406 protein-coding genes, 3 tRNA genes, 1 other RNA gene and 21 pseudogenes (2 of these 431 only partly in view) are annotated in these 461,373 nt (G+C 65.0%); 206 read left to right on the forward strand and 225 right to left on the reverse strand.

Annotated elements, in window-relative coordinates; all coding sequences use genetic code 11:
- On the forward strand, positions 1-1,878 hold the 3' portion of the coding sequence (locus KRR38_RS12515) for a catalase (RefSeq protein ID WP_217401931.1). The gene continues 351 nt to the left of window position 1, outside the view; 1,878 of the gene's 2,229 nt are visible here — the last part of the coding sequence; its start codon lies beyond the left edge, outside the window; the stop codon is at positions 1,876-1,878.
- A gap of 1 nt (position 1,879) precedes the next feature.
- On the opposite strand, the gene KRR38_RS12520 is transcribed toward KRR38_RS12515, so the two are convergent.
- Positions 1,880-2,830, reverse strand: coding sequence for an NAD(P)/FAD-dependent oxidoreductase (locus KRR38_RS12520; protein ID WP_217401939.1), 951 nt, complete (start codon positions 2,828-2,830; stop codon positions 1,880-1,882).
- A gap of 40 nt (positions 2,831-2,870) precedes the next feature.
- Entirely contained in the window at positions 2,871-3,404 is a 534-nt protein-coding gene (locus KRR38_RS12525) for a hemerythrin domain-containing protein (protein ID WP_217401941.1), read from the reverse strand.
- A 174-nt stretch (positions 3,405-3,578) separates the two neighbouring features.
- Between KRR38_RS12525 and KRR38_RS12530 the strand changes: the two genes are divergently transcribed.
- A complete protein-coding gene (locus KRR38_RS12530; protein ID WP_217401943.1) occupies positions 3,579-3,767 on the forward strand; it encodes a hypothetical protein in 189 nt (62 codons plus the stop codon).
- A gap of 450 nt (positions 3,768-4,217) precedes the next feature.
- Here the strand turns inward: KRR38_RS12530 and KRR38_RS12535 are convergent, their stop codons facing one another.
- Complete coding sequence (locus KRR38_RS12535) at positions 4,218-4,442, reverse strand: polyhydroxyalkanoic acid system family protein (RefSeq protein ID WP_254514774.1); 225 nt, start codon at positions 4,440-4,442, stop codon at positions 4,218-4,220.
- Positions 4,443-5,274: 832 nt separating this feature from the next.
- On the opposite strand from KRR38_RS12535, the gene KRR38_RS12540 reads away from it, so the two are divergent.
- Positions 5,275-5,454, forward strand: coding sequence for a hypothetical protein (locus KRR38_RS12540; RefSeq protein WP_217401946.1), 180 nt, complete (start codon positions 5,275-5,277; stop codon positions 5,452-5,454).
- 156 nt (positions 5,455-5,610) lie between these two features.
- On the opposite strand, the gene KRR38_RS12545 is transcribed toward KRR38_RS12540, so the two are convergent.
- The 3 genes from KRR38_RS12545 to KRR38_RS12555 all read right to left on the reverse strand — a co-directional run bounded on the left by KRR38_RS12545 (position 5,611) and on the right by KRR38_RS12555 (position 8,526).
- Positions 5,611-5,985, reverse strand: a complete 375-nt coding sequence (locus KRR38_RS12545; protein WP_217401948.1) for a glycine zipper domain-containing protein — start codon at positions 5,983-5,985, stop codon at positions 5,611-5,613.
- 489 nt (positions 5,986-6,474) lie between these two features.
- Positions 6,475-6,933: a cytochrome c gene (locus KRR38_RS12550; RefSeq protein ID WP_217401950.1), complete on the reverse strand. Its 459-nt coding sequence runs from the start codon at positions 6,931-6,933 to the stop codon at positions 6,475-6,477.
- A gap of 3 nt (positions 6,934-6,936) precedes the next feature.
- Positions 6,937-8,526: an NAD(P)/FAD-dependent oxidoreductase gene (locus KRR38_RS12555; protein WP_217407247.1), complete on the reverse strand. Its 1,590-nt coding sequence runs from the start codon at positions 8,524-8,526 to the stop codon at positions 6,937-6,939.
- Between the two features lie 368 nt (positions 8,527-8,894).
- On the opposite strand from KRR38_RS12555, the gene KRR38_RS12560 reads away from it, so the two are divergent.
- On the forward strand, positions 8,895-11,018 hold the full coding sequence (locus KRR38_RS12560; protein WP_217401952.1) for a penicillin acylase family protein: 2,124 nt from the start codon (positions 8,895-8,897) through the stop codon (positions 11,016-11,018).
- Between the two features lie 46 nt (positions 11,019-11,064).
- Here the strand turns inward: KRR38_RS12560 and KRR38_RS12565 are convergent, their stop codons facing one another.
- Genes KRR38_RS12565 through KRR38_RS12585 form a run of 5 tightly spaced genes read right to left on the reverse strand, consistent with a single transcriptional unit; the run spans position 11,065 to position 16,278 of the window.
- Complete coding sequence (locus KRR38_RS12565) at positions 11,065-12,828, reverse strand: AtzE family amidohydrolase (RefSeq protein ID WP_217401954.1); 1,764 nt, start codon at positions 12,826-12,828, stop codon at positions 11,065-11,067.
- 26 nt (positions 12,829-12,854) lie between these two features.
- Positions 12,855-13,061 carry an AtzG-like protein gene (locus tag KRR38_RS12570; RefSeq protein WP_217401956.1) on the reverse strand — a complete coding sequence of 69 codons (207 nt, stop codon included), beginning with the start codon at positions 13,059-13,061 and terminating at the stop codon, positions 12,855-12,857.
- Entirely contained in the window at positions 13,058-14,662 is a 1,605-nt protein-coding gene (locus KRR38_RS12575; protein ID WP_217401958.1) for a hypothetical protein, read from the reverse strand. The genes KRR38_RS12570 and KRR38_RS12575 overlap by 4 nt, the downstream gene beginning before the upstream one ends.
- A 15-nt stretch (positions 14,663-14,677) precedes the next feature.
- Positions 14,678-15,364 (reverse strand): cysteine hydrolase family protein, encoded by a 687-nt coding sequence (locus KRR38_RS12580; protein WP_217401960.1) that lies wholly within the window; start codon positions 15,362-15,364, stop codon positions 14,678-14,680.
- 53 nt (positions 15,365-15,417) lie between these two features.
- Complete coding sequence (locus tag KRR38_RS12585; RefSeq protein ID WP_217401963.1) at positions 15,418-16,278, reverse strand: hypothetical protein; 861 nt, start codon at positions 16,276-16,278, stop codon at positions 15,418-15,420.
- A 217-nt stretch (positions 16,279-16,495) separates the two neighbouring features.
- On the opposite strand from KRR38_RS12585, the gene KRR38_RS12590 reads away from it, so the two are divergent.
- Positions 16,496-17,161: a GntR family transcriptional regulator gene (locus tag KRR38_RS12590; protein WP_254514775.1), complete on the forward strand. Its 666-nt coding sequence runs from the start codon at positions 16,496-16,498 to the stop codon at positions 17,159-17,161.
- Positions 17,162-17,171: 10 nt separating this feature from the next.
- On the opposite strand, the gene KRR38_RS36055 is transcribed toward KRR38_RS12590, so the two are convergent.
- From KRR38_RS36055 to urtA, 7 genes and pseudogenes are all read right to left on the reverse strand, one after another.
- Positions 17,172-17,318, reverse strand: a complete 147-nt coding sequence (locus tag KRR38_RS36055; protein ID WP_254515770.1) for a hypothetical protein — start codon at positions 17,316-17,318, stop codon at positions 17,172-17,174.
- Between the two features lie 129 nt (positions 17,319-17,447).
- Positions 17,448-17,702, reverse strand: a pseudogene (locus KRR38_RS37745) (hypothetical protein); the annotation flags it as partial.
- Positions 17,615-17,914: pseudogene (locus tag KRR38_RS36060) on the reverse strand (ATP-binding cassette domain-containing protein); the annotation flags it as partial. The pseudogenes KRR38_RS37745 and KRR38_RS36060, both read right to left, overlap by 88 nt.
- A complete protein-coding gene (gene urtD, locus KRR38_RS12600; protein WP_217401965.1) occupies positions 17,911-18,669 on the reverse strand; it encodes an urea ABC transporter ATP-binding protein UrtD in 759 nt (252 codons plus the stop codon). The gene urtD and the pseudogene KRR38_RS36060, both read right to left, overlap by 4 nt.
- Positions 18,666-19,760 (reverse strand): urea ABC transporter permease subunit UrtC, encoded by a 1,095-nt coding sequence (gene urtC, locus KRR38_RS12605; RefSeq protein WP_217401967.1) that lies wholly within the window; start codon positions 19,758-19,760, stop codon positions 18,666-18,668. Before urtC ends, urtD begins: the two co-directional genes overlap by 4 nt.
- A gap of 12 nt (positions 19,761-19,772) precedes the next feature.
- Positions 19,773-20,666, reverse strand: coding sequence for an urea ABC transporter permease subunit UrtB (gene urtB, locus KRR38_RS12610; protein WP_217401969.1), 894 nt, complete (start codon positions 20,664-20,666; stop codon positions 19,773-19,775).
- Between the two features lie 145 nt (positions 20,667-20,811).
- The gene (gene urtA, locus KRR38_RS12615) at positions 20,812-22,032 is read right to left on the reverse strand and encodes an urea ABC transporter substrate-binding protein (protein WP_217401971.1); all 1,221 of its coding nucleotides are present in this window, start codon (positions 22,030-22,032) and stop codon (positions 20,812-20,814) included.
- Positions 22,033-22,273: 241 nt separating this feature from the next.
- On the opposite strand from urtA, the gene KRR38_RS12620 reads away from it, so the two are divergent.
- Genes KRR38_RS12620 through KRR38_RS12665 form a run of 10 tightly spaced genes read left to right on the forward strand, consistent with a single transcriptional unit; the run spans position 22,274 to position 31,968 of the window.
- Positions 22,274-23,146: an urease accessory protein UreD gene (locus KRR38_RS12620; protein ID WP_309141039.1), complete on the forward strand. Its 873-nt coding sequence runs from the start codon at positions 22,274-22,276 to the stop codon at positions 23,144-23,146.
- 1 nt (position 23,147) lies between these two features.
- A complete protein-coding gene (locus KRR38_RS12625; RefSeq protein ID WP_217401973.1) occupies positions 23,148-23,450 on the forward strand; it encodes an urease subunit gamma in 303 nt (100 codons plus the stop codon).
- Positions 23,451-23,463: 13 nt separating this feature from the next.
- Positions 23,464-23,772: an urease subunit beta gene (locus KRR38_RS12630; RefSeq protein WP_375293460.1), complete on the forward strand. Its 309-nt coding sequence runs from the start codon at positions 23,464-23,466 to the stop codon at positions 23,770-23,772.
- Positions 23,772-25,481: an urease subunit alpha gene (gene ureC / locus KRR38_RS12635; RefSeq protein WP_217401981.1), complete on the forward strand. Its 1,710-nt coding sequence runs from the start codon at positions 23,772-23,774 to the stop codon at positions 25,479-25,481. Before KRR38_RS12630 ends, ureC begins: the two co-directional genes overlap by 1 nt.
- 13 nt (positions 25,482-25,494) lie before the next feature.
- Positions 25,495-25,992, forward strand: a complete 498-nt coding sequence (locus KRR38_RS12640; RefSeq protein ID WP_254514776.1) for an urease accessory protein UreE — start codon at positions 25,495-25,497, stop codon at positions 25,990-25,992.
- Entirely contained in the window at positions 25,922-26,674 is a 753-nt protein-coding gene (locus KRR38_RS12645; protein ID WP_217401985.1) for an urease accessory protein UreF, read from the forward strand. Before KRR38_RS12640 ends, KRR38_RS12645 begins: the two co-directional genes overlap by 71 nt.
- The gene (gene ureG / locus KRR38_RS12650; RefSeq protein WP_217401987.1) at positions 26,671-27,309 is read left to right on the forward strand and encodes an urease accessory protein UreG; all 639 of its coding nucleotides are present in this window, start codon (positions 26,671-26,673) and stop codon (positions 27,307-27,309) included. The genes KRR38_RS12645 and ureG overlap by 4 nt, the downstream gene beginning before the upstream one ends.
- An 11-nt stretch (positions 27,310-27,320) precedes the next feature.
- Positions 27,321-27,893: a HupE/UreJ family protein gene (locus KRR38_RS12655; protein ID WP_217401989.1), complete on the forward strand. Its 573-nt coding sequence runs from the start codon at positions 27,321-27,323 to the stop codon at positions 27,891-27,893.
- A 2-nt stretch (positions 27,894-27,895) separates the two neighbouring features.
- Complete coding sequence (locus KRR38_RS12660) at positions 27,896-31,078, forward strand: ATP-binding protein (protein WP_217401991.1); 3,183 nt, start codon at positions 27,896-27,898, stop codon at positions 31,076-31,078.
- Entirely contained in the window at positions 31,075-31,968 is an 894-nt protein-coding gene (locus KRR38_RS12665) for a response regulator (RefSeq protein WP_217401994.1), read from the forward strand. Before KRR38_RS12660 ends, KRR38_RS12665 begins: the two co-directional genes overlap by 4 nt.
- A gap of 472 nt (positions 31,969-32,440) precedes the next feature.
- Here the strand turns inward: KRR38_RS12665 and KRR38_RS12670 are convergent, their stop codons facing one another.
- Entirely contained in the window at positions 32,441-32,689 is a 249-nt protein-coding gene (locus KRR38_RS12670) for a hypothetical protein (RefSeq protein ID WP_217401996.1), read from the reverse strand.
- 945 nt (positions 32,690-33,634) lie between these two features.
- Between KRR38_RS12670 and KRR38_RS12675 the strand changes: the two genes are divergently transcribed.
- Positions 33,635-33,823 carry a hypothetical protein gene (locus KRR38_RS12675; RefSeq protein WP_217401998.1) on the forward strand — a complete coding sequence of 63 codons (189 nt, stop codon included), beginning with the start codon at positions 33,635-33,637 and terminating at the stop codon, positions 33,821-33,823.
- A 212-nt stretch (positions 33,824-34,035) separates the two neighbouring features.
- The gene (locus tag KRR38_RS12680; protein ID WP_217402000.1) at positions 34,036-34,302 is read left to right on the forward strand and encodes a DUF6429 family protein; all 267 of its coding nucleotides are present in this window, start codon (positions 34,036-34,038) and stop codon (positions 34,300-34,302) included.
- Here the strand turns inward: KRR38_RS12680 and KRR38_RS12685 are convergent.
- From KRR38_RS12685 to KRR38_RS12715, 7 genes and pseudogenes are all read right to left on the reverse strand, one after another.
- Positions 34,293-35,099 (reverse strand): annotated as a pseudogene (locus KRR38_RS12685) (IS66 family transposase); the annotation flags it as partial. The gene KRR38_RS12680 and the pseudogene KRR38_RS12685 sit on opposite strands and share 10 nt — an antisense overlap.
- Before the next feature lie 75 nt (positions 35,100-35,174).
- The gene (gene istB / locus KRR38_RS12690; protein ID WP_217402002.1) at positions 35,175-36,032 is read right to left on the reverse strand and encodes an IS21-like element helper ATPase IstB; all 858 of its coding nucleotides are present in this window, start codon (positions 36,030-36,032) and stop codon (positions 35,175-35,177) included.
- The gene (istA, locus tag KRR38_RS12695) at positions 36,029-37,285 is read right to left on the reverse strand and encodes an IS21 family transposase (RefSeq protein WP_217402005.1); all 1,257 of its coding nucleotides are present in this window, start codon (positions 37,283-37,285) and stop codon (positions 36,029-36,031) included. The genes istB and istA overlap by 4 nt, the downstream gene beginning before the upstream one ends.
- Before the next feature lie 146 nt (positions 37,286-37,431).
- Positions 37,432-38,268: pseudogene (locus tag KRR38_RS12700) on the reverse strand (IS66 family transposase); the annotation flags it as partial.
- A 72-nt stretch (positions 38,269-38,340) separates the two neighbouring features.
- Positions 38,341-38,682 (reverse strand): IS66 family insertion sequence element accessory protein TnpB, encoded by a 342-nt coding sequence (tnpB, locus tag KRR38_RS12705; protein WP_036524680.1) that lies wholly within the window; start codon positions 38,680-38,682, stop codon positions 38,341-38,343.
- Positions 38,679-39,047: a transposase gene (locus tag KRR38_RS12710; protein ID WP_217402007.1), complete on the reverse strand. Its 369-nt coding sequence runs from the start codon at positions 39,045-39,047 to the stop codon at positions 38,679-38,681. Before KRR38_RS12710 ends, tnpB (KRR38_RS12705) begins: the two co-directional genes overlap by 4 nt.
- A 624-nt stretch (positions 39,048-39,671) precedes the next feature.
- Positions 39,672-40,073, reverse strand: a complete 402-nt coding sequence (locus KRR38_RS12715) for a DUF3597 family protein (RefSeq protein WP_217402009.1) — start codon at positions 40,071-40,073, stop codon at positions 39,672-39,674.
- A 134-nt stretch (positions 40,074-40,207) separates the two neighbouring features.
- Between KRR38_RS12715 and KRR38_RS12720 the strand changes: the two genes are divergently transcribed.
- From KRR38_RS12720 to KRR38_RS12745, 6 genes are all read left to right on the forward strand, one after another.
- Positions 40,208-40,762 (forward strand): DUF4142 domain-containing protein, encoded by a 555-nt coding sequence (locus KRR38_RS12720; protein ID WP_217402011.1) that lies wholly within the window; start codon positions 40,208-40,210, stop codon positions 40,760-40,762.
- 933 nt (positions 40,763-41,695) lie between these two features.
- Entirely contained in the window at positions 41,696-42,070 is a 375-nt protein-coding gene (locus KRR38_RS12725) for a hypothetical protein (protein WP_309141040.1), read from the forward strand.
- A gap of 192 nt (positions 42,071-42,262) precedes the next feature.
- Positions 42,263-42,715, forward strand: a complete 453-nt coding sequence (locus KRR38_RS12730) for a PA2169 family four-helix-bundle protein (RefSeq protein ID WP_217402013.1) — start codon at positions 42,263-42,265, stop codon at positions 42,713-42,715.
- 241 nt (positions 42,716-42,956) lie between these two features.
- On the forward strand, positions 42,957-43,190 hold the full coding sequence (locus KRR38_RS12735; RefSeq protein WP_309141041.1) for a hypothetical protein: 234 nt from the start codon (positions 42,957-42,959) through the stop codon (positions 43,188-43,190).
- Positions 43,191-43,500: 310 nt separating this feature from the next.
- Positions 43,501-44,292, forward strand: coding sequence for an exodeoxyribonuclease III (gene xth, locus KRR38_RS12740; protein ID WP_217402017.1), 792 nt, complete (start codon positions 43,501-43,503; stop codon positions 44,290-44,292).
- A gap of 258 nt (positions 44,293-44,550) precedes the next feature.
- Positions 44,551-46,461 carry an AI-2E family transporter gene (locus tag KRR38_RS12745; RefSeq protein WP_217402018.1) on the forward strand — a complete coding sequence of 637 codons (1,911 nt, stop codon included), beginning with the start codon at positions 44,551-44,553 and terminating at the stop codon, positions 46,459-46,461.
- A 208-nt stretch (positions 46,462-46,669) separates the two neighbouring features.
- On the opposite strand, the gene KRR38_RS12750 is transcribed toward KRR38_RS12745, so the two are convergent.
- From KRR38_RS12750 to KRR38_RS12760, 3 genes are all read right to left on the reverse strand, one after another.
- On the reverse strand, positions 46,670-46,939 hold the full coding sequence (locus KRR38_RS12750) for a GlsB/YeaQ/YmgE family stress response membrane protein (protein WP_217402020.1): 270 nt from the start codon (positions 46,937-46,939) through the stop codon (positions 46,670-46,672).
- Positions 46,940-47,024: 85 nt separating this feature from the next.
- Positions 47,025-47,162 (reverse strand): entericidin A/B family lipoprotein, encoded by a 138-nt coding sequence (locus tag KRR38_RS12755; protein ID WP_217402022.1) that lies wholly within the window; start codon positions 47,160-47,162, stop codon positions 47,025-47,027.
- Between the two features lie 1,403 nt (positions 47,163-48,565).
- Positions 48,566-48,871: a hypothetical protein gene (locus KRR38_RS12760; RefSeq protein ID WP_217402024.1), complete on the reverse strand. Its 306-nt coding sequence runs from the start codon at positions 48,869-48,871 to the stop codon at positions 48,566-48,568.
- 604 nt (positions 48,872-49,475) lie between these two features.
- On the opposite strand from KRR38_RS12760, the gene KRR38_RS12765 reads away from it, so the two are divergent.
- On the forward strand, positions 49,476-50,675 hold the full coding sequence (locus KRR38_RS12765) for an IS256 family transposase (protein WP_217401522.1): 1,200 nt from the start codon (positions 49,476-49,478) through the stop codon (positions 50,673-50,675).
- 528 nt (positions 50,676-51,203) lie between these two features.
- Here KRR38_RS12765 and KRR38_RS12770 read toward each other — a convergent pair.
- Positions 51,204-51,422: a PilZ domain-containing protein gene (locus tag KRR38_RS12770; protein ID WP_217402026.1), complete on the reverse strand. Its 219-nt coding sequence runs from the start codon at positions 51,420-51,422 to the stop codon at positions 51,204-51,206.
- Between the two features lie 349 nt (positions 51,423-51,771).
- Between KRR38_RS12770 and KRR38_RS12775 the strand changes: the two genes are divergently transcribed.
- The 7 genes from KRR38_RS12775 to KRR38_RS12805 all read left to right on the forward strand — a co-directional run bounded on the left by KRR38_RS12775 (position 51,772) and on the right by KRR38_RS12805 (position 58,944).
- Positions 51,772-52,062, forward strand: coding sequence for a hypothetical protein (locus tag KRR38_RS12775; protein ID WP_217402028.1), 291 nt, complete (start codon positions 51,772-51,774; stop codon positions 52,060-52,062).
- A gap of 176 nt (positions 52,063-52,238) precedes the next feature.
- Positions 52,239-53,414, forward strand: a complete 1,176-nt coding sequence (locus tag KRR38_RS12780; RefSeq protein WP_254514777.1) for an epoxide hydrolase family protein — start codon at positions 52,239-52,241, stop codon at positions 53,412-53,414.
- A gap of 166 nt (positions 53,415-53,580) precedes the next feature.
- Positions 53,581-53,790 carry a hypothetical protein gene (locus KRR38_RS12785; RefSeq protein WP_217402030.1) on the forward strand — a complete coding sequence of 70 codons (210 nt, stop codon included), beginning with the start codon at positions 53,581-53,583 and terminating at the stop codon, positions 53,788-53,790.
- Positions 53,791-53,930: 140 nt separating this feature from the next.
- The gene (locus tag KRR38_RS12790) at positions 53,931-54,305 is read left to right on the forward strand and encodes a hypothetical protein (RefSeq protein WP_217402032.1); all 375 of its coding nucleotides are present in this window, start codon (positions 53,931-53,933) and stop codon (positions 54,303-54,305) included.
- 140 nt (positions 54,306-54,445) lie between these two features.
- Complete coding sequence (locus KRR38_RS12795; RefSeq protein ID WP_217402034.1) at positions 54,446-55,597, forward strand: L,D-transpeptidase family protein; 1,152 nt, start codon at positions 54,446-54,448, stop codon at positions 55,595-55,597.
- 1 nt (position 55,598) lies between these two features.
- The gene (locus KRR38_RS12800; RefSeq protein ID WP_217402036.1) at positions 55,599-56,252 is read left to right on the forward strand and encodes a M23 family metallopeptidase; all 654 of its coding nucleotides are present in this window, start codon (positions 55,599-55,601) and stop codon (positions 56,250-56,252) included.
- Positions 56,253-56,661: 409 nt separating this feature from the next.
- Positions 56,662-58,944, forward strand: a complete 2,283-nt coding sequence (locus tag KRR38_RS12805) for an autotransporter outer membrane beta-barrel domain-containing protein (protein WP_217402038.1) — start codon at positions 56,662-56,664, stop codon at positions 58,942-58,944.
- A gap of 327 nt (positions 58,945-59,271) precedes the next feature.
- Here KRR38_RS12805 and KRR38_RS37010 read toward each other — a convergent pair whose 3' ends face one another.
- Positions 59,272-59,406, reverse strand: coding sequence for a hypothetical protein (locus KRR38_RS37010; protein WP_256449454.1), 135 nt, complete (start codon positions 59,404-59,406; stop codon positions 59,272-59,274).
- A 93-nt stretch (positions 59,407-59,499) separates the two neighbouring features.
- Complete coding sequence (locus KRR38_RS12810) at positions 59,500-59,667, reverse strand: hypothetical protein (protein WP_217402040.1); 168 nt, start codon at positions 59,665-59,667, stop codon at positions 59,500-59,502.
- Positions 59,668-59,746: 79 nt separating this feature from the next.
- Here KRR38_RS12810 and KRR38_RS12815 point away from each other — a divergent pair, with 79 nt between their 5' ends.
- The 7 genes from KRR38_RS12815 to KRR38_RS12845 all read left to right on the forward strand — a co-directional run bounded on the left by KRR38_RS12815 (position 59,747) and on the right by KRR38_RS12845 (position 66,269).
- Positions 59,747-60,811, forward strand: coding sequence for an alpha/beta fold hydrolase (locus KRR38_RS12815; RefSeq protein WP_217402042.1), 1,065 nt, complete (start codon positions 59,747-59,749; stop codon positions 60,809-60,811).
- Between the two features lie 121 nt (positions 60,812-60,932).
- Positions 60,933-61,199, forward strand: a complete 267-nt coding sequence (locus KRR38_RS12820) for a DUF2171 domain-containing protein (protein ID WP_217402044.1) — start codon at positions 60,933-60,935, stop codon at positions 61,197-61,199.
- Positions 61,153-61,632 carry a hypothetical protein gene (locus KRR38_RS12825; RefSeq protein WP_217402046.1) on the forward strand — a complete coding sequence of 160 codons (480 nt, stop codon included), beginning with the start codon at positions 61,153-61,155 and terminating at the stop codon, positions 61,630-61,632. The genes KRR38_RS12820 and KRR38_RS12825 overlap by 47 nt, the downstream gene beginning before the upstream one ends.
- A 406-nt stretch (positions 61,633-62,038) precedes the next feature.
- Positions 62,039-62,584: an RNA polymerase sigma factor gene (locus tag KRR38_RS12830; protein ID WP_217402048.1), complete on the forward strand. Its 546-nt coding sequence runs from the start codon at positions 62,039-62,041 to the stop codon at positions 62,582-62,584.
- Between the two features lie 280 nt (positions 62,585-62,864).
- Positions 62,865-64,427, forward strand: coding sequence for a VWA domain-containing protein (locus KRR38_RS12835; protein WP_254514778.1), 1,563 nt, complete (start codon positions 62,865-62,867; stop codon positions 64,425-64,427).
- 165 nt (positions 64,428-64,592) lie between these two features.
- The gene (locus tag KRR38_RS37355) at positions 64,593-65,723 is read left to right on the forward strand and encodes a tetratricopeptide repeat protein (protein WP_217402052.1); all 1,131 of its coding nucleotides are present in this window, start codon (positions 64,593-64,595) and stop codon (positions 65,721-65,723) included.
- Positions 65,724-66,023: 300 nt separating this feature from the next.
- Positions 66,024-66,269, forward strand: a complete 246-nt coding sequence (locus tag KRR38_RS12845) for a hexameric tyrosine-coordinated heme protein (protein WP_217402054.1) — start codon at positions 66,024-66,026, stop codon at positions 66,267-66,269.
- A 237-nt stretch (positions 66,270-66,506) separates the two neighbouring features.
- Here KRR38_RS12845 and KRR38_RS12855 read toward each other — a convergent pair.
- From KRR38_RS12855 to KRR38_RS12875, 5 genes and pseudogenes are all read right to left on the reverse strand, one after another.
- Positions 66,507-67,752 (reverse strand): annotated as a pseudogene (locus tag KRR38_RS12855) (cytochrome P450).
- 13 nt (positions 67,753-67,765) lie between these two features.
- Positions 67,766-68,293 carry a VOC family protein gene (locus KRR38_RS12860; protein WP_217402060.1) on the reverse strand — a complete coding sequence of 176 codons (528 nt, stop codon included), beginning with the start codon at positions 68,291-68,293 and terminating at the stop codon, positions 67,766-67,768.
- A 270-nt stretch (positions 68,294-68,563) separates the two neighbouring features.
- On the reverse strand, positions 68,564-68,947 hold the full coding sequence (locus tag KRR38_RS12865; RefSeq protein WP_217402061.1) for a nuclear transport factor 2 family protein: 384 nt from the start codon (positions 68,945-68,947) through the stop codon (positions 68,564-68,566).
- Between the two features lie 273 nt (positions 68,948-69,220).
- On the reverse strand, positions 69,221-70,060 hold the full coding sequence (locus KRR38_RS12870) for a hypothetical protein (protein WP_217402063.1): 840 nt from the start codon (positions 70,058-70,060) through the stop codon (positions 69,221-69,223).
- 18 nt (positions 70,061-70,078) lie between these two features.
- The gene (locus KRR38_RS12875) at positions 70,079-71,851 is read right to left on the reverse strand and encodes an aspartyl protease family protein (protein ID WP_309141187.1); all 1,773 of its coding nucleotides are present in this window, start codon (positions 71,849-71,851) and stop codon (positions 70,079-70,081) included.
- Positions 71,852-72,269: 418 nt separating this feature from the next.
- On the opposite strand from KRR38_RS12875, the gene KRR38_RS12880 reads away from it, so the two are divergent.
- Positions 72,270-72,572: a helix-turn-helix transcriptional regulator gene (locus KRR38_RS12880; protein WP_254514779.1), complete on the forward strand. Its 303-nt coding sequence runs from the start codon at positions 72,270-72,272 to the stop codon at positions 72,570-72,572.
- Positions 72,573-72,574: 2 nt separating this feature from the next.
- Complete coding sequence (locus KRR38_RS12885; RefSeq protein ID WP_217402069.1) at positions 72,575-73,042, forward strand: SRPBCC domain-containing protein; 468 nt, start codon at positions 72,575-72,577, stop codon at positions 73,040-73,042.
- A 20-nt stretch (positions 73,043-73,062) separates the two neighbouring features.
- Here the strand turns inward: KRR38_RS12885 and KRR38_RS12890 are convergent, their stop codons facing one another.
- The 7 genes from KRR38_RS12890 to KRR38_RS12920 form a co-directional block, all read right to left on the reverse strand.
- Positions 73,063-73,401: a nuclear transport factor 2 family protein gene (locus KRR38_RS12890; RefSeq protein WP_217402070.1), complete on the reverse strand. Its 339-nt coding sequence runs from the start codon at positions 73,399-73,401 to the stop codon at positions 73,063-73,065.
- 177 nt (positions 73,402-73,578) lie between these two features.
- Entirely contained in the window at positions 73,579-75,096 is a 1,518-nt protein-coding gene (locus tag KRR38_RS12895) for an IS66 family transposase (RefSeq protein WP_217401832.1), read from the reverse strand.
- 31 nt (positions 75,097-75,127) lie between these two features.
- Positions 75,128-75,484 (reverse strand): IS66 family insertion sequence element accessory protein TnpB, encoded by a 357-nt coding sequence (tnpB, locus tag KRR38_RS12900; RefSeq protein ID WP_217401830.1) that lies wholly within the window; start codon positions 75,482-75,484, stop codon positions 75,128-75,130.
- Positions 75,481-75,936, reverse strand: coding sequence for a transposase (locus KRR38_RS12905; protein WP_217401828.1), 456 nt, complete (start codon positions 75,934-75,936; stop codon positions 75,481-75,483). The genes tnpB (KRR38_RS12900) and KRR38_RS12905 overlap by 4 nt, the downstream gene beginning before the upstream one ends.
- A 101-nt stretch (positions 75,937-76,037) precedes the next feature.
- Positions 76,038-76,820, reverse strand: a complete 783-nt coding sequence (locus KRR38_RS12910; protein ID WP_217402072.1) for an MBL fold metallo-hydrolase — start codon at positions 76,818-76,820, stop codon at positions 76,038-76,040.
- A 130-nt stretch (positions 76,821-76,950) separates the two neighbouring features.
- The gene (locus KRR38_RS12915) at positions 76,951-77,631 is read right to left on the reverse strand and encodes a hypothetical protein (RefSeq protein ID WP_217402074.1); all 681 of its coding nucleotides are present in this window, start codon (positions 77,629-77,631) and stop codon (positions 76,951-76,953) included.
- Positions 77,632-77,790: 159 nt separating this feature from the next.
- On the reverse strand, positions 77,791-78,546 hold the full coding sequence (locus KRR38_RS12920; RefSeq protein WP_217402077.1) for an alpha/beta fold hydrolase: 756 nt from the start codon (positions 78,544-78,546) through the stop codon (positions 77,791-77,793).
- Between the two features lie 103 nt (positions 78,547-78,649).
- Between KRR38_RS12920 and KRR38_RS12925 the strand changes: the two genes are divergently transcribed.
- A complete protein-coding gene (locus tag KRR38_RS12925) occupies positions 78,650-79,678 on the forward strand; it encodes a cupin domain-containing protein (protein WP_217402079.1) in 1,029 nt (342 codons plus the stop codon).
- A 113-nt stretch (positions 79,679-79,791) separates the two neighbouring features.
- On the opposite strand, the gene hisD (KRR38_RS12930) is transcribed toward KRR38_RS12925, so the two are convergent.
- Entirely contained in the window at positions 79,792-81,093 is a 1,302-nt protein-coding gene (hisD, locus tag KRR38_RS12930; RefSeq protein ID WP_217402082.1) for a histidinol dehydrogenase, read from the reverse strand.
- A gap of 157 nt (positions 81,094-81,250) precedes the next feature.
- Between hisD (KRR38_RS12930) and KRR38_RS12935 the strand changes: the two genes are divergently transcribed.
- The 3 genes from KRR38_RS12935 (at position 81,251) to KRR38_RS12945 (ending at position 86,263) form a co-directional block, all read left to right on the forward strand.
- The gene (locus KRR38_RS12935) at positions 81,251-82,276 is read left to right on the forward strand and encodes a LacI family DNA-binding transcriptional regulator (protein WP_217402084.1); all 1,026 of its coding nucleotides are present in this window, start codon (positions 81,251-81,253) and stop codon (positions 82,274-82,276) included.
- Positions 82,277-82,561: 285 nt separating this feature from the next.
- Positions 82,562-84,880 (forward strand): TonB-dependent receptor, encoded by a 2,319-nt coding sequence (locus KRR38_RS12940; RefSeq protein ID WP_217402086.1) that lies wholly within the window; start codon positions 82,562-82,564, stop codon positions 84,878-84,880.
- A 39-nt stretch (positions 84,881-84,919) separates the two neighbouring features.
- Positions 84,920-86,263, forward strand: coding sequence for an MFS transporter (locus KRR38_RS12945; protein WP_217402088.1), 1,344 nt, complete (start codon positions 84,920-84,922; stop codon positions 86,261-86,263).
- Positions 86,264-86,268: 5 nt separating this feature from the next.
- Here the strand turns inward: KRR38_RS12945 and KRR38_RS36070 are convergent, their stop codons facing one another.
- From KRR38_RS36070 to KRR38_RS12975, 7 genes are all read right to left on the reverse strand, one after another.
- Complete coding sequence (locus KRR38_RS36070) at positions 86,269-86,694, reverse strand: EamA family transporter (RefSeq protein WP_309141188.1); 426 nt, start codon at positions 86,692-86,694, stop codon at positions 86,269-86,271.
- Positions 86,586-87,152, reverse strand: coding sequence for a DMT family transporter (locus KRR38_RS36075; protein ID WP_254514780.1), 567 nt, complete (start codon positions 87,150-87,152; stop codon positions 86,586-86,588). Before KRR38_RS36075 ends, KRR38_RS36070 begins: the two co-directional genes overlap by 109 nt.
- Positions 87,149-87,904 carry an HpcH/HpaI aldolase/citrate lyase family protein gene (locus KRR38_RS12955; protein ID WP_217402090.1) on the reverse strand — a complete coding sequence of 252 codons (756 nt, stop codon included), beginning with the start codon at positions 87,902-87,904 and terminating at the stop codon, positions 87,149-87,151. Before KRR38_RS12955 ends, KRR38_RS36075 begins: the two co-directional genes overlap by 4 nt.
- Positions 87,901-88,677 carry an SDR family NAD(P)-dependent oxidoreductase gene (locus tag KRR38_RS12960; protein WP_217402092.1) on the reverse strand — a complete coding sequence of 259 codons (777 nt, stop codon included), beginning with the start codon at positions 88,675-88,677 and terminating at the stop codon, positions 87,901-87,903. Before KRR38_RS12960 ends, KRR38_RS12955 begins: the two co-directional genes overlap by 4 nt.
- A 1-nt stretch (position 88,678) precedes the next feature.
- Positions 88,679-90,016, reverse strand: coding sequence for a histidinol dehydrogenase (gene hisD / locus KRR38_RS12965; protein ID WP_217402094.1), 1,338 nt, complete (start codon positions 90,014-90,016; stop codon positions 88,679-88,681).
- A gap of 153 nt (positions 90,017-90,169) precedes the next feature.
- On the reverse strand, positions 90,170-91,333 hold the full coding sequence (locus KRR38_RS12970; RefSeq protein WP_217402096.1) for an ester cyclase: 1,164 nt from the start codon (positions 91,331-91,333) through the stop codon (positions 90,170-90,172).
- A gap of 380 nt (positions 91,334-91,713) precedes the next feature.
- The gene (locus KRR38_RS12975) at positions 91,714-93,036 is read right to left on the reverse strand and encodes an MFS transporter (protein WP_217402098.1); all 1,323 of its coding nucleotides are present in this window, start codon (positions 93,034-93,036) and stop codon (positions 91,714-91,716) included.
- Between the two features lie 474 nt (positions 93,037-93,510).
- On the opposite strand from KRR38_RS12975, the gene KRR38_RS12980 reads away from it, so the two are divergent.
- The 3 genes from KRR38_RS12980 (at position 93,511) to KRR38_RS12990 (ending at position 98,183) form a co-directional block, all read left to right on the forward strand.
- Positions 93,511-94,323: a hypothetical protein gene (locus KRR38_RS12980; RefSeq protein WP_217402100.1), complete on the forward strand. Its 813-nt coding sequence runs from the start codon at positions 93,511-93,513 to the stop codon at positions 94,321-94,323.
- Positions 94,324-94,676: 353 nt separating this feature from the next.
- Entirely contained in the window at positions 94,677-96,146 is a 1,470-nt protein-coding gene (locus KRR38_RS12985; RefSeq protein WP_254514781.1) for an esterase-like activity of phytase family protein, read from the forward strand.
- Between the two features lie 399 nt (positions 96,147-96,545).
- Positions 96,546-98,183, forward strand: coding sequence for a hypothetical protein (locus KRR38_RS12990; RefSeq protein WP_217402102.1), 1,638 nt, complete (start codon positions 96,546-96,548; stop codon positions 98,181-98,183).
- A 638-nt stretch (positions 98,184-98,821) separates the two neighbouring features.
- Here KRR38_RS12990 and KRR38_RS12995 read toward each other — a convergent pair.
- The 3 genes and pseudogenes from KRR38_RS12995 to KRR38_RS13005 form a co-directional block, all read right to left on the reverse strand.
- Positions 98,822-99,502, reverse strand: coding sequence for a polysaccharide deacetylase family protein (locus tag KRR38_RS12995; RefSeq protein ID WP_217402104.1), 681 nt, complete (start codon positions 99,500-99,502; stop codon positions 98,822-98,824).
- A gap of 1,025 nt (positions 99,503-100,527) precedes the next feature.
- Positions 100,528-103,083: a TonB-dependent receptor gene (locus KRR38_RS13000; RefSeq protein ID WP_217402106.1), complete on the reverse strand. Its 2,556-nt coding sequence runs from the start codon at positions 103,081-103,083 to the stop codon at positions 100,528-100,530.
- 366 nt (positions 103,084-103,449) lie between these two features.
- A pseudogene (locus KRR38_RS13005) lies at positions 103,450-103,767 on the reverse strand (NUDIX domain-containing protein); the annotation flags it as partial.
- Positions 103,768-103,834: 67 nt separating this feature from the next.
- On the opposite strand from KRR38_RS13005, the gene KRR38_RS13010 reads away from it, so the two are divergent.
- Positions 103,835-104,101: a DUF6429 family protein gene (locus tag KRR38_RS13010; RefSeq protein ID WP_217402000.1), complete on the forward strand. Its 267-nt coding sequence runs from the start codon at positions 103,835-103,837 to the stop codon at positions 104,099-104,101.
- Here the strand turns inward: KRR38_RS13010 and KRR38_RS13015 are convergent.
- The 4 genes from KRR38_RS13015 to KRR38_RS13030 form a co-directional block, all read right to left on the reverse strand.
- A protein-coding gene (locus tag KRR38_RS13015) for an IS66 family transposase (RefSeq protein WP_375293419.1) occupies positions 104,092-105,730 on the reverse strand; the annotation gives its coding sequence in 2 pieces (ribosomal slippage) (positions 104,092-105,384 and positions 105,386-105,730; 1,638 coding nt in all). The two genes, KRR38_RS13010 and KRR38_RS13015, sit on opposite strands and share 10 nt — an antisense overlap.
- 72 nt (positions 105,731-105,802) lie before the next feature.
- A complete protein-coding gene (gene tnpB, locus KRR38_RS13020; RefSeq protein WP_036524680.1) occupies positions 105,803-106,144 on the reverse strand; it encodes an IS66 family insertion sequence element accessory protein TnpB in 342 nt (113 codons plus the stop codon).
- Positions 106,141-106,509 carry a transposase gene (locus KRR38_RS13025; protein ID WP_217402007.1) on the reverse strand — a complete coding sequence of 123 codons (369 nt, stop codon included), beginning with the start codon at positions 106,507-106,509 and terminating at the stop codon, positions 106,141-106,143. Before KRR38_RS13025 ends, tnpB (KRR38_RS13020) begins: the two co-directional genes overlap by 4 nt.
- A 331-nt stretch (positions 106,510-106,840) precedes the next feature.
- Positions 106,841-107,938: a Fic family protein gene (locus KRR38_RS13030; protein WP_217402112.1), complete on the reverse strand. Its 1,098-nt coding sequence runs from the start codon at positions 107,936-107,938 to the stop codon at positions 106,841-106,843.
- Positions 107,939-108,164: 226 nt separating this feature from the next.
- Between KRR38_RS13030 and KRR38_RS13035 the strand changes: the two genes are divergently transcribed.
- Positions 108,165-109,520, forward strand: coding sequence for a site-specific integrase (locus KRR38_RS13035; protein ID WP_217402115.1), 1,356 nt, complete (start codon positions 108,165-108,167; stop codon positions 109,518-109,520).
- A gap of 555 nt (positions 109,521-110,075) precedes the next feature.
- Here KRR38_RS13035 and ppk2 read toward each other — a convergent pair.
- Positions 110,076-110,900: a polyphosphate kinase 2 gene (gene ppk2 / locus KRR38_RS13040; RefSeq protein WP_217402117.1), complete on the reverse strand. Its 825-nt coding sequence runs from the start codon at positions 110,898-110,900 to the stop codon at positions 110,076-110,078.
- Between ppk2 and KRR38_RS13045 the strand changes: the two genes are divergently transcribed.
- Positions 110,899-111,063 (forward strand): hypothetical protein, encoded by a 165-nt coding sequence (locus KRR38_RS13045; protein ID WP_217402119.1) that lies wholly within the window; start codon positions 110,899-110,901, stop codon positions 111,061-111,063. The genes ppk2 and KRR38_RS13045 overlap by 2 nt on opposite strands.
- Before the next feature lie 89 nt (positions 111,064-111,152).
- Positions 111,153-111,803, forward strand: a complete 651-nt coding sequence (locus KRR38_RS13050) for a response regulator transcription factor (protein ID WP_217402121.1) — start codon at positions 111,153-111,155, stop codon at positions 111,801-111,803.
- A gap of 62 nt (positions 111,804-111,865) precedes the next feature.
- Here the strand turns inward: KRR38_RS13050 and galE are convergent, their stop codons facing one another.
- The gene (gene galE / locus KRR38_RS13055) at positions 111,866-112,879 is read right to left on the reverse strand and encodes a UDP-glucose 4-epimerase GalE (protein ID WP_217402123.1); all 1,014 of its coding nucleotides are present in this window, start codon (positions 112,877-112,879) and stop codon (positions 111,866-111,868) included.
- Positions 112,880-112,945: 66 nt separating this feature from the next.
- On the opposite strand from galE, the pseudogene KRR38_RS13060 reads away from it, so the two are divergent.
- Positions 112,946-115,363, forward strand: a pseudogene (locus KRR38_RS13060) (tandem-95 repeat protein); the annotation flags it as partial.
- A gap of 211 nt (positions 115,364-115,574) precedes the next feature.
- Positions 115,575-116,000, forward strand: a complete 426-nt coding sequence (locus KRR38_RS37750; protein WP_375293461.1) for a hypothetical protein — start codon at positions 115,575-115,577, stop codon at positions 115,998-116,000.
- A gap of 88 nt (positions 116,001-116,088) precedes the next feature.
- Here the strand turns inward: KRR38_RS37750 and KRR38_RS13065 are convergent, their stop codons facing one another.
- Entirely contained in the window at positions 116,089-116,967 is an 879-nt protein-coding gene (locus KRR38_RS13065; RefSeq protein ID WP_217402127.1) for a TauD/TfdA family dioxygenase, read from the reverse strand.
- A gap of 155 nt (positions 116,968-117,122) precedes the next feature.
- Here KRR38_RS13065 and KRR38_RS13070 point away from each other — a divergent pair, with 155 nt between their 5' ends.
- A complete protein-coding gene (locus KRR38_RS13070; protein WP_217402129.1) occupies positions 117,123-118,475 on the forward strand; it encodes an MmgE/PrpD family protein in 1,353 nt (450 codons plus the stop codon).
- Entirely contained in the window at positions 118,472-119,380 is a 909-nt protein-coding gene (locus KRR38_RS13075) for an oxaloacetate decarboxylase (protein WP_217402131.1), read from the forward strand. The genes KRR38_RS13070 and KRR38_RS13075 overlap by 4 nt, the downstream gene beginning before the upstream one ends.
- 2 nt (positions 119,381-119,382) lie before the next feature.
- Here the strand turns inward: KRR38_RS13075 and KRR38_RS13080 are convergent, their stop codons facing one another.
- Positions 119,383-120,078 (reverse strand): TetR/AcrR family transcriptional regulator, encoded by a 696-nt coding sequence (locus KRR38_RS13080; protein ID WP_217402133.1) that lies wholly within the window; start codon positions 120,076-120,078, stop codon positions 119,383-119,385.
- 92 nt (positions 120,079-120,170) lie between these two features.
- Between KRR38_RS13080 and KRR38_RS13085 the strand changes: the two genes are divergently transcribed.
- Genes KRR38_RS13085 through KRR38_RS13095 form a run of 3 tightly spaced genes read left to right on the forward strand, consistent with a single transcriptional unit; the run spans position 120,171 to position 122,546 of the window.
- A complete protein-coding gene (locus KRR38_RS13085) occupies positions 120,171-121,001 on the forward strand; it encodes an alpha/beta fold hydrolase (protein ID WP_217402135.1) in 831 nt (276 codons plus the stop codon).
- Positions 121,002-121,023: 22 nt separating this feature from the next.
- On the forward strand, positions 121,024-121,455 hold the full coding sequence (locus KRR38_RS13090) for a cupin domain-containing protein (protein ID WP_217402137.1): 432 nt from the start codon (positions 121,024-121,026) through the stop codon (positions 121,453-121,455).
- Positions 121,452-122,546, forward strand: coding sequence for a DUF2332 domain-containing protein (locus KRR38_RS13095; protein WP_217402139.1), 1,095 nt, complete (start codon positions 121,452-121,454; stop codon positions 122,544-122,546). The genes KRR38_RS13090 and KRR38_RS13095 overlap by 4 nt, the downstream gene beginning before the upstream one ends.
- On the opposite strand, the gene cobA is transcribed toward KRR38_RS13095, so the two are convergent.
- From cobA to KRR38_RS13125, 6 genes and pseudogenes are all read right to left on the reverse strand, one after another.
- On the reverse strand, positions 122,513-123,301 hold the full coding sequence (cobA, locus tag KRR38_RS13100; RefSeq protein WP_217402141.1) for a uroporphyrinogen-III C-methyltransferase: 789 nt from the start codon (positions 123,299-123,301) through the stop codon (positions 122,513-122,515). The two genes, KRR38_RS13095 and cobA, sit on opposite strands and share 34 nt — an antisense overlap.
- Positions 123,294-125,894, reverse strand: coding sequence for a nitrate reductase (locus tag KRR38_RS13105; RefSeq protein WP_217402143.1), 2,601 nt, complete (start codon positions 125,892-125,894; stop codon positions 123,294-123,296). The genes cobA and KRR38_RS13105 overlap by 8 nt, the downstream gene beginning before the upstream one ends.
- A 4-nt stretch (positions 125,895-125,898) precedes the next feature.
- On the reverse strand, positions 125,899-126,255 hold the full coding sequence (gene nirD / locus KRR38_RS13110; protein WP_217402145.1) for a nitrite reductase small subunit NirD: 357 nt from the start codon (positions 126,253-126,255) through the stop codon (positions 125,899-125,901).
- Positions 126,255-128,733: pseudogene (gene nirB, locus KRR38_RS13115) on the reverse strand (nitrite reductase large subunit NirB). Before nirB ends, nirD begins: the two are co-directional and overlap by 1 nt.
- A gap of 224 nt (positions 128,734-128,957) precedes the next feature.
- A complete protein-coding gene (locus KRR38_RS13120) occupies positions 128,958-130,268 on the reverse strand; it encodes an alginate export family protein (protein WP_217402146.1) in 1,311 nt (436 codons plus the stop codon).
- A gap of 114 nt (positions 130,269-130,382) precedes the next feature.
- Positions 130,383-131,633 carry a NarK/NasA family nitrate transporter gene (locus tag KRR38_RS13125; protein ID WP_254514782.1) on the reverse strand — a complete coding sequence of 417 codons (1,251 nt, stop codon included), beginning with the start codon at positions 131,631-131,633 and terminating at the stop codon, positions 130,383-130,385.
- Between the two features lie 92 nt (positions 131,634-131,725).
- Between KRR38_RS13125 and KRR38_RS13130 the strand changes: the two genes are divergently transcribed.
- Entirely contained in the window at positions 131,726-133,417 is a 1,692-nt protein-coding gene (locus tag KRR38_RS13130; RefSeq protein ID WP_217402147.1) for a bifunctional protein-serine/threonine kinase/phosphatase, read from the forward strand.
- A 232-nt stretch (positions 133,418-133,649) separates the two neighbouring features.
- Here KRR38_RS13130 and KRR38_RS13135 read toward each other — a convergent pair whose 3' ends face one another.
- From KRR38_RS13135 to KRR38_RS13180, 10 genes and pseudogenes are all read right to left on the reverse strand, one after another.
- On the reverse strand, positions 133,650-134,858 hold the full coding sequence (locus tag KRR38_RS13135) for a CmpA/NrtA family ABC transporter substrate-binding protein (protein WP_217402148.1): 1,209 nt from the start codon (positions 134,856-134,858) through the stop codon (positions 133,650-133,652).
- A complete protein-coding gene (locus tag KRR38_RS13140; protein ID WP_217402149.1) occupies positions 134,858-135,436 on the reverse strand; it encodes an ANTAR domain-containing response regulator in 579 nt (192 codons plus the stop codon). The genes KRR38_RS13135 and KRR38_RS13140 overlap by 1 nt, the downstream gene beginning before the upstream one ends.
- Before the next feature lie 48 nt (positions 135,437-135,484).
- Positions 135,485-136,939 carry an efflux transporter outer membrane subunit gene (locus KRR38_RS13145; protein ID WP_217402150.1) on the reverse strand — a complete coding sequence of 485 codons (1,455 nt, stop codon included), beginning with the start codon at positions 136,937-136,939 and terminating at the stop codon, positions 135,485-135,487.
- Positions 136,940-136,949: 10 nt separating this feature from the next.
- A pseudogene (locus KRR38_RS13150) lies at positions 136,950-140,137 on the reverse strand (efflux RND transporter permease subunit).
- Positions 140,138-140,303: 166 nt separating this feature from the next.
- Complete coding sequence (locus KRR38_RS13155) at positions 140,304-141,575, reverse strand: efflux RND transporter periplasmic adaptor subunit (protein WP_217402151.1); 1,272 nt, start codon at positions 141,573-141,575, stop codon at positions 140,304-140,306.
- Positions 141,572-141,976: a hypothetical protein gene (locus KRR38_RS13160; protein ID WP_217402152.1), complete on the reverse strand. Its 405-nt coding sequence runs from the start codon at positions 141,974-141,976 to the stop codon at positions 141,572-141,574. The genes KRR38_RS13155 and KRR38_RS13160 overlap by 4 nt, the downstream gene beginning before the upstream one ends.
- A 466-nt stretch (positions 141,977-142,442) precedes the next feature.
- On the reverse strand, positions 142,443-143,051 hold the full coding sequence (locus KRR38_RS13165; RefSeq protein WP_217402154.1) for a TetR/AcrR family transcriptional regulator: 609 nt from the start codon (positions 143,049-143,051) through the stop codon (positions 142,443-142,445).
- A gap of 160 nt (positions 143,052-143,211) precedes the next feature.
- Positions 143,212-146,205, reverse strand: a pseudogene (locus KRR38_RS13170) (efflux RND transporter permease subunit); the annotation flags it as partial.
- Positions 146,202-147,263 (reverse strand): efflux RND transporter periplasmic adaptor subunit, encoded by a 1,062-nt coding sequence (locus tag KRR38_RS13175; protein ID WP_217402156.1) that lies wholly within the window; start codon positions 147,261-147,263, stop codon positions 146,202-146,204. The gene KRR38_RS13175 and the pseudogene KRR38_RS13170, both read right to left, overlap by 4 nt.
- Positions 147,263-148,687 carry an efflux transporter outer membrane subunit gene (locus KRR38_RS13180; RefSeq protein WP_217402158.1) on the reverse strand — a complete coding sequence of 475 codons (1,425 nt, stop codon included), beginning with the start codon at positions 148,685-148,687 and terminating at the stop codon, positions 147,263-147,265. Before KRR38_RS13180 ends, KRR38_RS13175 begins: the two co-directional genes overlap by 1 nt.
- A 160-nt stretch (positions 148,688-148,847) precedes the next feature.
- Between KRR38_RS13180 and KRR38_RS13185 the strand changes: the two genes are divergently transcribed.
- Positions 148,848-149,471: a TetR/AcrR family transcriptional regulator gene (locus KRR38_RS13185; RefSeq protein WP_217402160.1), complete on the forward strand. Its 624-nt coding sequence runs from the start codon at positions 148,848-148,850 to the stop codon at positions 149,469-149,471.
- A gap of 86 nt (positions 149,472-149,557) precedes the next feature.
- Positions 149,558-149,764: a hypothetical protein gene (locus KRR38_RS13190; RefSeq protein WP_217402162.1), complete on the forward strand. Its 207-nt coding sequence runs from the start codon at positions 149,558-149,560 to the stop codon at positions 149,762-149,764.
- A gap of 54 nt (positions 149,765-149,818) precedes the next feature.
- On the opposite strand, the gene KRR38_RS13195 is transcribed toward KRR38_RS13190, so the two are convergent.
- The gene (locus KRR38_RS13195) at positions 149,819-150,610 is read right to left on the reverse strand and encodes a TorF family putative porin (RefSeq protein ID WP_217402164.1); all 792 of its coding nucleotides are present in this window, start codon (positions 150,608-150,610) and stop codon (positions 149,819-149,821) included.
- A 241-nt stretch (positions 150,611-150,851) separates the two neighbouring features.
- Here KRR38_RS13195 and KRR38_RS13200 point away from each other — a divergent pair, with 241 nt between their 5' ends.
- Positions 150,852-151,649 (forward strand): metallophosphoesterase, encoded by a 798-nt coding sequence (locus tag KRR38_RS13200; protein WP_217402166.1) that lies wholly within the window; start codon positions 150,852-150,854, stop codon positions 151,647-151,649.
- 11 nt (positions 151,650-151,660) lie between these two features.
- On the opposite strand, the gene rnpB is transcribed toward KRR38_RS13200, so the two are convergent.
- From rnpB to KRR38_RS13220, 4 genes are all read right to left on the reverse strand, one after another.
- Positions 151,661-152,088: RNase P RNA component class A (gene rnpB / locus KRR38_RS13205), an RNA gene on the reverse strand.
- A gap of 18 nt (positions 152,089-152,106) precedes the next feature.
- Positions 152,107-152,829, reverse strand: a complete 723-nt coding sequence (locus KRR38_RS13210) for an N-acetylmuramoyl-L-alanine amidase (RefSeq protein WP_217402168.1) — start codon at positions 152,827-152,829, stop codon at positions 152,107-152,109.
- 13 nt (positions 152,830-152,842) lie between these two features.
- Positions 152,843-153,484, reverse strand: a complete 642-nt coding sequence (locus tag KRR38_RS13215) for a histidine phosphotransferase family protein (RefSeq protein ID WP_217402170.1) — start codon at positions 153,482-153,484, stop codon at positions 152,843-152,845.
- Between the two features lie 31 nt (positions 153,485-153,515).
- Positions 153,516-153,911, reverse strand: a complete 396-nt coding sequence (locus KRR38_RS13220) for a M67 family metallopeptidase (RefSeq protein WP_217402172.1) — start codon at positions 153,909-153,911, stop codon at positions 153,516-153,518.
- Positions 153,912-153,926: 15 nt separating this feature from the next.
- Here KRR38_RS13220 and KRR38_RS13225 point away from each other — a divergent pair, with 15 nt between their 5' ends.
- The 4 genes from KRR38_RS13225 (at position 153,927) to KRR38_RS13240 (ending at position 157,324) form a co-directional block, all read left to right on the forward strand.
- Complete coding sequence (locus KRR38_RS13225; protein WP_217402174.1) at positions 153,927-154,874, forward strand: RluA family pseudouridine synthase; 948 nt, start codon at positions 153,927-153,929, stop codon at positions 154,872-154,874.
- 115 nt (positions 154,875-154,989) lie between these two features.
- Positions 154,990-155,886, forward strand: a complete 897-nt coding sequence (rpoH, locus tag KRR38_RS13230) for an RNA polymerase sigma factor RpoH (RefSeq protein WP_217407254.1) — start codon at positions 154,990-154,992, stop codon at positions 155,884-155,886.
- A 180-nt stretch (positions 155,887-156,066) separates the two neighbouring features.
- Entirely contained in the window at positions 156,067-156,567 is a 501-nt protein-coding gene (locus KRR38_RS13235) for a nitroreductase/quinone reductase family protein (protein WP_217402176.1), read from the forward strand.
- A gap of 43 nt (positions 156,568-156,610) precedes the next feature.
- Positions 156,611-157,324, forward strand: a complete 714-nt coding sequence (locus KRR38_RS13240) for an EthD domain-containing protein (RefSeq protein ID WP_217402178.1) — start codon at positions 156,611-156,613, stop codon at positions 157,322-157,324.
- Positions 157,325-157,458: 134 nt separating this feature from the next.
- Here the strand turns inward: KRR38_RS13240 and KRR38_RS13245 are convergent, their stop codons facing one another.
- Together KRR38_RS13245 and KRR38_RS13250 are read right to left on the reverse strand one after the other, a co-directional pair.
- On the reverse strand, positions 157,459-157,875 hold the full coding sequence (locus KRR38_RS13245; RefSeq protein ID WP_217402180.1) for a nuclear transport factor 2 family protein: 417 nt from the start codon (positions 157,873-157,875) through the stop codon (positions 157,459-157,461).
- A 19-nt stretch (positions 157,876-157,894) separates the two neighbouring features.
- A complete protein-coding gene (locus tag KRR38_RS13250; RefSeq protein ID WP_217402182.1) occupies positions 157,895-158,683 on the reverse strand; it encodes a transporter in 789 nt (262 codons plus the stop codon).
- Positions 158,684-158,820: 137 nt separating this feature from the next.
- Here KRR38_RS13250 and mtgA point away from each other — a divergent pair, with 137 nt between their 5' ends.
- Positions 158,821-159,498, forward strand: a complete 678-nt coding sequence (mtgA, locus tag KRR38_RS13255; RefSeq protein WP_217407255.1) for a monofunctional biosynthetic peptidoglycan transglycosylase — start codon at positions 158,821-158,823, stop codon at positions 159,496-159,498.
- 112 nt (positions 159,499-159,610) lie between these two features.
- Here the strand turns inward: mtgA and KRR38_RS13260 are convergent, their stop codons facing one another.
- The 5 genes from KRR38_RS13260 to KRR38_RS13280 all read right to left on the reverse strand — a co-directional run bounded on the left by KRR38_RS13260 (position 159,611) and on the right by KRR38_RS13280 (position 167,393).
- Entirely contained in the window at positions 159,611-160,801 is a 1,191-nt protein-coding gene (locus KRR38_RS13260; protein ID WP_217402184.1) for a hypothetical protein, read from the reverse strand.
- Positions 160,802-160,946: 145 nt separating this feature from the next.
- Complete coding sequence (locus tag KRR38_RS13265; protein WP_217402186.1) at positions 160,947-164,300, reverse strand: TonB-dependent receptor; 3,354 nt, start codon at positions 164,298-164,300, stop codon at positions 160,947-160,949.
- Positions 164,301-164,581: 281 nt separating this feature from the next.
- The gene (locus KRR38_RS13270) at positions 164,582-165,793 is read right to left on the reverse strand and encodes an amidohydrolase family protein (protein ID WP_217402188.1); all 1,212 of its coding nucleotides are present in this window, start codon (positions 165,791-165,793) and stop codon (positions 164,582-164,584) included.
- Positions 165,790-166,398, reverse strand: a complete 609-nt coding sequence (locus KRR38_RS13275; RefSeq protein WP_217402190.1) for a carboxymuconolactone decarboxylase family protein — start codon at positions 166,396-166,398, stop codon at positions 165,790-165,792. The genes KRR38_RS13270 and KRR38_RS13275 overlap by 4 nt, the downstream gene beginning before the upstream one ends.
- Positions 166,395-167,393 (reverse strand): hypothetical protein, encoded by a 999-nt coding sequence (locus KRR38_RS13280; RefSeq protein ID WP_217402192.1) that lies wholly within the window; start codon positions 167,391-167,393, stop codon positions 166,395-166,397. Before KRR38_RS13280 ends, KRR38_RS13275 begins: the two co-directional genes overlap by 4 nt.
- Positions 167,394-167,591: 198 nt before the next feature.
- On the opposite strand from KRR38_RS13280, the gene KRR38_RS13285 reads away from it, so the two are divergent.
- Complete coding sequence (locus tag KRR38_RS13285; protein WP_217407256.1) at positions 167,592-168,548, forward strand: cation diffusion facilitator family transporter; 957 nt, start codon at positions 167,592-167,594, stop codon at positions 168,546-168,548.
- Here KRR38_RS13285 and KRR38_RS13290 read toward each other — a convergent pair.
- From KRR38_RS13290 to KRR38_RS13320, 7 genes are all read right to left on the reverse strand, one after another.
- The gene (locus KRR38_RS13290) at positions 168,545-169,402 is read right to left on the reverse strand and encodes a lactoylglutathione lyase (RefSeq protein ID WP_217402194.1); all 858 of its coding nucleotides are present in this window, start codon (positions 169,400-169,402) and stop codon (positions 168,545-168,547) included. The genes KRR38_RS13285 and KRR38_RS13290 overlap by 4 nt on opposite strands.
- A 95-nt stretch (positions 169,403-169,497) precedes the next feature.
- On the reverse strand, positions 169,498-169,956 hold the full coding sequence (locus KRR38_RS13295) for an AAC(3)-I family aminoglycoside N-acetyltransferase (protein WP_217402197.1): 459 nt from the start codon (positions 169,954-169,956) through the stop codon (positions 169,498-169,500).
- Positions 169,957-169,978: 22 nt separating this feature from the next.
- Positions 169,979-171,235 (reverse strand): ATP-dependent Clp protease ATP-binding subunit ClpX, encoded by a 1,257-nt coding sequence (gene clpX, locus KRR38_RS13300; RefSeq protein ID WP_217402199.1) that lies wholly within the window; start codon positions 171,233-171,235, stop codon positions 169,979-169,981.
- Between the two features lie 152 nt (positions 171,236-171,387).
- On the reverse strand, positions 171,388-172,068 hold the full coding sequence (gene clpP, locus KRR38_RS13305) for an ATP-dependent Clp endopeptidase proteolytic subunit ClpP (protein WP_254514783.1): 681 nt from the start codon (positions 172,066-172,068) through the stop codon (positions 171,388-171,390).
- A 77-nt stretch (positions 172,069-172,145) separates the two neighbouring features.
- A complete protein-coding gene (locus KRR38_RS13310; RefSeq protein WP_217402201.1) occupies positions 172,146-173,747 on the reverse strand; it encodes a hypothetical protein in 1,602 nt (533 codons plus the stop codon).
- A 266-nt stretch (positions 173,748-174,013) separates the two neighbouring features.
- Entirely contained in the window at positions 174,014-175,609 is a 1,596-nt protein-coding gene (gene tig / locus KRR38_RS13315) for a trigger factor (protein ID WP_217402204.1), read from the reverse strand.
- A gap of 57 nt (positions 175,610-175,666) precedes the next feature.
- Positions 175,667-175,751: transfer RNA gene (locus KRR38_RS13320), tRNA-Leu, on the reverse strand.
- Positions 175,752-175,880: 129 nt separating this feature from the next.
- On the opposite strand from KRR38_RS13320, the gene KRR38_RS13325 reads away from it, so the two are divergent.
- Both KRR38_RS13325 and KRR38_RS13330 read left to right on the forward strand, forming a co-directional pair.
- A complete protein-coding gene (locus KRR38_RS13325) occupies positions 175,881-176,057 on the forward strand; it encodes a hypothetical protein (RefSeq protein WP_217402206.1) in 177 nt (58 codons plus the stop codon).
- Positions 176,058-176,155: 98 nt separating this feature from the next.
- Positions 176,156-177,046 (forward strand): TauD/TfdA family dioxygenase, encoded by an 891-nt coding sequence (locus tag KRR38_RS13330; RefSeq protein WP_217402208.1) that lies wholly within the window; start codon positions 176,156-176,158, stop codon positions 177,044-177,046.
- Positions 177,047-177,205: 159 nt separating this feature from the next.
- On the opposite strand, the gene sppA is transcribed toward KRR38_RS13330, so the two are convergent.
- Positions 177,206-179,092 carry a signal peptide peptidase SppA gene (sppA, locus tag KRR38_RS13335; protein WP_217402210.1) on the reverse strand — a complete coding sequence of 629 codons (1,887 nt, stop codon included), beginning with the start codon at positions 179,090-179,092 and terminating at the stop codon, positions 177,206-177,208.
- A 96-nt stretch (positions 179,093-179,188) separates the two neighbouring features.
- Between sppA and KRR38_RS13340 the strand changes: the two genes are divergently transcribed.
- The gene (locus KRR38_RS13340; protein ID WP_217402212.1) at positions 179,189-180,196 is read left to right on the forward strand and encodes an aspartate carbamoyltransferase catalytic subunit; all 1,008 of its coding nucleotides are present in this window, start codon (positions 179,189-179,191) and stop codon (positions 180,194-180,196) included.
- The gene (locus tag KRR38_RS13345; protein ID WP_217402214.1) at positions 180,193-181,443 is read left to right on the forward strand and encodes a dihydroorotase family protein; all 1,251 of its coding nucleotides are present in this window, start codon (positions 180,193-180,195) and stop codon (positions 181,441-181,443) included. Before KRR38_RS13340 ends, KRR38_RS13345 begins: the two co-directional genes overlap by 4 nt.
- Before the next feature lie 57 nt (positions 181,444-181,500).
- On the opposite strand, the gene KRR38_RS13350 is transcribed toward KRR38_RS13345, so the two are convergent.
- Genes KRR38_RS13350 through KRR38_RS13360 form a run of 3 tightly spaced genes read right to left on the reverse strand, consistent with a single transcriptional unit; the run spans position 181,501 to position 184,195 of the window.
- Positions 181,501-182,886: an SPOR domain-containing protein gene (locus tag KRR38_RS13350; RefSeq protein ID WP_217402216.1), complete on the reverse strand. Its 1,386-nt coding sequence runs from the start codon at positions 182,884-182,886 to the stop codon at positions 181,501-181,503.
- Positions 182,887-182,928: 42 nt separating this feature from the next.
- Positions 182,929-183,465: a hypothetical protein gene (locus KRR38_RS13355; protein WP_217402218.1), complete on the reverse strand. Its 537-nt coding sequence runs from the start codon at positions 183,463-183,465 to the stop codon at positions 182,929-182,931.
- Positions 183,466-183,478: 13 nt separating this feature from the next.
- Positions 183,479-184,195 (reverse strand): ParA family protein, encoded by a 717-nt coding sequence (locus tag KRR38_RS13360; RefSeq protein ID WP_217402220.1) that lies wholly within the window; start codon positions 184,193-184,195, stop codon positions 183,479-183,481.
- A 261-nt stretch (positions 184,196-184,456) separates the two neighbouring features.
- Here KRR38_RS13360 and KRR38_RS13365 point away from each other — a divergent pair, with 261 nt between their 5' ends.
- From KRR38_RS13365 to bfr, 4 genes are all read left to right on the forward strand, one after another.
- Positions 184,457-185,683 carry an SPOR domain-containing protein gene (locus KRR38_RS13365; protein WP_217402222.1) on the forward strand — a complete coding sequence of 409 codons (1,227 nt, stop codon included), beginning with the start codon at positions 184,457-184,459 and terminating at the stop codon, positions 185,681-185,683.
- 4 nt (positions 185,684-185,687) lie between these two features.
- Positions 185,688-186,947, forward strand: a complete 1,260-nt coding sequence (locus KRR38_RS13370) for a DUF418 domain-containing protein (protein WP_254514784.1) — start codon at positions 185,688-185,690, stop codon at positions 186,945-186,947.
- 56 nt (positions 186,948-187,003) lie between these two features.
- Positions 187,004-187,192 (forward strand): bacterioferritin-associated ferredoxin, encoded by a 189-nt coding sequence (locus KRR38_RS13375; protein ID WP_217402224.1) that lies wholly within the window; start codon positions 187,004-187,006, stop codon positions 187,190-187,192.
- Between the two features lie 116 nt (positions 187,193-187,308).
- On the forward strand, positions 187,309-187,788 hold the full coding sequence (bfr, locus tag KRR38_RS13380) for a bacterioferritin (protein ID WP_217402226.1): 480 nt from the start codon (positions 187,309-187,311) through the stop codon (positions 187,786-187,788).
- A 36-nt stretch (positions 187,789-187,824) separates the two neighbouring features.
- On the opposite strand, the gene der is transcribed toward bfr, so the two are convergent.
- On the reverse strand, positions 187,825-189,204 hold the full coding sequence (der, locus tag KRR38_RS13385; RefSeq protein WP_217402229.1) for a ribosome biogenesis GTPase Der: 1,380 nt from the start codon (positions 189,202-189,204) through the stop codon (positions 187,825-187,827).
- Positions 189,205-189,329: 125 nt separating this feature from the next.
- On the opposite strand from der, the gene KRR38_RS36085 reads away from it, so the two are divergent.
- The gene (locus KRR38_RS36085; protein WP_254514785.1) at positions 189,330-190,196 is read left to right on the forward strand and encodes a CHAP domain-containing protein; all 867 of its coding nucleotides are present in this window, start codon (positions 189,330-189,332) and stop codon (positions 190,194-190,196) included.
- A 3-nt stretch (positions 190,197-190,199) separates the two neighbouring features.
- Here KRR38_RS36085 and KRR38_RS13395 read toward each other — a convergent pair whose 3' ends face one another.
- Entirely contained in the window at positions 190,200-190,523 is a 324-nt protein-coding gene (locus KRR38_RS13395) for a DUF3297 family protein (RefSeq protein WP_217402231.1), read from the reverse strand.
- Between the two features lie 76 nt (positions 190,524-190,599).
- Between KRR38_RS13395 and KRR38_RS13400 the strand changes: the two genes are divergently transcribed.
- Positions 190,600-190,674 (forward strand) — tRNA-Val (locus KRR38_RS13400).
- A 39-nt stretch (positions 190,675-190,713) separates the two neighbouring features.
- Here KRR38_RS13400 and KRR38_RS13405 read toward each other — a convergent pair.
- Positions 190,714-193,419 (reverse strand): MMPL family transporter, encoded by a 2,706-nt coding sequence (locus KRR38_RS13405; protein ID WP_217402233.1) that lies wholly within the window; start codon positions 193,417-193,419, stop codon positions 190,714-190,716.
- Between the two features lie 147 nt (positions 193,420-193,566).
- Between KRR38_RS13405 and KRR38_RS13410 the strand changes: the two genes are divergently transcribed.
- Positions 193,567-194,574: a lysylphosphatidylglycerol synthase domain-containing protein gene (locus KRR38_RS13410; protein WP_217402235.1), complete on the forward strand. Its 1,008-nt coding sequence runs from the start codon at positions 193,567-193,569 to the stop codon at positions 194,572-194,574.
- Here the strand turns inward: KRR38_RS13410 and KRR38_RS13415 are convergent.
- Genes KRR38_RS13415 through hpnI form a run of 4 tightly spaced genes read right to left on the reverse strand, consistent with a single transcriptional unit; the run spans position 194,547 to position 198,994 of the window.
- A complete protein-coding gene (locus tag KRR38_RS13415) occupies positions 194,547-195,554 on the reverse strand; it encodes a VacJ family lipoprotein (protein WP_217402237.1) in 1,008 nt (335 codons plus the stop codon). The genes KRR38_RS13410 and KRR38_RS13415 overlap by 28 nt on opposite strands.
- Positions 195,555-195,559: 5 nt before the next feature.
- Positions 195,560-196,372, reverse strand: coding sequence for a hopanoid biosynthesis-associated protein HpnK (gene hpnK / locus KRR38_RS13420; protein ID WP_217402239.1), 813 nt, complete (start codon positions 196,370-196,372; stop codon positions 195,560-195,562).
- A 28-nt stretch (positions 196,373-196,400) separates the two neighbouring features.
- Positions 196,401-197,846 (reverse strand): hopanoid biosynthesis associated radical SAM protein HpnJ, encoded by a 1,446-nt coding sequence (gene hpnJ, locus KRR38_RS13425; protein ID WP_217402241.1) that lies wholly within the window; start codon positions 197,844-197,846, stop codon positions 196,401-196,403.
- Between the two features lie 11 nt (positions 197,847-197,857).
- The gene (gene hpnI, locus KRR38_RS13430; RefSeq protein WP_217402243.1) at positions 197,858-198,994 is read right to left on the reverse strand and encodes a bacteriohopanetetrol glucosamine biosynthesis glycosyltransferase HpnI; all 1,137 of its coding nucleotides are present in this window, start codon (positions 198,992-198,994) and stop codon (positions 197,858-197,860) included.
- 107 nt (positions 198,995-199,101) lie between these two features.
- Between hpnI and hpnA the strand changes: the two are divergent.
- The 7 genes and pseudogenes from hpnA to KRR38_RS13460 all read left to right on the forward strand — a co-directional run.
- A pseudogene (gene hpnA / locus KRR38_RS36090) lies at positions 199,102-200,063 on the forward strand (hopanoid-associated sugar epimerase); the annotation flags it as partial.
- 33 nt (positions 200,064-200,096) lie between these two features.
- Positions 200,097-201,206: pseudogene (locus KRR38_RS36095) on the forward strand (glycosyltransferase); the annotation flags it as partial.
- Positions 201,203-202,033 carry a squalene synthase HpnC gene (hpnC, locus tag KRR38_RS13440; protein ID WP_217402245.1) on the forward strand — a complete coding sequence of 277 codons (831 nt, stop codon included), beginning with the start codon at positions 201,203-201,205 and terminating at the stop codon, positions 202,031-202,033. The pseudogene KRR38_RS36095 and the gene hpnC, both read left to right, overlap by 4 nt.
- On the forward strand, positions 202,030-202,872 hold the full coding sequence (gene hpnD / locus KRR38_RS13445) for a presqualene diphosphate synthase HpnD (RefSeq protein ID WP_217402247.1): 843 nt from the start codon (positions 202,030-202,032) through the stop codon (positions 202,870-202,872). Before hpnC ends, hpnD begins: the two co-directional genes overlap by 4 nt.
- Positions 202,869-204,125: a hydroxysqualene dehydroxylase HpnE gene (gene hpnE / locus KRR38_RS13450; protein WP_217402250.1), complete on the forward strand. Its 1,257-nt coding sequence runs from the start codon at positions 202,869-202,871 to the stop codon at positions 204,123-204,125. The genes hpnD and hpnE overlap by 4 nt, the downstream gene beginning before the upstream one ends.
- Before the next feature lie 8 nt (positions 204,126-204,133).
- Positions 204,134-206,095 carry a squalene--hopene cyclase gene (gene shc, locus KRR38_RS13455; protein WP_217402252.1) on the forward strand — a complete coding sequence of 654 codons (1,962 nt, stop codon included), beginning with the start codon at positions 204,134-204,136 and terminating at the stop codon, positions 206,093-206,095.
- The gene (locus KRR38_RS13460; protein WP_217402253.1) at positions 206,092-206,754 is read left to right on the forward strand and encodes a phosphorylase; all 663 of its coding nucleotides are present in this window, start codon (positions 206,092-206,094) and stop codon (positions 206,752-206,754) included. Before shc ends, KRR38_RS13460 begins: the two co-directional genes overlap by 4 nt.
- On the opposite strand, the gene hpnH is transcribed toward KRR38_RS13460, so the two are convergent.
- Together hpnH and ispH are read right to left on the reverse strand one after the other, a co-directional pair.
- Positions 206,755-207,915: an adenosyl-hopene transferase HpnH gene (gene hpnH / locus KRR38_RS13465; protein WP_217402255.1), complete on the reverse strand. Its 1,161-nt coding sequence runs from the start codon at positions 207,913-207,915 to the stop codon at positions 206,755-206,757.
- A gap of 12 nt (positions 207,916-207,927) precedes the next feature.
- Positions 207,928-208,902: a 4-hydroxy-3-methylbut-2-enyl diphosphate reductase gene (gene ispH, locus KRR38_RS13470; protein WP_217402257.1), complete on the reverse strand. Its 975-nt coding sequence runs from the start codon at positions 208,900-208,902 to the stop codon at positions 207,928-207,930.
- 189 nt (positions 208,903-209,091) lie between these two features.
- On the opposite strand from ispH, the gene KRR38_RS13475 reads away from it, so the two are divergent.
- A complete protein-coding gene (locus KRR38_RS13475) occupies positions 209,092-209,700 on the forward strand; it encodes an ABC transporter substrate-binding protein (protein ID WP_254514787.1) in 609 nt (202 codons plus the stop codon).
- On the opposite strand, the gene KRR38_RS13480 is transcribed toward KRR38_RS13475, so the two are convergent.
- From KRR38_RS13480 to KRR38_RS13515, 8 genes are all read right to left on the reverse strand, one after another.
- Positions 209,697-210,128: a DUF2141 domain-containing protein gene (locus tag KRR38_RS13480; RefSeq protein WP_217402259.1), complete on the reverse strand. Its 432-nt coding sequence runs from the start codon at positions 210,126-210,128 to the stop codon at positions 209,697-209,699. The genes KRR38_RS13475 and KRR38_RS13480 overlap by 4 nt on opposite strands.
- A complete protein-coding gene (gene dxs, locus KRR38_RS13485) occupies positions 210,125-212,074 on the reverse strand; it encodes a 1-deoxy-D-xylulose-5-phosphate synthase (RefSeq protein WP_217402261.1) in 1,950 nt (649 codons plus the stop codon). Before dxs ends, KRR38_RS13480 begins: the two co-directional genes overlap by 4 nt.
- Positions 212,075-212,147: 73 nt before the next feature.
- Positions 212,148-213,044 carry a ferritin-like domain-containing protein gene (locus KRR38_RS13490; RefSeq protein WP_217402262.1) on the reverse strand — a complete coding sequence of 299 codons (897 nt, stop codon included), beginning with the start codon at positions 213,042-213,044 and terminating at the stop codon, positions 212,148-212,150.
- A gap of 72 nt (positions 213,045-213,116) precedes the next feature.
- The gene (locus KRR38_RS13495) at positions 213,117-214,178 is read right to left on the reverse strand and encodes a class I adenylate-forming enzyme family protein (RefSeq protein ID WP_217402272.1); all 1,062 of its coding nucleotides are present in this window, start codon (positions 214,176-214,178) and stop codon (positions 213,117-213,119) included.
- Entirely contained in the window at positions 214,166-214,675 is a 510-nt protein-coding gene (locus KRR38_RS13500; protein ID WP_217402274.1) for an AMP-binding protein, read from the reverse strand. Before KRR38_RS13500 ends, KRR38_RS13495 begins: the two co-directional genes overlap by 13 nt.
- A complete protein-coding gene (locus KRR38_RS13505) occupies positions 214,672-215,568 on the reverse strand; it encodes a TIGR03619 family F420-dependent LLM class oxidoreductase (RefSeq protein ID WP_217402276.1) in 897 nt (298 codons plus the stop codon). Before KRR38_RS13505 ends, KRR38_RS13500 begins: the two co-directional genes overlap by 4 nt.
- A gap of 10 nt (positions 215,569-215,578) precedes the next feature.
- Positions 215,579-216,532, reverse strand: a complete 954-nt coding sequence (locus KRR38_RS13510; protein WP_217402278.1) for a Rieske 2Fe-2S domain-containing protein — start codon at positions 216,530-216,532, stop codon at positions 215,579-215,581.
- A 130-nt stretch (positions 216,533-216,662) separates the two neighbouring features.
- Positions 216,663-218,048, reverse strand: coding sequence for a tetratricopeptide repeat protein (locus KRR38_RS13515; RefSeq protein WP_217402280.1), 1,386 nt, complete (start codon positions 218,046-218,048; stop codon positions 216,663-216,665).
- A 198-nt stretch (positions 218,049-218,246) separates the two neighbouring features.
- On the opposite strand from KRR38_RS13515, the gene KRR38_RS13520 reads away from it, so the two are divergent.
- Entirely contained in the window at positions 218,247-219,200 is a 954-nt protein-coding gene (locus tag KRR38_RS13520; protein ID WP_217402282.1) for a cation diffusion facilitator family transporter, read from the forward strand.
- Here the strand turns inward: KRR38_RS13520 and KRR38_RS13525 are convergent.
- The gene (locus KRR38_RS13525) at positions 219,181-219,573 is read right to left on the reverse strand and encodes a response regulator (protein ID WP_217402284.1); all 393 of its coding nucleotides are present in this window, start codon (positions 219,571-219,573) and stop codon (positions 219,181-219,183) included. The two genes, KRR38_RS13520 and KRR38_RS13525, sit on opposite strands and share 20 nt — an antisense overlap.
- Before the next feature lie 141 nt (positions 219,574-219,714).
- Here KRR38_RS13525 and KRR38_RS37755 point away from each other — a divergent pair.
- From KRR38_RS37755 to KRR38_RS13555, 7 genes and pseudogenes are all read left to right on the forward strand, one after another.
- A pseudogene (locus tag KRR38_RS37755) lies at positions 219,715-219,807 on the forward strand (hypothetical protein); the annotation flags it as partial.
- A gap of 25 nt (positions 219,808-219,832) precedes the next feature.
- Positions 219,833-219,982 carry a hypothetical protein gene (locus KRR38_RS13530; RefSeq protein WP_217402286.1) on the forward strand — a complete coding sequence of 50 codons (150 nt, stop codon included), beginning with the start codon at positions 219,833-219,835 and terminating at the stop codon, positions 219,980-219,982.
- Positions 219,979-220,698, forward strand: a complete 720-nt coding sequence (locus KRR38_RS13535; protein ID WP_217402288.1) for a Crp/Fnr family transcriptional regulator — start codon at positions 219,979-219,981, stop codon at positions 220,696-220,698. The genes KRR38_RS13530 and KRR38_RS13535 overlap by 4 nt, the downstream gene beginning before the upstream one ends.
- Positions 220,699-220,763: 65 nt before the next feature.
- Positions 220,764-222,059: a serine--tRNA ligase gene (gene serS, locus KRR38_RS13540; RefSeq protein ID WP_217402290.1), complete on the forward strand. Its 1,296-nt coding sequence runs from the start codon at positions 220,764-220,766 to the stop codon at positions 222,057-222,059.
- Positions 222,060-222,273: 214 nt separating this feature from the next.
- Positions 222,274-223,035 (forward strand): 5'/3'-nucleotidase SurE, encoded by a 762-nt coding sequence (surE, locus tag KRR38_RS13545; protein WP_217402292.1) that lies wholly within the window; start codon positions 222,274-222,276, stop codon positions 223,033-223,035.
- Complete coding sequence (locus tag KRR38_RS13550; protein WP_217402294.1) at positions 223,032-223,838, forward strand: M23 family metallopeptidase; 807 nt, start codon at positions 223,032-223,034, stop codon at positions 223,836-223,838. The genes surE and KRR38_RS13550 overlap by 4 nt, the downstream gene beginning before the upstream one ends.
- On the forward strand, positions 223,835-224,866 hold the full coding sequence (locus tag KRR38_RS13555; RefSeq protein ID WP_217402296.1) for a TrkA family potassium uptake protein: 1,032 nt from the start codon (positions 223,835-223,837) through the stop codon (positions 224,864-224,866). Before KRR38_RS13550 ends, KRR38_RS13555 begins: the two co-directional genes overlap by 4 nt.
- Here the strand turns inward: KRR38_RS13555 and KRR38_RS13560 are convergent.
- Positions 224,863-225,255, reverse strand: coding sequence for a DUF1761 domain-containing protein (locus KRR38_RS13560; protein ID WP_217402298.1), 393 nt, complete (start codon positions 225,253-225,255; stop codon positions 224,863-224,865). The two genes, KRR38_RS13555 and KRR38_RS13560, sit on opposite strands and share 4 nt — an antisense overlap.
- A gap of 71 nt (positions 225,256-225,326) precedes the next feature.
- Between KRR38_RS13560 and rimO the strand changes: the two genes are divergently transcribed.
- Positions 225,327-226,697: a 30S ribosomal protein S12 methylthiotransferase RimO gene (gene rimO, locus KRR38_RS13565; RefSeq protein ID WP_217402300.1), complete on the forward strand. Its 1,371-nt coding sequence runs from the start codon at positions 225,327-225,329 to the stop codon at positions 226,695-226,697.
- Between the two features lie 333 nt (positions 226,698-227,030).
- Entirely contained in the window at positions 227,031-229,379 is a 2,349-nt protein-coding gene (locus tag KRR38_RS13570) for a S8 family peptidase (RefSeq protein ID WP_217402302.1), read from the forward strand.
- On the opposite strand, the gene KRR38_RS13575 is transcribed toward KRR38_RS13570, so the two are convergent.
- Positions 229,376-230,353: a magnesium and cobalt transport protein CorA gene (locus KRR38_RS13575; RefSeq protein WP_217402304.1), complete on the reverse strand. Its 978-nt coding sequence runs from the start codon at positions 230,351-230,353 to the stop codon at positions 229,376-229,378. The genes KRR38_RS13570 and KRR38_RS13575 overlap by 4 nt on opposite strands.
- An 84-nt stretch (positions 230,354-230,437) precedes the next feature.
- Between KRR38_RS13575 and KRR38_RS13580 the strand changes: the two genes are divergently transcribed.
- Genes KRR38_RS13580 through KRR38_RS13590 form a run of 3 tightly spaced genes read left to right on the forward strand, consistent with a single transcriptional unit; the run spans position 230,438 to position 233,247 of the window.
- On the forward strand, positions 230,438-231,925 hold the full coding sequence (locus tag KRR38_RS13580; protein WP_217402306.1) for an NAD(P)/FAD-dependent oxidoreductase: 1,488 nt from the start codon (positions 230,438-230,440) through the stop codon (positions 231,923-231,925).
- Between the two features lie 10 nt (positions 231,926-231,935).
- Entirely contained in the window at positions 231,936-232,709 is a 774-nt protein-coding gene (locus KRR38_RS13585) for a molybdopterin-binding protein (protein WP_217402309.1), read from the forward strand.
- Positions 232,699-233,247: a hypothetical protein gene (locus KRR38_RS13590; RefSeq protein ID WP_217402311.1), complete on the forward strand. Its 549-nt coding sequence runs from the start codon at positions 232,699-232,701 to the stop codon at positions 233,245-233,247. The genes KRR38_RS13585 and KRR38_RS13590 overlap by 11 nt, the downstream gene beginning before the upstream one ends.
- Here the strand turns inward: KRR38_RS13590 and KRR38_RS13595 are convergent, their stop codons facing one another.
- The 8 genes from KRR38_RS13595 to KRR38_RS13630 all read right to left on the reverse strand — a co-directional run bounded on the left by KRR38_RS13595 (position 233,248) and on the right by KRR38_RS13630 (position 238,522).
- Positions 233,248-233,652, reverse strand: a complete 405-nt coding sequence (locus KRR38_RS13595) for a cupin domain-containing protein (RefSeq protein WP_217402313.1) — start codon at positions 233,650-233,652, stop codon at positions 233,248-233,250.
- A gap of 93 nt (positions 233,653-233,745) precedes the next feature.
- A complete protein-coding gene (locus KRR38_RS13600) occupies positions 233,746-234,597 on the reverse strand; it encodes a TauD/TfdA family dioxygenase (RefSeq protein WP_217402315.1) in 852 nt (283 codons plus the stop codon).
- Positions 234,598-234,736: 139 nt separating this feature from the next.
- Entirely contained in the window at positions 234,737-235,435 is a 699-nt protein-coding gene (rplA, locus tag KRR38_RS13605; RefSeq protein WP_217402316.1) for a 50S ribosomal protein L1, read from the reverse strand.
- Positions 235,436-235,439: 4 nt separating this feature from the next.
- A complete protein-coding gene (gene rplK, locus KRR38_RS13610) occupies positions 235,440-235,871 on the reverse strand; it encodes a 50S ribosomal protein L11 (protein WP_217402318.1) in 432 nt (143 codons plus the stop codon).
- A gap of 183 nt (positions 235,872-236,054) precedes the next feature.
- Positions 236,055-236,591, reverse strand: coding sequence for a transcription termination/antitermination protein NusG (gene nusG, locus KRR38_RS13615; RefSeq protein WP_217402319.1), 537 nt, complete (start codon positions 236,589-236,591; stop codon positions 236,055-236,057).
- A gap of 20 nt (positions 236,592-236,611) precedes the next feature.
- Complete coding sequence (secE, locus tag KRR38_RS13620; protein ID WP_217402320.1) at positions 236,612-236,806, reverse strand: preprotein translocase subunit SecE; 195 nt, start codon at positions 236,804-236,806, stop codon at positions 236,612-236,614.
- A 111-nt stretch (positions 236,807-236,917) separates the two neighbouring features.
- Positions 236,918-238,417, reverse strand: coding sequence for a hypothetical protein (locus tag KRR38_RS13625; protein WP_217402321.1), 1,500 nt, complete (start codon positions 238,415-238,417; stop codon positions 236,918-236,920).
- Positions 238,418-238,446: 29 nt separating this feature from the next.
- Positions 238,447-238,522, reverse strand: a tRNA-Trp gene (locus KRR38_RS13630).
- Between the two features lie 95 nt (positions 238,523-238,617).
- On the opposite strand from KRR38_RS13630, the gene aat reads away from it, so the two are divergent.
- A complete protein-coding gene (aat, locus tag KRR38_RS13635; RefSeq protein ID WP_217402322.1) occupies positions 238,618-239,472 on the forward strand; it encodes a leucyl/phenylalanyl-tRNA--protein transferase in 855 nt (284 codons plus the stop codon).
- 35 nt (positions 239,473-239,507) lie between these two features.
- Here the strand turns inward: aat and KRR38_RS37360 are convergent.
- From KRR38_RS37360 to KRR38_RS13655, 4 genes and pseudogenes are all read right to left on the reverse strand, one after another.
- Positions 239,508-239,912: pseudogene (locus KRR38_RS37360) on the reverse strand (DUF2155 domain-containing protein); the annotation flags it as partial.
- Positions 239,913-239,917: 5 nt separating this feature from the next.
- Entirely contained in the window at positions 239,918-240,331 is a 414-nt protein-coding gene (locus tag KRR38_RS13645) for an NADH:ubiquinone oxidoreductase subunit NDUFA12 (RefSeq protein ID WP_217407260.1), read from the reverse strand.
- A gap of 66 nt (positions 240,332-240,397) precedes the next feature.
- Positions 240,398-240,883: a DUF192 domain-containing protein gene (locus KRR38_RS13650; protein ID WP_217402323.1), complete on the reverse strand. Its 486-nt coding sequence runs from the start codon at positions 240,881-240,883 to the stop codon at positions 240,398-240,400.
- A gap of 1 nt (position 240,884) precedes the next feature.
- Positions 240,885-241,472 carry a regulatory protein RecX gene (locus KRR38_RS13655; RefSeq protein ID WP_217402324.1) on the reverse strand — a complete coding sequence of 196 codons (588 nt, stop codon included), beginning with the start codon at positions 241,470-241,472 and terminating at the stop codon, positions 240,885-240,887.
- A 139-nt stretch (positions 241,473-241,611) separates the two neighbouring features.
- Between KRR38_RS13655 and KRR38_RS13660 the strand changes: the two genes are divergently transcribed.
- Positions 241,612-243,372 carry a fatty acyl-AMP ligase gene (locus tag KRR38_RS13660; RefSeq protein WP_217402326.1) on the forward strand — a complete coding sequence of 587 codons (1,761 nt, stop codon included), beginning with the start codon at positions 241,612-241,614 and terminating at the stop codon, positions 243,370-243,372.
- Positions 243,373-243,430: 58 nt separating this feature from the next.
- On the opposite strand, the gene KRR38_RS13665 is transcribed toward KRR38_RS13660, so the two are convergent.
- From KRR38_RS13665 to KRR38_RS13695, 7 genes are all read right to left on the reverse strand, one after another.
- Complete coding sequence (locus KRR38_RS13665; protein WP_217402328.1) at positions 243,431-243,820, reverse strand: TadE/TadG family type IV pilus assembly protein; 390 nt, start codon at positions 243,818-243,820, stop codon at positions 243,431-243,433.
- Positions 243,817-244,380 carry a TadE/TadG family type IV pilus assembly protein gene (locus KRR38_RS13670; protein WP_217402330.1) on the reverse strand — a complete coding sequence of 188 codons (564 nt, stop codon included), beginning with the start codon at positions 244,378-244,380 and terminating at the stop codon, positions 243,817-243,819. Before KRR38_RS13670 ends, KRR38_RS13665 begins: the two co-directional genes overlap by 4 nt.
- 4 nt (positions 244,381-244,384) lie before the next feature.
- Positions 244,385-245,719: a TadE/TadG family type IV pilus assembly protein gene (locus KRR38_RS13675; RefSeq protein WP_217402332.1), complete on the reverse strand. Its 1,335-nt coding sequence runs from the start codon at positions 245,717-245,719 to the stop codon at positions 244,385-244,387.
- A 229-nt stretch (positions 245,720-245,948) separates the two neighbouring features.
- A complete protein-coding gene (locus KRR38_RS13680; RefSeq protein ID WP_309141042.1) occupies positions 245,949-247,241 on the reverse strand; it encodes an MFS transporter in 1,293 nt (430 codons plus the stop codon).
- A gap of 17 nt (positions 247,242-247,258) precedes the next feature.
- Complete coding sequence (locus KRR38_RS13685) at positions 247,259-248,545, reverse strand: MFS transporter (RefSeq protein ID WP_217402336.1); 1,287 nt, start codon at positions 248,543-248,545, stop codon at positions 247,259-247,261.
- Positions 248,542-249,816, reverse strand: a complete 1,275-nt coding sequence (locus KRR38_RS13690) for an MFS transporter (RefSeq protein ID WP_217402339.1) — start codon at positions 249,814-249,816, stop codon at positions 248,542-248,544. The genes KRR38_RS13685 and KRR38_RS13690 overlap by 4 nt, the downstream gene beginning before the upstream one ends.
- Positions 249,813-251,057 carry an MFS transporter gene (locus KRR38_RS13695; protein ID WP_217402341.1) on the reverse strand — a complete coding sequence of 415 codons (1,245 nt, stop codon included), beginning with the start codon at positions 251,055-251,057 and terminating at the stop codon, positions 249,813-249,815. The genes KRR38_RS13690 and KRR38_RS13695 overlap by 4 nt, the downstream gene beginning before the upstream one ends.
- Positions 251,058-251,532: 475 nt before the next feature.
- Between KRR38_RS13695 and KRR38_RS13700 the strand changes: the two genes are divergently transcribed.
- The gene (locus KRR38_RS13700) at positions 251,533-254,019 is read left to right on the forward strand and encodes a TonB-dependent receptor (RefSeq protein ID WP_217402343.1); all 2,487 of its coding nucleotides are present in this window, start codon (positions 251,533-251,535) and stop codon (positions 254,017-254,019) included.
- 73 nt (positions 254,020-254,092) lie between these two features.
- On the opposite strand, the pseudogene acs reads toward KRR38_RS13700, so the two are convergent.
- From acs to KRR38_RS13720, 4 genes and pseudogenes are all read right to left on the reverse strand, one after another.
- A pseudogene (gene acs, locus KRR38_RS13705) lies at positions 254,093-256,025 on the reverse strand (acetate--CoA ligase).
- 47 nt (positions 256,026-256,072) lie between these two features.
- Positions 256,073-256,888, reverse strand: a complete 816-nt coding sequence (locus tag KRR38_RS13710; protein ID WP_217402345.1) for a class I mannose-6-phosphate isomerase — start codon at positions 256,886-256,888, stop codon at positions 256,073-256,075.
- Positions 256,885-257,930 (reverse strand): annotated as a pseudogene (locus tag KRR38_RS13715) (mannose-1-phosphate guanylyltransferase). Before KRR38_RS13715 ends, KRR38_RS13710 begins: the two are co-directional and overlap by 4 nt.
- Positions 257,927-258,736: a TonB family protein gene (locus KRR38_RS13720; RefSeq protein WP_217402347.1), complete on the reverse strand. Its 810-nt coding sequence runs from the start codon at positions 258,734-258,736 to the stop codon at positions 257,927-257,929. Before KRR38_RS13720 ends, KRR38_RS13715 begins: the two are co-directional and overlap by 4 nt.
- A gap of 115 nt (positions 258,737-258,851) precedes the next feature.
- Between KRR38_RS13720 and KRR38_RS13725 the strand changes: the two genes are divergently transcribed.
- From KRR38_RS13725 to KRR38_RS13730, 3 genes are all read left to right on the forward strand, one after another.
- Complete coding sequence (locus KRR38_RS13725; protein ID WP_217402349.1) at positions 258,852-259,583, forward strand: dienelactone hydrolase family protein; 732 nt, start codon at positions 258,852-258,854, stop codon at positions 259,581-259,583.
- A gap of 178 nt (positions 259,584-259,761) precedes the next feature.
- A complete protein-coding gene (locus tag KRR38_RS37015) occupies positions 259,762-259,893 on the forward strand; it encodes a hypothetical protein (RefSeq protein WP_256449455.1) in 132 nt (43 codons plus the stop codon).
- Between the two features lie 51 nt (positions 259,894-259,944).
- A complete protein-coding gene (locus tag KRR38_RS13730) occupies positions 259,945-262,599 on the forward strand; it encodes a TonB-dependent receptor (protein ID WP_217402351.1) in 2,655 nt (884 codons plus the stop codon).
- Positions 262,600-262,692: 93 nt separating this feature from the next.
- On the opposite strand, the gene KRR38_RS13735 is transcribed toward KRR38_RS13730, so the two are convergent.
- Positions 262,693-263,658, reverse strand: coding sequence for a phosphotransferase (locus tag KRR38_RS13735; protein ID WP_309141043.1), 966 nt, complete (start codon positions 263,656-263,658; stop codon positions 262,693-262,695).
- A 241-nt stretch (positions 263,659-263,899) separates the two neighbouring features.
- On the opposite strand from KRR38_RS13735, the gene KRR38_RS13740 reads away from it, so the two are divergent.
- The 7 genes from KRR38_RS13740 (at position 263,900) to KRR38_RS13770 (ending at position 272,220) form a co-directional block, all read left to right on the forward strand.
- A complete protein-coding gene (locus KRR38_RS13740; protein ID WP_217402353.1) occupies positions 263,900-265,111 on the forward strand; it encodes a CaiB/BaiF CoA-transferase family protein in 1,212 nt (403 codons plus the stop codon).
- Complete coding sequence (locus KRR38_RS13745) at positions 265,111-265,524, forward strand: Zn-ribbon domain-containing OB-fold protein (RefSeq protein WP_217402356.1); 414 nt, start codon at positions 265,111-265,113, stop codon at positions 265,522-265,524. Before KRR38_RS13740 ends, KRR38_RS13745 begins: the two co-directional genes overlap by 1 nt.
- The gene (locus KRR38_RS13750) at positions 265,517-266,704 is read left to right on the forward strand and encodes a thiolase family protein (protein WP_217402358.1); all 1,188 of its coding nucleotides are present in this window, start codon (positions 265,517-265,519) and stop codon (positions 266,702-266,704) included. Before KRR38_RS13745 ends, KRR38_RS13750 begins: the two co-directional genes overlap by 8 nt.
- Positions 266,705-266,811: 107 nt before the next feature.
- The gene (locus KRR38_RS13755) at positions 266,812-268,011 is read left to right on the forward strand and encodes an amidohydrolase family protein (RefSeq protein ID WP_217402360.1); all 1,200 of its coding nucleotides are present in this window, start codon (positions 266,812-266,814) and stop codon (positions 268,009-268,011) included.
- 73 nt (positions 268,012-268,084) lie between these two features.
- Positions 268,085-269,152 (forward strand): MFS transporter, encoded by a 1,068-nt coding sequence (locus KRR38_RS13760; RefSeq protein WP_217402363.1) that lies wholly within the window; start codon positions 268,085-268,087, stop codon positions 269,150-269,152.
- A 643-nt stretch (positions 269,153-269,795) separates the two neighbouring features.
- Entirely contained in the window at positions 269,796-271,097 is a 1,302-nt protein-coding gene (locus KRR38_RS13765) for a cytochrome P450 (protein ID WP_217402365.1), read from the forward strand.
- 277 nt (positions 271,098-271,374) lie between these two features.
- A complete protein-coding gene (locus KRR38_RS13770; RefSeq protein WP_217402367.1) occupies positions 271,375-272,220 on the forward strand; it encodes a transferrin-binding protein-like solute binding protein in 846 nt (281 codons plus the stop codon).
- A 46-nt stretch (positions 272,221-272,266) separates the two neighbouring features.
- Here the strand turns inward: KRR38_RS13770 and KRR38_RS13775 are convergent, their stop codons facing one another.
- The 8 genes from KRR38_RS13775 to KRR38_RS13810 form a co-directional block, all read right to left on the reverse strand.
- Complete coding sequence (locus KRR38_RS13775) at positions 272,267-273,346, reverse strand: AI-2E family transporter (protein WP_217402369.1); 1,080 nt, start codon at positions 273,344-273,346, stop codon at positions 272,267-272,269.
- A 78-nt stretch (positions 273,347-273,424) separates the two neighbouring features.
- Complete coding sequence (locus KRR38_RS13780; protein ID WP_309141190.1) at positions 273,425-274,465, reverse strand: phosphotransferase family protein; 1,041 nt, start codon at positions 274,463-274,465, stop codon at positions 273,425-273,427.
- A gap of 142 nt (positions 274,466-274,607) precedes the next feature.
- The gene (locus tag KRR38_RS13785; RefSeq protein WP_309141044.1) at positions 274,608-275,438 is read right to left on the reverse strand and encodes a helix-turn-helix domain-containing protein; all 831 of its coding nucleotides are present in this window, start codon (positions 275,436-275,438) and stop codon (positions 274,608-274,610) included.
- A gap of 159 nt (positions 275,439-275,597) precedes the next feature.
- Positions 275,598-276,728, reverse strand: coding sequence for a sulfotransferase (locus KRR38_RS13790; protein WP_217402376.1), 1,131 nt, complete (start codon positions 276,726-276,728; stop codon positions 275,598-275,600).
- Between the two features lie 91 nt (positions 276,729-276,819).
- On the reverse strand, positions 276,820-278,067 hold the full coding sequence (locus KRR38_RS37365) for a cytochrome P450 (protein WP_309141045.1): 1,248 nt from the start codon (positions 278,065-278,067) through the stop codon (positions 276,820-276,822).
- A 109-nt stretch (positions 278,068-278,176) separates the two neighbouring features.
- Entirely contained in the window at positions 278,177-279,028 is an 852-nt protein-coding gene (locus tag KRR38_RS13800) for an SDR family NAD(P)-dependent oxidoreductase (protein ID WP_254514789.1), read from the reverse strand.
- Positions 279,028-280,185 carry an isovaleryl-CoA dehydrogenase gene (locus KRR38_RS13805; protein ID WP_217402380.1) on the reverse strand — a complete coding sequence of 386 codons (1,158 nt, stop codon included), beginning with the start codon at positions 280,183-280,185 and terminating at the stop codon, positions 279,028-279,030. Before KRR38_RS13805 ends, KRR38_RS13800 begins: the two co-directional genes overlap by 1 nt.
- A gap of 28 nt (positions 280,186-280,213) precedes the next feature.
- Positions 280,214-281,608, reverse strand: coding sequence for a short-chain fatty acyl-CoA regulator family protein (locus KRR38_RS13810; protein WP_217402382.1), 1,395 nt, complete (start codon positions 281,606-281,608; stop codon positions 280,214-280,216).
- A gap of 143 nt (positions 281,609-281,751) precedes the next feature.
- Between KRR38_RS13810 and KRR38_RS13815 the strand changes: the two genes are divergently transcribed.
- The 3 genes from KRR38_RS13815 (at position 281,752) to KRR38_RS13825 (ending at position 284,898) form a co-directional block, all read left to right on the forward strand.
- Positions 281,752-283,341: an isocitrate lyase gene (locus KRR38_RS13815; protein ID WP_217402391.1), complete on the forward strand. Its 1,590-nt coding sequence runs from the start codon at positions 281,752-281,754 to the stop codon at positions 283,339-283,341.
- 32 nt (positions 283,342-283,373) lie between these two features.
- Complete coding sequence (locus KRR38_RS13820; protein ID WP_217402393.1) at positions 283,374-283,532, forward strand: hypothetical protein; 159 nt, start codon at positions 283,374-283,376, stop codon at positions 283,530-283,532.
- A gap of 169 nt (positions 283,533-283,701) precedes the next feature.
- Positions 283,702-284,898, forward strand: coding sequence for an amidohydrolase family protein (locus tag KRR38_RS13825; RefSeq protein WP_217402395.1), 1,197 nt, complete (start codon positions 283,702-283,704; stop codon positions 284,896-284,898).
- Position 284,899: 1 nt separating this feature from the next.
- Here KRR38_RS13825 and KRR38_RS13830 read toward each other — a convergent pair whose 3' ends face one another.
- Positions 284,900-285,502: a TetR/AcrR family transcriptional regulator gene (locus tag KRR38_RS13830; protein ID WP_217402397.1), complete on the reverse strand. Its 603-nt coding sequence runs from the start codon at positions 285,500-285,502 to the stop codon at positions 284,900-284,902.
- 104 nt (positions 285,503-285,606) lie between these two features.
- Between KRR38_RS13830 and KRR38_RS13835 the strand changes: the two genes are divergently transcribed.
- Positions 285,607-286,083 (forward strand): hypothetical protein, encoded by a 477-nt coding sequence (locus KRR38_RS13835; protein ID WP_217402399.1) that lies wholly within the window; start codon positions 285,607-285,609, stop codon positions 286,081-286,083.
- A gap of 3 nt (positions 286,084-286,086) precedes the next feature.
- Here KRR38_RS13835 and KRR38_RS13840 read toward each other — a convergent pair whose 3' ends face one another.
- Complete coding sequence (locus KRR38_RS13840; protein WP_254514790.1) at positions 286,087-287,688, reverse strand: DHA2 family efflux MFS transporter permease subunit; 1,602 nt, start codon at positions 287,686-287,688, stop codon at positions 286,087-286,089.
- A gap of 25 nt (positions 287,689-287,713) precedes the next feature.
- On the opposite strand from KRR38_RS13840, the gene KRR38_RS13845 reads away from it, so the two are divergent.
- Positions 287,714-288,142, forward strand: a complete 429-nt coding sequence (locus KRR38_RS13845) for a MarR family winged helix-turn-helix transcriptional regulator (protein WP_217402401.1) — start codon at positions 287,714-287,716, stop codon at positions 288,140-288,142.
- Positions 288,139-289,395: an MFS transporter gene (locus KRR38_RS13850; RefSeq protein WP_217402404.1), complete on the forward strand. Its 1,257-nt coding sequence runs from the start codon at positions 288,139-288,141 to the stop codon at positions 289,393-289,395. Before KRR38_RS13845 ends, KRR38_RS13850 begins: the two co-directional genes overlap by 4 nt.
- Here KRR38_RS13850 and KRR38_RS13855 read toward each other — a convergent pair.
- Positions 289,392-290,210, reverse strand: a complete 819-nt coding sequence (locus KRR38_RS13855; RefSeq protein WP_217402406.1) for a TauD/TfdA family dioxygenase — start codon at positions 290,208-290,210, stop codon at positions 289,392-289,394. The genes KRR38_RS13850 and KRR38_RS13855 overlap by 4 nt on opposite strands.
- A gap of 104 nt (positions 290,211-290,314) precedes the next feature.
- Between KRR38_RS13855 and KRR38_RS13860 the strand changes: the two genes are divergently transcribed.
- Positions 290,315-290,932 (forward strand): hypothetical protein, encoded by a 618-nt coding sequence (locus tag KRR38_RS13860; RefSeq protein ID WP_217402408.1) that lies wholly within the window; start codon positions 290,315-290,317, stop codon positions 290,930-290,932.
- Between the two features lies 1 nt (position 290,933).
- Here the strand turns inward: KRR38_RS13860 and KRR38_RS13865 are convergent, their stop codons facing one another.
- Both KRR38_RS13865 and KRR38_RS13870 read right to left on the reverse strand, forming a co-directional pair.
- Positions 290,934-292,160, reverse strand: coding sequence for a cytochrome P450 (locus KRR38_RS13865; protein WP_217402410.1), 1,227 nt, complete (start codon positions 292,158-292,160; stop codon positions 290,934-290,936).
- Between the two features lie 28 nt (positions 292,161-292,188).
- Positions 292,189-292,512 (reverse strand): 2Fe-2S iron-sulfur cluster-binding protein, encoded by a 324-nt coding sequence (locus tag KRR38_RS13870; protein ID WP_217402412.1) that lies wholly within the window; start codon positions 292,510-292,512, stop codon positions 292,189-292,191.
- A gap of 116 nt (positions 292,513-292,628) precedes the next feature.
- Here KRR38_RS13870 and KRR38_RS13875 point away from each other — a divergent pair, with 116 nt between their 5' ends.
- Together KRR38_RS13875 and KRR38_RS13880 are read left to right on the forward strand one after the other, a co-directional pair.
- A complete protein-coding gene (locus KRR38_RS13875; RefSeq protein ID WP_254514791.1) occupies positions 292,629-293,282 on the forward strand; it encodes a TetR/AcrR family transcriptional regulator in 654 nt (217 codons plus the stop codon).
- 37 nt (positions 293,283-293,319) lie between these two features.
- Positions 293,320-294,099: an SDR family oxidoreductase gene (locus tag KRR38_RS13880; protein WP_217402414.1), complete on the forward strand. Its 780-nt coding sequence runs from the start codon at positions 293,320-293,322 to the stop codon at positions 294,097-294,099.
- Positions 294,100-294,117: 18 nt separating this feature from the next.
- Here KRR38_RS13880 and KRR38_RS13885 read toward each other — a convergent pair whose 3' ends face one another.
- Genes KRR38_RS13885 through KRR38_RS13905 form a run of 5 tightly spaced genes read right to left on the reverse strand, consistent with a single transcriptional unit; the run spans position 294,118 to position 298,595 of the window.
- On the reverse strand, positions 294,118-294,948 hold the full coding sequence (locus tag KRR38_RS13885; protein WP_217402416.1) for a phytanoyl-CoA dioxygenase family protein: 831 nt from the start codon (positions 294,946-294,948) through the stop codon (positions 294,118-294,120).
- Positions 294,949-294,958: 10 nt separating this feature from the next.
- The gene (locus KRR38_RS13890; protein WP_217402418.1) at positions 294,959-295,486 is read right to left on the reverse strand and encodes a VOC family protein; all 528 of its coding nucleotides are present in this window, start codon (positions 295,484-295,486) and stop codon (positions 294,959-294,961) included.
- The gene (locus KRR38_RS13895; protein WP_217402420.1) at positions 295,483-296,772 is read right to left on the reverse strand and encodes an amidohydrolase family protein; all 1,290 of its coding nucleotides are present in this window, start codon (positions 296,770-296,772) and stop codon (positions 295,483-295,485) included. The genes KRR38_RS13890 and KRR38_RS13895 overlap by 4 nt, the downstream gene beginning before the upstream one ends.
- A gap of 18 nt (positions 296,773-296,790) precedes the next feature.
- The gene (locus tag KRR38_RS13900) at positions 296,791-297,636 is read right to left on the reverse strand and encodes an alpha/beta fold hydrolase (RefSeq protein ID WP_217402422.1); all 846 of its coding nucleotides are present in this window, start codon (positions 297,634-297,636) and stop codon (positions 296,791-296,793) included.
- The gene (locus tag KRR38_RS13905; RefSeq protein ID WP_217402424.1) at positions 297,633-298,595 is read right to left on the reverse strand and encodes an aldo/keto reductase; all 963 of its coding nucleotides are present in this window, start codon (positions 298,593-298,595) and stop codon (positions 297,633-297,635) included. Before KRR38_RS13905 ends, KRR38_RS13900 begins: the two co-directional genes overlap by 4 nt.
- Before the next feature lie 127 nt (positions 298,596-298,722).
- Between KRR38_RS13905 and KRR38_RS13910 the strand changes: the two genes are divergently transcribed.
- On the forward strand, positions 298,723-299,559 hold the full coding sequence (locus KRR38_RS13910) for an SDR family NAD(P)-dependent oxidoreductase (RefSeq protein ID WP_217402426.1): 837 nt from the start codon (positions 298,723-298,725) through the stop codon (positions 299,557-299,559).
- A gap of 4 nt (positions 299,560-299,563) precedes the next feature.
- Here KRR38_RS13910 and KRR38_RS13915 read toward each other — a convergent pair whose 3' ends face one another.
- From KRR38_RS13915 to KRR38_RS13935, 5 genes and pseudogenes are all read right to left on the reverse strand, one after another.
- Positions 299,564-300,676 (reverse strand): ABC transporter substrate-binding protein, encoded by a 1,113-nt coding sequence (locus tag KRR38_RS13915; RefSeq protein ID WP_217402428.1) that lies wholly within the window; start codon positions 300,674-300,676, stop codon positions 299,564-299,566.
- A 22-nt stretch (positions 300,677-300,698) separates the two neighbouring features.
- Positions 300,699-301,985, reverse strand: a complete 1,287-nt coding sequence (locus KRR38_RS13920; protein WP_254514792.1) for a cytochrome P450 — start codon at positions 301,983-301,985, stop codon at positions 300,699-300,701.
- Positions 301,982-302,917 (reverse strand): SDR family NAD(P)-dependent oxidoreductase, encoded by a 936-nt coding sequence (locus KRR38_RS13925; RefSeq protein ID WP_217402430.1) that lies wholly within the window; start codon positions 302,915-302,917, stop codon positions 301,982-301,984. The genes KRR38_RS13920 and KRR38_RS13925 overlap by 4 nt, the downstream gene beginning before the upstream one ends.
- Before the next feature lie 18 nt (positions 302,918-302,935).
- Entirely contained in the window at positions 302,936-304,108 is a 1,173-nt protein-coding gene (locus KRR38_RS13930; protein ID WP_217402432.1) for an amidohydrolase family protein, read from the reverse strand.
- 24 nt (positions 304,109-304,132) lie between these two features.
- Positions 304,133-304,878: pseudogene (locus KRR38_RS13935) on the reverse strand (SDR family NAD(P)-dependent oxidoreductase).
- 170 nt (positions 304,879-305,048) lie between these two features.
- On the opposite strand from KRR38_RS13935, the gene KRR38_RS13940 reads away from it, so the two are divergent.
- The gene (locus tag KRR38_RS13940; RefSeq protein WP_217402434.1) at positions 305,049-305,708 is read left to right on the forward strand and encodes an AMP-binding protein; all 660 of its coding nucleotides are present in this window, start codon (positions 305,049-305,051) and stop codon (positions 305,706-305,708) included.
- A gap of 1 nt (position 305,709) precedes the next feature.
- Positions 305,710-306,654, forward strand: a complete 945-nt coding sequence (locus KRR38_RS13945) for a fatty acid--CoA ligase family protein (protein WP_217402436.1) — start codon at positions 305,710-305,712, stop codon at positions 306,652-306,654.
- 324 nt (positions 306,655-306,978) lie between these two features.
- Here KRR38_RS13945 and KRR38_RS13950 read toward each other — a convergent pair whose 3' ends face one another.
- Positions 306,979-308,088: a helix-turn-helix transcriptional regulator gene (locus KRR38_RS13950; RefSeq protein WP_217402438.1), complete on the reverse strand. Its 1,110-nt coding sequence runs from the start codon at positions 308,086-308,088 to the stop codon at positions 306,979-306,981.
- Positions 308,089-308,367: 279 nt separating this feature from the next.
- Complete coding sequence (locus KRR38_RS13955) at positions 308,368-309,090, reverse strand: TetR/AcrR family transcriptional regulator (protein ID WP_217402440.1); 723 nt, start codon at positions 309,088-309,090, stop codon at positions 308,368-308,370.
- 166 nt (positions 309,091-309,256) lie between these two features.
- Between KRR38_RS13955 and KRR38_RS13960 the strand changes: the two genes are divergently transcribed.
- The 4 genes from KRR38_RS13960 (at position 309,257) to KRR38_RS13975 (ending at position 312,040) form a co-directional block, all read left to right on the forward strand.
- A complete protein-coding gene (locus KRR38_RS13960) occupies positions 309,257-310,237 on the forward strand; it encodes an enoyl-CoA hydratase/isomerase family protein (protein WP_217402442.1) in 981 nt (326 codons plus the stop codon).
- Positions 310,234-310,836 carry a hypothetical protein gene (locus KRR38_RS13965; protein WP_217402444.1) on the forward strand — a complete coding sequence of 201 codons (603 nt, stop codon included), beginning with the start codon at positions 310,234-310,236 and terminating at the stop codon, positions 310,834-310,836. Before KRR38_RS13960 ends, KRR38_RS13965 begins: the two co-directional genes overlap by 4 nt.
- A complete protein-coding gene (locus tag KRR38_RS13970) occupies positions 310,805-311,011 on the forward strand; it encodes a hypothetical protein (RefSeq protein ID WP_217402447.1) in 207 nt (68 codons plus the stop codon). Before KRR38_RS13965 ends, KRR38_RS13970 begins: the two co-directional genes overlap by 32 nt.
- 81 nt (positions 311,012-311,092) lie before the next feature.
- On the forward strand, positions 311,093-312,040 hold the full coding sequence (locus tag KRR38_RS13975; protein WP_217402449.1) for a TauD/TfdA family dioxygenase: 948 nt from the start codon (positions 311,093-311,095) through the stop codon (positions 312,038-312,040).
- Positions 312,041-312,100: 60 nt separating this feature from the next.
- Here KRR38_RS13975 and KRR38_RS13980 read toward each other — a convergent pair whose 3' ends face one another.
- Together KRR38_RS13980 and KRR38_RS13985 are read right to left on the reverse strand one after the other, a co-directional pair.
- The gene (locus tag KRR38_RS13980) at positions 312,101-313,234 is read right to left on the reverse strand and encodes an LLM class flavin-dependent oxidoreductase (RefSeq protein ID WP_217402451.1); all 1,134 of its coding nucleotides are present in this window, start codon (positions 313,232-313,234) and stop codon (positions 312,101-312,103) included.
- A 123-nt stretch (positions 313,235-313,357) separates the two neighbouring features.
- Complete coding sequence (locus tag KRR38_RS13985; RefSeq protein WP_217402453.1) at positions 313,358-313,834, reverse strand: nuclear transport factor 2 family protein; 477 nt, start codon at positions 313,832-313,834, stop codon at positions 313,358-313,360.
- 137 nt (positions 313,835-313,971) lie between these two features.
- On the opposite strand from KRR38_RS13985, the gene KRR38_RS13990 reads away from it, so the two are divergent.
- Together KRR38_RS13990 and KRR38_RS13995 are read left to right on the forward strand one after the other, a co-directional pair.
- A complete protein-coding gene (locus tag KRR38_RS13990) occupies positions 313,972-315,618 on the forward strand; it encodes an FAD-binding protein (RefSeq protein ID WP_217402455.1) in 1,647 nt (548 codons plus the stop codon).
- 99 nt (positions 315,619-315,717) lie between these two features.
- The gene (locus KRR38_RS13995) at positions 315,718-315,855 is read left to right on the forward strand and encodes a hypothetical protein (RefSeq protein WP_217402456.1); all 138 of its coding nucleotides are present in this window, start codon (positions 315,718-315,720) and stop codon (positions 315,853-315,855) included.
- A gap of 6 nt (positions 315,856-315,861) precedes the next feature.
- Here the strand turns inward: KRR38_RS13995 and KRR38_RS14000 are convergent, their stop codons facing one another.
- Positions 315,862-316,173, reverse strand: a complete 312-nt coding sequence (locus KRR38_RS14000) for a hypothetical protein (protein WP_254514794.1) — start codon at positions 316,171-316,173, stop codon at positions 315,862-315,864.
- 263 nt (positions 316,174-316,436) lie between these two features.
- Here KRR38_RS14000 and fumC point away from each other — a divergent pair, with 263 nt between their 5' ends.
- Together fumC and KRR38_RS14010 are read left to right on the forward strand one after the other, a co-directional pair.
- On the forward strand, positions 316,437-317,849 hold the full coding sequence (gene fumC, locus KRR38_RS14005) for a class II fumarate hydratase (RefSeq protein ID WP_309141046.1): 1,413 nt from the start codon (positions 316,437-316,439) through the stop codon (positions 317,847-317,849).
- Positions 317,850-318,267: 418 nt separating this feature from the next.
- Positions 318,268-319,380, forward strand: coding sequence for an alpha/beta hydrolase fold domain-containing protein (locus KRR38_RS14010; protein ID WP_217402458.1), 1,113 nt, complete (start codon positions 318,268-318,270; stop codon positions 319,378-319,380).
- A gap of 396 nt (positions 319,381-319,776) precedes the next feature.
- On the opposite strand, the gene KRR38_RS14015 is transcribed toward KRR38_RS14010, so the two are convergent.
- From KRR38_RS14015 to KRR38_RS14025, 3 genes are all read right to left on the reverse strand, one after another.
- Positions 319,777-319,986, reverse strand: coding sequence for a hypothetical protein (locus tag KRR38_RS14015; protein ID WP_217402460.1), 210 nt, complete (start codon positions 319,984-319,986; stop codon positions 319,777-319,779).
- 158 nt (positions 319,987-320,144) lie between these two features.
- The gene (locus tag KRR38_RS14020) at positions 320,145-324,389 is read right to left on the reverse strand and encodes a translocation/assembly module TamB domain-containing protein (RefSeq protein WP_254514795.1); all 4,245 of its coding nucleotides are present in this window, start codon (positions 324,387-324,389) and stop codon (positions 320,145-320,147) included.
- Complete coding sequence (locus KRR38_RS14025) at positions 324,389-326,665, reverse strand: BamA/TamA family outer membrane protein (protein WP_254515353.1); 2,277 nt, start codon at positions 326,663-326,665, stop codon at positions 324,389-324,391. The genes KRR38_RS14020 and KRR38_RS14025 overlap by 1 nt, the downstream gene beginning before the upstream one ends.
- Positions 326,666-327,021: 356 nt before the next feature.
- Between KRR38_RS14025 and KRR38_RS14030 the strand changes: the two genes are divergently transcribed.
- Genes KRR38_RS14030 through KRR38_RS14050 form a run of 5 tightly spaced genes read left to right on the forward strand, consistent with a single transcriptional unit; the run spans position 327,022 to position 332,911 of the window.
- Positions 327,022-328,029: a 2-oxoadipate dioxygenase/decarboxylase family protein gene (locus KRR38_RS14030; protein WP_217402462.1), complete on the forward strand. Its 1,008-nt coding sequence runs from the start codon at positions 327,022-327,024 to the stop codon at positions 328,027-328,029.
- The gene (gene astD, locus KRR38_RS14035; protein WP_217402464.1) at positions 328,026-329,447 is read left to right on the forward strand and encodes a succinylglutamate-semialdehyde dehydrogenase; all 1,422 of its coding nucleotides are present in this window, start codon (positions 328,026-328,028) and stop codon (positions 329,445-329,447) included. The genes KRR38_RS14030 and astD overlap by 4 nt, the downstream gene beginning before the upstream one ends.
- On the forward strand, positions 329,444-330,640 hold the full coding sequence (locus KRR38_RS14040) for a hydrolase (protein ID WP_217402466.1): 1,197 nt from the start codon (positions 329,444-329,446) through the stop codon (positions 330,638-330,640). Before astD ends, KRR38_RS14040 begins: the two co-directional genes overlap by 4 nt.
- Before the next feature lie 10 nt (positions 330,641-330,650).
- Positions 330,651-331,661 carry an arginine N-succinyltransferase gene (locus KRR38_RS14045; RefSeq protein WP_217402468.1) on the forward strand — a complete coding sequence of 337 codons (1,011 nt, stop codon included), beginning with the start codon at positions 330,651-330,653 and terminating at the stop codon, positions 331,659-331,661.
- Positions 331,658-332,911, forward strand: coding sequence for an N-succinylarginine dihydrolase (locus KRR38_RS14050; RefSeq protein WP_217402471.1), 1,254 nt, complete (start codon positions 331,658-331,660; stop codon positions 332,909-332,911). The genes KRR38_RS14045 and KRR38_RS14050 overlap by 4 nt, the downstream gene beginning before the upstream one ends.
- A gap of 128 nt (positions 332,912-333,039) precedes the next feature.
- Here the strand turns inward: KRR38_RS14050 and KRR38_RS14055 are convergent, their stop codons facing one another.
- Genes KRR38_RS14055 through phhA form a run of 5 tightly spaced genes read right to left on the reverse strand, consistent with a single transcriptional unit; the run spans position 333,040 to position 337,188 of the window.
- Positions 333,040-334,038 (reverse strand): fumarylacetoacetate hydrolase family protein, encoded by a 999-nt coding sequence (locus KRR38_RS14055; RefSeq protein WP_217402474.1) that lies wholly within the window; start codon positions 334,036-334,038, stop codon positions 333,040-333,042.
- Entirely contained in the window at positions 334,035-334,676 is a 642-nt protein-coding gene (gene maiA / locus KRR38_RS14060; protein ID WP_217402476.1) for a maleylacetoacetate isomerase, read from the reverse strand. The genes KRR38_RS14055 and maiA overlap by 4 nt, the downstream gene beginning before the upstream one ends.
- On the reverse strand, positions 334,677-335,237 hold the full coding sequence (locus tag KRR38_RS14065; RefSeq protein ID WP_217402478.1) for a VOC family protein: 561 nt from the start codon (positions 335,235-335,237) through the stop codon (positions 334,677-334,679).
- Entirely contained in the window at positions 335,234-336,316 is a 1,083-nt protein-coding gene (hppD, locus tag KRR38_RS14070) for a 4-hydroxyphenylpyruvate dioxygenase (RefSeq protein ID WP_217402480.1), read from the reverse strand. Before hppD ends, KRR38_RS14065 begins: the two co-directional genes overlap by 4 nt.
- Positions 336,313-337,188 carry a phenylalanine 4-monooxygenase gene (gene phhA / locus KRR38_RS14075; protein WP_254514796.1) on the reverse strand — a complete coding sequence of 292 codons (876 nt, stop codon included), beginning with the start codon at positions 337,186-337,188 and terminating at the stop codon, positions 336,313-336,315. Before phhA ends, hppD begins: the two co-directional genes overlap by 4 nt.
- A 79-nt stretch (positions 337,189-337,267) precedes the next feature.
- Here phhA and KRR38_RS14080 point away from each other — a divergent pair, with 79 nt between their 5' ends.
- Positions 337,268-338,080 carry a sugar phosphate isomerase/epimerase gene (locus KRR38_RS14080; RefSeq protein ID WP_217402482.1) on the forward strand — a complete coding sequence of 271 codons (813 nt, stop codon included), beginning with the start codon at positions 337,268-337,270 and terminating at the stop codon, positions 338,078-338,080.
- Here KRR38_RS14080 and KRR38_RS14085 read toward each other — a convergent pair.
- On the reverse strand, positions 338,077-338,865 hold the full coding sequence (locus tag KRR38_RS14085; RefSeq protein ID WP_217402484.1) for an SDR family NAD(P)-dependent oxidoreductase: 789 nt from the start codon (positions 338,863-338,865) through the stop codon (positions 338,077-338,079). The genes KRR38_RS14080 and KRR38_RS14085 overlap by 4 nt on opposite strands.
- 60 nt (positions 338,866-338,925) lie before the next feature.
- Here KRR38_RS14085 and KRR38_RS14090 point away from each other — a divergent pair, with 60 nt between their 5' ends.
- Positions 338,926-339,669, forward strand: a complete 744-nt coding sequence (locus KRR38_RS14090; RefSeq protein WP_217402485.1) for an SDR family NAD(P)-dependent oxidoreductase — start codon at positions 338,926-338,928, stop codon at positions 339,667-339,669.
- Here KRR38_RS14090 and KRR38_RS14095 read toward each other — a convergent pair.
- Positions 339,656-340,792, reverse strand: a complete 1,137-nt coding sequence (locus KRR38_RS14095; protein ID WP_217402486.1) for a glycosidase — start codon at positions 340,790-340,792, stop codon at positions 339,656-339,658. The genes KRR38_RS14090 and KRR38_RS14095 overlap by 14 nt on opposite strands.
- A gap of 88 nt (positions 340,793-340,880) precedes the next feature.
- The gene (locus tag KRR38_RS14100) at positions 340,881-341,819 is read right to left on the reverse strand and encodes a sensor histidine kinase (RefSeq protein ID WP_217402487.1); all 939 of its coding nucleotides are present in this window, start codon (positions 341,817-341,819) and stop codon (positions 340,881-340,883) included.
- A 140-nt stretch (positions 341,820-341,959) separates the two neighbouring features.
- Between KRR38_RS14100 and mtnA the strand changes: the two genes are divergently transcribed.
- From mtnA to KRR38_RS14130, 6 genes are all read left to right on the forward strand, one after another.
- The gene (mtnA, locus tag KRR38_RS14105; RefSeq protein WP_217402488.1) at positions 341,960-343,048 is read left to right on the forward strand and encodes an S-methyl-5-thioribose-1-phosphate isomerase; all 1,089 of its coding nucleotides are present in this window, start codon (positions 341,960-341,962) and stop codon (positions 343,046-343,048) included.
- The gene (locus KRR38_RS14110; protein ID WP_217402489.1) at positions 343,045-343,698 is read left to right on the forward strand and encodes a class II aldolase/adducin family protein; all 654 of its coding nucleotides are present in this window, start codon (positions 343,045-343,047) and stop codon (positions 343,696-343,698) included. Before mtnA ends, KRR38_RS14110 begins: the two co-directional genes overlap by 4 nt.
- 55 nt (positions 343,699-343,753) lie before the next feature.
- Positions 343,754-344,371, forward strand: a complete 618-nt coding sequence (locus KRR38_RS14115; protein ID WP_217402490.1) for an RNA polymerase sigma factor — start codon at positions 343,754-343,756, stop codon at positions 344,369-344,371.
- On the forward strand, positions 344,368-345,321 hold the full coding sequence (locus KRR38_RS14120; protein WP_254514797.1) for a FecR family protein: 954 nt from the start codon (positions 344,368-344,370) through the stop codon (positions 345,319-345,321). Before KRR38_RS14115 ends, KRR38_RS14120 begins: the two co-directional genes overlap by 4 nt.
- Entirely contained in the window at positions 345,302-347,602 is a 2,301-nt protein-coding gene (locus tag KRR38_RS14125; protein ID WP_217402492.1) for a TonB-dependent receptor, read from the forward strand. Before KRR38_RS14120 ends, KRR38_RS14125 begins: the two co-directional genes overlap by 20 nt.
- Positions 347,603-347,692: 90 nt before the next feature.
- Entirely contained in the window at positions 347,693-348,589 is an 897-nt protein-coding gene (locus tag KRR38_RS14130) for a ChbG/HpnK family deacetylase (protein WP_254514798.1), read from the forward strand.
- 1 nt (position 348,590) lies between these two features.
- Here KRR38_RS14130 and KRR38_RS14135 read toward each other — a convergent pair whose 3' ends face one another.
- A complete protein-coding gene (locus tag KRR38_RS14135) occupies positions 348,591-349,694 on the reverse strand; it encodes a carbohydrate porin (protein ID WP_217402494.1) in 1,104 nt (367 codons plus the stop codon).
- 97 nt (positions 349,695-349,791) lie between these two features.
- On the opposite strand from KRR38_RS14135, the gene KRR38_RS14140 reads away from it, so the two are divergent.
- Positions 349,792-350,004: a hypothetical protein gene (locus KRR38_RS14140; protein WP_217402496.1), complete on the forward strand. Its 213-nt coding sequence runs from the start codon at positions 349,792-349,794 to the stop codon at positions 350,002-350,004.
- A 38-nt stretch (positions 350,005-350,042) separates the two neighbouring features.
- Here KRR38_RS14140 and KRR38_RS14145 read toward each other — a convergent pair whose 3' ends face one another.
- The 4 genes from KRR38_RS14145 to KRR38_RS14160 all read right to left on the reverse strand — a co-directional run bounded on the left by KRR38_RS14145 (position 350,043) and on the right by KRR38_RS14160 (position 355,709).
- Complete coding sequence (locus KRR38_RS14145) at positions 350,043-351,800, reverse strand: methyl-accepting chemotaxis protein (RefSeq protein WP_217402498.1); 1,758 nt, start codon at positions 351,798-351,800, stop codon at positions 350,043-350,045.
- Positions 351,801-351,944: 144 nt separating this feature from the next.
- Positions 351,945-353,768: a bifunctional diguanylate cyclase/phosphodiesterase gene (locus KRR38_RS14150; protein ID WP_217402499.1), complete on the reverse strand. Its 1,824-nt coding sequence runs from the start codon at positions 353,766-353,768 to the stop codon at positions 351,945-351,947.
- A gap of 12 nt (positions 353,769-353,780) precedes the next feature.
- Positions 353,781-354,449 carry a PilZ domain-containing protein gene (locus KRR38_RS14155; RefSeq protein WP_217402500.1) on the reverse strand — a complete coding sequence of 223 codons (669 nt, stop codon included), beginning with the start codon at positions 354,447-354,449 and terminating at the stop codon, positions 353,781-353,783.
- 234 nt (positions 354,450-354,683) lie between these two features.
- Complete coding sequence (locus tag KRR38_RS14160) at positions 354,684-355,709, reverse strand: chemotaxis protein CheB (RefSeq protein WP_217402501.1); 1,026 nt, start codon at positions 355,707-355,709, stop codon at positions 354,684-354,686.
- Between the two features lie 970 nt (positions 355,710-356,679).
- Here KRR38_RS14160 and KRR38_RS36110 point away from each other — a divergent pair.
- The 9 genes and pseudogenes from KRR38_RS36110 to KRR38_RS14205 all read left to right on the forward strand — a co-directional run.
- A pseudogene (locus KRR38_RS36110) lies at positions 356,680-357,021 on the forward strand (methyl-accepting chemotaxis protein); the annotation flags it as partial.
- A 346-nt stretch (positions 357,022-357,367) separates the two neighbouring features.
- Positions 357,368-357,628 carry an STAS domain-containing protein gene (locus KRR38_RS14170; RefSeq protein WP_217402502.1) on the forward strand — a complete coding sequence of 87 codons (261 nt, stop codon included), beginning with the start codon at positions 357,368-357,370 and terminating at the stop codon, positions 357,626-357,628.
- Positions 357,625-359,919 carry a chemotaxis protein CheA gene (locus tag KRR38_RS14175; RefSeq protein WP_217402503.1) on the forward strand — a complete coding sequence of 765 codons (2,295 nt, stop codon included), beginning with the start codon at positions 357,625-357,627 and terminating at the stop codon, positions 359,917-359,919. Before KRR38_RS14170 ends, KRR38_RS14175 begins: the two co-directional genes overlap by 4 nt.
- A complete protein-coding gene (locus KRR38_RS14180) occupies positions 359,916-360,797 on the forward strand; it encodes a protein-glutamate O-methyltransferase CheR (protein WP_309141048.1) in 882 nt (293 codons plus the stop codon). The genes KRR38_RS14175 and KRR38_RS14180 overlap by 4 nt, the downstream gene beginning before the upstream one ends.
- Positions 360,794-361,837 carry a chemotaxis response regulator protein-glutamate methylesterase gene (locus KRR38_RS14185; RefSeq protein WP_217402504.1) on the forward strand — a complete coding sequence of 348 codons (1,044 nt, stop codon included), beginning with the start codon at positions 360,794-360,796 and terminating at the stop codon, positions 361,835-361,837. The genes KRR38_RS14180 and KRR38_RS14185 overlap by 4 nt, the downstream gene beginning before the upstream one ends.
- A gap of 5 nt (positions 361,838-361,842) precedes the next feature.
- On the forward strand, positions 361,843-362,400 hold the full coding sequence (locus tag KRR38_RS14190) for a chemotaxis protein CheD (RefSeq protein ID WP_217407274.1): 558 nt from the start codon (positions 361,843-361,845) through the stop codon (positions 362,398-362,400).
- A gap of 21 nt (positions 362,401-362,421) precedes the next feature.
- On the forward strand, positions 362,422-362,793 hold the full coding sequence (locus KRR38_RS14195) for a response regulator (protein ID WP_217402506.1): 372 nt from the start codon (positions 362,422-362,424) through the stop codon (positions 362,791-362,793).
- Between the two features lie 15 nt (positions 362,794-362,808).
- On the forward strand, positions 362,809-363,255 hold the full coding sequence (locus KRR38_RS14200; protein ID WP_217402508.1) for a chemotaxis protein CheW: 447 nt from the start codon (positions 362,809-362,811) through the stop codon (positions 363,253-363,255).
- The gene (locus tag KRR38_RS14205; protein ID WP_217402511.1) at positions 363,252-363,557 is read left to right on the forward strand and encodes a hypothetical protein; all 306 of its coding nucleotides are present in this window, start codon (positions 363,252-363,254) and stop codon (positions 363,555-363,557) included. Before KRR38_RS14200 ends, KRR38_RS14205 begins: the two co-directional genes overlap by 4 nt.
- A gap of 100 nt (positions 363,558-363,657) precedes the next feature.
- Here KRR38_RS14205 and KRR38_RS14210 read toward each other — a convergent pair whose 3' ends face one another.
- From KRR38_RS14210 to KRR38_RS14225, 5 genes are all read right to left on the reverse strand, one after another.
- A complete protein-coding gene (locus KRR38_RS14210; protein WP_217402513.1) occupies positions 363,658-364,281 on the reverse strand; it encodes a response regulator transcription factor in 624 nt (207 codons plus the stop codon).
- 323 nt (positions 364,282-364,604) lie between these two features.
- Positions 364,605-366,731: a PQQ-binding-like beta-propeller repeat protein gene (locus KRR38_RS14215; RefSeq protein ID WP_309141191.1), complete on the reverse strand. Its 2,127-nt coding sequence runs from the start codon at positions 366,729-366,731 to the stop codon at positions 364,605-364,607.
- Positions 366,613-367,026: a hypothetical protein gene (locus KRR38_RS36115; protein ID WP_254514799.1), complete on the reverse strand. Its 414-nt coding sequence runs from the start codon at positions 367,024-367,026 to the stop codon at positions 366,613-366,615. The genes KRR38_RS14215 and KRR38_RS36115 overlap by 119 nt, the downstream gene beginning before the upstream one ends.
- Before the next feature lie 113 nt (positions 367,027-367,139).
- Positions 367,140-368,207, reverse strand: coding sequence for a nitronate monooxygenase family protein (locus KRR38_RS14220; RefSeq protein WP_217402515.1), 1,068 nt, complete (start codon positions 368,205-368,207; stop codon positions 367,140-367,142).
- An 86-nt stretch (positions 368,208-368,293) separates the two neighbouring features.
- Positions 368,294-371,443 carry an autotransporter domain-containing protein gene (locus KRR38_RS14225; RefSeq protein ID WP_217402520.1) on the reverse strand — a complete coding sequence of 1,050 codons (3,150 nt, stop codon included), beginning with the start codon at positions 371,441-371,443 and terminating at the stop codon, positions 368,294-368,296.
- 283 nt (positions 371,444-371,726) lie between these two features.
- On the opposite strand from KRR38_RS14225, the gene KRR38_RS14230 reads away from it, so the two are divergent.
- Both KRR38_RS14230 and KRR38_RS14235 read left to right on the forward strand, forming a co-directional pair.
- Positions 371,727-372,386, forward strand: a complete 660-nt coding sequence (locus KRR38_RS14230; RefSeq protein ID WP_309141049.1) for an RNA polymerase sigma factor — start codon at positions 371,727-371,729, stop codon at positions 372,384-372,386.
- Positions 372,383-373,090, forward strand: coding sequence for a hypothetical protein (locus tag KRR38_RS14235; protein ID WP_217402522.1), 708 nt, complete (start codon positions 372,383-372,385; stop codon positions 373,088-373,090). Before KRR38_RS14230 ends, KRR38_RS14235 begins: the two co-directional genes overlap by 4 nt.
- A 14-nt stretch (positions 373,091-373,104) precedes the next feature.
- On the opposite strand, the gene KRR38_RS14240 is transcribed toward KRR38_RS14235, so the two are convergent.
- Positions 373,105-373,824: an AcvB/VirJ family lysyl-phosphatidylglycerol hydrolase gene (locus tag KRR38_RS14240; protein WP_309141050.1), complete on the reverse strand. Its 720-nt coding sequence runs from the start codon at positions 373,822-373,824 to the stop codon at positions 373,105-373,107.
- 108 nt (positions 373,825-373,932) lie between these two features.
- Here KRR38_RS14240 and KRR38_RS14245 point away from each other — a divergent pair, with 108 nt between their 5' ends.
- Together KRR38_RS14245 and KRR38_RS14250 are read left to right on the forward strand one after the other, a co-directional pair.
- A complete protein-coding gene (locus KRR38_RS14245; protein WP_217402526.1) occupies positions 373,933-374,625 on the forward strand; it encodes a response regulator transcription factor in 693 nt (230 codons plus the stop codon).
- Positions 374,626-374,646: 21 nt separating this feature from the next.
- Positions 374,647-375,987 carry a HAMP domain-containing sensor histidine kinase gene (locus KRR38_RS14250; RefSeq protein ID WP_254514800.1) on the forward strand — a complete coding sequence of 447 codons (1,341 nt, stop codon included), beginning with the start codon at positions 374,647-374,649 and terminating at the stop codon, positions 375,985-375,987.
- Here the strand turns inward: KRR38_RS14250 and KRR38_RS14255 are convergent.
- Complete coding sequence (locus KRR38_RS14255) at positions 375,928-379,311, reverse strand: glycosyltransferase (RefSeq protein WP_217402528.1); 3,384 nt, start codon at positions 379,309-379,311, stop codon at positions 375,928-375,930. The genes KRR38_RS14250 and KRR38_RS14255 overlap by 60 nt on opposite strands.
- Before the next feature lie 368 nt (positions 379,312-379,679).
- Here KRR38_RS14255 and KRR38_RS14260 point away from each other — a divergent pair, with 368 nt between their 5' ends.
- From KRR38_RS14260 to KRR38_RS36120, 3 genes and pseudogenes are all read left to right on the forward strand, one after another.
- Positions 379,680-382,028: a CHAT domain-containing protein gene (locus tag KRR38_RS14260; RefSeq protein WP_217402530.1), complete on the forward strand. Its 2,349-nt coding sequence runs from the start codon at positions 379,680-379,682 to the stop codon at positions 382,026-382,028.
- On the forward strand, positions 382,025-385,657 hold the full coding sequence (locus KRR38_RS14265; protein WP_217402532.1) for a filamentous hemagglutinin N-terminal domain-containing protein: 3,633 nt from the start codon (positions 382,025-382,027) through the stop codon (positions 385,655-385,657). Before KRR38_RS14260 ends, KRR38_RS14265 begins: the two co-directional genes overlap by 4 nt.
- Positions 385,658-386,274: 617 nt before the next feature.
- A pseudogene (locus KRR38_RS36120) lies at positions 386,275-387,234 on the forward strand (ShlB/FhaC/HecB family hemolysin secretion/activation protein); the annotation flags it as partial.
- Positions 387,235-387,536: 302 nt separating this feature from the next.
- Here KRR38_RS36120 and KRR38_RS14270 read toward each other — a convergent pair.
- The 8 genes and pseudogenes from KRR38_RS14270 to KRR38_RS14295 all read right to left on the reverse strand — a co-directional run bounded on the left by KRR38_RS14270 (position 387,537) and on the right by KRR38_RS14295 (position 394,560).
- On the reverse strand, positions 387,537-389,279 hold the full coding sequence (locus KRR38_RS14270; RefSeq protein WP_254514801.1) for a methyl-accepting chemotaxis protein: 1,743 nt from the start codon (positions 389,277-389,279) through the stop codon (positions 387,537-387,539).
- 93 nt (positions 389,280-389,372) lie between these two features.
- Positions 389,373-390,233 carry a protein-glutamate O-methyltransferase CheR gene (locus KRR38_RS14275; RefSeq protein ID WP_217402534.1) on the reverse strand — a complete coding sequence of 287 codons (861 nt, stop codon included), beginning with the start codon at positions 390,231-390,233 and terminating at the stop codon, positions 389,373-389,375.
- Positions 390,224-390,787 (reverse strand): CheB methylesterase domain-containing protein, encoded by a 564-nt coding sequence (locus tag KRR38_RS36125; RefSeq protein WP_309141051.1) that lies wholly within the window; start codon positions 390,785-390,787, stop codon positions 390,224-390,226. The genes KRR38_RS14275 and KRR38_RS36125 overlap by 10 nt, the downstream gene beginning before the upstream one ends.
- A 220-nt stretch (positions 390,788-391,007) precedes the next feature.
- Positions 391,008-391,322: pseudogene (locus KRR38_RS36130) on the reverse strand (response regulator); the annotation flags it as partial.
- Positions 391,323-391,332: 10 nt separating this feature from the next.
- The gene (locus KRR38_RS14285; protein ID WP_217402537.1) at positions 391,333-391,698 is read right to left on the reverse strand and encodes a response regulator; all 366 of its coding nucleotides are present in this window, start codon (positions 391,696-391,698) and stop codon (positions 391,333-391,335) included.
- Positions 391,699-391,773: 75 nt separating this feature from the next.
- Positions 391,774-391,902 (reverse strand): hypothetical protein, encoded by a 129-nt coding sequence (locus KRR38_RS37020; protein ID WP_256449456.1) that lies wholly within the window; start codon positions 391,900-391,902, stop codon positions 391,774-391,776.
- A 31-nt stretch (positions 391,903-391,933) separates the two neighbouring features.
- Positions 391,934-392,215, reverse strand: a complete 282-nt coding sequence (locus KRR38_RS36135; RefSeq protein WP_254514803.1) for a chemotaxis protein CheW — start codon at positions 392,213-392,215, stop codon at positions 391,934-391,936.
- Positions 392,212-394,560, reverse strand: coding sequence for a chemotaxis protein CheA (locus KRR38_RS14295; RefSeq protein ID WP_217402539.1), 2,349 nt, complete (start codon positions 394,558-394,560; stop codon positions 392,212-392,214). The genes KRR38_RS36135 and KRR38_RS14295 overlap by 4 nt, the downstream gene beginning before the upstream one ends.
- 154 nt (positions 394,561-394,714) lie before the next feature.
- On the opposite strand from KRR38_RS14295, the gene KRR38_RS36140 reads away from it, so the two are divergent.
- Positions 394,715-395,065, forward strand: a complete 351-nt coding sequence (locus tag KRR38_RS36140) for a hypothetical protein (RefSeq protein WP_309141052.1) — start codon at positions 394,715-394,717, stop codon at positions 395,063-395,065.
- Positions 395,066-395,198: 133 nt separating this feature from the next.
- Positions 395,199-395,552, forward strand: a complete 354-nt coding sequence (locus KRR38_RS14305) for a response regulator (RefSeq protein WP_256449603.1) — start codon at positions 395,199-395,201, stop codon at positions 395,550-395,552.
- A 1-nt stretch (position 395,553) separates the two neighbouring features.
- On the opposite strand, the gene KRR38_RS14310 is transcribed toward KRR38_RS14305, so the two are convergent.
- The 3 genes from KRR38_RS14310 to KRR38_RS14320 are packed head-to-tail and all read right to left on the reverse strand — an operon-like array spanning position 395,554 to position 401,327.
- Positions 395,554-396,948 carry an efflux transporter outer membrane subunit gene (locus tag KRR38_RS14310; RefSeq protein ID WP_217402545.1) on the reverse strand — a complete coding sequence of 465 codons (1,395 nt, stop codon included), beginning with the start codon at positions 396,946-396,948 and terminating at the stop codon, positions 395,554-395,556.
- Positions 396,938-398,143 (reverse strand): efflux RND transporter periplasmic adaptor subunit, encoded by a 1,206-nt coding sequence (locus KRR38_RS14315; RefSeq protein ID WP_217402547.1) that lies wholly within the window; start codon positions 398,141-398,143, stop codon positions 396,938-396,940. The genes KRR38_RS14310 and KRR38_RS14315 overlap by 11 nt, the downstream gene beginning before the upstream one ends.
- Complete coding sequence (locus KRR38_RS14320; protein ID WP_217402549.1) at positions 398,136-401,327, reverse strand: efflux RND transporter permease subunit; 3,192 nt, start codon at positions 401,325-401,327, stop codon at positions 398,136-398,138. Before KRR38_RS14320 ends, KRR38_RS14315 begins: the two co-directional genes overlap by 8 nt.
- 253 nt (positions 401,328-401,580) lie before the next feature.
- Here KRR38_RS14320 and KRR38_RS14325 point away from each other — a divergent pair, with 253 nt between their 5' ends.
- From KRR38_RS14325 to KRR38_RS14350, 6 genes are all read left to right on the forward strand, one after another.
- Positions 401,581-402,489: a LysR substrate-binding domain-containing protein gene (locus KRR38_RS14325; protein WP_217402551.1), complete on the forward strand. Its 909-nt coding sequence runs from the start codon at positions 401,581-401,583 to the stop codon at positions 402,487-402,489.
- A gap of 76 nt (positions 402,490-402,565) precedes the next feature.
- Positions 402,566-403,513: a metallophosphoesterase gene (locus KRR38_RS14330; protein ID WP_217402553.1), complete on the forward strand. Its 948-nt coding sequence runs from the start codon at positions 402,566-402,568 to the stop codon at positions 403,511-403,513.
- 19 nt (positions 403,514-403,532) lie between these two features.
- Positions 403,533-403,946 carry a cytochrome c family protein gene (locus KRR38_RS14335; RefSeq protein ID WP_217402555.1) on the forward strand — a complete coding sequence of 138 codons (414 nt, stop codon included), beginning with the start codon at positions 403,533-403,535 and terminating at the stop codon, positions 403,944-403,946.
- Between the two features lie 21 nt (positions 403,947-403,967).
- Positions 403,968-404,567, forward strand: coding sequence for a sigma-70 family RNA polymerase sigma factor (locus KRR38_RS14340; RefSeq protein ID WP_309141053.1), 600 nt, complete (start codon positions 403,968-403,970; stop codon positions 404,565-404,567).
- Positions 404,568-404,587: 20 nt separating this feature from the next.
- Positions 404,588-405,322, forward strand: coding sequence for an anti-sigma factor (locus tag KRR38_RS14345; RefSeq protein ID WP_254514804.1), 735 nt, complete (start codon positions 404,588-404,590; stop codon positions 405,320-405,322).
- A gap of 49 nt (positions 405,323-405,371) precedes the next feature.
- Positions 405,372-405,539, forward strand: coding sequence for a hypothetical protein (locus KRR38_RS14350; RefSeq protein ID WP_217402558.1), 168 nt, complete (start codon positions 405,372-405,374; stop codon positions 405,537-405,539).
- Positions 405,540-405,553: 14 nt separating this feature from the next.
- Here the strand turns inward: KRR38_RS14350 and KRR38_RS14355 are convergent, their stop codons facing one another.
- Both KRR38_RS14355 and KRR38_RS14360 read right to left on the reverse strand, forming a co-directional pair.
- On the reverse strand, positions 405,554-406,180 hold the full coding sequence (locus KRR38_RS14355) for a hypothetical protein (protein WP_217402559.1): 627 nt from the start codon (positions 406,178-406,180) through the stop codon (positions 405,554-405,556).
- Between the two features lie 108 nt (positions 406,181-406,288).
- Positions 406,289-407,107: a TorF family putative porin gene (locus KRR38_RS14360; protein WP_217402560.1), complete on the reverse strand. Its 819-nt coding sequence runs from the start codon at positions 407,105-407,107 to the stop codon at positions 406,289-406,291.
- Between the two features lie 312 nt (positions 407,108-407,419).
- On the opposite strand from KRR38_RS14360, the gene KRR38_RS14365 reads away from it, so the two are divergent.
- The 7 genes from KRR38_RS14365 (at position 407,420) to KRR38_RS14395 (ending at position 413,251) form a co-directional block, all read left to right on the forward strand.
- On the forward strand, positions 407,420-407,872 hold the full coding sequence (locus tag KRR38_RS14365; protein ID WP_217402563.1) for a hypothetical protein: 453 nt from the start codon (positions 407,420-407,422) through the stop codon (positions 407,870-407,872).
- Positions 407,873-408,042: 170 nt separating this feature from the next.
- Entirely contained in the window at positions 408,043-408,789 is a 747-nt protein-coding gene (locus KRR38_RS14370; RefSeq protein WP_217407279.1) for a response regulator transcription factor, read from the forward strand.
- Positions 408,790-408,802: 13 nt separating this feature from the next.
- A complete protein-coding gene (locus KRR38_RS14375; protein ID WP_217402566.1) occupies positions 408,803-409,483 on the forward strand; it encodes a hypothetical protein in 681 nt (226 codons plus the stop codon).
- Positions 409,459-410,124, forward strand: coding sequence for an ATP-binding protein (locus KRR38_RS14380; RefSeq protein WP_217402568.1), 666 nt, complete (start codon positions 409,459-409,461; stop codon positions 410,122-410,124). Before KRR38_RS14375 ends, KRR38_RS14380 begins: the two co-directional genes overlap by 25 nt.
- Before the next feature lie 120 nt (positions 410,125-410,244).
- Positions 410,245-410,934 (forward strand): carbonic anhydrase, encoded by a 690-nt coding sequence (locus KRR38_RS14385; RefSeq protein ID WP_309141192.1) that lies wholly within the window; start codon positions 410,245-410,247, stop codon positions 410,932-410,934.
- Positions 410,931-412,475, forward strand: a complete 1,545-nt coding sequence (locus tag KRR38_RS14390; RefSeq protein ID WP_217402570.1) for a SulP family inorganic anion transporter — start codon at positions 410,931-410,933, stop codon at positions 412,473-412,475. Before KRR38_RS14385 ends, KRR38_RS14390 begins: the two co-directional genes overlap by 4 nt.
- Positions 412,385-413,251, forward strand: coding sequence for a hypothetical protein (locus KRR38_RS14395; protein ID WP_217402572.1), 867 nt, complete (start codon positions 412,385-412,387; stop codon positions 413,249-413,251). Before KRR38_RS14390 ends, KRR38_RS14395 begins: the two co-directional genes overlap by 91 nt.
- A gap of 22 nt (positions 413,252-413,273) precedes the next feature.
- Here KRR38_RS14395 and KRR38_RS14400 read toward each other — a convergent pair whose 3' ends face one another.
- Positions 413,274-414,020, reverse strand: a complete 747-nt coding sequence (locus KRR38_RS14400; protein WP_217402574.1) for an HAD-IIB family hydrolase — start codon at positions 414,018-414,020, stop codon at positions 413,274-413,276.
- A gap of 224 nt (positions 414,021-414,244) precedes the next feature.
- Here KRR38_RS14400 and KRR38_RS14405 point away from each other — a divergent pair, with 224 nt between their 5' ends.
- The 3 genes and pseudogenes from KRR38_RS14405 (at position 414,245) to KRR38_RS14415 (ending at position 418,312) form a co-directional block, all read left to right on the forward strand.
- Positions 414,245-415,291 (forward strand): class I fructose-bisphosphate aldolase, encoded by a 1,047-nt coding sequence (locus tag KRR38_RS14405; protein ID WP_217402577.1) that lies wholly within the window; start codon positions 414,245-414,247, stop codon positions 415,289-415,291.
- An 89-nt stretch (positions 415,292-415,380) separates the two neighbouring features.
- A pseudogene (locus KRR38_RS14410) lies at positions 415,381-417,737 on the forward strand (phosphoketolase).
- Between the two features lie 8 nt (positions 417,738-417,745).
- Positions 417,746-418,312, forward strand: a complete 567-nt coding sequence (locus KRR38_RS14415) for a histidine phosphatase family protein (RefSeq protein WP_217402580.1) — start codon at positions 417,746-417,748, stop codon at positions 418,310-418,312.
- Here KRR38_RS14415 and KRR38_RS14420 read toward each other — a convergent pair.
- A complete protein-coding gene (locus tag KRR38_RS14420) occupies positions 418,309-419,628 on the reverse strand; it encodes a glycoside hydrolase family 130 protein (RefSeq protein WP_217402582.1) in 1,320 nt (439 codons plus the stop codon). The genes KRR38_RS14415 and KRR38_RS14420 overlap by 4 nt on opposite strands.
- Before the next feature lie 135 nt (positions 419,629-419,763).
- Here KRR38_RS14420 and KRR38_RS14425 point away from each other — a divergent pair, with 135 nt between their 5' ends.
- Positions 419,764-420,399, forward strand: coding sequence for an FKBP-type peptidyl-prolyl cis-trans isomerase (locus tag KRR38_RS14425; RefSeq protein ID WP_309141054.1), 636 nt, complete (start codon positions 419,764-419,766; stop codon positions 420,397-420,399).
- 15 nt (positions 420,400-420,414) lie between these two features.
- Here KRR38_RS14425 and KRR38_RS14430 read toward each other — a convergent pair whose 3' ends face one another.
- On the reverse strand, positions 420,415-421,590 hold the full coding sequence (locus tag KRR38_RS14430) for an acetyl-CoA C-acetyltransferase (RefSeq protein WP_217402584.1): 1,176 nt from the start codon (positions 421,588-421,590) through the stop codon (positions 420,415-420,417).
- Positions 421,591-421,619: 29 nt separating this feature from the next.
- Entirely contained in the window at positions 421,620-422,804 is a 1,185-nt protein-coding gene (locus tag KRR38_RS14435; protein WP_217402587.1) for an acetyl-CoA C-acyltransferase, read from the reverse strand.
- A gap of 203 nt (positions 422,805-423,007) precedes the next feature.
- Here KRR38_RS14435 and KRR38_RS14440 point away from each other — a divergent pair, with 203 nt between their 5' ends.
- Entirely contained in the window at positions 423,008-423,367 is a 360-nt protein-coding gene (locus KRR38_RS14440) for a helix-turn-helix domain-containing protein (protein WP_256449457.1), read from the forward strand.
- Between the two features lie 5 nt (positions 423,368-423,372).
- A complete protein-coding gene (locus KRR38_RS14445) occupies positions 423,373-423,915 on the forward strand; it encodes a methylated-DNA--[protein]-cysteine S-methyltransferase (protein WP_217402591.1) in 543 nt (180 codons plus the stop codon).
- 4 nt (positions 423,916-423,919) lie between these two features.
- On the opposite strand, the gene KRR38_RS14450 is transcribed toward KRR38_RS14445, so the two are convergent.
- On the reverse strand, positions 423,920-424,492 hold the full coding sequence (locus KRR38_RS14450) for a TetR/AcrR family transcriptional regulator (RefSeq protein ID WP_217402593.1): 573 nt from the start codon (positions 424,490-424,492) through the stop codon (positions 423,920-423,922).
- 46 nt (positions 424,493-424,538) lie between these two features.
- A complete protein-coding gene (locus KRR38_RS14455; protein ID WP_217402596.1) occupies positions 424,539-425,513 on the reverse strand; it encodes a LysR family transcriptional regulator in 975 nt (324 codons plus the stop codon).
- 115 nt (positions 425,514-425,628) lie between these two features.
- Between KRR38_RS14455 and KRR38_RS14460 the strand changes: the two genes are divergently transcribed.
- The 4 genes from KRR38_RS14460 (at position 425,629) to KRR38_RS14475 (ending at position 431,523) form a co-directional block, all read left to right on the forward strand.
- Positions 425,629-427,671, forward strand: coding sequence for a molybdopterin-dependent oxidoreductase (locus KRR38_RS14460; protein ID WP_217402598.1), 2,043 nt, complete (start codon positions 425,629-425,631; stop codon positions 427,669-427,671).
- Positions 427,672-427,686: 15 nt separating this feature from the next.
- Positions 427,687-428,493 carry an SDR family NAD(P)-dependent oxidoreductase gene (locus tag KRR38_RS14465; RefSeq protein WP_217402606.1) on the forward strand — a complete coding sequence of 269 codons (807 nt, stop codon included), beginning with the start codon at positions 427,687-427,689 and terminating at the stop codon, positions 428,491-428,493.
- A gap of 56 nt (positions 428,494-428,549) precedes the next feature.
- Positions 428,550-430,586, forward strand: a complete 2,037-nt coding sequence (locus tag KRR38_RS14470) for a molybdopterin-dependent oxidoreductase (RefSeq protein WP_217402608.1) — start codon at positions 428,550-428,552, stop codon at positions 430,584-430,586.
- Between the two features lie 82 nt (positions 430,587-430,668).
- Entirely contained in the window at positions 430,669-431,523 is an 855-nt protein-coding gene (locus KRR38_RS14475) for an AraC family transcriptional regulator (protein WP_217402610.1), read from the forward strand.
- Between the two features lie 9 nt (positions 431,524-431,532).
- Here KRR38_RS14475 and KRR38_RS14480 read toward each other — a convergent pair whose 3' ends face one another.
- Together KRR38_RS14480 and KRR38_RS14485 are read right to left on the reverse strand one after the other, a co-directional pair.
- Positions 431,533-432,288, reverse strand: a complete 756-nt coding sequence (locus KRR38_RS14480) for a hypothetical protein (protein ID WP_217402612.1) — start codon at positions 432,286-432,288, stop codon at positions 431,533-431,535.
- Positions 432,267-432,566, reverse strand: a complete 300-nt coding sequence (locus KRR38_RS14485) for a hypothetical protein (RefSeq protein ID WP_217402615.1) — start codon at positions 432,564-432,566, stop codon at positions 432,267-432,269. Before KRR38_RS14485 ends, KRR38_RS14480 begins: the two co-directional genes overlap by 22 nt.
- 227 nt (positions 432,567-432,793) lie before the next feature.
- Between KRR38_RS14485 and KRR38_RS14490 the strand changes: the two genes are divergently transcribed.
- Entirely contained in the window at positions 432,794-433,597 is an 804-nt protein-coding gene (locus KRR38_RS14490) for a helix-turn-helix domain-containing protein (RefSeq protein WP_217402618.1), read from the forward strand.
- Between the two features lie 399 nt (positions 433,598-433,996).
- A complete protein-coding gene (locus KRR38_RS14495; protein WP_217402621.1) occupies positions 433,997-436,474 on the forward strand; it encodes a TonB-dependent receptor in 2,478 nt (825 codons plus the stop codon).
- Positions 436,475-436,567: 93 nt separating this feature from the next.
- Here the strand turns inward: KRR38_RS14495 and KRR38_RS14500 are convergent, their stop codons facing one another.
- Positions 436,568-437,449: an OmpA family protein gene (locus KRR38_RS14500; RefSeq protein WP_217402623.1), complete on the reverse strand. Its 882-nt coding sequence runs from the start codon at positions 437,447-437,449 to the stop codon at positions 436,568-436,570.
- Between the two features lie 401 nt (positions 437,450-437,850).
- Here KRR38_RS14500 and KRR38_RS14505 point away from each other — a divergent pair, with 401 nt between their 5' ends.
- Positions 437,851-438,528, forward strand: coding sequence for a nitroreductase (locus tag KRR38_RS14505; protein WP_217402626.1), 678 nt, complete (start codon positions 437,851-437,853; stop codon positions 438,526-438,528).
- Between the two features lie 45 nt (positions 438,529-438,573).
- Here KRR38_RS14505 and KRR38_RS14510 read toward each other — a convergent pair whose 3' ends face one another.
- Genes KRR38_RS14510 through KRR38_RS14520 form a run of 4 tightly spaced genes read right to left on the reverse strand, consistent with a single transcriptional unit; the run spans position 438,574 to position 442,903 of the window.
- Entirely contained in the window at positions 438,574-440,109 is a 1,536-nt protein-coding gene (locus tag KRR38_RS14510) for a DHA2 family efflux MFS transporter permease subunit (RefSeq protein WP_217402630.1), read from the reverse strand.
- 8 nt (positions 440,110-440,117) lie between these two features.
- Complete coding sequence (locus KRR38_RS14515; protein WP_217402633.1) at positions 440,118-441,275, reverse strand: HlyD family efflux transporter periplasmic adaptor subunit; 1,158 nt, start codon at positions 441,273-441,275, stop codon at positions 440,118-440,120.
- Between the two features lie 38 nt (positions 441,276-441,313).
- On the reverse strand, positions 441,314-441,448 hold the full coding sequence (locus tag KRR38_RS37025; RefSeq protein ID WP_256449458.1) for a hypothetical protein: 135 nt from the start codon (positions 441,446-441,448) through the stop codon (positions 441,314-441,316).
- Between the two features lie 30 nt (positions 441,449-441,478).
- Positions 441,479-442,903 carry an efflux transporter outer membrane subunit gene (locus tag KRR38_RS14520; RefSeq protein ID WP_217402635.1) on the reverse strand — a complete coding sequence of 475 codons (1,425 nt, stop codon included), beginning with the start codon at positions 442,901-442,903 and terminating at the stop codon, positions 441,479-441,481.
- 249 nt (positions 442,904-443,152) lie between these two features.
- On the opposite strand from KRR38_RS14520, the gene KRR38_RS14525 reads away from it, so the two are divergent.
- Together KRR38_RS14525 and KRR38_RS14530 are read left to right on the forward strand one after the other, a co-directional pair.
- On the forward strand, positions 443,153-443,824 hold the full coding sequence (locus tag KRR38_RS14525) for a TetR/AcrR family transcriptional regulator (protein ID WP_217402637.1): 672 nt from the start codon (positions 443,153-443,155) through the stop codon (positions 443,822-443,824).
- Between the two features lie 147 nt (positions 443,825-443,971).
- Complete coding sequence (locus tag KRR38_RS14530) at positions 443,972-444,301, forward strand: cytochrome P450 (RefSeq protein ID WP_217402639.1); 330 nt, start codon at positions 443,972-443,974, stop codon at positions 444,299-444,301.
- Positions 444,302-444,394: 93 nt separating this feature from the next.
- Here the strand turns inward: KRR38_RS14530 and KRR38_RS14535 are convergent, their stop codons facing one another.
- Positions 444,395-446,749, reverse strand: a complete 2,355-nt coding sequence (locus tag KRR38_RS14535) for a TonB-dependent receptor (protein ID WP_217402641.1) — start codon at positions 446,747-446,749, stop codon at positions 444,395-444,397.
- A 298-nt stretch (positions 446,750-447,047) separates the two neighbouring features.
- Here KRR38_RS14535 and KRR38_RS14540 point away from each other — a divergent pair, with 298 nt between their 5' ends.
- The 9 genes from KRR38_RS14540 to KRR38_RS14580 all read left to right on the forward strand — a co-directional run bounded on the left by KRR38_RS14540 (position 447,048) and on the right by KRR38_RS14580 (position 456,639).
- A complete protein-coding gene (locus tag KRR38_RS14540) occupies positions 447,048-447,725 on the forward strand; it encodes a TetR/AcrR family transcriptional regulator (RefSeq protein WP_217402643.1) in 678 nt (225 codons plus the stop codon).
- Between the two features lie 369 nt (positions 447,726-448,094).
- Positions 448,095-448,706 carry a hypothetical protein gene (locus KRR38_RS14545; RefSeq protein WP_217402647.1) on the forward strand — a complete coding sequence of 204 codons (612 nt, stop codon included), beginning with the start codon at positions 448,095-448,097 and terminating at the stop codon, positions 448,704-448,706.
- A gap of 1,015 nt (positions 448,707-449,721) precedes the next feature.
- Entirely contained in the window at positions 449,722-450,672 is a 951-nt protein-coding gene (locus KRR38_RS14550) for an SDR family NAD(P)-dependent oxidoreductase (protein WP_217402649.1), read from the forward strand.
- Positions 450,669-451,169, forward strand: coding sequence for an aromatic-ring-hydroxylating dioxygenase subunit beta (locus KRR38_RS14555; RefSeq protein ID WP_217402651.1), 501 nt, complete (start codon positions 450,669-450,671; stop codon positions 451,167-451,169). The genes KRR38_RS14550 and KRR38_RS14555 overlap by 4 nt, the downstream gene beginning before the upstream one ends.
- A 10-nt stretch (positions 451,170-451,179) precedes the next feature.
- Positions 451,180-452,430, forward strand: coding sequence for an aromatic ring-hydroxylating dioxygenase subunit alpha (locus tag KRR38_RS14560; protein WP_217402653.1), 1,251 nt, complete (start codon positions 451,180-451,182; stop codon positions 452,428-452,430).
- A gap of 110 nt (positions 452,431-452,540) precedes the next feature.
- A complete protein-coding gene (locus KRR38_RS14565; RefSeq protein ID WP_217402655.1) occupies positions 452,541-453,698 on the forward strand; it encodes a TonB-dependent receptor plug domain-containing protein in 1,158 nt (385 codons plus the stop codon).
- Complete coding sequence (locus KRR38_RS14570) at positions 453,604-454,758, forward strand: TonB-dependent receptor domain-containing protein (protein WP_217402660.1); 1,155 nt, start codon at positions 453,604-453,606, stop codon at positions 454,756-454,758. Before KRR38_RS14565 ends, KRR38_RS14570 begins: the two co-directional genes overlap by 95 nt.
- A gap of 116 nt (positions 454,759-454,874) precedes the next feature.
- Positions 454,875-455,597 (forward strand): SDR family NAD(P)-dependent oxidoreductase, encoded by a 723-nt coding sequence (locus KRR38_RS14575; protein ID WP_309141193.1) that lies wholly within the window; start codon positions 454,875-454,877, stop codon positions 455,595-455,597.
- 169 nt (positions 455,598-455,766) lie between these two features.
- On the forward strand, positions 455,767-456,639 hold the full coding sequence (locus KRR38_RS14580; RefSeq protein ID WP_217402666.1) for a LysR family transcriptional regulator: 873 nt from the start codon (positions 455,767-455,769) through the stop codon (positions 456,637-456,639).
- A 1,113-nt stretch (positions 456,640-457,752) separates the two neighbouring features.
- Here KRR38_RS14580 and KRR38_RS14585 read toward each other — a convergent pair.
- Positions 457,753-458,487 carry a GntR family transcriptional regulator gene (locus tag KRR38_RS14585; protein ID WP_309141055.1) on the reverse strand — a complete coding sequence of 245 codons (735 nt, stop codon included), beginning with the start codon at positions 458,485-458,487 and terminating at the stop codon, positions 457,753-457,755.
- An 85-nt stretch (positions 458,488-458,572) separates the two neighbouring features.
- On the opposite strand from KRR38_RS14585, the gene KRR38_RS14590 reads away from it, so the two are divergent.
- The 4 genes from KRR38_RS14590 to KRR38_RS14605 all read left to right on the forward strand — a co-directional run.
- Entirely contained in the window at positions 458,573-459,331 is a 759-nt protein-coding gene (locus tag KRR38_RS14590) for an SDR family NAD(P)-dependent oxidoreductase (RefSeq protein WP_217402668.1), read from the forward strand.
- 10 nt (positions 459,332-459,341) lie between these two features.
- The gene (locus KRR38_RS14595) at positions 459,342-460,046 is read left to right on the forward strand and encodes a CoA transferase subunit A (RefSeq protein WP_217402670.1); all 705 of its coding nucleotides are present in this window, start codon (positions 459,342-459,344) and stop codon (positions 460,044-460,046) included.
- A 1-nt stretch (position 460,047) separates the two neighbouring features.
- Complete coding sequence (locus KRR38_RS14600) at positions 460,048-460,683, forward strand: 3-oxoacid CoA-transferase subunit B (protein ID WP_217402672.1); 636 nt, start codon at positions 460,048-460,050, stop codon at positions 460,681-460,683.
- A 389-nt stretch (positions 460,684-461,072) separates the two neighbouring features.
- Positions 461,073-461,373: the 5' end (the start) of a 3-hydroxyacyl-CoA dehydrogenase NAD-binding domain-containing protein gene (locus KRR38_RS14605; protein ID WP_217402674.1), read on the forward strand. Its footprint extends 569 nt past the window's final position; only the first 301 of its 870 coding nucleotides appear in the window; it begins with the start codon at positions 461,073-461,075; its stop codon lies beyond the right edge, outside the window.

Raw genomic sequence — 461,373 nt, forward strand, 5'->3', positions numbered from 1 at the left:
CATGCTCGCGGTTACGCGGCGCACGGCTTTTTCGAACTGACAGACAGCCTTTCAGACGTCAGCCGCGCTGACGTATTCCAGCGTGTCGGAGAGCGCACTCCCGCCTTCGTCCGCTTCTCGACGGTCGCCGGTAACAAGGGCTCGTTCGATCTTGCCCGTGACGTGCGCGGCTTCGCGGTCAAGCTTTACACGCAGGAAGGCAACTGGGACCTCGTCGGCAACAATATCCCGGTGTTCTTCATCCAGGACGCGATCAAGTTTCCCGATCTCGTCCATTCGGTGAAGCCCGCGCCTGACCGTGAATTTCCGCAGGCCCAATCTGCGCATGACAACTTCTGGGACTTCATCAGCCTTACGCCCGAGAGCTTCCACATGGTCATGTGGCAGATGTCCGACCGGACCATTCCGCGCTCGTTCCGGACTATGGAGGGCTTCGGCGTCCACACGTTCCGGCTGCTCGATGCCGCGGGCAAGTCAACTTTCGTCAAGTTTCACTGGAAGCCCAAGCAGGGCCTGCAGTCGGTCGTCTGGAACGAAGCCGTGAAGATCAACGGCGCCGATCCCGACTTCCACCGCCGCGATCTATGGGACGCGATCAACTCCGGCGACTTTCCCGAGTGGGAACTGGGCGTGCAGTTGTTCGACGATGCCTTCGCTGACAGCTTCGATTTCGACGTGCTGGATGCGACCAAGCTGATCCCTGAGGAACTGGTGCCGGTCCGCGTGGTCGGCCGGCTCGTGCTCGATCGCGTCGTCGACAATTTCTTCGCCGAGACCGAGCAAGTCGCGTTCTGCACCCAGAACGTGCCGCCAGGCATCGACTTCTCGAACGACCCTCTGCTCCAGGGCCGTAACTTCTCTTACCTCGACACCCAGATAAAGCGGCTCGGGAGCCCCAACTTCACTCACATCCCGATCAATGCGCCGAAATGCCCGATGGCCCATTTCCAGCAGGACGGGCACATGGCAATGCACAATCCCAAGGGCCGGGCGAACTATGAGCCCAACAGCTGGGGTCCAACGCAGGGCGGGCCGCGTGAGGACCCGGTGCGCGGTTTCACCAGCTTCGCCGAAGTCGCTGAGGGTCCCAAGCAGCGCGTGCGTTCAGAAACGTTCGCCGACCATTATAGCCAGGCGCGCCAGTTCTTCGTCAGCCAGACGCCGATCGAGCAGAAGCATATCGGCGATGCGCTGGTGTTCGAGCTGTCAAAGGTGGAGCGGCCCGACATCCGCTCACGCGTCGTCTCTCACCTCCGCAATGTCGACACTGCGCTTGCAACCACCGTCGCGGACGGCCTCGGCCTTGCCATGCCCGACGCGGCGGTCGCGGCCCGCGAGCCGATCACCGACCTGCCGGCTTCCGACAAGCTCAGCATCGTCAAGAACGGCCCCGACAGTTTCAAGGGGCGCAAGCTGGGCATCCTGCTCAGCGATGGCGCTGATGCCGCACTGTTCAAGGCGCTGCTCAAGGCAGTGGACGGCGAAGGCGCGGTCTACGAAGTCATCGCGCCCAAGATCGCGGGCGCGACCTTGTCGGACGGGACGACCGTGGCAGCGAAACACAAGATCGACGGCGGCCCCTCGGTCCTATTCGATGCGGTGGCATTGCTGGTCTCCGCCGAGGGTGCCAAGCTGCTCTCCCGTGATGCCGCGGCCAAGGATTTCGTCACCGACGCTTTCGCGCATTGCAAATACATTGCAATCAGCGCCGAGGCCCAGGCGATTTTCGTTGCCGCGGGTATAGCCGACGATCTCGACGAAGCCTGTCTCCTACTCGCGACGGCGGCGGACGCGCCAGCGTTTATCGAGGCGGCACGGGCGTTGCGCTTCTGGCCGCGGGAACTCGCCGTCGATCTCGACGCGCATCCCCAGACCTGAGCTAACGACGAAGCGGTGTCTGCCGGGCCAGATCGTTACGGATCGTGGTCGCGGCGACACCGCCTTCGCCCATGGCGTGGCTGATCTGGTCGAGGCCGAGCACGACGTCTCCAGCTGCATAGAGACCTGGCACGTTGGTGCGCTGATGTGCATCTACGGTCAGGCAGCCTTCTTCCGACCGCGCGGCGCCGAGCTGGCCGGCCAGCTCGGATCGGATATCCGAACCGAGCGCAGGATAGAGGCTGTCGAATTGGACTGCGTGGTCCTTGAGATCGAGCACGACCTTCTGGCCATCCAGCCGAATGGCCTCGCAGCCCGCGGCGAGGCCGACCCCTGCGTCAGTCAGCGTCTCCCGCTGCTCGGGAGTGAGACTATGATCGCATCTCGGCGCAACCAGCGTAACATCCGCGGTATAGGTGCGCAGGAACAGCGCTTCATCGCAGCCGCGCTGCCCGGTCCCCATCACGGCAACACGCTTGTCAGTAACCTCGTAGCCGTCGCAGATCGGGCAATAGCGCAGCTGGCCGCTAGCCAAGGCCTGCGAATGCGTGCGTTCGTCGATCATCGGCGGACGGCGATTGACGACGCCGGTGGCCAGGAGGACAGTACGGGCGCGGAAGGTCGATGCATCGCCGAACGTCGCGACGAAATCTTGCTCGTGCTGTGACAGGGCTTCGACCGTCGCTTCGATCATGCTTGCCCCGTAGAGATCTGCCTGTCGGCGCATCCGCGCCAGCAGGTCGGGCCCGGATATCCCGTCGGGAAATCCGGCATGGTTGCGCGTGAGCGGGATGAGCTTCGCACGGCTCCGGCCCGCATCGACGACCGCTACGGCCAGGTGGAAGCGAGCGAGATAGATCGCCGCGGTGAGCCCCGCCGGCCCCCCACCGATGATAAGGCAATCAGTTTGCCTGTCGTCATTCGTGCTTGCAGGGTCGTTTGCCGAGGACATGGGCACGATCTATAACCTACCCATGGCCCGGTGTCGCCGATTACGCTCCGATCTGAGCCATCAGCTCGGCCTTACGCGCCGCGAGCTGCTCGCCGAGTGCTTTCAGGTCGAGCTCGCTGTCGCGGCTCTCGGGGAACATCTCGTTCTCCTCCTCGCCGACATGATGGTCGATGTATTCGCCAAGCACCGTAACCTTGGCATCGAATAGCCGGTCGCTTGCCTTCATCGCCTGAATCTCGGCAATCAGCTGCTTGGCGCTGGCATGCTCGACTTCGGCCTCGTCGAGCAGATCGTCGTCATCGATCGCAGCGCGCGTGGCAGGGTAATAAATCTCTTCGATCTGCGCATGAACCGTCAGCGCCAGGCAGATCTTGTCGGCCAGCGCCTGCTTCTCGGCCTCGTCGTCCAGATCTTCATACAGACTGAAGAAGGTCTTCACTTCCTTGTGATCGTCCTTGAGCAGCTTGATCGCATCGACGGGCTTGCTTGCGGCGCGCTCGGTCCTGCGAGCCGTTTTGGATGCGGGCTTCGCTTTCGCACTCTTGGTCGGTGCGCTCGACTTAGTAGCTGCCATAGTAGATCTCCGATGTCTGGGGTATTGGTCAACCTAACAACCCCCGAGAGCTGGCGAAGAACCCGAGCAGCGAGCCGAATTAACCTCCATCAATACGATTCTTGAAAATTTGGCCCGCCTCGCCGGAACGGCGGGTGAGATTTCGGTTTTGGGTTCCGTCGGCATCATGCCGGCATGGAGCGACATCATGGGTTACCCCCGCGAGTTTTTGAAGGCGACTATGATTCTGATGACGAGCAGAAGCGGCCCGAACCCAACGAGGACGAGCTCGAAGAGGAAGACGAAAGCGGCGTCCTCGAGCCTGACGAAGAGGATGCCGAAGGGCTCCCAGAATCCGATGAAGATGAAGACGAAGGCGCCTGAACGCGCTGCATAGGAAGACGGGAATAGGCAGACTGAGCAAGAGGGTGCCGCCGTGCCAGACCTCGGCTGGTGGCTTGATCAAGGCTCTGATCAAGCGGATGAAATCGCGGACGCAATTCCTATCAAGAATGAGAAAGGACACGCAATGACTGAAGGCTAGGCCCGTACGGCGCCGTTCAGAACCAGATAGAGGACAGTCTTCGGGATGCCTGTCGGCGGCATGTGCCCGCCTTCCGGTCGGCCTGCACCAGCTTCGCAGAAACTTGATCATGCCCGTCGTAGCAAGCCAGGGCCCTGTCGAAGCATCGCGATGACATGAACGACCGGCGGCTATCAAGGATTGAATTTGGATCGCGGGAGGACCGCTTTGGCGGCGATCCATGCCAACTCGCGCCTAGCGACCTTCGCTCGTGCGTAACCAGCCCGGCAAGGCCGGAAGCTCTTCCCGCTTCACCGCAGTAGCCTGTTGCCCACCTGGCCGAGCTGTTCCTTGATCGCGCCCGCGAACAAGGCTGCCAGCGGCGGGAGATCGACGACAGCGTGAATGTTCGCGTCATGGACCTCGATACGCGAGGCGACGCGCTGGCCCATGGCTTCGATCACGAAATAGAGCGTGTCGCCGTCCCATCGATGCTCTTTGAGGCCCCCTGGCACGATTCCGGCGATTTGGCCCACGCCCTGCTGAAGCCTTTCGCGCGGCGACGCGGCCCAAGTCGTGCGGAATGTCGAGTGTGATCGGCTGCGTCATAAGTCCAAAACGCTCGACCTGCGCTGAGGTCGCCTGATAGGCAAAACTAAGTTCCGCAAGTTTCCCCGCCCGATTTCCGCTGCTAGCCCGCCCCCATGACGTCAAAGCAAATTCAGGAAGCCCAGCGGGCGAGCCAGGACTTCACGCGGTGGGCGGCTTTCGCGCTCGAAGTACCCGACCGCCGAGCCCGAATGCTCGATGCGGCGAGGGAACTGAGGCAAGCTCTGGACAGGCTGATCGAGCACGCGCCTAAATAATATCGCTAGCATTGCTTATTCGGAGCGCTGCAATGGACCATGCCAGAATGCTCAATAAGTCTCTTCTCTCGCTGCTGCGATGTGCAACCGAGAGCGATGTCGAGGCGGCGCTGGAGGCGTGCTGTTCGACTTGCCGCCGACTACGGCGCCGGAGCAGTCGAATTCTACAACCGGACGCTCGAGGTGATGACTGGCGACAACGACCGGGCCATGGCGATGGATCACGCTCGCGTGATGTCCGCTTCCCATTGGGTTCGGCCAGGCAGCGACTGATCGCGACCGCCTGCCGCTGCAACACGATTACAGAATTTCCAGCGAACTGAGGCTTGGGCCTTTCCCACCGTCATAGAGCTGATCAGCCCTCGGGTCGCAAACGCGAGGAAGCATCCCGCTGCTGGACGGATCGCCGGCCAAATTCAAAACCTAGACCTGTCACTGCGGCCACTGGGCGACCTTCGACCCGCACGGCCTCTGGTGGCATTTCGAGCAGAAACACTCGGACATGCAGCTCGGCCAGGCGCGCCTGCACTTCTACTGCAATATTTGCACCGTGCAGAAGCGCTTCGCCGTGCGGTCGATCCGGCTCGATCCCGTTGATGCGCCCAGCGAGGAACGAGCGGTCATCACCCTGCCGATGCCGCCGGACAGGGAATGGAAGGCTGCCCTGAGCCGGTTTCGTTGAGCCGCCACAGCTTCAATTCCGAATTACGCGGGGCCAAGCACCCGCCTGCTCTACCTTCGGTCGATCAGGCGAGCACCGCATCGACGAGCGCCCGAATGAAGCCTGTGCCGGTCGTTACTCTTGCGGTCGGCCTGGCAGGCAAGCCGCCAGCTAGCTTTAGTACCCTCGCGTTGGGTCCTGAGTACCCTGGTTCGCTCGCGGGTTGCCTTGCGCGTCCAGGTTCGCGTTATCTCGCGGCGGTTGGACATCGACGCCTTCCCCGGCGGTCTGTTCCTTCAAAGTCTTGGTCCGTCTATCTTGGTCCGTGCCGATCGCCGCCCCTGCCACGGCCCCGATGCCAGCTCCAATGACTCGACCTGCGCCGCCACCGACCAGTCCACCGAACAGAAGACCGCCAAACGCGCCGGCGCCTGCACCGATTGCCGCCCCCGAAACGTGTTTCTGCCCCGTATTGGGGTCAGTCACGCATCCGGAGGTCATCATGAGACCCAGGGCTGCAAAGCCGGCGACGATTAGACGCGGATTGTTCATGATTGTCCTCCCCACGCCGTTCTCTCAGCGCGAAGCAAGGAGGTCGGTGAGTTTGAATGAACCCCAGATTGACGGACTCAAGGACAATCAAAACAATGCGATAGGCGTTCGCGCCGCTGCGCCGAACCGCTGTGACGACGCAGAGGGGCGAACGCTCATCGGCGACATAGATGTGCACCCGCGCCGCAGCTTTCCGCTCCGCCGCATTACAAGAACATGCCCTTCCCGAGATCCACCTCTCGGCGAAGCGTTCCATATCCATCGAAATTCTCTCTACCGTCTGCACAGTAACATCCCGATGCACCGCATATATCTCGGTTGGCCTGGCGGAAGCGGGCGAATATTCGCAGATTATGGCTCAGAAATTCGCTAGCGCTGGCGGATGATCGCGATGAGCGAATGGCCGTTAACAAGAGCCGCTGATCGACAGCTTAAGGTCGGCTATTTCGGCGAAGCAAGATGCAGCGAAAAAAGCCTAAATGTTGTAGCCTAACGCGCGGTCTTGACCTCTGTCGGGGTGACAACATCCCGATAGTGATTGCCGAAATGGGTGCGCACGTAATTCACGACGTCGGCGATCTGCTGATCGGTCATCGCGTCCGCGAAGGGCGGCATTCCGTTCAGGCCGTGCACCACGACCGTGGTCGGGTAACCGCTGGCCTCCAGCTTGCGGTTGGAGGCGAGCGCCGGATAGAAGCCCGCGCCCTTGGCGCCCTTGGCATCGGGCATGTGGCAGCCCGCGCAGACGCGCCGATAGATCTTCTCGCCATCGGGCTCGCTAAACTTGAACGGGCTGACGAAGGCCCCGTCCGCGTCGCCGGGGCGCGCGCCTGTGACGTGCCCGGCGGATGAGGCGGTTTCGGGGGCGGCCTGGGCGAAGGCGTTGGCCGTGATCGAGGCCAACGAGACGAGCGAAGCGGCGGCGAGTAATCCGGTTGAGACCTTCATGATTCAGCCCGCCATCACGCGTTGGTGGAGACGCGAGATCGCGTCGAGCGAAGAGGTGATGCCGCCTTCCTGCCAAGCAGGGATGTAAGAGGCATGCTCGCCCGCGAGCAGGATGCGGCCGTCGATCTGGCACAGGTTCTTGTAGTGGTCGGCACGCGCCTCGTCGGTCCAGCCGCCGGCGCAGCCCTGGACCCAGGGAACCCGATGCCAGCCCACCGCGATGCCGCCGACGAATTCGTCCTTGTACTGCGGATGGATCTGCGCGCCCCATTCCACCGCGCGCCGCACGCGCTCCGCAGGCGGCAGTGAGGTGAACTCGAAGGCATAGGCGCCGAAAGTATAGGCGCCGAGCAGCGTCGCTGGCCCTTTCTCTCCATAGCGGCTGCTCGGATAGCTGATCTGCGAGATCGGCAAGTCGGTGGTCGTGATGCCGCCGAAGATACTCTCGTCCTGCTCCCAGAACCGCCGCTTGAATTCTAGGCCAATCTTGAGCGCCGCCATATAGGGCACGGCGCGGATGGCATTGGCCATCGGGGCATTGACGTTCATCTCGATCTGGCTGAGCACCGACAGCGGGATAGTGCATAGGCACCAGTCGGCCTTGGCTGTGGCCTTGGCGCCGGTCTTTATATCCTCATAGGACACGGCGACGCCCTTCTCGTCCTGCTGGATCGACGTGACCTTGCTGTTCAGGCGGACGAGATCGCCGACCTGACGCTCGAATCCCTTGGCCACCATGTCCATGCCGCCGACCGGCTGGAAGATCGCAGTATGATGCTGCGTGTCGAGCGAGGAAGAGACGTTGCGCCACAGTCCCGACTGCAACACCGTGTCGAGCGCCAGCGGGTCAGACGGTATCGGCTCCGCGGTCAGCCCGCCGCCCGGATACTTCTCCCAGCCGCGCCGCGAGCTGGACTGCTCGCCCTTCACGTACCGCATGTTCTTGTCGAGCGCCCCCCACGACCGCACCGCCTCAAGCAGGATCGCCTTGTCTTCCTGGGTCACGGCGTCATCGAGCGCGTTCTTGTTGACCGCCTTGGCCATCAGCTCGCCGACGTGGCCGTAGAAGTCCGCCTGGATGTGGCGATAGCGCTGCGGCTTGCCGTCGAATGCCTTGGTCGAATGGACATAGGCATTGTAGTTGAGCTGCATGAACGGCTCGAGCGCGACGCCCAGTTCCTGACAGTAATGCATGATCGCATAGTGATTATGCGGGATGCGCCAGGGGCCGGGGTTGATGTAGTTCCCCGGCGCGAAAGTGCAGTGCTGCGTCTCGCCGCCGAGCTCCGTGAAGCTGTCGCCGCCGCGCAGCGTCCAGCTGCGTCCGCCGACGCGGTTGTTGAATTCGAGCACCTGGACCTTGTAGCCCGCGCGGCGCAGCTCATAGGCGGCGGTGAGGCCGGCAACGCCCGCGCCCAGGATCAGCACCGAAGCGCCCTTGGCATCACCGCCCAGGTTGACCGGGCCCTTGAACGTCGATGTCTGCGCCTGACCCAGGCTTGTCATAGCCATGTACATCGCCGAGGCACCGGCCGTCCGGCCGATCAGCGTCAGCAGGTCGCGCTTGCTCAGAGGCAGCACACTATCTGTCATCAATTCAAACCCCCACGTGCCCTACCGAACCACTCGCGGGAGCATGGGAGGATTCGCCCTTCCGACCACGCACACCTGATTATGGCATTGGCGTTGTGATCGGCCCGGATCCTCGAAAGGGTTATACGACGTTTGGCGTATTTTCGGCAGTTCGGTCGGCCGAATGGATGGTTGCTGGCGAGGGATCTGAAAACTGCATCGAAAGTCAGCTATGTCAGCGATAGCAGACGCAACCGCCGACAAATGGGTTTGGCGGCATTCGCCAAAATGCGAATTTGTCGGCCAAGCAATTTCTCTAGCCTGCAGGACATGCCGCTTCGAGCCAAATTTGAGGCTTCCCTTCGCTCGTTCGAGCGAGAAGATCTGTGATGACGAGGGAAAGAACTTGGTTCGTCGCCATTCTCGCACTGCTGGCGCCCGCGCCTGCCGCGGCAGCGGCCGGTGGCGGGGAGATATTGTGGGACAGCTTCGGGGTGCCGCATGTCTATGCCAAGACCGAGGCAGGCATGTTCTACGGCTTCGGCTATGCCCAGGCGCAGGCGCACGGCAATCTGCTGCTCCGCATCTATGGGGAGAGCCGCGCCAGGGCTGCGGAATATTGGGGGCCGCAATATGAGGCCTCCGATCGCTGGCTGATCGCCAACGGCCAGCCCGAGCGTGCCGTGGTCTGGTACAAGGCGCAGACACCGCGGTTTCGCGCCGATCTCGACGCCTTTGCCGCGGGGATCGACGCCTATGTAGCCGCGCACCGGGACAAGCTCGATCCCGAGGCACTGAAGGTGGGAACGATCACGGGGCTCGACGTGATGGCGCACGCGCACCGCGTGATGACCTATCTATACATCGCCTCACAGTCTCGGGTGATCGGCGCGGCCGGCAATGTCGGCGAAGGCGAACCCGATCCCGCGAGTGCTCCCAACGAGAACGACGGCTCCAATGCCTGGGCGGTCGCGCCGGCGCGGTCGGCGAGCGGCCATGCCATGCTGCTCGCCAACCCGCATCTCCAATGGGCGCCGAGTTGGCAGACCTATTTCGAAGCGAACCTGACCGCCCCCGGGCTCTCGATCTATGGAGCCACCCAGGTCGGCCTGCCGGTACTCCGCTTTGCCTTCACCAAGGACGTCGCCTTCACCAACACGGTGAACACGATCCTGGGTTTCACCAGCTACAAGCTCACGCCAAGCGGCGACGGCTATCTGTTTGACGGCAAGCGCCGTCCGTTCCGGATCGAGCACAAGAGTTACAAGGTTCTCCAGTCGGACGGCGGCCTCAAGACCGTGGAATTCGACCAGAAGTTTGCGGTCCAGGGCCCGGTGTTCGATCTGCCGAATGGCGGCGGTATGATCGCTCTGAAAATTGCCGGGCTCGATCGCCCCGGCGGCCTCGCCCAATACTGGGACATGGGCCGCGCGCATGGCTGGGCGGACATGGAGAAGGCGCTGCGCCGGGTCCAGGTACCGATGTTCAACATGATCTATGCCGACAAGGATGGTCACATCCTCTATCTCGACAACGGCATCCTCCCCAAGCATCTACAGGGCGGCGACTTCACCGCCTGGTCGAAGCCTGTGACCGGCGACACCTCGGCGACGCTTTGGAACGACATCCACGGCTACGACGACTTGCCCAAGGTGTTCGATCCAGCATCGGGCTTCGTCCAGAATACCAACGATCCGCCCTGGGTGACGAGCTGGCCGCAGCCGCTCGATCCCAAGGACTATCCCGCCTATGTTTCGGTGGTGGGGCCCATGAGCCAGCGATCGCAAATGTCGGTCAAACTGATGAGCGAAGGCCCAAAATTCGATTTCGAACAGTTCATCGCCAAGAAGGTGACGACGCGCTCGTTGATGGCCGACCGCTTGCTGCCTGAACTTGTGCCGCTCGCGGAGCAAAGCGTCGATCCCGAACTCCGCGCTGCCGCTGCCCTGCTCAAGGCATGGGACCATTGCTTCGAGCCCGATGCCAAGGGCGCGCTGCTGTTCGAGACCTGGGCGGCGATCTTCAGTCCGAAGAATTTCACCGTGCAGGCCAACTATCGCGACGCTTGGTCAGCTTCGGCACCGATCGCCACGCCCACCGGGCTCAAGGATCCGCAGGGGGCACTGATCATGCTCAAACAGGCGATCGCCAGGACGAAGGATCTCTACGGCGCAGTCGATCGCCCCTACGGCGATGTCTCGCGCTTTCGTCTGGCCGGAACCAGTCTTCCGGCAAACGGCGGCTTCGGCAATACGGGGGTGTTTCGAACGATAACCTGGGGGCCGATGAAAGATGGCCAGCGCACGCCCGTGCATGGCGAAACCTGGGTCTCGATGATCGAGTTCGGATCGCCGATGAAAGCGGTCGGCCTCATGAGCTACGGCAACTCAAGCCAGCCAGGGTCCAGGCATAGCGGGGATCAACTGCCCTTCCTTGCCAACAAGACCTTCCGGACACTGTGGATCGACCGCGCCGAGGTCGAGAAGCATGTCGAGGAGGTCACCAGATTTTGAAGCCGCGTAAAAGTCTGCTGAAATCGCAGACGGCGTCGAATGCGCCCTAGCTCCCCTCGCCCAGCATCGAAATGTGTGCGCTGACCACGCGCCAACCTTCGGAAAAGCGCGCCCAGGTCTGGCTCTGGCGCCCCGGTCTCGGTGCGCCTGCGCGCTGGAACTCGCAATTGGCCGTGGCGAAATCGCGCCCGAAGGTGGTTATGACCACTTTCAGCAATTCACGCTGCGGCGAACCGCCGACGCGGTTCTGGCGAAACGCCTGGATCGCCTCGATGCCATAGAGATTCTGCCCCGGTCCGATCCGGACTGTCAGCGGCGAAGGCCAGAACAGCGCGTCGAGAGCATCGAGATCATTGTCCATGAGCGCTTTTTCGTAAGCGGCGAAGGCCTCCTCCATCTCGGCTAGGGCGATGGGATCGTTGACGATCACGGCTGCACCTCGGGACCTTGCGCGACGCCGGCACGTTCGAGATGCGCGGCCGCCCGCAGCGCCAGCGCCTCGCGCCAAGGGGGGCGCGATGATCTGTACCCCGATCGGCATCGACCCGTTACGCACAGGCACGGCAACGATCGGCAGTCCGATGAAGCTCAGCGGCTGGGTCAGCAGGCCGATGTTTGCGCGGGTCGGGATGTCCTCTCCGGCGACGTGGATCGTCGGCTGTCCCAGTTCGGGCGCGCTGCACGGCGTCGCGGGCGCGAGCAGCAGGTCATAGCGTGCGAAGGCCGCAAGCACCTGTTCGCGGAACATCGTCCGGAAGCGCTGCGCCTGAAGGACATAGTGCGCAGGGATCAACGCGCCGGCGATCAGGCGATCGCGCGTAGCCGGATCGAATTCCTCCGCGCGCGCCGCCAGTGCGTCGAAATGGAGATTTCCACCTGATGCACAGGTCAGGATGAACGCGGCGGCGCGCGCCTGCGCTACCCCCGCGAATTCCACGCGGTCGGTCGCACCCAAGGCGTCGGCTGTCATAGCCACGGCAGCGCGGCCCTGATCGTCGGCCAATTCGTCGAACCAGCCGCCGAGTACGCCGACGCGGCCGGTGAAGGGCTGGTCCGCCGAAGATAGCGCAGGCTCGGGCGGAATGTCGGCGCAGGCGAGATCGTCGCCGTCGTGTCCCTGGATCGCGTCATAGACTGCCGTCAGGTCCGCGGCATTGCGCGCAAAGGGGCCGAGATGATCGAGATCGTGAACGAAAGGAAAAGTCCCGCTGCGCGGCAGGCGGCCGAAGGTCGGCTTGAGGCCGAACACGCCGCTGAAAGAGGCCGGCACGCGGATCGAGCCATTGGTATCGGTACCGAGCGAAAAATCGACCATTCCCGCCGCCACGGATGCCGCCGAACCGCCCGAAGACCCGCCGGCACTGCGCGCCGTGTCGAGCGGATTGCGCGTCGGCCCATAGTGGTGGTTCTCAGTGGTGAAGCCGTAAGCGAATTCGTCCATGTTCTGCGTGCCGAGCAGCACCGCACCGGCGCGCGTCAGCCGGCGGATAAGCACGGCGTCCTCTCGCGCCGGAGCCAGGCCACGGTTGACGATCGAGCCCGCCGTGGTCACGCGGCCGGCAACGTCGTAATTGTCCTTTACGCCGAAGGGCACGCCGGCCAGCGGCCCGGGGTCCTTGCCGGCCTTGACCAGCGCGTCGACTGCCGCTGCTTCGCGCCGGGCGCGGTCCGCCAGCACCTCGGTAAAGCAGTTGAGCGACGGATCGAGCGCCTCGATCCGTGCGAGCCGGCTCTCGACCAGCGCCAGGGCCGAGAGCCGCCCTGCGCGCACGTCCCGAGCGGTTTCCACGATGCCGGCCAGCTTGGACACTCGATCCTCCACGATTAGAGACGCATTCACGTGCGGAACACCGGCGCCGGTTCGACCCGCTGATCGACCGGCGCTGCGGCGAGCAGGGCCGCTTGGGCGGCCAGGATTTCGAGATTGCGGATCACGCCCGCCCGATATTCGGGCGCGATCTCGATGCCGGCGAACCCGGCCAGGCCGATCAGCGTGTCCTCGCTGATCGCCGGACCGGCAGGAGGCGTCTGGGCCCCACTCATTCCGCCGGCACGCCATGCGGCATAGGCTCGTCGGCCAGTTCTTCTTCCGCCATGCCGCGCTTGAGCGAGCAGAGCGCAAGGAAGGCCGCCACGACCAGATAGGCCGCCGCGACGCCGGGCGTCTTGCCCACGCCGATGCCTTCGGAATGGATCAGGCCAAAGAAGGTCAGCACGCCGCCGGTGGCTGCGAAAGCCGCCGCCTTCATCAGCTTGTTGTCGATGATCATCACCGCGATCGAACCGAGGATGATCCCCGCCAGCGTTGCACCGCTGCCGAGCAGCTGCAGCCCGTGGTAGAGCACTCCGTTGTTGCCCAGCGCATCGAGCCCGACCTTCTCCGCGTTGGTGCCGGCCGCGCCGAGCGCATTGTTGATCTGGGTGAAACCCCACGAGGCGATCGTCGGTACGATCGCCAGCACCACTGCCGGCGCGTGCTTGTGCGGGCTTTCCTGGAAGGCCTGCGCGCCGATCAGCATGCCGATGTAGAGCAGGATCGGCAGCAGTGCGACGGCGGGGATGATCGCCATCATCAGACCGATCACGCCGAACCAGGTCAGGACCAGCATGAGCACGCCGGTCGCCGCCGAATAGCCCATGCGGCCGCCCATGGCCTTCCAGCCGGGATGGCCGATGTAGACCGCGTTGATGAAGGGGTTGCCCATCACGCAGCCGATCAGGCTGATGATGCCGTCGGCGGTAAGCACGCGCGTGGTCGGGAAATGATCCCCCGCGGCCTCGGCGCTCTCCACGTTGTCCATCGCTTCGACGAGGTCATAGATGCCGAAGGGAATGGCCGTGACCAAGATGATGGCGATGTACTTGAAGCCGGAGAAGATGTGGTCGATCGCCGGCAGCGGCACATGGAAGCCGAAATCGGCGAGCGAGCCCGAGACCTTTTCCGGCCCAATGCCGCCTATGTCGAAGCCCAGGATCTTGGCGCCCCAGGCGATACCCGCACCGACGATGATCGCCATGAGCCCGCCCGGGATGCCGCCCGGATAGCGATAGCCGCCCAGCCACGACGCCAGGATCACGGCCATGCAGGTCACGCCGATCAGCGGCGTCATGAAGATCTGCGCGCCGGGGCTCAGCGAGATGAAGGTCAGCGAGATGCCGGCAAGCGAGCCCAGCAGCGCGGCGCGCGGCGTGATCCGCCGGATGACCGGGGCGACGAAGCCGCCGATCATCAACACGAAGCTCTGGATGAAGACCCAGGTCAGCCCCGCGCCCCAGGCCTCGAGCGGGTCGCCGGTCTTGATCAGGATCGGCAGCATGACGACGAAGACCACGACGAACATGTGCGGCACGCTGATGCCCGAAGGCAGCGCGCAGACGTCGGTCCGCCCGGTTCTGACCGCAAGCTTTCGCGCCAGCCAGGCGTAGTAGACCGTGCTCAGGAACAGCATCAGGCCGACGGCCGGCAGGATACGTCCGAAGATGATCGGATCGGGCAGCTTCAGCACGAAACGCAACAGCCCCGTCAACACCAGCACGTTGACGAGGATATTGGTGCCGAAGCCGAAGAAGGCGTTCCAGTCCCCCGGTGTCCACCAGGGAATGTCTGCCGCATCGACCTTCTTGGCCATGGTGGTGGTAGTCATGATCCAGTCCCCTCGTCAGCTAGCTGCCGGTTCCGCCGGTGCGGTGAGCGCCGCGATCACGCTCGTGGAATCCGAGACCCAGCCGAAGATTCCGCCCTGCGCGGCGATCATGCGCAGGGCCGTGGCGTGGAACTCGGGAAAATAGGATGCCGTGCAGTCCGACAGGACGAGGCACTCGATGCCGCGGTCGTTGGCTTCGCGCACCGTGGTATGGACACAGACCTCGGTGGTCACGCCGCAGACGATGAACTGCTTGATGTCCTTGTCGGCGATGATGTCCGTCAGCTCGGTGTTGTAGAACGCGCCCTTGCCGGGCTTGTCGATCACCGGCTCGCCGGCAATCGGGTAGAGCTCCGGAATGATGTCGTGCCCCGCTTCGCCGATAATCAGGATACGGCCCATCGGGCCTTCGTCGCCGATCGTCTTGGCGCCGCGGCCACGCACTTTCTTGGCTTCATGCAGGTCCGACAGGTCGGGCTTGTGCCCCTCGCGCGTGTGCATGACGAAAAGCCCCGCCTGCCGGGCGGCGGCAAGCAGGGCTTTCAGCGGCTCGATCGAGGGGCGGAGTTGGGAGACGTCGTTGCCGAGCATCTCCCCGAAGCCGCCGGGCTCGACGAAATCGCGTTGCATGTCGATGATGAGCAGCGCCGCCCGAGGCGGATCGAGCGTGAACTCGTAAGGTTGTGCGGGCACGACTGGCATGGCCGTTCTCCTTCGCGTTCCGCCCGTCTTCAGGCGGCGCCGTTCATCATGGGTCAGAAGCCGAAGTTGATCCCCGCCGCGAAAGTCAGCTTGTCGCGCCCGGTCGAGTTGGTGAGCAGGCCGCGCGCGGTGACGAGGTTGTCGTTGATCAGGTGGTAGTACTGGAGCTGGGCGTAGATCGAAGCCTTGGCCCCGCCCTTGAACATGGTCAGCGGTGCCGAGCCTTTGAGCCCGGTCGAGAACACGCCGAAGTTCTGGCCTTCGACCGCCAGCGGGTTGTCTTTCGCGCCCCAGTAGGTCTTCGGGCCGACCGTGACCCAGGTCGGCGCGGAGACCGAGCCGCCGCCCACCTTGATCGTCGGCACTGCCCCCAGCTCGACGTCGAAAGTGCCGCCGCGCTTGCCGAGCACGACGGTCGAGCTCTTGCTGTCGACCGCCCAGAAGAACTTGGCATAGGGGTTGAGCGTGATCTTCGAATTCGGCCCGCCATCGGCATATTTCAGGCTGAACTCGATGTTGCGCTCGGGCTTGAACGCCACCGAGGGCTGGCCCGAGATGAACTCGGAATATTCGACGCCTGCGGTTAGGCCCTTGGCGATCGGCGCGTCGATGCCGACGAACCAGTCGAATTCGTTAACTGCGGTGATGTTCTCCGCCCGGTTATAGCCGGGGTTCAGGTCGAGCCAGGTGCCGGCGTGGATCGCGACGCCGTTCGGCGCTGCGACGACGAGGCCGTTCAGCACCTGGACCGTCGCGCCGTCGTCGACGACGACGAGGCCGCGCGGCGTCACGTAGTCGCTCTTGACCGAGATGTCGCCGAAGCCGTGCACCTCCCAGCTGCCATCCTCGGCATGGGCGGTGTTGGCGATGGCAAGGGCCGCAAGCGCGGAAATTCCGAGAAGTGTTTTACGCATTGTTGGGTCGCTCCCTGTTTGGTTGCGCCCAGACATCCCCCCGATGAAAACCGCGGAAATCCGCCGCCTCCACCCCTCTATGTATGCGTTAAGAAAGGCTTGCATACAATTTTGTCGTTGGCAATATCGTTGTCGTCAATCTTTCATCTTTGTATGCAGAAGCGCATTATGGCGGCTCGGCTGTCCCTGCTGCCGACGAAAGGACGGAGGCTCGATCTTGAACGGCACCGCTGCCGACATGCTGGCGCAAGGCATTGCCGATGCGATATTTTCCGGAGAGTTCGCGCCGGGTACCAGGCTCGACGAACAGCAGCTTGCGCAACGCTTTTCGGTGTCGCGGACGCCCGTGCGCGAAGCGCTGCGGCAGCTTGCGAATACCGGCCTGATCGACGTCAAGCCGCGCCGCGGCGCCTTCGTCACGCGAATCTCGCCCGAGCAGCTCGAGGAAATGTTCGTCGCGATGGGCGAGCTCGAGGCCACCTGCGCGCGACTCGCATCGCTGTCGATGTCGCCCACCGAGCGCCGACGGCTCCAGGCCTTCCACGAAAAGATGGGCGATGTCGCTCGCAGCGGCAACGCCATGGCCTTCGCCGAGGCCAATCACGCCTTCCACACGATGATCTATGGCGGTGCGCACAACGTCGTGCTGGCCGAGATGACCGCGGCGATGCGGCGCCGGCTCATGCCCTATCGCCGCGCGCAGTTCCTGCTCGAAGGCCGCCCCATGCGCTCGCATGCGGAGCACGGTGTAGTCGTTGCCGCCATCGTCCAGGGCAACGCCCGCGAAGCCCACGACGCCATGTTGCACCACGTCACCCTGGTCGAGGCGAGCTTCGAGGAACTCTGCGCCGAGCGGGAGATCGCGCCCGTCGCGGCGCTCTAGGCACGACCGATCAGACATGGATCAGCGAGGCCACGTCGCTCGCCGGAGTGGCGGCGGTGCGGCCTTCTTTGACAATGCGCCCACGCTGCATGACGAAATAGCGCTCGGCGAAAGACCAGGCGAAATCGAGGTTCTGCTCGACGATCAGAATCGCCACGCCCAGCTCCTTGCGCACGCGCAGCAGCGCGTCCTCGATCTGCTGGACGATGTTGGGCTGGATGCCTTCGGTGGGTTCATCGAGCAGCAGCAGCTCGGGCTGGCCTGCCAAAGCCCGCCCGATCGCCAGCTGCTGCTGCTCGCCCCCGAAAGCACGCCGGCCTTGCGGCCCGCGATCTGCGTGAGCTTGGGAAACAGGTCGAAGACCATCTTCGGCACGGCCTTGGGTCCGGTGATGGCCTTGCCCGCCAAGGCCGAAAGCCCGACCTCGAGGTTCTCCTGCACAGTCAGGTGCGGGAAGACGTGGCGGCCCTGCGGCACGAAGCCGATGCCCGCGCGGCTGCGCTGGTGCGGCCCCATCGCGGTGACGTCCTCGCCGTGCCAGTAGAGGTGGCCCGAAGTCGCCGCGACCTGGCCCATGATCGTCTTCATCAAGGTCGTCTTGCCGACGCCGTTGCGCCCCAGAACCGTCGCCGCATCGCCCTTTTCCAGGTCAAAACCGATATCCCACAGCACCTCGCCCTTGCCATAGGCGGCGCCGACGCTGCGCAGGTTGAGCAGCTGGTTGGGGACTTCGATCTTGCTCTCGATCGTCATTTCGCTCTCCCCAGATAGATCGCCGCGACTTCCTCGTCGGCGCGGATCTGTTCGAGCGTGCCCTCGCGCAGCAGCTGGCCCTGGTGCAGCACGACGACATGGCCGCCGAGCTGGGCGACGAAATCGATGTCGTGGTCGATCACCAGCACCGCGTGCTTGCCGACCAGCGCCTTGACGATGTTCGCGGTCTGGGTGGACTCGGCCGCGCCCATGCCTGCGGTCGGCTCGTCGAGCAGCAACAGCTCGGCATCGGTGGCGACGACCATGCCGATCTCCAGCCATTGTTTCTCGCCATGACTGAGATTGCCGGCGAGCGCATCGCGCCGATCTCCCAGCCCGATCATGGCGATGATCTCCTCGGCCCGCGCACGCGCCTCGGCCTCGCCCTTGCGGCTGAACTTGGTCCACCAGCGGCGGTCGGCCGTCGCGGCGATCGTCAGGTTGTCGATCACCGAGAGCGCCACCAGCACGCCCGGTGTCTGGAACTTGCGGCAGATGCCGAGGCCGACAATGTCGTGCTCCGCCTCGGTCTGGATCTCGCGGCCGTGGAACAGCACCTTGCCCGATGTCGCCCGAACGCGGCCGATGATGCTGTCGCACATGGTCGACTTGCCGGCGCCGTTGGGGCCGATGACCACGGTCATCGATCCGCTCTCGATCGTCAGGCTGAGGTCGTTGATCGCCTTGAACCCGTCGAAATCGACCGTGACGTGGTCCAACTGCAGCATTGGAGTAGTCGTTTGGGGCGCGCTCATGCCGTGGCCTCCTGCACGAGCGCGGGATCGATCTCCGGCTCCGGCTCGGGCGGCGCGGGCTTGCGCGGGCGGAACGGCAGGTCGGAGACGACCAGCCCGGCCAGGCCCTTGGGCAGCGCGGTCACCGCCAGGATGAACAGCGCACCGAGGCCATAGAGCCAGAGCTCGGGCAGCGCGGTCGATATCTTGTCTTTGGCGAAGTTCACCAGCAGCGCGCCGGCCAGTGCCCCGGCGATGGACTCGCGCCCGCCGATCGCCACCCAGATCACCATCTCGATCGAGGGCACCACGCCGACCAGCGCCGGCGAGACGACCCCCGCATGCAGCGTGAACAAGGCACCCGAGATGGAGGTCAGCAGCGCCGCGACGGTGAAGGCGACCACCTTGTAAGGGGCCGGATCATAACCGAGGAAACGCAGGCGGTTGGCGCCGTCCCGGCTCGCGCGGAGCAGGCTGCCGAAGCGGCTGGCGAGCAGCCAGCGCAGCCCGAAGAAGGCGGCGACGACGAAGGCCAGCGTGACGAAGTAGAGCCCGGTCGAGGTGGAGGGCAGGTTGAGGTTGAAGCCGAACAGCGTCTTGTAGTCTGTCAGCCCGTTGAAGCCGCCGGTCTTGTCCTGCTGGCTGATCAGCAAGGTCGCGAAAGCCAGGGCCAGCGCCTGCGTGATCAGCGCGAAATAGACCCCGCCGATGCGTCGGCGGAAGATCGCCCAGGCAAACAGCGCGGCGAGCACCGGGGCGATCAGGAACACGCCCAGGATCGCCACGACCGGGCTCTGGAAGATGGCCCACCACCAGGGCAGCGCCTTGACCCCGGTCCAGACCATGAAGTCGGGCAGCTCGGTCGGCCCAAGACCGGCCAGCTTCAGGTGCATGGCGATGGCGTAGCCGCCGAGGCCGAAGAACACGCCCTGGCCGAGGCTCAGCACGCCGCCTTCGCCCCAGAGCAGCACCAGCCCCATGGCGGTGAGCGCCAACGCCAGGAAACGCGCCATCAGGTTGAGGTCGTAGGAGGAAAGCAGCCAGGGGGCCGCCAGGGCGAGCAGCAGTGCCAGTCCGCCGAGGATGGGCTTGATAGGAAGCGAGGATGCCATCGCGCGGCGCTCCTATTCGGAGTCCAGCGCGCGGGATTTGACAGCAATCACCCCCTGCGGCCGGAACTGAAGGAAGAGGATGACGAAGAGCAGCGTCAGCACCTGGGCGAAGCTCACGTCGACGAGGATCTGTGCGAGCGCCATGAACAGGCCGATCATCAGCGCCGCCCAGGTCGTCCCCGCGATCGAGCCCAGCCCGCCGAGGATGACGACGAGGAAGGCGGTGACGATGTAGCTCTGCCCGACATTGGGCGTGACCGGACCGAGCAGCGAGAGCACCACTCCGCCAAGGCCTGCGACGCCGGCGCCGAGCGAGAAGACGAAGCAGTCGACCAGCCGCGCGTTGACACCCATCGCCGAAGCGGTCGGCCGGTCCTGGTTGACCGCACGCACCAGCAGCCCGATGCGCGTGTAGCGCAGGATCGCGGCAAGCCCGGCGAGTACGAGCACCGACAACAGCAGGATGAATATGCGGGTCGTCGGGATCTGCAGGCCGCCGAAAGTCAGGCCGCCATCGAGCCAGGCCGGGGCGGTGACCGAGACGCCGGTGGCGCCGAACAGGTCGCGCACCGCCTGCTGCATGATCAGGCTGACACCCCAGGTCGCCAGCAAGGTGTCGAGCGGCCGGGCGGTCAATCGCCGGATCAGCGAGGTCTCGAGCAGCGCACCGAACAGCGCCGCGCCGAAAAAGGCCGTGACGAGGGCGACAAGGAAGCCCAGCGGCCCCGGCACGACCAACATCGTCAGATAGGCGATGTACCCGCCCAGCATCAGGATTTCGCCATGCGCCATGTTGATCACGCGCATGAGGCCGAAGCTCAACGCCAGGCCCAGCGCGGCAAGGATGTAGAGCGATGCGACGCTGAAGCCGTTGAACAGCTGGCCGGTGAGGAAGGCGGTATCCATCTATCGTCTCGCCTGTTCCGTGTGAGTGGTATTGAGGCCCGTTCTCCTGCCCCGGGCGGTCCCGAGCCCGGGGCAGGAGGCGGGTCCACCACCGCCTCTGGATGACGGGCACGCGGGGATAGGCGTGCCCGTCAGGTGCTCAATTTCAGATCTTGCAAGTCTTGCCCGGGAAGGTGACCGGATCGTAGGGATCGGGATCGATCGTTGCCGGCGAGGTCCAGATGATCTTGAACTGGCCGTCGGGCATCGACTGGCCGATCATGCCTGTCTGGACGAGGCTGTTGTTGGGCAGGAACTTGACCGTGCCGAGCGGGGTCGGGATCGCGTCGAGCGTCACAGCCGCCGCGCGGACCTTGGCCGGATCGGCGCTCTTCGCCTTCTCGACCGCGGCCTTCCACATATAGACGTCGAGATAGCCGTGGACCATCGGATCGGTGATCACCGCGTCCTTTCCGAACTTGGCCTTGTAGGCTTCGATGAACTTCTTGTTCTCGGGATTGTCGAAGGACTGGAAGTAGTTCCAGCCCGCATAGCCACCTTCCACCAGGCTCGGGCCCATCGCCATCGCTTCCTGCTCGCCGATCGAGAAGGACATGACCGGGACCACCTTCGGCCCCATGCCCGCCGCCGCCATCTGCTTGAAGAAGGCGACGTTGCTGTCACCGTTCAGCGTCGAATAGATCACGTCGGGCTTGGCCGCCTTGATCTTGCCGATCACGCCCGAGAATTCCGTGCCGCCCAGCGGCTGGTATTCCTCGCCCGACAGGGTCAGGCCGTCCTTGCCGATATGGGTCTTGAGGATGAGGTTGGCAGTGCGGGGGAACACGTAGTCCGAGCCGACCAGGAAGAACTTCTTGTAGCCCTGCTGCTTGCCCCAGTCATAGGCCGGCAGGATCTGCTGGTTGGGCTGCGCGCCTGAATACATGATGTTGGGCGAGCATTCGTTGCCCTCGAACTGGACCGGATACCAGAGCAGGTTCGCGGTCTTCTCGAAGACGGGGAGCATCGCCTTGCGGCTGGCCGAGGTCCAGCCGCCAAAAACGGTCGAAACCTTGTCGCTCTCGATCAGCTTCGAGGCCTTCTGCGCGAATATGGCAGGATCCGAGGCACCGTCCTCGACAACGGGCGCGATCTTCTTGCCGAGGACGCCGCCCGCCGCGTTGATCTCGTCGATCGCGAGCTGGGTGGCGTTCTTCACGGTCACTTCAGAGATCGCCATGGTGCCGGAAAGCGAGTGCAGGATGCCGACCTTGATGTCGCCATCGCCGCCGCCTGCGACTTCGCCGCCCTTGGAGCAGGCGCCGAGCAGCGCGGTGCAGGCGAGCGCCGCGGCAACAATCGATTTCTTCCTCAGGAATGATGACATGAAAGGTGCCTCCCTCTTGGCGATGGAACGGGTGCCACGTCTGCCCCCCGATGACGCTCCGATCATTGTGCGTCGCAGCAATGGGCACCATGGGGCATTTAACGTAGGTGGCCGGGGCTCGTTGGCGCCCGTCCCGCGGCGAGCCGCGTCCATACGTCAAATGCCCCATGGGCTGGCCCGACTTTCCCTTGAATGCTGCGGAAACAGTGGGATACTGCACTGCAACAGGAGACGTGCCCGCGTGCACCGACGATTCGAAATGGGCGATGGAACAGGCGCAGCTCTAGGCCTACCGGCCATTGCTGCAGTGCCGCATATGCTGCGCAGCCAAGGCGCACTCGACCTGTCTTTTCGCCAGCGTCAGGGCCGCACGACGATCGATCCATCGTACCAGGCCGGGTGCCTCAGGATGCGTCAGGTCGGGGACGGCGATGTCCCCTGCGCCGTGCTGATCAACACGGCCGGCGGCGTCGCCGAAGGAGACAGCCTGAACCAGCGCATCGCTTGGAAAGAATGCACCGCGGCGACAGTCACTACCCAGGCCGCGGAGAAGATCTACCGCGCGCTCTCAGCTGGCTGCACTATCTCGACCAAACTCACGGTCGAACGCGGGGCACGCGCCGAATGGCTACCGCAAGAGACCATCCTGTTCGACGCTTTCCGTCTGCACCGCGAAGCACAGATCGTGCTGGCGGAGGATGTGACTTTCCTCGGCGTCGAAGCACTCGTGCTTGGCCGTGCGTCGATGGGCGAGAGCGTGACTTCGGGCTCGCTGCGCGACCGGATGCGGATCTGGCGCGGCGACCGGTTGATCTATGCCGATACCTTGGCGCTCGACGGCGACATCGCCGCGCTGATGGACCGCGCCGCGGTGGGTAACGGCGCGCGCGCCATGGCGGTGATCGTTCACGCCTCGGCCGAGGCTGCTGCCCTGCGCGATCCGGTGCGCGAGGCGCTGGAAGGTGCTGCCGGACTCGCCGCGGCTAGCTGCTGGAACGGGCTGCTTGCCGTCCGTCTGCTCGCGCCCGACAGCGAAGTCCTGCGCGGCGATATCGCGCTCGCCCTTTCGGTGCTCCGCCAAGGCCGCCCGCTCCCCCGCGTGTGGAGGTGCTGACATGCAGCTGACCCCGCGCGAGAAGGACAAGATGCTGCTGGCCTTGGCGGCGATGATCGCCCGCCGCCGGCTCGAGCGCGGGGTGAAGCTCAACTATCCCGAAGCCGTGGCGCTGATCTCCGACTACGTGCTTGAAGGCGCACGCGACGGGCGCTCCGTTGCCGACCTGATGGAGGCCGGCGCGCATGTGCTGGCGCGCGAGCAGGTCATGGCCGGCATCGCCGAGATGATCCACGACGTCCAGGTGGAAGCGACCTTCCCCGACGGCACCAAGCTGGTGACAGTCCATGAACCCATCCGGTAATCTCATGTCATCGTTGTTTCCGGGCGAAATCCTCGCCGAGCCCGGCGAGCACGAGCTCAACGCCGACCAGCCCGTGACAGCGCTAAAGGTTGCCAACAGCGGCGACCGGCCAGTGCAGGTGGGCAGCCACTACCACTTCGCCGAAGCCAACGATGGCCTGATCTTCGACCGCACGGCCGCGCGCGGTCAGCGGCTCGACATTCCGGCAGGCACCGCCGTGCGCTTCGAACCCGGGCAGACGCGTGAGATCAACCTGGTGCCGCTGCGCGGTACGCGAACGGTCTACGGCTTCCAGGGCAAGGTCATGGGGGCGCTCAAGTAATGGCCTATCGCATGCCCCGCGCCGCCTATGCGGACATGTTCGGGCCGACGACGGGCGACCGCATGCGGCTTGCCGACACCAACCTGATCATCGAGATCGAGCGCGACTTCACCACGCTCGGCGAGGAAGTGAAGTTCGGCGGCGGCAAGGTCATCCGCGACGGCATGGGCCAGAGCCAGCTGACCAACGCCAGGGGCGCCGCCGACACGGTGATCACCAATGCGGTGATCGTCGACTGGACCGGCATCTACAAGGCCGACATCGCCCTGAAGGCCGGTCGCATCGCCGCGATCGGCAAGGCGGGCAATCCCGACATCCAGCCCGGCGTCACCATCGTCATCGGCCCGGGAACCGAGGTGATCGCCGGCGAAGGCAAGATCGTCACCGCCGGCGGGGTCGACGCGCATATCCACTACATCTGCCCACAGCAGGTCGACGAGGCGCTGTCCTCGGGCGTCACCACTTTCATCGGCGGCGGCACCGGGCCGGCAACGGGAACCAACGCCACCACCTGCACCCCTGGCCCCTGGCATATCGAGCGCATGCTGATGGCGGCCGAGGGCCTGCCCATCAACCTGGCCTTCGCGGGCAAGGGCAATGCCAGCCAGCCGGAGGGACTGGTCGAACAAATCGAAGCAGGCGCCGCGGCGCTCAAGTTGCACGAGGATTGGGGCACGACACCGGCAGCAATAGACTGCTGTCTATCCGTCGCCGACAGGATGGACATCCAGGTGATGATCCACACCGATACGCTCAACGAGAGCGGCTTTGTCGAGGACACAATCGCCGCGTTCAAGGGCCGCACGATCCATGCCTTCCACACCGAGGGCGCCGGTGGCGGCCATGCGCCGGACATCCTGAAACTGGCTGGATTCCCCAATGTAATCCCCTCGTCGACCAATCCGACGATGCCGTTCACCGTCAACACGATCGACGAACATCTCGACATGCTGATGGTCTGCCATCACCTCGACCCGTCGATCCCCGAGGACCTGGCCTTCGCCGAAAGCCGCATCCGCAAGGAGACGATCGCCGCCGAGGACATCCTCCACGATCTCGGCGCGCTGTCGATCCTCTCGTCGGACAGCCAGGCGATGGGCCGCGTCGGCGAGGTCGTTACGCGCACCTGGCAGACCGCGCACAAGATGAAGGCGCAGCGCGGCTTCATCCCCGGCGACAGCGAGCGCAACGACAACATGCGTGTACGTCGTTACGTGGCCAAGTACACGATCAACCCCGCCATAGCTCAAGGTATGTCGGACGAAATCGGTTCGGTCGAGGTAGGAAAAATCGCCGATCTGGTTCTATGGACACCTGCCTTCTTCGGCGCCAAGCCCGACCTCGTGATCAAGGGCGGGATGATAACGATGGCGATGATGGGCGACGCCAATGCCTCGATCCCGACGCCGCAGCCGGTCCATTCGCGGCCGATGTTCGGGCAGTTCGGCAAGGCAATGGCAGCCAGCTGCATTAGCTTCGTCAGCCAGGCGGCCGCGAACAGGGGCATAGCCGAGCGGCTGGGCCTCACCCGAACGGTCCTGCCTGTCGTCGGCACCCGCGGCATCGGCAAGGCGCAGATGAAATGGAACGACGCTCTGCCCAACATCGTCGTCGATCCGGAGACTTACGAAGTCCATGCCGACGGCGAACTGCTCGTCTGCGAACCCGCCGGCGAGTTGCCGCTGGCGCAGCGTTATTTCCTGTACTGAGGAGCATTCCGTCTTGCGCAAGATCTATGGGGTCGAACCTTCCGGTAGCGGCGAACCCGAGGACTCGGTGCGGCTCGACCACGACCAGCGCAACCGCCGCCGCATGGTCTATACGACCGATGCCGGCCGGCCGATCCTGCTCGACATGATGCGCCCGGTGCACCTGCGCGACGGCGACCTGCTGCGGATCGAAGATGGCAGCCTGGTTCGCGTCGATGCCGTGCCCGAAGCGCTGATAGAGATTCATTCGCACTCGACCGCCGAGATGGTGCGGATCGCCTGGCACCTGGGCAACCGTCATCTGCCGACGCAGCTTCTCCCTGGTGACGATGGCGGCACGCTGCGCATCCGCCACGACCATGTCATCGCCGAAATGGTTCTGGGCCTCGGTGGTCATTGCCATGAGATGCTCGCGCCGTTCGATCCAGAAGGCGGGGCCTATGAAGGCGGTGGCGGTCACGGCCACCATCATCATGACCACGATCACGACCATGGGCGCGCCCATGGCTGAAACCGCGCTCTATGACCTGATGAGCTGGATGTCGCCGGCCTGGCCGATCGGTGCCTTCGCTCATTCGGGCGGGCTCGAGTGGGCGGTAGAACACGGCCATGTGACCGACCGCGCGAGTTGCACCGACTGGATCGTCCTGCTGATCGAGCGCGGCGCGATCCACAACGACATGGTGCTGTTCGTCCAAGCCTGGCGCGCCGCCAAGGCGGGCGACAGCGTACGGCTGCGCGAAGTCGCCGAAATGGCGGTCGCCACGCAGACGGGGTTCGAGCGCCGGCTGGAAGCAACCGCGCAAGGCGCTGCGTTCCGCCGGATCGCCTGCGCATCGATCGAAGGTTTCCCGGATTTCCTGAGCGATATCGACGATGAGGACCTTGCTTATTCGGTCGCCGCGGCAGCTCTGTTCGCGGCGCAGGGGATAGACCTGCCGCAGGCCCTCACCGCCTGGCTGCATGGGGCCGTCTCGAACCTGGTCTCTGCCGCGCAGCGCCTCGTCCCGCTGGGCCAGACCGACGGCCAGCGGGTTCTCCGGACCATGCGCGAGTCGATCTTCGCCGCGGTGACAGCGGCGTTGGCCCTGCCCGATGGCGATCCCTTCGACCAGCTCGGCGGCTCCACGCTGCTCGCCGATCTCGGCTGCATGGCACATGAAACCCAGTACACGAGGCTGTTCCGGACATGACCCAACTTCACCACACCGGGCCCCTGAGGGTCGGCATCGGCGGCCCTGTCGGCTCGGGCAAGACCGCGCTGATGGATGCGCTGTGCAAGCACTTGCGCGATGCTTACGACATCGCGGCGATCACCAACGACATCTACACGCGCGAGGATGCCGAGTTCCTCACCCGCGCAGGTTCCCTCTCAGCGGACCGCATCGTCGGTGTAGAAACCGGGGGCTGCCCGCATACTGCGATCCGCGAAGACGCCTCGATCAACCTTGCCGCGGTCGGCCAGCTCAGCAAGAAATTCCCCGGGCTCGACCTCATCCTGATCGAGAGCGGCGGCGACAACCTTGCCGCGACCTTCAGTCCCGAACTCGCCGACATCACCATCTATGTCATCGATGTCTCGGCCGGCGACAAGATCCCGCGCAAGGGCGGACCGGGCATCACCCGGTCGGACCTGCTGGTGATCAACAAGATAGACCTTGCGCCTTTCGTCGGTGCGAGCCTCGAAGTGATGGACCGCGACGCGAAGAAGATGCGCGGAGAACGCCCCTTCGTCTTCACCAATATCCGCGCCGGCCACGGCTTGCCCGACATCGCACATTTCATCATCGAGACCGGCGGCCTGCCGGAAAGGAGCCCGCCCCCATGAGAAACGGCCGCATGAAAGTGCAAGCTCGCTGCATCGCCGCTGCAATGGCCCTGCTGCCCACCGCAGCCTGGGCTCATCCGGGACACGAGGGCGCAGGAGGGTTCTATGCCGGCATCGCCCATCCGTTGACCGGGGTCGATCACCTGGTCGCCATGCTGCTCGTCGGAGTCTGGGCAGGTGTGATCGGGCCGAAGCGCCGCTCGGCGCTGGCACTGCCCGCAATGTTCCTCGGCGCGATGCTTGCCGGCTTCTTCGCCGGACCGCTGATCGGCGAGACGCTCGCGGAGCCGCTGATCCTGCTGTCGCTCGTCGCCCTCGGAGCGGCAGCAGCGTTCCGCCTGCGCGCGCCGATGCCGCTGGCTGTGGCGGCCGTCGCTGTGTTCGGCTTCGCACACGGCATGGCCCACGGTTTCGAGACGCCGGGCGGCGCCTTTCCCGTGCTTTTCGCCGCGGGCTTTACCGTCACGACCGCCATGCTCAATGGCCTCGGCCTCTGGCTCGTCCGCGTCCTTCCTGCCCCTGTGATGCGCGTGTTGGGCGCGGCCGGGGCCGGGCTCGGCCTGGTCCTGGCGAGCGCCGGCTGAGCATGCACCGACCCACGCCTCAACCCACTGGCCAGCCGACCGGTCCGCCGAGCGCCCGCGTCGCGATCAAGCGGCAGCGGATCGTCGGTACGCGGCGAACCTACAACCAGTGGGTCAATGACCAGACGCTCGAAGACTATGCGCTGCGCTTCACCGCGGCGCGCGCGCGCGTCTGGTCGCCTGCCTGGGTTGGGAACACCGCGCTGGGCTCGATCGCGTTCCTCGCCTGCGAGGCAATCGGCGCGACGGTGACGATCTCCCACGGCTTCACCGCCATGGCCTGGGCTCTGGCCGCCGCCGCACTGATCTTCCTCATCGCCGGTGTGCCGATCTGCTATTACGGCGCGCGCTATGGCGTCGACATGGACCTGCTGACACGGGGTAGCGGTTTCGGCTACCTCGGCTCGACGATCACCTCCGCGGTCTATGCCTCGTTCACTTTCATCCTCTTCGCCATCGAGGCGGTCATCCTCTCGGCCGCGCTGCAACTTTGCTTCGGCATACCGCTGGCCCTGGGCCATCTGATCAGCGCGCTAATCGTCATCCCGATCGCTGCCTATGGCTTTAACCGGATCAGCCGATGGCAGAACTGGACTCAGCCGTTGTGGCTGCTGCTGCAGGTCGCGCCGCTGTTCTATCTGGCAAACCAGGGCAGCCCTGGTCTGGCGCTATGGCAGGGCTATGCCGGCACTACATCCGCGACCTCGCTACTGAGCTTCGGCGTGGCGCTTGCCGTGTTCCTCTCGCTGCTGCCACAGATCGGCGAACAAGTGGACTACCTGCGCTTTCTGCCTGAGAAGGAGACGGTCGGTACCCGGCGCTGGTGGTCTGCCTTGCTCCTGACAGGGCCGGGCTGGATCCTGTTGGGCGCCCTCAAGATCCTGATCGGCTCGTTCCTCGCCGTCGTCGCGCTGGGCGCTGGAATGAGCATGGCGGACGCGTCCAATCCCACCGCGCTCTACTTCATGACTTTTTCCGGGATCGTGGGCACGCCTGCCGGCGCCATCGCGCTGACCGGTGTCTTCGTGGCGCTCTGTCAGATCAAGATCAACGTCACCAACGCCTATGCCGGCTCGATCGCCAGCTCGAACTTCTTTTCGCGCCTGACCCACCGACACCCGGGCCGTGTCGTCTGGCTGGTGTTCAACACGATGATCGCGCTGATGCTCATGGAAGGCGGCATCCAGACCGTGGTCGAGCGCGTGCTGGCGCTCTACAGCAATTTCGCCGTCGCCTGGTTCGGTGCGGTGGTGGCAGATCTCATGGTCAATAAGCCGCTCGGCTTCAGTCCCAAGGGCATCGAATTCCGCCGTGCCTACCTCCACGACATCAATCCGGTGGGCGTTGGCGCGATGCTGGGCTCACTGCTTTGCTCAACCTTGTGCTTTGCCGGGCTGTTCGGATCTGTGGCGCAGGTGTTTTCGCCGCTTATCGGGCTTGTCGTCGCCTTTGCTCTCAGCCCCGCGATCGCCTGGGCGACCAAAGGCAAGTACTATCTCGCCCGCCCGTCGGACGACTTGTACGGCATTCTGGATGCCAAGGGCGAATGCGCCTGCTCGGTCTGCGAGAACAGCTTCGAAGCTCCCGACATGGCGATCTGCCCGGTCTATGAAGGGGCGATCTGCTCGCTTTGCTGTACGCTCGAAGCGCGCTGTCACGACGCCTGCAAAGACCGGCCGCAGTCTATCGAGCAGCTTGCGCGCGGCGTCCGCCGGCTGATGCCCTCGCGGCTGACGCACGAGCTTTACGTCCGTATCCTGCGTTTCCTCATCGCCTATGCCGTCGCCGGACTGATCATCGGCGCAGTTCTGCTGCTGATCTTCTACCAACGGCTTGGGTCGGGCGACGATGCCGAGACGCTGGCGGCGGTGCTGGGCTCGGCCTTCGTCGGGCTCATGGCTGCGAGCGGCTTCGCCGTCTGGTTCTTCGTGCTCGGCCGCGAAAGCCACCGCGCCGCCGAAGACGAATCGGAACGCCAGACTGCGATGCTGCTGGACGAGATCGAGGCCCACGCCCGCACCGATGCAGAACTGCAGCGCGCCAAGGACGCGGCCGAAGCCGCAAACCTCGCCAAGAGCCGCTACATCATCGGCATGAGCCACGAGATCCGCACGCCGCTCAACGCGATCTCGGGCTATGCCCAGTTGCTCGAGCGCAATCCCGAGCGCCCTCTGGCCGACGCGATCCGGGTGATCCGCCGCAGTTCTACCCACCTCGCCGACCTGGTCGACGGACTGGTCGACGTGTCGCGGATCGAGAACGGTTCAGTGCGGCTCTCGCGCGACCGGGTAAACCTCGTCGACCTGATGGACCAGATCGTCGACATGTTCCGCATGCAGGCCGCGACACGCGGAATCGAGTTCGAGCACACGCGGCCAGTGGGCCTCCCCGCGACGATCTTCACCGACCAGAAGCGGCTAAGGCAGATCCTGATCAACCTTGTCTCGAACGCGATCAAGTATACGCCGGCGGGCTCTGCGGCGCTCCACATCCACTGGCGCAATCCCGTGGCCGAGTTCATCGTCCAGGATACCGGCGTCGGCATCGATCCGGCCAGCATCGACCGCATATTCGAGCCGTTCGAGCGGCTGGAGATCGTGCGCGGGCAGCCCGGCGTTGGGCTCGGCCTTACCATCACACGCATGCTGGTCGACATCATGGGCGGGCAGCTGACCGTGGAAAGCCAGCCGGGCGTCGGCAGCACATTCCGGGTCAAGATGTTCCTGTCCGAGGAAGTGCTGCCCGATGACGCACGGTTGCCGGCCGCCGCCTTGCCGCGAACCAACCTGCCGCGCCGCCGCGTGCTCGTGGTGGACGACGACCAGGCGCACCTCGATCTGATCCGCGATGTCCTGGCGCCGCACAACCTCGAGCTCGACTGCGCGGCAAACGGCGAGGCGGGACTTGCTGCATTTAGCGCCAGCCCGCCCGATCTCGTCATCATGGACGTCGCCATGCCGGGAATGGACGGTTGGCAGGCGGCGCGCCGGCTGCGCGAGGAACACGGCGATGCGGTACCGATCCTGATGGTTTCGGCCAATGTCCACGATTTCCAGCGCGCCCGCCGCCCGGACGATCCGCACGACGATTTTCTGCTGAAACCCTACGAAGTAGATGCGCTGATCGACCGGATATTCCTGCTGCTCGACATCGAAGCCAGCGGGACAGAGATCGGCACGCCATGACTGCGCGCATCCTTATCGTCGATGACGATACCGCCACACTCTCCATGCTGAGCGATTTCGTGGAAGCCGAAGGATACCTGTCGGAAATCGCCGTAAACGGCGAGGAAGCACTGCTGCTGCTGGGTGCGGTCTCGCCAGACATCATCCTGCTCGACGCCGTAATGCCCGGGCTCGATGGTTTCGAGACCTGCCGACTGATCAAGGGCCGAGAGGGCGCCGCGCACGTTCCCGTGATCTTCATGACCGGCTTGTCAGAGACTGCGCATGTCGTTCAGGGCCTCGAAGCAGGCGGGGTCGACTATGTCACCAAGCCGCTAGCGCTCGATGCGCTGGCAGCAAGAATCCGGGTTCATCTCGGCAATGCGCGTACCACCCGCAGCGCGCTGACTGCGCTCGACAGCGCCGGTACGCGGCTGCTTTCTTGCGACGATTCCGGCAAGATCGGCTGGGCCACACCAGAGGCCCAGCGCCTGCTCGATGAACTGGATCTCGCCGCGGTCGAGGCCATGCGTGACTTGCTGCGCGAAATGGCACTGTCGGACGCCCCTGCGACGGACGACTCCCAGCCGACCTTTGATTGCGGCGGCCAGCGTTTCCTGGTGACACTGCTCGGGCCTGCCGCACCGGGCGAGCATCTCTTCAAGCTCACCCGCTCGACGCGGGGAATAGAACCACAACTGCTTCAGCAAGCATTCGGCCTCACCCCGCGCGAAGCCGACGTGCTGTTGTGGACAGCGCGGGGTAAGTCCAACAAGGACATGAGCGAAATACTCAACATCAGCGCTCGAACCGTGAACAAGCATCTCGAGCAGATCTTCATCAAGATCGGCATCGAGAATCGCGCTTCCGCAACGGCGGCCGCAGCGCAGGTTATATTCCGCTCTCAATAATCCATTTGCCGTGAGACGTAAGTCTGCGTCGATGGCCCCGTCCGTTTCCAGCTGAACGAAGGACGGCTTTCGACATGAAGAAAATTGCTCGCGAATGTCCGCATTGTCGGCGTTCTCTCCTGTTGCGTAGCCTGTTGAGGCGACAGGAGGATTCTGCTGGGAAAAATGCCAGCGTTGTTATCCAATCTCCGCGCGCCGCGAATTACCGAATGGCCGGATGCGAATGATGTCCAAATCGGCCAGCCTTTCTCCTGAGACCGGTGTGAGGCGGCTCGGGGGTCGGACCGCTGAATGTGAAACAGGGGCTGGACTGGGGGGTTGAGCCTCCAAGAACAGCACCGCCATTGCGACAAACTGCCCGCTCAAACGCACTAGGGGCGAGACGAGCGCGACTGACAAAATAATGCGAATTCGAGGAAGGGGTCAAAGTCAGCCACACGATCCGCGTCGCTAAATAATCGCTTGAGGCCTATCAAAAATCATCCTCGCGCCGGTCTGCTTTTAGCGCATTGAGCTCATCTGCCATCTGACGGAAGTCCGCTGCGACACTACGGGGGTCAGAAATCGCCCGGTGTCGCATAGTTGACCATTGTCGTTGATAGGCGATCAGCACATGCCGCTCTACGCCCACTCGGACAGCATCGTCATAGGCATCGCGAAGCTCTCGATCCGCATCGAGGATTTGAGGTCTCATGCATCGGGCAAGATCCAGGCCGTTCATCCCTTTGCATAACCGGTCAGATAGCGCGCGAGGCGCTCTTGGTAAGATTGTTCGTGCGATACGCTGCGGGGGCTTTTCCACGAGAGTAAGCGCCGCCGGACGCGCTTTCGAATAAGGCTTTTCGGCCGCGGGAACCGCAGTACGTTTGCTAACAGCGCCTGGTTGCGTGGTGAGAGCGACCCGCGCCTGAATTGCCTCCCCGTGATCAAATGCGTTCGGCCGCACGGCGATCGTGGTAAGCGGCATGGGGTCTTGTGTCGGTGCCGGGCTAAGAGTGCCGCGCTGTGCGAGACCAATCGAAACCGCCAATACTCCCGCGACCACGATGCCCGTAAGAGCTAGCGTCCGACCTTTCCCCCAAGGCTTGGCAGCACAAGAACTAGCATCAGACTCTAACGCCTGGGACTTGGCCGATGTTTCACTGCTTGAAGACGACGCCGGCTCATCGACGCCAGTGAATCTTGGATAATGTCGGCTAGGCTCCCATTGCGGGAATGCGTCACTTTCATCAATCTCCCTAAACCGCGGGTAAGCCCGCCCAGCATCCCATTCAGGACCCGGCATGTTTTCGGCCGCGCGTCCCTGATTTGAATTGCGGTCAAACCGAAAAGGCATCGGATTTCGTCCTGACCAAGCCGAACATGGAGAAACTGCGTGACGCTAACGAGCGTAGCGGTTTTTGGTTCCAGCGGCTTCGGGTGTCCCTCGTACGACGACTGAAATAAGCGATACGGCGAATTTCGGGCTTCGCAACGAGGCGGGGAATATCGCAGTCACAGGTCCCAACAGCGCACTTGCGCACCCGGTTCCAAACTTTGGAGATTCCAATGAAACTGAACGAAACGTCTCGCGTTAAAGCGCTGGCTGGGTGACGAATCCCCGGGGAGAGCTGTGCCAACTTCTCCGCCGCATCGCAATCCAGCAGACCCTGTTTGGATGGCACACATGGCACTCGTGATGATCTTAATGGCGTTGATCATCGTCATGGGATGCGGCGCGATCGCTTGCCGCCGACAAGCCAAGGATTCCGAAAAAACTCGCTACATTCATGCGCACATTGATACGGCCTCAGGATCGTCTGGCGTTTCGCGCGCTATCGAGACAGTCTTCAGACGCCATTCCCCACGCGGTTGATAAGATCGTCGCGTCACATCAGTAGATAGGCTAGATCACGGCGCCATAGACATTCCCTGCGGTAAAGTGGAAAGAGAAGTGCAGAGGGAATGTTTCGAAAAGCGCCGCGCACGATGCTTAGAACTGTCTAATGGTGCCTCCGTAGCCATCCGGCGAAGGCCGCAGGATAGGATGAGCGGTGCTATATCAGTTCCTGCGAAGGGAGCTGACGGATGGCCGAGCCTGAGATGGACACCGAGCTGATTGACGAGGCGGTGTTGGCGCTGCTGTTTCTGACACTGCACAAAGATCGGACCTCAGAGCCGCTTTGGCGTGCGTGGAAGTCGTTCGACTGGGATGCGATGGCTCGCCTGCACGCGAAGGAGCTGATTTTCGATCCGGTTGGTCAGGCGAAGTCCGTCGTGTTGACGCAGGAGGGGCGGCGACGCTGCGAAGAGGCATATTATCGCCTCTTTGCCAGGCGGGATCGTCAGGCCTGAGCGGCTACAGCGTTCCAGTTCCAGGGCAGCAGTTGGTCGAGCTGCCGGGCGGGATGCCCAGCGATGCGGGCGAGCACGTCTGCGAGCCAAGCCTGCGGATCGACATCGTTCAGGCGAGCGGTCTGGATCATCGTGTAGAGCACCGCGGCGCGCTGGCCGCCACGATCGGATCCGCAAAACAGCCAGGCCTTCCTTCCGAGCGGCACGCAGCGCAGAGCGCGTTCCGCAGCGTTGTTGGTCAGGCAGACCCGGCCGTCGTCAAGGAAGCGGGTGAAGGCGTCCCAGCGCCGGAGCATGTAGTTGATGGCCTTGGCGAGATCGTGGTTGCGCGACAGCCTGGTGAGCTGTGTGGTGAGCCAAGCATGGAGCTCAGCCATGAAGGGCGCGCTCAGTTCCTGGCGTACAGCGAGCCGCTCGGCCGCGTCTTTGCCGTTAATGCCGCGCTCGACATCGAACAGGGCATCGATCCGCTGCACAGCCTCGAGCGCGATCGGATAGATGATGCCGGCTTGCTCGCCGCGGCTCTTCTTGCGGGCCGCACTGGCAACGTCGGCCAGTTCGAAGAACTTGCGCCGCGCGTGGGCGAAGCAGCTAGCCTCGAGCACGGGCGCTGGCATGCGTCCGGGAGCGTAGAGCTCTCCGTAGCCGCCATAAGCATCGGCCTGCAGGATCCCTGACCACGACGCGAGATGCGCCCTTGGATGTTCGCCGCGCCGATCGCGCGAGTAGTGGAACAGTGCCGCGGGCGGATCGGCGCCGGCGAACGGCCGATCATCGCGCACGTAGACCCACAGTTGTCAACGGGCACCGAACTTTCCCCAGATGTGGGCGCCCAAAATTCCCTACGTTGGCGGTTTTGGACGGAGCGGTGATCAGCCGTATTCGTGATCGGGCTTTCCTTTCATCGGTGGTCGCCCGCGGCGCTTTGGCGGGTGCGGATTGAACGGGGCGCCGTTGCGGACGTTTTCGGGCACGAGCGCCGCGTGCTCACGCATGCGGTAGCTGGAGCCTTCGATCTGGATGACGACGGCGTGGTGCAGCAGCCTGTCGAGCAGCGCGGTGGCGACGACAGGATCGCCGAAGACCTCTCCCCATTCGGCGAAGCCGCGATTGGAAGTGAGGATCATGGCGCCCTTTTCGTAGCGGGCGTTGACGAGCTGGAAGAACAGGTTGGCGCCGCCGGGCGTGACCGGCAGGTAACCGATCTCGTCGACGACCAGCAGCGATGCCCTGGTGAGGAAGCGGATCTTCTCCCTCAGTGTGCCTTCACGCTCGGCTTTGGCAAGCTGCGCGATCAGATCGGCGAGCGGGATGAAGTAGACTGCTTTGCCGGCGCGGACGGCCTCGACGGCAAGTGCTGTAGCGATGTGGCTTTTGCCGGTGCCGGGAGGGCCGAGCAGATGGACGACCTCGGCTCGTTCGATAAAGTCGAGGCCGGCGAGCGCCAGGATGCGGTTCTTATCGAGCGATGGCTGGAAGGAGAAGTCGTAGCCGGCCAGGGTCTTGACCACAGGGAGCCGCGCCATGCGCAGGGCAGCCTTGATCCGGCGGTTCTCGCGCAGCGAGAGCTCTTCGCCCAGCAGCTCATCAAGCGCTTCGATGCCATCGATCTGACCCTGCTCGATGCGCCGCAGGGTGGCATCGAGGATCTCGAGTGCGCGCGGCATCTTGAGCATGACGAGGCTGCGGCGGATGGAGTCGACGCGCGAGGATGGTGCCGCACCGTTCATGGCCGCCCCTCCATCGCCAGGCTCGCGCCGATCGCCTCATAGACCGCCAGCGAACGCAGTGGCACATGGTCGCCGATCCGGCCGATCATTGTCATGGGCCTCTCCGGCGTTCGCGGCTGCGGCCGTCCGGTGCGATGGCGCCGGTCGATACGATATTGCCGGCGCCCTTCGAGCACGGGATGCTCGGCGACGACGATGCCGCGGTCGATGATGCGCACCAGATCCGGCAGCTGCTCGATCTCGACGAGCCGGCGGGTCCGGTCGGGCACGCTGTAGAAGTTGCCGCCAACCGCGACGAAGCCATCATGGGTAACCCGCCGCTCGAGCTTCAGGACGGCGTTGAAGCGATGGTCGGGGAGCCGCTGAAGTTCCCCCTGTTCCTCGGCTAGGGCCTCGGCCACCACGCGTTGGGTCGTCCCGTGCACGCGTGCATTGGCGACCGTATCGAGCCAGTCGATGAGCTGGACATTGAGGTCCTCCATGTTGCGGAAGGATCGCCCCAGGAAGAAGTCCTCGCGGATATAGCGGAAGGGCCGCTCAACCTTGCCCTTCGTTTTTGCGCGATAGGGACGGCAGGCCCTGGGCTGGAAGCGGTAATGCTTCGCCAGCGCCAGCAGCGAGGTGTTGTAGACAATGTGGCCCTGATCATCCTCGCCGGTCACCGCCGTCTTCATGCGGTCGTAGAGGATCTCGATCGGCACGCCGCCCAGCGCCTCGAAGGCCTGCATGTGACAGCGCAGCAGCGTCTGCAGGTCCTGGTGCAGCACATAGCGGGCAAACAGGAACCGCGAGTAGCCCAGCACCAGGCTGAACAACCAGACGATGCGCACCACCCCCGGCTCGTCGGTGAACTCGACGACGAAGCGGGCGAAGTCGACCTGGCCCTGCACACCGGCCTTGGTCTCGAAGCGGACCTCGTAGGGCTTGGGATCGTGCTCGGGCCGGATCGCGGCGAGGTATCGCTTCACGGCGGTATAGGCGCCGGCGTAGCCCATCTCCCGGATCTCGCGGGTCAGCCGCGAGGCCGTGAGTTCGGGAAACGCGGTGACCCGCTCGCGCAGGAACTCCATGTACGGCGCGATCTTGCACGGACGCCCCAACTGGCGCGGGCCGTACGCCGGCACCTCGACGCCGCGCTCGATGTATTTGCGAATGGTCTTGGGATCGCGGCCCGTCCGACGGGCGATGGCGGTCACCGACAGCCCCTGCCGGTGCAGCTCCAGTATCATCATGGCTTCTCCAAGTCGGATCATCGGCGGGCCTCCCGCAGGAGGTCATCGCGCCGATTTTGGCGTTGCCCAATGAGCCGGGGTTAACCCCGGCTCATTGGGCAACCAGGTCCAACAATCAGGGAATTTTCAAAGCCCACTTTTGCGGAGAATTACACGCCCACTGACAACAGTCTGGCAGTATCGGTCTTCACCTTGGCCATGACGGGCACGGTCGTATCGTCGCCATGCAATCGCTCGGCGGCGAGGACCTGCGCCTCGATGAGGCGATAGAGCGGCATTAGCGCAAAGGCGGCGGCACCGACTTGGTCGGCAAGCGTCGAGGTGCTGAGCGGCACCCCCTCGCGGGCGAAGCGCTCAGCCTGGCGGTTGAGGGGCTGGTGCTGGCCGTACTTCTCGAACAGCAGCATGGCGAGGAAGCTGGGGCCAGCCCAGCCACGCGGCACGACGTGGAAGGGCGCCGGCGGCTGTGTGATCGTCTCGCAGTCGCGACAGGAGAATTTCTCGCGCACGGTCTGGACGACCTTCCAGGCGCGCGGGATCACCTCGAGCGTCTCGGTGACGTCCTCGCCAAGCTTGGACAGCCTGCTGCCGCCGCAGGCCGGGCAAGAGCACGGCGCCGGCACGATGACCCGCTCGCGCGGCAGGTGCTGGGGAAACGGCTTCCTGGCCGGCCGCTTGCGTTCGAAGGCGGTGACGGTCGCGGTCTTCTCGGCCGCGACCTCGGCAGCCAGATCGTCCTCGGCGGCGTCGGCCTCGAGATCTTCGAGCTGCAGTTCCATCTGGTCGAGCAGGCGGCGGGTGCGCTCGGCGCTGGCGCCGTACTGCTCGCGCCTGAGCTTGGCGATTTGCAGCTTGAGGTGCGCGATCACGGCCTCGGTGGCGCTCTCGCGGGCATGGGCATTGGCGAGCTTGGCCTCGGCCTCATTGGCCCGCTGGGTCGCACTCGCCAGCAGCGCCTTGAGCGCTTCGATATCGTCAGGAAGGGGCGAAACGGCGGCTTCCATGACCGCGATGGAATCACAGAATGGGGTCCGAATGAAGCCCAAAATGCGCGGGCGACGAAGAAAGCGAACGCGTTATCCGGCGCTCTGCGGACGCCAGGAATACTGCGGGTTCCGCCAGTCGATCCCGTCGAGCAGGCAGGCGAGTTGCGAGGCTGTCAGCGACACCATCCCGTCCTTCGCCGAAGGCCAGACGAAGCGTCCCTTCTCGAGCCGCTTGGCGTAGAGCGACATGCCGATCCCATCGTGCCAGATCAGCTTCACCAGAGATCCGGCGCGCCCGCGGAACACGAACAGATCGCCGCCATGGGGATCGCGCTTGAGGCCCTGTTGGACCAGCAAGGCCAGTCCCTGCATCCCCTTGCGCATATCCGTGTGCCCCATCGCAATCCACACCCGCGCACCCGAAGGGATCATCGCAGCGCCTTCAACGCTGAGGCCACCAGCGCCGGCGAAGCCGAAGCAAAGATGCTGATCCGCTTGCCGCGCGCCAGGTCGATGACGATCGCCGGTTGCACACCCGCGTGCGGGCCCTCCGCATCCTCGATCATCACGGCCGCGGCGAAACCGGGAGCCGCCAGATCGTCCAGCTCGGGCTCGGAGTGAGCATCGCGCAGCTTACGCCTCCACGTGTAGACCAGCGCGGTCGACACATCACGTCGCCGTGCGACCTCGGCGACGCAGGCCCCGGGCGCGAAGGCCTCGCTCAGGATCTCCAGCCGTTCCTCGTCGCTCCAACGGCGGCGCCGCTCCGGCCCGGAAAACACCGTGATCTGACCCATCGACCGCTCCTAAGCGCACTCTTAGGAGCGCACTTAAGACCGGTCGCTCACCTCATCGGCAAGGCGGGGCCCGCCGGATGGGTACGTGCCTCCGATCCCGATGTAAGAAGCTTTCACGCTGAACAAGCACTCCACTATGAGCGGGCGATCTATGATCTCGGCATCGTCGATCCGGTGACGCACGACGGGCCTAAGTTCCGATCGTTGCGATTTCGTGAGGTTAAAGCAAAAGCGTGACCAACGTTGCGTAGCCGAGGGCTGCAAATTTCAACCTATTGCGCATGTCTTTCCTTTATTGCGACGCAGGCCGAGAAACCATCTGGGTTCGTTCACCTGTGCCTAACCGTTGATAAGCTCGCCGCGGCGAGCCGCATCGGCTAACGTTTCGATCGATGTCCAGCCGATTTGCCCGGCCGGATCGGCAGACCGCTGCTCTGCGTGTGATCGGGTCACTGCGGCCACCGAAAAAACAAACCCGAGTGCCAGGGGTTCCGATAACCAGGAATAACCAACCCACCTGAACGGGACAGTGGCTGCGTCTGTGGCTTGCAAAAGCCCTGGCAATCTATTTGGATCAGGACGGGGCCAAAGCGATAAATCACTGCAACGGTAATTCCTCGGTGGTCAGCTTCTCAGGCTGTCCGGAACCACACCGCCGCTCACCGCGAGCTTTTCCATCACTGTCTTGTGGAGTGCGATGTTCTGCTCGGCCGATCCGTCCGCGCCGGCGTGGACTCCGAGCTCGTCCGCCAGCTCCTTGCGCGCCGGGAGGCTTGAATCGAGATCGAGCAGCTTGAGCAGGTCGACGATCGAGCTCTGGTAATTGCCGCCGTGGTCGCTTTTCATTGAGGCCATGGCTTCGAGCACCGCGCCGACGTCAACTGCTGTTGGCGGCGGCGCGGCAGGTTCGGCCGCCGGAGCCGGGGCGGCGGGGGCGGCCTGTGGCGCTGGCGCCGCTTCGGGCGTGGCCGCCTTGGCCGTGTCGTGGTGGAAGATCTTGTTCAGGATATTGCCGAAGATGCTCATAGCTCGTGCTCCTGCTGGCTACAGGCGATAACGTCCGGGAGCCGGAAAGGTCGCCCCATCGGGAAATTTCATCAGGAACGTCTGGCGTCCGGGGCAGTTCAGGCAAGTGAACCCTGCCAAGATGGGAGCCTGAAATGAAATATCCGGTATTGATCGCCGTCTCGCTCGTCGCGCTCAGCCTCGGCGGCTGCGGCAAGAAGGAGGAAGCCGTGCCGGCTGCTGTCGCCTCGGACAGCATGTCGACAGAAGCGCCACCGGCTGCAGCGATGAGCCCCGGCCAGACTTTCGCCAATGCCGCTGCCGCCAGCGATGCTTTCGAGATCGAATCCTCGCAGCTGGCCGAGAGCAAGGCGACTTCGCCGAAGGTGAAGAACTTCGCCGCGCAGATGATCAAGGCGCACACCGACTCGACCGCCAAGCTCAAGACCGCGGCGGGCTCGGCTTCGCCGGCGATCGTGCCCGACACCGCGTTCAGCGATGCACAGCGCCAGGCGCTGTCCGATCTCGGCGCCAAGACCGGCGCCAATTTCGACGGCGCCTATGCCAAGGCCCAGGTCGACGCCCACCAGGCGACGCTCGACGCGGTGAAGGCCTATTCCGCGAACGGCGACGTGCCCTCGCTCAAGGCTTTCGCGACCGGACTGGTGCCCGTCGTCACGGCCCACCTCAACATGGCCAAGGGCCTCTGAACGGGGGCCTTGGCTGGATGCCGGAACAATTTCTGGCTAACCAACGTGCTTCGGCACCGATGATTTCGAGCTACAAGTCCTCGGGATGCAGAGCGACCTGAAGAATGGCAGGTCGCTTCAGACAACGCTTTTTCGGCCCAGTGATGCGTTATCGTCAGCAAACGTCACCGTCTGTTGCTCGATGGTAAACGTTCGATCGAAGCTTTCAGACGTGCTGCAGCAAACGGCAGAGCGCGCGCGCCGTGCTCCATCCAAATTCGCTTGGCGGAAGCGCGCACGAACATTGGAGCCGGTTTGATCTGCTTCATACGGCGGGTTATCGCACCGCCTCCTCTGATCTGGCCAGCCTAAAGGCCTGTTTCACCAGCAAAGCATCGCCTTCAAGCTGAAAATCGATGACCACACGGTTCCCCTTAGGCCTCGCCTTGTAGACGCCCGAGGCGGATTGTTTGAGGAGATCCAGAGCAGAACGCACATCCTTCCACGGGACGGAGACGGAATGGGATTCAAGCATTTGGTCAGATTGGTCAGACCGACGGGCGCCGCAAGAACATAGGTTAAGTGCTTAAAAGGGACCATATTGGTCCGAGGCACCTAAGGTGATTATGTCCCTGTATTTCGAGAACGCCGTCCGGATTCTGCCATGATGCGTCCGAGCAACATTCTAAGGGTTTTGAAACCGCTTTGGAACGGTTCGCAATCAAAACCCCTTATGGAGATGGCGGGCAAGATCACGCGCTCGACGCTTTGGGGGCACGATCAGATGAGACGCAAGGTAACTTACGGGGGGAACAGTGTCTTACGGGAGCGGCGCTCTTCGTCACGGCAGCTTGGACCGCTGACTACTGTAGCAGATGGAATCCGCTGAGCTGTCATGGCCCCGATCCATCCTTGATGAAATACGCGCGCTAGGCGGTAAGACGGCATCCGGGCGTGATCGCCGGGACCGAGCTAGATGATCGTTCGCTTATTCGTGCACGCGCCGCATCAGAAGGGGAAGCCATTAAGCCCATCGTCAAATCAGCGTTGCTGGGATCTGCCATTCTGCTGGGAATGAGCCTTTCGGCCTGCGACAGCAAAAAGGAAAACGCCGAGGAAAAGCAGGCCGACGCAGTTCGCGCATCGGCAGATGCGACAGCCGATGCGCTGAAAGCGACCGCCGACAAGAAAGACCCGGTAACGGACGGTGTCGATTCCCCGGCGGAAAACGCCCAGGAATCCAAAGCCACCGCCATTCGCGAAGCGGGTGACGCCAAGGCGGACGCCATGGAAAACAAGGCGGACAAGCGTGATAAAGCTCCCGAATAGCCAGACCATTCGCAACTAAACGTGAGGCCGCGGGAAAACTCCTGGGGCCTTTTCATTTCGGCCGGCACTCCGCTGATGGGACCCAGTTGCTCGGCTCGGCGGAGCTTTCTTCAATCAAGATCACAAGCACGGAACCGTGAGCGTCGGGTCACGTTGGAAAGGCACTAGCCCTCATCTGACAGGTATCCCAACATGACCACAATCACCAAAGACGTATCGATCCTCAACTCCCTCATTGCCACCCTTCTCGATAGCATCGACGGTTATCAGAAATCGGCCGGTGACATCGAAAACAAGGCGCTCGCCGACAAGTTCACCGCTCGTGCGCGCGAACGGCAGTCCGCCGTAACGAAGCTGCAAGCCGCAGTCGCTTCTGCGGGCGGCAATCCGGAAGATGACGGTACACTCCTCGCCGGTGCCCACCGAGCGTTTATCAGTCTGAAGGAGGCAGTTTCGGGAAAGGACGATAAGGCAATCGTCGCAGAGATCGAACGCGGCGAAGACCATCTGAAAGAAAAGTTCGAGAAGGCATTGGCAGATACAGATCTTTCGCCCGCTGGCCGGGCTGCGGCTGACGAAGCGTGGCAATCGGTGCGTGCCGGACACGATGAGATGAGCGCTCTGAAGCATTCCATGGGCGCGTGATCCGCCGAAAGTGATTGAGAGAAGCCCCCGTTTCGACGGGGGGTTTCTTTTTGTCATCAACCGGTCGAGCGGACTCTCAACAGACGCTTCCACGTTCTAGATTATTTTACGGAGGCTCGCGTTACCTCGCCGCAACGCCAGGTTACGGAACGGCCTCGCCCCCTCATCCGTTGGAATGCGGACGGGCCGAGAAAGCAGAGGAGCTGTCATGCCTATCTCGAAACTTAGCGCAGTCGAGCGAGTGGCCCGCGTAATCGCGGCCGACCGGCTGAGCGCGAACGCGGAAGGCTTTGAAACTTCGGCCGCCGATGAAGTTGATGCCGAGTGGCGACTCTACATCGGACAGGGGGTGGCAGTTTTGAAGACGCTTCGCGAGCCCGATATCGTCATGGCCAACGCAGGCGATGCAGACGTTTGGCACGCGATGGTCGCAGCGGCACTCGTCGACTTTGACGGTGATCCTTCGCAGGACTAACGGTGGGATGGCTGGCCTACAGTCGTCATTGGAATGACGGCAGATGCCTGCCCCAACTCCCTGATCTTCGTAGAGCGCAGCGGCCGTCAACCCTACGTGCAAGTTGGAGCGGCCTCATCGGCTCAAAATTGCCGAACCTCGTCCGCTTTAATTGCTGGCAACTTCGGCTAGCGAAAATCGTGCGCCGAATGGCAGCTATGTCGACGGAATGAGCGCTCTGGTCCCGGCGGGGGCCGATCGGAGGCCCGCATCGGCAGGATGAACCCGGCGGGGGCTGGAACGACTTCAGGTCAAAGCACTTCCCATCTCCATGCGGATCGCAAGTTACAACGTGAACGGCGTCAACGGGCGGCTCGACGTTCTCCTGCGCTGGCTTGCGCTCGCAGAGCCGGAGGTCGTCTGCCTGCAGGAGTTGAAGGCACCGCAGGCAAGCTTTCCGGACGGCGCCATTCGCGATGCCGGCTACGACGCTATCTGGCATGGCCAGAACCGCTGGAACGGCGTCGCGATCCTCAGCCGCGTCGGCGCTATCCAAGAGACGCGCCGCGGTCTTCCCGGGGATCCGAGCGATGCGCAGAGCCGCTATATCGAGGCGGCCGTGAACGGCGTGCTCATCGCCTGTCTCTATCTCCCCAACGGCAATCCGCGGCCGGGACCAAAATTCGACTACAAGCTAGGCTGGTTCGAGCGCTTGAGCGAACATCTCGCCAGCCTCGCTTCGCTGGATGCGGCGGTGATCGTCGCCGGCGACTTCAATGTGATGCCGACCGATCTTGACGTCTATGCGCCCGAGCGCTGGCAAGACGACGCGCTGTTCGCGCCCGAAATGCGCGATGCCTATGCCAGGCTCCTCAAACAGGGCTGGACGGACGCGCTGCGCAAGCTTCACCCGAACGAGGCGATCTACACATTCTGGAAGTACTGGAGGCAATCGTTCGAGAGGGATGCGGGCCTCAGGATCGATCATATCCTGCTCAACGCCAAGGCCGCGGCGATGCTCGTCAGGGCCGACGTCGATCGACGACCGCGCGGATGGGAGAAGACCAGCGATCACGCGCCGGTATGGATCGAACTCGGAAGAGTTGCGCGGCGGGAACCCTAACATCGATCGATAGGAAATCATCAGCGGCTCCGAGATAGCCGCCGGTCACCGGACCTATCTTGGTCGGCGACCGTCCAAAGTCGGACACGTTTTGCCGTAGCCCGGCTACCCGTCGGCGCCAGCAACGGCGCCAGGAGCCTGACGCCGTGCTGATCAGGACTGCGAGGACTTGACGAAGGCCGCCAATAAAATTCCTGCAGAGCTGAAATCATATCGCCGTCCTCGTGCGTTGCACGAGGGTGAGTGACGGGGCCAAGTATGACGCAGGACAACACTTCAGGCTATCGGGACACTGTTACCGGACGCAGCGAGCCTGACCCGCCAGCGCCTGGCGCGACCCAAATCCCTCCCGCTTCTTCCCCGGAGATCAAGAGCCTTCTTGGAATTGTCGTCGCGGCGCTTTGCGTGACTGCGCTCTATTTCGCGAAGGACGTGCTCATCCCGGTCATGCTCGCGGTGATGCTCTCGTTCGTTCTATCGCCGTTGGTAAACCTGCTGCAGCGCATGCGATTGTGGCGTGCGCCCGCGGTCATTGTCGCCGTGCTGGCTACCTTGGGGGTGATCGGCCTGATCGGGACCTTGATCGGCAGTCAGGCTGCAGCCTTGTCCACCAATGCACCGCAATATGCCCGCACGATCGAGGCAAAGGTTGAAGGCGTTCAGAGCTACGCGGTGACGAGCATTGCCGCGATCACTAAGATGTTCGGCACCGCAAAGCGCAGACCGAGACCAGGTGAACCCGCCCCGCCGGTGCTGACACCAGCTTTACCGGGATCATCGGTAGGCGCGGGCGAGGTGCGCCGCCCCGTCCTCGTCGAGATGGCGCCAGAGGAAGCGTCTCCGATTACGATCGCCCGAGCCATCCTCGCGCCAATCATTGGCCCTTTGGAAACGACGTTCATCGTGCTGGTCGTGGCAATTTTTGTTCTTTTGCAGAAGGAAGATTTGAGGGACCGCTTCATCCGGGTATTTGGATCGCACGATCTCCATCGCACGACGCTCGCGATGGACGATGCCGGCCAGCGGCTCAGCAACTATTTCCTTTCTCAGCTGCTTGTGAACACAGGATTCGGGATCGTGATCGGCCTAGGCCTATGGGCGATCGGCCTGCCCTCGCCGGCGATGTGGGGAATCCTTGCAGGGCTGCTGCGCTTCGTGCCCTATATAGGCTCGTTTATTGCCGCGATTGCCCCGATCGCGCTCGGCGCGGCGATCGATCCGGGCTGGATGGTGGCGATTTACGTGGCGTTGCTGTTCGTCATCGTCGAGCCCCTCATCGGCTATGTCGTTGAACCGATGCTCTATGGTCATTCGACAGGCCTTTCCCCCGTCTCCGTGATCATCTCTGCGGTGTTCTGGACCTGGCTATGGGGCCCGATCGGCCTGATCATGTCGACGCCTCTGACGCTCTGCCTGGTCGTACTGGGCCGGCACGTCAAAAACCTCGAATTCTTCGATGTTCTCCTCGGAGACCGGCCAGCTTTGTCGCCGGTAGAGACATTCTATCAGCGCATTCTCGCCAACAACCCCGACGAGGCGCTGGTCCAGGCGGAGCAGTTTCTGAGCGACAGGCCGCTCATCCAATACTACGACGAGGTCGTACTGGAAGGCTTGAAACTAGCTGCTGACGACGAGGCGCGTGGCACGATCGATCGCAGCCGGTCAATCCAGATGGTCGGCTCGATGAGCGAGGTGATCGAGGATCTTGGCGACCAGGCCGCAGCGGGTCAGGCCATGCCAGCGGCGGAAGGCGTGACCGCGCCGAACGTCGTTTGCATCGCCGGGCGGGGCTCGTTCGATGCCAGCATTTCGGCAATTATCGTCCAGCTACTTGAGAAGCGCGGCATCACAGCGCAGATTCTCCCGCTCGCCAGCTTATCGCGCGAGGCGATCGCCTCACTCGACCTGGATGGGTTCGACATCATTGTGTTCTCCCACCTCGGTCTCTCGAGCGCACCCTTGCGCCTCCTCCGCCGGCTGCGACAGCGCGCTCCGGTAGCGAAGATTCTGGTTTGCCCCTGGCCTGGGGGCGAGAGCGTTCCCAACGCGCCAGCCGAAATGCCGGGCGCCGATGACTACTGCGAGTCTTTCAGGAAGCTATTGGACTCGATTGCAAGCGATGCGAATGCGCAAACGGCCGGTCGCACCGAGCCGGCCGAACTCGCATGAGCGGCGAATTGATCCTTCAATGTAATGGTGGGCGTTTCGGGCGGGATCGTTAGCCGTGTACAAAGACCGCCTTCTCCCCTTGTTAGAGTTACCAGTCCTCGTTCCTGCGTTGCTGGAAAAGAAGAAGGCGCACCGCCGAAGCGATACGCCTTCCCTGGGCCACTTGCTGATCGAGGAGCGCGTGCCGGCCCTCTCTCGGCAAGATGGATTAACGAACCGAACCGCGGCGGAACAGGTTCACGATCGCGAGCAGCACTACCGCACCGAGGAACGAAGCCAGAAGCGACATCACGTCGAAATGCCCACTGGTAATGGGGGCGCCGCCGATCAGCGGGGTGATGAGAAATCCAGCGACAAGCGCACCGACAATGCCGACGACGACATTAAGAATGACGCCCTGCTGGGCATCCGTGCGCATAACGAGACTGGCGAGCCAACCAATGACACCGCCAACTACGAGCAAAATAATGAGGCCCATTTTCTCTCTCCGAGTTGTCTAATCACAAAACGCAGCGTGCTCGCTGATCGTTCCTTAATAATTTTAGATCACACTTTCTGGCACATTAATTCTTAGCATCATTGGCAGTATTCTCGACCGCCTTGCCTGCCGATTGCATGTCCTTGCCGGCTCCAGCGGTGGTGTTGCAGGCTGTCAGGGCAAAGCTGGCGGCCAAAGCGGCGAGAATGATGAGTTTCGGCATCGGGGTTCTCCAAACAGAGTCAGAAACTCAACCCTTGGGACTAGGTTACGTTCCTCTTGATCCCGAGAGAGTGTGATGGGATCGGCCGCAGAGAGGCGCTAAGCCGTTTTCCTCGCCCGTTCTCTCATCATGTGCCGGGTCTGAAGTCTGAGATTGTGCCTGCACAAAAGCCCCCGCGGCTTGAGCGGGGGCAAGGTTTGGGGCCTGCCGCGTTAAGGGGGGAGCGGCACTTCTCGCGCTGCTGTTGGGGAAAACGCGGCGAATGAGTTAAACGCTTGCGAACGTTCTAGTATCCGCTGGCAAAAGAACCCCCGCCGAAGCGGGGGAAGATTGTGCGTTTGCCATGGGTTATCAATCCGTGACGCGATGACACTAGTCGGGGACGACGACGACCGGAAATTGGTTTTCGCAAAGGTAATTAAGCGTGATGGTTGCAATCGACACTGAGCATTAAACTTGCAATCTGAATGCTGCACGTGAATGCCGCCATCGACCGGATTGCGACGGCAGCACGCCAGAGTAATCCATGTTAACGCGCCCGGCGAAGCGACCTGCCAAGCGCTGCTCCAAAGGGGCGCGATATGCAGGCATTATTCGTGATGGCCGTCGGGGCGTTGGTGGCTGCCAGTGGTCTGGCAATCATCTATTGGACGGATCGCAAGCGAAAGGAGCGCACCGCTCGTGACCGTCTCCAAGCCAGTGAAGTGCAAAGAAAACCCCCGCCGAAACGAGGGTAAAGGTCATCCCCTAAGTTATTATGGGCCGGTGTTCCCCGCACCGGCAGCGTGCGCCCTTCGATGTTGCGAACCCAAGGACACCGTGCTGCCATGACGGCGCTGCGGGAAACGATCCGCAGCTAGTTGGGAAAATTCAATGCGTCGTGACCAGTTCGGCGGGGAACCTCGCCAATTATCACGCGTAACTAACGGGGCGATCGCCAGGTACATCCTCCAAAAGGGCTGAGGTCTGTGGCGGTAACCTGCCATGGACGGACGCGGTCAATACCACCTGGCGAGCCATACACGATCGAGCTGGAGCCGGCGCATGGAATGGGAACAATTTCTAATCGATGAGCGAGCGCGGAAGCTCGCACACGTCCAGGTCCTGATGTCCGGAAGCGTCACGATAATCGCCAGGTTCGGGGAAGGATCGGAGGATGTGTCGGCTGAAATTATTCGCGAGGATCTCCGGCTCATAACTAACATTGAGCAGATTTTAGAAACGGAAGGTTCGGAACATTCGCGCCGGGCATTGCGGACCGGCTAACGCATCAGCGCCCGCAGGAGCGACCGCGGCTTACAGCTTAGTGCGGCGACTGCCGTTCGCGCGCACGAGCGGACGGCCGAAATGAAAAGGCCGCAGGAGTTTTCCCGCGGCCTCACGTTTAGTTGCGAATGGCCTGGCTATTCGGGAGCTTTATCACGCTTGTCCGCCTTGTTTTCCATGGCGTCCGCCTTTGCGTCACCCGCTTCGCGAATGGCGGCGGCTTTGGATTCCTGCGCGTTTTCCGCCGGAGAATCGACACCGTCCGTCACCGGATCCTTCTTGTCGGCGGTCGCTTCCATAGCATCGGCGGTCGCATCTGCCGATTGGCGAACTGCATCTGCCTGTTTCTCCTCGGCATTTTCCTTTTTGCTGTCGCAAGCCGAAAGGCTCATTCCCAGCAGAATGGCAGATCCCAGCAACGCTGATTTGACGATGTACTTCATGGCTTCCCCTTCTGGTTCGGCGCGTCCTGGCGCACCCATACATGCGCGGTAGGGTGGCCAAGACGCTGCTCTGTGCCCTGTCAGGCTTTCTGCAAACCCGTCGTGCCTACGGCCGTTCCCGAGGTTGATTATTATCAATGCCGCTAAGCCCATGGCACAAAAAAACCCGGCCGGAGCAGGGGCAGAGTGTGCGTTTGCCATAGGGTATCAACCTGTGACCCGATGGCGCTAGACAATGATCCTACCGATCAGAAATTGGTTTTTCACAAAGGTGATGAAGCGTGACTACCGTTGAGCCAAACGGTCCCCAGCCCTCGGCCGGATGAACTAGATAACCGGCACGATCACACGTCGATCGGAAGAATCACGAGTCGACCGCGGCCATCGAGACAGTCACACCGCAGGCGATTTAGGTGACGCCTCGACCCGTTGAACAAGACGCCCGGGTCGTGCCCCGGATGGTGGTGTAGCTCGAGGGTAGCGAAGCTGACCGGACGCGCGCTTTCCATATAGCGCTGTAGCGGCCGGTCAGGTTCGCGGGTGGTCATCGGAGATCTTCGGATAAGGTTGGGTTGCAACACTCAACTTGAACGAGGACGTTCCGATGACCGAAGACATGATGGACCTGCAGGCGCTGGTGGGAAAGAGCCCGGATGCGGATTTTCTGCGCGATATGATCGGCTTTGCCGCGCGGCGACTAATGGAGATGGAGGTCGGCGGCCTGACCGGGGCCGCTTACGGCGAGAAGGACGTCGAGCGCCTGGCCCAGCGCAATGGCTACCGGGATCGCGACTGGGAGACCCGGGCGGGCACGGTCGAGCTGCGCATCCCCAAGCTGCGCAAAGGCAGTTACTTCCCCGGATTTCTGGAACCCCGGCGGATGGCCGAGAAGGCGCTGACCGCTGTCATCCAGGAAGCGTACATCCAGGGAATCTCGACGCGATCGGTCGATGATCTTGTCAAGGCCATGGGCATGAGCGGCATCTCGAAGAGCCAGGTAAGCCGGCTCTGCGGAGAAATCGACGGGCGCGTGAAAGCCTTCCTCGAGCGGCCCATCGAGGGCGATTGGCCATACGTCTGGATGGATGCGACTTACATCAAGGTCCGGCGAGCAGGCCGGATTGTGTCGGTCGCCGTCATCATCGCCGTCGGCGTCAACAGTGACGGTCGCCGCGAAGTGCTCGGCATGGCGATCGGCCATTCCGAAGCCGAGACCTTCTGGACCGACTTCCTGCGTAGCCTGGCTCGCCGAGGCCTGCGCGGCGTGAAGCTCGTGATCTCCGATGCCCATGAGGGCATCAAGGCGTCCATTGCCAAGGTGTTCAGCGCAACCTGGCAGCGCTGCCGCGTCCACTTCATGCGCAATGCCCTGGCGCATGCCGGAAAGAGCGGGCGCCGGGTCGTATCGGCGTTCATCGCCACGGCCTTTGCGCAGGAGACACCTGAGGCCGCAAAGCTTCAATGGCGCTCAGTTGCAGACCAGCTTCGTCCCTCGGTCCCCAAGCTCTCTGCCTTGATGGACAGCGCCGAAGAGGACGTCCTGGCCTACATGACCTTCCCGCCGCAGCATCGCACCAAGCTTCACAGCAACAACCCCATCGAACGCCTCAACGGTGAGATCAAGCGGCGGACCGATGTCGTCGGAATCTTCCCCAACGATGAAGCGATAACCCGCCTCGTCGGCGCTATCCTCCTGGAACAGAACGACGAATGGGCGGTCCAGCGCTGCCGCTACATGAGCCTTGAGAGCGTCGCGGGATTGAGCGACAATGCCATCATCACGTTGCCAAGCATGGCAGCCTGATCAATCCGGCTTAGCCGGAGATCGACGTGGCCACGCCCGCGATCCTACACCACGCCATGGGGCACGATCAGACGCCCGTACGGAGGCAATATTCTTGCGCGCGCCTCGCGGCGCCTAATCCGGCCCTCCGAGTGGTACCAGCGAGCTGAGAGCACCAGGCTAGCCAGCGCGGCAAATACCTCGAGTAGCAGGAAAACGAGGTGCATTTGATGTTCAGATGCAAACAAACTGCCGCCGACTAAAAGGTGGCTCCGATCCGACGGCGGCAGCCTGGCCCTCAAGCGAATGGCAGCTCAAAAGGTTGCCGCTCATTCCGCCAAGTAGATCATTCTACGGGGCGCTGTCATCGGACTGTCTGGTCTCGTCGCTGCGTCCCGCGACATTGGGATACGCTACACATCGCTGGGACAGATCAGCGCGAAGGGCCAAAAGCAAAAACGAACATAGAGCAATGAACCGGCAGAGATTTATCTTTGAACTGGGCGCCGCCCCTCGCCCGACGAGAATGCCCCCTTTGGTCGCGTTCATTCAGCGCGAGGAAGACCAGGCCTTTTGCAGGTGAATGGCGACGGCTCCGTATAGCGGTCTTTCAAACTCGATGCCTGCATAGCCTCGATGCACCCAGCGAACCACGCCTCGCAGCGGTTCGAATTCAAGCGGCCGGAGGCTGACGCGAAGGCCTTCGCTGACCGGAACAGCCTTGGTGAATATGCGACAGCCCTCTGCCGTAAGGTCGACGATGGCCACATCACCCGCCCGGCCTGTGGCGGTTCGGCAAACGGCCTCCATAATCACCGACTCCCGCGAAGCCCGACGCTTATGCTGACGATTTTGCATTTCCGTGTTCCATTGGGCCCCGCGATAAGGCTTCAGGACTTCTTTTCGGCGGCTTCCGCGACAAGCCGTCCGCGCGCTGCGAGTTCGTCCCATGTCCGCGCCGCACGTAAATGACGCTCGCGGACATTTGCCAAAGTCGCACCTTCGGCGAGTTGTCGCTCTCCTTCGGCGCGTTCCCGACATTCGGCGATGGAGTAGGTTGTCATGACGACCACATTCGCGGGTAAAGCCCTAGGATCGGCGGAGGGAGATGCCTCGATTGCCCAAGGCATCTCCCCCTCACGGGTTATCTGCAGATGCGAACGCGGTGATGGTGCCTCCACTCTGTCCGGCAGTGACGATGGTGGTTGCGCCAACCGTTGTGATTGCCGTTATCGTGGCGATCCATCCGCCGATCGTCATGCCGGATGGCACCCTGATGCATCGCGTTGTCGCCATGATTCATCTGCGCGTAGGCAGTAGAAGTCGCTGCGATGCCGACGGCGAGCGCCGCGGCGAGTATCCTCCTCAGCATTATGTTCTCCTTGTTGGGCATACCCTGCCACGATAACAAACGACTGAGTTCCCGGCGGGTTGCGCGCAAAACGAACGATCGGCAGTAATCGCGACCATTGCACGGGCTCCCCAATGACCGGCTAGCCGGCGCGCACCGCGAGTGGCCAAAGAGGGCAGACTGTTGTCTGGCGTGGGCATTCAGGCCAATCACCTTGAGAGGCACTCACGCGGATGCATGACATGAAACCAACTCCCCCCGAAACGGAGACCGTCGAGGCCTTTGAGCTATCAATCCCACAAAGTGAACTCGACAACCTGCGCCTGAAGCTTTCGCTGACACGCCTCCCAGATCGCGAAACCGCCGAGGACTGGCATCAGGGTGTTCCGCTCGATGCGATGAAGGCGCTGATCAGCTATTGGGCCGATCGCTACGACTGGCGCCGCTGTGAAAATGAACTCAACCGGCGCGGCCAGAGCCGCACGCGGATCGATGGATTGAACATCCATTTCCTGCATGTTCGCTCTCCCCAACCGAACGCGACACCCCTTCTGCTGACACACGGTTGGCCGGGGTCGATCATCGAGTTCCTGAAAGTCATCGCCCCCTTGAGCGATCCTGTCCGGCATGGTGGATCCTCAAGCGACGCCTTCCATCTCGTGATCCCCTCCATTCCCGGCTACGGCTTTTCCGAGCATCCGCGCGAAGGCGGCTGGAGCATAGAGCGCGTGGCCCGTGCCTGGGCAGTGCTGATGGATCGTCTCGGCTACCAAGACTACATCGCACAGGGCGGCGACTGGGGCGCCGGCATATCGCTCCACATGGGTATGCAGGCGCCTGCGGGACTTGCGGGGATCCATCTCAACCTGCCGGCTGGTCAGCCGACAGCCGAAGAATTGGGGGATCTCAGCGACGAAGAAGCCGAGATCATGGCTCAGGTCCGATGGCACATGACTTACAACCGATCCTACTCGGAGATTCAGCGGACCCGACCGCAAACGCTTGGCTATGGCCTGGCGGATTCGCCTGCTGGCCAGGCCGCCTGGATCTATGAGAAATTTCGTACTTGGACTGATTGCGCTGGCGATCCGACAAACAGCTTTTCCTACGACGAACTACTCGACAACATCATGCTGTACTGGCTGAGCAACAGCGGTGCGAGCGCTGCCCGGCTCTACCACGAAAGCGACACCAACTTCGGTAGAATGCCGGTGCCCCAGCCAATCGGTGTGTCGTCCTTTCGCAAGGAAATCATGCGCTCGACGCGCAAGTGGACTGAGCGCGTCTATCCGAACTTCGTTTACTGGAACGAGGTGCCGCGCGGCGGGCATTTCGCCGCATTCGAGCAACCAATGCTGTTCGTAGAGGAGCTTCGACGCTTCAAGAGAGTGCTGAAAGCAGTGGGTTAGCTGGTCGGCGCGCAGACACTTGCCGAGCCAGGAAATTGAACATCGCCTCAGCGAAATAAAGGGCAGCTACGGAGCGCCTCAAAAATCGAAGGAATGGCAGAAATGTCGGCGGTTCCTGCGGAACCTAGCCAACCCTCGAGCGCTTCTCGTTGGAAGGAGCAATGCCATGGCTTCGATCAGGATCGAAACGCTAACGGACGCATCAAGCGGTCAGGTCTACGCCGAAGTCTATGTGGACGCGGGTTCAACGCCGGTTCTAAAATCGGAGGCTGCTTTCGCTTCTCACGACGATCTGCTCGAACAGATTCTCCAGATGTGCCGCGCGCATTTCCCTGACCATTCGCCGTTTTCGGACGACCCGACAATAGGTGTTTGATCTGCGTAACGCATACCGGCGAAGTGCTGCCATGATCCCCAGAGCGCGAGCAGCGATACCGACATAGCAGCCATATTCGAGCACAAGCGTTTGACCCTCAAGGCGGCAGTAAAACTGAGCTATCGCCACCGGGAGATCTCATGCGCGCCACACTATTTATCCTGCCGCTTTTTCTATCGCTTGTGGCCTGTAATATCGATCCGAGCGGCGGCGCCTCCCGCGAGACGCAGAAGAAATTCACGCCGCCGCCTTCCCTCCCCGCGCCTGCGGCTGATCCATTCACCGCGCATGACCCTGCTTCAGGTTCCGCCGTCGATCCCGCGCTCGCCGACGACGAGCCGCGCTCGCTGATGCAGCTGCAGGTCGTGCTCGACAGACTCGGTTTCACGCCGGTTCTAAAATCGGAGGCTGCTTTCGCTTCTCACGACGATCTGCTCGAACAGATTCTCCAGATGTGCCGCGCGCATTTCCCTGACCATTCGCCGTTTTCGGACGACCCGACAATAGGTGTTTGATCTGCGTAACGCATACCGGCGAAGTGCTGCCATGATCCCCAGAGCGCGAGCAGCGATACCGACATAGCAGCCATATTCGAGCACAAGCGTTTGACCCTCAAGGCGGCAGTAAAACTGAGCTATCGCCACCGGGAGATCTCATGCGCGCCACACTATTTATCCTGCCGCTTTTTCTATCGCTTGTGGCCTGTAATATCGATCCGAGCGGCGGCGCCTCCCGCGAGACGCAGAAGAAATTCACGCCGCCGCCTTCCCTCCCCGCGCCTGCGGCTGATCCATTCACCGCGCATGACCCTGCTTCAGGTTCCGCCGTCGATCCCGCGCTCGCCGACGACGAGCCGCGCTCGCTGATGCAGCTGCAGGTCGTGCTCGACAGACTCGGTTTCACGCCGGGCGTCGTCGATGGAAAGGAGGGGCTATCGACGCGCAACGCCATCGCCGGTTTCCAGGAAGCGCGGGCGCTTCCGGTTTCCGGCAAGCTTGATGACGCCACCCGCCAGGCTTTGGCCAGCTGGAACAACATTCCCGCCACTCGCCTCGTCACGATACCGGCAGATTTCGCGGCAGGTCCCTTCGTAGCGCTGCCACACGATCCCGCCGAGCAAGCCAAACTCCCCGCGCTCGGTTATCAATCGCTCGATGAGAAGCTCGCCGAGCGCTTCCACACGACACCTGAAACCCTGCGCATGCTCAATCCGGCACCGGCGGCCGGTTCATCGCCAAGCAAGGCCGATGCGAGTCTGACCGCATCTACCTTTCATGCAGGCCAGCAGGTCAGGGTGCCCAACGTCGGCGCCGACCGGATCGACGACAGCATGGTCCCTGACGCTCCTTGGCGCGACACACTGGCGTCTCTTGGCGTGGGAACCGCTCAGCCGCAGGCCGCGAAGATCGTCGTCAGTAAATCCGCAGGTACGCTCAAGGCCTACGACGCTGCCGGCAAGCTGGTCGGCATGTACACGGCAACGATGGGCTCGCAGCACGACCCTCTGCCGATTGGGAAGTGGAAAGTCGTAGGCGTCGCACGCAATCCGGATTTTGAATACGATCCCGCGCTGTTCTGGGATGTTTCCGACAAGTCGGCCAAACAGAAGCTTCCGCCGGGGCCCAACGGTCCAGTCGGAGTCGCCTGGATAGACATCGATAAGAAACACTACGGCATCCACGGCACACCCGAACCTTCGACGATCGGCCGGGCGGAAAGCCATGGCTGCGTCCGCCTGACCAACTGGGACGTTGCAAGACTCGCCCAGATGGTGAAGCCGGGCACCAAGGTTCTGTTCGAGGCCTAGCATGCGACCAACCTGGCAATCACGGGGTAGAGCGGCCGGCATCGGCATCACGCTTGCCGCCGCGGCTGCGTTCGTTTTTGCGGCACACTGGTTTCAGCAGCCCAGCCTTCCTTCCGAAGCGCAGAGCCAGCAGTCCTCTGGGCTAACGCGCAGCGCGGCTCCAGGCCCTCGTACTCCCGGTCCGGTGCAACAGGCATACTCAAATCTGATCGTCCCTGTGGCGCGAGTGCGTCCGGACGATCTTGTCGACACATTCTCTCAGGCCCGCGCGAACGGAGGACGGCAACACGACGCCATCGATATCCTGGCTCCACGCGGAACTCCCGTGATCGCAGCGGCATCTGGCACTGTCGAGAAGCTGTTCCTTTCGAAGGACGGAGGAAACACCGTCTACGTCCGGTCTCCCGACGGGCAAACGCTCTACTACTACGCCCATCTCGATGGTTACGCGCCAGGCCTCACCGAAAGAACGCGGATTGAGCAAGGCGCGCCGATCGGTACCGTCGGTTCCACCGGCAACGCCAATCCTGCAGTTCCCCACCTGCACTTTGCGATCTGGACAACCACGCCGGAACGCAAATGGTGGGAAGATGCCCTTGCGCTCAATCCTTATCCTTTGCTTGCCCGGCCCACTGAACAAATCGGCGCCAGATGATATTTTGCTGATCGGGGATCGGGCTAGCAGGTCACGCATCTCCGAGAAATTGGAGGGGAAAACCTCATGAAGCGTTTGATCATCTGCGTTGCCGGTATCGCTGCAATCTCGCTTGGCGGCTGCCGCAGCAGCACTCTGTAATCAATGCAACATCAGTTCCCCGGCCAAGATAGGCAATTTCGATCGCCCCCAAATAATCGAAATAAAAAAGCTGTTCTTAGATTAATTGAATATTAATATTAATCTTGCCTGCATTAAATAAGTGCACTTTTGTACATTCATACAAACTCAATGCGAAGATGTATTTTTGCCACAGAAATTATCTATCTAATAATACTGAATTTCAGCCGGGAACGTTCGGCCTAAAACAACCGTTGCGCCAGTCCATACTGCAACAGGAATAATCTTCATGACATTTCGCACCTTCGCTGCCCCGGCTTCCGGGGTCCTCCCTGCTCGTGCAAGGCACTTGCTCGGCTGCGCCGCAGTGGCCCTTGCGTTTGGTGCCCTGGCTCCGTCTGCGTTTGCCGCAACCGAATGCGGTGCGCTCGTGGGGATCACCGCTGCCTGCACCGGCACCAACTTTCCGGCCGGCATCACCTATAACGCGGCCTCTGACCTGACCGTTTCGGCGCCGCAGGGTGTTTCAGTCAACACGACGACGGCTGCGACCAACGGCATCTCGGTTTCCAGCACCGGTGCGAGCACACTTAGCGGTGCCGCGGCCGTCACCACCTCGGGCGATGGCAGCAATGGCGTCAACGTCACCAGCAGCGGCGGCCCGGTGTCGGTCAACACCGGCGCAGTCACCACGTCCGGCCTCAACGCCAGCGGGATCGTGGCAGTCAGCGCCGCCGGCCCCGCAACCGTCAACGCCGGCCCGGTCACTGTAACCGGCAACGGCGGCAATGCGATCTTCGCACAAGGCGCGGGTCCGGTCGTAGTCACAAGCAGCGGCGCCCGCGCCGCCAATTCGGCCGCAATCGTCGCGCGCTCTTCCGCCGGCACTGCCACCGTGACCAACAGCGGCATCGTGAGCTCGGTGTCGGGCGATGGTATCGATATCGGCTCGGCCACGGGCAGCACGGTCAACAACTCGGGCACGATCAGCGCAGGCTCGCGCGCCATCATCTCGAACGGCGGCGCCGCGACGATCAACAATACGGGCACAATCAATGGCGCCCTCGCGCTCACGGGCGGCGGCGATGTCGTCAATAACTCGGGCCAGTTCAATGCGGCAGGCACGAGCACCTTCGGCGCCGCCGACCGGTTCAACAACACGGGTCTCGTCGCGGTAGGCACGGCCAGCACTGTCCCCGCTACGGTCGCGCTGAATGGTCTGACCTCATTCAACAACGCAGGTTCGATCGACATGCGCAATGGCCGCGTTGGCGACAGGCTGACGGTGTCGGGCAACTACGTCGGCAGCGGTAACGCGCAGCTGGGCGTCGACATTGCACCGGGAGCTACCGTTTCGGCGGACAGGCTCGTCATCGCCGGCAGCGCAACCGGCACGACCAGCGTGGTCGTCGCGGTTCCCGCCGGCGTGCAGCCCGTGTTCAACACCGGCACTGTCATCGTCCAGGCAGGTGCGGGATCGTCAGCGACCGCCTTCGTCGCTGCGCCTGGATCGGCGAGCGTCGGCCTCGTTGGCTTTGACGTGACCTACAATCCCGCTGCCTTTAGCTACAGCGTCACCGCCTCACCGAGCGATGCGGCCTACGATCTGCTGCGGTACGGCACCGGCGAGCGCAATCTCTGGTACAAGTCGGCCGACGCGGTGACCGCCCACATGCAGGCTCGCCGCGACTCGTTGTGGTCGCTCGGCGACGATGCGGCCACCGGCAAGTTCTGGGTCACGATGGTGGGCTCGATCGATCATGTTCGGGGCTCGCGCAACTTCGGAACGACAGCCCAGAGCCGGGTCACGAATACCGCGTACAACCAGGACTACTTCGGCGGTCAGCTCGGGTTTGACCTCAGCGGCGGTGTAGGGTCGCGCGGCGGCTTCGCGCTCGGCGTCACCGGCGGTTACATCAATTCGCGAATGCGCCTGGGCGGAGCGACCGACCATATCGCGTTCGATGCCGTCAATGGCGGTGCCTATGCGAGCTTCACCTCGGGCAATATCTTCATCAACGCCCTGGGCAAGTACGACTACTACTGGGCCAATGCGCAGAGCCTGGCTGCGGGCTTCGACCAGAAGCTTCACGGTCATTCCTACGGCGCACGCGGCGAGGCCGGGGTACGCTTGGGCAGCAATTCATTCTTCGTCGAGCCGCTTGCCCAAATCTCCTATGTGCGGACCTCGCTCTCGCCCTTCGCCGTCCAGGGGACGAGCGTCTCCTTCGACGACCGTGACGGCCTGCGCGGCAAGGCGGGTGCCCGCATCGGCGGGGTGACCACCATCTTCGACGATACCAAGCTCTCGTTCTACGCGGGCGCCAGCTACGTCCACGACTTCAAGGACGAAAGCTCCGTCACCTTCGCCAATGCCGGCGGCACGTTCAACGTCGCGGGCTTCCGGATGCCCGACTATGGCGAGGGCGTTGCCGGGATCAACATCGCCTCGAACCGCACGGTCAGCGGCTTCATTGAGGGCACCTACACCCGGACGTTCCACAACGGCTCGGGCGTGGCTGACCGGCTCACGGGCGTCGGCGGCCGCGCCGGCATCAATGTGAAGCTCTAAAATAATAGCCGGGGCGCCGCATTTGTGCGGTGCCCCGGCACATTATGCATTCCCGGCCACCGTTGAATGATAAGCTCCGATCGCCTGTTCCTACTGCGGTTTCGTCGCCTGATCAGATTGGCGAGTCATGCGGGCTACTCTCAGCGAAGGATCATCTATGTTCTCTTTCCTGATCCTCGCAGCAGCCCTGCCCCAGCAGCCGCAATGCCTGCAGTTCCACTACCTGCCTGACGGCCGCGTGATCCGAAGCCAGGTCGCAGACGCTGCGGGCAGCGGCACCTCAGCGCAAAGCTTTGCCATATCGAACGGAAAGGGCGGCCACACGTCTCACAGCAGTTCCTCGGCCAGCTCGACGGTGACCGGCTCTGGCTCGAGCGCATCGTCGAGTTCAAGCTCCACCGGCCCCGATGGACACTCTCGCTCGGTCAGTGTCACGAGGAATGCCAGAGGCTGCACGATCATAATAGATGATCGATAGGCGGGATCGAACACCGGTTTCGGCCGCATCACGCGACCAGAGGGCGGAATGCTGTCCCGCCCTCGTCGTGATTGAAATCAGCCTTCGTCTTCCTCTTCGATGGCCTCATCGCCATCGTTGAGCGGTAGTTCCTCGTCGGTGAGAGGCTCGCCGTCCTCGTCCAGCTCTTCCAATTCGTCTTCGGCCTCGGGCATTACCTCTTCGTCGTCCGAATATCCGCCTTCGTACTCGCGGGGATCGCCCATCGTCTTGCTCCTGTCCGGCGTAATGCCGGCAGTGACAAACGCCCCGACAACATCATAGTTTCGCGGATAGTCGCCCCCCGTGCCGCAGGCCGCACTGCGCTTTCCGCGCGAATACATAGACAGCAGCCAAAAAAATTGGCGACCGAATGATGCATCGGATGGAACATGCTGCAGCGCAGCACGTTTCGAATTTGGCTCGCATCTATCTGCAGGTGCGCTGATGCCACCAATCATAAAACCCGGAGAACCCATGCACACCTCGGCTCAAGCGCCGCGCGGTCCGCGTTTCAGCGATCACGTCACGGACGTGGGCCAGTTTCGGGTGGCTCGCTGGCATGCGCCGTCCAAAAGCGAATTCCCGCCGCTTCTCTTCTTTACGGGCATAGGCGCCAATGCCGAGCTCCTAGCTCCATTTCTGGATCGTTTGGCGAACCGGGATATCGTCACCTTCGATATGCCAGGGATTGGTGGATCGCCAAATCCGCACCGACCTTACCGACTGTCTGCTATGGCATCGGCAGCGAACCAAATCCTATCCGATCTCAAATTTTGCGAGGTCGACGTCATGGGTGTCAGCTGGGGCGGAATGTTCGCCCAGGAATTTGCCTATCGGTATCCGCGCCACGTGGGAAAGCTCATCCTGGCGGCCACTTCAGCGGGCATGCCGATTATTCCGGGCAACCTGTCGACGCTTGCAAAAATGGCGAGCTCGCTCCGCTATGCCGATCCGGCGGCGATGCTGCCTTACCTGCAGTCTCTCTACGGCGGCAGCACGCGCGATCTCGATACCTATGCCTTGCGGATGCAGGCGCCGAGCTCGAAGGGCTACCTCTACCAGCTTTTGGCAATTGCCGGCTGGACCAGCGTCCGAAAGCTGACCCAGGTGCCGACCAGAACCTTGATCCTGATGGGTTCGGAAGACAGGCTTCTGCCGCCGTCCAATGGCCGGATCCTCAAGTTCCTGCTTGGCAACGCGCAGCTCGAAATTCTGGAGGACGCCGGCCATCTGTTCGTACTCACTCACGCTGACGCGGTCGTAACGATGATCGATCGGTTTTTAACGACGGGTGATAGCGTGAGCCGCTCCCGCAGCGCGGCGGACGGCATGATACAGGGTGACGGGCCAGTGGCGGGATTGCGTTGACGAGAGTGCCGTTTGCGGATCGGCGCACGATCGCCTCCAGGGTCGGCAACGCTCTATTGCCGTCAACCCTGCATCCATTCTCCAGGCCGGGCGTTGCGCTCGGACCTATAGGAGACATGCAATGGTCGATCTTACCCAAATCAGCGAGCATATGGAAATCGTCGGTGCCGACGGCGTTCACATCGGCACGGTCGACAAGGTCGAGGGCAATCGGATCAAGATGACGAAGGCCGACAGCGGCACGCACGGCGACCATCACCACTACCTCTCAGAGGGCCTCGTTGCGGCCATCGAAGGGAACCAGGTGAGGCTCTCCGCAACTGGTGCATCGGCCTTGCTGCTTGAAGAAGAATCTGGAGGCGGCGCCCTCGCCGACAAGAACCCCTAAAGGGGCAAGATGCGCCGAGCGGCAGGCCGTTCGGCGCCACGATTGGGGGAATGCCATGTTGCAGCGTAGCGCACTGGAAGGCGCTAACATTCTCATCGTCGAAGATGAGGTGGAGATCTCGGGCCTTCTGCTGTCGGCAATCATCGAAGGTGGCGGTTATGTTGTAGGCCCAGCGCCTAACATCGCAGATGCGCTCCATCTCATCGACGCGGCCCACATCGACGCAGCGATTGTCGATCTTATCGTCCAGGGAACATACTGCGAAGAGGTCGCCGAAAGGCTCTCCAGCAGAAATATCCCGTTCGCTGTGACCACGGGGATCGGAGCCGACAAATCCCATCCGGCGCTGCTCGCCGCCCCTTCGATCACTAAGCCGTTCCAGGGCGAATATGTCCGAGAAGTTTTGCGGGATCTGGTCCGACAACGTCGGTAGGGGCGAAGCTCGCTTTACCGCGGAACGGCGGGATGGAGATTGGACAGGATCTCTGCCAGTTCCGAGCTGCGAAATGGTTTGGTCAATCGGGCAACATCGGAATCGATGCCTTCGGCTTACGCGTATATGACCCGGCTCGGAGATTTCATTCCACGTCTCAATTAATCGCTGGCTTGCATGAGCGTATGGCGGGTTTCGGGGAGCCGATCTGGAGCGCCGAAGGGCCGCTTTGTTGGCGGATGCTGTAACGAAGGAAGGGCAATAGCATTCCCAGCGCGGATCGTGCAGACAGCGGCCTGTGAGCGAAACTGCGAGAGTTTGGGATGCGGCGGTGAACTGTCTCGACAATGAATCGATGATGATCTCCGAACGCAGTTCTGGCCTGAACCGGGTGCAACGCTGACCGATGCCGATCGGGGATGACGATCCCGACGCCGACGTTCTCGCCGCAGCATTGAGCGGCAATTCCCGCGCGTTTGAAGCGCTGCTACGGCGTCATTACGACCGTATCTACGGCCTAGCCTGGCAGCTCACCGGATCACGCGCCGACGCCGATGACGTCGCGCAGGACGTTTGCTGCATCCTCGTCGAGAAGCTGGGCAGTTTCCAGGGCAGAGCGAAGTTCACGACCTGGCTCTGCGGCATCGTGTTCAATGCCTGTCGCGATCTTCGCCGCCGGCGCCGGTCGCTGCGCGGCCTGGCGGAACGCTTCGCGGTCATGGCCAGCCTGGCCCGCGGGCCCGACGGGCGCGACCTGCACGACGCGATGTGGATCAAGAGCGCGATAGCGCGCCTGAAGCCGGTCTATCGCGAGACCGCCGTCCTCGTCGCCGGCCAGCAGCTTACCCATGCCGAGGCGGCGGAAATCCTGGGCGTGGCCGAGACGACGATATCCTGGCGGATGCATGAAATCCGCCGCCAGCTCACAGCCGAGCCGCTTGGCGAAGGCTGATACAAAAAATTTCTAGGCTTACCCAAGGATAGGCCGCCGGCGCGCGTCACAGTGACATGCGGGCAATTTTGCGCCGCTGTTGCCAAGGAATGTTCCATGTCACGCTGTCACCAATTGCTCGCAGGCGCATCATTGGCCCTGCTGCTCGTCTCCTGCACGAAGTCCGGCGTTGAGTCGGTCCAGTCCTCGTCCGCCGCGGCCTCGGAAGGCGATGTTGTCGTTACCGCGCGGCGCGTCGAATCCGCCGCGGACGAATTCCGCGGCCGCAACGCCAAGGCTGATGCTCCTGTCCCCCCTGATGGCGCCGCCCCCGCCGCTGGCCGCGCCGTCGATGATCGTGTCAGGCAGGGTCGCGCCGGGCTACGTGGTTTCAGAGCCGCGCCCGCAAATGCCCTATTACCAGGATGTCGGACGCGACAAGTTCACGACAGTGGCGGAAAACCCGTTCAAGGTCGCCCGCGAGGAACCGGTCTCGACCTTCTCGATCGATGTCGACACCGCTTCCTATTCGTTCGTCCGCGCCTCGCTCAATCAGAACGTGCTGCCCCAGCCCGCAGCGGTGCGGACCGAGGAGATGATCAATTATTTCCCTTACGCCTATGCCGCACCACAATCGGCCCAGCAGCCCTTCAGCACCAATGTCGCGGTTTTCCCGAGCCCTTGGACCGAGGGACGCAAGCTCGTGCGGATCGGCATCCGCGGCTACGAGATCCAGCGCGCGACGCGGCCGCGGGCGAACCTCGTCTTCCTGATCGACACTTCCGGATCGATGTACGCACCGAACAAGCTGCCGCTGGTCAAGCAGTCGCTGGCAATGCTGCTCGACCAACTCGGCGCCGATGACCGCGTGGCGATCGTGACCTATGCCGGCAGCGCGGGTACCGCGCTTGAGCCGACACCGGCTAGCCAGAAGGGCCGCATCCTGGCTGCGCTCGAACATCTGGAGGCCGGCGGCGGAACCGCCGGGGCCGAAGGCATCCGGCAGGCCTATGCGCTAGCCGAACGGAACCTCGATCCCGAAGGCGTCAACCGCGTGATCCTCGCCACCGACGGTGATTTCAACATCGGTATCACCAACCAGGACGAATTGAAGGGCTATATCGAGCGCGAGCGCGGAAAGGGCGTGTTCCTCTCGGTGCTCGGCTTCGGCATGGGCAACTACAACGATGCCCTGATGCAGACCCTCGCGCAGAACGGCAACGGTGCCGCAGCCTACATCGACACGATCGGTGAAGCACGCAAGACGCTAGTCGACGAGGCCAGTTCGACGCTGTTCCCGATCGCCAAGGACGTGAAGATCCAGGTCGAATTCAATCCCGCGACAGTCTCCGAATACCGGCTGGTGGGATACGAGACGCGGATGCTGAACCGCGACGACTTTGACAACGACAAAGTCGACGCGGGCGATGTCGGCTCGGGCCAGACCGTGACCGCGATTTATGAGATCGTGCCCGTCGGCGGGCCGCGCGCGATCGGAGACCTGCGCTATGCGGCGCCCACGCGGCAGCCGGGAGTAGCGACCGGCAACGAGTATGGCTTCGTCAAGATCCGCTACAAGCTGCCGAAATCGGACACCAGCCGGCTGATCTCGACGCCGATCAACCGCCAGGTCGAATTCGCGCGTTTCCAGGACGCACCGCAGGACGCACGTTTCGCCGCCGGCGTCGCGGGCTTCGCCGAGCTTCTGCGCGGTGGCAAGTACAGCGGCCAGATGACCTACGACGACGTGCTGCGGATCACCACCGCCGCGCGCGGTGAGGACAGCTTTGGCTATCGATCGGAACTGGTCCAGCTCATCCGCCAGGCCAAGAGCGCGGCAACCCTCGCGCGGCTCGATCGCTAGGGCAGAAGCGAGCGTGGTGGGCGTCATCGCCGCCACGCTCGCGAAGCGCTTTCGGCCCGATGCCATTTGCAGCTATAAGGCCGACTGATGCCTTGCTTCCCACCTCTTGGACGACACCACCGCACCGCTCTCGATCGGGCGAAGCGCTGCGCCAGGGCCATCTAAGTGACGCAGGACGATCCGCTCTCGGCCCTGCTGCCCAAACCGCCGTTGCCACGGCCGGATCGCCGCGAGGCTGCGATCGGCGAGGCGATGCGGCGTTTCGATGGGGAAGAAGCCACGCCTGCTGGTGGTCGGTCGCCGCGCGCGGGGCGGAGCTGGCTGGCGACACCTTGGGGCCGCCCGCAGATCGGCGCGGTTCTGGCCACCGCACTCGTCGGCCTGATCGCATTGCCGCTCTGGGTATCGCGCGACCGGCATCCCGAGTTGACCAACCCAGGCGCAACGACCTTCGCCGTCGCGCCTACAGCCCCGGCTCGCGCCCCAATCGCCGAGCAGGCCGAGCCTCCGCCGCCGATCGTTGCGGCTCCCCCCGCAACCAACAGCGCCGCCCTGCCCGGCATGCAGGCAGAGCAGCGGGCTGTCACAAGCCAGGCCGACAAGGCCGAAGCTGCGCCCAGAGCGGTAGGTGCGCTCGTAGCCTCTTCCGCCAAGCCGGAGGAGGCGGTCGTTTCGGTCTCGCGCCGGACGGCGAACCTCGCGCCGCCCGCAATCGTCCTCGCCGAGCCTGTGCCAGTGCCGGCACCGCCCCCACCACCGGCGGCCCCGGCCATGGCCCGGGCCGCCACCTCAAGCGCACGCGAGCGCGATGAAGGCTCCGACGACGTCATCGTCACGGCGAGGCGCGTTGAGGGCTGGAAGGCGAGCCCGGCGTCCCGGCAGCCGCGAGCGCGGCGGACTTCACAGGCTGGCGACTGGAACGCTTGTACAGTCAACGACCCCACGCGCAGTTTGGGCGGCTGCACCGAACCCGCATCGGGGCATGTCGCCGAAGGACTGGCGCGCGCCTGGCGGGGCGATCTCGACGGGGCCATCGCCGCCTTTGATCAGGCGATAGCGGCTTCGCAGCAACCGGGTCTCTCCTATCTCAACCGCGGTCTGGTCTACGACCGCAAAGGCGATCGCGAACGCGCCGTAGCCGATCTGGATCGCGCGATCCGCCAGGCGCCGAATTCAGCCCGCGCTTACTATAACCGCAGCCTCGTGTTCCAGCGAAAGGGCGAAAAGGGCCGTGCAGAAGCCGATGCCGATCGCGCGATCGAGTTGGATCCGCGCTATAATGCTGTGATCCGCTAGAACGCACTTGGCTTAGTATTATGAATGAACGGCAGATAACAGGGAGCTTCGTCGAGCACCCCTATGTCAGCTTTGTCGGCGGCGGCGTACCTCACGCTCTATGCGTCCAAAGAAAATTGAAGCGGCGCCAACAAGGCGCAGTGGCGCAGCGCCAAGGTCGATCTTTCCATCCTCATAATCGCGGCTAGCCCGCTCTTGCCGAAGCCGATACAGTACGGCATCATCTAAACTGCAAGTATTCCAGACCACTTCCGGATTGCGGATAATCTCGACCTAGAACAATATTGAGGGGTAAAAATAATGACGCGAGTACCGCAGACACCGTTGATTCCAAACAATTCACTTATTACGCCGACCCCCGAGGAAGGGAGGGCGCTAGCGATCATGCTCGCTCGCCATTCGATTCATGCAATCCAGGGCGAATTGGAAACTTTACAAGCTGGCCGCGCCCAGTATGCGCATGATCCGGAAGGCTTAATCGCAGCTAGCCACGTTATCGCAGTTGAATTTGCCACGATAGCAGCAGCTAACAATTATTGGCGTTAATCCATTTTTGCGACGGTTCGATTTAGCCCCGGCGGGATCCGAGCCCTCGGCATGAACAGAGGACAGCTTCAAAGCGCGCACTAAAGGCGGTCGAATGGCAGAAATGCCAGCGATCTGCGCCGGTCGAACGCCTCAAGGGCGTTGGATCAATGCTTTCTACGATGCGGGGGTGCGCAGCGCCAACATCACCAGTTGGCTTTGATCGATTCGAGCGAAACACTACGCGGAAGACTTGTGTCATGCCGCTTCGAACGCGATCAGCAGTTTGTGCGGCCCATAGACGAGGAAATGGGACATCCACGCAACGGGCTCATGCGTGTCAGCGAGACGGATGTTGAGCAGGCGTTGCAGCAGCGTTGCAAAGGCGATGCGCAACTCTCCGCGCGCGAGCTGGTTGCCGAGGCAGAAATGCGGCCCTGCTCCGAACGTTAGGTGGCTGCGACTGTTGGACCGTGTTGCATCAAGCACGTCAGGGTTGAGGAACTGCCGGGGGATCGCGGTTGGCGCCACCGAACCGCAGGACGACGATCGCACCTTTCGGAATTGCGGTTCCACCGATGTCTATGTCATTGAACGCTCGACGATAAAGCCCCTGGACGGGGGCTTCAAGACGCAGCACTTCCTCGATGAAATTAGCGATTCCGGCGGGATCGGCGCGCAGTCGATCTTGCAGCCCGGGCACTGTCGCGAGGTGGTGCATGACACTTGTCATTGCGAGCGCAGTCGAATCATTGCCAGCGACGAGCAGGATCAGAATGATCGAGACCATTTCGCGCATGGACATTTTTCGACCGTGATCCTCGGCGTGGACGAGGTCGCTCAGTAGACAGTCGGCGGGGTGTTCCTGAAACTCCTTAATCTTCCGCGCGATGAAGCTCTGCAGTTCGGTAATCTTGTAGGTAATGGCAATCTGTTGTTCTTCGGTATTGCCGGGATTGCTCTCGGCGATCACCGCGTCCGAGCATTCCTTGAACCAGTCGATGTCATCGAGTTCAACGCCGAGCTGGCTGGCGATCACGAGGATCGGTACGCGAGCGGCGAAGTCCGCGTAGAAGTCGCATGTACCTCTGGCGATGAACCCGTCGATCATTCCGTCGATGATGCTCTGAAGATAGTCCTCCATTTGACGCACACGCGACACTGTGAAGGCCTTGTCCACCAGCGAGCGATGGAATGTGTGGAGCGGTGGGTCCGAGACGGTCAGCGTGTTCATCGGCAGCACGCCGTGAGTTTCGTAGATATCGTCGAGCTTGGTTTGATAGCTTTTGGAATCGAACGACAGCAGCAGGCCGGTCACGTTTGACAAATTCTGTGTATCACCCGCCCATTTGCGCACTTCGTCATAGCCGGTGACGATGTAATAGCCGCAGCTCTCGTCGAAATAGACTGGGCCAGCTTCGCGCACCGCAGCATAGGCGGCGAACGGGCAGCGCTGCACATCCTCGTCGATGAAGCTGATCTGCGACATGCCTTCTCCATCCATTAGTTATTAATTTTCAGAGTAATGCGAAAATTTCGTCGAAGTCGCGGCGCGGTCGCCTGCCGTCCCATTGTTGATGTGCAGCGCGCATCTTCTCGCATGCGGCCTCGAACACGGCGGTGTCTTCCACAAGCTCCAGGTAGCAACCCATCAATGCGCGCGTGTCCAGGTAGCAGAAACGGCCGACGCCCTCGACGAAGGCTGAATAGCAAGGCTCTGCGCCTGCGGCGACGTAGCGATCATGGATGGCGTCGTAGCCGTCGTGGAACATCAGCATATGATGCAGCACGCCGCCCCGAGGGATCTGTCCATCGGAATTGGCCAATGCTTCTGTATAAGCCGAGGCGCCGCCGCTCAACTGCTGGACGACCTCGATATGGATGTCGCCAAGATAGCCATAGGCCAAGCGAAAGCGGATATGCGTGGGCTTGCCCCGGTGAAGCTGCCGCTCGGGCTCGTATTCCGCATAGTAGAAAGGACCCGCGCCGGCGATGTCGATCCAGTAGTCGAGCGATGCCTCGAGGTCGGGCGTGACATAGCCCATCTGGCTCAGCCGTCGTTTCATGCCTTTGTCTCCCAGTCCCGTGCTTGTTTTCGCAGGATGCCGGCGGGAGGCAAGGCGGAACTGTTGGCAAACGCTCGACCTTCGACGCCCCGCCTTGGAGAAGCGCTAGCTCCCGAAAAACATCGGAATCCTTTTCGGCTAGCTTAACGGATGCCAGCTTACAGGCGCCTAGCCAAGATTGTGGGACGTCCGCCTTGTCTGCGGCTGCGGCAAACATCGGGAAATGAGCAGATCGAGGCTCTAACGCATCTAGTCCTCAATCTTCTCGACGAGGTGAACGCGCGAAGGGCCGGGATCGAACGCATCGGCAAAATATTGCGTCTCCCTGCAAACCGACCCGCCTCGAAATTCCATTATGCTGACGACGTAAGAGGGAACATCGTCGTAAGTAAGGACGTACTCCGTGACCCACAGATTACCGTCCCCCACGATCCGATGAACCGAAAAACGCTTCTTGCTGGGTTGCGCTGAGCGGCTTTCCTGAATGCGATGCCTCCCGCGAATTCGTTCGCCCGACTGAGGGTAATCGAGCACAGCATTTTCATGATAGATTTCATGCTCCACGGTGAAATCATTCGCGTCAGATGCGTCCCAATGACGTTTCAGCGCTGCCCTTATGGTCAGGCTATCCATCACAATTCCTCGTTGGCTGCTGCTCGGTCATGACCGTTTTCGGATGTCGGCAAAAGAAGGTCGAGTGACCATTATGTCGGTGATTTCACCTCATCGATCGCGCTCTCATCCTTGGCTCGGTCATTGATAATCGCACCGCCATGGATGCAATTGCGCGGGCGTTTCCCGCAACCTTACCGGTTCAGAGACGTATGCATATTTGCTGCCGCTGCTTTATCGAGAGCCCCCCCGCTAGCGCCTGGCGGCGGCAATTCCCTTCCGGCCTACACGCGGTCATTCGAACGCTTGCTCCCGCTGCTGGGCCTTGCGCTCCTGGCCTTTGCGGATCAGGCGTGGCCGCATAGTCAAGAAAACGATCCCCACAATTGGAATACAAAACGACAACAACCAAGCGTCAAAGGGCGAAGGCTTCAAGGCAGAAATGCTGAAAAGCATGAATGCGAAGGGACGCACGCCCCATTGTCCGCTCGACCAGTTCAACGTGAACTGGACGAAGCCGAGCAAGCTGCCAATGATCCAGAACCATCGGTAGCGAATGCCTTTCGACCGGAACGCCAGGAACGCAGCCACCAATCCTGTAGCGAACACAATCGCCATCGCTGCGAGCCAGATGTAATGGATTGCCCCTCGCCCGGCGAAGCTGAAATCGCCCGCAGCAGTCGGCCGTACCGCGGACGGCACCGCATGCCATCCGACGATCTGTTCGGACCGGCTTGCCTGCTGCAGGATGATCTGGACCGCGACCCATTTGCCGCCCGATCCAAGTTCATAGTTCATAGCTTTCGTCGTGGCCCTCTGCCCACCCTCGCTCATAGAAGATACGCCCACTGACACCAGCTCAGGCTCACCGGCAGCGGGCATTATCGCTTTGACCTTGCCCTCTATCTGCTTCGTGTAAGCATAGAGCTTGGGATCGATTTGGGACCTTACGCCATCGACATTTCCGGACATTAGGCCGGCGATAAAATTCGTGGCAAGTGCACGATCTTCCTTCGTCGACAACTTGTCGTTCCATTGGCTTTGAGAGCAGCCTGCCAGAATGATCGTCAGAATGATAAATAGCTTCCGCACGGGCCCCTCTACCTTTTTGAATGCATGATAGCCGCTTGCCATTTGGCGCCGGCCATTGACTTACGAACTCAGTCCGTAAGAGGCGACGTCGCCGGCAATGTCCGGCTGGATGTTGGCGGCAGTGGCCTTGTCCGCAGCCCCGGCCTCGGCCTGCCCGAGGCGGATCCTGGTAAGGCCCCGCATATAGAGCGACCAGGCTTGCCGCGGCTCTAGCTGGATAGCTGCGTCATAGTCGGCAAGCGCGGCGGCAAGGTCGCCCCTGCGAAAGAAGACCAGCCCCCTGCTGTCCAGAAAGGCCGCTTTCGCACCGCCGCGCTTTATCGCCCGGTTGCAATCGTCGAGCGCCTTGTCGAGTTCGGTGTTGGCCAGAGCGCGGACCCAGCAGCGTCCGTTCAATAGCTCTCCAAGCCGGGAATCCTCGTGGTGGACTGCGATCACGCCGTCGTAGAGCGCTATCGCCCGCGCGGGCTGGCCGAGGCGCTCGAAAAGAAACGCGAGTTGGCTCATGTCTAGCGATGTGGGCGGCGTCAAACGCGACGCAGCTTCCGCGTCAACCAGCGCACCGGCGCGGTCTTTGTCACGAAGGCGCATGAAGCCGCGCACCGTCAGCAGCTCGGCGTCGTTCGGATCGATTTCGAGTGCTCTTGCCATGTCCGCGCGCGCCGCTGAGGCCTGGCCGCTTGCGCCGTACGCCTTCGCCCGGTCGCGGAAGTAGCCGGCGGTTCCCGGCGCCATGTCGATGGCCTTTGTCAGGTCGGCGATCGCGCCCGCAAACGCGCGCTGGGCAAGACGCGCACTCCCGCGGCGTGCGAAATCGTCTGCCGTTTTCGGGTCCGCTCCGGCATTCGACACCGCTTCTACGCGACGCGTGCCCTCCGGAATTGCTGCTGGCGATGCATCGGAGACCACAGATGCCGGCTCCGATGAAGTGATGAACGGCCTTCCGCCGCTGTAGGTGAAGTAGATGCGGTGCTGCGCGCGCGCGACGTAGAGGTGATGCGCGAGGACGAAATCGGCGCCCAGCAACATGTCAGGCGCACCGTTACCCTGAACGATATCGCCATCGATCACGCTAAGGTGGGTCTTCAGTATCTGCTCGTCGCCGATCCCCACACTGGCCACCGGCACGACCCAGCCGGATTTGGTCGAACGGCCAAAACCGCCGATGCGCTCCTCAGGCGTCACGCCCGGACCGGAAAGATCGATGCCGGCGCGCTCGGCGGCTCTGCGGCTGATGAGCGAAGTCGGTGCGCCGGTGTCCAGCACCGCCTCGACCTTAGCCCCGTTGATCGTGACCGGAAGGCGGAACTGATGATCGTTCGGATTTTCGCCGCTGTTCAAGGGGACTACGAAATATGGCTTTGTTCCAGCCCAATAGGCCAGCGGGCCGTCGCAGTCCTTCGGGTGAATGAGCTTCACCGAACCGTTGGCCAGGTCGAACTCCGTATCTGCAAGCCCCAAAAGATTGCGGCCAATCAAGCCGTTGCCGGCGTCGCTGCCACCCACAAGAAACTGAATGTTCGTGATGTTCTGGCCGACGATGCCGAACGACTTGACGGTCGTAACGCCTGCCGATGCCGTACCGCCGATCCCAACCAGGTAGAACCCCGGCGGCGCGGCGCCGACCTTGAGATCGAGCTCCGCCGCCTTGGCGGCCGACATGATGCTGAAGAAGGCGCCGCTATCGAGCCAGAAGCTCGTGTCCTTTCCATTGATCTTGACTGGGACGCTCGCGCGTAGCCCCCGCATGGTCACCGGCAGATTGGCCATAATTCCCAGCGAACAGATAGGAGCGGCTTGAGCGGTCGCGCCTGCGATCAGAGTCCAGGCCATGGCCGAAGCGGCGCCGAACTTGCGGCACCAACTCGTGACTGCGAACACCCGGTCTCTCCCTTGAGATCAAAGTGCCCTGAATTTCCCCTTCGCTCGTGATACCGAGGACCTTTCGGAAGAAAAGTTAATTCTGATCCATAGTGGCGTGTGTCACCACGAAAACCATGGACCGATCTTGAGTCTTTCATCCCTCTGCCACGGCGATTTTGAGAGTAGACTTTCCGAGCACAACCCTGCCCCTGGCGGATGAACGAATGGCAGGTTTCAGTGATTGCCAATCGGCATGCGAACGGCAGGTATGGCGGCGTTTCAGGCTCTAGGTGCGGAGCCTCGCCGGCATAACTCCCTTGACCATTATATTTCCATATAGATATATAACCATATGGAAATCGAATCACCTCATCTAGATGCGGCCTTCATGGCTCTCAGCGATCCGACCCGCCGCGCCATCCTTGCCCGGCTCACCGTTGGCGAGGCGACCGTCCAGGAGCTGGCGCAACCCTTCGCGCTTAGCCAGCCGGCGATTTCCAAGCATCTCAAGGTTCTGGAAGCCGCGGGCTTCATCGAGACCGGCCGCGAAGCGCAGCGCCGACCGCGCCGCATCAAACAGGAAACGCTCAAGCAAGTCGCCGACTGGATTGAACCCTTCCGCACCCTTTGGGAAAGCCGTTTCGACAACCTCGAGCGCCATCTTGCAGCCAAATCTCAAAAGGAGAAGTGACGATGCCAGACAACGATACGACGACGAAGGCCAGCGGTTTCGAAATCGACCGCGCCGCACACACGCTTCGCTTCGTGCGGGAGCTTGCAGCTCCTCGCGAGGCCGTTTTCGAAGCCTGGACCACACCCCAGGAACTGGCGCTCTGGTGGGACGCGGGCGGCGAACGCCTGACTGTCTGTGAAATCGATCTGCGGCCGGGCGGCAGCTTCCGCTTCGTCGCGCCCAGCCACATGCACATGCCGTTCACCGGAACCTACGTCGAGATCTCTCCTCCCGAACGGCTGGTGTTCGAAGCTATGGACGCTATCGGGCGGGTCATGCTCGCCGATTTGGGCGGTGCTACGCAGATGACCGTCGAGATCGTCTGCAACTCTGCCGAGCACCTTGATCACTACGTCAAGCTCGGAGTCGCGAACGGAACCGCGAAGACCTGCGACCACCTGGTGAACTTCGTGAAGACCCAAGGGTAGCGGATGGGCGCAATCTGCGCTCAGGCGTAGCAGCCGCAGCCGAATGTCGCCTTGCCGCTATCATTCAAGACCAGTGTTTCCACTACGTCTCGGCCCAGTTCATCGCCGTAGTGTATGGAGATCGTCCGGTAGCCGATGAACGCTTGTTTGAGGTAAAATCTGAGCTCCGGGCGCTTTTGGAGGGCCGGCCCCCAATAGTCCTTCAGAGCGGCCCGGCCTCGGATTACGCCTTGCCCGACCATCTTGACCGCGTTCGGCGATCGGAATTCGGCATCGTCTGTATAGTGGTCGAGCACGCGCTCGATGTCGTGGCTATTCCAGTCAGCGATCCACTGCCCGGCGAAGCTTTCAATGTCCATCAAGACCCTCCTTGGGGGGCGCCAGCTAGCATCGTATCTATCCCAATTATCCCAGCGAGAGCAGGTCAATAGTCGCAGATTGTAGCTCAGAAGTTAGATAGCGCGGTCGATTGGGCGCGATGAACCAATGACGGCTAACAAGGCTCGGCGAAGGCCAGCTCAACGTAAGCGGTGTTCTCAGCCCACGGCAGTCCAGGGCATGAGATCGCCGACGCCATTTGCGGGGTGACCGTTGGCGAGCTTGGCAAGCGTCTCGGTCAGCCAGGCATGGGGATTGATGGCGCTAAGCTTGCAGTTCTCGATGAGCGTGGCGATCACCGCCCAGTTGTCGCCGCCCTCGTCGGAGCCTGCGAAAAGGGCATTCTTCCGGCCCAGCGCCAGCGGCCGGATCGATCGCTCAACGGTATTGTTGTCCAGATCGATACGGCCGTCGTCCAGGAAGCGCGCGAGGCCGTCCCAGCGGGTGAGCGTGTAGCGGATCGCCTCGCCGAGCTTGCTCTTGGCGCTGACCTGGCGGTTCCGGGCCTCGAGATACTGGCGTAGGTCGTCGACGATGGCGCGGCTGCGATCGTGACGAACGGCGCGTCGCTCCTCGGCCGGTGATCCCCGTATCTCATCTTCGATGGTGTAGAGCGCGGCGACACGACGCAGGACCTCGGTGGCGACCGGGGAGCTGTCGGCCAGTTCGTAGAACTTACGGCGAGCGTGTGCCCAGCAGAAGGCCAGGCTCACTTGGCCCCGACGCCGGGCGAGTGCGGCGTAGCCGCCGTAGCCATCGACCTGCAGGATGCCGGCAAAATCGCCCAGATGAGCTTCGGGCCGCTCCGCCTTGCGATCCGCGGCATAGACATAGGCGACCATTGGCGGATCCTCGCCGCCGCACGGTCGGTCGTTGCGGGCATAAGCCCATATCTGGCCAGTTTTGGTTCGACCACGCCCCGGATCAAGCACCGGCGCCGTCGTCTCGTCGGCGAAGAGTCTTGCCGATCGTCGGAGCCGTTCGAGCACATGATCGCGCAAGGGGCGAAGGTACCAGGCCGCTCGCCCGACCCAGTCCGCCAGCGTCGATCGGTCAAGCTCAATGCCCTGCCGAGCGTAGATCTGGGCCTGCCGATATAAAGGCAGGTGATCGGCGTACTTGGACACTAGAACCTGGGCGATCAGCGCCTCGGTCGGAATGCCGCCTTCGACGATCCTGGCTGGCGCCGGAGCCTGCACGACCGCAGTCTCGCACGAACGGCAGCCGTAGCGCGGCCGGCGGGTGACCAGCACGCGGAATGTGGTCGGCACGACATCGAGCCGCTCGGATACGTCCTCGTCAATCTGATGGAGCGCGCCGCCGCAGCAGGGGCAAGCCTTGTCCTCGACATCGACGACCTGTTCGATCCGTTCGAGATGCGACGGGAGCGACCCACGGTTGGTTTTGCGGGGACGCTCATTGCGCTGACGCCCGCCACTGGCATCGACGGCGGCTTCGGCGCAGCCCAGCGCTGTCTCGACGTCCTCGAGCGCGAGCTGGAGCTGATCGTCATCGAGCTGCTCGGAACTACGGCCGAACCGATGGCGCTGGAAAGCCTCGATGATCGCCCTCAGGCGATCGACTTCCGCGTCGGTCTTCTCAAGCTTGCGGGCCTGTTCGAGGACGAGCGCCCGCAGCGCATCGACATCGTCTGGGAGGTCCGCTTCCGTGAGCATGGAAGCAGTGAATCAGCCAGCGAACGCCCCGTCAACCGGCGATCTGCGGGGCCATCGGTCGGCGTCCACCATGGACCCGGCGCCAGTCGAGACCCTCGAGCAAAGCTCCGAGTTGCGCGGCCGTCAGGCGCATCACGCCGTCCTGGATGCCGGGCCACTTGAAGCCCCCCTGCTCGAGCTTCTTGGCCATCAAGCACAGGCCGGTACCGTCCCACCAGATCAGCTTGATCCGGTCTGCGCGCTTGGCCCGGAAGACGTAGATCACGCCCGAAAAGGGATCGCCGCCGTACTCGGCACCGACCAGCGCCGCCAAGGCGTCTGGACCTTTGCGAAAATCCACGGGCCGCGTCGCAACCATTACTCGCGCACCGGCGCCGGGTCCGATCATCGCGTTGCCTTGAGCGCTTCGATTACCGCCGCGATTAGCCCCTTATCCGCACCGCGCGCGATCCTCACCGCCACGCCGTCGATCTCTAGCTCTACCGCACTTGGAGGCGCCGCCCGTCGCCGGCGTGGTCGCTTCGCGACCGGTGTTGCTTCGGGCGAAGGCCGTTGCTCGATCACTGCGGGAACGAAGAGAGGCGCCGGGGCTGATGAGGCTGGCAGCGGCACCCCTCGCGCCTCTATCTCCTTGCGCAACTCCCGGCGCCAGGTGAACAGCTGCGAGGGACAGATGCCATGCCGGCGAGCAACGGCGCTGATGGTCTCTTGGCCCGAATAGCTCTCCGCTACGATCGAGACCTTTACCTCTGGCGGCCAATCACGGCGCTTGCCCGCGCCGGTGAAGACCTCGAACCGCTGAACAACGCTAGTGCCAGCATCATCACATGACATCGTCATAGCACCAGCGACCTCCGCCCGACCAAGGGCGGCGAGACTCTGCGCTCCGGATCACGGCCGCAAGGTGGGGCTCAAGCTCCGCTTACAGCTCAACGTCGCCTTCAGGCGCCCCAGTGATCGAGCTGCTGCGTGGCAAGCTCGATCAGGCGTTCCCTGCCGAAGCTCGGATCGTGGCCAGCATGCACGATCTGGATGGGAGTATCGAGCAGTCGCTTCAGCGATCGGGCGTAATCCGGAATGCTCGAGTGGTGCAGCACATCAATTAGTGGACCATCATAGAGCGTGTCGCCAGAAAACAGTGTGCCGGTAGCTCTTTCGAGCAACCCTATCGAGCCGGGCGAATGACCAGGCAGATGCATCACCTCAAAATGCCGATCCCCCAGATCGATGATGTCACCATCTTCGACTGGTCGTACTTTGGAGGCCGGGCGCAGCTTGTAGGCACGCAGATCGAAGTCTGGCGATGGCACGGCTTCGATAATCGGACCCTCGATCTCATATCCGGGCACCGAGGGGAACCGCAGACTCCTCATCTCGAGCGGATCGAAATCCGCGTCGGCCAAGGTAAAATCACCCGAGCACAAGCGTAGTCCATCGAGCTCGGAACTGTGCACGAGGCAGCAATCGAATTCATGGTGGCCACCGATATGGTCAATATGCGTATGAGTTGCGATCGCGGTGGCCGGGCGGTCCAGGATGTCGCGCGCGAACTCACGCAGGCTTGCAATTCCCATTCCCGTGTCAATCACGAGATCGCTGTCGCGCCCCCGCACGTGCCAAATGTTACAGCGTAGCAATGCTGGAACGTGCGGCTCCCAGATGTGCGTAATGCCATCAGAGAGGCTTGCGCGTTCAAACCACTCGCTTGCCACCTTGAACGTCACGGCTCACCCTCAGCTGGTCCGACAGCCAGAGCCTACCTTGCTGCTATCCCCGCGCATACATGAACCATTGGCAGCTTGCGACGGCCCGATTCAAGCGCGGGATGGCAGCAACGTCGGCGGATGGCAAACCTCACACAAGCAATGAAATCTTGCACGCCTCCCGCTCTCCGCATTGAATGCAAGGCTCGCTCTTCCACATCGGATCGGTCCGAATTTGAAATAGGTTTACTGGAGCATTCGTCAGGGCAAGAAATGCCGCTAGCGGTAGCTCTAAGCTAAGGCCGCAACGCCTGCATTCTAGGGTAAGCCCGATCCCATCTTGTAAGGCCTCACTTATGAGAAATGGCCAGATCCAACTCTTTGGAATCTCGTCCCGTGTGATCGGCGGACCCGCTTCGCGTTGCTCCGCCAGCATATTGGCAATGTCGTAGCCGCGGCCAACGCAGAGCCTCGCCCAATTTGTTTCCGAGATGAGCGAGGTGAGACGTGAAGGAGCACGCTCGAGTACTTCATATCTTGCAACGTGACCCGCATGGAGAAGATCAGCAACGCGCCGGGCAATGCTGTCTCTGGCCGTCGCTTCTTTTTCGCATTTGTCGAAACGAGAACGCACCCGGGTGGCGAATTCCTTAGTCTGACCGACGTAAATGGGAGTGCCAGCGGTATTGCCACTTCTGTCGGGGCGACGAGGATCCCTGATCAGGTAGGTGATCCAGCCGCCTTCGCGCTCAGCATTTCGAGCACGTTCGACCTCGTCCCGGATGAGTTCTGCTATACGCCGGCGGTCCGGGTCACGCTGATAACGTACCATCTACTCCAATTAGCAGAAAAGGCGCCGAACGCCTTGGATGAGTGTGAAATACAGCATGAACGTAGGACGGCTTTCGGGGATCGCTATCGCGAACTTCAATGGCTGCTAAGTCGGCGGGCGCTGCCCCGAGCGCCACACCGTCAATTGTTAGGTGGTTGATCAGCCGCCCGCAGCTTCCTTATCTATAACATTAAGCCAAGCGCTGACATGAGCAGCAACGGTTGAGGGATCTTCCAGCAATACGAAATGCCCCGCACCGGGCAAGATCGCGAGCTTTGCGGCCTGCAATCGCTCGGCAATCTCGTATTGCATTTCGGGGGTACAGAGCTTGTCCTCGCTTCCCGCCAATACAAGACTCGGCACTGTAAGGTATCGTATCCGATCGCGACTGTCGGTACGCGATAGGCCGATCTCCGTCTGGTCGACCAGCAGCTTTGCCCCCCCGTCGACAGCCATGGTCACGATCAGATCTTGAAGCGGGCGGTCATCGAGATGCCGGGGACCGACATAGCGCGACCACATCACTTCGCGGATGTAATGGTCGATATCCCTTGCCCCCTGCACAGCTTCGTCCCGGCGATCGGCATGGAACTCCGTCCGGACATCCCTTGCATTGCTGGCGACCAAAGCCAGGCCCAAGACGCGGTCTGACGCCAGCGCTGCCATCTCCAAGGCCACTATGCCGCCTAGCGAAAAGCCGAGCAGGGCGAACCGGGGCGGTGCTTCGGCGAGAATGCGCTCCGCCATGCTCCTGACGTCCCTCTCTCCCATTGGAACTTTCACCTCGGTGGCGCGATCCGGCAAACGATCGAGCAGAGGCGCGAAGACTCGGGCATCGCACAACGTTCCCGGCAGCAGAAATAGTGGCACCCGCCCGATCGCTCCGTTCATCTCGGCCGGATTTTCGTCGTCCATCACCGTAATTCCCCATGCGCCTTGCAAGCTGCTCGCGAATCTTCTAGCTATTATGCATTCGGATGCAAGGCGCGCCGTAGCGGCGCGCATCGGAGATTTGAGCGTGACCCTTTGGACGCAGGAAGCCATGAACGCGCGATTGGTGCGCTATGCCGATTTGATACCATGTCGGACGGCCTTCATTGACACTAAGACGCCGGGATCGACCGAGAAGGAAAATTTCACGATCATCGGCGCCGGTGTTTCGGAAAGCGCGGACCAGCATGTCCACATCACCGAGAAGCACGGCTTCAATATTGGTGCCGCGCGCCAGCCGTTCGGTTGCGTCAATTCGCAGCATAGCCACGATACGGCCGAAGTATTCATGATCCATTCGGGCCGCTGGCGCCTGCTGTTCGGCCCGAACTGCGAGGATGGTTCGCTGGAAATTGGGCCGGGCGATGTATGCTCGGTACCGATCCACATGTTCCGCGGTTTCGAGAAGGTCGATGAAGGCAAAGGCATGCTGTTCACCGTGCTTGGCGAGGACGACCCGGGCAAGGTGACCTGGGCGCCGGCAGTGTTCGAAGCGGCGGCCGATCATGGGCTCAAGCTCACGAAGGGCGGGATGTTGATCGATACGTCGGACGGCGACTACAAGCTCAAGGAAGTTGAACTGGAAGATGGGATCGATCCCGATGCCATCGCGGAGCTAAGGACGCCGCCGCTGGAAAAGCTGCAGGAGTGCATCGCGACCTACGACAGCGTCAGGCAGGCTCCCAATCCGCATTCGCCGCTCGCGGCCGAAGGCGTCGAGGAAGCCGGCATAATCACGCCCCGGCCGACGCGCGACGGCTTCCCGGCAGGCCCTATTTCGGGCTGGTGGCCGCAGGACTTCAACCTGCGCCTCCTGACCTTACAGACCGGCGCCTACGTCCCGCTGCACAGCCGCCAGGAAGCCGAAGTCCTCATCGTCCAAGAAGGCACACTGGAAGTCAGTTGGGCCGATGGCGCGATCGTTATGGGCGCCGGCGATACGCTGACGGTGCCGATCGGCCTTGTGCACGCCTTCCGCAACACCGCCTCCGTACCGGCCGTCGCCTTCGTGGCGCGCGGCACGGAGGACCCTGGGCTTCCCGTGTTCCAGAGCTGAGCGATAGAACGCCAACGGCGCGGTTGGCGCCGCATCGACAACAAAAAAGGGGGCGCCGGCCCACACCGGCGCCCCTTTTCCGTTTCCGCCTGAATCGGCAGGTTTGCGACCCGTCAGGCTGGCGTCTTGAGGCGATCGAAACGAATGGCGGCGGCCTTCTGGTGGCCTTCGAGACCTTCGCTGCCGCTCTGGCGAATGGCCGGCGGCGCCACTGCGCGGATCGCGGACTCCTCGAGCCACTGATAAGTCGCGATCTTCACATAGGATCCGACCCACAGACCGCCCGTGTACTTGCCCGCGCCCATCGTCGGCAGCGTGTGGTTGGTGCCGACGTTCTTGTCCGAATAGACGACGCTGGCGTTCTCGCCGATGAACAGCGAGCCGTAGTTGCGCAGTTTCTTGGCAAAGGCGTGGGGATCGGCCGTGTGCACCTGGAGATGCTCGGCAGCGACGTAGTCGGAATAGGCGATCATCGCGGCCTCGTCCGCACAGAAGACGATCTCGCCATAATTGGCCCAGCTTTCCGCCGCGACCTTGGCGGTGGCAAGGGTCTCTAGCTGGCGCGCGACCTCGGCCTTCGTCGCTTCGGCCAACGCGCGATCGGTGGTGATCAGGCCAACCCGCGTGCGGACGTCATGTTCCGCCTGGCCGAGAAGGTCCGTGGCGATCAGTTCGGGATTGCCCGTCGCATCGGCGACGACGAAGATCTCCGAAGGACCCGCAAGCTGGTCAATCCCGACAGGACCGAACACCTGGCGCTTGGCCTCGTTCACGAAGGCATTGCCCGGCCCCATGATCTTGTCGACCTGCGGCACCTTCTCAGTGCCATAGGCCATGGCAGCGATCGCCTGGGCGCCGCCGATAAGGAAGATTCGGTCCGCGCCCGACAGGTGGCAGCCGGCGACCATGGCCTTGTGCGCATTGGGCGGCAGGCAAGCAACGACCTCGTCGCAGCCCGCGACCTTGCCCGGGACGATCGTCATGATCGGCGCGGAAAGGAGCGGGAAACGGCCGCCGGGCACATAGGCGCCGACGCGCTGGATCGGAATGACGCGGTGGCCCAGGTGAAGGCCCGGAATCGGCTCCACTTCCAGCGGCAGGATCGTCGAAAGCTGCGCTTCGGCGAAACGGCGGACGTTTTCGATGGCAAATTCCGTATCCGCACGTGTCTGCGGATCGAGCAGATCCAGGGCCTGCTGCCTTTCGGCGGGCGTGACTTCGAACTGTTCCAAGTTCGAATTGTCGAACTTGCTCGCATATTCGCGCACGGCCGCATCGCCGCGTTCGCGCACATCTTTCAGGATGCCCGTGACGAGGCCGGCAACCTGGTTATTGTCAGCGTGCTGATCCTGAACCGGGGTCTTGATGTATTCGAGCTTGCCTTCGAGGGCCGGCGGGGCGGGAACGCGGGTCATGTTTGAATCCTTCAGCTGGCGTGCTGCCGGTGCAGATTCGTGCGCCATAATGCATTCGAATGCAACTGTCATTCAAAACTCGCTGGACGTATGCACCTGTTTCGTATTCTTGCGGGATGTATAGAATGAATGCGCGAGTGTGCCTGTCAGGGAAGCCATGGATCAGCCTGTAAAATCGACCCAGCCGCTGCGTCGGGCGACGTCCTATGACGTCGCGCGCGCCGCGGGGGTCTCGCAATCCGCCGTATCCCGCTGCTTCGCACCTGGCGGCAGCATCGCGCCGGCCACGCGCAAGCGCATCGAAAAAGTGGCGGCAGAGCTCGGCTATCGGCCGAATGCGCTGGCACAGGGCCTGATATCGGGGCGGACCAACATGGTCGCCGTGCTGATCTCCAGCGCGACCAATCTCTATTACCCGGAAGTGTTGGAAGAACTGACCCGCCGGCTGACCGAGCGCGACACCCGCGTGCTGCTGTTTTCGCTGCGCTCCGAAGGCGAGGTAGACGACGTGCTGGACCAGGTCTGGCGGCATAGCGTCGACGGCGTCATATCTGCTGCGCGCCTGTCCGATGCGCAGATCCAGCTGTTCGAGGATCACCGAGTGCCTCTGGTCCTCTACAACCGCATGCCGGCCAAGGCACGTGCCGCCAGCGTCTGCTGCGATTCCGCTGCGGGCGAAACCGAACTGGTCGAGCGGTTGCTGGCAGCGGGGCATCGCGATTTCGGCATCATCGCCGGCCCTGAGGATTCCTACGTCGGCGAGGAGCGGCGGCGAGCGGCGCTCGATCGCCTGGCCGCCGCGGGTTTCGACAAGGTGCCCGTCGTCCGCGGCGATTTCAGCTATACCGGCGGCGGCGAAGGACTGCGCCAGTTGATGGCGGACAAATCAGGCCTCGATGCGATCATCTGCGGCAACGACCAGATGGCAATCGGCGCGATCGACGCCGCGCGCGAGGACTTCAAGCTGACAATACCCGACGACCTCTCGATCGTCGGCTTCGACGGCACGGCGCCTGCCAGCTGGTCAAGCTACCGCGTGACCTCGATCCGCCAACCCGTGCGCCGCATGACCGAAGCGGCGGTGTCGATGCTGATCGAACGCATCGAGAATGACACGGTATCGGCCGAGCGCCGGCTTTTCGCAGGCGAACTGGTCGCCGGAGCATCCGCACGAATCGGCTGACAACGCAGCGCATTCGGAAGCAAAAATATCACACTTCGATCGGCTGCGGATGGCTGAAGCGCCCTGCCCCACCCTTCATTTGGCATCGCCACGCAGCGGAATTTTCTCTACTATTTACACCTATATCAGCATCTTAATGGATTGCCCGCACGCGCGAACCAACTGCCTCAATGGAGGAATGCATCCGAATGCATTTTGTCATGGACGCGTCATGCGCGACTTGGTAGCGTACCCCTTACCGAAAAGGCCAAGAGGGCCGCACCGGCAGGGAAAAAGGGTTACCGCATGAGCAATCGTTTCTGGTTCGGCAGCGTGTCGGCACTGACCATGGCATTGTGCACTTCGGCTGCTATGGCTCAGGATACGTCAGCCGCCGCTCCTGACGATACCTCCGCGTCGACCGGCATGGCCGACATCGTCGTTACCGCCCAGCGCCGCAGCGAACGCCTCCAGGACGTGCCGCTTTCCGTGACCGCGCTCAGCGGCGACGATCTTTCCCGCAGTCGCATTACCGATGCCAGCCGCCTGCAGCTCCTGTCGCCGGGCCTGACCTGGGGCCAGCAGGGCGCCGACTCCTTCCCCGCCATCCGCGGCGTGCGTACCCAGCTCGTCAGCGCGCAGAGCGATCCGGTCATCGGCTTCTACCTCGACGGCGTCTACCAGAGCCGCACCCAGCAGCAGTCGATCCCGCTGTTCGACATCGCCCGCGTCGAGGTCCAGCGCGGCCCGCAGGGCACGCTCTATGGCCGCAACACTTTTGGTGGCAACATCTCGGTCGTCAGCCAGCTACCGACCAAGAACTTCGAGGCCGGCTTCAACGCCGCTGCCGGCAGCTACAACCTGCGCCAGTTCGATGCCTTCGTGAACCTGCCCGTGACCGATACGCTGCAAGTCCGCGTCGCCGGCTACCACAGCGAGCATGACGGCTACGTCCGCTCGACCACCAATCCCGATATTCGCTTCAACGACGAGAACCAGTCGGCCCTGCGCGCCAGCCTGCTGTTTACTCCGACCGAGCAGTTCGAGGTCCAGGTCCACGCCGGCTATTGGGAACGCAACGATGCCGGCGGCGGCGCGTATGGCTACAAGACCGTCGGCACGCTGATCAATCCGGCGACTGGCACGCGCTCAATCAACGGTCAGCCCTATGCGGTGAACCCGTCGGTCCGCAACGGCACGCGCTTCGTCAACGGCGTCGACATCGGCGTGCCGGTGACCGGCGACGAATACAACGTGCAGTGGGACTACCAGCCGACCGAATATCTGCGCGAGAAGTACGTCAACGGCCAGCTCTCCTACGATTTCGGCGGCGTCGCGATCAAGTCGATCACCGGCTATACCAAGTTCCGCTCGCGCCGCAGCGGCGACCTCGACCAGTCGTCGGTGGTCTTCCCTGCCCCTGGCGTAGCCAGCGCTTTCGCGGGCTCGGGCATCCAGCAACCCGACACCGACGTGAAGACCTTCAGCCAGGAACTACAGCTGTCTTCGACCGACAAGAGCTCGCCGCTCCAGTGGATCGCCGGTGCCTATTACTTCCACGATATGCTCAACGAGCTCTACAGCCAGGTCTATACCGCGCCGACGGCGACCGCGCTTGGCACCCGCTCGCGTACGCAGATCGATACCAAGGCCTATGCGCTCTATGGCCAGGCGACCTATTCGCTGATCCCCGATACCCTGCGCCTGACCGCCGGCGTCCGCTATTCGGACGAGACCAAGAACTACGTGATCACCAACTTCACGGCGCCGGTCGGCACGTTCAACTTCAATACCCAGACTGCCGCACGCGGTGCGGGCCAGGCGAAGTTCAATAAGGTGACCTGGCGTGCTGGCGCGGAATTCAATGTCACGCGCGACAACATGATCTACGCATCGGTCTCGACCGGTTTCGAGTCGGGTGGCATCAACAACAATTCGAGCAACGCGCTGATCCCGCAGAGCTACGCGCCGCAGACCGTGACCGCCTATGAGCTGGGTTCGAAGAACAAGTTCGCCGATGGCCGCGTGATCCTCAACGCCAGCCTGTTCTACAACAAGTACAAGGATCTGCAGATCACGATCCTCGATCCGCTGACGAACCTTTCGTACTACGCCAGCGCCGGCGCGGCGCGCAGCTATGGTGCCGAGTTCGAACTGAAGACGCTGCCGGTCGACGGCCTGCATGTCGATCTGACGGCGGCGCTGCTCAATGCCAAGTTCACCAAGTACGTTCGCCCGAACCCGTTCGGCGACACCACGACGGTCAACCTGGCCGGCAAGCGCGTGCCGACCTCGCCGACGCTGAAGACCACCGCGAGCATCTCCTACGACGCCGACCTGGGCAGCGCCGGCACGATCTCGCCGCGCGTCGACGTACTCTATTCGACCAAGTACTACTCGACCGACTACAACACCGTGCTCGACCTTCAGAAGTCCTATGCCACGGTCGATGCAAGCCTGCGCTATACGCCGGAATCGGGCGCCTTCTATCTTGAAGGCTTCGTGAACAATCTGACCGACAAGGCCGTTATCTATTCGGCGACGCTCGGCGGTGCCGCCCGCGTCCAGGAATCGTTCAGCCCGCCCCGCGTCTGGGGCGTGCGCCTGGGCGCCAAGCTGCGCTAAGCCTGCGGATCGAATGCAGGGGCTGGGAAAGGACCGAATATGAAGCCTGCCCAGCCCCCGATACCTGATCCGACCGATACGATCGATCAAGCGCTGGCCGTCGGCACCGACGGCGGCGCGCTGCTCTTTGACGACGCCGCCCTCCCCCCTACCGAGCCGGCGTCGCAGGAAGGCCACTATCCCCCTCTCTCCCGGGGAATAGTGGCCTTCGCCTTTCTGATGGTCGCGGAATTCTTCTACAGCTGGGCGTGGAATTCGGTCGACGTGCTGCGGCCCTATATTCGCGAGAGCCTGGGCCTGACCTTGACCGAGGCCGGTTCGGGCTATTCGGCGCAGGGCGCCGGCGCGTTGATCGGCGCCGTGGTCATGGGCCAGCTCGCCGACCGCTTCGGCCGCCGCAAGATGCTCGCTGTGGTCATGATCGGCTATGGCCTGACGCTCGCCGCGGGCACGCTCGTCACCAGCTACGTCGCCTATCTCGCCGATCGCTTCGTGCTCGGCCTGTTCATGGGCGGCATCTTCCCGATCGTCGTCGGCATCTATGTCGGCCTGTTTGCCAGCAATGTCGCCGGACGGCTGGCGAGCCTGATCAATGCCATCTTCGGCTGCGCGGTGACGCTTCTGGGCGTGGCCAGCGGCGCCGTGGGCGGGGACTGGAAATGGCTGCTCTGGATCGGCGGAATTCCGCCCGTGCTGCTGGCGGGCTTCGCCTTCGTGCTGATCCCGAAGACTGCCGACGCGCGCGGCCCCGCCTCGGGCAGCAAGCCGCGAGCGCCCGTGCTCGACCTCTTCGCCCGCGGCGTGCGCCTGCAGACTCTGGCGCTGGCCGCGCTGATGGGCCTCAACTTCTTCGGCTATCAGGCCTTCAGCGGCTGGCTGACGACCTACCTGCGCGATGTCCGCCATCTGAGCCCGACGATCCTGGGCGATCTCGTAGCCTGGCAGTTCGCCGCGAACATTCTCGGCGGCTTCTTCTGGGGTTGGGCCGGCGACAAGTTCGGCCGCCGGTTCAACGCGCTGGGCTTCCTCGGTGCGGCGATCGCCATCGTCGTCTACCTCAATCTCGGCGCCAATGTCGTCGTGCTGGGATCGGTCGGCGCACTCTATGGTTTCATGCTGTCCTCGAGCGTGGTCTGGGGACCCTGGCTGACCGAACTCTACCCGCCGCACCTCAAGTCGACCGCCGCCTCGATCTTCAACTGGGGCCGCATCGTCAGCTTCTTCGCGCCGCTGGTCACCGGGTCGCTCGCCACGAGCTTCGGCCTTGGTGCGACTATGGGAGTGGCGAGTGTAACCTTCGTCATCGCCGGCCTCATCTGGCTGGCCTTGCCCGAAACGCACGCGAACCCGCTGCTGCCCGGCCGCCGCCTGAATACGCGCTGATCTGCTCAGACCTGCGGCGGGACCGAGCTTTCTACCGAATGGTTGAGCGATATCCCCGCCGAGGCCGCGATCAGCGCACCGATCGCGAGGCACTGGATCAACGCCAGCCGCTCTCCCAGGATCGCCAGCGCGGCAAAGGCCCCGATTGCCGGCTCCAGGCTGACGACCACGCCGAAGACATGGCGCGGGAGCCGTTTTAGCGCAATCATCTCGAGCGAAAACGGGATGGCGCTCGCCAGAACGGCAACCACAGCGCCGGTGGCAAGGGTCGCCGGCTCAGCCAGGCGAGTACCGGCCGTCACGAAGCCCACGGGAACCGCGATCAGCGCTGCGACGCAAATGCCGAGGCAGACCACCTGGCTTTCGGGCAGCACCTCGCTCGCGCGCTTGCCGGTGACGATGTAGAGTGCCCAGGCCAGCGCCGCGGCCAGGACGAACGCCAGCCCGACGGGATCGATCGCCGCATGGCTCGACCCGGGTAAAGTAGGCTACCCACCCCAAGCGCGGCGCAGCCAATCCACAGGTAGTCCGCCTTGCGAACTGAATAGTAGATCGCCACGCCCAACGGCCCGAGGAACTCGATCGCTATGGCAATGCCCAGCGGCAGCGTCCGCAAAGCCATGTAGAAACACAGGTTCATGCAGGCGATCGTCGCGCCATAGGGCACGACGACGGCCCAGCCGGCGCGGCCGATCCGCCAGCGCCAGGGTCGGAATACCGCGATCAGCAGCAGCGCCGAAAGCCCGAGCCGGAGCGCATTGGCGCCAGAAGCTCCGGCCAACGGAAACAGGCCTTTGGCGAAGGAATTGCCAACGCAGACCGAGACCATGGCCGCGATCAACGGGGCAAGGCCGCCGAGCAAGCCCAGCCGCCCGGCGCGAACGGTCATCCCTTGACCTGCGCGACCAGCGCGGCGGCGCCTGCCAGCATGAAGCCGTGATCTGAGCCGAGCAGGAACAGGCTAGCGCCCTTCTCGGCCCAGGTCGGCACGTCTGCGATCCGCGCTACGAACATGCCGGTACGCCGGCCATGGCGCATACCGGCGGCGCAAACCTTCTCGACCGCCGCGACCACTTGCGGATCGTCCTGATTGGTGACGCCGTAAGCGACGGTGAGATCGACCCGGCCCACAAACAGCGCATCGACGCCGTCCACGCCGGCGATCTCGTCGATCGCGTCGATGGCTTCGGGATCCTCGATCTGGAGCACGACCATGGTGCGCGCCGCACTGGCGGACATATGTTCGACCATGGGCTTGGTCGTGTAGGAAGCCGCCCGCGACGACCCGGCATAGCCGCGTCCGCCGGCGCCGTAGTGGCTGAGCCGAACCGCTGCGCGCGCTTCGTCGGCCGAGCGGACATGCGGGATGACCACCCCGGTTGCACCGCAATCGAGCGCGTTGAGGATATGCTCGGGCGCGGCCGAAGGGACGCGCACCAGCACGTCCATGCCTGCGGCGCGCGCGGCCATGATGCAGGCGTCGATCGCGGTCCGATCAAAGGGCGCATGTTCGGCATCCAGACACAGGCAATCGAGTTCGCTAAGCCCCAGCACTTCGACGACGATCGGCGAAGGCGTCTTCACGAAAGTGCCGACGATGGTTTCACCCTCAGCCAGCCGCTGTTTCAGGTTGCCGCTCATTCCGCCGTCCATCCTCCGTCGACCACCAGCGAGGTGCCGGTCATCAGGCTCGATGCGTCTGAGGCAAGGAACACCGCCGCCCCCATCAGATCCTCGACCTGGCCGATGCGCCCGAGCTTGATCTTGTCGAGCACGCTTTGCTTGAACGCCGTATCTTCGAAAAACGGCTTCGTCATCGGCGTTTCGATGAATGTCGGCGCGATCGTGTTCGACCGGATGCCATGCGGCGCGAGATCCAAGGCAAAGCTTTTGCTCATGCCTTCGAGCGCCCATTTCGAGGCGCAATAGAGCGACCGGTTGGGTCCACCCACATGCCCCATCTGGCTGCCGATGTGGATCAGGCTGCCACCACTCACCTTTTCGACGAGCATTTTCTGGACGCAGGCCTGGGCGACGAAGAAGGCGCTTTTGACATTGAGCCCGAGAACCGCATCGTAGTCGGCCTCGCTCACCTCCGTCATCGGCTTCGGACGATTGGTTCCCGCGTTGTTGATCAGGACGTGGAAAGCCGGCCGGTCAGTGAAGAAGCGCGAAACAGCCGCGAGGTCGGAGACATCGAGCGCAGCAGCTTCGGCCTGCCCCCCGGCCCGCCGTATCGCTTCGGCTACCGACGCGATCTCGTCACTGGAGCGCGCTGCCAGAGTAACCGCAGCGCCAGCCTCCGCCAAGGCCGCGGCCATCGCCCCGCCAATCCCGCGTCCGGCACCGGTCACGAGAGCCCGCCGCCCGTCGAGGCGAAAGCTGGGCGTTCGCGGCAACGGGACGGCGGACATGTCAGGCGTCGACGGCGGTCAGGTCGGACGGCGTTGCCGTGCCCGCATAGGGCACCTCGCGGTGGCCATAGCGGCGCACGCGGATGTTCGCCTGCTCGCCATGGCCAGCGAAGCCCTCGAGCCCACAGAGGCGGCTGCAATATTCGCCGATCAGCGCTGAGGCGTCGTCGGTCAGGACCTTCTGGTAAGTGCAGGTCTTGATGAACTTGCCGACCCAGAGCCCGCCCGTATAGCGCGCGGCCTTCTTGGTAGGTAGCGTGTGGTTGGTGCCAATCACTTTGTCGCCGAACGACACGTTGGTCCGTGCGCCGAGGAACAGCGCGCCGTAGTTGGTCATGTTCTTGAGGAAATAGTCGGGATCGGCGGTCATGACCTGGACGTGCTCGCTGGAGATCTCGTCGGCGATGCGCACCATCTCGGCATCGTCCTCGGCGACGATGACTTCGCCATAGGCCTCCCAGGCCTTGCGGGCGATGTCGGCGGTGGGCAACACGTAGAGCAGCTTCTCGATCCAGGCGATCGTCTCGTGCGCCAGCTTTTCGGACGTGGTCAGCAGGATCGCCGGGCTGTCGGGGCCATGTTCGGCCTGGCCGAGCAGGTCGGTCGCAGCCAGTTCGCCATCGCAGCCGATCTCGTCGGCGATCACCAGGGTTTCGGTCGGGCCGGCAAACAGGTCGATGCCGACACGGCCGAACAGCTGGCGCTTGGCTTCGGCGACAAAGGCGTTGCCCGGTCCGACGAGGATGTCGACCGGGGCGATCGACTGGGTGCCGAGGCCCATCGCGGCAACCGCCTGGATGCCGCCCAGGCAATAGATCTCGTCGGCGCCGGCCATCGCCTGCGCCGCGACGATCGCGGGAGCCGGCTTGCCACCGAACGGCGGGGCGCAGGTCACGACGCGCGGCACGCCGGCGACCTTGGCGGTGATCACCGACATGTGCGCGGAGGCCAGCAGCGGATACTTGCCGCCCGGAACGTAGCAACCCGCGGCATTAAGCGGCAGGTTCTTGTGGCCGAGGATCACGCCCGGCAAGGTCTCGACCTCGACATCGGTGATGCTGGCGCGCTGGATCTGCGCGAAATTGCGGACCTGCGCCTGGGCGAACTCTATATCCTTGATGTCCTGCGGCGAGAGCGTGTCGATGCAGGCCTGGATCTCCGCCGGAGTAAGCCGGTAGGAAGCGCGGTCCCACTTGTCGAACTTGATCGACAGCTCGCGCACCGCGTCGTCGCCGCGCTTTTCGATATCGGCGAGGATGCCTTCGACGGTGTCGCGGACCTGGCGATTGTTCTCAGCCTTGGCTTCTGCGGTTGCGCCGCGCTTCAGATAGATGGCCATGGGACTCTCCGATGCATTCGAATGCAAAACTGCTAGATCATGTCGGCACGGAAGGCAAGGCGCTTGCAAGAGGCCGGCGAAATCGGGGATGCGGCAGCTTGGTGCCTGGAAGGTGTGGCATTGGCTGCCACCTTCGAGGCACGCAAAAACCGCTCACTCGGCCGCGTCGGCGGCCTTCTGCATGTCTGCAAGCTTGATCTGTACGAGCATCGACAGTTCGTCGTAGACGATCCATTCGTCGACGATCTTGCCATCGATCACATGATAATGGGTGACGCCCATGACGAACAGGTGATGCCCGGTCGGCGCACCGAGCGAGCCGTAGCCCATGTGGTGCCCGTCCATCGTCCAGCGCACGGCATATTTGACGCCGCCCTCCTCGCTTTCGACCGAGGAAATGTGCTGCGGAACGTAAGCACAGTCGGGGATCAGCGCGACGAGCTTGATTGTCTGGTGCAGCACCGCGGCAATACCGTAGAGTTCGCGCATCAGCGGCCCGTGCCACTGCACGGTCGGCGCGTAGATTTCGTGGATCCGGCCGAACATGCGCTTGTTGAAGATGTGATGGAGATCGCGCAGGAACTGGGCTTCACCGTCGTTGTGCGCGATCGACACGTCGGCTTCGGTCTCAGGCGGGTACTGGCCGAGCAGGCGACGGTTTTCGGCCAAATCGACGACCTTCTCGCCGGTCTCGAACTTCTTGCGCGCGATGTCGGCGGCATAGCCATGCGGGTCGATCCCGAGCTGGATCAGAGGCCCCATGTTGTCGCGGACAATCCACTCCTTGTAGATCTTGTTCTCCAGGATCATGCAGTCGGCAACGGTTCGCGTTATGAAGCTGCGGCCGGTCGGCTTGCCGTACATACCGTATTCGGTGTGGCGACCGGAGCCGTTGGTCATGTGGCTGGTGTAGAAGCCGTCGACATCGTTGCCGTTCCAGATCACCTGAATGGCGCGACCGCGTCGATCGGGGAATTCCGATAATCGCTGGATCGTATCGCGAATGTGGGTTTCGCGATCATACATCGTGCCCAGCGTCGTGTAGGCGACGCAATTATGCGTGTAGTGGGTGTAGATCAGGCCAACGTCTCGCTCGTCCCAGATCTTGTGGGTGCAGCGAACGATGTAATCGACGATATCGGTGTAGCAATCGTCGAAACCGCGCATGGACTGGACGCGAGGACGGTTTTCGGGAACGAGCTCCTGAAAATCGCGGCGCTCGACCTGTAGTACCGCGCGCGGATCTTCCGACACGCGGGCAGCGAGCTTGGTTCCCGTTGCCGGGTCCTTCGGCGCCTTGCTATCATCCTCGCTCATAAATCCTCCTCGCTCGGCTACGCACCTGGTTCCAGCTTGAGGATGCCCATCAAAAAGCAAACACCCTCTTTTGCATTCGAATGCATCTACTATAGCCGAAGCGAGCCCATTGCAAGGCGTCCTGAGGCTATGCCTCGCGGTCGGGCAAGAGAAGCTCGGTCAACGCCCGAACAATCTGAAATTAGCCCTTTCAAATGATCTAGTGGAGAAGGCTCGATGGAATTCTCGAGCAAAGTGGCTCGTAGCATATTTGTCGGCGACGATTGTTAGTGCGGCACAGGTCCGATTTCCCAGCTATTTCCGCCGATATGATCCCGGTGAACGAATGCCGGTAACAGGGACACGTGAATTGGTTCGGAATGACTGCAAAGTCGGCGACATCAGGCGGATTTTTCCGTGCCGCCAAGCGTAAACCAGGCCGTTATCCCAGCGGCCGCAGCGCAAGCTGCCGAAATAACGGCGCCGGTCTGAAAAGCGCCGATCAGGTCGTCTCCCGTCCGAGAGATGACGGCACCTGCCAGCGATGTTGCGATCAAGCCGCCAGTTCGCGAGATGGCGCTATTGAAACCGGACGCCGTGCCCGTGTGCCGCTCATCGACCGAGGCCAGCACCGCAGTGGTGAGCGGCGCCACCGCTCCTGCCATGCCAAAGGCGATGATGGCCATGCCGGGTAGAACGCTCGTCCAGTAGCTTGCTTGCGGATCAGCCTGCACAAGCAGCGCGAAGCCGACGCCAGTGACGATCGGACCGATCGTAAGCGGCCAGCGCGGGCCGATCGCCTCGGTCGTCCGGCCGGCCAGCCGCGAAGCCAAGCCGACTACGATCGAAAACGGTAGTAGCGCCAGTCCCGCCTGCGTCGGGCTGTAGCCGCTCCCGACGATCAGCAAGTAGGGCAGGAGCATCAGTAGCCCGCCGAGAGCGCCGTAGAGCAGGAATGTCAGAACTGTCAGGCCGACAAAAGCTTTCGAACCGAACAGAACGAGCGGCATCATCGCTTTGTCTTGCAGACGCCGTTCGTTGAGCACGAAGAGGACCATGAAGGCGATGCCTGCGGTGGCGCCCGCTGCCATCGCCGCCGTCACGTCGTGACGCGTCGACCATGCGGTGAGCGTCCAGGTAAGGGCACCCAGTCCTCCAGTCGCAAGCACCGCGCCGCGCCAGTCGAGTACGTCTTGCCCTCGATCGGTTTCCGCCACGAAGCGCATGAAAATGACAATCGCGCTGACTGCAACCGGCACGTTGAGGTAGAAGATACTGCGCCAGCCGACCACGTCGATCAGCCAGCCTCCGAGCGGCGGCCCGATTGCACTCGCGATAGCACCGGCAGCAGCCCAAGTCCCGACTGCTCGTCCCCGCGCTTCTCCCTCGAAGGCGCTTCCCAAGATGCCGAGACTGTTGGGCATCAGCAGTGCGGCGCCGATCCCTTGCAACGCTCGAAACGCTAGAAAAGCGGCAAGCGACGGCGAGAGTGCGCAGCCGATCGAGGCCGCGGTGAACAGAGCGACGCCGATAACCAACATCCGCCGACGGCCATAATGATCTCCGAGCGCGCCGCCGATCAGCAGCAACGCCGATAGAGGCAGCAAGTAGGCGTTGATCGCCCAGGATAGATCGCCCGCGGTGCCGCCCAGATTCTTGCCGATTGCAGGCAATGCGACGTTCGTTACCGAGCCGTCGATGAAAGCCAGGCTCGAGGCTAACATAGTCGCTGCGATGGTCCAGCGCGGGTGCGCAACCGACCGTCCCCTTGTGGATTGAACCACGCCGGTATCGCAGGAACCTGACAGCCCCGTGTTCAAGCCTCGATCTCCATTATAGTCCCCAAGCGCGCGGGATTGCCGCCAATTGCGGTAGTTTCGAATGGCCCGATTTCCCAGACCCACATGATCGACCGGAGGGGGGACGAAAACAGCATCGCGATACGAGAAGCAAGCAAGCATCGCCAGACCTTCAGGGGATCCGCCACGGGGTCATGATGTGCGTTCCCCCACCGCCGATATGTTCATAAAGCTTGAAATAGGGCTCGAGCGGTTGGCGAGAATGCCAAAAAGAAGCGCAGGTTGAGAACTCCCAATGTATCTTATCTTTATTTTTTCGTTATTTAGCAAGAAGCCGAACTGCGTCTTTGTTCGGCGCATGGCGTCTTTTCCCTGAAGTGCGAAAGGGACTTGCAACGAATGACCATTGAGTTGGGAGAGCTGGCTTCATTCGTCGTAAAAACCGAAGATCTGCGGATTCTGGATCAGCTCATACCCGATGAACCGCAGCCGGTCTCCATCGACTGGATCAATCGGGCAACCAACCAGAAGATGCGCAAAACTAGTGTGCAGCTGTTGCTTCGCACGCTCGGCGAAGCTGATGTGTCTGAAAGCATCCACCGTTTGCGCAACACCTCGGGGATGCGATTTCATTTTCGAAATGAGTTTGATCGAGATCGCTTCTCGTTCGCATTCAGGCAAGCGCGAGCCAGTATGGATGTTCCGTTACGTTTCTTGACGGCGGCGATGTTCGAAAGCCTGGAAAGCGCGCGCGCTGCGGTGGCGGCACTGAAGGCAAGTGGTATCCCTCAGGAGGCTATCTATCTGTCTTGGCAGTATGCGAACGTCGAGCCGCAGGATGCGTTGCCCGGTCACAGCAAGCGGAGTGTTGCCGCGGCGGTCGCTGGCGGGGGCATTGCGGGGGTCATCGCTGCTAGCGGCGCTGTCGTTCTTCTGAGCGGTTTGGGTCCAGCGGCTGCGGCCGGCGCGCTTGCGGCTTCAGCATTGAATGGCCTTGCAGGTATGAGCGCCGCTATCGGGGCCACCGGCGGCGCAATGGCACGGATGCTCAGCGATCCCGATGTCGAGGGCCGTGGCCGCGACTCCTTTCAGCAGACCTTCCGCAAACGGCACGTGATGGTGTCGGTCGATGTTCGCCAGGCAAAAGGCAAAGACCAGCTCATCGATCAGGTTTTGACGCGGCTCGGGGGACAGGCTCAGTTTCGAGGCTAAGCCCGTGACACTCCATGAGGCGCTCGAATTTGGTCATTTGAGCGCCTTTCGCGTGGACCGATCCGCCTAATCTGAGGTTGTAAATACATCCAAATTCGAGATCGGGTACCGCTCGTGAAGTCCACCGCGCCCACATAATGAGCAAGCTCACACGGCGGAACGGCGGCAGTCGCTCCGATCTGGCGTTAGAAGGAGGTAAGGCGCTTAAACACTTGGGAAAATTTAATGTTCGCAGCTCCGCCAGCAAACGGCGAAAGTACGCCAAAGCGTCATAAGAGCGTAATCACGAGTCCCGAAACTGTCATCAAGCAAGCTTACCGGTCACGTTAACCAATGTGAATCGGAGATTAACGATGGATCGCGTTCGCGGATTGATTGTCGGCTTTGCTGCGTTAGCAACTCTGACAACGGCCACTTCCACACAGGCCGCGATTACGCTGCTCGCGATTGGCGATCTCGGCGGAACCTCCGATCTTTCGGGCCTCAACTACATACTGGAAAACGGAGTTCCTGCCAACGTGCTTGGCGGTATGGGATCAGGCCTTACTTATGCCGGGGGCAACACCTTCCTGGCCGTTCCGGATCGCGGGCCGAACGCGCTGACCTACAATACCGCAGTCGACAACACGGCGTCGTACATCAGCCGTTTCAACACGGTGAACATGCAACTGGTAGCAGCGGCGCCAGGCTCTTCGTTACCATTCACGCTGACTCCGACGCTTGCCAGCACAACGCTTCTGTACAGCTCCAACGCCCTGACCTACGGTACCGGCGCCGGCCTCGGTACCCAGATCGACGGCGTGACGCCACTCGGATCCGGCGCACCGGTGGTCAACGATGCCTCACATTTCTATTTCTCGGGGCGATCTGACAATTTTGGCCCCGGCAATTCGGGTAATCCGCTCGACGCCCGCTTCGATCCTGAATCGATCCGCGTGTCGAACGATGGCAAGAGCGTCTTCATCTCAGACGAATATGGCCCTTACGTTCGCCAGTTCGATCGCCAGACTGGCGCACTGGTCAAGACCTTCACTCTACCCTCCAATCTCGATGTGGCGAACCTCTCGCCCGTGGGTGACACCGAAATCGCAGGCAACACTAGCGGCCGGGTCGCCAATAAGGGAATGGAAGGCTTGGCGATCACGCCGGACGGTAAGACGCTGGTCGGCATCATGCAGGCTCCGCTGATCCAGGACGCGGCCAACTCGGCAACCGCCAACATGTTGCGCATTGTGACGATCGACATCGCCACCGGCGAGACGCACGAATATGGCTATATGCTCACCAAGGGTTCGGGCGTGAGCGACATCGTTGCAATCAACGGCCACCAATTCTTGGTCGACGAGCGCGATGGTAAGGGTCTGGGCGACGGCAGCACTGCCAAGGTGAAGCAGCTTTTCTCCATCGACATTTCGGGCGCGACGGACATCACTAACCTTGCTGGCGCAGCTGCTGCAGCTGCTGTGGTCACTAAGGGCGCACCGGCTGTTCTCGATCTCGTAACGGCGCTCACGAACTACGGAATTGCCGCAACGCAGATCCCGGCCAAGATCGAAGGCATCACCTTTGGCCAAGACGTCCTGGTCAATGGCGTAACAACGCACACTCTGTACGTCGCCAACGACAACGATTTCCTGCCCAGCACCGCGGGCAGCAACAAGTTCTTTGTCTTCGGGTTCACCAATGCCGACCTGCCGGGCTTCGTGGCACAGAGCATTTCCGTGCCTGAGCCCTCGACCTGGATGATGATGATCGGTGGCATCGGCATGATCGGCATGATGCTGCGTCGTCGCAAGCAGGTTGCACCATTGAGGTTTGCCTGACGTGAGGGTGGCAGTGGAAACGAAAGTTATTCCGTCGGAAATTACTCAAAGTTAAGACCAACAACGCTCTATGCGTCCGTGCTGTCGCCATGATCCAGGCCCCCCAAGCCATTGACCAGATCGTGGCGGCAGCACACCCGGGATATCCGCCATGGCAACGAGTGTTGGGCTTCAGGCAATCCAGTTGATGCGGGAAAGTCTGCAAATTCGGCGAACCAAGCTCGGGCCCCGCAACGCAATTTTGGCATTTTCGCCATCAAGCCCTCATTCTTTCTTGATTTGTTCGGCTAGACGCACAAGGAGTATCGCGACGGCGGCATAGGCGCAGTGCCCTCGCCCATTGTGAAGGGGGAAGCGATCGCTAGCGCCAAGGGATTGCCTGCCGTTCTGCTCGCGGCCGTGGTCCTGTCGCTTTTGATTTGCGCAGGCCTGCTCGTCTATGGTTCGGGCCGGGGTTTGGACCTGACTGACGAGATCTTCTATTTGGTCTGGACGCATGATCCCAATGCCTACTGGCTGATCTACCAACCCTTCGGCTATCTGCTTCACCCGCTGTTCAATCTGGTGGGGGGCGATCTCCAGACCTATCGCCTTGCGGGCTTCTCGATCGCCGCGGCGGCGGGCGTCGTTCTTGGCTGGTCGCTTTCTCCTGCAGGAAAGGCGCCGCCGGTTTTCGCGCTCTACGGAGCCGCGGCCGCGCTGACGATCTTCTTCCCGTGGATCATTACGCCGAGCTACAATTCGGCGGCAAACGTCGGCGCGCTGCTAATCCTCGCGGGTATTTTGAACGCCTTCGCAGATCGGCAGGCACGGCGCCATATTGGGGCAGTCGCTGCAGCCGTGGGGCTGTGTCTGGCGGCGTTTTCCAAGCCGCCGCTATTTGCAATTGGTGTAGCGGTGATGCTCTTGGGCGCATTCTCCTCGAGGCGCCAACCGGCCGCTCTCCCGCTGGTTGCTGCCCCTTTGCTCGGAGCCTCTCTGATTTGCCTATTCCTCGCTCCAGCGGAATTGCCCGGCCTCGTCCGGCGGATGGCCGCAAGTCAGGATATCCTGGCTCTGCCCAACACGCCTTTCGGCTTGCCCGCTAAGATACTGCGGGATTGGGGCGAGGTCCCGCTCGCCTTGAGCGGGGCTGCCCTCGCGGCCGCAATGAGTTTCGTACTCAGGCGAACCCGCTGGTTCGCATGGCCGGGCTATGCGGCTGTCGCGCTGAGCCTGTCTTACGCTTGGGATGCTGCCACGGACGTAACGGATGGCGACACTCCCGACTTCATCGGCCTCGCGCTGGTGCTGTTGGCGGCGGGATACGCCGGCGTGGTTCAGCATCGGGATGGCGCCAGGCTGCCGACAATCGGGCTATTGCTCGCAGCCCCTGGTGCGGTCGCACTCGGGACGTTCAACAATCAATGGTCGCAATTCAATTTCAGCATGGCCTTCCCCTTGCTTGCGATTTTCACTCTTGCCTCGGCCGATCCAGCGTCCTGGCGGAGAAGAATTGCGCAGGCGCTGTGCGCTCTCGGTCCGCCTGCCGTCATGGTGCTCGCTGCCTCTAATCCCTACAGCCTGCCGGTCTCGATCTTTGAGCAGCAAACGTCAATTTATCCGCCACTCGTTCACGGTTCTCTCCTGGTGGACGAAGAGACGGCCCGTTTCGTCAACTCGGCGCGGGGACTCGCGCGAGGGGCTCTTCTGATCGACCTTTCAGGAACAGGGCCGGGCGTAAGCGCAGTTCTTGACGCGCGCGCCCCGGTGGTCGCCTGGTTGAACCCCGCCAGCCCGGCGGGACCCGACATAGTCTGGTCACGGCTCACGTCGGAGGAGCGCGAAAACGCTTGGTTCGTTGGGCCAATGTGGAAGGCCTTCGAGAGCTCGACTCCCGCCAAGTGGCTCGCCGCACACAAAGCAGATTATTGCGCGAGGACGCTACCGCCCATGGTTTTCTGGAAAGAAGAGCGGACACTGCAGATTTGGCGACCCTGCGGAAATGGGTCGCGCATCATGGCGAAACCGCAGGCCCATGCCGTCGCGACTTTCTGAGAGAAGTCGCACTGAACCGGGCGTCGGTCAGCTATGTTTGAACGGCCGGTTCGAGTCGGTGGAATCTCCACATTGAACGACGGGTGTGTTGGCGGCGACTGCCTCGATGATCGAGCTATAGGGCTTGCCCGTTCCGATTAAAGGCGCCGATTACAGCCATAGCCCCTTCGCGTGCCGCAAAGGCTGCCGCAGGCGACAAGGCGGCTGAAGCCGGCAAGGCTGCAGAAGCCGTAGGCGACAAGGCCAAAGACGCCGCCCACTGACGGCGCAAACGGAACCCGGGCGTATGGACCCGCCCGGGTTCTATTTTCTTGAAATGAGCCAATATGATCATGCCTCGGCGCAATTCGGCGCAAAAATTGACGGCAAGCGAGAGATAATTGGCCGAAGCCGGTGAAAGGAATCCCTCCGTGTCGATGAGGTACCGAGCCAGCAGCAATGCGGAAAGCAGGAGCTCGACGCCGAGAGAAATCCCAAGGCGTCGATAGACAAGCGCCCCCGGCGCAGCTCCAATGTAGTGCCGGAACCAACGGGCCCTGACTCCACAGTACAATCGGGAATAAGCGTTCGGATCCACAGTGTACCGCCCGCATTTCGTCGAGATTGTCTAAGGTCGTCCAGGGTAATGAAAGTCCAGGTCAAGAGCCAAAGTCCTTCATGACTTCGCCGACGGGGCAGCACCGGATCTTCATTGCCACAATTGCGTCGAGGACCCCGTCATGGACGCTCGCCAACAGCTCGTCGACCGCGGGATGGGCTGGCACGATATCGTGAAAGACAAGAATAGCCCATCTGTTGCTCGCTCGTGCCCTGTCTATGTAGCTGGTGAGCTGTTGCAGTGTCGCAGCGTCGAAGCCAGCCGCCAGTGCCTGCAAGCGGAAAGGGTACCGTTTCACCCATTCTGGCGGATTCGGGGGGCCTTCACTCGTGCGCGCCGAAACAATATGCTGTGAGCGCAGAACCGCTTCAAAGCGGCGCAATTGCCGATTTGCTGAACCGGGGCCGAGGTCGGTAACGTCACATGGGTACGCGAAATCGTGCGAAGCGCTTATCCCTTCCCAGATATCTATTGCCCGGTTCATCGGATCAATCTGACTGCGCGCATAGCTGCGCCAATCGTTGCCATCGATATCGCAGGGGTGTGTCACGGTGTGATTGGCAAGCTCATGTCCCCTCGCCGCGGCACGCTGCCATTCTGCAACACGTTCGCGGACGTTCTCCAGCGTGAGATAGAACGTGCCGCGAAGCCCCCGCGATTCCAAAGCCGGTATTGCGAGATCGAGATGGCTGTCGAGACCGTCATCGTAGGTCAGGCTCACGACACCGCCTCGCCAGGTGGACGAACGGGCTGAGCCCGGAAATGCTGCCGCGCCGATGACGAGCGTGAGGAGCGCAGCTCGGCGATCTAACATCTTTCCCAATGGGCCTAGATCGGCAGGATTCCCTTCAGCTGCTATAGACAGGAACTCTCTGTAAAAGAGGCGATGCTAATCACGAACGCTGGGAGCCCAACGAACTTCATGTAGCGCTGCGCCCATATCGGTATGAACTTCATCAACTTCTCTCGCGCAGTCGGCCCTGAACGATCGTCCGCTGATAGGGCATATGCGGGAGGGCCTCAATGACAGAAAAGGCGGCGCGGGCAGACGTTATCGGATCAGGGCGCTCTCTCGATCAGCCTTGCCACGGGGACATTGCTGCAAGCCACCTGTTGTGGTCGTCTGCGGTCTCTTCTGCCCTCGCAAACGCAATTCCCGCGTAGGCGACGGCAGCGCCGATAGAGTACCAACCAGTAGCTTGGAAGTAGCCCGCGCCCGCATGCAGCAATGGGCTGAACCAAAGAAGCAGTGTGCCGCTGAAGACGATCACGCCTGCGAACCCAGCCGCTATCAGCCGCTGATTGCTTGCTGTCGTCGGTCGCGGCCTTATCGACGGGGCGATGTAGTTTGGGCGCCGATCTGTTGAACGCGGCAAAACTGACACGGCGCCCAAAAGCGCCCCGAGCGCCACGGCAGCAGGGCGAAAGCCCTGAAGCAAATAGCAGCTCGCGATCAGTCCAACGGGGTTCGCCCAAGGCGCCAAAAACCGCATTGCCATCCTCTATTTGCTCGCGAATGTCGGCGAAGCACGACGCCGGCTTAGGAGACACGGGTTTCCAAGAGATTAGTCGAGGATCACGCAACGGGATTTATGTCATCCGCTGGCGCCCACCCTTGTCACCTGAATGGCCGTCCGCTTTCCGGCGCGTTCGCTGTTGCACCCAACGGCCAGAATGTCGGCGTCTGCGGAAACGGCTCTTCCCTCAATGGTCACTATCTTCTGCAGTATACTCAGCAAAGTTCGATCAATCGCCAAAGCGGTACTTCAGTCTGAAGCCAAACATGCGCGGTTGGTTCACGTGCCCGCCATCCGCACCGATCGTCTGGAAGCCCGAACCGGGGAAGAGGATACGTCCTTGATTGGTGACATTGGTCATGTAGAAAGCAAGGTCAAAGGGATTACCCAGCACTTGGTGCCAATCAACGTTGAGATTGAGTTGGTTCTGGGCAGAGACGAGATAGAGCGGCGAGGAATTCGGCGATTCTGCGCGATTTGCATCGGCGTGGGTGAAAGTCGCGCTCAAGGATAGCCGACCGACGCTCTCGCTCAGCGGCAAAATGTAAGAGCCGGTGACCACGACGGTATTCTTGGGCGACAGCGGCAATGGATCGCCAACGTTGGCGGTCGGGTTTACGTTGTCGTAGAAGATCGGCGCAGGCGGCACGGTGATCTGGAGCACCTTGGTGTTGAGATAAGTGTAGCCCACGTCGAGCTGCAGACCTTCAAGCAGCTTGAATGACGAGTCGACCTCGACACCCCAAATTCTAGAATGACCCGCATTGATGTTTGGCGAGTTGCTCGGAATGACACCCTGATACGCCGCCGAGACGGTTGGATTTATGGTGATCTGCTGGTTGTGGAAGTCGTTATAGAAACCAGCGATATTGAAATAACCGGAGACTGTGCCACGAAAACTCGTCTTTGCACCGACCTCGTACAGGTCCAGCTTCTCCGGCCCCACTGTTTCGAAACCGACGCTGTTCGAGGTCACCGAACCTGCGCGGTAGCCCCGCGCCCACTTCAGATAGAGCAAGATGTCATCGGTCGGCTTGTAGTCGAGATCGATCAGCCAGGTGGGCCGTTTCGAGCTGATTTGCCGCGTGACGTTGCAGTCGTTGGGATTGTTCGTGAACAGCGCGTACTGATTCACGTTTGAGGAATTCACCGTAACACCGGCTGGCGCTTTGTTGAACAAGAGGACATTCTGACAATATGCTCCCTGCTGCGTGATATTCAGCGCCTGGGCAAGGTCAGTCATCTTATCCCAAGTGTAGCGAACACCGCCCGTCAGGCTGAGCTGATCGGTGAGCTTGTAGGTGGCCTGGGCATAAAGCGCCTTGTCGTTGAACGTGTCCTTGGTGTTGGCCTCCGAGGTAGAGCCCACTGCCACGGGGAAAAATACGCCCGGCGCAACCTGGAACGGCAAAGTCAGCGGCTGGCAGATATTGGCCTTTATGTCCGAACAGTTGTTGAAAATATCGACGAGCTGCGAGTTCCAGCCGAGCGGATGCGCGAGCTCGATATAGCCGCCCGCCTGCCAGGTGAAGCGATTGTCACTGCTATGACCTTGGAACTGAAGTTCTTCGGAGAAGGAGTTCTCTGCCGTGGTCCAGGAATAGTATCCCTGCTGGAGCTGGATCGTCCTCAGCCCTCCTCCGACCGGCGGATTTTGCGCTCCAGCCAAGGGGAAGCCGGGATAGACGCGGTAGTTATCGCCCCACAGACTGAAGCTTGCGGACTCATAGTACTCTTGATACGAGGCGATGTTCTTGATCGTGAGATTGTCGCTTGCGCTCCAGGTGGTGGTATTGATGACCGACCATTGCTTGATGAGCTCAAGAGGATTGGGATCATTGTTCTCGACATCCCAGATACCATCCCCACGGGCGTTCTGCCGCGCAATCTGCGCGCATGCCGCGGGAGCGAAAACTGGTGCGAGCCCTGTAGTAGCTGTGTTGCCGTTTTGATCCGTACAGGTGGCAAGTTTTTGAATGGCGCCATGCGTGTTCGAGCGGCTGTAGCTGGCCACGGTGTAGTTCTCTAGGTTGGGCGTAAGATTGCCGACGATGCTCAGTCGCGCGGCGAAGTAATTCGTGTTCGCGAAATCAGATGGTCCTATTCCGCTGTGATTCTTGAGGTAGCCGTCCGCCTTGTTATAGTCGATGCCGCCTCGGACCTTGAACGTATCGCTTAGCGGCACATTGAGCACGGCCTGAACGCGATGCGCATTGTAATTGCCGATTGTCCCTTCGACGTACCCTTCGAGCTTGTCGGTCGGCTTTTGCGGCACCAGCAAGATCGCGCCGCCGGTCGTATTACGGCCAAACAGCGTGCCTTGCGGGCCTTTGAGTACCTGAACGTTCTGAAGGTCGAACATTGAACCTACGCCGGCGCCGTTGCCGGACGTCGTGGGGCCAAGCGCGCGCGGCGCGGCGACATCGGCGAAATATACCCCGACCGTAGGCGCGGTATGGTAGGCTTGGGTAAAACCGCGAATAACGAAGCTGGCCTTCTCGGGGCCGAACTGTGAGTTGATGGTCAGGGACGGCACGAAAGAACCGAGATCGGCCGTGCTGACGATGTTGTGCTGGCTGAGCTGTTCGGGATTCAGCACAGTGATCGAGATCGGAACATCCTGCAAACGTTCCTCAGAACGCCTTGCGGTCACGATGATGTCATTGCCGCTCTCGCTTGCATTAGCCTGCGCCGCGGTGTCGCTCTGGGCGAACACCGGAGTAGCAAAGCTCAGGAGCGCGCCGGTCGAAAGTGCCGTAGCAATGCGCAGGTGCGACTTAGGCATCCTCGTTCTCCCTCGGTATGCCGTGGAAGCTGTTGCCGCATCCATCGGCCGCATTTGTCTTTCGACAAGCTTACCCCAGCCGCGTTCGTGGCAGTGTTAATTCTTCGTCATGTTCTGCATCATGCCGCGAGCCATCGACGCCTACCGCTAATCTGCCAACCAGTGTTGGTTTCGGCGAAGTCAGGACAGGCTTCTGGCTCGGCGACCCGCCCTTCCTTGCATTTTCAGGTGAACGAGTGGCCGCTTTCAGGGAACAGCCTTTGCCTGCCCAACGTCCGTAATGTCGGCGGGCGTTGACAGCAGCCCATAGCGTCCGGTTCGCCGTGTCGACCGGGAAGGTCGGTCAGTCGTCTCACGCGCGCTAATCTATAGGGTGCGAGAAAGCGGCAGTACCTGGTAGCGCGTCAACGGGGCGAGAGGCATTGCTTCCGCAGTCTCAAGATCAACCCAAACCGCTTCTTCAATTTCTGCTCTCGGGACAGGATCGTGCGAGACGCGCACGTGAAAAATTTCAGCTTCCACAGTGTAGCCCGTTTCGTTGGCGGCAGGTGCGGTGAAACAACCGAGATGCCGCGCAACGTCTTCATCCAGCGATAGGCCGATTTCTTCGCGTAGCTCCCGGCGCAGTGCGGCCGCAGGGCTTTCCTCACCTTCGATTTTGCCGCCGGCCTGCATGAACCGTAGCCATCCGGCGAAGGCCGCAGGATAGGATGAGCGGTGCTATATCAGTTCCTGCGAAGGGAGCTGACGGATGGCCGAGCCTGAGATGGACACCGAGCTGATTGACGAGGCGGTGTTGGCGCTGCTGTTTCTGACACTGCACAAAGATCGGACCTCAGAGCCGCTTTGGCGTGCGTGGAAGTCGTTCGACTGGGATGCGATGGCTCGCCTGCACGCGAAGGAGCTGATTTTCGATCCGGTTGGTCAGGCGAAGTCCGTCGTGTTGACGCAGGAGGGGCGGCGACGCTGCGAAGAGGCATATTATCGCCTCTTTGCCAGGCGGGATCGTCAGGCCTGAGCGGCTACAGCGTTCCAGTTCCAGGGCAGCAGTTGGTCGAGCTGCCGGGCGGGATGCCCAGCGATGCGGGCGAGCACGTCTGCGAGCCAAGCCTGCGGATCGACATCGTTCAGGCGAGCGGTCTGGATCATCGTGTAGAGCACCGCGGCGCGCTGGCCGCCACGATCGGATCCGCAAAACAGCCAGGCCTTCCTTCCGAGCGGCACGCAGCGCAGAGCGCGTTCCGCAGCGTTGTTGGTCAGGCAGACCCGGCCGTCGTCAAGGAAGCGGGTGAAGGCGTCCCAGCGCCGGAGCATGTAGTTGATGGCCTTGGCGAGATCGTGGTTGCGCGACAGCCTGGTGAGCTGTGTGGTGAGCCAAGCATGGAGCTCAGCCATGAAGGGCGCGCTCAGTTCCTGGCGTACAGCGAGCCGCTCGGCCGCGTCTTTGCCGTTAATGCCGCGCTCGACATCGAACAGGGCATCGATCCGCTGCACAGCCTCGAGCGCGATCGGATAGATGATGCCGGCTTGCTCGCCGCGGCTCTTCTTGCGGGCCGCACTGGCAACGTCGGCCAGTTCGAAGAACTTGCGCCGCGCGTGGGCGAAGCAGCTAGCCTCGAGCACGGGCGCTGGCATGCGTCCGGGAGCGTAGAGCTCTCCGTAGCCGCCATAAGCATCGGCCTGCAGGATCCCTGACCACGACGCGAGATGCGCCCTTGGATGTTCGCCGCGCCGATCGCGCGAGTAGTGGAACAGTGCCGCGGGCGGATCGGCGCCGGCGAACGGCCGATCATCGCGCACGTAGACCCACAGTCTGGCAGTATCGGTCTTCACCTTGGCCATGACGGGCACGGTCGTATCGTCGCCATGCAATCGCTCGGCGGCGAGGACCTGCGCCTCGATGAGGCGATAGAGCGGCATTAGCGCAAAGGCGGCGGCACCGACTTGGTCGGCAAGCGTCGAGGTGCTGAGCGGCACCCCCTCGCGGGCGAAGCGCTCAGCCTGGCGGTTGAGGGGCTGGTGCTGGCCGTACTTCTCGAACAGCAGCATGGCGAGGAAGCTGGGGCCAGCCCAGCCACGCGGCACGACGTGGAAGGGCGCCGGCGGCTGTGTGATCGTCTCGCAGTCGCGACAGGAGAATTTCTCGCGCACGGTCTGGACGACCTTCCAGGCGCGCGGGATCACCTCGAGCGTCTCGGTGACGTCCTCGCCAAGCTTGGACAGCCTGCTGCCGCCGCAGGCCGGGCAAGAGCACGGCGCCGGCACGATGACCCGCTCGCGCGGCAGGTGCTGGGGAAACGGCTTCCCTGGCCGGCCGCTTGCGTTCGAAGGCGGTGACGGTCGCGGTCTTCTCGGCCGCGACCTCGGCAGCCAGATCGTCCTCGGCGGCGTCGGCCTCGAGATCTTCGAGCTGCAGTTCCATCTGGTCGAGCAGGCGGCGGGTGCGCTCGGCGCTGGCGCCGTACTGCTCGCGCCTGAGCTTGGCGATTTGCAGCTTGAGGTGCGCGATCACGGCCTCGGTGGCGCTCTCGCGGGCATGGGCATTGGCGAGCTTGGCCTCGGCCTCATTGGCCCGCTGGGTCGCACTCGCCAGCAGCGCCTTGAGCGCTTCGATATCGTCAGGAAGGGGCGAAACGGCGGCTTCCATGACCGCGATGGAATCACAGAATGGGGTCCGAATGAAGCCCAAAATGCGCGGGCGACGAAGAAAGCGAACGCGTTATCCGGCGCTCTGCGGACGCCAGGAATACTGCGGGTTCCGCCAGTCGATCCCGTCGAGCAGGCAGGCGAGTTGCGAGGCTGTCAGCGACACCATCCCGTCCTTCGCCGAAGGCCAGACGAAGCGTCCCTTCTCGAGCCGCTTGGCGTAGAGCGACATGCCGATCCCATCGTGCCAGATCAGCTTCACCAGAGATCCGGCGCGCCCGCGGAACACGAACAGATCGCCGCCATGGGGATCGCGCTTGAGGCCCTGTTGGACCAGCAAGGCCAGTCCCTGCATCCCCTTGCGCATATCCGTGTGCCCCATCGCAATCCACACCCGCGCACCCGAAGGGATCATCGCAGCGCCTTCAACGCTGAGGCCACCAGCGCCGGCGAAGCCGAAGCAAAGATGCTGATCCGCTTGCCGCGCGCCAGGTCGATGACGATCGCCGGTTGCACACCCGCGTGCGGGCCCTCCGCATCCTCGATCATCACGGCCGCGGCGAAACCGGGAGCCGCCAGATCGTCCAGCTCGGGCTCGGAGTGAGCATCGCGCAGCTTACGCCTCCACGTGTAGACCAGCGCGGTCGACACATCACGTCGCCGTGCGACCTCGGCGACGCAGGCCCCGGGCGCGAAGGCCTCGCTCAGGATCTCCAGCCGTTCCTCGTCGCTCCAACGGCGGCGCCGCTCCGGCCCGGAAAACACCGTGATCTGACCCATCGACCGCTCCTAAGCGCACTCTTAGGAGCGCACTTAAGACCGGTCGCTCACCTCATCGGCAAGGCGGGGCCCGCCGGATGGGTACCATGAACCAGCGGGTGCCGGTTTTCCGAACGAGAAGCATGCGACCTTTCCCATCATCAATAAGGGCTGCAGCGACGCGGATCGTTCCAGAGTTCGTCATGCGCAAATCTATAGCGGCAAGAATGGTGCGCCTGTCCACTTGAACCGACGACCGCTAATGAGATGCAATCAAGTGCGCTCCAAAGTCGGTTTGTCGGCGTGTCCGGCCGAGAGCCCCATGAGGGAGCGGGCAATCTTCCGTTCGCTCCTACACCAAGGAATAGCTCGTGCTGCGCCCTCCCGCTTCGTCGCGCGTAAGGAGACCTTTCTTCACCAGATCGATGATGTCGCGTCCCGCGGTATCCTGTGACGTCTTCGCGAACTTGGCGTATTTCGAACTGGTGAGCTTGCCTTCAATGCCATTGAGCATCCGGTTGAGCACCTTGCGCTGACGTTCATTGATAGAGGTATCAGCAACGCGTTCCCAGAAGAGCGCTTTCTTCATGACGGAGCCGAGCAGTTCCTCGGCCCTGGTGAAGGCGCGGTCCAGGCATTCCAGGAACCAGCGCAACCATTCGGTGATGTCGAGATCCCCTTTCTGGGTTTTCTCGAGCATTTCGTAATAGGCAGTTCGTTCGACGCGGATCTGCGCAGACATGCTGTAGAAGCGTTGCGAGGTGCCTTCGGAACGGGCCAAGGCGAGATCGGCAATGGCACGCGCGATCCGCCCGTTCCCATCTTCGAACGGATGGATGGTAACGAACCATAGGTGTGCGACACCCGCCTTGAGAACCGGATCGATCCTGCGCTCGGCCTCGAACCATTTGAGAAAAGCCTTCATTTCCCGATAGATCTGCTTTGCCGGAGGTGCCTGGTAGTGAACCTTCTCACGGCCGAAGGGCCCGGACACAACCTGCATCGGCCCCTGGCTGTCGTCCCGCCAAGTGCCTGCTCTGATCTTGGTGAGGCCGCTCCTACCAGCAGGAAACAAGGCAGCATGCCAGCCGAATAAACGGTCGGCGTTTAGCGGATCTTCGTAGTTCTGGGCGGCATCGAGCATCATGTCCACCACGCCCTCTACGTCTCGATCAGCGGGAACCAGGCCAGCAATGTCGAGACCAAGCCGACGCGCGATCGAAGATCGCACCTGATCTTTGTCGAGAATTTCCCCCTCGATTTCGGAGGATTTCACGACTTCCTCGGTCAGGCTGTGGAGCGAGGCTTCCGTGCGCAGCGCAAAACCGAGCGCTTCCATCCGCCCCAGCAGACGACCCTGCCGATGACGGACCTCGGCGAGCAGGGTTGCAAGCTGATCATCCTGCCACCTGAAGACCGGCCAATTTTCGCGTTCATGGATATAGGTCATATTCACCGCACATTATGCAGAGTTTATACCGTGCATTCGCCGCAAACAAAAGCCCTATTGGCCGCATATTTGCGGAGAATATCCCCTCTTTTCTCCGCATGCTCTGTGCCTGGGAGTGATCCAATCCGCTGAAGCGAACTCGCCAGTTGGACTCAGTTGGACATCTCTTGCGCCGATTCCCATTATCAGATTATGGCGCAGCGCTAATCACTTATCGGTCTTTCTAGTGTCTCAGTCCAGTTCCATTACCCTTTCCGCAATCGGCCAACTACTCTCGGGGCGGCTTCATGATACCCATACGCCCGGTCTTTTTCTGGAGGCGACCAAAGGCGGGAAAAAGGTCTGGAAATACCGTCGTCGCTCTGCGGGGAACAAAGCCATCATCACGATGCGGCTGGGAACCTTCCCTACAAACAGCATTGCAGATGCGCGGGAGTGGGCGCGCGAGCTCAACGCGCAGACTGAAGGCGGACTCGATCCCCGAGAAGAGCAACGTGAGCTGATCCGCCAGCAAGACATGACCGTTGAAATCGCGCATGGTCTCTATCTGGCCGCTGCGCGAGAAGGCCGGGCATCCCGTGCCAAAAGACCCAACAAGCCCCGGACGATCGGGGACAAGCTGGAGATCTACACGCGCGATATCGCGCCAATGCTCGGCAAATGCTCAGTCTTCGATATCACGGAAAACGATCTGATCCGCCTCGTCGAGACCAAGGGAAAGACCGCCAAGATCAGGGCGAACCGCTTGGCGGCCGAACTCAAAGTCTTTTTCGGATGGGCATCGGGGCTTCGCGGCCTTGAGGTTGGTCTGCAACGCGATCCTGCAGCGCGCCTCGGTGACCTTCGCTTTCCCGAGACGTCCCGTGACAGAATTCTCGGTCTCGACGAACTTGAGTGGTTCCTCGTGGCCGTAGCCGAAGAACCGCGAGACTTTCGTAGAGGAATGCTGGCATGGCTTCTGACCGCAACTCGCTTCAATGAGGTGGTCCGTGCGCGAACGGACGAGATTTCGGACGGTACATGGACCATTCCGTCGGATCGCTCGAAGAATTCAAAAGCTCATGTCATCGCTTTAGGCCCTTGGGGACAGAGCCTGATGGCATCCACAGGAGACTGGGTTTTCCCGGCCGAGAAAGTGAATGGACCACGCAAAACGGGCTGGTACGTAGCTCGAAACCGAGTGCATGCGAGAATGGAAGCACTCGCTGGGCGGCCTATTGCCAGATTCACACCGCACGATTTGCGGCGCACTGCCCGGAGCAATACGAAACGGCTCAAAGTCGATTTCGACACTGCAGAAGCGATGATGAACCATCAGAAGACTGGCTTGGAACGCATCTACGACGTTTACGGCCTCGAGGAAGAGAAAGCCGCCTGGTTCCTCCTGTGGGAGCGCGAGATCGTTCGCCTCGCCCAAAAGTCAGGGGTTGCGGAAAAGCTCGAAATCCCCAACCTCGACCTCCCAGCGGCAAGCACAGGCCAACAATCAAGCTGGCAAGCATACCTGGGGCACCAAGCCACCCGCATCACCGTAAGCTATTCCTCGCGACCCGTATCCGCACGCGGCAGGACTTCCGCCTGAGTTACCACAAAGCCCCCATTGCCGGAGGCAAGCTTATCGTTACGCCACCCGATGAGCTGAACGGCACGTAGCCGACCTCATCGAGAATGACGACAATCACAAGAGGAAGTTATGAGTGGTCTGCTGCCCGGCGGAACGAGAAGCACACCCGAACTGGTGCCAGGATTCATGCCAGGATTTTTCATTGACCTCCTGTCCGCCTCGGCTAAACAATAAAAACCCTCAGATTTCTGCGGGTTTCAGTGACTCAAAAGCTGGCCGGATTGGACCGGGAACGGTTTTTGGTACCGGCATTCGCAGGTTCGAATCCTGCCGCCCCAGCCAGCGGATATTCAATATCTGTTCCAGTGCAGTGATTTACGGCGATTTATGGCGCCTTGCCGCGAACCGGGTTTGCAATCGACCAGCCTCGACGAGACCCTGTCACGCCAGGATTTGCGCCGCGATTTCAAGCGCCCGAGAGCGCGAAATCGTCGATGGCAAGCGTAATTACGTTCAATCCCGCTCAAATTGATTCCACCGATTTGTTCAGACCTTGCCCGCGCGGGCCGCGCTTCAGAACTCCGGGACGAAGTGGCGACCGACCAGCGTGGCCTGATCGTCATAGGCGTGCTTGTCCGACTGCTTGGGCAGCTTGACCAGTTCCTTCTCGATCCGCTCGTAAGGAATGAGCCGGAGGAGATGGCTGATGAGATTGAGGCGCCCCCGCCGCTTTTCGTCGGTCCGCACGATATGCCATCGCGACTGTTCGGTGTCGGTCGCCTCGAGCATCTCGTCGCGCGCCTTCGAATAATCGTACCAGCGGTCGTAAGCCTCGACATCCATCGGACTGAGCTTCCATTGCCGCAGCGGATCCTCGATGCGCGCCCGGAAGCGCCGCGTCTGCTCTTCCTCGCTGACTTCCAGCCAGAACTTGATGAGCTGGATGCCGCTTTCCATGATGTAGTTCTCTATTTCAGGGCATCCCTCAAGGAAGCGCTTTGCCTGCTGCTTCGTGCAGAAGCCCATCACCCGTTCGACGCCAGCCCGGTTGTACCAGCTGCGGTCGAAGATGACGATTTCGCCGGCCGAGGGGAAATGCTCGATATACCTCTGCATGAACATCTGGCTCTTCTGCCGCTCCGACGGTGTGGGCAACGCCACGACCCGGAAGACGCGGGGGCTCACGCGTTCGGTGATGGCCTTGATCGTGCCGCCCTTCCCCGCTGCATCGCGGCCCTCGAACACCACGATGCCGCGATAATTGGTCTGCTTGATCCACTCCTGCAGATGGCAGAGCTCCACCTGCAGCTTACGGAGATGCGCTTCGTATTCCTTGCGCTTCAGGGGTTCCTGGCCGCCGGCTTCGAGGTCCCTGGACTGCTTGTGCTTCTTTCCCATGATCATCACCTCGGTGCTGCTTCCACGATCATTTCGAGGCTTCGAAGGCCGCGAACATGTCTTCCAGATTGTCGACTCCATCTGGGCCAAACTGAGCGTGGAGGGGCTCGGCAAACTCAAGGCACTCTCACCGGTCGATGCCGACGGCGCACTGCGCAAGTAAGACCGACCACTTGGCCGGGTTCTATTCCAGCCCGGACAAATGAAGCCCCCCTGACACTGCAATGCCCCATCAAACCGCCGAGGACCAGGATGTCACCTTCGTGCTGCCGGATACTGATCGCCGACGATCACGAGGTGATACGCCAAGGCGTTTGCGCGGTTCTAAAGATTCGCGAGGGCTGGCAGATCGCCGGAGAGGCTGCAAACGGCGTCGACGCTTTGAGGCTCGCGCACGAGACTCGGCCCGACATAGCCATTCTCGACTATTCGCTGCCACAGATGGACGGGCTGGCGCTGACCCGAGCGATAAAGCGCGAACTGCCCGGCATCGAAATCCTGATCTACACGATGCACGACCGTGAGAGCATCCTGATCGAGGTCCTGGAGGCGGGCGCGCTTGGCTACGTGCTGAAATCCGATGCCACCGCGGACCTGATTGCGGCGGTCGAGGCTATGGCCAAGCACAAGCGCTATCTCTCGGCCACGATAGCGGAAAGACTGGAGAACTACTTCTTCGAGCGGGGCCGCGATATCGGTATCACCCCTGTGCTCACGCCGCGCGAACGCGAGGTCGTCCAACTCATCGCCGACGGCAATATCAACAAGCAGATCGCCCACAGGCTGAACATCAGCGTCAAGACCGTGGAGACTCATCGCGCCTCGCTGATGCACAAGCTCAAGATGCGGACAACCGCCGACGTCGTGCGATACGCGATACGCAATAGCATGGTTTGCCCATGACCCAGCCCTCGTCGGCAATCACAGCCGCCGATGACCAGGCCGCGCGACGACGCCTGCCAGCTTTAGCTGCCGGCCCCCACGAGAATCTCCGACAGTCTGCGCTCCCAGGCGAAGGCGTGGGCGACGATCGCGTCGAGATCTGCATGACGCGGTACCCAGGGCAGCGTCGCCTGGATCAGCGAATTGTCCGAGATCAGCGAATCGGGATCGCCGGCGCGCCGCGGGGCAAGGCGGCGGTCGATGCGGCCACCCGTGACCCGATCGACCGCGTCGAGCACCTCGAGCACCGAGAAGCCGCGGCCGTAGCCACAGTTCATCGTCAGCGAACGCGCGGGTTCGGCGATCAGCGCTTCCAAGGCGAGGACATGCGCTGCCGCAAGGTCGGAGACGTGGATATAGTCGCGCACGCCGGTGCCGTCAGGCGTCGCATAGTCGGTGCCGAAGACGTCGACATGGCCGCGCTTGCCCAGCGCCGCTTCGACCGCGACCTTGATCAGATGCGTCGCGCCCGCGGTCGACTGGCCGGTGCGTGCTTCGGGATCGGCACCGGCCACGTTGAAATAGCGCAAGGCGCCATAGTTGATCGCATGCGCACGAGCGACGTCGGCGAGCATCAGTTCTGTCATCAGCTTGGACGTGCCGTAAGGGTTGATCGGCACCTTGGGGCTGTCTTCCGTCACGGGGGACACTTCGGGAATGCCATAGGTCGCCGCGGTCGAGCTGAAGAGGAAATGCGGCACACCCGCCGCCACCGCAGCTTCGATCAGCGCGCAGCTGCCCGCGGTGTTGTTGCGGTAGTACTTCAGCGGATCGGTGACCGATTCAGGAACGACGATGGAACCGGCGAAATGCATCATCGCGCCGATGCCCCGTTCCGCACAGATCCGCGCCACGAGCGCCCTGTCGGCGACATCGCCTTCGTAAAAGGCCGCAGCGGCGGGCACTGCCCAGCGGAAGCCGGTCGAAAGATTGTCGATCACCGCGACGGGCCAGCCGGCGTCGAGCAGCGCAAGCACGGCGTGGCTGCCGATGTAGCCTGCGCCGCCGGTGACGAGTACGGGAACCTTCTGGGTCATGAGCGTCGCTTGCCTTCGTCAGGAAGATGGTCGCCGGAACCCTTCCGGCACAACCACTGCAAGCGTATGACGTCCGGCGCGCGGTTTTCAATCTGCCGGAGCGGAAAGACTAGGCCGGGTCGGTATAGTCGAACACATAGCCCAGCGAACTACGCGGTCACCGTCAATGTCGACGATACCACGCTCGGCAGCACGCCGGACGCGAGCGTCAATTTCTCGCTCAACCTCACGGATGTTGCCGAAGGTCCGCAGCCGACCGTGCGCATCACCGAAGTGGCGCCGTGGGCGAGCGGCAGCAGCCCGGGCGGGGCCGACTGGTTCGAAGTGACCAACACCGGTGCCGTCGCGGTGAACCTCACCGGCTGGAAGATGGACGACAACTCCAATGCCTTCGGCAACGCGGTCGCGCTCAGTGGCGTCACCAACCTCGCCGTGGGCGAATCGGTGATCTTCATCGAAGCGCCCGCCGGTGCCAGCGCGTCGCAGATCGCCGCGCTCAAGGCGGCTTTCATCGACACCTGGTTCGGCGGCCATCCGCCAGTCAACCTGCAGATCGGCACCTACTGCGGCAGCGGCGTCGGCCTCAGCACCGGCGGTGACGCGGTCAATCTCTACAACGCCAGCGGGGTCCTGCAGGCCAATGTGAGCTTCGGCGCTTCGCCGAACGGTCCCTTCCCGACTTTCGACAACACCGCCGGCCTCAACAATGCCGCGATCACGACGGTCAGCTCGGTCGGCACCAACGGCGCTTTCAACGCGGCGCACGATGGTGCCGAAGTCGGTTCGCCTGGCGGCGACCTCGTCCTCGGCAACAACGGCCCGCTGTTCAGCTCGCCTTCGGCTTTCGCCGTCGACGAGAACCAGACCGCGGCGGCGCACCTGACTGCGACCGACGCCGATGGCGACCACCTGACCTACTCGATCTCGGGCGGCCTCGACGCCGACCTCTTCACGATCGACGCCGAAACCGGCGTGATCAGCTTCAAGGCGGCGCCGAACTTCGAAGCCCCGACCGACGCCGATCACGACGGGGTCTATGAAATCGACGTCGCGGTCGACGACGGCCACGGCCTCGTCGGCGAAGACAGCATCAAGGTGACCGTAAGCAATGTCAACGAAGGCCCGCTGTTCAGCTCGCCCTCGACTTTCGCAGCCGACGAGAATCAGACTGCAGCAGCGCAGCTGGCCGCGACGGATGCCGACGGCGACCACCTGACTTACTCGATCTCGGGCGGCCTCGACGCCGACCTGTTCACGATCGATACCGCGACCGGTGCGATCAGCTTCAAGGCTGCGCCGAACTTCGAGGCCCCGGCCGATGCCGATCACGACAACGTCTATGAGATCGACGTCGCGGTCGACGACGGCCATGGCCTCGTCGGCGAGGACAGCATCAAGGTCACCGTCGGCAACGTCAACGAAGGCCCGCTGTTCACCTCGCCTTCGGCCTTCGCGGTCGGCGAGAACCAGACCGCGGCGGCGCAGCTGACTGCCACCGACCCGGACGGCGACCACCTGACCTACACGATCTCGGGTGGCCTCGATGCCGACCTGTTCACGATCGATGCGGCCACCGGAGTGATCACCTTCAAGGCAGCGCCGGACTTCGACGCTCCAAGCGATGCGAACCACGACAACGTCTATGAAATCGACGTAGCGGTGGACGACGGTCACGGCCTCGTCGGCGAGGACAGCATCAAGGTCACCGTCGGCAACCTGAACGAGGCCCCGGCACTGACGGGTGCCCAGGCCGTGCTGGCGAACGGCACCGAGGATCTGTCCTACGTCGTGTCGGCGGCCAGCCTGCTCCAGGGCTTCACCGATGCCGACGGCGACACGCTTTCGGTGGTCGGCCTGACGGCGAACCACGGTGTAGTTGTCGACAACCACGACGGCACGTTCACGATCACGCCGGCGGCGAACTACAACGGTGCGGTGTCGTTGTCCTACACCGTGTCGGACGGCAACGGCGGCAGCCTCGCGGCTTCGCAGGGCTTTGCTCTCGCGGCGGTCAACGATGCGCCGACCGCGCTGGCGCTCAGCAACTCGACGCTTCCCGAGCAGCGGCCGAACAACACGCTCGTGGGCACGCTGATCCCGACCGACGTCGATAACGCCTCGGGCTTCACCTATACCCTGCTCGATAGCGCCGGCGGCCGCTTCTACCTGAACTCGGCCACGGGACAGGTCTTCGTCGGCAACGGCTCGCTGCTCGATTACGAAGCCTCGACCCACTACACCATCGACGTCCAGGTCAAGGACGCGGCCGGGGCGACCTTCCACCAGCAGCTGACCATCAACCTCACCAACGTGGTCGAGAACCAGTCCTACTCGGGCACCGCGGCGGCCAACGTCTTCACCGCGCCGACCGAGGACAACTGGACCGTCGACGGCAAGGGCGGCGCCGACGTCATCACCACGCTCTCGGGGAGCGACACGATCTTTGCCGGTGCCGGCAACGACACGGTCCACACCGGCGGCGGCAACGACGTGATCTACTTCACCGGTGCCGGCGGCGGCTTCGACGCCATCGACGGCGGTGCGGGCAATGACACGATCCTGGTGAATGCGGTCAACACGGTGATCGGGCTGAGTTCGATCAGCGGCATCGAGACGATCTCGGCGGGCGGTTTTGCCGGGGTCAAGATCTCGGGCACGACCGGCGACGACGTGCTCGACTTCTCGGGGGGCGACCTTGGTCGGCATCACCTCGATCAACGGCGGCACGGGCAACGACACGCTGACCGGCAGCGCCGGCGACGACCACATCGACGGCGGCCTGGGCACCGACGTCCTGACCGGCGGCGCGGGCAACGACACCTTCGTCTTCACTGCCGCGGGCCACACCAAGAACGGCGGTGCCTTCGCCGATCACATCACCGACTTCGCGCTCGGCGACCTGATCGACCTCAGCACCATCGACGCCAACGGCACCCTCGCCGGCAACCAGGCCTTCACCTTCATCGGCGAAGCCGCCTTCACCGGCCTGGGCCAGCTGCGGATCGGCATGGACAACGGCCACGTTGCCATCTTCGGCAACATCTCGGGCAACGCCAACGCCGAGTTCGAGATCATCCTCGACAACAACCATGCCATGCAGGCGTCAGACTTCATCCTCTGAACGCCCGCTCAACACCCAAACACACTCACGGCGCGCTCCCCAAAAGGAGCGCGCCGTTTCGTTCGTTGGGATACGAAAAGAGGAAGAGTCAGGCCGGACCGAGCGAGCAGGAGTCGTCGGTAGTCTCAACCCTGCGCATTTCGCGCCGCTCGGCATGATCGAAGCGCCGTCCGCGATGCACGGTGCAGCGGTTGTCGGCCATGACGAGATCGCCCGGCTGCCAGTGGTGGCTATAGACATGCTCGCGCTGGCCGATGTGCTCGATCAGTTCGTGCGCCAGCGCGCGGCCTTCGGGTAGCGGCATGTTCTCGATCGCGAAGACCTTGCTGTCGCACCACAGAACCTTGCGCCCCGAACCCGGGTGCGTGCGGATCAGCGGCCAGCGCGCCTTGGCGAAAGCGCTGCGCTCCGCCTCGCTGTCGGGAATCTTGAGCCAGTCGCGCGTGTTGTGCGACCAGAACACGCCTACCTTGTCGGCGATCCAGGCGCGGGTGTCGTCGTCGAGGCTGTCGTGGGCGGCACGCAGGTCGGCATATTGCGTCGCCCCGCCCCGCTCGACCGCGGTGACCGCGTTGAGGATCGAGTAGCGGATCGGCGTGTGCTTGTAGGACCCGTCGCTGTGCCAGAAGCGGTTGCCGACCGTGGTGATCGTCTGCCAGTGCTCGGGGCCGGCGACATTGCCCTCGGCGTCGATGTTGGAGATGTCGGTCACCGTATCGAGGCCGAGCCGGTTCTGGACATGGTTCAGCAGCTTCTTCTGCAGCGTCGTATCGACCTCGCCGAAGGCGGCACCGAAAGCGACCAGTTCCTCCTTCTCGAGCAACTGGCCCGGGAAGACGAGAACCCCATAGGCGTCGCAAGCGCGGACGATGGCATCGCGATCCGCGGTGTCCAGCGGGCGGTGCAGATCGACACCGGTAACGCGTGCGACGAAATCGCCCTGCACGGGCGTGATGGTGATCGGCATGAAGGTCTCCTGTAGCCTCCTCCTAGACCGGATCGCGGGGGTGCGTAGCAGCGGCGACTTTGCGCTTTCGGCAAAGAAGCAAATGAATCCATCGCCGGCCTCTGGCCTTGCCGCGCCGCAACCGCGATGAAGAGGGGCACTATCGGGAGATCGCGGTGTCGGGAAATGGGCTGACTGCCGGTCTGGCGCGGATGATCGCGCGAGGGGCAGATGCGCCTGTCGACCCCGCGGCGGTCGGCGCGGCCAGGCGCGCCTTCATCGATACCTTGGGAGTCGCTCTGGCGGGCTGGCAGGAGCCGGGCATAGGCCAGCTCGCCGCGACCTTGAGCGCGGGTGACGAAGCAATCGCACTGTACGGCGGAAGGCGCCTGTCCGCGCGTGATGCAGCCCTTCTCAACGGCATGGCCGCGCATATGCTCGACTACGACGACGTCGCCGCGCATGGCCATCCTAGCGTGGTGCTGGTGCCGGCGATCCTGGCCGAGGCGCAGCGGCTCAGCGCGCCCGGCTCGGCGGCACTCCGAGCCTATGTGCTCGGCTACGAGGCCTGGGCCGAACTCGCCTGGCGCGAGACCGGCAGCTATCACCTCGGCTCCTGGCATCCTACCGCGATGCTCGGGACAATCGCGGCGACCGTTGCCGTGGCGGCCTTGAACCGGCTCGATCCGGTGAGTGCCGGCCATGCCGTCGCCATCGCGGCAAGCTTCACCGGCGGCGTCATCGGCAATTTCGGAACGCCGATCAAGCCGCTCCAGGCGGGCCGCGCCGCCGCCAACGCGATCGAGGCGGTCCGGCTGGCCGCAGCGGGACTGACCGCATCGGCAAGCGCGCTCGAAGGCCCGCATGGCCTGCTGCGCGGAATCTCTCCCTCCGGCGCAGTCGATACCCATGCACCGCCACGCCTGGCGCAGGGGCCCGATGACTGGCGGCTGCTGAGCGAGGGGCTATCGGTCAAGCGCTATCCGGTCTGCTATGCATCGCACCGCGCGATCGATGGGGTGATCGGCCTCGCGACCGAAAACGGACTGACTGCCGCGGATGTCGCAAGCGTCACGGTCGGTCTGGGCCGAGCGCAGGCCGCGACGCTCCGCTTCGCCCATCCCACGACCGGCCTGGAAGCGCGGTTCAGCCTGCATCACAATGTCGCCGCCGCATTGGTCGATCGCGCCGTCGGTTTCGCGCAGCTTTCGGACGACTATGTCCGCCGCGCCGACATCGCCGCGTATTATGCCCTGACACGGATGGAGCTCGTCGATGAGGAATGCCCGGACCAGCCCGGCATGGCGAAGTTCGATCGCGTGGTGATCGAGACGCGCGACGGGCGGCGCCTCGATAGCGGGCCGATCCGCCATCCGCAGGGGCATGCCCGCCAGCCGCTGGCCGACGCCGATCTCGACGTCAAGTTCCTCGATTGCGCGCGGCATGGCGGGGTCGAGGACCGGCCGGCCCTGCTCGCTCGCCTGCGCCGCCTCGAAGAGCTCAACGATCTGCGGGAGTTGACAGCATGAGCGCAGGCAAACGCTTCCGCGCACTGATCGACCGCACCGGCTGCCTCGTCACGCCGGGAGTCTACGACGCACTGTCGGCCCGGATCGCCGAACAGGTCGGCTTCGAGGCCCTGGCGATCAGCGGCTTCGGCGTCGAGGCCGCGCTGCTCGGCAAGCCCGATGTTGGCCTGCTGACGCTGAGCGAACTCGTCGGCCAGGCACGGCGCATCGCCGGCGTGGTCGACGTTCCCGTGACCTGCGACGGTGAGACCGGCTTCGGCGGCGTCCACAACATCGCGCGGCTGGTGCGCGAGATGGAGGACTGCGGGATTGCCGCGATCCAGCTCGAGGATCAGCACGGTCCCAAGCGCTGCCCGGCGCTCGACGGCCGCAGCGTGGTCAGCCTGGAGGAACAGCTCGCGCGGCTCGGCGCTGCCCTCGCCGCGCGGCGCGATCCCGATTTCGTCGTCATCGCCCGCTCGGACGCCGACCTGCTCGGCATCGACGAGTTGATCCTGCGCTGCAACCGCTACCTGGCGGCAGGCGCGGACATAGCCATGCCGATCTGCTTCGTCGTCGATGGCCGCCCGATTTCGGAGCTGACACCCGACGACCAGATGGAGGTCTATGCGCGGCTCGCGCGTGAGATCGACGGGCCCGTCAAGGGCGTGCTGATCCCCGCGGGCTATGCCGCGAGCGACATGGCAGCGATCGGCTACAAGGTCATGGGTCTTACCGGCGGCCCGATCGAGGCAGCGGTCAACGCCCTTCACCGCTCGCTCGCCGAACTGCACCGCAGCGGCACCGAGGCGGCCTATCGCGCGGCCAACCCGCCCAAGATCGCCGCGCCGGGCGGGATCATGAAACTGCTGGGGATCGACGCGCTGCTCGATTTCGAAGCGCGTTTCCAGGGCAGCAGCAAATGAGCCTAGGCGGCGATCTCGCTCATCTGCCAGGCGTCGAGCTGGCGCGCGCCCTCGGCGCTGACCGCACCGATCAGCAGCAGGCGGTTGCCGGTGACCATCTGCCGGCGCAGTTCGATGGCATCGCCGCCGGCCGCCCACTCGTACATCATGAAGGTGTTGAGCCGGGTGATCTGCGCCGCGAGTGCTTCGAGATCGGCATCGGGGCGAAGGCTGCCCTCGCGCGCCAGCCGGCGCAGGTGGCCCATCTTGATCGCCGATCCGTGACGCTGGAGCACGGCGAGCGGCTCGGCCGCGCCAACCGCCGAGGTCACCATCGCGCGCAGGAAATCGGGCGTCGCGGCGGCGCAGTGGAAGTACATCTCGGCAAGATCGAGGAACAGCGCAGGCCCCTGCGAGAAGGCGCCGAGCGCCTCCCAGACCGCGGTCGTGTGCTCGTTGATCGCGCTGACCATCAGTTCCTCGCGCCGGCCGAAGCTGTTGCGCAGGGTCTGGACAGTGACGCCGCACTCCTGCGCAACGCGGCGCAGCGTGAAGTTCTCCTGCCCCTGGGCGAGCACTGCACGGGTGGTCGCAAGGATTCCGGCGCGCCGCGCGCGCTGCCGCTGGTACGAATTGCGCGCCTCCGCCACCGGGCGTTCGGCAGCGAGCAGCGCGGTATAGGGATTGGGCACGATCCGCGGATCGAACATCGCTTGCACCAGCCGTTTCTCCCATCGCGGACCGTTGTCTCGCCGGCGGCCCGGATAGCCAAGATCGCCCGCGCGACCAGCCCCTGTCAATGGCATGCCCCATGCCGAGTCTGACGATCGACGGCACAGAGCTGAACTATCAGCTTACCGGCAAGGGCCGGCCGGCCTTCGTGCTGATCCACGGAGGGTGTTGCGCACTTTCGGACTGGCATGCGCAGATCGACGGCCTGAGCCGCGACTCTACCGTCTTGGCGATGGATCTGCGCAGCCACGGCGGCTCAACCGGTACCGAGGTTCTGCTGTCGGTTCGGCGATGGGCTGCGGACGTGAACGCGCTGATCGAAGCGCTCGATCTCGCGCCCGCGATCATCGTCGGGCACAGCCTCGGCTCGCGCATCGCCAGCGAAGTGGTGGTACAGCGGCCCGCGAATGCGGCGGCGCTGGTCCTGCTCGACGGCAGCCGCGTAATCGGCGGCCTTGCCGCGACCGAGCCGCAGCCGGGCTCCACCAAAGCGCAAGGTGGCGACATGAGCCTTGCCGCGATCCTCGACCGTACCGCCGGCCCCTACGCCGACGCCGCGACCCGCGCGCATGTCATCCGAACGATGTCGTCACCGCCCGAGGCCGTAATGTGGGCCGCGGTGAAGGCGCTGGAGGACTGGGACCGCGAACGCGCGGACGAGGTCTTGGCCGCCCTGCCAAGGCAGCTTCCGGTACTCGCCATCCAGAGCACCTATCACGACAACTTCACCCCGCGCTGCAGCTTCGATAGCGATAGGGAATCAAGCCCTTACCTCGACCACCTGCGCAAGGCCCTGCCCCAACTCGCCGTGCAGATCCTGCCGCGGACGGGGCATTTCAGCATGATGGAACGGCCCGAAGAGGTCACCACGGCACTGCGCGAATTCGGCCTCGCCGCAACGCGAGGTTGAATAGAACGAGAGAGGAAAGAAGATGGCGAAAGTCCGCATAACCACGCCCGACAAGGTTCCCTGGCAGGTCGCCGGCATGCGCGAACAGAGCGAGGCGGCGAAGGCGATCCTGCCCGATGGCGGCCCCGCGAGCGCCTACAAGATCCGCGAGCCCGGCACGGCCGAAACGCCGCAACTCGTCGAGTTGCGCATGCATCCGCACGAAGTGGTCGAGCTGCATTGCCACGACGAGGACGAGATCATGTACATCGTCTCGGGCGAGATGCTCCTGGGCAACCGCAAGGTCGGCCCCGGCGCCACGGTCACGATCGGCGGCGGGGTGTTCTACGGGTTCAAGGCCGGGCCCGAAGGCGTGCATTTCCTCAATTTCCGCGCGCATATCGACAATTCGTTCCACCTGCCGGGCAAGCGCCAGTTCGTCGATGCGGCGGCACCAACCGGAGTTTCGCAATGACCGCAGCCTCGCTCGACGATGCCCGCCTGGAAGAGGCCGCGGCCGGCTTCCGCGCTCACGAGGAGATCTTCCGCAGGATGCGCGCGTCGCTGTTCTCGGAATTCTCCCGCCAGGCGGCGGAGGACACGGAGATGCTCGCTCTGGCGCTGGGCGGCATGGATGCCGCGGCGCCTGCGCACCTGTTTTCGGCGGTCCATTACCTGCTCCTGCGTGATCCCGGCGATCCGCTGGCGCGGCATTTCGCCACGATCGATCCCGACCCGCTGCCGCCCGAAGGCGCCTATCCGAAGCTCGTCAGCTTCTGCCGGGCCCACCGGGACGAACTGCGCGAACTGCTCGAAACCCGCACCGTCCAGACCACCTATGCCGAGCGCTGCCGTGCACTGCTCGCCCCGATGTGCGTCGTCGCGCGCGAAGCCGGCGAGCCGCTGAACCTCGTCGAGATCGGCTGCAGCGGCGGCGTGCTGCTGGCTTTCGACAAGTTCGCCTACAAGCTCAACGATCAGGGCCTCGTCGGCTCACCCGACGCGCCGCTCCTGCTCGAAGGCGAGCTCCACGGTGGTCCCGAGCTGTTCATTCCCGAGATCGGCAAGCGCACCGGGATCGACCTGCATACGATCGACGTCAGTTCCGAGGACGAGCGCCGCTGGCTGCTGGCGCTGTGCTTCCCCGAACTGCGCGACGAGCAGGAACGGCTGGCCAAGGCGCTCGACGTGGTCGCCCAGACCGACATCCGCCTGATGGAAGGCGACGCACTGGTCCACCTGCCAGCCGCACTGGCCGACACGCCCGACCCGATCTGCGTGTTCCATTCGGCCTGCATCTTCTACTGGCCGGCCGAAGCCCGCACCAAGCTGCACGAAATGCTGCTCGAAGCCAGTCGCGCGCGGCCGATCTGGCGCATCGCCATCGAGCCGGCCTTCGTGTTCGACGACTGGGACAATCCCGGCGCCGACATCAGCGCGGACAGGCGCAACCTCAAGATCGGCGGGATCAGCCTGATCCGCTACCGCGACGGCAAGGCCGAGCGTCAGATCCTCGGCTGGCCGAATTCGGACTACGGCATCGTTCGCTGGGAAAACGCCGAATAGGATAGCGGGGCCGGCACTGCTTCGTCGACGCGCATCGCCTCGCCAATCAGCAGCAACGCCGGCCCGTCACCAAGCGCCGTCCTTGCGGCGAGCGGCAGCAGGTCGAGCCGGGTGGTGAAGCGGCGTTCGTCGGGCAGGCTGGCGTTCTCGACCATGGCGACCGGCGTCGAGCCCGGAAGCCCGGCGGTGATCAGACCGACCGTCAGCATCTGGGCCGAGCTCTTGCCCATGTAGACCGCCAGCGTCGCCTGCGGATCGGCCGCGGCCTGCCAGTCGATGTCGAGCTTGTCGCCCGCCTGGGCGTGGGCCGTCAGGAAGACCAGCTTGCGCGCGAGCCCGCGCAGGGTCAGCGAAGCGCCCAGTCCCGCCGCGGCAGCGCTGGCCGCGGTTACCCCGGGGCAGATATGCACCGGCACACCGGCTGCGCGGCAGGCTGTGAGTTCCTCGGTCGAACGGCCGAAAATCGACGGATCGCCGCCTTTGAGCCGGACCACGCGCTCGCCGGCGAGCGCGGCCTCGACGATCAGCTTGTCGATCGTCTTCTGGTCCTTCGAGTGGCGCCCCGAACGCTTGCCGACGTGGACGAGCCGCGTGCCCGGCCGTGCGAGATCGAGCACGCCGGGGCCAACGAGCGCATCGTAGAACACGACGCTCGCCTCGCCTATCAGCCGCTCGGCCTTACGCGTCAGCAGCTCGGGATCGCCAGGTCCGGCACCGACGAGCCAGACTTCTCCGGGGTGGATAGGATCAACCATGTGCTGCTTCCTTGGTTTCGCCGATCAGGCGCTGGATGGCGGGACGGCAGGAACCGCAATTTGTCCCTGCGGACAGTGCCTTGCCGACGGCTTCGACCGAAACAAGTCCTTGTGTGCCAATGGCTTCGATGATAGTCTTCATGCCGACATCGAAGCAGACGCAGACGATCGGCCCGCGGTCTGCCTGCGGCGCCGCGGGTCGGCCGGCAAGCAGTTCGATCGACGAGGCCATGCCCGCCGCCGCGAGTTGCGAGATCAGCCAATCGCGCGACGGCGTCCGCCCGCTGCGCGTGACGAACAGCGCGGCGATCAACTGGCCGTCCTCGATCACCGCGACGCGCAGACCGCCGCGGGCCTGGTCGACAGTCTCGATCCGCTCGCCCTTGGGCAGCACGGCCTTGGCGAGCACGGCGGGATCGCCGTCGCCGGCCACTTCGACCAGCCAGCCCTGCAGCACGCGGACCTTGGTCGCATAGGCTGCGGGAATCGTATCGGGGATCTCGCGCGCGATCACGAAGCCGCGCCATTCGGGCATCAGCTTCTCGATCCGCACGGGCGTGTTCTTGAAGCCCGGCTGGCCCGAGACGGGATCGACCAGCGGCCGCGGCAGCAGGCCGGTGCGGCCGCCGGTCGACTGGCGGTCGGTCCAGTGGATCGGCGTGAACACCTCTCCGCGGCGCTGACCCTCGCTGAGCAGGGCACGGAACACCGAATCGCCCTGCGGTGTCGAGACCTGAACGAGATCGTCGGCCGCGATGTCGTGTTCGGCGGCATCGGCCGGATGGATCTCGACCAGCGGCTCGCGGCGGTGCTGCGAAAGCTTGGGCGACAGCCCCGTGCGCGTCATCGTATGCCACTGGTCGCGGTAACGCCCGGTGTTCAACGTCATCGGCCATTTGGCGAGCGGCTTCTCCATCGCCATCTGCTGGGTCGCAACCAGCCGCGCCTTGCCGTCCGGCGTGCAGAAGCGCCCGTCGGCGAATGGCGCGTCACCCCAGCGAAACGGCTCCATTGCGTCGTAGGCGGGATTGGAGATCACCGCATGGTGACCGATGTCGAACAGCCGCTTGCCCTCGTTGCGGTAGGTCGAGAGACGGGCATGTTCGCGGTAGATGTCGGCCGGGCGATCGTAGGCGAAGGCCTCGGTCCAGCCCATCGCCTGCGCCACCTGGGTGATGATCCACCAGTCGGGCTTGGCCTCGCCGGCCAGCGGGAACAGCGCGCGCTGGCGGCTGATCAGACGGTCGCTGTTAGTGACCGTGCCATTCTTCTCGCCCCAGCCCGCTGCGGGCAGCTTCACATGGGCGAAACGAGCGGTGTCAGTATCGCCGATGCAGTCCGACACTACGACGAAAGGACAAGTCGCCAGCGCCTCGCGCACCAGCCCGGCGTCGGGCAGCGAGACCGCGGGATTGGTCGCCATGATCCACAGCGCCTTGATCCGCCCCTCGCGGACCTGACGGAACAGGTCGACGGCTTTCAGGCCAGGCTTCGAAGCCATGCGAGGTGCTGCCCAGAAGCGCTTGACTGTGGCCATATTTTCCGGCGCAAAATCCATGTGCGCCGCGAGCGTCGAGGCGAGCCCGCCGACCTCGCGGCCACCCATGGCGTTGGGCTGGCCGGTGATCGAGAAAGGCGCCGCGCCGGGCTTGCCGATCCGCCCGGTGGCCAGATGGACATTGATGATCGCATTGACCTGATCGGTGCCGCGGACTGACTGGTTGATGCCCTGGCTGAACAAGGTGACGGTGCGCGGATTGTTGGCGAACAGCTCGTAGAAGGCCAGCAGGTCGGCCGGCGGCAGGTCGCAGGCCGCGGCGGTGGACCACAGGTCGCTGCCTTCGCTCAGGGTTTCCCAGAACCCTTCGGGCGTGTTCACGCAGTCCTCGAGATAGCCCTCGTCAAGCAGGCCCTTGTCGCGGCAATGGGCGAGCAGCCCGTTCATCAACGCGACGTCGCTGCCCGGCCGCAAAGACAGATGGAGGTCGGCGTCCTCGCAGGTCTCGGTCCGGCGCGGGTCGATGACGACGAGCTTGGTCCCGCGCGCGGCACGGGCGGCCATGATCCGCTGATAGACGATCGGATGGCACCAGGCGGTGTTCGAGCCGATCAGCACTATCAGGTCGGCCTGATCGAGATCCTCGTAAGTCGCCGGAACCACATCCTCGCCGAAAGCGCGGATATGCCCTGCCACCGCGCTCGACATGCAGAGCCGCGAGTTGGTGTCGATATTGCCGCTGCCGATGAAGCCCTTCATCAGCTTGTTGGCGACATAGTAGTCCTCGGTCAGCAGTTGGCCGGAGACATAGAAGGCAACCGCGTCAGGGCCATAGCGGTCGATCGTATCGGCGAATCTTTTCGCCACGCGATCGATCGCCCGGTCCCAAGTGACCCGCTTGCCACCGATCTCCGGATAGAGCAGCCGGCCTTCGAGACCGACCGTCTCGCCCAGATGCGTGCCTTTTGAGCAGAGCTTGCCCGCATTGGCGGGATGCTCTTGATCGCCCTTTATCGTCACCTCGCGGCCGTCGACCGCGGCCTTGATGCCGCAGCCGACGCCGCAATAGGCGCAGGTGGTGCGGATCTCCTTCATCGTGTCAGGCCGCCTTCGCCACCGGCTTGCGCCGCTGGACGACCGCCTCGCGCAGCAGGTAAATCCGGCCGGCATCGACCTTCAGGGGGATCGTCGGGACGCAGCCCTCGTCGTCACCGAGCGCCTCGCCGGTCTTGAGCGAGATGTTCCAGTTGTGCAGGGGGCAGGTCACGACGTTGCCGTGGACGATGCCTTGGCTGAGCGGCCCCTGCTTGTGGGGGCACTGGTTGAACAGCGCATAGAAATGGTTGTCCAGCGTATGGAACACCGCGATTTCCAGCCCCCCACGAACCGGCAGAGTGCGGGCATTGCCCGGAGCGATCTGGTCCGTCGGACCGATGTCGAGCCAATCACCAATCATCAAACGAACTCCAGAGGGCGTACTTCGGCAAGGTGCTGGTGCAGTTCGGAGTCCTCACCCGCGGCGCGCTTGGCCCAGGGATCGTCCTGCATGAACTGCTGTGAATAGCGGAACTTGGCAGCAAGAGTTCGCACCGCTTCGGGGTCGTCGAACAGCCCGGCCTTGACGTGATCGAGCCCGACACGCTCGATCCAGGGGGCGGTTCGTTCGAGATACCAGGCCTGTTCGCGGTAGAGCTGGATGAAGGCCGCGCAGACCTCCATCGCCTCTTCCTCGCTCGCGACCTTGCAGAGCAGGTCGGTGGCGCGGACCTTGATCCCGCCGTTCCCGCCGACGTGAAGTTCGTAGCCCGAGTCTACGCAGACCACGCCGAAGTCCTTGATCGTTGCTTCGGCGCAATTGCGCGGGCAGCCCGAGACCGCGATCTTGAACTTGTGCGGCATCCACGAGCCCCAGGTCATCTGCTCGATCTTGACGCCAAGCCCGGTCGAATCCTGGGTTCCGAACCGGCACCACTCGCTGCCAACGCAGGTTTTCACGGTGCGTAGGCTCTTGCCATAGGCATGGCCCGAGACCATGCCGGCCGCGTTAAGATCGGCCCAGACGGCAGGCAGATCCTCCTTCTTGATCCCGAAGATGTCGAGCCGCTGGCCGCCGGTGACCTTGACCATCGGCGCGTCGTACTTCTCGACGACGTCGGCGATCGCCCGCAGTTCGCGCGGGTTGGTCAGCCCGCCCCACATGCGCGGGACGACCGAATAGGTACCATCCTTCTGGATGTTGGCGTGCATTCGCTCGTTGACGAAGCGGCTCTGCTGGTCGTCGACATAAACGCCCGGCCAGGCGGCGAGCAGATAGTAGTTGAGCGCCGGGCGGCACGAGGAGCAGCCGTCAGGCGTCGTCCAGTGCAGTTCCTGCATCACCTGAGGTATCGCCTTCAACTCCTTCTCAAGGATCAGGCGGCGTACGTCGTCGTGGCTGAAGCTGGTGCACTTGCAAACGGTCTTGGGGCCTGACTGGATATCGTCGCCCAGGGTGATCTTGAGCAGACTTTCGACCAGCCCGGTGCAGGATCCGCAGCTTGCCGAAGCCTTGCACTGCGAGCGCACTGCATCGAGGCTGCAAGCGCCCTGCTGGATCGTCGCGACGACCTTGCCCTTGGAAACGCCGTTGCAACCGCAGATCTCGGCATCATCCGAGAGGGCGGCAACGGCCGCATTAGGGTCCGTGAGGGCGCCCCCCCGAAGCAAAGGCCTGGCCGAAGATCAGCGCGTCGCGGATGTCGGAGACGTCCTCGCCCTTCTTCAGCAGGTCGAAGTACCACGAGCCGTCGGCGGTATCGCCGTAGAGTACCGCGCCGACCAGCTTGTCGTCCTTGACGATCACGCGCTTGTAAACGCCGCGGGCGGCGTCGCGCATGACGATGTCCTCGGCGCCGTCGCCGCCCGAGAAATCGCCGGCGGAGAACAGGTCGATGCCCGAAACCTTGAGCTTGGTCGAAGTGACCGAGCCCTCGTAGCCGGTGGGCTGGTCGGTCGCGTGATCGGCCAGCGCTCGGCACATGTCCCAGAGCGGCGCGACGAGCCCGTAACACAGGCCGCGATGCTGGACGCACTCGCCCACGGCCATGATCGCGGGATCCGACGTGACCATGTGGTCGTCGACCATGATGCCGCGCTCGACTTCGAGGCCCGCCGCCTTGCCCAGCGCCGTGGCGGGGCGGATGCCGACCGCCATGACGACGATGTCGGCAGCGATCTCACGTCCGTCCTTGAGCTTCACGCCGGCAACGTGGCCATCTTTCTCGACGATCTCGGCCGTATCCGCCCCGGTCAGGATAACCTGGCCGCGGCGTTCGAGTTCGGCCTTGAGCAGCCAGCCGGCGGCTTCGTCGAGCTGGCGTTCCATCAAGGTCGGCATCAGGTGGATCACGGTGACCGACATGCCTCGCAGGTTGAGGCCGTGCGCCGCCTCGAGCCCGAGCAGGCCCCCGCCGATGACCACCGCCGAACCGCCCTTCTCCGCCGCGGCGAGCATCTTGTCGACGTCGTCGAGGTCGCGGAAGGTCACCACGCCGGGCAGCTTGTGGCCGGGCACGGGGATGATGAACGGATCGGAGCCCGTGGCGATCAGCAGCCGATCATAGGGTTCGACCCGGCCCGAGCGGGCGATGACGGTCTGCGTCGCGCGGTCGATCTGCTCGACCGGGTCGCCCGAGATCAGCTCGATGCCGTTCTCTTCGTACCATTCGGCGCTGTTGATGACGATGTCGTCGAAGGCCTTCTCGCCGGCCAGCACCGGCGAGAGCATTATGCGGTTGTAGTTCACCCGCGGCTCGGCGCCGAAGATCGCGATCGAGTAGCGACCCGGATCGCGCGCGAGGATTTCCTCGACCGCGCGGCAGCCGGCCATGCCGTTGCCGATTACCACCAGCCGCTCGCGGCCGCTGGCTTCCCGGTTGTCGTTTCCGAATGTCATCGGCGCATTCACGTCGCGTCTCCGTGCCTGACGCGCACAACGAAAAAGCCGCCTCGAAATGATCCTTTTGAGGGATCTTTCGGGCGGCTCCGTTGCCACGCGTTGTCTAAAGTAAGCTGCTGCGCTGATATCGCCCGACGTTGGACGGCGATGCTTTGCTCTGCTCCCTGACTAACCGATTCGGGGGTCAGGGAGCAAGGCCTATTTTGCAGTGCAGCAATTGCTCAGAACGATACCTCGGCCTGAAGCCAGAATTTCTCGGTATCCTGGTCGCCCGCGAAATCAGCCGCGCCGTGGCGCTTGTAGTTGGCGTACTTCGCCAGGATGGCGACCTGCTTCACTTTGAAGCCGAGCGAAGCGTCCCATTCGTCGCCGTAGTCGAGATGGCCGATGTCGCTGTCGAACTTGTGCCAGATCACCGCGGCGTTCAGACCGGGCAGCGCCTTCACCCCATCGAACTTGTAGGCGACGCCAGCGTAGTAGTCGCGCAGGCCCTTATTCGGCGTCGTCAGGAACATGTCCGCCCAGCCGTTTAACTTGTGCAAGGTTGCCATCGGCGTCTGCACCGCCCGGCTCGCGCCGGCAGCGGCCGTGCGGTCGCTGCCGAGTTCCTCGTAGCCGCCGGTCAGAGTCAGCTTGTCGACGGCCAGCCCGGCTTCGCCCGCGATATAGTCGGCGGCATAGTTTACCGGGTTCTTGCCGTAGTCGCTTTGCCGGGCATAGCTGGCCATCAGGTTCAGCTTGACCTTCTTGGCCAGCGCAAACGATCCAGTCGCCTTGCCGCCATAGGTCTGCGAGCTATTGGCCAGGAAGAAGCTCGGATCATAGTCGAGCAGATAGGAGAACGCCCGCAGGTTGATCGGGCCGAGCTTGCCCGTGGCGTTGAGGAAGACGAAATCGCCCTTGTAATGCTGGCGCGGCCCCGTGCCCGGTGCAAAATCCGCAGCGCGGCCAGCGTCTATTCCGAAGATCGTCCGCTGGCTGATCGCATAGGTCGCGTCGAGCGCCACCGGCCCCAGTTTCGCCTCGCCGCGCACCGCGTCGAAGGTCTGCTCGTTCTGCCGCCAGCCGACCGAGCCGACCCAGCGCTGGTCGTCAATGTTGATCCGCTGCCGACCGAGCGTGAGCGTCGCAGCCTTGCTCTTGTACTGGATCTGCGCCCGATTGAGGTCGATGTTCTCGGGATCGGGAATGGTCGAGAACTGCGGGCGCCGCTGCTTCACCGCGACGGCGAAGGGAAAGGCGTTGTAGTCGGCGCCGATCGCTAGGGTGCCTTCACCCTCGACGAGCAGCGACAGGCCCGACACATGCTTGAGCTCGACGCCGGCACGGAGCCGCAGGGTGACGGCGTCGGCATCGGTCGTGGGTTGATCGACATGCTCCCAGCGCAGCCGGGCGTCGATGATCGGGTCGAGCGTAAAGCCGTCACCGACCTGCACGGGAGCACCGAACTTCGGCGCGGCGGGGGCGGCGAGCGCAGGCTGCGCGAAACCGAGCGGCGCCGCGAGTGCGGCCACCGTCAAAATCTTCCTCATGTTTTAGATCCCTTCCTGACGGGTTTTTCTGGCGTCAGGCCCCTCCCCGTCCGGCCGCGGTCATGCGCGGTCCGGTGGACGGAGGCTTTCGCCCCCGCCCATTATCGTCTCTGATCAGATGCGCACGCCCTGGACCGCGGCACCCCAGGTCGTCCGCCAGCGGGTCTTGACCATGGTGAGGCCGAGGAGCGCGACCACCGCGAGACTGGCGAAGATCAGGAAGCCCGGCGTGGCGCTGCCGGTCAGCTTCTTGGCGAAGCCGAGCGACGAGGCGAGGTAAAAGCCGCCGACGCCGCCGCCGAAGCCGACGAGCCCGGTCATCACGCCGATCTCCTTGCGGAAGCGTTGCGGCACGAGCTGGAACACCGCGCCGTTACCGATGCCCAGAGTGCCCATGACCAGCAGGAACAGGCAGAAGGTCAGCGGCAGAGAGGCAGCGCTGAGCGCGATGCCGACGAGCACCAGGGCAGCCAGCAGATAGACCACGGTCAGCGTCTTGATCCCGCCGAAACGGTCGGCGAAGGCGCCGCCGATCGGGCGGAGCAGCGACCCTGCGAACACCGCCGCCGCCGTGCAGTAACCGGCCACCACCGGGGTCAGCCCGTAGCTGTCAGCGTAGTAGGTCGGCAGCGAGTTGGAGAGGCCGACAAAGCCGCCGAAAGTGACGAAGTAGAACAGCATGAACCACCAGGCGTCCTTCTCCTTCAGCACTTCGGCATAGGCCGACAGCGACTTGGGTGCGGGCTGGTCGGGGGAGTCCTTGGCGGCGATCATGTAGTAGATGAACACGGCCACCAGCGGGATCAGCGCGAGGCCGAACACGTTGTTCCAGCCGAACATCTTGGCGAGCAGCGGCGCGAACAGCGAGGCGAGAACGGTGCCCGAATTGCCCATGCCGGCGATGCCCATGGCCTTGCCCTGGTGCTCCGGCGGATACCAGCGGCTGGCGAGCGGCAGCGCCACGGCGAAGCTCGCCCCGGCGAAGCCCAGCAGCACGCCGACCGCGAGCGTGCCTTCGTAGGTCGAAATGCCGAAATGCCAGGCCGCGGCGAGGCCGGCGATGACGATCAGTTGGTTGATCGCGCCGACCAGCTTGGGTCCTAGCCGGTCGACCGACAGGCCGTTGACCAGTCGGAGCACCGCACCGGCCAAGGTCGGAATGGCGACCATCAGGCCCTTTTGCGCTGGGTCGAGACCGAGGTCCTTCGAGATGATCGGCGCCAGCGGGCCGAGCATCACCCAGACCATGAACGAGACGTCGAAATAGAGGAACGCGGCGAACAGCGTCGCCCGGTTCCCCGATTTCCAGAAACTGGCACCTGTTTCCATGCGGGCGCCCTCACTTGGCATGGCTAGCGTGTTCATTGGCATGACCCCTTCGGACTTGACGAGACGGAAGTGAAAACGATCCTCACGCGGGCGGGCGTGGCGCCCGCACATGTGAGGGAGCGGGAAATTTGCGCGATGCGGGCGAACTCGTGCTGGCGGCCGGCTTTGCCAGCGCCGTCGGGCCGCGCGAGGAGAACCAGGATTTCGGCGGCGTCCACCTGGGCAGCGCGCTCGAACGCGCCCGCCACGGCGTGATTGCCGCGGTGGCGGACGGCGTTAGCGGCGGCAAGCGGGGCCGCGTGGCGGCGGAGCTTGCGGTGCGGGCACTGATCGAGGGCTTCTACGCGATGCCCGATACGCTGGGTCCGGCGAAGGCGATGCAGCGTCCGCTGGCCGCCTACAACCGCTGGCTGCACGGCATGGGCCGCGGCGACGACATGGAGAACGCCGCGACGACCTTCACCGCTCTGGCGCTGCGCGGCCGGCGCGCGCACCTGGCGCACGTCGGCGACAGCCGCGCCTGGCGCTTTGCCGGCGGGCGGCTGGCCTGCCTCACGACCGATCACGTCCGCCCCGAGCCCGACTTGCGCCACGTGCTGATCCGCGCGCTTGGCATGGAGGCCGAGTTGCGGCTCGATCACTCGACGATCGAGCTGGCCGAGCACGACCGCCTGCTGCTGACCAGCGACGGCGTCCACGGAACACTGAGCGCGGCCAGGATCGCGGCAATCCTGGGCTGCCAGATGTCGGCCGAAGCGACCGCCGAGGAACTCGTCGAGGCAGCGCTCGCCGCGGGCGGCAAGGATAACGCCACCGCCGTGCTGATCGACGTCGTCCGCCTGCCCGCGCCCGATCACGAAGGCATCCTCTCGGGCCTGTCCGCCCTGCCCTCGATCGCGCCGCCTGCGGTGGGCGCCAGCTTCGACGGCTTCCGCATCGAGCGCGTGCTGAGCGAAGGGCGCTATGCGATCCTGCTCGTCGCCGAGGACGGCGAGGACGGCAGCAAGGTCGTGCTCAAGTTCCCGCGGCAGGGCGCGCTCAGCGAACGCGCGATTCGCCTGGCCTTCGCCCGCGAAGTGCTGCTCGCCCAGCGCGTCGCCAGCCCATTCGTGCTCGCCGCCCACCCGGTGCGACCCGAGCGGCAGACCGCGCTCTACTGCGTCCAGCCTTTGCTCGAGGGCGAGACCATGGCGCAGAAGCTGGCCGGCGGCCTGCCCTCGCTGAAGCTCGGCGTCGAGCAGGCGATCCGGCTCACTCGCGCGGTCGCGGCGCTGCACCGGCTCGAAGTGGTCCACCGCGACATCAAGCCCGACAATGTCATGCTCACCACCGACGGCGGTCTCAAGCTGATCGACCTCGGCGTCGCGCGGTTGCCGCGGGTCGAGGATTTCCACGGCGACGAGATCCCCGGCACGCCGGGTTTCATGGCGCCCGAGCAGTTCGCCGGGAACGCCGGCGACGCGCTGACCGACCAGTTCGCGCTGGGCGTCACGCTCTACCGCTGGCTGACCGGCCACTGGCCCTTCGGCGAGCAGGAAGCCTTCCAGCGCCCGCGCTTCGGCCGTCCGGTGCCGCCGTCCAAGTACCGCGCCGAGATCCCCAGCTGGCTCGACGACGCGATCCTGACCGCAATCCAGCCCGACCCAGATGCGCGCTTCGCTGACGTGATCGACCTGCTGCGCGCGCTCGAACGTGGCGGCTCGCTCGAAGTCCGCCCGCGCCGCCCGCTGCCGCTGATCGAGCGCAACCCGGTGGCCTTCTGGCAGGCGGTCAGCGCAGCGCTGGCGCTGGGCCTCGTCCTGTCGCTGATCCTGCACTAGCCTCATCGGCCGCTTGCTCCGCCCTGCGGACAACGCAAAAAAGCCGCCTCGACTTGGGTCCCTGGAGGGAGCCAGTTCGGGCGGCGACGTTGCCACGCAATGTTTCAGTGAAGCCGATTGGCGCTCTGGGCCGCCCGTCCTTGGGCGGCGGCCGGACCGGCTGCTGCGCAAGAGCTAACCGATTCGCTCAGTCTCGGTAAAGTTATTTTTTGCGATGCAGCATGAACGGGTGTCAGCCGAGGTCGGCGATGTAGTCGGCAAGATGCGTCGGATCGAACACCCGACCATCAAAAAAGCCATTGCTTTCCAAGGTCATCGTACCTTGCTGCGTGGACACCGAAGTCTTCTGGTTGAGGCTGCCTTCGACCTTGGAACTGGCGCCCGGAAGCGGCTCGCCGGTGCCGATTAGTGCACTGCGGTATATGTCCGGCCGGAACACGCGACCCGCTTTTGCAGCATCCGCCGAATCGAAGGCTATCCCATCCCAGCGTGCCATCTGGGTGTAGAGCCACTGCGCCTGACTGACCCACGGGAAGTTGGCCGCCTCACGATATTGGAACATAAAATCGGGAAAATGAACCAATTCGTCCCCACGCACCAGCAGCAAACGATCGGAGATGGCGCGCCGGATCAACACCGGGTCGCCGTCGAGATATTCGGCGCGCGCGAGGATCGCGGCGTTCTTTTCCCAGTTCGCCGGATCGACGAAATGTTTGCCCGCACGGCACATGGCGCGGATCAGCCGCTCCACCGCACCGCGCTTCTCGTTGAGGACCGGCTCGCGCAGCGCGAGAACCTTCTCGACGCCTCGACGCCAGATCTGCGCAGTCGCCAGCACGATCTGCCCCGCCCCGCGCTCGACCGCGACGCTGTTCCACGGCTCGCCGACGCAGATGCCGTCGACCTCGCCCGATTCCAGCGCATCCGCGCAAAACGGCGGCGGCACGGTGGTGATCTCGACGTCGCGGTCCGGCCTGATCCCGCAGGCGGCGAGCCAATAGCGCAACATGTAGTTGTGGCTCGAATAGCGATGTACCACGCCGAAACGCAGGGGATTTCCAGCGCTTGCCCGCTCGCGCACCACCTCGGCCAGCGCCGCGCCCACCTTGGCCGGATCGCCCAGTTTTCCCTTTGTGCCCACGCGTTCGGCGATGTCGGTGTGCAAGGTGATCGCATTGCCGTTGAGCCCCAGAACGAAAGGCACCGACAGCGGCTGCGCCGGTCGCCCGCGCCCCAGCGTGGTCGCAATGGCGAGCGGGGCAACCATGTGCGCAGCGTCGCTGTGGCCATAGAGCAGCCGGTCGAGCACCGTCGCCCAGGACACATCCTTGACGAGGTTCAGCGACAGCCCTTCGTCCTCGGCGAAGCCGTGTTCGCGCGCCAGGATCGGCAGGCAACCGTCGACCAAGGGCAAGAAACCGATCGTCAGCTCCTCGGCCATCACTTCCCTCCCATGAGCTTGTGCGCCGTTACGATCGCATCGGCGATCTCGGCTATCTTTCGCCCTTGATCCATCGCGGCCTTGCGCATTTCGGCATAGGCCTTGGGCTCGGGAAGCCCACGGCTGTCCATGAGGATGCGCTTGGCCTTGTCGATCGTCTCCCGCTCGGCCAGCGCGCCGCGCGCCTCGGCGAGATCGGACTGGAGCCGCGCAAAGGCGTTGAACCGCCGCACAGCAACGTCGATCAGCGGCTTGATCCGCCCCGCCGCGAGCCCGTCGACGACATAGGCCGAGACACCGGCATCGATCGAGGCGGCGATCGATTCGTCGTCGCTCTCGTCGACGAACATCGCGATCGGCCGGGCTAGTGCGCGGCTCACAGCGAAATATTCCTCGAGCACGTCGCGCGAGGGGTTGCCGAGGTCCATAAGGACGATGTCCGGGGCAATCTCGCCAATCCGCGCGACCAGCCCGCGCCGCTCGGTCACGACGAAGATCTCGCAATCGTCGAGCGATGCGAGACCTTCCTGGATTACCGAGGCGCGTGCGGCGCTTTCATCGACGATGGCGATGCGCATCGCCTCTTGTGCAGTGCAGCGAACCCATTTGGCAAGGGGTAGGCTCGATCAGAGCCGGGCATCGGAGAGAACTGCGGGCTTGACCTCGACCACGTCCGCCGACCTCCAGCTGCCGCCGAGCGTGCGGAACAGCTCCACCTGGGCGAAAGCGACCGCGCGCGTGGCTTCGGCGAGATCTGCGTCGGACCGCGCCAGCGTGCGCTGCGCGTCGAGCACCGAAAGGAAGTCGATCTGTCCCTGGCGCTGGCGAGCGAGGCTGATCCGCGCCGCGGCATCGGCGGCGTCTCGCGCCGAAGACAGCGTCGCCTTGCGGAGCAGCGCATTGCGATAGGCGGAGAGCGCAGTCTCGGTCTCACCCAGCGCGCGCAGCACGGTACCGTCGAAGCTCGCAAGATCGGCCTGGGCATCGGCCCGCGCGCCGCCGATCCGGGCACGAATCGCTTCCTGGTTGGGGAATGCCCAGCTAATCAGCGGCCCGAGCAGCCAGCGGAACGGGCCTCCCGAGAATATATCGGTCGAGCCTATCGCCGTCGCGCCGATCGATCCGCCCAAGGTGATCCGCGGATAGAGATCGGCCGTGGCCACGCCGATCCGCGCGGTATCGGCCGCGAGCCGGCGCTCCGCCGCGCGGACGTCGGGACGCCGCGACAGCAGGATACGGCCGTCGCCGATCGGGATCGGCTGGCCAACATCGGGCGTGGTCGTGCGCGTCTTGGCATCGGCGGGCAGGTCCTGCGGCGTGCGGCCGGTCAGCAGCGCAAGGCGGAACAGCGCCGCGTCGCGGTCGGCGGTCAGCGAGGGGATCGCCGCCTGCTCCTGCTCGCGGAGCTGGGTGACGCGGATGACATCTAGCTGCTGCGACAGCCCGCGATCGAACCGCGCCTGGGTGATGCGCACCGAACCGTCGAGCAATTCGATCGTGCGCTTCGCGACGGCCAGCCGCTCGGCTGAAGAGGTCGCGTCGACATAGGCCTGGACCGTGTCGGCGACGACGGTGACGCGCACCGCATCGGCATCCTCCTGCGCGGCCGAGAGATCGGCGCGCGAGGCCTCGACCCCACGCTTGACCCGACCGAACAGGTCGAGCTCGTAACCGATCTCGATCCCGCCATCGACGGTGCGGAACTGGCGATCGGCGCCGGGCAGAACCTGGCTCGACGGCACGCGGCCATAGGTGCCCGAAGCGGAGATATTCGTCTGCGGCAGGGCTTCCGAACGCGCGCCGCGGAGCGAAGCCCGTGCCCGCTCGATCCGCGCCACGGCGACGCGGATGTCGGTATTGGCCGCCAGGGCATCGGCGACGAGCTTGTCGAGCACCGGGTCGCGGTAGAGCTGCCACCAGTCGCTGGCGGGCTCGGCGGCGGCGACCGAAGCGTCGCCCGCACCAAGGAATGGCCCGCTCGCGGTCGGCGGCGGTGTGGCGGCGACGTAGTTGGGGCCTACCGCGCAGCCGGTGAGGCTGGAAGCGGCGAGCAGCGACAGGATGAAGTTACGGGTCTTCATGGCCTTTGTCCTATTCGGCCGGCTGCAGCATGGGGTCGGCGGAGCCGCGACGGCGGAGCGTGCGGAGCCGGTCGGCCAGATTGCGGCAGACGACGTAGAAAGTGGGCGTGAACAGCAGGCCGAAGGCGGTGACACCGGCCATGCCGAAGAACACCGCTGTGCCCAACGCCTGGCGCAGCTCGGCGCCGGCCCCCTCGGCGATCACGAGCGGCACGGCGCCGAGGATGAAGGCGAAGGACGTCATCAGGATCGGCCGCAGGCGGGTGCGCGCGGCATAGACCGCGGCCTCGATTGGCGACATGCCGCGTTCCTCCTCGGCCTGCTTGGCGAATTCGACCACGAGGATCGCGTTCTTGGCCGCGAGCGCGATCAGCACGACCAGCCCGATCTGCGTCAGGATGTTGTTGTCCATGCCGCGCAGGTTGACCCCGGCCATGGCCGCGAACAGGCACATCGGCACGATCAGGATGATCGACAGCGGCAGGGTCAGGCTTTCGTACTGCGCCGCGAGGACGAGGAAGACGAACAGCACGGCCATGCCGAAGACGATCCCGGCGGTGTTGCCCGCCGACGCCTGCTGGAAGGCGATGCCGGTCCACTCATGGGCATAGCCTGAAGGCAGCGAGGCGTCGGCGAGCTTCTCCATCGTCGTCAACGCCTGGCCCGAGGAGTACCCGGGGGCGACGTTGCCGTCGATCTCCACTGCAGGGAGCAGGTTGTAGCGGACCACGCGGTAGGGGCCGGTCTTGTCCTGGAAGGTCGCGACCGAGCCGATCGGCACCATGGCGCCCGAGTTCGACCGCGTCTTCAGGTTGGCGATATCGGCGATCGAGCCGCGATAGGGCGCATCGGCCTGCGCGGTGACGCGATAGGTGCGGCCAAGCAGGTTGAAATCATTGACGAAAGTCGATCCCAGATAGACCTGCAGCGCCTCGAACACACGCTCTGGCGGCACGCCCAGCAGATTGGCCTTGCTCCGATCGACGTCGGCGAAGACGCGCGGCGTGTTAAGGTTGAACAGGGTATAGACCTGGCTCAGCCCCTTCTCCTGGTTGGCCTTGGCGAGGAAGGCGCCGGCGGTCTTGGCGAGTTCACTGTAGCCGCGGCCCTCGCGGTCCTCGAGGATCATGCGGTAGCCGCCTGGAGGCACGATGCCGTTGATCGTCGGCGGCGGCAGCAGATAGATCTGTGCTTTGTCGTAGCCGGCAAGCGCCTTGTGCGCCTCGGCCATGATCTGGTCATAGGTCACGCCTTCCTTCTGGCGCTCGGCGAAGCTCTTGAACGGGAAGTAGATCGCGGCGGCATCGGGCGAGGCGGTGCGCGAGGGACCGTGCAGGCCGGCGAACATGACCGCCCCGCGGATGCCCTTGATCGGCAGCAGCTTCTGCGCGATCTCGCGCGTCACCTCGTCGGTGCGCTCCAGCGAGGAGCCCGCGGGCAGGAACGCGGCGGCGAGGAAATAGCCCTGGTCCTGCTGGGGCACGAAGCCGCCCGGCGTCGCCCAGAACATACCGAGCGTCGCGGCGATGAGGCCCGCATAGGTCAGCAGCATTCTCTTCGGGCGCATCAGCAACCGGCGGGTCAGCCGGGCATAGCCGTGGCTGAGCTTCTCGAAGCCGTCGTTGAAGCGCTCGGCGCCGCGCGCGGCGATCTGGCGCCAGCGCGGCAGATCGGCGATCTCCTGGCCGCCGTGGCGCGGACGCAGCAGGATCGCGGCGAGCGCCGGCGACAGCGTCAGCGAGAGCACGAGCGAGATCACCGTCGCGGTCGAGATCGTCACCGCGAACTGCTTGTAGAAGGCGCCCGAGATGCCGCTGATGAACAGCGTCGGCACGAAGACCGCGCAGAGCACGAGGACGATGGCGACGAGCGCGCCCGAGACCTCGTCCATCGAGGTGCGTGCGGCTTCGAGCGGGCTCAGCCCCTCCTCGATATAGCGCTCGACGTTCTCGACCACGACGATCGCGTCGTCGACGACGATGCCGATCGCCAGCACCAGCCCGAACAAGGATAGGTTGTTGAGCGAGTAACCGAGCGCCGCGAGCATCACCGCCGTGCCGATCAGCGAGACCGGGATGGCGATGATCGGGATGACCGCCGCGCGCCAGTTCTGCAGGAACACGAGGATGACGAGAACGACGAGGATCATCGCCTCGAACAGCGTGTGGTAGACGGCGTCGATCGACTGGCCGATGAATTCGGTCGGGTTGTAGATGACGCTGTATTCGAGGCCCTTGGGGAACTTGGTGGCCAGCGAGTCCATCTCGGCGCGGACCTTCTGGGCGGCGTCGAGCGCGTTCGAGCCCGGACGCTGCAGCACCGCGATGACCACGGTCGGCTTGCCCGAGAGATAGGTGTTGATGTTGTAGTCCTGCGCGCCGAGCTCGACCCGGGCGACGTCGCGGACGCGAACCTGGCGGCCGCTGGCATCGGTGCGAATGACGATGTCGGCGAACTGCTGCGGATCGTTGAGCCGGCCTTGGAGCTCGACCCCGACCTGATAGGCATTGCCCTGGTTGTAAGGCGGCTGACCGAGCGCACCGGCGGAAACCTGCACGTTCTGCGCGCGCAGCGCCGCCAGGATCTCGCCCGCGGTCAGGTCTAGCGCGGCGGCGCGGCCCGGATCGATCCAGATGCGCATGCCGTAGTCGCGCGAGCCGAACAGGGTGACGTCACCGACGCCGTCGATCCGCGACAGACGGTCGCGCACCTGGGTCAGCGCATAGTTCGACAGGTAATTGCGGTCGAAAGTGCCGTCGGGCGACTGCAGGTTCACGACCATCAGGAAGTCGGGCGAGGTCTTGCGCGTGACGACGCCGAAGCGCTGCACTTCCTCAGGCAGGCGGGGGTCGCCACGGCGACGCGGTTCTGGACGAGCACCTGGGCGGCATCAAGGTCGGTGCCGATCTTGAAAGTGACGGTGATCGTCACCTTGCCGTCGCCGGTCGACTGCGAGCTCATGTAGAGCATGTCGTCGACGCCGTTGATCTCCTGCTCGATCGGCGCGGCCACGGTTTCGGCAACGGTCTCGGCCGAAGCACCCGGATATTGGGCAACGACGGTCACCGTCGGCGGGACGATGTCGGGATACTGGCTGATCGGCAGGCCGACGAAAGCCAGCGCGCCGACGATGGTGATGATCACCGCGATGACGCCGGCGAAGATCGGCCGGTCGATGAAGAAGCGCGAAAGTCGCATGGGGTGCCCCCTTTCTGGGGTGGTGTCCGATTGAGGCGGGACCGCGCCTGTCAAAATATCCTCGTCATTCCGCAGGCGCAGAACCCCATCCCCCGCCGGTTCGGTGGCGGGAATGGGCGGGAGATGGGTTCCCGCTCTCGCGGGAATGACTACGTTCTTCGTTAGGTCAGTTGGCCAGGGTCGCCTGGGCAGCGCTCGGCGCAGAAACACCGGGCGCCACGGCCCGCGCCGGCGCCGCGACGATCTTGCCTTGCTTGACCAGCACCTTGCTGCCCGGCGCGGCCGCCTGGTAGTTCGAGATCACGACGCTGTCCCCGGTGGCGAGGCCCGCGCGGACGACGCGCAGGCCATCGACCAGCGGCCCGAGTTCGACCGGCTTGGCCGAAACCGTGCCGTCCTTGGCGACGACATAGACGAGCTTGCGCGCCTGGTCGGACTGGACCGCGGCATCAGGCACGAGCAGTGCCTTGACCGTGCCGCCGCTCGCCAGCCGCATGTTGCCAAACATGCCGGGCGTGAGAAACCCTTGCGGATTGGCGAAGGCGGCGCGGATCCGGATCGTGCCCGAGCGCGGATCGAGCCCGTTGTCGGTGAAATCGAGCGCGCCCTTCCAGCGGTAGTCGGCCTCGTCCTGCAGTCGGACTTCGACCTCGCCGCCGGCCCGCTTCGCCGCGGCATCGCGCTGCGCCTTGAGGTAGAGCGCTTCGGAAGCGTCGAACGTGAAGTAGATCGGGTCCATCGCATTGACCGTGGTCAGCAGCGTCGCACCCGCCCCACCCTCGCCCGACACCAGATTGCCGATGTCGATGCGCCGGTCGGAAACGCGGCCCGAAATCGGCGCGCGGACGGTGGTGAACTCGACGTCGAGCGCACGCTGCTGGACGCGCGCCTGCGCTGCGGCGAGCGCGGCGGAGGCGGCGCGGACCTTGGCGCGCAGGCTGTCGACCTCGCTCGCCGAAACTGCCTCGTCGCCGGTCAGACCGGCCACGCGCCCAGCGTCGGAACGGGCGAGCGCCAGCGCGCTGTTGGCCGAGGCCACTTCGGCGCGGGCCTCGGCGAGCGCGGCCAGATAGGGACGCGGATCGACGGTGAACAGCGCCTGCCCCTTCTGGACGACATCGCCGTCGCGGAAGTGGATCGCGGTGATCGCGCCCGAGACGCGTGGGCGGATTTCCACCGTCTGGCTCGGAGCGAAACGGCCGACGTAGTCATCCCACTGGTTGACTTCGCGCAGCAGCGGATGCGCGATCTGGACCGTCGCCGGCGGCATGGCCGCCGCTTCGACGGGCCGGTCGAGCACCTTCCAGCCGATGCCGACCACCGCCACCAGCGCGATCGCCGCGATCACACCCTTGCGCCGCGTCAAACGGGGTCGGGGTGCCGGCTCGACATGGACCGCCTCAATCGCATCCGCTTCGAGATTGACGTGGGCATTCATGCGTAAGTCCTTTGGGTAAGCTTGGGGGCGCCGCCGATCGTGTCGATCACGCGGCTGATCTGGATTTCGCTGAAGCCGGCCTTCTTGGCCGCGGCGATGACCGAGGTGCGGACGTGCCAGCCGTAGTGGCGCGCCTCGACGGCGAGGCGGCGGAGCGCTTCCAGCCGATCGTTCGCCAAGGTCCGTGCGGGAGGCTGCGGGCCAAGCACGATACGGCCGAGCAAGCTGCGCTTGGGCTGGGGCTGCAGCGTGTCGAGCCCATCGTGGTGCGACAGCTCGAGTACGCGCGCTTCGAGCGGCGAGAATGCGCTCGCGTGGTCGGCGACCAGCTTGTCGAGCTGTGGGACGGAACGGTTCAGCGCTGGCGCCGCCGCGGTTTCGGAAAAGTCGATGAAAGCCATGGGCCTGCTCCAAATCTATGCCCGGACGCGGCCGTTGGGCGCGCGTCCGGGGACCCGGCGGGAGGGGGGGGTGGGTCCGCCGGGTAAAGCCAAAGACGCAGCCGTCAGCACTCCCCGCAGCGATACAGGGACGGCGACTCCGTCGGTTCGGGAATGTCAGAAGGGCACTGCCTGAAAGGCCGCCCTCAAAGGTTTAGCGGGTCATCCCGCCGGTCGGACAGAGTTTCATCGATCCTCCTTCGTCACTTTGGCGTCAGCGAAGCCGATGCCCTCATTTCTATACTGATCGGTATATATTGCGATGCAATAACCGTCAAGCCTATTTCTGTACCACCCGGTAAGTTTGTTCGGCAGGTCCCTCTTTCAAGGGGTGAATGGCCGATTAATGAAATTTTTTTGGGGCCACTCCGCCAAGACGAGACAGGCAGCCAAAGTGTGACATCACACGCTTGAAGTCACGGCGGCGTCAGGCGCTAGGCCACATCGCCAGCGTGGTATCGACGATGCGGCCGAGCACGTCGCGACAGGCGCCAGCACTGGCCTTGACCGACATGCCCTGGAGCACCGTGGTCAGATAACTCGCCAGGGCTTCGGGATCGGCATGCTCGGGCAGGTCGCCCTCGTCGCGCGCGCGTTGCAGCCGGCGCACCAGCGCGGCTTCGGACGAAGCACGACGGGCGATGACCTCGGTGCGGATCGACTCGGCCTCGGCCCCGCAAACCACGGTGCTGATGACGCTGAGGCAGCCCTGCGGATCGCTCTCCCCGCACTGGATCGCAAGGCCCCCGCGCAGCAGCCGCTCGGCGACACCGCGCGCGGTATCGGCTTCGAGCGCAGTGCTCGTATAGCAGAGCTTCTCACGCTCGTAGAGATCGAGCGCCGAGCGAAACAGCGATTCCTTGTTGCCGAAACAGGCGTAGAGGCTGGGCTTGGTGATGCCCATGGCCTCTGTCAGCTCGGCCATCGAGGCGCTTTCGTAGCCGCGTTGCCAGAAGACGCGCAGCGCAGCCGCAAGGGCTTCGTCCGAATCGAACTCGCGCGGTCTGCCGCGGCTCGGGGTTGCTGAACATTCCATACCGGTCGGTATATAGGTGTAGTGGGTGCCGTCGTCCAGTCCCTAGGACGAAGCGGGTTGTTCCCCCCGGCAACGGATCGTCATCGCCCGGCCGGCGCGGGTTCACCAGCCGCGCGAGCTTGGGCCGGATGCGCAGTTCGAAGCGGTCGATGATCTCGTAGATTACCGGCACGAGGAACAGCGACAGCGCGGTCGAGGTCAGCATGCCGCCGATCACCGCCACCGCCATCGGCTGGCGCGACTCCGATCCTTCGCTGACGGCAAAGGCAGTGGGCAGCATACCCGCGATCATCGCCACCGAGGTCATGACGATCGGCCGGGTGCGCTGGGCGCAGGCCTCGATCAGCGCGTCGCGCATCGAGGCACCGGCGCGCTCGTGCTCGATCGCGAACTCGACGAGCAGGATCGAGTTCTTGGCGCAGAGGCCCATGAGCATGAGAAAACCAATGAACACCGGCAGCTCAAGCGCGAAGCCGCCGAGCTTGAGCGCGGCGAAGGCGCCGACCATCGACAGCGGCAGCGCGCCCATGATGACCACGGGCTTGAAGAAGCCGCGGAAGAGCAAGACCAGCACGGTAAAGGTCAGGCCGATGCCCGCGACCAGCGCGAGGATGAAACCGACGAACAGCTCGCCGAGCTGCTGGTTGACGCCCTGGTTGGCCTCGTGAATGCCTGGCGGCAGGTGGCGCATCGCGGGCAGCTTGCGCACGTCCTGCAAGGCCGAGCCGATCACCGCGCCGACCGCGAGATCGGCATCGACCGCAACCCGGCGCTCGCGGTCGAAGCGCACGATCTTGCCCGGCCCCGACTGGAAGCGGAAATCAGCGACGCTGGACAGCGGCGTGGTCTTGCCGTCGAGCGTCGGGACGCGCAGCTGGGCGATCGTGTCGAGATCGTAGCGTGCGCTTTCGGGCAGCCGCACGCGGATCGGCAGGCGCTGCTCGCCGGCCGAGTACTTGGCGACCGCGGCGTCGATGTCGCCGATCGTCGCGATCCGCAGGACATTGGCCAGCGCCTGGCTGTCGACGCCCAGCCGCGCCGCCTCGGCGGGTCGCGGCGTGACGATGAGTTCGGGTCCGGGAGCCGAAGGGCTCGGCCGCGGGTCGGCGACCGACGCGACCGAACGCATCTCGCGCAGCAGTTGCATCTGCACGCGTTCGAGCGCGGCGCCGTCCTGCCCGGCGAGCACGACGCTCACCGCGGCCTGGCCGAAATTGCCCTGATTGTAGAACCGGGCCTCGGGAATGGCGCGCAGCTTCGGGCCGATCATCGCCTGGAACTGCTCGGACGTCTGCGAACGCTTGTGCTTGAGCACCACGGTCAGCGTGCCGTCGCCGATGTCCGAGCCGCCGCCTATCGCGCCAAACGAGCTCGCGTTCGACCCCACTTGGGCGAAGACCGCGTCGACGTCCGGCTGCTTCAGGATCATCTGCGTGGCCTTCTGCACGGCCGCGCTCATGCCTTCGCGCGTGGCGCCCGGGGGGCCTTCCATCGCGATGTAGATGTAATTGCGGTTGGGCACGGCCTGGAAGCCGATCGGCAGGGTCGCGCCCAACGCCAGCGCCACCACGAACAGCCCGCCGCCAATCAGCGTGCACTTGAACGGCCGCTCCAGCGCCCAATCGAGCAGGCGCTGGTGGAGGGGGTGGATTCCACCGCCGACGCCGAAGCCGGCGCGGTTCTCGTGCGGGGTCAGGAAATAGGCCGCCATCAGCGGCGTCAACAGCCGCGCGACGATCAGCGAGAAGGTCACCGCGGCGGCGACCGTCAGGCCGAATTCCTTGAAGAACTGCCCCACCTCTCCCGGGATTGCCGAAACCGGCGCGAAGACGGCGATGATCGTCGCAGTCGTGGCGATGACCGCCAGGCCGATCGAATCGGCACCGACCAGCGCGGCGCGGTAGGGCGATTCCCCACGCTCGATACGCTTCTCGATATTCTCGATCTCGACGATCGCGTCGTCGACGAGAATGCCGATGACCAGCGTCAGCGCCAGCAGGGTCAAGCCGTTCAGGCTAAAGCCCATCGCCGCCATGAAGATGAAGGTCGGGATCAACGACATCGGCATGGCCGTCGCGGCGATCGCGGTGGCGCGCCAGTCGCGCAGGAACAGGTAGACGACGACGATGGCCAGCACGATGCCCTCGACCAGCACGTCGAGCGTCGCGGCGAAAGCGGCGCGGGTCTGATCGGCGGTCGAGACGATGCGGGTGAAGGTTACGCCGGGATGGTCATGCGCGAGTTGGGCGATGCCAGCTTTGACCCCGTTGTCGACCGTGACGTCGGAGGCGTTGCTCGTCTTCGAGATCTGGATCGCCACGGTCGGGCGCCCGTTGAGCCGGGCGAAGCCGCGGACCTCGCCTTGCCCGTCGCCGACTTCGGCGATGTCGGACAGCCGCACGTAGCGCCCCTGGACCGGGATCGTCAGGTTGCGGATCGCCGCGACATCCGTTGCCGAGCCGAGAACGCGGATCGTCTGCTCAACCGCGCCGACCGTGGCGCGACCACCGGGGTTGTCGCTATGGAACGCGGCGAGCGCGGCGTTGACCTGGGCCGCGTTGATATCGAGCGCAGCCATGCGCTGCGGATCGAGGATGACGTCGATCTCGCGGCTCGCCCCACCGATCCGCGACACCTGAGCCACGCCGTTCTGCGCCTGCAGCACGCGGGCGACGTCGTTGTCGACGAACCAGGCGAGCTGGGTATCGCCCATCTGCGGTGCGCTGACCGCGTAGGTCATCACCGGCGCGCTATCGAGATCGAGCCGCTGCACCGAAGGGGGATCGATGCCCGAAGGCAGCTGCACCCGCGTCCGCTCGACGATCGTTCGCACGTCATCGACCGCTTTCTGGATGTCGGTGCCGAGCTCGAATTCCAGTGTCGTGTTCGACGATCCGGTGGTGACCGTCGAGCTGACGTTCTTGATCCCGGCGACGCCCGTCAGCGCGTTCTCCAGCGGACGGGTGATCTGGTTCTCCATCTCGGTCGGCGCCGCGCCGCTTTGCGTGACGGTGACCGTGACGATCGGCAGCTGGACGTTGGGGAACTGCTTGATCGGCATCCGCAGGAAGGCGACCGCGCCAGCCAGGGTCAGGATGATAAACAGCAACGAGACCGGGATCGGGTTGCGGATCGCCCAGGCGGAGATCTTCATTTGGCGACCTTCACCTTGTCGCCGTTGAGCACGAAGGCGCTACCCTTCACTGCCACGCGGCTGCCCTCGGCAAGGCCCGAGACGATCTCGACCAGCCCCTGCGCGCGGCGGCCGGTCCGCACCTTGACATTGCGGACGCGGTCGTTGCCGTCGATCAGCGTAACCGAGGCGCCATCGGCGTCGAAATGGACCGCCGCTTCGGGCACGGCGAGCAGCGAGAAATTGCGCGTGAACCGCGCCTCGGCGAAACCGCCCTGGCGCAACTCGGGATCGTTCGGCAGCGCGATCCGGGCAATAGTGGCTCCGGTCTGCGGATCGACGCGCATGCCGATCAGCCGCACATGCCCGGCGAGCTTGCGGCCCGAGGCGAGCACGACCTCGGCCGGATCGCCGATCGCAACCGTGCCGATGTCGCTTTCGGGCAGCTCGGCATAGAGCTCGATCTCACTGTCGCGCGCCATTCGGAACATCGCGGTTCCGGCGGCGGAGGTATCGCCCGGCCGGACGGTACGCTCCAGGATCACACCGCCGGCCGGCGCGCGGATCTGCAGGTGCGCCTGCCGGGTCAGCAGGTCGTTGAGCTGCGCGCGGCTGGCCGCGACTGCGGCGCGGCCGGTACGCGCGGCGAAGCGGCGCGTCTCGATCGCCTCCTTCGACAGCACACCCTGGTTGTCCAGCCCTTCGACGCGTCCGGCCTGGGCGACGGCTTGCTCGGCTGCGACCTGCTGCTGCGCCAAGGTGGCGCGAACCTGATCGATCTGCGAGCGCAGCAAGCTGTCGTCGAGCACCGCCAGAACCTCGCCCGCGCGCACGCGCTGGCCTTCCTCGACGAGCACGCGCGAAACGCGGAAGCCGCTGAGATCGGCGGCGACGGCCATCTCCTCGCGCGGCAGCAGCCGGCCCGAAGCGGTCAGTGCCCCGGCGACGTCGTGCCGCGCGGCTACCGCAGCGGTGACGGTCTGCGGCGGCATCTCCTCGCGGCCCGCGGTCTTCTTGCCGCATCCGGCGAGCAGCAACGCAAGAGCCAGCATAGACAGAAGGGAATGGGGACGTGGCATCAACGGGCTTCCGGGCTCGAGGGAAGTGGCGCCGACGGAGTGAGATCGGCCTGCGGATCCCAGCCCCCGCCCAATGCGCGGATCGCAGTTACAGTGTCGGAGAGCAGGCCGAACTGGGCCGTGTTAAGCGTGACGCGGTTCTGCAACCAGATGCGCTCCGCCTGCAGCAGCGTGGTGAGATCGGTCAGGCCGGCCGAATAGCCGCGCCGCGCAGTATCGAAGGCATAGCGGGCACGCTCGGTCGCCACGACGAGTTCGCCGATCCGGCGCTGGCCGGCGTCGACGCGGGTCAGCGCGTTCTCGGCCTCGCCGAACGCGGTCTGGACCGCCTGCTCATAGCCGATGACCGCCTGCTGCCCGCGCGCTTCACTGATGCGAAGCCCGGCGAGCAGGCGGGCGCGGTCGAGCACCGGCACGGCCAGCCCCGCCACCAGTGACCACAACCCCGTGCCGCCGCTATCGGTGGCGCTGAGGACGGCTCCCGGCTGGATCGAAAAACGCGGGAACAGCGCGAGCCGGTCGATCTGGACGGTCCGCGCGGCCGAGGCCAGCGCCACCTCGGCGCCACGCACGTCGGGCCGGCGCGCGAGCAGCAGGCCTGGCGTTGCCTGGGGCACCGCCGGCGGCGCGGCCAGCGATGCCGCGATCGTCAGCGTGTCGGTGGAGGCGGCAGGCTCGCCGATCAGGATCAGCAGCGAGCGCTTGGCGGCGCGCAGTTCGGCTTCGAGCCGGATCGCCTCGGCCTCGGCGCTGGCGACGTCGGCTTCGAGCCGGGCGGCGTCCTGCCCCGAAATCAGCCCGCGTTCGCGGCCGATGTCGGCCGATGTTGCCAGGTCGCGCGCAATCTGCAGCGTCTCGTTCGCGGTATCGAGCTGGACCGCGAGGAAGCGCGCCTGGAACAGCGCGGCCGCGACGTCGCCGGCCAGCGCCAGCCGCGCGCCGTAAAAGTCGAGCGCCGAGGCCTGGTAATCGAGATCGGCCTTGCCGCGAATGGCAGCGAGGCGGCCGAACAGGTCGATCTCCCAGCTTGGCGTAAAGCTCGCCTGGTAAAGCGTGTTCGCGTCTTGAGTGACGCCGTCTCCCCAGAGCCGCTTGCTGCCCTGTTCGGTCAGGCTGCCGGTCAAGTTGCCCGTAGGCAGCGTCGATGCGCGCGACTGGAGGCGGACGGCACGCGCTTCGGCGATCCTGGCGTAGGCCAGCCGCGCGGTCGTGCTACGCTCGAGCGCGGTCGTGACGAGGCTGCTGAGCTGCGGATCGTTGAAATCGGTCCACCAGTGATCGAGTGCAACAACACCCTTGTCGCCCTGCGCTGCGGGAGCCTCGAAGCCCTGCGGCAGCTGCGTATCGGCAGACGGCAGATGTACGGTCGGCGCGCAGCCGCCCAATGCGGCGGCGGTCAGCAGGAAAAGACAGCGAAGGCGCATTCTACGATCCAGCATCGCTCGACAATCGCCCTTCAACTCTCCCTCGCGAATTAACCTCGGCCCGATAAATATACAAGTCTGTTTCTTTTATTTTCGCGAGGCGCTATGCTGCCTTTCGACAAGCGTTCGCTAGGCGGCATGGGCCGCGGGAAAGGTTGGAATGGCATCGGGCGCGCGCGGCAAGGGCCGGCCCAGGCTCATCGAAGCGGCGGAGATCGACCGCGCGATCCGCGATGCCGCACTGCAACTGCTGCTGGAGCAGGGCGAAGCGACGACGATGCATGCCGTGGCTCTGGCTGCGGGCATTTCGCGCAAGTCGCTTTACGCGCGCTATCCGAACAAGACGCAGCTTGCCCTCGCGGTGATCGGCGAACTGCTGCAGGGCGCAGGCGCGCTCGAATACGACAGGAGCGGGGACGCCGAGGACCGGCTGCGGCACTATATCGAGGCAGGGCTCGAGGCGATCGCGAAACCGCAGTCCAAGGCCCTGCAAAGACTGCTCACGTTGGATCCCGACTATATCGCCGCGCTGCGCTCCGACATGCTCGATGCCACGCGCCGCATCTTCTTCGAGCCGCTGCGCATGTTGCTGAGCGATGCGCAGGCGGGCGGCGAACTTGCCATCGAGGAAGTCGACGCTACGGCGCGCGTCATCATTAGGCTGATCTTCGCCACGAGCTTCACCGATGAGCACGACGGAAAGTCCTGGATGACCTCGCCCGAGCCGGAGAACTATGCTGGCTTTCTGGCGCGGTTGGTCGCCCGCGGACTGCTAGCTCGCTAGCCTCCCGTTTTGGCACGCGGCCATCGCCGCGGTTGCCAGCACGCGCCGCCGTGCCATGCTGCATGGATGAATTGGCACGCGATTCCATGAAGGCTCATCCCGCCGCCCGCCCATTGGCCGCTGCGATCGAGGCGGCGCAGTGCGCTGTCACCCTCGTCGCCATCCTCGGTGTGCTCGGCCTGATCGCCTGCCTCGCTGGCCTGGCTTCGCTGGCCGACCTGCCCTGGATTCTCGGCGGCGCCTTCATGGGGTCCTTCGTCATGGCCGCCTTCAAGCGTACCCGCAGGACATAAAAAGCGCCCGGCGGACTGCTCCGCCGGGCCCTTTCTTTTAGTCTAAGACGCCGATCAGAAGCTCAGCTTGAGCGTGCCGACGACGGTGTCGTTCGAATAGCCGTCAATGCTACGGCCCTCGACGCCGACATACTGGCCCATGACCGACAGGTTCTTGGTGATCGCGAAAGTCGCGCCCACGTTCCAGTCGAGACCGCCCTTGTAATCGACGGTCTGGCCCGTGGCGAACTTGGGCGACAGCGCGCCGTCGGTGTAGCCGAGGTGGCCCGACAGCGAGACCGGCGTGTTCGGAATGCCGCCGCTCAGCTCGCCGTAGATATAGACGTTGTCGTCCTTACCGCCGCCGTTGAAGTTCAGCGCTTCCTGCTTCCAGGCATAGTTCACGCCCAGCTTGCCCGACACCGGACCCAGCGTCGTCGAAAGCGACGCATAGGGCTCGAAGAACTCAGCCTTGCCGACATGGCCGTTAGGATAGGCGTAGTATAGCAGGCCGACGTCGGCGGTGACGCCGCTCGCCACGGCGCCGGTCCAGCCACCGAAGATGTCGAGTTCCTGGCTGCCGTAGACGGATTCAGCCGCCGGACCGACGACCTTGAAGCTGGTCGAGGACGACCACACGCCGACATAGAGACCGCTCGAGTGGTTGACGTTGATACCGCCCTGGACTGCCGGATCGCCGCTCGACTGCGAAAGGCCGCGGAAGCGGTAGTCGGTCACGAGAGCGACGTTTCCGGTCACGGTGATCGCGCTCGGCGCGTCCGTTTCGTCGGCGAAAGCGGGCGTCGCCGCCAGAGCAGCACCGGCCAGAGCAGTAGCGGCGAGCAGGCCGCGAATGGACGTAAACATCGGTAATTCCCTCACGAAGTAGAGTTGGTCGCCCCAATCTCGCATCGCCTGGCGCCTCGTTCCGCGGGCGCATTGTTGCGATTGCGGTCTAAGGGTGGAGTCGGATGCTGCATCGCACAAGACACTTTGCAATCTTGTGTTACACAATAGCAATCTTGTGTTGCCATTCAGCAACATGGGATTCTCACACTGCTTGTGGCCCCGCCGACGCCGGCCTATGGCGTGCGCAGGGTTCTCAAAAATGCTCAAAAAGATCCGCCAGCTCTGGTCGCCCAAAGAGGTCCGGCCGCTACCCGAGGTTCCACCGGGCGAGCGCCTCTATGCGATCGGCGACATCCACGGCCGGCTGGACCTGCTGACCGCCCTCGCCGCGGAAATCGAGGCCGACGATGCCGCGCGCGGCCCGGCCGAGACCACGATCGTGCTGCTGGGCGACCTCATCGACAGGGGCCCGGCGAGCGCGGAAGTGCTCGCTTTCGCCCGCGACTGGCGGGAGCGGCGCGCGGTGCGGCTGATTTGCGGCAACCACGAAGAGAAGTTCCTGCAGAGCTTTGACGACCTGGATATCTTCCGCAATTTCCTGCGCTATGGCGGGGACGAGACGATCCTCTCCTATCCGGTCGACGCAGCGACTTTCCGCACCGCCGATTTCGCCGAGGCACAGGCCCTGATGATCGAAGCGGTGCCGGGCGCCGACATCGAATTCATCGGAAGCTTCGAGGATTTCGTCGCGATCGGCGACTACCTGTTCGTCCATGCCGGCATCCGGCCGGGCACCGCGATCGAAGCGCAAAGCCTCAAGGACCTGCGCTGGATCCGCGAGCCGTTCCTCAGCCATTCGGGCTGGCATGGGCACATGGTGGTCCACGGCCATTCGATCAGCGCCGAACCCGAAATGAACGCCAACCGCATCGGCATCGACACCGGCGCCTACATGTCGGGCCGCTTGACCGCGCTGGCGCTCGAAGGTGGACGGCGCTGGCTGATCGAGACGGCCGAGCATGACGGCGCGATCAGCGTGGCTACGCGGGAGGCCTGACAGGTCCGAAATTTGCCGGGGGACCTGTAAGCCGGGTTCTGTGACGCCTGCCGTATCCCGAAGGACAAACAGACGCCGGCAGCCATTCCTCTCGGCGACGCGTTGCCGCGCCGCTCTAGCAACCAACCCGGGCGATCAAGGGCCGAAACCGCCCCGCCCATTCTTGCAAACAGGCACGCCGCCCCTATTCGGTCTTGCTCCGGGTGGGGTTTGCCATGCCGCCACCGTTACCGGCAGCGCGGTGCGCTCTTACCGCACCCTTTCACCCTTACCTGTCCCTACTAGAATAAATCTAAAGGGGTCAGGCGGTCTGCTCTCTGTGGCACTTTCCCTAACCCCCGCTTTCGCGAGGGCCGGCGGGCGTTACCCGCCACCCTTGTTTCGTGGAGCCCGGACTTTCCTCGGCATCTTGCGATGACGCGGCTGCCCGGTCCCCCGGCGCGGCCGCCCTAGCACGTCAATCGTTGTCGTCCAACATGCCGCGATCCGACATGTCGCGCTCGAGCAGCAGTTCGAACAGGATGCCGCCGAGCTGGCCGTCGATTTCGCCCTCGATCTTGTTCGGCCGCCAGCGCCGCTCGAAGGCGCGTACGACAGCGTGGCCGTCGGCGATGTCGTAGCCGAACCGCTCGAGCGCCAGATAGAAAGCGCCGGGATTATCGTAGAGCAGGTTCATCTTGGCCTTGGGGGTCGGCAGCGCCAGCCGCAGCTTGGCGAGCCGCGGCCAGTCGAACAATTCGCCCGGATCCTCCTTGCGTGCCGGGGCGATGTCGGAATGGCCGACGACATTGGCCGGATCGATGTCGTGCCGCTCGACGATGTCGGCCAGCAGCGGCAGCAGCGCATCCATCTGCGCCTCGGGAAAGGCGCGGTAACCCCATTCGTGGCCGGGATTGACCAGTTCGATGCCGACACTCGCCGAGTTGATGTCGGTGATCCCGCGCCAATAGGATCGGCCGGCATGCCAGGCGCGCTTGTCCTCGGGCACCAGCGCGGTGACCGTGCCGTCCTCGTCGATGATGTAGTGCGCGGAGACCTTGGCTTCGGCATCGCAGAGCCGCTCGAGCGCCTCCTGCCCGGTCTGCATGCCCGTATAGTGCAGCACGACCATCGAAACGGGCAGCGCCCGCTCGTCCCAGTTGGGCGACGGTTGCTCGCGATTGACCAGCCAGCGGTTCACCACCGGATCATGCTCACACCACCGGCAGTTCCGCGCCAAGGACCAGCGCTTCGTCGCTGAGCGCCCATTGCAGATGGCCGCCGAGACTGGCCGCGAGCTCGCGCAGCATTGCCGCGGGCGCGGTGCGGCTGGCGAGTTCGCTGGCGGGCATGGACCCGTCGAGCGCGCGGCCGATGTCCTTGTCGAAAGCGATCCGCGCGCCGGCGGCGCGCACGACGATCTCGCTGACGCCTTCACGGAGTTCCGCGCCGATATCGAGCGTGCCGCCGCGCACAAGCGATTCGATGGCGATCAGCGCCAGGTTGAGCAGCGTCTTGACCGCCGGCTTGGGCAAAGCGTCGTTCGCCAGGGCCCAGTTGACCTCGATCCGGCCGTTGTTGCCGACCAGCGCATCGACCAATTGGCGCGCTTCGGCGACCGGGATCATCTCGCCGAAACCGCCGGCGGCGCCGAAGGCGAGGCGGAAGAACTTGAGCTTGTCCGCCGAGATCCGCGCGCTCTGTTCGAGCAGTTCGAAGCAGCGCTTCCGCATCTCGGGATCGCGTTCGTCGGCCAGCAGCTCGAGCCCGTTGGTCAGCGCGCCGACCGGGCTGAGCATGTCATGGCAGAGGCGCGAGCAGAGCAGGCTGGCAAGTTCGAGCGAGCTGGTGGTCATCGTGCGTTAGCTTTCCCCGTTTGATCCCCCCTTAACCATCAACCACGCAATGGGAAAGCGGCTCGAAGCCGTTAGTCGTATCGCGCCAGAAGGCGACCCCACCGCCCGCCACGATGGCCCAGGCCCGGTCGTCGCCGCTGGCATGCTCGCAATCGGTCGCCGAGGGGCGCGGGTGGCCGCTGGGATGCGAATGGTAGTAGCCGATCAGTTCGGGTCCGCCTGCCCTGGCCTCGCGGTGAACGGCGAATAGCGCGGCCGGGTCGATCTCGAAGCGCAACAGCGGTTCGGCCGCGACATTGGCCGCCGGGCGCGCCTCGGAAATCCGCCCCGATCGTCCCAAAAGCAGACCGCAGCATTCGGCGGGACCGGCACGCGCGGCTTCTGCAATAACTGTTGCAATAACATCACTTGAGACTTCGATGACCATCCCCATCTTCTATCTGTGATCCAGGGGGAAAGCATCATCGAAGGCGTGATTTCCGCCGATGGCCTGCGCCTCGACAAGGCTTTGGCCGACGCGAGCGGACTGTCGCGCGAGCGCGTCAAGGCGCTGCTCGGCGAAGGCCGGATCGCGCTCGGCGGCAAGCCGGTGAGCCAGGCCTCGCTGAAGCCCGCCCAGGGCACCGCTTTCGCGATTCGCGTTCCCGAAGCCATTCCGGCCAAAGCCGCAGCGCAGGACATTCCGCTGAGCGTCGCGTTCGAGGACGAATGGCTGATCGTGGTCGACAAGCCCGCGGGGCTCGTGGTCCATCCCGCCGCGGGCAATCTCGACGGGACGCTGGTCAACGCGCTGCTGCATCACTGCCGCGGCCAGCTTTCGGGCATCGGCGGCGTGGCGCGGCCGGGAATTGTCCACCGGATCGACAAGGACACCTCGGGGCTGCTGGTGGTCGCCAAGACCGATGCGGCACACGAGGGGCTGGCGAAGCAGTTCGCCGACCATTCGATCGAACGCGCCTATCATGCGGTGGTCGCCGGTCTGCCGGTACCGCTCGCAGGCACGATACGGGGTGCGATCGCCCGTTCGAACGTCAATCGCAAGAAGATGGCCCTGGTCGAGGATGGCCGCGGCAAGCATGCGGTCACCCACTACAAGACCCTCGAACCGCTACAGGGTGCCGCCCTGGTCGAGTGCCGGTTGGAGACCGGGCGTACACACCAGGTGCGCGTTCATATGTCGTCAATCGGCCATCCGCTATTAGGGGATCCTGTCTATGGACGTTCTCCCCCACGGCTCCGGCCGATCCTCCAAACCCTCGGGTTTCAGCGCCAGGCGCTTCATGCCGCAGAGCTCGGCTTCATTCATCCGGGCACCGGAGAAGCTGTCCGTTTCGCCAGCGAATTACCGGAAGACATGGTCACACTGATCGGAGAATTGCGGAACCGGTGAAGAACTTTCGTGTTATAAACCAAACGTGCGTGGCGGCCAGGGCAGGCGCCTTTTATAGGGCTAGCAACGGTACGCCGACTTTTAAGGAGCGGGGCAACTCGTAAGCGTGAGCGATATGGAACGTAATCTTCCTGTAGTGCCGACTTTGGGTGGTGAGCAGAGCCTCAACCGCTATCTGTCGGAAATCAAGAAGTTCCCTGTGCTTGCACCTGAGCAGGAATACATGCTCGCCAAGCGTTACTCGGAACATGGTGATCCGGAAGCGGCAGCGCAACTGGTGACGAGCCATCTGCGACTCGTGGCGAAAATCGCCATGGGCTACCGCGGCTATGGCCTGCCGGTTTCAGAGCTGATTTCCGAAGGCAACATCGGCCTGATGCAGGGCGTGAAGAAATTCGAGCCCGAGCGCGGCTTCCGCCTGGCGACCTATGCCATGTGGTGGATCAAGGCCTCGATCCAGGAGTTCATCCTGCGGTCGTGGAGCCTGGTGAAGATGGGCACCACTGCGGCGCAGAAGAAGCTGTTCTTCAACCTGCGGCGCATGAAGAAGAACCTCGACGCCTACGAAGATGCGGACCTGCATCCCGACGACGTCGCGAAGATCGCCACCACGCTCGGCGTGTCCGAGACCGAAGTGGTGAACATGAACCGGCGCATGATGCTGGGCGGCGACGCCTCGCTCAACGTCTCGTTCCGTGAGGACGGCGAAGGCCAGTGGCAGGACATGCTGCCCGACAACGGCCCGCTGCAGGACGAGCTCGTCGCGGATGCCGAAGAGACGACCATGCGCCACGCCATGCTGGTGGAAGCGATGGACAGCCTCAACGACCGCGAGAAGCAGATCTTGACCGAACGGCGGCTGATCGACGACCCCAAGACGCTCGAGGAACTGAGCCAGGTCTATCACGTCAGCCGCGAACGCGTCCGCCAGATCGAGGTTCGTGCCTTCGAGAAGCTGCAGAAGGCGATGCAGCGCATCGCCCTCGACAGGCGGCTGATCCCGGCGATGTAATCTCGCTCGTAGGGTGAAACGAATTGACCCCCGCCCCTCATCGGGCGGGGGGTTTTCTTTTGTCCGGTTTGCTTTGACGGTCATGGCTCTTGCCCGACAGCGACCGACCGGCCATCCCCGTGGACAGGCTTTACGAAGCCGGACTAGATCGGGGAAACCGTTCAGCCGAGAGGATAAAGAGTGAGCCAGCTACCCGAGATCACGCGCCCGGCCGGGACGTTCGAATGGGTCAAGGAACACCGCCGGCTCTATCTGCGCTCGGGCGGCGCGCAGGGCCATATCATGGACCTGACCGGAGCCGACGGCCATCCTTTCGGCACGCACTGCCTGATCCGCTACAAGGGCCGCAAGAGCGGCAAGACGATGATCCAGGGGCTCAGCTACGGCGACATCGGCGGCGAAGTGGTGATCTGCGCCTCGAAGGGCGGCGCCGACGACAGCCCGCAGTGGTATCACAACATCCGCGCCGCCGAGACGGTCGACTTCCAGATCGCTACCCAGGCCTTCCGCGCCTCATGGCGCGAGCCCGAGGGCGCCGAGCGCGAAAAGGTCTGGGCCTTCATGGTCGACAGCTTCCCGTTCTACGGCGTCTATCAGACGCGCACGACCCGCGTGATCCCGCTTATCATGATGAAGGCCATCGAGCCCATCGCGGTGTTCAGCGAAGCCGATCTGTCATGATCTTCAGGGCCTGACCCGCTCAAACAAGAAATCGGAGAGAACGATGCCCTACAAGATGCTCTATCTGGCCCGCCGCGCGAAGAACGTCGCCTGGGAAGACTGGCCACGCACCTGGAAGTCGCACGCCGTCTTCGCCAGCCAGTTCCCGGCGATGGACGGGACGATCGACTGGATGCGCTATACCACGCGCATCGACGATCCCTCGCTCGGCGACCTGCCGGTCTCTACCGAGCACGACGGCGTCAGCGTCTCCGAGGCGCCGGTGCTCGACACCTTCTACGGCAAGGGCTTCTCGAAGGAACAGCGCGTGCTGATCGACGAGGACGAACTGCGCGTGTTCGACCGCTACACCCCCGACTTCAGCTTCTACTGCACCGAGAAACGCCCGGTCGACGGTCCGCTGGGTGAGGCCGCGGTATTCCGCTTCCTGCTGCGCCGGCCCGAAGTGTCGCGCGAGGACTTCGACGCCTATCTCAAGGACGCGCACTCGCGCCTCGCCGCCGAAAAGGCCGGCGAGCTCGGCGTCAGCCGCTGGGCGATCAATTTCAGCATCGAAGCCCCGCCCGCCCCCTTCCCATTCGACGCGATCGAGGAATGCTGGTTCGCGACGCCGCAGGATGCTGCCAAGGCGCTCAAGGCCTCGGCGATGGATGCGGTGACCGACGACCTGGCCAAGGTCAGCGTGCCCGAGGGAATGATCACGATGCTAACCCGGCCCACCCACCGCTGGCCGCGCGAGCCGAAGCCCTCAGCCTAGAGCGTCATCGCCTTACACCGTCATCCCGGACTTGATCCGGGATCCCGCTGCCTTTGCGACCTTGCCCCTAGACGCAACGAGCGGGACCCCGGATCAAGTCCGGAGTGACGAATTTGGTTCGGTCAAGTTGATCACTAGAACGCCGGTCCCGGCAGCAACGCAAAGCGGTGCATGCCGAAGCTGTTGAACTTGCGCCGGGCGAACTGCCAGCCCGCCGCGGTTCGCACCAGGTCGTCGGCGTAATAGCCGAGGATTTCCAGCCCCTCGTCGCGGCCGGCGAACTTGCCGGCTTCGCGGATCGTGGTGCGGGCGGTCGCCCGGTCGCCGTCGACGGCGATGACCGGGGCTGATGCCAGCTGGGTGAAATAGTCCATGCCCGCGAGGAACCCGGCCATCGCCGCCTGGATCGTGGCATGGCCGGTCAGTTCTGCTCCCGCCACCTCCCAGATGCCGTCCTCGGCAAAAGTCGCCATGACCTGCGGCCAGTCCTGCCGGTTGCAGCCGTCGGTGTAGCGGTGAATCAGTTGCTGGATCGCCTCAAGGTCGGTCATCGAAACATCCTCTTCGTTATCAGCGGAACTGCCAGGCCAGCCCGAACAGCAAGGAGCGGTCGGGCGCGTCGGACGAAAGCCCGGCATCAGCCTCTACGTCGAGCTGGAACCTGTCGCTCACCTGCCAGGCCAGCGAGCACGCGACCCGCGCATCGGTGCTGTGCCCGGTCGGGTCGTCATCCCGGAATGCGGCGACCTCCCCGGTCAGGCTCACCTGCTTGGCGAGCGGGTGCGACAGGCCGACGACACCGCCCCAGGCGAGGTGGTGGCCATTCCCGCTCCCGTTCGCGGCAAGATCGACTTCGGGGGTGAGATCGAGCTCGAAACCGCTGGGCAGGTCGAAACCGGCCGGAAGCAGCATGCCGAAGCTCGCCGGCCCGCCACCGCGCAACGGCGTGGTGACGAAGGCCTGCACCGCGACCTTGCCGTTGGGTCCGCTCAGGCTCTGCCTCACGGCGAAGGTGCCATCGCCGATGCCTGCGTCGCGCATGATCGCCCCCGTAACTCGGTCGCGGCTGCGGTCGATGACATGGCTGGCGAGGCCGATCTGGACTTCTGTGGTCTCGGTGACGCCGACTCGCAGCAGCGCATCGCCCAAGGTCACTTCGTCCTCGATCGAAGCGCCGTCGCTCGTGTGATCCCAGCCCGCGACGCCAACCTCAATCATGGCGCGACCGGGCGCGAGCGTGCAAGCGGGGGTACCCAGCCCCGGCCGGTTGGCGCAGAAATCGCGGTCTTCCGCGTGGGCGATCTGCGGCACGAGGCCGAACGCGAGAGAAAGGCCGATCCCGGCGAGTGATCTTTTCATGAAGACATGCCTACTGCCCGATCTCCCCGCGGACAACCGCACTGCGCCCGTTTACCTCGCCGGGCCTCTTCCGCTAACCAGCGGCCATGGCTTTCAGCTTCTTCAAGCGCTCCTCGCCCCGCTCCGAACATGGTCGGATGTATCGGATCGGCTGGTGGATCGGGCGCATAATCCTCTATTTCCTCGCGATCAGCGTCGGCATGACCGTGATCTACAAATTCGTGCCGCCGCCGATCACGCTGACGATGCTGTTCGATTCCAACGGCTTCGAGAAAGACTGGGAGCCGCTAAGCCGCATCGACCGCGACATGGTCGCCGCGGTGATCGCCGGCGAGGACAGCAAGTTCTGCACCCACAACGGCTTCGACCGCCGGGCGATCGAGAAGGCGATGGAGCGCAACGCCGATGGCGGCAAGCTGCGCGGCGGCTCGACGATCAGCCAGCAGACCGCCAAGAACGTCTTCCTATGGCAGGGCACTGGCTGGACCCGCTATGCGCGCAAGGGCCTGGAAACCTGGTTCACCCTGCTGATCGAGAACATCTGGGGCAAGCGGCGGATCATGGAGGTCTACCTCAACGTCGCCGAGACCGGGATCGGCACCTACGGCGTCGAGGCCGGGGCGCAGCGCTATTACAAGCACTCCGCCGCCAAGCTGACCCCGATCGAGGCCGCGCGCATCGCCGCGGCCCTGCCCAGCCCGAAGAAGCGCGCGGTGGTCGACGCGACCGGCTTCACCCGCCGCCACGGCAACACCATCGCCAAGCGCAGCGGCGTGGTGCGCAATTCGGCGCTGGATGGCTGCGTTTACGATTGAGCGCGTTGCGCGCGGCCTTCGACAAGCTCAGGCTGAGCGGGCCTTGGTGTTTCCCAAAACCCGCTTGTGCTGAGCTTGCCGAAGCACAGATGTGCAATGTTCGTCCGACAGCCTACCCGCCGAGATCGACAACCTTCAGCGTATAGCCGCCATCGGTCTCGCCGATGCCGAAGCTCTTCACCCGCACCAGCACCTGGCCGTTACCGCGCGCGGCAAAGTTGAGCTTCTCGGTACCCGTGGTGCCGCTGTCCTGGGACTTGATCTCGGTGAAGCCGGCATCGGCGCCGGTGCCGCCGTCGTCGGGCTCGACCGGATTGGGCACGCCGATCGCGACGACGCCGTCATAGGTCGCGGTCAGTTCGAGGCGGTAGCTGTGGCCGGCCGCGACCGGCAGCGCGTACATCGCGATGGCATCGCCGTCGGCGAGTTTGCCCGAAACTGTGGCCCCGACCCGCAGCGCTGCAGGAGGCGGCGGCGGCTTCGGCGCCTCGATGCGGTTCAGCGTCAGCGCGAATTCGCCGGGCTCGTCCGACAGCGCATCGACCTGGACGAAATAGGTGCCGGTGATCGGCAGTTTGCGCCGGATCATCGGGTTGAGCCCGTCGCTATCGTCATTCTCGGCAACGACCGAATAGTTACCCTCGCGGTCGGGCGCGGCGAGCCGCAACAGCGTGTCCTTTTCCGAGGTGGACTTGAGCTCGACCCATTGCCCGGCGGTGCCGGCGAAGGAAAAGACCATCGGCGCGCTCGACGAGGTGATGCCCTTCTGGTCCCGGCCGAGCGTGGCCGAGACAACCGGCGCCGGGCCGCTGCCCACCTCGCGGCGGCGCACAAGGATCTCGCGCGGCTCGTCGCTCGGCGCGACCGTGACGAGATAGTCGCCGGCGGCATTGGCGAAGAAGCGCAGCCGCTCGCCGTCCTCTGTGGTGCTCAGGCTGCCGCCCTTGGCAAAGACCTCCCCCGGCTGCGGCGCCAGGATATTGCCCTTGGCGTCGCAGAGCTTGATGCCCTGGAGCGCGGGCTTGCCAGAATCACCATGCTCATCGTCGCGATCGTGCTCGTCGTCGCCTTCGTCACCCGAGGCCTTCGGCGTGACGCGGACGAGATCGACGATCACCCCCTCACGCACGCCCAGCGCCAGCGTGAAGCTGCGCGCACCGCCGGGCTCGACCGGCAGGACGGTGCCGATGCTGAGCGGCGCAGCGCCCGAAGCGGAGCAGCCGGCAGCGTGAGCCTGGGCGAACGGTGCAAGACAGGCAGCGGCAAGGAACAGCGCGGCGCGCTGGCGGCGAATGGGATTCATGGCAGGAAACTCCCCCGGAAAATGAAAAATCGCGCCCGTTTCGAAGGACATAACCACAAGTCCGATGAAGCGCATATGAAAAAGGGGAGAGGACTTTCGCCCCCTCCCCACTTCCCCCTTTGACACGCTTGCGGCGTGACGAAGCCTAGAAGCTGATCCGCGCGCCGATGCGGATCGCGTAGAGCGACTGCTTGGCGTAGATCGTGTCGGTCGGTGCGGTGAACTGCCCGCCCGACGTCTGGTTGGCGGTGTAGCGGTACTGCTGGCAGGCTTGACCGGCGTTCTGAGCGGTTGCGGCGCCCGGCGCGGTCCCGGTCGCAACTGGCGTGGTCAGGCAGGTCACCTGCACCGGCGAGACCGAATAGGGGAACGCATATTCGCGAATCTGGCCCCAGTTCTTGTTGAGCAGGTTGGTGAAGTTCTCGATATCCATGAACAGCTGGAACTTCGCATCGCCGACGAAAGTGGGCAGTTCCTGCGCGAAGTGGAGGTCGAGCCTCGTCACCCAGGCCGAGCGGAAAGCATTGCGCGGGGCGATCTGGCCGCGATATTTCGAAAGCCCGGTCTTGTTGAGATAGTCGTCGAACAACTGGGCATCGGTCGCGTTGGCGTAGGACACCTTGGGATCGTTGATGCCGGTAGGCACGTAGAGCAGATAGCGCGTGCCTGTGCCGATCGTGCCGAACACCGTCGAACGAGTGGCGGTGTCGCGGAAGGTATAGCTGAACGGATGTCCCGAGCGGCTTTCACCGAAGAGCGCCAAGGTCGTCTTGTAGTCCCCGAAGAACGCGTGGTTGAAGCTCACGTCGAACTTGATCGAGTCGCGAACTTCATCGTTCGAGATGCCGTAGGCCGGACCATTCGCATCGAGCGCGACGCCCGCGCCATAGTTCGAAGACGCGGTCGAGGAGGTCGCTGGGTTGCGATCCTTAACGTTCGAATAGGTGTAGGCGACGTTGGCCTCGAGGCCGAAGTCGAACACCTTGCTGGCACGTACCACGCCGATATAGCCACGTCCCTGGTTGGAGTTAGCCAGCAGGATGTCCGAGTTGGTATCGGTAAAGCTGGTGACCGGCGTATAACGCGCGCGGCCATCCGGCGTCAGCAGCCCATTGGCCTTCACGCGCAGATCGGTGAAGAAGACCTGCTCGCGCACGCGCGAATAGAGGAAGTCCGCACCGAAGCTCCAACCGCCGCCGAGCGGACCGAGGTCCTCCGGCTGCCAATCGGCCGACAGGGTAAGGCGCCACTGCGAGGGCAGCTTGAAGTTCTTGGCCAGCGCGTTGGTCGGCGCCAGCGTATTCAGCGTCGCATTGGTAAGCAACGTGTTCGCCGCACCCGGTATCGTCGTGCCCTGGACATTGGTCAGGATCGCCGCGCCATTGGTGGCGTTGACGCCGACGCCGCCATAGGTCCCATTGTTGTTCTGCGAAATGTCGATCGTGTTGGTCAGCACACCGGTATTGGAAAAGCTGTTCGATACGTAGACGTCCGGCGTACCGCCGCCGAAGATGCCCGCGCCGCCGCGGATCGTCAGCGTGTTGATCGGCTTCCAGGTGAAGCCGAAGCGCGGCTGGAAGAGGTCCAACCCGTTGACATACTTGGTGTTGGGGAAGCCGTAGCGATTGAGGAAGTTGACGTTCAACGCCGGCAGGCTGTTACCACCATAGAGGTCGTAGCGGAGGCCGGCATTGACCGTCAGCGCATCGGTGACGCGCCAGTTGTCCTGGATGCCGAAGGTGTAACCCTGATAGCGGAAGCTGGCTGCGGCGTCTTCGGGGACCAACGTCGGAACGGCGTTGCCGTAACGATAGCGCTGGGCATTGCCCGCCTGGAAGTCGGCGATCGAGTCGAAGTAATAGTCGCCGGCCGAACGCTGCAGGAACGAGTTGAAGGTCTTCACGTCCTGGAATTCGGCGAAAATCTTGACGTCGTGGTCGCCCGCCTTCAGGCGTCCCTGAAGCAAGCCGCCATAGGTCTTTACGCGCAGGGCATTGGTCTGGCGCGACACGTCCGGGCCGAAATAGACGCTGGAATAGTTCGTGTTGCAGTTGATCGCCAGTGCGTTGCCCGCGCTGCTGTCGCGATCCGAAGTCGGCGCCGCGCAAACCTGGAAATTCGCGAAGCCGCGACCGAGCGCCGGATCCTGGCCGCGCTTGTAATCCTTGATGAACCCGCGAACCTCGGTGGAGAAGTTGTCCGACCAGTCCGAGTTCAACTGGAACACGCCGGTGTGCAGGCGGTTGCTGCTGATATAGTCGTTCGACAGCAGGCTGAGCCCGAAAGGCGCCGTCGTGAAATTGTTGACGCCGAGGATGATCGAATCCTTGGCGTAGGTGTAGGACAACGAAGCGCGCTGCCGGTCCGAGATGTTCCAGTCCAGCTTGGCGACGATGCGGTCGTCCTTGTCGCCATTGGTCTTGGCGACGCCGCCCGTGTCATAACCGTACTTGGACTTGGCGATCGACGAGATCAGGTCAACCTGCGCCTGCGTCAGCGTAGGGATCGCGGTGCCCGCGTTGTTCTCGGCCGTGCCCTCGGGGATCGGCAGCGGCGCGCGCAGTCGCTCGCCGGCGATCATGAAGAACAGCTTGTCCTCGATGATCGGGCCGGAAATCTCGGCGCCGAAGTTCTTGTAGGTGAAGTTCGGCAGGACGACGTGCCCGGTCGGCACACCGGGGCCGGCCTTGGTGTTCTTGCCGGTCAGTTCGTCGGCCGAATAGGCGGCGAAGGCCGTGCCCTGCCACTTGTTGGTGCCCGAACGCAGGACGATGTTGACCGAACCGCCCTGGAAATTGCCTTCGCGCACGTCATACGGCGCGACCTTGGCCTGGAACTGACCGATCGCATCGAACGGGATCGGCGAACGGCGGCTGGGCAGGCCGTCGGTGTTAAGACCGAAGCTGTCGGTGATGGCAACGCCATCGACCGAGAAACGGTTGTAGCGGGCGTTCTGGCCAGCGAAGGAGATGGCGCGGCCGCCGGTCGGGGAATCGTCGAGGCGCGCGAAGGGATCGCGGCGCGAAAGGTCGCGAATGTCGCGGTTGATACTGGCAGTCTGGGCGATGTCGTTGGCGCTGAGGACCGTCGTCGGACCCTGCGAGATCGATCCCGCACCCTGGAGACGCGCGGCGCTGACGACGATCTCCTGACCCTCGGCCGTGAGTTCGATCGGCACTTCATAAGCCTGCGCCAGCACGGTCACGACGTCGGTGACGGTGTTCGTGGCGTAGCCCGAAGCGCTGACGGTAACCGTGTAGCTATCACCCGCGCGCAAGCCCGAAACGTCGAAGCCGCCGGCGCCGGTCGTGGTCACGGTCGACCTGGCGCCCGTATTGGTGTCCTTGATCTCCACGGTAGCGCCGGCGACAGGCTTGCCGTCGCTCGTCACCACGCCGCGAATCGTCGAAGTCGTTTCCTGTGCCATGGCCGGCGTCGCGAGCGCGCAAGCGAGCGAAAGGCTGGCAGCGCTGGCTGCGAGGAAATGTCTGAAATGCATAGCGGATACGTCCCCTGTTCGCGCTGCGCCTCGCCCGGCAGCAGCATAGTTGGACCCTTCTGCGCATCTTCCCCCAGACGGCTAGTGCGCATTCATTTTGCGTTCACAGGTCTTACTGGCGCCCTAGACACGCGATATGTGACGGTTTGCTGACAAGGAAGAAGGTAAGTCGGCGAGTTGAGGATAGGTCGCGCCGGCAATGTCGATTATTTCCGAACTGCGACAAAAACGCCACAGCCCCCGGCGACGCGCGCTGTCCAGCTCGATCCGCGGGAAGTTTCCTAGGGCAGCAGCCAGGCCCCGTTGCCGGCGAAGTATTTCTCGAGCACTTCCGGCCCAAGCGGTTCCAGCATTTCCGCCATTTTGCTCTTGCTGTGCGCCCCGCCTTCGAGGTGCGGATAGTCGGTCGAATAGCAGTAGCAGTCGGCCAAGCGCAGATAGCGGCGGAAGAACCGGTCGACCGGCTCAACCAGACTGTGCGGCGTCACGCGGACATTGCGCGCGAGATATTCAGATGGTCGGCGCGAGAGCACGCTGGCGATTCGCCGGGCGAAGACCTTCTCAGCCCACATGTCGAGATTGTCGGCGAGCGGCCCCAGCCAGTGGGCACCGAGTTCGATCGCGCCGAAGCGTAGGCCGGGATGCCGCTCGAAGACGCCGCCCAGCACCATGACCGTCAGGAAATGCTCGACCGGCAGATGCGTCGTCGCCAGCGAGTAGGGTTCGAAGCCCAGCTCGATCGACAGCTTCTGAGGCGCGAAGGCAGCGGTATTGGCCCATTCGGGCGAATTCAGGAAACCGAGGTCGCTGCCGACATGGGCCAGCACCGGCACATTTCGCTCGGCCGCCAGCGCCCAGAACGGATCGAGCGCTTCGGACGCCGGCGAGAGCCCGGCAAGCGGTGCTCCGGTGTTCACGAGCAGACCCTTGAGCCCCCGCCCGATGAGGTCGCGCGCCTGCGCCATCAGGTCGTCCACATCGCGCGGCGCCTTGAACATGCCCACGGGGCGCAGCCGGTCGGGCGCGAGTGCGGTTGTCCGCACGCTCCAGTCGTTCCACTCGTCGGTCGCGGCAAAACCGATGCTGCGCATCTCCTCGACCGGAATCGATCCCATGATCGCCTGCAGCGAGGCGGCGATCGGCCCGCCGCCCTCGGGAGTCGAGAGGATCTGGCCCCAGAGGCCATAGCTCGGGAAGATCAGCTGGCTGCGCAGGCCCATGAGGTCCATCGCCTCGAGCCGCCGCGTCATGTCGAAAGCGCCGGGCGCGCCCGTGTGGCGCAGCGTCCAGACGTTCTCCGGCGTCATCGCCATGTCGTCGGCGGCCTGGTCGGGGCGCTCGATATAGTCCTCGCCCATCGCACGGATCATCGGCGCGCAGACCTCGGCCAGCCGCGCCGCAACGGGGCCGAAGATTCCACCCCAAAGGTGCGGCGGCGCGAACTCGTGTCCGTCCACGTCAAGCACACGCTCGAGCAGCGGGACGGCTTTCATACCGACTCGAGCCCCAGGTTGTAGTCGTTCAACCGGAAGCGCAGCGAGTTCTGGATGAAGGCGGTCAGGTGATAATGGCCGGCGATCATCATCAGCTCGATCAGTTCGCGCGGTGAAAGACGCTCGGCGAGCCCCGCCCAGGTCGCGTCGGAAATCATTGCATCGGCGTGCAGTTCCTCGGCCGCCCTCAGGATCGCGCGGTCACCCTCGGCCCAGCCCTCGGCCGAGGAACCCTGCTTGATCCGCTCGATCTCGTCGGCGGTCACGCCGATTTTCCTGGCGGTCACGACATGCTCGCCGAACTGGTAGGGCGCGCCGCAGAGCCAGCCGGTGCGCAGGATGATCAGCTCGCGCGTGCGTTGCGGCAGTTCGGCCGACGCCATCGCCGAGATGCCGAGCTGCATATAGGCCTCGAAGAACGCCGGCTGGTGCGCCAGCGTCGTGAAGAAGGGATGGACCGGCTGCTCGACCGGATAGGCGGTGAGCTCGCGCATGCGGAGGATCACATCCATTTCCCGCTCGCCGAGCGCTTCGTCGCTCAGCGGCTCGAGCCTCGGCGCATTGCCGCAGACTTCGTCCATGCGCGCGGCCACGTCTCTCGTCATGCGGGGTGCAGCCCTTCGTAGCGCAGCTTGATGATGCCGATGCTGGTCCGTGCGAGCAGCAGATTGCCCGCGGCGTCGGTGGCAATCTTGTGCACCGTGCCTTCCATGCCGATCCCATCCGAGAAGGGCGGGCGGAAGGTCTGGACGTGCTTCCAGGCGGCGACGTCGACCACGTCGAGATTGCTGTTGTTGCCGTCGTTGATCACCATGAATTCGCCGCCCGGCGTGAAGGCCAGGTTGAAGCAGGTGCCGAAGGGCGACGGCCGGTTGACCTCGATCTCGCGGATGAACTGCGCGTCCTCTCGGCCGACCGCGTCGAACACCTGGACGCGGTCGTTCTTGCGGTCGCAGATGTAGAGATGACCTTCGGGCCCGAGGCTGACGGCGTGGACCGGGTTGTTGAACGTCTCGCGCGCCGCGCCGTCGGCCGGCCGCGGCGGCTTGCCGTAGGCGCCCCACGAGCGAAGGAACTCGCCGGTGTCCGAGTTGAACACGGCGACGCGGTGGTTGGTATAGCCGTCGGTGACATAGACCTCGCGCCGGGCGACGTCATGCCAGGCATCGGTCGGGCAGCCGAGCAGGTCGGGTGTATCGTCGCTGCCCTTGCGGCCGAACCTGCCGATCCGCAGCAGCAGCTTGCCGTCGGGGCAGAACTTCTGAAGCGCGTGATCGTATTCGGTGTTCGCGCCGAAAACCCAGACGTTGCCGTCGCCATCGAAGGAGATCGTCTCCTCCTGCTTGGGCCACTGCTGCAGCCCGTCCTCGCGCGGCAGCCAGTCGGGCCCGCCCCAGCCTTGGACATAGTTCCCGTCAGCATCGAACTCGCAGACCGCGGGAAGCCGCGCGGCGGGGTCTTTGGTGCCTTCTACCGGGCCCCATTCCATGATCGAGGCGATGTGCAGCACCCAGACATGCCCGTCGGGCGTCACCTGCAGGCCCGTCACCGAACCGAGATAGCGGCCTTCGGGTAGCTTGAGCCCCCCAGTCCGGGTCATGCGTGTAGCGCGGCAGCAGGCTCGCCTGGGCGGCTATGGACATCCTCGATCTCCCGGCTGGCGCCCGGCTGGCCCGGGTCGTCGCCGGGCATGATAGGTACATCCGCGATGGGGGAGCAAGGCCTAGATGGCACCGATGTTCCGACCGCGCGACGAACGATCGTTGCCGCACTTCGCAACATATGCGACATGGCCCCGATGGGTGCCGGTCACGATCACCACCACGGCCATAGCCACGGCCACGGACATTCGCATGGTCACGGCCATTCGCACGGCCACGGCTCCCCGCGCGGCGCCGGCTTCGCTGTCGCGGTCGCGCTCAATCTCGCCTTCGTCGTCGCCGAGGTAGCGGCAGGCCTGGTCAGCGGCTCCATGGCGCTGATCGCCGATGCCGGCCACAACCTGTCCGACGTGCTCTCGCTGCTGCTCGCCTGGGGCGCCAGCGTGCTTGCCGCAAAGCCGCCGAGCGAGCGTTTCACCTACGGCCTCAAGAGTTCCTCGATCCTCGCGGCAATCGCCAATGCCGCGCTGCTCTGGGTCGCGCTGGGCGCAATCCTGGTCGAGACGATCCGCCGCTTCTCCGATCCCGCGCCGACCGAGGGCATGACGATGGTCGTCGTCGCTGCCATCGGCATCGCGATCAACGGCCTTTCCGCGCTGATCTTCGCGAAGGGCAGCAAGACCGACATCAACCTGCGCGCCGCCTTCCAACACCTGCTGGCCGACGCCGCGGTTTCCGCCGGCGTGGTCGTCGCGGGCATCGGCGTGATCCTATGGGGCGCCGCCTGGATCGACCCGGTCACCTCGCTGATCATCACGCTGGTCATCGGCTGGGGCAGCTGGGGCCTGCTTCGCGAGTCGCTGAGGATGGGACTGCTCGCGGTGCCCGAAGGCATCGACCAGGCCAAGGTCCGCACCTTCCTGGAAAGCCAGCCCGGCGTCACCGCGGTCCACGATCTCCACATCTGGCCGATGAGCACGACCGAGAACGCGATCACCGCGCATCTTGTCATGCCCGGCGGCTATCCGGGGGACCGCTTCCTCCACGATCTCGCGCACCGGCTCGAGCACGAATTCCGCATCTGCCACCCGACCTTCCAGGTCGAGACGCTGTCCGACGAAGGCTGTGCGCTGGTCAGCGAGGGCGTGGTCTAACCCACTACGAACTCGTGCCGCGCGCCGAGGAAGTCCTCGGGATCGATCGCGAAGCCGGGCGAGACGCAGCCTTCCGCCGTCTGGCGCAGCGACAGCTTGTCGAAGTGTCCGCGCGCCTGGGTCTCGTCGGCGATCTGCCAGACCAGCGCATAGATGCCGTTCTGCTGCTTGCTGAGGAAGGCGCCGAGCGGACCATAGGCCGTGTCGTCGGGCTGGATAAAGGCCACATTGGTGTCGCCGATCCGGATCAACACGCGGCGCGCCGGCTGTGGTAGCTCTGTCCGCTCGTCCACCAGCACTTCGCCGTCTACCGACTTGGTGAAGAACGACACCGCCTTTTCGATCTCTTGCGTGACGCAGGCGATATGGTCGAGCCGCAGCACCGAGCTCGCATGGCCGACGCCGACATGCGCGCCCCAACCGCCGACGCGGTCGTAGGGATCGTTGGGCATCGTCGTTTCGCAGACCTCGAGCAGGACGCCACCGGTCGACTCGGCCTTGACGAAAAAGAACACGCCGTAGTCGCTGGCCACCGTCGCCCCGGCATCGCGGAAGGCCTGACTGGCTTCCTTGCCGTTCTCGACCTTGAGCTCGAACGAGTGAAACGCCTGGCCGATCTTGCTCGCCATCCGCGCATAGGGCTTGGTCATGTCCTCCGGATTGCGCGGCGCCATCGGCTCGACCATGTGGTTCGCCACGTAGAGCAGCGCGCAGTCGCGGTCCTCGGCGGGGAAGTAATTTTCGGCGAAGACCAGCCCGCCCAGCGCATCCTGGTAGAGCAACCGGCAGGCGTAGATGTCTGTGGTCGCATGGATCGTGTGGATGATCCGCGGAACGTGGATGCGGCCGGCCATGGTCTTCTCTCCCGATGATTCGCCCCGGTCTTACATTTCGGCACAGCGGTTTCAAATCGTCACGCGCGCCGCGCAGGCGATGCTTGAGGCCAGCCTCAAGCCGGCGAGATATCGAAATGCATGACATCCTCGCGCGTGCCGAGCTTGGTGTAGAGCGCGACGGCAGGATCGTCGCCGTAGTCGGCTTGGACGTAGATGACCCAGGCGCCGATCTCGCCGGCGATCCGCTGCAGTTCGGCAATCAACGCCGTGGCGATGCCTTCGCGGCGACGGTGCTCGGCGACGGCGAGGTCGTAGATGTAGATTTCCTTCCGCGCCTGCTCGAACTTGCGCAGCACATAGGCCGCGAGCGCGCCGACAGGAGCCTCGCCATCCCGCGCGGCGAGGAAGACGAAGTCCGCGCTGCCGAGCAGATCGCCAAGCCAGGCATCGTCGGGCTGATTGCCAGAATATGTCTCGCGCTCGTCGAACACCTCGCCGAACAGGTCGAGCGCGCGGCGCGCAAAAGCAATGTCGCCCGCCTTGCAGCGGACGACATTGAAATTTCCAGCCATGTCAGCGGGAAAGAAGCGGCTTTTAGGCCGCCTCTTCCTTGCCCTTGAGCACGCGGACCGGGTCCTTGCGGCCCTCGACCACGTCGCCATCGACGACCACTTCGGCGATGCCTTCCTCGGTCGGCAGGTCGAACATGGTGTCGAGCAGGATCGACTCGACGATCGACCGCAGGCCACGCGCGCCGGTCTTGCGGGCGATGGCCTTGTTGGCGATCGTCTCGAGCGCGTCGTCGGTGAAGGTCAGCGACACGTCCTCGAGCTCGAACAGCTTCTGGTACTGCTTGACCAGCGCGTTCTTCGGCTCGCGCAGGATCTTGACCAGCGCCTCGACGTCGAGGTCTTCCAGCGTCGCGATCACCGGCAGACGGCCGACGAATTCGGGGATCAGGCCGAACTTCAGCAGATCCTCGGGCTCGGCTTTCTGGAGCAACTCACCCACGCGGCGCTTGTCCGGATCGGCGACATGCGCGCCGAAGCCGATCGAGCGCTTCTGCAGGCGGTCGGCGATGATCTTGTCGAGGCCGGCGAAAGCGCCGCCGCAGATGAACAGGATGTTGGTCGTGTCCACCTGCAGGAATTCCTGCTGCGGGTGCTTGCGGCCGCCCTGCGGCGGAACCGAAGCGGTCGTGCCTTCCATCAGCTTGAGCAGCGCCTGCTGCACGCCCTCGCCCGATACGTCGCGCGTGATCGACGGGTTTTCGGCCTTGCGGCTGATCTTATCGATCTCGTCGATGTAGACGATGCCGTGCTGCGCCTTCTCGACGTTGTAGTCGGAGGCCTGGAGCAGCTTGAGGATGATGTTCTCCACGTCCTCGCCGACATAGCCGGCTTCGGTCAGCGTCGTCGCATCGGCCATCGTGAACGGCACGTCGAAGGTCTTGGCCAATGTCTGTGCGAGCAGCGTCTTGCCCGAGCCGGTCGGCCCGACGAGCAGGATGTTCGACTTCGACAGCTCGACGTCGCCGCCCTTGCCGCTGTGCTTGAGCCGCTTGTAGTGGTTGTGCACCGCGACCGACAGCACGCGCTTGGCGCGGTCCTGGCCGATGACGTAGTCGTTCAGCGTCGTGAAGATGTCACGCGGGCTCGGTACGCCGCCGTCCTTCTTCCCGGCGATGCCGGCCTTCGTCTCCTCACGGATGATGTCGTTGCACAGCTCGACGCATTCATCGCAGATGAATACGGTGGGGCCAGCGATCAGCTTGCGGACTTCGTGCTGCGATTTGCCGCAGAAGCTGCAGTACAGAGTGCTTTTCGCGTCGGATCCGCTCAGTTTGGTCATGCTTTATCCCAGAGTCCCACCGGAAAATACCGAAGGGACGGACTCACCAAGATTAGCCCCGTGGGCCAATTAATCAATCCTGCGCTATAGCAGGCAATGCTTGCTGGGGGCTGAAACGCAACGGTTAAGCGCTTGCTCCAGCCCCCACGCGGTTATTCCTTGGTCCCGCTGCCGGTCCCTTCGCCACCTTCGGGACGGGTCTCGAACACCTTGTCGACGAGGCCGAAGGCCTTGGCCTCTTCGGCCTCGAGGAAGGTGTCGCGATCCATCGCCTTCTCGATCACGTCTAGATCCTTGCCGGTATACTTCACGTAAAGATCGTTCATGCGCTTGCAAATCCGTAGAATTTCGCGTGCCTGGATTTCGATGTCGGAAGCCATGCCGCGGGCACCGCCCGAGGGCTGGTGGATCATGATCCGGGCGTTCGGCAGCGCGATGCGCATGCCCGGCTCGCCGGCGGCGAGCAGGAAGGAGCCCATCGAAGCCGCCTGGCCGATGCAGACGGTCGAGACGCGCGGCTTGATGTACTGCATGGTGTCGTGGATCGCCATGCCGGCCGTCACCACGCCGCCCGGCGAGTTGATGTACATCGAGATGTCCTTCGACGGGTTCTCCGATTCGAGGAACAGAAGCTGGGCGACGATGAGCGAGGCCATGTTGTCCTCGACCTCGCCGGTGACGAAGACGATGCGCTCGCGCAGCAGGCGGCTGAAGATGTCGAAGCTGCGCTCACCGCGGCTGGTCTGCTCGACCACGACAGGCACGAGTGCGCCGGTGACGGGGTCCTGGCTGAATTTTCCCTGGGCGCTGTTGTGGCCGAAAAGGTCGATCATGGAAGTCCTCATTGATTGGCACGCCTATGTCGCGTGCCACAGCCCGATGTTCAAGGGCGTTAACCCCTGTGCGATTTTCAGATGTTCAGGTCGGTCAGACGCTGGTTGATCTCGGTGGCGCCCGGCGTGCAGACGCCTGGCCGCTGGAACACGCATTTGATCGTGTCGTCTTCGCGTTTATCATTTTCCGTCGGGATCGAGCGGTTGCCGGAATAGAAGCACTTCCCTCGCGAATATCCCGCCGGCAGCAACCGGCTGGCTTTGGCCGGAGCAATGATGACGTTGAACGACCGGGAATCGCGACGCAACGCCGGTGCCTCGCTTTCCGACGTGTACAGGTACATCGGCACCCGGCGATTGAGGTAGGTGTAGCCACCCAGGCCCCACGGATCGAGATCGATGCTCGCAAGGCCGCAGAGGCCGCCGATGCGATTGGCCGTCTGCATCGCCAGCAGTCGGCCGTTGGCGAAGGTCCACTCGTATCGCCGGCGCTCGCCCCCTGCCAGGCTGGCCGACATTCCCACGACCCACAGGAGCGCAACGATGATCAGCGCGCTCCTCCAGCGCGCCGGCATGCGGTCTCCGACGTAGCGGAGCGCATCCGCCAGGCCCAGGCTGAAGAACAGCACGACGATCGCAGTCGACAGCAGAACGAAGCGGAATTCCTTGTGCGCGATCAAGGAAAGCAGAAGGACGTTTATCACGGCCGCGGCCAGCAGCGCCGGATAGCGGCGCACGGCCAGCGCGGCGAAGCCCAGGATCACCCAGGCGCTCGACTGCCAATGGAAGGTGACCAGGTAATAGGGGTAGAACACCGGCGTCCTGATGCCGAAATCTTCCGAGCGGCCCTGCAGGAGGTTGGACGAGAAGTTGTTGAACACCCATTCGAAGGGCATCACGCCGAACGAAAGGTCGATCGCCGATCCGATGAGCAAAGCCGCAATGCCGCCGATGGCTACGGGCAACCAGAGGTCGCGGAAGCGGTATTTGCAAGTCAGCAGTACCAGGACGCCGATCGCAGGAAGATACTGATAGCGGACGATCGCCGCGAGGCCGAGGGCGAAGCCTGCGGCGAGCAGCTTGCGCGTCGTCGCAGTCTCGGCGCGGCACAGCACGGCGGCGGCCGGCATGATCAGCGCCAAGGCCAGCGGCTCGCTGAGTGTGTGTACCGCGTAGAAAACGAAATCGAACCAGATCGCCGCAACGAAGGCAGCCAGCAAGCCGTGGAACCGCGAGATGCCGTTGCCCAAGGCGTAGAACGACAGGACCACCGATATCGAGGCGAGCGCGAACAGCCCGCGAAGGACCGGTAGATAGGCCAGCGAGCCGGGCGAGAACTTTTCGGACAAGGCGATCGGGCCCGACAGGATCAGCGGCAGGAACCAGCTGCGAATGCCTTCGCGCCATTCCCAGGTCGCGATACCATAGCCGGTGGCGAGGCGATGCGCGGGTTCGAGATACTGGAATATCTCGTCGGGATGATGGAGCGCCGGGATGGCCAGTAGGGGCAAACGCAGCGCCAATGCCAGCACGACAATCAGCGCCAGTGCGTGGCGCGAAGGCCATCCTGACCAGACACCCTCGATCCCGTCGACCAGCCGCCAGCAGAGTCCCGCAAACCAGACACCAAACCGCGACGATTCACCGTCCGTTTCAGCTATGGCGGGGTGATCGCTCATTCAGGGTCAGAAACGATCGAGGCACCGCTTATCGCGGCAACCCTACATTGTCCCTTGAAGCCGTTGCACTCGAAACAGTCTATCACGGGCGCTCCCATCGATGGGTTCGACTGTCTGACGCGCCCCAGCCCGATGTTCAAGGGCGTTAACCGATTGAGGCGCGCGGCCAGAATCGCATTGGCGATGCGCCCCGCGCTCTAGCCAAAAACAAACGGCCCGGTGCACGAAGCGCCGGGCCGTCCGATTGTTTGCGAACCGCGAAGCGATCAGGCCTTATCGGCAGGCGCCTTCTTGGCGGCAGGCTTCTTTGCCGGAGCCTTCTTGGCAGACGCTTCCTCGGCAGCGGCTTCGGCCTTGGGCGCGGCAGCCTTCTTGGCAGGCGCCTTCTTCGCAGCGGGCTTTTCCTCGGCCGTAGCAGCCTCGGGTTCTGCGACGGGCTCGGCCGCCGCCTTGGCCTTCTTCGGTGCGGCCTTCTTGGCGGCGGGCTTGTGGTCGTGATCGTGACCGCAATCCGGGCCATGGACATGACCGTCTTCTTCGGCCTCGATCGCGGCCTGGAGTTCGTCCTTGGTCACTTCGCGCTCGGCGACTTCGGCCTTGTCGAACAGGAAGTCGACGACCTTGTCCTCATAGAGCGGTGCGCGCAGCTGGGCGGCGACGAGCGGGTCCTGCTGGACGTACTCGTAGAAGCGCTGGCGATCCTCGGGACGATACTGCTGCGCGGCCTGCGCCATCAGCATCTGCATTTCCTGCTGGGTCACCTCGACGCCGTTGGCCTGGCCGATTTCCGAAAGCAGCAGGCCCAGGCGCACGCGGCGCTCGGCGATCGCCTTGTAATCGTCCTTCTCGGCTTCGATTTCCTTGAGCGCAGCCTCGGGGTCTTCCTCGTGGCCGGCTTCGTGGGTCAGCTGCTGCCAGATCTGGCCGAACTCGGCTTCGACCATCGAGGGCGGAACCTCGAAATCGTGGCCGGCGGCGAGCTGGTCGAGCAGCGCACGCTTCATCTGCGTGCGGGTCAGCCCCGCGGTCTGCTGCTCGAGCTGGCCGCGGAGCAGGCCCTTGAGCTGGTCGAGGCTCTCGAGGCCCAGGTTCTTGGCGAGATCGTCGTTGATCTCCTGCTCGCCGGCGACCTTCACCGCATGGACGGTGATGTCGAAGGTCGCATCCTTGCCCGCAAGTTCCTTGGCGCCGTAGTCGGCGGGGAAAGTCACGGTGATCTGGCGCTCCTCGCCGGCCTTCACGCCGACGAGCTGCTCCTCGAACCCCGGGATCAGGCGGCCGGAGCCCAGCTCGATCGGCTGGTTCTCGGCGCTGCCGCCCTCGAAGGCGACGCCGTCGCGCTTGCCGACGAAGTCGACCAGGACCTGGTCGCCGTTCTCGGCCTTCTTGCCCTTCTTGGCATCGGTAAAGCTCTTCTGCTGGCCGGCGAAGCGCGCAACTTCGGCGTCGACCTCTTCATCGGTGACGGGCACGACCAGCTTCTCGAGCTTGAGGCCTTCGATCGCCGGCGCGGCGATCTGGGGCAGCACTTCGAGGCTGACGGTCAGTTCGGCATCCTTGCCTTCCTCATAGCCATCGCCAAGGCTGACGTCGGGCTGCATCGCGGGGCGCAGCTTCTGCTCGCTGACGAGCTGATCCATCGCCTCGCGGATCGAGGTGTTGAGCGCTTCCTGGTGGATCGCCGGGCCGTGCATCTTCTTGACAAGGTTCACCGGAACCTTGCCCGGGCGGAAACCCGGCAGGCGCATCTGCGGGGCGATCTTCTTGACCTCGCCCTCGATCCGCGCGGAGATGTCCTTGGCCGAAATCGTGACGGTGTAGCCACGCTTCAAACCTTCGTTGGCGGTCTCGACAATCTGCATCGCTCTAAAAGCCTTCCACTCTCAAAAAATGCCGCCGATCAGTCCAGGGCGAGGTATTGGTGCGGGCGAAGGGACTCGAACCCCCACATCTTGCGATACTGGTACCTAAAACCAGCGCGTCTACCAATTCCGCCACGCCCGCAAACCGAGGAAGCCGAAAAATCAGGCGACGGCCCTTATAAGCACTGGGGCAAAAGGGCAAGCGCGCTGGGGCCTAAGACGGAACCACTATCGTACCGCAACGGTTCAACCAGCAGGAAGGTAGGTTCTCATGGCCACGCAACCCGATTTCTCGCCCGACCGGATCGAGCCGCAATCGCCGCCCGAAGCGCCGCAGCAGGAGCCGCAGCCCGGCTTCGATCCCAACAATCCCGACGAGAGCCCGGTGATCCAGCCGGATTTCGACGAGCCCGACCGCGGCCCGGACGAGACGCCGCCGCCGCTGTAGATCGGCACTCGTGCTTCCGCGTCAGTCATGCGGCAACCCTAGGCGGGAGCGCGGGGGAATCGTATGGATGCCGGATCAAATCGGCAACGGCGAGTACCATGACCGCAATCACCATCGAGCCCATCAAGCCGCACATCGGCAGCCTGGTTCGCGTAGACAAGGCGCGTCTCTGCGATCCCGAGATCGTCCAGACGGTGCGCGAGGCGATGGAACAGCGCGGCGTCCTGGTGTTCCCCGAGTTGCACCTGACCGACGCGGAGCAACTCGCCTTCACCGACGCCTTCGGCCAGCGGCTCAACTATACCAGCGGTGCGACCCCGAACGGCGCGCGTGGCGCGGTCGCCGGCGAAGAGGCTGACGTCTACAAGATCGCACTCGGCAAGGGTGCGACGCTGGCCCCCGAATTCGTCTACGCCACCTGGTTCTGGCACACCGACGGCGTCACAGTCGACCAGCCGCTGCCCAAGGCGACGATGCTCTCGGCGCGCAAGCTGTCACTCACGGGCGGCCAGACCGAATTCGCCAACACTTTCGCAGCCTGGGCGCGGCTGCCCGCGGCGGAGCAGGCGGCGATCGCCGAGCTCAGGGTGATCCACCGGCTCGAAGCCGCGATGCGCCATGTCTTCCGCGAGATTCCCGAGGATCGCCTCGCCCGGTTCCGCCAGGCACCCGAGATGGTCGTGCCGCTGGTCTGGACGCAGCAGGATGGCCGCCAGTCGCTCGTCCTCGGCACCCACGCCGACGAGGTGATCGGCATGCCCTACACCGCCGGCCGTTCGCTGCTGGAGAGACTGATCGAATGGGCCGCGCAGCCCGACTTCTCCTACAGCCACGACTGGCGCGAGGGCGATTTCGTCATCTGGAACAACCACGGCGTGATGCACCGGGTCGTGCCCTACGATGCGGATTCGGACCGCAACATGCACCGTACCTCGATCCAGGGCGACCAGCGCCTTGGCCGGCCTTTGGCGGAACTCCAGCCGGCTTAGGTTTGGCCGCGACAAGCGCGCGATCGACTTTGCCTGAAAGAGGTTCGTCACCCCGCTTGATCCGGGGTCCGGCTCATTGCGGCCAGACGCGAGGTTGCGAAGGCAGCGGGATCCCGGGTCAAGCCCGGGATGACGATGTCAGGGTGAGGTTATCCCGCTCTAATTGAGACCCAGGACCTTCGCCACGCGCGCCAGCAAGGTCAGGTCCGCCCTGGGTGGCAGCCTGCCGCCCGCCGAGGCCGGGCATTCGAGGCAATAGGCCTGGACCCCGCGCGTGCCGATCAACCGCTCGGCGCCGGCCAGTGCCTTGCCGATCAGGCCCATCTGGCTGGCAGTTACCGCCCCGGCGAAGTCGCGCGCTTCGGCCGGCGGGGCGCTGTCTTCGTCGCTGCCACCGAGGCGCTGAAGGATCGAGGCCCACTGCTCGTCGCGCTGGCCCAGGTATTCGGGATGCCAGGAGTCGAGCTTCGCCGCCTTGGCCGCATAGGCCAGCGCCTGGTCGAGCCCACCGAACTCGTCGACCAGGCCGTTCTGCCGTGCCGTGCCGCCGTCCCAGACGCGGCCCTGGCCGATCGCGTCGATCTGCTCGGGCGTCCGGTGCCGCGACTGGCCGACGAGGCCGAGGAAGTGGCCGTAGCTGTGCTCGACATTGAGCTGGAGCATCGACTGGATCTCGGGCGAGAGGCCGCTGACGACATCGGGCTGGCCCGACAGCGGCGTGGTCGCCACGCCGTCGGTGGTCACGCCCCACTCGGACAGGGCGTGCTCGAAGCTCGGCACGATGGCGAAGACCCCGATCGAGCCGGTAATCGTCCCCGGCTCGGCGAAGATGCGGTCGGCCGGGGTCGAGACCCAGTAGCCGCCGCTCGCCGCGAGATTGGCCATCGAGACCACGACCGGGATCTTCTTGGCCTTGTAGCGCGCGATCGCCGCGCGGATCGCCTCGGAGCCCGTGATCGAGCCGCCCGGCGAATCGACGCGCACGACCAGCGCCGCAAAGTTCTTCGCCTGCGCCTCGTCGAGCAGCTTGGCGATGCGGTCGCCGCCCGCGGTACCCGGCCCGGCGTCGCCGTCGACGATCTCGCCCGCCACTGTGACCACGCCGATCGCCCGGCCCGGTTCGGCCGGCTTGTTGGCCGCAAGCCAGGTCTTGAGCCCGGTATGGGCAAAATGCCCAGGCCCCGGATCGCGCGTATCGTCGCCGACGATCTCGGCGACACGCTGGCCGAACTGCGCCTCGTCGCCGAGCTTGTCGACCAGCCCTGCGCTCTGCGCGCCCTTGGCGGCATCGCCGCCCGCAGCTTTCAGCCAGGCCACCGGATCGCCGCCGACCAGCGCGATGTTGGCCTTGGGCCGCGCCTTGGCGACGTCCGCCTTCCAGTTCTCCCAGATCGCGCCGTAGAGCGCCTTGCTCGCCTCGCGCGAGGGGTCGGACATGTCGTTGCGGATGTAAGGCTCGACCGCGCTCTTGTAGGTGCCGACGCGGAAGACGTGCGCGGTGACCTTCAGCTTGTCGAGCAGGCCGCCGTAGTAAAGGTTCTTGCCGCCGGGCCCGAGCACGAAGGCCCCGCCCATCGGGTTGACCCAGGCTTCGCTGGCGTGGGCAGCAAGCTGCACGCCGTCGTCGTTGTATAGCGTGGCATAGGTCAGCACCGGCTTCTTCGCCGCGCGCACCGCGTCCATCGCCTCGCCGATCTCGGTCATGTGCACAAAACCGCCGCCGGTGAAGCGCGAGAGATCGAAGACCACGGCCTTGATCCGGTCGTCCTTCGCCGCGAGCCGCAGCGCGCGGACCACGTCGCGCGCCCGGTACTCACCGACCGGCGCCTGCTGCGACACCAGTTGCTTGATCGGATCGACCAGCGAAGGCTCCTCGACCACCGCACCGTCGAGCTTGAGCAGCAGCGCGCCCTTCTGCACCGAAGCGACGTTCGGCCGCACCGTCAGCGCCGCATAGAGCAGTCCGAAGAACATCAGGAGGAGCAGCAGCGCGAGCCCGTCCTTGATCGCAACCAGCAGCTTCCAGACCTTGCGCGCGAATGCCATGCGTGTTCCTCTATTTCGCGTCTTTCTAAGGACGGGGGACAGTTTGTCCAAGCACACTTTACCCCCCGCCCCGGCAGGTCTAAGGCGCTGTCTTCAATGACATCGCCAGAACTCCCTCACGCGGGCCGCTATCCGGCAGGCTCGCTGGCCTTCCCGCACCGCGGGCTGCTCGGCATCGCCGGCCTTGCGCCGCACGAGATCCTGTTCCTGCTCGACGAGGCCGAGCAATGGGTCGAGCTCAACCGGCAGCCGCAGAAGCGCGACGAGAGCCTGGCCGGCCTCACCATCATCAACGCCTTCTTCGAGAACTCGACGCGCACGCTCTTGAGCTTCGAGATAGCCGGCAAGCGGCTCGGCGCCGACGTCGTCAACATGCAGGTGGCGCAGTCGAGCGTGAAGAAGGGCGAGACGCTGATCGACACGGCTATGACGCTCAACGCGATGCGCGCCGACGCCATGGTCATCCGCCACGGCAGTTCGGGCGCCGTGCGGCTGATCGCCGACAAGGTGAACTGCCCGGTGCTCAATGCCGGCGACGGCCAGCATGAGCACCCGACCCAGGGCCTGCTCGACGCGCTGACGATCCGTCATGCCCTGCGCGGCAAGACCAACGGCGAATTCAACGGCCTGACGATCACGATCTGCGGCGACATCCTGCACAGCCGCGTCGCACGCTCGAACATCCATTGCCTGACCACGCTCGGCGCCGAAGTCCGCGTCTGCGCCCCGCCCGCGCTGATGCCCGCGGGGATCGAGGAGATGAAGGTCACGCCGTTCCACGATTTCGACGCAGCGCTGAAAGGCGCCGACGTGGTCATGATGCTGCGGCTCCAGCAGGAACGCATGTCGGGCCAGTTCATCCCCAGCCCGCGCGAATACCGCCACCTCTATGGCCTGACGCTCGACCGACTGGCCAAGGCCCAGCCCGATGCGCTGGTCATGCACCCCGGCCCAATGAACCGCGGCGTGGAGATCGACAGCAACGTCGCCGATCTGGTCGACCGATCGGTGATCACCCGCCAGGTCGAGATGGGAGTCGCCATCCGCATGGCCTGCCTCGATGTGCTGACACGAAAAGCGCGCAAGCTGGAGGGCTGGACATGAGCGCGGCCCCTCCTCTCGTCATCGCCAATGGCCTGCTGATGCTGCCCGAGGACGCGCCGGCCAAGGGCGCGGTGCGCGTCGAGGGCGGCCGGATCGCCGCGCTGGGCGACAGCGTCGATCAGGCTGATGCCCGCGTGGTCGATGCCAAAGGCGCAATCATCGCCCCCGGCCTCGTCGACCTCGGTGTCTTCGCGATCGACAAGCCGGCCTTCCATTTCGGCGGCGTGACCCGCGCCGCGCTGATGCCCGACCAGAGCCCGCCGCTGGATAGGCCCTCGACCGTCCGTTACGCCGCGCAGTCGGGTAAGCCGGACTTCTGGGTCCATCCGCTGGGCGCCGCGACGCGCGGGCTCGAGGGCGTCGAACTCGCCGAGATCGCGATGATGCGCGATGCCGGGGCCAAGGCGGTAGCCACCGGGCGGCGCTGGATCGGCGATTCCGGGACGATGCTCCGCCTGCTGCGCTACTGCGCGATGCTCGGCCTCGTCGTCGTCAGCCACGCCGAGGACGGCGGACTGACCGGCAATGCCGTCGCCACCGCCGGCGAGATGGCAACGCGGCTCGGCCTGCCCTCGGCACCGGCTGAGGCCGAAGCGCTGGCCATCGCTCGCGACATCGCGCTCGCCGAGATGAGCGGCGCGCGGCTCCATTTCCGCCAGGTCACGACCGCCGCCGGGCTCACGCTGGTGCGCGCCGCCAAGACCCGCGGCGTTTCGGTCACCGCCGGGGTGACGCCGGCGCATTTCATGCTCTCGGACATCGCGGTGGCCGACTTCCGCACTTTCGCCCGGCTATCGCCCCCCCTTCGCTCGGAAGCCGACCGGCAGGCGGTACGCGCTGCGCTCGCCGATGGGACGATCGACGTCATTACCTCGGGCCACGATCCGCGCGGCCCCGAGGACAAGCGCCTGCCCTTCGCCGATGCCGAGCCCGGCATGGCCGGCGCCGAGACGCTGCTGCCGTTGACGCTCAGCCTCGTACGCGACGGGGTGATCGACCTGACCCGCGCCTTCCGCCTGCTCGCGGGCAATCCCGCGCAACTACTGGGGCTCGATGCCGGCGTGCTGCGGGTGGGCGCCGAGGCCGACCTCGCGATCATCGATCCCGATCGGCCGTGGATCGTCGATTCGGACAAGATGGCGGCCGCCGCCGGCAATACGCCGTTCGACAAGCAGCCGGTCCAGGGCCGCGTCCTCGCGCTCTACAAGGGCGGCATGCCCGCAGGCAGCAACCACCTCGACAGATAAGAAAAACCCCTCCGCGAAGGGAGGGGCTTTTCCCGGTAATCGCTGACGCGAAAACTTTTAGCGGGCGCGGGCCCGGCCACCGCCGAGGTTGACGGCGAAGGACGGTTGGACCTGGCCGGCGGGCGCCCGGTTCGCCGCATAGGCGAAGCAGACGTTGCCGCGGCTCTTGAGGCCCGAGCAGAGGCTCGAGGCCGAGCCGCCGTTGAAGCCGGCGGCGGCGACGCGCCAGAAGTTCTTGCCGTTCACCACCGCAGGCGTGATCGTCATCTGGTAGCCGCGCAGCTCGGGGCTGCGCGCGGTGAGGATTCCCACGGCGCGGCGGGCATTGGCCTCGCTAGAGAACGAGCCGAGCTGGACGAGGTGCGTGCCGTTCTTGACCGCGGCAGGCCAGGCCATCGGGCGCGAGGCATCCTTGCGCGGCGCGGCGAGCTTCGGCGCGCTCGGCCGTTCGGCAACGGCGCGCGTGAAAGCAGCGACGCGGCTCGCCCGGGCGGGCGCGGCCTGCAACGAAGGCTTGGCCGCATAGTCGGCCACAGCGACCTGGGCCGCCGGCTGAACCACCGGCTGGGCGACATAGTTCGATTGCGGCTGCGCAGCGAAGGCCGTGGCGAATTCGGCCGAAGCCGGCGCCGGTACGGCAGCAACGGCCGGAGCCGGAGTCTCGCCGATCGCTGGCAGTTCGGCATCGGCAGTCCGGGTGACCGGCGCGGGCTCCGCTTCGGCGCGCTGTTCCTTCGGCTCGGCCACACCGCTGAGCGCAAGCGCTACGGGCTGACCGGCATCGGCCACGCCGACGGGCACGGCGAGCAGGCTGGCGACGCGGCGCTGCACGTCCTCGGGGCGGCTCATCGCTGCCCAGTCACCGATGCGGTCGTCGATCTGGTCGGCCGGCACGTCCTGCGACATGGCGACTCGCGCTTCGCGCCACTGGCCGTTGAGCGCATAGGCATAAGCGAGGTTCTGGCGCAGCTTCGGCGAATTCTCGCCGCCGCGCAGGGCATCGATCAGCACCGCGACGCCGCGACCGGTCTGCCCGGCAAGCGCCAGTGCAAGGCCGCGATCGGCCGGCTGGATCGTGTCGCGCGCTTGGTCGAGCACGGCAGCCGCGCCGCGCATGTCGCCAGCACCGATGCGGGCCAGCGCCAGGCGCAATTGCACCGAACTACTACTGTCACCGAGCTGGATCGCGTCGGAGAAGGTCGTGGCGGCCGACTGGAAGCGGCCGGCGTCGAGATAGGCCTGGCCGAGCGCGAGGCGCGCAGCGGCGTCGTTCGGGGCCTGCGCGACGGTTTGTTCGGCGGCGTTGATCGAACGGCTCTGGTTCTTGGCGGTCCGGACGGCATGATCGCCGGCGCGGGCCATGTGGCTCGAACCGGCGCAGCCGGCGAGCAGACCAACGGCGAGAGCACCGGTGATCGCGTAGCGAACGGTCATGCGAGACATGAAAGACTTCCCTTCAGTCATTTCGTGGCCTTCGGTCATGGTTCAACGGCCTTTGCTGACCTTCACCGCCAGCTCGCCCACCTGGGGCAGCTCGGTAATGAGGCGGTCGAGGGCTTCGGTGACGAGTTGTTGCGCGCTGCGACCACTGGTGACGCAGGCGAGGCGAAGCTTGAGGTGACGCTCTTCGTCGAGGCGCAGCGTGAAAGCGGCCTTGCGCCCCTGCGACACCGCCGAACGGCGCGGTGCCGACTTCGGCTTGGCCAGGCGGTGGGCGATCTTTTCCTGCTGGTGCACCACTTCCGGCACGCCCGCGAGGGCCTGCTCTCCGCCAGGATTGAGCGCGACGATCTCCGCGGTCTGCGGCATTTCCGCCTGGGGCGCCACGGGCAGTTCGGCGGCGGACGCTTCGTCCTGGCCGTCGGCCTCGTGGCCCATGTCGTTCCAGCCGAGATCGTCGAGCTGGAGCGCGGTATTGTCCTGGAAGCGCAGCGGCTGAAGCTGCGGCCGCATCGCCGGACGCGCGCCGCCCTTACGAGCGAGCAGCGTGGGCGAAAGCGAGGCGACGGGTCGGTTGTTCATGCCCCGGTGCTCCTTACGAGCCGGCGACGCGGCGTCCGAAGCCGCCGGTCGGACGGTGGGCGCCCGGAACGGCGACCGCGCTGGGCGGAGCGAACACGGTACGGCGGAAATTCTTCTCGAGGCGGTCGGCGATGTAGTTCCACAGACCGGCGACCTCGTTGGCCGAGCGGCCGTTGGGATCGCATTCCATCACCGTGCGGCCGTCGATCATCGAGGCGGCGAAGTCGGTGCGGTGGTGCAGCGTGATCGGCGCGACGGTGCCGTGCTGCGACAGCGCGACAGCGGCTTCCGACGTGATCTTGGCCTTGGCCGTCGCGGCGTTGACCACGAAGATCAGCGGCTTGCCCGCACGCTCGCAGAGATCGACCGTGGCGCCGACGGCGCGCAGGTCGTGCGGGCTCGGACGCGTCGGGACGACGATCAGCTCGGCGACCGAGATCACGCTCTGGATCGCCATGGTGATCGCCGGCGGCGTGTCGATGACCGCAAGCTTGAAGCCCTGCTGGCGCAGAACCTGGAGATCGTTCGCCAGCCGCGCGACCGTGGTCTGCGCGAAAGCCGGCAGTTCGGCCTCACGCTCGTTCCACCAGTCGGCGAGCGAGCCCTGCGGATCGATGTCGATCAGGACGACCGGCCCTGCGCCGGCGCGCTGGGCCTGGACGGCGAGATGCCCCGACAGGGTTGTCTTGCCCGAACCGCCCTTCTGCGATGCCAATGCCAATACGCGCAATGCTGGTCCCCCAATGCAGGAAAAATGCACCTTCAACTGGGGACGGAGATCGCAGATCGTTCCTAATTATAGGTTAACAGCAGCGCCGACCGCGCAGCGAAAATACCCCGTTCCCGTGCATAAAGACTTTGCTAACCCTTCGTTTACTATGCCAATTAGGCAGCGCATGCGGGCCGGTGCGGGGGCGGCGGCCTGCAAGGGCCTGACTGGCCGGCGCAAACGTTACTGACGGTGCGGAAATTTTTTGTGCGGGTGGGCGGCATGACGACGAAAGCACTGTTGCGGAATTCACTGCTTGCGGGCGCGGCATTGCTCGCCGCGAATCCGGCCCTGGCCGATGTTAAGGCCGGCGTCGACGCTTGGTCGCGCGGCGACTACGCCCGCGCGATCGGCGAATGGAAAGGCCCCGCCGACAAAGGCGATGCCGACGCCCAGTTCAACCTGGCCCAGGCCTACAAGCTGGGCCGCGGCGTGCCGGCCGACCTCGCCAAGGCCGAGGAGCTGTTCGGCAAGGCGGCAGCGCAGGGCCATCTCCAGGCGGCGGACAATTACGGCCTGCTGCTGTTCCAGCGCGGCGAGCACGTTCGCGCCCTGCCCTATATCAAGGCCGCGGCCGACCGCGGCGATCCGCGCTCGCAGTACCTCCTCGGCATCGCTCACTTCAACGGCGATAACGTCGCCAAGGACTGGGTCCGGGCCTATGCGCTGGTCAGCCTGGCACAGCAGGCCGGCCTCGCCCAGGCAGCACCGGCGCTGGCGCAAATGGACAAGTACATCCCGCTCGACCAGCGCCAACAGAGCGTGCGCCTCGCCTCCGAGCTGGCCGGCGCCGCGCAGGCGACTCGCGAGCGCCAGCTAACCGCAGTCGATCTGGGCTCGACAGTGCCCACGCCGAATTCCGCTCCCGCAACAGTCTCCAAACCAGCTCCGCCGGTAGCTGTGGCTGTAGCTGCGGCGACTCCAGCCGCTCCGCCGAAGCCCGCGCCGCGCACCGCGGCTGTAGTATCGGCCGAGAACGCCGTCGCCACGGCGGCGCGCGCCGCCGGCAACGAAACCCCGCGCACCGCCGGCGCCGACTACACCCGGCCGCAGACGCCCGCCGCCGCGAAGCCGCCGGTTCCGGCTGCGACCGCTGCGGTCGCCCCTGCCCCAGCCAAGCCTGCCGCTCCCGCGCCGCGGCCCGCACCCAATCCGACGGCTACACACGCAGCGCAGGCGAAGCCCGCCGCGCCGCCCAAACCTGCTGCCGCTCCCGCTTCGGGCGGCTGGCGCGTCCAGCTCGGCGCCTTCGGCGTCGCAGGCAATGCGGAGACGATGTGGAACCGCGCAAAGTCGCGGCCCGAGCTCGCCGGCCATGCCCGGATGCTGGTCCCCGCGGGCAAGGTGTCCAAGCTTCAGGCCGGCGGCTTTGCCAGCCAGGCCGAGGCCCAGGCCGCCTGCACCCGCCTGTCCGCCGCGGGCTTCTCCTGCCTCCCCGTCAGGAACTGAGCGCTTGGCTACCGACGCGGATCGGGTCGTATCGCTCGACCTGATCCGGGGCGTAGCGGTTCTGGGCATCCTTGCGATCAACATCGCCGGTTTCGCCGGACCGTCGGCCTCGACGCTGACGCCCCACGTCCCCCACGCCGCCAGCCCGCTCGACGAGATCGTCTTCGCCGGCAACTTCGTCCTCTTCGAAGGCAAGATGCGCGCGCTGTTCACGATATTGTTCGGGGCGAGCCTGCTGCTCTTCATCGAACGCGCCGAAGCCAAGGGCCGCGACGGCGAAGTGCTGCAGCTGCGCCGGCTGGGCTGGCTGCTGGTCTTCGGCATGCTCCACTATTTCCTGTTCTGGTGGGGCGACATCCTGTTCATCTACGGCACAGCCGGGATTCTCGCGCTGTTCATGCGCGACCTGCCCACGCGGCCGATGCTGATCGCGGCGGCGGTCACCTTCATCGCCTGGCACCTCGGCGGCCTGATCGGCAGCCTTCCCGACCTGCGCGCCGAGGAGCATGTCCGCCTGGCCGTCGCCACCGCCAATGAGGCCAGGCAACACGCCGAATTCCTCGCCACTTTCCATGAGCACGCAATCGACGAACTGGCCGAGTATCGCCTCGGATATGCCGATCAGATCGGCATCAAGCTCAGCGAACGTCCGTTCTGGCTGATCGAGACGACCTTTCCCAATCTCGGCGAGACGCTGCCGCTGGTGCTGATCGGCATGGCGCTCCTGCGCAGCGGCTTCTTCGCCGGCAAGTGGCCGCGGCGCCGGTTGATCGCCTTGGCGGTCACCTGCGGCGCGATCGGCCTGGCGCTTACGCTCGCCATGCTCCGCTGGCTGTGGGAGCGGCATTTCCCGCCGCGCGCGATGAGCATCGCCCTGCTATATACGACCGCGCTGCCGCACCTGCTGATGGCGCTTGCTTATGCCGCGCTGCTGGTGCTGGCCGCGCCGCGGCTCGCCGCCACGTGGCTCGGCCGGCGGCTGATCGCCGCGGGACGCATGGCCTTCACCAACTACATCGCCACGACCGTGCTGATGACGGCGATCTTCTACGGCTGGGGCCTAGGCCTGGTCGGCACGGTAGGCCACGCCGGGCAACTCTATTTCGTAGCGCTCGGCTGGGTGCTGATGCTCGGCTGGAGCCAGCCCTGGCTCGCCCGCTTCCGCCAGGGGCCGCTCGAATGGCTGTGGCGCTCGCTGACCGAGCTCCGCCCTCTGCCGATGCGACGAACCGCTGCGAAGCTCTCTGAGAACCACTTGCAATAGTGTTGCGAAACGTTCGCATTAGCTGTATCGGTCATGAAAGTGATTCGGAGAGGCTGATGTACGTCTGCATCTGCAATGCAATTCGCGAAACTGACCTGCGCGCTGCCGCTCTGTGCTGCTCGGGCGATGCAGATGCGGTTTACAATTCGCTCGGCCGCACGCCGCAGTGCCGCCAGTGCATCGACGACGCTTCCGATATCCTGATGCAGGAACGCGCTTCGGCCTCGATGTCCGCCTGCGCTTAAAACGATAATCATTATCAGACTGAAATACTTATAAATTTCAGCGAATTATTTAGAAAATCCGCCTTGCAGCCGATGTTGTGCTACCCCATATGGCGCGCAGCATCAGGAGGCATATCATGAAGGGCGATCTCAAGGTCATCGAGTACCTCAACAAGGTACTGCTGAACGAGCTGACCGCAATCAACCAGTACTGGCTGCACTACCGCATGCTCGATAACTGGGGCGTGAAGAAGCTCGCGGAATACGAGCGCCACGAATCGATCGACGAGATGAAGCACGCCGACAAGCTGGCCGAGCGCATCTTCTTCCTCGAAGGCCTCCCGAACTTCCAGGCGCTGGGCAAGCTGCGTATCGGCGAATCGGTCGAGGAACTGCTCAAGGCCGACCTCGAGCTCGAGTACGAAGCCGTGCCGCTGCTCAAGGAAGCCATCGCGCACTGCGAGACCGTGCGCGACTACAACAGCCGCGAGCTGTTCGAGGACATCCTCGACAGCGAGGAAGAGCACATCGACTTCCTCGAGAAGCAGTTCGACATGATCAAGAATATGGGCCTGCAGAACTACGTCCAGCTCAACAGCGAAGCACCGGAGTCGTAAGTCTTCGAACCTCCTCGAGCCGAGCGCGGGGAGGATTTATTTCGTTGCGAAGGGGTTCTTCGAGCTGCGCATCGTCAGTCGGATCGGCACCGCCTCGAAGCCCAGCTCGCGCCGGATGCTGTTGACCAGATAGCGCTCGTAGCTCGCGGGTATCAGTTCCAGGCGGGTGCCGAACACGACGAAGCTGGGCGGCCGATTCTTGATCTGGGTGATGTAGCGCATCTTGATACGCTTTCCGCCCGGCGCCGGCGGCGGATTGGCCGCCAGGGCATCGTCGAACCAGCGATTGAGCGCCGCCGTGGGCACACGCCGGCTCCAGGTCTCGCGGATCGCAAAACCGGCCCGCAGCAGCTCGTCGAGCCCCTTGCCCGTGCGCGCCGAAACCGACAGCAGCGGCACGCCCTTGACCTGCGACAGACCGTCGGCGAGCGCCGCGCTGATGCCGTTGAACAGGCCGGACGGGCCTTCCGCCACGTCCCACTTGTTGATCGCGATGATCAGCGCGCGGCCCTCTTCGAGCACCATCGAGGCGATCTTGAGGTCCTGGTGCTCGAGCCCGAGCGTGGCATCGAGCAGCAACACGACCACTTCGGCGAAATCGACGGCATGGCGCGCATCGGCGACCGCCATCTTCTCGAGCTTGTCGGTGACGCGCGCTTTCTTGCGCATGCCCGCGGTGTCGATCAGGCGGACTTCCCGCTCCTCGCCGGTCTTGGGATCGGTCCAGGCCCAGTCGATCGCAATCAGATCGCGGGTGATGCCCGCTTCGGGGCCGGTCAGCAGGCGGTTCTCACCGAGGAAGCGATTGATCAGTGTCGACTTGCCTGCATTCGGCCGGCCGACGATGGCGATCTTGAGCGGACCGGATAGGTCGTCCTCGTCTTCCTCGACGACTTCGGCCTCGTCCATCTCGCGCTGTTTCTCGTCGAGATGCGGCAGCAAGGCCTCGAACAGGTCGGCCAGACCCTCGCCATGCTCGGCCGAGATCGCCACGGGCTCGCCGAAACCCAGCGCATAGGCTTCGAGCAGACCGCTTTCGGCCGCACGCCCCTCGGCCTTGTTGACCAGCAGGATCGACGGCACGGTCGAACTGCGCAGCCAGCGGCCGATCTCTTCGTCGAGCGGGGTGATCCCCGCGCGGCCGTCGACGACGAACAGCGCCACGGTCGCGCCCTGAAGCGAGACTTCGGTCTGCTGACGCATGCGGCCGGGCAGGCTGTCGGGATCCTCGTCCTCCCAGCCCGCGGTATCGACGATCGTAAAGTCGAGCCCCAGCAGGTGCGCCTCGCCGAAACGGCGGTCGCGCGTGACGCCCGGCTGGTCGTCGACCAGCGCGAGCTTCTTGCCGACCAGCCGATTGAACAGCGTCGACTTGCCGACGTTGGGCCGACCTATGATGATAACCTGAGGGAGCATTATGCGGCCCAAGTGGCGTCTGGCGGCCCGAATGGCAAGCGAAACGGGGATTTCGGCAATTCTTACCGCCGCGTTCACTTCCGATGGATACCAAATGCTAACCATCTTCTGAGAAAGGCGGTCCCATGGTGGGACGTTTTTCTGCAGGAGCGCTACTGGCGCTGGCGGCGATCGCGGGGCCCGTGAGTGCCCGCTCCACGATCGACTTAAACGACGGCGATGCCGGAAGCTGGACCGGAAGCGACAGCGGCCTGCGCCTGCCCGGCTATCTGCAATGCGTGCCCTATGCACGCCAGGTCTCGGGCATCCAGATCTATGGCGACGCACGCACCTGGTGGGGCCAGGCCGAGGGCCGCTATGCCCGCGGCCACACGCCGCGCGTCGGCGCGGTGATGGCTTTCCGCCCCTATGGCGGCATGCGGCTGGGCCACGTCGCTGCAGTCAGCGACATCCTCGATTCGCGCACCGTGCTGCTGCGCCACGCCAACTGGTCGCCGATCAACGGCCGCCGCGGCCAGATCGAGAACGACGTCCGCGCGATCGACGTCTCGCCCAACAACGACTGGAGCCAGGTCCGCGTCTGGTACGCGCCGATCCGGGCGCTGGGCGGCACGTCCTGGCCGGTCGAGGGCTTCATCTACAACCAGAAGCCCGATGGCAGCACGCCGCGGCTGCAGGACGGCGGCCCCACCCGACTCGTCAGGGCGCAGCCCTACAAACAGCTTCCCGGCACCGATGGCCTGGAAACGGTACAACTCCTCAGCGTCACATCGTATACCGCTGCCTCCGTCACGCGCGCACCGATCGTGCGGGCGGTGTCCTACAAGGCCCCGCCTGCGACCGACGCCACCAACCGTGTCGAACTCGTGCGCGCAACGCCGTATAAGGTGCAGCCCGGCCAGGCACAGCCAAGCCAGGCCGTGCGGACGGACAATCAAATGGCAATGGGTCGCGATCCGATCGGCGACATTCTCGCGCGCCGATCGCGCTGAGCTTTAGGCTTTCGCCACCGGCGGGTTCTCGCCCAGATCCTCGTACCAGGCTTCGACCGGGCCGCTGAGCTTCAGCGTCAGCGGCTGGCCCTTGCGGTCCATGGTCTTGCCGGCCTGGACGCGCACCCAGCCTTCGGAAATACAATATTCCTCGACATTGGTGCGCACCACGCCCTTGAAGCGGATGCCGACGCCGCGCTGCAGCTTGTCGCCATCGAAATGCGGGCTGCGCGGGTTGATCGCCAGGCGATCCGGCGGAACGTCTGCGCCGGTGCTGGCAGGTACGGTTTCGGCCGAGGGCTCAGGCGCTGTCTGTTCTTCGCTCATGTCCCGCGCTCTAGGCTGCTCAACGCGCTTGTCAATTCGCCTCGCCTCACGTAAGGGGCGCGCCTCCCGAGGGAATGGGCGCGTAGCTCAGTGGTAGAGCACACCCTTCACACGGGTGGGGTCGCAGGTTCAATCCCTGCCGCGCCCACCATTCCCTCGGTTGATTTTCCTACTTTTTGAAACGTCTGCTTTACAGACGTTCCTGCGGGAAATTCGAAAAAATCCAACACCGGTCGGCACCACCGCCGAGCTCGGCTCGTTTGGTCACTCTGATTGGGTTTCGATCCCTGCTTCCGGGGGAAACGGGCCGTTGCGGGCCGAGCAACGCGGGCTCGAAGACCAAAGCGCATACCAGGGTCCAGATCAGCGAGATCATGAGAATCAGGCCCATGCTGGCGGTGCCTGGATGGTCGGAAAACCACAGAGCGCCGAAAGCACTGCCGGTCGCCAATGCGCTGAACATCACCGCCCAGGCAAGGCTGGTCTGCAGGAGGTCGCTCGCGCCGCTGCGCCAAGCCATCACGAAATAAATGTGAAACGCGACGCCCACGCCGAACAGCAGAGGGAACGCAATGATGTTGGCGAAATTGAGCGGCTGGCCGATCACCACGCAGCTGCCGAGTGTCAGGAAGCCCGAAAGCACCACCGGCGCCATGGTGAAGGCGACCTCGCGCAAGCTGCGCAGCACGGCATAGAGCAGCAGGCAGACGAGAATCAGTGCCAGCAAGCCAGCCTGGACGAAAGCGCGCGATACCGTGCGCGCAGCCTCCTGTGCCGCCACGGGAAGCCCGACTGCATTGGGAGCGACGCCGCGCACCGCACTCGTAAAGCGCGCGATGACGGCATTGTCGGCGCTGTCGCCAGCCGGCACCAGCTGCACAAGCGCCCGTCCGTCCCTGGCCAGCCAATCCGACGCCACTTCCGGCGGAAGCGTTTCGCGCGAGATCTCGCTGGCCTGAAGCGTCAGGCGCAGTTGGTTCAGCGTAACGGTGAGCGGCTCGACCAGCATGGTTTGTGCTTTCAGGCGGCTTGAAGGCGTGGCTTGCGCCAGCTGCTCGAAATCGGCCGCGAGCCTTGTCGCAGCGCTTCCCAGCGGGCCGGGTCGTGCCGCCGCGAGCCGGTGCAGTTCCGCGGCTGCCTTGCTCAGGCTGGCGACGGTCGAGGCATCGTCGGCCGCCGGCGGAAGATCGAACGGATTGAGCGTGGCGTCGAGCAGCAACGAGGCATCCTGGATCAGCGCCAGCTTGGCCGGTTGTTCGGCGGGCACGAAGCTGTCCACCGTGATGGCATCGCGAACCTCAGGGAGCTTCGCCAATCTCTGCGCGAGCCGGTCCGCTGCGGCTGCATCGGGCGCCAGAACGCTGAGCGTGTTGGGCGTGCGCCGCGGGTCATGCATCAGGTTCTGCAACATCCGCATCGCCGGTGCATCGGGATCGCGCAAATGCAAGAGGTTGAAATCGAACCGTACCAGCGGCAACGTCGCGATGCTGGCCAGCATGGCAACGGCGAACGCGACCAGGACGGCGCGGCGGTTGCGCGCCAGCCAGCGATCGATCGCCGGCGCGCGAGCCAGGCCGAGGTCGGATCGCGGCACCGCCGGCTTCAGCAGCAGCAGCATGGCCGGCAGCAGCGTCATGTTGAGAACCAGAGCGATCAGCATGCCCAAGCCCGAGATGATCCCCAGTTCCGCAACCCCGACGTAGTCTGTCGGAAGGAAGGCGCCCAGCGCGAGACAGATCGCGCCCGCCGCCAGCAGGATTGGGCCGCCAAGCGCCTGAGCAGCCCGTTCGAGGGCCTCGGTCAGGTTGGTTGTTCCACTGCGCCGCTCGGCATTGAAGCGGACGCTCATCTGGATGCCGAAATCGACCCCGAGGCCGACGAACAAGGGAATGAAGGCCACGGATATGAGGTTGAACCGGCCGACGACGGCCAGACCGGTTGCAAGGGTCAGCACCAGTCCCGAAACGATGGTCGCGACGATGGCAAGCACCACTTTCGCCGATCGGGTGGCAAACCACAGCGTCACCAGCATCGCCACGGCCATCAGCGCGCCGACCACGCCGATATTCTCCTTGATCGAGCCGAACTCCTCGTCGGCCAGCGGGATTTCGCCGGTGATGCCGATACCGATGCCGTGCGCCGCATCGAGCTTCAGCTTGGCGGCCTGGTCCAGCACCATCGCGACCGCGCCCTCGCCCGGTTGAAGGTCATCGAAACGGAGCCTCGGCTGGGCGAGGATCACCTGGCGCGTCGCGGGCACGAGATCGCCCTTCCCCGCAGCGAAAAGCTGCTGCCAAGAAAAGTAGGCGGTCTTGCCGGCCAGCATCGGTCGAAGCGCTTGGTCGAGCTTGACCAGCGGTTGCTCCAGCCGGTCGGCCGAGGCGTCATCGGTACCGTCGGCCACGCCCGACGCGGCCGTCGCCAGTGTGTTGGCAATGCCGCGCAGCGACGGATCGTAAGCGAGCCCGCCCAGCAGGGGTTGCGCTTCGACCAGCTTGGTCGTGGCATCGCGCACGTCGTCCAGCGAGCCGAACAACAGGCCTTCGCGATCGAAGAATGCGCCGCCGTCGGGCCGCCGCACCAGCGCGAAATTCCTGCGATCGCTGCCGAGCGCCGCCGATAACTTGTCGGCCGCATCCTTGGCGAGCTCGGGCGTCTTGCCGTCGATAACCACGACGATCGTGTCGTTGAGTTGGGGAAATGCTTTCGTGACCTCGGCATCGTTGCGCCGCCACTGCGTCTCGGGCGAAATCAGAACGCCCGAGTCTGTGGTCATCACGAAGTGCGCGGATGCGAACGAACCCGCCGTCAGCAGGAGCAGCAACGTAGTCGCCAGCACGATCGGGTAACGGCGCGCAGAAAACGATACCGCGCGCTCGATGAGGGATTTTAGCATTGGACGGGACACTTACCGGCCAAAACCGAGCTTTTAAAGCGCGCCGGCTTTGACGATACCAAAATTGCCGGCAAGGCCTTAGAGCCCGCATATGATCTATGCGCTCTTCTGCCGCTTGGCTTTTTGTCCCGGGGACGCCCGAGCGTGATGGAACGGATCAAAGGCCGGCGCCGTCTCGCTGCGGCAATCTGGTCGCTGGCCTGCCTGGCGTTGCTTGCAGCAGGGCTGGCATTCAGCGATTTCGGTAGCCTCTTCATCGAGGCCGCCGCTGGCGTCAGGCCAAAGGCGGTGCTGGCGACACTGCCCGGGCAAGTTGCAGCGATCGGGCTCTACGCGGCGGCGCTGCATATCCTTTGCAAGGGCGTCTCCTATTGGGGAGCGCTGGGTGCGCGACTGCTGCGCGACGCGGCGGACAACCTGCTGATCATCCTGCCGGGGCTCGGCGAACTGATCGGCACGCGCGCGCTCGTTCTCGCCGGTGCGCGAAGCCGGACGGCGGTGACCGCGATCATGGTCGACAAGCTGGCGGAGACAATAGCCCAGCTTCCCTACATGGCCCTGGCCGGATACGTGCTGATCGACCACTGGGCCGCCTTGGGTGACAGCGGGACGCGCGCGACGCCGCTCTCCGCCATGGCGATCGTCGGCTTGACGGTAATCGGCGCGCTTATCCTGCTCACCGCCGGGCTGGTCAGGGCCACCAAGGGCCCAATGGGCCGGCTCGGTGCCTGGATCCGCCAGGAGTTCCGGATGCTCGCGGTCGAATTCCGCGAGCAAAAGCGCCGGATTCCGGCCGCGATCGCACTGCACTTCATCGCCTGGGCGGCGGATGGCGTGCAGGTGTGGATGGCCGCAGCCGCACTCGGCCTCGACCTCAGCCTCTACGCTGCGATGGTCATGGCAAGCGCGGCCTATGCGGCGCGCATCCTCCTCGCTTTCGTGCCCGCGGGGCTGGTCGCGCAGGAGGCGGGCTTCGCGGCCGCGGGACTTGTCTTCGGCGTCTCCGCGCCACTATCGGTGACGCTGTCGCTGGTCCTGCGTCTGCGCGACGTGCTGCTGGGCCTGCCGCTTCTCGCCTGGCCCGCGCTGGAATTCCGCTATGGCACCAAGGCCCGCGAGAATTCGGTTCACGGACCCGAGGGCGCCGGTGCCTGAACCGGCGCTGCGGGGTCTACCATTGGATCGGCCAGCGGATCGTCGGGCGCCGGCTTGGCGCCGGGCTCGGTCCCGGCCTCGCCGCCGGGCTCGATACTGCGCGACTTGAGCGCGGCAATCTCGCCCGCCCGGTTCTGGAGATAGTTCGCCCGGAAGGTCGCATAGGGATCGATGGCGTCGCGGAGCATGACCTTGAGGTCGTCGTCGCTACGCTCGCGCTGGTCCACGCCGTCGAGACCGAGCGTCACGATCTGGTAGTCCTCGCGATCGAACGGCTTGCCCACCACCATCGGCGGCAGGAGGTTTTCGGAAGAACCGATCAGGTCACGAAAGGTGTTTGGCCCCAGGATCGGCACATAGACGTAGGGGCCCGGTTTCACGCCGTAGTAGCCCAGCGTATCGCCGAAGCTGTTCTCATGATGCGCCAGGCGGAACGGCTTGCGCTTGGCGACGTCGAACAGCCCGCCGATGCCCAGCGTGGAGTTGACCAGGAAGCGGCCGAGCGTCCGGATTGCCCGGTCGGGCCGGAGTTGCAGCAGGTCGTTGACGAAGACCAGCGGCTCGCCAATGTTCGACAATGCGTTGTGCACGCCGTCCCGCGCCGGTTTGGGCACCGCATGGCGATAGACCATGGCCGCGGGGCGGATCAGGATCTTGTCGACGAACTGCGAGAAATCGTAGCTGACGCGATTGAAGCCTTCTAGCGGATCGTGTGCCAGCCCCGCCTGATCGAGATCGAGGTCGAAATCGTCGACCGAACCCGGCGAAGCCGCAACCGGCGCCTCGGCTGGTACGGGCGGTGCCTCTTGCATTTCGACCGGCGAAGCGGCGGGGTCGGGCAGGACTTCGACTTCAGGTTCCGGCTCGTGCGCCAGGACAGCAGGCGCCGAACTGGCCGGCGGCTGTGGTGCCTGAGCCGGCACTGCGACCGCTGGCGTTGCCGCCGCCAGACTGGCCGCGATGAGATGTGCGCCAAGCATGCCGGCTAGCTCGCGCGAAAGGGAAAGTCGCCGAAGCAGCCGTGTCTTGCTACGCTCGACGCCAAGGCGGCGCGAACCGCCGGATCGAGCAGCGCGGCAAGCTCGTCACGGTACCGATAGCCGGCAGCGCTGCCTGGATAGGAATCGGCGCTCGCCGCGTGGCAATAGAGCTCGGTCAGGCCATCGGGCAGCGAGACCAGCGCCTGCTCCATCCGGGCCGCATCGAAAGCGCCGCTCCAGCGCAGGCCGCGCACCTCGTCGTTGACCAGCAGCCCCGCCCGGCGCAGCCGCCCCGCCAGCAGCCGCGCCCACCAGCGCAGTGCCCAGAGCGTGGCGCGCTCGTGCGGCACCCGCACCGCGCGCATCCCGTAACGCGGCCCGATGGCCATGATGGCCGAGGCAATCATAGGGTGAAGGTGGAAATGCTTGTGCGCATTGACGTGGTCCAGGCGCAGTCCCGTCTCGGCAAAGGCGGCGAACTGGGCCTCGACCTCGGCCTGCATCTGCGCACGCGCGGCAGGCGAGCAAGCGATGGCGAGAGCGGTCCGCAGCATGGAGTCACGGAAGCGTCCGTCGGAGCCGACCAGCGCGGGAATGCGTTCAGGCGGCAGCACCGGCCTGCCGTCCGCGAGCACGATATGCAGACCGACGCCCAGCCCCGGCAGCCGCCGCGCGCGCTCCACCGCATCGGTGCAGGCCTCGCCGCCGACCATCAGGCTGGCAGCCGTGACGATGCCTTCGCTGCAGCCGCGCTCGACCGCCTCGTTGACCGCCACGGCCGCGCCGAAGTCGTCGACGGTCACGATGAGGCCGCGCATCGGCTATCCAGTCCGGTCCAAGCCCGCGTCAGGCCGCTTCCTTTCGGCGGCGCAGGAAATCGAAGAATTCCACGCCTTCGCGCAGCCGGCGCTTCATCATGTCCCAGTCTCGTACCATCTCGCTGACGATCGCGCCGATCTTGCGGGGGCGGAAGTAGAAGCGCTTGTAGAACTCCTCGACCTTGTCGAAGATCACCGGTGCCGGCAGATGCGGATAGCTGAGCTGGGCGATCTGGTTGCCGCCGTCGTCGAGCAGATGATCGGTGCCGTCGAACCAGCCGTTCTCGGTCGCCTGCTTGAACAGGAAAGTGCCGGGATAGGGCGCGGCGAGGCTCACCTGGATGGTGTGCGGGTTGATTTCCTTGGCATAGTTGATCGTCTCCTCGATCGTCTCCAGCGTCTCGCCGGGAAGGCCGAGGATGAAGGTGCCATGGATGACGATGCCGAGCTCGTGGCAGTCCTTGGTGAACTGCCGCGCGACGTCGGTGCGCAGGCCCTTCTTGATATTGTGCAGGATCTTCTGGTTGCCGCTCTCATAGCCGACCAGCAGCAGACGCAGGCCATTGGCCTTGAGCACTTCCAGCGTCTTGCGGGGCACGTTGGCCTTGGCATTGCAGCTCCAGGAGACCGGGAAGCCAGGCTTGCCGAAACCGAGCTGGCCAAGCGCGATAGCCAGTTCCTCGACCCGGTCGTGATTGTCGGTCAGCGTATCATCGTCGAAGAAGATCTCCTTGGTCTGGGGGATCTCCTTGAGGATGTACTGCACTTCCTCGATCACCTTGGGCACCGAGCGGAAGCGATAGGTGTGGCCGGCGATCGTCTGCGGCCAGAGGCAGAAGGTGCAGCGGCTCTTGCAGCCGCGGCCCGTGTAGAAGCTGACGTAGGGATGGCGCAGGTAGCCGCCGAAATACTTCTCGATCTTGAGGTCGCGCTTGTAGACGGGCGCGACCATCGGCAGCGCGTCCATGTCCTCGATCACCGCCCGGTCGCGGTTGCGCACGAAGCTGCCGTCGGCGTCGCGCCAGGTGATCCCGTCCACCTCACGCAGCGGTCTGCCCTGCGCGATCTCGAGGATCGTGTAGTCGTATTCCTCACGCGCGACGAAATCGACATGCGGCGTCGCGGCGAGGCTCTTGTCGGGCTCTACGGCGACCTTGGCGCCGACGAAGCCGATCATGATGTTCGGGTTGCGCTTCTTGATCAGCGCCGCCGTGCGGATGTCCTGACCGAAGCTGGGGGTCGAGGTATGGAGGATGACGAGGTCGCGCTCGTCGAATTCGTGGGCGATTTCCTCCCATGACTGGTCGTGCGCGGGCGCGTCGATCAGCTTCGAGCCTTCGACCATGGCCGCCGGCTGGGCGAGCCATGTGGGATACCAGAAACTGCGCACCTCGCGCTTCATCTGGTAGCGGGCCCCCGCGCCGCCGTCGTAGCCGTCGAAGGATGGGGCTTGCAGGAAAAGCGTACGCTTCATCATTGTCTCTTTCAGACGGCAATTCGCCCGTCGCGGCGGATAGTAAGGGGGCTGCCACGCCAATCAATCTTCCGTGCGACGAAACTACCGGCGAAAGCCAGGAATTCAACGCATTCGATCAGAGGCAAGAGCAGATAGGGCGCGGAAGCGCGGTCGGCATGGCGATCGACTACGGCGGCGAGCGCAAAGCGAATCGCCACGCTGGCCAGGACAAGCGGCAGACCGAGGGTTGGCGAAATCGCCGCGGCGAGCAGCGCCAGCGGCAACGGATATGTGACGATCGAGCCGAGATGGCGCCACGGCGCGACACCGCGAATCGTTGCCGACCAGCGCAGCTTCTGCCGCCACAGCGCGCCGAAGCTCGTTTCGGTACAGCCATGGGTCAGAAGCACCGGCGCGATTACGACGCGCTGACCGATCTCTGCCACGGCTTCGCCCATCGCATAGTCGTCGGCGAGCACGTCGGCGAAGCGCTCGAAACCGCCGATCGCGCGCAGGGTCTCGCGCGTGAAGGCAATTGTCGAACCCATGCAAGGCCGGGCCATGCCCGCCACATAACCCAGGACGACACCCGGCAGCGCGACATAGCTGATCCCCCCCGCCGACAGCAGCGACCACAGGCCGGTATCGCCGCGCCCGCGATAGGCACAAGTGACGGCACCGACCCCGGGCTCCGCCAAAGCAGCGGTCACCGCGCGAAGGTATTCTGGCGAGGCTGCCATGTCGCTGTCGCTGAGCACGAGCACCTCGTGACGCGCGGCCGCCAGCATGTTGGCCAGGTTGGCGATCTTTCGGTTTGCGAAGGTCCGGTCCGACCCGGCAACGACGGTGATATCCCGCCCGGGATGATCGCCCTGAAGTCGATAGGCCACCGCCATCGCGGCATCCGACCTGTCCGCCACACCGCAGACCATCTGAATGGAGCCGAGGTAATCCTGCTCGAGAAAGCTATCGAGGTTCGCATCGAGCCGCGGTTCGGCTCCGTAGAGCGGCTTCAGCAGAGTGACACCGACCATGTCGCCGGCCAGCGCCGGCTGAGCGGCGAAGAACCGTGATAACGCGATGATAGCGGCGATCTGGAACAGGCATCCCGCTGCGGCAAGCGCGGCAAGAAACAAGCCGGCCCAAAAGAATGCGCTCGAAACCATCGAAGATGATCTTAGGCGGCAATCGGGGCGCCGTCATGCCGGGATTTGCGTGACGAGGCCGCAGGTAGCAGCTAGATGGCCCCTGCGTGGAGCAGGACATCACTTTGGTGACCGGGGTGGCGGGCTTTGTCGGCTCCGCTGTCCGCGCGCGCTCGCTGCGAGCGGTCGCCGCATCCGCGGTGTCGCCCGCCGATCCAGCCCTGCCGCGAATCTTGCCGACTTTCCCGGGGAGATCGTCGAGGCTGACCTGCGCGACGCACAAGCCCTGCCGGCGATATTCGGCGGTGTGCGCGAACTGTTCCATGTTGCGGCGGACTACCGGCTGTGGGCCCGCGATCCCGAGGAGATCGTGCGCAACAATCTGTCCATGACCGGCAATGTCATGACTGCCGCCCACGACGCCGGGGTAGCGCGCATCGTCTACACCAGCAGCGTGGCGACCCTGCTTCCCGATCCGAACGGCCCCGCCGATGAGACGCGGGCAGCGCGACCCGATCAGGCGACCGGCGTCTACAAGCGCAGCAAGGTCGCGGCGGAAAGGCTGGTCGAGGAGATGATCGCCCGTGATGGCCTACCCGCTGTGATCGTCAATCCCTCGACCCCGATCGGACCGCGCGACGTCAGGCCGACGCCGACCGGGCGAATCGTCGTCGAGGCTGCGAGCGGCCGTATGCCGGCCTTCGTCGACAGCGGACTGAACCTGGTCCATGTCGACGATGTTGCTTTTGGCCATGTGCTTGCAGCCGAGAAAGGTCGAATCGGCGAGCGCTACATCCTCGGCGGGCAGGACGCGGCGCTGGCGGAAATGCTGGCCGCGATAGCCAACCTCTGCGGGCGAAAACCACCGACCCTGCAACTGCCGCGCGCGCCGCTCTTTCCGCTCGCCTGGCTGGCCGAGCGCTGGGCGGACGCCAGCGGCCGCGAACCGTTCCTGACGCTCGATTCGCTCCGCATGGCCAAGCACCACATGTTCTATTCCTCAGCCAAGGCCGAACGCGAGCTCGGCTACAAGGCCCGTCCCTATGGCGAAGCTCTGGCCGAGGCGCTCGACTGGTTCCGCAGCCGGGGGGATGATCCGGTGATCGCCATCAGCCTCGCCGCCGCCACGCTGGTCATCTGGCTGCTCCTGCTCGCTTCGGGCTTCTGGCTTTGCGGTGATCGTGACGATCGCATGGCCTGCGCCGATCCCGCCGAATGGCCCGAGGTGGTCGCCGTTGTTCCGGCGCGCAACGAAGCGGACGTCATTGCCCGCTCGCTCGCCAGCCTCGCAGCGCAGGACTATCCGGGCCCCTTCCGCATCGTCCTCGTCGACGACAACAGCACCGACGCGACGGGACGGATCGCCCGCGGGCTGGCCTCGAACCGGATCGCGGTGCTCGACGGCGCCGCGCTGGCAGCGGGCTGGACCGGCAAGCTCTGGGCGCTGTCGCAGGGCATCGCCGCCGCCGGCCGCCCGCGCTACCTCTGGCTGACCGATGCCGACATCGAGCATGCGCCTGATACTCTGCGCCGCCTTGCCGCCATCGCCGAGGCCGACGGCAAGCGGCTGGTCTCGTTCATGGCCCGGCTGCATTGCGAGACTGGGCCCGAACGAGCGCTCGTGCCGGCCTTCATCTACTTCTTCAAGATGGTCTACCCGTTCAACTGGATCAACCGGCGGGGGCCAATGGCGGGTGCCGCGGGGGGCTGCGTGCTGGTTAGGCGCGATGCGCTGGAAGCGGCCGGCGGCGTGGCGGCGATGCGCGGGGCGCTGATCGACGATTGCACGCTGGGCGCGCTGATCAAGCAGCAGGGACCGATCTGGCTGGGCCTCACCAACCGCTCGCGCTCCATCCGGCCCTATCGCAGCGCTGGCGAGATCGCGGCGATGATCGCTCGCTCGGCCTATGCGCAGCTGCGCTATTCGCGGCTGCTGCTGGCAGTAACCATCTTGGGGCTGGCCCTGGTCTATGCGCTCGCGCCGGTGCTGGCCCTCGCCGTCCATGGGACTGCGCGGGGCCTGGCGATCGCCGCGACCCTGTTGATGATTCTCTCCTACCAGCCTGTGCTGCGTTTCTATGGTCGATCACCCCTGTGGGGCCTGGCGCTGCCGCTCGTGGCGGGGTTCTATGCCTGGTGCACGTTGCTTTCGGCCTGGCAACATCGTCAGGGGAAAGGCGGCATGTGGAAGGGACGCGCCCAGGCGCCGATTCGGGCTGGGTCGAGTCGATGAGCGATCTGTCTTCCGGCAAAGGCCACCGCGACGAGAACTTTCCGGTCGCCTCGTTCCTGCTCAAGCCCGAGCACCGAGCCCCGATCATGGCATTCTACCGCTTCGCGCGCGCGGCCGACGACATCGCCGACCACGCCGAGGCTCTCGAAACGGAGAAGCTGCGCCTGCTCGGCGAGATGCGCGCCGGGCTGGCCGGCAATGGCGCGCCCGAGGCCATGGCGCTCGCCAAGGTCGCGCACGAACGGCAGCTCGATCTCGTCCATGCGCATGAGCTGCTCGATGCTTTCACCCAGGACGTGATGCAGCGGCGCTATGCCGACTGGGACGCGCTTATCGCCTATTGCCGGCTGTCGGCCGTGCCTGTCGGCCGCTTCGTTCTCGATGTCCATGGCGAGGATCGCAGCACTTGGCCGCTGTCCGATGCGCTCTGCGCGGCGCTGCAGGTGATCAACCACCTGCAAGACTGCGGCGAGGACTATCGAGACATCGACCGGGTCTATGTGCCGCTCGATGCGCTGGCGGAGGCCGGCATCGGCGTCGAGGCACTTGGCGAGAGCCGCGCCTCCCCGGCCCTGCGCCAGGTGATCGCGCAGCTCGCGGGCCGGACACAGGGATTGCTTGCCCAGAGCGCCCCTTTCGCCTCCGCGGTAGGCGATCGCCGGCTCTCGGCGGAGGTGGCGGTGATCCAGGCCCAGGCCGAAGACCTGGCACGCTTGCTTACGCGCCGTGATCCCTTGAGCGAGCCCGTCCACCACTCTAAGCTTCGCATGGGAAGCGTCGCAATCCAGGCATTGCTGCGCCATTGGTTTGCTGGGGACCGAGCGTGAGCGCGACAATCACGGCGAGCGAGCTTCGGGCACGGGTCTCGGGCAGCTCTTTCTATGCCGGCATGCGCATCCTGCCAAAGGCCGAACGCGAGGCGATGTTCGCGATCTACGGCTTCTGCCGGTTGGTCGACGACATCGCCGACGACGAGACCGGGGAACCGGTGGCGATTCGCCAAACGCAGCTCGACCAGTGGCGGCGCGACATCGACGGGCTCTACGCGGGCGACGATCCCGGCCAGGCCGCGTTCCTGGCCGAAGCGGTGCGCCATTTTCATCTCGACCGCGCCGATTTCCTGGCGGTGATCGACGGTATGCAAATGGATCTCGACCGCGACATCCGCTGGCCGGACTTCGCCGAGCTCGATCTCTATTGCGATCGTGTCGCCTCCGCCGTCGGGCGCTTGTCGGTGCGGGTGTTCGGCATGGATCGCGAGCCTGGCCTCGCGCTGGCCCATCATTTGGGCAGGGCCCTGCAATTCACCAACATCCTGCGTGATATCGATGAGGACGCCGGCATCGGCCGGGTCTATCTTCCCGGTCAGGCGCTCGCAGCCGCAGGTATCGTTCCGACGACGCCCGCTGCCTTGGTGGCCGAGCCGGAGCTCGACGCCGCGGCACGCTGGCTTGCCGCCAGAGCCGAAGTTCATTTCTCCGAAGCCGGCGCCATCCTCGCCGAGCGGCCCAGGGGCCACCTCATCGCGCCGCGGCTCATGGAAGTGGCCTATTCTCGGCTGCTCGACCGGATGACGCGCCAGGGCTGGCGAGCGCCGCGCAAGCGGGTGCGCGTCTCCAAGCTCGCACTGCTGTTCTCGATCCTGCGCTTCAGCTTGCTGCCTTGAACCTCGCCCATGCAATCGTCGCCGGCGCGGGTCTCGCCGGGCTTTCGGCTGCTGTCGTCCTCGCAGAGGCCGGCGTAGCCGTTTCGCTGAGCGACAGCGCGGCGCAGGCGGGTGGCCGCTGCCGATCCTACCACGATCCGGCGCTGGGCCTGACGATCGACAACGGCAATCACCTCGTGCTCTCGGGCAATGCCGCCGTGACCGCCTATCGCGATCAGATCGGCGCGAGCACGCCCTTGGCCGGCCCCGATCACGCCGATTTCGCCTTCGCCGACCTTGCTAGCGGCGCGCGCTGGACCGTCCGGATCAACGACGGCAGCCTGCCGTGGTGGGTACTTTCCCGGCAGCACCGCGTGCCGGGCACGCGCCTGGCCGACTACATTCCGCTCGCCCGCCTGCTGCGCGGACGCGACGAACCGATCGGCGAGGTGGTCGAACCGAGCGGAGCGTTGTGGGACCGGCTGCTTGCGCCCGTGCTGCTTGCCGCGCTCAACACGCCGCCGGCCGAAGCATCGGCCGCGCTGGCCGCCCGTGTGCTGCGCGAGACACTGGGACGCGGCGGGCTTGCCACGCGGCCGCGCATTGCCGAGCCGACATTGGCGGCTGCTTTCATCGATCCGGCGCTGGCCTGGCTCGAAGCACGCGGCACCCGGCTGGCCGCGGGGCGCAGGCTGAGGGCACTGGAGTTCTCGGGCGATGCGGTTTCCGCTCTGGTCTGGGCCGACGGCCGCGAGGAAGTGGCGGCAGATGAGGCCGTTATCCTCGCCGTACCCTCTTGGGTAGCGCTTGAACTGGTGCCGGGTCTCGACGCGCCCGTGGAACATCGCGCCATCGTCAACGCCCACTTCGCCTTTGCCGCGACGCCGGACATGCCCCAAATGCTGGGCCTGATCGGCGGCACCGCCGAATGGGTCTTCGCTCATCAGGACAGGGTCTCGGTGACGATCAGCGCCGCCGATGCGCTCGTCCAGCAGGACCGGGAGGAATTGGCGAAAATCCTGTGGCGCGATGTGCAGCATGCGCTCGGCGTCACTGCCCCCCTGCCGGCCTGGCAGATCGTCAAGGAAAAGCGCGCGACATTCGCGGCCACGCCGGCGCAAGACAGGTTGCGGCCCGGCGCGCGAACGCGCTGGCGCAACCTTTTCCTGGCCGGTGACTGGGTCCAGACGGGACTTCCCGCAACGATCGAGGGTGCCCTGCGCTCTGGCCACACTGCTGCGCGCTTGGCCTTGGGCCGACCCTTGCTCTATTAGCCGCCACCATGCGCTCCGAACTCCCAGACGACGTCCAGCCCGTCGAGATTCGCGCAAGCCTCGATGCCGCCATCGACCGCTCGGCCGCGGCCCTGTTCTCCCGCCAGCGCGACGACGGCCATTGGCTGTTCGAGCTGGAAGCCGACGCCACGATTCCCGCCGAATACATCCTGCTGCGCCATTATCTCGGCGAGCCCGACGACCTGGAACTCGAAGCCAAGATCGCCACCTATCTGCGCCGCCGGCAGTCGACAGAGCACGACGGTTGGCCGCTCTACCACGACGGCGGTTTCGACATCAGCGCGACGATCAAGGCCTATTACGCGCTGAAGATGATCGGCGATTCGCCCGAGGCACCGCATATGGCGCGTGCCCGCGCGGCGATCCTGCGCGCCGGCGGGGCCGAGGCCGGCAACGTCTTCACCCGCATCCAGCTCGCGCTGTTCGGCGCGGGCCCCTGGCAGGCGGTGCCGACGATCCCGCCCGAACTGATCGTCGCGCCGCGCTGGTTCCCCGTTCACCTGTCCAAGATATCGTACTGGGCGCGCACGGTCGTGGTGCCGCTGCTGGTGCTCTGCGCGCTCAAGCCCAAGGCACGCAATCCGCGTGGCATCAGGGTGGACGAGCTCTATTCGGGCAAGCCCGCCCGGCTCACCAGCCAGGCCGCGCACGTCCATCGCGGCTGGAAGCTGTTCTTCGAGGGCCTCGATCTGGTGCTCAAGAACGGCGACCGGCTCTGGCCGCCGCCGCTGCGCCGCAAGGCGATTCGCCTCTGCGAGGAATGGGTGACCGAACGGCTCAACGGCGAGGACGGGCTCGGCGCGATCTATCCGGCGATGGCCAACAGCGTGATGATGTACGACGTGCTCGGCTATCCGCCCGAGCACCCGACGCGCGCGATCGCGCGCCAGTCGGTAGAGAACCTGCTCGTGGTCAAGGACGACGAGATCTATTGCCAGCCCTGCGTCTCGCCGATCTGGGATACGGCGCTCGCAGCTCACGCCATGCTCGAAGTCGGCAGCCCCGAAGCGGTCGCACGGGCCGATCGCGCGCTCGATTGGCTGCGCCCGCGCCAGGAACTCGAAGTCGTCGGCGACTGGGCCGACCAGCGCCCCGACGTTCGGCCCGGCGGCTGGGCGTTCCAGTACAACAATGCCCATTACCCCGATCTCGACGACACCGCCGTAGTGGCGATGGCGATGGACCGCGCGTCTGACCGGCGCGGCGGAGCGGACGACGAAGCGGTAGCCCGCGCGCTCGAATGGGTCGAGGGCCTGCAGAGCCGGGGCGGCGGTTGGGGCGCCTTCGACGCGGACAACGACAAGGAATACCTCAACAACCTGCCCTTCGCCGATCACGGCGCCCTGCTCGATCCGCCGACCGCCGACGTCAGCGCGCGCTGCGTCTCGCTTCTCGCGCAGAAGGGCGAACCGCTCGGCACGCAGCGGATGAAAGCGGCTCTCGCCTATCTCGAACGCGAGCAGGAACCCGAAGGCAGCTGGTTCGGCCGTTGGGGCGTCAACTACATCTACGGCACCTGGTCGGTGCTCTGCGCCCTGGCGCGCGCCGGGATCGACCGGCAGCACCCGATGATCGTCAAGGCGGTGAACTGGCTGAAAACGATCCAGAATGCCGACGGCGGCTGGGGCGAAACCTGCGACAGCTATGCGTTGGACCGCAAGGGGCATGAGCCTGCCCCATCCACGGCCTCGCAGACCGCCTGGGCGGTGCTGGGACTGATGGCAGTGGGAGAGGGCGATTCGGCCAGTGTCGAGCGCGGCATCCGCTGGCTGGTCGCGAACCAGGCTGCGGACGGGCTGTGGGGGCAGGAACTCTACACCGGTGGCGGTTTCCCGCGCGTCTTCTACCTGCGCTACCACGGCTATCCCTGCTACTTCCCGGTCTGGGCGCTGGCGCGCTACCGCAACCTCAGGCAGGCCAACACGGACCGCGTCGATTGGGGGATGTGAAGCCCGTTATCGTCGTCACGGGGCTTGAGCGCGAGGGCGCAGTCCTGTGCAGCGAAGGCATTCAAGTGCTCGCCGGCGGCGGTACGCCGGCGCGGCTCGCTGCGGAGCTGGCGCGGGCAGCGCCTGGCGCGACGGGCATCATAAGCTTCGGCATGGCCGGCGCGCTCGATTCGACGCTGAAGCTCGGCCAGTGGGTCATCGGCGACCGGCTGACGGGGGTCTTCGATCAGACCTGCGATCCGCGCTGGGTCCGGGCGCTGGCCCAGGCCCTGCCGGGCGCGCGCATCGGCGCGGCCTACTGCGACGGCCGCTTGATCGCCGATCCCGCCGAGAAGCAAGCGCTCGGCGCCGGCTACGACGCGCTGTCCGCTGATATGGAGAGCCACGTCGCGGCGCAAGCGGCAGCCAGCGCCGGCCTGCCTTTCGCCGTGCTGCGCTGCATTTCGGACGAGGCGGGTGCACGCCTGCCGCCGGCAATCGCCGTGGCCATGCGGCCGGACGGAGGGCTGGCGCTGGGTGCGGTGCTCGGCTCCATCCTGGCTCAGCCGGGGCAACTACCGGCTCTGCTTGGCAGCGTCAGGGGCTTCGCGCGCGCCTACGCTGCACTCAGGGCCGGCGCGCGGGCAGCCGGCCCGCGCCTGGCTTTCGATCTGCGCTGATCAGGCCGCGCGCGTCGCCCGGCGGAAGCCTTCGGGATCCTCGACCTTGATCCGCTCCATCGCCGTCTCGACCTGCCCGGCATGGACATCGACAGCCGGCCGCTGGTTCGACAGGTCGATGTCGGGTGCCATCGGACCTTCTGTGCGAACCCCGCGCATGCCTACCTTGAGGAACTCCAGCGGCCGCTTCATCGAATCGCGCGCCGCGGTGCCCTCGAAGCCGCAATGGACCATGCAGTTGGCACACTTCTCGTACTTGCCGACGCCGTAGTCTTCCCAGTCGGTGCCTTCCATCAGTTCGGCGAAAGTAGGAACATAGCCCTCGCCGACCAGATAACAGGGCTTCTGCCAGCCGAAGACCGTGCGCAGCGGCATCGACCAGGGCGTGCATTCGTAGCTGCGGTTGCCGGCGAGAAAATCGAGGAACAGCGGCGAATTGGTGAACATCCAGGACTTGCTGCCGGCCTTCTTGCGCTGCTTCCCTTCGCGGAACAGGTCGCGGAACATCGTCTTGGTCCGCTCGCGGTTGAGGAAATGCTCCTGGTCGGGCGCGCGTTCATAGGCATAGCCAGGCGAGATCGTCGTCTCGACGCCTCGCGCCGCCATGACGTCGAGGAAATCGGCAAGCCGCGCCGGATCGGCATCGTTGAACACGGTGCAGTTGATCTGGACGCGGAAGCCCTTTTCCAGCGCCAGGTCGATCGCTTCGAGCGCGGTGTCGTAGACCCCGTCCTGGCAGACCGACTTGTCATGCATCTGCTGGTCGCCATCGAGATGGATAGACCAGGTGAAGAAGGGCGATGGCTTGTAGTCGCCGATCTTCTTTTTCAGCAGCAGGGCGTTGGTGCAGAGGATGACGAACTTCTTGCGCGCGATATAGCCCTCGACGATCCGGGGCATGTCACGGTGCAGCAGCGGCTCGCCGCCAGCAATCGACACGGCCGGCGCGCCGCATTCCTCGATCGCCGCCATGCACTCGTCGAAAGACAGGCGCCGATTGAGGATCGCATCGGGATAGTCGATCTTGCCGCAGCCCTTGCAGGCCAGATTGCAGCGTAGCAACGGCTCGAGCATCAGCACGAGCGGATAACGGCCGCCCTTGATCTGGTTCTTGATGGCATGGGCGGCGATGCGCAGCACCGGCTGGATGGGAAGTGTCATGAATGGGGGTCCTTACCGGCTCGCCGCCTGCTTGAGAGCGGGCGTGCGCAGCGATCGCGGCAGACCGAAGGATACGTTTTCCTCGATTCCCGCCATTTGCGAAACTGCGATATCGCGGATTTCCGCGATCCTTTCGATCAGGCCGGTGACCAGCTCCTCCGGCGCCGAAGCACCTGCGGTGATCCCGACCGTGGCGACGCCGTCGAGCCAGGCCGTGTCCAGTTCGCTCGCATCGTTCAAGAGATGTGCAGGCACGCCATATTCTTCGGCCAATTCGCGCAACCGGTTCGAATTGGAGCTATTGCGCGCTCCGACGACGAGGATGAGGTCACTTTCAACGGATAGATCGCGCACCGCGTTTTGCCGGTTCTGCGTGGCATAGCAGATGTCGGAAACGTCGGGCCCGACGACATCGCTGAAACGCCGATGCAGTGCGTCGATGACTTCGCGGGTGTCGTCGACGCTAAGTGTCGTCTGCGTCAGATAAGCAATCTTCATGGCGGGATCGAGCGCCAGTTCCTCGACGTCCTTCGGCGTGGAGACGAGATGCACTGGTGCATCGATCTGGCCGATCGTACCCAGCACTTCAGCATGGCCGGCATGACCGATCAGCACGATCGTGCGGCCCGCCGCGACGAAACGCCGGCCGTGGAGATGGACCTTGGTGACCAGCGGGCAGGTCGCGTCGAACACCGGTAGCCTGCGACTTTCTGCCTCGGCCTCGATCGAACGGGCCACGCCATGCGCGCTGAATACGGTGTTCGCCCCGTCCGGGATTTCCGCCAGTTCCTCGACGAAGACAGCGCCCTGCTCCCGCAACTTGCTGACGACGTGCGGATTGTGGACGATCTCGTGGCGCACATAGACGGGCGAGCCGTCGCGTTCGAGAAGGCGTTCGACGATTTCTATGGCGCGATGCACGCCAGCGCAGAAGCCCCGAGGCGCTGCCAGTAGGACCTTGAGTTTGGGTTTGCCGTCTTCGATCATAGAGATATCCGCAGTCCCGCCCGATTAGTGGTCCCGTCATTCCCAGGCGACTATATATAGGCGCGACACCTGAGACTTGACCAGAGGCTAAGCCAGACGCTTTTCAAGGGCAAACCAATCTGTTGCACCGTTCAGCGGAGTTAAATTTGGTTCACCTTAGGGACAGCTTCCCATCATCAGAGGTAACGCATGAGCAGGATGAATTGGCTTGGCCTGGCCCTCGGCACCGTCGCGGCAATCACGGCTCCGGCGGCGCTGGCGCAAACCTCCGATCCCGCCGGCGGCACGGTGCAGACCCTGCATAACGGGCTTTTGTCGATAATGCATGCCGGCGCCTCGGCCGGGCAGCAAGGCCGTGCACGCCAGATCGGACCGGTGATCGACCGGACTTTCGATATTCCCCAGATGACCCGCCTCGCGGTCGGGCCGAGCTGGAATAACATTGCCCCCGCCGATCAGTCGGCCCTCGTCACCGCCTTCCGCTCGTTGACGGTCGCGCAGTACGCCAAGAATTTCGACGGCTTCTCGGGCGAGCGCTTCACAATGGCGCCTCAGGTCGAGACGCGCGGCGGCGACAAGCTGGTGCGTACGACGCTGGTCGTGCCGAACGGAAGTCCGGAATCGCTGGGCTACCGCCTGCGCCAGTCGGGCGGCCAGTGGAAGATCATCGATGTCTATTATCGCAATTCGATCAGCCAGTTGGCGACCCGCCGCGCCGATTTCGCCCGGGTGCTCGCCTCAGGCGGCGCCAAGGCGCTGATCGCCCACCTCGGCGAACTGGCTGCGAAGCCGCACTAACGGCGCGGCGTGGGTCCGCTCGGTCCCATAAAATAGCGCATGTCGAAGCGGATCACTTCGGCGCGCGCCTGATGCTGAAACACGGCTTCGGCCCATTTCGGCGGACTCATCCGGATCCGGGCATTGCGCGAGAAGCCGACGCCTTCCTTGGGAATGCCGAACAGCCCGCGATCGGTTTCACCGTTGCCGTTCTCGTCATGGAAGGCCTGCACCGCGAAGGAACCCGCCGGCACATTCGCCACCGTGACCGTAGTGACACCGGCCCGCGCCGGCGCCTGCCCATGAAAAGGGCAATTATCCTTGAGGAACCTGTCCTGCGGACAGATGTCGACCACCACCTGCCCGCGGTTGTTGCGCACGTTGCCGACCTCGATCGTCAGCGTACCCGCCGCCTCTGCCAGGGCAATCGCCCCCAGCAGGATACTCAAGCCCGCGCCTCGCTGACCCCGGCGCTGTTGTGGCGCAGGGCTTTCAGCACGGTATCGACGATCTGCGGGGCGTTGAGGCCGGCGGCGTCGTACTGCTTGTCGGGCGCGTCGTGGTCCTGGAAGAGGTCGGGCAGGCGCATCGTGCGGATCTTGAGGCCGCCATGGGCGCTGTCGGGGTCGGTCAGGCCCTCGTCGCTGGCCATGGTCAGGACATGGGCGCCGAGCCCGCCGACCGCGCCTTCCTCGACCGTGACGACGACCTCGTGCGTCGTGATCAGCTTGCGGATCAGGTCCTCGTCGAGCGGCTTGGCGAAGCGCAGGTCGGCGACCGTGGTCGACAGCCCCTTGGCGTCGAGCTGGTCGGCCGCCTTGAGCGCTTCGGCCAGCCGCGTGCCCAGCGAGAGCAGCGCGATCTTGTTGCCCCCCTTGTCATTGCCGCGCACGATCCGCCCCTTGCCGATCTCGAGCCGCTCGGGAACCTCGGGCAGCGGCACGCCGACGCCGTTGCCGCGCGGATAGCGGAAGGCGATCGGGCCCGCGTCATGCATGGCCGCGGTATGCGTCATGTGGACCAGCTCGGCCTCGTCGGCCGCGGCCATGACGACCATGTTGGGCAGGGTCGCGAGGTAAGTGACGTCGAACGAGCCCGCATGAGTGGCGCCGTCGGCACCGACGAGGCCCGCCCGGTCGATGGCGAAGCGCACCGGCAGGTTCTGGATCGCGACGTCGTGGACCACCTGATCGTAGGCGCGCTGCAGGAAGGTCGAATAGATCGCGCAGAACGGGCGCATGCCCTGGGCGGCGAGGCCCGCGGCGAAAGTCACCGCGTGCTGCTCGGCGATGCCGACGTCGAAGCTGCGGTCGGGGAAGGCCTCGCCGAACTTGTCGAGCCCGGTGCCCGAGGGCATCGCCGCGGTGATCGCGCAGACCGTGCTGTCGCGCGTCGCCTCGGCGATCAGCGCTTTCGCGAAGACGTTGGTATAGCTCGGCGGACCGGCGGCGCCCTTGGCCTGCTCGCCGGTGACGACGTTGAACTTCTGCACGCCGTGGTACTTGTCGGCGCTCTGCTCGGCCGGGGCGTAGCCCTTGCCCTTCTGCGTGACCACATGGATCAGGCACGGACCCTCGGCGGCGTCGCGCACGTTCTCGAGCACCGGGATCAGCTGGTCGAGGTTGTGACCGTCGATCGGGCCGACGTAGTAGAAGCCCAGCTCCTCGAAGAAGGTGCCGCCCATCGCCATGCCGCGGGCGAACTCGTCGGTCTTCTTGGCGGCGCGGTGCAGCGGCTCGGGCAGCCGGCGCGAGACGCGCCGCGCGAGATCGCGGATGCCGAGGAACTGGCGCGAGGAGACCAGCCTGGCGAGATAGGCCGAGAGCCCGCCGACCGGCGGCGCGATCGACATGTCATTGTCGTTGAGGATCACGACGAGGCGGCCCCCCGCCTGCTTGGCGTTGTTCATCGCCTCGTAGGCCATGCCCGCGCTCATCGAGCCGTCGCCGATCACCGCGATGCCGCGGCCCGGCGTGCCCGCCAGCTTGTTGGCCACGGCAAAGCCCAGCGCGGCCGAGATCGAGGTAGAACTGTGCGCCGCGCCGAACGGGTCGTACTCGCTCTCGCTGCGCTTGGTGAAGCCCGAGAGCCCGCCGCCCTGGCGCAGCGTACGGATGCGGTCGCGGCGGCCCGTGATGATCTTGTGCGGATAGGCCTGGTGACCGACGTCCCAGACGAGACGGTCGGCCGGCGTATCGAACACATAATGGATCGCCACGGTCAGCTCGACCACGCCGAGACCCGAGCCCAGGTGCCCGCCGGTCTGCCCGACGGCAGCAATCGTCTCGCTGCGAAGCTCGTCGGCCAGCTGGCGCAGCCGCTCCGGCGGAAGCTTGCGCAGGTCGTCCGGACTATCGATCGTATCGAGCAACGGGGTGGCCGGTTCGGCAGTCATTGTGACCTCTTAAACTCCCGACCGCTGCTATCGGTCAAGTGAAGTGAGGAAGCAGTCGCCCGAATACAGGTACTTAAGGGCGGTTCCGCCATCCCACAAGCCGCAACGCGAGCCGAATCATCTTCGGGACGAAGCGCGGACGCACCAGTCGATCGTCATAAACGCCCAACCTCCGATCATTTTCCGCCAGGCATATCTTCGCCAGTTCGGTGAAGGTTACCTCGACTCCCAGTTCCTTCGAACCGTTGAGGGTGAAATTGGTGTCCTCGCCTTTCGGGTTGGCGCCCATGCCTTTAGCGAAGCTCATGCGTTCGGCGATGAGAAACAGCCAGACCGCGAGCACCTTGAGCTCGAAATAGGGCCGCCGCCACCAGGGCATGTTGCGCCGCCACCAGGCGACCCAGTTGACGAAGAACAGGATATGGCGCCCTTCCTCGCGCATGACCGGATCGAACGTGTCGACCAGCTCCTGCGGAAAGAAGCCCGGATCGGCCGCCAGCTTGAACAAGCCGAAACCGAAGAAACTGTCGATGCATTCCGAGTAGCCGGTGACCATGAAGGCCCACTCGGCATCGCGGGGCGGCTTCAAGTCCTCCGCAGGCGGGATCGCGATACCATAGGCCTCGACCAGATTTGCAAGCACGATCTTGTGACGGGATTCCTCGAAGGCATCCATCTCTACCGCGGACCGGAGCAACGGATGACCGATCAACTTGGCGTAGGTACGCACATTCAATCCCGCGCGTTCCTCGACGGCCACCGCCACATCCCAGATCGGCAGCGACTTGATCTTGCCTTCCGTGTCCGGATCGAGCTTTGGCCAATCAAGAAGCGCCGGGCGATAAGGGTCATGAGTGTCGAGCAGCGTCCGGCACATCAGCGTGAGATGCGCCTCGCTGCCGAGTTGGACGTAACCTCTCGGCAGGGGTTCCGTCGCATCGTATTCGCCCCAAGGCGCGGTTATGCTCATCGTTTCTCTTAGCCAAATCAGCAACCCGCCTAACCATACCCTGGTTTAGCGGCGTGGCTAGACCGAACTGATTCAGACGAACAACGCTTCCACCTCCACCTTGCGGATCTTGCCCGAAGGCGTGAGCGGGAAACTCTCGACGAAGCGCCAGCGGCGCGGGACCTTGAAATGGGCTATCCGCTCTGCGGCGTGGGCCTCCAGCTCGTCGGGCTCGATTGCGGACAGGCCTTCGCGGAGCTGGACCGCGGCGCCGACGATCTGCCCCCAGCGCGTGTCCGGCACCGCCACCACGGCCACTGCTTGGACATCCGGGTGGGCCAGCAGGCAATCCTCGACTTCGGCCGGATAGATGTTCTCGCCGCCGCGGATGATGACGTCACGTGACCGCCCATGAACCCGGATGTAGCCTTCGGCGTCGAGCGAGGCGAGATCGCCGGTATGCAGGAAACCGTCGGCATCGATCGTCGCCGCGGTCGCCTCGGGCATACGGAAATAGCCGTCCATCACCACCGGGCCGCGCACGCAGATCTCGCCGACTTCCCCGACCTGCAAGGTCCGGCCGTCCCGATCGCAGATCTTGACTTGGGTGTGGGCGATCGGCCGGCCGACCCTCTCGGCCGCCAGCACGGGAGCCTCGCCCGGCAGCGTCGAGCTGATCATCGGGCATTCCGACTGGGCGAAAGCGACGATGACGGTGACGCCGTCCTCGAGCAGCCGCTCGATCAGCGGCCGCGGCACTTGCGCCCCGCCCGAGCCGACCGAGCGCAGGTCTCGCGCCGCCGCGGCCCAGCCCGGCTGATCGAGTAGCGCGTAGATCATCGTCGGCACGCCGCCGATCCGGGTCGCGCCGCACAAATGCATCAGCCGGACGAATTGCGCCGGATCGAAGCGGTTCATCACCACGTAGCAGGCGCCCACGGTCATGCAGCCGAGCACCAGGCTGATCGCGCCGCCCATGTGGTTGAGCGGCACCGGGTTGATCCAGACGTCGGTCTCGTCGGCGTCGGCGGCGACCGCGCGCAGCCAGGCGCCGTTCAGCGCGACGCGGTGCGACATCGCCGCGCCCTTGGCCTTGCCGGTGGTGCCCGAGGTGAACTGGATGAGGAACAGGTCGGACGCCTTTACCGGGGGCACGGCACCGCGCGCGCCGTGGCGATCAGGCTGCGCAGGTCCTCGAGCGGAAAGACCCGATCGTCTCCCATGATCGCCGTCCCCCGCCCTATCAGCGGCTCGCCGCGCGTGTCGAAGCCGGCGAGCAGCAGCGCGGGATCGGTCAGGTCGCGCGCGTGGCGGCATTCGAAATCGGTCCAGGCCGGGTTCCATGAGGCGATCGCCATGCCCGCCAGGGCGCAGCCATATTCGATGAGGATCCACTCGACCGAATTGCGCGACCAGACCGCGATGCGCGATTGCGGCGGCGCGTGGGCGAGCAGCCAGGCGGCAACCTGCTCGGCCTGGGCCAGCAGTTCGGCATAGGTCATCGAGCCGATGCCGTCGCCTTCGGGCCAGGCGAGTGCCCGGCGGTTCGGAAACAGCGTCGTGGTCCGCCGCAGAGTGTCGCCGACGGTACCGACGAGCAGGTCGGTGGAGGCATCGGGCGACCAGTGCGCCAATGGCAATTGATCCATCATTGGTTCTGCACCTTGGCGACCACTTCCTCGCCGAACCACTCGACCAGTTCGACATAGGCGCCCCGGCTCGGATGAGCGATGTTGACTGTCGCCCAGGTAACGCCCGCCGCGCGCAGGCCATCGAGCGCGGCGAGGAAGCGCTCGGCAGTCTCGGCGTTCGGCGCCTTGATCCGCATCCGCGGTCCCAGGACGATATCGAATGTATCCGCCTTGCCCAGCCCGGCGCGCTTGTCGCGGAGCCGGTCTATCAGTTCGGCCAGATGTGCATCGGACTGCACGCCGCTCTCGGCGTTGATCTTGCTCATGCCGGGCGTCGCGTAGAACGGGCACCAGCCGTCGCCCCACCGCGCGGCGCGGTCGAGCGCCTTGCCGCTCGATCCGCCCACCCAGATCGGCGGCGCGGGATCGGGAACGGGCCGCGCTTCGTTGCCCGGTTCGACGATCTCGCCCGCCCAGACCCGGCGGATCGTCCGCAACGCCTCGTCCGCAAGCACGCCGCGCTGACGAAAATCGACACCGAGCGCATCGAACTCGGCCTTCTGGTAACCCACGCCGACGCCCAGGATCAGCCGCCCGCCCGAGAGCACCTGGACCGTGGCCGCGCCCTTGGCCGTGACCAGCGGGCTGCGATAGCCGAGCACGACGATGTTGGTGTGGAGCATCAGCCGCCTGCTCGCCGCCGCGACGAAAGCGAGCCCGGCGAAGGGATCGAGCGCATCATGCCCGAAGCCGCCGCTCAGCCATTGCGCGTCGGGCGCGGGGTGATCGGTGATGAAGCAGGCGTCGATCCGCGCTTTTTCCAGCGCACCCGCCATCTCGGCGATCGCCGGCATGGACTGGAATTCGCCCGCCGGATCGACGACGCCCAGCGGTAGTTCCGCGGTGAATTTCATGCCCCGCCCCTCAAGCGTAATATCTCTGGAAGAACTCGCGGTAGGCCAGGATCGGGCCGTCGCCTTTCACAAGAATGGGGTTCGACAGGTACTTCTTGTGCTTCCAGATGCGGATGTCCTGTTCGAGCTGGCGCCAGGTCTCACGGATCAGCGCCCGGGTGACGTTGACCTTGCGCTCCTCCAGCACGGCCGGAACGAAGTACTGGTGCCGCAGCAGCGTGTGCCCGCGGTCGATCGGCGTGTGCATCTGCATCAGCAGCATTTCGGTGATACCGTGGAAGCGGGTGAAGGAAACCCCGGGCCCCGGCGCACGCACGGTGATCTTGCCGTCGATGTCGCCGCGCGGCGTGGGCATTCTGGTCGAGACCGAGCTGTAGCGCGTATAACCGTCGATCTTGAGCTCGGGCACCGGAGGGCTCCTGGTGCCGTGCAGCGCGGCGAAGTGGGCGATGTCGGCGCCGTTCTCGGTCAACTCCTGCACGGGGATGTCGACCACCCAGTCGCGGTACTCGTCGGCGACCCAGCCCTCGTCGCCGATCTCGGTGACCGGCGAGAGCTCCCACAGCGGCACGGCCTTGTGCGGGTGCCACCAAACGAAGACCATGCCCATGTCTTCGTAGACCGGCCAGGCGCGGTCGCAGGCGCGGGCCAGCTTCGGCGGTATCTTGGGCGAATAGGGGATCGCGGTGACGCGCCCGTCGCCGGCATATTGCCAATGATGAAACGGGCACTGCAGGTCGTTGCCCACCACCTTGCTGTCATAACCGAGGTGTGCGCCGAGATGCGGGCAATAGGCATCGAGCACGCGCGCCGCGCCGTCCTCGCCGCGCCAGAGCACGAATTCGGTATCGATCAGTTCGAGCGGCTTGACCGCGCCGGGGCCGAGTTCTTCTGACCGGGCGACCGCAAACCACCCGAACGGAAGCGGCAGGTCATAGCGCTTGGCCGAAGATGCCTTGTCCATCGCTGCTCTCCATGGGCCGGTGGCCGACTTCCGAGCAGCAATCTAAAATGCAAATTCGAAGTTGCAATTCATTGTGCGAGGACAGACTGGGCGCCGCTCAGGAGCCCCGCCCCGCGCCTGACGATGCCGATCAGGCCGCTTCCGCCACGGCAGCAGCGGAAGCCATATCGACCGGCTGCACGATCAGCGTGACGCGATCGTGGCCCACCGCAAGATCGAGCACCTCGCCCGCGCGGACCTGGATCGGCTTGGGGAAATGGTGGAGTATCTGCAGCCAGCCGCCGTCGGAATAGCCGTCGGGGTGATTATCGAAGGCAATGCCCTCGGCGAGGTCGATGTGCATCCACTGGACGATGCCGGTCGCGACGCCGTCTTCGAGGACGGGAACGCTGATGTGCTGCAGGTCGCTCTCGTGGCGCTTCCGGGTCAGGTCGACGCGGACCAGTTCGATATCGGCGGACAGGCGCCGCCAGTCGGTCATCGTGCCGTGGATCGGCAGTTTCATCGCAGCGAAATCGCCGAAGCTCGACAGATCGAAGCCCGACACCTGGTCGACGAAGACATAATCGTTGAGCACGTTGCTCTCGACCAGGCAGCCGATTGCGCTCGCCGCACGCGGGATGACCACGGCATCGTCCTTGAGCAGGCGTGCATGGGCATCCTCGAAGGTGTCGAGGACGTTCTCGGTCAGCAGGTCGCTCGACAGGATTTCCGATACCAGGATGTCGGCCGGAGCATCGAGTTCTGCACCGACCGCAAGACCCGTGGACAGTTTGCCGAAGATCCGGATCTGGTCGGCGTAGCCATTCTGGGCAACGATCCGCCGCGCCATGTCGGCGATGATCGGAACGGCTTCGCAAGCCACGACCGACCCGGCGCCGGCCCGCGCCGCCATCATCGACAGCAGGCCGCTGCCGGTGCCGATATCGAGGACCGTGGCGTCCGGACCGACGCTGGCGATCGCCGCCTTGATTGCCGCCTCGAAAGCGTCGTTGCGCCGCCGGTCGTTCATCATCGGGATGTGCCAGAAAGGCACCTGCTCCGCGCACATCCTGCGCATCTGGTGACGGAGTTCCACGTTGTCCGGCTGCAGAGCCAATGCGCGCCGCCATTCGCCGAGCGCTTCCAGCGACCGGCCTTCGCGGGCGAGCATCACAGCGTAGTTGTTCGCCGCAATCGCGTTTTCAGGGTCTGAGCGACAGGCTCTCTCGAGACAGGCCACCGCTTCGTCCGACCGGCCCAGGCGTTCGAGGAGCAGGCTTTTCTCGTGCAGCGCAATCGGATGATCGGCAACGATCGCCAGCAAGGCGTTCCATTGCGCAATGGCTTCGTCCAGCGCGCCGCGTTGAGCGATGATCCCGGCAAGAATGGGCAGGACGTCGACCACGCGATAGCCGAGCTCGATCACCAGTCGATAACGCGCCTCGGCCTCTGCGAAATTTCCGTCGGCCTGAAGCTTCAGCGCCCCGTGCAGATGATTTCGCGCGACCGTAACCTCGTTCGAATTGCTCAACACATTGAAACCCTTTGCGACGAGATCTGGCGGCCCTTTCCGAACTTTATTGAGGGATATGGTTTACAACTCGTAAACGCCCGGCCGTAAACGGCTGGTACCGGTGCTGGAGGCGCGACCGCTTTTTAAAGGCGACTTGGAGCCTGCCCCGCGCCTAGAACGTTTAGACCATCCCCAGCAGCTTGGCGGGTCTGCCCAAACGTGAATTCCGAAAGCTCCAAGGTCCTGATCATCGCGCTGGCAGCCAATGTCGGCATCGCCGCGGCCAAGTTCGTCGCCGCGGCGGTCACCGGGTCCTCGGCGATGCTCACCGAGGGCGTGCACAGCCTGGTCGACAGCGCCAACCAGCTGCTCCTGATGTACGGTCAGAAGCGCGCCGCCAAGCCGGCCGACGCGATGCATCCGGGCGGCTATGGGCGCGAGCTCTACTTCTGGAGCTTCGTCGTCGCGCTGCTCGTCTTCGCGCTCGGCGCCGGGGTCTCGGTCTACGAAGGGATCATGCACCTGCTCGAGCCCGAACCGGCGGTCTCGCCGCTGGTGGCCTATGCGGTGCTGGCCATCGCCTTCGCGCTCGAGGGCGGCTCGACCGTGGCCGCCTTCCGCGAGTTCAACGCCGCCCGGCGCGGCGCCTCGTGGTGGCAGGCGCTGACCGGGACCAAGGACGCGACGACGGTGATCGTGCTGCTGGAGAACGGCGCCGCGATGATCGGCATCGTCTTCGCCGCGATCGGCCTGGGCCTGTCGCAGCTCACGGGCGACCCGCGCTTCGACGGCGCGGCCTCGATCCTGATCGGCCTGCTGCTCGCCGCCGTCGCGATCTTCCTGGCGCGCGAGGCCAAGGGCCTGCTGATCGGCGAGGCAGCCGATCCGGCTCTCGTCGCGGGCATTCGCCGCGCCGTCGGGCGCGAAGGCATCATGGGCATCGGCGAGATCATCACGATCCACAATTCGCCCAACCAGATCGTCGCCGCGGTCAACGTCGATTTCGACAACAGCCTGACCGCCGGCGACGTCGAACGCATCATCGGCGAGATCGAGCGCGAGTTGCAGGCGGAATTTCCCAGCCTCTATCGCGTCTATGTGCGCCCGCACGAGGACGCCGGGCTGAAGTTCGGCGCCGGCAGGGGGATCGCCGTCAGCGCCGACGCTTCCTGACCCGACACTCGGCGGCGAGCACAGCGATGATCGCGGCGGGATCGGCCGGCTTCGCGATCACCGGGACTTTGCTATAGGCCGGCGGGATCAGCTTGGCCTCGTAGCCCGAGGTGAAGACGAATGGCGTGTTCCGAGCGAGCAGCGCATCGGCGACCGGGAAGCAAGATTCCGAACCCAAGCCGATGTCCAGCACCGCGGCGTCCGGCCAGCGGATGTCGATGAGATCGAGCGCGCGCGCGACCTGTCCGGCCGGGCCGATGACATAGGCCCCCGCCGCCTCGATATCCTCGGCAAGCGCCATGGCGATCAACTGCTCGTCTTCGACCACGAGAACGTGAAGTCCTGCGAGCACCCGCTGCGTGTCCGTTGCCACCTTAGCCCCACACTGATTTGAAGCCGCGGGTCTAGGCGCGGCAACCTTCGGCCTCGCCAACATTTGTTATAGTCCGCGCGATGGAACGGCCGACAAGTGTCGGCGTTGTTCCCTGCATCGTAACGGGCGACGAGGTTGACGATGCCGCACTTCTATTTCGATCTCTACAACGGCCATGGGCCTGTTCCCGACGACGAGGGTAGCGATCTGGCGGACCAGGCCGCGGCGCGGACCATGGCCCTCGATTCTGATCCGTTCGATGGTTTCCGAGGATGTCGGCAACGGCATCATCGACCTCACCGGACGGATCGAGGTGAAGGACCAGAACCGCACTCTGCTACTCTGCGTGACTTACCTGGAAGCCTTCCAGGTCCGCATGCCTCTCGACGCGCAGAAACACGGCGAATGATCGAGAAGCTGCTACTCAGGCTCCGCGCGCGGCACGATCTGTCCCCGGAAGAAGAGATCGCACTGCGCGAGACCCTGGTCGGGCCCGAGGACATCCCCGCCCAGAAAACCGTGGTGCGGCGCGGCGAGCGGCTCAACCGGTCGATCCTGCTGCTCGACGGCCTGATGTGCCGCTACAAGGACCTGCGCAACGGCCGCCGGCAGATCACCGCGCTGCATATACCCGGCGATTTCCTCGATCTCCACGGCTATACGCTGAAATACCTCGATCACGATCTGATGGCGATCGCGCCCAGCCGGGTGGCCTATGCGCCGCACGACCGGATCGACCGCATCACCGAGCAGTTCCCGCGCCTGACGCGGCTGTTCTGGTTCTCGACCAACCTCGACGCGGCAATGCACCGCGAATGGGAGCTGTCGCTCGGTCAACGCCTCGGCTCGCAGCGTGCGGCCCACTTGCTCTGCGAGTTGCATGTGCGGTTCGACATGGTCGGGATGACGCAGGACAAGGCCTTCGACCTGCCGATGAACCAGAGCGAGTTCGGCGAATGCCTCGGCCTTACCGTGGTCCATACCAACCGCGTCCTGCGCGAACTGCGCCAGCGCGGCCTTGCGGAATTCGCCAAGGGCCACGTCCGGATCCTCGATCTCGCCGGCCTCAGGGCCTTCGCCGAGTTCGATCCCGGCTACCTCTACCTCGAAAAGACGATAATCTAGGGAAAAGCCCGGCCACGGCACGCCAAAGTTGATGTGCCGCGGCGAACTTGGCATAGGCCGCGGCCATGCACGACATCCGCCTCATCCGCGAAAATCCCGAAGCTTTCGACGCCGGCCTCGCCCGCCGCGGGCTCGAGCCCTTGGCGCAGGCGCTGCTCGCGCTCGACGCGCAGCGCCGCGCCGTGGCGACGCGGATGCAGGAAGCGCAAAACCGGCGCAACGAGGCCTCGAAGGCGATCGGCGCGGCCAAGGCGCAGAAGCGCGACGAAGAAGCCGCCGCGCTGATGACCGAAGTCGCCGAGCTCAAGCAGACCCTGCCCGCGCTCGAAGAGGAAGAACGCGCGCTCGACGCTCGCCAGCGCGACGAACTGTCGCGTCTGCCGCAGATCCCCGTGGCCGAAGTCCCCGATGGTGAGGACGAGGCTGGCAACGTCGAAGTCTCGCGCTGGGGCACGCTGCGCAGCTTCGATTTCGCGCCCAAGGAGCACGCCGACCTCGGCCCCGCGCTCGGCCTCGACTTCGAGACCGGCGCGGCGATCTCGGGCGCGCGGTTCACGTTCTTGCGCGGCCAGATGGCGCGGCTTGCCCGCGCGCTCGGCCAGTTCATGCTCGACCGGCAGACCGCCGACCACGGCTACACCGAATGCGCGCCGCCGCTGCTGGTGCGCGACGAGGCCGTGTTCGGCACGGGCCAGTTGCCCAAGTTCGAGGAAGACCTGTTCAGGACCACCGATGGCCGCTGGCTGATCCCCACCGCCGAGGTCAGCCTGACCAACTCCGTCCGCGAGCAGATCCTGCCCGAAACCGCGCTGCCGCTACGTATGACCGCGCTCACGCCCTGCTTCCGCTCCGAAGCCGGCTCCGCGGGCAAGGACACGCGCGGCTACATCCGCCAGCACCAGTTCGACAAGGTCGAACTCGTTGCCGTCTGCCGGCCCGAGGAGTCCGAGGCTGAGCACGAGAAGATGGCGACAGCCGCAGAATCGATCCTCCAGGCGCTCGAACTTCCCTATCGCAAGATGCTGCTCTGCGCCGGCGACATGGGCTTCACCGCGAAGAAGACCTTCGATCTCGAAGTCTGGCTGCCCGGCCAGAACGCCTACCGCGAGATTTCCTCGATCTCGAACTGCGGCGATTTCCAGGCGCGGCGGATGAACGCGCGCTATCGGCCGGAGGCCGGCGCCGATGGAAAAAAGGGGGGCACCGAGTTCGTCCACACGCTCAACGGCTCGGGCCTCGCGGTCGGCCGCACGCTGGTCGCGGTGCTGGAGAACTACCAGCAGGCCGACGGCTCGGTTGACGTGCCCGCGGCACTGCAGCCCTACATGGGCGGCCTCGAGCGGCTGACGCCGGGGGGATAAATAGCCCGCTGCACGCAAAAGCATTTCCTACCCGTCGGGCCCATGGCACTGTTCGGCAGGCAGGAGATTGCGAAGGAAAAAAGAAATTCCCCCACGGGCGCAATCTGTAACCTGGCCGTTATAGTTTAGCGTTCTTAATGACTTACATCGACCAAGCAGGGTGACAGGGTGTAACTTGTGTAACCCTGCCGGATGATCCGAGAGCTGAAAAACCATGCGCATCCTGCTGACCAACGACGACGGCATCCACGCCCCCGGCCTCGAAGTGCTCGAGCGCATCGCGTCGCGGCTGTCGGACGATATCTGGATCTGCGCGCCCTCCGAAGAGCAGTCGGGCGCCGGCCATTCGCTCACTCTCACCCGCCCCGTGCGCCTAAGGCAGCACGATGCGCGGCGCTTCTCGGTCGCCGGCACGCCGACCGATTCCGTCACGATGGCGCTCAAGAAGATCATGCCCGAACCGCCCGACCTGATCCTTTCGGGGGTCAACCGCGGCGCCAACCTCGGCGACGACGTGACCTATTCGGGCACCGTCTCCGCCGCTTTCGAAGGCGCGCTGGCTGGCATCCGCTCGATCGCGCTGAGCCAGGTCTATACCAAGGAAGGCCTCGGCGAGAACGTGCCGTTCGAAGCCGCCGAGCACTGGGGTGAGGCCGTGCTGCGCCCGCTACTCGACCTGCCTTTCGCCGAGCGCACCCTGGTCAACGTCAATTTCCCGCCGCTCGCCGCCGATGCGGTCAAGGGCATCCGCGTCGTGCGCCAGGGCTTCCACGACTATGCCCGTGGCTCGGTGGTCGAGAGCACCGATCCGCGCGGCTTCCCCTATTACTGGTTCGGCCTGCACGGCATCGAGCACACGCCGGGCCACGAGACCGACCTCGAGGCGATCGCCGACGGCTATGTCGCGGTAACGCCGCTCCAGCTCGATTTCACCCATGCGGCCTCGCTCAGGTCGCTGGCGGCGCGCTACCAGTGAGGAAGGCGGCACTCCTGCCGGCGCTTGCGCTGCTGCTGGTCGCGGCGGCACCCAAGAAGACCGCAGAAACGCCGCTCGATCAGGAGATCGAGCACACCGTACTGGCCGGCGAGACGCTGGCGGGCATCGCCAACCGGACGAAAGTGCCGCGGATTTTGATCATCGAGGCGAACGGACTGAAGGCACCCTATGCCGTGCGCACCGGCCAGAAGCTCAAGATCCCGCGCACCGGCCGCTATACGGTGGTTCGCGGCGATACCGGTTTCTCGATCGCCTATCGCAACGGCGTGTCCTGGCGCGATATCGCCGTCGCCAACGGGATCGATCCCGAGAAGCCGGTGCGCCCGGGCCAGCAACTGCTGATCCCGACGATAATCGCCGTGCCGGACACGATCCCCGCGACGCCTGCCTCTGCGCCATCGATCCGCCTCGCCTGGCCGCTTGTCGGCGAAGTCCGCCGCGGCTTCACGCCGCGCAGCTCGGCCGACTTCCACGACGGGCTCGACATCAAGGGAGCCGAGGGCGCGGCCGTACGCGCCGCCGCCGCGGGCAAGGTCGCCTTCGCCGGTGCCGAGCCACGCCAGTTCGGCAACCTCGTGGTGATCGAGCACGGCGACGGCTGGGCCACGGCCTATGCCTTCCTCAGCCGCGTCACCGTAAAGAAGGACGAGGATGTCCGTGCCGGCGAGCGCATCGGCCTCGTCGGCCATACCGGCCTCGCCAAGGGGGCCGAGCTCCATTTCGAGGTCAGGCGCAACAGGCAGCCGGTCGATCCGGCGGAGGAACTGCCGGAGGCGAAATGAAGCGCAAGCGCGAAGCCCCGTTCCAGCCACTGCGCCGTACTACAGGCGTCTCGCTCTGGGCCGACGGGCTCCTCCGCCTCGCCGCCGCCTTCTTCCTCGTCTTCGTCGTCATCATGGTCCACTGGGTCGACCGGACGGGCCTCAAGGACAATTACGACAACCACGTCTCGTTCCTCGACGTGGTCTATTTCACGATGATCTCGATCACCACGACGGGCTTCGGCGACATCGCTCCGGTCTCCGACCGGGCGCGGCTGGTCGAGGCGGTGATCGTCACGCCGATCCGGCTGGCAGTCATCTACATCTTCGTCGGCACGGCCTATAACTTCATCATCAAGCGCAGCTGGGAGAAATGGCGCATGGCGCGCATTCAGGAGCGGCTGACCGACCATATCGTCGCGCTGGGCTTCGGCATCAGCGGGGCACAGGCGGTCCAGGAACTGATCGACCGCGGCACCGATCCCGCCTGCATCGTCGTGCTCGACAAGGATGCGGAGCGACTCAAGGAGGCCGAGGCGCTCGGCTGCAACGTCATCGAGGGCGACGCGACGCGCGACGAACTGCTCGTCGCTGTGCGGATCGACAAGGCCAGGGCTGTGCTCGTCTCGGCCGGGCGCGACGACACCTCGATCCTGATCGTGCTGACCGCGCGGCACCTCGCGCCGAACGTGCCGATCAGCGCCGTCGTCCGCGCCGACGACAACGAACTGCTCGCCCGCCAGGCCGGGGCGGACAACGTCATCAATCCGGTGCGCTTCACCGGCCTGCTGCTCGCCGGCTCGGCCCAGGGCAGCCATATCGCCGACTATCTGTCCGATCTCGCCTCGGTCTCGGGCCGCGTCCAGCTCGTCGAGCGGCAGGCAATGCCGGAGGAAGTCGGCCGGCCGCTAGACCAGTGCGGCAATGGCAAGGCCCTGCGGATCTACCGGGGCGGCGTGGCCATCGGCTTCTGGGAGGCCGGCGCCGCGAAAGTCCAGTCGGGCGACGTCATCGTCGAGATCGTCCCGACCGCGTCCGAGGAGGCCTAACCGAGCGCCCAGAAAGTCGTGCCCATCACCAGGTAGGCAACCAGCCAGAAACCGCAGTCGATCAGCCGATCACGCACCGCCATCCCATGCCGCGCCTGCGACAGCCAGACCGCCGGCATGACGAAAGCGATCGCAAGGCCGCCCGACTGCATGAAGTAGAGCCAGGGCTTGGCATGCAGCGTCTCCGGCCCGATCCGTGCCAGCGAATGGCCGAGCATGGCGGCGGCGATCAGCATGACGATCACGACGACGCCATAGGACTTGGCCGGTCCGCCGCTGCCTTCGAGCAGCGGCCTTCCGGTGCGGAACAACGGCCCATGCCAGACGATTCCGACCGCGACCGCAAGGTTCGCCGCCAGTATTACCGCCACCCAGTTGATTGGCCCCATGTCCGCTCCCATTTGCCCTCGATGCATCACGGTAGCGAAATCATCCCCCCTTCGTGTAGGGGGCGCCGCATATGGCAATTGAACTTCCCGCCCAACCCCGGGTCGGCATGGTCAGTCTCGGCTGTCCCAAGGCCCTGGTCGATTCCGAACGCATCCTCACGCGGCTGCGCGCCGATGGCTATGAGATGAGCCCCGACTATGCCGGCGCCGACGTCGTGCTGGTCAACACCTGCGGCTTTCTCGACTCCGCCAAGGAGGAAAGCCTGGCCGCGATCGGCGAGGCGATTTCCGAGAACGGCCGCGTCATCGTCACCGGCTGCATGGGCAATGAGGCCGAGGCGATCCGCGCCAAGTTCCCCGACGTGCTCGCAGTCACCGGCGCGCATCAATACGAGGCCGTGGTCGAAGCCGTCCACGAAGCGGCGCCTCCGGGACAGGGTCCGTTCGTCGACCTGATCCCGCAGCCGGACATCAAGCTGACGCCGCGCCACTACAGCTATCTGAAGATCTCCGAGGGCTGCAACCACGCCTGCTCGTTCTGCATCATCCCGCAGTTACGCGGAAAGCTCGTCAGCCGCCGGATCGACGCCGTGCTGCGCGAGGCGGAAAAGCTCGTCGCCGCGGGCACCCGTGAACTGCTGGTGATCAGCCAGGACACCTCGGCCTACGGCGTCGACATCAAGCACGAGAGCCGCGACTGGCATGGGGCGCCGGTCCGCGCCCACATGACCGACCTCGCCCGCGAGCTCGGCCAACTCCGCACCGCAGACGGACGGCCGCCCTGGGTGCGGCTGCACTACGTCTACCCCTACCCGCACGTCGATGCGGTGATCCCGCTGATGGCCGAGGGGCTGCTGACGCCCTACCTCGACATCCCGTTCCAGCACGCCAGTCCAAGCGTACTCAAGGCGATGAAGCGCCCGGCCAACGAAGCCAAGGTGCTCGACCGGCTTCGGTCCTGGCGCGAGATCTGTCCCGACATCGCGGTGCGATCGAGCTTCGTCGTCGGCTTCCCCGGTGAGACCGAGGCCGATTTCCAGTACCTGCTCGACTGGCTCGACGAAGCCCAGCTCGACCGCGTCGGCGCATTCCGCTTCGAGCCGGTCGCCGGTGCCTCGGCCAACGACCTGCCTGACGCCGTGCCCGAGGAGGTCAAGGAAGAACGCTACGCCCGAATCATGGCCAAGACCGAGGCGATCAGCGCCGCCAAGCTCGGAGCCAAGGTCGGCCGCGTCCTGCCGGTGATCATCGACGAAGTCGGCGAACCCGACGAGGACGGCGATCTCGGCGCGACCGGCCGCAGCCAGGCCGACGCGCCCGAGATCGACGGCAATGTCTTCCTGCGCAACGTGCCGGAAGGCTTGGCGCAGGGATCGATCGTTGACGTCCTCATCGAGGATGCGGACGCGCACGATCTCTTTGGAGTCATTGCCGAAAACTGAGCCTTGCGGGAGCCTGAACGAGGCCTATCGCCCCAGCGATACCAGTTGCAAAATGTGCAATACCCACGGTAGTTTTCGCATTTGCAGCATGTATCCGATTCGACCATATGGGGCGGGCCTTTCAGGCATCCTCTCCCAATTAAACCTTTCATGGGCTGGTCTTCGGATCGGCCCTTTTTTTGTCCAGGGCCGGCCGACGAGTGCCTTCCTTGCCACGGTTGACCAGAAGTTCGGGCAAAAGTTCGGAATGATTGGGAATTTGGTCATCCGCCCGGGCCCACTATCGACTAGATTTGCAGGCCACCCGATTCGGGAGCTGAGGAGCGCTTAGGGGTGCGTCATCGGTTTGGTGCAAGTACGGCGCTGGTAACGCTTGCCCTGCTGGCCGCTTGCGGCGGCGGCAGCGGTACGAACAGCACCCCCACTCCGACACCCAGCCCTACCCCGCTGGCGACACCCACGCCGGCGCCTGCCCCCACGCCGACACCGACGCCGGCCGCGGTTTTCGATACGACTGAATACCGCCAGTCCAGCGGACCGTCGTTCCATAACGCGATCTCCGCCTGGCAGCGCGGCGCTACCGGGCAAGGCGTGACGATCGGCATCGTCGACAGCGGGATCGACACGACCAATCCCGAATTCGCCGGCCGTATCTCCGCCGCCTCGGCCGACGTCGCCGGCAGCCGCGGCATCCAGCCGGAGGACGACCACGGCACCCAGGTCGCGCTGGTCGCCGCGGCGGCGCGCAACAACAGCGGCGTGATGGGCATCGCCTACCAGGCGACGATCATGGCCCTACGCGCCGACACGCCGGGCACTTGCGCCGATACCGCCAACGACGGCTGCACTTTCAGCCAGACAGCCATGGCCGCCGGAATCGACCGCGCGGTGCAGAACGGCGCCAAGGTCATCAACCTCTCGCTCGGCGGCACCGGCCCCGGCCCCACGCTGCGCGCCGCGATTGGTCGAGCCGCCACGGCCGACGTGGTCGTGGTCGTCGCTGCGGGCAACGACGCCGACGGGACGAACACTTCAGCCGACCCCAACAATCCCGACGGTCTGGCCTCCGGTCTGCGCGCCGCCGGCAACGGCAACGTCATCATCGCCGGGTCGGTCGACAAAACGGGTACCATTTCGAGCTTTACCAATCGCGCCGGAACCGAGGCGAACTGGTACCTAGCCGCGCTCGGCGAGCAAGTCTGCTGCGTCTACGAAAACGGCGCGATCAAGATAACTACCACAAACGGCCAGCAATTCGTCACCGTCGTTTCGGGCACAAGCTTCTCGACGCCGCAAATCGCCGGCGCGGTCGCGCTGCTGCGCCAGGCCTTCCCCAACCTCACCGCCGGCCAAACGGTGGACCTGCTACTTCGCACCGCGCGCGACGCCGGCGCGGCGGGAACCGATCCGACCTATGGCCGCGGCATCCTCGACATCGCCAACGCCTTCGCGCCGCAAGGCACCACGGCGGTCGCGGGCACTTCTACCGTCTTGGCGCTCACCGATAGCACCGGTGCCTTGTCGCCTGCGATGGGCGACGCCGCGCAAAGCGCCTCGCTCGGCACCATCGTGCTCGATTCCTATGGCCGGGCTTACGGCGTCCAGCTCGCCGGCTCGCTGCGCGGCGCGCGCCCGCAGCCCCGGCTTGCCGGCATGCTGATGACGCGCTCGCACGAAGTGACCGCCGGTTCGTCCGAGCTGACGCTCGCGTTCTCGGTTGCCGGCAACGGCCGCCCCGTGTTGCCCATGTCGCTGCGCCTGTCGCGCGATGATGCGGACAGTGCCCGCGTGCTCGCCGGGCGGGTGATCGCGCAACTCACCCCCGACATGCGCCTGGGCTTCGCCTTTGCCGAGAATTCCGACGGCATCGCCGCCTCGCTGCGCGGCAGCAACCGCCCTGCCTTCCTCGTCGCCGGTTCGCCGCTCAACGACACGGGCTTCACCCGCGAGGCGCCGCTGTCGGTCGGCCTGCGCCGCCAGCTTGGCCCCTGGGGGCTGACCGTCAGCGCCGAGCACGGCCGGGTCCGCGACGACACACCGCGCCCGGCCGGCAGCACCCTGCGCGACCGGCCCGACCTCGGTGTCACCGATCGCTTCGGCCTGCAGCTCGACCGGCGGCTCGGCAATCTCTCGCTCGCGCTAGGCGCCAGCTGGCTGCACGAGCGCGACACCGTGCTCGGCGCGCGCTTCAACCCCGCGCTGGTGCCCGATGGGGCCAACAGCCTGTTCCTCGATCTCGACGCAGCCTGGCAGCTCGACGAGAGCTGGCAGCTCGGCGCCACCGTGCGCCGCGCCTATACCCGGCCGGGTAGCGGCGGGCTGCTGGCGGATGGCTCGCGGCTCGTCGCCCAGGGCTGGGCCGTCGACGTCACGCACCTCGGCATCGTCCAGGCGCAGGACAGCCTGGCGCTGCGCATCGCCCAGCCGCTGCGCGTCGAGAACGGCGGCTTCGTCTTCGACCTGCCGACGGCCTATTCCTACGCCCTGCTCGCAGCGGAAAACAGCCGCCAGCGGCTCTCGCTCGTCCCGCGTGGCCGCGAGATCGTCGGCGAGATGGCCTGGCGCGGCGCACTCTGGGGCGGGTCAGCTTCGGCCAGCGTCTATTTCCGCAAGGATCCCGGCAACTACGCGGCACAGCCGACCGAGAAAGGCATCGGCCTGCTCTGGACGGGCAGCTTCTAAAGCCAGCCGATCCGCTTGAAGCGGAACCACAGCCCGCCGCAGACCAGCGCGATTAGCCCGAGAATGGCGTAATAGCCGTACTGCCACTTGAGCTCGGGCATGTGCTCGAAATTCATTCCGTAGATCCCCGCGATCGCCGTCGGCACCGCAAGGATCGCGGCCCAGGCGGCGAGCTGGCGGGTCATCTCGCCCTGGCGATGCTGTTCGAGCAGGCTTGCGGTCTCGACAATGCTGGCCAGGGTATCCTTGAGCCCCGTGGCGCGCGTCAGCGAGCGCTGGACGTGATCGAGCACGTCACGGAACCAGACGCGGGCTTCGGGATCGACCATGTCGAGCTGGTGGCGCACCAGTCGTTCGCAGACCGCTTCCATTGGCCCGATGATGCGTTCGAAACGCCGAAGCTGACGGCGCAGGCGGAAGATGCGGCGGATCGTCGAGGGATCGGGGAAGGCCTCGACCGTGCGCTCCTCCATCATCTGAACCGACAGTTCCAGCTTGTCCATCAGGGGCTGATAGCCGTCGACGATGAAGTCGAGGATGGCGTGGGCGACGTAGTCCGGCCCTTCCGCGAGGTGCTCGATGTCGGTCTCGAGCTTGTTGCGCAGCGCCAGGTGCGCGCGGGTCGAGCCCAGCCGGACGCTGACGATGAAGTCGCGGCCGAGGAACATGGCGGTCTGGCCATATTCGATCTTCTCGCCCTCGGGGATCTCGGCGGTGCGCGCGACGATGAACAGCTGCTTGCCGCCATAGACCTCGGCCTTGGGGAGCTGATCGGCCTTGAGCGCGTCCTCCACGGCCAGCGGGTGCAGCCCGAACTGGACGCGCAGCAGTTCCATCTCCTCGGTCGTCGGCTCCGCCACGCCAACCCAGTCGAAGCAGCCCTCGGGCAGCGGCGTACGCGGATCGCCGTCGATCGCGAGGTCGGTCTGCGAACACATTCCCGAGGTGTAGCGGCGCGAGGCAACGACTGGCATAGGGGGCTTGTGGCAAACCGGGACCCGGCTGGCAATGCGCCCCGCCCCACATCGAGGAACCCGCCTGTGAACGCCGAGACGCAGATGACAGAACCTCTCGACGTGCTGATCGTCGGTGCCGGCATCTCGGGCATCGGCATGGCCGCCCACCTCACCCGCGAATGCCCGGGCAAGCGCTATGCCATCGTCGATCGCCGCGCAGCCGCCGGCGGCACCTGGGACCTGTTCCGCTATCCGGGCGTCCGGTCGGACAGCGACATGTTTACGCTGGGCTATGCCTTCGCGCCCTGGCGGGAGGATCGTTCGATCGTCGGCGGCGAGACGATCCTGGGATACCTGGGCGAGGTCATCGACAGCCACGGCATCGCAGATCGTATCCATTTTGGACTGACCGTGACTTCCGCCGACTGGGATAGCCGCGCCGGCCTGTGGACCGTGCGGCTCACCGACGGCCACGGCAAGGCGACGACGATGGCGGCGCGCTTCCTCTTCGCCGGCGCGGGCTACTACGACTACGACGATCCGCACGACGCGCAGATCCCGGGCCTGGACAGTTTCGGCGGCCTGGCCGTCCATCCGCAGTTCTGGCCCGATGATCTCGACTACGCCGGCAAGCGGATCGTGGTCATCGGTTCGGGTGCGACCGCGGCGACGCTCGTCCCGGCGCTGGCCGAAAAGGCCGCGCTGGTGACCATGCTGCAGCGGACGCCGACCTGGTACATCACCCGCCCCGCGCGTGACGGCATGGCTGCCTGGCTGCGCCGGCTGCTGCCCGACAAGGCCGCCTATGCGCTCACCCGACTGAAGAACGTGCGGATGCAGAACTACCTGTTCGGCAAGTCGCGCAGCGCGCCGGAGGGGATGAAGGCCTTCCTGCACAAGCAGATCGAGGACCAGCTCGGCAGCAAGTTCGATCCCGAGGCCTTCACTCCGCCTTACAACCCATGGGAACAGCGCATGTGCCTGATCCCCGACGGCGACCTGTTCGATGCGATCCGCGAGGGTAAGGCCGAGATCGTCACCGCCCGGATCGCGCAGGTCGACCAGACCGGCATCCTGCTCGACGACGGACGTCACCTCGATGCCGACATCATCATCACCGCTACGGGCCTGCGCCTGACCGTGCTCGGAGGGATCACGCTCAATGTCGACGGCGAACCGGTGAATCCGGCCGAGCATTTCTTCTACCGCAACTGCATGTTCTCGAACGTGCCGAACTTCGCCATGCTGTTCGGCTACCTCAACGCATCGTGGACGCTGCGGGTCGACCTCGTCGCCGAATGGCTCTGCAAGCTGCTCAGGCATATGGACAAATGGGGGGTCGACGTCGCGACGCCGTATCTGCCGGTTGACCACGGCCTGATCGAAACGCACCCCTTCGATGCCTTCTCCTCGGGCTACCTCCAGCGCGCGCGGGCGCAGATCCCGAAAAGCGCGACGACATCGCCCTGGCAGATCGGCATGGACTACCTGACGGACCGCAAGGAGGTCCGCGAGGCACCGATCGACGACGGGGTGATGCGGTTCGAACGGACGGCGCAAGCAGTAGCGAGCCGCGGGCAATTGTCCTAACCCCTGCGCCATGTCCGATTCGTCCCCCAACACTGGCCGTATCTACACCGCCGCGCTGATCGTCATCGGCGACGAGATCCTTTCCGGACGAACGCAGGACAAGAACATAGCCCAGGTCGGGACATGGCTGGGCCTCCAGGGCATCCGCCTCAGAGAAGTGCGCGTGGTGCCCGACGTGACCGAGGCGATCGCCGAAGCGGTGAACACGCTGCGCGCGCGGCACGACTATCTGTTCACCACCGGCGGTATCGGGCCGACGCACGACGACATTACCGTCGATGCGATCGCCGTGGCCTTCGGCGTCGGCGTCACCGTTCATCCCGAGGCGCGGGCGATCCTCGAAGGCTATTACGAGAGCCGCGGCGGCCTCACCGAAATGCGGCTGCGCATGGCGCGCGTGCCCGAAGGCGCCGACCTGATCCCCAACCGCTACACCGGCGCACCGGGCATCCGCATCGGCAACGTGTTCATCATGGCCGGCGTCCCCGCGATCACCGCCGGCATGCTCGACGCGCTCTCGGGCGCGCTCGAAGGCGGCGCGCCGCTGCTGTCGGAGACGGTCGGCTGCTGGTGCCAGGAAAGCGAAGTCGCGCAGCTCCTTGCCGATACCGAGCAGGCGCATCCGGGCTGCCAGATCGGCTCCTACCCCTTCTGGCGCGACGGGCGCAGCGGAGCCAATTTCGTCATCCGCTCTACCGACGCCGAGGAACTCGCCGCCTGCTCGCGCGACCTGGCCTCTGCGCTGGAAGCGATGGGCAAGCCGGCGACACCGGGTGGCATTTAGCGCCTTCCTTGCCGGTCTCGCGCTGGCCAGCCCGGCGACCAGCGAACCGGCCAGCCTCGCCGAATTCGAAGCGCACCTGGCCGCGTATACCAGCGCGACAGAAGCGCTTCAGCAGTGGTGCCACCTGCGGCATATCGGCGAAGGCCCGATCCGCGCCGGCACCGTCGGTGCCCAAAGCGACGACCCGCCCGAGAAAATGCGCCGCATTCTTCGCCTGGGCGGCGACCGCCCCCTGGCCATGCGCAACGTCCGGCTGAGCTGCGACGGCACCGTCCTCTCGGTCGCCTGGAACTGGTACGCTCCCGAGCGGCTGACCTCGGCGATGAACGCAGCGCTGCGGGACAGCGACGTCCCCTTCGGCAAGGTCGTCGGCCCGCTGCATTTCCGGCGCGAGACGCTCGACGTCACACCCGGTCCCGCGGAGACTTGCCCGCGCGACACGGTGTCCACGCACCGCTCGCTGCTGCGCCTGCCCGATGGCGCGCCGCTCGCCTATCTCATCGAGTGCTACGCCGCGGCGAATCTAGCGCCGCACTGATCAGGGAGCGGGCGCAGGCACCGGCGTCCGCAGCGGCTGCCCCTTGTCGACAACCAGCGTCACCACCAGCCGTGCCGGCACTGTGCCGACATTGGTCGCGTTGTGCTTCACGCCGCGCGGGATCACGAAAATCTGACCGGGCAACTGCCGCCGATCCGGCTGGCCTTCCTGCTCGAACGACATTTCGCCGACGACGAGATAGGCGATCTCGACACCCGAATGGACATGCCAGCCCGTACCCCCGCCGACGGGAAACTCACGCTCCAACACGTCGACGACCTGCGGGCCTTTATCCTGCGGGACGTCGGTGGACGTGATGGCTGGCGGCGCGGGCGCATCGGCCAGTGCGGGCGTCAGTGGAAACGGGCCAGCCAGCAAGCCGGCGAGAAGAATGGCGTAGCGCATCGATAGTCCCTCCTGTCGCGCTCAGCATGCCACGCAGCAAGAAGGCCGGAAAGGTCTCCCCTCCCGGCCTCCTGATGTTCGAGCTTGCCGCGATCAGGCGGCGACCGTCTCGGTACCCGCGATCGAGGTGCGGTGCATCATGCGGCCCGTCGACTTGTCGTAGGGAATCGCACGGTGCATCGCGCCGGTGTTGTCCCAGATCACAAAATCGCCCTTGGTCCACTTGTGGCGCAGCGAAAAGGCCGGCTGCGCTGCCCACTCCTGCAGGCGGATCAGCATGGCGCGGCCCGCGGGAATTTCCATGCCCACGATGCGGTCGGCGGTGGTGCCGATCACCATCGACTTGCGACCGTCCTGATGCGTCCAGACGATCGGATGCTCGCGCTCACCGCCGATGCCGAAGACCTTGGCGCGGTGATTCTCGGGAATGGCATCGGCGATCGGCGACAGGCTCGCCGTCACCGAGTGGATCGCGCGCAGGCCTTCGAGCGCCTGCTTCTCTTCTTCGGGCAGCCCGGCATAGGCGGCATACGTGCTGGCGAATTCGGTCTCACCGCCCTTGTCGGGCGCGATGCGGCACGAGAGCAGCGTCGCGAAAGGCGGCGGCGCATCGACCGAAACGCCATCCATGTGCCAGAAGAACGTGCCGAGCACATATTCGGGCTGGGGATTGATCTTGGGGTCAAGCGTCACCTGGTAGATGTCGTCGGCGACGTCGGTCTGGACGTTGAAGCGACCCGTCAGCTTGATCTTCTCGCCCATCGATTCGGTGATGTAGCGCTGCTCGTCGTCGGTCAGGTCGACCTGCGGGAACACGAGCACGGTGCGCTCTTCGACCTTGGCGCGAATCGCCCCGGCGGCTTCGGGGGTGAAGAGATCGGCGCGGTCATCCCACGAGACGCGCGAACCGATGAATTCCTTGATGTTCTCGAACCGGATGGCCATGGGCGTCTCTCTCGCAAACGATGCTGTACAGGTGTTCAGCGCGATCTACGCATTTTGCGCCGAAAATCAAGCGGGCAAAACGAAAGGGCCGGGAAGGTCACCCTTCCCGGCCCTCGCGATGTTCGTTCGGGACGGCTGATCAGCCGCCGTGGACTTCGGCCACGTCGATCTTCAGGCCCGGGCCCATCGACGAGGACAGGCCGACCCTGCGGACGTACTTGCCCTTGGCGCCGGCGGGCTTAGCCTTGACCACGGCGTCGACGAAAGCGTCGAAGTTGGCCTTGAGGGCCTCGTTCGAGAAGCTCATCTTGCCGATGCCGCCATGGATGATGCCGGCCTTCTCGACGCGGAACTCAATCTGGCCGCCCTTGGCAGCCTTGACCGCTTCGGCGACGTTCGGCGTGACCGTACCCAGCTTCGGGTTAGGCATCAGGCCCTTGGGGCCCAGCACCTTACCGAGGCGACCGACGATGCCCATCATGTCGGGCGTCGCGATGACGCGGCCGTAGTCGAGGTTGCCGGCCTGCATGTCTTCCAGCAGGTCCTCGGCGCCAACCTTGTCGGCACCGGCGGCGAGAGCCGCCTCGGCCTTGTCGCCGCGCGCGAAGACGGCAACCTTGACGTCCTTGCCCGTGCCCGAAGGCAGCGTGACCATACCGCGGACCATCTGGTCGGCGTGGCGCGGATCGACGCCAAGGTTCAGCGCGACTTCGAGAGTCTCGTCGAACTTGACCGACTTCAGATCCTTCAGCGTCTGGATCGCCTCATCGACGGCATAAAGCTTCTGGTTGTCGCCGAGCTTGGCTGCGAGAGCCTTCTGATTCTTGGTCTGTGCCATCTGTTCAGCCCTCCACAACCTGCAGGCCCATCGAACGGGCGGAACCTTCGATGATCTTCGTCGCCTGCTCGATGTCGTTGGCGTTCAGATCGGCCATCTTGGCCTGAGCGATTTCGGCAAGCTGCGAGCGCTTGATCGTTCCCGCCGAGATCTTGCCCGGCTCCTTCGAGCCCGACTTCAGGTTGGCGGCCTTCTTGATGAAGAAGGTGGCGGGCGGCGTCTTGGTGACGAAGCTGAACGAGCGATCCGCATAGACGGTGATGACCGTCGGGAGCGGCGTGCCCTTTTCCACTTCCTGCGTGGCAGCGTTGAACTGCTTGCAGAATTCCATGATGTTCACGCCGCGCTGACCGAGCGCCGGACCGATCGGCGGCGACGGGTTGGCGGCACCGGCTGCGACCTGCAGCTTGATATAGCCTTCAATCTTCTTGGCCACGAGGGCCTCCTTTCTTCCTGTTGGCCCGCCCTTGTTCAGGACGACGCCTCAGAGTGAGCGGTCAAGCACCCCGGACCTGATCCGGGGCTCCCGCGGGGAATCCGAGAATACCCGGAAGCGCGGGCCGATAGCGATATCGGCCCGAATTTGCAACGCCGATCTCCCTTGCGGGAGAGGGTTTGGTTACTTGCTGAGTTCGACCTGCTCGAAATCGAGCTCGACCGGGGTCGCACGGCCGAAGATCGAGACCGAGACCTTGACGCGGTTCTTGTCGAAATCGAGTTCCTCGACCACGCCGTTGAAGCTGGCGAAGGGACCGTCGAGCACCTTGACCGAATCGCCGATCTCGTAATCGACCGAAACCTGGTGGCGCGGCTGCGCAGCGGCCTGTTCGCGGGCGCCGAAATAGCGCGCGGCCTCACGCTCGGAGATCGGCTGCGGCTTGCCGCTGGAGCCGAGGAAGCCGGTGACCTTGGGAGTGTTCTTGACGAGGTGATAGACGTCGTCGTTCAGCGTCAGCTTGGCGAGGACGTAGCCCGGCATGAACTTGCGCTCGACCTGAACCTTCTTGCCGCGCTTCACCTCGGTGACCGACTCGGTCGGAACCTCGACCGCCTCGACCAGAGCCTCGAGCCCCAGGCGCTCGGCCTCGGTCAGGATCGAGTCGCGGACCTTGTTCTCGAAGCCGGAATAGGCGTGGATGATGTACCAGCGGGCCATTGTCGTCTTTCTTTAGAATATCAGGCGAGCGAGAGGAGCCAGCGCACCACTGCGCCGAAAATCGAATCCACGCCGAGGAAGAACACGGCCAGGACCGTCATCAGCAGCGCGACGAAGATGGCCGTGGTGACCGTCTCCTGGCGCGTCGGCCAGACGACCTTGCGCATTTCCGCCTGGACTTGGCGCATGAACTCGCCGGGGCTGGTCTTGGCCATTGCTGCCTTTCGCCTCACAAAAATCGTTGTCGCTTCCACCAAGTCTTCTTCGCCGCCCCGGCTGCTGCCGGGAGGGGCGATCGGTTCTTCTTGTAGGAAGGTTGTGGCGATCTAGCGAGCAGCGGCCGGATTTGCAAGCCGCGCGAGGAACGAGTGCCGCGTGGCGTAAAGCACCTTGGTGCCCGGCGGCAGCGTCGTCGGTCCCTGGAGCCCGATGTACCAGAGATAGTCGGCCTGTCGGGCCGGCTTGAAGTGCTGCAGTTTGATCGGCTGCTTCGGCCAATGGACCACACGGTGCGAGGGATCGACGAAGTCCGGGCCGCCCTCCTTCAGCTGCAGCATGTGCACGCCCGGAATGGCGAAGTGGGTGTTGACCAGGGCATCGCGACGGATCGTCGCATAGCTCGGCACATGCTCGAAGGGGTTGAGCGCCCACTGGCGCGCCTCGACTACTACCGCGGCCGCGACCCGCGCGCCGCGCGGCATATAGTTTAGCGCTTTGAGCATCTGCGTCAGCTCGCGTGAATTCACTTCCCAGGCCGCGCAAGTGATGTCGAGCCGCACGAGGAACAGTACCGGCGACAGCCAGAATAGCCAGCGCGGTGCCGACCAGTCGATCGCCATGCAGCCGACCATCAGCGCCACCGCGATCAGCCGGTAGTCGGCGTAGTCGCCGCCGCCGAAATGCCGCGGCATGGCGAAAGTCAGCACGAGCAGGATCAGCGCCGCCCAGCCGAGCCGCCCGTCGATCTTGCGCATCAGCGCGGCGGCCAGCAACACGAGCAGGATGACAACCAGCGTGGCAATGTCGAGCCAGAACACCTGGTCGCGCATCGCCTGCAGCCAGATCGCCAGCTTGAACACACCGACCTTGGAGCCATAAGCCAGCCCGCCTTTGGCGCCCCCGCTCAGCAGCATCGGCACTAGCGGGAAGGCCAGCGGCCAGGTGGCCAGCGCCGCACGCCAACTCTTGCGCCGGGAGAATTCATAACCGAACGCCAGAACGCCCAGCACGCCCCAGCCCGAAGCGTGGCAGAGCCATTCGGCCAGACCGATCGGAATGAACAGCATCCAGCGGCGGGGGTTGCCCTCGAGCTTGATCCAGAGCGCGAAGGACAGCAGCGCCAGACCCAGCGACAGGCAGAAATTGTAGAAGCCCATCCCCATCGCGGGCGACCAGATGAAGATGAAGGCCAGCATCGCGCCGATGCCGATGCGGCGGCGCAGCACCCATTCGACCGCGATGATGCCGAGCCCGGTCAGCGGCGGGATGATCAGGCCGAGCACCCGCCCCGCGGTTTCCAGCCCGAACATCTGCGACAGCGGCCAGATCAGCAGGTCGGCACCGAGATTGCCGGTGAAGATCCAGTGGAAGTCGTAATAGCGCGCGAGGAAGGCATCGCGGCCGCCGTCGAGCATGATGTGATAGCGCGCGAGGTGCGAGGGATAGTCGGTCAGCTGCGGCCGCTTGGCGACGATGAACGGCATGGCCGAAAGCAGCGCCAGGAACAGCCCGAGCAACAGCCCCTCGCGCGGCGAGACGCTCCCCACGGCCTTGCGCAAGCCGGATTCGCCCTGGCGCGGCGGCATCATCGGCTGGGACGCATCCATCGGTCTAGCGCTTCCTCGGGGGGAGATGCTGGCAGGAGTGGAGGGATTCGAACCCCCGGCACTCGGTTTTGGAGACCGATGCTCTACCAGCTGAGCTACACTCCTGCGCGCGGTGGTGCCTCTAGTGACTGGCGGGGGCGATGGCAAGGCGACTGGCCGCAAAAATCATGTCGGGCGTTTGCGTCTGTCAAATCGCCGCCATGACAAGCCTTCTCCCGCTCTGCTACAGTCTGTGCGTGCACGCGCCCGTAACGCCACCGATCATCGATCCCGAACTGCTGATGCTCGCCTACCGCAGCGGTATCTTCCCCATGGCCGATCACCGCGACGACCCGGAGATCTTCTGGGTGGAGCCGCGCAAGCGGGCGATCCTGCCCCTCGACGGTTTCCACCTCTCGCGCTCGCTGGCGCGGACGCTGCGACGTGGGCGCTTCTCGGTCACCTGCAACGCCGCTTTCGCCGAAGTCATGGAAGCCTGCGCCGCCCCCCGGCGCGACGGCAGCGGCGAGAGCTGGATCAGCCACCGCATCGCCGCGAGCTATCAGCGGCTGCACGAGCTCGGCCAGGCGCACTCGCTGGAGTGCTGGCGGGACGACGAGCACGGCACACCCCGGCTCGTGGGCGGGCTCTATGGCGTCGGTTTCGACCGGGTGTTCTGCGGCGAGTCGATGTTCAGCCGCGTGCCCGATGCCTCGAAAGTCGCACTGGCCTGGCTGGTGGCGGCTCTGTGCCGTGCCGGCACGCAATTGCTGGATTGCCAGTTCATCACCTCGCACCTCGCCTCGCTTGGCGCGGTCGAGATCAGCCAGAAACGCTATGTCGGCCTGTTGCGCGCAGCGCAGGAGCCTTATTCGGGCGTGGGCGTCGCGGCCGGCGCCCGTGACGGCGACGGACTGGGGGCCGGAGTCGGCGTCGCAGCGGGCGAGGCAGCCGGCGACGGCGACGGCGACGCGCTCGGCTTGGCGGCGGGCTTCGCCGCGCTGCTCGCCGCTGCAGCGGGATCCTCTTCCTCGCCGGGGAACTTCATAGCGCAGTCCTTGACCCAGACATCGTAGATCGGGTGCTGGACAACGTTCAGCGACGGTGAGTTCTTGAACAGCCAGCCCGAGAACACCTTGTGCCAGGTCAGCGGCTCGCTGGTCTTGGCACGCTCCTCGACGAACAACTGGACGAAAGCGCCGACTTCGGGCGGGTTTTCCCAGGGCAAGGTCCGCTCGCAGCTGGCGAGCCGGACGATGACATTGCCAATCCGGCGCGATCTGCCGGCCTTCATCACCAGGTCCTGGCTCTCGTTGTTGCGCTTGTTGAGCAGGCCGATCGTGGCGACGCGGTCCTTGACCGGCGTGCCGAACTGACTCTCGACCGCCGAGATGCCGACCGGCGTCGCTGCGACGGCCTTGGGCATTTCGGTGGCAACCGCTTCGGCCTGCTCGTCGTCGCCGCGTTTGCAGCCGGCAAGCGCGACAAGCGCCATCAGGACAAGCGCTCCGCGCATCGGGATCAGGCGTCCGGCGACCAGGCCTGGTAGTCGCCCGTGGCATGGGCCCGCCGGCCGCCGCGCTCGAGCGCACCCTGCGGGCGATAGGCCTGGTCGGTGCCCGTGGCGTTGGGCGTATAGTCGACTTCCCATATCCGCGCGGGCGGCAGATTGCTTTCGGGAATGCCGTCAAAGCTGCCGTGGAGCCAGCCGTGCCATTCGGCCGGCACGCGGCTGGCGTCGTTGGCGCCTTCGTAGATCACCCAGCGGCGCTCATGCCCCGCGAAAGGCTGCCCCGCCGCGACCCGCTTCTTCGCGCGGTAGTAGCGGTTGCCCTGCGCGTCGGTGCCGACCTGCTCGCCGTTGCGCGAGCTATTCAACAAGGTGCCGATGGTCGCGCCGTCCCACCAGGTGAAGATCTTCGAGAGAATACCCATGGCCAGCGCGCGTAGCGGATTTGTGGGGGTCGGGGCAAGCTTCTGATGCTTGCCCATCCACCCAATCTACCAGTCTACCCTGTCGCCGGTATCGATACCCAGCGCCGCCGCCCGCCCGCCGTTGAGTTCGAGCACGGCCGCAGCCTTGCCCCAGGACGGGATCGGCGTTTCCGAATAAGGCACCGCATTGGCGGCCACGTTGAGAATGCGGTGGTCGGCGCCGATGAAGATGATGTCGAGCGGGATCACCGTATTCTTCATCCAGAAGCTGGCGAGCCGCGGCGGCTGCATCGGGAAGATCATCCCCTCGTCGGCGCCCATTTGGGTGCGGAACATAAGCCCTTTGGCCTGCTCCATCTCGGAGCGCGCGACTTCGACACGGAAAGCGTGACGCTGGCTGCCGTGCGTGACGGTCAGCGGAACGACCGGCAGGCCGGATTCGGGATGCCGCGCCTGCGTTTCGGCGACTGGCTTGGCCGCGCTGTCGGCGGGCTTGGTCGAGCAGGCGGCCAGCGCCAGCATGGCAACAATAAGACTCTTGGGAATGCGCATGTCAGTCGTCATCCGAGGCTTGCGCGGCCCAGTCCTCGGCCGCTTCGACGCTGGCGGCATTCACCAATTCGCGGGCGCTGTCCAGACCGTGCCCGGCGCGCAGCATGGCCGCGATCTGCTTCTCGCGCGCGGCACGGTCGGCCGGCGCCGGACCGAAGGGACCGAGCCGGCGCTTGCGCGCCATAACCAGCGCGGCCTGCCGGCGCGCGCCTTCGCCCGCACGCACTTCCGCGCGGATGTCCTCGCCGATCCCGGCCGCGCCGAGCGCTTCGCCGATCCGACGCTGGCCGTAGCCGCGGCGCAGCAGGCTGCCGCTCTTGGCGCGCGCGAAAGCGGCATCGTCGACATAGCCGGCCGCGACGAAACGTGCCGCCAGGGCAGCGACCGCGGGCTCGCCCTCATCCGCCCAGCCACGTTCACGCAGCTTGCGCACCAGATAGCTTTCCAGCTTCGCCCGGCTCGTCGCGAAGCGCGCGACATAGGCCAGTGCCAGCTCATCGAGCCGCGCCGAATCGAGCGGCTTGAGCGGCCGTTTTGCGCGCCGCTTGCCGCTTTGTTCAGGAGTCGTTCCTGGGGATTGCCGTATCATTGCCTCATTCGTGCCACACTCGCCTCAGAATGGGAAAGCCCGCGAACGGATGGGATTTTACCATGCCCCGATCGATCGTTTCCGGTATAGGGCATTCAAACGCCGCTATAAATCTTTTAACAACAACGGGTTATCGCACATGACCGACACCGCAGCGATGGTGCCGACGACCGAAAATACGCTAATTCCGACTGCAAACGAAGACGATCTGCCGCGCCGCTACGCAGATTTTGGCAACTTTTGCGAGGCGCTCGACTACGCCGCGAAAGGTGAACGTGGGTTCAATTTCCACGATCCGCGCGGCACGCTGATCCGCCCCTACCCGTTTTCCGAGCTCCGCCAGGACGCGCTTGAGATGGCCTATCGCCTGATCGCCCACGGCGTGAAGCCGGGCGATCGCATCGCGCTGATCGCCGAGACGGGCCCCTATTTCGCCGCTCTGTTCTGCGGCGCGGTTTATGCCGGCGCCTGGCCGGTGCCACTGCCGCTGCCGACTTCGTTCGGCGGCAAGGACAACTACATCGAGCAGATCGCCGTCCAAATGGCGAGCGCCGAGCCCAAGATCCTGCTGTTCCCGACCGAGCTCGAGGCCATGGCCGTAGCCGCTGCCGAGCGCCAGGGCTGCGAAGCGATCGCCTGGGAAGGCTTCGCCGAGGAGAAGGCGCCCGAGGCGCCGCTGCCGACCCCCGCGCCCGACGACATCTGCTTCCTGCAGTATTCGAGCGGCTCGACCCGCTTCCCGCACGGCGTTGCCGTTACCCACCGCTCACTGCTGGCGAACCTCGCCGGGCACGGCCATGGAATGAAGATCGAGGGGTCCGACCGCTGCGTCTCCTGGCTGCCGTGGTACCACGACATGGGCCTCGTAGGCTGCGTCCTGTCGCCGATCGGCAACCAGTTCTCCGTCGACTACCTCAAGACCGAGGACTTCGCCCGCCGTCCGTTGGCCTGGCTCGACTTGATCAGCCGCAACCCCGGCAGGTCGGTCAGCTACTCGCCCACCTTCGGCTATGACATCTGCTCGCGCCGCGTCTCCAGCCAGACCAATGTCGCCGAGCGTTTCGACCTGTCGCGCTGGCGGCTTGCCGGCAACGGCGCCGACATGATCCGGCCCGACGTAATGCAGGCCTTCGTCAACACCTTTGCGCCCGCGGGCTTCAAGGCCGCCGCCTTCATGCCGAGCTACGGCCTAGCCGAAGCGACGCTGGCAGTGACGCTAATGCCGCCGGGCGAAGGCATCCGCGTCGAGCTGGTCGAGGAAGAGCGCCTGTCGGGCTGCCCGCGCGATCTCTCGCGCCCGGCCCGCTACCGCGCCATCGTCAACTGCGGCAAGGTCGTGCGCGGCATGGAACTGGAAATCCGCGGCGAAAGCGGTCACGCGCTTGCCGATCACCACATCGGCAAGGTCTGGTGCCGCGGCACCAGCGTCATGCATTCCTACTACCGCGACCCCGAGGCGACCGCCGCCTGCATGGTCGACGGCTGGCTGGACACCGGCGACATGGGCTACATGGTCGACGGCTACCTGTTCATCGTCGGCCGGGCGAAGGACATGATCATCATCAACGGCAAGAACCACTGGCCGCAGGATATCGAGTGGGCGGTGGAACAGCTTCCCGGCTTCCACCAGGGCGACATCGCCGCCTTCAGCCTCGAGACCGAGAGCGGCGAGGAAGTGCCCGCCGTGCTCGTCCACTGCCGCGTTTCCGACCCGGTCGAGCGGATCAAGCTGCATGACGAGATCCGCGACAAGGTCCGCTCGATCACCGGCATGAACTGCATCGTCGAACTGGTCCCGCCGCGCACACTGCCGCGCACCAGCTCGGGCAAGCTCAGCCGCGCCAAGGCGAAGAAGCTTTATCTGGCTGGCGAGATCGAGCCGTTCAAGCTGGCGGCCTGATCCTTCGACAAAAAGACAAACGGGGACCGGGATTCCGGTCCCCGTTTTCGTTCTCACGTCAAGGGAAACAGGCGGTCGAGCTCAGCGGGACGTTGAACTTGGCCAGCCCGGTGTTGAACGTGAAGTTGATCGTGCCGCTAACAAGGTGGCCGCAGGCGGCGATACTGGCGGTAAAGGTCGGCTGATCCTTCGTGACGCTGACATAGCGCTGGAGCGTATAGGTGGCTGTCGCGGTGGTGCTGCTGCAGGTCGTCGTGTTGATCGAATAGCAGCGCGCGCCTTCCTTGACCGCCTTCTGCATATTGGCCGAAGTGAAGCTCAACATCGCCACATAGAGCCCGCCGACGGCCGCCAGGATAAACAGCGGGAAGACCAGGGCGAACTCGATCATCGCCCCGCCGCTTTCGTCGCGGCCGATCCTCCGCCTGTGCCCGAGAAGCGCCATCATTTGAGCCTCACCAGCGATGACGATTGTATCGAGGTCGGTATCAGCGACGAGAAGTTCAGGACATTGAAGATCGGCGCATAGGTGTACTGTGTCTTGATCTGGACATAGTCGCCGGGCTGATCGCTGGCTTGGCCCACGGACCCGCAATCGCTGGGCGGCGCGCTCGTCACGTCACCGACCTTCTGCAGCGTTCCAGCGGTGTTGACGCAGTAATAGCCCTCCGCCGGATAGCCGGTCTGCAGCGTGATCCCTGTGCCCAGCGAGGTCGATTGCAGCGACGCGGTGACCGCGGCCGTGAAGCCCGTGCAGTTCGTCGTCGCCGGCAGCTTGGTCGTGTCGCAGTTCTGCCAGGCGGCCTGGGCCGCCATCTGCGTCGCGTTGTCCACTTGGAGACGATGGACGTAGAAGTCCGCGGCATCGACCCCGGCGAGCATGGCGAAGGTCATGATGCTGAGGCAGAAGGCAAATTCGATGCTCGCGGCACCCCGCACATCGGCGGCGAGGCCCGCGGCGCCCAGCCGCCGATGCCGCCGCAGGGCGAAGATGGACCGGACCGCCATCATCCTAGGCCACGAGCTTGCCGCGCGAAGGCACCTGATTTTGCGGCATGTTCAAGCCGGCCTTGGCGCATCCGCCGGTCGACAAGATGCTGCCCGTGCCGTTGATCGTGATGTTGTCGGCAACCATGACAAAGCAGGACTGGCCATTGCTCGACTTGTTGACCGCGCCGCTGAAAGTGACGCTGGCGTGCGGCAGATAGACGAGCCCGGTGATGTCCCAGGTGGGGCTGTTGCCCGCGGCCGAAACATCGACGCCCGAAGTCAGGTCGGGGTCCTGATACATGGCGACGCCCGACCAGGCGCCCGAGGTTGGTGCGGCGATGTCGATCGTGCCGCCGCCGGTCGGCGCATGGGTGTAGCTGCCCGAATTGTCACCCGAGAAGACGATCGTCGCCGCGGCGCCGCTCGCCGTCTTGATCGTGTAGCCGTTGGTATCGAGCTGGCCATTCTGGATCACCAGCACGAGGTCGGACCCGGTCAGCGTCACGTCTCCGGTCAGCTGAAGGTCACCGCAGATCGTCTGGTTGCCACCCCAGTTGACCGTCCCCGAAAGCTTGTTGCTGCTCGGCAGCGGCGTGCCGCTCTTCTTGGCCGGTATTTGCGCATAGGAAGAGCAGGGATCGGGCGGAATGTTGGACGCGAGGCCGACATAGGGATCCGTGATCGGCTTGACCTTCGACGTCTGGGTGGCACCGCATCCGCTGCTGGTCCCGGCGGCATCGCCGTAGGTCGCCTTGAGGTCGTGGCCGTTGCACTGCGCATCGGTGTTCGACATGACGCTGCAGCCTGTGAGATCCGCTTTCGGCGCACCATTCGTGCGGATTGCCTGCGACGCCCCGCTGCTCGCGAGCCCAACGAGGCAATAGCTTCTCGGCGCCGTGGCCTGGCTGGCCACCGCTTGGGCAGTGACAAGCTGCGCGGCGGCGGTTCCGACCTTGGTATCGCCCGTGTAGCCGACCAGCTGCGCGAATATGAGCCGGACAGGTGCCTTTATGTTCACGCTGTAGCACTGGCTCGGCCCGGAGGGGCAGGCGGCGCTGTTGCTCGTGGTGACGACGACGTTGTTCGTGCCATCGACGAAGCCGTACTGCGCCGCGACCGCCTTGGCTTCCTTGTCGTAGGACGACGTCGCATTGGTCGCCGCTGCAAGCGCGGCCGCATCGGCGGCGTTCTGCATCGACTGCTCGGTCTGGTACCAATGCGCGCCTTCGAAACCGAGACCCGTCATCGCCAGGAAGACCGGCAGCAGAAAGGCGAACGGGACGATGACGTTGCCGCGCCTGTCACCGCCAAGCGCAACCAAAAAGCGTCGTGTCAGGGTCGTCGGGTTCCGAAGCATATGCCGCCTACGTAAAGCCACGGCGACGGCATTAACCCGAAATCTCTTAACAATCTGACAAACTCAACGGGAAAGTTAATTAATTCTGCCGCGTTCCGCAGCAAGCAAGAGAAGCTTTGGATAGCGATCAAGCGGCACAGTAAGCCTGCGCAGCGGGAAATCCGGTCCGCCAATCATGGGATCGCTAAAGTTTAGACGCCTAACCTTTAACCATCAATGCCAATAAAGGTTATGCAAAGGCCTCCGCCTCCGGCTCGTTCTTTTCCCACTTGGGATAGCCGGGCAGGCTGATCATCATCAGGCCGCCGAAGGCGCAGCCGATCGCGCCGGCGAGCAGGAACATCGAGTAGCTGCCGAAGGTGTCGAAGATCACGCCGCCGACCAGCGGCCCCAGACCCGCCGCCGCCGCCATGCAGGCGGCCATCACGCCATAGACCACGCCGAAGCTCTTCATCCCACCGTAACTGGCGGTGAGATAGCCGGTGATCTGCGTCTTAGTGCCTGCGGCATAGCCGTTGACGAGCAGGGCGATGACGATCGCAGTGGGGGATCGCAGGCCGTCCATCAGCAGCAGGAAAGTCAGCGCCGCCGCGCCCAGTGTGACGCCGCCGATCCAGTTCGGCCGATAGCGATCGAGCAGCACGCCGGTGATCAGCTTGCCGATGATGCCAGCGACCCCGCTCAGGCTGGACAGCCAGGCCGCATGGGTTCGCGTAACCCCGGCGTCGGTCAGGATAGGGATCAGGTGCGCCATCAGGCCCTGGGTCAGCACCATGACCACGAAGCTGGAAATGCCGATGCGCCAGATCGCCGAATCGCGCGAGGCCTCCTTCACCGTCAGGCCCGGCAGGTTCAGCGCGGCCTCGACCTGGGTCGTTTTGTCGTTCTTCATCCGTTTACGCGCGACGTCGTGCAGGTCGAAGAAGAAGAAGAAGGTCATCAGCAGCGTGGGCAGGCCCCAGCCCAGCCCCAGCCAGACATAGGCTGCGCGCCAGCCGTGCTCGGCGATCAGCCAATTGCCCAGCGGCGGCACTATCACCTGGCTGAGCGCTGTGCCCGACATGACCATCGCCAGCGCCAATCCCTTGGACTTCTCGAACACGCCGAGCACCGCGACGGTCCAGACCGTGGACTTGATGCAGGCCGAAGATATGCCGAAGAACAGCCAGAGCACCACCCACAGCCAGACCTGCCCCTGGAGCAGGCCGAACAGCGTCATCGACAGGATCGTCAGGATCACGCCGGGCAAAGCCAGCCGCCTGGCGCCGTGTTTGTCGACGATGATGCCCAGGAACGGCGAGGCGATGGCCGTGGTGAAGGTCGCGATCGAGACGCCCGAGGCGAACAGCGTGCGCCCCCAGCCGAACTCGCTGCTGACCGGTTCCATGAACAGGCCGGTCGTGCTGAGCATGACCGAGAAGAAGCAGAAGCCCAGCGAGGATGCCAGCACCAGCGGCCAGTTCTGCTTCCATTCCCGTGCCGTCGTCGGCACTTTGATTCCTGCCGGGATGCTGTCGTTCACGCTGTTCCCCTTCCCGCTCATGCCCGCAAAGGTGCGGGTGCGGCGTTGTCTCCCGGCGATTCTTCAGCGCCCCAGTCGGGATAGCGCGGCAAGGTCAGGATAAGAAGCCCGCAGAACAGACATCCGACGGTTCCCGCAAGCAGGAACGGCTCGTAGCCGCCCGTCCGGTCGTAGACGATCCCCGCGAGCAGCGGCCCGAGCGCCGAGCCGAGCGAGACCAGACTGCCAATGAAGCCGTAGATCGTCCCGAAGTTCCTGAGGCCGGCATAGCGCGAGGTCAGGTAGCTGCATATCTGCAGCTTGGTGCCCGCCGAATAGCCGTTGATCAGCATGGCGACGACGATCAGCGTCGGCGTGCGCACGCCGTCCATCAGCAGCAGGAAGGCAAAGGCGGTAAAACCCAGCGTGATACCCCCCACCCAATTGGCGCGGAAACGGTCGACCAGCACGCCGGTCACCAGCTTGCCCAGGATGCCGGCGAGACCGCCTGCCCCGGCGAGCCAAGCGGCATGCTCGGGGGTGACACCGGCTTCTATCAGGATCGGAATCTGGTGGATAAGCAGACCGATCGTGAGAACCATGAGAATGAAAGTCGAGATCGCGATGCGCCACAGGCCGGGATCGCGCCAGGCCTCGGCTACGGCAAGTCCCGGCAAGGAAGAGGTGTTCGCCCTACCTTCCCTGGTCTCTCCGCCGTCGCGGCCATCTGCGGGCGAACGGAAGAACAGCAGGCACAGGACGAAGGCAACGCCGCCCCAGCCCACCGCCATGATCGGAAAGGCCGCGCGCCAGCCGAAATACTCGATCAGATAGGTGGCAAGGACCGGGGTCACCGCCTGCGCCAGGGCAGTGCCGGCGAGCGTCAGCCCCATCGCCAGTCCGCGTCCCGCGGTGAAGGCGTGGGCGACAGCCGAGGTCCAAACATTCACCGTCACCGCCAGCGTGACGAAGGCGGCGAAGATCCAGAGCCCGATCCATTGCACGACAGAACCGTTGGCGAGACCGAACGAGGAGGTCGAGACGATCAGCAGGAGCAGGCCCGGCAGCGCCAGCCGGCGCGGCCCGCGCTGGTCGATGAACATGCCGACCAGCGGCGAGAGCAGCACGCTGAGCACGCCGGCGATCGGCAGGCCGGCCGAGACCAGCGTGCGGCTCCAGCCGAACTCCTTGACCAGCGGGCCGATGAAGGCGCCCATGGCCGTGGTCATGATCGACATGAAGGAAAAGCCGGTCGCGGCGGCGAGGACGAGCGTCCAGTTCGTGCGCCATTCCTGCGCAGCTGTGGTGGCGGAGGCTTCGGTCATGCGATCGCTTTCTGGGGTCGTGCCGGGTCCGGCGGGATCGTGCCGGCCGACCAGTCGGGATAGGCCGGCAGGCTGAATAGCAGCAGCCCGCATATGATCGAGCCAACGGTGCCGGTGATAAGGAACAGCCCGTAGCCCCCCGTCATGTCGAAGACGAGGCCCGCATAGACCGGCCCGACGATCAGGCCCGAAGCCATGGCGCCGTTCATCACACCGACGAGCGTGCCATAATTGCGCATGCCGCCGTACCGCGCGGTCAGGTAGCTGACGACCTGGATCTTGGTGCCCGTGGTATAGCCGTTCACCAACATGGCGAAGACGATCAGCGCGGGGGAAGTAATACCGTCGATTAGCAGGCCGAAGGCTATCGCCGTCATCCCCAAGGTCAGTCCGCCGATCCAGTTGGGGCGGAAGCGGTCGAGCAGCACGCCCGACACCAGCTTGCCGAGCAGCCCGGCAATGCCCGCAAGGCTGAGCAGGTAGGCGGCATGGGTCCGCGACACGCCGGCCCCGCCCAGGATCGGCACGAGATGGATCGACAGCCCCAAGGTCAGCACCATGGTCAGCACGGTCGAGATGCCGATCCGCCACAAGGCGCTATTGCGCGAGGCCTCAGCCAGGGTCAGGCCCGGAAGTTCAGCGTGCTCGCCGGCCGCCTTCTGTGCAGAAGCAACGCCGCCCGTCGGCCGGTCGCGCAGGTCGTAGAGGAAAAACACGCAGGCCAGCAGCGTCATGCCGCCCCAACCCAGCCCTAGCCAGACATAGGCCATGCGCCAGCCGACCGCATCGATCAGCCAGATGGTCAGCGGCGGCAGCAGCACCGAGGTGAGCGCGGAACCGCTGAAGGTGATACCCAGCGCCAGCCCGCGCGAGGTGTCGAACACGTTGGCCACGGCCGCCGTCCAGAGCGTGCCCTTGGCCATGAGCGAGACGACGGCATAGACGAACCACAGCGCGAACCATTGCATCGGGGAGCCGTTGGCGAAAGCGAAGGCGGCGATCGACAGCGCGGTGATGGTCACCCCGGGGATTGCGAGCCGACGCGGACCGAAGCGGTCGTAGAGCAGGCCCGCGAAAGGCGAGCCCAGCGTCGTCGCCACCGCGCCGATGCTGACCCCGGAGGCGATGAGCGTGCGGCTCCAGCCGAATTCCTTGCTGATCGGCTGGATGAACATCGAAACCGTGCCCGTCATCAGCGACAGAAAGGAAAAGCCGACGAAGCAGGCGAAGACGACGCCCCAACCCCTGCGCCATTCTTCGGCGGCGGTCATACTGAACTCTCCCTCCAATCCGGGTAGCGCGGCAGCGTGAAGATGAGGAGGCCGCAGAACACGCAGCCGAACGTGCCCGCGAGCAGGAACGGCGCGTAGCCGCCCGTCGTGTCGTAGACGAACCCGGCGATCATCGGCCCGAGGCCGCTGCCGAGCGAGACCAGGCTGTACATCGCCCCGAACACGGCGCCGAGGTTGCGCAGCCCGGCATAGCTCGCGGTCAGGTAGGTGCAGATCTGCAGCTTGGTCCCGGCCGAATAGCCGTTGATCAGTATCGCCGCGACGATCAGCGTCGGCGAATGGACGCCGTAGAGCAGCAGCGCGAAAGCTATGCTGTTGGCGGCCAGGGTGAGCCCGCCGATCCAGTTCGGCCGGTAGTGGTCGAGCAGCGCACCGGTGATCAGCTTGCCGACGATCCCCGCCACGCCGAACAGCCCGGCAAGCCAGGCGGCATTGGTCCGCGAGACGCCGGCCCCGGTCAGGATCGGCACCTGGTGGATTTGCAGCCCCAGGCTGAGCAGCATCATGACGAAGGTCGAAACGGCGATCGACCAGAGCGCGCGGCTGCGCCAAGCCTCGGCGATGGAAAGCCCGGCGGCCGCGGCCGGTGCCGGTGCCGGTGCCGCGGGCTCGTCATCCCGGCGGTCCTTGGCGTCGAACAGGAACAGCCAGCACAGCAGCAAGGTCACTCCGCCCCAGCCGAACCCGGTCCAGATATAGGCCTGCCGCCAGCCAAAGTGCTCGATCAACCAGTTGCACAGCGGCGGCGAGATCGCCTGCGCGGCGGCGGTGCCCGAAAGCGTCAGCGCCAGCGCGAGGCCTCGTCCGGCCTGGAAGCGGGCCGAGACCGGCGCTGTCCAGATCGTCGTCTTCACCAGGATCGAGATCAGCGCATAGAAGACCCAGAGCGCCAGCCACTGCGCCGGCGAGCCGTTGGCCAGACTGATCGCGCCGATGGCGAAGGCCGTCAGGAACACACCCGGCAGCCCCAGCCGGCGCGCGCCGTGGCGGTCGATCAGCATGCCGACGAAAGGCGAGAGCAGCGCGGTCACGATCGAGGTCATGCTCGTACCCGCCGCCAGCAGCGTTCGCCCCCAGCCGAACTCGCGGCCGATCGGCTCCATGAACACCCCCGCGGAGGCCGTCGGCACCGAGAAGAACGAAAAGCCGACGAAGCAGGCCAAGACCAGCGACCAGCCTCGCTTCCACTCCTCGGCAGCCGTCATCTGGCTCGTACCCAACGCCCTCTCCCGCACTTTTGCAGTGCATACTATCTTGATGGCGAGGAAATCGCGGCTTGGCCAGCGCGAAAGGGGCAAAGCACTGGCGCGCTGCCGGAACGGATTGTCGCGCGTGGTAATGACGTTGCAGCGAACGCTTGCTTTGCACCGCCGGCCGGCTGTCAAAGCACTGTCACCCAAAACAGAGACTCACTCAGTTAGGGGCCCTTCCCGAAAATCCTCAGCCCTCCGGTCCATAAACATTCGCTGTCCACTGCATTACCGTTCGGTAATAAAGTGTTGCGCGTCAGTCACATATGATCCGGGTACGAGAGTATTGTGACGCCCGACCGCAATTCTCGCTTCCCATCAAACGCCACATCATCGACTCCCACCTGACGGCTGAGGGAGCCGGCCGGTTGACGCAGGGCGAGCGACCAACCCGAGTATTCCGGATCGGGAAAAACGATCCGCATCGAGAGGAAGCGAAGCCCAAATGCTTAAATTCAAGAATCTCGCTTTTGCGAGCGTGAGTCTGTTGACTCTGACCACCCCGGCCCTGGCGCAAACTGCCGACGAAGCGGGCACGTCTTCGGGCGACATCATCGTCACCGCTCGCCGCGTCGAGGAACGCCTGCAGGACGTGCCGATCTCGATCAGCGTGTTCAATCAGCAGCAGCTGGCGAACAGGAACGTGACGAGCGCCACGGATCTGGCGAACTACACCCCGTCGCTCTCCTCCAACAACAACTTCGGCGAAGACAACACCACTTTCGCCATTCGCGGCTTCGCGCAGGACACCGGTACGGCACCGTCGGTCGGCACCTATTTCGGCGACGTCGTTACGCCACGCGGCGCATCGAACGGCCAGCCGATCGGTGACGGCGCCAGCGTCGGCGACTTCTTCGACCTGCAGAACGTCCAGGTCCTGAAGGGGCCGCAGGGCACCCTGTTCGGCCGCAACACCACCGGCGGCGCGGTACTGTTCGTGCCGCAGAAGCCGACCGATAAACTCGAAGGCTATGTCGAGGGTGGCATCGGCAATTACGACCAGCGACGCATCCAGGCCGTCGTCAACCTGCCGCTGGCCGATACGTTCCGCGTCCGCCTCGGCGTCGACCACCAAGTCCGCGACGGCTACCTGAAGAACACCGGCGGCATCGGCCCCGACCGGTTCGAGGACATGAACTATTGGGCCGCGCGCCTGAGCATCGTCGGCGACCTGACGCCCAATCTCGAAAACTACGTCATTGCCTCATACAGCCACTCGAAAAACAACGGCGCGATGGACAAGGAGGTTGCCGCCGATGCTACCCAGGGCCTGTTCGGCGCCTTTGCGGCAGCCCAGCTCGCCAGGCAGGGCAGCGGCTTCTACGATATCCAGAACGCCATTCCCAACGCGGGTCTGCGCACCGAACAGTGGCAGGTGATCAACACGACCACCTGGAAAGCCGGCGACACGCTGACGGTCAAGAACATCGCCAGCTATGCCCAGCTGAAGCAGAGTGGCAATTCGCCGATCTTCGGCAACCTCTGGCTGGTTCCGGCCGGCGGCGTGGTCTATCCGACGAACTTCGAGCAGTCGGCTTCGCCTCCAGGGCTCGACTCCGCGAATGAAAGCACGTTCACGGAAGAGTTGCGGCTGGCGGGCAATTCGCTGGATAACCGCCTCTCCTGGCAGGCCGGCGCATACCTCGAAGTCGTCCGTCCGCTCGGTACGGTCGGCAGCCAGTCGCCGGGCTTCTCGAACTGCGGCAACGGCAATGGTGCCGACTTCCAGTGCACCGATCCGTTCCGCGGCCTGATCGCCGACGAGTTCGGTATTCCCGCCGCCTTTGCGCCGTCGGTCGGCAACATCAACTACACGGTGGGCACGACCTCATTCCACGACGTCGGGCTCTATGGGCAGGCGACCTACAAGCTGACCGAGCAGTTCAAGCTGACCGGCGGGCTCCGCTACACCTGGGATCATGAGACGATCGACACCGTGCAGAAGGTTTTTTCGATCGCGGCCCCGCCCGCCTTCGGTGCGACCGGCTTCAAGTGCACGAACCCGCTGGCCGACGCGAACTGCAACACGCATTTCTTCACCAGCTCGCACAAGCCCACCTGGCTGATCGATCTTGACTATACGCCGAGCCGTGATCTGCTGATCTACGGCAAGTATGCGCGCGGCTATCGTTCGGCGACCATCGCGCCGAACATTCCGGAAGGCGGCACCGCAGCGGCGCCGGATACCTCGCTCAACTATGTCCGGCCCGAGAAGGTCGATTCGTTCGAGGTTGGCGCCAAGACCAGCTTCTCGGGCGCGGTACACGGCAACTTCAACGTGGCGCTGTTCTACAACAAGTTCAGCAACCAGCAGCTACAGGTAGGCTTCCTGCCGATCGATCCTTCAGCCTACCCGCAGACGGCCGCGCCGGTGAATGCTGGCAAGTCCAAGATCTACGGCGCCGAAGTCGAAGCCTCGCTGACCCCGTTCAAGGGCCTCGACCTCACGCTCGGCTACTCCTACCTGCGCACGCGCATCGACCAAGTCGTCGCGACGCCGAGCAACCCCGCCTACAATACCCAGCCCGCGTTCGTGGTCGGCGATCCCGAGGTGCTATCACCACGCAACAAGCTGATCGCGGGGGCGACATACACGCTTCCGCTGGATGAATCGATCGGGAAGCTGTCTATCGGCGGCTCGGTCACGTACCGCGACAAGATGCTGTCCAACTATATCGATCGGACGAACCCGAACCCGTCGATCGCGACATTGTCCTACTTGCCCAAACTGACCCTGGTCGATGCCAACGTCAACTGGACCGGCGTCGCCGGCTCGCCGGTCGATCTCGGCTTCTTCGTGACCAATCTCACGAACAAGAAGTACTACACCTACGTGGCAGGCCTGGGTTCGCCCCAGCTCGGCTTCGAAAACGCCAGCATTGGCGAGCCGCGCATGTATGGCGTGACGCTGAAGGTACGGTTCGGCCAATAAGCCGAACCAGCTTTCGAAAGATCGGCGGCGGTCCTGCTTCAGGCGGGGCCGCCGTTTGTCTTTCAGCGGACCGTTACGCTCTCCGCGTCGCCACCAGCGTGTCGACCACGCCTGGGTCGGCCAGGGTCGAGGTATCGCCCAAATTCGACGTATCCCCCCTCAGCGATCTTGCGCAGGATGCGGCGCATGATCTTGCCCGAGCGGGTCTTGGGCAGCGCCGGAGCGAAATGGATAACGTCGGGCGTGGCGATCGGGCCGATCTCGTGGCGCACCCACTGGACCAGTTCCTTGCGGACATCGTCGCCCTCCGCCTCGCCGGCGTTGAGCGTGACATAGGCATAGATGCCCTGTCCCTTGATCTCGTGCGGCATGCCGACGACCGCGGCCTCGGCGACCTTGGCGTGGGCGACGAGCGCGCTTTCGACCTCGGCCGTGCCCATACGGTGGCCCGAGACGTTGATCACGTCGTCGACCCGGCCGGTGATCCAGTAATAGCCGTCCTCATCGCGCTTGCAGCCGTCGCCGGTGAAGTACTTGCCCGGATAGGTGGTGAAATAGGTCTGGAAGAAGCGCTCATGATCGCCCCAGACCGTGCGCATCTGGCCGGGCCAGGACTGCGTGATGCAGAGGTTGCCTTCGGTCGCGCCGTCGAGAACCTTGCCTTCGCCGTCGACGATCTGCGGGACGACGCCGAACATCGGGAACGAGGCTGCGCCGGGTTTCAGTGCATGGGCGCCGGGCAGCGGCGTCATCATGCAGGCGCCAGTCTCGGTCTGCCAATAGGTGTCGACGATCGGGCAACGCTCGTCGCCCACCACGCGCCAGTACCATTCCCAGGCCTCGGGATTGATCGGCTCGCCGACCGAGCCCAGCAGGCGCAGCGACGAGCGGCTAGTCTTCTTCACCCACTCGTCGCCCTCGCGCATCAAGGCACGCAAGGCGGTCGGCGCGCCGTAGAAGATATTGACCTGATGCCGGTCGACGATCTGCCAGAAGCGGCTGTGATCGGGATAGTTCGGCACGCCCTCGAACATCACCTGCGTCGCGCCGTTCACGAAGGGGCCGTAGGCGACATAGGAATGGCCGGTCACCCAGCCGACGTCGGCCGCGCACCAATAGACCTCGCCAGGGCGGTAATCGAAGACGTAGTGATGCGTCATCGCTGCCCAGGTCAGGTAGCCGCCGGTGGTATGGAGCACGCCCTTGGGCTTGCCGGTCGAGCCCGAGGTGTAGAGGATGAACAGCGGATCCTCGGCGCCCATTTCCTCGGGCGGGCAATCGGCGGAAACCGCCTCGCGCGCCTCGTGCCACCAGTGGTCGCGCCCCGCTTCCATCGTCACCGAATTGCCGACGTGGCGTACGGCGAGCACCGCCTGCACCGAATTGCAGTGCTTGAGCGCCTCGTCGACATTGGCTTTGAGCGGAACCGTCTTGCCGCCGCGCATGCCGGCATCGGCGGTGACGACGATCCGGCTGTCGCAATCCTGGATGCGGCCGGCCAGCGCCTCGGGCGAGAAGCCGCCGAACACCACGGAGTGGATCGCCCCGATCCGCGAGCAGGCGAGCATCGCCACCGCCGCCTCGGGGATCATCGGCATGTAGATCGTGACCCGTTCGCCCTTCTTCGCGCCGAGGCTCTTCAGCGCATTGGCGAAGCGGCAGACTTCCTCGTGCAACTGGCGGTAGGTGAGCTTGCGCTGCTGCGAAGGATCGTCGCCTTCCCAGATGATCGCCAGAGTATCGCCGCGCTCCGCCAGGTGACGGTCGAGGCAATTGACCGAGACATTGAGCGTGCCGTCGGAGAACCATTCGATGCCGAAGTCGGCCTCGTCGAACGAGCTGCTCGACAGCCTGGTCCAGGGCTTGATCCAGTCGAGCCGCGCGGTCTCCTCACGCCAGAAAGCCTCGGGTTCCTCGATCGAGCGGCGGTACTTCTCGGCGTAACCGGCGGCATCGACATAGGCGCGCTTGGCCCATTCGGCGGGAACGGGGTGGATCGTGGACACGGCAGCTCTCCTCTGGCGGGAGAGTTAGCCTTCTGCCCCCTGAAGGATCAAGCGCCGACCGGCTGCGCGATCAGGCAGGCGCCATTTTCATCGAAGGCAACATCGTCGAACCGCGCCGCAAGCCCGCCGCTACCGGGCCGGATCGCTTCGCTGCCGATCCGTGCCTCGCCCCGCGTCGGGATCACCAGGAACGAACCAGCGCCATAACGCAGCGCGACATCCTCGTTGGGCAGGCCTTCGATCTGGTCGAGCCGGAACAACGGCCCTTCGACCAGCGTCACATCGTCACGATCGGGCACGTGCATGTGGTACTGGTCCTGATAGGGCTCGCCCTTCGCCACGGCCATGCCCTCGTCGAGATGTAGCTCGCGAGGCCGGCCGTAGTCGTAGAGGCGATAGGTGATGTCACTGTTTTGCTGGACCTCGATCAGGCCGACGCCCGCACCGATCGCATGGACCGTGCCCGCCGGGATATAGAAGAAATCGCCGGGCCGCACCGCGTGCCACTGCATGAGCTGTTCGATCGAACCGTCGAGCGCGGCCTTCCGCAGCATGTCGGCGTCGTATTTGTCGCGAAAGCCGATGCCCAGCTTGGCGTCCGGCTCGGCGGAAACGATCAGCCAGCATTCCTCCTTGCCCTGCCTGCCTAGCCCCTTGGCCAGGGTCTCGGCATCGGAAGGATGGACCTGCACCGACAGCGCCTCGCTGGTGAAGATGTACTTCACGAGCAGCTGCGGCAGCGCTGGCGGAGGCTCGAACCAGATCTCGCCGATGCGCTTGCCCTCGCGCGCGGTGAAGGGAGCGGGAAGTGCGTCCCGTCCCCAAGGTTTTTCGACCTCGCGGATAGGAAGCACGGCGCTCATTGGTTGACCGCTCCTGAAAGCTTGCCGACGAGCTGGGTGCCCGCGGCGGTGGTCACCAGGACGTCGTTGCCGTCGACCACGACGATGACGTTCTCCAGCCCGATCACCGATACGCGCGGACCGTCGCTGTCGACCAGCACGTTGCGGCAGTCGACCAGTTCGACGGGACCGACCGTGTGATTGCCCTTGTCGTCGCGCTCGCGCGCTTCATGCAACGCCTGCCAGTTGCCGATATCGGACCAGCCCATGTCGGCGGGGACCATGGCGGCGCGGCGCGTGTTTTCCATCACCGCATAGTCGACCGATTCGCTCGGCACGGCGGCAAAGGCCTCGGCATCGGGATGGAAGCGATGGCCGTCTTCGCCGCCCTTGGCCACGGACTCGCGCACCGCGGCGAGGATGGCCGGGCGATGCGCTTCGAGCTCGGCCAGGAAGTCGCCCGCGCGGAAGGCGAAGATGCCGCCGTTCCAGGCATAGATGCCCGCATCGAGGAAGCTCTGCGCGCGTTCGCGGTCGGGCTTCTCGACGAACTGGTCGACATGGAAGCCCCCCCTCCTTCATTACCGATCGCCTCGCCGCGCTTCAGGTAGCCGAAACCGGTTTCGGGCGTCTTCGCCTCGATGCCGAAGGAAACCAGCCAACCTTCTCGGGCCAGCGTCGCGGCGGACCGCGCCGCCGCGGTGAAAGCCTCGCAGTCGGCGATATGGTGATCGCTCGGGCAGACCAGCATCACCGCGTCCTCCGGCAGGCGCAGCGCCGCCAGCGCGATCGCCGCCGCGGTGTTCTTCGCCGCAGGCTCGACGATGACCCGCGCGCCCGGCGCCCCGGCGAGTTGATCCTCGACATGCGGCAGATGCGCTGCGCCCGTCACGACCACCGGCGGCGCGAAGCCGGCCTCGGCGGCGCAGCGCCCGAGCGTGGCCTCGAAAAGCGTGGTGTCGCCCACCAGCGGCAGGAAGGGCTTCGGCTTGACGGCACGGCTGCGGGGCCAGAGGCGAGTGCCGCTGCCGCCGCAGAGGACTATCGGAACGATCTCGGTCATGGACGGCGTAATGCCCGATGTCGGCGTCGGCTCCAAGACAGGCTAATTTTTTCCTTCGGCCGCTTCTTTTCGTCCGGTTCGAACCAGCGCTGTTGCCAGCCGAAGATCGATTCGACCGGATCGCCCGCGGCATTCGTCGCCGGACGGAAGCGGAAGCGGTCGATGGCGAGCCGGCAGGTGATCTGGTCCGAGGCCGGATCCTTGCTGGCGCGGTGGACGCGGCAGTCCTTGACCCGGCCATCAGTGCCGACGGTGAGTGCGACGATGACGTAGTCGCCAAGCCGCAGTTCGCGCGTCGCCGGCGGGTAGTCGCGCGTCGAATTGATATCGCCGGCAATCTTCACGGTCTTGACCGCAACACCGCCCCCGCCCTGGCCGCTGCCGCCGGCGCCCGCACCGGTACCTGCGCCCTGCCCGTCCGCACCGGTGCCGCTGCCTGCATCGCGCGCGCCGGAGCTGTTGTCGCGGCCTTGTCCCGCGACCGACGGTGCAGGCTGGGTGGCGATGACGATGCGCGGCGTGGGAGCAGCAATTGGCGTGGCCTCGTCATGCCGCCCCGCTTCGGCCGCCGCGCCCGCGGCGAGTGGAGCCTGAGCCGTCGGCTTCGTGGTCGGCGACTTCGGCTGGGGCGGCGGTGAGGTGACGGTCACGGTCAGCGTGGAAAAGACCTGGTCGGCGACGCGCGCGGTGAATTCGGGGGCAAAGGCGCGGACCAGCGCCAGGACCAGCGCGATATGCAGCGCGGCGACCGCCAGCGCCACGCCCAGGCGCGTGCCTCGCGGCGAGGAAATGTCGGCGCGCGTCATGCCGCGCCTATGCCATGCGCCTGCCGGGTCATCAATCGAGCCCGCCGCACTGTTGACCAGAGGACGGGAGCCGCGCCATGTTCGCTGCAACGAAAACATTTTCCCGGAGAGAATCATGACGCAGTTTCAGGCGATCCATTGCGAGCACGAAGGCACGAAGCTCGAGGGTCTGGTCGCCTGGCCCGCCGGCGCCAAGGAAACGGACACGCCCCTCCCCACGGTCATGGTCATGCACAGCGCGAACGGTCTGCGCCATCAGGTTCGCGGCACGATCGAGAAGCTCGCGGCACTCGGCTATCTCGCGATCGCCACCGACATGTATGGGCCGGAGGTGCAGAACGGTGCGCCCGAAGCGTCGCACCAGGCCTATGGCGACATGCACGCCCGGCCCGGAATCGTCCGATCGCGAGCGCTTGCCTGGCTGGACGCCGTACGCGCGCATCCCGGGGTGGACCCGGCACGCCTCGCCGCGATCGGCTACTGCTTCGGCGGCCACTGCGTGCTCGAGCTCGCGCGGGCCGGCGCAGACCTGCAGGCGGTGGTCAGCTATCACGGCACGCTGCAGACCCACGCCCCGGCCGAGGCCGGCGTGCCGAAATGCGAGGTCGTCGCCTATTGCGGCGCGCAGGATCCTTTCGCGCCGATGGCCGACATCGACGCGCTGCGCCAGGAAATGATCGACGCGGGCGCCCGCTACCAGATCACCGTCTTCGGCGAGGCCGCGCACAGCTTCACCGATCCCGACGCAGCAGTCATGGGCATGGAAGGAATCCGCTATGACCGCATGGCTCACCAGATGTCCTGGGCCGGCACATTGACGCTGCTGGATCTCCTGCTTGGCCACTGATGCTCAAGCAAGGCCCAGGTGATGCCCTGATGTCACAGTGGTGAGGCAATTCAACTTATCGACAGGCTGTTCCATATTGTGACCTGCCGCTCGCGTTGCTAAGGCCCCCTCAGGCGATAAATGAGATACAGTGGCTTTCGGCGCTTACTAGACGCCAAATGCCGCCAGGGGGGATGCGATGGGCGTGACAGGCTTTCCAAAGCTCGCACGAATTTTATTTGCCGACGGCAAGCATGTCGGGCGGACCGTGGTCGGTTGCGAGCTCGACATTTCCTGCACAAACCGCGCCCGGATCGGCCACCGCGGCTGACCAGCCCATTATTTTCGTAATTGTTGCAGAGACCTTTGAGGGAGGGAATCCATGAATACTATTTCCATTAAGTCGAGCCTGCTGCTCGGCGCAGCTTTTGCCGGGGCGGCCTTTGCCAGCCCGGCCATGGCGCAGACCGCTGCCGACGACAGCGGCACCGGCGACATCATCGTCACCGCCCAGCGCGTCGAACAGCGCCTGCAGGACGTTCCGGTCTCGATCCAGGTGTTCGACAACAAGCAGATCACCCAGCGCAACATCGCCCGCGCTTCGGACCTCGCGATCTACACGCCGTCGCTGTCGGTCAACGAGCGCTACGGCCCGGAAAAGTCCAACTTCAACCTGCGCGGCTTCAACCAGGATGCGTCGACCGCGCCAACCGTCGGCGTGTACTTTGCCGAAGTCGTCGGCGTGCGCGCCCAGGGCGGCACGACCTCGGGCAACACCGTGGGCGCCGGCGCTTTCACCGACCTGCAGAACGTCCAGGTGCTCAAGGGCCCGCAGGGTACGCTGTTCGGCCGTAACACGACGGGCGGCGCCGTGCTGCTGACGCCGCAGAAGCCGACCGACAATCTCGAAGGCTATGTCGAGGGGACTTACGGCAACTACGATCAGAAGCGCGTCCAGGCCGCCATCAACGTTCCGCTCGCGGACACATTCAAGATTCGCGTCGCGGTCGACCGCAACAAGCGTGATGGCTTCATGCACAATGTCACGGGCATCGGTCCGAAGGACTACAACGACGTCGACTACACGTATGCCCGTCTGAGCATCGTCGCCGACCTGACGCCGGACCTCGAGAACTACACGATCTTCCACTACAGCGATTCGGACACGAACGGCTATGCGTCGAAGATCGTTGGCTGCGCTACGCCGAGCTCGCCCACACAGCCGCTCAACGTGACGCAAGGTACGCCCGGCTACAGCGGCACGCGCCACCTCCAGGCCGCATCCTGCGCGATCCAGCTGGGCCGCCAGACGGCTCGCGGCGACGATCCGTTTTATGACATCGAATCGCGCAATCCCAGCCCGTTCCTGAAGATCCAGCAGTGGCAGGTGATCAACACCACCACCTGGCGTGCGAGCGACACGATTACGATCAAGAACATCGCCAGCTACGGCGAATTCCGTGAGCGCGCGAATTTCGACCTCGGCGCTTCGAACTTCGTCGTGCCGTCGATCGACACCGGCATTGGACTGAACGGCCAGCCCACGACGGGCTTCTCCGCCCGCCGCCTCAGCCCGCTGCTGCCCAACGTCGTGCTCGCGGGTGGTCAGCCCTATCAGCGCATCGTGCTCGATACCGCCGGACCGAACACCTACAACTCGGCCGAGAGCACCTTCACCAACGAATTGCAGATTCGAGCCCACACCGACAAGCTGGACCTGGTCGTCGGCGGCTATCTCGAGTTCAGCCGGCCGATTGGTTTCAGCGCCGGTCGTACGGGCATCTTCTTTGACTGCAACCGCCCGCAGAATATCGACTGCGCCAACCCGCTGCTGATTGGTTCGATCTCGGAATCGTCCACAAAGCTCGACTTCAACAACAACGGCGTCTTCGCGCAGGGCACCTACAAGCTCACCGACAAGCTGTCGCTGACCGGCGGGTTCCGCTATACGTTCGACAAGATCGTCGGTCTGACCCAGGGCACCCGCGCTGGCCTTAACCAGGGCGCCACCACGGGTGCCGGCTTCATCGATCCGGTGAGCGGCAAGACCATCTTCCGCGCCTGCACCGACTCCTTCCGCCATCTGGCGGACCGGCCGGGCCTCGATCGTAGCTCTTGCAACACGATCCTGGTCAACAAGTCGAACAAGCCGACCTGGCTCGCCAACATCGACTACAAGTTCTCGCCCGACCTGATGGCCTACGCGAAGTACGCACGCGGCTATCGCCAGGGTGGCCTGAACTTCACCAACCCGGGCTTCGAAAGCTGGGCTCCGGAATCGCTCGATTCCTATGAACTCGGCCTCAAGTCCACGTTCCGCGGCGCGGTGTCGGGCTACCTCAACATCGCCGGCTTCTACAACAAGCTGAAGAACCAGCAGGTGTTCGGCGGCCTCGTCGCTACCCCGGCCGCTGCGGCGACCGGCGTGGCGGGCGGCAACGCGGTGATCAACGCGGGCAAGTCGACGATCTACGGTGTCGAAGTCGATGGCTCGGCGCTGTTCTTCGACATCTTCCGCGTGTCGGCTTCCTACGCGTTCCTGCACACCAAGGTTGACTCGGTCTCGGCGCCCGCCACGGTGGGCGACGGCTCGGCGCTCGGCCAGCAGTTGGTCGGTACGCCGTTCGGATCGGTCACGCCGAACGTGCAGGCAGGCTCGGCCTTCGTGCTTTCGCCGAAGCACAAGTTCTCGATCACGCCGCAGATCAACCTGCCGGTGCCCGAGAGCGTCGGCCAGGTTTCGCTGTCGGCAACCTGGGTGCACCAGTCGAGCTACATCAACGACGGTTCGGTGCCGAAGTTCGTCAATGGCATCCCGCTGGGCTACACCCCGGCGACCGACCTGATCAACCTGAACCTCGATTGGCGTTCGGTCGCCGGTTCGCCGGTCGATCTGGGCCTGTTCGTGACCAACCTGACCAAGGAACGCTACAACGTCGCCAACACCGGCGCCTGGCTCTCGGCCGGCGTTGCCGAAATCATCCCGAACCAGCCGCGCTTCTACGGTGTGCGTCTGCGTTACAGCTTCGGCCAGTAAGCATAAGAAAAGGCCCGCGCCTCACGGTGCGGGCCTCATTCTGGCAATCGAAAAGGCCGCGCCCCGCAAGGGACGCGGCCTTTTCTTATAGCTTCAGGCGACGCCGAGCAGCGCGAAGCTGTCGTGCCGCATCACCGCGCGGCCGAGCCGGTCGGTGAACTTTTCGGTGATCTCGGGCAGGACGCGCCGGGTGATGCCCCACATGTAATAGCCGTACATCACGCCTTCGCGGTACTGCAGCCAGGCCTCTTCCTCGTCAGGCATCGTCAGGCCATGACCGCGCGCCAGATCGAGGTAGTGGTTGAGCAGGTTGCGCTCCTCCACCTCGGCCAGTTCCCAGGGCAGCACGGCGCAGAGGTGGTAGGCAACGTCGACCGCCCAGCCGGCGCGCTGCAGCACCTGCCAGTCGATCAGGCCAGAGCCCTTCTCTGTGCGGAAGATGTTGCCGGCATGGGAGTCGCCGTGGACCAGGAACTGCGGACGCGGGGCGTCCTTGTCGCCCAGCGCCTGCATGCCCGCGATAAGCCGCGCGCCGTTGCGCACGGCCGGCGTCAGGTTGTTGCCGCGCGGCCCGTCGAGCAGGCCCTGCAGGATCTCGGGCGTCATGTGCGGCATGCGGCCGAGCGAGGCGATGCGCGGCGTTACCCAGGGCAGACTGTCCAGCAGGTTGCTGCCCGCGTGCAGGTTGGCGATCTGCGCTACGCTGCTCGCGGCATCGTCCACCGTGAAATCCTCTAGCGCCGAGCAGAACCGCCCGCCGCCCGCGATCAGGTCGCGCATGATCAGCACGCTCTGCTTGGCCTCGCGGTCGGTGACCACGGCCACGGCCTCGGGCACCTGCACGTTCACCTGCGGCGCGAGCTTGGTGTAGAAATCGCCTTCGAGGACGCAGGTCGATCCGCCCATCTTGGTCATGTCGTCGGCGTCGAGCAGGCCCTTGATACAGAAGGCCTGGGTGCCGGCATCGCCATCGAAGGTAGCAGTGAAGCGGATCTTGGTGGCGACGGTCTTGATGAATTCGACGACCTCAACCGAAGTCACCTTCTGGCCGCCGCTCACCGAGGCGAGCGCCTGGCTCAGCCAGGCCGGATCGAGCGCTTCGTCGCGGGTTTCAGGAACGCGATCGACGGTTCGGCCGGAATCGGCCTTGTTGGGGTGGCGTCAGACATTACTCTCCCTCTCATGCTTTCAATGGACCGCGGCATATTGACCTAATTCACGATTTCGGTCCATGCGTCGCAATAGAGAATTTTATGGCGATTCCGCGAAAACGCGTGGCGCCGATGGGAGACGCGAAGTCATGGGTAAACCGCTTGAAGGCATCAAGGTCGTAGAAGTTTCGCAGTGGGCTTTCGTGCCGGCCTGTGGCGGCGCCCTCTCGGATCTCGGCGCCGAGGTGATCAAGGTTGAGCCGCCGAGCGGCGACGCGCTGCGCGGGCTGAGCATCGGCTCGATCGGCGACGCCAGCGCCATCAACCTCTCCTGGGAAAGCTACAACCGCGGCAAGAAGTCGATCACGCTCGATCTCAAGCAGGTCGAGGGCCAGGCGGTGCTGCTCAAGCTGCTCGCCGACGCCGACGTATTTCTCACCAACCTGCTGCCGCCCGCGCGGGTGTCGATGGGGCTCGATGCCGAGACGATCCGCGCGAAGTTTCCGACGATCATCTATGCCAGCGGCAGCGGCACGGGCCCGAACGGTCCCGATGCTTCCAAGGGCGGCTACGATTCGATCTCCTACTGGGCGCGCGGCAGCATCTCCGCGACGATGACCGAGGACGGCGCCGAATATCCGGTCGGCCCTCCCGGACCGGCTTTCGGCGACACGATGTCCGGCGCCATGCTGGCGGGCGCGATCTGCGCGGCTATCGCCAAACGCGCGCTCAGCGGCGAGCCTTCGACTGTTGACGTTTCGTTGATGGGCACGGCGATGTGGTCGATGCAGCGCCTGATCGCGCAGTCGACCAAGGACGGCAACCTGCGCTTCCCGAAGCCGAAGAACCCCAAGCCGTTCAACCCGCTGGTCGGCAACTACAGGACCTCGGACGATCGTTATGTCTCGCTGTGCATGCTGCAGGCCGACAAGCTTTGGCCTGGGTTCTGCACGGCGGTAGGCCGCGACGAGTGGCTCACCGATCCGCGTTACGTCGATTCCAAGGCACGCCAGAAAAACATCGACGCCTGCTATCGCGATATCACCGAATTGTTCCTCACCAAGACGCTGGTCGAATGGCGCGCGATTCTGGCGACCCAGGCCGGCCCCTGGGACGTGGTCCAGGAAGTGGGCGAGATGCACAAGGACGTGCAGGTCGTCGCCAACAACTACCTGCAGACGGTCGACTACGGCGACGGCTCGACAATACCGTTGGTCTCGCTCCCCTGGCTGTTCGACGGCGAGGCCCTGCCGGCACGTCGTTCGCCCGATCTCGGCGCGGACAGCGACGAGGTCTTGGCAAGCCTGGGCTATGACGAAGAGGCGATCATCGACCTCAAGGTCAAAGGCGTCGTGTTCTGATGGGCACGCCCGAGCGGAAGCTGCCCGCCCTGACGCCGGAGACCACGGCATTCTGGACCGGCGGCAAGGACGGGCAACTGCTAATCCAGCAGTGCGGCACCTGCGGCCGCTATCAGCATCCGCCACAGCCGCTCTGCCCTTCCTGCCGGACCGAGACGATGGCACCGACGCCCGTCTCGGGCCGCGGCAAGGTCAAGACCTTCACGGTCAACCACCAGCAGTGGCTGCCGAGCCAGGCCCCCACCTTCGTCTTCGCAGCGATAGAACTGCCCGAGCAGGACGAGCTCTACGTCTTCAGCAACGTGCTCGCGCCACCCGAGGCCGTGCATTCCGGCCTGCCGGTGACGGTCTGCTTCGAGCAGCAGGAAGACGTCTGGGTGCCGCTGTTCAAGCCGGAGACGGGCAATGCTTGAGGGCTATCCCGAGAAGCAGGTGCGGATCACCGGCATCGGCCAGTCGAAGGTCGGACGGCCGTCGGACCGCTCGGCGCTGCAGCTGACGCTCGACGCCTGCCTCCAGGCGGTCGAGGACGCGGGGCTTTCGGTCGACGACATCGACGGCCTCACCTGCCACTTCGGCAAGGTCGCTGAGGGCGGCGGGATCTCGCCCGTCGGCACGATCGACGCGATGCTGGCGCTGGGCATCCGCCCGGTCTGGACCAACCCCTCCTCGGCCGAAGGGCCCGGGCACATGGGCGCGATCTTCCAGGCGGTGATGGCCGTGGCGACCGGGCTCTGCCGCCACGTCCTCGTCTTCCGCACGGTCGGCCAGGCAACCTCGCGGCTGAAATCGCGCGCCTCGACGCTACTGACCGGCAGCCGCGATCGGGTCGATGGCGGCAATGCCTTCTTCGTGCCCTATCACGCGCACTCGCCGGCTAACATGTGGGCGCTCTATGCCCAGGCCTATTTCGACAAGTACAATGTCGGGCCCGAGCAGCTCGGCTGGGTCGCGGTCAACGGCCGGCGGCATGCCGCGCACAATCCCAACGCGATCTACCGCGAGCCGATCACGCTCGACGATTACTTGGCGTCGCGGATGATCTCGACCCCACTTCGGCTCTACGACTGTGATTCGCACATCGACGGTTCGACCGCGCTGGTAATCTCGCACAAGGACGCGGCGAAGGACCTGCGCAACCCGCCGCTGGCGATCGAAGCCATGGGCATGTCGATCGGCGGCATCGGCGAGGCGCTGCACGAGGGCGACTTCACCTCGCTCGCAGCGAAGCGCGCCGGCGACATGCTGTGGCAGCGCACCGACCTCAAGCCCAAGGACGTCGACTGCGCCCAGGTCTACGACGGTTTCTCGATCCACATCTGGCTCTGGCTGGAAGCGGTCGGACTCTGCGCGCCGGGCGAAGCTGCGCGGTTCATCGAGGGCGGGACGCGCACTGCGATCGATGGCGAACTGCCGCTCAACACCAGCGGGGGCCAGCTCTCGGCCGGGCGGTTCCACGGCTATGGCCATACCCACGAGGCCTGCACCCAGCTCTGGGGCCGCGGCGGCGGCCGGCAGGTCCAAGACGCGCAGACCTGCATGGCCGTCAACGGCGGTTACGGCTACGGTGCGATGCTGCTGAGGCGCGACTGATGCCGCCCCGGAGCGAGTCGCAATCTTGACTCGCCAGTTCAGAACTGTGATAATGCGTTCACGATTTCGAATTATATGAATAAGCAGCTTGGGAAGGAGCTTGTAAGATGAGCGAAGCTGATCCGAAATTTGGCAGCGCCCTCAAGGAAGACTGGACCCTGGGTCCGATCTTCGACGCCGACGCGCACATCGATCCGCCCTACGACATGTGGAAGGAATATCTTCCCAACCACCTCAAGCCGCGTGCCCCCGTCATCGAGGCGCGCGACGATGCGGACTACATCGTCTTCGAGGGCAACAGCCGCCCGGTGATGATGATCAACAACCAGGCCGGCCGCACGGGCAAGGACTTCAAGATGAAGGGCCGCCTGTCCGAGCAGCGCAACACCTATGACCCGCAGAAGCGCCTTGCCGACATGGACCTCGACGGCATCGACCAGGCGATCCTGTTCGGCGGCGGCCCGCTCGGCACTTTCGACAACGAACTCTACCTCGCCAGCTTCGAGGCTTTCTCGAACTGGGTGATGGACTGGGCGTCGAACGCCCCGCACCGCCTGTTCCCGGTCGGTCACTCGCCGATGCGCGACATCGACGAGACGATCGAGCACGTGAAGCGCCTCGCCAAGATGGGCTTCAAGATGGTCCAGCTGCCGGCCTTCCCGCAGAACCCGGATGCCTGGAAGACCACGTCCGAGATCAAGAACATGAAGTCGGGCCAGGTCTCGGCCCAGACCGGCGACCCGAAGGGCGCGCTGCAGTACTACCAGCCCGAGTTCGACAGGCTCTGGAAGGTGCTCAGCGACCTCGGCATGGTCATCACCTTCCACCTCGGCGGCCGCGTCCCGCGCTTCGGCGAGAAGCAGCACTTCCTGCCCGACATGCCGATGTCGAAGCTGGCGATGGCCGAACCGATCGGCATCTTCATCTTCAACGGCATTTTCGACCGCTTCCCCGATCTGCGCATCGGCTCCATGGAAAGCGGCGTGGGCTGGTTCTCGTGGTATGCCGAATACTGCGACCGTACCTGGGAAAAGCAGCGCTACTGGACCGAGAGCGTGATCGACAAGCTGCCCAGCTACTTCATGGACCAGAACGTCTGGGGCTCGTTCATCCAGGACCGCGCCGGCATTCTCCTGCGTGACCTGCCCGGCGGCAAGAACATCATGTGGTCGTCGGACTACCCGCATTCGGAAACGACTTTCCCGAACAGCCACGCGATCATCAAGCGCGACTTCGCCGGCGTTCCCGACAAGGACATTCAGGACATCGTCTGCAACAATGCCAAGCGGCTCCTGCGACTGAGCTGACGATCCGAAGGTCTCGCCGCGCAATGCGGCGGGACCTTCGCGATCTCCGCGCCCATCGGCCCGCGACATCGCATTGCGCCGACGTGCTTCGCAGTCCGTCGGGCTTCACGACGAGTTTCAATGTTTCCGTGTTGCCATCGGACGGGATGACCGAGAAGCCGCACTGCCCAACGAGCGGGAAAATGGGAGAATCGCCCTGGCGACGACTGCACACGATGGGGCTGTTGCCGCCGCCCCACCCGCCCGCATCACTGTCGCGGCCTGGTACGCGCTCGCCCTACTGTTCGCCGCCAACGCGCTGAACTATGTAGATCGGCATATCGTCTCGATCCTTGCCCAGGCGATCAAGACCGACCTCAAGCTCGATGACGCCGATCTGGGCTTCCTGCTCGGCACCGCCTTTGCCGTGTTCTATTCCGTCGTCGGGATCGCCATGGGGCGGATTTCCGACATGTTGCCGCGCAAGAAGGTGATGGCTTTCGGCCTCGCCTTGTGGTCAGCGATGACCGCGCTGGGCGGCGCATCGTCGAGCTTCGCCATGCTCGGGGCCGCGCGGCTCGGCGTCGGCGTCGGCGAGGCTGTGGCGAACCCTTGCGGCCATTCGCTGGTCTCCGACATCTTCCCGCAGCGCAATCGCGCGCTCGTGCTCAGCATTCTGTTGACCGGGGTGTTCGTAGGCACGGCCAGCGCCATGGTTCTGGGCGGCTGGTTCCTGCAGGATTGGAAGAACGTCTGCCACATGGTGCCGATCGCGGGCTCCTGCGCCCTGCCGGCCTGGAAAGCAGCGCTGTTCGGCGTCGGGCTGCCCGGACTGCCTCTGTCTTTGCTGCTGCTGACGTTGCGCGAGCCGCCACGCCACCAAGGCAGCAAAGGCGGGACTTTCGCGATCCTCTTCGCCGAATTCGCCGCTGCCTTGCCCCCCCTTCACCCTCCTGATGGTCTGGCGCGCCGGCGGTCAGCGGGCGCTGATGCGCAATCTGGCGCTGGTGGCGCTGATGGCGGTCTTCTCCGGCGCGCTGATGTATCTGACCGGCGACCGCGCGCAGTGGGCCGCGACCGGGCTTGGCTTTTACGCTATCGTCACCTGGGCGCAGGTACAGTCCTATCGCGATCCGCCGCTCTACCGCCTGACATTCGGTGATCCGACCTTCCAGACCGCCGTCTCCGCAACCGCGCTGATGGGCACCATCGGCGGCACCGTCGGCGTCTGGGCCGCGCCTTATGCGATGCGCACTTTCGCCGACATTGCCCCGACCCAACTCGGCGCGACGCTGGCGGGCGTGAATATCGTTGGATCCTTCCTCGGCGTCATTTCGGGCGGCATCATCACCGACATCTGGAAGCGCCGCGATCTGCGCGCGCCTGTGGGCGTCGGCGCGATCACCGTGGTCGGCCTGGTACCCAGCATCATCGTCATGCTTACAGCCACCACGCCGACCGTATTCTTTGCCGGCTCCTTCTGCCTGGCCTTTTTCGCAGCCTTGTGGAGCGGCTCGACTGCGGCGATGGTCCAAGATCTGGTGCTGCCGCGCATGCGCGGGTCCGCCGCCGCCGCCTATTCGCTGATAGCCATCGTGGTCGGCTCGGGCATTGGCCCGTACTGGGCCGGGAAGGTCAGCAAGATGACCGGCTCGCTCAACGCCGGATTGCTGTCCGTGCTGTTGCTTGCCCCCGTCGCGCTGCTGCTGCTGTGGCTGACGTCGCGGCGGCTGCCCCATCAAACCCCCGACGTTCGCCTAGCCTACGCACGTGCGGCCGGCGAGCCCGTCTGACAGGAACGTATCATGGAAGCCCCGACCCAGGACGTCCTCACCACCGACGACCCGCTCTACGAGAAACTCTACGACGTCCGCCGCGAGGCCGCGGACATCGGCAACGCCGTCGACGTCGGTGCGATCATGCCGCAGGTGCACCGGCTTCGCGCCGAGGCGCCCGTGCACAAGGGCCGCCTGCGTGAGCTGCTGGGCCTGCCGCACCACGATCGCCACGTGCGCGCCCGCGGCCGACAGCACTATTCGGTGCTGACCTACGACGCCTGCGAAGCCGCCTTCCGCGACGCGCAGACCTTCTCGAACGGCGTCCAGGGCAACGACAACCCGGCGAACGAGATGACTATGGGCATCCTCGAGATGGACCCGCCGATGCACCGCGCCTATCGCCGCACGATCCAGCCCAAGTTCCTCATGCCCGAAGCGATGGGCTGGTGGCGTAGCCGCACGATCGACGGCATCGTCGACCGTCTGATCAGGCGCATGGCCCAGAACAACGGGGCGGAGCTCAACCTCGACTTCTGTGCACGCATCCCCGTCTACACGATCACCACCGCAATCGGCCTCTCTGGCGACGAGGCGCTCACCTTCCGCCACGCCTATCTCCATTCCACGTCGCAGAGCCGGGGCACGACGATGGAAGACCGCATCCGCAACGGCAAGATCGTCGAGGACACGCTGCTCGGGCTGATCAACGCCCGCCGCGCCGAGCCGCAGGACGATCTCATCAGCTTCCTGCTCAAGACCAAGCTGATGATGCCCGGCGAGGAGCCGCGCCCGCTGAGCGACCGCGAGATCATGACCCACGCCAAGCTGGTCATGGTCGCCGGCGGCGGCACGTCGTGGCGGCAGATGGGCATCACCCTGTTCGCGCTGCTGACCCACCGCGACCAGTTCGAGGCGGTGAAGGCCGATCGCTCGCTGATGGGCGACGCGATCGAGGAAGGCCTGCGCTGGAACCCCACCGCGCCCTACTTCTACCGCCTGGTGATGAACGACACCGAATTCTACGGCCACGAGATCAAGGCCGGGTCGGTGCTGGAACTCGGCCTCGGCCCGTCCAACCGCGATCCCTCGCGCTGGGAGAACCCCGACGCCTACGATCTCCACCGCGAGAAACTGACCAACATGGCCTTCGGCCTCGGCACCCACCGCTGCCTCGGCATGAACGTCGCGCGGGTTGAGATCGAGACCGGCATCAACGCGCTGCTAGACGCTTTCCCGAACCTCCGGCTCGATCCCGACGCCGAAGCGCCGTTCATGACCGGCGGGCTCGAGCAGCAGGGGGTTTCCGGGCTACCGGTGCTATTGCGGTAGACGGGCAGCCTGGCCCCTCCAAATCGGTTGAAATTCCCGTAATTCCCAATTGATAGCGTGACGGCGACGGTTATCTTTTGCTGCCATATGAATCGGAGCAGTCATGCGCAGTTCTCATCGTTGCGCGGCTGCGGCGTTAGCCGCAGCCGCTATCCTTTCAGGATGCAATGGAGATGGTTCTTCTCCGACCCCCAGCCCCACCCCGACATCAACGCCGAGTCCAACACCGACATCGACGCCCACGCCAACCCCGACCAATTCGACCTTGGCGAACTTGGTGGCCAGCCAGACCTTTCCGGCCGCCTCAGGCCGCGTGTACAGGCCGGAACGTGGCGGCTCGGTGGGAGCCGTTCCAAGTTCGACCTTCGATGCATACGGTTCCGGGATAACGCTCGCGTACGACGCCGGTGCCGGCAGCTATACCGTGAACGACGCGACCAATCCGCCCGCATTTCTACCGGCACAGCAGACGGAAAATACATCCGCCTTCCGCACGTTCGCGAACAGCAATGCCGCCAGCGCGGGCACTTACAAGCTGACTCTTTTCAATCCGGGCGCCGGCAATACCACTTTAGCATTGTCGTTCGTCAGCTATGGACTTCTCGAAAGTACCCAGCAGATCAGCACGACAAATGCGGACATATACTACCGCCCATTCATCTTTGGCCTCCAGACGCCCACTTCTGGCATTCCGACAACCGGCACTGTCAATTACACCAGCGTCGTCGATGGATATTGGGTAAGACGCCGTTCGTTAGTGACTCTTACGCAAGGATACGCCGACCTGCGGCTCAGCGGTACGGCAACATTTTCCATCGACTACGTAACTCGCACGGTAACTGTATCGCTTCAGCTTGATGGAACCGACCTGCTACCCACCTCGATATCGGGAAGCTTGGGCACCATCAATCTCGGCACTTTCACCGGTACCAGCACGATCGCGACCGGCACTTCGACTTTCAGCGGAACGCTGGCTGGAAATGGCTTTTCTGGTACATTTTCAGGCGCGCTGTTCGGTTCTTCGGCTAGCGAAGCCGGACTAGCCTTCCGAATCGACGATGGAGACGCCAATCCCTCATCCCGCCAGCACGTGGCGGGAGTGGTAGTCGGCAAAGGAAGCTAGCCAAACGTTCCGCAGAGCGCTCGCAGTGCGACGATGCCGGGCCACCTTATGTTAGGTCAGGCACGCCCGCCCGCTGCTCGGCGACGATCTTCCATACGGCGATGAACAGCGCCGCGATTACCGGGCCGACGATGAAGCCGTTGAGCCCGAACAGCTCGATCCCGGCGAGCGTCGCGATCAGCACGACGAAATCGGGCATCCGCGTGTCCTGGCCGACCAGGATCGGGCGCAGGATGTTGTCGATCATGCCGATGATGAACACGCCGCAGCCCGCGAGCACGACGCCCTGCCAGACCGAGCCGGTCACCAGCAGGTAGAGCGAGACCGGTATCCAGACGATCGCCGTGCCGACCGCGGGCACGAGCGAGAAGAATCCCATCAGCAGGCCCCAGAGCAGCGCGCCCTCGACACCGAGCAGGCCGAAGATGATGCCGCCGACGAGGCCCTGGACGATGGCAACGACGACCGTGCCTTTCATCGTCGCGCGCACGACCACGACGAAATGCTCGACCAGCGCATCACGCAGCGACGGCCGCAGCGGCACGGCGCTCTTGATCTGGCGGCCGAGCGTCTTGCCGTCACGCAGCAGGAAGTAGGTCAGATAGAGCATCACGCTGAGCGAGGCGAAGAAGCTCAGCGCGCCCTGCCCCACGACCAGAGCCTGGGCGGCGATATTCTGCAGCCCCGCCGAAATGAATCCACCGACCGCGCGCTGGACACCGTTGAAATCACGCAGGCCCCAGTAGTCGAGCACCCGCCGGGCCCAGCCGGGCAGCGCGTGGCGCAGGTCGGCGAACATGGCCGCGAGATTGATCTGGCCCGACTGGAACTTGGCGTAGAGCGTCGCCGCTTCCTGGACCAGGCTCACGGCGACGAGGATGGCCGGGACGATGACCACGGCCAGGATCAGCAGGATTGTGAGCCCCGCCGAGGTATTGCGGTGACCGCGCAGGCGGAACACCAACCAGCGATAGACCGGTGCGAAGACGATCGCGGTGACCACGCCCCACAAAATCGCGCCGAAGAACGGCAACGACAGCCAGACAAAGGCCAAGGTGACGAGGAGGACGAGGACGAGGAAGCCCGCGTCCTCGATACCAATCTTGCGGAAGTCACGATCGCCCATCGCGGCTGTGTCGCATCAAACGCCGCGTAAATCCATGGCAGGGCTGGCGCCTTCCACACCCCGCACCGGGAACATATCCTAGGCCAGCTTCAGACGCACCCTCAGGCCATCGGCAGTCGACATCTGGGTGCCGCGCATGCCGTCCATGCGCACGCCGGTGCAGGCCATCTTGAGCTGGGTGAAGTCCTCGTACCATTCGAGATCGGCGGCCGACTTGCCGCTGACTTCCTCCCACAGCGCGACGGTTTCGTCGCGGCTGCCCATGCCGTCGAGATAAGTGCCCATCTGGCTGGTCTTGCCGTGCATCGTCTCCGACAAGGTGCAGAACCAGCCGAGATCCTGCAGCGCGCCGCCGAGCGATGGCTGTTCCCAGTCCATCACCGCGACGACGTCGAAGTTCTCGTCGAACATCATATTGCCGATGCGCGCGTCGCCCCAGACCACGCCTTCGGGCTGGTTCTTCGGCCAGAGCGCGAGCAGCCGCTGGCGGCCCGCCTCGAGGATTTCGGCGCGCGGATCGTCCTTCACCCATTCGACGAAGCGCGTGTACTTGTCCCACTCCTGCGCCAGGCCGTCGCGGGCATGGTCGGGGCCGGCGAGGAACGGGACCTCGCTCAACGGCACGCGCTGGATCGCGGCGAGCTGACGCACCGCACCCTCCCACAGGTGGCGGCGTTGCGCCGGCGTCGCCTCGGACAGCCAGCCTGACTTGGCATAGGGCGGATGGCTGACGGGCACGCGGCCCTTGACCTTCTCCATGACGAAGAACGGCGCGCCCAGCAGTTCGGCATCGGGCTCGAACCACAGCGGCTTGGCGACACGGACATAGCCGCCGTCGCTGAGCATCTTCATCAGCTGATACTGCTCGTCGAACAGGTTGTCGGGAAACACCGTGAAGCTGGACGGCTTTATCCGCACGACATAGCCCTGCGCGCGCTCTGCTCCGTTTTCGAACCACCGGGCATCGAACAGGATCGTCTCGTGCGACTGGCCGGCCCCTTTAGGGTACGAGAAATCAGTCAGCCTAATGTCACCGGCGCCGGGCAAGCGTTCGCCCAGCCACTGCGTCATCTTGCCGGCCAGAATTTCGAGGTCGCGCGTCGCAGGCGCTACGATCACGTCAGACAATCCCACTCTCCCACTGCCGTGCTACGCTCGATTCCCAGCGCGCAATAAATTCCCGATGCCGAATTTATTTTCGGGAAAATATCGATAGGTCAGCAGCACGCGAGCGTCAAGGATTCGCAGAGCCGGGGAATGATCAGGCGGTCACGCGCGCCTCGCTGTCGCGGCCCGCGACGAAAGCAGAGATCCGCCTGCAGGCTGCGCGCAGGCGCTGCCCCGCTGCCATGACCTGGGCCCCGGACATCGTGCCGTGGAAACCGGCGAGGAGCAGACAGAAGCTGACTTGCCCGCGTTCGTCGAAGATCGGGGCCATCAGCGCGCCGACCGCGTAGCTCGAGGCCTGGTCGATCCCGTCGATCGGCGTGACGGGAATCTCGTCGGTATCGACGCCCATGCCGCGGTCGTCGGCCTCACCGGCAATGTCGAAGCCCGGCCGGCGCAGGAGCACGGCGAAACCGTTCTCGCGCGCGAATTCCATCGACTTGAACATCAGCTCGCGCCGCTCGGCCGAAGGCTTGGGCTCGGTCGTTTCGAGCCACGCTTCGGCTTCGGCCGGCGCCCAGGCGAAGAAGGCTACGGCCTGCGGCGAGCGCAGCTTCATCCGCGTGCCCAGCGGCACCGGATAGCCGACATGGCTGAGCGAGGCCGCACGATCGCGCAGATGGATCATGTCACCTTCGAGGAAATAGGCCGAGCAGACTACGTCGAACTCGTCGGCCAGGCTGCGCATCTCCGGTTGCGCCACCTGCAGCGGCGAGAAGTGCTGCGCCGCCGTCCGGCCGATCGCCGCCAGCGCCGGGCCGAGCACATAGGTCTTGTCGCTGGTGCGATAGAGGTAGCCGACATCGACCAGCCCCGTCAGCAATGCATGGCAGGTCGCCCGGCTCAGCTTGAGCGCGCGCACCAGGTCGGTCAGGGCGAAAGCCTGGCCGGGGTGATCCGCGATGAAATTGAGAATGGCCGCCACGCGTCGGACGCCCGGTGAAGATCGCGACATCTGCCCCCCTGTTAGGTTGTTTCGCTATTTCGAACAAATTGGGCGTAAAACGATGCAAGTCGGCCGTCAATAGCGCCAACCTGCACCGCGCCAACGCCGGGGCGTTTTCTGGTGAAAGGGCGCGGCGTCCTAGACATCGAACCGCGTACAATAGTCCGCAAAGGCCTCGCGGATGGCCTCGTTGGTCAGGCCGTATTCCTCGGCAGTGTAGCGGTGCTCGCCGAAGGCACCCTGGGCATTGCGTCGGTTGTAGTCCGCTACATCGGCTTCGAGCTGCGGCGTGAAATCGAAACCCAGGCGGTCGTAGAGCCCGGCAAAAGTCTCGACCGGGCGTGCCACGACGTCGCGGTTCCAGACGTCGATGAAGCGGTGCTCACCCAGCCGGTCGCGCGCCGCCAGCGCCCGTTTCATACCCCTGGCCCAGAAGGCCAGCGCCTTGGGGCCTGCCGCAGCCTTGTCGAGCGCGCCCTCGACGCAGCGCGCGGAATGGAGCGTGTACTGCAGGCTCGATACCGAGGGGATCACGCTGGCGGGATCACGGTGCGTCCAGACGAATTTCGTGTCGGGATATTCGGCCGCGAAAGCCTCGAGCTGGAACAGGTGCACCGGCCCCTTGAGCAGCCAGAGGTGCGGAGGTCTCTCGGACTGGAGCAGGCTCAGCACGCGGCGGTGATAGGCATAGGTCGAGGCAAAATCGGCAGAAGTCCACCAGTCGACGAAATCATCGGGCATGGGGAAGGCGCCGTGGTAGGCATGCATGTCGAGCGGGGCGAGGCCGACCATGTCCTCTTCGGGACCGTCGGGATCGGCGATGTGCTGGCTGGCATGCGAATGCGCCTTGATCGCTTCGCGGTAAGCGACCGCGCGCGGATCATCCGCTTCCTCGCCGAGCCGCGGCGGCGGCACCGGCTGGTTCATTTCCCACATGCGCGGGAAACGGAAGCGCGGATCGAGCGCGAGCATGCCGACCGTGGCGGTGGTGCCCGTGCGCGGCAGCCCGCAGACAAGGATCGGGCCTTCGACGGCCTGCGCCTCGATCTCCGGATGTGCAGCATACCATTGCTCGATGCGCAGGCGGTTGGCGAGATCCTGGACGATACGGTCCATCGCCGCGATCATGACTTCGGGTTTCAACGGCAGGCGCGGAAAAGCGGCAAGCGCGCGTTCCAGGCCCTCTTCGAAACCGGACGCGCCGAAATCATCGGCTCCCGCCAGAGCCACCGCCCGCGCCTTCGCTTCGGCGGCCGTCATCGCCTTCATATCCCTCTCCCTGCCGGCTCGAACGACCGGCTGCCCGGGAAAAAGACTAGACCGAAAATTCGCCATTACAAATGATTTGTCGCAATCGGGATCAATCCCAACGCAGCGGCAAGGTGTCGAAGGCGATGATATTGCCCGAATGGAACGTCGCCTCGGCATCCGGGTCCAGCCGGAACGGCGGCAGGCGCTTGAGCATCTGCTGGTAGAGCACCTGCAGTTCGACCCGCGCCAGGTGCGCACCGAGGCAGCGGTGCGGGCCGACGCCGAAAGCGACGTGGACCTTGTTCTCGCGGTCGAGCTCGAACTGCTCGGGCTCGGTGAACTCGCGCGGGTCGAGATCGGCTCCGGGGATATAGAGCGCCAGAGTCTCGCCTTCCTTGAGGTCGAATCCGCCCAGCTTGGTGTCCTGCGCCACGCGGCGCATCGGAATGGTGAAGCTGTAGCGGCGCAGCAGTTCCTCGGCCGCCTCGACGATCAGTTCGGGCCGGGCGCGCAACTTGTCCTGCAAGTCCGGGTTCATCGCCAGATGGCGGATGCCGAAGCCCATGCCGTTGATCACCGTATCGAGCCCGGCGATGAACAGCAGGACGCAATAGTCCTCCATCAGTTCGAGCGTCATCGGCGCGCCGTCGATCTCGGTGGCCCAGAGCAGGCTGATGATGTCATCCCTGGGATCGTCCTTGCGCGCCAGGATTTCGCCCAGCATCGCATCGGCAACTTTGCGCGACATCGAGGCCGCAGCCACCATGTTGTCGGTCGTCGTATTCTCGAGGAATTCGTGGACCAGCACGCGGAACTCGGCCAGCCGTTCGGGCGGCAGGCCCATCATCTTGAGGAAGACGGTAACGGGCAGCGGTTCGGCAATGGCCGAGATGAAATCGCAGTGGCCCTGGTCGATGACCTTGTCGATCAGTTCGTCGGCCAGCGCGCGGATGTCGTCGATCTGGTTCATCGCGGCGCGCGGGGAGAAGGTCTTCTGCAGCGGCCCGCGGAACTTGCCATGCTCGGGCGGGTCCATGGTGATCGGCGTCGCCTGCGGGATGCGCGGCAGGTCCTTGGGCATCATCGCCATCATCGCCGCAAGTTGCGCGCGCGGCATCAGCCCGCTCGAGAAGGTCTCGGTATCGCGCGAGGCCTGGAACAGCTCGGGATGGCCGATGACGATCCAGCGGCCGCCATTGCGCGGAGTCCAGAACACCGGCGGGGCATCGCGCAGCAGCTCACGAACTCGTTCGTGCGGGTTGGCGAGCAGGGCCGGATCGTGACGCATGTCGAAATCGTAGACCGCCTCGGGCGGAATATGCGCGGGCACGGGAACGGCTGGACTGAGCGCGGTCACGTCTATTCTCCTCACCACTTTTATTGCTCTGTGATCTACCGTCGATCAGAAGTCGAAGCAATGAGAACGGCGTTCTACCCGGGGCGGCAGGGAGAAGATCGCGGGGACGCTACCCGATGCCGAGATCCTTCAAATAACGCGCCCGCGCCTCGGTCAGCAGCCGGTTCTGGTTGAATGCAGAGCCCGCGGTGACCCCGCCATCGACCGCGATGACCTGGCCAGTGACATAGGCCGCGCGGTCGCTCGCCAGGAAGGCCGCCGTGTAGGCGACGTCGCGCGGGCTGCCGCGGCGCTTGAGCGGCTGATCGGCGTTGTAGATCTCGTCGACGATGCCCGTAAGCTCAGCGCTCTGCTCGGCGGTCAGCGCGGGATGCTCACCGAAAGCGCTGTTGCGGGTCGGGATATGGCCAGGCTCGATCGCGTTCACCCGCACGCCGTATTCGCCGAGGTCGATCGCCAGCGAGCGCGAGAAGTTCTCCACCCCCGCCTTTGCGGCGCGGTAGGTCAGCAGGGCATAGCCGGGCACGGCGGCCGCGATCGACGACAGGTTGACGATTGCCCCGCTGCGCTGCTTCGCCATGTGCCGCGCGGCAATCTGGCTGCCGTGCATCACGCCGGCGAGATTGACGTTCACCACCTGGTCGAAGTCGGCGAGATCGTCGTCGAGGAAGCGGTTGTGGAAGGCGCCGGTTATCGCGGCGTTGTTGATCATCGCGTCGAGGCCGCCGAACTCGGTAAGTGTAAAGTCGACCAGTGCCTGGACTTCCTCGCGCTTCGCCACGTCCGCGCGCAGATAGCGCACCGCACTGCCGAGCGTGGTCGCGAGCGCCTCACCCTGCTCCGCGTTTCGGCTGGCGATGACGACCCGAGCGCCCTCTTCCGCAAAAACCTCGGCAATCGCGGCGCCGATGCCCATCGTGCCGCCGGTGACGATCGCGACCTTGCCGTCCAACTGGCCCATCACGCCGCGCCGATCAGTTCGCGGCCGATCAGCATACGGCGGATCTCGTTGGTGCCCGCGCCGATGTCGAGCAGCTTGGCGTCGCGCAGATAGCGCTCGACCGGCCAGTCCTTGGTATAGCCGGCGCCGCCCAGCGCCTGCACCGCCTCGCCCGCCACACGGAAGGCGCTCTCGCTTGCCAGCAGGATCGCGCCGGCCGCATCGAACCGGGTGGTCTGCCCAGCGTCGCACGAACGCGCCACGGCATAGGTATAGGCCCGCGCCGATTGCAGCGCGACATACATGTCGGCGACCTTCGCCTGCATCAGCTGGAAGGCGCCTATCGGCTTGCCGAACTGCTTACGCTCGCGGACGAAGGGGATGACCGTGTCGAGACAGGCCTGCATGATACCGAGTTGTAGCCCGGCGAGCACGACGCGCTCGTAGTCGAGCCCACTCATCAGGACGCCCACGCCACCGTTCACCGGTCCCATGACCTGGCTTTCGGGCACGAAGCAGTCTTCGAACACCAACTCGGCCGTCGGCGAACCGCGCATGCCCATCTTGTCGATCTTCTGGCCGATCGAGAAACCAGGAAAATCCTTCTCGATCAGGAAGGCGCTGATCCCGCGCGAGCCGTCTCCGGTCTTGGCATAGACGACGAGGGTATCGGCATAAGTGCCGTTGGTAATCCAGAATTTCGTCCCGTTGAGCTTGAACCCACCGTCGACCGGCTCGGCCTTGAGCTTCATCGAAACGACGTCGGACCCCGCCCCGGCCTCGGACATGGCGAGGCTGCCGACATGCTCGCCCGAGATCAGCCTCGGCAGGTACTTCGCCTTCTGTTCAGGCGTCCCCCAGCGGCGGATCTGGTTGACGCAGAGATTAGAATGCGCGCCGTAGGAGAGGCCGACCGAGGCCGAAGCGCGGCTGACTTCCTCGACCGCGATGACGTGGTCGATATAGCCGAGGCCGAGTCCGCCGAATTCCTCCTCGACGGTGATGCCGTGAAGACCGAGTTCGCCCATCGCCGGCCAGAGCTCGCGCGGGAACCAGTCCTCGGCGTCGATCCTGGCGGCGAGCGGCGCGATCTTCTCGTCGGCGAAGCGGCCGGCGGCCTCGCGGATCATCTGGGCGCTTTCGGGCAGGCCGAAGTCGAAATCGGGGGTGGCGCGCATGTCGAGCTCCTTAGGCCCTAGCCCTAGCTCAACTCTCCCCCAGGGTGAAAGGCTCTGCGGCGCGGCGGTAGTCGTCGGGGAGGATCTCGCGGCCGATCGGCGGCGCGGCGCGGGCGGGACAGGCAGCGCGGTGACAGAGCCGGCAGGTTACGCCGATCGGCGTCGCAGCCACGCTACGCGGGTCGAGGCCCGCACCATAAACCAGCTGCGGCGCGTGCTCGGCGGCGCAGGCGAGCGCGATGGCACGGTGAATGCGCGGCTGGCCGGCACGCCCGCCGCCCGCCGTCACAGTCCGCGCGATCGAGAAGAAACGCTCGCCGCCGGGCAGTTCGAGCCACTGCGTCACCACCTCGCCGGGCGTGCGGAATACCGAATGGACGCTCCATAGCGGACAGCCGCCGCCGTGCGCGGCGAATGGAAAGCCGGCGCCGTCGAGCCGCTTCGAAACGTTGCCTGCCTCGTCGACGCGGATGAAGAAGAACGGCACGCCTTCCTGCCCTGGTCGGCCGAGCGTGGTTAGCCGGTGGGCGGTCTGCTCGAAGCTGGTGCCGAACAGACGGCTCAGCGCCTCGACATCGTAGCGCCGGCTTTCCGCGGCGCGCGCGAACCTGTCGTAGGGCATGAGCAGAGCCGCCGCCACATAGCCGCCGAGCGCGCGGCGCACGAGCGTCGCGGCGGTCTGGCTAGCGAAGGTCTCGGCACGGACGATCCGCGAGATGTCGGCGCGCATCACCGTATAGGCCACGTGGATCGCGAGCTGGTAGGCGCGGCTTTCGGCGCTCAGCGTGTCGTCGATCAGCAGCTGCTCGTTGTGCCGGTCGTAGCGGCGGATGGAATCGACCAGCACTTCGGGCGGCAGGAAGCGCACGCGCAGGCCGCGTTTGCGCAGGAACTCGGCGGTGCCGCCCGCCTCTGCGATCTCGCCCGCCAGTGCTTCGGCCCGAGCATCGAGTTCGGGGAAATGGTTGCGCTGGCGGGCGACGAAGCGCCGCGCCTCGGCCACCGGATCGGCCGCTTCCTCCGCGCCCGGCACGCGCTGCTCGGCCAGCGCCTGCTGCTCGCGCAAATAGGCGCCGTGGAGCCGCAGCAGCGCCTCCGACACGCCGGGGAAATTGGTCGCGAGGTCGGCGATCTCCAGCGCTGGCAAGTCGATGTCGGCGAAGATCGGATCGCGCAGCACTTCGCCGATGCGCTGAGCGTAGTCCTCGCCGTCCTCGGCGGCGAGGTCCTCCATGTCGAGTTTGTAGGTGCGCGCGAGGCGCAGCAGCAGCGGCGCGGTCAGCGGCCGCTGGTTGCGTTCGAGCAGCGCGACATAGGACGGCGAAATCTCGAGATCCTCGGCCATCGCCTGCTGGGTGAGGCCAAGCTCGCGGCGCAGGCGCTTAATGCGCGGGCCGAGATAGAGGGGGCGGTTGTCAACCATTACAACCCCACCTTGTCACACCTGCACAACTTTACAATGATATTCTGTAAAGCTTGACAGCCGCACTTCGCAAGCCGTTCCACCCGGCGAATCCCTGGCCTAGGCAAAATCATCAAACACGCGCTTTTCCAGGGATTCTTACCGTGACCTATTCGCAGAACATCACCGAAGCCCGCCAGACGATCGGCGAGAACCAGCAGACCTGGAACGGCATCGATGCCGAATCGGTCGCGCGTATGCGCCTGCAGAACCGCTTCCAGACCGGCCTCGACATCGCCCGCTACACAGCGAAGATCATGCGCGCCGACATGGCAGCCTATGACCTCGATCCGGCGAACTACACGCAGTCGCTGGGTTGCTGGCACGGTTTCATCGGCCAGCAGAAGATGATCTCGATCAAGAAGCACTTCGGCACGACCAAGGGCCGCTACCTCTACCTCTCGGGCTGGATGGTCGCCGCGCTGCGCAGCGAATTCGGCCCGCTGCCCGACCAGTCGATGCACGAGAAGACCTCGGTCCCCGCGCTGATCGAAGAGCTCTACACCTTCCTGCGCCAGGCCGACGCCCGCGAACTCGGCATGATGTTCCGCCAGCTCGACGCGGCCAAGGAAGCCGGTGACGCGGTCACCACGCACCGCCTGCTGCACAAGATCGACGAGTACCAGACGCACGTCGTGCCGATCGTCGCCGACATCGACGCCGGCTTCGGCAATGCCGAGGCGACCTACCTCCTCGCCAAGAAGTTCATCGAGGCGGGCGCCTGCTGCATCCAGATCGAGAACCAGGTTTCGGACGAGAAGCAGTGCGGCCACCAGGACGGCAAGGTTACCGTCCCGCACGAGGACTTCATCGCCAAGATCCGCGCCGTCCGCTACGCCTTCATGGAACTCGGCGTCGATGACGGCGTGATCGTCGCGCGCACCGACTCGCTTGGGGCCGGCCTGACCAAGCAGATCGCCTTCACCCGCGAAGCCGGCGACATCGGCGACCAGTACAACGCCTTCCTCGACTGCGAGGAAGTCACCACGGTCGGTCACGGCGAAGTGCTGATCAGCCGCGACGGCAAGCTGCTGCGCCCCAAGCGCCTGCCCTCCAACCTCTACCAGTTCCGCTCGGGCACCGGCGAAGACCGCTGCGTGCTCGACTGCATCACCTCGCTGCAGAGCGGCGCCGACCTGCTGTGGATCGAGACCGAGAAGCCGCACATCGAGCAGATCGCCGGCATGGTCGATCGCATCCGCGAAGTCGTGCCGAATGCCAAGCTGGTCTACAACAACTCGCCCAGTTTCAACTGGACGCTGAACTTCCGCCAGCAGGTGTTTGATGCCTGGACCGCCGAAGGCCGCGACATGGCTGCCTACGACCGTGCCAAGCTGATGAGCATCGATTACGACGGCACCGATCTCGGCAACGAGGCCGACGAGCGCATCCGCACCTTCCAGCGCGACGCCGCGGCCCGCGCCGGCATCTTCCACCACCTGATCACGCTGCCGACCTACCACACCGCGGCGCTCAGCACCGACAACCTCGCCAAGGAATACTTCGGCGACGCCGGCATGCTCGGCTACGTCAAGGGCGTCCAGCGCGAGGAAATCCGCCAAGGCATCGCCTGCGTGAAGCACCAGAACATGTCCGGTTCGGACATCGGCGACGACCACAAGGAATACTTCGCCGGCGAGGCGGCGCTCAAGGCGGGCGGCGCGGCCAACACGATGAACCAGTTCGCGGCCTGAGCCCGAGCCTCGAAGGAAGAAGGAGCAAGACGATGAGCGAACCCACCCGCGCCCGTGCCGTCCTGTCGACGGACGACTTCAAGCTGCTGAAGGAAGCCGTGCGCTTCTATCTTCAAGCCAATGAAGACGCGCCGGATTCCTCGAAATATTCAAACCTCTATCACCGTCTCGGCACCGCCGCGCGGGGGTAAGACGACACGCCTTTCCTGGGGAGGAAAGCCTGGCCCGTCGCGCTTCGGTGCGGCGGGCCAAATCATTTGCAGCTTTGGACGCGCGGCAAGGCGGAATGGGCAGCGCGTCACTTCCCGGCTGGCGCTCGCTCAGGTATTTCCCGGTCAAATCATTCCCCGGGAGAGAGCCATGAACCAACCGATTCTGGACCGCAGCGTATTCGGCGGCCGCAAGGTCATCGACGTCGACACGCACCTCGTCGAACCCTTCGACCTCTGGTCGAGCCGGGCGCCGGCGGCGATGAAGGACCGCCTGCCGCGGGTGAAGACTGTCGACGGCATCCGTTCCTGGGTGATCGACGACGACAAGATTCTCTCCAAGGGCGCCGTGCCCGCCTGCACGATCTCGAAGGACGGCACCAAGTGGCCGGGCCTCGACTTCATCAAGAAGCAGATCGAGGACGTCGATCCCGCCGCCTACAGCGTCAAGGAACGCCTGGCCGTGATGGACCGCATGGGCATCGACGCGCAGATCATCTACCCCAACATCCTCGGCTTTGGCGGCCAGGCGGCGGTCCAGGTCGACGGCGAGTTGCGGCTGGCCACGATCAAGATTTTCAACGACGCCATGGCCGAACTACAGGCCGACAGCGGCCAGCGCATGTTCCCCATGGCCATGCTGCCGTGGTGGGACGTCGATCTCTGCGTCAAGGAGATCGAGCGCGTCCACGCGATGGGGCTCAAGGGCCTGAACATCAACTCGGACCCGCACAACTTCCGCCGTCCGGACGGTTCGTTCCTGCCCGACCTGGGACAGGAGTACTGGTATCCGATGTGGGAAGCCTGCGAGGCGACCGACCTCTCGATCAACTTCCACATCGGCGCGTCCGAGGAATCGATGGACTTCGTCGGCCACCAGGGCTGGCCGGGGCTGCACCAGGACATGCGCTCGGGCCTGGGCGGGGCGATGCTGTTCATCAACAACGGCAAGACCATGGGTAACCTGATCCTGTCGGGCCTGCTCGACCGCTTCACCAAGCTGAAGTTCGTCTCGGTCGAGAGCGGCCTGGGCTGGATTCCCTTCCTGCTCGAGGCGATCGACTACCAGATGAGCGAGACCGGTGCGAACGCCTACAAGCTCCAGCGCAAGCCCAGCGAGTACTTCAAGACCAACTTCTACGCCTGCTTCTGGTTCGAGCGGAAGAACCTGGTCCACGACATTCGCCAGCTCGGCGTCGAGAACTGCCTGTTCGAGACCGACTACCCGCACCCGATCTGCCTCTACCCGGTCGACAACATGGAGACGGCGCTGGGCGGGCTGACGGAACCTGAGAAGAACCTGATCCTCTCGGGCAACGCAGCGCGGGTCTACAACATCGCGCTCTGACCTAGTCCGATAGCGGCCGATCTCCGCGGGAGCGCAGGTCGGCCAGCAGCGTGCGGATCGCCCAGCCCGTGGCGCGGGCGATCTCTTCGCCGGTCAGGCCCCAGTGGTCGCGCATCTCCAGCCAGGGCGTGGTGTGGAGCATCTGTAGCAGCGCCGTGGCGAGCTTGCGGTCCTCCTGGGGCAGGTCCTTCACCGCATCGGCCGTGACCGCGGTATAACGTTCGACGCGCATGTCGTTCTGCGCCATTCGCATCGCCCGGCCCTGCGGCGTCGAACGCATCAGCGTGGTGATCGGCGCGATCCGGTCGAAGCCGGTATAGGTATCGAGCAGCGTGCCGGTGAGGTCCGCCTCGCTTTCGGGAAAGCGCACGCCCGGCCCCGCCAGTTCGCGCACCCGCGTGCTCGCGCCGCCGAGCAGTTCCTGCCGATCGGGGAAATAGCGATAGATCGTGCGCCGCGCGATGCCCGTGCGCTCAGCGACGAGGTCGTGGCTGATGTCCAGCCGCCCTTCCGCCATCAGCGCAATGACGTCGTCGGCGATGCGCGCGCGCGTCTCGTCCTTCTTGCGTTCGCGGGTGCCGGAAGCCGTGGTATCTTCGTCCATGAAGCATGCCTAGAAAATGGCACAAATCATGTCAAATTTATATTGACACAATTTGTGCCACATTGCACTGACGCCGCCATCGAAACCGATCGAGGGGGATTCTCATGCTGTTTCACATGTCCATCGCCGCCCACGCACCAAAGCACGTCGCCGAAGTCCTGGCCAAGTTCTGGGACGGCGAAGCCTTCCCCTTCCCACCCGTCGCCGAAGGGAGCTGGATCGCGCTCGCCGGCGACGACCGCGGCACCGCGGTGGAGGTCTATCCGGTCGACGTCGTCCTGCGCGAGACCGAGGGTGATGCCGATGCCTATGGCGAGTACACCGGTGCGCCCGGCTACACGGCCACCCACGGCGCAATCGCAACAAACCTCACCGGCGAGGAGGTGTTCGCCATCGCCGCACGCGAGGGTTGGCCCGCCAAGTACCGCAAGCGCGGCGGCTTCTTCGGCGTGATCGAACTGTGGATCGAAGGGCGCCAGATGGTCGAAGTGCTCACGCCCGAGATGCAGGCCGAATACCTCGGCTTCATGAAGCTCGACGCCTGGCGTGCGATGCGCGACGCGATGGCCGCACAGGCCTGACCACTATTCGGCGTGGATTGGCGGCAGCGCGTCGGCAGCGGCGCGCCTCCGTCCGATCCGCATCAGCAGGCACAGCGGCGTGATGGCCACGGCCAGGATGAACAGCATGCGGAAGGAATCGACATAGGCGACCATCGTTGCCTGGCGCGCGATCTCGCCGACCATCCCCGCGACCGAGGCCGGATTGGTCGGCTCGAAATCGGGCCTGAGCCAATCGACCAGCGGGTTGTCGGGCCGCACCGCTTCTACGAGGTACGACTGCACGACGTTGGTATCGCGCACCGTCGCCGCCTGGATCATCGATATCCCTACCGCGCCGCCGAGGCTTCGCGTCAGCGCGAACAGCGTCGAACCTTCATTGCGCAGTTCGTGTGACAAGGTGTTGAAGACGATCAGGTTGAGCGGGAGGAACAGGAAGCCCGAACCGCAACCCTGCAGGAAGCCGACCAGCATCAGTTCCTCCTGGCTGACATCGAGCGACATCTGCGTGAGGATGTAGAGGCTCGACACCAGCATCGTCATGCCGGTGAAGATCAGCAGGCGACCGTCGGCCTTGGAAACCAGGCGTCCCACGATCAGGATCGTGAAGATGTTGCCGACCGCACGCGGCGCAGAGAGCAGGCCGGTCAGGATCACCGGATAGCCGAGCAGCTGCTGCATCAGGTTCGTCACCATCGGGATCACGCCGTTCAGTAGCACGCCGAGCAGCGCGCTGAGGATCGTTCCCAGCAGGAAGTTGCGGTCCTTGAAGATCGCCGGCTTGATGAACGGATTGCGCGCGGTCAGCATGTGGAAGACGGCGAGATAGGCGAAGGCACCGAAGACTGTCGCCTCGATCACGACCTCGGTCGAGGAGAACCAGTCCAGCATTGGCCCGCGGTCGAGCATCAGTTGCAAGGCGGTCAACGCGATGGCAACGGCGCCAAAGCCCCTGGCATCGAAGGCGCGTACCCCCTCGCGCAGCGTCTCGCGTCCGAAAATCACGAAGCCGGCGAGCCCGATCGCGCCGATCGGCAGGTTGATGAGGAAGATAGCGCGCCAAGAGACATATTCGGTTAGCCAGCCGCCCAAGGTCGGGCCGATCATCGGGCCGAACAGTGTGCCGATGCCAAACAGCGCGGTCGCCGGCCCATGGCGCTCGGGCGGGTTGATGTCGAGTAGCAGCACCTGGGTCAGCGGGACGATGCTCGCGCCCGTCGCGCCCTGGAGGAAGCGGAACGCCACCAGGACTTCGAGATTGGGCGAAAGCCCGCAGCCGACCGAAGCCAGGGTGAAAGTCAGCACCGCGATCGCCAGCACCTTGTTGCGGCCGAAGCGGTCGGCCAGCCAGCCGCTCAGCGGTGTCGCGATGGCGCCGGCGATCAAATAGGAGGTCAGCACCCAGGCGATCTGTTCCTGCGATGCGGCAAGGCTGCTCTTGATCCGCGGCAAGGCGATGATCGCGATCGTCGCGTCGATCGTCACCATCATCACCGCGGCGGTGGCGGCAATGGTCAGCATCGTGCGGGTGAACGGATCGGGATAGGTCGGGGCGGCGGACATCTGCGGCGCGGTCTCGCACGGCGTCGGGATCGCAGCAAGCGCTTGCCCATCGATTGACGGCAAGGCTATCGGCCCATATATGATGCATATGCATCATGATTATCCCCGGGCCTGCGCCTGCACAACGCTGCGCAAGGCCTCGCGCGCGGTGACGCGGCTCTATGACGAGCGGTTGGCAGCGCACGGCATGACGACGACGCAGTTCTCGATCCTGCGCAATCTCGCGCGGGCCGATGGCGAACTCCCGCTCAGCCGCCTTGCCGAGCGGCTGGTGATGGACCGCACCTCGCTCTACCGCACGCTCGCCCCGGTGACCCGCGCAGGTTGGGCGGTCGTCGAGCAAGGACCGGGCCGCGCCAAGCTGGCGAGGCTGACCGATCCCGGGCGGGCCGCGATGGCGGGCGCGGAAGACGACTGGCAGCAGGCACAGGCGCATGTGCTCGGCGAGATCGATCCGGCCGAATGGCAGGCGATGATCGGGACGCTGGACCGGCTGGTCGAGGCGGCGCAGGTATGAAGCGCGCACACCGCTGGCCGGTGACCGTCGCCGCGGTCACTTTCATCGCCCTGCTCGCCGCCGCCGGCCTGCGCTCGGCGCCGAGCGTGATGATGGTGCCGCTCGAGGTCCACTTCGGCTGGAACCGCGCGACGATCTCGGCGACTTCGGCCGTGGGCATCTTCCTCTACGGCCTCGTCGGGCCTTTCGCAGCCGCGCTGATGCAGAGCTTCGGCATCCGCCGGACGATGATCGCCGGGCTCTCGCTGATGGCCGCCTCTACTTTCGTCAGCCAGTGGATGACGCAGTCCTGGCACTACCTCGTCACATGGGGCCTGTTCTCTGGCATCGGCACCGGCGCGATCACCATGGTCCTCGGCGCGGCCATGGTGAACCGCTGGTTCGCGACGCGGCAGGGCCTCGTCATGGGCCTGATGAGCGCCAGCGCTGCCACCGGCGCGCTGATCTTCCTGCCCTTCCTCGCCTGGCTGACCAGCACGGGCGCCTGGAAGCCCGTGGTCCTGACCGTCAGCCTCGTCTGCCTCGCGCTGATCCCGCTCGTCGCCTTCCTGGTGCCCGAGCGGCCCTCGGACGTGGGCACCACACGCTTCGGCGAGGCGCCCGACGCCCCTCCCCCGCCGCCACGGCAGGTCGCCGATCCCGCGCTGGCGCTCAAGGTGCTGGCGAGCGCATCGCGCAGTCCGGTGTTCTGGCTGCTGTTCGGCACCTTCTTCGTCTGCGGGCTGACCACCAACGGCCTCGTCGGCACGCACCTGATCGCCTATTGCGGCGACCACGGCATCGCGCCGGTGGCTGCCGCCGGGTTGCTCTCGATGATGGGCCTGTTCGACCTCTTCGGCACCACCGCCTCGGGCTGGCTGACCGACCGCTACGACCCGCGCCGGCTATTATTCGTCTATTACGCGCTGCGCGGACTTTCGCTGCTGGCGCTGCCGTTCATCGATTTCGACGGGACCAGCCTCGCGGTCTTCGCGGTGTTCTATGGCCTCGACTGGATCGCCACCGTCCCGCCGACCGTGGCGATCACCAACCGCGCCTTCGGTGAACGCGACGCGCCGATCGTGTTCGGCTGGGTCATGGTCGGCCACCAGATCGGCGCCGCGACCGCCGCGCTCGGCGCCGGCGTGATCCGCGAGACCTGGGGGACCTACGCCCCGGCCTTCCTGATCGCGGGCACCTTCGGCGTGGTCGCGGGGTTGGCCGCGCTGGTACTGCCAGCGCGGCAGCGGCTGGCGGAACCGCTGCCAGCCTAGGCCGCCTCGGCCGCCCTCGCCCGTTCGAGCAGTTCGTGGAAACCCACCTCGGCTAGCGCCACGCGCTGCAGCGCGCGCTTGCCGGCGCGGGGATGCGCTTCCTCCGTGCGGGCATGCTGGACCGCCAGGTTGTCCCACATGATCAGGTCATCGAGCTGCCACCAGTGCTGGTAGCGGGCCTCGGGCGCGTAGAGCACGCCGAACAGCTCGTCGATCACCGCCCGGCTGCGCGCCTCGTCCAATTCGAGGATGCGGTCGGCATGGTTCTCGGTCACCAGCAGGATCGGCCGCCCGGTGCGCGAATGGAGCAACCGCACCGGGTGCTCGGCGACGAAAGTCGGCCAGTTCACCTCGATCATCCGCGAGGCATAGACATGACGCAGGGTCTTGTCGGACAGCTCATCCTGCAGGTCCGCCGGCAACTTGCCCCAGGCAGCCGCGCTGCTGACGAATGTGGTCGAACTGCCGCCCTCGGGCACCGCGATCGCCTGCAGGCAGATCGCCTTGATCGGCACCTCGGTATAGGTCAGGTCCGAATGGAACGGCAGCTGCAGCCGCCCCGACGATTCTTCGTTCTGCAGCACCGAGACGAGGTTGCCCTGGCCGTCGTTGGCGATCGGCGCCGGCGGGCCGAACCAGCTGGCGATCTCGACGTGCCGCTCGTGCGAAACACGCCCACCGCCGCGGAACAGCAGCAGGCTGTAGGCGTCATAGGCGCGGCGCAGTTCCTCGACCTCGGCGGGGGTACCACCGTTCTGCACGTCGAAGCCGATCACCTCGGCGCCGAAGTCCGCATGCAACGGGCGGATGTCCATGGCTCGCTCTCCCTTGGTCTTGCGGCCTGTTTCCGCCATGGTGACTCAATCGTCCCCGATTGACCAGAGTTATGTTGCGTCCACTATCTATCTTCTGCGCCCTTATGCTGGGTACATCTTCAGCCCAGGCCGCCGCGCCGCACTGCCTTGCCGGCCAGTACGACGGCGGCGAGCCAGAGATCGCCGCGCGGCTCCTGCTCTCTGCCGAGGGTCGCTTCCGCTACGAGCTATCTTACGGCGCGCTCGACGAGCGAGCGGAAGGCACCTGGGACGGCGACAGCAGCAAGATCGTCCTGACCAGCGATCCGATCACGCCGCCGAGGTTCGATCTCGTCAGCCAGACGCCGGCCGCGGCAGGCGAGTTCCGCCTCGCGCTCAGCGTGCCCGACGGCATCTCGCCGCAATATTTCAACGCAGTCGCCGTGCTCAGCGACGGCCGCACAATCGGCAGCCCGCTCAATTACGAGGACTGGGTGATCGACCTGAAGCCGGGCGAAACGGTGGTTTCGGTCAAGTTCCTGCTGCCCGTCTTCGACCTCGAAAGCGAGCGCTTCACGCTATCCCCCGGCGCAGCGACCAAGGTCCGCTTCAACTTCGCGCCCAACGACCTCGGCACAGCGACTTTCACGCAGGAGCCGCTCGCGATCGAGACCGGCGGCGTCCTCGTACTGGGCCGCCACGACCGCAAGATCCGCTTCCGGCCGAAAGTCGGCGGCTGCTAGCTTACCACTCGAGCGGCAGATACTCGGGCCCGACGACGCCGCCTGGCCGGTATTCGATCTCGGTCCCCGGCTTCACCGAGAAGTCGGGAATGCGCTTCAGCCATTCCTCCAGGCCGATGCGGATCTCCAGCCGCGCAAGATGCGCGCCCATGCAGCTGTGCACGCCGCCGGCGAACGACAGGATCGGCTTGCGCACACGGTCGAAGTCCACCGTCAGGGGGCTCGGCCAGATCTCCTCGTCGAAGTTGCACGAGGGCAGCACGCTCATCACCTTGTCGCCGGCCTTCATCTTGACGCCGCGCAGCTCGAGGTCCTTGCGCAGCGACCGGCCAGAGAAGGTCACCGCCCACATCCGCAGCAGTTCCTCGGTCACCGCATTCATGTCGCCGGGGTTCGCGGTCATCCGCGCGATGATCTCGTGGCGGCGATCGGGGTTCTCGGCCAGCCAGAGCCACATGTTGTTCATCGTCGCGAAGACCGTGTCGAGGCCGGCGATGAACAGGAACAGGACGAAGCCGAAGCTTTCCTTCTCGTCCATCTGTCGTCCGTCGATCTCGCCGTGGACGATGCGGCTGACCACCTTGTCGTCGGGGTTCGCGCGCTTCTCGGCGATCGCCTGCTTGATATAGGCGACGATCTGACCGAACGCCGCGGCCATGCCCTCGCGCGTGGTCGAGTGCAGCAGGCCGACGGCCCAATCGACGAAGGTGTCGCGCATCGACTGCGGCAGGCCCATCAGGTCGAGGAAGATCGAGACGGGCAGCGGCCGGCCGTAGGCCGTGGTGAACTCGCACTCGCCCTTGTCGATGACCTCGTCGATCAGATCGTTGGCGAGCCGGCGGATCGTCTCGTCGAGCTGCTGGATGCCCTGCGGCGAGAAGATCGGATCGAGGATCGCGCGGTACTTGCGGTGGTCTGGCGGATCAATCTCGATCGGGATGAACTTGAACGGATCGGCCGGATCGCGCGGGAACGGCGTGCCGCCTTCGTTGCTGAAATACTCGGCATCGCGCAGCATGCGGAAGGCATCGGCATGCTTGAGGAAATGCCAGGAACCGCCGTGCGAGCCGACCGAGTAGAAGATCGGCGGATAGTCCTGCGCCAGCTTCTTGAAGAAGGCATAGGGGTCGGCCAGGAACTCCGGGCTCTCGGTGATGCCGACATGATGCACGAGTTCGGGCGGCACGTGGTCGGGGATCTGGAACGCTTGCGCGGCTTGGGTAGCCATATTTCTCTCCACTCGCCTCTTGTCGGGCTCAGTATTGTGCTTCGGGCAAGTCGACCACGAGGCCGTCGAGCGCTGCGGTCATCGCGATCTGGCAACTCAGGCGGCTGTTCGGCTTGACCTCGCAGGTAGCGCTTTCGAGCATCTGCAGCTCGGCCTCGGACGGCGGCGCCAGCTTGCCGGCCCAGCCGTCCTCGACATAGCAATGGCAGGTCGCACAGGCGAGGCCGCCGCCGCATTCGCCGACGATGCCGTCAATTCCGTTGTAAAGCGCGCCGCGCATCACATTCTCGCCGACAGGCACATCGACTGTCTGGCGTGCCCCGCCATGCGCGACATAAGTGACTTGCGGCATCTCGCGAACTCTCCCGAACAGTACTGAGAACAGTGTTCTCGTTATGTAGAACGAATGCCCGATTCTGTCAATGTCCGCCGCTGGACCTGAGGCGAACGAAAGAGTAACGCGCAAGGATGGCAACAAGCGCCGAACTGGCATCCTCTCCCGCTACCAATGACGACGCGGCGGAATGCGCCCGCAAGCAGAGCATACTCAATGCAGCCTATGCGCTGCTCGACGAAGAGGGGCTCGACGGTCTGACCATCCGCGCCATGCTGAAGCGCACGGGCCTTGCACGCCGGGCCTTTTACGAACGTTTCGCCGGCAAGGACGACCTCGTTCTCGCGGTTTTCGAAGCGACGCTGAAGCAGGCGGCCGACTTCTTCGCGGAACAGGTCCAGGCGGAACCTGATCCCGTCAGCCAGCTTCGCACGATCGTCTATGGGCTGGTTACCGGTGCGCAGCCAGACGTCGGCGGCATTGGCATCCGCCGCGTTTCCGCGATCGTACGCGAGCACATGCGGCTGGCACAGACGCGCCCGGCCGAACTCGATCACGCGCTCGCACCCCTGCTCGGGGTCATTGCCGATCGGGTCAGCGCAGGCATCCGTGCAGGACTGCTGCGCAATGCCGATCCCGCGCTACAAGCCCTGCTGATCTACAATCTGATCGCCAGCACCGTTCATATCGACCTGCTCATGCAGGAGAGCGGCGAAGCGGTGAGCTACCGCCGGCAGCGGCTGGCGGACGAGATCTGGGAATTCTGCCGCCGCGCGATCGTCGCCTAGTCGCCGATCCCGCAGCGGGATCGGGAGAAGGTGACGAATGGAACAGGAACTCGCGGGCAAGACCGCGCTGGTTACGGGCGGCGGTCGCGGCATCGGCCGCGCCATGGCGGAGAAGCTGGCCTCGGCCGGTGCGATCGTCGCGGTCAACTATGCCGGCAACCACGCCGCGGCCGAAGACACGGTGCGCGCGATCGAGGCAGCCGGCGGCAAGGCCTTCACCGTTCAGGCCAAGATCGGCGAGCCGGGCGAGATCGAGAAGCTGATCGCCGCACTCGATGCCGAGTTCACCAAGCGAACCGGCGACGCCGATGGCAATTGGGGCATCGACATCCTGGTCAACAACATCGGCGGCGGCGACTATGCCACGATCCTCGACAGCAACGACGCGCTCTACGACCAGACCTTCAGCAACAACGTCCGCGGGCCTTTCCTGCTGACGCGCGCGCTCTATCACCACATCCGCGACCACGGCCGGATCATCAACATCTCGTCGACCGGATCGCGGCTGACCGATCCCGGCATCATCGTCTATTCGATGGCCAAGGCCGCGGTCGAAGCCTTCACCCGCGTCCTGGCGCAGGACATGGGCGGCCGCGGCATCACCGTGAATGCCGTCTCGCCGGGCTTCACCGCGGGTGAGACCAACCTCCACGTCACCGAGGATCCCGAGCTGGCCAAGGGCGTGATCGACAACACCGCACTGCGCCGCTTCGGCCAGCCGGAGGAGATCGCCGACATCGTCTATGCGCTCGCCTCACCGCTAGGCCGCTGGATCACCGCACAGACGATCGACGCCAGCGGCGGGTTCAAGCTGTAAGGCCTGAATCCGGCCCGCTCAGGCGATGATCGGGAAGCTCTCGTCGGGGAACTTGCCGTAGGGAGTCATCTTGTGCGCGGCGGGATCGAAGGCCTCGGGCGGGGCGCCGTTCCAGCGGGCGTCGGCGGGCTGCGGCAGCACAAGATAGGCCCAGCGCGGCCGGTCGAGCTGGTTCGAGCCGGCACCGTGGACCGTCAGGTGCGTGTGCACGGTGATGTCGCCGAGCTCGTAGTCGATCTGCGGGCTTTCCTCGCAGTCGCGCAGCTCGGGCCAGACGTCGCGGATATCCTTGCCGTCGTAGGCCGTGTAGTTCCCGAGCACGCCCAACTTGTGCGAGCCGTTGAGGAACGACATCGTCCCCGCTTCCGGTCCATAGCGTTCGAGCGGAATCCAGAAGGTCATGCCACCGGTGCGGTCGACAGCGAAGGTGATGTAGTCCTGGTGGAAGCTGGTCGGGCCGTTGCCCTGGTTCCTGGTCTTCTTCGCCGCGGGCAGCTTGGGCGCGAAGAAATCGTTGAACAGCCGCACCCCGGCATGCGCCTTGCGATCCATCAGCGCCTTGGCCGCCTGGCCTATCCCCTCGAACACCGGCTTGATCCGCTCGTCGTTGTAGCCCGAGGCGGCGAATGCGTTGAAATAGGGCTGGTCGATGCCATACGGCGGGTTGCTGTCGCCATCCTCGCCCATCAGCTCCTTGGCCTTAGTCAGCATCGCCGCGATCATCTCGGGCGCGATGAAGCGCCGCAGCTGGACCCAGCCCTTCTCCCTGTAGTGCGCGACTTCCTCGGCCGTGACGGCGCGACAGAAGCTGGCCCCAATATCTTGCTGGGAAATGGTCTCGGTGGTCATGGGTTAGTCCTTATCCCAGGGTCCGGATCGGATCGCTGCCGTCCCAACCTTCGGAGGCGGCGCGGATCTGGCCGAAGACCATTTCGGCAACGGGGTTGGCGGTGACGAGTTCGGTCAGGAAGCCGAGCGTCTTGGTGGTGTCGATATAGCAGGTGCGGGCACCCATCATCAGGCCTTCGAAGGCCATCTCGCCGCCCTTGAGCGCGGCTTCGCGCTCGCCGTCGTAGTCGGTGCAGTAGAGCCCGGTGTGATGGAAACCGGATTGGCCGAACGGCACCACGTCGGTCCACAGCCCCGGCTCGTCGGACAGTGGCTGGATCAGTTCGATCTGCATGTCGCCGTGCTGGCCGATCGCCGCGCGGCAGGGCTTCACGTCCTCGGCGCGGCCGCGGTAGACACTCTCGGTGAAATGCAGTTCCTCGAACACGAAGAACGGGCCCGCCCCCGCCGTGCGCACCCAGCCTTCGATCGCCTCTTCGAGGCTCGGTACGACGAAGGCGAGCTGCATGTAGTTCTTGTTGCGCAGAGCGGGAATCATGCGGCGACCTCTGTGATGAGCGAACGGGGAGCGGCCGGCTCGCACTGGAGCCGGTCGATGGTGAACCTGCCGTCGCGGATGACGGCTTTAAGGTGCTCGTTCGGCCGCGCAAGAATCGACAGGTCGGCCAGCGGATCGCCATCGACGACGATAAGATCGGCCAGCGCCCCAGCCTCGATCACGCCCAGCCGGTCGCGCCCGCCGGTCAGCACCTCGCCGGCATTGGCCGTACCCCAGGCCAGCACTTCCGCCGGCGAAAGCCCCTCGATATCGGCGTAGTAGGCGAACTCGCGGCCATAGTTGCCGACCTGATGATCGAGCGGATCGTCGGGGATCACGTCGCGGAATACGCCGCTGTAATCGTCGCCGATCAGGATTTTCACGCCGGCCTTCTGCGCCTTCGGCAGCATTGCTCTGACATGGTCATAGAGCTCCTGCATCCGCGCATCGCCCCAGCCGAGCTGGAGCAGGCACTTGGGATAGATCAGGCTCGGCACCCAGCAGGTGCCTTTCTCGGCCATCAGCGCGATCAGCTCGTCGTCGATCTCATCGCCGTGATCGATGATGTCGACGCCGAGCTCAACGCATTCGCGGATCATCGCCTTGTCGGCGCAATGCGCGCGGACCTTGGCGCCGCGATGGTGCGCCGCCTGGACGGCCGCCTCGATCTCGTCGCGCTCCATGTTGCGCGGGACCGGACCGGGAAAGCCGTGGCCCGCGCTGGTGAACAGCTTGATCGTCTCGGCGCCCCGACGGATCAGCTGGCGTACCATCTTGCGCATTTCGTCCGGCCCGTCGACGAAGACGTCGGTACCCGGCGTCGCCATCTCGCGCCACCAGTTCTTCGAATGATTGAGATCGCCCGTCGTGCCGATGTGCATCGAACAGGCGCGCAACCGTGGCCCGGGGATGATCCCCTGCTCGATCGCCATCTTGAGCTGGGCGTCGATGTCGTGCCCTGCCGTCGCGCCGACATAGCCGGTGAAGCCGCTTTCCAGCAGCACCCGGCAGTTGCGCACGCCGATCGCCATGAGCACACCCGGCGGCAGCTCCTTGCCCAGCGGCTCACCGGCGAAGCCCTGGGCCAGGGTGAACTTGTAGAAGTCCGGATGGAAATGGCAGGTGATGAGCCCGGGCATCAAGGTCATCCCGCCTAGGTCGATCGCTTCACCTTCGGCCGGCCCCTGCGTGACCGAGGCGATGCGATTGCCTTCGAGCACCACGGTATGCAACCCCGGCAAGGCCTGGCGGCCGTCGAAGATCCGGGCGTTGGTGAAGCTGGTCATATCCTCTCTCTCGCCCCTTCAATTCGTCAGCATGTCGAGCAGGGTGGCGTTGAACGCTTCGGGCCGCTCGTACATCGCCCAGTGCCCGGCGCCCGCGATCACGCGGAAATCGCAGTCAGGGTGCGAGCGGCGGATCACCACTTCCTGCACGGAGTGATCGGGATGCGGCCGATCGAACTCGCCCCAGATCGCATCGACCCGCGCCGTCACCTTGGGCAGCACTGCAACGAGCCGATCGGGGATTACCATGTCCACCTGCACCCAGCGGGTATTGCGCGCATTCTCTACCAGGAGGTGCAGGGCGAGCTCGTCGACGCTGTCCGGGTGATGCAGCATGAGACCGAGCAGGTTGGCCTTCAGCCGCGCCTTGCGCTCCTCGCCGACCAGGCCTTTCACCGGCTGGATGTCCGTATGCCCATGCGGCGTGTCGAGCCCGCCGCAGCCGATCAGGATCAGGCGGCGGACAAACTCGGGATGGTAATGCGCGAACCAGGCGAAGGCGATGCCGCTGAATGAGAAACCGGCGAAGTCGGCCTGCTTTCCTGGCCCGAGTATCTCGCGCAGGCCCGCCGCCAGCGCGGCCGAGATGCCCGCATGATCGGGCGTCGCCGGCACTGCCGAATCTCCCTGCCCCGGCATGTCGACGGCGATGACCATGCGCTCTTTCGCCAGAGCGTCGATATTGCGGATCCAGTGCGACCACGCACCTTGAGCGCCGTGGCCGACGACCAGCGGTTCGCCTTTGCCCCAGATACGCCAGGTCATCGTGCCATCGCCGCACGGCGTCTCGACCCGGCGCGCGCGCGTTTCGATCTCCGCCACGAGCGCCGCCGGATCCTGCTCCAATGTCGCCGTCTCGCTCATGACCAGTAGCGGCCTCCGGCGACTTCGGCCTGCGGAAAGGCGGCGTCGATCGCAGCGAGATCGTCGGCACTCAGCTTGATCCCGGCCGCACCGTTGTTCTCCTCGAGCCGGTCGAGCCGGCGCGTTCCGGGGATCGGCACGAAGTCTTGGCCCTGATGCAGTACCCAGGCGATCGCGAGCTGACCCGAGCTGTGCCCGGTCCTCGCCGCCAGCGCCTGCAGCGCCTCGACCAGCGCGAAATTCCTGGCGCCGTTCTCGCCCTTGAAGCGGGTCATCTTCGAGCGCCAGTCGTTCTCTGGCAGCGAGTCGGGCTTGACCTCGCCCGTCAGGAATCCGCGGCCGAGCGGACTGAACGGCACGAAGCCGATGCCCAGCTCCTTCAAGGTCGGCAGGATCTCCGCCTCGACATCGCGCGACCATAGCGAATATTCGCTCTGCAGCGCCGTCACGGGCTGGACTGCATGAGCGCGGCGGATCGAGGCGGCATCGGCCTCGGACATGCCGAAGGCGCGGACCTTGCCTTCGCGGATCAGTTCGCCGACCGTACCTGCGACCTCCTCTACCGGCACCTCGGGATCGAGCCGGTGTTGATAGAGCAGATCGATGTAGTCGGTCCGCAGCCGCTTGAGCGAAGCCTCGACGAATTCTCGGATGCGCGAGGGACGGCTATCGAAGCCCTCGGTCTGCTTGCCGTTCGCGTCGAACTTGAAGCCGAACTTGGTGGCGATCACCACCTTGTCGCGGATGCCGGAAAGCCCAGCGCCCAGGTACTGCTCGCTGAGGTAAGGACCGTAAATCTCGGCCGTATCGAAGAAGGTGACGCCGCGGTCATGGGCTGCCCGCAGCAGATCGACCGCCTCGGCCTCGCTCAGCGCACCGCCATAGGCGCCGCTCAGGCTCATGCAGCCCAGGCCTATGGCCGAAACCTCTAATGTCCCTCCGAGAACTCGCGTCTGCATCACTCTCTCCGCAATTGAGTCGATATCACCACATGCTGTAGCAGGCGTCATCGGAACCACGGAACTTTAGAACGAGACTCCGCCCTTTTCCAAAGATTGGCGCGGCAGGGTGAGGAGAGAATTCAAAATGGCGAATGAACTGGCGGGCAAAGTGGCGATCGTCACCGGCGGATCGCGCGGCCTGGGCCGCGGCATGGTCGAGCTTTTCGTCGAGGAAGGCGCGAAAGTCGTCATTGCCGACCTGCTCGAATACGAAGGGCGCGAACTCGCCTCGCAGATCGGCGACGGAGTACGCTTCCGCAAGACCGACGTGTCGAGCCGCGACGACGTGCAGGGCCTGATCGACTTCGCCGTCTCCGAATTCGGCGGCCTCCATGCGCTCGTCAACAACGCCGGCCTGTCCGACAATGCCTACGGCTCGCTGCTCGAAGCCGATTTCGATGCTTTCGAGCGGGTGATGGCGGTCAATGTCAAAGGCGTGATGCTGGGCACCCAGATCGCCGCGCGGCATATGGCGAACAACGGCGGCGGCTCGATCACCAACGTCTCGTCGATCAGCGGCATCCAGCCGGGCTTCGGTTTCTTCAACTACCGCGCCTCGAAGGCGGCCGTGGTGAACTTCACCCAGACCGCGGCGATCGAGCTCGGCGTCAACCTGATCCGCGTCAACTGCATCTGCCCGGGCAACATCCCGACGCCGATGGGCACCTACGCCGCCTCGGATGACGACGAGCAGGCGCGTCGCATCCAGGAGGCCGTTGCCGAAGTCCGCATGGGCTGGCAGCCGCTCAAGCGTCAGGGGTCCCCGCGCGACATCGCCGAGGCCGCGCTGTTTCTCGCCAGCGACCGCTCCCGCCAGGTCAGCGGCCAGGTCCTTTCGGTCGACGGCGCCGCCACTGCCGGCATGGCCAAGAGCCTGATCGCCGAGATCATGGAAGCGCGGGCGCGGGTGGAAGCGCAGTAGGTTCTCAATCCCAGCCGAACCGGTCGACCAGCCGCGAGGTCTTGCCGTCCGGATCGAGCTGGCGCGCGACGAGGTAACCCGCGCCCATCCAGCCGCGGCGTGTCCACTTGCCGAACGACAGCCGCGTCCCCGGCGCGCCCGAGGCGGCGGGGACCATCTTCACCCGCTCTAGCGCGTCGCGCACGCCGCGCGGCGTCAGCGGATGGGCGTCGGCGAAGGCCTGGAGCAGTACCGTAGCGAGATCGCGGTTGACCACGGGCACGCAATATTCGGGACGGCGCCCGTAGGCCGCAGCGAATTCGTCGAGGAAGGCCTGCCCCACCTTGTTGCCCTCGTCGTACTGGTCGAGCCCGGTCCAGCCGACAATCGCCTGCCACATCGCCGGATTGATCCAGGCGTTCTGGAAAGCCGTGCCCATGTAGCGCGGCGGATCCCAGCCAAGCGCTTTGAGCGCCGGGTTCACCTGAACCACACCGAAGCCGAATCCGCAGTGGACCAGCGCATCGGGCTTGACGTCATGAAGTCGCCATATCGCCTCGCCGACATCCTGCGCGGTCTGGGCGATCTGCTGCTCGCCGACGATGCGGAGGCCCTGCTCGCGCGCCGCCTTGCGGAAATTGCGCGCGTAGGATTCACCGATCAGTGACTGCTCAATAATCACGCCGACGCTCTTGTGGCCCTGCTTGGCGATCAGGTGCGCCCAGTAGATGGGCTCGTCGGTCATCGAACCCTGCGGCAAAGCAAAGGTCCATTCGCCGAGCCAGTCGTCGGCACCGCAGACGCTGATCGCGGGCACGCGGAAGCGCTCCTCGATCGCCTCGCGCATCGGCACCGCGTTATCGGTGATCGCCGGACCGAACACGGCAAGGCAGCCTTCGTCGACCAGTTCGCCATAAGCATCGATCACCGCCTTGACCGTACCCTTGGGCAGCCCTTCGACCTCGCGGAAGACGATCTCGACATCGCGGTCGATCACCCCGCGCTCGCGGCCCTGCCGGAAGACCAGCGCGAAGGAGTCGGTCAGGTCGTTGAGCTGGTCGCGCGGGAAGCCGGGGGGAAGCTTGAAATCGAACAGATAGCCCAGCTTGATCGGCTCTGCATGGCTTTCGTAGCTCATCGACGGCCCTCCCCAGCCTGTCCTACCTCCGCGTAAAGGTCAGCGGCAGCGTTTCCAGCGTCTGGCTGGCGAGCGTCGGCAGGTAGGTCAGTTCCTCCACCGGCACCGCCAGGCGGATGTCCTTCAGCCGCCGGATGAACTCTTGCGCCGCCAGCTTGATCTCCATCCGCGCCAGAGCGATGCCGACGCATTTGTGGATGCCCGAGCCGAAAGTCAGGTTCGCGCCGACGTTGGGCCGCTCGATGTCGAGCTTGCGCGGGTCGGGGAACTTGGCGTCGTCGTCGTTCGCCGAGGCATACATCACGCAGATCTGCGACATTGCCGGGATCCTGGTGCCGCCGAGTTCGACGTCCTGCATCGCCGTGCGGAACAGGCCATGGACTGGCGGCTGCAGGCGCAGGACCTCCTCGACGAAGCGGTTCATCACGCGGTCGTTATCGACCTGCGGATGGAGCTCCTCGGCAAGGCCGGGCTGGGTCGCCAGGATCAGCAGGACATTGGCGATCGCCGCTGCAGTGGTGTCATTGCCAGCAATCAAAAAACCGCGGATCGTCGAGACCTGTTCGTTGCGCGACAGCTTGGGATTCTCCCCGTCGGCCAGCTCGGCGTGGACGATGTCCGAGATCATGTCCTCACGCGGGTTACTCTCGCGATCCTCGATATAGCGGATGATGAAGTTCTGCAGGTCGCACATCTGCGCCGCGTTTTCGAGCATGCCCTCGCGTGTCTGCATGCGGCCGATCTGGTCGAGCACCGCCTTGGTCCAGACTGCCACCCGCTCGGCGCCGACTTCGGACCAGTCGAAGCCGAGCTGTTCGGAAATGATCCGCGCCGTGAGTGGCCCGCCGATGTCGTTGATGCCGTCGCCGGAGCCGCGCTCGGCCAGCGGCTCGATCAAGTCGACCACCAGCTGGCGGATGCGCGGCTCCAGATGCTTGACGCGGTGTGCGGTGAAGGCCTTCTCGGTCAGCCGGCGCAGGCGCGTGTGGGCGGGCGGATCGATCGCCAGGTCACGGATGAAGCCGCCGCCGTCGCGGTCCATGATCGCGGCGAATTCCTCGATGAAGCCGTTGCCGTAGCGATCCTGGTAACCGTGCTCGAGCGAATAGGTCTTGTCGTCGTGGAGCACGGCGATCGCGTCGGCGTAGCGGGTGACCAGGTAGAGATCGAGACCGGGGTCGTAATAGACCGGGTCTTCCCGCCTCAACGCGCGGTAGAACGGGAACGGGTTGTTGCGGATCGCTTCGTCGAGCCGGGTTTCGCCGCCCTTGAGTTCCATCGTGTCAGTTTCGGCCAACGTCGTGGTCATTCGTCCACTCCATCGTAGGCGCGCAGGCCCCAGCCCGAGGTGTCCATCGTCGCCAGGCCGACGACGAGCGCGCCGTCGGTGTCCATGACCGTCTGCCAGCGCTCGGCGATCGTCTCGATCGTGTGGTCGCGTTCGTTGAAGCCCGCCGAGCGCGCGATGTAGCAGCGCTGCACCTCGCCGCCGACCGAATCGATGCATTCGCCGGTCACCGGGCAGTCCTCATGCGCGAGGAAGGCGACCGCCGGCGAGGACAGCTGCGGCGGCAGGTTCTGCTTGGCACTGGCCAGCAGCGGGGAGTCGTCCTCCAGCGTTGAAATCACCAGTCGCGTGTAGCCGCCGGGGCTGACCGCATTGACCTTTATTCCCAGCGCCTCGCCCTCGGCGGCCAGCGCGCGGGTCAGCGACCAGGCGCCGCCCTTGCTCGCGGCATAGGCGGCCTGGTTGGCGAAGCCGGTCATCGAGCTTGAGGTTATGTTGACTATGCGTCCGTAACCAGCTGATTTCATATGCGGCCAGGCGGCACGGCTGCACCAGACCATGCCCATCAGGTTGATGTCGAAGTGCCGCTGGATGTCGCGCGGGCTGATCACGTCGAACGGCGCACCGATCGATATCCCGGCGTTGTTCACAAGGATATCCACAGACCCGAAAGCGTCCAGCGCGGCTTTCACGATAGCCTCGCCGCCCTCGGGCGTGGCGACGGAATCGGTATTGGCGATGGCCTTGCCACCCGCCGCGCGGATTTCCGCAGCGACCGCCTCGGCCGAAGCGGCGCCAGGATAATGCCGCTGCTCTGGGTCCGAGCCGATGTCGTTGACCACGACGTTGGCGCCGCGCGCGCCGAGCAGCAACGCATGGGCACGGCCGAGGCTGGGATTGCCGCCGGCGCCGGTAACGATCGCGGTACGTCCTTCGAAACGCATTTCATTCATGGATTTGCAGGCCTCTCTTTATCCCAATTTATAGACGCGCAGCGCGTTCTCGCTGAGGATCAGCCGCGCCTCGGCTTCACTCGTGGCATCAAGGACTTCCTGCAAGGCATTGGCGGTATAGCCGAATGTCCCCTCGCTATGCGGATAGTCCTGCGCCCACATCACGCGGTCGGCACCGAGCTGGTCGAGTAGCCGCAGCCCCACCGCATCGGTCTGGAACGTCGCGTACATGTTGTGATGCCAGTAGTGGCTCGGCCGGTGCTTCATATCCCAGGAGAACAGCTCGCGGTGCGCGCCGTAGGTCAGCTCGCAGTCCTGCAGCGCGCCGGCGACCCAGTTGATCCCGCCCTCGGCGAAGACCACCTGGAGCCTGGGGAACCGGTCGAACACCCCGCCGAAGATCAGTTGGCCGAAGGTCCGCCGGAACGGGTCGGCCTGGACGATGAAGAAGGTCCCGAAGCCACCGCGCCCGCCCGAGGCGGGCACTTCGCCGATGTGGAAGTTGACCGGCAGCCCGGCTTCCTCGGCAATCGCCCAGAATCGGTCCATCGCCGGGTCCGAATAGTCGATGGCCTCGCCGTCCTTGTTCTTGCCCGGACTGTAGGGGAGCATGAAGCTCTTGAGCCCCAAGTCGACGATCTGGCCGATCGCCTGCTCGGCCTTCGCCGGATCCCACCAGTTCGAGCAGATGCCGACGCCGTGGAACCGGCTAGATCCACTTTTGGCGCCGCGCCTGTCGAGATCGGCCATATGCGCGTTGTAGGTGCGGTACATGAGCTCCTGCATTTCCTGGTCAGGATAGCGGATGAAGCCCATCAGGCTGTTGGGATAGACGATCTCGTGGGCGATCCCCTCGGCGTCGAGATGGCGCTGGCGGACGGCGAAATCGAAGCCGTCGTTCATCACCGAGCGAGCCAGCGCGGTATCGACGTCGACCCCGGTCGGATAGGCTTGCAGGGCATCGGGAAAGCCCACGCGCCAGTACTTGTCGAACCATACCCGCGGCGCACCAGGACGCATGTTCTGCGGGAAATTCTCGTAGAAGATATCCTCGGTCAGCTCGACGTGGTTGTCGGCCGAGACCAGCACCAGCCCCTCGGGCAGTTTGCCCGGCGACTGCGGTTCGCGGTCGACGATCATGCCCGCATCGGCGGCCACCGCGCTCTGGAATGTCCTGGATTCGTCGAGCATCGTCGCCTCCTCAGTGGCCAGAAGTCACCGGCTCGTAATCGCCCCGTCGACGACGATCGCTTGGCCATGAACGAAGCTGGCGTCGTCGCTGCACAGCCACCAGACCGCGCCGCCGATCTCCTGCGGCTGGCCGATGCGCTGGAGCGGGCTCACCGCGACGAGCTGTTCGATGATCTCGCCCATGCCGGGCTTCTGCGTCATCGGCGTCTCGATCATGCCCGGGCAGACCGCATTGATGCGGATGCCCTGGCTGGCATATTCGAGCGCCGCGGCCTTGGTCAGCCCGACGACGCCGTGCTTCGACGCCGAATAGGCGCCGCAAAGGCCGCGCCGCGGATGCCCGCGGTCGAGGCGCAATTGACGATCGTGCCGCCTCCGGTCTTGAGCATGGCGTTGACCTCGTGCTTAAGGCAGTTCCACACACCGGTCAGGTTGACGCCGATCACCCGGTCCCAGTTCGAAAGGCTGCATTCGGCGGTCATCTTGCCCACTTCGCCGTCGATCCCGGCGGCGTTGAAAGCCGCGTCGATCCGGCCATAGGCCGCCACCGCCTGCTCGACCGCGCTCCGCGCGCTGTCGTCATCGGCGACGTTGCACTGGATGAACTGGCATTCGCCACCGCTCAGGCGGATCGCCGCCTCGGTCTCGCGGCCGCCGGCCTCGTTCATGTCGATGAGCGCCACGGCGTGGCCCCGGCTGGCGAAAAGCCGCGCCGTCGCCCGTCCGATGCCCGAGCCCGCGCCCGTCACGAAGGCAATCTTGTCTGCCATTCCGTCCCTCTTCCGTTTTCTCGTTGGCTCCAGACGTCGCACAAGTGGCCCACGGCGCACAGACTCGACTCATCGGGAGCTTGGAACGAAGCCTATCATCGTTCCAGCCAATCGCGGTGGACCATTGCTGTCCCAGCGGGCAATTTGCCCCCACCCTGAAAGGAATAAGAATGACCAGCGAAGTGCCGCCCTCCACGATCCCCGCCATGCTCGCCGGCCTGGTGGCGAGGTGCGGGCAGCATGACGCCATCGCCACTGAAGCGGAGGCGGTGAGCTATGCCGAGCTGAACGAGCGCAGCGCCCGGATGGCCCGCGCGCTGCTGGCGGCGGGTGCGGGCAAGGGTGCGCGCATTGCGCTGCTTGCACCCGACGGTATCTTCTGGGCGACGGCCTTCCTCGCTGCGCTGCGTATCGGCGGGCTGATCACCTGCGTCTCGACGATGGTCACGCCCAAGGAGTTCGCGCATATCCTGCGCAACAGCGATACCCAGATCCTGCTCTCGGCGCGGCGCTTCCTCAGCCACGACTACGCGAAGACCATCGAAGCCGCCTTCCCAGCCCTGACGGGCAGCGGCCCGGGTAAATTGCTACTCGAAGACGCCCCGTTCCTGCGCTCCGTCTGGCTAGACGATGCCGATGGCGCACCCTGGGCCGGTTCGATCGGTGACCTTCTCGCCCGCGCCGATGCAGTGACCCCGGCCCTGCTCTCCGCTGTCGAGGCACAAGTCACGCCCGGCGACGAGGCGGTCATCGTCTATACCTCGGGCAGCACTTCGCTGCCCAAGGCCGTGGTGCACACGCAGTGGAACATCACCCGCCATCCCCCCTGAGTTGGCGAAGCTTTTCCTGATCGAGCCCGAAGACCGGATGCTGCCGATGCTGCCTGCCTTCTGGCTCGGCGGCATGGCGATGTTCTTCCAGGTGCTCAGTCAGGGCGCGACGCTTGTCTATCCGGCCTCGCCCGATCTCGAAGTGCTGGTGGAGACGATCAAGACCCTGCGCGTCAACCGGCTCAACGGCTGGGGCGACGGCCTCGCCCGCCTACGCAAACTGGCGCCCGAGCGCGGCATCGACATCGACGGCATCGTCGGCCTCGGCTTCTTCCGCGACGAGAAAGGCGGCCTGATCCCGCCGCAGTTCCAATCGGGCATGCTCGGCATGAGCGAGACTTTCGCGCCGCACAGCGCCGAACCGCTCAACTACCGCATGCCCGAAGACAAGCCGTTCTCCTGCGGTCGCCCGGTCAACGGCTACGAGCGCCGCGTGGTCGATCCCGAGACCGGCACCGAAGTGCCCGTGGGCGAGATCGGCGAGCTCCAGCTGCGCGGCGGCGCGCTGATGAGCGGCATGTACAAGCGGCTGCGCGAGGAGGTGTTCACCCCCGACGGCTTCTATCCCACGGGCGATCTGGTGCGGATCGACGCCGACGACTGCCTCTATTTCATCGCCCGCCGGAACGACATGATCAAGACGCGTGCTGCCAATGTCTCGCGGCTCGAAGTCGAAGCGGCAATGAACGAGCTTCCCGAGGTGGAACTCGCCGTCGTCACCGGCCTCGACGACGCCGAGTTCGGCCAGATCGTCGCCGCTGCGGTCGTACCGGCCGAGGGCGCCTCGCCCACCGAGGACTCGCTGCGCGCCGCGCTGCGCGAGACGCTATCGAGCTACAAGGTGCCCAAGCGGATCGTGTTCATCGACGCCGGCGACATCCAGCGCACGGCAACCGGCAAGCTCAAGCTCCACGAACTGGGCAAGCTAATCGAGGGTCGGAGTTAGCGCCGCAAAAGGAGCTCCGGATCGCGCTGAAGGGACTGCGGATTTTTCGCGCCGCCGACGTCTTAACCATAGGGGGCGGGACCGCAGGATCATCGGGTGGAGAAATTCAGGCAATGGGTCACGCAGCATTGGCGGCAAGGTACGAAGAACTCGGCGTAATCAATCTCCGAGACCAATTTTTCAAGGACAGCCTCATTCGCGAGCAGATCAGGCTCATAGCTCGGGCAGCGGGCGTCGCTCCGTCAAAAGTGAAGATCAAAATCAACGGAATATAGGGCGGTTGGGTCATCGACGGTCAGGTAAAACTGGCCGTCGAGATTCACTTCACGCCATGATGGCCGCCAGCAGGCGCATCAACGCAGCTTCACCCTCAGTCCCGGTCTTGGCATAGATCGTCTTTATCTGACCGCGGATAGTCTCGACCGTCACCGAACGCGCTTCGCTGATCTCCGAACGGCTCTTTCCTTCGAACAGCCGGATGGCCACGTCCGCTTCCGCCGCCGTCATGCGATAGAGGATGGACAGCAGCGCGGCGATGCCGGCGCGGTCGCGGGCCGGCGGCTTGGCGACGATTATCGCCCGCGGTGCCCTGCCCAGCGACCAGGAATGCGTCGGCAGACGAAAGCCTTCGAGAAACAGCGGCTGAGGCCGCTGGAGATTGTCGAGCCGGAGCCGGAAATGGTCCATCCCATCGGCCGCGACGAGCATCGCTGCAGCCTGCGCCAACGACAGCGGCGTCCCGGCGCCCTCGAGATAGCCGTCGCGCAGCAGGACATGGCCATCCGACAGCAGCTGTTCCGCACTCCGCGTCATGGCCTGCAGCCGCCCGGCCCCGTCGAGGACATAGGCGGTCACCGCGATCGCCTCGAAGGCGCCCGCGAGCAGCAGCGCCTGTTCGCCTTCCAGCCGCTCCTGCAGCCTGACCGCTCGACGCGCCGCGACCGATGCTTCGGCGAAGACCTTGCGTTGCCGGGCGTTGGTTCGCCCGTCGCGCCGTTTCCGCAAGGTGGCGAGGCCAATGAAGCCAGCCCGATCGACGACCAGATTGGTCTGGCAGCCATAGGGAATGTCGACCTCGTCACACCATTGCACGTAACGGTCTGACTGGAGCAGCGGCAGAACCGTGTCATAGTCGGCTTCGTGAAGCAGCGCGTCGTAGTTTCCCTGCGCCATACCCTGCACGCTCGCCGCGACGCGGAAGTTCAAGGCCGGCGAGCCGCCGCCGAGTTCGACGAATTCCCGAAGTCGTCGCTCTTCCAGATCCGTGACGATGTTGAACGGAATGTCCCGCGCACCGCCGACACCGATCAGCTGCCCATGGCTGGCCCCTGTCCGGGCGGCCATCTCTGCCAGGGCGTCGGGCCAGCGATCAGGCTCAAGCGCCGCCGCGAGGAAGACGTCGTTCCAGTCCTTGAAAGGCGTCGCAGATGGCATGAGCGGAGCTTGTATCACACTGATATTTATAGTTTTCGGAGCGTCCTCTGGTGGCGAGCCGATGTCAACCATCCTGCACTTCAGGCAAGACGGAACCCGTTCCGAATTGGAGCAAGAAAAATCCAGCCTGACGTGGAGCCAGGCTGGATGAGTGAAAGGACGCTTTCCACGCCCTTCGGGTCGCAACCGATCGATAGAAGCGAAACGGGTGGCGCCGCATCCCCCGAGCGGGGGACGTTGCGTATTTGATTTGCCCGCCTGCTATTTTGAAGGGAAAACCTAGCTGCGTCCCCAGACCACCCCAGCACCCGGCTGCCGCGCGCCGTCGAGCAGGTTGCCGAAGCCCGAGCTTATCCGTCGGTGGAGTTGCTCAAGCGGGAACGGCCGATCGGACCATTCGACGCAGGATGCGCTGGCGAAAGTCACCAGTTGCTCGGCCAAGTCGCCCAGGTTGGCGTCGGCGCGCAGGATACCGCACTGCTGCTGCCTGACGAGCAGGCCCTGCATGGCTTTGAGCTGCTTGTCGCGGAAGTGGTAGAAAATCCCGCGCGAGGGGCTGAAGAAGATCAGACAGACCTGGCGGCAGAACTCGGGCGCACATTCGATCGACTGGAGCCAGCGGCCGATGATGTCGACCACGGCATTGGGATCGCCCGGATCGGGCAGTGCGGTGTGGCCGACGTAGCGGGTATATTCGCTGATCGCCTCGACGATCGCCTGGTCGCGGGGGCCGACCAGGTTGTAGATCGTCTGGACCGCGTGGCCCGAGGCCTGGGCAATGCCGCGCACGGTGACGCCATCGAGCCCTTCCTCGGTCAGCAGGCGGCGGATCGTCGCCAGGATCTGTGCGCGGCGCAGCCGCTGGTTGCGGCGTGAGGGGACGGCGCCAGTCCGGCCCAGCGCGCGCGAATGGAAATGATGGATCGGCGCCGACGGATCGTAGAGAACCGACGGCACTGTCGATGCATAGGTCGGCTGCAACGCGGCTTGGGCCTGGCTCACCTGCGATCTCGCTCCCATTGTATTTCTGCCGAAGAACCTAGCGAAACTGGACGAATGCACAAGGAGAACGGATGCTTACACCGTTCCAGACTATTGAATCGCCCGCAGCGAGCAGGAAGACTTAACAGGCAGTCTGGAAGACACCACAGGAAGGACGCGGGACAGCATGCCAGACGACGCAGAACGGCCATCGGCCGAAGAGATCGTTCTCTACGAGAAGGACCCCGCCACCAAGATCGCCACGATCACGCTGAGCCGCCCGGGCTTCCTCAACGCGCCGACGATCGCCGCGCGCCAACGCTATGCCGACCTCGTGCTGCGCGCCAATGTCGACGACGACGTCAAGGTCCTGGTGATCCGCGGCGTCGGCGAGCACCTGGGCAGCGGTGCCGACCTTCCCGAGATGGCCGGAATGTTCAACGGCGACGAGAGCTACTCGCCGCTCCCCGAATTCCGCATCGACGGGGAAGATACCGGTGATGGCGACGTCAAGTATCCGCCACGCGATTCCTATCGCTACATCGCCAACGTCACCAACCTCTATGCCGACGCCCGCTTCGGCCTGCGCAGCCTGCAGGACTTCAAGAAGATCTCGATCATCGAGTGCAAGGGCTACTGCTACGGCTGGCACTTCTACCAGGCCGCCGATGCCGACATCGTCATCTCCTCGGACGAGGCCTTGTTCGGCCACAGCGCCTTCCGTTACGTCGGCTGGGCCGCGCGGCAGTGGCAGTGGGCGACGATGATGGGCCTTCGTCCGTTCATGGAGATGGTCTTCACCGGGCGTCCTTTCACCGCCAAGGAGATGAAGGACCTCCACTTCGTCAACAGCGTCGTCCCGCGCGACAGCCTCGAGGCGGAGACGATGAAATATGCCCTCGCCTGCGCGCGCAACCGGCCGACCGATACCGTGGTCATGCAGAAGACCTTCTTCGAGGTCTTCAAGCAGCAGCAGGGCGAATACATGGGCTCGGTCCTGTCGGGCTGGCTCGAAGGCATGCTGCCGCTGGTCAAGGAGGAAGGCGGCGGCATCGCGGTCGATGCCGACACCTTCGAGAAGGGCCTTGCCGCCGCGGTGAAGGACAACGACATGCAGTTCCCGCCCGAATGGCGGCTTTCCTACAGAGGACGAGCCCAAAAGACATGAACCAGGAAGACATGACCGAAACGCGCGCCGACTTCCCGGCTTTCCCTCCCGGCCTCTGGCGGCGGATCGTCCTGCTTCCGGGAGACGGTTGGATAGGAGGCGCGCTGGAGGACGACATGCACCGCTTCCATATCCGGCTCGACCACGCCAATGGCCGCGTGACGAAAGTCGCGGCCAAGGCCGTGCGCCACCCCTGGTCGGCCTGTCCTGGCGCGACCACCTTCATCGCCCGGGAACTGACCGGCGAACTGCTGACCGCCGTCGCCGATCGCGATCCCTTCCAGCACTGCACGCACCTCTACGATCTCGCGGTGCTGGCGGCGGCCCATGCCGACGACGACGCACCTACCCGCTTCGACATGACGGTCGCCGACCGCGTCGAAGGCCGCACCACCGCGACGCTGGCGGAGAACGGCGCCGAGAAGCTGCGCTGGCAGCTCGACGGCACCGCAATCGGGGGGCACGGGTGCCCACGCGGGCAGGGACCTGCGCCAGCTTTCCAAATGGAAGCGCGAATTGCCTGCAGTGGAAGCCGAATGGGCGACGCTGCTGCGCCGTGCGATCTTCGTGTCAGGCGCGCGGCAATATATCGCGCCTGACCTCGAACAGACCGCGGCGCTGAACGTGGGCCGCATGGGCGTCTGCTTCAACTACCAGATGCCGCAGGCACAGGACTCCACGCGCACGCCCAACTGGCACAGGGATTTCTCGGAATCGGGCATCGAACCGCTCGCCGGGCTCGATCCGGCCGCCGAATTCGCCGCTATGGGCTAGCGGAAGCGCTGCAAATATGTTACATAGTACCCATCTGTATTACCTTGTAACATGCATGCCCACGGGCGGGAGTTGGATGGAATGGCTTCGATCGATGTGAAACCGCTGCAGGACGGCCTGCGCTTCGGCGCCCGCGTCACCGGTGTGAATTGGGAAACCCTGGCCGACGAAGGTGTGCGCAAGCAACTTCAGCAACTGTTCGAGGACCGCGGCGTCATCGTCTTCGAGGACGTCGAGCCCAGCGCAAAGATGCAAGTCGCGATCAGCACGGTGTTCGGCCCGCTCAAGGACCACCCGATCAAGATCGTCGAGCGGCTCGACAACGACACCATGCCCGGCGTCATCACTATCCGCAACGCGCCCGACGCGGCGATCTGCGAGATCGATGGCAAGCCGCTCGCCACCTGGCAGCCTTGGCACTTCGATCACACCTACAACAACGAACTGAACCGCGCCGGCGTGCTGCGCGCCGAAGTGATCGCGCCCGAAGGCGGCCTGACCGCTTTCGCCGACGGCATCCAGATCTACGACGACATGGATCCCGCGGTGCGCGCCAAGGCCGAGGACATCGAACTGCTCTACACGCTCGACATGCATTACGAGCGCCAGTTTTTCGGCCTCCCCAAGACCTTCAAGGAAATCAAGCCGAAGAACGACGACATCCTGGAGATCGCCCGAAAAATGTCGCGCTCGATCCACCCGGCGGTCTGGACGCGCGACACCGGCGAGAAGGTGTTCCACATGTGCGCTTACGGCTGCCGCGGCATCGTCGGCAACGAGACGCCAGAAGGCAACGCGATCTGCGCCGAAGTGATGGAAGAGGCCGAGCGCGTGATCGAGCCTTACTACCACCAGTGGAAGCCCACCGACATGATCATCTGGGACAACTGGCGCATCCTGCACCAGGCCTGCGGCTGCGACCCCAAGCACGAACGGGTAGTCCATCGCACGACGATCAAGGGCGACTACGGCCTCGGCCGCTGGGAAGTCGAAGGCGGCGTGGTCGAGCCGGTCGACGCGATGATGTAATCAGCCGCGACGGGTTCGCCAGAATGCGAGCCCGCCAGGCACCACCGCCGGAACGGGTCGTTAGCTCTTGCTCGCGCGGTCGAAGCCGTGCTGCGCTTGCTCCTGTCGGCGGCGCTCGATGACCCACTCGATCGATGCTTCACGATTGATGTTGAGCCCCTGGAAATGGGGGATGACATAGCGCGCGAACAGCTCGTAACTTTCCGCGGTTGCGCGGCTGTTCGCCCAGTTGTGCGCCAGCAGCATCACACAGCCGAAACCGCCGGTGTCGGCAAGATGCCGCTCAATCGCGGTAATGGCATCTTCGGGCGTGCCGATCACAGCAGTCCCTGCCTCGACGAACGCCTGTGGCAGGGCATCGCCGCGTGTCCCTTCGGGCGGCAGCGGCAGGGCGCTGATATGGCGAAAATAGTCGACCCACGGCTCGAAACCGAAACGGCAATCCTCCAGCGCCTGCTGGCGGCTTTCGGCGAGATGCATCTGCAGGACGAGCCGCCACTTCGATCTATCGACGGTCTGGCCGTGCTCGGCGGCTGTCTGCTGCACCACGTTCCACATCGCCGGCAGCGTCGTCATCGGGAAGCAGCCCACTGACTGGAACTGCAGAATACCCAGCCCATATTTGCCGGCCGCGATGGCGCTGTTGACCGATCCCATCGCCGTTATCGCCATCTCGACCGACGGCCGGGTCCACGGCATCATCTGCAGCCGCGCATCGCGCAGGGTGAACCAGCCGGCTTCGGCATTGACGACCTCACCGCGCAGCAGCGGAATAAGCACATCGAGTGCCGCTTCCATGCGCGGACGCATGTCTTCTACCGCGATCCCCATCATCGCCGCGTCAGACGGCAATGCTCCCGGCCCGACACCGAACATCACACGGCCACGCGTTATATGGTCGAGATAGTTGATCCGCTCGGCCAGCATCAACGGCTGGTGATAGCCGAGCGACACGACGCCGGTCCCCAAGCGAATGTGCCGGGTCCGCTCGGCCGCCGTGGCAATGAACATTTCGGGCGCGCCGATCGTCTCGAAGGCAGCCGAATGATGCTCGCCCACCCAGACCTCGTCGTACCCCAGGCGGTCGATGTGCTCGACGAGCCAAAGGTCGCGATGCAGCGCCAGCGACGGGTTCTCGTTCCGCGCGTGATAGGGCGGGAGGAACATCCCGAACCGAAGCTTGTCTGTGCTCATCCCAACCTTTTCCGCATCTTATCCGATGAAAACTAGATCATCGGTCGGTCGGGGAGTCAAACGGGTCAGCGCCTTGCGGCGCAGGGCCGCAGCCATTCGCCGATTTGCCCGGCGGCGCTCGCTTCACCGCGGACGGGCGAAAGCCACCATGCTGTCGACCTTGCCGTCGGCGCGCAGGATGAAATGATCGACCGAGGCGAGGTGATAGCGCTCCTTGCCGTCGAGCGTGGTGCGGTTGGCCAGCGCGACCATGCATTCCCGGTCATCGCCGGTATAGGCCACGGCAATGACCTGCGGCTTCATGCCGCCGATCACCTTGGTGTAGAATTCGTCGATCTGTGCTCGGCCCTTGAGCGAGGGACGCATCGGTTCGAGGAACGTCGCGTCATCGGCGAAAAGCGCCGCAGCGCCCAGATAGTCGCCCGCATTGATCAGCGCGACGTAGCGCGCAGCGAGCTGGCAGGCCCGGCCCGGCGGCACCGGCGCCGAGGGCGGGGTCTCCAGATAGACATCGGCCTTGTCATAAGCCGGGTCGAGCGCCCCGCCCGCTATCGTCATGGCTCCGCCTGCGGCAGCCGCAAGCACGATCGATCCCAGCATCCGCCTTTTCCCCCTCTTCGGTTGTCACGGCCCACGATAACCGGCCCGCCGTGCTGCACCAAACCGAATTCCCGTTGCAAATGCTGAACAACCGGTCAAACTTTGTCCAACCAAGAAAAACGGCGGGAGAGAGCGGTATGGCGGCCACGGAATGCGACGTCCTGATCATCGGCAGCGGTATCGGCGGGATCACGGCGACGATCCAGGCCAAGCTTGCCGGGCTCGAGCCGATCCTCTGCGAGAAGCTGCCGCTGATCGGCGGCTCCTCGGCGCTCTCGGGCGGTGTGCTCTGGTTGCCGAACAACCAACTGATGCAGCGAGAGGGCGTGGCGGATTCGCGCGAAGCAGCGCTGACCTACATCGCCAACTTCGCCCCCGCCGACGATCCCGGCTCCACTCTCGCGCGGCGCGAGGCCTTCGTCGATGCCGTGGCACCGCTCGTGGAACTCTACGAGAGCCAGGGCGTGCCCCTGCTGCGCTGCGACGGCTATTCGGACTATTACGATACCCTGCCCGGCGGCAACGCCCGCGGCCGCGCGCTGGAGGCCGCAGTCTATGACGCCAACCGCCTCGGCGCCTGGAAGGACAAGTTCCGCCCGCAGAACTTTCCCGTGCCGGCTCGCGCTTCCGAGCCGGCCAAGTTGATGCTGATGAACGTCTCCTGGGCCGGCAAGATGAAGGCCGCGGAAGTGGGCTGGCGCGCGGTCTGGGGTAAGCTGACGGGCAAGTCGCTGCGCTCCGCCGGTGCTGCTCTGCAGGGTCGCTTACTGGAGATCGCGCTGCGGCTGGACTGCGACATCCGGGTCAATGCCGGGTTGCTCGATCTCGACCAGGAAGGCGGCAAAGTCGTCGGCGCGCGTCTCAAGATCGACGGGCGCGAGGAACACATTCGCGCCCGCCGCGGCGTGCTGGTTTCGGCGGGCGGCTTCGCGCGCAACACGGCGATGCGCCAGCAATACCAGAAGGCGCCGATCTCCGACAAATGGACCCACTCCAACGAGGGCGAGACCGGCGAAGCGATCCAGGCCATGACCGGTGCCGGCGCGGCGCTGGGCTGGATGGACGAGTCCTGGTGGACCACCAGCGTCGAGAACACCGCGATACCGGTCGGCAGCAACCAGATCATCCCCGAACTGCACAAACCGCATGTCGTGGTTGTCGGCGCCGACGGCCAGCGCTTCGTCAACGAGGCGCAGTCCTACATGGAGGTCGGCCGCGCCTGTTATGCCCGCAACGAAGTGACCAAGGCGATCCCCGCCTGGGCGGTGATGGACCAGCAGCACCGCAAGCGCTACGTCTTCGGCTATGCCATGCCCGGCAAGATGCCCGAGGAATGGATCGCCCAGGGCAACATCAAGGTCGCCGACACGATCGAGGGTCTGGCGGCCAAATGCGGCATCGATCCCGCAGGACTCGTTGCCACGGTCGGGCGCTGGAACGCGATGTCAGCCAAGGGCGTCGATGAGGATTTCGGCAAGGGATCGAGCGCTTACAACCGCTACTACGGCGACACCACGATCTCCCCGAACCCCTGCATGGGCACGATCGAGAAGGGACCCTTCTGGGCCGCGCTGCTTCATGTCGGTGACGTCGGCACTTGCGGTGGCGCGGTGACCGACGAGCACGCCCGGGTCAAACGCCCCGACGGTTCGGTGATCGAGGGGCTCTATGCCGCCGGCAACTGCGCCTCGCCGCTGGCTGGCCCCTACTACGTTGCTTCGGGCCATTCGATCGGCTGCTCGGCCGTGTTCGGCATGATCGCGGCGCAGCACATGGCGAGCTGACGCCGCTCGGCCCGCCGCAGAACCGGTACGGCCGGGGTGAGCGGCCTTGACCGGAGGGCCGCCGCACCCGATGTTTCATCAATGCAGGCAATCGTTTCCGTGCTGTCGCAGCTTGCCTGGGGCGTCACCGTCGGCGGACTTACCGCCGCGGCGACGGTCGTAGGCCAGGCGGCCGCAGTTGGCGCCAGCGTCGCAGGAGCCGGCTACGTGCTATGGCGGAGGCGCAAGAAGCGCTGAGCCTGCTCAGGCCTGAACGTTCGCGGTAATCCGGTGGTGGAACGGGTGCCCGGGCTTGCTGCCGCTAGTGATCGCGTCGAACCGACCGCCTTCCAGCGTCGGCAGCACCATCTTCACGAACATGACATGCTCGCGCTGGCGCACGTCGAGGTGGACCTGCAGCCGCCCCTCGAAGCTGAAGCCGATCTGGGTGTCGGGCGGACAGACGCTGCGCAGCAGCTCGGTGATCCTGCTCAGTTCGTCCGAAACCGAAGTCGAAGGAAAAGCGCCGGGAAAGCGTTCGACCGTCGCCGTGGCCATGCCAATTACTTCTGCCATATTAGCCCCCGTCTTGGGCAATGCCCAATATGAGTTCGATTGAGCGGTCAGGTCTTGCATTGTAGCCAACCGGGAGCTCGACTCCGACCGCTCGGTTCTAAAAACGGTTTATACCAGTCCTTTGGTTCCCGGTGGAGCGGGGAATATTCGTCGTCTCGGTTTGAACCACGTAGAAACCGCAATCTAAACATGACACCCGCTGCTTGACGCTTGCCGAGCCCGGCCGCCCTGCCCATCATCGCGCCTGGAAAAGGAGCAAGCGCGTGGCCGAAACCCCTACCGCCAACACCCGCACTGAGCGTGACACGATGGGCCCGATCAATGTCCCTGCGGACCGTCTCTGGGGTGCGCAGACGCAACGCAGCCGCGAGAACTTCCGCATCGGCGAGGAGCGCATGCCCGCGCCGCTGATCCGCGCCCTGGCCGTGGTCAAGCGCGCCGCGGCTGAAGTGAACCGCGATCTTGGCCTCCTAGACGCCACGCTGGCCGAAGCGATCGGCGCCGCGGCCGGAGAGATCATCGACGGCAAGCTGAACGGCGAATTCCCGCTGGTCGTCTGGCAGACCGGATCGGGCACCCAGACCAACATGAACCTCAACGAGGTGATCGCCAACCGCGCCAACCAGATGCTGGGCGGCGAGCTTGGGGCAAAGTCCCCGGTCCACCCCAACGACCACGTCAACATGAGCCAGTCGTCGAACGACACCTTCCCCTCCGCGATCCACGTCGCCGCGGCGAGCGAGATCGAGGCGCGGCTGCTGCCCGCGCTCGCGGCGATGCACGCGGCGCTGGACGCCAAGGCCACGGCCTGGACGCATATCGTCAAGATCGGCCGCACCCATACGCAGGACGCGACACCGCTGACGCTGGGGCAGGAGTTCTCAGGCTACGCCGCGCAAGTCGGTCACGGCATCGAGCGCGTGCTCCTGGCCTTGCCCGGCGTCTGCCAACTCGCCCAGGGCGGCACGGCGGTCGGCACCGGTCTGAACGCACCGGCGGGCTTCGCCGTGGGCGTGGCCAATGCCGTCGCGGAGGCTACCGGCCTGCCCTTCACCTCGGCGCCCAACAAGTTCGAGGCGCTCGCCAGCGAGGACGCGCTGGTCTTCGCCCACGGCGCGCTCAACACGCTGGCGGCGAGCCTCTACAAGATCGCCAGCGACATCCGCCTCCTCGGCTCGGGCCCACGCTCGGGCCTCGGCGAACTGGCCTTGCCCGAGAACGAGCCCGGCTCGTCGATCATGCCCGGCAAGGTCAACCCGACCCAGTGCGAGGCCATGACCCAGGTCTGCGCCCAGGTCTTCGGCAACCACGCGACGCTGACTTTCGCCGGCAGCCAGGGCCAGTTCGAGCTCAACGTCTACCGCCCGGTCATCGCCTACAACTTCCTGCAGTCGGTCCGCCTGCTCGCCGATGCGGCGGACAGTTTCACGCAGCACCTGCTGCTCGGCCTCGAACCGCGGGAGGACAACATCCGAGCCGGCGTCGAACGCTCGCTGATGCTGGTCACCGCGCTCGCGCCATCGATCGGCTACGACAACGCCGCGGCCATCGCCAAGGCGGCGCATAAACAAGGCACCACCCTCCGCGAGGCTGCGATCGCCAGCGGCCATGTCACGGCCGAGGACTACGACGCAGTGGTGCGGCCGGAGCAGATGCTGGGGCCCGATCAGGGGTAAGAAGCGGCGATCTGGTTGACACATGTGTCACCCTGTCACCCACGGTCGGCGCCGAAATACGGCCATTCGCCAATGCTTTGCCATCTGCGCCTGTAGGTAACACTTTTCCATCCATGTTGTCCGGCAGGGAAACGATAGGAATGACCGCCATCCCGCCGGAACAGGATGACAAAGCGCTGAGATGTAGGAAAACGGTTTGTCCGTTGCCGCCGACTTTTCGGTCATAGCGGCGGTCTGACAGCTGGCCTGAAAGCGGCCGTACGTTCGCCAATCCGCATCGTCTCAAATGCCGTGAAAAGCGGGCAGTCTATTTCGATATGCAATGAGGGCAACTCGTAGCGTGATGCGCCCCCCCATTTGGAGGTATCCGGCAGCGAACCTCTGAACTACGTCCCGAGCACTCTAGGAGGAGGGTGTTATGCAGGGGCTCAAAAAGTGGTTGCTGGTAAGTCTAGCTATGCAGGTATCCGGTTCTGCGGTCGCTGCCCCTCTCTCACCGACGCCTGATGAAGTGCGACTAAGGCCTCAATGGCAAGCGTTAGACGCTAATCACGACGGCAAGGTCACTTTGGATGAGGTAAATCCAATTCTTGCTGCGTCGTTGAAGAAGAGCGACCTGGACAACGACGGCGCTATAACGCTGGACGAATACGTGGGCTTCGATCTCGATCCGGTCGGTGCCGGGCGCGTCCCACTGGCAGATAACGTCCGACTGCTTTCGGATTTGCCCTACGCGAATACGAATGATCCACGCCAGCGCGTAGACGTCTATCTGCCGAAAAGAGCGACTGTCGCAGGTCCGCTGCCCGTGATCGCCTATGTCCACGGCGGCGGGTGGTCGGTCGGCAGCAAGATCATGGCCCGGCCTCAAGTGATGGAATTGGTGAACAGCGGCCGCTATGCCGCCGTTTCCATCGGCTACCGGCTCGACTGGCAGGACAAATGGCCCGCACAGATTTACGACGTGAAGGCGGCGATCCGCTGGATTCGGGCAAATGCAAAGAGCTATGGCTTTGACGGCAAGCGCATTTGCGCAATGGGGGATTCCGCTGGCGGGCACCTTGTGGCCCAGTTGGGTGTAACCAACGGCGAGGCCCCGAGCGAAGGCAACTTGGGTAAAAACCTAAGGCAGACGAGCAGGGTGCAATGCGTGATCGACATGTTCGGCCCCGTCGATTTGCCGAATATGGCGCTGAAGAGCATTGTGGAATCGCTCCTTGGCGGCACGATGTCGGCGAAGGCGGACGTTGCACGTGATGCATCGCCAATCTCCCATATCGATGCAAAAGATCCGCCTTTTCTGATCATCCACGGCACCAAGGATCCGCTAGTGCCTTATCAACAGTCTGTGGCTTTCGAAGCCGCGTTGAGCAAAGCGGGCGTTCCGGTCCTCTTCCAGACCGTGGAGGGCGGCGGTCACGGCCAATTCGGCGCGGCTTCGCCTGAAGTGGCGAGGCGCATCCGAGCGTTTCTTGAACGGAATTTCTACGATCCATCGACAGAAGTTCCGACGGAAGTCCTGCACAAATAATACGAACATCCACCACAAGCGATCGATCCCTTCTAACGTCTGGGATGGGATCGGCTCGCCACATTGGCGGTCCTATGCTGCCGGCAGCTATCGGGCTTTTCGCGCCGAAAACCGCCTGTCCGGACACCCCAACATTTCCGCCGGTCACTCGCCCACGCTTGGAGGGCCGCCGGAGGGCTGTAGCGCTCAATCAGGATCGGCACGTCGTTGCGTAGGTCGCGGAACGAAAAACTCCGCCGCGGGTCACGCGGCGGAGTTTCAAGGAGTATCTTACTGACCAAGAGCGCAATCATGACTTGCGCCCCATCGCAACGATAGACGTCGCCGCCGACCGAGGCCAATTGGGTCTTCGCAACGTAGATTAAAGGATTGGCTGCGGAACGAGCTGCAGATCTTCTACCGCACGCCGGCCTTGGCGGCGTCCACTGGCGGCGTCGCATCGGCAGGCGCCCCGCTCGCCTCCAGCGGCGCCGCCATCGCCGCCTCGCTCGCCTTGGCGGCCAGCTCCTGGTCAATCGACGCCGCCTGCTCGTTGAGCTTCTTCTGCGCATCGGCATAGCGGTCGTCGAAGCTCTTCTGGCAGCCGGCGAGAAGCACGAGGGCCAACGCTACAGCGGCCCTCCTCTTCAGATGAGGGGCTGGGGGTGGTGGCGAGGCCGCAGGTCTCGCTCGTGCCAGCGATAGGATAGCCCCCGGCATACACCACCGCCCGGCCCCCTCTTCTGAAGACGAGGGGGAGGAAAGTGCGCTACCTTGCCCGCGCATCAGTAGTTTTTCCGCACGCGCAGGTTGAAGCTCGTCGTGCCCGAGCCGCCCGCCTGGCTCAGCAGCGACAGCCACTTGGTCAGCGCGATTTCGAGCTGGGTGGCGGTGAAGCCGCGCGCGTCGGTGATCAGTTCGACATAGATGTCGTCGGTGATGTACTGGCCAGCCGCCAGAGCGGTGCCGCGGCCGGTGGCCTCGTCGGGCGAGAGGATGCGCAGCCGGCTGATGCCCGTCGCCGAGCGCAGCTTGCCCATCGGACTGAGCCCGCCGCCCGAGGCACGCAGCGAATTGAGCGAGGCGGCGAGCTGCACCGCCTGGATCGGCGAGATCGAGGTGACCGAGCTGCCGAACAGGATGCGCGAGAGAATCTCGTCCTGCGGCAGGCCCGGCGTGGACGAGAAGGTGACCTGCGGGTTGTAGGCGCGGCCGGCGACGTTGACGTTGACCGTCACGTCCTCGATGTCCTCGCTCGCGGTCATGGCGACGATCGGGTCGATCGTCTTGCCGCCGGTGAAGGTGACGCGGCCCTCGGTCAGCTCGAAATTGTGGCTGGCGAAGCCCAGCGTGCCACGGATCAGCTCGACATCGCCGCTCAGGCTCGGCGCGGCGCTGGTGCCGGCCAGATGGAAGTTCGCCCGCCATTCGGATTCCAGCCCCATGCCCGAGACGTAGAGCCGTTCCGGCGCGGTGAGATCGAGGTCGAGGCGGATGTTGCTGAACAGGCCGGGCGTCGGCTTCTCGGGCTCGTCGGTGGTGAAGCGCTGCCGCCGCGGGGTCTTGAAGCGCACCCCGGTGAGCTCGGGAACCTGCGCCGCGCCCTGGCGAATGATCTCGTAGCGCGTCTCGGGCAGGACGATCTTGCCCTGGAGCAGCGCGGTCTGGTTCGCCACCTTGGTCAGGTGGAGCTGGCCCGTGGCCGAGGCCGAAACCGCCGAGCTACGCGCAAGCTGCGCATTGTTCATCGTCACCGAGACATCCATCGGATAGCCCTGCTCGGCCGCCAGGCTCACCATGCCCGAGGCGCTCAAGGTGCCGGTGCCGGCATTGGCGGTCAGCTTCTCGATCTGGAAGCTGCTGCCGCTGAACCGGCCCGCCAGCGCCATATTGGTCAGCTTGGTGCCGTAGATCTGGTTCTCGTAGGTCAGGTTGTTCGCGCGTACGACGCCATTGAGGCAGGGGGCGGAAAGCCGGCACGAGAAGTCCGCCGCCAGCCCGATCGGGCCCGAGAGCTGTTGCTGCGAGAGACCGACGAAGGAGAACAGCGTATCGGCTGGCCCGTTGTAACGGATGCCGCCGCCTAGCGGCGCGCCCATCAGTCGCTGCACCCAGGGACCCGCACCCGGCGGCAGCGGGCGCAGCGAGGCCTGCATCCGGCCGATCACGCTGCCGCGCTGGCGGAACACCGCGCGTGCCTCGCCGCCGTCGGCATAGAGCCGGCCGACGAAATTGGCGTCGACCGGGGCACTGACCGAAACCGCGGTGGTGCGGGTGAAATCGTCGATCGTCAGCCGGGCATCGGCGCGCGGGAAGGCATCGGGGCTGGACTGCTCGAAGTCGAGGCTGCCCGTGGCGCTGCCGCCGACGCCGATCGCCGGGATGAAGGCATTGACCAGGCTCATGTCGAAGCTGTCGAGCCGGCTCTCGATCTTCAGGCCCGTTCCGTAAGTGCCGGCCAGGCGGACGTTGCCCTTGCCGAAGTCGATCCGCGTCGGCAGCAGTTCGTATTCCTTGGTGCCGGGGATGACCCGCGCCGGTGTCGTCGTCTTGAACGGCAGGCCGCGGATCGAGCCGTCGATCATCGCGCGCCACAGCTTGGGCTCGAGATCGGCATTGGCGGCGATGCGGAACGGCACGCCGGTATAGCCGCGCGCCAGCAACTTGGCGTGGCCATGCCCGTCGCGGTAATCGACGATCACCCGCGCCTCGCGCAGGCTGAGCTGGCTGATGCGGGTATCGGCGATCTGCACGTCGGCCACGATCCAGGGCTTCTGGTAAAGCACCACGCGCGCATCGACGATGGCAGAACCGATCGCCAGATTGCCCGGCCCCGGCAGCACGGTGTCGTTGGCGCGGACGTTGATCAGCGCCTCCTGGTACTTGCCCTGGGCCTCGAGCCGTACGAGCCCGCCGAGGCCGTTGCCCTTGGCGGTCAGTTGCCCGACGAAAGGCCCGGCCGGCGTCTGGCGCAGCGAGCCGGCAAAATCGATCCCGCCGAGGTTCGCGCTGGTGATCTCCAAGGTCGTCGCCTTGCCCGTGCCGAGGATGACGTCGGCGGTCAGCGGGCCGTAGTCGGTGTCGCCGGTCGCCTTGAGCCGGTACCCGCCCGTCGCGGTCGTGATATCGGCATTGAGATTGGCAAGGCCGATACCCAGCCCCGGCCGGTCGGCGGCAACCGTGGCGCGCAGGTTGTTCATCGTTCCTGCGACCTTGACTCCCATCTTGCCATACTGCCGGTGCACGGCGTCGGCATTGAGCACGATCTGGCCATTGGGCGCATAGGAGCCCTGCCCGCCGACGACGCGCAGTTCGGGCGCTTCCAATCGCAGGCCCGAGAAGCGGATCAGCCCGTCGGGACCATAGGCGACGTTGCCTGAGGCGACGAGATTGCCGCCGAGGAAGCTTTTGATCCCCTCGTTGGTCAGCCGCGTCGAGCGAGCGCGGACCTTGCCCGCAAGCACGAAGCCGTTGGGAACGGACTTGAGATCGACATTGGTATCGACGTTGAAAATGCCGACGCTTTCGACCTTGTAGTTGTCGATCTTGCCGTTGATCGCGCCGGTATAGAGTCCCTTCGAGGCATCGGCGAGCAGGATCATCTTCGCGTCGATGCGGTCCGAGCGGATGCGCATGTTGTCCGAGAGAATACGCGGCCAGTCGATCGCGAGGTCACCGTCGAGCCGGACATTGGCGAGTTGCCCGCCCGCGACCGTATCGAGCCCGGTGATCCGCGCCGCGTGGGCGGCGACCGGGATGATAATCTTGTCGGCATCGACACGCGCCGCGCCGCTGGCGGTAAAGCGGTCGAGCCCCATGTCGTTCATCACGATACGGTCGGCATTGAGTACATATTCGGCCTTGGGCCTGGCCATCGCCCCGTTCAGTGTGAGCTGGGCGCGCATGTTGCTGCCGCTGAGATTGGGCGCGATCGCCGAGGGCCGCAGCAGCGCGAAGCCGATCCTGAAGTCATCGAAGCTGTTGTCCGACAGGTCGACCCCGCCCTTGGCAGTGAGCCCCATCGCCGGGCCGGACAGCGTTCCGTCGACCTGGGCGCGGCGTTCCTTGAGCACCGCGGTCAGGTCGATCGCGTTCTCCGGGCCGAGCAGGTTCGCGGTGGCCCCATTGACCAGCCGCGCGAGCTTGGCCGGGCCCTTGACCGCGAAAGTCCCGTCGCGCGCGGTCAGCGCCAGGCGCATGAATTCCTTGCCGTCGAGATCGGCGTCGAACTTGCCGTTCCAGTTCTTCCAGTCGCCGCGCCCGTCGATCCGCACCGCCAGCGGCTGGGTCAGGCCTGACAGCGAGGTGATCAGGCCGCTCTTGGGCGCGTCGAGGGTGAGCTTGAAATCGAGCCGGTTCTGGTCGGGCACGGCATCGAGCACGAGTGCCAGCCGATCGCCGCCTCCGACCTTACCTCCTCCAGCGATAGCCGCCCCGTCGAACCAGACCTGCGCCCGGCCCGAGGCGATATGCGCGCGCCCGTCGAGCCGGAAAATGCGGCGCTCGCCCGAAACGGCGGGCTCGGCGACGAAGCGGTCGACGCGCAGCTTGCCGATGTCGATGTCGATGTTCGGCAGCAGCGGCCCCTGCGTGGTCGTCGGCTTCAACGCGGGGCCGCGGCGCAGCAGCATGCGCTGGGCGGTCAGCGAGCGGACGTCGACGTGGTTCTTGAGGTATGAGAACGGCCGCCAGTCGACCTTCACTTCGGGCGAGAACAGAAACTCGCCCTTCTGGTCCGAGACCGAAAGCCCACGCAGCACCATGGCGCCGTAGATCGAGCCGTCGATCCGGCTGACCTTGATCTTCAGCCCGCTTTCGAATTCGAGCCGCTCGATCTGGTCCGAAACGAAGCGGTGCCCCGGTCCGGTATCGAGCAGATAGACGCCGAGCGCGGCCAGCGCGGCGAAAGCCACGACCAGGCCGACCAGCCATTTGGCGATCGTCAGCGACCAGTTGCGGCGCCGGACGACGACCACCTCGGGTTCGCCTTCGGGTACGGCCATTTCGGCGGGAGGCTCGTCGCTCGCCATCAGAACGCCTGCCCGATCGAGACATATACGCTCACCCGCGCCTCGCCCGCGCGCCTGTTGATCGGCGTCGCGACGTCGAGCCGGATCGGGCCGAAATTGGTGTAGAAGCGCCCGCCGATGCCGACTCCGTAGCGCAGGTCGGAGAACTGCGGCATCGTGCTCTCATAGGACTGGCCCACGTCGACGAAGCCGACCACGCCGTAGTTGCCGAAGCGGTAGCGCGCCTCGAACGCCGCCTCGTTGACACTGCGTCCACCGACGGGATCGCCATTGGGGTCGAGCGGCCCTAGCTTCTGATAGCCAAAGCCGCGCACCGAGCCGCCGCCGCCGGCATAGAACCGCCGCGACGGCGCGATGTCGTTGCGCGCCGCGCCCTGGATCGTGCCCAGCCGCACGCGGCCCGCCAGCACGAAACCGTCGCCGACCGGGTAATAACCCGAAGCGTCGAGCAGCGCGCGGACGTAGGGGGTGAAGCCGCTCTCCAGCGAGCCCTCGGGCTGGACCAGCAGAGTCGCGCGGTAGCCCTTGGTCGGGTTCAGCAGGTCGTCGCTGCGATCGAAGCCGACCTGCCCGCTCAGCGCGGCAATGTAGAAGGTCCGGCGCTGGCGTGCGCCTACGGAGAAATCGTAGTCCTTCTCACCCGTCGCCAGCACTTCGGCACCGATCGCATAGGTCAGCTTCTTCTGCCAGAGCGGCGTCGAAGCGCGGCTCATACGCACGGCAAGGCGGCCGGTATAGGCGTTGTAGGCGTCGTAGTCGCTGTGCAGTGCCTCGGCGGTCACCTCGAAGGTGCGGTCGCGCTGGCCGGCGTTCGAGCGGCGGAAGGTCACCCCGGCGCCCTGCTCCTGCGTGCCCGCGACGCCGTGGACGATCAGCGCACCTTCCGGGCGGAACATGTTGCGGTGCGTCCAGGACCCGTCGAGACGGAAGCCCTGGCCCGTACCGTAGCCAACCGTCCCCGCAATCGTGCGCGGCGGGCCGTCGTCCTGGGTGACCAGCACCGTGACATATTCGGTGTCGTCGCCCGCCGGCTGCCCTTCGACCTTCTGATTGGTCCGCTGCGGCTCGGTGGCGACCGCGGAGAACAGCCCCGTCGCGACCATCGCCTGGCGCAGGTCGTCGAGCTTGCGGCTGTCGTAGAGGTCGCCGCGCTTGAACCGCGCCAGCACGCCGACATGCTTGGCGTCGAAGGCCAGCGAACCCGTCGTGGTGATGTCGCCGAACCGCGCGCGTGGGCCGACAGTAACCGGCAGGGTATAGTCGCCCTTGCCCGTGTCACGGTCGAGCAGGATGTCGCGGTCGCCCAGTTCCGCGAAGGGATAGCCATTCTCGGGCAGCGCCAGCGCCACCTGCGCCTCGGCCCCCTGCACGCGCACCGCGACGATCGGCTCGCCGACCTTGAGCGCGAGGTTCTTCGAGATCAGGTCGGGCGGCACCGTCGGCGGCGCCTGGACGGTGATCGAACCGAGCGCATAGCGCTTGCCCGGCGTCACATCGAGCACCGCGGTCAGCGGCTGGCTGGCCGCCCCCTCACCCTGCAAGGTGCCGCGGTCGATCCGTATCCGCACGCGGGCGTCGTACCAGCCCTCGGAGGCGAGGATCTTCTCCAGCAGCACCCGGTCCTCGGTCAGCCGCGCCGAAACCATCGCGGCATTGGCCGCCTTGCCCTTGCCGTCCTTTAGCGCCGAAAGACCGTTGAACAGGCCGTAGAGATCGGTCTCGGTCTCCTCGTCCGCCTTCTCCAGCCCGTTGAGCTGCACCGAATAGGCGACCTCCGCCGCCTTGGTGTCCTCGGCCTCGTGCGCGAACTGGATCGGCTCGACCTGGAACTGGTCGAGCGGTTCGAGCGGCTTGGTCAATTCGGCATCGTCGATCGGCGCATCGCCGATCTGCTCGGTCGCGGTCTTGCCGGCCAGAGCCGGATCGCCTGCCGGCGGTACCTCACCCGCCTTTGGGCCCTTCTCGGGTTTGGCCCCGGCCTGCTTGGCTGCGATCGCGCGCTCAAACTGCTCGATCGATTCGAGCGGACGATTGAGCTCGGGATCGTCGGCGACATCGAGCGAGGGCATCGCCTTGTTGAATCGGTCGTTCTCGATGATCGGATCGACCGCGGGCAGATCGGTGCCAGGTGGCGGCGCCGGAATGGGCAGCTTGCCGGCTTCGAGGGTGCTTTCAGGTGGCGCATTGGCCGCATCCTGAGTCACCGGGCTCTGGGCCGCGGAGCTTTGGGAGGCCGCATCCTGCGCCCAAGCGGGAAGCGCAGCCAAGGCCAGCATCGCCGCGACAAGGCTGGCACAGGCATCGAACCGTCTGGGGTTGCGCAGGGACCCTTTTCTGTCGCTGACCCGGTACTGCATAACCCCCATCGAACCGCCCGGCACGAGGGTTATTCCAGCCCCGCCCATCAAAACCCTAAGCGCTCTTTGGCACGGAAAGTTCCCTCTGCACACAAGCGGCCGCCATCTTCCCCCCACCTCGCCGCTCGGCACAACCGCATAAATCAGCCCGATACAACCCTTTAGCGCCAGGACGGGACAGCCGAGCGGCGCCCTTAGCAAGGGGTTGAACAATTCCTACATGAGCAGATGATGGCACGGCGGCTTTCGCCGCGCGAGGACAAGCCGGAGTTCGCATGATCCCTCAAGGCAGCGCGGTTCTGGAACCGGTTGCGGCACTGCTCGGCGAAGCGCGCGCCGGGGTAATTCTCGCGGGTCTGGAAATCGATCCCCTGCTGGCGAAAGCGGATGGCGTTACCCGCGCTCAGGCCGCCATGGCGCTCAACGCCGTGCTCTTCGCGCAATTGCTGGACCGCGTACCGACCGCCGCGCGCTATGCCGCCGCGGTCTTCGCTGAGGGGCGGCAGATCTGCTTCGACCACGGCGCACTCCGCACGATCGACGGCGCGACCGGCACCCTGCCCCGCGGCCGCGGGGCCTTCGCCAGACTGCTGGAACCGCTCGGCTACCGCGTCGGCGGGGTCTATCCGCTGCCGCGGTTGAAGATGACCGGCCACGTCTTCACCCACGCCGATTTCCCCGAGACGGTGCCGCAATTCTTCGTCAGCGAGCTGCATGTCGAGCAATTGCCCGAAAGCGCCCAAGCCGCGGCGCAGAAGGTTTTCGGCGCCTCGGCCGATCCGCTGGACGGCGCGGCGCGGTCCATGCTCGATGCCCTGGCGCGCGACGGCCGCTGCACACCGGAACAGGCTTCGGCAGGCCTGCCCGCACTGGTCGGAGCCTTCGGCCGCCACCACGCCGACCCCGCACTGTCCGATTACGAAGCGCTGCTCGAACACTCGGCCGAAGCCGCCTGGATGGCCACCGAAGGCAATGCCTTCAACCACGCGACCGACCGCGTGCCCGACGTGGAGGCACTCGCGGCCACGCTGAAGGACCAGGGCTATCCGCTGAAACCTGCGGTCGAGCATTCGACCAATGGCCGCGTCCACCAGACGGCATTCCTGGCGGACAAGGTCATGCGGATTTTCATCGGCGCAGACGGCCAGCCGGTCACCCGCGAAGTACCCGGCTCGTTCTACGAATTCATCACTCGCGATCTCGATCCGACCACGGGCAGGCTCGACCTGAGCTTCGACAGCGGCAACGCCACTGGCATCTTCGCCATGACGGAGGCGCGATGAGCGGCGCTCTACAATCGTTCGATCCGGCGACGGGCGCAGTGGTCTGGGAAGGACCCGCCACCACGCCCGAAGCGGTCGCCCGCGCGGTCGAAACCGCGCGCGCTGCCTTTCCCGCCTGGTCCAGTACCCCGCTCGCCGAGCGTATTGTCATCGCCCGCGGCTACAAGGCAGAGCTCGAAGCGCGCAGCGACGCGCTGGCCCGGCTGATCGCACGCGAAACTGGCAAGCCGCTCTGGGAAGGCAAGGGCGAAGTCGCCTCGATGATCGGTAAGGTCGAACTGTCGATCGCAGCCCAGGCCGAGCGTTCAGGCGAGAAGCATAGCGCCACGGCTTTCGGCGAGGCTGTGCTGCGCCACCATCCGCACGGCGTCATGGCGGTGCTCGGCCCTTACAATTTCCCCGGCCACCTGCCCAACGGCCACATCGTCCCGGCGCTGCTCGCGGGCAACACGGTGGTGTTCAAACCCTCCGAGCTGACCCCGGCAGTGGGCGAGGCGATGGCCGAGGCCTGGCGCGCGGCAGGCGTGCCGGACGGTGTGTTCACCGTCGTCCAGGGTGCGCGCGATACCGGCGCAGCGCTGACCGGCGCCGATATCGACGGGCTGCTGTTCACCGGCTCGGCGGCGACCGGCGCGCATTTCCGGCGGCTGTTCGCCGATCGGCCCAAGGTGATCCTCGCGCTCGAACTCGGCGGCAACAATCCGCTGGTGGTCTGGGACGGCAACGCGCTCGAAGCTGCAGGGTTGGTCGTCCAGTCGGCCTACACAACTAGCGGCCAGCGCTGCTCCTGCGCGCGGCGGCTGATCCTTCCCGAGGGCGCCTTCGGGGACGCCGTGGTCGATAAGGTCGCCACCCTGGCCGGCCGACTGCGCATCGGCGCCTGGGATGACGAGCCCGCACCCTATATGGGACCGCTGGTCTCGCCCGAAGCCGCGGCCGGCGCGCGTGCGCAGGTCGGACGGCTGCTCGATCTCGGCGCGAAAGCGATCCGTCCGCTCGAGGCAGTCGGCAATCGCCGCGAGACTTTCGTCACGCCGGCGCTGCTTGATGTCACCGGCCTCGCCGTGCCCGACGAAGAGATCTTCGCGCCCGTCCTCCAGGTTACCCGCGTCGCCAGCTTCAACGAAGCAATCGCCGCCGCCAACGCCACGCGCTTCGGCCTCGCCGCCGGGCTGGTCAGCGGCGACGACGCGCTATGGCAACGCTTCGTCGGCGAGATCCGCGCGGGCGTGGTCAACCGCAACCGGCCGACCACCGGCGCATCGGGCGGCATGCCGTTCGGCGGCCTCGGCGATTCCGGCAACCACCGCCCGAGCGCCTATTACGCCGCCGACTACTGCGCCTATCCGATCGCCAGCTTCGAAGCCGCGCAGCCCGCCGGGAACCTCGATGCGCTGAGGGACATGCTCCACCCATGAGGCGCGAGGAGGTCCAGCTGATCGAGCCGATCGAAGAGGCGCCGATGCGCGATCAGGTGCTCGCGTGGACCGCGATCAACAGCGGCACGGCCAATCTTGCGGGGCTGGATGCAATGGCGAACGAGCTTGCCGATGCCTTCGCCGCCCTGCCCGGCGGCGTAACGCTCGAAGCGCCTGCCGCGGTCGAAACAGTGACCACCGATGGCACGCTCGCACCCGTAGCGCATGGCCGCCACCTCGTCGTCCGCGTCCGTCCTGACGCGAAGCGGCGCGTGCTGCTGACCGGGCATATGGACACGGTCTATGCCGCCGACCATCCGTTCCAGGCGAGTGAATGGCTGGACGAGAACCGCCTACGCGGCCCAGGCTCGGCCGACATGAAGGGCGGCATCGCGCTGATGCTCGCCGGGCTCAAGGCCTTCGAGGCAGGCCTGCCGACGCTCGGCTACGACGTGATGATCAACAGCGACGAGGAAACCGGCTCCGCCTCCTCCGCAGCGCTGATCCGCGAACTGGCACAAGGCAAGATCGCAGCACTCACCTACGAGCCGGCGCTGCCCGGCGGTATCATGGCGCGGGCCCGGCCGGGCTCGGGCAATTTCTCCGCCGTGGTCACCGGCCACGCAGCGCACGCCGGACGCAATCCCGAGGACGGGCGCAATGCCGTCGTTGCCGCCGCGGACCTCGCGTTGCGGCTGGCGCAGGCGCGGCATCCGGCGCTCTCGATCAATCCCGCGAAGATCGACGGCGGCGGTCCGAACAACATCGTCCCCGCGAAGGCGGTGCTGCGCTTCAACCTGCGCCCACAAGGCCCCCAGCACGCCGCCGAGGCGCAGGCGCTGATCGAACGGCTAATCGTTGCGATCGCCGACGAGCACGATGTCGCGATCCACCTCCATGGCAGCTTCGGCCGGCCGCCCAAGCCGATCACGCCCGAGGCCGAACGCCTGTTCGCGCTGGTATCCGATGCCGCCAGCGATCTCGGCGAAGCGCTGCAGTGGCAGGACACCGGCGGCGTCTGCGACGGCAACAACATCGCCGCCTGCGGCGTGCCCGTGCTCGACACGATGGGCGCTCGCGGCGACTTCATCCATTCGCCGCAGGAATATCTCGATGTCGACTCGCTCGTACCGCGCGCGAAGCTGACCACACTGGTGCTGCACCGGATCGAGAAGGGGGGCGCATACCCATGAGATTTGGCCCATGACCTTCGTCCTGCGCGCCGCGCGTACCGGCGATCTCGCGGCGCTCTACCAGATGGCCAAGAGCACCGGCGGCGGCTTCACCAACCTGCCGCCCGACCGGCCGACGCTCAAAGCCAAGCTCGCACGGGCCGACGCCTCGTTCACCCGAACCGCGCCCGAAGTCGGCGACGACCTGTTCCTGTTCGTGCTCGAGGACAACACCACGGGCCAAGTGCGCGGGACCTGCCAGATCTTCTCCAAGATCGGCTCGACCTGGCCGTTCTATTCGTACCGGATCACCAGCTTCACCCAATATTCGAAGGAGCTCGACCGGACGATCCGCGCCGAGATGCTCGTGCTTTCGACCGACCTCGACGGGGCCAGCGAAGTCGGCGGGCTGTTCCTCATGCCCGGCGACCGCTCGGCCGGCGCGGGGGCGCTGCTCGCGCGCAGCCGCTACCTGTTCATGAAGATGCACCGCCCGCGCTTCGCCGAACGCACCCTGGCCGAGCTGCGCGGGGCGCACGACGAGACCGGCGGCTCGCCGTTCTGGGACGGCGTCGCCGGACGCTTTTTCGGCATGAGCTTCCGCGAGGCCGACGAGTTCAACGCCACGCGCGGCAACCAGTTCATCGCCGACCTCATGCCCAAGCATCCGATCTACACCGCGCTGCTGCCCGAAACCGCGCTCGCGGTGATCGGCGCACCGCACCAGTCGGGCCGCGCGGCGCAGCGCATGCTCGAGAACGAGGGCTTCGCCTACGAATGCTACATCGACATCTTCGACGGCGGCCCGACGATGACCGTGCAGACCGACCAGATCGCGACGATCAAGGCCACGCGCGAGGCGGAAGTTGTCGGGATTGCCGACGAAGGCGAGGAATGCCTCATCGCTCGGGGCGAACTGTCCGCCTTTCGCGCCTGTTGCGGCCGGATCGCGGCTGCGGCGGGCGGTATAAGCATCAGCCACGAAGCCGCCGTGGCACTCGGCGTTTCGGTCGGCGATACCGTGACCTACGTGCCGCGATGAGCCTCGTCGAGATCAATTTCGACGGGATCGTCGGACCGAGCCACAACTTCGCCGGCCTCAGCCTCGGCAACCTCGCCGCCACGGCAAACGCCGGAAAAGTCGCCCACCCCAGAGAAGCGGCGCTGCAGGGCCTGGCCAAGATGCGCGTCAACCTCGGCCTGGGGCTGCGCCAGGGAATCCTGTTGCCCCTCGACCGCCCCGACGAGGCCTGGCTCGCCGCGCTCGGCACCAACATGCTCGGCGCCGACAATGCCTTGCGCGCCAATGCCCTGTCCGCCTCGGCGATGTGGGCAGCCAATGCCGCGACGGTCTCGCCCACCCCCGATACCGCCGACGGCCGCTGCCACCTGACCGGCGCGAACCTCGTGACGATGCCGCACCGCAGCCACGAATGGCCCGGCACGCTCGCCCAGCTCCGCCTCGCTTTCGCCGACAGCGGCCATTTCGCGGTTCACGCCCCGGTACCGCCGCCTTTCGGCGACGAAGGCGCGGCGAACCACATGCGGCTCTGCGCAGGGCACGGTGCACCGGGCGTCGAAGTCTTCGTCTATGGCGAAACCGGCGGCCCCTTCCCTGCCCGCCAGCATCGCGAGGCTAGCGCCGCCGTGGCGCGGCTCCACGGGCTCGATCCGGCGCGGACGATTTTCGCCCCGCAATCGCCCGAGGCGATCGCCGCCGGCGCCTTTCACAACGACGTCGTCGCGGTGGCGAACGAGCGCGTGCTGCTGGCGCACGAACAGGCCTTCGCCGATCCGGCTGCTCTTTACGAGGCTCTGCGGATGAAACTGCCCGAGGTCGAGATCATTGAAGTGCCGGCATCGGCCGTGAGCCTTGCCGATGCGATTTCGTCCTATCTGTTCAACGCCCAGCTCGTCACCCTGCCCGAAGGCGGCATGGCGCTGATCCTCCCCACCGAAGCGCAAACCAACACCCGCGTCTGGTCGTGGCTCGAGGGGCTGATTGCACGCAACGGCCCGATCCGACGGCTGGTGCCCGTCGAAGTGCGCGAATCCATGTCGAATGGCGGTGGCCCGGCCTGCCTGCGGTTGCGCGTCGTGGCCGATCCGGCGACTGTGGATCCGCGCTTTCTGGTCGACGAGGCTAAGCTGGCGCTGATCGAAGGCGTGGTCGCCGCGAGCTGGCCGGTCGAGATAGCACCAGACGATTTGAACAAGCCGGCACTATGGGCAGAAGTGCGCGGGGCGAGAACGGCGTTGCTGGAAGCTCTCGATCTCAACGCATTGCTCTGACTGTATCGTCGCCCCTGCGAAGGCAGGGGCCTAGATAAGCTCGCCTAACCAACGCTGGTCCAGCGTCAGCCTTGGATGGCCCCCTGCCTTCGCAGGGACGACGGGAATAAGTTACGCCAATCTTCCGCTCAAGCGACGACCTGGTCGATCCGGCCGAAGATCGAGGCGCCGGCATCGTCGAGCATCTCGATCGTCACCCGGTCGCCGCGGCGCAGGAACGGGGTCTTCGGGACGCCATCAGCGATCGTCTCGATCATGCGGATTTCGGCGATGCAGCTATAGCCGCGCCCGCCTTGCTCGACCGGCTTGCCCGGACCGCCGCCGGCTCCGCGGTTCGAGACAGTGCCCGAGCCGATGACCGTCCCCGCCGCCAGCGGCCGCGTCCTCGCGGCATGAGCGACGAGATCGGCCAGGCTGAACGTCGCATCCTCGCCCGCCTCGGCGCGGCCGAAGGCCTCACCGTTGAGATCGACCCGCAGCGACCGGTGCAGCCTGCCCTTGCGCCAGGCATCGCCCAACGCATCGGGAGTCACCGCCGCGGGCGAAAAGGCGGACGAAGGCTTGGACTGGAAGAAGCCGAAACCCTTGGCCAATTCGTTCGGGATCAGGTTGCGCAGCGAGACGTCGTTGCACAGCAGTACGAGCTTGATGTGACCGAGCGCGTCGGCGGACGAAACTCCCATAGGCACGTCGTCGGTGATCACCGCGATCTCGCCCTCGCAGTCGCAGCCCCAGGCCTCGTCAGCGAGCGGGATCGCCTCGCGCGGGGCGAGGAAGCTGTCCGAGCCGCCCTGGTACATCAGCGGGTCGGTGTAGAAGCTCGCCGGCACTTCGGCACCGCGCGCCTTCCGCACCAGTTCGACGTGGTTGATATAGGCGCTGCCGTCGGCCCACTGGTAGGCACGAGGCAGGGGGGAAGCACAGTTCTCTTCGAAGAAGTGCTCGCCGAAAGTCGGCTCGTTTTCGAGCCGGGCGTGGACCTCGCGCAGCGCCGGCTCCGCCGCTTCCCAGTCATCGAGCGCAGCCTGCAGTGTCGCGATGCCAGCCGGTGCGACGTAGCGCTTCAGGTCGTTCGACACGACCACCAGCCGCCCGTCCCGGCCGCCCTTGAGCGAAGCCAGCTTCATGCGCCGCCTCCGCTATCGGGCTGGTTGTCGGGATGCGCACGCACGAAAGCCGGAAGTTCGAGGCAGGCGCTCTCGATCCGCCGCATCCACGGCATGTCCGACAGGTCGAAATGGAACCGCCGCGCGTTGTAGAGCTGCGGAATCAGCACGCATTCGAACAAGCCCGGCGCGCCGAACAGGAAATCGCCGACGCCGCGGTCGGCCAGCCGCTGCTCGACCCCGCCCAGCGTCTTGGCCAGCCAGTGGTGATACCAGCGCTCGACCCCGGCCTTGTCCTGCCCGTACTCGTCGCGCAGATATTGCAGCACCGGCGAATTGAGCGGCCCGTGCAGTTCGGTGGCGATGGCATAGGCGAGTTCGCGCGCAACGAAGCGCTGGTCCCCGTCGCCGGACAGGAAGGGCGGATCGGGATAGCGCTCATCGAGCCATTCGAGGATCGGCATCGACTGGGCATAGAACCGCCCGTCGACTTCGAGTGCCGGTACACCGGCGAAGGGGTTCTTGCCGCGATAGGCCTCGCCGCGCTGTTCCTGGGCGACGATGTCTACCGGCACGGTCTCGTAGTCGAGGCCCTTGAGATTGAGCCCGATGCGGACGCGGTAGCTCGTCGAGCTGCGGTGATAGGCGTGGAGACGCACTCAGCCTTTCCCCTCTTCGGCGGCGATCTTCTCATGCAGCCAAGCCGCGTGGCGCGGCGCTTTCTTGGTCCGCGACCATTCCTCCAGCATATCGGGAGCGACGCGGTGCAATTCGCTCATCTGATCTTCGGTGCAGATGTCGCAGGCGAGTTCGAGCCGGTGGCCGTTGGGATCGAAGAAGTAGATCGACTTGAAGATGCCGTGGTGGACGGGGCCAAGCACTTCGAGCCCGCGCGCCTCGGCCCGCGCCTTGGCGGCGAGCAGGCCGTCCATGCCGTCCACCTTGAAGGCGATGTGCTGGACCCAGGCCGGCGTCGCCTCGTCGCGACCCATGTCGGGCGAGTTGGGCAGCTCGAAGAAGGCCAGGACATTACCGCCGCCGGCATCGAGGAACACATGCATGTAGGGATCGGGCGCGCCGGTGGAAGGCACTTTGTCCTCGGCGATGGCGAGCTTGAAATCCATGCCGAGCACGTCCTGGTAGAACTCGACCGTCTCGCGTGCGTCGCGGCAGCGGTAGGCGACGTGGTGGATGCCGCCGAGTTTTGGCATGTCGCTCATGATGCCTTCTCTCCGATCACGCCGCGCTTGACCTGGTCGCGCTCGATGGACTCGAACAGTGCGGTGAAATTGCCTTCGCCGAAACCCTCGTCGCCACGGCGCTCGATGAATTCGAAGAAGACCGGGCCGACTGTCGGCTGGGCGAAAATCTGCAGCAGCAGCCGCGGTTTGCCGCCTTCAGTCGTCCCGTCGAGCAGGATGCCGCGCGTCTTCAGCGCGCCCGCATCAGCGCCGTGATCGGGCAGGCGCTCGCCCAGCATCTCGTAGTACGTCTCGGGCGGCGGCGCCATGAAGGGGACGCCCGACTGCTTGAGCCGGTCCCAGGTCGCCACCAGATCGTCGCAGATCAGCGCGATGTGCTGGATACCTTCGCCGTTGAAGCTGCGCAGGAATTCCTCGATCTGACCCTTACCGCCCTCACCCTCCTGGTTGAGCGGGATGCGGATATTGCCGTCGGGCGCGGTCAGCGCCTGCGAGGTCAGGCCGGTATATTCACCCTTTATGTCGAAATGGCGGATCTCGCGGAAATTGAACAGTTTCTCGTAGTAGTCGGCCCAATAGGCCATGCGGCCGCCATAGACGTTGTGCGTCAGGTGATCGATCAGCTTGAGCCCGGCGCCGGCGGGATTGCGCTCGGCGCCGTCGATGTACCGAAAGTCGATATCGTAGATCGACGGCACGTCACCGTAGCGATCGATCAGGTAGATGATCGCATTGCCGATCCCGCGGATCGCCGGGAGGCGCAGCTCCATCGGCCCGGTCTCGACCAGAACCGGCTCGGCATTGCGGCGCAGCAGCTCGGCATAGGCATAGTGCGCGTCGCGGACGCGGAAGGCCATGCCGCAGGCACTCGGCCCATGCTCACGCGAGAAGAACCAGGCGGGGGACTGCGGCTCGTAATTGGTGATGAAGTTGATTTCGCCCTGCCGCCAGACCTCGACATCCTTCGAACGGTGGCGGGCGACGCGCGAAAAGCCCATCGCCGCGAATACAGGTTCGAGCACGCCCTTCTCGGGCGCGGAGAATTCGACGAATTCGAAGCCGTCGAGGCCGATCGGATTGTCGAACAGATCGCTCATGACTTTGCGTTCCCTCGGTAGGACCGGTCACCATCGTGAAACTCGCCAGCAGGCAGCGGCGGCGTCTCCCGCCACCGTTTATAGATCGGTCCGAAATCGAGGTCGACAAGCCCTTGCAGCAACTGCTCGAAGCTTTCGAGAACGAAGTAGCAGCTCTGGAAGCGGTCGATGTTATAGGCGGTGCGCATCACGCGAACCGGATCGAACAGCAGGCGCTGTACCTGCACGTCTTCGGTGCTGAACACCAGTTCGCCGGCCGAAGAGACGATCCCCGCACCGTAGGCCTTCAGGCCCTTCCCTTCATCGATCAGCCCGAATTCGACCGTGTACCAGTAGATCCGCGCGAGCATGTCTAGCGCGTCCATCGCAATCGCCCGCCGGCCGGCACCGCCATAGGCCTGCATGAAACTGGCGAAAGTCGGGTCGAGCAGCATCGGCACGTGACCGAAGAAGTCGTGGAAGATGTCGGGCTCGACCAGATAGTCGAGCTCGTGCTCCTCGCGGATCCAGTTGGTCACCGGGAAGCGGCGATTGGCCAGGTGATCGAAGAAGATGTCGTCCGGAATGAAACCGGGCACGGCGACGACCTGCCAGCCCGTCGCCGCGCGGAGCACGCGGCTCGTCTCGGCGAAATCGGGGATGCCCTCGGCGCAGTCGAGTGCGGCTAGGCCCGAGAGCACCTGCGGAGCAGCAAGCCGCTGCGCCAACGCGGTTTGGCGCGCATGGAGCCGGCGCCAGCGATCATGCATCTGGGGCGTATAGCGATCCCAGGCCTGGCCGATCGTATAGTCGGCCGCTGCGCCTTCGTAGTCACCGCGAAGGCTGCTTCCGCTGTTGGCGGAGGTCGGCTTCTCCATACCTGATGATACCATGAATCGGCGCGAAGTTCCGACCCCGTGATACAGCTTATGTTGTCGGGCCGAAAACCGATTCAGAGGGACAGGAAAACCGATGCATCCGCGCATGTCGATCGCCGCCAATTGCTTTCCCCGCGCAAGCTGGGCCGACCTAGCCGCGGCCTGGGCAGCACTGAAGGCCGAGCGCGTGGGTTTCCTGGACATGCAGATCGCTGCCGATCCCAAGGCCGCCGCAGCGGTGCTGCGGGACGGCGGATATGCGCTGGAAACGGTGATCTACGACTTCATGCTGGGTCACCAGCTCGACTGTGATCCTGCCGTAATCGAAGTAGAACAGGCCAGGCTGTGCACCGCGATCGACCGTGCTGCCGCTCTGGGCGCCCGGTCGATCTTCATGGCCACGGGCGGCCGCGGCGCATTGAGCTGGGAGCAGGCTGCCGAAAAGTTCGCCGCGGCGATCGCCCCCTGCCAGGCCCATGCCGAGCGAGCCGGTATCGCGCTGCTGATCGAAGGCACGCCAACGCTCTATGCCGACCTGAGCATCGCATTGTCCCTGCGCGATACCGTGGCCGTGGCCGAACTGGCCGACGTCGGCATCTGCCTCGACGTCTTCTCGTGCTGGACCGAGGGCGGGCTGCGCGAGACGATCCAGCGCGCAGTGCCGCGCTGCAAGCTGATCCAGATCGCCGACTTCGTACCCGGCGACCGCGCGCTTCCCGCGCGCGCAGTACCGGGCGACGGTGCGATCCCGATCCGGCGGATTATAGAATGGGCGTTGGAAGCGGGATACGAAGGCGTGTTCGACCTCGAACTGATCGGTCCGCGGATCGATGCCGAAGGCCATGTCGTGGCCGCTCGCCGCAGCGCCGAGGTGCTGGATGGAATTCTGCGCGAGCTGGGCGCCTAACCTACACCCCGCTCCCAAACCGCCAGGCGCTCCTCATACACTGCGCGGATATCGGCAAGCGGGCGCCCAAGCAGAACGCGCAGCGGCGGATTTTCGGCGTCTATCACTTTCAGCAAGTCTAGGGCCAAATCCTTGGGGTCATTCCCTTTCCTCGCACCAACGCCGGACAGCAGCGCCCGCGGCCGCGCGTAGGCATCGAACTGCGGCTGATCGGATGCCGTGGGACGGGCGAAGCCGCTTTCCATATGTCCGGCCTGAACGATAGTGACCTTGATGCCGAGATGGCCGCTCTCCTGCGCCAGCGCCTCGCTCATACCTTCGATGCCCCATTTGGAGGCCTGGTAGACGCCGTTCATCGGCCAGGAGATCACCCCTCCGCCCGACGATATCTGCACCACGTGCCCGCCGCCCTGCTCGCGCAGGATAGGCAGCGCGGCCTGGGTCACCCAGAGCGTGCCGAGCAGGTTGGTGTCGATCAGGTCGCGCGCCTCGGCCTCGGTTACTTCCTCGACCGCACCGATCAGGCTGCGCGCGGCGTTGTTGACGACGACGGCGATCCGCCCGAACCGCGCCTGCGCCGCTGTCAGTGCCGGCGCTGCTTCAGCGCGGTTGCGGATGTCGAGGCCCAGCGGCAGGACCCGCTCGCCATAGCGGTCGGCAAGATCGGCGACGTCCTCTAGTCGGCGGCTCGTCGCGGTCACCCGATCACCGCGGGCGAGTGCTGCCTCGGCAATCGCTCGGCCCAACCCGCGCCCTGCGCCCGTCACGAACCACGACTTGGTCATTTGCCACTCCCGTCTTTTGCCGACATGCTAGCGGCGAAGCACAAGCACGGGGAGAGGCGAATGCAGGCGAGCGACATGACGGGCAAGGCAGCCCTGGTGACCGGCGCGAATGGCGACCTCGGCAGGGCCATCGCGCGCGAACTGGCCAGCGCGGGCGCTCAGGTGTGCCTCGTCGATCCCGATCGCGCGGCGCTGGAAGTGCTGGCCGCGGAGCTGGGCGGCAAGGCCGCGATCCATGCCGCCGAGGTCCGAGGCCGGGAGAACTGCCGCGCGGCGGTGGCAACCGCGGTCTCCGCTTTCGGCCGCCTCGACGCGCTGGTAAATGTCGCCAACGTCTTCGCCCCGGCGCAGAGCGGCGATATGGCCGAGGAGGACTGGGAAGCTACGCTCGCGGTCAACCTGTCGGCACCGTTCTATCTGTTCCAGGCGGCGCTCCCGCACCTACTCGCAGCGAACGGTACGGTAACGAGCGTTGGCTCCTGCGCGGCCTTCATGGCCTCGCCGATGACCGCCGCCTATACCGCCTCCAAGGCCGGGCTCGCGCAGATGACCAAGGCGCTGGCCAAGGAGTTCATCGAGCAGCCGATTCGCATCAACTACCTCGCGCCCGGCTCGATGTCGGTCGGTTCGGGCAATGCCGCGAAGATCCCGAGCAACGTCGACATGAGCAAGGTTCAGAAGCTTTCGCGCAACCTGATCGACGTAACTGAAGTGGCTGCAGTGGTCGGCTTTCTCGCTTCGGACGCCTCGGCCGGTTTCCACGGCGCCTGCATCTCGATGGACAACGGCCTCAGCCTGGGTTGAACGCGCTTTTCGGAATGTGGGTGATCCGACAGGCGAGATCGGCCTCACCCGAAGCGACGATGAAATGGTCGCCGGCATCAACGATGCCCGTCGTGAAAACCACGTCGCGCACGTACATCAGCGCGTCGATCGGCGCGGTGAGCGCAGGGTTCGCTTCGAGCAGCGGCGCATGGTCGGTCGCCAGAACGCGCGACGGTTCCTCCGGATCGAGCAGCGACCAGTAGGTGCGATAGATGCCGACGATCTCCTTCGGCTCGACACCGTGCCAAAGCGTCAGCCAGCCGCGCCGGCCGGCTAGCTCGGTAAGGATCGGCGGCGTACCCCCGCCCATGCGCGCGGTGGCGACCGTGGCCGCATGCGGGCGAATACCGGGCTGGAGGCACGGCTGCCAGTGTCGGCAGTCGGGCGAACTGGCGAGGTTGATCGAGGGCCCCGCGCGCCATTCGCTGCCCGGCGGATAGGCGAAGTAGAGATCGCCGAGCGGCCGCGTCTGCGCCCAGTACTTGCCGCCGATCAGTCCCTCGAAGATCAGCATGTCCTTGTTCTGGTGATCGAGGACGATGCCCTCGAAGGTCCAGTCGAGCGCGTCGTCCGAACTGTAGAGCGTGGTCGAATGCCGCTCCGGACTGACCGAACAGGTCGTCATCCAGTAGCGCCCCTCGACCCGGCTGATCCGCGGGTCCTCGAGCCCATAGCATTGCCAGGAACCGGCGGGCGCCACAGCCCGGTCGTAATGGATTGCCACGATCCGCAGCTCATCGGGCGATATCTCGACCGGCAGCAGCCAGGACAGCGAGGTCAGCGCCATGATCTTCCAGCCGCCGCCCGGCAGCATGAACTTGCGCGGGTCGGCCGTGTCGGCCTGCTCGAGCGGCCAGCCGTCGAGGACGTAGCTGCTCTCGTCCCAGCGGATCGCATGGACCTTGCCGTCGAACACGGGCTCGCGCAGCGCTTCGGCGACACGGACCATCAGCAGCAGGTTGCCGTTGGGCAGTACCGTCAGCGCCGGATTGAATGCGCCGAGCACGTAAGTCTGGGCATCGAAATGGCCGGCCAGCGGCGATCGCGACAGGTCGATCATCGGCGGCGTGAGGATCAGCTGGTCGATCGGAAATCCAGTCATGCGGGCGCTCCGTGTCTGGAGGACTAAGCGCATCTTGGCGCGGGTGGTTCCGCACGCCCAGTCAGGCGAAACGGAATACGAGCAGGCCTCAGCCCGCGGCGTCGACCGCAATCCGACAGACGACGCCCTCGCGCCGATAGTCGAGATCGACCTCGCGCAGCGGACCCGCCGGCGACAGCAGCCGGGCACCGAGGCCGGTCTCGGTCGGCGGACTCACCGGCGGCCCGCCCTGCTCTTCCCAGACCAGGGCGATCAGGGTGCCAGTCTTCGTCCAGGTAATGGCAACCCGCCCGCCGTCGACCGACAGGGCGCCATACTTCATCGCATTGGTGCCCAGTTCGTGCAGCGCCATCATCAGTTGCATTGCCGGTTCGCCGGCGATCGCGCAGGCCGCCGGCCCGCTCGCCTGGATGGCCCAGGCCGGAAACGGCTGCATCGCCGCTTTCACCAGGTCGGCCATTTCGCAGGCTTCGACGATGCCCGATGCGAGCAGTTCGTTCGCTTTCGCCATGGCATCGAGCCGGCCCGAAAGGGTCTTGTAGAACTCGACCGGATCGGTCGAGCGTGACGCCCGCGAGGCTAACGCGCGAACGATCTGGAACGTGTTCTTGGTACGGTGCTGCAATTCGGCGTTGAAACCGCGAATCCTCTCGCTCTGAGCGTCGAGCTCGATGAAGGCCTGCCGCAGGATATGGCCAAGCACGATCATGAACGCAGCGATGAAGGCGAAGGCGCTCCACAACGAATAGTTCATGAAATTCGCCTCGAGCCGGGCATGCTCGCCGAACAGGCCGACCACGAAGGCGACGCTGGCGCAGGCCGCGATCACTGCATAGGGCCATTCGAGGAAGATCGCCGCCAGCACTACGACCGGTAGGAAGGTGACGAAGGGCGCGCCGTGCGCACCGCGGTCTGCGATCCAGCGCGCACCGGCCGCGATGAACAGGCCTCCGACGATGGCTGTAACCTGGAATACCGGGCTCTTCCGGGCCGCAATGGCGCGCCTGACAAGCCCGAACAGAGTCATGATCGCGTGCCTTGATCCCCGCTTGGTCGAAAGTGAACATTTGGCAAGAGCGGCACGAAGTCAACCGATGCGCAAAAACCGTCGAATTTCCGCGGGTTCGGCTTGACTGAAAGCGGCGAGAGACCGAACGGTGCACCTCGATGAAAGTGGGACAACAGCACTTCCGATCGATCTGGGTGGCGGACGGGAAAGTCCGCGTCATCGACCAGACGCGTCTGCCGCACGAATTTACGCCGGTGGCGCTGGAGACGCTCGACCAGGCCGCGACGGCGATCCGCGACATGTGGGTGCGCGGCGCGCCGTTGATCGGCGCAACGGCTGCCTACGGCATCGCCATCGCCATGGACAGCGACCCTAGCGATGCCGGCCTGCGCCGCGCCGTCGACCTGCTGATGGCGACGCGCCCGACCGCGGTGAACCTGCAATGGGCGCTCGAAGGCATGGAAGTGCATCTTGCCATCCTTCCGCCGGCCGAGCGCTTCCAGGCGGCCATGATCCGCGCCGCTGCGATCGCCGACGACGATGCCGCGATGAACGAGGCGATCGGTACGCACGGCCTCGCGATCATCGAAGCCATCGCCGCGCGCAAGGCCGGTCCGGTCAATGTGCTGACCCATTGCAACGCCGGCTGGCTGGCAACGGTGGACTGGGGCACGGCGACCGCGCCGATCTACAAGGCCCACGCGGCCGGCATCCCGCTCCACGTCTGGGTCGACGAGACCCGGCCGCGCAACCAGGGCGCGCATCTGACCGCCTGGGAAATGGCGAGCCACGGCATCCCGCATACGCTGATCGTCGACAATGCCGGCGGCCACCTGATGCAGCGCGGCGAGGTCGACATGGTGATCGTCGGCACCGACCGCACGACCGCGCGCGGCGACGTCTGCAACAAGATCGGCACTTATCTGAAGGCGCTGGCCGCGCACGACAACGGCGTGCCCTTCTACGTCGCCCTGCCCTCCCCGACGATCGACTGGCGAGTGCAGGACGGGCTTGCGGAGATTCCGATCGAGGAACGCTCGGGCGACGAGGTTTCGCTGGTCCAGGGTAAGCTCGCCGACGGGACGGTCGCGCGGCTCAGGATCAGCCCCGAGGCGACGCCCGCGGCCAACCCCGCTTTCGACGTGACCCCGGCGCGCCTCGTCACCGGCCTCATCACCGAGCGCGGCATAGCCCCGGCCAGCGCCGAGGGCTTGGCCGCGCTGTTCCCGGAGCGCGCCGTACGATGAACGAAGCGACCCTGCGCGCGGAAATCGTCGCCTGCGCGCGCGAGCTCGACGCTTCGGGGCTCAACCGTGGATCCTCGGGCAATATCTCGGCCCGCTGCGGCAATGCCCTGCTTATCACGCCCTCGGCCATTCCCGCCAGCCAGCTCGAACCCGATATGCTGGAGCGGATGCCGCTCGACGGAACCGGTAGCTGGGACGGCCCGCTCAAACCCTCGAGCGAATGGCGGCTCCATATCGACCTTCTGCGCGCGCGCGGCGATTTCAACGCCATCGTGCATACCCATTCGCCCTTCGCCACGATCCTCTCGATCGCGCGCAAGCCGATCCCCGCGATCCATTACATGATGGCCGCTTTCGGCGGACCCGAGATCCGCTGTTCCGACTATGCCTGCTACGGCACCCCCGCGCTCTCGGACGCGGTGCTGCACGCCCTGGGCGACATGGCCGGGTGCCTGATGGGCAATCACGGCATGATCGTCGGCGGCCCGAACCTCATACGCGCGGCATGGCTGGCGCACGAGCTCGAGGCCCTGGCGCACCAATATTTCCACGTGCTGCAGATCGGCGGCGGCCATGTCCTGGGCGCGGAGGACCTGGCCGAGACCGCCAGGGGCTTCGCCAGCTATGGCGAGCAGGATCGCAGGGACTAGCTACGAATAGAGAATTGACGCAAACCGCTGACAAGCAAGGATTGCAGGCGACGGGATGGAGGAAGCGGGCTCGGGATCTGGCGACAACGGCTTGGCCGGGCTGTTCGCGCAGCACCGCGGCGAGTTGCTTCGCTTCCTGGTCGCACGCTGCGGCAGTGCCGACGATGCCGAGGACCTGCTGCAGGAGCTCTGGATCAAGGCTAAAGGCCAGCCCGCCGGGCCGGTGAGCAACGGCCGCGCCTATCTGTTCCGTATGGCCAACAATCTCGTGCTCGACCAGGCCCGCCTGCGCCGCCGCGCCATGGCGCGCGACCACTCGTGGCTCGCTGCCGATGGGCTCGCCGAAGGCACGGTAGAAGAACGTCCCGATCCCTCGGAAGGCGCCGATGAGGCGCTGGCGAAAACGCAGGAGGCAAGCCTGCTGCTGCAGGCCATCGCCGATCTTCCGCCCGGCGCCCAGCGCGCACTGCGGTTGCATCGTTTCGAAGGTCGGGGCCAGTCGGAAGTCGCGCAGATCATGGGAATCAGTCGTAGCGGCGTGGAGAAGCATCTCGCTGTCGCTATGAAACATTTGAGAAATTCACTGCGGAACTGCGGATGGTGGGACCCCGGGGCGTCTAAGCAACCGGAGGGTCCGGGAGAAGGAACACAGGCGACAGGGAAACGGTCATGAGCGACGACGAAGACCGGATCATGAGCGAAGCGGCGGCCTGGCATGTAGCCAGTTCCGACGACGGGATGGACTGGGACGGTTTCACCGCCTGGCTCGAAGCCGATTCGCGTCATTCCCACGCCTACAACGAACTGGTGCTCGTCGATTCCCTGATCGACGAGCACCGACCGATGCTGCTTTCCGCCGGTAATCGGAAAGCGGTCGGGGGGATCGCGGCTGAGCATGGCGCAGTAGTCAGGCGCCGGCATTGGGGACGCTGGGTCGGTGCCGCTATGGCCGCCTCGCTCGCCGCGGTCTTTCTCCTCCCGGCCATCTTCGCCCAGCCAACCGTCTATCGGACCACCGACAAGGCCCAGCAGATCGCGCTGGCCGACGGTTCGACCGTGACGCTGGCCCCGCACAGCCGCCTGTCGGTCGACGGGCGTGACAAGGATCAGCTGGCATTGGCCGGCGGCGCCTGGTTTGACATCAAGCACGATCCGAACCGGACGCTCGCGATCACCGCGGGCGACGTAGAAATTCGCGACATCGGCACGCGTTTCGATGTCCAGACCGAGGACAAGGTAGTGCGCGTCGGTGTGGCCGAAGGCGTGGTTACCGTAGCATCGCAGGCCCTCTCGCAGCCGATCCGGCTCGAACGCGGCCGCAATCTGTTGTTCGATGGCGGGGACGGGACGGCACTGGTCACGCCGGCGACCGACCCCGCCATCGGCGCGTGGCGCAATGGCCGGTTGTCCTATGAGGATACACCTTTGCCACTGGTCCTCGACGATCTCTCCCGTTATGCCGGAGTGCATGTAACGATGCCGGACAGCTTGCGGAGCCGGCGTTTCTCGGGGTCCTTGATAATCGGTAATGGAGAGGCGGCGATCCGCGACCTGGCGCAAGTCTTGGGCCTCCCGCTGGAGCGGACCGGCGATAGCTATCGCCTTGGCGAGCGGAGCCACTGAGGCCCGAGCTTCCGAAACCCGAGCGATAGACCTCTCCGCAGCGACGCTGCCGCAAGCGATTTCCGAACTTTCACTGGAAGCCGGAGTCACGATCGGCGGCGATCGCACGCTGCCCGCGCTCCGCACACGGCCGCTGCGCGGGCGGATGACGGTCGACGCGGCGCTGGCGAGGTTGCTGGCAGGCACCGACTATCGGGCGCGGCGGGTGGGCGAAACCGCCTGGCGGATCGAGCCCGCCCCCGCCCGCCCGGCGGCGCGCCCCCGCCTTACGCCGTCGCATCCGGTGGAAGAACCGCTGGAGGACCTTGCCGATGCCGCGCCGATCACGGTCACTGCGGCCAAGCGTGAGCAGCTGATTTCGCAAGTGCCGATGAACATCTCTGTCGTCACCCTGTCTGATGCAGACCGTCACGATCCGCTGCGCAGCACCGACTGGATCGCCAGCGAAGTGGAAGGCCTGACACAGGCCTCGGCCGGCCCGGGTCGCAATCGCATGTTCCTGCGCGGCATCGCCGACAGCCCGTTCAGCAACGAGAATCAGGCGACGGTCGCGATCCTGCTAAACGACGCCAGGCTGACCTACTCGGCGCCCGATCCCGGCATCCGACTGGTCGACGTCGAACGTGTGGAAGTGCTCAAGGGACCGCAGGGTTCGCTTTACGGTACGGGCGCCCTCGGCGGCACCTACAAGATCGTCACGCACCGCGCCGATCTCGACGAGTTCCAGCTTTCGGCCTCGCTTGGCGGGCAGGCCACCGCCGGCGGCACCGCCGGGCCAATGGGGACGACGGTGCTCAACCTGCCGTTCGCGTCTGGGCGGGCCGCCCTGCGCCTCGTTGGCTACGCGGCCTGGGAGCCAGGCTGGGTCGACACCGGCGCGCGCGCGAACAGTAATACCTCCGAGGTTCGCGGCGCCCGCGCCGAGCTCGGCGTCGCGCTGAGCGATGCCTGGCGGCTCGATGTCACCGGCTTCGGCCAGTGGCTCGACGTGCACGACAGCCAGTACGTCTACCAGCAAGGCGCACGCAGCCGGACGGCACAGATTCCCGAGCCGCACGAGACCGATCTCCAGCATCTCTCGCTGCGGCTGGCCGGCCCGGCCGGCAGCACGCAGGTCGTCGTGAGCAGCGCGCTTACCTGGCAGCACCTGAACGATTCGCTCGACGCTACGCTGGGCGGGCCGGTCGCGATCAACCCGCGCAGTCTGCTCAACGATCGCCGCTATCGCGTCTGGGACAACGAAGTCCATGCGAATGGAGGGATCGGCAGCGTCGACTGGCTGGTCGGGATCTCCTACCTCCGGGCGCACCAGGCAGCGGTGCAGACGGTCACCTCGCTGGTCCCGTCCCCACCGCTCCCGGTCGACGACGACCGCCGCGACACCACCGACGCGGCGATCTTCGGCGATCTGACGATACCCGTGACTGCCGGCATTGCGCTCGACCTGGGCGGACGGCTGTACCACGGCAAGATCGACGAAAGGCGCGTGCTTCCCACAGGCCCGATATCCTTCCAGCAGGGCCGCACGGGCTTTACCCCGGGCATCTCGCTGTCGTGGCAACCGCGATCCTCGCGGCTGTTCTATATCCGCTACGGTACCGCCACACGCCAGGCCGGGCTCGACATCCGGCTGGGCGGCCAGCTCGAGCGCCTGCGCAGCGACGAGCTTTCGACGATCGAGGCCGGCTGGCGCGAGCGCAGCGACGCCGGCCGCCAGATCGACGTCAACCTGTTCTACACCTGGTGGAACCACCTCCAGACGGACACGCTGTTTTCCGACGGCGCCTTACAGGAGACCAATGCCGGTCGTTCACGGATTCAGGGTATCGAACTGACTCTGGTGCAGCCCCTCGGCCGGTACTGGCGCCTGTCGCTCGGCGGGACCCTGCAGGATGCCGACCTCGTCCGCACCGAGAACGGCCTGCGGCTAGGTAACCGCCGGCTGCCGATCATCCCCGATTATGCACTGCGCGGCTCGCTGCAGCATGAATTCCGGCTAGGACGCGCGGCCGCCTCGCTGCGCGCCCAGCTGCGCTACATCGGCCCTGCCCACCTGAGCTTCGATCCCACGCTCGACCGCCCGGTCGGCCATATCCTCGAAAGCCAGCTCGAAGGCCACGCTGCGCTAGGCGGCTACGACCTGTCGCTGCGGGTCGAGAACCTGCTCAACCGCGCCACCGACACCTTCGCCTTCGGCAATCCGCTGCGCTTCTTCGCCAGCCGGCAATTCACCCCGCAGCGGCCGCGGACCGTGGTGCTTTCGCTGGTCAAGCACTTCTAGGCAAGCGCGTGACTGCGGTCCGTCCGCAAGCGTGGCGTCTTAGTTCCTGAAACTGCCGGACAACCGACAGCCTGGGAACGGATACGAACCATGGACGCTGGCCTAGACGTTCGCCGCGCAGCCGCTATGCGGCTTGCAGCGAGCTGTCCGGCGAGCGAGTACGCTGGCGTCGCCGCAAAACGCGCCCGGCGCCCCCGGATCAGCCTCTGTGCCGACGATTTTGCCCATTCGCGCGGGACCAGCGAGGTTATCGTCAATCTCGCCCATGGCCGGCGGATCAACGCTATTAGCTGCATGACCGTGCGGCCCGGCTGGCGCAGCGACGCCCGCCTGCTTTCGGGCCTTGAACAACACTGCGAAATCGGCCTGCAACTCGTCCTCAGCGACGAGCGCCCACTGACTGCGATGCCCGGCTATGCGGCCGCAGGAACGATGCCGCCGCTGTCGATCCTGACAAGCCTCCCGATGAGCGCACAGCTGACCGGTGAAATCGCAGTCGAAGTGGCCCGGCAGTTCGATGCCTTTTCCCAAGTCGTCGGCAGGCCGCCCGACTTCGTTACCAGCCACGGACACATGCACCAGCTCCCCGTGCTTCGCGAAGTGATCCTGGAGGAGGCCGTCTGGCGTGCGCCCGAGGCTTGGCTGCGTTCCTGCGGCGACAGGCCGCTGGCGCTCCTGCGCCGCGGCTTCCGCGGCAAGGCGATGCGCAGCGCCTGGCATTCGTACGGCTACACGGACATCGCGCGCGGCTTCGGGCTCGAGACCAACCACAGCTTCGCCGGCCACTACGACTATTCGGAAAGCTTCGCCGCGGCATTCCCGCGCTTTTTCGACGGTGCCAGCGATCACCATGTGATCATGCTGCACCCGGGCGCCGCCGACCGGGCGGACGATCCCATCGCCGAGGCCAGGGTGCGCGAAGCAGCCTTTCTCGAATGCTATCGGCCGCCGGAAATCGCGGCATCGCCAGTCGCGGCGGTCGCCTGACTCAATGGGTAGCGATCAGCCTTAGACCGAAGACCACGGCATTCGCCCGCGTCCGGTCGGCGCCGGGATGAAGCAGCCACTGGACGTCGGGCTGGACCGAGAGGCCGTGGCCGAGCGCGTGCTGATAGGTCAGCTCCAGCGCGGTCTCCGAACCCACGTCTGGACCCGCTGCACCATTGGCGACCGCATGCGCGACCGCCACGCCCAGGCTGTCTTCCGGGTGCTTGTCCCAGAAGCCCGTCGTGACCAGGCCGCCGCCGACGTAGCGCGTGACCGGCGCTGTCGCCTTGTCGGCAATGCCGAGGCGCACCCAGCCGTCGAGACGCGCACCCTGCGCTTCGCCGCCCTCCGGATCGGCCGGTTTGCCAGCCAGCGTGCTCTCGACAATGGCAAAGCCGCCGGTGCTGCCACGATGATCGCCGGTGCCGTCGATACGGGGAAGCTGCGCGCTATGGCGCCAGGCACCAAACGCAATACGGTGGCTCTTGCCGGTCCAGTCGACCTCGGCAATCGAGAAAGTACCCGTACCGTCGCCGAATTTCCACGACAGCCGGCGGGGATGATCGGGATCGCCGGGGCGGCCGGTGAACAGGCCGACGCGCAGCTTGAGGCCGCTTGCCTCATCGGTCAGGAAGCCGGTGACGCCAAGCGCTGTGTTCGGCACCGCACCGCTGCCGTTGAGGCCGCTGCTCGACAGCTCTGGTCCCGTCCCGTGCGAGGAACCGAGAAACAGCGCGCCCACATTTTGCTCGTCGAAGTCGGCATTGGTATCCATGACGCCCGCCTTGATCGCGACGCGGCCCGAACCGTATTGCAACCAGGCGTTGATCGGCCGAACCATGCGCGTCGCAGCGATGTTGCTGACGCCCTGTAGATCGCCCAGTGGGCCAGAGATGCCTTCCCCCGAATAGACTGTGACCCCGGCCATGCCGGTCAGGCCGGGAACGCCCAGCGGCGCGCCGTCGAGCAGCAGCGAGAGATTGAGCTGACCCGTGGCGCCGCTCTCGTCGCCGTCTTCGGACGTGCTGACCATGCCGTCGATCATCAGACTGGTGTCCAAGGCCAAGCCACCGTCGGCAGCCGAGGCCACGGTCGGGAAAGCCACCGCGGCGAGCGATAATCCCAGCCTGGAACAGCCGCGCTGTAAACCTTGATGGTTAAAGCGGTTGCCGCCAGTCTGACGAGGTGCAAGAAAGTTGCACATGATCCGCAATAGTCTCCTGTTCTCGCTCATCGCCTGCTCCGCATTCGTGCCGGTGGCCGTCTCGGCCGCACCTGCGGAGCGTTCGGTTTCGGCGCCGACGGTCAGCGCTCTGTGTGGTGTCCGCGCTTACGAGCGGCGCACCCAGGGGGGCACGCTGTCGCCTCGGCAGCGCGAACGGTGCAAGCTGGCGGGTACCCGGACTCAGCGCTGATCAGAGCGCTTTCCCGGTTGTGACCGAATATCCAGGCGTCAGGCGGCCAGGCCGAAGCCGGCACCCTTCGCTGCGAAACTTGATCGTGCCCCGCCCAACTTGAACGTCTCGATCTGGCTCGAAACGCTCTGGGTCGAGCTCTTCACCTGCCGCGTGGTCGCGGTCAGCTCTTCGGCCAGCGCGGCGTTCTGCTGCGTGATCTGGTCAAGCGAGCGCGCGCTGCGGTCGATGTCCTTTAGCGAGTTGGCCTGATCGCTGGCATTGCCCGAGACGGCGTCCATCACTTCGGCGATACCGTTGACCTTCCCGACGACGCATTGCAGCAGTTCGCCGGCTTCGCGCACCAGCTTGACGCCGATCTCGACCTGGCCGGTGCTGTTGCCGATCAGCGTCTTGATCTCGTTGGCGGCATCGGCCGAGCGCTGGGCCAGCGCGCGCACTTCGTTGGCGACGACGGCAAAGCCCTTGCCGGCTTCGCCTGCGCGCGCCGCCTCGACCCCGGCATTTAGCGCCAGCAGGTTGGTCTGGAACGAGATGCCGTCGATCACGCCGACGATGTTGCCGATGTCGCGCGAGGCGGCCTCGATCTTGTCCATCGCGTCGACCGCCTTTGAGATCACCTGGCCGCCATGCGAGACCTCGGTGTTGATTTCGGAGACCGAGACGCGCGCCGAGTCCACGGTTTCCGCGGTGCCCAGCACTTCGGAGGTGACCGTCGCGATCGATGCCGCCATCTCTTCGATATTGGCGGCTTGCTGCTCGTTGCGGCGGGCGAGGTCCTGCGATGCGGCGCTGATCTCCTCGGACGAGCTCAGCAGTTCTCCGGCGGAATCCTTGATGCTGCCGAGCACGTCGCCGAGCTGGCCTACCGCGGTGTTGAAGTCTTCCTTCAGCCGGCGGAACGAGCCTTGGAGTTCCTGGTCGATGCTCGCAGTGAGATCGCCCTGGGCCAGCTCCGAAAGCGCCGAGCCGACGGTCGCGACTATCCGTTCCTCGAGCTGGACGCGGACGTTGTCGGCGTCCTTCAGCTGATCTCGCAGGAAGAGGGCGGACTGCGCCAGCTGGCCGAATTCGTCGCCCTTGTCGGCGTGGCGAATGATCACGTCGCGTTCGCCGGCCGCCATCGCCTTGAGGTCGCTGGACACGTCGAGTGTTGGCTTGAGCACGCTCTTGAGGAACACCCACATGACCATGACGATGACAGCCGTGACCAGCACCCAGCACAGCGAGACGACGATCCGCGCGATGTTCGAGATTGTCTCGGCCCGCTTGCTGATCAGGGCGCTGTAAGCTTCGATCTCGTCGGAGACCTTCGACAGACTGCCCTCGAGGCGCGAGAAGGTCTGCTCGGCGACGTGGAGATTCTCGATCGAGACCGGCTCGCCGGCCATGCCCTGCTGGGCAATCTTCTCGGCCGCTGCGAAGTAGGCCTCGGCATCGGGCTTGGCGGCGAGGATCGCGGCATGGACCTTGGGCGCGCCCTGATAGGCGGCGGTCTTGTCGATCTTCTCGCGGAACTCGCCGACACTTTCGCGCAGCGTCGTCGCGACTTCCTTGGCGTCCAGCGTATGCGTAGTGCCCGCCACGATGATGCCGCGCATATTGCCCATGATATTGTCATGGAGCATGTCGGATTCCATGTGATTGCGCAGCAGGTTCTGCGACCGCTGCACCTCGTCCAGCGCCGCCCGCTCCTGCCCCAGGCAGTAAAGGTTGGCCGCAAACCAGATCACGCTTGCCGCGATCAGAATGCCAAACGCCAGCCGGGCCTTGAAAACCAAAGATGATTTGGACATGCCCATCCCCAAATGAAACAGCGTTCCGAAAGCCAACTCTCGGCTATCTATTCACACATCCGTTTATATGGGAATTTTACTTAAAATATTGAAAATTAATTAACTAGAAAACTATGGTAGTTATACCTGGTTATTACTATAACATTAATCCGCAAGACCAAATTCGATCGCAATCGGAGGCTTCGATTGCAGTATCGCTTCGATGCCGCGCGGGGGAATTGCTTTCGCGATCAGGAAACCCTGGATCCGATCGCAGTCCAGCGACTCGAGGACCCTGGCCTGCTCCGGTGACTCGACGCCCTCGGCCGTGACCGACTTGCCCAGGCTGTGCGCCAGCGCGATCACATTGCCGACGATGGCACGGTCGGCGCGATCGTCGACGATCGCGCGAATGAAGCCCTTGTCGATCTTCACTATATCGATCGGCAGGTCGCGCAGATGGCGCAGCGATGCGAAACCGGTACCGAAATCGTCGAAAGCGATCGACACGCCGGCCGCGTGCAGCCGATTGATCTCCACGCGCGCGCAGCCGCCGCCGCGACCGACCAGCACGTCCTCGTTGATCTCGACGCAAATGTCGCTCGGTGCCATGGCCTCGTTGGCGATCGCCGCCAGGATCGTGTCGACGAAGCGCCGCGAGCGGAAGTCGCCGAGCGTCGCGTTGACCGCAATCGATGCGAAGCGGGTGTCCGCGGCGCGCCATTCGCGGATCTGGCCGATCACTTCGCGCAGGACATAGCCGCCCACCTGCGCCGCGAGGTGCTCGTCGGTAAGGGCTTCGATGAATTGGGGCGGCCGGATCAGGCCGAGCTCGGGATGGTTCCACCGCAGCAGCGCTTCCATCGCCATCGGGGCGTCCCCGCGCAGCGGGACTATGGGCTGGTAATGGACCACGAATTCACCGATGCGCAGGCCGCGCTCGAAGGCATCGCGCAGTTCTGCGCGGCGCTGAATATCCTCGTGCATCGCGTCGTCGAACAGCTCGACGCGCCCCCGCCCATTGGCCTTTGCCTCGTACAGCGCGATCTCGGCATTCCTGAGCAGTTCGGCGCGACATGCCCCACCGGCGGGCACCATGACGGCGCCCATGCTGGCCGACAGCACCCGCTCGGTTTCCCCGGCCTGCAATGGCGCGGCGAAGGCCTCGACGATGCCGTCGACGCGCAGGCGGATATCGGCCTCGGAAGCGCAGTCGCGCAGGATCAAGCCGAATTCGTCACCGCCCAGCCGAGCGATCTCGTCGCCGGGACGCATCGTCGTGCGCAACCGCGCGGCAAACTCGCGCAGCAGCCGATTGCCGGCGCGGTAGCCCAGGCTGTCGTTGATCTCGCGGAAATGGTCGATGTCGAGGATACCAACCGCCACCCGCCCGGTTGCCGCCTCGATCCCGGTAGCTATGGCCGTGACATCGCGAACGAAGCTCTGCAGGTTTGGCAGATCGGTCAGCCCATCGGTCGTCGCATGCAATTGCAAGCGTTCCTCCGCCTGCTTCCGTGCCGTGATGTCGAAGCGGATCGCCATGAAGCGCTCGATTCGACCGCCTTGGCGGCGATGCGGCACGATGGTCGTGTCGACCCAATAGAGATCGCCGCTCTTCGCGCGGTTGCAGATCTCGCCGTGCCAGACTCGCCCGCAAGCGAGTTCCGCGAGCATCTGCTGGAAGAAGGCGCGGTCGTGCAGCCCGGATCGGAGCATGCGGTGATGGGACCCGACGAGTTCGCCGCGCGCATAACCCGAAACTTCGCAGAATCGGTCGTTGACCGACAGGATCGTACCGGCGCCATCGGTGATCTCGACGATCGCCGCCTCGTCCAGCGCCTCCTTATAGAACGCGGCGAGGTCCGCCGCCATCGAAGCCGGCATCGCCTCCGCTTCGAGCGCCCGGCAATCCTCGGGTCCGGACGGCCGGGCGAGCCGATCGATCCGGGAGGCAATCTCGGGAAAGTCCTCGCGAAAATTCAGCTTCATTGGAAACCGTCCTCAGACGGCCCGCAGTTGCGGAGGCGGAGGAGCGGCATCACGGGGGACAGCCATCGGTCGGCTATCGCTGACCTGATAGAGCCATTGCTGGAAATGGCGCAGCGGGAGCGGCGCTTCGAAACGCATGCCGATGCTGCCGCCGCGCTGCCAGCGCAGGACGCCGCCCAGCGTGCCGAGCCCGTCGATCCGCAACATGGCATGGGCGTTCTTCGGCAGGACCACCGCTTGCGCCGTGGCCACCTGCACGCCCGAAAGCGAGATGTTGCGCGTGGTCGTCGGCCAGGTGCGGCCGTTGCACTCAAGCGCCGCATCGACGACGCGATCGAAGCGCGGCGGGCGGATGCGGTCGACGACGTCTTCGGCATTGCTCGTGCGCAGTGCCTCGGCGATTTCGATCGGGCGATCGAGCTGGACGCCGGTCATGCCGTCCTTCGACCAGCGCACGCGCCCCTGCATCGGATTGCCCGACTGGATCTCGATGAAGATCGCCTCATCGACCGGCAGACTCAGCCGCGTTTCGATCATGACGCCTTCGGTCGAGATGTTGCGGATCAAGCCCAGGTCGTCGGCGCGCGCGCAACCGATGCGCGCTGCCTTGAATACCGTCATGACGCGCTGGCCGGCCCGGTTATCGGGGCGGTCGCCGGGGAGATTTTCAGGCGGCGTCATGAGACTACGCATCCGTCAATCGAGTATTTCGGTTCAATCATCGCTGAATCGCCCTAGCCAGGTTCATGCTTAATGACTGACAGAATCAAATTGAGCGCAGTATAAGTCTGCGGCGCGTGGGTTTGCTATATCGCGTTAAGCAAAACGATACGTTTAGGTATATTTGAAATTAACTATGCCGTAATGCGAGAAGGGCGCGTAAAACGCGCCCTTCGTTTCGCATATCAGGTTCGGTCAGGCCTTGTTGCAGCAAGCCAGCGCCGCCACGGCCAGTTCTTCGGCCGGCAGTTCGCGTTCGGCCGCATTCAGTGCGACCGCGGCCTCCGGCGATTCCGCGACGACCGCGCTGGTGCGTTCCTGCACGAAGGTATTGGAGCCGGCATCGCGCAGCAGCTTGAGGCCCTTGGCCCCGTCGCTGCCCATGCCCGAAAGCACCGCGCCCACCGCGGGGATGCCCGCGCGGGCGATCGTGCCGAACAGCAGGTTGGCCGAGGGCCGCACGCCTTCGATCGGATCGCGCGGCAGCAGGCGCAGCTTCGGCGGGTTGCCTGGCTCCAGCACGACATGCGCGTTGGGATCGGCGGCGATATGGACGACGCCTTCCTCAAGCGAGCAGCCGTCGGTCACGGCCCGGACCGAGCACTTCAGATCCTTGTTCAGTCGGCTGAGGAAGGTCGCGACGACTTCGGGTTCGTTCTGCAGGACGACGACGGTCGCCGGGCATTTCTCGGGATAGCCGGCGAGCAGGTCGGTCAGCGCCTCGATGCCGCCCATCGACGCGCTGAACGCGGCGATGCGGCCATTCCAGGCAAAGTTGGTCGTGGCCTGAACCTCAACCTTCTTCTTCTTTTCCTTGACGTTGCTGTTGGCCGCGGCGAGCACGATCTTGCCGAGCTTGCCGACGGTCTTGGCGAACTGTTCGGGGGTAGCCTTCAGCGGCTTGGGAAAGCACTCGACGGCGCCGAGCTCATAGGCCTTGAGCGAAATCTCGGTCCCGGCCTGGGTCAGCGACGACAGCATGACCACCGGCATCGGCGCGTTGGTCATGATCTCCTCGAGGAAGTCGATCCCGTTCATACCCGGCATCTCGACGTCGAGCGTGATGACGTTCGGGCGCAATGCCTTGATCTGGTCGCGCGCTTCGTTGGCGCTGGCCGCGGTGCCGACGACCTGCACGTTCCTCGCCTGGTCGAGAAGGTCGGAAAACAGAGCGCGCATGGCCGCCGAGTCATCAACCACAAGGACGCGTGCGTCATTCATAAACCGTATCTAACCTCCGCTGAGCGTCCCGGAATCGCCGGGCTATCAAGCTCTCTAGCGGAGCAAGTCATAGTAAACGGCTGATACAGAATCGTAGATATACGAGGTTCTGGCTAAGCCCCGAATTCATCGCTGATGGTTAATTCCAGCCCTCCAAGGTCGCCGCCGTCTGCGGATTCGACCCAGTCCGATTTTACGCGCTGTTGGAGGCCTAATGCTGAACTGGTTTGAGAAGGATGCGCCTATCCGCGCCAAGTTCAGGGTACTTTTGGGGACTCATACTGCACTTGCGGGTGTCGGCGTGACCACGACGGTTCTGGCTGGCGGCAGCCCGACGCTGATCGTTACCGCGGGCGTGGCGATGATCGCCACTGCCTGCGTCGCGATGATCGCCTCCTCGCGGATCACCGATCCTTACGTTAACACGGTCGTGCGCATGGAGGCCCTGGCAGCCGGGGACACCTCGAGCCCGATAAACCATACCGATCACAAGGACTGCATCGGCCGGATGACCCGGGCGATGGATGCGTTCCGCAACAATTCCACTGCGCTCGACGGCAGCAAGATCGCCGAAAGGCATATCGTCGACGCGCTCAGCTCGGGCCTCAAGAAGCTCTCGCAGAACCAGCTCGACTTCCAGATCAACGAAGCCTTCACCGGCGTCTACGACGAGCTGCGCAAGGACTTCAACGCCGCGGTCACCTCGCTGGCGACGACGATCCGCTCGGTCCGTGCCTCGGCCGCGAGCGTGCACAACGGCGCAACCGAGATCCGCTCGGCCTCCGACGACCTCGCCAATCGCAACGAGCGCCAGGCGGCCAACCTCGAGGAAGCCGCTTCGGCGATGAACCAGGTGACCGACAACATCAAGCTGACCGCGGAGCGCGCCACGGTGGTGCAGCGCACGGTGGTGAACACGCACCAAGAAGCCACCGAAGGCGGCCAGGTCGTCGCCCGCGCGACCACGGCTATGGGCGCGATCGAAAAGTCGGCCCAGGAAATCGGCCAGATCATCAGCGTCATCGATTCCATCGCCTTCCAGACCAACCTCCTCGCGCTCAACGCGGGCGTCGAAGCGGCGCGCGCCGGCGATGCCGGCAAGGGCTTCGCGGTCGTCGCCAACGAAGTGCGCGCTCTCGCGCAGCGCTCGGCCGACGCTGCCAAGGACATCAAAGAACTGATCACTGCCTCGACCCGCCAGGTCGAGAACGGCGTGACCCTGGTCGCCGAGACCGGCACGCTGCTCGAGAAGATCCTCTCCAGCATCGGCGAGATCAGCGGTGCGATGAAGGACATCGCCGAGAATGCCAGCGCGCAGTCGGTCAATCTTCAGCAGATCAACACGACGGTCGGCGAAATGGACCGGATGACCCAGCAGAACGCGGCCATGGTCGAACAGTCGACCGCCGCCTCGCGCAGCCTGGCCGACGAGGCCAACGAGCTGACCGCGCTGGTCACGCGCTTCGCCACCGGCGAAGCTGCCGGCCACGCGCCGCGCGCCGCCGCGCCGCTGCCGCTACCTCGTGCCGCGGCGCCGGCCCCCGCGCCGCGGCCCCTATTCCGCAGGTCCAGGGTAATCTCGCCATCAAGCCGGCCGCCGTCGAAGCATTCGACGACTGGTCCGAGTTCTGAAGTCGATCGGCGAAAGGGCCTGATCCATGTCTTCCATTTCCCTTCCCGCACGCTGCGACCGTGCCACGGTCGAATCGCTGCTTCCAGAATTCGTCGCCGCAGTGGGTGGCGGCCCGGTCCGCGTCGACGGCACCCAGGTGACCCACGCCGGCCAGGCGCTGCTGCAGCTTCTCGTGAGCGCCCGCCGCAGCATCGACGGCATCGTGATCGAGGGCTCGCCCGCGCTGCGCGACGCCGCCGCCCTGACCGGGCTGGCCGATGAACTCTTCGAGGAGGGACGCGCATGACCGCCGAGGAAATCCAGCAGATCTTCTTCGTCGAATGCGAAGAATCGCTCGCCGCAGCCGAAGCCGGCCTCGCCGCCTGCAAGGACGGCACGCAGGACGACGATACGGTCAACGCGATCTTCCGCGCGGTCCACTCGATCAAGGGCGGCGCCGGCGCTTTCGGCTTCGCGGCGCTCCAGGCCTATACCCACACCTTCGAGACGCTGCTGTCCGACGTGCGTGACGGTACCGTCGCGGTCGAGCCGCTGGTCGACCTGCTGCTCCGCGCGCTCGACACGCTGAGCGACCATGTCAACTCCGCGCGCGACGGCGGTGCGGCGCCCGACGACGTCGTCCTGCTACAGGAACTGACCGCAGCCCAGGCGGCCAATGCCGGCGCAGCGCCCGCTGCTGCCGAGCCCGCGCCCGCGCCGATCGTCGAAGCGCCCGAGCCCGAGCCGGTAGCGGCCCCCGCAGCTGCGGCCGACGAGGAGATCGATCCCGACTTCGGCGATGCCTTCGACGAGCTCGACCTCGACGCCATGTTCAGCGACATGCCGAGCACCGAACCTCAGGCAGAGGAACCGGCCGAGGAAAAGGTCGAAGCCAAGGCCGATGAAGGCACGCTATTCGTCCACCTGCGTCCACACGCCGGCGCTATGCTCAACGGCGGCGAGCCGCTGCTGCTACTGCGCGAGATCGTCGGTCTCGGCGGCCAGGTCGTCCACTGCGACGTCGAGAAGCTGCCGCCGCTCGACACGCTCGATCCCATGCAGGGCTACCTCGGCTGGACCTTCAAGCTGCCCGGCAGCGTGACCGAAGCCACGGTGCGCGAGATCTTCGATTTCGTCGGCGACGACGTCGGCATCGTGTTCGGCGAGGAGGCCGAGATGCCGCCGACGGCGATCGCCGTCCCGGCTCCTGCCCAGCCCGCGCCGGCGCCCGTTGCGGCCCCTGCCCCCGTCGCGACACCGGCTCCTGCGCCGCCCCCCGTCGTAGCTGCTCCGGCAGCTCCCGCTCCCGTGGCCGCGGCTCCGGTCGCGACGACCCCAGCCCCGGCGCCCGCGCCGGCTCCCGCCGCCGCCCCTGCGGCCGCCGCGCCGGCCAATGCAGCGGCCGCTGCCGCTGCCGCTGCTGCCGGCGCCTCGATCCGCATCGACCTTGCCAAGCTCGACCGTCTGATCGACTCGGTGGGTGAGCTCGTCATTGCCCAGGCGATGATGGCCCAGCGCCTGTCGAACGAAGGCGTCACGGCCAACGAGGAGCTGACGCTGCTCGAATCGCTGACGCGCGACATCCAGGAAAGCGCGATGTCGATCCGCGCGCAGCCGATCGGCACCGTGTTCAGCCGCGTGCCGCGTATCCTGCGCGAGCTCGCCTCGTCGACCGGCAAGCATGTCCGCCTCGAACTGATCGGTGAAGCGACCGAGCTCGACAAGACGGTCATCGAGCGCCTCGGCGAGCCGCTGACCCACCTGATCCGCAACGCCGTCGACCACGGCATCGAGAACGCCGACAAGCGCCTCGCCGCGGGCAAGGAAGCCGACGGCACCCTGACGCTTTCTGCCGAGCACCGCTCGGGCCGCATCCTCATCAAGATCGCCGACGACGGCGCCGGCATCAACCGCGAGCGCGTCTTCGCCAAGGCGGTCGAAAAGGGCCTGCTCTCGCCCGACGCGCAGCTCTCGCCGGAAGAAATCGACAACCTCATCTTCGCGCCGGGCTTCTCCACCGCCGCGACGATCACCAGCGTTTCGGGACGCGGCGTCGGCATGGACGTCGTCCGCCAGAACGTGAAGGACCTCGGCGGGCGCATCACCATCGAGTCCGAAGAGGGCAAGGGCACGACCTTCACTCTTACCCTGCCGCTCACGCTCGCCATTTCCGACGGCATGATCGTCAGCGTCGGCGAGGAATCGATGGTCGTGCCGCTGGCCCACGTCGTCGAGTGCCTGCGGCCCAAGGACGGCGAGCTCCAGGGCCTGGGCTCGCGCCAGATGTTCAACATGCGCGGGCGCTTCATCCCGGTCATTTCGGTCCGCGACGCGCTCAAGGCGCGCGGCCAGTCGCGTGGCCCTGACCACGGCGTGCTGATCGTCGTCGACACCGAGGCAGCGGGCCAGGCCGCGCTGCTGGTCGACGACATCTGCGACCAGCGCCAGTTCGTCATCAAGAGCCTCGACACGCACTTCCGCGCGGTCGACGGCGTGGCAGGCGCGACGATCCTCGGCGATGGCCAGGTCGCGCTCATCCTCGACGTCGACGGCCTCGTCGGCGGCGCGATGGTCGAGCCCGAAAGGCAGGCCGCGTGAGCAGCAAAGCCGCTCTGGCTGCCGCTCTTAGCGAGCCGATGCCGGGGATCAGCCCCGACATCTACGGTCCGGCCGACTTTCGCGCCGTTGCCGACCTGGCCTATGCCAGCGCCGGCATCGTGCTCGAGGACGGCAAGGCCATGCTCGTCTATTCGCGCTGGGCGCCGCTCGTGCGCGAGAGCGGCTGCGGCACGTTCTCGGCCTATATCGACTATATCAAGAACAACCCGGCCGAGCAGACGCGCGCGGTCGGGGCGCTGACGACCAACCACACCTTCTTCTACCGCGAGCCGCATCATTTCGAGCATCTCGCGCACACCTCGCGTCCGCCGCTGGTTCACCGGCTACAGAACGGCGGCGGCGTGCGCGTCTGGTCGGCCGGCTGCTCGAGCGGCGAGGAGACCTGGTCGATCGTGACAACGATGCTCGGCGAGGATGCCGCGCTCGGCCGTCGGCTGGCCGCCGCGGACCTGCGCTTCCTGGCCAGCGACATCGCCCAGCATGCGCTGAAGAAGGCCGCCGCCGCGACCTATGCCACGACCGACATCGAGGCCGTCCCGGCCGCACTGCGCAAGGCCTGGACGCGCACTTCGGGCGATATGACGACGCTTTCGGATACGGCCCGCGAGCTCGTCCGCTTCAACACGCTCAACCTGCATGGCGCCTGGCCGATGCGCGGGCAGTTCGACATCATATTCTGTCGGAACGTCATGATCTATTTCGACAATCCAACCAAGGAGCGGCTGATTTCCCGCTTCGCGGAGGCCCTGGTTCCCGGCGGCTTCCTCTACATCGGCCACAGCGAACGCGTCACCGGCCCCGCCGCCGCGCAGCTGCAGCCGGTTGGCCCCACCATCTATCAGAGGAGCGCGGCATGACCATTCGGGTGCTGATCGTAGACGATTCCCCCACCATGCGCGCGATCCTCGCCGCGTGTCTTTCGGCCGAACCCGACATCCAGGTCGTCGGTGCCGCGGGCAATGCCGCCGAGGGCCGCGAACTGATGAAGGTGCACAATCCCGATGTCGTGACGCTCGACATCGAGATGCCCGGTATGAACGGACTCGACTTCCTCGAGAAGATCATGGCGCTGCGCCCGACGCCGGTCATCATCGTCTCCGGCTCGACCCAGCAGGGTGCGGAAGTCACCGCGCGCGCGCTGACGCTCGGCGCGATCGACTGCTATGCCAAGGCCGATCTCGACGCCGCGCTGCAGACCGGCAGCCGGACCAAGCTGGGCGACATGATCCGCACGGCGGCGCAAGTGAAGTTCGAGCGCCGAGCGCCCGGCACCCCCAGCCCGGCCGCCACCACCGCGGTCCGCACCGGCTCGGCGATCCGCGCGCATCGGCCCGACATCATCGCCATCGGATCTTCCACCGGCGGCGTCGAGGCGCTGCAGACCATGCTCGCGAGCTTCCCGGCCGACTGCCCGCCGACGGTGATCGTCCAGCACGTCAACCCGCGCTTTGCTCCGGCGATCGCCAAGACCCTGGACCTCGCCTCGCCGGCCACGGTCGTGTTGGCCGAACCCGACATGCCGCTGAAGCCAGGCCACGCCTATCTGGCCCCGGGCGACGACCGCCACCTGACGATCGGCGGCGCCCCGGGCAAGTTCTATACCCGGCTGCGCCCGGGCAACCCGGTCTCGGGCCATCTGCCCAGCGTCGACATGCTGTTTGGCTCGGTCGCCCAGGTCGCCGGACCGCGCGCCGTCGGGGCGCTGCTGACTGGCATGGGCAGCGACGGCGCCCGCGGTCTGCTCGCCATGGCCCAGGCCGGCGCACACACGATCGCCCAGGACGAAGCCACCTGCACCGTCTTCGGCATGCCACGCGCAGCCATCTCGCTCGGCGCGGCCCAGATCATCGCGCCGATCGGCGAGATCGCCCAGTACGCCCTCGGGAAGGCCGCATGAACGCAATGACGTCCTTAAGCGACAAGCCGCGTTCACCAAGCGATGCGATCCGCGTCACGGTGATGCAGGGTGATGTCCGCGTCAGCACCGACCCCAGGGTCGAGCTTGGCACTGTGCTGGGCAGCTGCGTGGCGGCGTGCCTGTTCGATCCGATCGCCGGCGTGGGCGGGATGAACCACTTCCTGCTCGCCGAACCGCCTGCGAGCCAGGGCGGCGGGGTTGACGTCCACTACGGCGTCTACCTGATGGAAATGCTGATCAACGACATGCTGGCCTGGGGCGCGATGAAGACGCGCATGAAGGCGCATCTCTATGGCGGCGCGAACCTGCGCACGGGAATGAAGGCGATCGGCACGGCCAATGCCGAATTCGCCCGCTCGTTCCTCGAGCGCGAGCGGATCTCGCTGATGCGGCACGATCTGGGCGGCACCGGCGCCCGGCGCGTCGATTTCCGGCCCGCGCAGGGCCAGGTGCGTTGCCGCACCGTCGATGCGCAGCTGGCGCCGCAGGAACAGGCGGTCGCAAGGCCGCAGGTCTCCAACGGCGACGTCGAACTTTTCTGATTTGAAGCGAGGGCAATGACAATGACCGAGACGACACGAATACTCACAGTGGATGACAGCGCGAGTATGCGCGCGCTGCTCAACCACGCATTGAGCAACAACGGCTTCGACGTGGTCCAGGCAGAGGACGGCATCGAGGCTTTAGAGTGGCTTGCCACCAACGAGGCCGATGTCGTCATCACCGACATCAACATGCCCCGACTGGACGGCTTCGGGCTCATCGAGCGCCTGCGCGGCGGCAGCCGTCACCGCGACCGACCGATCCTGGTGCTCACCACCGAAAGCTCGGACGAGAAGAAGGCCCGCGCGCGCCAGGCGGGTGCGACCGGCTGGATCGTCAAGCCGTTCGACACCGAAAAGCTGATCGCGGCCGTCCGCCGCGTCTCCCACTAAGAAGGACAACAGGCCATGCACCGTGAACTGATCACCTTCGAAGTCGCGGACCAGATGTTCGGCATCGACATCATGGCTATCCGCGAGATCCGCGCCTGGTCGCCGACCGCGCGCCTGCCGCGCGTGCCGGCCTATGTCGCCGGCGTGGTCAACCTGCGCGGCACCGTGCTTCCCGTGGTCGATCTCGCCGCCCGCCTCGGCTGGGAAGCCACCGAAGCGACGCCGCGTCATGCAATCATCGTCACCCAGTACGCAGGTCAGGCGCGCGGGCTGATCGTCGATTCGGTCAGCGACATCGTCACCGTGCCGGCCGACGCGCTCCAGCCGCCCCCGCAGATGGCGCAGGACGGCGTCGTGCCTTTCCTCGAAGGCCTGGCCGCGATCGACGATCACATGGTCATGGTCCTCAACCTGCAGGCGCTCAACGCCGACTCCGAAGACCTGATGGCGCAAGCGGCATGATCGAGAAACGTCACCCCTGGCCCAAGAACGACCCGCACCTGCAGGCCGTCTCCGAAGTGCTGCTGGACCTCAGTCTCGACATCGAGAACATGGGCGCCACGCTCTGCACCGATCCGGACTTTGTCGAAAAGCATGTCCAGCAACTGCAGTTGATCGACCTGATCGCGCAGAAGCAGCGCTCGCTCGCGACGCTGCTGCGCGCGGACTGCCCCAAGAGCGCCGTGTCGAACATCTGCCTCGACGACCTGCGCGCGCAAATGAAGGAACTGGTTGCCGGCGGCGGCCGCTGGGAACAGATCTGACGGGAAAGCGCCGGGCGTGCCCTCGCACCGGCGCTGACTCGCAACAAAAAAGGCCGGCGGGGAAATACCCCGCCGGCCTTTTTATTGTTTGCCGAGGCCCTCAGGCGGCGTCGAGCACCTGCGGTTCGAACGACGGCAGCGAGGCTTCGATCGCCAGGCGGATCGCTTCGGCGCTGTGGCGCGCACCGATCTTGCTGAGCAGGTTGGCACGGTGCAGCTCGACCGTGCGCGGGCTGATCGACAGATGCTTGCCGATCAGGCGATTGCTCAGGCCTTCGACCATGCCGGCCAGTATCTCGCGCTCGCGCTTCGACAGCTTCTCGATCCGGCTCAGCGCCATGGTCTTGCGCGAGCCGGCGGCGATCGCCGCGCCCGAGCGGGTGCCGGCATTGTGGATCGCCTTGATCAGCGCATCGCCGTCGCCGGGCCAGTTGGCATAGCCGATGGCGCCGCCGAGCACTGCCTCGACGATCCGCGTCGGCTCCGGATTCTCGGAGAAGGCCACGACGGGCAGCCAGGTGTGGCGGCTGGCGATCTCGTGCATCAGCGCGGCGACCGCATTGTCCTCGTCATGGATGAGGATGACGCCTGACTTGGGCCAGCAGCGGATGAACTCGTCGATGTTCTCGAACGGCTCGGCGAAAGTGCCGTGGTTGTTGAGGTAGTAGGACAGCGATGCGCGGCGCTTCACGTCCTGGTCGATGGTGAAAACAAGATCATACATGGGCGAAATCACATCTTCTCGATCGGATACAAGACGGTAGCGGCAGCGGGTACGGCAACGAATCGACCGAAGGTCGACCGCGACGCGCGCAGCCAAAGCTCACACCCCACGAGAATGCCCACAAAACATAGACTTAAAAACATACGGTCGCCCTATCCCCGCATTGCCATACCACCGCGAGCCGGTACTCGCGCGATAAGGACAACTACTAGATAGGGATTCTACGTGCTTCACAATCGGCGACAAAGGGTTGCCGATTGATGACAAATCGCCTGGGCGAACTACCGGCCACGGGGCCTTTCAAGGCGCCGTGGCCGGCAATGTCAGAACCCCTTGGTGCCGGTGATCGGGAAGGTGCCGAACGGCCCGTTGGAGTTGTCACCGACGAGCTTGCCGTCCTTCACCGCGAGGTCGTAGCTGACGGTGATCGGCATCGGCATGCTGGCCTTGCCCGAGAACTTGGCACGGCCGTTCTCGACCTTGCCCGCAACGTCGACCGTCCCCTGATCGGCGGTGACCTTGCCGGTCAGGTTCTCGCCATTGGCGGTGAGTTCCAGCACGGCCTTGGTCGCGCCGACGGGCGACTGGATGACGACGTTCCACTTGCCGGCGAAATTCGCCGCCTTGGCGTTCGACCCGCCGGCGGCCGCCCTGGCCGCCTGCATGGCAGCGCGCTCGGCGGTGTAGGTGCTGGCCCGCGTGCGCAGGTAGAAGCGGATCGTCTCCAGATCGGCATCGGGCATCTCGCCGAACTGCGGCATGCCGTTCATCTTGAGCCCGCCTTCCTTGACGATCGCACGGAAGGCCGCTGCATCGGTGATGACCGGTGAGACACGCAGGTCTGGCGCAGCACCGGCGGCGACCGCGTTCCAGCCGTGGCAGACCATGCACGAGCGCGTGCCGAACAGCATGGCACCGGCCGTGGCGCGGACCTGATCGGGCTTGAACTCGGGGTCGGCCGGGGGCTGCGGCGGGGTCCAGTCGAGCTTGGGCAGGCTGTCGGTGCCGCCGATGGCGAAAGTCAGCACGCGGCGCGGCAGGTGATAGTCGGTGTTGAGGTCCTGGTTGCCCAGGGTCTGCATGCCCGCACCCTGCCCGCCGGCACCTGTGATCACCGTGACGTACTGCTTGCCGTTCATCCGGTAGGTGATCGGCGCGCCGACGATCGGCGCCTGTGCGTCGAACGACCAAACCTCTGCGCCGGTCTTGGCGTCATAAGCGACGAACTTGCCGTCCATGCGGCCCTGGAAGACCAGGCCCCCGGCGCTGGTCATAACGCCCGCGGGCCAGGAACCTGGTAGTTCCTTCTGCCAGGCCAGTTTCTGGGTCACCGGGTTCCAGGCGCGCAGCCAAGCGTGGGCGCCTTCCTTGAGGCTGGCTTCTGGGATCAGGGTCACGCCCATGCGGCCCGAGAAGCCCTTGTCGCCCGGCGCCGCATCGCCGATCACCGCGCCCTGCTCGATGACGGGGATGTAAACGAGCCCGGTCAGCGGGCTGTAGGCTTGGGGCTGCCAGCTATGCGCGCCCGTCGGCCCGGGCCACATCTCGAACAGACCGGGCTTGCCGGCATAGCGGATGCCGGGGTTCTCGACCGGGCGATGGGTCTTCTTGTCGATGTGATCGGCCCAGGTGACCTTGGCGATCTTCTCGGCCGAGATGAATTCGCCGGTCTTGCGGTCGAGCACGTAGAAGAAGCCGTTCTTCGGCGCCTGCATCAGCACCTTGCGCGGCTTGCCGTCGATCGTCAGCTCAGCCAGCGTCATGTCGGTGGTCGCCGTGCAGTCCCACTGCTCGGCCGGGCAGACCTGGTAGTGCCAGACATATTCGCCCGTATCGGCCTTCACCGCCACGACCGAGGAGAGGAACAGGTTGTCGCCGCCGCCGGGGCTGCGCAGCCGCTGGTTGTAGGGGAAGCCGTTGCCGACGCCGAGGTAGATCAGGTTCAGCTCGGGATCGTAGGAGAAGGCGTTCCACATCGTGCCGCCACCGCCGCGGCGTGTGCCGTCGGGGTTGAGCCAGCCGCTCGGCCAGGTCTTGCGCATGACCTGCTCGGCCTTGGTCATGTTGGGGCCGTCCTCGCCCCCCGGCACGGTGTTGAAGCGCCAGACGCGCTTGCCGGTCTTCTGGTCATAGGCAGTGACGTAACCCACCAGCGGGCTGATGTCGGCGCCCCCGTGGCCGACGATCACCTTGCCGGCGAAGGCGCGCGGCGCCCCGTTCATCGTGCGCGGCTCGTCGGTGCCGTAGTCCTGAACCTTCCAGAGCTCCTTGCCGGTCTTGGCATCGAGCGCGATCACGTAGCCGTCGCTGGTGCCGAGGAACACGCGGCCGTCATCGTAGGCAATGCCCTTGTTGCCCCACGACAGGTCCATCGGCGAGGTCGCGCGGGCGCGGGTACCGCCGTCGTATTCCCACAGCTGCTTGCCGCTGACCGCATCGAGCGCGCGGATGTGCGAATGGCCCGTGGTCAGGGAAAACCTTGCCTTCGGCCTCCAGCGGGGTCGAGGGCGTGAAGCCGGGCTCGAGGTCGAAGTGCCAGGCGAGCTTCAGGTCGGCGACATTGCCGGTGCCGATCTCGTCGAGCGGTGAATAGTGGGTTTCGTGCCCGGTGCGGCCCCAGCTCGGCCATTCGTCACCGTTGGCGACCATGCTGGCTTCGATCGGCTGCGCGGCCTTGTTGCAACCGGCGAGCAGCAGCGCCGAACAAGCCAGCGCCAGGAAATTGCGCACGAAAGCTGATTGCACCCCAAAACCCCCTCGATCTCGCACGGCAGTCCGCCGGCGCCCACCTCTATGATGGCGCGTCGCTGATGCGATACACGTTGGCTCACTGTCAACCAGGCGATGAGGTCTTTGCCCTAGGAGGCACGCACCGCTGCCAGCTCACGCTTGAGTTCGGCAATCAACTCGGCGGTGGGCAGCGAACGGGCGAGCGGAGCCCCCTGCCCCGCCCATTGCGCACCAAACCTGCCATCTCCCGCCGCCCGCGCCGCAGCGATGAGCGCTTTGCCCGCATCATAGACGATGGGGTAGTCGGGTTGAGTCAGCCCGGCCAGTTCGGCCTGCGCCAGCGCGGTAAAGCCGTTCGGCAGGCACCGTGCGGGCCTGCCGGAGATTACCTTGGTGAACTCCGTGGCAAAGGCGGCCTGGCTGCGCAGCGCGCCACGATAGGCATCATCGGCGGCCGATTCCGCGCAAGCGACGAACGCGGTGCCGAGCTGCGCGGCCGCGGCACCGAGCGCCAGGGCCGAAGCGATGCCGGCGCCGTCCATGATCCCGCCCGCCGCAATGATGGGAAGATCGATCCGGCTGACCAGCAGGCGGGTCAAGGCCAGCGTGCCGAGTTCCGCATCGGGAGCGGCAGGATCGAACATGCCGCGGTGCCCGCCCGCCTCGATCCCTTGCGCGACGATCGCGTCGATGCCGGCGGCGGCGGCAGCTTGGGCTTCGGCGAGATTGGTCGCGGTCGATAGCAGGACGATGCCCGCCGCTTTCAGCCGCACGATCACGTCGTCCGAGGGCAGGCCGAAGTGAAAGCTGACGACCGGCGGCCGCGCTTCGAGCAGCAGTTCCTGCATCGCCGTGTCGGTCAGGAAGCTTTTGTAGATCTCACCGATCGCCGCGGGCGGCTCGACGCCGAAGCGGTGGAACACCGGGCGCAGCGCCTCCAGCCAGGCGCGCTCGCGCACCGGGTCCGGCGTCGCCGGGCAGTGGCAGAACACGTTGACGTTGAACGGCCCGTCGGTCGCCGCGCGGACGTCGACAATCGCCTTGCAGACGGCGGCAGCATCCATCGCGGCGACGCCGATCGATCCCAGCGCGCCGGCATTGGTGGCCGCTGCGGCCATGGCCGGGGTCGAAGTCCCGGCCATCGGCGCCTGGATGATCGGCAGCCTGACGCCGAGACGGTCGAGCAACGGGTTCATCGAGGCAGCCTCCCGGTACAGGGTCCGTCTCGCCCATATGGTGCGTCTCGACGATCCCCGCCAGCGCCGCAACGACTGCCGCGGCCTCAGAACGCGACACTCAGCGAAGCACGGCCCGAATAGTCGGTGCCGTAGTCGGTCCGCTCGGCGCGGGCAGCGAGTTTCCAGGTGAAGTCGAAGCCGCCCGCCAGCAGCCGCACTTCGCCGATCCATGCGCTCTGCTGCTTGTCGGGGGTGATCGAGAAGACGTCGCCATCCGTGAAGTTCGCGTTGGTCGTGCCGAGCGCCCCCGACAGGAAATTGCGCCGGCCGCCTTCGAGCTCCAGCGTCAGCGGCCGCAGGTCGCGCGTCGGCCGGCCAAAGCTGTAGGACGCGGTCATCGTCGTCGTGGCGTTCAGCGCCGTGCTGTTGCGCGCCGCCACGGTGAGGTCCATCGCTTCACCGCCGCCCGTCTCGGTATAGCCGTTCTCGTGCAGCCGGTAATAGTCGAGCACGGCCTTGGGCCGCAGCTTGAACTGGTCGCCCAGCGCGAAGTCGTAGGAGGCGCCGGCGGTCGCAGAATAGAGCCAGCCCTTCCATTTCGCGGTATTGGAATAGGTGAAGGCGGTCCCGGCATTGGTCCCGTCGAAGGTACGCGCGCTCGACACCGAGACGCGCGCCGCAGAGCCGCGGGCGAAGGCATAGAACGGACCCTGGGCAAGGCGCCACGACAGGCCGAACTCGTGCTGGCTCGCCTTGAGCTTGCCGGTTCCGCCGTTGTCGTCGATGTTGCTCTTCAGCCAGGCGTAGGACAGGCCGAACTGGCCGATGCTCGTGATACGTTCGAGCCCGCCCGATAGCCCCCAACCCGTGATCTTGTAGGACTGGGTATCGGTCGTATCCTTGTTCGCATGCCACATTACCGGCTCGAACCAGCCCGTGATCTTGCTGTCGTCGACCTTGAAAATCGAATCGCTGTCCATGACGTGCTGCGCCACAAGCCGCGAGGCGCGCGTCACGCTATCGAAGATGCCGCCGGCATGATCGGGCAGCAACTGGTCGAAATGGGTCTGGAGTGTCGCGCCGTCGGTAATGCCGAGGATGTCGCCGGACATCTTGGTATCGTTCACCGCCGCGTCGAGGATCGCGTCATACCCCTGTGCTGCCGCACGGCGCAGGCCGATTTCGTCGGCGGTCTTGCGCTCGATAGTCAGGATCAGGTCGTTGCCCGAAGCAGTTACCGCGCCGTTGTAGATGTAAGGCAGGCTGGTGGCCGTGCTATCGAAAGTGACCTTGCCGTTCAGCGTGCCGGCCGTGAGCACGGTGTAGCTGCCCTCCGCCCCGACCAGCGAGGAAATCGTCGCGCTGACTTTCGCGCCGTCGGCAAAAGTCGCAGTGTTGGCGATAACGTGCGAGCTCGTATGGCTGGCGCTGTTGACATAGACGCCCAGCGTGCCGCCCGAGTTGACCGTCAACGTACCCACCGTGATCGTATTGGCGGCATTGGCCCCGAAGGTTCCGCCGTTCACCGTCACCGAGGCGGCACCGCCATTGAGGATATTGCCGCTGAACTTGGCCGTGTCCGCGATCGTCAGCACCCCCGCCACACCGGCGAAGTCGATCGCGCCCGTGAACGAGGAAGTGCCCGAAAGCGCCGCGCTCGCCGCTCCGGTGCCGAAATTGACGTTGCCCGTATAGACAGCCCGGCCGGAGAGCTGGAGCGTGTCGTCGCCAGCGTTGAAATAGGTGTTGCCGGTGATCGTGCCGTCGCTCGCGGTCAGCGTGTCATTGCCCGATCCCGTGACGATGTCGCCGGAGATCGACGTATAGACCGTGGGGTCGACCGTTCCGTTCTTCTCGGCGGTTGCGCGGGTAGCGGCATCGGCGTCGTTGATGTGCTGGTTGATCGTCACGCCCGTGGTGTTCGACGAGAGGTTGATCGCCTGGCGCACGTCATCGCTGGTACCGCCGACCGAGATCGCGCCGGTGTTCTCGATCGAGGTCAGGGTCCCTGACAGATCGCGTACGCCGTAGACCGTGCCGTCGCCGGGCGAGGAGATGGTCGCGCTGATCGTGCCGCTGTTGTAGAGCTTGGAAACCGTGGCGCCCGAGTTGATCAGCAGCGCGGTCGCTGCGGAATCAACGGTCGCCGCGGTCACCGTGCCGTTGACCGCAATGCCGCCAGGCAGGCTCACCGTGCCGCCCTGGCCGCCGATCACGACGCCGTAGGCATCGGTCGAGGTGTAATAGGCGTTGCCCTTCACCGACCCGTCGACGACCAGCGAATAACCGCCTGTATAACCGGTGACCGGGCCGATCGTAATCGGGGTGGCGCCGCCGATCTGCAGCGCCGGCCCGTTGCCGTAGGAGATGATCGAGCCCGTTCCTTCCGACGCATCGGGGATGCCGTCACCGTCGACATCGGTGTTGCTGGTCGAGATGGTGGGCGGCACGCCGACGATGACACCGCCGGCGACATTGCCCGAAATCGTCGCAGCCGCAGCGCCGACCCGCAGATCGCTGCGCGACAGCGTGACCGTCGCGCTGTTGTCGTTGGTAAAGGAGACCGCCTGTTGCACCGTACCCTGGATCGTTACCGTGCCGCCAACATCGCCCGTCACGGCCAGCGCAGTCGCGCCCTCGCCCACAGCGGTGACGGTGCCATTGCTGATCAGGACGTTGCCGCTGACCGCGCCGGTCTTGATCGCCGTGCTGTAGTCGCCGGTCACCGTGATCGTGCCGCTAGTGGTCAGCGAACCGGCAAGCGCGCCATCGAGCACGATGCCCCCCGAGTTCAGCCCCTCGACCGTGATCGTGCCCGAATTGATGATATTGCCCGTCACCGTCCCACCCGCGAGCGTGTGGATGCCGTAGCGGTTGCTGGCCGAGGCGATTGGCCCATCGGCGATACCGTTGGCGTCTGCATCGGCCGGCACGAAGTTCTCGGTGACCGCAATCGTGCCCGAGTTGGTGATCGTGGTCGAAGTGCCGGCGTTGACCGTCACGCCCGAAGCGCCGTTCGCGCCCGCCGCCTTGAGACTGCCCGCGTTGCTCACCGTGTTGCTGCTGTCGACGGTCACTACCGCGCCGGAAGGGACCGAGATCGTACCGGCCGAGGTGACCGTGACGTCGCCCGCGCCCGAGGTCACCAGCGGCGTGGTCGTCGACGTGCTGACCGAAGTCGCCGCCAGGGCGGGGCCGGCAGCGAGAACGGCCGCGACAGCGGCAAGGCAAGGGGTCGTCGGGAATCTGCGCATCGTGGGGAAAGGTCCTGTTGCCGGAAAGATGGGGCGGAGCTTCGCCGCGGGAACGGGCCGGTCGCCAGGGGTGGCGGGGGGATAGACGGGCCGGTTGGCGCAGCGAAGCTCACGGCGGACTTAACGGCCCGGTCGGCCAGCCCCTTCGCGCCAATTGTAAAAAAATGTACGGTCGTCCGTTGCCGCCACGCATAAATCCAGCGTTCATCCGCCCACCCCTAGCCAAGCATGGCGGACGGGAGCACGGCCCAAGCCGAAGCTCCCGTGGGATAGCGGGTGGCGTGTGACATTCGACCAGAGCCCTGATTTCAGCACGGTGCTCGTCGGCAGTTCTGCCGAGGCCCCAGCGCCGCCTGCACCGCGCGTGACCTCCGGCGAGGGAGCCGGCGACGAGGGCCTGATGGTCGCCGTCGCGCAAGGTGACGTCGCCGCCTTCACCCAACTGGTCGAACGTCATTCGCCGCGGCTTTACCGCGTCGCCTACCGCATGCTCGGCAATGCCGAAGAGGCCGAGGACATCACCCAGGACGCCTTCGCCCGGCTCTGGCAGTCGGCACCCAAATGGACAGCGCGCGGCGGCGGCCTCGGCGCCTGGCTGCACCGGGTGGTGGTCAACCGTTGCCTCGACCGGCTGCGCCGGTTCCGCGTGGTCACCACCGACGTCCTGCCCGAGATCGCCGACGATGCGCCCTCGCCCGAGCGCTCGCTGGCGATCGACCGCCTCGGCCGTGCGGTGGACGACGCGCTCGCGGCATTGCCCGGCCGTCACCGTGCGGCGATTGTGCTTTGCTATTTCGAAGGCTTGAGCAACATACATGCCGCACAAGTGCTGGAGCTCAATCTGAAGGCCATGGAGTCGCTGCTGTTCAGGGCTAGGCGTAGTCTGCGCGAATTGCTCGAGGCGCGTGGCGTCCAGATCGAGGATCTGGAGCTGCTGCAGTGAGCGACGCCGATCTGAACCGCGACCTTCGCCTCGCCGACAGGCTGGGCCAGTTGCCGCAGCCCGCGCTGCCGGCGGGTCTCGCCGCGCGCATCGTCGCCAATGCCACGCGCCTGCCGCAGGATCGCGGCGAGCCGGCCGAGGAGCAGGCACCGGTTGCCGCCCCGCCCGAACATCGCCGCTGGCGGTGGCTGCCGCATGCGATCGGCACTGCGATCGCCGCGAGCGTGGTCGCCGCGCTGTTCCTGCAGCAAGGTTCGGTCGATCCGGCACCGCAGGCCGCCGCACCGCAGATAGTGCAGCAGGCCCCGGCGCCGCTGCCACAGGTCAAGCCGGAAAGCCCTACCGCAGCCCCGTCTCGTGAACCCGAGAGGTTTGCCTCGACCGCTCCGACTCTCGCGCCGAAACCCAAGGCTGTGAAAGAGCCCGGCAAGCTGAGCCCGTCGCCCGAACCCACGCCGGCGCCTTCCACCGCGCAGCCGCATCAGGACCAGACTCCCGAACTTGCCACCGAGCAAAATCCGCCGGGCAGCGAAGGTCCGACACTGCAAGCCTACGGCCCGCCGGCGAGCGACGATCGCGGCGCCCCCATGTTGCAGAGCGACCCATCCTCCGGTCTCGGCATCAGCGGCACCGCTTCGCCGAGCGTTCCGGCCCCCGCACCGTCACGGCCGGGGCGTGGCAGCACGACGATGCCACGCTTCTGAGCCATTCGCTCCCGTCAGCGCAGCGGTGCGGGCGGATTCAGCACGGCGGTGTCGACCGCCGCGGTCAATGGACCATGACTGAACAGCATGCGATGGCCGTCGTCGATGCCGATGCGGCGCGCCCGCGCCATCACCGCCGTGCGGCAGAGGCCGCCATCCTCCTCGGTCGCGAAGATACAGGTCACCGGCAAGCCGCGGAGCAGCGGGATCGTATGGTCGGGATCGGCCGCCGCCGGGCCGCGGTAGAAGATGCCCAGCGGATTGGCGTGAAAGTAGACATCGGTCGCCGGCACGACCAGGACGACCGAGGCGATGCGTTGTCGGAGCTCGGGCGCGACCCGACCCAGACCGCTGCCGACGATATCCGCGCCGAACGAGCTGCCGATCACCGCAAGCCGCTGCGCCCCGCTCTCGGCCAGCGCCTCCGACAGCGACCGCGCGACGCTGCGATCGACGAAGGCGCGGTCGCGCTGCTGCGCGAACAACGCCGGCGAACTGACGCTGAGCACCGGGATGCCGCGCGCGCGCAGGCTCTCCACGATCGCCTCGCCGGTGCCCATGCGCATGCCCATGTCGCCAGACCAATAGACCGCGGCGAGCGGATAGCGCCCCGGATGCTGCTCGTCCGATTGGCGAGGCCAGTGCAAGGCGAAAGGTTGGTTCTCGAAATAGCCGCCGAGCACCATCAGGCCGATGCCGAGCAGCAAAAGCGCCGGAATCACACCCGAAATCACCCTCGTCCATCGCCAGCGCGTTGATCCCATGGTGCAAGTAGTGGCCTGGCAAGACTATCCTTGCGGTGGGGAAGAGATTAACTGCTCGTCATATCTAGGGAGAAAACGATGGCGGGACGCATTCTGGTGGTCGAGGACGACGACCAGCTGGCGCAATATATCGGCAACGGTCTCGGCGAAGCCAATTACACCGTCGACCGCGCGAGCAACGGGCGCGACGGTCTGTTTCTCGCGAGCGACGGTGCCTTCGACGTCATCATCCTCGACCGCATGCTGCCGGGAATGGACGGCCTTGCCGTGCTCAAGGCCTTGCGCGCGGCCGACGTCGGCACGCCGGTGCTGATGCTTTCGGCCCTGCGCCAGACCGACGACCGCGTCGAGGGCCTGACCCACGGCGCCGACGACTATCTGGGCAAGCCCTTCGCCTTCACCGAGCTGCTGGCGCGCATTCAGGCGCTGATGCGACGCGGCCAGACCAGCAACAGCGCGCCGCAGCAGACGCCCGTGCTGCATTGCGCCGATCTCGAGCTCGATCGCCTCGCGCGCCAGGTCAAGCGCGGCAAGCGCAAGATCGTCATGCAGCCGCGCGAGTTCCGCCTGCTCGAATATCTGATGCTGCACGAGGGCGAGGTGGTGACGCGCACCATGTTGCTCGAGGCGGTCTGGGACTTCCACTTCGATCCCGGCACCAATGTCATCGACGTCCATATCAGCCGGTTGCGCCGCAAGATCGACGATGGCGAGGCGCAGCCGCTGCTCCACACCGTGCGCGGGGCCGGCTACCGGCTTTCCGCGGACTAGATTGCCATCCCGATGCGGCGGATGTTCACCTCTACGATTGTCGGCCTGGGAATCGCGATCTTCATGCTGCAGTTCCTGTCGAGCGGTGCTGCGATCTACCTGCTGCGCACCCAGATGCAGGATATCGTCCATGCCGACCGCACGCGGCAGGTGCACGACGTGCGCGACGATCTGCTGGCCGCCTACTACGACGGTGGTTACGCCGAACTCCACGAATTCATTTCGCGCGACAAGGGCAGCCTGGCCGACCCGGTGATTTTCGTGGCGCTGACCGGGCCGCACGGCACTTTGCTCAACAACGTCGCCCAAATGCCCGACGGCGTGCCCTACGACCGGCCGGGCATCGTCCATCTCCCTTTCGATGGCAATGCCCGCCGCGACGGTTTCGCCCTGGCAACGCGACTGCCGGAAAACGAGGAGCTCATCGTCGGTGCGCTGACCGACGCCGACAACCGCTTCGATCTGGCTTTCGCCGAAGCGGTTGGCCTGACCGTGGCCCTGACCGTCGCGCTCGCGCTGCTGAGCGCCGTGCTGCTCGGCAGCGTGATCAGCCGCCGCACCCATGCCATTGCCGAAACCGCCGAAGCGCTCGGCTCGGGCAATTTCGCTGCGCGCTTTCCGCGCGAGGACGTCGGTGACGGCTTCGACCATCTACGCCGCCAGATGAACCTGATGGCGGAGCGCATCGACATGCTGATAAAGCAGCTCCATTCGGTCTCGGGCGCGCTGGCGCACGACCTGCAATCGCCGGTGGCCCGCCTCCGAGCTTCGATCGACACCGCGCTCGCCTGCGACATGGACGAGCGCGCCGGCGAAGCCCTGCAGCGCGCGCGTGACGATGCCGAAGCGCTCCAGGCCATGCTCGCCACTGCGCTCGAGCTCGACCGGCTCGAAAGCGGCACGATCGAGGATCGCCGCCGTATGATCGAACTCGGCGAAGTCGTCGAGGACATGACCGAGCTATACGAGCCGCTAGCCGAGCAGTCGAACATCGTGCTCGACTGGACCATCGATGCAGTCCGGGTGAAGGGCGACCGCGAACTGCTGTCGCGGGCCCTGGCCAACCTGATCGACAACGCGATCAAATATGGCGGCGACCGGATCACGCTGCGCTGCGCCGCCGAAGGGCCCTGGGCGCTGGTTACCGTGGCTGACAACGGACCCGGCATCGACGCCGAGGACCGCGAGCGCGTCATGGACCGCTTCACCCGGCTCGACGATGCCCGCAAGCAGCCGGGTGCCGGGCTCGGCCTCGCCATGGTCGCGGCAGTGGCGCAGCTCCACGGCGGCGCGCTCGAGTTGTCAGGCGGCGATGCGTCCGATCTCGGCGGCCTGATCGCGACGCTCCGCCTGCCCCGCTGACGCCAGCGCATTGACGCTGCCGGTGCGCTCGAGCTTGCCCCAGCCGATGCCCATGCCCTGCAATGCCGAACCGACCGCACGGATGACGACGCTGTACATGAGCTGGCGATAGATGAAGCGCTGGGCGAGCAGCAGGAAAGCCGGGAACCGCTTCTCGCGCACGTCGAGCCGGTAGGCCACGAAGCCGCAGAGCAGGTCGACCGCGGTGAAGCCGAGCCAATAGGCGGCCATGCGCAGCACGTCGGTCTGGGTCTGGGCCCAGCCGTGCTGGGTCACGCGCAGGATGGTCCCGCCGATCGAGACCAGCAGCGCCAAGTCGATCGCCGGCGAGATCACCGCGAAGACGATCTGGAACAGCCAGGCCTGCGGCATGCCGACGAGCGCGATGCCGCTCGGCTTGCCGCGGCCGAGGACGGCACGGTGCTTCCACAGGCACTGCAGCGTCCCGAACGACCAGCGGAAGCGCTGCTTCGACAGCGCGCGGAAAGTCTCCGGCGCTTCGGTCCAGGCCACGGCGTCCTCGTCGTAGGCGACGCGCCAGCCGCGGCGCTGGATGGCGATGGTGAGATCCTGGTCTTCGGCCAGGGTATCCTCGGGATAGCCGCCGACGTCGTCGAGCGCCTGCCGCCGCCAGGCGCCGACCGCCCCGGGCACGACCATGATCGCATCGAAGCGCGTCAATGCCTGGCGCTCGATGTTCTGCGCCGTGACATATTCGACCGCCTGCCAGCGGCTGACGAGATTCACCCGGTTGCCGACTTTGGCATTGCCCGCGACCGCGCCGATGCGATCGTCGGTGAACCAGCGGACGAGGCGCGAGATGGTCTCGCGCTCGAACTGGGTGTCGGCATCGAGCGCGACGACGATCTCGCCGCTGGCGACCAGCAGCGCACGGTTGAGCGCCGAAGCCTTGCCGCCATTGGTCATCGTCAGCAGCGTGACCTTCGGATGCTCGGGGAAGGCCTCCGAAACGATCGCGCTGGTGCGGTCCTTCGAACCGTCGTCGGCGACGATGATCTCGATGTTGTCGTAGTCGCTCTCGAGGATCCGCGCGATCGACGACTCGATCACCGTTTCCTCGTTGTAGGCCGGGATGATTACGCTGACCCGCGGCGCAAACGGAGTTTCGGCCGGTGCAGGCTTCGGCTGCAGCCGCTTGCGCAGCAGCGCCAGCACCGTCATCCCCACCGCGCGCAGCACGCCCAGCGAAATGGCGAAGAAGAACGTCCAGTTGAGCGCGACGATGAAGGCACCGATTACGGTGAAGGCGAATACGTCTGTCCTGACCGCGGCCAGATCGATGCCCTCCACTCTGGGCATTACCTGGTCGCGGTCAAGACCTGCCAGCGTCGCAGTCGGTACGATGCGATAGCCGGCGTGTTGCAGTCCCGAAATGATCGCCGGCAGCGCGGCGACCGTCTGTGAGCGGTCACCGCCGCCATCGTGCAGCAGCACGACATTGGCGGTGCGATCGGGCGTCTGATTCTCGATGTCGGCCAGCGTGCGGTCGACAATCGCCTGCGTGCCCGGACGCGTCCAGTCGCCCGGATCGGCGTGGAGCCCGACGACGGTATAGCCCTGCCGCTGCGCGGCCAGCGCCGGCAGCAGTTCGTCGGCCGTGGTCGGCTCGGCGTCGCCGAAATAAGGGGCGCGGAACAGGCGGGTCGAGCGACCGGTGAAGGCCTCGATCAGCCGCTGTGTGGCGTTGAGCTCGAGATCGATCCCGGTCTCCGGCTCGTCGGCCATGTTCGGGTGGGTGTAGCTGTGGTTGCCGATCTCGTCGCCGTCGGCAACCATGCGCTGAAGCAGGCCGCGGTTGGCAACGCCGTTCTCGCCGACGATGAAGAAGGTCGCGGGAACGTGATAGGCCTCGAGAATCGAGAGGATTTTCGGTGTCCACACCGGGTCCGGCCCATCGTCGAAGGTCAGCGAGACGAGCTTGGGCCGCGCGCCGGTGCGCTGGACGACATAGGGAGTCGGCAGCCGGTCGTAGTTCTCGCCCTGGATCAGATTGGTCTTGGGGTCGAAGTTGACCATGCGATGCCCGGGCTGTGGCACGGCGGCAATCTTGAGGATTTCGCCCTGCCCTTCGACGTCTACGTTGGCATCCTGCGCTATGGCCTCGAGCTTGGGCCGGGCCTGGCCGCCGCGCCAGGCGCCGAGCGCCGGCCAGAAGCCGGGATCCTCGGAGCCCAGACGCCAGATCGCGACATTGCCGACGCCAAGGCGCGAGAGCGTATGCAGCTCATTCCAACTCGCCGCTGCGTCGAGCATCCACACGTCGTGGCGATGGCCATCGTCGTCATATGAGAAGCCGACATTGCCACTGGCGCGGTCGAAGATCGGCGTCTCCTCGCTGTCGCGCGCCGCCTGCCAGGCCTCCTCAACGGTCATGCTGTCGGCATGGCCATCGTGCCAGTCATAGGCATAGTTGCCCATGGCGACGATCGCCTTGCCCGGTGGCAGGCCCTGCAGCGTTGCAATCAGACGGTCGTTGAACCAGGCATCCGACGCGATCGGCCCCGGCTGTCCGCCTTGCCAGTGCTCGTCGTAGGCCATCAGGATCACGCGGTCGGCAACCTTGGCGAGATCGCCTACCGGCCAGATCGGATTGTCGATCGGCGTGGTCACCGAAACGAGCTTGCCCCTGGGCTGGAGCGCCGCGCGCGTCTCGCCGACCAGCCGGACGAGATCGCCCATGCTGTTCGCGGGCAGATTCTCGAAGTCGAACATCACACCAGCGTCGTGCGTGCTGTCGAGATAGTGCGAGATTTCGCCGATCAGCTGCGTCCGCCGCCGCGGATCGCGCATCAGCGCCGCCGTGCCGGTGCCATCCCAGGTGCCGTTGGCGGCGTTCTGCAACACGGGCACGACCAGCGGTCGATGCAGGCTGCTGCCCACCACCCGCCGCAGCGGCGCGTCCTGGGTGGCGGCGAGATGTCCACCTTTGTCGAGCGACAACAGCGTCGGCGCGACCCAGTCGATCTGGTCGATATGGTGCGCCAGCGCGGGCGCGCTCTCATCGGTCCACGAAGTGTAGAAGGCGACGGTCAGCGGCTTGCCGGGATTGCTCGCCACTGGGACTTTCGGCTTGCCGTGGATGATATGCACGAGCTTGTGCTTGAAGCGGCTGACTTGCGTGCGGAACGGCAGCGCCGTCATGCGCTCGAAACCGATCGGCAGCGGCGAAGGCACCGGAACAGATACGACCGTGGAGGCGAAGATCAGACTGGCCGCAAGCGCCGTTACGATGGCAGCAAGCATCCCCCGCCGGACCCATTTGCGGCGGCGGCCCGACTGGTCGTAGAACACGGGACGTGTCAATCGCGAAGCCCATCAGGAGAGGAAGGTTGACGACCCGGCACCAGGGGATGACAGGGCGATTGCCAGAACAGCACCGGATCGTCGAAGCCACTTTTACGCAGTTGGACCCGACGGAGTGGTGGCCGGGAGATTACGATTTGGACATTTGGTCTGTGCCCCTCGACCATAGATGGGGATATCCCCTTCAGGGCGGGTGCGGGACTGTGTGCCAAAGGGCGCATAGTCGGTAAAACAACCAGGGTTTCGGGGCGCGTTCGACAAGGGCAGTGACAACCGTGGGGGTAATCCATCACTGGCCTATTCGCTGGCTGCGCCCCGGTTTGCCGGGCGTCGCGCTGGCGCTTTCAGTACTTGGATCGGCACTTGGAATGTCCTCGGCTCATGCGGCCGAGATCGGTTCCTATTGCTCGAACGGCAGGCAAGCAGGGGCAAACGGCGGCGGCGATGCCAGGCTGGATGCCGCTTCAGCCACCGCGGAACGCGATCTGCTTACCGGACAAGGGCAGACCGGAGCCGCCGATGCCGTCCTCACAACGCTCGGCAAGGTCGCGGCGGAGGAACCTGCGGCAAGCGCCGCTGCACTCTCGCGGTTCTGCCTCGCTGCCGGAGAAGCCGCGCGTTACGCCTCCCAGGGCAGCCCCGAGCAGGCCAAGCGGCTCTTCCTGCAATCCTACAGACTCAGCGGGGCGCAACGCGATGTCGGGGCAATCGCCGCCTACCGCCTGAGCCTGCTGAGTCTGAGCGGATCGAGCACAGGCGTGCGCGGCGCGGCGCGCGGTATGCGCGGCGCGGTGCGCGGTATGCGCCGCGGCCAAAGCGACACCTCGCAACCGTCCACCGGCGCCATCGTGCCGGCAGAAGGCTGCGCGGCGTTCGACGGCGACGATGCGAGCTCGATCACGGGCAGCAACCTGACGATCGCGGCGCTGCGTTGCGCCGCCGACAGCGCCGCAGCGGCGGGCGATCAGGCACTGGCCACCCGAGCACAGGTACGCCTATCGCGCGTTCTCCTCAGTCTCTCGCAGCGGCGCTCGGGCGACGAAGCAGAGCTGCGCGAAATGGCAGCCAATACCGCGCGAGAGGCACTGCAGGCCAGCGAGAGCATCGCGCTCCCCGGCAGCCGCCTCGGCCTGACGGCGGCGGCGTTCGAGGCTGCCCTCGACGCGGGTGTTGAAGCGGCCGGGATCACCACCGAGCGCGACTGGTTGCTGGGCGCCTCCGCCGACAGCGAACCGATCCTGCGGGCGCGCGCCCTCGCCGCCGCGGCGCGCTTCGCCCTGGTCACCGGCCAGCGCGACGATGCCGCGGCCTTGCTGCGCCAGGCGATCCAGACCGAAGCCGCCGCGCCGCCGGTCGATATGCCGCGGCTGTACCTGCTGCTCGCCGAGGCCGAGCCCGCCCGGCGGGCTGCGCATATCCGCGCGGCGTTCCACGCGCTGGGCGCGGTGCGGCCGATCCTGCCGCGGTTCGATCCGATCACCGACGAGAGCAGCTTCACGACCCAGGTCCAACCCGTGTTCGAGGCCCTGGTCGAGCTGATGCTGCCCGACCAGGCCACCACAATGGACGCCGCGACGATCAAGGCCGTGCAGGAAGTGGTCGAGGAGTACCGGCAGGCCGAGATCCAGAGCCTGCTGGGTCGCGACTGCGTACCGACCAGCCTGCCGCTCAAGGAAAGCGAACTGCGCAGCGGTGAGATCCTGCTCTACCCGCTGCTCCTGCCCGACCGGGTCGAGCTCATCTACGCGGTCGGCTCCGACGATGGCACCGCGCGCTATGTGCGCCTGCCGCCCAACACCTCTGCAGACCGGCGCGAAGTGACCACCCTGACGGCGACCATGGTCCGCTCGATCGCCTACGACGGCGACGACGCCTGGGAAGCCGCATCGCGCCGGCTCTACGACATCCTGATCGCGCCGATCGCCGCCAAGCTGAGCCCCGAGACCACGCTGGTGCTGATCCCCGGCCAGGAACTCGGCGCCCTGCCTTTCGCCGCGCTGCGCGACAAGGACGGGCGCTTCCTGATCGAGCGGACCCGGCTGGCCGTGGTGCCCGCGCTCGCCTATTCGCAGCCCGGCGCCGCCCACGGCAGGACCGAACCGACCGTGCTCGCGGCGGGTCTAGGCAAGGAGGTCGATCTGCCCGCCGGCAAGTTCCCGGCGCTCGCCGGCACGCTTTCGGAAGTGCGCGCGATCGCGCTCGAAGGCGTGCCTTCGGGCCACCGCAACATCGTGCTGGAGAACTTCGACCACGCCGCCCTGGTCAAGGCGCTCCAGGGCCGTCGCATCGACATCCTGCACCTCGCGACCCATGCCTCGTTCAACGGCGGCTCGGACCGCTCGTTCATCGTTTCCGACGGCGACATCATCCCGATGGCGGAACTGCGCGGCATGATCGGGCGCAACGCGACGCGCGGCGACCTGCTCGACCTGCTGATCCTCAGCGCCTGCGAGACCGCGGTGGGCGACGACGAGCAGAGCCTCGGCCTCGCCGGCGCGGCGATCCAGGCAGGCGCCAAGAGCGCCATCGCCTCACTCTGGGAAGTCAACGACACCGGCACGGTCGAGCTGATGAAGGCTTTCTACGCCAACTACCGGCGCGGCGACGGCAAGAGCGCCGCGCTGCGCGACGCCCAACTCGCAATGATTGCGCGCGGGGGCGACCTCGCCGATCCGATCGTCTGGGCGAGCTTTACCCTGCTCGGAGGCTGGCGATGAGGTTTCGTCCCGTCCTGCTGGCCACGGCAGCGCTGATCGCCACGCCAGCCATGGCCCAGACCGCGATCGTGCCCGACGCGCCCGGCTCGGGCTACGAGACCGGCACCACCACTTCGCGCGCCGGTGCGGTCACGACGATTGCCGGTGGCACCCAGACTGGTGGCAACCTGTTCCACTCGTTCAGCACTTTCACGCTCGACAGCGGCGAGACGGCGCGATGGACCGCGGGCAATCCCGCCTCGGTGACTGCGGTGATCAACCGGGTCACGGGAGGATCGGTCTCGACGATCAAGGGCACGCTCAGCACCTCGGGCCTGCCCAACGCCAACTTCTTCTTCATCAACCCGGCCGGCATCGTACTCGGCGACGGCTTCCGCCTCGACGTCGCCGGCGCGGCCCATTTCTCGACCGCGCAGGAGCTGCGCTTCGCCGACGGCGCACGCTTCTCTGCCAGCACGGCCAGCGGCTCGAGCTTCACTGTCGCCAACCCGGCCAGCTTCGGATTCCTCGGCGGCCAGGGCAACATCACGCTCGCCGATCCGTCGCGAACGGTGATGCTGAACGGCACGCTGGGCCTGTCTGCGGCGAATCTGACGGCAACCGATTCGACCGTTATCGCCGGTGGCCTGCGCGCGGCCGCTGTCGGCACGGGTGCCACCGAGATCGCACTGGAAAATCCCCTGCCCGCCGGGTTGGCCGGCAATTTCACGGCAACGGATTCAACGCTGCGAACGGTCGCCAATTCCCAGATACGCACCTTCGACATCGCAGCCGACACCCTCTCGCTCCAGAATTCGAAGGTGCAGACCGACGCAGGCCCTACCGTTGCCGGGGCCGACATCGCGCTGACCGCGCGCCAAATCGACGTGCTTGCCGGCAGCCAGGTCCTGGCGATAACCAACACTGCAAGCCGGACCGGCGACGTCCGCATCGCGGCGAATGACATCCGCCTCGACGCCGGCGAAATCCGCACGCGGTCGAACGCTGGTGCAGCGGGCGATGTCGGCGCGGTGACGATCGACGCCGCCACGCTGTCGCTCGCCAACAATTCCTTCATCACCGCGACGACATTTTCGAGCGGCCGGGCCGGCGCGATCATGATCGACGCCGATGCGCTGACGCTGGAAACCAATTCGACCGTTGCCTCGGGCTCGAACGATGACGGCGACGCCGGGCTCGTGCAGATCCGCTCGGACAGCATCACGCTTTCGGGCATGTCGACGATCAACGGCAGCGCCCGCGGCGCCGGGCACGCCGGCGCACTGATGATCGATGCCGGGCTGATCGACGTCTCCGACGGATCGTCGATCAAGTCGGAAGCGAACGGAACGGGCGACGGTGGCAACATCGTCATCAACGCGGACCGACTGCACCTGTCGTCGAGCGGCGCGGTCAATACCAACTCCTCAGGCACCGGCCATGCCGGCCTCATCGCGATCAATGCGGGCACGGTCGATATCGAGCACAGTGGCTTCATCACCTCAGGCGCACTGGGTGACGGTGCCGCCGGCAACATTACCGTCACCGCCGACCGCCTGAACCTGCGCGATGGCGGCGCGATCACTTCCTCCACCGAGGGCGCAGGCAACGCCGGCGACGTGGTGCTGAACCTCGGCATGCTCCACAATGTCGGCGGCCTGATCTCGACTTCCGCACTCTTCGGCTCGACCGGCATGGGCGGCCGCGTCCAGCTGACCGCGAACGAGGCCTTCCTCGGCGTCGGCGCCCGGATCGTCTCGGAGACCGAGGGGCCGGGTCGCGCGGGCGCGATCGAAATGACGATCGCGGGCGCGCTGACAATGGCCCATGGTGGCTTTGTCTCGACAGGCTCGTTCGACAGCGGCCACAGCGGCGACATCTCGATCCGCGCCGGCTCGCTGACCCTGTCGGACGGCGCACGGATCGTCTCCGAAGCCCTCGACGCTGGCGACGCCGGACGAATCGGCGTCGAGGTCGCCGGCCTGGTATCGATGGATGGCGATGCGGTGATCAGCTCAAGCAGCCTGACCGCCAGCACGGGCAATGCCGGCGGCATCAAAATCGAGGCCCAGGCGCTGTCGATAACCAATCGCTCCAATCTGGCTTCGGTATCACAAGGATCGGGCAATGGCGGCGGCGTGACGGTCAGTGCCGACACCGTCTCGCTCGATAGCGAAAGCGCGATCAGCAGCGACAGCGAGGGCGGCGAGGCCGGTGGCATCGGCATCACCGCGTCCACGCTGACTCTGAACGGCCTCGCATTCATCAGTTCGGAGGCGCTCGGCAACGGTGCCGGCGGCGTGGTCAACATTGCCGCGAAGACCGTCAGTCTCTCGCAGGGCGGCGGGATCAGCACCGACACCTTTGGCGACAGTGCCGGCGGCCGGATCGACCTGGCCGCTGACAGCCTTTCGCTGGATACCGACGGCCTCATAGCCTCGCGCACCTATGGCGCGGGCAACGGCGGCGGCATTTTCGTCAAGGCCGGCAAGGTGGCAATAGGCCAGGGCGCGATCACCGCCAGCAGTGTGCCGGGATCGTCGGGAGACGCCGGCCTGGTAAGCGTGACGGCAGGCGACATCGCGATCGGACCGGGCGGCCTGCTTTCCTCCGAAGCCAGCGGCACGGGCAATGCCGGCAGCATCGACATCGCCGCGACCAATCTGCGAATCAACGGCGGCCGCATTCTCGGGACCACCGATCCCGACGCCGGCGACGCTGGCGACATCCGGATCAGGACGGGCCTGCTGTCGGTCACGGGCGGCGGCACGATCAACACCTCGCTCCAATCGCGAGGCCTGCCCGGCTCGATCGGTATCACCGCCGACGACGTGATCCTCGATCGCGGCACGATCAGCGCCGATCTCGGCGCCTTCGCCCTGCCCTCGACCGCACTGCTCGGCATCACCGCGAAGAGCATCACGCTCCGGCCCCGCTCCGCGATCACCGCCGTGTCGCGCAGTGCTTTCGGTGTCGGATCGATCAACCTCAATTCCGATTCGCTCGAGCTCACCGGCCCCGACACGCAGATCTCGACCTCGAACGCCTATGACGCCGGCGGCGCTCCTGCCTCGCCGGGAGCCGGCGCCGCGGGCTCGATCCACATCGCGGCCAACGACATCGCGATCCGCGAAGGCGCGGCCATATCGAGCAATTCGGTCTCGGGCCCGGCGGGCAACATCGACTTCGCCATGCCGGTCGGCACCGGCCTGCTGCGGCTGGAGGGCGTGTCAGCGCCAGGCGTCATCACCACCTCGTCCGGTCCCGGCACCGGCGGCGTGATCACGATCCGCAACCCGCTGGCAGTGATCACCAACGGCGGAACGATCCTCGCCCAGGGTCAGCAGGGCGGCGCTTTCGTCGTCATTGCCTCGCGCTATTTCATCCGCTCGGCCGACCGGCTGAACATCATCCGGGTCGACGGATCGATCAATATCGACGCCAACCTCTACGACGTCAGCGCCGGCCTCAGCAATCCGGGGCTCGCCTTCCTCGATTCGTCGAAAGTGCTCAGCGGCCAATGCGCCGCCGCGCGCGTGAGCGGCGAAACCAGCGAGATCAGCGCCAAGTCCTATGGCCCCTACGTTCCGGCGGGCCTGCCCGAGATCAAGGACCTGACCGCCATTTCCGGCAAGACGACCCCGTGCTGAAGCGCTGGACCTGGCCCGTTCTGGCGGCGGCGCTGGCGCCAGCTTGCGCGCAGGCCGAGGAGGCACAGGCACAATCGGACCCGAGCCGGAACAGCGTTCACGAGCCGCTGCCGCTGCCTGCCTATCCCAACCCAAGTCCCATCGAGGCCCCACCAACAGCGGGAACGCCGGCCGCGCTCCCGAGTCCCGCCTTCGGCCTCGTCGCCCTAGACCAGGTTGATATCGCCGCCGATCCCGCCAGCAGCCCTCCGCTCGCAAGACCTCTGTGGCAACCGGCGGAGGCCACCGACGACGGACTGGCGCTCCGACACGAGCGAGGCCAGCCGCTCGACGCCGACTGGGTGAAATCGCAGTTCGCCGCCAACGGCCAGCTCGGTCATGCCGTGCCTTTCGACCGCATCTGGGCAATGATCCAGTTGATCAACCTGGCCTATGCGCAGAACGGCTATATCAATTCGGGTCTCGTCCTGGCAGAGCCGATCCAGCCGGGCAGCCACGCCCTGTCGCTGCGGCTGGTCTACGGCCGACTGGGCAAGGAAGGCGATCCCGCGTCAAACCTGCGCATCGCCTGGACGCCTTCGCGCCAGGGCCTGAGCAACGGCTTTATCGCTGACCGCATGCCGTCGGCCCGTGCCCGGCCGATAAACATCGGCGATCTGGAACGCGATTTCCGACTGCTGGCCGACAATTCCTTCATCCGCACGATCCGCACCAATCTCGTGCCCGGCACGCAGCCCGGCGAGGCGGCGCTCGACATCGCGGTTACCCCGCAGCCGCGCGAGGACCTCTACGTGACCTACGGCAACAGCCGCTCGCCGAGCGTCGGCGGCGAGCGCGTGGCCGTCGGCGGGTCGCTACGCAGCCTGGCTGTAGCGGGCGACACGCTCGCGCTCGAATATGGCCGCACCAGCGGGCTCGACGACGTAACCGGCTCCTACGAGGTGCCGTTCTTCTCGCCCGACCTGACGCTGCGCCTGCGCGGCGCCTACAACCGCGCGGCCGTGGTCGACACACCGCTGCTACCGCTCGATATCCGCTCGCGCGAGTGGTACGCCGAGGGGAGCATCGACCGAAAGCTGATCAACAGGCCGCTGCTGCCGGGCGCAGAGCCGGGCAAGTGGGCGGCGGCGCAGGACCTAGCCATCGGCCTGACCGGCGTGCACCGCCAGACGCGCAGCTTCCTGCTGGGCCAGCCGTTCTCCTTCACGCCCGGCTCGCAGGCGGGGCGGACCGAATATACCGCCGCGCGGATCACGGCGAACTATTCACGGCGCACCCCCGAGACCGTGCTGGCTGTCTCGGCCAGCGGCAGCCTAGGCCTTGGCGGGACCCAGTCCGACGTGCCAGGCCAGCCCGACGCGGACAGGCATTTCACAGCGGCCTTCGTCCAGGCGAACTATGCGCGGCGGCTCAACAGGCAGCAGCTCGAGCTGCGCCTGCGGCTGGCGGGGCAAGTGGCCGGCGGCACGCTCTATTCGGCCGAGCGGCTGTCGGTCGGCGGCTACGATACGGTGCGCGGCTACCGCGAGAACGTGTTGTTCGCCGACGAAGCGCTGCTCGGATCGGCCGAACTCGCCCTGCCCGTCCGTTTCGCCGGACGATCGGCCAGCGAGGCGCAGGGGCGGCTCGCCACGGTCGTGGTCTCGGCCTTCGCCGACGGCGCCGTGCTCCACAACCGGGGGGACGAGCCAGCCCGTGCCCGCGCATATCGCGAGCGTTGGAGTCATGCTCGACTGGAACCCTGCCGACTGGCTGCGAGCGACCGGCGTCTTCGGGCAGGCGCTCAACACGGTTCCACCGCCGGGCGACCGCGATATCCAGGATCGCGGTTTCGCCTTCCGGCTGGTCTTCCGCCCGCTCGCGCTGCTGCGGCGCTAGCTCAGGCCGCCTGGTCCAGCACCGGCTCCGGCAGTTCCGTCCGGATGCTGGTCCGGCGATCGGTCGCGCGGACGTGCTGGAGGAACTGGTCGACCTGGCCCTTGAGCCGCGCCGCCTGGTCCTGAAGATCGGTCGACGAAGTCAGCACCTGCGACGCGGCCGCCCCGGTCGCCAGCGAGGTCTCGCGGACCTGCTCGATGTTCGAGGTCACGTCGTCCGTGCTCCGCGCGGCGAGGTCGATGCTGCGCGCGAGATCCTGACCGGCGACCGACTGCTGATCGACCGCGGCGGCGATCGAGACTGCCGTCGCCTCAAGCTCGCCGATATCCTCAGCGATCGCGCGCAGGGCGGCGACGCTGCCCATGGTCGATTCCTGGATCTCCTGGATCTGCTGGGCGACTTCGTCGGTCGCCCGGCTGGTCTGAGCGGCGAGTTCCTTGACCTCGGAGGCGACGACCGCGAAGCCGCGACCCGCCTCGCCGCCACGCGCGGCTTCGATCGAGGCGTTGAGCGCCAGCAGGTTGGTCCGCTGGGCGATCGTCGAGATGAGCTTGACGATCTGGCCGACCTGCTCGGCCGAAACCGCGAGTTCGGAGATCGTCGCGTCGGCGTTGTTGGCGGTCATCGTCGCCTTGCGCGCCAGTTCGGCCGAATTGGCCGCCTGCCGGCTGATCTCGCTGATCGACATGGCGAATTCGTCGCTGGCGGCGGCGCCCGCGGTGACCCCGGCCGAAGCCTCGTTCATCGCCGAGGAGACTTCGCCGATCTGGCTGACCGACTGCTCGGCCGCCGCGGCCATCGAGCTGGCAGTCAGCTGAAGCTGGCTCGATGCGGCGGCGACGCCGCTGACCACTTCGCCCACGGTCTGCTCGAAATTGTCGGCGATCTGGAGCAGCTCGCGAGTCTGCCGCGTCTGCATTTCCTCGCGCTCGAGGCGGATTTCCTCCTGCCGCGCGATCTCGGCCTTGGCCGCTTCGGCGGCTTCGGTGCGCATCTTGTCGAGTTTGAGATAGCCCATGCGGAAGATCTCCAGCGATCGCGCCATGTCGCCGATCTCGTTGGCCTCGTCGGTGCCTTCGACGACGAGCTCCTTGTTGCCGTCGGCCAGACTGAGCATGGCCTTGGTCATCTTCACCAGTGGCTCGGTGATTTTCATGCGGACGAAACCGAGAGCCAGCAAGCCGTTGATCGCAGCGATCAACGCGAAGGCGATCGTGACGATCTGGCTCCAGGAGATGAAGCTGTCGCTCGACCGCTGGATCGCGGTAGCGCGGACCGTCAGGCTGTTCTCGATCGTGTTAGCCTCATCGGCGAGCTTGAGGCCCTCGGCCTGGCTCGACCCGGTCGCGGCGCTTGCCGTAAAGCCGGCCAGATTGCGATCGAGGCTATCGAAAGCCTGGTCGAGTTCAGGGTCGGCATCGTCGAGTGCCCGCCGGGCCTTCGCCAGGCTGTCGCCGGCCTGTCCGAGCAGCGCACGAGCTGCGTCCGAGCGCTTGGCATCACCGCTTTCGAGCTGGAGTACGGCCCTGGCGATATTGCCGCCGGCATCGGAGACGAGCTGCGCCGAGGCGTTCAGCCGCGCCAGGTTCTGTGCACGGTACTGGACCTGCGACAGGACCACCCAGCCCGCAGTCGCGATGATCAGCGAAAGTACCAGGAACACGCATATGATCACGCGCATCTTCATCACGATGGACTGGCGGTCGAACCAATTGCGTTTCCGCTGGGCGATCACTTCCGGCATTGCAGAATTCCCCGATTTCGCAGTCTGGCGCTTCGCATCCCGATGCAGAGTCGGGAGCTTAAAGGTGGGCGCTTAAACAAGGCTTAAACCGGCTCAGCCCGCGGCCGTACGGCGGACATCGGCATGGGCCGCATGACGATAGAGGCTGGGCACGCCCCGGTCGGGCGCGATGAGGTCGGTCTGGCCGATCGTCGTCTCGCCGGCGCCCAGGATCATGCAGCCATCGGTCGCCAGCGCCGTGCCCAGCCGCTCGAAAGCGCGGGCGCGGGTGGCGTCGTCGAAATAGAGCAGGACGTTGCGGCACAGGATCAGATCGAAGGTTGTCGATGCGGAGACCGAAGGCGGCAACGGGTCGAGGATGTTGTGCAGTTCGAACCGCACCATCTGGCGCAGCCGGTCCTGCGCGCGCCAGCCCTGCGGGGTCTCGTCGAAGAACTGGACCATCTGCCCCACGGCGAGGCCGCGCTGGATCTGGAACGGCGTGTAGCAGGCGCTGCGCGCGGCATCGACCATCGACTGCGAGACGTCGGTGCCGAGGATGCGGATCGTCCAGCCATGCCAGCGCGCTTCGCGCTCGGCGAAAAGCATGGCCAGCGACAATGCCTCCTGGCCGGTCGAGCAGCCCACCGACCAGATCGACAGCTGCCGCGTGGAGGCACGTCGCTCGGCGAGATCGGGGATCACCTTGTTCGCCAGCAAATCGAACACCGCCCGGTCGCGGAAGAAATAGGTCTCGTTGTTGAGCAGCGCTTCGACCACCTCGCGTGCGAGCGGAGAGTGGCGCGAAAGCCCCAGCTTGGCGACCAGGTGATCGAGGCTGGCGATGCCGTGCTCGCGAAACAGCCCGGACAGCGCCGTGCCGATGCGCCAGCCGCGCGCGGCCGGGAAGTCTTGGCCGGTCTGCGACTTGAGCAGGTCGGCCAGGCAGCGTTGGGCGGCGTCGCTCACCTGCATGCGGCAAGCCCCAAGCGGCTGCCGATGAGCTCGGCCAGTTCGTGCGGCGGAAGCACGGCAGAGGCAAGGCCGGCTTCGACCACGGCGCGGGGCATGCCCCAGACCGCGCAACTCGCTTCGTCCTGCGCGAGGATCGAGCCGCCCGCGGCGACCAAGCGAGCCGCCCCCAGCGCGCCGTCGCGGCCCATGCCGGTCAGCACCACGCCGAGCGCCCCCTCGCCGATCTCTTCGGCCAGCGAAGCGAACATGGGATCGACCGAAGGCAGGCAGCCGCTAGCCACCGGGCTGCGGTCGAGGCGGACGACAAGGCGCCCCGCCTGCTTGCAGACGGTCAGATGGGCATCGCCAGGGGCGATCAGGATCCGGTCGGGCTCCACCGGCGTGCCTTCTTCGGCGAGCACGGTCTCGTAGCCCGAAGCGGCGGTCAGCTGCCGGGCGAAATGCGGCATGAACGCGGCCGGCAGATGCTGTGTCAGCAGGACGGGAATCCCCAGCCGCCGTGGCAGGCCTCCGAACAGGTTTGCCAGGGCATGAACCCCCTCCGGTCGAGGCACCGATCGCCAGAATGGTGGGTGGCGTCCGCGGCAGGCCACGGGCGGCAAGCGTAGGCTTGGCGACGACGCGGACCACCTTCGGCGCATCGACCGCAACCCCTCCGAGGTCGCGGATCTTGCCGAGCAGGACTTCGCGATAGACGCCGTGGAAGCCGCGCCCTTGCGGCTTCGGCAGGGTATCGGTAGCGCCGAGCGAAAGGGCCGCCAGCGTATGCTCGGCCCCGGCGAGCGTCAGCGCGGAGACCACCAGGATGCGCGCGCCCCGCGCCCTTTCGATCAGCTTCGGGAGAGCTTCGAGGCCACCCATTCCCGGCATGTCGAGATCGAGCAGGATCACGTCCACCCGCTCGCCGCGCAGCACTTCGAGCGCGTTCTCGGCAGTGCTGACCGTGGCGACGACTTCCAGATCGTCGGCCGCCTCGACCATGCGCCGGAGCGCCGTGCGCGCCACCAGCGAATCGTCGATGATCATCAGCCGGACGGCTCTGGGAAACCGCGGCGCCGACGATTTTTCTTTTTTGGGCGACCTTATCATTGAGCAGCGTTCAGGCGACGCCGACGAGTTGTAGCTTCATGTGCAGGGTATCGTGGTCGAACGGCTTCATGACATATTCGTCAGCCCCCGCATCCATCGCGGTGCGGATATGCGCGACGTCGTTCTCGGTCGTGCAGAACACCACCTTGGGCTGGTTGGCGTGGCCGCCCTGGCGCAGCAGGCGGATGAATTCGATCCCGGTCATCACCGGCATGTTCCAGTCGAGCAGGATCAGGTCGGGCATGGCCTCTTCGCAGCGTTCGAGCGCTTCGCGGCCGTCGCAGGCCTCGCTGACGGCAAAGCCCAGGGCCTCAAGCGATCGGCGCGAGAATTTGCGGACCACCCGAGAGTCGTCGACGATCAGACAGGTCTTCATTGCAGTCGCTCCCTTTCTCTCATCGAACTAGGCGGAATTTCGTAACCATCGGCTTAAGCGCTCCCTAAGCGGCTCCTACGCAGCTTGTGCCTCCTCGGGTCCGGCGATCAATGCCGCGGGATCGACCAGGAGCAGCGGACCGTCGTCGGTTTCGACCATGCCGTGCGACATGGCGGCCCAGTTGCCCTGGAGGCGGGTGTGCATCGGCGTGGGTTCGGACCGCGCCTCGGTGACATCATGGACGCCCCCCCAGCAACAGGGCATAGGCATGGCCATCGTGGACCACGACCACGGCCTCGGTGCCCGGATCGCGGTTCGCGCACTGTCCCAAGCCGAGCGCGAATTGCGGGTCGATCACGGTCAGCACGCGGCTGCGCAGCGCGGCCAGGCCCGCCACGTGCAGCGGCGCGCAGGGGACCGGGATCAGCACGTCGATCTCGATCACCGACTGCACTTCGAGCGTGCGCATCGCGACCTTCTGGCCGGCGATCGAGACGATCAGGAGCAGGTCGCTCATCGGGCCGTTCTCCGTGCGGCAGGGCGCAAGGCGGCCTGCAGTCCGGCCTGGTCGTAGCGATAGATGCTGCCGTCCTCGCCGGAGCTTTCGCCGGGGTCGGATCGCAGGCGGATGGTCTGCCGCGCGCTGACAGGGGCGGCGGGTTCGCTCTGCAGCGTGATCGCCAGATCGACCTGTCCGTCGTCGGCATCGACCACGCGGTAGCCGGCCGCCTCGACCATGGGCCGGACAAAATTCTGAATCCAGGGGTCGTCGGAAGGCAGCAGGCAGACCGGCGGCGCGTCGCTGGCGCGGGCTACCGCATGGCGTGCGAACAATGCGTAAGGCGCGACCATCAAGGTCGGCAAGCCGTCGATCAGGACGACGCCTTCGGCATCTCCCGAATCGTTGGCCGCCATGAGCCCCGAGTCGACCTCGCGGACTTCGAGCGCCTCCAGGACGGCATAGCCGATCTCGGACTGGCCGTCGGACAGGCGGAAGAGCTGGAGCCCCTCTTCGGGAAGTGCACAGCCATCGACGCCGGCCAGCGGCACGAGCCGGTCGCCAAGCACGACCAGGCTGCGCCCGCCATCGTTCTCCACCGCGTCGAGGCCAACTTCCTCGAGCCGTTCGACGATGGCCATGGGCATGACCTTGCGCTTGCCGTCGAGGCCGATGAACAGCAGCACCGCGGTCTTGCGCTCCGGCGCGGCGGCCTCGCCGGCATCCACGCGCCGCTCGCTCCGCTCCAGCATGTCGAGCTGAAGCCCGGCCTTGCGGGCGAGCCCGGTCACTTCGAGCAGCAGGATCGGATTGCCGTCGTCGCTCAAGGTCGTCCCGGCATAGAGCCCGGTCGCGATGATCGCCGGCGCCACGGGCTTCACCACCAGTTCGCCGTGCCCGTCGAGCCGGTCGACCGCGAGCGCGAAAAGCTCGCCGCCGGTGAGCCGCATTACGATCAGCGTCCAGTCGTCGCTCTCAACGCCACTGGCCAGGCCCAGAAGTTCGGCCAGGACGAGGCAGGGCAAGCGGCGCTCGCGGATTTTCGCCAGCATGGCGCCGTCGAAGCGCGAAATCTCGACATTGCCGTCGCCGGCGTGGACGATCTCCTCGATCGAGGACCGCGGCACGGCGAAGTGCTGATCGCTGATCGTGACGGTCAGTGCCGGAATGATCGTCAGGGTCAGCGGCACACGCAGCGTGATGCGGGTGCCGCGGCCCAAGGTGCTCTCGATCTCGACCGAGCCGCCGACGCGCTCGATATTGGCACGCACCACGTCCATGCCGACGCCACGGCCGGAGATTGCGGTCACGGCTTCTGCCGTCGACAGGCCCGCCGCGAAAATGAGGTCGGTGCGCTCGCGCTTCGACAGGCGCGCAGCTTCGGCCGTGTCGACGATCCCCGCCGCCAGTGCTTTCTCGACCAGCTTGGCATCGTCGATACCTCGCCCGTCATCGACCACGTCGATCAGGATCTGGTTGCCCGACTGGCGCGCCGAAATGGCCAGCAGCCCGGTCTCGCGCTTGCCGGCAGCCAGACGCACGCCGGGCGCTTCGATACCATGGTCGATCGCGTTGCGGATGATGTGGGTCAGCGGATCGCGGATGATCTCGATCATCTCGCGGTCGAGCTCGACGTCACCGCCGGCGATATCGACCAGGGTCTGCTTGCCGAGTTCGCTCGACAGGTCGCGGACCAGCCTCGGCAGGACCGAGAGCAGGCCTTCGAGGCGCTGCATCCGCGTCCGCGTCATCGCGTCGCGGACATCGGCGATGATCGTCGACAGGCGTTCGAAAGGTTCTTCGACCGCCGCGTCCACGCCGCTCTCGCGCAGGCGACGGGCGAGTTCGTTGCGGGCGAGGACCATGTCCGAGACGCCGCTCATTACCTTGTCGAGCAGTTCCACCGGCAGGCGGATCGACCGCTGGGCTGAGGCCGCCTTGGCCTGATGATCGCCTCCTGCGGCGAGCGGCGCCTGAAGTTCTTCCGCGGGCGCTTCGGCCTGGGGCTTGAGCGCTTCGAGCAGAGCGGTCTCGCTATCTGGAAACTCGACCCCGGCCTCTATCGCGTCCGCCATGTCGCCGATCCGGTCGACGATGGCGAGAATGGCATCGACCAGCCGCGAATCGGCCCGCCGCCGGCCTGCGCGCACATCTTCGAGCACATCCTCGGCCGCATGGCTCAGCGCCTGCAGGCGCGGCAGGTCGAGAAAGCCGCAGTTGCCTTTGACCGTGTGGAAGAAGCGGAAGATGGAGTCGAGCCTGGCCCGGTCGCTCGGGTCTTCCTCCCAGGCAACGAGCTCCCCACCCAATGCCTCGAGCATTTCGCGGGTCTCAGCCAGAAAGTCCTCGAGCAGTTCGTCCATTGCCAGCCCCTAAGATGGGCTGACTATGGAGCCGAAGGATTTAACCAAGCGTTAGAGCGGTCGTGGTCGTGGCGAGGCCAGCGCGGATGGCCCCATTTCCATTTCGTCAAGATTTTCGACCTAGCATCAGTTCCTGCGCGAGGGGGTTGCTCCAGTGATCGAAATCGAAGTTCAGAACGAGACGCACCAGACCCAGACGTGCTTGCGGTTCGCCGCAGTGCCGCGGATGGGCGAAGGCATCAGGCTGATGGAGCCCGATGGCTTCTGGGCGTCCTACGACATCATCGACCTCTGGTACCAGAAGGCCGAATTCGGCGACATCTGGATGCCCTACATCCACGTCAAGATGACCGCGTCCGAGCTGGCCGCCAAGGCCAAGAAGGGCGCGAAACCCAGCGCCACCGACCAGCAGCAGATCGTCGATACGGCCAAGAAGGTCGCCGACATCCTGCAGGCCAGCGGTGGCGAAGTGACGCCCGAGCCCGAGGAGATGCACCATTCTTGACGGTCTGATCAAGCGCACCGGCGGTGCGGCGCGGCGTCCTCTGCGCGAAGCCATCAGCGAGGCGGCCAGCGCGCCCAAGCCGGTCGTCCAGCCCCGGCCCCGCCCGGCCGAACCGGCGCGCGAGCGGCACTGCCTGATCGTCGATGATTCGCGGATGATCCGCAAGTTCGCCCGCGGCATCCTCGAAGGCCTGGGCTACAAGGTGGCCGAGGCCGAGAACGGCGAGGAAGCTCTGCAGCGGTGCAAGGCGGCCATGCCCGACCTCATCCTTCTCGACTGGAACATGCCGGTGATGAGCGGCGTCGAATTCGTCTCGGCCCTGCGCCAGGAACAGGCCAGCCTGCGGCCCAAGGTGGTGTTCTGCACCTCGAATGCCGACAGCGACCATATCCGCAAGGGCATCGAAGCCGGCGCCGACGAATATGTCATCAAGCCGTTCGACCAGCCAACCCTGCAGGGCAAGCTGGCGCGCATCGGCGCGGCCTAGCCTACGAGGTCGACCCGCCGAGCGCCTCCACCAGCGCAACGCTCATCCGCATCCGCTCGACCTGGACGGTCAGGAGCGAGCGCTGTGCATCGAGCGCATCGGTCTGGGCCGTGACGACTTCGAGATAGTCCGATGCGCCGTCGCGATAGCGCGTGAAGGCAAGATCGCTCGTGCGCTCTGCCGCCTGGGCCGCGTCGCGCTGATCGACGATCTGGGTGGCGAGGTGGTTCATCGCGGCGACGCCGTCTTCGACCTGGCGGAACGCGCCGAGCACGGTGCCGCGGTAGTCGGCTGCCATTTCATCGTATTCGCCGCGCGAGAGCTTGACCTGCGCGGTGCGCCGGCCGCCATCGAACAGCGAGAGCACCGCCGACAGCGGCCCGAGGCCCCAGAAAGTGTTGGGCGTGGTCAGCAGGCTGCCTTGCGTGGTCTCCCAGCCGCCCGCGAGACCCAGCGTGATGCTGGGGAAGAAGGCGGCGCGCGCCACGCCGATCCGGGCGTTCGCCGCGAACATGCGGCGCTCGGCGGCCGCCACGTCGGGCCGGCGCTGGAGTAGCTCGGAAGGGGCGCCTGCGGGCACTTGCGGCGCATCGAGCGGCTGGACCCGCGCCGGCACCGAAAAGTCCGAGGCGAGCGCGCCGACCAGCGCCGCCAGTTCGTGCTCGGTCGCCGCGCGCTGGTTGGCGACGTCCGAAATCTGCGAACGGGCGTTGCTGAGCGCGGTGCGCGAGCGGTTGACGTCGATGCCCGATGCAATGCCGCCGTCGTGGCGCGTCGCGGTGAGTTGATAGGCGCGGTCGAAGGCTGCGACCGTGCGATTCAGCAGGTCGGCCTGGGCGTCGAGCCCGCGCAGACGGAAATAGGCATCGGCGACCGAGGCCTGCAGACTGAGCCGAGCCGAAGCGAGGTCGGCCGCGCTCGCCTGGGCATCGGCGCGCGATGCCTTCACGCCGTTGCGGATGCGACCCCAGAGGTCGAGCTCGTAGTCGAGCGTGCCGCCGATACTGAAATCGTTGTAGGTCTGCGGCGTGCCGTTCCCGAGCGGGCGGTTGCCCGACAGCCGTTGACGACCGGCATCGCCCTCGACACCGACTTGCGGGAAGAGATCCGCCGCATCGACACGCGCAGAGGCGCGGGCCTGGTCATAACGCGCCAGCGCCGCGGCCAGCGTCGGGCTGGCCGCCTCGGCGCGGGTCTCGAGATCGTCGAGCACCGGATCGCCGAAGGCCTTCCACCAGGCGCCGCGCGGCAGGCCGTCCATCGGTTCGGCCGCGGTCCAACCGGCGACTTCCTTGTAGGCGGAGGGGACGGCGGTCTTCGGCGGCTGGTAGTCCGGCGCCATCGAGCAGCCGGCAAGCAGAACGGGTATCAGCGCCGCCAGTGGCTTATTTCGCATTCGCCGCTCCCTTGGCGGCCGCGCGCTGCACTTTCACCTGGTCGCCGCTGCGGATCGAGTCGGGCGGGGAATCGATCACGCGGTCGGCCCCGGTGATGCCCGAGACCACGACGGTGCTGCCCTCGTCCCGAACGATCGCAACGGGCTTGACGGTAACGTGATTGTCGGCGCCGACCACCACCGCGGCAGGCCCGTTGTTGCTGTAGAGGATCGCGCTGCCTGGCAGGGTGACGCCGGTCCCCTTGGGGCCGCCACCGGCGAAGCTGACCTGCGCGAAGGCGCCCGGCTTCAGCGCGCCGTCGGGATTGGCCGCCTGGAGCTCGACGAGGACAGCGCCCGACTGCGCATCGACCGCCTGGGCGCTGCGCGTCATCGTCGCGTCGAATGTGCGGCCGGGAAACTCGGGCAGCGTCAGCTTCGCGGCCTGGCCGGGATGGACGCTGGCCGAATAGCCCTGCGGCACGCGGACGTAGATGCGCATGCGCGTGACGTCGGAAACCGTGAACAGCGGCTGCGAGGCGGCCGTGCCCGAAACCACGAGCGCGCCGATCTGCGCCGAACGGCTGGTGACGACGCCCGCGAAAGGCGCGGACAGGCGGGTGAAGCCCTGCAGCGCCTGGAGCCGGCGGACGTTGGCCAGCGAGGCGTTGGACAGCGCCGACTTGGCAGCGAGATCGCCCGACTTCTCGTCGGCTTCCTGCTTCGAGACCGCATCCTTGGCGAGCATCGCGCTCCAGCGCCGCTCGGTCGAGGCGGCCAGGCGCTGGTTGGCGATCGCGGTCTGGTAGTCGGCGCGCGCCTGGGCGAGCTGCTGGTCGACCTCGGGCGCGTCGAGCACGGCGAGGGTCTGGCCGGCCGCGACATGATCGCCGATGTCGACTAGCCAGCGCCGGACATAGCCGTTGGTCCGCGCATAGATCGGCGCGGAGTTGTAGGCCTGGACATTGCCCGGAAGCACGAGGGTGCCGCCGTCCCCGTCCGCAGTTGGGGACAGGACGGACACCGTGGGGACGGCGGCCTGCGCGGAGGTCGCGCGCAGTTGGTTGACCGAATGCGCCCGCATCGCGGCACCGCCGGCGACGACGAGCAAAGCTACGGCAGCGACGCCGATGCCGATGCGCTTGAGCTTGCGGCTGTCCGGGCCAGGCCCGGCGTAGATGTCGTAGGACTCTTCGGGAGGCGAGATGTCATGCATGGCTGGGCTGCAGTTCCGAGGGGCTCGCCGCGGCGCGGGGGCGCCGGTGGGCGAGGCTGAAGACGGTGGGGACGAAGAACAGCGTGGCGATCGTCGCGAAGATCAGTCCGCCGATCACGGCGCGGCCGAGCGGCGCGTTCTGCTCGCCGCCCTCGCCCAGTCCGAGCGCCATCGGCAGCATGCCGATGACCATGGCCAGTGCAGTCATCAGCACCGGGCGGAAGCGGACGCGGCCGGCCTCGATCGCGGCCTGCAAGGCGTCGCCGTGCAGCGCCAGCTGCTCGCGTGCGAAGCTGACCACGAGGATCGAGTTCGCCGTGGCGACGCCCATGCACATGATCGCGCCGGTTAGCGCGGGCACCGACAAGGTCGTGCCCGTGGCGAACAGCATCCAGACGATTCCCGCGAGCGCCGCCGGCAGCGCCGTGATGATGACGAAGGGATCGACCCACGACTGGAAGTTGACGACGATCAGCAGGTAGATGAACAGCACCGCCGCGGCGAGGCCGAAGCCGAGCCCCGAAAAGGCGGTGTTCATCGTCGCATACTGGCCGCGGATGGTGATCGTCGCGCCTTTGGGCTCATGCGCCTTCATCGCCTTGATCACCTCCTGCACCTCGCCGGCGACCGCACCGAGATCGCGGCCTTGCGTCGTCGCATAAACGTCGATCACCGGCGCGAGATTGTAGTGGCTGACCACGGGCACCGTGCTCGACCGTTCGATCGTCGCGAGGCCGCCCAGCGGCTGCACCGGCCCGCCCGATGCGCCCGCGACCGGCACGTTGGCAAGATCGCTCATCGAGCCGACGAGATACTCTGGCGCCTGAGCGACCACCGGATAGGAGACGCCGCTCTTGGGATCGACGAAATAGACCGGCGCGGTCTGGGCCGAGCCCGCCAGCGCGTTGGACAGGTTATTGGTCACGTCGCGCTCGGTGATGCCGTACTGGCCGATGCGCGAACGGTCGACATCGACGTCGAGCTGCGGCGCGCGCGCCGGCTGCTGGATGCGCGCGTCGGCGATGCCGGGAATGCGGCTGATCCGCGCCAGCAGCTCCTGCGCATAGGCGCGCGCCGCGACCGGGTCCTTGGCGGCGATCTGCACGTCGATCGGTGCAGGCGCGCCGAAGTTCAGGATCTGGCTGGTGATGTCGGCGGGCAGGAAGGCGAAGGTCGTGCCGGCGAAGCGCTTGGGCAGTTCCTCACGCAGCTTGGCGACGACCTTTTCGGTGGGATCGTGGCCTTCGCTCAGCTTGATCATCACGTCGCCGTCCTGCGGGCCGATCGTGCCGCTGTTGTTGTAAACGGTGTTGATGCCGCTGTTGGGCAGGCCAATGTTGTCGGTGATCGAGGCCACCTGCCCTGCCGGGGCGATCTCGCGGACGGCGCGGTCGATACGCTCGAAGCGGGCGGAGACATCCTCGACCCGGGCGCCGATCGGCACGCGGACGTGCATGGCGATCTGGCCGGAATCGACGGTCGGAAAGAAATTGCTGCCCAGCATCGGCATCAGCCCGAACGACAGCAGGATCACGGCCATGAAGCCGAGCAGGAAAGGCTTGCGGTTGCTCAGCGCGCGCTGGAGCAGGCCGAGGTAGCCGTCGCGGATACCCTCGAAGCGACGCTCGAAGCCGCGCTGGAACCGGACCAGCGGATTGCGCGACTGCGACGCCCCGGCGAGGTGCTCGTCCTCACCAGGCTTGTGCGGTTCCAGCAGGTACATCGCCAAGGTCGGCACGAGCGTGCGCGACAGGATGAACGAGGCGATCATCGCGAAGATCACCGAAAGCGCCATCGGCACGAATAGATAGCCCGCCACGCCCGGCAGGAAGAACATCGGCACGAAGACGATGCAGATGCAGAGCAGCGAGACGAAGGCCGGGGTGACGATCTGCGCAGCGCCGTCGAGAATGGCCTCGATCACGCCTTTGCCCTGCTCGAGATGCCAGTTGATGTTCTCGATCGTCACCGTCGCATCGTCGACGAGGATGCCGACCGCGAGCGCGAGGCCGCCGAGCGTCATGACGTTGAGCGTCTGCCCGAAGAGTGCCAGCGCGCCGAGAGCGGACAGGATGGCGAGCGGGATCGACAGCGCGATGATCGCGGTCGAGCGCCAGGAGCCGAGAAACAGCAGGATCATCAGCGAGGTCAGCGCCGCGGCGATCAGGCCTTCCTTGGCCACGCCCGCGACCGCCGCCCGCACGAACAGCGACTGGTCGCCGATCGGGATGACCTTCAGCGTCGGCGGCAGGGTCGCGGCGATCTTCGGCAGCGCGTCCTTGACGCCGTTGACGATCGCCAAGGTCGAGGTCGTGCCGCTCTTGAGCACGGTCAGCAGGACCGAGCGGCTGCCGTCCACGTGGACGACGTTGGTCTGCGGGCTGCTGCCGTCGCGGACATGGGCGACATCGCGCATGTAGATCGTCGCGCCGCCGACGACCTTGACCGGCAGGTCGTTGAGCCCTTCGACCGTGGCCGGCGCATTGTTCAGCCGGACGCTGTATTGCGTCGGCCCGATCTTGACGAAGCCGGCGGGATTGATCTGGTTCTGTGCGGCGATGGCATTGCCGATGTCCTGCGGCGTCAGCCCCTTCGACTGCAGCGCCAGCGGATTGAGATCAACCTGGATCTGCCGCTGCTTGCCGCCCGAGGGATAGGGCATGGCCAGGCCCGGAATGGTGACCAGCTGCGGCCGGATCTGGTTCTGCCCGAGATCGAACAGCTGCTGCTCGGACAGTCCCGTGCCCGACAGCGCGAGCTGCACGATCGGCACGGTCGAGGCGTTGTAGTTGATGATCAGCGGCGGCGTCGCGCCGGGCGGCAGGTTGCGCAGGATCGTCTGCGAGATCGAAGTAACCTGCGCCGTCGCCAGGCGGACGTCCGCGTCGGGCTGGAAGTAGATCTTGACGATGCCGATGCCGGGCAGCGACTGGCTCTCGATATGGTCGATGTCATTGACCGTCGTCGTCAGCGTGCGTTCGTACTGGCTGATGATGCGGTTCGACATGTCCTCGGGCGGAAGGCCCGTGTACTGGAAGGCCACCGCCACCACCGGGATGCGGATGTTCGGGAAGATGTCGATCGGCGTGCGCAGCGCCGCGAGGATACCGAGGATCGCGATCAGGATCGCCATCACGATGAACGTGAGCGGCCGACTCAGGGCAATCTTGACGATATCGATCAATTCGCGACTCCCGCAGATCCGCCGGCCGTGGCCGCCGAATTTGTAACGCTCGCCTCTCCACAGCGAAGGTTCCGTGAGCGGGCAGACATTGCTGCCCGGCCAAGGTGTCAGGACCGGATCCGCCTCTAATCACGGCATATGACGGGGCGGCGATCCGTTGCGAAACGCCACCCTTTCACCGCCCATGCGCCGCGGGTTGTGTTGTGTCCAATATCCAATATGGCATGATTGATACGTTTGGAGACATGATCTGATGGACCTGCGCCATCTGCGCTATTTCGTCTACGTCGCCGAAGAGATGCATTTCGGGCGCGCGGCGCAGCGCCTCGGCATCTCCCAGCCGCCGCTGAGCCAGCAGATCCGCGCGCTCGAGGAGGAACTCGGCGTCCAGCTGTTCGAGCGCACCAGCCGGCGGGTGAGCCTCACCGCGGCGGGCCAAGCCCTGCTGCCGCAGGCACGCGAAGCCCTCGCCCAGATGGAACGGGCCGCGGAGGCCGCGCGGCAGGCCCATCGCGGCGAGATCGGGCGGCTGGGCCTGGGCTTCACCGCCTCGGCGCCTTTCGTCCCGCGCGTCGCCGACGCGCTCTACGCGTTCCGCCAGTCGCATCCGCAGGTCGAGTTGGCACTGCAGGAGCTGGGCCGCGACGAGCAGATCACGCGGGTCGAGCATGACGAACTCGACATCGGCATCATCCGCGCCTTCGAGCCGCCACTGCTTCCGGCGGGGATGGGCGCCGAATGCCTGATCGAGGAGGAAATGCTGCTCGCCGTTCGCCAGGATCACCCGCTCGCCCGACGCAACGCCGATCCCGCGATCGCCGATCTCGCGGGGGTTCCGCTTGTGCTCTACGGAACGGCCAACGGCGCGGGCTTCAACGAGCACTTCTTCGCGCTCTGCGAGCAGGCCGGCTTCCGCCCCAGCGTCGCGCTGGAGGTCACCAGCTTCGCCACCTTGCTCGGCCTCGTCGCCGCGGGCTTCGGCCCGACGATCCTGGCGCGGTCGCTCTCGCGGCTGCACGTCGACAACCTCGTGCTGCGCGACTTGGCCGATCCCGTGACCAGCCGGCTCTGGATGATCCACAAGCACAAGCTCTCGCCCATCGCCACAGCTTTCAAGGATACGATAACGCGACTCAGCGGCGGCGCCGAAAGTACCGCCTGAAAAATAATTCCCGGTCCGGGGAATAAAGCGCAGGCCCCCGCAGTCTTTCCGTCAATTCCATCAGGAAAGGCGGGAAATGACCAGCAATCGCAATACCCTCGACCGGCGCGGCGCCTTGCAGTGCCTCGGCTGGGCCGGCACCGGCGCCCTCTTCGCGCTGAGCGGCGGCGTCGCCAGCGCAAAGATGCTCGATCATGCTATCGGCAGCACGGCACCGGGCAAACCGACCGGCGCCAGGCCCTTCACATTCGTGCAGATCAGCGACACGCATATCGGCTTTTCCAAGCCGGCCAATCCCGATCCGATCGCAACGCTGCGGGAGTCGATCGCCAAGATCAAGGCACTCCCTCAGGCGCCCGACCTCGTCGTCCATACCGGCGACGTCACCCACCTCGCCACGCCCGAGCAGTTCGACAAGGCACAGCAGCTGCTGGCCGAGCTCGGCCTGCCGGTCCATGTGATCCCGGGGGAGCACGATCTGGTCGACGGCAACGATCCGCGCCCGTTTCTCCAGCGTTTCGGCAAAGACAGCCGCGGCAACGGCTGGTCGAGCTTCGATGCGGCCGGCGTGCACTTCGTCTCGCTGGTCAACGTCGTCCAGCTCGGCGACATGGGCATGGGAACGCTGGGGGCCGATCAACTCGCCTGGCTCAGCGCCGATCTCGCCGGCGTCTCCAGCTCGACGCCGATCGTGGTCCTGTCGCATTTCCCGCTCTGGGCACTCTACCCCGAATGGGGCTGGGGGACGCAGGACGCGACGGCGGCAATGAAGCTGCTCGCCCGCTTCGGCTCGGTCACCGCACTCAACGGCCACATCCATCAGATCCAGCGCAAAGTGGAAGGCCATGTGTCGTTCCACTCGGCGCGGTCCACCGCCTACCCCCAGCCGGCGCCCGGCGTCGGTGCAGGCCCGGGACCGCTGGTGCTGCCCCCAGAGCAGCTGCGCTCGGCGATCGGCGTGTCGACTTTGACCTTGAACCAAACCGACACGCCGATCGCCATCACCGACGCCGTCCTAGCCTGACTTACGGAAATCCAGCATCATGAACATCATTGCAATCGTCAGCCGGTCGGTAGCGGCCGGTGCGGTGACCGTCGCGCTCTGGACCGCTCTCGCCGGTCCCGGGCACGCGGCCAGCATTCCAGCTCCCGCGGGGCCGCACGGCAACCCCGCGAACGGCGCGCGGCTATACCAGAGCTGCATGGGTTGCCACTCGCTCGATGATAACGACGTCGGCCCGAAGCACCGCGGCGTGGTCGGGCGCAAGGCAGGGATCGTGCCCGGCTATGCCTATTCGGCCGCGCTGAAAAAGTCGGGCATCACCTGGACTCCGTCCCAGCTCGATCGCTGGCTGTCGGGTCCGCAGGCGATGGTGCCGGGCGCCAAGATGTATTTCTCGGTTGCCAATCCACAGAATCGCGCGGACATCATCGCCTATCTCGCGCAGCAGAAATGATCTTCCGATGAAGGCTCGCCCGTGATCTCTCCCCGCCGCTTTGCCATGCCCCGGCTGGCGTTCGGCCGCACCCGTAGTGATGCGGGCGCGGCCGAAGCGGCGGGCGACCGTTTCCGCCGTCTGATCCTGCCGCACCTCGACGCGGCCTATGGCTATGCCCGCTACCTGACACGCGATGCCGCTGTGGCCGAAGACGTCGTGCAGGAGGCCTTTCTTCGCGCCCTTCGCGCGATCGACGGCTGCCGCGACAACGAAAAGTCCTGGCTGCTCGCCATCGTGCGCAACTGCCATCACGACCTGGCGCGCAAGAACGGGCGCTATCGCAGCGCCGACGAGATCGATGCCGAGCCGGTGGACGAGGAGACGCCGCTGACCCAGCTCGAGCGCGCGAGCGACATCGAACAGGTGCGCGGCACGATAGAAGCGTTGCCCGAGCCCTTCCGCGAAGCCCTGGTTTTGCGTGAGCTCGAGGAAATGTCCTACCGCGACATCGCCGCAGTCAGCGGCGCGCCGATCGGCACGGTGATGTCGCGCCTCGCCCGCGGCCGCCAGATGCTGGCCGCAATGCTGATCGGAGATGAAGACGCGGACCAGACCGACAAGGGAGCAATCAGTCGATGAGCGGGTGTGGCGACAGGGAAATGGCGATGCACGCCCTGCTCGACGACGAGCTCGATGCGCTGGGCACGGTCGCGCTCGAAGAGCACATGCGCGGCTGTGTGTCCTGCCGCAAAGCGTTCGACCGGCTCGAACGGTTGCGCGGGGTGCTGAGCGAACCGGAGCTGCGCCATCGCGCACCCGATGCGCTACGCGAGCGCATCATGGCGACGCTACCGCAGCAACGTGCGCCTGCCGCCACGCGAGCGCCTAGCTGGCGCGCCTGGTCGGGCGGTGCAGTGGGCGGCGCGATCGCGGCCAGCCTGGCCCTGCTGGTAGGCATGCCGCAGATCAGCGAGCCGGGCATCGCGGACCAGCTGGTCGACGGCCACATCCGCTCGCTGCAGAGCGCCCATCTGATCGATGTCGCCACCTCGGACCGCCACGTCGTCAAGCCGTGGTTCAACGGCCGCATCGACTTCGCCCCGCAGGTCGTCGACCTGAAGCCCCAGGGCTTCCCGCTGGTCGGCGGGCGGCTCGACGTGATCGACCAGAAGACGGTCGCGGTGCTCGTCTATCGCCGGCGCCTGCACAGCATCAACCTGTTCGTCCGGCCGGCTCCTGCCGTAGCCTCGCCATTCGTCCGCAGCTTGCGGCAGGACAGCTACAATCTGGTGCGCTGGACCTCGGGTGGGCTCGAATTCTGGGCCGTTTCCGATCTCGGTTCCGACGAGCTCCAGCAGTTCCAGCAGGCTTTCGTCCGCGCCGACAAGATGTGAGGGTTTCCCCTCTCTGGAAATCCGCGGTCGTCACCACCATTTAGGGACTATGACGGACCTCATCATCGGACTTTGCATCGGTGTTGCCTGCGCGATCGTGCTGGGGGTCATGTGGCGCGCGGCGGAAAAGCTCCGCCGCGAGCTGCGATCCGGCGACGAAACTACGGAAGACAAGCGCACGCTCGGCCGCCAAGGTCCGAAAGACCTGTCACACTAGGAGCGCCGCTCCTTTCAGCCTGCAGCGCGCTTCCATGTCTCCAGGGCGTCGAGCAGCCCGGCCGCTTCTGCTGGAGCCAGACCGCCCGTAACGTCGCGGCCGTTCCTGTCCTTGAAACGCAGGCGCCACGGCGTCTGCTGACCTGCGCGATAGGCCGCGGCGATCTCGCGGATCGTGCGATCCGATAGCTCGAAGCCCACTTTCATGAACTGGTTGCAACTGCCGATCCCATCGGTCGGCGGGCACTGGTCGAGCCAGTTCTCGACCGCCATGACCTGCGACTGATCGAGCGCGCCGCCCGCCAGATACTGCACGGATTCGAGATTCCGCTGCTGGCCCACATAGCTGAGCTGATGCCAGACCTGCCACGAAACCTGGCCCGTTGCGCGGTCGACCAGCGCGCGCAGATGCACATCGTTTGCTTGGGCGCCCTTGATCGGGCGCCCGCGCGTGTAACCGTCCTGGGTCGAGAGCACGATCGCCGGTTCGAGGGGGTCGTCGACGATCCGCACCTTGCTGGCGAAGTCGGCCGGCGAAAGCTGCGCCAGGCCGGCGGGCAGCCGTTCGTAGGCCTGGGCCGGCACTACGACGATTATCGGGAGGAGTGCCGCCAGAAAGGCCAGTTTCGTTTTTCCGATCATGTGTCTGTTCTAGCGCGGCGAGATTGCCCGGGACGGTCCTCCGCGTAACAAAACATTGCCGCCTGGCAGCGAATGCCGGGGCGCCGCACGCGGCGCCCCGGTCGCGGATCAGAACGCCGCGGTCAGCGAGAACACCACCGTCGAGCCGGCGATCGACGAACCGTCCTTGGTCGAGGAAAAGTTCGGCTGGAGATAGGCCGACTTGGCGGCGGTGATGTTCGTATCGATGTAGCTCGCGCCCAGGGTCAGCGGCCCGACGGCAGCATCGGCACCGAGCGACCAGTCCCAATACTTGCCGGTCGGCGTGACGCTGGTGCCGTTCGGCCCCAACCCCGGGTTGCCGTTGGAATGGCCGAGATGGGCCTTCAAGGTGAGCGGTGTGCCGGTCACACCAAGGCTGGCGTCGCCCCACAGATAGAGGTTGTCCTCGCTCTGCCCGCGGCTTTGCGGCGTGTTCGAGAAGTTGCCGAGCGCCTTCTGCTTGGGCGCATAGGCCACGCCCGCCAGCAGGCTGGCCGGACCGACGGTACCGCTGATCTTGACATAGGGCTCGGCGAAATCGGTGAGGTCCGCGCCGCCCGGATACATGTACCAGGTCAGCCCGACGTCCACCTTCACACCGCCGAATTCCTTGGCGATGCCGCCGTAGAGATCGAGTTCCGTGTTGGATCCGCCGAACGTGCCCCAGCCGGCAAGATTGGAGCCCCAGGCGCCGACATAGAGCCCCGATTCATGCGTAACGGAGACACCGGCCTGAACCGCCATCGCCTTGTTCGACTGCGACACGCCGCGGAAGCGGTAGTCGCTGAGCAGGGCGGCGCTGCCGGCAATTTCGAATTCGCCCGGAGGCGCTTCCTGAGCAAGCGCGGCACCAGCAAACACGGGGCAGGCGGACGCCAGGATGGCGGCAGCAATCAACTTCTTCATGGAACATTCCCTCATTGTTTTGAGAACGTTCCTCCTGCGCTCCGATGCCAGGTCGCTTCTTCAGCCGGGGGGTTAAGCCGGTATCATGGACCCGTGCATCGGAACGCCCCGATGTAACCCGGCAGTGCTGCTCGAAATTTTCCAGTCTGTGTCAAATTGTTGCCGGCCGCTTCGGGCATGCCACCGCCGCCAACCGCTGTAATTCTTTGTTACAATCCGGTGTGCGGCGAGCAACGCAAGGCTGGTAGTCGGACACGGTCCAACATGATCGCCAACACGACCAGTTGCCCGATCCTAGCCGGAGTCCTCCCCATGAAAATCGCTTCGCTGCTCGCCGCCTCCTGTGCTTTCCTTGCCGTTCCCGCGGCCGCAGGTGTCGTTCACCAGACTTCGCTGTCGCACGACGGCGGCACGCTCTCGGTCCGCTATGAGCCGGTGACCAAGACCGAGCTGCGCCAGTCCGGCCTCGGCCCGCGCGCCCAGGCTGCCTGCCTCTGGACCGCCGAAGTTTCGGTCGAGCGCAAGCTGCTCGACGCCTCGGGCCGTCCGATCGAGGCGCTAACCCGCGTGGTCGGCGAGCCCAAGGTCGCCGAAGGCCTGCAGCCCGGCCTTTGCGCCCATGTCACCCCGCGCCAGGTCTCGATGTTCCGCGGCAATACAGCGAAGATGCAGGCCCTGCTCGCCCGTGCCGCCGAGAGCGACAGGCATGCGCTCCACACCGAGCTGGCCAGCCTCGGATCGCTGGGTCGCGGCGCCTCGCGCTGAGAGCTTGGCACCTTGGCGAACGATCTCATCGGCCTAGGCCGACGGGGTCGGTCGCCTGTCTGGCGCAATGAACAGGCCGTGACGACACGGGGTGGTCGTGCCGGCGGATATCCCTATATGATGGCCCGATGGGACGGCTGACCCGGTCCGCCGCGCAGCCGAAGGAATCGATGAACTTCCAGGACATAACCACTGGCGCACCGGCGCTTCAGCAATCGATCCTCATCGTCGAGGACGATCCTGCGCTGCGCGTGCTGCTGGGCCGCCGCCTACAGGAAAACGGCTTCAAGACCCTGTCGGCGCAGTCCGCACCCGAGGCCTGGCGCATGCTGGACAGCGTTCCGGTGGACCTCGTGCTTCTCGACATCATGTTGCCCGGCACCAGCGGCCTCGACATCTGCCGCGCGATCCGGCGCGACTCCATGGTTCCGATCATCATCCTGAGCGCCCGCGCCGACGAGACCGACCGGGTGTTGGGGCTCGAACTCGGCGCCGACGACTATGTGCCCAAGCCGTTCAGCACCAAGGAGCTGATCGCGCGCATCCGCGCGGTTCTGCGCCGCCGCCAGCCCGACTGGCTGCAGCCGCAGGAGGCGCGCGGACTGTTGCGGTTCGCCGGCTGGACGCTCGATATCCGCAAGCACGAACTGACCTCGCCGCAGGATGTCCGCGTCGAGCTCTCGGGCGCCGAATATGGCCTGCTGGTTGTCCTGCTCGACAATTCGCAGCGCGTGATCGGCCGCGAGCGGCTGCTCGAACTGTCGCGCACGCGGCTGGGCGATGCCTCCGACCGCAGCGTCGACGTCCTCATCAGCCGGCTGCGTCGCAAGCTGGCGCAGGACGAGGACAGCACCGGGCTGATCCGCACCATGCGCGGCACCGGCTACATGTTTACCGCGACCGTGGAACGCATTTGATCCGGAGCCGCGTTTGACCCGGGGGCATATCTGGCCCGACGGCCTGATCGGCCGGGTCATGCTGGTATTGCTCGGCGCGATCCTGCTCGAGTTTCTCGGCAGCGCGCTGCTCTACCAGTATTTCGACACCTCGAAATCGCGCGAGGAAAGCGCGCGCAATCTCGCCGAACAGCTCGTCGTCGCCGACCAGGTGCTTTCGGGCGCCAGTCCGGCCCGGCGGCACGCGCTGGAAAGCCAGCTCTCGTCGGACCACGTCCGGATCGTCTGGCGCACGGTGCCGACGGCCGACCAGACTTCGCGCAAGGAATCGCTGCGCGAAGTGCGCGACATCATGATCGACTGGGAAGGCAATCTCGCCAGGCGCGACATCCACCTCGCCTACGATCACAACGAACAGCGGATCGTCGGATCGATCGCGTTGGCCGACGGTAGCCACGTCCAGTTCGTCACCGACATGCGCAGCCATCTGGAGAGCTTCTATCTCTCGGCATTCTCGATCGGCACGCTGCTGATCGGCGTGTTCCTCGCCGCCGCGCTCGTCATCCGGGCGCTGGGATCGCCGCTGCGCAATCTCGCCACGGCGGCCGATGCCGCGGGTCACGGCGAGCCCGTGCTGCTGACCGAACGCGGCCCCCCGACCTGCGCGCCCTGGCCCGCGCCTTCAACGCGATGCAACTCCGCGTCACCGGCCTGATCGACAGCCGCACGCGCGCGCTGGCGGCGATGAGCCACGATCTGCGCACGCCGCTGTCGCGGCTTCGCTTGCGTTCGGAACAGATCGACGACGACATGCTCCAGGCCGCGATCAGCAAGGACATTCACGAGATGGAGCGCATGCTCGATTCCGTGCTCGCCTATCTAGCCGGCGTCGCCGATGACGAGGAACCGCGGCCGATCGATCTCGCGGCGCTGGCCATGACCGTGGTCGACGATGCCGCCGATCTCGGCCAGCCGGTGGACTATGCCGGACCGGATTCGCTGCATGCCAGGCTCCGCTCGCTGCGGATCAAGCGTGCGCTCGGCAACCTGATCGACAATGCGCTCAACTATGGCGAAGGCGCCCATGTCCGGCTCGGCACCTCCGACGTGGGCATCCACCTGATCGTCGAGGACGACGGCCCGGGCATTCCCGCCGAGGAACTGCCGACTGCAGTCGAACCATTCCGCCGGCTCGATTCCGCACGGCCGCGCAATACCGCAGGGATGGGCCTCGGCCTCTCGATCGTCACCGACATCATGCAGCGCGAAGGCGGCGAACTGCGTCTACGCAATCGCCAACCGCACGGGCTGACCGCCGAGCTGTTCTTTCCGCTCGTGCAACAAAATCCTTCGTAACAATTTGAAATAGTTCAGCGGCACCGCAGCAAAACGCGGTCCCTATCCTTCAGGACCATCATGCTCCTGCTCCGCCCGCAGCTCGGGCAACAGGGCGTAGATCTTCCTGAAAGGATGAACGTGGACAATATCCTCGATCGCGCAGGCCGCTTCCGCGGCGAAATCTTCGAGCCGGAGAGCGTGCTCTACAAGCGGCTCGTCTCCGACGGTCAGAGCCCGAAAGCCCTGATGATCTCCTGCGCGGATTCGCGCGTGGTGCCCGAACACATCACCCAGGCCGGGCCGGGCGAACTGTTCGTCTGCCGCAATGCCGGCAACATCGTACCGCCCTTCGCCACCCAGAATGGCGGCGTTTCCTCGACCGTGGAATATGCCGTCGTCGTGCTCAAGGTCCGCGACATCGTCGTCTGCGGCCATTCGGACTGCGGCGCGATGAAGGCCTTCCTCAACCCGGAATCGCTGGCCGCCGTCCCCAACGTGGCGGCCTGGTTGCGGCACGCCCATGCCGCCGAATGCGCGGTGAACGCCGCCTATCCGCATCTCGAGGACAAGGACAAAGCCCACGCACTGGCGATGGAAAACGTGATCGTCCAAATCCAGCACCTGCGCACGCATCCTTCGGTGGCGGCGGCGATGGCGCGCGGCGATCTGACGCTGCACGGCTGGTTCTTCGAGATCGAGAGCGGCGAGATCTACGCGCTCGACGGTCAGTCCGGCACCTTCGCGGTGGTCGACGGCGACAAACCGCTGCCCGTCGCCGTCGCGCCGCGTGAGGCGAAGCCGCAACTCCGTTGGGCCAACGCCCGATGAGCTCGGCCGTGGAGAAAACCCCCGCCGCGCTCCCGGGCTGGCTTCCCGCCAGCCTGGGCCGCGATTTCATCGCCTCGCTCGTCGTCTTCCTCGTCGCACTGCCGCTCTGCATGGGCATCGCGGTCGCGTCGGGGATGCCGCCCGAAGCCGGTCTCATCACCGGCATCATCGGCGGTATCGTCGTCGGGCTGCTGGCCGGTTCCCCCCTTCAGGTCAGCGGTCCGGCGGCGGGCCTTGCCGTACTCGTCTTCGAGATCGTGCAGGAACAGGGCGTCGCCGCGCTCGGCCTGATCATCCTGCTCGCGGGTATATTGCAGATCGTCGCCGGCGCGCTGCGCATCGGCCACTGGTTCCGCTCGATCTCGCCTGCCGTCGTCCACGGCATGCTCGCGGGCATCGGCCTGCTGATCGTGCTCAGCCAGCTCCACGTGCTGCTGGATCGCACTCCGCTGCCCAGCGGCCTCGCCAACCTGGCCGCCATCCCCGGCGCCTTCTTCGAGCTGTCGCCCAGCAGCATCGGCTCGATGGAAGCCGCCTTCGCGCTGGGCGGCGTGACCGTCCTGTCGTTTCTCGCTTGGGAGAAGTTTCGGCCGAAGTCGCTTCGGCTGGTGCCCGGCGCGTTGGTCGGTGTAACGGTCGCGACGGTCCTGGCCTATGTCCTGGGTCCCGACGTCAAGCGGGTCATGGTCCCCGAATCGATGATCGACGCGCTCAACATGCCGGGCTGGGGCGACCTGGCACGGCTGGGCGAGACGCAGATCATCGTCAGCGCGCTGATCATCGCCTTCGTCGCCAGCGCGGAAACGCTGCTGTCGGCCGCGGCAGTCGATCGCATGCATGACGGGCCGCGCACCCAGTACAACAAGGAACTTGTCGCGCAGGGCGTGGGCAACATGGCCTGCGGTTTCTTCGGCGGCCTGCCGATGACCGGCGTGATCGTGCGCTCGTCGGCCAACGTCCAGGCCGGCGCGATCACGCGGCTGTCGGCGATCCTGCACGGCGTCTGGATCCTCGGCTTCATCGTGCTGCTGCCCTGGCTGCTCCGCGAGATGCCGACGGCGGCGCTGGCCGGCGTGCTCGTGGTGACCGGCTGGCGGCTCGTCAGCCTGACTCACGCCAAGCACCTGTTCCACCAGTACGGTCCGCTTCCCGCCGCGGTCTGGGCCCTGACTTTCGTCATGGTGGTAACGACCGACCTGCTGACCGGCGTGCTCGTCGGCCTGGCGTTCTCGCTGCTCGAGCTCGCGCCCTACTTCCGCAACCTCAAGCTGCACCTCGGCCACCGCGACGCAGGCGACATCGCCGAAGTCGAAGTCTCGGGCGCGGCGACCTTCGTCAACCTGCCCAAGCTGGCCAAGCACCTCGACGAGGTGCCCGAAGGCCGCCACATCCGCATCCGCTTCAAGGATATCGTCTGCCTCGACCACACCTGCGCCGAGCTGATCAAGGAATGGGTGGCGCGCAAGCACAAGCGCGGGATCGACGTCGAGTACCAGCTCGACAAGGATTTTCGCTTCGGCCGCATGCTCGCGACGCACTGACGCGCCTTCACCGGCTACAAAGAGTAGGCGGCGGAATTTCGCCGCCTCCTTTTCCGGCCGCGCCAAACGGCCTCTTCCCGGGCGCAAGCAGGGTTTTCACCGATATCGCGGGCACCGCGGCGCCAATAGGCTCGGCCTGGGAAACACGTCTTCCGCCGACGTTATCGAGGGCCACCGTCATGAATGTGCGCCATTTCGCCATCGCAGCCGCAATCTGCGCGATCGTTCAGCCGGCGCTCGCGCAGAAAACGGTGCGGGACGACATGTCGATTCAGGTCACGCCGGGCGAAGCCCACTACAAAAGCAGGACCCATGCCGAAGGGACGGTCATCGCGATCAACTACGCCACGCGCTCGATCAGCCTACGCCTGGACGATGGCGAAGAGGTCACCATGACCGCTCGTCCGGAAATCAAGCGGCTCAACATGATCAAGATCGGCGACAAGGTGGTGGCCGACTATGAGGAACGCCTGCATGCCCGGGTGATCAAGGGCGGACGCCAGCCGATCGGCTGGCAGTCGACCAATTCCGCTCAAAGCGCCGCAAGCGGCCCGCCGGCCGGCAGCATGACCGCCAATGCGATATTGATCGCCAACATCACCAACGTGGACCGGCAGGCATCGGTCGTGACCTTCCAGGGCGCGCTCGAAAGCAAGGAACTGATCGTTCAGGACCCCAAGCAACTGGCCCTCATGGAGATCGGCGACCAGCTCGAAGTGACCGTTACCGGAATGCTGGCCTTGTCCGTCGAACCCGCGGCGCCGAAAATTAAGTGAAGCGGTCTGGCGCCCGCGGCGATCACTTCAGGCAGGCCACTATCCCTGCGATCACCGCCAGCGTTTCCTGCGGGTCGCGCACGCGGACGGTGTCGAGCCCCAATTCCTTGGCCGGATAGTCGTTGCCGCCCGGAAAAATGGCATCGCCGATGAACATCATGTCGTCGAGCGCTATGCCGCTGTTGTCGCGCAGTTTCTTCAGGCCATAGGCCTTGTCGACGCCCTGGCGCGTGATGTCGATCGACGTCGCCCCGCCCATGTTGATCGAAAGGTCGGGCAGCCGCTTCCTGAGGTCCGCCTGGATGATCCGGCGCTTCGCGAAGTCGGGGTCCCAGTGCTCCTTGGCATCAAGCGGCGCCTGCTGCCCAAGGGCCGAGAACGTGATCTGGCTGCCGCGATCCTCGATCCGTTCCCCCCAGGTTTGCTCGGGCACGAAGCCGGTCGCGACCAGCGCCTCGTCGAAGGCCTTGAGGATCTTCGCTTTCTGCGCGTCGTCGAACAGTTCGGCATAGACCGGGGTCCAGCTACCGTCGCGGTTGACGTAGAGCTTGGTTCCCGTCGTGGGCTGCAGCCAAAGCCGGGCACGGTTCGCACGCGCCGGCAGCCTCGAGGCGACCTGCTTGTCGAACTGCGGCCAGTCACCGCCCGAGATGACCGCGACGTCGGCAACATCCAGCAGATCGGCGAGAGCCTCGCCCATATCCTCTTTCAGCGGCTGCTTGCTCTCGGCCAGGGTTCCGTCGAGATCGAAGGCGACAAGCCGTTTCATCGAAATGCTCCATTCAGGTGGGGAAATCGCCAGCGCCGCCCACTACTGCCGATTGATGTCGATGAGGTTACTATTGGCGCCTTCGTCGTCGCGGACAAAGACCGATTTTTCCCATCGACATAGATTAGCCTGCTTTGCCCTAGGCGGGCATCGGGATTCCTCCCAAGTTCCGCGGCCGAGTGCCGCGGTATAGAACTGGCGAAGGGGCTCGGAGTTTCATACCGATGCCCGAATCTCTTTCAGCGATTGCCCAGGCGCTTGTCACGGACGGCAAGGGCGTTCTCGCGGCCGACGAAACGCCCGGGACGCTCACTCGCCGCTTCGAGCAGTACGGCATCGCTTCGACACCCGATACGCGCCGCGCCTATCGCGAAATGCTGTTCTCGGCCCCCGGTCTCGGGCAGTGGATCGGCGGGGTCATCCTGCAGGACGAGACGATCCGGCAGACGACTTCGCAAGATATTCCGTTCGCGGACCTGCTGGCGGAGCGTGGGATGCTGCCGGGAATCAAGGTCGATCTCGGGGCCAAGCCTCTTGCCGGGAGCGACGGCGAGACAGTCACCGAGGGCCTCGACGGCCTGCGCGAGCGGCTCGCGGAATATCGCACGCTCGGCGCTCGCTTCACCAAGTGGCGCGCGGTCATCCGTATCGACGGGCAAAGACTGCCCAGTTGGTCCTGCATGCACGCCAACGCCCACGCGCTCGCACGGTATGCCGCGCTCGCGCAGGAGCAGGGCCTCGCTCCGATCGTTGAGCCCGAAGTCCTGATGGACGGCGCCCACAGCCTTGCCGAGTGTGAGGCCGTGACGAACCGGATGCTCTGGGAAGTCTTCACGGCACTCGTCGCCGAGCATGTTCTGCCTGAAGGAATATTGCTCAAGCCGAGCATGATCCTGCCCGGTGGCGACGGCGGCGGCCAGGCATCGGTCGAAGATGTCGCGAAGGCGACGCTGCAATGCCTCCTGCACAATGTTCCCGCAGCCGTGCCGGGCATCGCGTTCCTCTCCGGCGGCCAGTCGGCGAACCTCGCCACCGCGCATCTCGATGCGATCAACCGGCTTCCCGGCATCAGGCCCTGGCCGATCAGCTTCTCCTTCGGCCGCGCGCTGCAGGATCCGGCGCTTCAGGCCTGGGCAGGGAAACAGGAGAGAGCCGGCGATGGGGCCCGCGCGCTCATCCACCGTGCCCGCTGCAACGCCGCCGCTGCGATCGGCGCATACGATCCGACAATGGAAGAAGCCGCCCCCGAGCCGGCCCTGCTCGACCGTTAGGCGGCCTCCGGCCGCAATTGGAGAACGCGATGACCGACGCCCTGGCGGAAACGCAGCCGACGGTAACGCCCCCGCAAGGCGATCTTACGATGCTCGACGCCTATTGGCGGGCGGCCAACTACCTGTCGGTCGGGCAGATCTATCTCTACGACAATCCGCTGCTGAAGGAGCCGCTGCGCAAGGAGCACATCAAGCCGCGGCTGCTGGGCCATTGGGGCACGACCCCGGGGCTGAACTTCATCTACGCGCATCTCAACCGGATCATCCGGCGCGACGACGTGAGCATGCTCTACATCACCGGGCCGGGACATGGTGGGCCTGGCCTGGTGGCCAATGCCTGGCTCGAGGGCACTTATAGCGAGGTCTATCCCGACATCTCGGCCGACGAGCAAGGCATGAAGAAGCTGTTCAAGCAGTTCTCCTTCCCAGCCACGTCGCACCCGAGACGCCGGGCTCGATCCACGAAGGCGGCGAACTCGGTTATGCGCTGTCGCATGCGTTCGGTGCGGCCTTCGACAATCCGGACCTGGTGGTCGCCTGCGTCGTCGGGGACGGCGAGGCCGAGACCGGCCCGCTGGCAACGAGCTGGCATTCGAACAAGTTCCTCAATCCGGCCACCGACGGCGTGGTCCTGCCGATCCTGCACCTCAACGGCTACAAGATCGCCAATCCGACGGTGCTCGCGCGGATCAGCCACGACGAACTGGAACACCTGTTCCTCGGCTACGGCTATAGGCCCTATTTCGTCGAAGGCAGCGATCCCGCGGCGATGCACGAACTGATGGCCGAGACACTCGACAAGGTCTTCGTCGAGATCGCGCGGATCAAGGCCGAGGCCCGCAGCGGCGTGCGCGAGCGGCCGCGCTGGCCGATGATCGTCCTGCGCTCTCCGAAGGGCTGGACCTGCCCCAAGGAGATCGATGGCAAGCGTACCGAAGGCTATTGGCGATCGCATCAGGTGCCCATGGGCGAGATGCGCGAGAACCCCGATCACGTCCCGATCCTCGAACACTGGATGCAGAGCTATCGTCCGCAGGAGCTGTTCGACGAGGATGGGCGGCTCCGGCCCGAACTGCGCGCGCTGGCTCCCGAAGGCCCACGGCGCATGTCGGCCAATCCCCATGCCAACGGCGGCCTCCTGCTGCGCGATCTCCGGCTTCCCGACTTCCGCGACTACGCGCTCGAGGTCACCGCGCCGGGCGCCGTAACCGCGGAATCCACCCGGGCGATGGGCCGGTTCCTGCGCGACGTGATGAAACTGAACATGGATGCGCGGAACTTCCGCTTGTTCAGCCCCGACGAGAACAATTCGAACCGGTGGCAGGACGTTCTCGATGTCACCAACCGCGCCTGGGAAGCCGAGACCTTTCCCTGGGACGATCATCTCGCGCCCGACGGGCGGGTGATGGAGATGCTCAGCGAACACCAGTGTCAGGGCTGGCTCGAGGGCTATCTCCTGACCGGGCGGCACGGTTTCTTCTCGTGCTACGAAGCCTTCATTCACATCGTCGATTCGATGTTCAACCAGCACGCCAAGTGGCTGAAGGTGAGCAATCACATCCCCTGGCGGCGGCCCGTCGCCTCGCTCAACTATCTGCTGTCGAGCCACGTCTGGCGGCAGGACCACAACGGTCTCAGCCACCAGGACCCGGGCTTCATCGACCACGTCGTCAACAAGAAGGCCGAAGTGGTGCGGGTCTATCTGCCGCCCGACGCCAATTGCCTGCTGTCGGTGACCGACCATTGCCTGCGCAGCCGCAACTACGTGAACGTCGTCGTTGCCGGCAAGCAGATGGCGCCGCAATGGCTGACGATGGACCAGGCGATCCGGCACTGCGAGGCCGGGCTCGGCATATGGGAGTTCGCCAGCAACGATCGCGGCAGCGAGCCCGACGTGGTCATGGCCTGCTGCGGCGACGTCCCGACGCTGGAAACGCTCGCCGCGGTGGAGATCCTCCGCGAGCACATGCCCGAGCTCAAAATCCGCGTCGTCAACGTCGTCGACCTGATGACGCTCCAGCCGTCGGGCGAACATCCGCACGGCTTGCCCGATGCCGATTTCGACGCGCTGTTCACCACCGACAAGCCGATCATCTTCGCCTTCCACGGCTATCCCTGGCTGATCCACCGCCTGACCTATCGGCGCCGCGGCCACGGCAACCTGCATGTCCGCGGCTACAAGGAGGAAGGGAGCACGAGCACGCCGTTCGACATGTGCGTGATGAACCAGATGGACCGGTTCAGCCTGGTGTCCGACGTCATCGAACGGATTCCCGGGCTCCAGTCGCGGGCGGCCTATGCCAAGCAGGCGATCCGCGACAAGCTGATCGAGCACCGCGAATATATCTGCCGCTATGGCGAGGACATGCCGGAGATCAGCAACTGGGCCTGGGGGCGCCAGGCCAGCGACGGAGCCGCGAATGCAACCGGCGGCGACAACGAGTGAGGCCGGGCATGGACGTCTACTGCATCCGCCACGGCGAAACCGAATGGAGCCTGAGCGGCCAGCATACCGGACGCACCGATATCCCGCTGACCGAGAATGGCCGCCGGCTTGCCGCGGAACTGCGCCCGCTGCTGATGGGGCATGATTTCGCGCTGGTCCTGTCGAGCCCGCTTTCGCGCGCGCGCGAGACCTGTGCCCTCGCCGGGCTCAGCCATTCCTGCCAGATCGAACCCGATCTCGGCGAATGGGACTATGGCGATTACGAGGGCCTTACGACCGTCCAGATCAATGAGACCGCGCCCGGCTGGCTGATCTTTCGCGACGGCTGCCCGGGCGGCGAAAGCCCGTCGGACGTCGCCGAGCGGGTCGATCGCGTCATCGCCAGTGTCCGCGACGCGCGGGGTGACGTCGCCCTGTTCGCCCATGGGCACGTTCTGCGCGTCATGGCCGCGCGCTGGATAGGTTTGTCGCCCAGGGCGGGCGCACGCTTCCTCCTCGACACGGGCACGCTCAGCGTGTTTGGCGACTATCGCGGCGAACCGGCGATCCGCGTCTGGAACAATCCACCCGGCTAGTAAGAGCGGCTCATCGCGCCCAGCAGCCCATCGACCGGAATGCTGGCAAAGCGGGTGATGCTGTCGGCCACCGCGAAGGGGAGCAGCAGTGTGCGGTCGTGCACCATCCCGCCGCAGCTGTAGACGACGTTGGGAACATAGCCGTCGCGCCCGCCAACCGGCGTCGGCCGCAGCAGCGGCGATCGCAAGCGGGCAATCACTCTGAAGGGATCGCGCCTGTCGAGCAGGCAGGCCCCCATCGCATAGCTGCGGACAGGCCCGACGGCGTGGGTCAGCACGAGCCAGCCTTCGTCGATTTCGATCGGCGAGCCGCAATTGCCGAGTTGCACGAATTCCCACGGCTCGGCGGGTTCGAGCAGCTTGGCGCCTTCGTCCCAGCGATAGGGGTCGTCGGACCGGAGCAGCCAGACATTCTCCTGGTCCTGGCGGCTCAGCATCAGATACTGGCCGTCGACCTTGCGCGGGAACAGCGCCATGCCCTTGCCGGTGGCGAGCCGCCCCTTGAGCCGGCGGAACTGAACCTCCTTGCCCCGCGCCCGGTGCAGCATTTCCGGCCGGGCTTCCCGGCCGTCGTAAGCCGTATAGGTGCCATAGATCTGCCTGGTCCCATCATCGTCCGCGAAGACGACCAGCCGCATGTCCTCGATGCCCTGGCTCTGGCTAGGCGTGATGGGGAAGATCACCATTTCCGAAAGCGGCCGGTCCTCCGCCGCCACGAGATGGGTTATCGTTTCGTCGCCGTCGCCCTCGGTGGAAGCCTCGCGCAGCAGCGTGCCCTCGTTGCCGGCGGGATCGATCTCGAAGCCGGTGGCCGCGCTCCAGCGCCCGGTGCGGAAGGTGACCGACGAAACGTGCCCCTCGCCAACCGCGCGCAGACCGAGCACGAACTGCACCCTGCCGTCGGGCAGGAGCGGGTTTTCCAGCTTTGGGATCATGCTGGGATTGAACAGCGCCGCCGCCTCGAACGAATATTCGCCGCAGAAATAGGCGGCGATCAGCTGCCTGCGTTCATCACTGACGACGCACGGCGCGAAGGCCGTCCCGTTCACTTCGTCGAACCGGCGAAGCAGATAGCGCTCGGGCTGCTGGACCCGGCCGCGCATCGTTTCCAGCAGCGGCTCGAGAATGCGGCGCATGCCTCCATCCGAAAGCGCGAGCACGCGATCGACGATCCGCTGGGGACGGGGACGCGCGGGATCGGCATATTCGCGCGGGTCCTGGGGCACGAAAGGCCGGATGATCGTGCGCCCGGAATTGGGACGCAGAGTCACGTCCGAAAGCGTGACGATATCCGTGATGTCAGCCAGCTGCTCCATTGCGCGATGTCCCTCTCCGCCTGCCATGGCATGCGGAATGAACGCCCTGCATCACCTACCGTGCCGGCCTTCGTCGGGGTATCGGGTCTATTGCGGAGCAGGCCTCTTCTCAAACGACCGGCCGGCGTCCGCCGTGTGACGGCCAGCGCGGGACGGTTGCTCGATGGCCCGCACCATGGCTATGGCCGCGCCATGCACATCCTCTCCCGCGCTCTGCCGCGCCTCGCCCCTTTTGCCGTCCTGACCCTGGCGATGGCGCCCCTGCCCGCTGCCGCGGCAACAGCGCGCGCGCTAGCGGCGCCAGCGGCAACGACGGACATCATCGCGCTACCGCTCAACCCGATCCTGCCCGCTGGCCAGCGCCTCTGCGCGGCCAAGACCGAGGCGGGCCTAGGCTATACCATGCTCCGCCCGGCGACCGGCTCCAAGCCTACCGAAGCCGACTTCGTGCTGGTCAACTACATCGGTTACCTGGCTGCAACCGGGGCGGTGTTCGATCAGGGAACGCAGGCCGCCTTTCCCGTCAGCGGCGTGATCCCGGGCTTCTCCAAGGGGCTGCAGATGCTGGCCAAGACCGGTATCGCCCGCTTCTGCATCCCCGCCGCGATGGGCTATGGCCCGCAGGGTTCGGGGCCGATCCCGGCCAATTCCGACCTCGTGTTCCAGGTCGAACTGGTCGACTACAAGACCGCCGCGGAAGTCGAGGCGATGCGCAAGGCCAGTGCGGAAGGCTCGGGCGCGCCGGCCGGAGCTACCGCACCTTCGCAGTAAGCGCTCAGGCGGTCGTCACACCGCCTCGAGGATCATCGCGTTCGCCTGGCCGCCGCCCTCGCACATCGTCTGGAGGCCATAGCGCACGCCGCGGGCGCGCATCTCGTGGACCAGCGTCGCCATCAGCTTCGTGCCGCTGGCGCCGAGCGGATGGCCGAGCGAGATCGCGCCGCCGTTGACGTTGAGCCTGGCGGGATCGGCTTCGAGCATCTTCAGCCAGGAGAGCGGAACCGGAGCGAAGGCCTCGTTCACTTCGTAGAGGCCGATGTCCTGGATCGACAGGCCGGTCTTGGCCAGCAGCCGCTGCGTCGCCGGGACGGTCTCGTCGAGCATCATCACCGGATCGCCCGCTGTCACGATGGCCGAATGGATTCGCACGAGCGGGGTCAGGCCATAGCGCTTCACCGCCTCTCCCGAGGCGATGATGACGCCTGAGGCACCGTCGGCGATCTGGCTCGAGCTCGCCGCGGTGATCGCGCCGCCCTCGCGCAGCGTCCTGAGCGCGATCATCGCTTCGAGCGAGGCATCGTGCCGGATGCCCTCGTCCTCGATGTGAAGCGCCGAGCCGGTGTCGAACGGATCGACATGCAGCGGCAGGATTTCGGCGTCGAAGCGGCCGCTGCGGGCCGCCTCGGAAGCGCGACGGTGGCTTTCCAGCGCATAGCGGTCGAGATCGTCGCGCGTCAGGCCGTACTTGATCACCATTCGCTCGGCGCCATCGAACTGGCTGATCTCATCGACCCCGAACCGGGCGATGACGCCGCCCGGAAGCGGGCCCTCCCCGATGCCGTGCTCGGCGTAGATGCGGGTCGGCGAGCCCATGGGCACGCGCGTCATGCTTTCGACGCCGGCGGCGACGACCAGGTCCTGCATTCCCGACAGCACGGCCTGGGCGGCAAACTGCACGGCCTGCTGCGAGGAACCGCACTGCCGGTCGATCGTGACGCCGGGCACCGAAATCGGCAGCGACGAGGTCAGCACCGCATTGCGCGCCAGATCGCCCGACTGCTCGCCGCCCTGCGAAACGCAGCCCATGATGACGTCCTCGATCGCGGCGGGATCGACGCCCGCGCGCGCGACCAGGCTGTCGAGCACCGCGGCGCCGAGGCTCGCCGGATGCCAGAGAGCGAGGCGACCGTTGCGGCGGCCGCTCGCGGTGCGGACGGCTGAGACGATATAGGCTTCCGACATGGTTCAAACTCCGGGTTCGATAGGAGAATTCAGGCGGCGGGGCGCTCTATGGCGATTGAAGTAGCCTCCCCGCCGCCGAGGCAGAGCGAGGCGACGCCGCGGCGCAGCCCACGGGCTTCGAGCGCATGGAGCAGGGTCACGATGATGCGTGCGCCCGTGGCGCCGATCGGATGGCCCAAGGCGCAGGCGCCGCCGTTAACATTGAGCTTTTCGCGAGGAATGCCGAGCTCCTTCGCAGCGCCCATCGCAACGACCGCGAAAGCCTCGTTGATTTCGAAGAGGTCGACTTCGTCCACCGTCCAGCCGACGCGGCCCAGCAGCTTGGCTATCGAGGGCGCGGGCGCGGTGGTGTACCATTCGGGGGCCTGCGAATGGGTGGCATGGCCGCGGATCTCGGCGAGGACCTTCAGCCCCCGTTTCTCAGCCTCGGACCGGCGCATGAGCACCAGCGCCGCCGCGCCGTCGGCATTGGCCGAAGCGCTCGCGGCGGTGATCGTGCCGTCGAGCCGGAAGGCGGGCTTCAGGGTCGGGATCCGCTCGGGCGAGACTTTCATCGGGTGCTCGTCGTCCTCGACCAGCTTGCTCCCGCCTTTCACCGGCACCTCGATCGGCGCGATTTCGGCACGGAATACGCCGCCCGAGACGGCCTCCCGCGCCCGCGTCAGCGTAGTCTGCGCATAGACATCTTGATCCGCGCGGGTGAATTGAAACAGTTCGACCGCAGCCTCGCCGAAATCGCCCATCGGCCGGCCACGCTCGTAAGCGTCTTCCAGCCCGTCGAGCATCATGTGGTCGAAGATCTGGTCGTGGCCGACACGGTAGCCGCTGCGCGCCTTGGCTAGCAGGTAGGGGGCGTTGGACATCGACTCCATGCCGCCCGCGACGATGACGTCGGCCGAGCCGGCCAGCAGCAGGTCGTGCGCGAGCATCGTCGCCTTCATTCCCGAACCGCAGACCTTGTTGATCGTGGTCGCGCCCGTCGCATCGGGCAGCCCCGCACCGCGCGAGGCCTGCCGCGCCGGGGCCTGGCCCTGCCCGGCCGGCAAGACGCAGCCCATATAGACCTCGTCGACGTCCTCGGGCGCGATGCCCGCGCGGGCGACGGCGGACCGGATCGCATGGGCACCCAGCTCGGGGGCCTGCAGTGCCGCCAGCTCGCCCTGGAATCGCCCGAGCGGTGTCCGCACGGCCGATACGATGACGATGGGATCCATGGTCTCCACGCTTGCTCCTTCCTGTGCCGGGGCTCGCCCGAGCAATCTACCGATAGGTTGAAATTCAAGGTGAGCATTTGCCGGCAGGAGTCAATATCTATCAATCGATAGATTGATTTAGCCTATCCATAGGTAAGCCTTGACGCTCACAAGGCCGCACCCTAACTCCCAATCTATCAGTAGATATTCAAGAACGCCCCCCGATGTGGACATCGAGCGACATCACTGCAACGCCCACTCCGCGAGATAGAGATGCCGAGGCAATCTTCGCGCAGCTCTCGGGGCGGTGGGCGCTGCAGATACTCATGGCGCTCGGCGAGGGGCAGCTTCGCTTTACCGATCTTCGCCGCGCCATTCCGAAAGTCAGCGCAAACATCCTGACCGCCCGGCTCCGCGAACTCGAAGCGGCGGAGCTGGTGGAGCGCAGCACCTTGCCACCGCCGGCGGCGGCGCAGGTCTATGCGCTAGCCCCGCTCGCCAGGGAACTGGCCCCCGCCCTCGACCATCTCGCGCGCTGGAAGGAACGCCTTTCTGCTGGTACCGACTTTTCGATCGGGAGATAGCGACAGTGACCAGTCACCATGTCTTCGAGACCGCCGCCGGCTTCGCCGCGATCGGCTGGAATGCATCGGGCATCTGCAGCTTCCGCCTGCCCGCAGCATCCTCTGCGTCAGCGGAACGGGCCCTGCTCAAACGCTTCCCGGGCTCAACCCGCACCGCGCCGCCGGCAGAGATCGCCGCAATCGTGGCTCTCGCCTGTCGGTACTTCGCCGGCGAACAGGTCGACTTTTCGGCCGCGCCCGTCGACATCGGCGAGCAGGAGCCCTTCTTCGCGCGGGTCTATGCCCATGTCCGCGGGATCGGCTGGGGCGAGACGACGACCTATGGCACGGTCGCCAAGGCACTCGGCGAGGGCCCAGAGGCCGCCCGCGCGGTCGGCCAGGCCATGGCGAACAACCCCGTGCCGCTGATCGTCCCCTGCCACCGCGTTCTCGCCGCAGGCGGCAAGATCGGGGGCTTCTCGGCGCCCGGCGGCTCGAACTCGAAAGCGCATATGCTCGAATTGGAAGGCGTCGCTACTGCGCCGCCGCAAATGGGCTTCGGCTTCTGACCCCTCAGGACAGCAGGCTGGCCGACCTGTAGCTGTCGATGATCCCGTCGAAGACCGCGACATTGCCACCGAGACCGCGGACCACCAGCTGCGCCCCTTCCATGGCCGCGAAGATCGCCATGGCGCGGGCGTCCAGCTCGTCCGTGATCATGCGTTTGTGTTTCTTCGCCAGCACGGTCCGCAGGAAGGCCTTGTGTGCCTCGGTGAACTCCTCGAGCCGCTGCTGCGCGGCCTTGGGCAGCGCGCTGACCTCTGCCGACATCATGCCGGCCAGGCACATCCGGTTCCGGCCCACGAAGGCCGTGCGGAACAAGGTGACGTAGCCATCGATCGCCTCCTCGAAGGACAGCGCGGTCAACGGCTCCATCCGCTCGACGAAGCCCTCGCAAAAGCGCCCGACCAGCACTTCCGCAAGATCGCCCTTGGTCGGGAAATGATGGTGTACGCTGGCGCTCTTGATCCCGACGTCGCTCGCGAGGTCGCGAAAGCTCAGCGCGTTGTATCCGTCCGTCATGACGGTGACGGTCGCTGCGGCGATGATTGCCTCGCGAGTGTCGGTGCCTGCTGCTCTTCCCATGAACCGTCACGTAATATCAACCTATCGATAGGTCAATGTTGTCCAGCTATGCGTCGATCTTGCGGGCAAAGGGGATCGAGAGGATAGCGAAGTCGAAAACCCATTCGGCTGGCCACTCGCCCGAGGTGACGGCGTCGTACCATTCCTCGATCAGAACCCTTTCGAGCTCATTGTAGACCGCCCGCGGCAACCGCCAGTCGGGCTTCACCGCCCAGAGCACCGGCTGGGTCAGTTGCGGATCGAGAATGGCCACGCCGGACAGCAGGCCGGCTTCAGCCTCGGCGCGAAAGGCGCGTTCGGGCAGGATGGCGTAATGCGCTCCTTCGCGCAGCAGCCGCTTGGTCAGCTCGATCGAATCGACCTCCATGGCGGGCACGATCTTGATCGCAGCGGCTTCGGCCGCGCGTTCGAGATTGATGCGCAGGCCCGAGCCGCCCGACGGCAGGATCAGCGGCAGTTCCTCCAGCCGGCGGAGCGCGACCGATCCTTGGGCCAGGGCCGCGGACTGCGGCGCACCCACCAGCAGCAGCGGCTCGGACAGGACTTGCGCGCGCGACACGCGCTGCTCGGGAATGATCGACACGAGCACCGCCGCATCGATCAGCCGCCGCGAGAGATCGAAAGCGAGCTTGCTCGAATCCTCCTCGACGACCCGCAGGGCAATATTCGGCAGCGCCTCGCGCAGCCGGGCCACCAGGCGCCCGCCGAACAGTTCGGAGATCGCGGGCGGCATGCCGATGGTCAGCGACGCGCGGACATGGGTGGCGAAGGACCGGGCGCTGCCCAGCGCCGTCTCGATCTCGCTCAGCGGCAGTTCGAGTGCGTCCTTGAGGAACTGCCCCGTATCGGTCAGACGCAGGCCGCGCGGCGAACGTTCGAACAGTTGCGCGCCGATTTCCGCTTCGAGGAGTTGTATCTGCCGGGTCAGTGCCGGCTGTGCGAGACCTTGATCGCGCGCCGCGCGGCTAATCGACCCCTCGGCGGCGGTCTGCAGGAATAGGCGCAGGCGGCGAAGGTTCATGTCAGTAATATAACCAATCCGGCATATCCAGCAAACCAACATTGTATTAGCGTTATGATGAAAACTTGACGAGGCTGGGCTGGGAGCGCGGAAAGTCCGCGGACGGACCTTTGCCATGGCGATTATCGAGAAGAAGTCTTTCTGCCGCATCTGCGGATCGGGTTGCGGGATCGTCGTCACGCTCGACGGCCAGCAGGCGCTCAAGGTCCGGGCCGACGAGGATCATCCGGTCTCGCGCGGCTACACCTGCCCCAAGGGGCGCGCCATCGCGACCGACCACCATCGCGCGGAGCGCCTCGAAGGTCCGATGATCCGGGTGGACGGCGAACTGCAGCCGACGACCTGGGATCGCCTGCTCGACGATCTCGCCCCCAAGCTGAAGACTATCATCGCTACGACCGGACCGGTCGGCGTCGGCACTTTCATCGGCGGCGGCGGCTTCCTGGACGCCAGCGGTTTCTACAGCCTGCTGACCTTCGGCAAGACGATCGGCACGCCTTCGTCCTACAGCGACATGACGATCGATTCGGTGTCCAAGGCGCTGGCGGGCGAGCTGTTCGCGGGGATTTCCGGGCTGGAGCCGCGCGCGGACCTGGCCAGGACCAAGATGGTGATCTTCATCGGCACGAACCCGGTGATCTCGCACACCCGCACGATCCAGATGCATGCGCCGACCGCTGCGATGCGAGACATGCGCGCGCACGGTGCCGAACTGTGGACGATCGATCCGCGCAAGTGCGAGACGGCGATGCGATCGGACGGCTTCATCCAGCCGCGTCCGGGGCTCGACTACGCGGTGCTCGGCCATGCGATCCGCGAGCTGCTGATCGACGGCGCCGACCGCGACTACATCGCCAATCACGCGCAAGACGCCGACAAGCTGGCGGCAGCCGTCAACCGCTTCACGCTCGACTATACCAGCAAGGTTGCCGGGGTCGAGAAGACGACCCTGGAGGCCTTCGTCGCGGCGATCCGCAAGGCCGGGCGGCTCTCGGTCGAGACCGGCACCGGCGTCACCATGCAGCGTGCCGGCAACGTCACCGGCTGGCTGGCCCTGGCGCTGATGGCGGTGACCGGCTCGCTCGACCGCGAGGGCGGCTCCTGGGTCAATCCCGGACGCATCATGCGCAAGGACAAGATGGACTTCCCCGCCGCGCCCGAGGACGGCTGGAACCGGCCCGGCCCGAAAAGCCGCCCCGAACTGCGCGGCACGCACGGCGACTTCCCTTGCGCGGCGATCCCCGACGAGATCGCCGCCGGCAACCTGCGCGCGATGATGGTCTGGGGCGGCAACCTGGAAGTCTGCCTGCCCGAGACGGCGCGCTCCTATGCCGCGCTCAAGGATCTGGAAGTCCTGGGCGTGTTCGACGTGCGCGGCAACCGCACCGTCGACATCGCCACCCACGTCATGCCGACCAAGGGCCAGCTCGAACGCTCGGACATGAGCTTCGTCACCGACACCTCGTTCCCCCTGCTGGTCACGCAATACACCCCGGCGCTGATCGAGCCACTTGGTGATCGCAAGGCCTTCTGGTGGATCCTGGGCGAACTGGGGAAGCGGATGGAAATCGATTTCTTCCCAGGCTTCGACCACGAGGCCGGCACCGACGATACGTTCCTTGCCTATATCCTCGGCCTGTTCGGCCACGATTTCGAGGAGCTGAAAGAAAAGCGCCTGCTCGTCGAGGAGCCGGTGATCGGCTGGGTGCAGAAGTTCGTCGACGAGAAGATGGGCGGCTGGCGCCTCGCGCCGCGGCTGCTGGCCGAACAGCTGGCGGGCTTCGAACAGCGCGAGAGCGAGCACGATTCCGAAGCGCTGATCCTGATACCGCGGCGCCAGAAGTATCACGAGAATTCGAAGCTGATCGATCTGCGCGATCCGCCGCAGGTGATGATGAATTCGGTCGATGCGCTGAAACGGGGCTTCGCGGAAGGCGCGCTGATCAGGGTCAGCACGGTCAGCGGCAAGGTCGAGCGGCCACTGAAGATCGACGACACGCTGCGGCCCGGGGTCATCAACATCCCGCACGGCTGGTCCGACGAAATGAATGTCAACAACCTCACCAGTACCACCCGCGAGGTCGATCCGATCACCGGCATGCTGCTCTTTTCGGGCCTCGAAGTGTCGGTCGAAGCGGTCGTGCCGGTGCCGGCCTAGCGGGAGAAGACTGGCATGGACCTTCAGCTTGGCGGCAAACGGGCCCTGGTGACCGGGAGCAGCAGCGGGATCGGCGAGGAGACCGCCCGCCTGCTGGTCGGCGAAGGCGCCCGCGTCGTGGTGCACGGCCGGAACCGCGAGCGCGCCGAGCGCATAGCCGCCGAGATCGGCGCCGCGGGTGTCGCGATCGGCGACCTGTCGATCATCGACGAGGTCGAGGCGGTCTATGGCGAAGCCCGAGCTGCCTTGGGCGGCAACATCGAAGTGCTGATCAACAATGCCGGGGGCAGCACCACGAACAACGCCACCCGTGCCCCGGCCGACACCCCCATCGAGGACTACGTCACCAACTTCCGCTCGAACACGCTCGGCGCGATCCGCCTGTGCCAGCTCGCCGTGCCCGAGATGGTGGCGGCGCGGTTCGGCCGGATCGTCAACGTATCGAGCGCGGTCGCGACCCAGCCAAACGCGCTCGGCGCCGACTATTCGGCCGCCAAGTCGGCGCTCAACAATTTCACGGTCAGCCTCGCCGGGTCGCTCAAGGGCGTGAACGTCACGGCCAACGTGCTCCAGCCCGGGATGGTCATGGCCGACGGCCTGCTGCGCTACGGCCGCGAGAAGTACGGCGATTCCGAGATGTCGATCGACTCGGTGACGCAGCGGCTCGCAGCGGACGGCGTGTTCGATCTGCCGCCGGTCGGCCGGCTCGGTACGCCGCGCGATCTTGCCTTTGTCGCCTGCATGCTGGCGAGCCCGATGTCCGGCTTCGTCAGCGGCGCCAACTACCGTGTGGACGGAGGCATGGTGCGCGGCCTGAACTGAACAAGATGCTGATCTGAAAACGCCAGTGACCTGAAAACAAGAATGGGAGAAGCACTGTGGGACTGATCGAGAAGAAATCGTTCTGCCGGGTCTGCGGGTCCGCCTGCGGCATCATCGTCGAGCTCGACGGCGAGCGCGTCGTCAAGGTACGCGGCGACGAGGACCATCCCATCACGCGCGGCTATACCTGCCCCAAGGGCCGCAACCTGGCGGCGGACCACGCGCGCGAGGACCGGCTCGAAGTGCCGCTGATGCGCGTCGGCGATCAGCTGGAAGCGACGAATTGGGACAGCCTGCTCGATGACCTGGCGGCCAGGCTCAAGACCATCCTCGACGAATCTGGCCCCCGTGCAATCGGCCTGTTCACCGGCGGCGGCGGCTATCTCGACTGCAGCGGGCACCTGAGCTCGATGGCTTTCGCCCAGGTGCTAGGGACGCCGTCGAACTACAGCGACATGACCATCGACAACGTCCCCAAAGTGCTGATCCCCGAGCTGATGGCTGGCATCCCCGGCCTGATGAGCCGCGCCGATACGGCACACTGCAACATGCTGATATTCATGGGCACCAACCCGGTCATCTCGCACGGCCACACCTGGACCCTGAACAGCCCGACTGCGGCCCTGCGCAACATCACCGGGCGCGGCGCCGAGATCTGGGTGATCGACCCGCGGCGCACCGAGACCGCGCAGCGCTCGACCCGCTACCTCGCCTCGCGGCCGGGCATGGACTACGTGGTGCTCGGCTTCCTGATCCGCGAACTGCTGGAGGACGGCGCCGACCGTGCCTTCATCGAACAACACACCCAGGGCGTCCAGCAGCTGCGCGAGGCGGTCACGCGCTTCACCGCGGCCCGCGCGAGCGCGCTCAGCGGCATTCCTGAGGAAGAGCTCGGCGAACTGCTGGCCGCAGTGCGGCGCAACGGCCAGGTCTCGGTCGATACCGGCACGGGCGTGACGATGTCGCGCGCGGGCAACATGACGCAATGGCTGAGCTGGGCGCTGATGCTGATCACCGGCTCGCTCGACCGCGAGGGCGGCGCCTGGATCCACCCCGGTGCGATCTCGCGCATGGACAAGATGGACATTCCAGCGGCGCCGGAAAGCGGCTGGGGCCAGCCCGGGCCGGACAGCCGCCCCGACCTGCCCTCGATCGCGGGCAACTATCCCTGCGCCGCGATCCCCGACGAAATCGCCGCGGGCAACCTGCGTGCAATGGTCGTCTTCGGCGGCAACATCGAGCCCTGCCTCCCCGAGACGGGCCGGACCTACGACGCGCTCAAGCAACTCGAGGTGCTGGCCACCTTCGACGTCCGGCCGACGCGGACCACAGACATCTCGACCCACGTCATGCCCGGCAAGCACCAGCTCGAACGGTCGGACCTGACCTATGTGACAGAGTCCTACTTCCAGCTCCTGTCGACCCAGTACACCCCGCCAATGGTCCCCGTGGTTGGCGATCGCAAGGGCGTGTGGTGGGTCATCGGCCAGCTCGGCAAGCGGATGGGGATCGACTTCTTCCCAGGCCTCGACGTCGACAATGCCGATGACGAAACCGTGGTCGACTACATCACCGGCCGCTCGCCGATGACCTTCGAGGGGCTGCGCGAGAACCGCATGGTCAACCGCGAACCGGTGATCGGCTGGATGGAAGACTACGTCGACGCCAAGATCGGCGGCTGGCGTCTGGCACCGCCGTCGCTCGTCGCGCAGCTCAAGGACTTCGAAGGCTGGGAAAGCGTGCAGAAGCCCGGCGATCTCGTGCTCATCCCGCGGCGGCAGAAGTATCACGAGAACTCGAAGATGCTCGACCTGCGCGACAAGCCGCATGTCTTCCTCAACCCGGAGGATGCCGAGAGCGGCGGCTTTACCGAAGGCGAACTCGTCGAGGTGCGCAGCGTCAACGGCTTCCTGCGCGGCACGGTCAAGATCGACGCCTCGCTGCGCCAGGGCGCGCTCAACGTGCCGCACGGCTGGTCCGACGAGTTCAACGTCAACCGCCTGACGGGCACGCGCGAGTGCGATCCGCTGACAGGAATGGTGCTCTATTCCGGCCTGCCGGTGTCGCTCCACGCGATGGCGAAAACCGGCTGATCGCTGAAACCCGGCGGCAGCGGCCCTCTCCCATCTTGCGAAGGCGGGATGCGGGGGCATGCTGCGGCCAGGGAGAAGTGGCTTGAGCAGTGCGCGTGCCTACGAGATCGAGGCGGAACTCGAAATGGACCTGGGCCGCGTCGCCCTGGTGCATGAGCGTTTCGCCACGCCGCTCGACATCTGCGGAAGCAGCGGCACCTATCACCTCCAGCTCTCGATGCTGCCACTCACCCGCACCAGCATCAGTTGTTACAGCGACCATTGGAACCCCAATCGCTTCGAGCCGATGGGAGACATCTTCATCCTGCCGGCGCAATCGGCCACGCATACGATGGCTTGGTGCGACGAGCAGCGATCGCTGGTCTGCTCCATCGATCCTGCGCGCGCCGATGCCTGGCTGGGCGCGGATTTCGAATGGACCGACGGCAGCCTCGTGCGCAGCCTGAACATCGCCAGCCCGGAAGTCCGCCGCCTGCTGCACCGCGTCGCGGCGGAGCTGGAAAACCCCGGCCACGCCAGCCGCATCCTGATCGAGGCGCTGGTTACCCAGGCCTGCGTGGAACTGTCCCGCTACCTGCGCGAGCAGGACGACCGGGGTGCGAAAGGCGGGCTTGCGCCCTGGCGGATGCGGATCGTCGAGCAGGAAATCGCGCGCAATCCCGGTCGGGCGAGCGTTGAGGCCATCGCGCAGAAATGCGGTTTCTCGGTCAGGCAGCTCAGCCGGGCCTTCCGCGCCAGCCGCGGGCAGACGCTGGCCGACTATATCGCCGGCAATCGCATCGGCCTGGCGCGAGAGATGCTGGAGGACGGGGCGAGCATCAAGCACACCGCCCATGCCGCCGGCTATTCCTCCCCCTGCAACTTCGCGACTGCGTTCCAGCGCGAGATCGGCTGCACCCCGCGCGTCTACCGCGCGCGCCAGCTCGCCCGCGCCTGACGCCCGGCCTCAGCCCTCGATCTGCGAAGCGAACGCCGACCGCTCGATCATGCCGAAGGCCTCCTGCCCGTCCCACTCGTAGTGCGCGCCGCCCTGCTGGAGCGTGAAGCCGCCCATCTCCTGGTTGTTGACCCGGAAAGTGGCGAATTCGGTCGTCCCGCGGATCTGCGCGACGCCGAGATCGGACACCAGATCGAGCGAGGCGTCGTCGCCGCGCGGCATCAGGCGGCGCAGCCAGGGTATCCTGGCCGCGTGGGCAACGTGCATGACGCCGTCCTGATAGATATAGGCGTCGTTGTATGTGCTCCCGTCCGCTGCCGGCGGATAGGTGCAGAGCGCAAAGGCGCGGCCGTCGGGGAAGCAGGCCGCCTGCCAGACGTGCCCGCGAAAGCCGTCGAGCGGGCGGACGCTCTGGCGCTTGATGCGGTTGCCGACGCCGCGGAAGCTGCGCGTCTCGCCGTCCACGGTCAGCGTCCCGCTGGCCCGGAACACCTGCTCGAGCCGCCAGCCGATGCCCATGCTCCGCGCATCGTCCTGCTCGCGCGGCGACATCAGTGCGACCTTCTCGGGCGAAAGGTCCTGGACCCAGCTCGGGGCGACCATTTCCATCTCGATCTCGTACTTCAGCGGGATGCGCGTCCCGGCATCGTCCCTGCCGGCAATCTGGTCGGCCGCGCTGGTGTCGCGGGCGGTGCCGTCGAAGGTCACCGCCCAGCGGCGAAACGGCTCGATCATGCGGAAGGTCAAGGGTCCCGCGCCGAACACCGTCGGGCGCCCCTGCGCGTCGAACGGAGACGGCCCCGCCCCCGGCCGGCACCGCAAAGCACGCGCCCGTCGGGAAAGGCCAGGTTGGCCTGATAGGACCGGTTGTCCCAGCTGTGCGCCTCGCCCTCAATACCCACGCGCGGAATGGCGAAGGCGCCGTTTTCCTCGAAAAGCCAGATCGAGGTGCTTTCGCGCATCTCTGGATCGGCAGGGCATTCGGGAAAGAAAAGTTCGCGGTCGGGGCTCAGGCCACCGCCCATGTCGTTGCTCAGGGTCATGGTCGCTCCTCTCGGCCGCGACGCTAGGGCGACGCCTTTCCCGGCGCCACCCACCAGAGCTTTGTGACGGCGCCAGACCTTTGCCTGGCGGACAACTCGCGCCGCCGAAGGGCGATTTCTGTCCGACAGTCAAAGCTTCGTCCGGCAGCCATTGGCCCGCTGCGTTGCCGTGGGGCGACCCGGTCCCGATAGTCGCCGTAACGACACCTAAGACAAGGGTGAGGGACTTGAGAAAATCGACAGAGCCCGAGAAGGCCAAGATCGCCGAACGCGTGCTGGAGGTTCTCGACTGCTTCGCGGCGACCAACCGCGCGCTCACGGTTACCGATATCGTCCACCGCTATGAGCGTCCGCAATCGAGTACCTCGGAACTGCTGAAAACCCTGGTGCGGATGGGCATCCTCTACCGCGATCCCGAGACTCGCACCTATGTTCCGACCCCGCGACTGGCGACCCTCGGCCGCTGCCTGCAGCCCGAGCCGATCGGCTCGGGACGGCTGTTCGCCTATATGGACCGGCTGGGCCAAGCCGCGCGCTGCGGCGTCGGGCTCTTCGGCATGCTGGGCACGCAGGTCCAGCTGCTGCACTGGGCCAGCGCCCTGCCCGACCCGACCCCCAAGATCTTCTGCGGCGTCAGCACGCGGCTGTCGTCGAGCGCCGCGGGCATGCTGCTGCTCTCGGCGCTGGGCGGAGACCGGGCGAGCAAGGTGCTCTGGCGGCTGCATGCAGAGGCGACCAAGCCGGCCGAACGCTTCGATCTGGCCGAAGCCAGGCAGACCGTGAACCAGTTCGAGCGCAGCGGCCGCGGCATCGGGCCCTCGGGCTTCTCGGCGGACACCCAGGTCGCGGCGATCCTGCTGCCGGGCTTCGCCGGCGACCGCAGCCTCGCGCTGGGCACCGTGTACCTGTCGAGCGACGGCCACGATCCGCTGGCCATGCTGGCGACGCTCGAAATGGGAGCACGGGCCGGGTTCGCGCTGGAGGAGACCGGCGCGCCTCCTTTCGTCAGCGGGGTCAACGAGGCAGGGTAAAATCAACCCCGCTCGGGACGCTAGGCACGTTTTCCGAAAGCTCTTTTTTGACCTGCCAGGACAGACGGCATGTCCAAGGATTACCGTTTCCACCCGATGAAGCCGCTCCACAGTTATCAATCCGCCGTGCAGAAAATGATTATTTTGGCGCCCGTCCAGATCGAAAATTCATATTCAAACTATTAATTTATAATGATTTTCTTAGAACAATCAGGCTAACGACCGTCGCCGCTCAGCCCTGCTTGCCTTCGCACCTATGCACTCGGCGCCGTTCCTGTCGCCCCGCGCATGGAGGCAACCGCGCTTGCTGCTGCGGGGACGATCCGACATCTTTTGTGAGAACGCTGTTTTCGTAGTCGCAGAAAGAACGCGAGCGGGCAGCGATAGAGGGGAATTGTCATGAAATCTTCGGAACGTATCGGTCTGTTCGTCGGCACTGCCTTGGCCGCGTTGATCCCGGCTCTCGCCCAGGCGCAAGACGCCGGCAACGGGAGTGACATCATCGTCACCGCGCGGCGCACCGAGGAACGTCTGCAGGACGTGCCCATCTCGATCACCGTGTTCAACCAGCAGCAGATCGCCGAACGCAACGTCGTCTCGGCCAACGACCTCGCGGCCTATACGCCGTCGCTGAGTTCCAATTCGCGCTTCGGCAACGACACCTCTTCTTTCGCCATTCGCGGCTTCGTGCAGGAAGCGCAGACCGCGCCGTCGGTGGCGGTCTATTTCGCCGACGTCGTCGCACCGCGCGCGCAGGACAGTCTTGCGGGCGGCAACAACGTCCCCTCGGGCTCGTTCTTCGACCTGCAGAACGTGCAGGTGCTGAAAGGCCCCCAGGGCACCCTGTTCGGCCGCAACACCACCGGTGGCGCGGTGCTGCTCGTGCCGCAGAAGCCCACCGACCGCCTGGAAGGCTATGTCGAAGGATCGGTCGGCAACTATGACATGAAGCGTGGCCAGGCGGTGCTCAACATCCCGCTGTCCGATACCTTCAAGGTCCGTCTCGGCATCGATCGGATGAAGCAGGACGGCTATCTGCACAACCGCTCAGGGATTGGCCCCAAGGACTTCAACAACACCGACTACGTCAACGTCCGCGCCAGCGTCGTCGCCGACCTGACGCCCGATCTCGAGAACTACCTGATCTTCACCTATGCCAAGTCGAAGACCAACGGCAATGTGCCGCGACTGACCGCGACCAACACGCAGACGCTCGGCGGCGTGCCCTGCATCCCCGGCTTCGCGGCAGACGGATCGCCGATCCAGGGGGCTGGCCAGCTTCTGTCGTCTACGGTCTGCGCGCAGCAATCGCCGCGCTTCGCGACCTACGGCTACTATGACGTCGAGAACAGCAATCCCGATGCGCATCTCGACGTCGAACAATGGCAGGTGATCAATACGACCACCTGGAAGAGCAGCGATTCGATCACGATCAAGAACATCGCCAGCTACGCAGAGCGCCGTCAGAACCAGAGCGCCAACCTGTTCGGCGACAATATCGTCGTTCCGTCGTTCTTCGGCCCGGCACTGGCGGGCAAGCCCTTCGGCTACGTCAACGTGTTCAACGCCCCCAACCGCGACAACACGTCGCAATATACGTTCACCGAAGAGCTCCAGCTGCAGGGCCACGCCGGCGACAATGACAAGCTGGTCTACCAGCTTGGCGCCTATTTCGAGCGGAGCGCCCCGATCGCGAAATGGATGGGCACGCGTACCTCGATCTTCGCGAGCTGCACCGATGTCCAGAACCTGCAATGCGCGGACATTCTCGGCACGCCCACCGCGCCAGGCGGTTTCGTGCAGGAAACTCTCACGCGTTACTACTTCCGCAATATTGGTTTCTACGGCCAGGCGACCTACAAGTTCAACGACCAGCTCTCGCTGACCGGCGGCATCCGCTACACGATCGACAAGGCCAGCGGCGACGGCGCGGTTCGCACCTTCCTGTTCCCCGTGCCGAACTTCGCTGTGCCGATCTGCGGCATCAACGGCCAGGTGACGCCCGATCCCGACAATTGCGTCGTGTCGCTGACGCAGAAGTCCAGCAAGCCGACATGGCTAATCGACCTCGACTACAAGCCGACCCCCGACACGCTGCTCTATGCCAAATATGCCCGCGGCTATCGCCAGGGCAACGTCAACCCATCGAACACGCTGCCGATCACGGCCGATCCCGAAAAGGTCGATACTTACGAACTGGGCGCCAAGGTCACCTTCCGCGGCTCGGTCAACGGCTATTTCAACATCGCCGGCTTCTACAACGACTTCGTCAACCAGCAGCTGCAAGTCAGCCTGACCCCCGACCCCAGCATCCCGGGCAACCGCGCCTCTCCCTCTGCAGCGATCGTCAACGCGGGCAAGTCGCGGATTCAGGGTATCGAAGTCGAGACGATGATCAGTCCGGTCGAAGGACTACGCTTCAACGCCGGGTACACCTACCTCAAGACCAAGCTCGTTTCCTATTCGCCGCCCAGCTTCGCCGGCTTCCTGACGCCAACGGCCTCGTCAAAGGTCGGTGGCGATCTAGCCCTGTCGCCGCACCACAAGCTGTCAATCACCGGCGCCTACACACTGCCGCTTGACGAGAGCATCGGCCGCATCACCTTCGGCGCCACCTATACCTATACGTCGTCGCAGATCGCTTCGGCGGACTCGCCTTTCGGGGTCCTGCCGTCGACGAACCTCGTCAACCTAAACGCATCGTGGAACGGCATCGCCGGAACGCCGATCGACCTCTCTCTGTTCGCCACCAACGTGACCAAGCAGAAGTATCCGGTCTACGTCGGCGGCACCTTCTATTCCGCCGGCTTCGAGACGCTGCTGATCGGCCCGCCGCGCATATACGGCCTGCGCATGCGCTACACCTTCGGCCGGTAATCCGACAAAACAAAAGGGGCGATCGCGAGATCGCCCCCAAGCCGGGATCGGCGAAGAACCCGGGGTTGGCAGATTGCCCGCCCCGGTTCTCTTTTACATGCCGTCGAGGCCCTTGCTGACCAGGACGTTCACCGCAACGCGGCGGTTCTGCGCCTTGCCTTCCGCGGTGGTATTGTCCGCCGCCGGATCGGCTTCGGCCATGCCTGTCGGCGTCAGCATGCGGTAAGGCTTCCAACCGCAGGCCTGCTGCAAATAGTTGACGACGCGGCTGGCGCGCTTCTCGCTGAGCGCCTGGTTCAGCTCCTCGCTGCCCGTGGAGTCGGTGTAGCCGACGACCAGCAACAGCGCGTTGTTCATGCCCTGGGCCTGGTTGGCCGCAGTGCAGAGATCGGCCTTGCCCTGCTCGGACAGGACGGCCTTGCCAGTATCGAAGTTCACGTTGGTCGTGCTCTTGATGTTGTAGTTGCCGATATCGGCCACGCGGCTGCGCAGCGCCTCGGTTGCCGCGGTCTGCTCGGCAAAGCGCTGGTCGGTGCCGTTGCGGATCATCGCCGCGGTCCGCATGTCCTTGTTCTGGACGCTGATCTTGCTCGCATAGAGGCCACCGCCCGACTGCAGCGTGTCGACGGTGACCGGCAGGCCATTGAGCAGCGAGGCGGGGGTAAGCTTGCTGCTGCTCATGCCCAGGAAGCCGCCGCTCGACTTGACCTGGGTGTTGTCGTTGACCGCGATGACCGTCCGGTTGCCGTCCACAGTGGTCACCTGGATCTTGTCGGCGCTGCGTGCGGAGATCATGCCTTTGATCTGGGGACCCTTGGTCATCGAGGCCGGATCCGGGGTCGTGTCGGTCACGGTGCCCGAGAGGCCGGACTCTGCCGCCTGGTCCTGCGGCTGCGCGGCAAAGCCGACGGACGCCGGCACCGCAAGCAAGGCAACCAGTGAGAGAACCTTGGAACTATTGGAAATGACACTCATTGCGCTACTCCTTCAAAATCAAACTGTCAGACTGCGTACTCGCAGCTCTCGTCCGGCAGCCCCCGCCCGATGGCGCTTCGGCTGCCACAACCCCTTCATCAACTTCGTTACGAAGCGCAGCTGGACAGCCGCACCATGGATTTCCTGGGTGTTCAGCCCAACCTTTCGCTTAGATGAATGCTCCCGACCGCGCTTGTGGTAGACGTTAGTTGGAGATGAACCTGCGACGAACCGTTGCGTGGTGCCACACAAACAAGCCGGATTGGGAAACCGTTTGCAATCGGAGCGGTCTCGCTCACGCCGCGATATGACTGTCGCCGCAATCGCTCATAATGCCATTCCCTGTCCGATCGGGACGCGATAGCGAGGCGCGAACCGGCGATCGAATTCAGGATGCAGGCATGGAATACGATGAAGTCATTCTTGGGCGGCGGAGCATCCGAGGCTACAGGAGCGATCCCGTTCCCAAGGGGCTGATCGAGGAAATCATCAATCTCGTCATGCGGGCGCCGTCTTCCTATAACAGCCAGCCCTGGAGTTTCTTCGTCATCTCCGGAGAGCCGCTGAATCGTATCCGGGCCGGCAATGTCGAGCGGATGGTCGCCGGTGTCCCGGAATCGCGCGAGTTCCGAGCCGGCCAACCGTTCGCCGGCTCGCACCGCGATCGTCAGGTCGGTGTCGCCAAGCAGCTTTTCAGCGCGATGGGCATCGCGCGCGAAGACAAGGACAGACGCGAGGAATGGATGCTGCGCGGCTTTCGCCAGTTCGATGCGCCCGTCTGCGTGATCATCACCTATGATCGAGCCTTGGCCGATAGCGACGACACGCCGTTCGATTGCGGCGGCGTGGCCAACGCGCTGGTCAACGCCGCCTGGTCCCGCGGGCTGGGCACGGTCATCAACAGCCAGGGCATCATGCAGTCGCCGGTCGTGCGCGAGCACGCCGGGATTCCGGACGACCAGGTCATCATGAAGAGCATCGCGCTCGGCTGGCCGGACGAGACATTCCCGGCGAATGCCGTCGTGTCCGAACGCAAACCCCTTGCCGAGACTTTGAACTTCGTAGGCTTCGCCGACTAGCAGCCGGGTGAGCCACGCCCACCCGGCAAGCGAATCCATCGACCATCAATGCACGGCGCTGGCATCCACGGCGCGGGTTGGGCGCGGGGCGAGCCAGATGATCGATGCCGCGGCGGCGAAGACGAAGGCAGCGATCACGAAGGTCTGACCCGTAGCCAGCGCGACGCTTTCCTTGTCGACCACCTGGCTGACGATCATCCGCGCCTGCTCGAACGAGTAACCGCGCGCCGTCAGCTGGTCCATCGTGCCTTGCGCGCCGTTGAGCACGCCCGACAGCGCAGCCCGCTTTTCCTGCGCGCTGTCGTACCAGAGCGTGGTCGAGATCGCGACGGCGACCGCGCCGGCCATCGTGCGCAGGAAGTTCATCACACCGGCCGCCGAGGCGGTCTCTTCTTCCTCGACCGCGCCGAGCGCGATCGTCGTCAACGGCACGAAGAAGAACGGCATGCCCGCGCCCTGGATCAGCTGGGGCAGCGCGAGGGTCCAGAAGTCCGACCCGCTGGTCCACCAGAACACGCGCAGCAGCGAGGTCGCGCCGAGCCAGACTATGCCGATGCAGACCAACCGCCGCGGGTCGACCGTGACCATGCGCTTAGCCACGACCGGCGCCATCAGCACGGCGGCGACGCCGTTGAACGCGGTGGCATAGCCGGCCCAGGTCGCGGTGTAGCCCATCGCGCCCTGCAGCCACTGCGGGATCACGACGAGGCTGGCGAAGAAGGTGCCGTAGGCGAAGACCAGCGCGGTGACTGCGACGGAAAAGCCGCGGTGCCGGAAGACGCGCAGGTCGACTACGGGCTGCTTTTCGGTGAGTTCCCAGATCAGGAAGGCCAGGAAACCGACGCCGGCGATGAGTGCGAGCTGGACGATCATCGGTGCGCCGAACCAATCGTGCTCGCGGCCGAGGTCGAGCATGAGTTGCAGCGCGCCGACCCAAAGGACGAGCAGGCCCAAGCCGATGCCGTCGATCCGTTCCTTGACCAGTTCGGTCTCGGCGCTGCGCAGCACGGTCCAGGCGAGGAGCGAACAGACGACGGCGATCGGGACGTTGATGTAGAAGATCCAGTGCCACCCCCAGCTATCGCTGATTGTCCCGCCCAGGATCGGCCCGAAGATCGGCGCGGTCAGCGTCGTCATCGCCCAGATGCCCATGGTCATCGCGTGCTTGTCCTTGGGGAAAACGCGTAGCAGCAGCGTCTGGCTGAGCGCCATCAGCGGCCCGCCGCAGATGCCCTGGCCGATGCGGAAGGCGACCAGCGCGCCCAGGCTCGGCGCCATGCCGCAGAGCATCGAGAAGACGCCGAAGCCGAACATGCCGCCCGCGAAGATCCGTACGGTGCCGAAACGCTTCGACAGCCAGCCGGTCAGCGGCACGCAGATCGCCTCGGCGACGGCGTAGGAGGTGATGACCCAGGTGCCCTCGCTCGAGGAGATGCCGAGCCCGCCGGCGATGTGGGCGACCGAAACGTTGGCGATCGTCGTGTCGAGCACGACCATGAAATTGGTCACCGCCAGCACCACCCCGGCGAGTATCAGGGTGGTGCCGCTGAGCGGTGCCGGAAGGGATGCTTGCGTGGTCATGACGTCACCTATTCCTTCCCCGAGACGTCGATCTCGGCTTCCATCGAGAGGCCCACGCGCAGCGGGTGCGCGGCGAGTTCCTTGGGATCGAGCGCGATGCGCACGGGCACGCGCTGGACGACCTTGATCCAGTTGCCCGTCGCGTTCTGCGCCGGGATCAGCGAGAAGGCCGAGCCGGTTCCGCCCGAAAAGCCGACGACGCGGCCGTGATAGGTGACCTTCGAGCCGTAGATGTCCGAAGTCAGCGTCACCGGCTGCCCCTCGCGCACGCGCTGGAGCTGGCCTTCCTTGAAGTTGGCCTCGACATAGGCGGCGCGCACCGGGACGATCGTCATCACCGGCGTGCCCGCGGCAAGCCGCTGGCCGACCTGGAGTTGGCGGTTGGTCACCACGCCGTCGATCGGCGCGCGCACCACGGTGCGGGCGAGATCGACGCGGGCCTGGTCGAGCTTGGCCTTGGCCGCGGCGACATCCGGGCTGGTGTCGACGCTCGATCCGGCGATCAGCGCATCGTTGGCGGCGCGCTGGCCGCTCGCGGCGTTACGCGCCGCGATGGCCTGCGAGAGGCCGGCCCGCGCTTGGGCGAGATTGCCCTCGGCCGTGGCATAGGCGTTGCGTGCGACGGTCAGTTCCTCGCCCGAGACGGCACCGCTGGCGGCGACGCCGGCGCGGCGGTCGAGATCGATGCGGGCCTTGGCCAGCGCCGCGGAAGCGATTCCGACCTGCGCCTGGGCGCGGCCGATGTCGGCCTCACCCGCCGCGACCTGCGAGCCGAGCGCACCACTGGTCGCCACGGCCTGGCCGAACTGGCGGCGCACGCGCTGCCATTCGGCCTCGGCGCGGGCCAACGAGAGCCGGGCGTCGGTGTCGTCGAGCCGGAACAGCACGTCGCCGCGCTTGACCACCTGGGTGTTGCCGACACCGACCCAGGCGACCGGGCCGGAAACCAGCGGTGTCACCTGGGCGGTATCGGCGTTCACATAGGCGTTGTCGGTCGACACGAGGTCACCGTCCGCCAGCAGCCAGTAACCGACCGTCGCGGCGGCGAGCGCGCCGCCGAGGGCGATGAAGAGCTTCTTGCGCCGGACCTTGAGGTCCGTCTGCTCGGGGCGGGGAAATTCGACACGCTTGATCGTGTCGGTCTCTTGGAAAGCAAGTTCAGCCATTTCGGTATTCCTTTGATCATGAGTGCGTTGGATGGGGATCAGAGCGGGGTGGCGGCGTGCAGCATGTCCATCGCGAGCCAGTATGCGGCGCCGACGATCACGAACCTGGCGCCTGCGCCGAGCACGAGAATCCGGGCCACCCTGCGCCAGGCAGGGCGGGTATTGGTGGTCATGACAGGTCTCCTGTTTTGGGGTGTTGAAATTCAGGTCTGGGTGAAGCCGCCGCCGAGCGAGCGGACCATGGCCACGTCGAGGGTAAAGGCCCGGGCCTCTAGCTCGGCGAGCGAGCGACGCGCCTGGAGCACGTTTTCTTCGTTGCTCAGCACGTCGAGATAGGTCGCCAGCCCGCGCTCGTAGCGCGTGCGGGCGAGCGCATAGGCGCCTTCGGCATCGCCGAGCGACTGGCGCGTCTCGGCGAGCCGCACGGCCAGCATCTTGCGGCTGACCAAGGTGTCGGCGACTTCGCGCAGCGCCTGGACGACCGCGCCGTCATAACGCGCGACGGCCTCGTCGTACTGGCCGCGGGCGCCGCGGTACTGGCCGGACAGCGCGCCGCCGTGGAAGATCGGCAAGGTCACCGCGGGGCCGACATTGCCATAGGCCGAGCTGCCTTTGACAAGATTGCCGAAGCCCAGCGCCTGCAGGCCGATCAGGCCCGAGAGGCTGACGTCGGGATAGAAGGCGGCGCGTGCGACCTTGATCCGGCTGGCCGAAGCCTCAACCCCGGCACGAGCCGCGGCGATGTCCGGCCGCCGTCCGATCAGGTCGATCGAGGCTTCGGCAGGCACGCCGCGAACCTGGTTGAGCGCGACGGTCGGGCGGGCGATCGAGAGCGCACGGTCGGGGCCGGCTCCGGTCAGCGCGGCCAGGGCATTGCGAGTCAGCGCGATCGCCTCGTCGGTGGCGGCAAGTTCGGCGCGGGCGGCGGGAACCCGCGACTGTGCCTGCTTGAGCGCCGCGCGGTTGTCGAGGCCGGCGTCGACGCGGTTGGAGACCAGCCGCAGCGTCTCGCCGCGGTTGGCGACGATCGCCGCGAGCACGTCGCGCTGGGCATGCAGCTTGGCGAGATCGGCATAGGTCGCGGCCAAGCTGGTGGTCAGAACCAGGCGGGCTTCCTCGACCTCCAAGCGTGCGGCTTCGGCATCGGACCGGGCGGCAGCGAGCGCGGCGCGGTTCTTGCCCCAAAGGTCGAGATCGAATGAGAAGCCCAGCCCGACCTTGGCGCTCTGGCTCCAGCCGTTCGGCACGAAGGTGGCGGGAACGCCGTTGTTCTCGCTCTGCTGGACGTAGCCGGCGCTCGCGCTGGCGTCGACCGACGGGAGGAGCGCGGCACCGGCCTGCTGGGCATAGCCCTGGGCCTGGCGCAGCCGGGCCGCAGCCGCCTTGAGGTCGGGCGAACCGGCGATCGCCTCGTCCATCAGCCGGTCGAGCTGGGGATCGTCGTAGCCTTTCCACCAGCCCATCACCGGCCACTCGGCGGCGGGACTGCGCAGGCTTTCAGTAGCGGCGACCTCGGCCACCGGGCGGATTTCGGGACGGGTGCCGAGGTCCGGAACCGAGGCGCAAGCGGGCAGGGTCGCGGAGCCGGCCAACAGCAGGGCCAGCCCGCGGATGCGGGTGACAGACATGGGAGAATTCCTTTTAGGTACTTGTTGGTACCACATCTAAATGCGTTTCTCGCCACCGCCTGTCAACAAAAAATAGGTACCATATGGTACCGTCATATAATACCTTATATTTCATATATTTATACATCATAATGAGGACTTATATCCTCCATAAATGCTCTATATGGTATCCTTTGATGAACGAAATTGGACAAACCTAAGGGAATCTCCCCCCTTGAAATGATTCGAATCGTGTACCAGGTAGTTCCCATGAAGATTGGCAAGCGCGAGACCCAGCGCCTCGAGAAACGGGCACAGATCATCGCCATCGCTCGGCAGCACTTTTTCGAGCATGGCTTCGACAACACCACGATGTCGGGCATCGCCGCGCAACTCGGGGGGTCGAAGCGAACGCTATGGAGCTATTTCTCCGACAAGGATGAGCTCTTCGCGGCCATGCTGCTCGATACCGCCCAGGGCATCCGCTCACAGATCGAGCTTCCCACCGAAGACGGCGACCCGCTCGAGGTGCTGACCCGGGTGTGCCGCTCGATCATCGATCGCGTGCTTTCGCCGATGGTGATCGCGATGTTCCGTCTGGTCGGTCCGCTCGCCGATCGCCGGCCCGACATCAGCCGGATGTTCTACGAGCGCGGGCCCGGTGAGACCCAGCGCCTGATCGGCGAATATCTGCGCGAGAACTTTGCCGAGGTCCTCTGGACGACCGACTTCAGGACGGCGGGCATAGATCTCGTTGCCTTCAGCAGCGCCGAGATGCACTTCGAGCGGATGTGGGGGCTGAGCGTCGCACCGACGAACAAAGAGAAGGACGCGCGCGCGCGCAAGGGCGCCATGCTGTTCCTCCGCGCCTATGGGCGGAACCCCGATGCCCTGGTGCCGCGCGATGCGCTGATCGGCAGCGAAGCCGGCGTTCAGGAATGAGGGCGAAAGCGATAGCCATGTCGCTCAGTCCATGTCGAACAACTTGCCGGGATTGAGGATGCCCTTGGATCGAGCGCGCGGCGGATCGCGTGCATCGGGGCAAGCTCGTTCGGTGAGCGCGTTCAGGATAGGTAGGGCGCACGCGTCGTGCGCGACGTCGAGCTTGGCGGCGTTGCTCTAAAGCGCGGCGATCTGGTGGTCGTCCCCACCCCACTGGGCAATTTCCCGCAGGACGGAGAGGACTGGCTCGCGGTCGATTTCCATCGGCCGCGCATCGCCCATGCCACTTTCGGCGCAGGGCCGCATTTCTGCCTGGGGGCCATGCTCGCGCGCGCTGAGATCCGCATCTTCCTCGAAGAATGGTTGAGCCGCATTCCCCACTTCGCGATTGCCGAAGGTACCGTGCTCAAGGTCCAGGTCGGCGCCGCCGCGATAATACGCCGCCTGCCGCTGGTCTGGCCCATCGCGACACAATAGCCCGACGATACCGGCCTTCGCGCATGAGCGGCGTAGCCGCGCCAAAACGAACGGGGGCGCAGCGACCGTGTGCCACGCTCCCCGCGTTTATCCTCAGAACGAGATGTTCAACTCAACGCCATAGGTTCGCGCCGTGACGTAGTTCGACGAAGCCAGATAGTTGAGCGACAAACCGGAATTGGCTGCGCGAGAGTTGAACAGGTTTCGCGCGTAGGCGGCAAGTTCGGTCTCAACGCCGCCGATGTTGATGTTGCGCAACGCCGCGCGGGCATTCACGTTCCAGTAGGCGTCCTGATAGGCGAAGTTCGGCGCATAGACGATCGATCGCGAGAGGTTCGGATCGAGCAACATTTTCGACTGCCATTGCGCATCGGCGCGCAGCAGCAGGCGCGCTTCGTCCCACAGCGGCTCGCTTTCGTACTGGCCAAACAGGCTCGCGGTCCATTTCGGCCGCTGGGTCGGGGTATAGGCGCCGCCGTTCGCCGCCAGGAGCAGCGGCTTGGGATCGGTCAGCTTGGTGTCGGAGTAGGCCAGGCTGCCGCCGAGCCGCACCCCACGAGTCGGCGCAGCTTCCATCTCGAACTCGAAGCCCTTGCTGGTGATCGTGCCCGCAGAGATGAGGAAGGTGCCGACCGGCGGCGCACCCGGCACCAGCGTCGAGGTCGAGGACTGCTGGAAATTCTTGTACTGAACCCAGTACACCGCGAGGTTCGCGCGCAGGTTGTGGTCGAAGAACTCGGTCTTGACGCCCCCTTCGACCGACTTGGCCGTCTCGGGCGCGAAGTCGAGGCCCGCAACCGATCCGCCGGACACGAAGGCGGTCGAGAACTTGGCGTAGACCAGCGTATCGTCGTTGGGCTTGTAGTTGACGCCGACGAGGTAGCTCGGCCGCGTGTCGCGATAGCGGAACAGGATCGTCTGCGTCGCGGGCGCGGTCCCCAGGATGAAGCGTCCGGTCTTGCTGTCGCGCGTCACGCGGATGCCACCGACGAGATCGAGCTGCGGCGTGACGTGCACCTCGGCCTGGCCGTAACCGGCAACGGAGGTCGCCTTGTTCAGCGTATCGACCACGCTACCCAGCGTGAACTTTCCGCCGGGGAGCGGCCTGAAAGCGATCGTGCCGGTGAAGCCGAAGGTGCCGGTAGTATCCTCGGACTTGAACCAGAGGCCGCCCAGCGTGAGCGTCAGGAGGTCGGAATTGTAGTTGACCTGCAGTTCGTCGCTGTACTGCTTGTTGCGGCTTACCGTCTGCGAGGCAGTGACGAGGAACGGTGATCCGACGAGCGAGGCCGGCAGGCCCAGCAGCGGCGCCGCCTGCGCGGTCAAGGTCAGGGCGCTGATGCCGTCGATCGACGCATTGGCGAAGATGAACGACTTGCGGAAGGCGAAGACGTTCTTGAGCGATATCTGATCGTTCACCGTATAGGTGCTCGTGAGGCTGTGCCCCTCGTTCTTCTGGTCGGTCGGGATAACGTAGGAGTTCATCACCGCCTTCGGCCGCAGCCCGTCGGACGCTATCGGCACGGGGGTCGGCTGTGTCTGGATCAGGGTGGAGACGAAAGCACCCGTTCCCGGCTGGTTGGGGTTGTAGCCGACGATCCCGGTGCCTTCGGGCGTGTGGAAGGCCCGGCTCAGATCGAACTTGTAAACGGTCTTGAAGTCGCCGCTCTCGAACTTGAGTGCGGCGAAATAGGTGTTGCTGTCCCGGGTGCCGAGCCACTTGGGCGAAACGCGCACCTTGGCGACGAGCGGATCGGGAGAAACGGTCCGATCCCATACCGTGCCGGCGCCCAGGTTCAGGATGTCGCCATGGATGTAGTCACGCACATAGCTGAACGACGCGCTGAAAGGCCCGAATTCCGGCGTGTCGATGCTTGCGCGCAGGCGATAGGCATCGCGGTTGCCGACCGCGGCCGAGCCGCGGAAACCGAACTTGCCGCTCGGGTCGCGGGTGGTGATGCTGACCGCGCCGGCCGTCGCGTTGCGGCCGAACAGCGTGCCCTGCGGCCCGCGTAGGACCTCGATACGCGAGACATCGGGCAGTTCGAAGATCGATCCGCGCGGCGCCGAAATGTAGACACCGTCGAGATAGGTGGAGATCTGCTTGTCCGACCCGGGCACCACGCCGAAGCTGGCCGCGCCACGGATGGTGAAGGTCGGCACGCTGCTGCCCCCGGCGGACGGCCTGACGGTGACGCCGGGCGCCAGGCCGCTGAGGTCGTTGACGTTGGTGACACGGTTGGCCTGCAGCGCCTCGCTGCTCAGCGCCGTCACCGCGATGGGCACGTCCTGCACGCTCTGTTCGCGCTTCTGCGCCGTGACGACGATGACGTCGAGGCCACTGTCCTCGCTGGCGGTGTTCTGCGCCGCGGCTTGGACCGGCAACAGGCCGACAATGACGAGGCTTGTGCCCGCGAACCAGAATGCGATGCGATTGCTTGCCTTCATGATAACCCCTCTCCCCAATGCAGTTTTCTTTTTGATCGGCGGCGCACGGCACCATTTCCGACTTTTTTTCATCGACTTAAGCTTACGGCCCTCGACCAACGACGATCGCGGCCAATCATTACAGAGGCCTCGCCCGAAAAATCGAAATCAGCCTGCCGCTAGTCTTCAGTTGACAACTTAGAGGTGTCAAGGAACAAACAAGCGAGCGCTTGGTAGGCAAGTCTGCGTTTCCGCTGGCGTCAAATCGGCGACGAAATACGCTCGCCTGAGCCCTCGCCGGGACGATGAAACGCGCCCTTTGATCGGTGGGCTTGCGGCGCCACCGACGGGCCGCCTAAGGTTCGGGATGGGCCAACCGCCATCGCCGATCCGGCGTCGCAATGCGGCGCAAACGAAGCAGCAGATCCTCGCCGCTGCCAAACAGTGCTTCTCTGAAATCGGCTACGCCAACACCGGGATACGTGACGTCGCGGCCGTGGCCGGGGTCAGTTATGCGCTCGTGGGCCGCTATTACGGCTCGAAGGCCGGCCTGCTCGAAGCGGCGCTGAGCGCGTTGATCAGCGCCGAGGCCCTGATCGAGATCGAGCGGTCACGCTTCGGCGAGAACATGGCGAGGCTGGTCGCGCGCGCCTCCGTGAGCGAAACCACCAGCACGATGACGGTTCTCTCCGCTGCCGATCCGGTCGCACGGGCGATCGCGAAGCGCCTGCTGAATGACGAGATCATCGATCCACTGACCGTCTGGCTCGGCCCGCCTTTCGCGCGCGATCGCGCGGTCGCGATCGCCATGCTCGGAGCTGGTTTCGTCACCCACTCCCGACTGGTTCCCCTGCTGGGCGACAAGCCCGATTTGCACCCCGATCGACCCATCGTCCGCTGGCTGGCGAACGCGCTGCAGAACATCGTCGACGATCCGGACCAATGGCGCAGCCCGACAGATCCGCCGGAGGATCGCAGAGCTGATTTAGATCGTTAGGAATCGCTATGAATTCTATAGGCGCCAGTTGCCGGCGGAGAGGCTCTGACGGCGCTGTCAGTCTATTTCGAACGCTCCCACAGAGCGCCGTTGCCCAGCTCAGAGCTACAATGAGCAGACTGTGTGGCGGAGAGGGTGGAGCGTAACTCCAGCATTTCTCCGGGTTACAGCCCGATTTCGGGATCGTGCCAAGCTGTCACGATAGTTTCATCCAGTCCCAGTCACGATCTGGCACGACAGCTCCCTGGGTGAGGTTGATCGTGCCAAGTATCGTGCCAGGAAAGGTTCGGTCACATGACTGCTTTCGACATGACGGACATTCTTAACCGAAGCCCCCTAGGCCCCTCCGTGAGTGTAAGGTGAGCCTTTATGCGTGATTTTGGCTACTCTAAGCGCGGGCGCGAGGTAAATGAAGCGCATGCCGAAGTGCATGCCGCTTTCGAGGGGGTCGTAAACAGGTACGACAGGAGCGATCCAAGGACGCAACGCTGGCTCGACGCCATCAAAGCATACCGAGCAGCTTGCGCGCGCGCATATCCCGAGCCCTTGCGAGAGGTAGATCGAGGCATAAAGCGCGCCTCGGAAATTGACACAGTGGACATGCTGGATTTTCTTGAGGCCGATCCGTTCTTCGACCGATCCGGTTATATGAAGGAAAAGCTTCTGGGGGAGCTAAAGCGGCGGAAGCTCGATCACCATGAAATTAAGCGACTGCAAGCAATCATACTCAGCGTCGTCAAGAAGGACGACCATCGCCGTGAGTTCCTGCGTTACTGCCGCGCCAGTGCCAATGTCGACGACGAACATTTCCGAGCGGAACTGGGCGCCTTGGAGCGATCAGATGATCCTCATGTTTCGCAGCGCGCCAACTGGGTGCTGGCTGCGCTTGACGGTAAATGGCTTGACCTCAAGCGCGCGGCGAGAGGGCATGAAAGGCGCGGCAACATGTATTTTGCGGTGCCAAATCCGCGCATCCCATAAAGATTGAACGTCCGCTCTCTGCAGAGAATGCCGAACTATCCGCTATGCGGAACTTTCATTCTACCGGCGGGAACCATGCCAAAGACGTATTTGGCACGGTCAGCCAAAACGGCTGATTTCTGAGGGGCAGCTGGCGGAGAGGGTGGAATTCGAACTGTGACATTAGGCTATTGATTTCCGTGCGTCTTTCAGTTCGGCTTCCTCAAAAAGCCATAGTTAAGGCCACGCGTTTGGAATCTCATATTCTGAGGGCGATTATACCGCACCAACTCGTCGGTGCGACGTCGTAGTAGCCTCTCGATCAATTAGGATCAATTCCCAGCGACGAAAGCTTGTGTCAGGCCGGCAGTTGCCCGGTCCGGCCAAGCCGGCGTCAAGACGCAGAGAATCCAATTTTCAACTCACGCACCGCATGCAAAATGTCCCGTGTTCGCAAAGGGCTCAGCGCGTATCGGCCGTCTGCTTCGGCATCGACGATTTTACATACTCCTTGTTATCGATTCGGAATATATGAAGATCAGGGACCGCGCCGCATTCGGTGACTCAGAACAGATCTCGCCACTCCGAATTGAAGAACCCTTCTGCTGGACGGCAGGTACCCTTTTTTGGCACCAGCCGCACACAAGCTCAGCGTTCAGTCGCTGTGGGCCCACCACATCCAACACACTGCCTAGCGCACAGAGGGCGAAGATTTCAACGTCCGCAGCGATAATTTTGGCCACATCGACAATCCACGATGCTCATCCGAGCGCCGGCATCGGCGGGCATGCAGGATAGCTTGCCGCCAATATTGTCAGTGCCCTTTACCCCTGCCCGAATCCCACGAGATTTCGAGCCACAGTATGCTCCGCAGCAGCTCCAAGCTCCATTGGCGGGCGATAATCGATTCGAATCGAAGTTGATGCCGTCCCGGCATCAGTGACCGCATTGAAAGCATTGGACTTGGCCCTCGACTACGCTCATTTTTGAACCATAAAACAAATCAATGTCATTACTTCTAGGGAGCGGAGAGGCTGTGCACGAGCTACGTCACAAGGTCATCGTCATCACCGGCGCTGGTCAAGGCATCGGCCAAGCATACGCGATGAGATTCGCACAGCTGGGCGCTGCCATCGTTGTAAACGATATCAACGTCGACGCCGCCAATGCGGTCGCCACGGCGATCAAGGACGAGGGCGGCCAGGCAATCGCGAATGGCGCAGACATTTCAGATTGGGCGCAAGCCGGGACCCTCATTGGCAGCTGCATCGATGCCTTTGGCAGAATCGACGGGCTGGTAAACAACGCTGCAATATTTAGTGCCGGCAGATTGGATGAGTACGAACCGGGCTCTTTCGAGCGAATGCTGTCCGTAAATGTGCTCGGCACCATCAATTGCGCCTCACATGCGCTTCGACAAATGCGAAAGCGCGGGACCGGGGCAATCTTGAACGTCACCTCCGGTGCTCACATGGGAGTCCCGGCAATGGGTGCATACGGTGCCAGCAAAGGGGCAGTCGCTTCACTGACATATAGTTGGGCCGCCGAGCTCGAGGCCAGCGGAATCAGGGTCAATTGCATATCGCCAATGGCGCAAACAGCGATGGGAGATGCCTTTAGCGTTTATCTACAGAGCCGCGGCCATGCGGGTGCGAAATGCGCGCTGACTGCCGCATCTAACGTCGATGTAGCCGCGTTCTTAATGTCGGATGACGCCGCGGCAATTCACGGACAGATCGTCCGCATCGAGGGGGGACATCTAAGCCTGATTGCTCACCCGGCGGTCGCACTTCCATTGATGGTCCGGGAGAGCGGCTGGAGCTACGAAGCTGTCGTCGACGCCTTCGAGAGTGATCTCACGCACCGCCAGGTGCCGGTTGGCGTTGTCGGCGTCAGCTTGGGCGAATTTCGCCCGGCCTCGGAGATGTGGGTCGCGGACGGAGCTGCGGGCCTAGAGCATGCCGTGAGCCGGGGTGCACGCAAATGAGCGGGAGAGCCGATAACGCTGACTTGGGCCGCGACGGCCCCGAGCTGAAGGTCCTAGTCAGAGACTTGTACGAATCTTACTGCGCCACCCTCGACGATGGCGACCTAAACGGGTGGCCGGACTATTTCACCGAGGATTGCAACTATCGGGTCCAATCCTCGGAGAATTTCGACCTCGGTCTGCCGCATGCCCCAATATTCTGCCGTGGGAAGGGCATGCTGCGCGATCGCGTGTCGGCCTCGGGCGTGATGGTTTATGAGAAGCGCCGCCAACGGCGGTTTGTCACGAACGTCCGCATATCGGAGTACGAGCCCGTTATTCGCGCCTCCGCCAGCTTTCTCCTCACTGAGTGCATGCTGGACCGCGATCCGGTGCTCGCCATGACGGGCCGCTACATCGATACACTGCGCAAAGATAATGGTCGGCTCCTACTGCAAGATCGACTGTGCGTTTATGACAATTACCGCATCGTACAGAACTTGATTTATCCGATCTAAGGAAAACGCCATGACTGTTCAGCGCAAAATTGCGTCCCAAAGAAACTGGCCTGATCATGGCGAGTTTCGCATACCAGGCTGGGTTTACACCGATCCAGAGGTTTTCACCATGGAAATGGAGCGTTTCCACCACGGTCCTACATGGAATTATGTCGGTCTCTCGTGCGAGATTCCAGACGTCGGATCATGGAAGCGAAGTTCGGTCGGCCTGAAGTCCGTTGTGATGACGCGCGATAAGGCGGGGAACATACATGTTGTCGAGAACCGATGCCCCCATCGCGGCGCCCCGATCTGCTGGGAGCTCCAAGGCAAGAGCACGGGGCTGAATTGTCCCTACCACCAATGGCGCTTCAATCTGCGTGGCGATTTGATCGGTGTTCCGTTCGAAAAAGGGTTCAATAGCGCTGGGGGCATGCCCGAAGGCTTCGACAAAGCCGCGAACGGTCTGCTGAAGTTGCGAAGCGAAGTCCGCGGCGGGGCAGTATGGGCGACATTCAGCGACGAGGCGCCGCCTTTTGAGGAGTTTGTCGGCGCCGATCTCCTGGCGGCCCTGGATCGGATAGCAGGGCGCGGGGAGATGCGGCTCCTTGGCACCAGCCGTCAAATATACAAAGCCAATTGGAAGATGTGGATAGAGAACGCGCGTGACAACTATCACGCCACTTTGCTCCATACCTTTCTGACGGCTTTCAAGCTGTTTCGCGCCGACCTGCCGCCGCCCGAACTAAACATCTTTGGCGTTCATACAACTGGCAAGGTCTATACGCGCCCAGAAGTTCTTGGCGATCTGGAGGCGGACGCTGCCCAAGAGATGAAGAGCCTGCGCAAGGACTACAAACTCCATGACTGGGAAACCGTAGACACGGACCGGTATGATTATGAAGATGGGTACAACATCGGCTTTCAGATGTTCCCAAGCAGTATGTATCAGCCCCATCTCAACGTCCCGAGCTTCCGCCATATTGTTCCGCTCAGCGTCGATGAGCATGAAATACGCTGGACGTTCTTCGGATTCGAAGACGATGACGACGAACTTTCGGAGCGCCGGCTGAAGCAGGCCAACATGGTCGGACCGGCAGGTTTCGTGACAGCCGAAGATGGAGAAGTCCTCGTCCGCAGCCAACCCGTTATCACCAGTAGCGCCGATCGCGACCAAATTATTGAGATGGGTCTCGGCGGAGATCAATCACTAGATACGATGATAACAGAAAAGGCAATTAGAGCCTTTTATACTGGCTATCGCGATATCATGGGATTTTAACAACAAGTTAATCAAGGCTTTTTCCGGATTCGGATCTCCGATTTCAGGAGATCGACAAACTGCTGCGTCCTGATGGACCGCATTTAGATATACTTTAATTGGGGGACAAAATGAAATCGATAACGAAATGCGTATCTGCTATTTCGGTGCTGACGATTGCCATAATTCCGGCATCGAGCGCTATGGCTCAGGCGCCTTCGAGTTCTGGTCCGGCCGAAGCAGCAGATGCAAACTCCCTCGGGGACATCGTCGTCACAGCCCGCCGTCGCTCGGAGAGCTTGCAGAGGGTGCCGGTCGCCGTGACCGCCCAGACGGGGTTGCAACTTGAGCGCAGCGGTATTCACGACCTGATGGACCTCAACCGGTCAACTCCTTCGCTATCTATTTCGGCTTCGTCGCGCGGCAGTAACGTTCCAAATGTCGTAATTCGAGGTCAGCGCCAGATCGATACCGGCATCAACACCGATCCTGCCGTTGTTCTGTACGAAAACGAACTGCCATTCGTCCGCCCGAATGGCCTTAACGGCTCGTTTTACGACATTGAGTCGGTCCAGGTTTTGCGCGGTCCGCAAGGAACACTATTTGGCCGCAACACGACTGGTGGAGCGCTGCTGATAACCACCAATCGTCCCACGGATAAAGTGCAGGGACGGATCGCCGGATCGGTCGGGAACTTTGCCTTCTGGGACGGGGAGGCGATGCTGAACCTGCCGATCGGCGAAGGTATCGCGCTGCGAGTCGCCGGGAAGATTACGCGCAGAGACGGCTATATGCACGACCGCGTGAGCGGACGGGAAGCGAACAACGTGAAGAACGACGGCGAACGTGCGACACTGCGGATCGACCGGGGCATCGTTACTTCCGACTTCATGTACGAGCGATTCTTTGGCACCAACAACGGCACATTCAATCAGATCTTTGGCGTTGTCGGGCCTTTTGCAGCGTCACTGAGCGCGGAGGTTGCGGCAAATCGATCCAATCCCTACACCTATGTCAATAATACGCCAGGGGAAGAAACGTCCAAGGCCGAAACTTTTGGCAACATCACGACTCTCCGCCTCGCAGACGAGATTAGCTTGAAGAATATAATCGGGTGGCGCAATGTTTCGTCTTTTAGTCGGCAGGACTTTGACGGATCATCCGCATTCTTGCTTTCCAACGACGGTGTCACGCATGTCAGGCAATTCAGCAACGAACTTCAGCTTTCCGGGAAGAGCGGAAATCTCGACTGGGTGGGGGGGATTGTTCTATTTCAACGAGCGTGGTGATGATTTGTCCAATTTGCGGCAGGTCGGTAGCACCGGATTGCTGCGGAGTTCGGGCATCGTCAATGTCCGCAATCGCAGCTATTCCGCGTTCGCCTCTGTAACTTACAAGCTTCCCTGGTTGGAGGGACTCTCAGCCACGGGTGGCTTTCGTTATACGAAGGACAAGCGGTCGGGGACCGCGCTTCAGACTGTCAATGGCGCTTGCAACCTCAAGTTGACGAACGGATCATTCATCTGCGGTCTTCCGGGTGAAGTCTCGTACTCGAAGCCAAGCTGGACGCTTAGCCTCAACTACCAGGCATCCCCGGACGCCTTGCTCTATGTGGCACACCGGCGGGGTTACCGCGCCGGCGGCTTGCAGAACCGCGTGTCGATAGAGTCGGCAGCGGTTCCATTCGAGCCCGAGACCGTCAACGATGTGGAAGTCGGCGCAAAACTCGACTTCGACATAGGGTTCCCGGCTCGAGTAAACATCGCAGCTTATAGCGCGTGGTACAAAAATCTTCAGCGCGTTCAGTCGTTGACGCTTCCGGGAACTACAACCCTGGTGTCGCTCACATTCAATGCCGCCGCAGGAAAAACCAAGGGCATTGAAATTGAGACAACCCTCAAGCCGACCAGCCGCTTGACGCTCACCGGTGGCTTTGCGTTGACAGACATGATTTACTCAAAGTACTTTTTCGGCGGTGTAGATGTGTCCCATCAAAATTACAGCTACGTTCCGAAGTATACGGCGGATGCTAGCGCCGCATACGTACTTCCGATCGCTGAACAACTGGGTACAGTGACACTCAGCGGCAACGTTCACTATCAATCGAATATCCAGATTGCCGACGTTCCGAAGCCCTTCTTCATCTTGCCTGGATACACGTTGGTAAACGCGCGGATGGAGTGGTCGAATCTCCTGAATTCTAATTTCAGCGCGTCCGTCTTCGCGAACAACCTATTAAACGAGGCATATTTCCCAAGTGGCGCTTCGATTACGGACTCTCTTGGTGCGGCCGTTCGCGTAGTTGGCGCTCCTCGCATGTACGGAATACAGGTGCGCTATGAATTTTAGACGGTGCTCGCCTCCATCCAGGTGTTGCTTGCGGATCGAAGGAGGGGACGGAACGTGATAGGGATCATCGCCGCGGGATCAACGCAGTGACGAGCCTAGCAGGAAAGCTGGCTGTCGTGACAGGCGGCGCGGCGGGGATCGGTAGAGCAATTGCCCTGAGATTGGTGCATGATGGAGCCTCTGTGGCAATCATCGATCGCGATGCGACTTCGCTGGCAACCACTCGCGATTTGGTTTTACAACATGGGCGCTGCGCCGGCGCCTTTGCTGCCGACCTAACGGTTTCGGACCAACTCGAAGCGGTATTCGAATATATTCGCCGCGACGCAGGAAATGCGGACATCTTGGTGAATAATATAGGCGGTAGTAGCCGAGGTTCTGCCGAGTTTTTCCAAGAATCCGACCTATCGAGTCTCGAAAGACTGATCGATCTGAACCTATTTTCAGCCGTGCGAGCGACCCGGGAAGTCATTCGCGGGATGATAGGCGAGCGTTGGGGACGCATTATCAATATCAGTTCCGAGGCAGCATTTACTGCTGGTTCGAGAAACTGGGACTACGGCGCCGCCAAAGCAGGCGTGATCGGCTTTACACGAGCGATCGCCCGCGAAATGGCGGAATACGGAATTACGGCAAATGCCGTTGGGCCTGGCTTGACGCGAACGGCTACCTTCGATGCCTTGGTTCCGGAACTCCGGGCGCAGGCGCTTGCGGCTTCGCCGATGGGTCCAGCCGAACCTGAAGACATCGCACATGCGGTGGCGTTTTTCGCAAGCATCGAGGCTGGTCATGTCACTGGCCAGACGCTTCTGGTCAATGGCGGAAGTTGGATGCTTTGACCTAGTTCAAATCGAAGAATCGTTCACCAGGCAGCTGCTGGGCACGGTTGACTTTACCCCTCAGCCGACCATGTTTGCTGACTGTTGCAGCGTGCCGCCTTGAGTGAGCTCTCGCGATTGAGCGAGATAGGTTTCCATTTTTTGGCCGGTGCCGTGTCGAGTAGGGCCAATGGAACTTCGTCACCTCCGCTATTTCGTCGCAGCCGCTGAGGAGGGGAATATCAGCAAAGCGGCTGACCGATTGAATGTGGCTCAATCTGCCCTGTCGCGACGAATCCAAGCGCTTGAGGAAGAGTTGGGATTTGCATTGTTCGTACGCGATCGTAAGCGGATACGTATCACACCGGCAGGCTCCTACTTTTTCACGGAATGCCGAAGGATACTCAACGAACTTGCTGCGATGAAAAGGCACGCTGGCGAAATAGCAGCTGAGCACAGCCGCAAGATGATCATCGCATTAAATCCCGCTGCAGCTCTAAGCGGACAGATCATGAACGTCTTGACGAACTTCCAAGCGGGTTTTCCGGACGTCGATACCGAACTCCTGACTATGCCCTCGCTGGCGCAAATAGCCGCAATTCGCGAGGGAGAAGTCGATGCGGGCTTCATTCACATGCCGCAAGAGGTTTCCGATTTGCAGTCCGTCGAGGTCATAAGCGGCCGGCTCATGATAGCCATCAACTTGACCCATGATTTGGCAAGCAAGCCTGAGTTGCGCCTTGCTGATTTCAAGGAAGAGCCTTTCCTGTGGGTGCGAGAACCAGACGTGATGTTCGCGCACGATCTGGCTTTGAAGGCATTTCGCGCCGCCGGTTTTGATCCGCACATCGTCAACCGCGTTTCCAGTTTTGAAGCGTCGCTGGCTCTGGTTTCGGCAGGTGCTGGTCATTCGCTGACACATTCCCTCGCTTCGGGTCACAATGCCAACAACGTTATATTCCGTACGCCGGAGGATTTCGATATCTCCCTACCTCTCGTGCTCGCTTGGAAAAAGGTGTCACCGCACCCGCTCGTGCCAAGTTTGATCGGTCAGTTGAAATGAATGCAAGTCGTGGGATCGCCGGGACGATTCACGAATGTAGGCAGCTTTCAAGCAGGCTATTTGCCGCCTCATAGGTCGGCTACGTTGGAAATCGCCGCAAGGGTATCCTGGTTTGAAATGATGGTTCGTGACAATTCTCGGCCCCATAATGAAGAAGATTACTGCTGTAAGTGTTTCGGGGCACAAGTTCAAGCTGGGTTAGCTAGCGCCAAAATTGTTGAAGATTCGCTGCAAAATGACTGATTTATCCCAATTGAATTTTCCTTTTCGAGCGCTTGTATTCACAAAATTTACGGCACGAAAGGCCATCCACACATCCCAGTCCTCGAGCTCGGTGCCGAGTTCGGCGCGGGATCGCTCACCGCGGAATCTTTGGGAAGATTAGCCGATAAGGTCGACGAATACTGATTCCCACGAGCGGCCAAGGGGCGAGTGGGGAGAACCTGCCGGCATAGCAGGCCGGCTGCTGCGCTTCCTCGACTGTCCGCAAAGGGCGTAATCCCCCCGGCAACGGAAATGGTGACGTCCCTAGCGGCACGCCTCCACGTACTCCACCGTCAGTTCGATCAGGCACGGCAACTTCTCAGCTCGCTGCTCTGCGTGAGCTCGCCTTCACAGATCAGCGGCTGCCCCAGGTTCTACGAATAGAGCTCGCGCTACTGCGCTTCGCTTGGAATGTGAGCAACGCAAGATCGGCATCCGCATGCGGAACATCATCGCGTGTTTGGCGGTGTCGCGAACCACTTTGGTGCGGGCAGTCGCTTCCGCGCCGGCGCTCACGTCTGTCTCTCCTTTCATTCGCGCTTGATGCGCCTTGGGGGCGACGATTTATGCACCTCGGTCGGTCCTTCGCCGATCCGAAATGCCCTGATTCCTGAAAATCCTGCTCGACTTACGTTTTGTCGGTCACCGCGGTGCCACCCGTCGCCTGGACGCAGCGGCCCGCCACACGCATCAATGCCGCATCAACCGCAAACTTGGTCGTCGAACCCTCGTCTATACCGAGCGCGCTCGTGTCGAGAATGAAGGCGAACGAGCAGGATAATTCTCGATGAAAATTCCAGGCCGCTTCTTAGCGGGAATCAACAGCTTCAGGTCGGCCATCGCAAATCTTCAAATCGAATTTAGGGCGCCTTTTTCACGCGCAACGTCGAAATCGGCTGCGCGATGCGTAATTGAATCACGTGCAACGACTGCTCCGATGACCGAGCGCACGTGCTCAACATGTCGCTTGCCCGCGAGCTCCGCGCCGCGTGGATCACGAGCGACAACCGCATCGTAAATGGCTCGATAATCGGCAAGACGTATCTGCCGCAATAGCGGTGATTGAAATTGAGAATAAATTATATGCATGCCGATTGCAGGAAAAAGACGGTATAATTCGCGATTATTTCCGATTATTAACAACGTTCTATAAAATTGTCTGCGCGCCTTACTGAATGTGTCAGCATCCATTTCTGATCTCGATTCATTCAGTACTTGCATCGTCGAAACCAGCGCATCACCGTGATTGTTGATATCAAATCTGATCGCGGCGGTCCGTGCAAGCAGCCCTGTCATAACCGATGCCACATCCAAAATCTCATGCGTTTCCGCTTCATCCAGTACTCGGATGGAAGGTGATTTGTTTCTACGCGGGTCGACTACACCTCGCACAGCCAATCGCTGGATCGCCTCGCGGACCGCGTTGCGGCCGACACCGAAACGCTGCGCCAGGTCAGTTTCGATCAATCGCTGACCCGGGACCATACGATGGGCCTCAAGGTCCCGCATGATCCCGAAATATACCTTCTGAGAGGCTCCATAAGGCTCCGGGGAGAGAAGCGGATCCATATCGATGTCGCTCACTGCCGGGGAACCTCGCATAATCTCCTTTCTTGATTGTTCCACAATCGTGCTCCAATAACAATCGGTATCGCTTTGGGAGTCGAGCATGAATGCACCCGTTTGGGACTTGTCGGGACGGACGGCCCTGATCACCGGAGCATCGAGTGGATTCGGGGCCCATTTCGCGAAGGTGCTCGCTGCCGCTGGTGCCGCGGTCGTATTGGCAGCAAGACGCACCGAAAAGCTCGCAGAAATTGCCGCGGCGATCGCCGCAAAGGGCGGTCGCTGCTCCACGGTGACGCTCGATCTCGAGCGATCATCAAGCATTGCGGCCCTCGAGCCCATTCTCGAGAATATCGATGTCGTTGTGAACAATGCAGGCCTTACCCGTGAGGCGGCGTTCCTTGATCAATCCGAGGACGATTGGGACGCGGTGATCGATACCAACGTCAAGGGCATGTTCCTCGTCACCCAACTCGCCGGCAAGGCGATGCGAGCGAGCGGGCGCGGAGGATCGATAATCAACGTAGCATCGATCCTTGGACTACGGCAGGCGGGCGGGGTTGGGCCCTATGCCGTTTCGAAGGCGGCGGTGATCCAGCTGACCAAGGTCGCAGCGCTTGAACTCGCACGCTTCGGCATAAGGGTGAACGCGCTGGCGCCTGGTTATTTCGCGACTGAACTCAACAATGACTTCTGGGAAAGCGATGCGGGCAAGGCGATGATCCGGCGTATCCCGCAGCGCAGGCTTGGTCAGGTCGAGAATCTGGACGGCCCCCTGTTGCTGCTCGCGTCCGACGCTTCGGCTTACATGACCGGATCTGTGATCGAGATCGACGGCGGGCACCTTGTGAGCTCGCTCTAGCGAGGACTTTATGGCGAAGAAGATTTACTCCGATGCAGCGGATGCCCTCCAGGGCCTGCTCTTCGACGGCATGACCATTGCTGCCGGCGGCTTCGGCCTGTGCGGCATTCCCGAGACCCTCATCGGCGCGATTCGCGAGGTCGGCGTCAAGGATCTCACAATCATATCGAACAATGCGGGCGTCGATGACTTCGGACTCGGTCTTCTTCTACGCAGCCGCCAGGTGCGAAAAATGATCAGTTCCTATGTTGGGGAAAACAAAGAATTCGAACGCCAGTATCTCTCTGGTGAGCTAGAACTAGAATTTAATCCCCAGGGCACGCTTGCCGAGCGGATACGTGCGGGAGGCGCCGGCATAGCCGGTTTCTACACACGCACCGGTGTTGGCACCATTGTGGCAGACGGCAAGGAGGAAAAGACCTTCAAAGGCGAACGCTACATACTGGAGACGGGCCTTGTCGCCGATCTGGCGATCGTGAAGGCATGGCGAGGCGATGCGCGCGGCAACCTTGTCTATCGAAAGACAGCTCGCAACTTCAACCCCATGGTCGCGACTTGCAGCGCTGTCACGGTAGCCGAAGTTGAAGAAATCACTCCGGCCGGCGAGATCGATCCCGATCACATTCATACCGCGGGCATTTTCGTCCAGCGAATGATCCCGGCGACTCAAAACGAGAAGCGTATCGAGAAGCGCATCGTGCGCGCGGAGATCTGACATGGGCTGGACCCGCAATGAAATGGCGGCGCGGGCCGCCGGCGAACTGCGAGACGGGTTTTACGTAAATCTCGGGATCGGTATCCCCACGCTTGTCGCAGATAACATTCCGCCAGGGATCGATGTGACCCTGCAGTCGGAGAACGGGATGTTAGGCCTTGGGCCCTACCCCCGTGCGAGCGAGGTCGACGCCGACGTGATCAATGCCGGCAAGGAAACGATCACCGAAATGGCCGGCACCAGTTATGTCTCGTCGGCCGACAGCTTTGGCATGATCCGTGGTGGCCATATGGACGTGTCGGTCCTTGGCGCGATGGAAGTCGCCGAGAACGGCGATATCGCCAACTGGATGATCCCGGGAAAGATGGTCAAAGGGATGGGCGGCGCTATGGACCTTGTCGCCGGCGCCAGGAAGATTATCGTGTTGATGGATCACGTCTCGCGCGATGGAACTCCAAAGTTCCGTAAATCCTGCACCTTGCCGCTAACAGGTTCGAACGTCGTCGATATGGTCATCACTGACCTGGCCGTGTTCCAAAGACCGGATCGCAGATCCCCTTTCCGTCTTGTCGAGCTGGCTTCTGACACGTCGCTTGGAATCGTTCGGTCACTTACCGAAGCGCATTTTGACATTTGAACATCGCGCGCGACACCCATCTCGGCTGACGCGCCGCCGAGACCGGCCAATGAACCCGGCCGCCCGCCGACTTGGACCATTCGTTCGCAATTCGGCGCATGGCGGCGGGATTTGCGGGAAGTCGGCGCGGCGGTGCTCAAGTTCCGCCCGGCGCCACGGGCTACGATTTTCGCAGTGATCGCAACACCCAGCCCACCTCGACGATCGGACCAGCCCCGACGCGCGCGATGGTACCGGCGCCGTAGCGCATATGGATCGACCGGCTGGCCCCTCCTGTCGAAGCCGAACCTCCCTACAACGGCAAATGCACGCAAAACCCCTAATCTCTTTTTTGAATATATCTTCAATTTTTGTTGCACTGCAGTGCCGCATGTGCGAAGCAACCGCCTATGAAGAACGTAGGCGTCATCGGTTCGGGTATGATGGGTCAGGGCATCGCCCAGACTTCCGCGCAATTTGGCCATCACGTGTTCCTGACCGACGTCTCCCCGGAAATAGCAGAAAAGGGCAAGGCCACGATCGCCAAGGCGCTCGACAAGCTGGTCGGCCGCGGCAAGCTCGATGCGGCTGAAGCCAAGACCGTGCTCTCGCGTATCACGCCGATCGGCGAATATGCCCCGCTGGCCGATGCCGACATCATCATCGAGGCCGCCACCGAGCGCGAAGAGATCAAGCACAAGATCTTCGAGC

This window comes from Novosphingobium sp. G106, from assembly GCF_019075875.1.
GTDB lineage: Bacteria > Pseudomonadota > Alphaproteobacteria > Sphingomonadales > Sphingomonadaceae > Novosphingobium.

Bases quoted from the DNA above. Each gene is read 5' to 3' on its own strand.
- KRR38_RS12520 (WP_217401939.1), bottom strand. From the start codon at position 2,830: ATGTCCTCGGCAAACGACCCTGCAAGCACGAATGACGACAGGCAAACT.
- KRR38_RS12525 (WP_217401941.1), bottom strand. From the start codon at position 3,404: ATGGCAGCTACTAAGTCGAGCGCACCGACCAAGAGTGCGAAAGCGAAG.
- KRR38_RS12530 (WP_217401943.1), top strand. From the start codon at position 3,579: ATGGAGCGACATCATGGGTTACCCCCGCGAGTTTTTGAAGGCGACTAT.
- KRR38_RS12540 (WP_217401946.1), top strand. From the start codon at position 5,275: ATGCAGCTCGGCCAGGCGCGCCTGCACTTCTACTGCAATATTTGCACC.
- KRR38_RS12545 (WP_217401948.1), bottom strand. From the start codon at position 5,985: ATGAACAATCCGCGTCTAATCGTCGCCGGCTTTGCAGCCCTGGGTCTC.
- KRR38_RS12550 (WP_217401950.1), bottom strand. From the start codon at position 6,933: ATGAAGGTCTCAACCGGATTACTCGCCGCCGCTTCGCTCGTCTCGTTG.
- KRR38_RS12555 (WP_217407247.1), bottom strand. From the start codon at position 8,526: ATGACAGATAGTGTGCTGCCTCTGAGCAAGCGCGACCTGCTGACGCTG.
- KRR38_RS12560 (WP_217401952.1), top strand. From the start codon at position 8,895: ATGACGAGGGAAAGAACTTGGTTCGTCGCCATTCTCGCACTGCTGGCG.
- KRR38_RS12570 (WP_217401956.1), bottom strand. From the start codon at position 13,061: ATGAGTGGGGCCCAGACGCCTCCTGCCGGTCCGGCGATCAGCGAGGAC.
- KRR38_RS12575 (WP_217401958.1), bottom strand. From the start codon at position 14,662: ATGACTACCACCACCATGGCCAAGAAGGTCGATGCGGCAGACATTCCC.
- KRR38_RS12580 (WP_217401960.1), bottom strand. From the start codon at position 15,364: ATGCCAGTCGTGCCCGCACAACCTTACGAGTTCACGCTCGATCCGCCT.
- KRR38_RS12585 (WP_217401963.1), bottom strand. From the start codon at position 16,278: ATGCGTAAAACACTTCTCGGAATTTCCGCGCTTGCGGCCCTTGCCATC.
- urtD (WP_217401965.1), bottom strand. From the start codon at position 18,669: ATGAGCGCGCCCCAAACGACTACTCCAATGCTGCAGTTGGACCACGTC.
- urtC (WP_217401967.1), bottom strand. From the start codon at position 19,760: ATGGCATCCTCGCTTCCTATCAAGCCCATCCTCGGCGGACTGGCACTG.
- urtB (WP_217401969.1), bottom strand. From the start codon at position 20,666: ATGGATACCGCCTTCCTCACCGGCCAGCTGTTCAACGGCTTCAGCGTC.
- urtA (WP_217401971.1), bottom strand. From the start codon at position 22,032: ATGTCATCATTCCTGAGGAAGAAATCGATTGTTGCCGCGGCGCTCGCC.
- KRR38_RS12625 (WP_217401973.1), top strand. From the start codon at position 23,148: ATGCAGCTGACCCCGCGCGAGAAGGACAAGATGCTGCTGGCCTTGGCG.
- ureC (WP_217401981.1), top strand. From the start codon at position 23,772: ATGGCCTATCGCATGCCCCGCGCCGCCTATGCGGACATGTTCGGGCCG.
- KRR38_RS12645 (WP_217401985.1), top strand. From the start codon at position 25,922: ATGAAGGCGGTGGCGGTCACGGCCACCATCATCATGACCACGATCACG.
- ureG (WP_217401987.1), top strand. From the start codon at position 26,671: ATGACCCAACTTCACCACACCGGGCCCCTGAGGGTCGGCATCGGCGGC.
- KRR38_RS12655 (WP_217401989.1), top strand. From the start codon at position 27,321: ATGAAAGTGCAAGCTCGCTGCATCGCCGCTGCAATGGCCCTGCTGCCC.
- KRR38_RS12660 (WP_217401991.1), top strand. From the start codon at position 27,896: ATGCACCGACCCACGCCTCAACCCACTGGCCAGCCGACCGGTCCGCCG.
- KRR38_RS12665 (WP_217401994.1), top strand. From the start codon at position 31,075: ATGACTGCGCGCATCCTTATCGTCGATGACGATACCGCCACACTCTCC.
- KRR38_RS12670 (WP_217401996.1), bottom strand. From the start codon at position 32,689: ATGAACGGCCTGGATCTTGCCCGATGCATGAGACCTCAAATCCTCGAT.
- KRR38_RS12675 (WP_217401998.1), top strand. From the start codon at position 33,635: ATGGCACTCGTGATGATCTTAATGGCGTTGATCATCGTCATGGGATGC.
- KRR38_RS12680 (WP_217402000.1), top strand. From the start codon at position 34,036: ATGGCCGAGCCTGAGATGGACACCGAGCTGATTGACGAGGCGGTGTTG.
- istB (WP_217402002.1), bottom strand. From the start codon at position 36,032: ATGAACGGTGCGGCACCATCCTCGCGCGTCGACTCCATCCGCCGCAGC.
- istA (WP_217402005.1), bottom strand. From the start codon at position 37,285: ATGATCCGACTTGGAGAAGCCATGATGATACTGGAGCTGCACCGGCAG.
- tnpB (WP_036524680.1), bottom strand. From the start codon at position 38,682: ATGATCCCTTCGGGTGCGCGGGTGTGGATTGCGATGGGGCACACGGAT.
- KRR38_RS12710 (WP_217402007.1), bottom strand. From the start codon at position 39,047: ATGGGTCAGATCACGGTGTTTTCCGGGCCGGAGCGGCGCCGCCGTTGG.
- KRR38_RS12715 (WP_217402009.1), bottom strand. From the start codon at position 40,073: ATGAGCATCTTCGGCAATATCCTGAACAAGATCTTCCACCACGACACG.
- KRR38_RS12720 (WP_217402011.1), top strand. From the start codon at position 40,208: ATGAAATATCCGGTATTGATCGCCGTCTCGCTCGTCGCGCTCAGCCTC.
- KRR38_RS12730 (WP_217402013.1), top strand. From the start codon at position 42,263: ATGACCACAATCACCAAAGACGTATCGATCCTCAACTCCCTCATTGCC.
- xth (WP_217402017.1), top strand. From the start codon at position 43,501: ATGCGGATCGCAAGTTACAACGTGAACGGCGTCAACGGGCGGCTCGAC.
- KRR38_RS12745 (WP_217402018.1), top strand. From the start codon at position 44,551: ATGACGCAGGACAACACTTCAGGCTATCGGGACACTGTTACCGGACGC.
- KRR38_RS12750 (WP_217402020.1), bottom strand. From the start codon at position 46,939: ATGGGCCTCATTATTTTGCTCGTAGTTGGCGGTGTCATTGGTTGGCTC.
- KRR38_RS12755 (WP_217402022.1), bottom strand. From the start codon at position 47,162: ATGCCGAAACTCATCATTCTCGCCGCTTTGGCCGCCAGCTTTGCCCTG.
- KRR38_RS12760 (WP_217402024.1), bottom strand. From the start codon at position 48,871: ATGAAGTACATCGTCAAATCAGCGTTGCTGGGATCTGCCATTCTGCTG.
- KRR38_RS12765 (WP_217401522.1), top strand. From the start codon at position 49,476: ATGACCGAAGACATGATGGACCTGCAGGCGCTGGTGGGAAAGAGCCCG.
- KRR38_RS12780 (WP_254514777.1), top strand. From the start codon at position 52,239: ATGCATGACATGAAACCAACTCCCCCCGAAACGGAGACCGTCGAGGCC.
- KRR38_RS12785 (WP_217402030.1), top strand. From the start codon at position 53,581: ATGGCTTCGATCAGGATCGAAACGCTAACGGACGCATCAAGCGGTCAG.
- KRR38_RS12790 (WP_217402032.1), top strand. From the start codon at position 53,931: ATGCGCGCCACACTATTTATCCTGCCGCTTTTTCTATCGCTTGTGGCC.
- KRR38_RS12795 (WP_217402034.1), top strand. From the start codon at position 54,446: ATGCGCGCCACACTATTTATCCTGCCGCTTTTTCTATCGCTTGTGGCC.
- KRR38_RS12800 (WP_217402036.1), top strand. From the start codon at position 55,599: ATGCGACCAACCTGGCAATCACGGGGTAGAGCGGCCGGCATCGGCATC.
- KRR38_RS12805 (WP_217402038.1), top strand. From the start codon at position 56,662: ATGACATTTCGCACCTTCGCTGCCCCGGCTTCCGGGGTCCTCCCTGCT.
- KRR38_RS37010 (WP_256449454.1), bottom strand. From the start codon at position 59,406: ATGATCGTGCAGCCTCTGGCATTCCTCGTGACACTGACCGAGCGAGAG.
- KRR38_RS12810 (WP_217402040.1), bottom strand. From the start codon at position 59,667: ATGGGCGATCCCCGCGAGTACGAAGGCGGATATTCGGACGACGAAGAG.
- KRR38_RS12820 (WP_217402044.1), top strand. From the start codon at position 60,933: ATGGTCGATCTTACCCAAATCAGCGAGCATATGGAAATCGTCGGTGCC.
- KRR38_RS12830 (WP_217402048.1), top strand. From the start codon at position 62,039: ATGCCGATCGGGGATGACGATCCCGACGCCGACGTTCTCGCCGCAGCA.
- KRR38_RS12835 (WP_254514778.1), top strand. From the start codon at position 62,865: ATGCTCCTGTCCCCCCTGATGGCGCCGCCCCCGCCGCTGGCCGCGCCG.
- KRR38_RS12845 (WP_217402054.1), top strand. From the start codon at position 66,024: ATGACGCGAGTACCGCAGACACCGTTGATTCCAAACAATTCACTTATT.
- KRR38_RS12860 (WP_217402060.1), bottom strand. From the start codon at position 68,293: ATGGGCTATGTCACGCCCGACCTCGAGGCATCGCTCGACTACTGGATC.
- KRR38_RS12865 (WP_217402061.1), bottom strand. From the start codon at position 68,947: ATGGATAGCCTGACCATAAGGGCAGCGCTGAAACGTCATTGGGACGCA.
- KRR38_RS12870 (WP_217402063.1), bottom strand. From the start codon at position 70,060: ATGGCAAGCGGCTATCATGCATTCAAAAAGGTAGAGGGGCCCGTGCGG.
- KRR38_RS12875 (WP_309141187.1), bottom strand. From the start codon at position 71,851: ATGGCCTGGACTCTGATCGCAGGCGCGACCGCTCAAGCCGCTCCTATC.
- KRR38_RS12880 (WP_254514779.1), top strand. From the start codon at position 72,270: ATGGCTCTCAGCGATCCGACCCGCCGCGCCATCCTTGCCCGGCTCACC.
- KRR38_RS12885 (WP_217402069.1), top strand. From the start codon at position 72,575: ATGCCAGACAACGATACGACGACGAAGGCCAGCGGTTTCGAAATCGAC.
- KRR38_RS12890 (WP_217402070.1), bottom strand. From the start codon at position 73,401: ATGGACATTGAAAGCTTCGCCGGGCAGTGGATCGCTGACTGGAATAGC.
- KRR38_RS12895 (WP_217401832.1), bottom strand. From the start codon at position 75,096: ATGCTCACGGAAGCGGACCTCCCAGACGATGTCGATGCGCTGCGGGCG.
- tnpB (WP_217401830.1), bottom strand. From the start codon at position 75,484: ATGATCGGACCCGGCGCCGGTGCGCGAGTAATGGTTGCGACGCGGCCC.
- KRR38_RS12905 (WP_217401828.1), bottom strand. From the start codon at position 75,936: ATGACGATGTCATGTGATGATGCTGGCACTAGCGTTGTTCAGCGGTTC.
- KRR38_RS12915 (WP_217402074.1), bottom strand. From the start codon at position 77,631: ATGGTACGTTATCAGCGTGACCCGGACCGCCGGCGTATAGCAGAACTC.
- KRR38_RS12920 (WP_217402077.1), bottom strand. From the start codon at position 78,546: ATGGACGACGAAAATCCGGCCGAGATGAACGGAGCGATCGGGCGGGTG.
- hisD (WP_217402082.1), bottom strand. From the start codon at position 81,093: ATGACCCGCGTTCCCGCCCCGCCGGCCCTCGAAGGCAAGCTCGAATAC.
- KRR38_RS12935 (WP_217402084.1), top strand. From the start codon at position 81,251: ATGGATCAGCCTGTAAAATCGACCCAGCCGCTGCGTCGGGCGACGTCC.
- KRR38_RS12940 (WP_217402086.1), top strand. From the start codon at position 82,562: ATGAGCAATCGTTTCTGGTTCGGCAGCGTGTCGGCACTGACCATGGCA.
- KRR38_RS12945 (WP_217402088.1), top strand. From the start codon at position 84,920: ATGAAGCCTGCCCAGCCCCCGATACCTGATCCGACCGATACGATCGAT.
- KRR38_RS36075 (WP_254514780.1), bottom strand. From the start codon at position 87,152: ATGACCGTTCGCGCCGGGCGGCTGGGCTTGCTCGGCGGCCTTGCCCCG.
- KRR38_RS12955 (WP_217402090.1), bottom strand. From the start codon at position 87,904: ATGAGCGGCAACCTGAAACAGCGGCTGGCTGAGGGTGAAACCATCGTC.
- KRR38_RS12960 (WP_217402092.1), bottom strand. From the start codon at position 88,677: ATGTCCGCCGTCCCGTTGCCGCGAACGCCCAGCTTTCGCCTCGACGGG.
- hisD (WP_217402094.1), bottom strand. From the start codon at position 90,016: ATGGCCATCTATCTGAAGCGCGGCGCAACCGCAGAAGCCAAGGCTGAG.
- KRR38_RS12970 (WP_217402096.1), bottom strand. From the start codon at position 91,333: ATGAGCGAGGATGATAGCAAGGCGCCGAAGGACCCGGCAACGGGAACC.
- KRR38_RS12975 (WP_217402098.1), bottom strand. From the start codon at position 93,036: ATGTTAGCCTCGAGCCTGGCTTTCATCGACGGCTCGGTAACGAACGTC.
- KRR38_RS12980 (WP_217402100.1), top strand. From the start codon at position 93,511: ATGACCATTGAGTTGGGAGAGCTGGCTTCATTCGTCGTAAAAACCGAA.
- KRR38_RS12985 (WP_254514781.1), top strand. From the start codon at position 94,677: ATGGATCGCGTTCGCGGATTGATTGTCGGCTTTGCTGCGTTAGCAACT.
- KRR38_RS13000 (WP_217402106.1), bottom strand. From the start codon at position 103,083: ATGCCTAAGTCGCACCTGCGCATTGCTACGGCACTTTCGACCGGCGCG.
- KRR38_RS13010 (WP_217402000.1), top strand. From the start codon at position 103,835: ATGGCCGAGCCTGAGATGGACACCGAGCTGATTGACGAGGCGGTGTTG.
- tnpB (WP_036524680.1), bottom strand. From the start codon at position 106,144: ATGATCCCTTCGGGTGCGCGGGTGTGGATTGCGATGGGGCACACGGAT.
- KRR38_RS13025 (WP_217402007.1), bottom strand. From the start codon at position 106,509: ATGGGTCAGATCACGGTGTTTTCCGGGCCGGAGCGGCGCCGCCGTTGG.
- KRR38_RS13030 (WP_217402112.1), bottom strand. From the start codon at position 107,938: ATGACCTATATCCATGAACGCGAAAATTGGCCGGTCTTCAGGTGGCAG.
- KRR38_RS13045 (WP_217402119.1), top strand. From the start codon at position 110,899: ATGATCATCACCTCGGTGCTGCTTCCACGATCATTTCGAGGCTTCGAA.
- ppk2 (WP_217402117.1), bottom strand. From the start codon at position 110,900: ATGGGAAAGAAGCACAAGCAGTCCAGGGACCTCGAAGCCGGCGGCCAG.
- KRR38_RS13050 (WP_217402121.1), top strand. From the start codon at position 111,153: ATGTCACCTTCGTGCTGCCGGATACTGATCGCCGACGATCACGAGGTG.
- galE (WP_217402123.1), bottom strand. From the start codon at position 112,879: ATGACCCAGAAGGTTCCCGTACTCGTCACCGGCGGCGCAGGCTACATC.
- KRR38_RS13065 (WP_217402127.1), bottom strand. From the start codon at position 116,967: ATGCCGATCACCATCACGCCCGTGCAGGGCGATTTCGTCGCACGCGTT.
- KRR38_RS13075 (WP_217402131.1), top strand. From the start codon at position 118,472: ATGAGCGCAGGCAAACGCTTCCGCGCACTGATCGACCGCACCGGCTGC.
- KRR38_RS13085 (WP_217402135.1), top strand. From the start codon at position 120,171: ATGCCGAGTCTGACGATCGACGGCACAGAGCTGAACTATCAGCTTACC.
- KRR38_RS13090 (WP_217402137.1), top strand. From the start codon at position 121,024: ATGGCGAAAGTCCGCATAACCACGCCCGACAAGGTTCCCTGGCAGGTC.
- KRR38_RS13095 (WP_217402139.1), top strand. From the start codon at position 121,452: ATGACCGCAGCCTCGCTCGACGATGCCCGCCTGGAAGAGGCCGCGGCC.
- cobA (WP_217402141.1), bottom strand. From the start codon at position 123,301: ATGGTTGATCCTATCCACCCCGGAGAAGTCTGGCTCGTCGGTGCCGGA.
- KRR38_RS13105 (WP_217402143.1), bottom strand. From the start codon at position 125,894: ATGAAGGAGATCCGCACCACCTGCGCCTATTGCGGCGTCGGCTGCGGC.
- nirD (WP_217402145.1), bottom strand. From the start codon at position 126,255: ATGATTGGTGATTGGCTCGACATCGGTCCGACGGACCAGATCGCTCCG.
- KRR38_RS13120 (WP_217402146.1), bottom strand. From the start codon at position 130,268: ATGAGGAAGATTTTGACGGTGGCCGCACTCGCGGCGCCGCTCGGTTTC.
- KRR38_RS13125 (WP_254514782.1), bottom strand. From the start codon at position 131,633: ATGAACACGCTAGCCATGCCAAGTGAGGGCGCCCGCATGGAAACAGGT.
- KRR38_RS13135 (WP_217402148.1), bottom strand. From the start codon at position 134,858: ATGGCCGAGGAGCTGACGATCGGTTTCTTGCCCTTGGTCGACGGTTGC.
- KRR38_RS13140 (WP_217402149.1), bottom strand. From the start codon at position 135,436: ATGCGCATCGCCATCGTCGATGAAAGCGCCGCACGCGCCTCGGTAATC.
- KRR38_RS13145 (WP_217402150.1), bottom strand. From the start codon at position 136,939: ATGAAGACCCGTAACTTCATCCTGTCGCTGCTCGCCGCTTCCAGCCTC.
- KRR38_RS13155 (WP_217402151.1), bottom strand. From the start codon at position 141,575: ATGAATGCCCACGTCAATCTCGAAGCGGATGCGATTGAGGCGGTCCAT.
- KRR38_RS13160 (WP_217402152.1), bottom strand. From the start codon at position 141,976: ATGGCTTTCATCGACTTTTCCGAAACCGCGGCGGCGCCAGCGCTGAAC.
- KRR38_RS13165 (WP_217402154.1), bottom strand. From the start codon at position 143,051: ATGGAATGTTCAGCAACCCCGAGCCGCGGCAGACCGCGCGAGTTCGAT.
- KRR38_RS13175 (WP_217402156.1), bottom strand. From the start codon at position 147,263: ATGCCACGTCCCCATTCCCTTCTGTCTATGCTGGCTCTTGCGTTGCTG.
- KRR38_RS13180 (WP_217402158.1), bottom strand. From the start codon at position 148,687: ATGCGCCTTCGCTGTCTTTTCCTGCTGACCGCCGCCGCATTGGGCGGC.
- KRR38_RS13185 (WP_217402160.1), top strand. From the start codon at position 148,848: ATGGCATCGGGCGCGCGCGGCAAGGGCCGGCCCAGGCTCATCGAAGCG.
- KRR38_RS13190 (WP_217402162.1), top strand. From the start codon at position 149,558: ATGAAGGCTCATCCCGCCGCCCGCCCATTGGCCGCTGCGATCGAGGCG.
- KRR38_RS13195 (WP_217402164.1), bottom strand. From the start codon at position 150,610: ATGTTTACGTCCATTCGCGGCCTGCTCGCCGCTACTGCTCTGGCCGGT.
- KRR38_RS13200 (WP_217402166.1), top strand. From the start codon at position 150,852: ATGCTCAAAAAGATCCGCCAGCTCTGGTCGCCCAAAGAGGTCCGGCCG.
- KRR38_RS13215 (WP_217402170.1), bottom strand. From the start codon at position 153,484: ATGACCACCAGCTCGCTCGAACTTGCCAGCCTGCTCTGCTCGCGCCTC.
- KRR38_RS13220 (WP_217402172.1), bottom strand. From the start codon at position 153,911: ATGGTCATCGAAGTCTCAAGTGATGTTATTGCAACAGTTATTGCAGAA.
- rpoH (WP_217407254.1), top strand. From the start codon at position 154,990: ATGGAACGTAATCTTCCTGTAGTGCCGACTTTGGGTGGTGAGCAGAGC.
- KRR38_RS13240 (WP_217402178.1), top strand. From the start codon at position 156,611: ATGCCCTACAAGATGCTCTATCTGGCCCGCCGCGCGAAGAACGTCGCC.
- KRR38_RS13245 (WP_217402180.1), bottom strand. From the start codon at position 157,875: ATGACCGACCTTGAGGCGATCCAGCAACTGATTCACCGCTACACCGAC.
- KRR38_RS13250 (WP_217402182.1), bottom strand. From the start codon at position 158,683: ATGAAAAGATCACTCGCCGGGATCGGCCTTTCTCTCGCGTTCGGCCTC.
- mtgA (WP_217407255.1), top strand. From the start codon at position 158,821: ATGTATCGGATCGGCTGGTGGATCGGGCGCATAATCCTCTATTTCCTC.
- KRR38_RS13260 (WP_217402184.1), bottom strand. From the start codon at position 160,801: ATGAATCCCATTCGCCGCCAGCGCGCCGCGCTGTTCCTTGCCGCTGCC.
- KRR38_RS13265 (WP_217402186.1), bottom strand. From the start codon at position 164,300: ATGCATTTCAGACATTTCCTCGCAGCCAGCGCTGCCAGCCTTTCGCTC.
- KRR38_RS13270 (WP_217402188.1), bottom strand. From the start codon at position 165,793: ATGAAAGCCGTCCCGCTGCTCGAGCGTGTGCTTGACGTGGACGGACAC.
- KRR38_RS13275 (WP_217402190.1), bottom strand. From the start codon at position 166,398: ATGACGAGAGACGTGGCCGCGCGCATGGACGAAGTCTGCGGCAATGCG.
- KRR38_RS13280 (WP_217402192.1), bottom strand. From the start codon at position 167,393: ATGACCCGGACTGGGGGGCTCAAGCTACCCGAAGGCCGCTATCTCGGT.
- KRR38_RS13285 (WP_217407256.1), top strand. From the start codon at position 167,592: ATGGGTGCCGGTCACGATCACCACCACGGCCATAGCCACGGCCACGGA.
- KRR38_RS13290 (WP_217402194.1), bottom strand. From the start codon at position 169,402: ATGGCCGGCCGCATCCACGTTCCGCGGATCATCCACACGATCCATGCG.
- KRR38_RS13295 (WP_217402197.1), bottom strand. From the start codon at position 169,956: ATGGCTGGAAATTTCAATGTCGTCCGCTGCAAGGCGGGCGACATTGCT.
- clpX (WP_217402199.1), bottom strand. From the start codon at position 171,235: ATGACCAAACTGAGCGGATCCGACGCGAAAAGCACTCTGTACTGCAGC.
- clpP (WP_254514783.1), bottom strand. From the start codon at position 172,068: ATGATCGACCTTTTCGGCCACAACAGCGCCCAGGGAAAATTCAGCCAG.
- KRR38_RS13310 (WP_217402201.1), bottom strand. From the start codon at position 173,747: ATGAGCGATCACCCCGCCATAGCTGAAACGGACGGTGAATCGTCGCGG.
- tig (WP_217402204.1), bottom strand. From the start codon at position 175,609: ATGCAGATTGTCGAGACCGCCAACGAAGGTTTGAAGCGTGGCTACACC.
- KRR38_RS13325 (WP_217402206.1), top strand. From the start codon at position 175,881: ATGGCCACGCAACCCGATTTCTCGCCCGACCGGATCGAGCCGCAATCG.
- KRR38_RS13330 (WP_217402208.1), top strand. From the start codon at position 176,156: ATGACCGCAATCACCATCGAGCCCATCAAGCCGCACATCGGCAGCCTG.
- sppA (WP_217402210.1), bottom strand. From the start codon at position 179,092: ATGGCATTCGCGCGCAAGGTCTGGAAGCTGCTGGTTGCGATCAAGGAC.
- KRR38_RS13340 (WP_217402212.1), top strand. From the start codon at position 179,189: ATGACATCGCCAGAACTCCCTCACGCGGGCCGCTATCCGGCAGGCTCG.
- KRR38_RS13345 (WP_217402214.1), top strand. From the start codon at position 180,193: ATGAGCGCGGCCCCTCCTCTCGTCATCGCCAATGGCCTGCTGATGCTG.
- KRR38_RS13350 (WP_217402216.1), bottom strand. From the start codon at position 182,886: ATGTCTCGCATGACCGTTCGCTACGCGATCACCGGTGCTCTCGCCGTT.
- KRR38_RS13355 (WP_217402218.1), bottom strand. From the start codon at position 183,465: ATGAACAACCGACCCGTCGCCTCGCTTTCGCCCACGCTGCTCGCTCGT.
- KRR38_RS13365 (WP_217402222.1), top strand. From the start codon at position 184,457: ATGACGACGAAAGCACTGTTGCGGAATTCACTGCTTGCGGGCGCGGCA.
- KRR38_RS13375 (WP_217402224.1), top strand. From the start codon at position 187,004: ATGTACGTCTGCATCTGCAATGCAATTCGCGAAACTGACCTGCGCGCT.
- bfr (WP_217402226.1), top strand. From the start codon at position 187,309: ATGAAGGGCGATCTCAAGGTCATCGAGTACCTCAACAAGGTACTGCTG.
- der (WP_217402229.1), bottom strand. From the start codon at position 189,204: ATGCTCCCTCAGGTTATCATCATAGGTCGGCCCAACGTCGGCAAGTCG.
- KRR38_RS36085 (WP_254514785.1), top strand. From the start codon at position 189,330: ATGGTGGGACGTTTTTCTGCAGGAGCGCTACTGGCGCTGGCGGCGATC.
- KRR38_RS13395 (WP_217402231.1), bottom strand. From the start codon at position 190,523: ATGAGCGAAGAACAGACAGCGCCTGAGCCCTCGGCCGAAACCGTACCT.
- KRR38_RS13405 (WP_217402233.1), bottom strand. From the start codon at position 193,419: ATGCTAAAATCCCTCATCGAGCGCGCGGTATCGTTTTCTGCGCGCCGT.
- KRR38_RS13410 (WP_217402235.1), top strand. From the start codon at position 193,567: ATGGAACGGATCAAAGGCCGGCGCCGTCTCGCTGCGGCAATCTGGTCG.
- KRR38_RS13415 (WP_217402237.1), bottom strand. From the start codon at position 195,554: ATGCTTGGCGCACATCTCATCGCGGCCAGTCTGGCGGCGGCAACGCCA.
- hpnK (WP_217402239.1), bottom strand. From the start codon at position 196,372: ATGCGCGGCCTCATCGTGACCGTCGACGACTTCGGCGCGGCCGTGGCG.
- hpnJ (WP_217402241.1), bottom strand. From the start codon at position 197,846: ATGAAGCGTACGCTTTTCCTGCAAGCCCCATCCTTCGACGGCTACGAC.
- hpnI (WP_217402243.1), bottom strand. From the start codon at position 198,994: ATGGTTTCGAGCGCATTCTTTTGGGCCGGCTTGTTTCTTGCCGCGCTT.
- hpnC (WP_217402245.1), top strand. From the start codon at position 201,203: ATGAGCGATCTGTCTTCCGGCAAAGGCCACCGCGACGAGAACTTTCCG.
- shc (WP_217402252.1), top strand. From the start codon at position 204,134: ATGCGCTCCGAACTCCCAGACGACGTCCAGCCCGTCGAGATTCGCGCA.
- hpnH (WP_217402255.1), bottom strand. From the start codon at position 207,915: ATGACACTTCCCATCCAGCCGGTGCTGCGCATCGCCGCCCATGCCATC.
- ispH (WP_217402257.1), bottom strand. From the start codon at position 208,902: ATGATCGAAGACGGCAAACCCAAACTCAAGGTCCTACTGGCAGCGCCT.
- KRR38_RS13475 (WP_254514787.1), top strand. From the start codon at position 209,092: ATGAGCAGGATGAATTGGCTTGGCCTGGCCCTCGGCACCGTCGCGGCA.
- dxs (WP_217402261.1), bottom strand. From the start codon at position 212,074: ATGACTGCCGAACCGGCCACCCCGTTGCTCGATACGATCGATAGTCCG.
- KRR38_RS13490 (WP_217402262.1), bottom strand. From the start codon at position 213,044: ATGAGCATAACCGCGCCTTGGGGCGAATACGATGCGACGGAACCCCTG.
- KRR38_RS13500 (WP_217402274.1), bottom strand. From the start codon at position 214,675: ATGATGGATCAATTGCCATTGGCGCACTGGTCGCCCGATGCCTCCACC.
- KRR38_RS13505 (WP_217402276.1), bottom strand. From the start codon at position 215,568: ATGAAATTCACCGCGGAACTACCGCTGGGCGTCGTCGATCCGGCGGGC.
- KRR38_RS13510 (WP_217402278.1), bottom strand. From the start codon at position 216,532: ATGGACAAGGCATCTTCGGCCAAGCGCTATGACCTGCCGCTTCCGTTC.
- KRR38_RS13530 (WP_217402286.1), top strand. From the start codon at position 219,833: ATGGTTTCCGAGGATGTCGGCAACGGCATCATCGACCTCACCGGACGG.
- KRR38_RS13535 (WP_217402288.1), top strand. From the start codon at position 219,979: ATGATCGAGAAGCTGCTACTCAGGCTCCGCGCGCGGCACGATCTGTCC.
- serS (WP_217402290.1), top strand. From the start codon at position 220,764: ATGCACGACATCCGCCTCATCCGCGAAAATCCCGAAGCTTTCGACGCC.
- surE (WP_217402292.1), top strand. From the start codon at position 222,274: ATGCGCATCCTGCTGACCAACGACGACGGCATCCACGCCCCCGGCCTC.
- KRR38_RS13555 (WP_217402296.1), top strand. From the start codon at position 223,835: ATGAAGCGCAAGCGCGAAGCCCCGTTCCAGCCACTGCGCCGTACTACA.
- KRR38_RS13560 (WP_217402298.1), bottom strand. From the start codon at position 225,255: ATGGGGCCAATCAACTGGGTGGCGGTAATACTGGCGGCGAACCTTGCG.
- rimO (WP_217402300.1), top strand. From the start codon at position 225,327: ATGGCAATTGAACTTCCCGCCCAACCCCGGGTCGGCATGGTCAGTCTC.
- KRR38_RS13575 (WP_217402304.1), bottom strand. From the start codon at position 230,353: ATGCCAGTCGTTGCCTCGCGCCGCTACACCTCGGGAATGTGTTCGCAG.
- KRR38_RS13580 (WP_217402306.1), top strand. From the start codon at position 230,438: ATGACAGAACCTCTCGACGTGCTGATCGTCGGTGCCGGCATCTCGGGC.
- KRR38_RS13585 (WP_217402309.1), top strand. From the start codon at position 231,936: ATGTCCGATTCGTCCCCCAACACTGGCCGTATCTACACCGCCGCGCTG.
- KRR38_RS13595 (WP_217402313.1), bottom strand. From the start codon at position 233,652: ATGCGCTACGCCATTCTTCTCGCCGGCTTGCTGGCTGGCCCGTTTCCA.
- KRR38_RS13600 (WP_217402315.1), bottom strand. From the start codon at position 234,597: ATGGCCATCCGGTTCGAGAACATCAAGGAATTCATCGGTTCGCGCGTC.
- rplA (WP_217402316.1), bottom strand. From the start codon at position 235,435: ATGGCACAGACCAAGAATCAGAAGGCTCTCGCAGCCAAGCTCGGCGAC.
- nusG (WP_217402319.1), bottom strand. From the start codon at position 236,591: ATGGCCCGCTGGTACATCATCCACGCCTATTCCGGCTTCGAGAACAAG.
- secE (WP_217402320.1), bottom strand. From the start codon at position 236,806: ATGGCCAAGACCAGCCCCGGCGAGTTCATGCGCCAAGTCCAGGCGGAA.
- KRR38_RS13625 (WP_217402321.1), bottom strand. From the start codon at position 238,417: ATGGATGCGTCCCAGCCGATGATGCCGCCGCGCCAGGGCGAATCCGGC.
- aat (WP_217402322.1), top strand. From the start codon at position 238,618: ATGACAAGCCTTCTCCCGCTCTGCTACAGTCTGTGCGTGCACGCGCCC.
- KRR38_RS13645 (WP_217407260.1), bottom strand. From the start codon at position 240,331: ATGGGTATTCTCTCGAAGATCTTCACCTGGTGGGACGGCGCGACCATC.
- KRR38_RS13650 (WP_217402323.1), bottom strand. From the start codon at position 240,883: ATGCGCATTCCCAAGAGTCTTATTGTTGCCATGCTGGCGCTGGCCGCC.
- KRR38_RS13655 (WP_217402324.1), bottom strand. From the start codon at position 241,472: ATGATACGGCAATCCCCAGGAACGACTCCTGAACAAAGCGGCAAGCGG.
- KRR38_RS13660 (WP_217402326.1), top strand. From the start codon at position 241,612: ATGACCGACACCGCAGCGATGGTGCCGACGACCGAAAATACGCTAATT.
- KRR38_RS13665 (WP_217402328.1), bottom strand. From the start codon at position 243,820: ATGATGGCGCTTCTCGGGCACAGGCGGAGGATCGGCCGCGACGAAAGC.
- KRR38_RS13670 (WP_217402330.1), bottom strand. From the start codon at position 244,380: ATGGCGGTCCGGTCCATCTTCGCCCTGCGGCGGCATCGGCGGCTGGGC.
- KRR38_RS13675 (WP_217402332.1), bottom strand. From the start codon at position 245,719: ATGCTTCGGAACCCGACGACCCTGACACGACGCTTTTTGGTTGCGCTT.
- KRR38_RS13685 (WP_217402336.1), bottom strand. From the start codon at position 248,545: ATGACCGAAGCCTCCGCCACCACAGCTGCGCAGGAATGGCGCACGAAC.
- KRR38_RS13690 (WP_217402339.1), bottom strand. From the start codon at position 249,816: ATGACCGCCGCCGAAGAATGGCGCAGGGGTTGGGGCGTCGTCTTCGCC.
- KRR38_RS13700 (WP_217402343.1), top strand. From the start codon at position 251,533: ATGCTTAAATTCAAGAATCTCGCTTTTGCGAGCGTGAGTCTGTTGACT.
- KRR38_RS13710 (WP_217402345.1), bottom strand. From the start codon at position 256,888: ATGAGCGCCGTGCTTCCTATCCGCGAGGTCGAAAAACCTTGGGGACGG.
- KRR38_RS13720 (WP_217402347.1), bottom strand. From the start codon at position 258,736: ATGACGCGCGCCGACATTTCCTCGCCGCGAGGCACGCGCCTGGGCGTG.
- KRR38_RS13725 (WP_217402349.1), top strand. From the start codon at position 258,852: ATGACGCAGTTTCAGGCGATCCATTGCGAGCACGAAGGCACGAAGCTC.
- KRR38_RS37015 (WP_256449455.1), top strand. From the start codon at position 259,762: ATGGGCGTGACAGGCTTTCCAAAGCTCGCACGAATTTTATTTGCCGAC.
- KRR38_RS13730 (WP_217402351.1), top strand. From the start codon at position 259,945: ATGAATACTATTTCCATTAAGTCGAGCCTGCTGCTCGGCGCAGCTTTT.
- KRR38_RS13740 (WP_217402353.1), top strand. From the start codon at position 263,900: ATGGGTAAACCGCTTGAAGGCATCAAGGTCGTAGAAGTTTCGCAGTGG.
- KRR38_RS13745 (WP_217402356.1), top strand. From the start codon at position 265,111: ATGGGCACGCCCGAGCGGAAGCTGCCCGCCCTGACGCCGGAGACCACG.
- KRR38_RS13750 (WP_217402358.1), top strand. From the start codon at position 265,517: ATGCTTGAGGGCTATCCCGAGAAGCAGGTGCGGATCACCGGCATCGGC.
- KRR38_RS13755 (WP_217402360.1), top strand. From the start codon at position 266,812: ATGAGCGAAGCTGATCCGAAATTTGGCAGCGCCCTCAAGGAAGACTGG.
- KRR38_RS13765 (WP_217402365.1), top strand. From the start codon at position 269,796: ATGGAAGCCCCGACCCAGGACGTCCTCACCACCGACGACCCGCTCTAC.
- KRR38_RS13775 (WP_217402369.1), bottom strand. From the start codon at position 273,346: ATGGGCGATCGTGACTTCCGCAAGATTGGTATCGAGGACGCGGGCTTC.
- KRR38_RS13790 (WP_217402376.1), bottom strand. From the start codon at position 276,728: ATGAAGGCGATGACGGCCGCCGAAGCGAAGGCGCGGGCGGTGGCTCTG.
- KRR38_RS13800 (WP_254514789.1), bottom strand. From the start codon at position 279,028: ATGGGCCAGTTGGACGGCAAGGTCGCGATCGTCACCGGCGGCACGATG.
- KRR38_RS13805 (WP_217402380.1), bottom strand. From the start codon at position 280,185: ATGCGCGCCACCCCCGATTTCGACTTCGGCCTGCCCGAAAGCGCCCAG.
- KRR38_RS13810 (WP_217402382.1), bottom strand. From the start codon at position 281,608: ATGGTTGACAACCGCCCCCTCTATCTCGGCCCGCGCATTAAGCGCCTG.
- KRR38_RS13820 (WP_217402393.1), top strand. From the start codon at position 283,374: ATGAGCGAACCCACCCGCGCCCGTGCCGTCCTGTCGACGGACGACTTC.
- KRR38_RS13825 (WP_217402395.1), top strand. From the start codon at position 283,702: ATGAACCAACCGATTCTGGACCGCAGCGTATTCGGCGGCCGCAAGGTC.
- KRR38_RS13830 (WP_217402397.1), bottom strand. From the start codon at position 285,502: ATGGACGAAGATACCACGGCTTCCGGCACCCGCGAACGCAAGAAGGAC.
- KRR38_RS13835 (WP_217402399.1), top strand. From the start codon at position 285,607: ATGCTGTTTCACATGTCCATCGCCGCCCACGCACCAAAGCACGTCGCC.
- KRR38_RS13845 (WP_217402401.1), top strand. From the start codon at position 287,714: ATGCATCATGATTATCCCCGGGCCTGCGCCTGCACAACGCTGCGCAAG.
- KRR38_RS13850 (WP_217402404.1), top strand. From the start codon at position 288,139: ATGAAGCGCGCACACCGCTGGCCGGTGACCGTCGCCGCGGTCACTTTC.
- KRR38_RS13855 (WP_217402406.1), bottom strand. From the start codon at position 290,210: ATGGACATCCGCCCGTTGCATGCGGACTTCGGCGCCGAGGTGATCGGC.
- KRR38_RS13860 (WP_217402408.1), top strand. From the start codon at position 290,315: ATGCTGGGTACATCTTCAGCCCAGGCCGCCGCGCCGCACTGCCTTGCC.
- KRR38_RS13865 (WP_217402410.1), bottom strand. From the start codon at position 292,160: ATGGCTACCCAAGCCGCGCAAGCGTTCCAGATCCCCGACCACGTGCCG.
- KRR38_RS13870 (WP_217402412.1), bottom strand. From the start codon at position 292,512: ATGCCGCAAGTCACTTATGTCGCGCATGGCGGGGCACGCCAGACAGTC.
- KRR38_RS13875 (WP_254514791.1), top strand. From the start codon at position 292,629: ATGGCAACAAGCGCCGAACTGGCATCCTCTCCCGCTACCAATGACGAC.
- KRR38_RS13880 (WP_217402414.1), top strand. From the start codon at position 293,320: ATGGAACAGGAACTCGCGGGCAAGACCGCGCTGGTTACGGGCGGCGGT.
- KRR38_RS13885 (WP_217402416.1), bottom strand. From the start codon at position 294,948: ATGACCACCGAGACCATTTCCCAGCAAGATATTGGGGCCAGCTTCTGT.
- KRR38_RS13890 (WP_217402418.1), bottom strand. From the start codon at position 295,486: ATGATTCCCGCTCTGCGCAACAAGAACTACATGCAGCTCGCCTTCGTC.
- KRR38_RS13895 (WP_217402420.1), bottom strand. From the start codon at position 296,772: ATGACCAGCTTCACCAACGCCCGGATCTTCGACGGCCGCCAGGCCTTG.
- KRR38_RS13900 (WP_217402422.1), bottom strand. From the start codon at position 297,636: ATGAGCGAGACGGCGACATTGGAGCAGGATCCGGCGGCGCTCGTGGCG.
- KRR38_RS13905 (WP_217402424.1), bottom strand. From the start codon at position 298,595: ATGCAGACGCGAGTTCTCGGAGGGACATTAGAGGTTTCGGCCATAGGC.
- KRR38_RS13910 (WP_217402426.1), top strand. From the start codon at position 298,723: ATGGCGAATGAACTGGCGGGCAAAGTGGCGATCGTCACCGGCGGATCG.
- KRR38_RS13915 (WP_217402428.1), bottom strand. From the start codon at position 300,676: ATGAGCTACGAAAGCCATGCAGAGCCGATCAAGCTGGGCTATCTGTTC.
- KRR38_RS13920 (WP_254514792.1), bottom strand. From the start codon at position 301,985: ATGACCACGACGTTGGCCGAAACTGACACGATGGAACTCAAGGGCGGC.
- KRR38_RS13925 (WP_217402430.1), bottom strand. From the start codon at position 302,917: ATGAATGAAATGCGTTTCGAAGGACGTACCGCGATCGTTACCGGCGCC.
- KRR38_RS13930 (WP_217402432.1), bottom strand. From the start codon at position 304,108: ATGCTCGACGAATCCAGGACATTCCAGAGCGCGGTGGCCGCCGATGCG.
- KRR38_RS13940 (WP_217402434.1), top strand. From the start codon at position 305,049: ATGACCAGCGAAGTGCCGCCCTCCACGATCCCCGCCATGCTCGCCGGC.
- KRR38_RS13950 (WP_217402438.1), bottom strand. From the start codon at position 308,088: ATGCCATCTGCGACGCCTTTCAAGGACTGGAACGACGTCTTCCTCGCG.
- KRR38_RS13960 (WP_217402442.1), top strand. From the start codon at position 309,257: ATGCCAGACGACGCAGAACGGCCATCGGCCGAAGAGATCGTTCTCTAC.
- KRR38_RS13965 (WP_217402444.1), top strand. From the start codon at position 310,234: ATGAACCAGGAAGACATGACCGAAACGCGCGCCGACTTCCCGGCTTTC.
- KRR38_RS13975 (WP_217402449.1), top strand. From the start codon at position 311,093: ATGGCTTCGATCGATGTGAAACCGCTGCAGGACGGCCTGCGCTTCGGC.
- KRR38_RS13980 (WP_217402451.1), bottom strand. From the start codon at position 313,234: ATGAGCACAGACAAGCTTCGGTTCGGGATGTTCCTCCCGCCCTATCAC.
- KRR38_RS13985 (WP_217402453.1), bottom strand. From the start codon at position 313,834: ATGCTGGGATCGATCGTGCTTGCGGCTGCCGCAGGCGGAGCCATGACG.
- KRR38_RS13990 (WP_217402455.1), top strand. From the start codon at position 313,972: ATGGCGGCCACGGAATGCGACGTCCTGATCATCGGCAGCGGTATCGGC.
- KRR38_RS14000 (WP_254514794.1), bottom strand. From the start codon at position 316,173: ATGGCAGAAGTAATTGGCATGGCCACGGCGACGGTCGAACGCTTTCCC.
- KRR38_RS14010 (WP_217402458.1), top strand. From the start codon at position 318,268: ATGCAGGGGCTCAAAAAGTGGTTGCTGGTAAGTCTAGCTATGCAGGTA.
- KRR38_RS14020 (WP_254514795.1), bottom strand. From the start codon at position 324,389: ATGGCGAGCGACGAGCCTCCCGCCGAAATGGCCGTACCCGAAGGCGAA.
- KRR38_RS14025 (WP_254515353.1), bottom strand. From the start codon at position 326,665: ATGCTGGCCTTGGCTGCGCTTCCCGCTTGGGCGCAGGATGCGGCCTCC.
- KRR38_RS14030 (WP_217402462.1), top strand. From the start codon at position 327,022: ATGATCCCTCAAGGCAGCGCGGTTCTGGAACCGGTTGCGGCACTGCTC.
- astD (WP_217402464.1), top strand. From the start codon at position 328,026: ATGAGCGGCGCTCTACAATCGTTCGATCCGGCGACGGGCGCAGTGGTC.
- KRR38_RS14040 (WP_217402466.1), top strand. From the start codon at position 329,444: ATGAGGCGCGAGGAGGTCCAGCTGATCGAGCCGATCGAAGAGGCGCCG.
- KRR38_RS14045 (WP_217402468.1), top strand. From the start codon at position 330,651: ATGACCTTCGTCCTGCGCGCCGCGCGTACCGGCGATCTCGCGGCGCTC.
- KRR38_RS14050 (WP_217402471.1), top strand. From the start codon at position 331,658: ATGAGCCTCGTCGAGATCAATTTCGACGGGATCGTCGGACCGAGCCAC.
- KRR38_RS14055 (WP_217402474.1), bottom strand. From the start codon at position 334,038: ATGAAGCTGGCTTCGCTCAAGGGCGGCCGGGACGGGCGGCTGGTGGTC.
- KRR38_RS14065 (WP_217402478.1), bottom strand. From the start codon at position 335,237: ATGAGCGACATGCCAAAACTCGGCGGCATCCACCACGTCGCCTACCGC.
- hppD (WP_217402480.1), bottom strand. From the start codon at position 336,316: ATGAGCGATCTGTTCGACAATCCGATCGGCCTCGACGGCTTCGAATTC.
- phhA (WP_254514796.1), bottom strand. From the start codon at position 337,188: ATGGTATCATCAGGTATGGAGAAGCCGACCTCCGCCAACAGCGGAAGC.
- KRR38_RS14080 (WP_217402482.1), top strand. From the start codon at position 337,268: ATGCATCCGCGCATGTCGATCGCCGCCAATTGCTTTCCCCGCGCAAGC.
- KRR38_RS14085 (WP_217402484.1), bottom strand. From the start codon at position 338,865: ATGACCAAGTCGTGGTTCGTGACGGGCGCAGGGCGCGGGTTGGGCCGA.
- KRR38_RS14090 (WP_217402485.1), top strand. From the start codon at position 338,926: ATGCAGGCGAGCGACATGACGGGCAAGGCAGCCCTGGTGACCGGCGCG.
- KRR38_RS14095 (WP_217402486.1), bottom strand. From the start codon at position 340,792: ATGACTGGATTTCCGATCGACCAGCTGATCCTCACGCCGCCGATGATC.
- KRR38_RS14100 (WP_217402487.1), bottom strand. From the start codon at position 341,819: ATGACTCTGTTCGGGCTTGTCAGGCGCGCCATTGCGGCCCGGAAGAGC.
- mtnA (WP_217402488.1), top strand. From the start codon at position 341,960: ATGAAAGTGGGACAACAGCACTTCCGATCGATCTGGGTGGCGGACGGG.
- KRR38_RS14110 (WP_217402489.1), top strand. From the start codon at position 343,045: ATGAACGAAGCGACCCTGCGCGCGGAAATCGTCGCCTGCGCGCGCGAG.
- KRR38_RS14115 (WP_217402490.1), top strand. From the start codon at position 343,754: ATGGAGGAAGCGGGCTCGGGATCTGGCGACAACGGCTTGGCCGGGCTG.
- KRR38_RS14120 (WP_254514797.1), top strand. From the start codon at position 344,368: ATGAGCGACGACGAAGACCGGATCATGAGCGAAGCGGCGGCCTGGCAT.
- KRR38_RS14130 (WP_254514798.1), top strand. From the start codon at position 347,693: ATGGACGCTGGCCTAGACGTTCGCCGCGCAGCCGCTATGCGGCTTGCA.
- KRR38_RS14140 (WP_217402496.1), top strand. From the start codon at position 349,792: ATGATCCGCAATAGTCTCCTGTTCTCGCTCATCGCCTGCTCCGCATTC.
- KRR38_RS14145 (WP_217402498.1), bottom strand. From the start codon at position 351,800: ATGTCCAAATCATCTTTGGTTTTCAAGGCCCGGCTGGCGTTTGGCATT.
- KRR38_RS14150 (WP_217402499.1), bottom strand. From the start codon at position 353,768: ATGAAGCTGAATTTTCGCGAGGACTTTCCCGAGATTGCCTCCCGGATC.
- KRR38_RS14155 (WP_217402500.1), bottom strand. From the start codon at position 354,449: ATGACGCCGCCTGAAAATCTCCCCGGCGACCGCCCCGATAACCGGGCC.
- KRR38_RS14160 (WP_217402501.1), bottom strand. From the start codon at position 355,709: ATGAATGACGCACGCGTCCTTGTGGTTGATGACTCGGCGGCCATGCGC.
- KRR38_RS14170 (WP_217402502.1), top strand. From the start codon at position 357,368: ATGTCTTCCATTTCCCTTCCCGCACGCTGCGACCGTGCCACGGTCGAA.
- KRR38_RS14175 (WP_217402503.1), top strand. From the start codon at position 357,625: ATGACCGCCGAGGAAATCCAGCAGATCTTCTTCGTCGAATGCGAAGAA.
- KRR38_RS14185 (WP_217402504.1), top strand. From the start codon at position 360,794: ATGACCATTCGGGTGCTGATCGTAGACGATTCCCCCACCATGCGCGCG.
- KRR38_RS14190 (WP_217407274.1), top strand. From the start codon at position 361,843: ATGACGTCCTTAAGCGACAAGCCGCGTTCACCAAGCGATGCGATCCGC.
- KRR38_RS14195 (WP_217402506.1), top strand. From the start codon at position 362,422: ATGACCGAGACGACACGAATACTCACAGTGGATGACAGCGCGAGTATG.
- KRR38_RS14200 (WP_217402508.1), top strand. From the start codon at position 362,809: ATGCACCGTGAACTGATCACCTTCGAAGTCGCGGACCAGATGTTCGGC.
- KRR38_RS14205 (WP_217402511.1), top strand. From the start codon at position 363,252: ATGATCGAGAAACGTCACCCCTGGCCCAAGAACGACCCGCACCTGCAG.
- KRR38_RS14210 (WP_217402513.1), bottom strand. From the start codon at position 364,281: ATGTATGATCTTGTTTTCACCATCGACCAGGACGTGAAGCGCCGCGCA.
- KRR38_RS14220 (WP_217402515.1), bottom strand. From the start codon at position 368,207: ATGAACCCGTTGCTCGACCGTCTCGGCGTCAGGCTGCCGATCATCCAG.
- KRR38_RS14225 (WP_217402520.1), bottom strand. From the start codon at position 371,443: ATGCGCAGATTCCCGACGACCCCTTGCCTTGCCGCTGTCGCGGCCGTT.
- KRR38_RS14245 (WP_217402526.1), top strand. From the start codon at position 373,933: ATGGCGGGACGCATTCTGGTGGTCGAGGACGACGACCAGCTGGCGCAA.
- KRR38_RS14250 (WP_254514800.1), top strand. From the start codon at position 374,647: ATGTTCACCTCTACGATTGTCGGCCTGGGAATCGCGATCTTCATGCTG.
- KRR38_RS14260 (WP_217402530.1), top strand. From the start codon at position 379,680: ATGTCCTCGGCTCATGCGGCCGAGATCGGTTCCTATTGCTCGAACGGC.
- KRR38_RS14265 (WP_217402532.1), top strand. From the start codon at position 382,025: ATGAGGTTTCGTCCCGTCCTGCTGGCCACGGCAGCGCTGATCGCCACG.
- KRR38_RS14270 (WP_254514801.1), bottom strand. From the start codon at position 389,279: ATGCCGGAAGTGATCGCCCAGCGGAAACGCAATTGGTTCGACCGCCAG.
- KRR38_RS14275 (WP_217402534.1), bottom strand. From the start codon at position 390,233: ATGCAGGTGAGCGACGCCGCCCAACGCTGCCTGGCCGACCTGCTCAAG.
- KRR38_RS14285 (WP_217402537.1), bottom strand. From the start codon at position 391,698: ATGAAGACCTGTCTGATCGTCGACGACTCTCGGGTGGTCCGCAAATTC.
- KRR38_RS37020 (WP_256449456.1), bottom strand. From the start codon at position 391,902: ATGCACACCCGCCTCCAGGGCAACTGGGCCGCCATGTCGCACGGCATG.
- KRR38_RS36135 (WP_254514803.1), bottom strand. From the start codon at position 392,215: ATGAGCGACCTGCTCCTGATCGTCTCGATCGCCGGCCAGAAGGTCGCG.
- KRR38_RS14295 (WP_217402539.1), bottom strand. From the start codon at position 394,560: ATGGACGAACTGCTCGAGGACTTTCTGGCTGAGACCCGCGAAATGCTC.
- KRR38_RS14310 (WP_217402545.1), bottom strand. From the start codon at position 396,948: ATGCGAAATAAGCCACTGGCGGCGCTGATACCCGTTCTGCTTGCCGGC.
- KRR38_RS14315 (WP_217402547.1), bottom strand. From the start codon at position 398,143: ATGCATGACATCTCGCCTCCCGAAGAGTCCTACGACATCTACGCCGGG.
- KRR38_RS14325 (WP_217402551.1), top strand. From the start codon at position 401,581: ATGGACCTGCGCCATCTGCGCTATTTCGTCTACGTCGCCGAAGAGATG.
- KRR38_RS14330 (WP_217402553.1), top strand. From the start codon at position 402,566: ATGACCAGCAATCGCAATACCCTCGACCGGCGCGGCGCCTTGCAGTGC.
- KRR38_RS14335 (WP_217402555.1), top strand. From the start codon at position 403,533: ATGAACATCATTGCAATCGTCAGCCGGTCGGTAGCGGCCGGTGCGGTG.
- KRR38_RS14345 (WP_254514804.1), top strand. From the start codon at position 404,588: ATGGCGATGCACGCCCTGCTCGACGACGAGCTCGATGCGCTGGGCACG.
- KRR38_RS14350 (WP_217402558.1), top strand. From the start codon at position 405,372: ATGACGGACCTCATCATCGGACTTTGCATCGGTGTTGCCTGCGCGATC.
- KRR38_RS14355 (WP_217402559.1), bottom strand. From the start codon at position 406,180: ATGATCGGAAAAACGAAACTGGCCTTTCTGGCGGCACTCCTCCCGATA.
- KRR38_RS14360 (WP_217402560.1), bottom strand. From the start codon at position 407,107: ATGAAGAAGTTGATTGCTGCCGCCATCCTGGCGTCCGCCTGCCCCGTG.
- KRR38_RS14365 (WP_217402563.1), top strand. From the start codon at position 407,420: ATGAAAATCGCTTCGCTGCTCGCCGCCTCCTGTGCTTTCCTTGCCGTT.
- KRR38_RS14370 (WP_217407279.1), top strand. From the start codon at position 408,043: ATGAACTTCCAGGACATAACCACTGGCGCACCGGCGCTTCAGCAATCG.
- KRR38_RS14380 (WP_217402568.1), top strand. From the start codon at position 409,459: ATGCAACTCCGCGTCACCGGCCTGATCGACAGCCGCACGCGCGCGCTG.
- KRR38_RS14390 (WP_217402570.1), top strand. From the start codon at position 410,931: ATGAGCTCGGCCGTGGAGAAAACCCCCGCCGCGCTCCCGGGCTGGCTT.
- KRR38_RS14395 (WP_217402572.1), top strand. From the start codon at position 412,385: ATGGGTGGCGCGCAAGCACAAGCGCGGGATCGACGTCGAGTACCAGCT.
- KRR38_RS14400 (WP_217402574.1), bottom strand. From the start codon at position 414,020: ATGAAACGGCTTGTCGCCTTCGATCTCGACGGAACCCTGGCCGAGAGC.
- KRR38_RS14405 (WP_217402577.1), top strand. From the start codon at position 414,245: ATGCCCGAATCTCTTTCAGCGATTGCCCAGGCGCTTGTCACGGACGGC.
- KRR38_RS14415 (WP_217402580.1), top strand. From the start codon at position 417,746: ATGGACGTCTACTGCATCCGCCACGGCGAAACCGAATGGAGCCTGAGC.
- KRR38_RS14420 (WP_217402582.1), bottom strand. From the start codon at position 419,628: ATGGAGCAGCTGGCTGACATCACGGATATCGTCACGCTTTCGGACGTG.
- KRR38_RS14430 (WP_217402584.1), bottom strand. From the start codon at position 421,590: ATGTCGGAAGCCTATATCGTCTCAGCCGTCCGCACCGCGAGCGGCCGC.
- KRR38_RS14435 (WP_217402587.1), bottom strand. From the start codon at position 422,804: ATGGATCCCATCGTCATCGTATCGGCCGTGCGGACACCGCTCGGGCGA.
- KRR38_RS14440 (WP_256449457.1), top strand. From the start codon at position 423,008: ATGTGGACATCGAGCGACATCACTGCAACGCCCACTCCGCGAGATAGA.
- KRR38_RS14450 (WP_217402593.1), bottom strand. From the start codon at position 424,492: ATGGGAAGAGCAGCAGGCACCGACACTCGCGAGGCAATCATCGCCGCA.
- KRR38_RS14455 (WP_217402596.1), bottom strand. From the start codon at position 425,513: ATGAACCTTCGCCGCCTGCGCCTATTCCTGCAGACCGCCGCCGAGGGG.
- KRR38_RS14460 (WP_217402598.1), top strand. From the start codon at position 425,629: ATGGCGATTATCGAGAAGAAGTCTTTCTGCCGCATCTGCGGATCGGGT.
- KRR38_RS14465 (WP_217402606.1), top strand. From the start codon at position 427,687: ATGGACCTTCAGCTTGGCGGCAAACGGGCCCTGGTGACCGGGAGCAGC.
- KRR38_RS14485 (WP_217402615.1), bottom strand. From the start codon at position 432,566: ATGACCCTGAGCAACGACATGGGCGGTGGCCTGAGCCCCGACCGCGAA.
- KRR38_RS14495 (WP_217402621.1), top strand. From the start codon at position 433,997: ATGAAATCTTCGGAACGTATCGGTCTGTTCGTCGGCACTGCCTTGGCC.
- KRR38_RS14500 (WP_217402623.1), bottom strand. From the start codon at position 437,449: ATGAGTGTCATTTCCAATAGTTCCAAGGTTCTCTCACTGGTTGCCTTG.
- KRR38_RS14505 (WP_217402626.1), top strand. From the start codon at position 437,851: ATGGAATACGATGAAGTCATTCTTGGGCGGCGGAGCATCCGAGGCTAC.
- KRR38_RS14510 (WP_217402630.1), bottom strand. From the start codon at position 440,109: ATGACCACGCAAGCATCCCTTCCGGCACCGCTCAGCGGCACCACCCTG.
- KRR38_RS14515 (WP_217402633.1), bottom strand. From the start codon at position 441,275: ATGGCTGAACTTGCTTTCCAAGAGACCGACACGATCAAGCGTGTCGAA.
- KRR38_RS37025 (WP_256449458.1), bottom strand. From the start codon at position 441,448: ATGACCACCAATACCCGCCCTGCCTGGCGCAGGGTGGCCCGGATTCTC.
- KRR38_RS14520 (WP_217402635.1), bottom strand. From the start codon at position 442,903: ATGTCTGTCACCCGCATCCGCGGGCTGGCCCTGCTGTTGGCCGGCTCC.
- KRR38_RS14525 (WP_217402637.1), top strand. From the start codon at position 443,153: ATGAAGATTGGCAAGCGCGAGACCCAGCGCCTCGAGAAACGGGCACAG.
- KRR38_RS14535 (WP_217402641.1), bottom strand. From the start codon at position 446,749: ATGAAGGCAAGCAATCGCATCGCATTCTGGTTCGCGGGCACAAGCCTC.
- KRR38_RS14545 (WP_217402647.1), top strand. From the start codon at position 448,095: ATGCGTGATTTTGGCTACTCTAAGCGCGGGCGCGAGGTAAATGAAGCG.
- KRR38_RS14555 (WP_217402651.1), top strand. From the start codon at position 450,669: ATGAGCGGGAGAGCCGATAACGCTGACTTGGGCCGCGACGGCCCCGAG.
- KRR38_RS14560 (WP_217402653.1), top strand. From the start codon at position 451,180: ATGACTGTTCAGCGCAAAATTGCGTCCCAAAGAAACTGGCCTGATCAT.
- KRR38_RS14565 (WP_217402655.1), top strand. From the start codon at position 452,541: ATGAAATCGATAACGAAATGCGTATCTGCTATTTCGGTGCTGACGATT.
- KRR38_RS14570 (WP_217402660.1), top strand. From the start codon at position 453,604: ATGTCAGGCAATTCAGCAACGAACTTCAGCTTTCCGGGAAGAGCGGAA.
- KRR38_RS14580 (WP_217402666.1), top strand. From the start codon at position 455,767: ATGGAACTTCGTCACCTCCGCTATTTCGTCGCAGCCGCTGAGGAGGGG.
- KRR38_RS14590 (WP_217402668.1), top strand. From the start codon at position 458,573: ATGAATGCACCCGTTTGGGACTTGTCGGGACGGACGGCCCTGATCACC.
- KRR38_RS14595 (WP_217402670.1), top strand. From the start codon at position 459,342: ATGGCGAAGAAGATTTACTCCGATGCAGCGGATGCCCTCCAGGGCCTG.
- KRR38_RS14600 (WP_217402672.1), top strand. From the start codon at position 460,048: ATGGGCTGGACCCGCAATGAAATGGCGGCGCGGGCCGCCGGCGAACTG.